The sequence below is a fragment of the Roseovarius sp. Pro17 genome (assembly GCF_035599575.1).
Classification (GTDB): domain Bacteria; phylum Pseudomonadota; class Alphaproteobacteria; order Rhodobacterales; family Rhodobacteraceae; genus Roseovarius.
The window spans coordinates 2,456,028-2,909,488 of sequence record NZ_CP141179.1 but is presented as its reverse complement, the minus strand read 5'-3'; the positions used below and the strand labels follow the sequence as shown (position 1 = coordinate 2,909,488).

The following is a 453,461-nucleotide window of genomic DNA, read 5'->3' as shown; positions in this document are numbered from 1 at the left end:
TACAGCTATGGCACCGGCGAGCGGGTTTTGTTCTGCCTCAATGGCGGCCCGGGCCTGCCCAGCGATTACCTGCGCGACCCGCATGTACCACTGGCGGATCAGGGCTTTCGCGTTGTCACCTACGATCAGCTGGGCACCGGCGCGTCGGACGCGCCTACCGACAAGGCGCTGTGGGAGATCACCCGCTACGCGGACGAGGTCGAGGCGGTGCTGGACGCGCTGAACCTCACCTCGGTTCATTTCCTTGGGCATTCATGGGGCGGCTGGTGCGGCATCGAATATGCCCTGCGCCACCCGGCGCGTCTGCGCAGCATGATCCTTGCCAATACCTGCGCCGACATGCCCCACCTGCTGCTACAGATCGAACGACACCGTAACGCGCTGGGATCTGAAACTGTGAAAATGATGCAGCGATACGAGGCGCTGGGCTGGCTCGATCATCCGGCTTATGAGGCGGCGATTACGCTGCTGGATCACCGCCATATCCGGCGCATGGATGCGCGTCCAAAACCGGTGCAAAGGTCCAAAGACGGCTTTAATTATCCGATCTTTGAGGCCATGCAGGGTCCGAACGAGTATCACTACACCGGAAATCTCAAGGAATGGAACCGGCTGGCCGCGCTGCGCGACTTTCATTGGCCCTGCCTTGTCATTCAGGGGATGCATGACGCACTGGCGCCCGCCTGCGGGATGCGGATGCACCACGCGCTGCCCGACTCGCAAATCGAGGTTTTCGCCAACTCCTCGCACTCGCCCTTTTACGAAGAGCCCGAAGCTTATCGCGCCGCGCTCACCGCGTTTCTGGACCGTGTCGATGGGGTGGCGGGATGAGCCGCTATCGCTTTGTCCTTTACCGGCCAATTCAGCTGCTTCCAGTCTTGGTGGGCATTAGCATCATTACCTTCGTGCTCGTCCGTTCGATCCCCGGCGATCCGGCGCGCGTTCTGTTGGGACCGCGCACGACCGAATCCGCGCTGGCCCGCGTGCGCGAACAATTCGGCCTGAACGAGCCGCTTTGGATACAATATTTCTACTTCGTCAAAAACCTCTTCAAGGGCGAGCTGGGTAAGTCGATCCTCTATAAGGTCGACGTCCTGAAACTGATCGTGACACGGATCGAACCGACGCTGGTATTGGTCATCGGCAGTGTAATTTTGGCGCTGCTCATCGCCACGCCCATGGCCGCCATCGCCGCGCGGCGGCGGGGCAGTTGGCCGGATCATCTCATACGCATCATCTCGACCGCGGGCCTCGGGTTTCCGGCGTTCTGGCTGGCGATCATGCTGATCCTTTTGTTTAGCGTGCAACTGGGTTGGTTCCCGGTGACGGGCTATGGGCGCACGTTCTGGGCCAAGGTGCATCACATGACGCTGCCTTGCCTCACGGCAGGGCTGGCGCTGGCGGCGGTCCTCACGCGCAATCTGCGCGCGTCGATCCTGTCTGAACTGCAATCGGATCAGGCTACAGCCGCCCGCGCGCGCGGGCTGCCTGAAAACGTCGTGTTCTGGCGCCATGTTGTGCCCAATTCGCTGGTGCCGACGGTGAACCTGCTGGCCGTCAATATCGGCTGGCTCATCAGCGGGTCGGTCGTGATCGAAACCGTTTTTGCCATTCCGGGCATGGGGCAGCTATTGGTGCGGGGCATTTTCACACGCGATTACATGGTGGTGCAGGGCGTCGCGATGGTGTTTGCCTGCGCGACGGTGCTGGTCAACTTCCTCGCCGACATCCTGACCGTCACCATTGATCCCAGGGTCAAGCTGTGAGCAGTGTCCAAACCCGCCCACGTGCTTGGTGGCACATCCGCTGGGGCTTTGCCAATCGCGTGACGCCGCTGGTGTTGGGTGCGGGCATCCTGATCCTGTGGCTGCTGATCGCGCTGTTCGCACCTCTGCTGGCGCCCTACGATCCGATCTATCAGGACGCCGCCGTGCGGCTGCAAGCGCCGACATGGGCGCACCCGCTTGGCACCGACAATTTCGGGCGCGACATGCTGTCGCGCGTTATCTGGGGCAGCCGGATTGATTTGCAGATCGCCCTCTTTGGTGTGATCTTTCCCTTTATCCTCGGCACGATTGTCGGCAGCGTGTCGGGCTATTTCGGCGGCTGGGTCGATACCGTCTTTATGCGCCTGATCGACGTGGTGCTGGCGTTCCCGTTCCTTGTGCTGATGCTGGCGATCATCACCATCATCGGCCCCGGTCTGGGCAGTTTCTACATTGCCATGGCGCTGGTCGGCTGGGTGTCTTACGCGCGCCTGATCCGGGCGCAATTCCTCGTCTTGAAAAACTCGGATTTCGCCATGGCCGCAGTCAGCCTTGGCTACAGCAACACGCGCGTGATGTTCCGCCATATTATGCCGAACGCGATCCTTGGATCGGTCGTGTTTTCGATGTCGGACGCGGTGCTGGTGCTGCTGAACGGTGCTGCAATAAGCTATCTGGGCCTTGGCGTGCAGCCGCCTGTCGCGGAATGGGGCGTGATGATTGCCGAAGGGCAGGGGTTCATTTCCACCGCATGGTGGATCACCACATTCCCCGGCGTCGCCATCGTGACGCTGGCCATGGGATTTAGCCTGATGGCCGATGGCCTTGGCGAAGCGTTGGGGGTGCGCGAATGAGCGATCCGCAAACACCCGTTCTCAGCGTGCGTGGCCTGAGTGTCGGTTACGAGGATGCCCGCACGTCCTATTCCGTCATCGACGACGTGTCGTTTGATCTGGCCCCCGGCGAGATCCTCGGCATCGTCGGCGAAAGCGGCTCGGGCAAAAGCGTGACCTGCCGCGCGCTGATCCGCCTGCTGCCCAGCAGTCGGCTAAAGGTGACGGGCGGCACAGTGCGGCTCTCGGACGGGCGCGACATTCTGGCCCTGCCAGCCCGCGATCTGCCAAAGGTGCGCGGGCGCTCCATCGGCATGATCTTTCAGAACCCGGCGAGCCACCTCGATCCGGTCATGTCCATCGGTCGCCAGATCGCCGAAAGCGTGCGCCATCATCACCGCGTCAGTCGCAGCGAGGCGTGGACGCGGATGCTGGATATCCTGCGACAGGTCGGCATCCCCGATCCCGAAAGCCGCGCCAACGCCTATGCGCACGAATTCTCGGGCGGGATGCGCCAGCGCGCGATGATCGCTGCCGCGTTGGCCTGCGACCCCGAAATCCTCATCGCGGATGAGCCGACGACAGCGCTGGACGTGACTGTGCAGGCGCAAATCCTGCGGCTATTGCAGCAACTTCGCGATGAGCGGGGGCTGTCGATCATCTTTATCACGCATGATCTGGGGGTGGTCTATCAGCTCTGCGATACGGTCGCGGTGATGTATGCCGGGCGGCTGTGCGAATATGGGCCGAAACATGAGGTGATCCGCAAACCGCGCCACCATTACACCGCCGGTCTGGTAGCCTGTCAGCCCGCCAGCGAGGGCGGCAACGGCCCGGTCCACACCATATCCGGCCAGCCGCCCACGGCAGGTCGAATGCCGGCCGGTTGCCGGTTTCATCCGCGTTGCGAGGCCGCAGATGCGCTGTGCAAAGCTGAGCAGCCTCCGCTGGTCGAGGCCGAACCGGGCCATGCGCGGGCCTGCCATCATCCGGTCGGCACCAAAGCGGAGGTAGCGTCATGAGCGGACAGACCCTTCTGGATGTGCGCGACCTTTGCGTCGAATTCCCGATGGGGCGCACGCGCTTTGGCCTTGGCCCCAAGCGCAGCCTGCGCGCGGTCAGCGACGTTTCCATGAACGTCGCGGCGGGCGAAACCGTCGGCCTCGTCGGCGAGAGCGGCAGCGGCAAAAGCACGTTTGGCCGCGCCATCCTGCGCCTTGGCGAGTTGACAGGGGGGCAGGTGCTGCTGGACGGGCAGGAAATGGCCCGCGCGCGCGGCGCGGATCTGGCGCGGCTGCGGCGCGAGACGGCGATGATATTTCAGGATCCCTACGGCGCGCTGAATCCACGTCTGACCGTGCGCCAGACCATCGGCGAGGTGCTGCGCGTGCATGGCAAAGCGGGCGACGATGGCGTTGAGGCCCGCATTGGCGAGCTGATGGACCTTGTCGGGCTGGACCGCTCACTGATGGCGCGCCGTTCGGGCGACCTGAGTGGCGGACAGTGCCAGCGCGTTGGAATCGCGCGCGCTCTGGCGATTGAGCCGCGCCTGATCGTGGCGGATGAGTGTGTCGCCGCACTGGACGTTTCCATCCAAGGGCAGATCATTAACCTGCTGATGGATCTGAGCCAGCGGATGGATCTGGGCATGATCTTTATCGCGCATGACCTCGCGATGGTGCGTCGCCTGTGCGACCGGATCGCCGTGATGTATCTGGGCCGCATCGTCGAGGAGGGGCCGACCGAAGAGGTCTTTGCCAACCCCCGCCACCCCTATACCCGCTCGCTGATCGAGGCGATCCCCGAGATCGACCCCGACCGCCGCCTGCCCCAGCAGCCGCTGACGGGCGAGCCGCCCAGCCCGGTCGACCTGCCCAAGGGTTGCGCGTTTCATCCGCGCTGTCCGCTGGCGCAGCCTGAATGCCACGCCGCCGTGCCGCCCTTGGTGGGCAATGGCGCGCACCGCGCCGCCTGCATTCTGGCACCGGGCGGTGCATTGAACAGAGCAGGGGAAAACCTGCCGGAGACGATTGATATCAAACCTAAACAGAGAGGACTGAAAAATGCTGAAAGGTAAATTCACCCGCTATCTCGCCGCCGCAGCCGTGGCCGCGTTGATGACAGGCACCAGCGTGGCCGAGGCCGCAGGCGTGCTGACCATCGGGCGACGCGAGGATGGCACGACCTTTGATCCCATCGCGACCGCCCAGAACATCGACTTCTGGGTGTTCTCGAACGTCTATGACGTGCTGGTACGCGTCGACAAATCCGGCACCAAGCTGGAGCCGGGCCTGGCCGAAAGCTGGACAGTTTCCGAGGACGGCACCGAATACACCTTTACGATGCGCGCGGCCAAATTCTCGGACGGTACGGACATTACGTCCGAGGATGCCAAATATTCGCTGACCCGCATCCGCGACGACGAAGGCTCGCTCTGGAGTGATAGCTATCAGATCATCGAGAGCATGGAGACCCCGGACGCAAACACGCTGGTGGTCAAGCTGTCGGGCCCCTCTGCCCCGTTCCTCGCGTCGCTCGCCATGCCGGGCGCGTCCATCATCTCGCAGGCCGGGATGGAAGAGATGGGCGCCGAGGCCTATGCCGAAAGCCCCATCGCGTCGGGTGCGTTTTCAGTCGAAGACTGGCTGCGCGGCGACCGTGTGATCCTGACCAAGAACCCGCATTTCTGGGAGGCAGACCGCGTCAGTCTGGACGGCGTTGAGTGGATTTCGATCCCCGACGACAATACCCGTATCCTCAAGATGCAGGCGGGCGAAATCGACGCGGCCATCTTCGTGCCCTTCGCGCGGATTGCTGATCTCAAGGAGGATCCGAACCTGAAGGTGCTTCTCGATCCGTCCACGCGCGAGGATCATCTGCTGATCAATCACGAACATGGCGCGCTGGCCCAGAAAGAGGTGCGTCAGGCGCTGGACATGGCCATCGACAAGCAGGCCATCGTGGATGCTGTGACATTTGGCATCGGCGAGGTCGCGTATTCCTACATCCCCAAGGGATCGCTTTATCATTACGCCGACAACCTGCAGCGCCCCTACGACCCTGAGAAAGCCAAGCAGATGCTGGCAGATGCGGGTGCCAGTGATCTTACTTTGGACTATGTGGTCAGAGCCGGCGATCAGGTCGACGAACAGATCGCCGTCCTTCTTCAGCAGCAGTTGGGGCAGGCGGGCATCACAGTGGACCTGCGCAAGATGGACCCCAGCCAGACATGGGACATGCTGGTCGCGGGCGAATATGACATCTCGGTCATGTACTGGACCAAGGACGTGATTGACCCGGACCAAAAGACGACCTTTGTTCTGGGGCACGATTCCAACCAGAACTACATGACGCGCTACAACAATCCCGAAGTTGCCGATCTGGTGGCGGCAGGGCGCGTCGAGATGGATCCTGCCAAGCGCGAACAGATCTATGTCGATCTGCAAAAGATGGCAAAAGAGGACGTGAACTGGATCGACCTCTATTACAGCCCCTATCGCAACGTCACGCAGTCCAACATCGAGGGCTTCTTTCAGAACCCGCTTGGGCGCTTTTTCCTAGAGGACACGGTCAAGAACTGAGGCAGATATAAATGACAGCGCCGGCGGAGAGATACCGCCGGCGCTTTGCCGTTCTTGCGGCATCTAGACCAGAAACAGTTTGATTCCGTAGGCCACCACCCCCAGTGCGGTGATGGAGGCGGCCCAGATGGCGACGAACCAGCACAGACGCTTCCACAGGGCGCGCGGCGCGGGCACTAGTGATAGCCCTGTTCCGGGTCGATCTTGCCCCGAAACACCCAGTAGGCATAGGCGGTGTAGGCCAGTATTATCGGCAGCAGAAACGCCGCGCCGACCAGCATGAATATCTGGCTGCGCGCAGGGGCTGCCGCCTCGTAGATCGTGACCTCGATCGGCACGATATAGGGAAACATCGACACGCCGAGGCCCACAAAGCACAGCGTGAACAGCGCCAGCGCCAGAACGAAGGGCATGTATTCATGCCGGTGGACCGTTAGCGAACGAAACATCAGCGCCCCGATGATCGCCACTGCCCCGCCGACCCCCACCGCCAGCGCGATGTTCCATCCCTCGAACCAGCGGCTGTAATAGCCTTCCTGCAAAAACGGCGTCCAGAGGCTGACCACCGCGATAAAGACCAGCGTGGCAACACCCAGCGGCCATGCGCGCGTGCGCATCCGCTCTTGCAATTCGCCGGTGGTCTTGGCGACCAACCACGTCGCGCCCAGCAACATGTAGCCGATCATGACGCCGACACCGACCGTCAGCGAAAAGGGCGTCGCCCAGTCCCACCAACCGCCCGAGTAGGCGCGCGCGACCTTGTCGATCTGGATGCCTTGCAGCAAGGCGCCAAGCGCGATGCCCTGCGATAGCGCGGCCACCGCCGAACCGCCGATAAAGGCGGCGTCCCACGCCCAGCGCCTCCGCTCGGACCGCCAGCGAAATTCGAACGCGACCCCGCGAAAGATCAGCGCCAGCAGCATCGCGATAATCGGCGCATAGAGTGCGGGCAAGATCAGCGCATAAGCCAGCGGGAATGCGGCCATTAGACCTCCGCCGCCCAGCACCAGCCATGTCTCGTTCCCGTCCCAGACCGGCGCGACCGAGTTCATTATGGTGTCTCGGTCGCCGCGGTTTCGCTCGGTTGCGAACAGCATTCCCAGTCCCAGGTCAAACCCGTCGAGGATGACGTAGACCAGCACCGAAAAGGCGATGAGAAACGCCCAGATCGTCGTCAGGTCCAGCGAAAAGCCTTCTGTGATGGGCATGGCTTAGTCCTCCGTTTTGGCGGATTGGGGCGCGGCAGCCACTGCGGTGCGGGTCGGCGCCGCGCTCGTGTCCTTGAGGCGCGGCTCGCCTGAATCGGGCGAGTGGGACATCAGGCGCAGGATATAGTAGGTGCCAGCGCCAAAGACGGCAAAGTAGATCACGATGAACGCGACGAGTGACGCACCAACCGCAGGCGCGGCCAGCGGTGCGGCGCTGGCCGCGGTGCGCAGCAGACCATAGACGGTAAAGGGCTGGCGACCCACCTCGGTCGTGACCCATCCGGCCAGCACCGCGATCAGGCCCGATGGTGCCATCGCCAGTGCCGCGCGGTGCAGCCACGGTGCCTCGTATAGCCGCCCGCGCCAGCGCGCCCATAGCGACCACAGCCCAATCCCCATCATGGCAAAGCCCAGCGCGATCATGATCCGGAACGCCCAGAAGACGATGAAGACAGGCGGTTGATCTGCGTCGGGAATAGTGTCGAGTCCCGCCAACGGCGCGTTCAGGTCATGCTTGAGGATCAACGACGACAGCTTGGGGATGCCGATGGCATAATCCAGCGTCTGCGTCCGATCGTTGGGGATGCCAAAAAGGTAGAGCGGCGCGCCGCCCTCATGGCTCTCGTAATGGCCCTCCATTGCCATGACCTTGGCTGGCTGATGCTCAAGCGTGTTCAGCCCGTGCTGATCCCCGAGGAAAATCTGCACCGGTGCCACGATCGCCGCCATCCACATCGCCATCGAAAACATCGTGCGCGTGGCCGCACTGGCATGCTCGCGGCGCTTGCGGGCCGCGAGCAGGTGATAGGCGGCAACACCGCCGATGACGAAGGCGGTGGTCAGATAGGCCGCCGTCACCGTGTGTGCGAGGCGGTAGGGGAACGACGGGTTGAACACGATCTGCCAGAAATCCAGCGGCATGAATTGCCCGGTCTGCGCGTCGATTTCAAACCCGACGGGCGTATGCATCCAGCTATTGGCGCTGATGATCCAGAACGCGGACAGGAACGTGCCAAAGGCGACCGCGAGGCAGGCACCCATGTGCAGCCCATTACCGACCTTCTCGCGCCCGAACAGCATGATCCCCAGAAACCCAGCCTCGAGAAAGAAGGCAGACATCACCTCATACGCCATCAGCCCGCCGATCACCGGCCCGGCCTTGTCGGAAAAGACCGACCAGTTGGTGCCGAACTGATAGGACATGACGATGCCCGACACGACGCCCATGGCGAACGCGAGGGCAAAAATCTTGATCCAATAGCGGAAAAGGTCGAGGTATTTCTGCTCGCGGGTCCACAGCCACAGACCGTTCAGGACCGCCAGATAGCTGGCCAATCCAATGGTGAAGGCCGGAAACAGGAAGTGGAATGAGACAGTAAATGCGAACTGGATTCGCGCCAGCAGCACGGCATCGAACGATCCGAGCATGGGATACCTCGCTATGATCTTGGGTCACGACTTAGTCTCCGGGCCGTTAGAGGGCAAGGGCGCGGCACGCCTGAGGGACGCGGCATAGGGCCGCGCATAGCCTGCGACTGGGCTGGCGGCGTGCGCCGGTGATTGGCGGTGCAAATAGCCGACGTGCTATCAGTTGGACCCTGCCGCGTTTTATGCCAGACAAGGCACGTAGCCCGCCCGTATCACCGACAAGGAGTGTCCCGGTCATGAGCCAGTCAAAGCAAGCTGTCACCCGTCATTCGCCGTCCACCGGGCCGAACAGCCCAAATGTGTGGGGTATCTACGAGCCTGACACAGGCTCGATCCAGTATATCTGCGCCTGCCCGCAAACGCGCTCTGCCGCTTTGATTGACGTGGTCTGGAACTTTGATCCGCGCAGCTTTGCCACGGATACGCAAAGCATGGATCAGGTTCTGGCGCTGGTCGCGCAGGAGGGGCTGGAGGTTCAGTGGATCCTCGATACTCACCCCCATGCTGACCACCTCATGGCCTCGGCAGAACTAAAGAAGCGTATAGGCGTGCCCACGGGTATCGGCGCCAAGGTCAGCGAAATTGCCCGGCTGTGGGAGGGGATCTACAACACGCCCGGCGCGTTTCACCCCGAGGCAGATTTTGACCGGCTTTTCGAGGACGGCGACAGCTTTGCCATCGGTAATCTGGAGGCGCGCGTGATGTTGTCGCCCGGTCATACGCTGGGATCGATCAGCTATATCTGTGGCGATGCGGGGTTTGTCCATGACACGCTGATGATGCCGGATTCGGGCACCAGCCGCGCTGATTTTCCCGGCGGTTCGGCCGGTCAGTTGTGGGAGTCGATCCAAGACCTCCTTGCGCTGGATGATGCCACGCGCCTCTTTGTTGGGCATGATTACGGCGCGCCGGGCCGGGACCAGCCGGAATGGGAGGCGAGCGTCACGCGCCACAAGGCCGAGAACAAGCATGTAAAGGCCGGCACGCAAAAGGGCGATTACGTCCGGACCCGCGAGGATCGCGACAAGACATTGTCGCTGCCCGATCGGATGCTGGCGGCGTTACAGATCAACCTGCGCGGCGGTCGCCTGCCGCAGACCGAGGATGATGGGCACAGCTATCTCAAACTGCCGGTGAACCGCTTTTAAGCGGGGTCTGCCGCTCGCCCCCCGGCGCGACGATCCGCGACAACAGGTCCAGAAACATCGCGAACAGTTCAGCCTGTGACGAGATGCCCAACTTGGCATAGGCGTGGCGGCGGTGGACCTTGACCGTGTCGGCGCTGATCTCCAGCTTCAGCGCGATTGCCTCGGTCGAATGGCCCTTCAGCACCAGCGCCACGACCTGCCGCTGACGCTGGGACAGGACGTTTTCGCCCAGTGCGGCCAGTGCAGCGGCGATGGGATCGGGCGCGTTGCCTGCCCCGGCAGCGCTGCCAAAGCCCAGATCGACCCCCGCCCAATGCCGCCGCGCCAGCGCCGAGACCAGCGGCGCAAGGGCGCGCAGCCACGCCACCTCGCCCGGCGCAAAGGCCGGCCCGCCATGGCGGCGCGTAACGCTGTAGACCAGCACCGCGCCATCCGGCACGGCCAGGAAAATCCCCGCCTCGTCAGTGATGCGTGTGCGGCGATAATGCTGCTCGTAATATTCCGAGGCAAAAAACTCGTCCGGTGCGATATCCCCTAGGCAGGCCAGCCCGCCGGTGCGCCCCTGCTGCACCTCGCTATAGAACGGGTCCAGCAGGAACGGCCCCAGCAGATATTGATCGACGACGATCCGCGCCTCGGCAGGCTCGGCTATGTCGGTATAGGGGCCGCGCGGGCGCTCGCCCTCTTTGTAGGCAAAGAGCATCGCGTTGTCGAAAGGCACCGCGCGCCGCATCGCGCGTGTCAACACGTCCATGAAATCCGGCGTGCCGATGGCATCGACCACATGCGCCAGATCGGCGGCCAGATTGCCGATATCGCAAGTGTTTCTATCAATTGTCGTCATGTCATTTGCGTTTGCGGTCCGGCGGCGGGCCTATAATCCTTTGGGGTTATTGGGCGGATTGAGCGCTTCAGCCTAACCTCGTCGTCAGGAATTAACCAGATGCCGCATTGCGGTGGGCCGGACAGGGCATACGTGGCGAAAAAAGAACAACAGAGTCAGACGGCAGGGCAGGGCGCGCCTGCATCCCCCGACAACGTACATATCGGCATCTTTGACGCCAATGGCGTGTTCCGTCACAAGAAGGTCAGCGGCGCCAAGGCGGCCAAGCTGGCCAAGACAGGCGGGCCGTTCTGCGACGTCCTCTATAGCTGGGACACCAACGAAGAACCGCAGGAGACGGGCGCGTTCATCGACCGGCCCACCGCCATTGATCCCGACTCGATGCGCGCCTATCCCTTTGCCGAAAACGACGCGCTGGCGATTTCCGACTTTGTGGCCCCCTTTGGCGCGAAAAGCGCACGGTATCAGGCGCAAGCGATGGTGGACCGGGCGGCCAACGCCGGTTTCAGCGTCCATGCGGCATTCGAATTTGAGTTTACCGTGATGGATGAAACCCCGCGAAGCCTGCGCAAAAAGGGATATCGCGGCCTTGACCATTTCGCCGAGGGCAACCGCACTTATTCATTGCAGACAGAGGCGTTGCACCATGATCTGCTGGCCGATTTCGAGGCCATGATGACCCGCCTCGGCATCACTCTGGACGCCATGCATACCGAACTGGGGCCGGGGTTTTTCGAGGCGCCGCTGCTGCACGCCGAAGGGTTGCGCGCCGCCGACGATGCCGCCCTCTTTAAAAACTTTGCCAAGGCGTTTTTCCTGCGCAACGGCCTGACAGCGGCCTTCATGGCCAAGCTGTCGCCCGATCTGCCCGGTCAGTCCGGCCACCTGCATATGTCACTGCGCAAGGACGGCGCGCCTGCCTTCGCAGACCCCGATGCCAAGGATGGCCTCAGCGAAACCGCGCGCCATTTCATCGGCGGTATTGTCACGCTGATGCCCGAAATGCTGGCGCTGTGCAGCCACACAATCAACGCCTACAAACGCATGGTGCCGGGTGCATGGGCGCCCACATGGTCCAGTTGGGGCATTCAGAACCGCACCGCGGCGCTGCGCGTCATCACCGACGATCACGCCGCGACGCGCATCGAATTCCGCGTGCCTGCCGCCGATACGAACCCCTTTGCCGCCTATGCGATGTGCCTTGGCGCGGGGATGTATGGTATCGAGAATGGCATAGAGCCGCCCGCGCCTGAGGCTGGGGATTGCTACGCCGTGGATGCCCCCGAGGCGCTGCGCCTGCCGCGCACTCTGGACGAGGCGGCGGACCGGCTGGAGGCGTCAAAGGCGGCGCGCGAGATATTTGGCGACGATTTCATCGACACTTTCGTCAAGCTGCGCCGCTACGAGGTGGCCGCGCATAACCGCCAGGTCGGCGCATGGGAGCTGGAGCGCTATCTGGAAGTGGTCTGAGTCCGGCCCGTAATAATAAACAGGGAGAGAACCGAAATGACATTTTCCAAGAAACATCTGACCGATCGCCGCAGCGTGCTGCGCGGCGGGGCGGCGGCACTTGGCGCGGCGGCGATGGGCGGCATCGGTAGCCGTGCACACGCGGCAACCGATATGCGATTCATGTGCTGGGAGGGCTATGACAAACCCAGCATCATTGATCCGTTCGAGGCGGCCAACGACGCTAACGTGGCGATTGATCTGATCACCGACAGCGCAGGCGGCTTTGCCAAGCTGGCGGCAGGCGGGTATCGCGATTTCGACGTCGTGTCGTCGGACAGCCCATGGATCGCGCGTATGGGGCCTGCGGGCATCTGCCAGTATCTGGACGACGCCGAATTCGCCGACGTCTACGAGGAATTCTATCCGCAGTTCCGCGCGCCGTTTACGCCGCTGCAATACGAAGGCCAAACGACTGGCCTGCCCACGCGCTGGGGCTGGGTCGGCCCGACCGTCAACACCAAGTTCGACAAGGTCGAAACCTGGGCCAGCTACGATCCGTGCTTTGATCCGGCCTATCGCGACAAGATCTGCGTGCTGGATTGGGGCGACTGGCCGATCATGCCAATGGCCCTGCACGCCGGGATCGACCCCTACCAAGAGCTGGGCGATGCCGAGCTGAAGGAAATCCGCATGGTCCTGCGCGCGCTGTTCAAGAATACGCGCGCTCTGGTGGGTGATCTTTCGGTCGCTCAAAAGGGACTGATGGACGGTTCGTTCCGCGCACTGATCGGCGGCGGTAGCTATTGTACCTCGGCGCTGCGCAAGGACGGGCAGGACCACATCCTGTCGATCGTGCCCGAACCGAAGGATGGCCTGAAGCAAGGTATCATCTGGATGGAGGCGACCGGTATCCTCAAGGACACCGACAACCCCGATCTGTCCAAGAAGTTGGTCAAGCATCTGGTGTCGCCCGATGTCGCGGTCGAGTTGGCATGGACCGAGGCGACCTGCAACCTCGTCCCGAACCAGGCCGCCGAGGACAAGTTCACGGATGAGCAGAAGGCGGCCCTGCAAATGGACTACATGTGGGAGGCGTGGGACAAGAGCCACTTCCACTCGGTCGCGCCCAATATTGACGACATGCTCGCCATCTTTCAGGAAGAGTTGGCCGCGTCCAACTGATGCGCCGCGCCCATCCGGTCCGATTGGCCGGGTGGGTGTCCACAATAACAGAGAGCCGGAGACAGCCCGCCAGTGAGTGACCCAGTGACCGACGCAGCCCCCATCATCGACGCATCTGGCATCGACAAGTTCTACGAGAGCTTTCAGGCGCTTTTCGACATCTCGCTACAGGTGATGGATGGCGAATTCGTCGCCCTTGTCGGCCCGTCAGGCTGCGGCAAGACGTCATTGCTGAAAATCCTCGCCGGGTTCGAGCAGCCAACCAAGGGCAAGCTCGAGATCCAAGGCAAGTCGGTCGTCGGCCTGCCCCCGTCGCAGCGGCCGACGCGAATGGTATTCCAGAAACTGGCCCTTTTTCCCCACAAGAGTGTGCGCGACAACATCGCCTTTCCGCTGAAGCTGGCCAAGGTGGACATGGCCGAACAGGACGCCCGCATCGCCGAGATGATGGATCTGATGCACCTGCCCGAAAGCTATGCCAGCCGCTATCCTGCCCAGCTATCGGGCGGTGAACAGCAGCGCGTGGCGCTGGCCCGGTCGATGATATCGCGCCCCAGCGTTCTGCTGCTGGACGAGCCGCTGAGCGCGCTGGACGTCAAGCTAAAGAAGGTTCTGCAAACCGAGATCAAGCATCTGCACCGCACGATCGGCACCAGTTTCGTCCACGTCACCCACGATCTGGAAGAGGCGATGATGCTGGCCGACCGCATCTGCGTCATGCGCAAGGGACGCATCCTGCAAAACGGCTCGCCCTCGGATATCTACTATCGCCCCGCCGATGCCTTCGTCGCTGGGTTCATCGGCGAGACAAACCTGATCCCGGTGCAGATCGACGGTGCCGCCTTTGCCAACCCTGTGCTGAAATGTGCCGCGCCTATGCTGGAGGAGGCTCAGTTCAGCCCCTCGCACGCGGGCAGCACCGGTTTGCTGATGATCCGCCCAGAACTGATCACGATGCATATTAAGGATGCCAAGCCGGGCAATGACACCTGCATCATGACAGGACAGGTCGAGGAATTCTTTATCAAGGGCGCGTCGATCCAATACCGCATCACGGTGGACGGGGTGCGTGAGCCAATGATCGTCGATGTCCTTGGCACCGCTATCCCGCCTGCGGATGTCGCACAGCGTGTTTGGCTGAGTTTTGCGCGCAGTGATCTCTACCTTTTGGGCGAGTATTAGGGCGATGCGCATAACCCGCAAACGCCTGAGCGATCCCAGTCTGTTGCTGGCCACGCTGCCGCTGACCGCGATCATGGCGTTCTTTTTTCTCGTCCCGCTGGTGATGACCGCGCTGCTCAGCTTTCAGGGGACGCAATATTACCGCCTGATCTGGACGTGGAGCAGCGACACATGGGTCGATGTATTTACCCACTGGCATTATTGGTCGATCCTGATCCGCACGTTGACCATGGCGCTGATCTGCGTCGTGCTCTGCATCCTCATCAGCCTGCCGGTGGCCTATGCGATGGTGCATCGCGTGCGCACGCTTGAGAACCACATCACGATCCTCATCGTCTTTGCCTTTCTCACCGACGCGGTGCTGAAAACCTTTGGCTGGGTGCTGTTTCTGGATCGCACTGGCATTATGAACGGCGCGCTGGCTGCGCTCGGCTTTGGCACAGAGGCGACCGATATTCTGTTTACGCCAACCGCGACGATGCTGGGCATGGTCTATAACCTGCTGCCCTACACGATATTCTGCATCTACCTTTCGATGAAACGGATCGACCGCGATCTGATGCTGGCTGCTTATGATGCGGGCGCGTCCCGCTTTCGCACATTCTGGGAGGTGACGCTGCCACTGGCGCGGCCCGGCATATTTGCGGGCGGGATCCTCGTCTTTGTGCTGGCGCTGGGCGTGTTTCTAGAGCCGAAGGTGATGGGTGGTGGCACGTCCCCCATGGCAGCCGAGCTGATCCGCCAGACATTCGAGACGCGGGTGAATTGGCCGCTGGGCGCGGCGCTGACGCTGGTCGTGATCGTGATCGGCGCGGCCACGCTGGCCATTGCGGGCGCGGTAGCGCTGCGCGCGTCCAAGACTGCAACTGCAGGGGAGGGCGCGGAATGATCGGCTATCGCACCGAAGGCGTCATTGCCGGCGTGATCCTCTATGGCTCGGTCGCGGCTGTGCTGGTGTTCTTTTACGTCCCGATATTCACCCTGATCCTGTTCTCGTTCTCCGAAAGCCGGTTCCTCAGCTTTCCGATCGAGGGCTTCTCGATCCGTTGGTATTTCGCGCTGTTCGCTTCGCGTGAATTCTGGCCTGCGCTGGGCAATTCCGCCATCTTGGCGGGGGTATCCACCTCAATTGCCACGGTCCTCGGCACCGGCGGCGCTATCGCATGGATGCGCTGGCGCTTTCGCTTTCAGCGTAGCTTTCAGGTGATCAGCTTTGCGCCGCTGCTGTTTCCGCAGCTGTTGCTGGGGGTGGCGATGCTGCTGTGGTTCTCGGTGCTGGGCGGTTGGCTGGATTTCTCGCCCGCGCTTTGGACGGCGATCATCGGGCATGTCGTCTATATCACGCCCTTTGCGCTGATCATCATCGCGGTGCAGGTCCACGGATTTGACGACACGCTTGAGGATGCGGCGCGCGATGCGGGGGCGAATGGCTGGCAGGTGTTCCGCGAAGTGACACTGCCGCTGATTTGGCCCGGCGTCATGTCGGCGGCGATCTTTGCGTTCCTGCTGTCATGGGGCAATTTCTACGTTACCTACAGCCTTGCCGGAACCGCGCGCACGCTGCCGACCTTCGTGTTCAGCGGGATCGCTGTCGGCTCGTCCCCGGTCTATCCGGCGCTGGCGACGGTCACGTTCGTACCGGCGCTGTTGCTGCTGGCCTTTGCGGACTGGTTCCGCCGCCGCGCGGCCAAGCGTCAGGCAGGCAGTTGGAAGGACAGCTAAACCCTTGCGTGTTTTTATTTCGCTCGATGGTAGTGGCATCGTGTCTTACTAATTCGCCTAATCCCCTGAGAAAATAGGGCCTTACCACCACGTCTGCGCCAAAGGGACAGACGTGGATTACCGTTGTTGCACCTGCGGTCCGATTACGTTTGGGAACCTGCTGGCGGCTCACGTGTTGATGGCCTACGATTGCGCCAAAAGCTGCCTTGCGCCGCAGTAAATAACGACAAGAGGATTCACACGTGGGTTTCAGAACAGATGCATTTCATCTGCCAAAGGTCGTTGCTATTGCCTCTTTCGCGCTTGCTGGATCTGCGGCGGGCGCGCTGGACACCCTGCGCTTTGAAATCCCTGCCAATGACAAGGATCTGCGCAAGACTCTGATTGGCGCGTCGCTGATTCAATCCGCCCAAGAGGACGGGCGCACCGATCCGCAAGACATCATTGCAGCGGCCAATGCCGACTATGCCCAGCTGCTGGGCGTGCTCTATAAATACGGCTATTACAGCGGCGTCATCAACATCACGGTCGACGGGCGCGAGGCGGGTGGGCTGTCGCCCTTTGCCAAGCCGTCGGGCGTGCGTGAGGTGGTCGTGCGGGTCATTCCCGGCCCGATCTTTGCGTTTTCGACCGCGCAGGTAGCCCCCATCGCCCCCGGCACTGAATTGCCCAAGGAGTTCGCCACTGGCGAGCCGGCGCGCGCGCCCGTCGTCGGCGCGGCGGCGGAAGCGGGCATCGAAGGCTGGCGCGACGTCGGTCGTGCCAAGGCCGAATTGGTCGGTCAGAACATTGTAGCAGATCACAAGACGCGGACGCTGTTGGCCCAATTGGCGCTGCGTCCCGGCCCGGTCGTCACCTTTGGCAATCTGGTGCAGGTCAAGGACAGCGCCGTGCGCCCGGAACGTCTGCGCCAGATCGCAGGCCTGCCCACGGGCGAACGGTTTTCCCCCGAAGAGCTGGAGAAATCAGCCAAGCGTCTGCGCCGCACTGGTGCATTCAAGTCGGTTGCACTGACCGAAACCGAAGATCTGCGCGTAGGCGACGTCATGGATATCCAGCTGGACGTGGCCGACGAAAAGCCGCGCCGCTTTGGTTTTGGCGCCGAACTGTCGAGCAATGAGGGCGTGACGCTGTCGACGTTCTGGTTGCATCGCAACCTCTTGGGCGGGGCCGAGCGTTTGCGCTTTGACGCCGCGATCAGCGGCTTGGGCAGCCAGACGGGCGGCATCAATGGCGGCGTCGACTATGAGGTTTCCGGGCGCTTTGAGCGGCCCGCGACCTTTGGCGCAGATACGACGCTGTTCATCACCGGCAAGGTCGCCCGCGAGGATGAGCCGAACTATCTGTCGGACTCGGTCGAACTTGGCTTTGGCTTTAGCAGGATCGTCACGGACCAATTAACGCTCGAGGCGGGCTTGGGCTTTCGTTACACCGACGAAGAGGACGTGCTGGGCAGCCGCGAATTTTTCCACCTGCTCATGCCGCTCAAGGCAACCTACGACAGCCGCGATGAACCGCTCGATCCGGCCAAGGGATTTTTCGCGCAGGCCGAGGTGATGCCATTTGTATCGCTGAACGGCACTGATTCAGGCGGCCGCATCCTTTTGGACGGGCGCGGATATCGCCAGATCGACGAGGGCGGTTTGCTCACCCTTGCCGCGCGGCTGCAATTCGGCAGTATTCTGGGCTCAAGTCTGGTGGATACACCGCAGGACTTCCTGTTTTATTCTGGCGGCGGCAATACCGTGCGCGGTCATCCCTATCAATCGCTCGGCGTGCCTCAGGGCACTGGCCTGACCGGTGGACGCAGCTATCTGGGTGCGTCGGCGGAAGTGAGGCTGGACATTGCTGGAAATTTTGACCCGGTAGCCTTTTTTGACGTGGGTTATATCGGCTCCGAGAGCATCTATAACGACAGCGGGCGCTGGCACAGCGGCGCAGGAATCGGCATCCGTTATGCAACCGGCATCGGCCCCATCCGGTTTGACGTCGCCACGCCGGTCACCGGCAGCACCGGCGACGGCGTGCAGATTTATATCGGCATCGGGCAGGCGTTTTGAGACATATGAAAAAGGCACGCATCTTGCGCATCATTCACACTCTCGCACTGGCCCTGACGCTGTTGACCGCACTGCCGCAACTGGCGGCGGCTCAGGAGGACGACCGCGGCCTGCTGCAAGGTTTCATTGAGGATAATCTGTCGTCTGCGGGTCGCTCGGTACGCATCGAGGGGTTTCGCGGCGCGCTCAGCAGCGAGGCGTCGCTGGACCTGCTGACCATTGCGGATGATGATGGCATCTGGCTGACGCTCAAGGACGTGACGCTGGATTGGAGCCGCCTCGCCCTGCTGCGCGGCCGCCTTCAGGTGTCCAAGCTGTCGGCGGGCGAGATATTGCTACCTCGCACGCCCAAGACGGACGATACCGTCGAAATCCCCGATGCCGAGGCCACTGGATTCTCCTTACCCGACCTGCCCGTTGCCATCAACGTCGACGAGATCGCGGCAGAAAAGATCGTGCTGGGCGCGCCGATCCTTGGCGAAGAGGTCAGCCTTGCACTGACCGGATCGCTGCAACTGGATGATGGCGCCGGCAACGCCAAGTTGGACGTCACCCGGCTGGACCGCGCGAATGACGAGGTAACGTTGGACGTCAGCTATGCAAATTCGGATCATGTGCTGGCGATCGATCTGGTCGTGACCGAGGACGAGGGCGGTATTGCCTCCAAGCTGATGGGCATTCCCGGCACGCCGTCGATCAAGCTGACCGTTCAGGGCGATGCGCCGCTGGATGAGTTCACAGCCCAGATCGCGCTGGACACCGATGGCGAGCGGCGCCTTGGCGGCGCGGTTCAAATTGCCGCCCCGGCCACCGATCCCGAGACTGGTGAGGGCGCACCGCTCAGCTTTTCGGCCGATATCCGTGGCGATATCGCGCCGGTTTTTGCCCCTGAATACCGCGCGTTCTTTGGCCCCGAAATGGCGCTGGTCGTAAAGGGGTCCAAGCCCGTTGATGGCGGCCTTGGTATCCAGACATTGTCGTTGAGCGCTGACGCGCTAAAGCTGGACGGCAGCCTGCAACTGGGCGCAGATGGCTGGCCCGAACGCTTTGATCTGACAGGGCGGCTGGCCTCGAAAGATGGAACGCCGGTCCTGCTGCCGCTGAGCGGCGAGCCGACGACACTGGACGACGTGGACCTCAGCCTGACCTACGATCTGGCAGAGGGCGAGGAATGGCGACTGTCGCTGACCGCCACCGGGCTGGAGCGCGAGGATATCACCTTGGAAACCGCATCGCTCAAGGGCGGCGGCACCATTGCCAAGGGCGAAGGCAGCGCGCCCGGCCGCGTCGACGGCGCGCTTGATCTGGCAGCGACGGGCCTTGCGGTAACTGACCCCGATCTGGCCGGCGCGCTGGGCGAGGCGCTGAGTGGCAACGTCGTGTTCGACTGGACCGAAGGCGACCCCTTTCGCCTCAGCGAACTGTCAGTGAAAGGGGATGACTATGACCTGACCGGCGAGGCCGCGATCATGGGTCTGGGCAAGCCGATCGACCCCCGCGCGACTGCATCGGTGAAATTGAACGCCGCCGATCTTTCGCGCTTTGCAGGGCTTGCGGGCGCCGAACTGAAAGGGGCTGCGCAGCTGCAAATCGACGGTGGTATCACGCCGAGCCAAGGCACGATGGAGGCCAAGGTGACCGGCAGTGCGCAGGATCTGGCTGTAGGTCAGCCGCGCCTCGATCCGCTGCTCAAGGGTCGCACGCAACTGGATATCGCGGCGCGGCGTGGCAAGGACGGCACGTTTCTCGACAAGCTGCGCGTTACTTCGCCCACGACCGATCTGACCGCCAGCGGTGCCTATATAACCGGTGCCAGCATGGCGGACCTTGCGCTAACCGTGCAGGATGCTTCGCTGATTGAGCCCAGCCTCAAGGGTCCGGCCAAATTGAATGTCGATGCCGATCAATCCGGCGATGTCTGGACGATCCGCGCGGGCGCCTCCGGCCCCGGCGAGGCAACGCTGACGGCGGATGGCACGGTCAGCGTAATCGGCGGCAAGCCGGGCCTGTTCGATCTGCGCGCCAGCGCCGTAGCCAGCGACTTTGCGCCCTATTCCACGCTTGCGGGTCGTGATCTGGGTGGTGCGGCCAGCGTTGTGGTTGACGCAAAGGGCAATGTCTCGGACCTCAGCGGGCAGGCGGATCTGGTGATGAACGGACAGGATCTGGCCGTTGGCATCGCGCAGGCCGATGCAATCCTGCGCGGCACCTCCAGCGCGGAAATCTCAGCCCAGCGAAGCGCCGATGGCGGGTTGACGCTGAGCAAGGGTTTGCTGAGTACGCCGATGATCGACGCCGATGTCGAGGGCTTCATGGGCGCCGATGGCACTGCGCAGGGCAAGGCCGACATCACCGGCAATGACCTTGCCGTGGGTATCCCGCAGGTTGACCGCATCCTGCGCGGCAACTCGCGCGCGCAGATCGAGGCGCTTCGCAGCGCCGATGGCACCATCACGATCAAGCGTGGGGACGTGAAAACCCCGATGATCGACGCCAATGCTACGGGTTTCTACGCCGCCAATGGCAGCGCCGAGGCCAGTGTCGATGTGACCGGCGACAGTATCGCCATTGGGATCCCGCAGGTCGACCAACTGCTGCGCGGCCGCTCCAGCCTCAAGGCCGAAGTGGCGCGCGGCGCGGACGGTACGCTGACGATCAATCAGGCCGATCTGGATACGTCTCAATTGACGGCCAAGGCATCAGGCACGGTTGGCACCGACGGCTCCTCGGCGGCGACGATCGATGCGCGGCTGGCCAATGTTGCGCTATTTGCGCCGGGTATTCCCGGCCCCGCGACCGCAAACGGCACGATCCGCGGCGATGGCAGCGGCTATGTGGTTGATCTGGACGCAACCGGCCCGGCGGGCATTGCGGCGGATGTTTCCGGCCGTGTCGGCAACGACGGCACAATGAACCTCAGTATCGATGGCAACGCACCTTTGGCGCTGGCCAATTCGTTCATCAGCCCGCGCAGCCTGTCTGGCCTCGCGCAGTTCAGCCTGCGCGTGAACGGCCCGCCTGCGCTGTCGTCGGTCACCGGCACGATCACTACCAGCGGCGCGGGGCTGGCCTTGCCCAAGGTCAAGCTGGCGCTGGAGGGGATCAACGCAAACATCCGTCTGGACGGTTCTGCTGCGCAGATAGATATCGGCGCGGGCGTCAACACTGGCGGGAGGCTGGCGGCGAATGGGCGCATCGGCCTGACCGCCCCCTATCAGGCCGATATAGCGGCCGATTTGAAGAATATCGGCATCACCGATCCGGGTCTCTACACGACTACAGCAAACGGGCGCATCACTTTTAGAGGGCCCGCGACTGGCGGCGCGAAGATCGCCGGGCAGATCAATCTGGGCGAGGTCAACGTGCGCGTGCCCAGCGGGGCCATTGCGTCGGGCGCGAACCTGCCCGGCCTGCGCCACGTGAACGAACCCGCTGCCGTGCGCCGCACCCGCGCCTTTGCCGATATGCTAGACAACGGCGGCAATGGCGGCCCCGGCACCGACAACGGTGGTGGGGTGGCCTATGATCTTGACGTGCGGGTCAACGCGCCTGCGCGCATCTTTATCCGGGGGCGGGGCCTCGACGCCGAACTGGGCGGCGCGCTGCGCCTGCGCGGCACCACGGCGCAGGTCATCCCCGAGGGTCAATTCGATTTGATCCGGGGGCGACTGGATCTGTTGGGCAAACGGCTGGACCTGACCGAAGGGTATCTGCGGATGCAGGGCAGTTTTGTGCCGTTCCTGCACCTTGTCGCACAGACCACCAGCGGTGACATTCAGGTGCTGATCGGCATCGACGGCCCGGCGGACGAGCCTGAGATCACCTTTACCTCGCAGCCGGAACTGCCTGAGGATCAGGTCGTCTCGCAGCTGATTTTCGGGCGCGACATCAGTCAGATTTCAGCCTTTCAGGCGCTGCAACTGGCATCGGCCGTCGCGACGCTGGCCGGCAAGGGTGGTGGTGGCGTTGTTGGCAAGCTGCGCAAGGGCTTTGGCCTCGATAATCTGGACGTGACCACTGGCGCGGACGACCAGACCGAGGTGCGCGCGGGCAAGTACCTGTCCGACAATCTTTATTCCGAGGTCGAAGTGGACAGCGATGGCCAGAGCCAGATCAACCTGAACCTTGAGATCAACAAAAGGCTCAAGGCCAAGGGCAGCTTTGGCGCCGACGGCGACAGCGGTTTGGGTATATTCTTTGAGAAAGATTATTGACGCTGACTGAGGCATCGTTTGCGCGGCTTGGCTTGCCCGGACGAACGGCAAGTATTGGCGCACTGCCTGCCATCGGCTAACCTGTGGCGAAATGCCCAAGGGAGGACGCCCCATGCAAATGAGCGACACACGCACGATCGAGGCAGACAAGGCCACCGTTTGGGCCGCGCTACTCAGCCCCGAGGTGCTGAAGGAATGCGTGCCGGGCGCGACCGAGGTGACCGGCAGCGCCGAGGACGGGTTTGAGGCGGTCGTCACGCAAAAGGTCGGCCCGGTCAAGGCTACCTTTCGCGGTGCCGTCACCATCAGCAACGTGGTGGATCAAACCAGCCTCACCCTGACAGGCGAAGGCAAGGGCGGCGCGGCGGGTTTTGCCAAAGGTGCCGCCGATGTGCGCCTCGATGAGGCGGACGGCGTCACCACGCTGAGCTACGATGTCGAGGCCAAGGTCGGCGGCAAGCTGGCGCAGCTGGGCAGTCGCATCGTCGATGGGTTTGCCAAGAAGATGGCCGACCAGTTCTTTACCCGCCTCGAAGAGGTGATTGAGGGGCCAAAGGAAGGCGATGACGAACCCGAGGCCGAGAAAAAGGGCTGGCTGAAGCGGCTTATCACCTAAGATTTTTTGCCATCCGCGCCGCCACATCCCGCCCGCTGGCATAGGCGCCATGCGCCGTTGCCTGCCAATTTGGCGAAAACGCCTCACCGGCAAATGCGACGCTGCCGGTCTCGCGCGTGATCATGTCGCGCCGGAACTGCGCCCAGCCGGGACGGGCGTGGGAATACGATCCCAGCACCAATGGATCGGTCGTCCAGTTAGTGGTGGCGGTGCCGGTGATCCGACCCTCGATCTGCGTCCCGAAAGCATCAACAAGAGCGCCGCGCGCATAGTCGATCATGGCCTCAGGCCCTGCCATCACTAGCGTATGCGCGAGTGCTCCGGCCATATGGCACAGCATCATGGGCGCATCCCCATGCACGATTTGGAAATTAGTCGCTATATCGTGGCCGCTCTGTTGAACTGACAAAAACCGGGTCTGGGTCATTTCCTGCGGCAGCGCATCCATGGCGAAGGCGACCTTTTCATAAATCCCGCACGGAACGCGGTCGAGTTCGAACGCCAGATCGGCGGCAGGGCCGGGGCTAAAGTGGATTGCGCCGCGCGTGAGGACATTGGTCGATGCGGTAACAATTACACCCGCCGCCTCCAGCTTGCCCTGATCCATGGTCACGCTTGCGCCAGTGCCGCGCTGGTGGATGGCCTTCACAGCAACGCCGGTGCGGATGTTCAGCCCCTCGGCCATCGCTGTGATAAGCGCGCCATAACCTGACAGAACGGGCCAGTTGTGATCGGTGTCCCGGTAATCGGCATAGGCCGAGGCGGACACGTCCCCGCCGTCATCCCCGGCCATCAATGCCACGATCAGCCGCACCGACGGTGTCCAGCGCCCGGCATCGGGCAGCACCTCGGGAATCGGCACGTCGCGGTTTGAGGCCTCAATGGCCTCGAAGGCATGGGTAACGGCCGCGCCGTATTCTGCGATTTCCTCTGTATTGCCGAACGCGCCGTCGGTCCAAACCATAAACGGATTGGCGACGTCCTGCTGCCGGTAGGTAGCCCCTAGTCGATCCGCCCATGCGACCAGCGGGTTTTCGTCTGCGCAATGCAGCCAGTGACAGCCATGATCCCACGGCTTGGGCAGGCCCGCCTCTGCCGTATAGGCACGCCCGCCGACGCGTGTCGCCGCCTCAAGCACCACATAAGAAATGCCGCGCGCCTCGCATTCCAACGCCGCGCCGATACCGGCGGCGCCTGCGCCAACGATGATGATCTGAGGATCGCTCATGTGATCTGCCTTTCTGTCGGGGGTCGCCGATTGCGCGATTGCCCTTGGCCGCGAATGATATAGGTTCCGCGCAACCCGCAAAACCCCGGAGGCCGGACCATGACAGCTATCGTTGACGTCCAGAACATGGGCAAGGTCTATGGCGGCGGACATGTCGCGCTCAAGGACGTGTCGCTCGCGATTGAAGAGGGCGAGATCATCGCGCTGCTCGGCCCCAACGGCGCGGGCAAGACGACGCTGATCTCGGCGCTTTGCGGTATCGTCACGCCGACCAGCGGAAGCGCCACTGTTGGCGGGCATGACGTGATCACCGGTTATCGCAAGGCGCGCGCGATGATCGGGCTGGTCCCGCAGGAAATCGCGCTGGAGCCGTTCGAGAAGGTCATCAACACGGTTCGTTTCTCGCGCGGCCTCTTTGGCAAGTCCCGCGACGATGCGCTGATCGAGAAAATTTTGCGCCAGCTCAGCCTCTGGGACAAGCGCGGGTCGCGCACCCGCGAGCTGTCGGGCGGGATGAAGCGCCGCGTGCTGATCGCCAAGGCGCTCTGCCACGAGCCGCGCGTTCTGTTTCTGGACGAACCGACCGCAGGCGTCGATGTCGAGCTGCGCCGTGACATGTGGCAGATCGTCGAAGAGCTGCGCAAATCCGGCGTCACCATCATCCTGACCACGCATTACATCGAAGAGGCCGAGGCGATCGCCGACCGCATCGCCGTCATCAACAAAGGCGAGATCCTGCTGGTCGAGCCCAAGGCCGACCTGATGGCCCGCATGGGCCGCAAGACCCTGCGCATCGATTTGACCGAGCCATTGCCAGCTGTGCCCGATACGCTGGCCGACTATGATCTGACGCTGGGCGAGGGCGGTCAATCACTAAGCTACACCTACGATTCCACCGGCGAGCGGACGGGCATCACGCGCCTCTTGCAGGCCATCGCGAACGAAGGATTATCGCTGAGCGACATCCAGACCACGCAAAGCAGCCTGGAAGAGATATTCGTCGGGCTGATAAATGAGGGCGAGCAATGAACTTTCCAGCGATCTGGGCGATCTACCTCTATGAAATGAAGCGGTTCTTTCGCACCCTGATGGAGAGCTTGCTGTCGCCCGTCATCTCGACCTCTCTTTATTTCGTGGTCTTTGGCGCCGCGATCGGCAGCCGCATCGATCAGGTCGAGGGCATTAGCTACGGTGCGTTCATCGTGCCGGGCCTCATCATGCTCAGCGTCATGACGCAGGCAATCAGCAACGCGTCCTTTGGCATCTATTTCCCGAAATTCATCGGCACGATTTTCGAGTTGCTGTCGGCCCCGGTTAATTTCCTTGAAATTGTGCTGGGCTATGTCGGCGCGGCGGCGACGAAATCGCTGATCATCGGCATCGTGATCCTTGTCACCGCAGGCTTCTTTGTCGACATCCAAATCATGCACCCGTGGGCGATGCTGGCCTTTCTGCTGCTCACCTGCATCAGTTTCAGCCTGTTTGGCTTTATCATCGGCATCTGGGCGGAAAACTTTCAACAGCTACAACTAATCCCGCTCCTGGTGATCACGCCGCTGATCTTCCTCGGCGGCGCGTTCTACTCCATCTCGATGTTACCCGAAAACTGGCAGACGGTGGCGCTGTTCAATCCGGTGGTTTACCTTGTTTCGGGGTTTCGCTGGTCCTTCTTTGGCACGGCAGATGTCGGCGTCGGCTGGTCACTGCTGGCCATTGCGGGCTTTACCGGTATCTGCATGGGGATCGTCTGGTGGATATTTAGAACCGGATACCGGATCAAATCCTGACCCCCAGCCCAACATTTTTGCAATAAGGCGTCCGCGCCGCGCCCTGCCGCCTTGTTTCAAAGTCCTTAGGATTATACATCGCTCACATGACAAAATGGTCCACCCTCAAATCCCGCCTGCCGTTCATCAAATCGCACCCGCGCGTGGCGGTCGTGCGCCTCAGCGGCACTATCGGCACAGGCCGCATGTCGCTGAACGATGAGACGCTCGCGCCCATGCTTGAAAAGGCGTTTAAAAGGGGCAAGCCGCGGGCGGTCGCCTTGCTGATCAACTCGCCCGGCGGATCGCCTGTTCAATCGTCGTTGATTGCGGGTCGTATCCGGCGGCTTGCCGAGGACAAGGGCGTGCACGTCCATGCCTTTGTCGAGGATGTCGCAGCCTCCGGCGGCTATTGGCTGGCGGCGTCGGCGGATGATATCTGGGTCGATTTCGGATCAATCGTCGGGTCCATCGGCGTCATCTCGGCGGGCTTTGGCCTGCCCGTGTTTCTGGCCCGTCAGGGGATCGAGCGGCGCGTGCATACCTCGGGCAAGTCGAAATCGACGCTGGACCCGTTCCTTCCGCAAAAGCAAGAGGATGTTGACCGCCTCAAGGATCTGCTCGAGGACATGCACAGCGGCTTTATCGCTTATGTCAAGGAACGGCGCGGGGCCAAATTGGCCGACAACCCTGATATTTTCACCGGCGAATTCTGGCTGGGCCGTCGCGCGGTCAAGCTGGGGCTGGTCGATGGCGAAGCGCACATGGTGCCCAAACTGCAAGAGCTATACGGCAAGGACGTGCGCCTGATGCAATATGGTCGCAAGAAGGGCCTGCTGTCGCGCTTTGGCGTTACACTTGTCGAAGACACCATCGCCGCTGTCGAGAACCGCGCGCATTTCGCGCGCTTCGGGCTGTAGCCGCGTGATCATCAAAATCGTCATGCTCTTTCTGGTCGGCATGGTCGTTCTGGCCATGTTTGGGCGCTTGCGCTTTCCCGGGCAGAAACGTCTGGCGGCGGCCAAGTGCCCGAAATGCGGCAAGTACAGGATCGGCAAGGGGCCATGCCCCTGCCAGAAGGGCATACATAAATGATGGTCTGGGCATTTGCGGGGCTGGGGCTGGTTATCCTGCTGCTGGCGGGCGATGCGCTGGTCAAGGGCGCGGTCAACCTCAGCCTGCGGGTCGGTATCCCGGCGCTGATCGTCAGCCTGACGATCGTGGCCTTTGGCACGTCGGCACCCGAATTGCTGATCTCGATCAACGCCGTCCTGATGAACAAGCCGGGGCTGGCACTGGGCAATGTCATCGGCTCGAACACTGCCAATGTGCTGCTGGTGCTGGGCCTGCCTGCGATCCTGTCGGTGATCCATTCGTCACAGTGTGACACGCGCAAGACCTATGTTTATATGCTGATCGCCAGCGTGTTGTTCATAGGGCTGGCGTTCGTTGGCATCTTTACCTTCTGGTCGGGGCTGATCCTGCTGGCGGCGCTGGCGCTGGTCATGTTCATCCTTGCGCGCGATGCGCGCAATCATCGCCGGGCTGAGCGTGCCTGTCCTGCCGAAGGGATCGAAGGCGCTGACCCCAATATGCCGTGGTGGCAGATCGCCGTTTTTCTGGTGCTGGGCCTCGTCGGCCTGCCGCTGGGGGCTGATTTGCTGGTCGACAACGCGTCGATCATCGCGCGCGACTATGGCGTCAGCGATGCCGTGATCGGCCTGACGCTGGTGGCACTGGGCACGTCGCTGCCGGAACTGGCGACCACCATCATGGCCGCCCTGCGCAAGCAGGCGGACGTGGCGCTGGGCAACGTCATCGGCTCGAATATGTTCAACCTGTTGGGCATCATCGGCGTCGCCTCGCTGATCAGGCCGATCCCGGTCGATGTCGAATTCCTGCGCTTTGACCTGAGGGTCATGCTGGCCGCGTCACTGGCGCTGATCCCGTTTGTTTTCCTCAAGGTCGATATAGGTCGCGTGATTGGCGTCATCTTGACCGTGGTCTATCTGGCCTATGTGACCATCATATTGATCTAAGGGAGGGGCGCATATGGGACGTGCATTGGTAACTGGGGCCGGCAAAAGGCTGGGCCGCGCGATGGCGCTGGAACTGGCGGCGCGTGGCCATGACGTGGCTGTGCACTATCACAGTTCGGACAGCGGCGCCGAGGCTGTCGCCGGCGAGATTCGCGCATTGGGCCGCAGTGCCGCCCCCCTTCAGGCGGATTTGTTGAACGAGGATGAGGTCACGCGCCTCTTGCCTGCCGCCGCCGAGGCGTTGGGCGGGCCGATCACGGTGCTGGTCAACTCGGCCTCGATCTTTGACTACGATACGCTGGAAAGCGCGACGCGCAGTAGCTGGGATCGCCATTTCGGATCGAACCTGCGCGCGCCTTTCGTGCTGACGCAGGCGCTGGCGGCGCAGGTGCCGGACCCTGAGATTGACGAGAACGGCGAACCGGTGGCCCAAGGCCTCGTCGTCAATATGATCGACCAGCGCGTGCGCAAGCTGACGCCGGAATTCATGACCTATACACTGGCCAAGATGGGACTCTGGGCGTTCACCCAGACCGCCGCGCAGGCGCTGGCGCCGCGTGTGCGCGTCAACGCCATAGGCCCCGGCCCGACCCTGCGCGCCACCCGCCAAAGCGAGGCGCATTTTGCCGCGCAGCGCGCCACCACAGTGCTGGAAAGAGGCGCGAATGTGCAGGATATCACCGGCGCCCTGGCCTATTTTCTGGGTGCGTCCGCAGTGACCGGGCAGTTGCTATGCATAGATGGTGGACAGCATCTGGGATGGAAGACTCCGGACGTTCTGGGGGTTGAATAGACGCTTGTAGCGCCTTGGCTGACGAAAGTTCTGCACTGTGTTAGATTTTGTTGAGCGGGCGTTCAGAAAACTCCAGCATTATCAATATATTGCAAAGTATCACAATATTTACCAAATAAAGTCAGTAGCTTGAAGGTCTGCCTAAAAATTAAGCAAATCAGCGAAGTCTGCTGTCAACAAGGGAAATTTCAGGGTTACGCAAAGTTACCCGCAGAGTTATCCACAGAAAGCGTGGACAGGATTCCCCTTGTGCGCGCACGCCCAAGATTGCAGCAGGGCGGCAGAATCATATCTATAGGCCCATGACCGACCAAACTCCGCAAACCCCCGTGCCGACCGGCTACAAGGTGATCCAGTCCTATCTGCGCACGCTCGACGGCTCGCCGGGTGTTTACCGCATGCTGGATGCACAAGCGCGCGTGCTTTATGTTGGCAAGGCGCGCAATCTGAAGGCGCGCGTGTCCAGCTATGCGCGCCCCACCGGGCACACGGGTCGCATCATGCGGATGATAGACGCGACCGCCTCGATGATGTTCCTGACGACAGCGACCGAAACCGAGGCGCTGCTGCTGGAGCAGAACCTGATCAAGCAGCTGAAACCCAAATACAACGTGCTGCTGCGCGACGATAAATCGTTCCCGAATATCCTTGTGACGAAAACGCACGACTATCCGATGATCAAGAAGCATCGCGGGGCCAAGCGGGAAAAGGGCGCGTATTACGGCCCCTTCGCCAGCGCGGGCGCGGTCAACCGCACGCTGGCGCAGCTTCAGCGCGTGTTCCAACTGCGCAATTGCACGGATTCGGTGTTCGAGGCACGCACGCGCCCGTGCCTGCAATATCAGATCAAACGCTGCACTGCGCCCTGCGTCGGCTACATCTCAAAGGACGAATACATCGCGCAGGTCGGCGATGCCGAGCGGTATCTGAGCGGTAAATCCACCGAAATTCAGGAAAAGCTGGCTGGCCAGATGGCCGAGGCCTCGGAGCAGATGGAGTTTGAGCGCGCGGCCGCCCTGCGCGACCGGATCAAGGCGATGACGCAGGTTCAGACGGCGCAGGGGATCAATCCGCGCAGCGTGGACGAGGCCGACGTGATCGCGCTGCATCTGGACCAGGGGCAGGCCTGCGTTCAGGTGTTCTTTATCCGGGCGGGGCAGAACTGGGGCAACCGTGACTTTTATCCTCGTGTCGGCGTGGACGTCGAGGCGCCCGAAGTGCTGGAAGCCTTCATCGGCCAGTTCTACGACACCAAGGAGCCGCCCCGCCAACTGATCCTGTCGGGCGAAATCGAAAGCCCCGATCTGATGGCCGAGGCCCTCACCGGCAAGCTGGGTCGCAAGGTCACTCTGCTGGTCCCCCAACGCGGCGAAAAGGCCGAGTTGGTGGAGTCGGCCCTGCGCAACGCGCGCGAAAGCCTCGCCCGCAAGATGGCCGAGAGCGCGACGCAAGCAAGGCTGCTGCGCGGCGTCGCCGATGCGTTTGGTCTGGACGGCCCACCCCAGCGGATTGAGGTCTATGACAACAGTCACATTCAGGGCGCTTTCGCGGTCGGTGCGATGATTGTCGCGGGGCCCGAGGGCATGATGAAAAACCAGTATCGCAAGTTCAACATTCGTGGCGATGATATGACTCCGGGTGACGATTTCGGCATGATGAAGGAGGTGCTGCAACGCCGCTTCAAGCGCCTGCTGAAGGAGGATCCGGACCGCACCAAGGGCACTTGGCCCGACCTCTTGCTGATCGACGGCGGGGCGGGGCAGGTCAGCGCGGTGCGCGGAATCATGAACGACATGGGCGTGAGCGAGATCCCGATGGTCGGCGTCGCCAAGGGGATCGACCGCGATCAGGGCAAGGAGGAATTCCACCGCACCGGCCAGCATCCCATCGCGCTGCCGCGCAATGATCCGGTATTGTATTTCATCCAGCGCTTGCGCGATGAGGCGCACCGCTTTGCCATTGGCACGCACCGCGCAAAACGCTCCAAGGCGGTCAGCGCGACGCCGCTTGACGATGTGCCGGGCGTCGGTGCAGCGCGCAAACGCGCGCTGCTGGCGCATTTCGGCAGCGCCAAGGCGGTCGGTCGCGCTGCTCTGGCTGATCTCAAGGCCGTCGATGGCGTTTCCGAAGGTCTGGCGCAGAAGGTCTATGACTACTTCCACGACAAGGGGTAGGGCGGGCGCAACGCGGGGCTTTAACCCCCATCCCAAGCGGGATAGACATGGGCCATGACATGGACCGTCCCGAATATCCTGACGCTTTTGCGTTTGTTGGCCGCGCCCGGTGTGGCGGTCATGTTCCTTTATTTCACGCGCCCCTATGCGGACTGGTTCGCGCTGCTGCTGTTCGTCTCGGCGGCGATTACGGACTGGTTCGACGGCTACATCGCCCGCTCGTGGAAGCAGGAGACAAGGCTGGGCGCGATGTTGGACCCGATCGCAGACAAGGCGATGGTCGTGATCGCGCTGATGGTCATCGTCGGCTATTCGCCGATGTCGCCGTGGTTGGTGCTGCCTGCAACTGTGATCCTGTTCCGCGAAGTGTTTGTGTCGGGTCTGCGCGAATTTCTGGGCGACACCGCGGGCACGCTTAAGGTCACCAAACTGGCCAAGTGGAAGACGACCGCACAGATGGTCGCCATTGCCACCCTCTTTTCCCAAGGCGTGTTCGAGCACTACTTTGGCATGTCCACCTTCGGCATGGACCCAGAAATGGTCGATGCGATCCTGATGGGCGTCGAAGAGGATGTGCTGGGTCTGGGCTGGAAATTGAATGGCATGATCTTTACATGGCACGCGGGGCTGTGGCTGCTGTGGCTGGCGGCGGGTCTGACGGCGATCACGGGCGTCGACTACCTGCGCAAGGCGCTGCCTTATCTGAAGGATGATCGCTGATGGATGTTCTATATTTCGCATGGGTGCGCGAGCGGATCGGCCTGCCGCGCGAGGCCGTTCAAACCGATGCCGCAACGGTGCAGGACCTTGTGGACGAGCTTCGCAAGCGTGAGGCGCGATATGAGATGGCGTTTTCCGATCTGGCCGCCCTGCAGGTCGCCGTCGATCAGGAACTGGCGGGCTGGAACACACCTCTTGCGGGCGTGCGCGAGGTCGCGTTTTTTCCGCCCATGACAGGTGGCTGAGGCCATGGATATCCGCGTGCAGGAGGCGCCGTTCGACCTTGGCGCCGAGGCCAGTGCATTCGCCGCGCGCCAGACGGGCATGGGCGCGGTCGTCACCTTTACCGGCATCGTGCGCGATCTGAACGGCGACCTGGATCACATGCAGATCGAGCATTATTCGGGCATGACCGAAAAGGCCCTGCGCGCCATTGCCGAAGATGCGCATGCGCGCTGGGATCTGGGTGGCAGCCTGATCATCCACCGCCATGGACGGTTGGCGCCAGATGACATGATCATGATGGTCGCCACCGCGTCACGCCACCGCAAGGATGCGTTCGAAGCGGCGATGTTCCTGATGGATTACTTAAAATCCCGCGCGCCCTTCTGGAAGAAGGAAGCGACTGGCAAAGGCACTGCTTGGGTGGCCGCGCGCGACGAAGATGAAGACGCGCTCAAGGATTGGCAATAACCTGCTGTCCGCTGTGCCGCTTAACGCATGAGATCAGGCAGATCGCCGGTTAACCCCGCCGCCTCGCGCATCAATGCGCGGCGCAGAGGGGCGGCAGCCTGCACTGCGCCCATACCCAGATCGCGGACCGCGCGCAGTAGCGGATTGTCGCTGGAAAACAGGCGGTTACTGAGGTCAGTTGTTGCCGCCAGCGCTGCCGTATCAAAGCGCCGCCAGCGTTGATAGCGCTCCAACACGTCGGGCGCGGCCATATCCTCGCCGCGTGTCTGCGCCTCGGTCAGCACTTGGGTCAGAGCCGCGACATCGCGCAGCCCGGCGTTCAGGCCCTGACCTGCAACCGGATGCATGCCATGCGCCGCATCGCCCACCAGCGCCACGCGCGGAGCGATAAAATGGTTAGCAAGGCTCAGGCCCAGTGGATATGTATAACGCTTGCCGGTCAGCGAAATCTCCCCCAGAAAATCGCCAAAGCGGGGACGCAGCACGCCCATGAAATCGGCGTCGCTCAGCGCGGCAAAGGCGGCGGCGGTCGCGTCACTCTCGCTCCAGACAATGGACGACATATTTCCGGGTAGTGGCAGGATCGCCAGCGGTCCCGGCGGCATGAAAAACTGATGCGCGATGCCATTATGGGGCTTTTCATGCGTCACGGCGCAGACCAGCGCCGTCTGTCCATATTGCCAGCCCGTGCGCCGGATGCCCGCCCGCTGCGCCGTGCCAGAATTGCGCCCGTCCGAGCCGACGATCAGCCGCGTGCGGAGTACCTTGCCCGAGGCCAGCGTCAGCGTGGCGCCTGAGGCGTCCACCTCCTGCGCGATCACGGCGTCGCCGGAAATCGTGGTGATGCCTGCAACCTCGTCCATCGCATCTAGAAAGGCGGGGCGCAGAACGCGGTCCTCGCACATATGGCCCATAGGGCCTTCCTCTAGCTCGGCGTGGTCGAAATGCAGCGAAAAGGGCGTGAGGGGGCCAGCGCCCGCGCGCCCGTCGCTGACCTTGATCTCCAGCATGGGCTGGGTGCGATCCTTGATCCTGTGCCAGATGCCGATGGCGCGCAGCAGGCGCACAGACGCTAGCGCCAATGCGTAAGAGCGCCCGTCAAATGCAGCATCGTCCCGCTCGGGGCGGGGCAGGGCATCGACGACGGTGACGGAAATCCCCCGCTGCGCCAGCGCCAATGCCAAGGCGGGGCCGTTCAGACCACCGCCGACGATCACGATATCACTGTCCATTTTCATGGCTCTCACTATGGCGAGGATTGCGGGATTGTCCATGCGCCACCCTGCCGCTAGAGCGTTTCGGGTTTAAGTTGAGACACAACTTGAATCCGAAACGCGTGATGCGTGAATTAGGTTGCGGGCGTTTCAAGACAAACTTGTGATTCAAGTTTATCCCGAAACGCTTTAGGGTCGCCGCAATTGCAGAAATTCAGGCGAGGGCGGGCAATGCAGGACTGGCTGAACATGAGCGCGGCGGATCTGGGCCGCGGCATCGGTGCAGGCGATATCGACCCGGTGGCCCTGACGGATACCTACCTCGCTGCGATTGATGCCCATCCCGCATCGGCGCGCATCTATAGCGCCGTCACGCATGACCGCGCCCGTAGCGAGGCCGCAGCCGCCAGCGCCCGTGCGCAGTTAGGCCAGAGGCGTGGGTTACTCGACGGTGTGCCGATCAGTTGGAAAGATCTCTTTGACAGCGCCGGCACCGCGACCGAGGCAGGCAGTCGCCTGTTGGCTGGCCGTGTGCCGGATCGTGACGCAGAAGTACTACAAAACGCCACTGCCGCCGGCCTCGTTTGCCTTGGCAAAACGCATATGAGCGAGTTGGCTTTTTCGGGCCTTGGCCTTAACCCCATGACCGCGACGCCGCCTTGCATCAATGACGCAGGTGCCGTCGCGGGCGGTTCGTCCTCGGGCGCGGCGGCGAGTGTGGCGCATGGGCTGGCCGCCGCGGGGATCGGCAGCGACACGGGCGGGTCGGTCCGCGTGCCTGCCGCGTGGAATGATCTGGTCGGGCTCAAGACGACGGCGGGCCGGGTATCAGCGCGCGGCACTGTGCCGCTGGCCGCGCGGTTTGATACGGTCGGCCCGTTGACCCGCAGCGTCGAGGACGCAGCGCTGTTACTGGCCGCACTGGAGGGGCGCACAGCGCCTGATCTACGCGGTGCATCGCTGACGGGAATGCGATTTGCCACGCTGCAAAATACGGTGATGGATGGCGTCCGCGACGCACCAAAGCGTGCTTATCTCGCAGCGGTGGAGCGGCTGGAGGCGGCGGGTGCGACGATCACCCCCCTTACCGCCCCCGAAGTGGATGACGCGATGGACCTCGCGGCAACGCTGTTTTCCGCCGAGGCCTATGGTACATGGGGCGCGGTGATCGAGGCCGACCCCGACAAGATGTTCGGCCCGATCCGCGACCGGTTTCGCGGCGGTAGGGGCATTACTGCGCCTGAATTTGTCTCGGCGTGGCAACGGCTGGACGCGCTGCGCACAGTGTGGGCCGCGCGCGTGGCCGGATACGATTGCGTGCTGATGCCGAGCGCGCCCAACATGCCGCCCAACGCAGAGCGCCTGATCAGCGACGGCAACTATTACGTAACGGAAAACCTTCTGACCCTGCGCAACACCCGCGTCGGCAACCTGATGGGCCTTGCCGCGATCACCCTTCCAACGGGTGTGCCGAGTTGCGGTATCATGCTGTGCGGTGCGGCTATGGGCGAGGAAAGACTGCTGCGTATCGCCAAGGCGGCCGAGACCGCGCTGGGTTAAGCCTTTGAATTGGGTATTATTACCAAGAAGAAACCTAGTCTGCCAAAAATACCACAATCAGCCGAGTGAGCATATGGTTTCGCTGGACGGATGCGCGCGCAGCGCGTAGTTTTAGGCCATACGGGGCGATCATGATCCCGAACCTGAGGCAGTAATACATGTTTTCCGAGCGGTTTCCGAACCTTGCGGCCTATGCTGTGGCGCGCCCTTGCAAGTTTACTTGCATTGGTAGCCATTCGCGCGTGGCCCGGATGCAAACCCTTCAGGACAATGATGAAATCAGCCGGACCGGGGGCGCGCTTGCGCCTCTTCCGGGGCGGATTGGCGCATCGCGCCGATCCTCTGGACGATAAGGACGAGGGACGAGATGGCATATCAGACACGCGGACGGGATCCTCTGTTGGATAGCAACATGGCGCAGGCGATCGAGAAACGCGGCAAGGAATTGCTGGGCCTCGCCCTGTTCGGCATGGCTGTGCTGGCCGCAATGATGTTCGCCTCCTACAGTCCCGAGGACCCCAGTTGGCTGTCGGCGGTCGACACGCCCGTGCAGAATTGGCTGGGCCAGACGGGTGCCACCATCGCTGCGACGCTTTTCATGGTCGTTGGCTGGGGCGCTTGGGGCGTGGCCGTCGTTCTGGCGGCGTGGGGCGCGCGCTTCGTGCTGCACCGCGGGCAAGAGCGGGCGATGGCGCGGGTGATTTTCGCCCCGATCTGGGTGGCGGTGCTGTCCCTCTACGCCGCGTCGCTGACGCCCGGCGGTGAATGGTATGCCAGCCACAGCTTTGGCCTTGGCGGCATTTTTGGCGATACCGTTATGGGCGCTGCATTGGGCATTCTGCCCATTGGTGCGGCGGCGGGGCTAAAGCTGTTGTCGCTGATCCTTGGTGTTGTGATGTTGGTCCTTGGCGCGTTCGTCACCGGGTTTGAGCGCAGCGAGATCCGTCGCGGTCTGCGATATTTGGCGTTGGGCGTCATCATGGTCTATTCGGTGCTGATCGGCCTTGTGTCGCGCGGAGTCTCCGGGGCTGCCGCAGCCGCGCAAAGCGCGCGCAGCAATGCACAGGCACGCCGCGCCGAGCCTGAAATGGCGGCAAATGCACCAAGCTTCAGCCGCAGCGCCCATGCCAAAGTCTATGACGAGACCGCCGAGTCTGCCTTGCATGCGCCCCAGCGGCCTGCGGAAAAGCAGGGCGGCCTCTTGGGTCGTATGCCGTCCCTCATGCGCAAGCCCGAGCCGATGCCGACCCCCGAGCTGGTCGAGCTGGAGTCAATTGCCGGCGACAGACCCATGCCCGGCGAGGACCGCATCAAGGAAAAGATCGCCGATATCATCAAGTCGCGTGTGCGGTCAGCACCTGCTGCCCCGATACAGCAAGCCGCTGCTGCTGCCGCTGCGCGTGGTGGACGGCGCGGGCCCATACCCCTTGTGCTGGACACGACCCGCCTGGCACACCTACCGCCCGAGCCGCCGCTGACATCGCCAGGCGTCACCCTGCCGCCCGAGCCGCAGCTGAGCGCGCCGCGCATGGCTGCGCCGCAAGCCGCGCCCATGCCGCAGGCCGACATCGCGCCGTCGCCCCATGATGAAGCGTATATCGATGCAGCGCTGGACGAGGATGAGGCGATCGTCCTTGACGACACAGCCCCGATGCCGCCGCAGCCAACTGCGCGCAACTACGCGCCCGAAACGCGAAAGGTTGTACAGCACACGCAGCGCAAGACGCCCGTTCCCTCGACCCGTGCCGCTGCCGAAGCGCAGCCCGCGCTGCAATTCGAGGAAAGCGTCAGCGCTCAATACGAGCTGCCCCCGCTTAGCCTGCTGTCCAGCCCCGAAAACATCACGCGCCACCACCTCAGCGACGAGGCGTTGGAGGAAAACGCACGCATGCTTGAGGTTGTGCTGGACGATTACGGCGTCAAGGGCGAGATCGTGTCAGTGCGCCCAGGCCCCGTCGTCACCATGTACGAGCTGGAGCCTGCGGCAGGCCTCAAGGCGTCCCGCGTGATCGGCCTCTCCGACGACATCGCACGCTCTATGTCGGCATTGTCTGCGCGCGTTTCCACCGTGCCGGGCCGCAGCGTCATCGGGATCGAACTGCCGAATGACAATCGTGAGATGGTATCGCTGCGCGAGATCCTGTCGACCCGCGATTTCGGTGATGGCAACCAAAAGCTGCCGCTGGCGCTGGGCAAGGATATCGGTGGCGATCCGATGGTCGCCAACCTCGCCAAGATGCCCCACTTGCTGATCGCGGGCACGACCGGATCGGGTAAATCCGTGGCGATCAACACAATGATCCTGTCGCTGCTTTACAAGCTGACGCCGGACGATTGCCGCATGATCATGATCGACCCCAAGATGCTGGAACTTAGCGTCTATGATGGCATCCCCCACCTGCTGAGCCCCGTTGTGACGGATCCCAAAAAGGCTGTCGTGGCCCTGAAATGGACCGTCGCCGAGATGGAAGAGCGCTATCGCAAGATGTCCAAGATGGGCGTGCGCAACATCGACGGCTATAACTCTCGCGTCGCTGACGCCCTCAGCAAGAACGAGATGTTCAGCAGAACGGTGCAGACCGGATTTGACGATGCCACCGGCGAGCCGGTGTTCGAAACCGAGAAGTTTGCACCCGAAAAGATGCCTTACATCGTCGTTATCGTTGACGAGATGGCCGACTTGATGATGGTCGCCGGCAAGGAAATCGAGGCTTGCATCCAGCGCCTCGCGCAGATGGCGCGCGCGTCGGGCATTCACATTATCATGGCCACGCAGCGTCCGTCGGTCGATGTCATCACCGGCACGATCAAGGCGAACTTTCCCACGCGTATCAGCTTTCAGGTGACGTCTAAAATTGACAGCCGCACCATTCTGGGTGAAATGGGCGCCGAGCAACTCTTGGGCATGGGCGACATGCTATACATGGCAGGCGGGGCCAAGATCACGCGCTGCCACGGCCCGTTCGTCAGTGACGAAGAGGTCGAAGAGGTCGTGAATCACCTCAAGGCGCAAGGCCCGCCAGTCTATGTCGGCAGCGTGCTGGAAGGGCCGGATGAGGACAAAGCCAGCAGTATCGACGCGGTTCTGGGTCTGTCGACAGGATCGGAAGGCGAGGACGCTCTATATGATATGGCCGTGCAAATCGCGATCACGGACCGCAAATGCAGTACGTCCTACATTCAGCGCAAGCTGGCCATCGGCTATAACAAGGCTGCGCGCCTTGTCGAGCAGATGGAGGATCAGGGCGTTGTGTCGGCCGCGAACCACGTGGGCAAGCGCGATATCCTCGTGCCCGAGCAACAATAAGGCGTTTTGAGTCAAGGTTGAGGTACAGCTAGAATTCGAAACGCTTTAGGCCCAACTGCCATGGGTCGGGGTGTGCAGCCACGCAATTTTGAACCATAACGGCGTCCTATCACGGGGGCGCCGTTTACGTTTTCACAGCGCCGGCGCCCTTGATAACCCGGCGCGGCCTGCTGATATGGGATTGCAGCCCCGATGCTATCGCATAACAGGTGCCGTGCGGGCAGAGTCGAAACCGAGGCAACATACCGCACCGAATCGAGGAGTCAGACCGTCATGAAATTATTTCCCGCCATCGCAGGTGCCGCGCTCAGCCTTGCCATCGCGCTGCCCGCAGCCGCGCAAAAGCTGCCCCTGACCGAGTTGTCGCGCTATCTGAACAGCTTTCAGACTGCGACAGGTGCGTTCACCCAGATCAATGACGACGGCACTATCAGCGAGGGCCAGTTGCTGATCAAGCGGCCGGGACGCGTGCGGTTTGAGTATAAGCCGCCCGAACAGATGCTGGTCGTCTCGAATGGCGACACTGTGGGCATCATCGACGGCAAGTCGAACGACGGCCCGCAGGGTTATCCGCTGCACCGCACGCCACTGTCGATCATCCTCGCGCGCAACGTGGATCTGACTCGCGCGCGCATGGTCACCGGCCATTCCAGCGACGGCAAGACGACGACCGTGCGCGCGCAGGATCCGGCGAACCCCGATTATGGCAGTATTGATCTGGTATTCACATCGAACCCGACCGAGTTGCGCCAATGGGTCATCAACGACAGCGGCGGCAGCCGCACGACGGTGATTCTGGGTGATCTGAAAAAGGATGTGCGTCTGGGCAATGACAAATTCGTCATTCCCGGCATCGGCACGGGGGGCGGCAAGATAAACCGCTGAAACGGGGGGCAAGGGGCGACTGCGCGCCGCCCCTTGCCCTGTTCAGTGTTGCCCGCTCAATTGCAGCGTTGTAACTGCGCCTGATAGTTTGCGGCGCGCGATTCGACGGTGCCTGCGACACGCACCAGCCACGCCTTGCCGTTGTAACTGCCGCGCGAATAGCCTGTGCGACCCTCGTGATATGCTAGGTAGTGATTGCGCGCGTCATACATCGGGATGTTCAGCGTCTTGCGCGACTTGGACATGTACCAGCCCATAAAGTCGGTCGCATCGTGGATGTTGTCGCGTCGCGCGCGCCGCGATCCGGCCTCGGCGACGTATTCATCCCAAGTGCCATCCAGCGCCTGACTGTATCCGAAGGCCGAGCTTTGCCGGCCCATCGGAATTATCCCCAGCGTATAGCGATAGGGCGTTCGTGCGTCCGAGACGAACTTGCTCTCTTGATAGATGGTGGCCATCTGGACATGGGTGGGTACACCCCAGCGACGCTCGGCGGCGCGAAAGGCGCGTCTGTATTCGGGGCGTTCCCGCAAAATTGCGCAGGCATCCTCCATCTGGCCGGGGGATTCCCCATATCCGCCGCCACGCCCGCAGGCTGCGACCAACACCAGTAGAAGGACCGCGCGAAGCTGTCTGCTCATAGCTGCCTCTGCTCTCGTTTTTTGGGGCAGTCTGCGCTGCCTTTGTTTATCCGAGCAGTGTAACCAATTTCACGCAAATGGGAAATCACGATTTTACTTTGCTTGCGGGCTGTTGCCGATAGGCAGGGCTAGGTGCCACCATATGCCGACAGACTGTTTCCAATCCGGGGGCGTATCAGCATTGGACAAAGCGCCCTTGTAACCTTTACCCTCAGCGTTTAGAGGCTGAATTTATGCTGAAAACACGCGCGAAATATCATTTGGGGCAGGTCGTCCGCCACAAGAAGCATCCATTTCGCGGTGTCGTCTTTGACGTGGATCCCGAATTTGCCAATACTGAGGAATGGTATTCGTCAATCCCCGAGGAAAGCCGCCCGGTCAAGGATCAGCCGTTCTATCACCTGCTGGCCGAAAACGATCAAAGCTATTATGTCGCTTATGTCAGCGAGCAGAATCTGATCGCGGACTACTCGGGCGAGCCGGTCGAGCATCCCGATATCGACGACCTCTTTGGCCCGTTTGAGGACGGGCATTACCCGCTACATTTCCAGCTGAACTGATATTTTGCACGCGGATTATTCTGCATTGGGGATAGTGGGCTATGCCCACCCTAGGCAGCGTCTGTAATCATTGAATATTCTCAGTACCCCAGTGCGCAACCGTCCTTGCGCGGGTCCGATGCGCCCTCCAGCACGCCATCGGGCCTAATCTGGATCGCCTGCGCACCGCCGATCGCCTCATCGGGAATCACCACCTTGTGGCCCAGATCCGACAGCTGCGCGCGCACCTCGTCCGGATAGCCACGCTCGACCTCCAGCACGCCGCCACCGGCGAAGGCGCGGGGCGCGTCGATCGCTGTTTGCGGGTCCATGCCGAAATCAGCGAGGTTCGAGACAAAGCGCGCGTGCCCGCAGGGCTGATACGCCCCGCCCATCACGCCGAAGGGCATGACTGTTTGGCTATTTTCCCGCAACATTCCGGGGATAATCGTGTGAAACGGTCGCTTGCCGCTCGCCAGTTCGTTCGGATGACCGGGCGCGAGGGAGAAGCCCGAACCGCGATTTTGCATCAGGATGCCGAACTTCTCGGATGCGATGCCGGAGCCGAAGCCGTGAAAGATCGAATAGATCAACGACACGGCCATGCGGTCCCGATCGACGACGGTGATGTAGACGGTATCGCGGTGCATCGCCTCGGTCAGCGGGGCAGCGGGGCCGAGCGCGCGTTTGGGGTCGATCATAGAGGCCAGTGCGCGCGCGGTCTCATGGCTCAGCATGAAATCGGTGCGGGCCGTATGATCTGGATCGGCGATGATGCGGCTGCGCGTGTCGTAGGCCAGCTTGGTCGCCTCGGCCTCGAGATGTACGCGCTCGGCACTGATCTGGTCGATGGCGGCTACGTCGAACTGCGCCAGAATGTTGAGGATCAGAATTGCGGTTGCGCCTTGGCCATTGGGCGGATGTTCGACCAGTTCGCGGCCCTTGTAGGTGCCGCTAATCGGCGTGGCGGGATCGCCGCGATGCGCGGCGAAATCGGCGGCGGCGTGTGTGCCGCCCGCAGCGCTAAGCGCAGCCAGCATATCGTTTGCGACCTCGCCCTCGTAGAAGGCGCTGGCACCATGGGCGGCCACGCGGCGCAGCACCTCGGCCTGTCCAGGCGCGCGAAACAGCGCGCCCATGTTGGGCACCGCGCCGTCGTGCAGGTAGTGCGTGCGCGCATGATCCTTCAGGACATGCGCGGATTCGATCCAGTCACGCGCGACGCGCGGCGCGACCGGTATGCCCTCATCTGCATAGCGAATAGCGGGGGCCAAAATTGCATCCAGTCCCAGTTTGCCATGCCTCTCGCTAAGCTGACAGAACGCATCGACTGCTCCGGGAATCGTGACGGCGTCGGCGGTGTAGAGCGGCACGGCGTCCAGACCACGATCGCGCAGCGCGTCTGCGCTGGCAGCACTAGGAGCGCGCCCCGAACCGTTGAAGGCCTGCACTCCGGTGTCGCCCGGCCCGCTGAACAGCACAAAGCAATCCCCGCCGATTCCGGTCATCTGTGGCTCGCAAATGCCCAGAAGAACCGAGCCAGCGATAGCAGCGTCCATAGCGTTACCGCCGCGTTCGAGAATGTCGATCGCCGTCTTGGCCGCAATGGGGTGTGACGTGGCGCACATGCCGCTAGACGCCAGAACGGGCGAACGACCGGGCAGATGAAAATCGCGCATTGCGAGGCTCCTGATTTGGGGTGCCTGCACGGTAGATCGCACCGCGCGATTTGCCAAGTTTTCGGAGATGTCGGGGAGGGGACTCCGCAACGCACCAAGGCTCAAGGGGAGGGGAAATCTCGGCACCGCACACTGGGTGGGGGCTATTAAGCGCGGTGCCGAGAGAAGCTATTTCAGCTACACCTCAATGAATGAACCTCCACTCTGGCATCAATGAGATCAGATATGGGCAAGTTTGCGGCGCGGCCGATTCTTGTGCTGTGGGCTCTGCTTGTCTGCGACGCGCCTGAAGTTGCTTGGTTGGGATCAGTGGACATGGCCATTGTCCACGCGAGTACGGACGAACTGACTCTGCTCAATGCTGCGGCGGGATCGGTTATGATGTCATGTTTTTGGCTGAGGTTGCGTGATCAAGGCATAGCCGCAAATGGTTGCGCCCACCCGCCCGCGTGTAGGAAAAGCCCTCCGTGAGGCTGCGGATCAGGAACCAGCCAAAGCCGCCTTCGGGCAGCGTGTCACAAGGCCCGTCCAGTGCCGGAGGTCGTCCTGCCGGAGGCCGCAGGCCGGGCATTGGGGCGCCCTTGTCGACGATGTGGATTCGAATCGTGCGATCGAGCAGCGCAATCTTTACCAGTACGTCACCAGCGCCGGTCAGGCCGTAGGCATGTTCGGCCACGTTGTTCAGCGCCTCAGCCAAGACAATTTCAACGCTTCCGCACGCGCCCTCACAAAGGTCGGAAGCGCACAGGAACGTGCGGATATCGGCCAGCGTGGCCTGCACGCCCTCGGGCGATGCGATCAAGGCAAAGTCCTTGGCCAAAGGGCTGTCCGCTGCCGTCAAAAGAGGTCCTTTCACCGTTGCCGGGCCGCGCCATGTGGCCGACCTTTCATCCGGCGCGACGGGGCGACGCAGATGCGATATCGTCATGGATCGCAAAGATCGTATTCATCCGCGTCAGACGAAACACTTTTTTGACGTCCGGCGTCAGGCACGCCAAGTCGAGTCGGCGCGCAGGGCCGACCAGCTTGAGCCCGGCGACAATGGCGCCGAGGCCGCTGGAATCGATGAATTGTACCTGCCCCAGATCCAACAGCACGTCCTCGCTGCCGTCGGCGGTCGCCGATCTGAGCGCCTCCTTGAACGCGATGGCCGCTGCCGCGTCGATGCGGGGGGCGTTGACTGTAATGATGTGATAGGCACCGTCGTGGGTGTTGGACAGATCCATGTTCGCCTCGCTGAAATAAACTCGCTTGGCCCCACGTTAGGGCTAAATCCTTACCATCTCGTTTTCAAAAGCAGAGAAATGCAGCGCTGTGCCTAAGCAATGAATTTGACGGCGCATCCGTTTTGTGAGTGAAGGGCGTGCCGAAAAATGCGTAATTTCCGGTGTTGAAGCCAAAGAAGGGCCATATGGGCATGCGGATCGACTATGATGAGGTGGCCAAAGTGTTGGCCGCGCTAACCGAGGGCGAGGGCGATACTGTCGCCCTGATGGCTACGATGGTCTGCGAATTGCACCACGCGGATTCGCGATTCGACTGGACCGGATTCTACCGGGTCACTCAGCCCGAAACGTTGCGGATCGGCCCCTATCAGGGCGGGCATGGTTGCCTTGTGATCCCGTTTTCGCGCGGTGTCTGCGGCGCGGCGGCGCGCACTGGCGAGGTGCAGTTGGTCGACGATGTCGAAGCATTCGAGGGCCATATCGCCTGCGCCAGCAGCACGCGTTCCGAGATCGTGCTGCCTGTGCGCGACGCTGCCGGCGTCCTGATCGGCGTGCTGGATATTGATAGTGACCAGATCGCGGCCTTCGATGCCCGTGATGCCAATGGGCTGACGCGCCTCTTGCGGCAGACGTTCGGAGGCTGATTCAGTCGCGCTATGAAATTTTCCTTGCAAATTTCATAGGCCGCCTCCACGATGAAATTACTGCGAGTAATTTCATGGGCGATCCTGTCGTGCTTCATTCCGATATTTCCACGCCACTATCTTTGGGTGTCGATCTGCGCGCCCTGCGCAAGGCGCGGGGTGTCACGCTGGCCGATCTGGCGCAGCGGTTGGGACGGTCGGTCGGCTGGCTTAGTCAGGTCGAGCGGGATCTGTCGCAGCCCTCCGTTGCCGATCTGCGCGCTGTGGCGGCTGTACTGGACGTGCCTCTGTCGCTGCTCTTCGCCCATTCGGGCGCGCCTGAAAATGAGGCCGGATATATCGTGCGCCAAGGTGCGCGACGCCCTATCGGCGCGGGCAAGCCGGGCCTGACAGAAGAGCTTCTGTCGCCCGACCTCACCGACGATTTCGAGATGGTACATTCCACGTTCGCCCCCGGCACCCGCGCCCCCGGCCCGGTCACGCGGGCCACGCAGGAGGTGGGATATATCGCCACAGGACGGCTGGACCTGACCATCGCGGGGCGCGATTTCACCGTTGGGCCGGGTGACAGTTTTCGCATCCGGGGCGAGCCGTTCGAGTGGCGCAACCCTTATGATCAACCCGCCGTCGCGATCTGGGTTATCGCGCCGCCGGTCTATTGAGGGGCGCGCGATGAGCTGGGAGGGCTGGACCATTTTCGCGATCTTCTGGGTGGTGTTCGTCACCACACCGGGGCCGAACGCGGTTAATTGCATCGCCAATGGCATGAATCTGGGATTTCGCCGCGCCCTGCCGGGGGTGGCTGCCATCCTGACACAGGCGGCGCTGTTTCTGACGCTATCGGCGCTGGGTATCACGGCACTGATCGCCGCATCCCCGGCGGCGTTCGAGACGGCAAAGCTGATCGGCGCGGGTGTGCTGATCTGGCTGGGCATCCGCACATGGCGACAGGCGGGCAAGCCTGTCCGGGCGGCGGAACAATCCGGCGGGTCGGTTTATGGCCGCGCGTTCCTGATCGCTACAATCAATCCGAAAAGCGTCGCGGGCTATCTCGCCGCGTTCAGCCAGTTCGTGCAGCCGAACATCGCCATCGCGGCGCAGATGTGGGTGATCTTTCCCACTGCGCTGACGCTGACCGCGCTGAGTTATTCGGGCTATACTGCGCTGGGCGCGGGCCTTGGCCGCTCGGCGCTGGGGGCTGTCATGTCCAGGCCGCTGCGTCGCGCGCTGGGCTTGTGTTTCATGGCCTACGGCGCGCTGCTCGGCGCTAGTGCGCTGCCGCAATTTCGGGAGGGATGATCATGCTAAACGGTCAATGTTTGTGCGGAGATGTGAGTTTTCAAGTCAAGGGAATGCCAAGAGATATCTCGGCCTGCCATTGCGGGCAGTGTCGCAGGCAGTCGGGCCACGTCTGGGCGTCCGCAGTGATCCCCGAGGCCGATCTGACCATCACTGGCACACCCAATTGGTTCGAGGCGAGCGCGACAGCCAAGCGCGGATTCTGCGGCCGCTGCGGCAGCTTTCTGTTCTGGAAGGCGCATGACGAGGACACCATCAGCTTTGCCCTCGGCGCGCTGGACAGCCCAACAGGCCTGCGGCTGGAGAAGCATATCTTTGTCGCCGACAAGGGCGACTACTACGACATCGAAGGCGATCTGCCCCAGCGGGCCTGATCCTGACACATCCACGGGAGACGAAACCATGAGCACATTCCCCGGCACGGCCCGCGTGGTCATCATCGGCGGCGGCGCGGTCGGCGCGTCCGGCCTCTATCATCTGGCACGCGCGGGCTGGACCGATTGTGTCCTTCTGGAAAAGAACGAACTGACGGCGGGCAGCACATGGCACGCGGCGGGTAACGTGCCGACATTCTCGACTAGCTGGGCGATCATGAATATGCAGCGCTATTCAACCGAGCTCTATCGTGGGCTGTCGGAGGCGGTGGATTATCCGATGAACTACCACGTCACCGGGTCGGTCCGGCTGGGCCATTCCGCCGAACGTGTGCAGGAATTCCAGCGCGCCTGCGGGATGGGGCGCTATCAGGGCATGGATATGCAGATGCTTTCGCCCGAAGAGGCGAAGGAACGCTATCCTTTCATGGAGACGCATGATCTGAAGGGTGTGCTCTTTGATCCCAGCGATGGCGATATCGACCCCAGCCAGCTGACGCAGGCGCTGGCCAAAGGCGCGCGCGATCTGGGCGCGCGGATTGAGCGGTTTTGCCCTGCCACCGGCGTGACGCGCGATGGCGATGAGTGGATTGTTCACACCGACAAAGGCGATATTCGCTGTGAATATGTGGTCAATGCCGCAGGGTATTACGCGCAAAAGGTCGGCGAGTGGTTCAAGCCCTACGGCGGGCGCACCGTGCCGATGATGGTGATGAGTCACCAATACCTGCTGACCGACGAAATCCCCGAGATTGAGGAATATACCAAGGCCCATGGCAAGCTGCCGCTGATGCGCGATGTCGACAGCTCCTACTATCTGCGGCAGGAGAAAACCGGCCTCAACCTTGGCCCCTACGAACGGAACTGCAAGGCGCATTGGATCACGCCCGACGATCCGTTCCCCGAGGATTTCAGCTTCCAGCTATATCCCGACGATCTGGAGCGGCTGGAATGGTATATTGAGGATGCGATGGCACGCGTGCCTTTGCTGGGGCAGGTGGGCATCAACAAGGTCATCAATGGCCCGATCCCCTATGCGCCCGACGGTCTGCCGCTGCTTGGCCCGATGCCGGGCGTGCCGAATGCGTTTGAGGCGTGTGTCTTTACGTTTGGCATCGCGCAGGCGGGCGGTGCGGGCAAGGTGCTGGCCGAATGGATCACCGAAGGTCAAACCGAGTGGGATATGTGGTCCGTCGATCCGCGTCGGTATACCGACTACACTGATAATGACTACTGTATCGCCAAGGGGCAGGAAGTTTATGGCTATGAATATGCGATGCATTTCCCATGGCATGAATGGCCCGCTGGCCGCGATAAAAAACTTGGCCCGAACGACGATATCGTGCGCGAACTGGGCGGCGTCATGGGCGCCTATAACGGGTGGGAGCGGGCGAACTGGTTTGCCCATCCCGGCGACGACGTAAGCGAGGAATCGACCCAGACTTGGAACCGCGCAGGGCCGTGGGCGCGACGTATCCGCGAGGAATGCGAGGCGGTGCGCGATCATTGCGGCGTGCTGGATCTGCCCGGATTTTCCCGGTTCTGGGTGCGCGGCGAGGGCGCGGATGAGTGGCTGCGCGGCTTTGTCACCGGCGGGCTGCCCAAGGTGGGGCGCATGAACCTCGTCTATGTCGCCGATAGCCGTGGCCGCATCCTGACCGAACTCTCGTGCATCCGGCTGGCCGAGGATAGTTTCGTTTTGATTACCGCTGCAACGGCGCAATGGCATGATGGCGATCTGATCCGCCGCAATGTGCCAGAAGGTGTCAGCGTCGCGGAAACCACGACCGAGCGTTCCGCCCTGATCGTTACCGGACCCGAGAGCCGCGCGATCCTTGGCCCCCTCACCGACGCCGATCTGACCCTGCCATGGCTCAGCCACCAGCATGGCATCGTGGCCGGGCAAAAGGCGTTCCTGATCCGCGTCAGCTTTGCTGGAGAGTTGGGCTGGGAGGTTCACGCAGCGAACGAAGATATGCCCGATATCTACCGCGCGATCCTCGACGCGGGCGCGAAACCGTTTGGCATGTATGCGCTGAACTCACTTCGTATCGAAAAAGGGTATCGCGCGTGGAAGGGCGATCTGAGTACAGATTATTCAATGCTGGAGGGCGGGCTTGATCGTTTCGTCAAACTTGACAAGCCGCAGGAATTCCCTGGCAAGGCGGCGCTGCTTTCGGAAAAACAGCAGGGCAGCAAGAAACGCTTTGTCACGCTGATCGTGGACGCGGGCGAGGCCGACGCGCCGTTCATGTCGACGATCTGGCATAGCGGCGAGGTGGTGGGCGAAACCACGTCGGGCGCATGGGGCTACCGCGTGGATGCCTCTATCGCGCTCGCCATGATCCGCGCCGATCTGGCACAACCGGGAACCGAGCTGGAGGTGGAAATCTATGGCGAGAAATACAAGGCTGTGGTGCAGCCCGATGCACCCCTGTGGGACGCTGAAAACGAAAGGATACGCGCATGATCCTGACCGATACCGCCACAGATCTGATCGCGACCTTTCCGCTGGGATTCGTCGCCACGGTGACAAAGGAAGGTCGTCCCGCCCTCAGCCCCAAGGGCACCTTTCTGGTGCTGGACCACACGACTGTCGCCTTTGGCAACATCCGATCACCCGGCACGCTGGCAAACCTTGCGCATCACCCCGAGGTCGAGGTCAACTTTATCGACCAGTGGAAGCGCAAGGGCCTGCGGCTGCGCGGCTCTGTGCGCATCGTCACCGACGGCACCGCCGAGTTCACCTCGCTGATCGGGCAATGGCAGGAGAAATGGGGCGATCTGGCGGATCGCATTACTGATCTGGTGTTGATCGACGTGGCCAGCGCCAGCGAGGTCACGACGCCGCCCTATGACGACGGCGCCACCGAGGCCGAGATGATCGCCGCCTACAAGGTCAAGTTCGCCGAGATTTATCCATGAGCGATATCATCCTGCTAGACGGCTCGATCGGGCAGGAGATCGTCAAGCGCGCGGGTAGCGCGCCGACGAACCTGTGGTCGACCAGCGTGATGACGGACCGTCCCGGCCTGACCGCCGAGGTGCACCGCGACTACTTCGACGCGGGCGCAACCATCGCCAGCACCAACACCTACGCGCTGCACCGCGACCGTCTGGCCCGCGCCGGGATCGAGGATCGCTTTGCCGAGCTGGTCGAGTGCGCGTTGGCCGAGACTGAGACAGCGCGCACTGCCCATGGCGCGGGCCGCATCGCGGGCACGCTGGGGCCGTTGGGCGCGTCTTATCGCCCCGACATCTGCCCCGCGCCAGAGGTTGCCGCGCCGGCCTATGCGGAAATTGTTGCGATGATGCAGGGCCGCGTCGATCTGCTGCTGATCGAAAGCGCGGCATCGGTCGAGCAGGCCGAGGGCGCGTTGCTGGGCTGCGCGGGCGCAGACTGCCCTGTCTGGCTGGCCGTGACTACGATGGACGACGACGGCACACGCCTGCGCTCTGGCGAGGCTCTGGGCGATCTGGCAGGCATCATAGCGCGCCATGCGCCCGATGCCCTGCTGATCAACTGCACCCGCCCCGAGGCCGTGGCCGCGGGGCTGGCGATCCTGCGCGGTTTCGGCCTGCCCATCGGTGCCTATGCCAACGGGTTCGATCATATCAGCGCCGCGTTCCTTGAGGACGCACCGACCGTCGACGCGCTGGAGGTACGCCGCGATCTGACGCCCGCGCTCTATGCCGATTTCGCCATGGGCTGGGTCGCGCAGGGTGCCACCATCATCGGGGGCTGCTGCGAGGTCGGCCCCGCCCATATCACCGAACTGGCCGCGCGTCTGCGCGCGGCGGGTCATACTATCGTCTGAAATTTTTGCGCCAAGGAACCGGAAACATGGATCTGCCTTCATCGGCCCGCGTGGTCATCATCGGCGGCGGCGTCGTCGGCTGTTCGGTCGCTTACCACCTCGCGAAACTCGGCTGGAGCGATGTGGTGTTGCTGGAGCGCAAGCAGCTTACCTCCGGCACCACATGGCACGCGGCGGGCCTGATCGGACAGCTGCGGGCCTCAAGCAACATGACCAAACTCGCGCGCTATTCCGCCGAGCTTTACACCGGGCTGGAGGCAGAAACGGGCGTCGCCACTGGGTTCCGTCAGGTCGGCTCGATCTCGGCCGCGCTGACGGGCGAGCGGCTGGAGGAGTTGCACCGGCAGGCCGCCATGGCCCGCGCCTTTGGCGTCCCGGTCGATGAGTTGTCGCCCGAGGACATCAAGACCCGCTACCCGCATCTGAACATCGATGGCGTGACCGGTGGCGTCTGGCTGCCCACGGATGGGCAGGCCGACCCGGCCAACATCGCGCTGGCGCTGGCCAAGGGCGCGCGCCAGCATGGCGCACGCATACAGGAGCGGGTGCGCGTCAGCGGCATCGCACGCACGGGCCGCCGCGTCACCGGCGTTGATTGGGCTAGCGACGATGGCACGGCTCAGGGCCATATCAAGGCCGATATGATCGTGAACTGCGCCGGTATGTGGGGCCACGAAGTTGGCCGCATGGCAGGCATCAACGTGCCGCTGCACGCGTGCGAGCATTTCTACATCGTGACCGAGGCAATCAAAGGCCTCACTCAGCTACCCGTGCTGCGCGTGCCGGATGAGTGCGCCTATTACAAGGAAGACGCTGGCAAAATGTTGCTCGGCGCGTTCGAGCCAAACTCGAAACCTTGGGGCATGGACGGCATCCCCGAGACCTTTGAATTCGACCAACTCCCTGAGGATTTCGACCATTTCGAGCCAATCCTGGAGGCCGCGTGCAACCGCCTGCCGATGCTGGCCGATGCGGGGATACACACGTTCTTTAACGGGCCGGAATCGTTCACGCCCGACGACGCCTATCACCTTGGACTTGCCCCCGAGATGGATAACGTGTGGGTTGCTTGCGGCTTTAACTCCATCGGTATCCAGTCGGCGGGCGGCGCGGGCCACGCCCTTAGTCAGTGGATGGACAGCGGGGAAAAGCCATTTGATCTGGGCGATGTCGATATCGCGCGGATGCAGCCGTTTCAGGGGAACAAGACCTATCTGTTCGAACGGTCCAAGGAAACTCTGGGCCTGCTCTATGCCGATCACTACCCCTACCGCCAAAAGGCCACAGCGCGCGGTATCAGGCGCACGCCCTTTCACCACCACTTGATCCAGCATGGCGCGGTCATGGGTGAGGCGGCAGGATGGGAGCGTGCAAACTGGTTCGCCAATGAGGGGCAGGAGCGCGCGTATCACTATAGCTGGAAACGTCAGAACTGGTTCGACAACGCCGCCGCCGAACACCGTGCGATCCGCACGGGTGTTGGCATGTATGACATGTCATCCTTTGGCAAGCTGCGCGTCGAAGGCCCCGACGCCGAGGCGTTCCTGAACCATATCGGAGGCGGCGATTTCTCGGTCCCGGTGGGTCGCATTGTCTATACGCAATTCCTGAATTCGCGCGGCGGCATCGAGGCGGATGTGACTGTCACCCGCCTGTCGGAAACCGCCTATCTGGTCGTCACCCCCGCCGCCACTCGGCTGGCCGATCAGACATGGCTGGAGCGGCATAAGGGCGATTTCAACGCCATCATCACTGATGTGACCGCAGGCGAGGGCGTGCTGGCCGTCATGGGTCCAAAGGCGCGCGAGGTGTTGCAGGCGGTATCGCCCGCGGACTTTGGCAACGAGGTAAATCCGTTCGGCACAGCCCAAGAGATTGAGCTGGGCATGGGCCTCGCCCGCGTTCACCGCGTGAGCTATGTGGGCGAACTGGGATGGGAGGTTTATGTCAGCGCCGACATGGCTGGCCACGCGTTCGAGGTCCTGCACGAGGCAGGGCAGGCGCATGGCATGACCCTCTGCGGGATGCACGCTATGGATAGCTGCCGCATCGAAAAGGGCTTTCGCCATTTCGGGCATGACATCACCTGCGAGGATCACGTGCTGGAGGCTGGGCTGGGCTTTGCGGTCAAGACGGCCAAGCCGGATTTCATCGGGCGCGACGCTGTTCTGCGCAAGCGCGAAGAGGGTCTGGCCAATCGCATGGTGCAATTCCGCCTGACTGATCCCCAGCCGCTGCTTTATCATAACGAACCGGTGCTGCGCGACGGTGAGATCGTCGGCTATCTTAGCTCGGGATCTTATGGCCATCATCTGGGCGGCGCGATGGGCATGGGATACGTTCCGTGCAAAGGGGAAAGCGCCGAGGAACTGCTGGCTTCGACCTATGAGATCGATGTCGCCGGAACCCGCGTACAGGCCGACGCCAGCCTTCGTCCGATGTATGATCCCACCGGCGCGCGGGCCAAGGCCTAGGGCGGCGGTGGTATTCTGAGAGGAATTATCAAACGTTGCCTTGCTGTGCGGGGTATGCTGAAAAGAGCGTGATCGCGGCAAGGAGATACTCATGGCGCTTAGGTATATTCTGACATCCCTCGCCCTGCTCGCGGCCCTTCCAGCCATGGCCGAGAATGAGATCGGCGAGGTTGTCTCTATCGAACTGAACGCGGCCAAGACGAATGATGGCGCCTGCACGCTGACCTTCGTGGTGCTGAACGGCCATTCAGCGCAGATCGACCATGCAGTATACGAGACGGTCCTCTTTGACGCGTCCGGTCAGGTCGACCGCCTCACATTGTTCGACATGGGCGCATTGCCTGCTGCACGCCAACGCGTGCGACAATTTTCCGTATCGGGCGTGACGTGCGAGGCGCTGGGCAGCATCCTGTTCAACGGCGCCGATACCTGCACCGGCGAGGGCCTGCCCGAAGCCGCCTGCGAGAGCGGTCTGATGCTGTCTACGCGCACCGATATCGAGGTCAAGGGATGAGCGGGATGCTGGACCCACTGCGCCAGATCGCCGCGCTGGGCGGCCCTGTCGTGCTGGTACTGATCGCGGTGTCGGTCGTGACGCTGGCGACGGTGCTCTACAAGATATGGCAATTCGCCGCTGCTGGCGTTGGTCGCCATACCGCGCTGCAAGAGGCCGTCGCGGCTTGGGACCGGGGCGAGCGTACGCAGGCGCGCGCCGCGCTGGGCCGCTCGAAAAGCTACCTTGCGCCGGTGATCGACATGGCGTTTTCGTCCGGCCCCGCCGATGCGCAGCGGCTGGCAGCGGAGGCCGAGACGCGCTTTGCCAAGCTGGAAACAGGCTTTCGCATGCTCGATTCAGTGGCTCAGCTGGCACCGCTCTTGGGGCTGTTCGGCACCGTTCTGGGCATGATTGAGGCGTTTCAATCCCTGCAGGATGCAGGCGCGCAGGTCGATCCGTCGATCTTGGCTGGCGGTATCTGGGTGGCGCTGCTGACGACTGCCGTAGGCCTCGTCGTGGCGATGCCGACCGCCCTCGTTCTCAGCTGGTTCGAGGGGCGCATGGACGCCGAGCGCGTCACGGCGGAGCGGGCGCTAGCCGCCGTGCTGCATCCGCGCGGCACCCGCACGGGCGAGCAGGCAGGCGCGGACGAGGCCGCGCTGCAAGGTGCCTAGACGCCGCAAGATGCGGCGGCGGCTCTCGATGACGTCGCTGATCGACGTCATCTTTCTGCTGCTGCTCTTCTTCATGCTCAGTTCTACCTTTTCCAAATTCTCCGAGGTCGAGCTGAGCGCGGCGGCTGGCGGCGCTGTTCAGGACAGCGAGAACCGCCCCCTCTTTCTGCAACTGCGCGAGGACGACGTGCGGTTGAATGGCGAGGCGATGCCGCTGGAGGCGCTGACCGCCGCGCTCAAGGACCGTCCCGTCGACGGCGAATCACAACCGCTGCTGATTGCATTGGCGAGCGGCGTCACATCGCAGCGCCTGACCGACCTGCTGGTCGCATTGCGAGGTATCCCTGATATCGCACCCACCGTGCTGGGCGGCGCATGAGGCGCGCACGCACAGGGTCGAGGCGCGAACCGACAATCGCGCTGATCAACATCGTCTTTCTGATGCTCGTCTTCTTTATGGTTGCAGGTACTCTGGCGCAGCCGATGGACAAGGATCTGAACCTCGTGCGCACCGCCGATCTGGAGGGCCGCCCCCCGCCCGATGCGCTGGTGATACGCGCCGACGGCACGCTGAGCTATCTGGGGGTCGAGCTGACGTCGTCCGCAGCCTACATGTTGCCTCGGAATGACGTCGCAAATCCCGAAGTACGCCTTGTCCCCGACCGCGATCTGCCCGCTGATCAGCTAGTGCGCATCGCGCGCGAATTGCGCGCGTTGGGCGCTGGGCGGGTCATGATAGTGACCGAGCGCGGGCTGGAATAAAGCGTTTTGCCTTTGACCTGAGCCATCAGCCAAAGGCGAAACGCGCGCAACGCTTATATGTCGCGAGCGTTTCACGAAAAGCTGTGATTCAGGTTTTTCGCGAAACGCATTAGGCGGCGCGCGCCTCAGGGAATGAGACGCTTGATTGCCGCCGCATGCTCGAACGTGGCTGCCAGTACCGGCTCTGCCAGTTCGTGGGCTGCATCCATCAGCGCGCCAGGCTCTGCAATCCGGTCATAAAGACCCCATGCCAGCGCCGTCTCGGTGTTGATGCGCTGTCCTGCCAGCAGGATCAGCTTGGCCCGGGCGGGGCCGATCAGCGCGGAAAGGCGCGCCGGATCGGACGGTTGTGGTAAAAAACCGCGCTTCATCACAGGATAGAATACCTCGGCACCCGTCGCGGCGACGCGCAAATCGCAGGCCAGCGCCATGCCAATCGCGCCGCCCGCCACCGTGCCGTTTAGCGCTGCGATGCTGAGGCCGGGCAGGGCGGCGATGGCCGACGACAGACGCTCCCACACCGGGGACGTGGCTAGCCCCTCGCCCATCGCGTCCAAATCCGCCCCTGCGGAAAATACCTTGCCCGCGCCGGTCAGGATCAACACCCGCGCGCCGCCGGGTTGCCCGGCCTGCTCGGCGATCTCGGCGAGGCGGGTCAGCATCGCCTCGGTCAGTGCGTTCGCCTTTTCGGGGCGATTGAGCGTCGCGGTCCAGACGCCGCCTGCCTTGTCCAGTTCGATCATTCTGCACCTCGCAGGCCAATGGCCACGCGGATCGCCGGATCGCGCAGCGAAACGTCCTGACCAAGATGCGCGTCGCTGGCCGCGCTGCACATCCACAGCAGGGCGCGGGCGGGCCATTCGGGTGGGATATGCTCGGACCAGTCCAACTGGCTGACCGCATTGACGCCGCTGGCGCGGATGTCGCGCTGCATGTCGGTCGCGACCGTGCCGGGCGAGAGGCCCATGGCACGCAAACCGTGCGCCGCGCCCTCGGTATGGGCGGAGGCGGTCAGCATGGCTGCACCGGCCTTGGACGCGCAATAGGCGCTCCACCCTTCCAGCGGGTGCTGTGCGGCGCCGGACGACACCGTCAGGATCGTGCCGCTACCCGCGCGCCGCATTCCCGGCATCGCCGCGCGCATTCCGTGAAAGATGCCCTTGAGATTGACGTCGATCGCATGGCCCCATTCATCGGGGTCCGCAGTGTCCAGACCGGCGATAGGCGAAATTACGCCTGCATTGCCGATCAGCACGTCCAACTTGCCGAACGTCTCTTCGGCTAACTTCACCGCGCGCGCCATGTCGCCATAGCGCGCCACGTCGCCCTCGATTGACAGCGCGCCCAGCGGCCCAGCCACCTGATCCAGCGCGTCCTTGCGGCGTGCCATCAGCACCAGCTGCGCCCCGGCATCTGCAAATACCTGCGCGGCAGCGGCCCCGATTCCGCGGCTGGCGCCGGTGATCAGCACGCTTTTTCCGGTCATGTCCCCGAACACATTCATAGCAGGCCTCCTATTGCTGACCCCTTGCCTATCGCCGCGCGTGGCCTTCGTCCAGCGCACCACTTGACGCTGGCCGCCAATCCCCCGAAACTGCGCGCAAATTCCTGAACGACGAGGTTCGACATGACCACCCACGGCACCAAAACAGCCACCGCGAGCGCGCTTGCCCTGATGATGACAACGGCCGCCGCTTCGGCGGATGTGACGCCCGCCGAGGTCTGGACCGACTGGCAGGCCTATTTGACCGATTTCGGCTTTGCCGTGACGGCGACGGAGGCGCAGAATGCGGATGGCCTTAGCCTGACCAGCATCGTGTTGACCCAGACGCTGCCCGATGAGGGCGGCGAGATGACGATGTCCCTTCCCGAACTCACGCTAAAGGACAATGGCGACGGCACCGTGCACGTCGCCTATCCCGAAGAGATGCCGATCTCGATCAAAGCAACCGGAGAGGATGCCCTAAGCCTCGATTTCCTCTACCGCACCACCGATATGGACATGAACGTTTCGGGCGATCCGTCCGAGATGACGTATACCTACACCGCCGCAGCCGTCGGTGTGACCATGGACAACATGACCAGCGGTGATGAGGCGGTCGATTTCGGCAAGGTTATCTTTGACTTGCAGGATGTCTCTGGGCAAACGGTAATGACGGTTGATGGCGGGCGCATTGCCGATCAAAAGATCAGCGCAGGTGCCGCCACCTATGAATTCGCCTTTTCCGATCCCGAGGAAGGCACCAACAGCGCCAACATGACCGGCAGCATTGAAAGCCTCGACATGGCGGCCAAGATGACGATGCCGAAAGATACTGACATGAACGATATGTCAGCGGCGCTTGCCGCGGGTCTGGCGATGGATGCCGCGTATACTTTTGGCGCCAGTGCCAGCGTGTTCGAATTCACCGACGAAGAGGGCGTGACCAAGGGCACCTCGTCCAGCTCGGGCGGCAAGCTGGACTTGCGCATGGATGAGGGCCAGCTCAGCTACGGCGGCACATCAAGCGACGTGCGCATCGAGGCGAGCGTGCCGAATTTGCCCTTTCCCGTCGAGATGGGCATGAAAGAGGCCCAGTTCGACCTGGCCATGCCACTGCAAAAAGGCGACGCGCCGCAGGATTTCGGGCTGACCTTCGTGCTTGGCGATCTCACGGTGAGCGATATGATCTGGACGCTCTTTGATCCCGAGGGCAAGCTGCCGCGCGATCCGGCCACACTGGCGCTGGACCTTGATGGCAAGGCCAGCATTCTCGCCGACATCTTTGACCCAGTGGCGATGGCCAAGGCCGAAGAGAACGACGAGACCCCCGCCGAGCTGAACGCGCTGACAGTGAACCGTCTGCAGCTTAGCCTCGCGGGCGCCGAGCTGACGGGGCAGGGCGACGTCACCTTCGACAATGACGACATGACGACCTACGACGGCAAGCCCAAGCCCGTGGGCGACGTCGCACTCAAGCTGACCGGCGCCAATACGCTGCTGGATAATCTGGTGGCGATGGGCCTTGTACCCGAAGATCAGGTGATGGGCATGCGCATGATGATGAGCGTCTTTGCCGTGCCGGGCGAGGGCGAGGATGAGCTGACCTCCAAGATCGAGTTCACCGAAGAAGGTGGCATCGTCGCCAACGGCCAGCGCCTGAAATAGACGCCGTTCTGGCAGGAAAAAAGGCGGGCCGGAGGTGATCCTCCGGCCCGTTTCTCTTTGCGGGGGTAGCAGCGCGCCCCTTGCACCCGGCGTGTGTGGGGACTACCTCTGAGGCGCATTTGAAAGGCAATTCCATGACACATTTACACGCGGATCTGGCCGAGGCGCTGCTGGTAGCAGCGCGCCGCGCGGGCGCAGACAGCGCCGATGCGATGGTCGCCACCGGCGCGTCCCAAGTGATCGACGTGCGCGGCGGCAAGCTGGAACAGGCCGAGCGCTCTGAGGCAACGGACGTGGGTCTGCGCGTGCTGGTGGGGCAGCGACAGGCCAATGTGTCCTCCTCCGATATCCGCCCGGAAACGCTGGAAATTATGGCCGAACGTGCCGTCGCCATGGCGCGAGAGGCGCCCGAAGATCCCTATGCGGGATTGGCCGATCCTGCGCAGTTGGCCCAAGGCTGGGACATCGCTGCGCTTGATCTGGCCGATCCCACGCCCGAGCCTGACCCCGCCGAATTGCAGCGCCGCGCCACCGAGGCCGAGGCCGCCGCACTGGCCGCAGAGGGCGTTACTCAGGTGCAGGCGGCCACGGCGGGCTATGAGCGCCGCCATATCTGGATGGCGGCCAGTAATGGCTTTGCCGCCAATCACGCGCGCACCGACTGGTATGTCTCCTGCGCTGCGATCGCTGGAACTGGTGCCGGGATGGAGCGCGATTCCGATGGCGACGCGCGCATCTTTGATGCCGATATGCGCAGCGCCGCCGAGATTGGCGCGCGCGCTGGCCGGCGCGCTGCTGAGCGTCTTGGTGCGCGCCGTCCCAAAACAGGCGCGTATCCGGTGTTATTCGACGAGCGTATCTCGACGTCGCTGATCGGCCATTTGCTGGGCGCGGCCAATGGCGCGGCTGTTGCGCGTGGGGCCACTTGGCTGCGCGATAAGCTGGGCCAGCAGGTGTTGCCCGAGGGTCTCAGTGTTCTAGAGGACCCGCATCGCCGCCGTGTCGCTGGATCGCGTCCCTATGACGGCGAGGGGTTGGCGACGCAAACCCGCGCTATCGTGGATCGTGGCATCTTGACGGGTTGGGTTCTGGACCTTGCCAGCGCGCGCCAACTGGGAATGACTTCGACCGCCAATGCCAAGCGCGGCGTGTCCGGTCCGCCCCGTCCCGGCACGTGGAATATCGCGTTGACGCAAGGGGAGTCCAGCCGCGAGGATCTGATCCGAGGCATGGGCACGGGCCTGCTGGTAACGTCGATGATCGGCTCGACCATTAATGCCAATACGGGCGATTATTCGCGTGGGGCGTCCGGCTTCTGGATCGAGAATGGCGAGATCGCCTATCCGGTGAACGAGCTGACCATTGCCGGAAATCTGCATGACATGCTGATGCGTATGACGCCCGCCAATGATGCGCGCACGTATCTGTCATCGGTCGTGCCGTCGCTGCTGGTCGAGGGGATGACCCTTGCCGGCGCGTGACCTGCCCCTGCTGATCGATGCTGCGCGGGCGGCGGGCGAAGTGGCGACAGGGTATGTCGGCGCTACCGCCAAGCGTTGGGACAAGCCCCAAGATGCGGGCCCTGTGACCGAGGCCGATCTGGCCGTCAACGACGTCCTTGAGGCGCGTTTGCGCAGCGCGCGTCCCGCTTATGGCTGGCTCAGCGAAGAGAGCGCACCTGACCCCCTGCGCGCCGCCGCGCCGCGCACTTTCATCATCGACCCCATCGACGGCACACGCAGCTTTATTGACGGTAGCCGCGCTTGGGCGCACGCGCTGGCCGTCTGCGACGAGGGCGTGGTGACGGCCGCCGTCGTTTATTTGCCTATGCTGGACCTGATGTATGCCGCCGCCGCTGGCATGGGCGCGACACTGAACGGCGCGCCGATCCACGCCAGTGCGCAGGCAGGGTCCGAGGGCGCGACATTATTGGCAGCCAAAACCATGCTGGAGGCGCACCACTGGCGCGGCGCGGTCCCCGCCTTCAAGCGCGAGCATCGACCGTCGCTGGCTTACCGGTTGAGTTTGGTGGCCGAGGGGCGGTTCGATGCCATGCTGACGCTGCGCAAGACATGGGAATGGGACGTGGCCGCTGGCGATCTGATCCTGCGCGAGGCGGGGGCCCTGTCGACGAATCGTCGGGGGCAATTGCTGCGGTTCAACAATCCGGTCCCGCAGGTGGATGGGATGGTGGCAGCAGGGCCGTCGCTACACCGCGAAATGATTGGCGCGCTGGTCTGACAGCATCCCGCGTCACTTTGCGCCGATCTTGGGCTCCGTCCCGGCGCGCAGCCGCGCGATGTTGGCCCGGTGCCGCCACAGGATCAGCGCCGCCGTCACGATACCCAGCACCAGCATCTGCCAGTATCCCAGCACCAGCATCCACAGGACCGCGCTGCACGCCGAAACCAAGGCCGACAGCGAGGAGATGCGCGCGATCAGCGCCGTCGCCAGCCATGTCGCGCAGCAGAGCACGCCGATGGGCCACGCCAGCGCCAGCATCAGACCAAGGAACGTTGCCATCCCCTTGCCGCCTCGAAAGCCTAGCCAAACAGGAAAGCAGTGGCCGATAAGCGCCATCAAGCCCGCCAATTGCGCCGCATCCTCGCCCGCCAGACAGCGGGCCAGCAGGACAGCGATTGCGCCCTTGGCCGCATCAAGCAGCAGGGTAGCCGCCGCCGCGCCCTTGGACCCGGTACGCAAGACGTTCGTTGCGCCGATATTGCCCGATCCGATGCTGCGCAGATCGCCCAGCCCCAGTGCGCGGGCGATTAAAATGCCCGAGGGGATCGATCCCAGCAGATAGCCGATCACGGCCCATGGGATCAGCAATGCGGCAGAGGTTTCAATCAGGGGCATTTAGTTGGCCTCATAAACAGGGGTTCCGGCGACGAAGGTCGTCATGACGCGGCCCTGCATCCGCGCGCCGTCAAAGGGCGTGTTCTTGGATTTCGAGCGCAGCTTGAACCGGTCAAGAACAAAGGGCTTGTCGGCATCGAACAGCACCAGATCGGCGGGCGCGCCGACGGACAGCCGACCGGAGGGCAGGCCCAACCGTTTCGCAGGATTCAGCGATAGTGCGCGGAACAGCGTCGGCAGGTCCAGATCGCCCGAATGATAAAGGCGCAGCGCGGCGGGCAGGAGGGTTTCCAATGCCACGGCGCCACTTGCGGCCTCCTCAAAGGGCAGGCGCTTGCTCTCTTCGTCCTGCGGAGTGTGCATCGAACTGATCGTGTCGATCAGGCCCGTGCGCACCGCCTCGATGATGGCTTGGCGGTCTTCTTCGCAGCGCAAGGGCGGCTTGACCTTGAAAAAGGTGCGATAGCCCGCGAGGTCCAACTCGTTCAGGGTCAGGTGGTGGATTGATGTGCCTGCTGTGATATCCAGCCCGTTGCGCTTGGCACGCTGCAGCGCGGGCAGGGCGCGCGCTGTCGTAATCTGGTCGGCGTGATAGCGCGCGCCTGTCATCTCCAGCAGCGCGATGTCGCGGTCGAGGCCCATCCGCTCGGCCATGGGCGAGACGGCAGGCAGGCCATAGAGGGACGCGAACTTGCCCGACGTGGCGGCGGCCCCTGCGGACAGCCCCGGCTCTTGCGGGTGGGCGATGACCAGCGCACCACAGGCGCGGGCGTAGGTCAGCGCGCGCGCGAATACCTTGGTGCTTTGCACGACATGGTCGCAATCGGTAAAGGCGACGGCACCCGCATCCATGAGAAAGCCGATTTCGGTCATTTCCTTGCCTGCGCGCCCTTTGGTCAGGGCGGCCATGGGCAGCACGTTGACCGGCGCGGCCTCATTGGCGCGGCGGCGGGTGAATTCCAGCACTTCGGGGCTGTCGATGGCGGGCAGCGTGTCGGGGCGCGTCGCCATTGTGGTCACGCCGCCTGCCGCCGCCGCCAGACCGGCGGAGCGAAACGATTCCTTGTGCCGCTCGCCCGGCTCGCAGACCTTGACGCCGATATCGACGATACCGGGGGCAAGGTGCCTGCCGCCTGCGTCGATGACCCGCGTGCCTTTGGGCATGTCCGTCGGGGCTGCGCCGGGGGTGATGCGCGTTATATGGCCCTCTTCGATCAGCAGACTGCCTTGGGTGACGGTCCCGGCCTCGGGGTCGATCAGGTTGGCGTTGGTGATCAGCGTTCGGCCAGTATCTATCACGAGGCGATCCACACCATGACGACGACCAGCAGCGCCAGCACCAATAGGACCACGCTGGCGACGCGGCCTGACATGGCGGCATCGGATGGTGTTTTGCGCTGTGGCTTGTCCTCATATTCGGGCGTGCGGGCGGATTCGTCGGGCAGCGCGTCGAAGGTGATGGGGTCGTGCGGCTCGGAAAAGGATGCGATCAGATTGAGTGGGGCGCGGGGCGTCAATGTCTGTGCGGTCCCGCCGAAGGCCCGCGACGTGATAACCATCAGCGTGCCTTCTTGCGCAGCGAGACGCGCGCGCAGCGGCTCGATCTGGTCCTCGGGGATCGCGTGGCCCTCGGTCAGATATCCGGCCAGACCGACACCGGTCAGGTCCGCCGCGTCAAAGACCTCGATATGCTTGGGGTCCAGCGTCTCGGCCCCCAGCGCCTCGCGCAGGGGCCAGCGGCCATTGCGGGCAGCGAACGTGGCGATTTCATCCGCCGGGATATCGACGGAGAATACGCGCACGATGCCGGTCTCTGTCGCTGTGATCTGGATTTTGTCGCTCATGCCATCACCGTTTTCGGGGTTGCCCGGCGGCGCAGGTTGCGCGCCAGTAGGTCCATTGCCGCCATACGCACGGCGACGCCCATTTCCACCTGCTGCTGGATCACGCTGCGCCTGATATCGTCGGCCAACTCGCCGTCGATCTCGACCCCGCGATTCATCGGGCCGGGATGCATGACGATCGCATCAGGTGCTGCATGGGCCAGCTTTTCGGCGTCGAGGCCATAGCGGTGGTAATATTCGCGCTCGGAGGGGATAAAGCCGCCATCCATACGCTCGCGCTGAAGGCGCAGCATCATGACGACGTCGACTCCCTCCAGCCCCTTTTGCATATCGTCATAGACCTCGACGCCGAATTCGCCGATCCCGGCGGGCATCAATGTGGGAGGGCCGATCAGGCGGATGCGGTTCTCCATCTTGCCCAGCAGAATGATGTTGCTGCGTGCGACGCGGCTATGCGCGATATCGCCGCAGATCGCGATGTTCAGGCGATGCAGCCGCCCCTTGGCGCGGCGGATCGTCAGCGCGTCCAGCAGCGCCTGCGTGGGGTGTTCGTGCCGCCCGTCGCCTGCGTTCAGCACCGCGCAGTTTACCTTTTGCGCCAGAAGGTCGACCGCGCCCGAATGGGGGTGACGCACGACCAGCAGATCGGGGTGCATGGCGTTCAGCGTCATGGCTGTGTCGATCAGCGTCTCGCCCTTCTTGATACTGCTGGCCTGCATCGCCATCGACATGACGTCAGCGCCCAGCCGCTTGCCCGCCAGTTCGAAACTGGCCTGCGTGCGGGTGGAGTTCTCAAAGAACATGTTGATCTGCGTCAGGCCTGCCAGTGCATCGCCATGCTTGGCACCGCTGCGGCCCTGATCGGCGTATTGATCGGCCAAATCGAGGATCGTGGTGATGTCATGGGGGGCCAAAGGCTCGATCCCCAGAAGGTGGGTGTGGTCGAAAGGCACCGGCATCTCCTGTTTGGCAGGTCTTGGCGTTATCGCATGGGCGCGGGCCGCGATCAATCGGCAAGCGGAGGTCTGTGCGGAGGGCGCGGACCTTGAGTATTTTCAGAACGATGAAAGGGCGGGATGCACTCCGCACTTTCGCCTGCGAGGTGGGCAGAGTAGCGTCGCTATATGGATTCGGCATTGGATTTTCACGGGCTGAGGGCGCTCCTGCAATGGCAGGTCGAGCTGGGCGTCGACGAGGCGATCGGCGACGTGCCGGTGAACCGCTATGAGGCGCCGGCCGCGGCGCCCAAGGCGGTGGCGCCTGCCGCGCAAAAGGCCGTGCCTTTGCATGCCGCGCCGGATGCCGAGGCGGCGGCGCGCCAAGCTGCCGAGGGGGCGAATGATCTGGACGCCCTGCGCGCAGCACTGGCTGCCTACGACCATTGCGAGCTGAAGCGTGGCGCGCGCAATCTGGTCTTTGCGGATGGTGTGCCGGGCGCGCGCGTGATGATTATCGGCGAGGCACCGGGCCGCGAAGAGGATCGCGCGGGGCGCCCCTTTGTCGGGCAGGCGGGGAAAATGCTGGACCGGATGTTGGCCAGCATCGGGCTGAGCCGCGAGGAGAACGTCTATATCACCAACATTCTGCCGTGGCGTCCGCCGCAGAATGCCGATCCCAAGCCGGGTGAGATTGCCATGATGCGCCCTTTCATGCAGCGGCACGTCGAGTTGGCCGCACCCGAGATGGTGATCCTCGTGGGCAATATCTCGTGCCAGGCGGGCTTGGGCGAGCGTGGCATTACCAAGCTGCGCGGGAAATGGACCGAGGCGTGGGGCAAGCCCGCGCTGCCGATGTTCCATCCTGCCTATCTGCTGCGCACACCTGCGGCCAAGCGCGCGGCCTGGGCCGATCTGCTGGCTGTGCAGGCCCGGCTGAGGGGGGACGCATCGTGATTGATCCGTGGCTGCTGCTGGCGTTCCTGCCTGCCGCATTGGCGCTGAACCTGACGCCGGGGGCGGATATGATGTTCTGCCTCGGACAGGGTTTGCGCGCCGGGCCAAAGCAGGCGATGGCCGCGAGCGCGGGTATTTCCTTGGGGGCGCTGGTCCATGTGAGTTTAGCGGCGCTGGGAATCGGCGCGCTGGTGACGGCGGCGCCGTGGCTGTTCGATGTGATCCGCTGGGTGGGAGTCGCCTATCTGTTGTGGCTGGCAGTCGGCGCGCTGCGCACTGGGCCGGTCCACGCCACGGGTCGCCCGATGAGCGTGCGCCGTGCGTTCCGCGAGGGGCTGATCGTGAACCTCACGAACCCCAAAGTGATCTTTTTCGTTCTGGCGTTTTTGCCGCAATTCACCGACCCCACCCGCAGCCTGCTGGGGCAGTTTCTGATGCTGGGTGCGATCATGGGCTTTGGCGGCTTGATCATCAACGGTGCCGTCGGCGTGTTCGCTGGGGGCCTTGGGCGGCGCATGGCCGGATCGCCGCGCTTTGCGCGCGGGTTGGGCTATGCCACGGCTGCGATATTCACGGCGCTGGCGGCGCGCCTCGCGATACTGGAAAGGGCCTGAGCCATGAGTAACATTGATGAAACCCGCAAGTTCATCCCCGTGCGCATCGCAGTGCTGACCGTCAGCGATACGCGGCAGGCAGATGATGACCGCTCGGGCGATACGCTGGCGGCCCGGATCGAAGGGGCCGGACATATTCTGGCCGCTCGCGCCATTGTGCGGGACGAGCGTGCCGCAATTGCAAAGCGTCTGCGCGATTGGTGCGAGGATGCGGGCATCGACGCCATCATCTCAACCGGGGGCACTGGCCTGACGGGCCGCGACGTGACCGTCGAGGCGCATCGCGACGTCTATGAAAAGGAAATCGACGCCTTTGGCACCGTGTTCACCCATGTCAGCATGGCCAAGATCGGCACCAGCGCCGTTCAAAGCCGCGCTACGGCGGGCGTGGCACGTGGCACCTACCTGTTCGCGCTGCCCGGCAGCCCCGGCGCGTGCAAGGATGCGTGGGACGACATATTGTCCCTGCAACTGGACTATCGCCACCGCCCCTGCAACTTTGTCGAGATCATGCCCCGTCTGGACGAGCATCAGCGCCGCAAGTAGCGTGCTTGGCATTCGGTGTGCGCAGCTTACATATAGACTGCGCGCCGCCCCAGCGAGGATCGCCCAGCAATGCAGTTTCTGCGCCGAAGTCTGACAGGTCTGATCCTGATGTCTCTGACATTGGGGATATTGGCCTATGCGGGCTACATCCTGAACGCGTCGGTGCAGGCGCGGCTGGCCCGCACGCCAGATGCGGGCGTGCGCGAAGAGCGTGAGTTCGCGGTCAAGGTCGTGCTGGCGCAGCCACAGGCCATCGCACCGACCCTGATCGCCTATGGCGAGGTGCGTAGCCGCCGCACGCTGGAGCTGCGCGCCAAGGCGTCCGGTACCATCGTCGAGCTGGCCGAGGCCTTTGACGAGGGCCGGCAGGTCGAGGCGGGGCAGCTTCTGGTGCGGATTGATCCGGCTGACACACAGTCTGCGCGCGATCGCGCGTCGAGCGATCTTATGGACGCCCGCGCTGAGGCCCGCGATGCCGCCCGCGGGCTGGATCTGGCGCGCGACGAACTGACGGCGGCGCGCGATCAGGCCGACCTGCAAGAGCGCGCATTGCAGCGCCAGCGCGATCTGGGCGAGCGTGGCGTCGCCACCACCGCCGCCGCCGAGACCGCCGAGCTGGCGGCCGCCGCCGCGCGCGGCGCTGTTCTGACGCGCAGACAGGCCGTCGCCAGCGCCGAGGCGCGCGTCGATCAGGCCGCGACCGGAACCGTGCGCGCCGAAATCGCGCTGGCCGAGGCGGAAAGACGGCTGGCCGACACCAGCATAACCGCCGAATTTGCAGGCGCGCTGGCCGATGTTGCAGTGGATCAGGGCGCGCTGGTCAGCAATGGCGAACGGCTGGCAAGCCTGATCGACCGCTCGGCGCTGGAGGTAGCGTTTCGCGTCTCGACCTCGCAATTCGCGCGCCTGCTGGATCAGAATGCCCAGTTGCGCCGCGCGCCAGTCACCGCTGTGCTAGAGGCATCCGGTACGCGCCTCATTGCGCCGGGGAGTATCACCCGCGCCAGCGCCGCCGTGGGCGAGGGGCAGACCGGGCGTCTGGTCTTTGCGCGGCTGGAGTCGGCGCAAGGGTTGAAGCCCGGCGATTTCGTCACCGTCGAAGTGGCCGAGCCGGTTTTGGAGAATGTGGTGCGCCTGCCTGCCACGGCGCTGGGCGCGGACGGTGCGGTTCTGGCGCTGGACGCGGATACCCGGCTGGAGCCGTTGGCCGTTACGCTGATACGCCGCCAAGGCGACGATGTGCTGATCCGCGCAGCCGAAGGATCGCCACCTCTGGCAGGTCGTCAGATCGTCACGCAGCGCTCGCCCCTTTTGGGCGCGGGGATCAAAGTACGCCCTATCGGAGCAGGCGCCGCTGCACCTGAACCCGCCGCCATGCTGGAGCTGAGCGAGGAGCGCCGCGCGCGCCTCATCGCCTATGTGGAGGGCAGCCGCGACATGCCCGACGCCATGCGCACCCGCTTGCTGGACCAACTGGCGCAGGCCCGCGTGCCCGCCCGCGTGGTCGAGCGGTTGGAAAACCGGATGGGTGGCTAGCCCGTGGCGCGTGGCATACCGCCAGCGGCGGGCGGCATCATATCGTGGTTCACCCGCCACCGCACCGCAGCCAACCTGCTGCTGGTGGTCATGGTCGTGATGGGCCTCGCCGCCGTGCCAAACATGCGCGCGCAGTTTTTCCCCGATGTTGTGGTCCAAAGCGTAACGGTATCGGTTGAATGGGACGGTGCCGGCGCCGAGGATATCGACGCTGCGATTATTCAGGTGCTCGAACCCGACATGCTGGCCATCGAGGGCGTCGAGAGCACGCAAGGCTCCAGCCGCGAGAATTTCGGCACTATCGCAATCGAATTCCAGCCCGGCTGGGACATGGCGCGCGCCGCGACGGATGTGCAAGCGGCGGTCGATTCCGTCACCACCCTGCCGGACGCCGCCGAAGACCCCAAGGTGCGGCGCGGCAGCTGGTTCGACCGGGTCACGGACGTGGTCATTACCGGTCCCGTAGGGGTCGATCAACTGGCGCTCTACGCTGATGAGCTGGTGACGCGCCTCTTTGCCGAAGGGGTCACGCGCACCACGCTGCGTGGCGTGGCAGCGCCGCAGATCATCGTTGAGGTTCCCGGCGTGCAGTTGATGGCGCATGACATCACCCTCGCGGAAATTGCCGCCGCCATCGCCGCTGAGGTCGATGCCGACCCTGCAGGCGATGTGGACGGCGCGGCGACCCGCGTGCGCACGGGGCGCGAAAAACGCGACCCGGACCAGATCGCCGCCATCACCCTGCGGGGTGCGCCGGGCGAGACACGCCTGACTGTGGGCGATGTGGCTGACCTTCGGGTTCTGGGCGCATCGCGCACGCGCGCGTATTTCGTGGGCGACAATCCGGCCATTTCCTTGCGCGTGGACCGCTCGGAGGGGGGCGACGCCATCGGCATACAGAAGACCGTCGAGAAGGTCGCGCGCGACATGGCCCGCACCCTGCCCGAAGGCGTGAGCGTCGATTTGATCCGTACAAGGTCCGAGCAGATATCAGGTCGGCTGAACACGCTTCTCGACAATGCCATGATTGGTTTGATGCTGGTCGTGGGGCTGCTGTTTCTGTTCCTCAATGCGCGCACTGCGTTCTGGGTGGCGGCGGGTATTCCCGTCGCGCTGCTGGCCGCGGTCGCGCTGATGTATGCGGCGGGGATCACGATCAACATGATCTCACTATTCGCGCTGATCATCACGCTGGGCATCGTGGTGGACGATGCCATCGTGGTAGGCGAACATGCTGATGCGCGCGTGAAATCCTTGGGGGAATCGCCGGTTGTCGCGGCCGAAAATGCCGCACGGCGCATGGCGATGCCGGTCTTTTCCGCGACTGCGACGACGGTGATCGCCTTTCTGGGGCTGACGGCAATCGCGGGTCGGTTCGGTGATCTGATCGCTGATATCCCCTTTACCGTGGTCGTTGTGCTCACCGCATCGCTGGTCGAGTGTTTTCTGATCCTGCCCAATCACATGAGCCACGCGCTGACCGCCTCGGCGCGCGCACATTGGTATGACGCACCTTCGCGCACCGTCAATCGCGGCTTTGAATGGGTGCGCGAGGCGGTCTTTCGCCCCGCTATGGCCGGGGTTATCTGGCTGCGTTACCCGGTGCTTGCCGGCACGGTTTTGATCCTCGCCAGCCAAGCGGCGTTGTTCGTGCGCGGTGACGTCACGTGGCGCTTCTTCAATGCGCCAGAGCGGGGCAGCGTCACGGGCAATTTCGCGATGGCGCCGGGCGCGACGCGCGCGGATTCAATCGAGATGATGCGCGAGATGCAGCGCGCCACGGCTGAGCTGGCGACGGAGTATGAGGCCGAATACGGTGTAAACCCGCTGGACTACGTCATGGCCGAGATCGGCGGTAACGCGGGCCGCAACCTGTCGGGTGCCGAGACGAAAGAGCCGGACCAGTTGGGCGGCATTTCCATCGAGTTGATTGAGGCCGATCTGCGCCCCTATAGCAGTTTTGCCTTTGTCGCCGCCCTTCAGGAACGTGTCGTGCCGCACCCCTTGGCCGAAACGGTCAGCTTTCGTGGAATGCGCAGCGGGCCGGGGGGCGATGCGCTGGACGTGCAGTTTTCGGGCGCGGATGCGGCCACTCTCAAGGCCGCGTCGCAGGCGTTGCAAGAGGCGCTGCTGGCCTTTCCCGAAGTGACCGGCCTCGAGGATGATCTGGCCTATGACAAGCAGGAATTGGTGCTGGACCTCACCCCGCAGGGTGCCGCCCTTGGCTTTGGTATCGACGCGCTGGGGCGCGAGTTGCGTGCGCGGCTGAACGGGATCGAGGCGGCAACCTATCCCGTCGGGCCGCGCAGCGCCGAAGTCCGCGTCGAACTGCCCGAGGGCGCGTTGACCGCTGATTTTCTAGAGCGCACGCAGTTGCGCACACCGGGGGGCGCCTATGTGCCGCTGGCCGATATCGTGTCGGTCGAGCGGCGCGATGGGTTTTCGACCGTCCGGCGGGAGAACGGCGTGCGCCTTATCAGCGTGACGGGCGACATATCCGAGGACGATCCGGCCCGCGCCTCCGAAATTCAGGAGCTGCTGCGCACCGATATCCTGCCGCGCATCGCGTCCGAGTTGCAGGTCGACTGGCGCATGTCCGGCCTCGCCGAACAGGAGGACGATTTTCTGAACGACGCGCTTTTGGGACTGATGCTGACGCTGGTGGGCATCTATCTGGTGCTATCGCTGGTCTTTGGCAGTTGGACGCGGCCAGTGGTGGTGATGGCGATCATTCCCTTCGGCCTGGTGGGCACAATCTATGGGCATCACGCGTGGGACGTGCCGCTGAGTATGTTCACGGTTGTCGGTCTGCTGGGCATGACGGGGATTATCATCAACGATTCCATCGTGCTGGTGACCACGATCGACGAGTATGCAGAAACGCGCGGTTTGATCCCGTCGATCATCGACGGTGCGGCGGACCGGCTGCGCCCTGTGCTGCTGACCACGTTGACGACGGTTCTGGGCCTTGCGCCCTTGTTGTTCGAGCGCAGTCAGGACGCCCAATTTCTGAAACCCACGGTGATCACGCTGGTCTATGGCCTCGGCTTTGGCATGGTGTTGGTACTGCTGGTCGTGCCTGCGCTGATCGCGGTGCAGCATGACGTGGCGCGCCAGACGGCGGCGCTTCGGCGTGCATTGGCGTTCCGCGTGCCGCGGGTGCGGGCCGCGATGCTGGCCGGGGTTGTTCTGATCGCCGCATGGTTCGCGGCGACGATGGGCGCGGCGATGTGGACCGGCGCTTTGCCGGGCTTCGTCAAGGCGCTGGTGCCGATGGCAGCACGGATTGAGCCGGTCGCGGGCGGGCTTTTGGCCTTTGCTCTAGGCGCCATGGTTCTGGTCGCGGCGCTCTATCTGGTGCTGGCGTTGGGCCAAGCGCTGCGTGCGCGGCCTAAAGCGTTTCGCCGTTAACCTGAGGCATCGGATAAAGGCGAAACGCGCGCAACGCTGATATGTCGCGCGCGTTTCGCGAAAATACCCGATTCAGGTTTTTCGCGAAACGCTTTAGCCGCCGGGGCAGCCTTTGATATCGACCACTTGGCGCGCGCCGAGGATCGTCAGGCGCAGTTTTGAGCGGTCCAGCGCGAAGGGCCGCCCCTCGATATGCGCCAGCCGGGTTTCGGCTACCAAAGTGTTTCCCTGTCGTGCCGTGCGCGGTTGCGCGATCCAGATGTTGGGATCGCTTGCCTCGATCACTGCTGTCTCGGGGCCGCCTGAGGGGGGCATCGACAGCTCGGCGCGCAGGTGCAGATCGCCTTTCTTGCCGGGTGTCACAATGCAGCGCACGCGCTGAACACCGGCCTCATCGGCGGTCAGAGGCCGGTCGGCCAGTGCGGCGGTGATGCGCGCGTCACGCTTGGATTGGGCGACCGGCAGATCGCCAGACAGGCTGAGCGTCATCGGAATACACACGTCGCGACACACGCCGATGTCGACCGAGCCGCTGAGCGTGACATCGCGCGCACCGCTTTGCGCCAGCACATGCAGGGGTAGGACGACGGTGCCGTGATAGCCGATGGCGGTCATGCCGCCCTGATCTATGCGCTCGGGCGTAGGCCACTGCACCTCGATCCCACGCAGGTTGCGTGAGCCGCGCCAATCAAAGCGCGGTGGGATGCCGATATCGCCGGGCGCACGCCAATAGGTTTTCCACCCCGGTGCAAGGCGTAACTCAAGCGCGGCCATGTGGGTCCCGTCGGCCAGTCGCCATCCGGGCAGCACGCGCGCGGAGGTAACCGCATCCATGGATTGCGTCAGGGCAGGCAGCGGCACAAGGCAAAGAGTGGCGGCCAAAAGGCGGGAGACAAGATGTTTCATGCCTATCCCTTTGCGCCATGGGGCGGCGAAAGCCAATTCACAATCGGGTCATGGGGCGTGTCGTGGGCGTGTCATGGGCGGATAGAGGGCCGGGTCAGGGCACTGCGGGGCCACGCCCTTGCAATAGCCCGGATGAGTGGCCATTGTCGGGCGTATGGAGCCTATTCCCGATACCGCGTCGCTGACGAACATGGACCTGACCGGAAGGATGCTGATCGCCATGCCGGGCATGGAAGATCCGCGTTTCGAGCAGTCGCTGATCTTTGTCTGCGCGCATTCGGATGAGGGTGCCATGGGCCTTGTCGTCAACAAGAGGGCCGACGATCTAAAACTGAGCGACCTGCTGGAGCAGCTGGATATGGAGGCGGCCCCCGATGCGCGGCGCCTGCTCGTCAATTTTGGTGGCCCGGTCGAGACGGGGCGCGGCTTCGTGCTGCATGATGCGGGCTATCGGTCGTCGATCTCGACACTGGAAGTAAGCGCAGAGTTTTCCATGACCGCGACGCTCGACATTCTCGAGGATATGGCAGGCGGCGAAGGCCCCACCAGCGCGTTGGTCGCGCTGGGCTATGCTGGCTGGGGGCCGGGGCAACTAGAGAATGAAATCGGGCAGAATGGCTGGCTGATCGCCGAGGCGAGTGCCGATCTGATATTCGCCAAGCCCAACGAGGCCAAGTGGGGCGCGGCGCTGGGCAGTATGGGCATTGACCCGATGGCACTGTCGGCGGAGTTTGGCACGGCGTGAGGCAAAGGATGCCTTCGGCGAGAGTATTTCTGGAACAATGAAAGACTGTGGCGTGCTGGACCATGCACGCGGCGCGCGATAGAGCGGGGCCATGCAAACGCCCTATGATCCGCCAATCTGCCCGCTGACCGTGCTTCACGAAGATCACGAGATGTTAACCGTCGAAAAGCCGGACGGCCTATTGTCCGTGCCGGGCAAGGGGGCGCATCTGGCCGATTGCCTGCTGACCCGTATTCAGACGGCGTTTCCAACCGCGCTGCTGGTGCATCGGTTGGACCGCGACACATCAGGTGTGATGGTCTTTGCCCTGACCCCGCACGCACAGCGATTTCTGTCCAAGCAATTCGAGGAGCGGCGCGCGCGCAAGACATATGTCGCGCGCGTGGCGGGTTTGGTCGAGGGCAAGGCAGGCGAGATCAATCTGCCGCTGATCGTGGATTGGCCGAACCGGCCGCGTCAGATGGTGTGCCATGCGACGGGAAAGCCCTCGCTGACCGAATACCGGGTGTTAAAGGCCGGCGAGGACGAGAGCCGCGTACGGTTGCGACCAAGGACGGGGCGCACACATCAGTTGCGTGTTCACATGCTGGCGCTGGGGCATCCTATTCTGGGTGATCCGCTATACGCGCCCGATGCTCAGTTTGCGCGGATGATGCTGCATGCCGAAGAGCTGCGCATCAGCCATCCCGAAAGCGGGCGGGGCATGTCATTTCGCGCCAAGGCACCGTTCTAAAGCGTTTCGCCTTTAACCTGAGGCAACAGATAAAGGCGCAACGCGCGCAACGCTGATATGTCGCGCGCGTTTCGCGAGAACCAGTGTCTCAGGTTTTTCGCGAAACGCTTTAAGGGCGCAACACACGGTCGGTCAGGTTGAGGCGGGACGCAATGATGGGGGCTAGCGCCTTGGCCAGTTCAGGCTCGCGCTCTTGCAGCAGGGCCAGCTCATCAAGGCGGTTCGCAGCAACGAGGTCCAATGCATCCATACGCGGGCTGCCATCTGCGTGGCGGGGCATGGCGGTGACGGGTTGCATCGCCTCGGGGCGTGGCTGCGGCGCGAGGCTGCTCAGCATGCCAGCGTCCAGCGTGGTCTCGACGAAGGCGTAGAGACCGACACCCTTGGCCGGTAGCGCGTAGGTGCTGAGGGCGATATCCGCGACCTGTGGATGGGCCATCAGCGCGGTTCGCAGGGCGGGGCCGTCGCGTTCTATCCGGTCCTCGGTGCCTTCGCCGTCGGACCAATTCATCAGGCGGCGGGTGACGAAGTTATACGCCCGCTTGCCCGTCGCCATCCAGATGCGCGAGGGCAGCGCCTTTTGCGCCAGCATGCTCAGTTCGGATGGGGTCAACAGGTCCGGTGCATAGGCGCGTTTTTGTTTCAGCAAGTGGCGCAGATCCTCGCGCGCCATGGTGCGGAACAGCGGACCCCGCCTGCGGTGAACCGAGGCGAGCTGGAAGTCGATCACAGCAGCCCGGCCATCCGGCGTCATCAGCCAGTTCTGCGGCTTTGCGATGTCGTTATGCGTGACCCCGGCCCGGCGCATGTCGCGGAGCAGTCGGCGCGCGTCGCGATACCATGCCGGATCGCTGGGTTTGGCCAGTTGCAGCGGTGTGCCTTGGGTCCAGCTGCGCAGGAGGCCGGTTTTGTCGACACGCACGAGGGCCGGACAGCCCTCGATGCCGTGCACTGCGCGCAGGCCTTTTATTTCCTTGCGCGCAAGGGCCCAAGCGATGGGGCGGGCATACCATGGCACGGTGTCAAGCTTGCGCAGGACGACGGGAAAGTCGGGAATGCCCTCTAGGCTGCCAGAGATGGTTTCAGAGAAAATATCACGCTTATGCACGGTTTTCGGGACAAAGGCGGCATTGGTGATAATGCTTTGGGGAATGTCTGGCAGGCTCATGGGGTCTGTCCTAAAGCGTTTCGAGTTTAAGTTGAAACACAACTTGAAGTCGAAACGCGCGTGACACCGAGATGAAGTGGGCGTTTCGACATATTGTCGTGATTCAACAATATGTCGAAACGCTTCAGACGGCTTTGGCGCTTGCGCCTAGATCGGGCGTGGGGATGGTCGGGCCGGATTGCTCCGGCCCAACGTTGTGCATATGCGCGGTTCAGGCAGCGGCGGGATTATATCCCGAGATGGATTTCACTTCGATGAAATCCTCGATGCCCCAGGAGCCACCTTCGCGCCCGTTGCCGGACTGCTTCATGCCGCCGAATGGCGCACCTGCGCCGCGGCTCTGCCCGTTGACCTCGACCATGCCAGCACGAAGCGCGCGGGCGACGCGGGCGGCGCGGGCCGGATCCTGCGTCTGGAGATAGTCGGTCAGGCCGTAGGGCGTGTTGTTGGCGATCTGGATGCCCTCCTCTTCGGTATCGAAGGGGATGATCGAGAGCACGGGGCCAAAGATCTCTTCGCGGGCGACGATCATGTTGTTGTTCACGTCCGCGAACACCGTCGGCTTGACGTAGAAGCCACGGTTCAGCCCATCGGGGCGACCGACGCCGCCCGCGACAAGGCGCGCACCCTCGTCGATGCCCTTTTGGATCAGGTCCTGAATCTTGTCGAACTGGACCTGATTTACCACGGGGCCGATGTGATCGCCCGACTCGCTGGCCGGGCCGACCTTGATCGAGTCGGCGACCTTGGTGGCGGTTTCGACCGCTTTGTCATAGATCTCTTGCTGCACGATCATGCGGGTCGGTGCGTTGCACGACTGGCCTGAGTTGTTCATGCAGTGCAGCACACCGCGCTCGACCGCTGCGTCATCGGCATCGGCAAAGATCAGGTTCGCGCCCTTGCCGCCCAGCTCGAGGCTAACGCGTTTCAGCGAGTCGGCTGCGGCTTTGGAAATCAGCTTGCCTGCGCGGGACGAGCCGGTGAAGCTGATCATGTCGACGTCGGGATGCTCGGTCAGCTGCGTGCCGACGCCAGCGCCGTCGCCGTTGACGAGGTTGAACACGCCGGGGGGGAAGCCCGCCTCGTCCATCATCTCGGCGAACACCATCGACGACAGGGGCGATTCCTCGCTGGGTTTCAGCACCATGGTGCACCCCGCGACGGCGGCGGCGATCACCTTGAGCGTGACCTGATTCATCGGCCAGTTCCACGGCGTGATCAGGGCGGCGACGCCGATCGGCTCATTGCGGATATAGCTGCCGGGTGTGTCGGGATCGTGCGGATGCTCGAACTCGTACTTTTTCGCGGCCTCAAGGAAGTCGGCGATGTGGCCTGCGCCTGCGGCTGTCTGCTGCTCGCGGGCCAGTTCAATGGGCGCGCCCATTTCAAGGCTGATGGCCTGCGCCATATCCTCGGCGCGCGATTCGTAGACTTTGGCCAGCTTCTCGACCAGCGCGATGCGCTCGGCCGGGGGGGTGTTCATCCAGTCGGGAAATGCGGCCTTGGCTGCGGCGACGGCGGCGTTGGTATCGGCCTGACCGCCGAGGCTGATCACTGCGCAGGGCTCTTCGGTCGAGGGATCGATGACCTGGTAATCGCTGGGGGTGGCCGGGTCGGACCAGTTGCCGTTGATATAGAATTGACGCTTCTCGATCATGTCGTATCTCCCTTTGAATATGCGTGGGCACGGACGCCACGCGCCTTACCATCAGACATAGACCCGGCACCGGGCGCCTGCAAGATGGGGGGAGGGTCTGACGGGGGGTGCAATTCGCAGAACCGGGCCTTATCTTGCGTAGTGAAGAGCCAAACCCGACTCACGAAAGGACAGATGACATGGCATTGCGCATCAACGATACGGTTCCCGATTTCACAGCCGATACGGATCACGGCACGATCCAGTTTCACGATTTCATCGGCGATAATTGGGCGATCCTGTTTTCGCACCCCAAGGATTTTACGCCCGTCTGCACCACTGAATTCGGCGCAGTCGCCCAGCTCAAGGATGAGTGGGCCAAGCGCGACACCAAGGTGATCGGCATTTCGGTCGACGGGGTCGAGGATCACAAGAAGTGGAAGGGCGACATCGAAAAGGTCGCAGGCACCGCTGCGGGATTCCCGATCATCGCTGATGAGGGTCTTGAGGTATCCAAGGCGTTCGACATGCTGCCTGCCGAGGCTTACTTGCCCGATGGCCGCACGCCTAACGACAGCGCTACGGTGCGCTCCGTGTTCATCATCGGCCCGGACAAGAAGCTGAAGCTCAGCATGACCTATCCGATGAACGTTGGCCGCAACTTTGCCGAGGTGCTGCGTGCGCTGGACGGCTTGCAGACGGCGGCCAATAGCGGCGTTGCAACCCCCGCCGACTGGCAGGTGGGCGAGGATGTGGTGATTCCAACGTCACTGAACGATGCCGAAGCCAAGGACAAGTTCGGTGATTTCAAGACAGTGCTGCCCTATCTGCGGATGACCAAGCTAAAAGGCTGAGGCGTCAGGCGTTATCTATCAAAAGGCTCCGGCGTGATTGCCGGGGCCTTTTTTTGTGCGGAGCGTACCGTCGTCCGGCAGCGCCAACCGGCTGGCTGCGCGTGATTTTTGCTGCGCGCCCATTGGCACCTGCGCCGCTCTTCATCAGCAAGTTCCCGCCAATATGCGAACCAAACAGCTTGCCAGAGCAGCCGAAATCGGGCCTTTGACCATCAGAGATTCCCTTGGAGACATTTGGATCATGTTCCTGCGCGCCGTTCTCGTCGCTTCGCTGTCGCTCACCGCCGCCTGTGCGGGCACGACGCCAAAGACATCCCCGACCATTTCAAGCAGCCCGTCCATGCAGCTTTATCCCGGCGAAACGCCTGAGATTCGCCAGCTGGTCAACAAATATGCGGATCACTATCAGGTGCCTCGCCCGCTGGTGCACAAGGTGATTCAACGCGAGAGCGACTATCGCCCCAAGGCACGCAACGGTCCCTATTTCGGCATGATGCAGATTCTGCCCGCCACGGCGCGCGGCATGGGATTCACCGGGCGTGATACCGATCTGCTGGACGCCGAAACGAACCTTCATTTTGCCGTCAAATATCTGCGCGGCGCTTGGATGGTGTCGGACGGCAATCAGGACAAGGCAGTGATGTGGTACGCGCGCGGCTATTATTACGAGGCGCGCAACCGCTGCCTGCTGGTCGAAACGCAGCTGCGGGATACCGAAGTCGCCAAGCATTGCCGCTGAAGGCCGGGTGTTTGAACTAAATCCGCCGTACTTGCCTTTTGCACTGCGCGCCGCTTTGACGTAGTGTCATTTCATCGGGCCAGGATGGCCGGAACCTTATCCAGAATACACGTGTGGTGCTTGGGAGCGCGTGGGGTGGCGGAGGGTTTCGGCATAGCCGGAACCCTCCGTTTTTAATTCGGGATCAGATGGGCGAAACCAATCTATCGTTGGTGTCCGCGATCTGATCCTTTGACACGAAAAAGGCCCCGCAATTGGGGCCTTTGACGTCCGTCTTATTTTCCAATGCCAAACCTGTCAGGCGCTGTAGAAAACTGGCTTAGCCGTCAGCTTTGCTGGTGCACTTGCGCACTTCGTAAACAGCCGCCGACGCGCCGGACATGTCGACGACATAGGTTTCAGGCGTTTCGGGGAACACGATCAGCTCTTTGCCGGCTTCGATGTCCTTGACGAACTCGACGTTATTGACCAGCACGTAGCCGCCCTCATAGCCATCCTCAAGGCTTGCGCCGACGCCGGTCGCCTGACCGGAGTAGAGGTTGCCGTTGGCAATAAACGCAACCTCTTGCTCGGGCTCGGTCACGTTCGCGTTCTGCGAAAACAGACCCAGATAGCCGACCGATTCGTCCTTGGTAAAGCCGAATTGCACGATTGCGCCTGATTCAGCCTTATAGGATGCAAAGCAGGAGCCGCGCGTCGCGTTCTCGCGAATGGTCCAAGCACCTGCATCACGGAATTTCGTGATCTCATCGCCCTTTGCGGGCAGCACGTCTTCGGGGGCCGCTGCGAGGGGTGTTGCCAGTGCGAGGGCGATTGCGCCGATGGCGGGATAAAGCTTGTTCATATCGTGTCTCCTTACGTTAGGTAGGCGCGCTGGGCGCCATAGTGGCGGCGGCGGCCTAATCGCCGCGCCGCTTCATCCATCAAACGGACCAGCATGGGAAAGGTTCCCACCTTGTTGATTTTTCAGGTATCTATCCCGGCCATCGCGCAGATGATGCGCCACGCGTCCGGCTCTACCGGCTGGACCGAAAGGCGCGGTTGACGCACCAGCGCCATATCGGCGAGGCGCGGATCGGCCTTGATGGTATCCAGCGTGACGGGCGTTTGCACCGGCATCAGCGCGCGAATGTCGACACACTCCCAGCGGGGATCATCCGTCGTGCTATCTGGGTGGGCAAGCGCACAGACCTCGACGATGCCGACGATCGCGCGTTCCTTTTGGCTGTGATAAAAGAAACCGCGATCACCGACGGCCATCTGCCGCATGATATTGCGGGCCTGATAATTGCGTACGCCATCCCATTCCTCGCCCGCATCGCCGCGCGCGACCTGATCGGACCAGCTCCAGGCCGACGGTTCGGATTTGAAGAGCCAATATTGCATGGCGCTCAGATCACTTTTTTCCACGCGACAAGTTCGACATTATCGAACAGGCCAGCATGGGCATAGGGGTCATTCGCGGCCCAAGCCTCGGCCTCGACCATGTCCTGAACGTCCAGCACAACAAGAGAGCCGCACATCTGCCCCTCGCCGTCCAGCAGCGGACCGGCCTGAGTGACCGAGCCCGACTCCTTGAGGTAAGCGACATGCGCGTCGCGTGTATCGAGGCGGATTTGCAGTGCGCCGGGTTTGTCACGGGCGATGAGGGCGATCAGCATGGGTGGCTCCTGACGTGGTGTTCGTCGCACCCTAGCGCGCGCCAGCGCGCGGCGCAATTTACGCCTTGGCCCCCTTGCGCCCCGACCCCAGCATTGCCGGGCTGGACGTATCCAGCGGCCAGCGCGGGCGCGCGGCAAGGGTCATGTCATCGCGATGACCCGCGCGAAACAGCTCGGCCCCGGCATAAGCAATCATGGCGGCGTTGTCGGTGCAGAGCGCGAGGGGCGGCGCAATGAACTGCACGCCTGCCTCCTTGGCCACCTGCATCAATGCCGTTCGGATCGCTTGATTGGCCGCCACCCCGCCCGCAACGGCGATGACACGCAGGTCGGGGCAGGCGGCCAGCGCGCGCCGGGTCTTTTCGGCCAGCACATCGGTCATCGCGGCCTGAAACCCGGCGCAGAGGTCGGCGCGATCCTGCACCGTCAACCCGCCCTTGTCCGCGATCACCGCGTCGCGGGCGCGCAGCAGTGCGGTTTTCAGCCCCGAAAATGACATATCGCAGCCGGGGCGATCCAGCATCGGGCGCGGAAAGGGATAGCGTTTGGGGTCGCCCTTTGCCGCCTCGATTTCGACCGCCGGGCCACCGGGCTGGGTCAGGCCCAAGAGGCGCGCGGTCTTGTCGAACGCCTCGCCTGGTGCGTCGTCGATCGTGCCGCCGATGCGGGTGAAATCCTGCGGGCCGTCCACGCGCAGGAACTGGCAATGACCGCCCGAGACCAGCAGCATGAGGTAGGGGTAGGGCACATTATCGGTCAGGCGCGGGGTCAGCGCATGCCCCGCCAGATGATTGACCCCGATCAGCGGCAGGCCCGCGCCCGCCGCCAGCCCCTTGGCGCACATGACGCCCGAAATGACGCCGCCGATCAGGCCCGGCCCGGCGGTCACCGCGATAGCGTCCATGTCGCGCAGCTTCAGCCCCGAGGCGCGCAGCACCTCTACCACGCAAAGGTCCAGCTTTTCCGCATGGGCGCGCGCGGCGATTTCGGGGACCACCCCGCCAAAGGCCGCGTGCAGCTGTCCTTGCCCCTGCACGGTCTGGGCCAGGATTTCGGCCCGATCGCCCACGCGCAGGATGGCGGCGGCAGTATCGTCGCAGCTGCTCTCTAATCCGAGGATGGTCAGGGTATCGCTCATCACGTCCGCCCGTTGCGTGTGCGTCGATGCCCGCGTAACACTTGGCCGAGTTTCCCACAACTGCGGAGTCGCGCCTTGCCCCCTACAGTGCTGATCACGCGCCCCGAACCCTATGGGGCCGAGTTTGCCGCGACTTTGCGCGCGCAGCCGGGGGGCGATCTGGCGATGGTCCTGTCGCCTGCGCTGAGTATCGAGGGGCGCGGCACGGTGCCGGACCTAACGGGCTATCGCTGGCTGATCTTTACCTCGCGCAATGGCGTGCGCTATTTCGCGGCAGGCAGCGAGCGGCGGGATATACCAGCCTATGCTGTTGGAGATGCAACCGCCGATGAGGCGCGCAGCATAGGGATGGATGCGATTTCCTGCGGCGGCGATGCGCGTGATCTGCTGGCACGGATCGAGGCAGACAAGGCGCGCGGCCCCATGCTGCATCTGCGCGGCGCGCATGCGGCTGCCGACATTGCAGGTGCGCTGAACGACGCAGGGATCGTGGCCGGTGAGGCAGTACTATACACCCAACAACCTGCACCGCTCAGCGATGCCGCGCGGGCCTGTCTGATGGGCACTGCGCCGGTGATTGTACCTGTATTCTCACCGCGCAGCGCGGCAGCGGTGTTCGACGGACCTGCGCCCGCCGCGCCGGTCGTGGTGCTGGCGATCAGCGCAGCGGCGGCGGCGCTCGTCCCCGAAGGGGCCGCGCACACAATGTTGGTGGCGGACCGCCCGGATACCGCAGGAATGCTACGCGTATGGCCCTTGGCGTTGGCGGCGGCCTATCGCCTTGAGGGAACAAAGCGCGCGCAGTAAGGTTGTCAGGCTGAGCAATTCGGTCAGATTCGAAAGGGGCATGCGACGTGGCAGAAAACAAGGGATCTGGAGGACGCAAAAGCGCCGGGACCGGCAGCGATGGCAATGCCAAGGCTGCTGACGACAAGGGCAGCGGCGTTAACGCGAAACCCACTGCGACGAAAAAGACCCCGGCCAAATCCCCTGCGTCCAAATCTGCTGCGACCAAACCTGCGGGGGCCAAAACTGCCGCCACTGCAAAAACGTCCGGCTCAGCCGTGAGCACATCCAAGGCCGACACGACTGCCAAACCTGATCCCGCCATGCCCGGTCAGGGCGCACCGGTCGACAAAACCAGCGAAATTACCCCAAAATCCGCTGCTGAAACGCCGAAGACCAGCGACGCCAAGCCTGCGGGTGGCCCCGCTCCAAGCGCGTCGTCGACAACTGGTCAGACCGCCGCCACATCAGTGCCCAAGACGTCGACGGCCAGATCTTCGGCCAGCGCCGAAACCGCGAAACTGACCGAGGCCAAGGCTGAGCCTGCAAAGCCCGTTGTTGATACGCCCAAACCGGCACCCGCACAGCCCCCCGCAAGCCAGACGGCGAACCAGTCTGCGCGGCGCGGCGGGTTCTTGCCATTGCTTTTGGGCGGTGCGTGCGCCGCCGCCATCGGCTTTGGGGCGGCGTATTTCATTCTGCCAGAAATGGGCGTCATGCTGCCCGCTGGTGGCGCAAATACGGATTTGTCCGCGCGACTGGATGATCAGGCAGGCCGCGTTGACGCGCTGCAAAAGCAGATCGCTGACATACCTACCGCGCCTGATGGTCCAGATCTGAGTGGTCTGGAAAGCAGTCAACAAGCGCTGGAAAGCGGTCTGGCCGGGCTGACGGAGCAACTGGCCACGCTGACAAAGCGGATGGATCAGCTTGAATCGCAGCCAGCTGCGGATGGCGGCGTTTCGCCCGGTCAACTGAACGCGCTGCGCGACGCTGTGACGGCGCAGACCGCGCGCATCGACGCCCTGACAAGTGAGGCGGAACAGCTTGAAGACGCCGCGCGCGCCTCGGCCCAGCAGGAACTGCGCCGCGCTGCGCTGACGCGCATCCGCACGGCGCTGGACACCGGATCGGGCTTTGCACCTGCGCTGGGCGATCTGGAACGCGCAGGCATGTCAGCGAACGACGCATTGCAGGAGGTCGCAGAGGCAGGCGTGCCGACACAGGCCGCGCTGCAAGAGCGTTTCGCCCCCGCAGCCCGCGCCGCACTGGCCGCAGCGCGCAGGGACAAAACCGAGGGTGGCGACAATGCAGGTCTTTGGTCGTTCGTGTCAGACCAACTGGGTGCGCGCTCGCTGGAGCGACGTGAGGGGCCGGGCGTCGACGCTGTGCTGTCGCGCGCTGAGGATGACGTCCGGCAAGGCAAGCTGGACAGCGCCCTAAGCGAAATCGATGCGCTGCCGGAGCCTGCAAAGGCCGAGCTGGCCGACTGGGCAGCCGATGTGCGCGCCCGGATGCAGGCGCTTGCCGCCCATGACGCGCTCGCCGCAAAATTGAACTGAAAGGGCCCGCCTCAATGCTGTGGTCAATCATAAAGATCGTTGTTTTTCTGGCTCTGGTGGTGCTCGTCACCTTTGGCGCCTCCTACCTGCTTGAGCTGGATGGCGGCGTGCGCATCGTCATGGCGGGGGTCGAGCTGAACCTGACCCCGCTCAAGGCCGTGATGGGGCTGGCGCTGCTGATCCTTTTCCTTTGGGTGCTTCTGAAACTGGCCACATTGCTGATCGCGGTGCTCAGGTTCATCAACGGGGACGAAACCGCGCTCTCGCGTTATTTCGACCGTAACCGGCAGGAAAAGGGGTATCGCGCCCTGTCCGAGGGCATGATGGCACTGGCATCCGGAGAGGGCGACGTTGCCATGGCACGCGCCGCCAAGGCCGAGCGCTATTTGCGCAAGCCTGCCCTGACGAACCTCGTCACCGCGCAGGCAGCCGAGATGCAGGGCAACCGCGCCAAAGCCGAGGAAATTTATAAGCGCCTGCTCAAGGACGACCGCACGCGCTTTGTGGGCGTGCGCGGTATTCTGCGCCAGAAACTGGCGGACGGCGACACCGAAACGGCGCTGAAACTGGCGCAGACCGCGTTCGGCCTGAAGCCTGCGCACCCTGAAATTCAGGACACCCTCCTGCGCCTGCAGACGGGGCAGGAGGATTGGGCCGGTGCGCGCTCGACCCTGAATGCCAAGCTAAAGCACGGTAATATCCCGCGCGACGTTCACAAGCGGCGCGATGCCGTGCTGGCGCTGTCTGAGGCGCGCGACATCGCCGTCGAGGGCAAGACAGTCGAGGCGCGCGAGGCATCCATAGAGGCGAATCGTTTGTCGCCACACCTGATACCCGCCGCCGTCATGGCTGCCCGGAGCTACATCGCGCAGGGCGCGCCACGCTACGCCGCGCGCGTTATCCGCAAGGCGTGGGAGCAGCAACCGCATCCCGACCTCGCTGCTGCATTCGCCGCCATCGCGCCTGATGAGACGCCCCAGCAGCGGCTCAAGCGCTTTGCCAAGCTAATCGGCACGCGCCCCGATCACCGCGAATCCAAGCTGGTTGAGGCCGAGCTGAACCTCGCTGCCGAGGATTTCCCCACCGCCCGTCGCGCCCTTGGTGATCTGGTCGAAAAAGATCCAGACGCCCGCGTTCTGACCATCATGGCCGCGATCGAGCGTGGCGAAGGCGCGCCTGACCGAGTGGTCAAGGGATGGTTGGCCCGCGCCCTCGCCGCGCCGCGCGGCCCGCAGTGGATCTGCGGGAATTGCCAGAACATCCACGGCGATTGGGCGCCCGCCTGCGAACATTGCCATGCCTTTGATACGCTGGAGTGGAAATCACCTCCGGTTGGCGACATCACCTCGCCGACAGGTATCGAGATGCTGCCCCTGATCATGGGCGATCTTGAAGATCACAGCGCCAAGGACGTGGCGAGGGTTGTCGATGCCGAAATCATTGCGGACGCCGAACCGGTGAGCGAAAACGTGGACGAGCCCGAAACGGCCGAGAAACAGCCTTAGCCTCTCGCGGCGACGGGGCTGTGGCGCCGTCACCTGAGGGGTTGGTCTTGACCCCTGAAACTGGTTCGAACCGAGTGCGAAATTTTGGGTGCATTGATCATGTGTGGCATCGTTCGACACAGCGCAAGGTTCCTTGCAGCTTGCCGGCCAAGCTCGGCTACGGGAGCCATATCACCAGAAAATTTGGTTTTTACCCAAACACTGCAATATCTTAGCGGTCCTTTCGCCGAGGATATCCAGTGAGACAAGAACCGGCGCGCAGCGCGATGTCAATGCGGATAGCCGAAATCTACGATGATGCGCCAGATGTCGCGATTGATGCGGCGCAGTTCATCTATCGTGGCGGTGATCTCATCCGCGGCCGACGCGTCGAGGGGGTCGATCTGACCCATTTTCAGGCTGTCCTTGCGGTCAGCGATACGCATCAGGATGGTGCGTGGATTGCCGCCCTCCCCGTCGAAGGCATAGATGCAGTGGTTGTAGCGGTTGCGTAGCGATGCCTGCCCCTGGATGCGCCGGGTCAGCGCCAGCACAGAGGCGCGCTGTTCGTTATCTGTCCGGTCCAGTTTGGATAGGCGTTCGACCATGTCGATGCGTGCGCGGGCAGTATTTAGCGTCAGAAAAACGATCGTCGCTGTTTCTTTGTCCATTCTCCCGAGGCCGGCAATCAGATGGATCAGCAGGCTTTCGGTATTCGCCCAAGCGTAGTTCAGCTTGCCTATCAGCAGTAGAAATGCGTCGAATTCGGGCGGGGGCGCGGCGTTCATTGCCTGCGACCGTTCGGAGCGCGCTTTTGCGACAAATGCCAAAGCGTTGCCTCAGTCCGGTTCGAAACGCCAAGTTTTGCGATGATGTGGTGCATGTGCAGCTTGATCGTGTGCTCGGACAGACCCAGATCAACGGCAATAATCTTGTTCTGTTTGCCCTCGGCGGCGGAACTGAGCACTTGGCGTTCGCGCGACGTCAGGTTGACCTCATCCGCAGACGCCGAAGTGCTGGCGCACGGTTCGTGCGGTAGCTGATGGAGGTCGATCAGGTCTGCCGGGATGTAGCGCTCGCCACAGACCAGCAGGCGCAGCGCCGAGAGCCAAGGGTCGATCTCGACTTTCATCGGCAGAAAACCGATCTCTTCCGAGCCAGGGAATTGCGGGACGTCCGCGATCAGGCGCAGGGCCGTGGTCCGGTCGCGATAGGCCAGCACCAAGTGGCAATATGGGAATCGACTCCGGATCTTGGGCAACGCTTGTTGGAAATGTTGCAGCTTCCCCTCATCGACAATGATCATCCGCACATGGGATGCGTCCGGCGCTGCGAGATCGAACAGGTCGGCAAAGGCGTCAATTCGGCGGAAGGTAATGCAGGGGATCTCTTCGCAGACCAGCCTGATGACCGTATCGGAAAAGTTCAGGCCGCTGCCTATAAACAGGCCCACATGATTTCTTGGAGTGTTAAGCGCATGATCTGCCATTTTACACACTTACTTTTATTTAAAAAATTTGAACAATTACAAAACGTATGGTGATCCAGAACTGACGGTTGGTGTCGTAATCTGTGTTAACGACAAAAAGGGATACGATTGGAAACGGGGCGCCGTGCCCCAATTTAGGTATGATTTGACATCGAAAAGCTACGACATTCAGTTATTTAGACATACGTGCAACTTTAACACAAAGATTAGAAAATGTCCGGCGAATTTTTATAGGTGCGCTGGTAGTCATTTAAACATTACGGCACCTGCCGCCCCATGAATACTGGCCATATTGCCACATGGGCGCCAGCTATGCATCCCTCGTGTCGAGCTAAACCTTTGGATGTATTTCTATAAATTATTACCCGATTACAAAGGCTTAGGATGGCTCCCGATCTAGCCATATTGAGCATCTTCTCAGATGCGCCCCATTGGATGATCATGAATGGACCGCACAAGTCTGCTGCGGCAACACATAGCAAGCGCATCCAATTCGGCCCTTGTTTTTACCAGTGACTGCAAGGTTTTGCCATGTCTCGGGGCCAGAAGCGAGACGCGCCGTATAAGGGGGGGAATCATCACGAAAATATGAAGACAGGTGCGTCCCGAAGCCTGCACAGACAGCAAGATCGTCCTCTGCGGCACGGCCCGCCACCATCAAATCAATCCAATATAGATAGAAACAACATCCGGGCGATGATCGCTTTTTATAGAGTGGCGGTTCGCTGGATGTTCATATCGGAGATATGGAAATGTCTAACAGAAACGCATTCAACACACTCATCTGGGGTCACGGCCATGGCGAGCAAAGCCAGGACCAAGACCAAGGTCAGGGCCAGCTTCAAGGTCAGGCCCAAGCCGAGCTTCAGGCCCAGCTTCAGGGTCAGGCGCAGTCGTCCCATAGTGATAACGACAACGACAACGGCAACCACAACGGGAACGGTAACCTGAACGGAAACGGGAACCTGAATGGCAATGGCAACCTGAATGGCAATGGCAACCACAACGGCAATGCCAACTCCAACGCCTCCGCCAACGGTAACCTGAACGGCAATGGCAACCTGAACGCCAACGGCAACCTGAACGGCAACCACAATACCAACACGTCGAATACCGATGTGCATGTGGGTGTCGATATTGCCATGACCGACTGGATGCCCACCGACGACGACTTTGCGGACATCGACATGTATGGGTCGACCGCCGGTGACTTTATCATGGCCAAGGGGGACATCGATTATAACCCCGGCGATGACATGGACCTGTCGGACATTCTGAACGATGCCCTGAACGGAGCCGGTAACGATTCCGCAACGGTCAACGCCCAGAGCAACAAGCTGATCGACAATGATCATCTTGATAACGTGTCCAACAGCGGCACTCTGAGTCAGACCAACACATCGACTGGCGGCGTGGCCACGGCCGACGAGGGTATCTCGGCTGGCGCGGATGGCGGCGATGGTTCGGGCACTGCCAACTCCCACGGTGGCGGGGCCTTAGGCGGTCTGGGCATCGGCGGTGCGGCAGGTGCCACCGGCGGTACAAGCGGCAATGGCGGCGGCGCGGCCGCAGGCGGCGGCACCGGCGGCAACGGTGCGGCGGCAGCGGCAATCGGCTTGGGCATTGGTCTGGGCGCTGCGTCCTCGGGCGCCACTGCGATCGGCGGTGATGGCGGCGACGCCGGATCACTCGCGGCCGGTCTGGGCGGAGGCACGGGTCTTTCGGGTGCGGCCGCAGGTGGCGGCGACTCGGGTGATGCCGGTGGCATCGGCGCAGGTCTCGGCGCAGCAGGTGCCTTGGCCGACAGCTCCAACACCGGCGACGCCGGTGCGCTGGGCGCAGGTCTGGGCCTTCTGAACCTGGGTCTGGCAGGTGCCAACAACGGCGAGACGGGTGATTCCGACGCCGATGCACTGGGCGCGGGTCTGGGCGTTGGCCTTGGTGCCAGCGGCGACGGCGGTGATGCAGGCGCACTTTCGGGTGCGGCTGGCTTGGGCATCGGCGTGGCCGATGCGGGTGACGCCACCGGCGGTGCAGGCGGCGGCGCAGGCGCCGGCTCAGAGGCGGCCAACATTGCCGCTGGCGTAGGCGGGCTGAACACCGCAACGGGTGGTGACGGTGGCGCCGGTGCGGGCGGATACGCCAGTGCCGGATCATCCGGAGACGCCTATGGCGGTCAGGCCTATGTCGGCGGGACCTATGCCGGCGGCGGAGTTGGCGGCCATGCCGGTGACGCCTACGCAGGCGGCGGCGGTGCAGGCGGCCACGCCGGAACGTGGGGGTCGAACAACGGTGAGGACGGATATGTCACCGGCGAATCCTTCGCCTCGGCCGCGTCGCAGATCGACACCGATGCGTTCAACCAGACCATCGTGATGGGTGCGAACGTGTTGGGCAACACCGTCGACATGACGGTTGTGGGCGGCTCGTTCAGCTCCAGCTACGTCGGCGACGATAGCGACGTCGTATAACCGCCAAGTGTAAGCACCTCCGGGTCCGGCACGTGCCGGGCCCGGGATTTTCAAGCCAGAGGATCAGAAACTTGAGCGATCGCAGGCAACTGCGCAAATAAAAAACGACACAGAGGCAGGCAGCCGGATCTACTGAAAGCGAGGCTGCAATGATGTTAGATAAAGTGACCGAGATGGTCGCCCACATGATCGGGATTTTCCACACCGAAATGGAAGACCAGCGATTGCGCGACGTTTATGACGCGTTCAAGGCGCTGAAGGCCGCCGATCCGGACGGCGATCCGATTTCCGCCATCGCTGCCAGCTTGAAGGCGCCCTACGAGTTGGGCAGTTTCGCGCCCCGTCTGGAGCACGCAGAACAATCACCAACCGCGTCCGGCCTTGATCCGATCGCACCGAACTATTGGTCAGCGGCCCATCCCATCAATTTTTTCAACAGATTTCTGCCAGCTGAGGAGGGGGTATTTTCCTCTGCCGGGCACGTCTCTGCAAGCGGCGTTGCCCGCCTCGCACCGACGCTTGAGCCGCCGGGAAGCGTCGCGGTTATCACGGTGCAGGTGGCGTTCCTTTCCGATGACGATTGGTTGATGCTGGGCGACGGCACGGCGACCTTCACCGAGCCCGGGGTCTTCCTGAATGATCTGCTGGGATATCAGAGCATCGCCGCAAGCATGACGGCACCGCTCGGGGCGGCACCACTGATGCCCGGTCCCGACGCGCGGGACGATGCAGTGGCGCTAAAGGCCGGAATCTCTGCGTTCGTCGGCGGCGTTGTCGCCGGCAGCACCGAACATGTGGCGCATGGCGCCGAGGCATTTGGCCTTCACCAGAATGGTGGTGTGGTCGCGGAGCTGCCTATTCTGGACGACGTGATGCCCGCCTATCTAAAGGAGAAGGCAGGACAGGACGAGAGCGAATTGCCTGATGACGACGCAGGTCAGGATTGGCCAGATCCCTTTGCGGGGTTGGGCGATACCGACGCGGTCATGCCATATCGGCCTGATGTGGAAGCGGATCATCTGGTTGTCGCGGGCGGCAACACGATGATCAACCAGGTCGCAATTTTTTCTGCGTGGCTGGACGCGCCGGTCATCGCGGTGATGGGGGATGTCGCGCACATGAACGTCATCGCGCAGGTGAATGTGCTGGTGCAGCACGCGTCGGGCGGTATCGGTGCCATCGCGCCGTCGACCAGCATCAACAGCGCCGAGATTGCCTGGACCTCGACAATACCCGATGCTGATCCTGAGGCCGATGCCGATGCCGAACAGGACGGGTCGGGCGGGGCTACGAACCTGCCATCCAACTGGGCGGTAACGCGGATCGAGGGTGATCTGATCAGCGTCAATCATGTCAGCCAGTTCAGCTTCCAGACCGATCACGATCGCGCCGAGATTGCGTTTTCCGGCTCAAGCACTTTCATCGGGCTGGGCGACAACACCATCGTCAATCTGACCGATTTGGCCGAGCTGGGCTTTGGCTATGATCTGATCATAGTCGGAGGCGCGATGATTTCGGTCAACTGGATCCATCAGACCAACGTGCTGATCGATAATGACGCGGTCACCTATGCGGGGGCCTTCCCGACAGGTGTGCAGCTTGGCGATAACCTTCTGTTCAACGGCGCGCAGATTAGTGCAACCGGCATCGATCACTATGCGGAGATGACGTCGAACTTCGCAGGCGCGACAGAAAGTCTGGCCGACGGCGCCACAACGATTGGCAGCGATGTCGCCCACGACGCGCTGTTCGAGGGGGTCGATCTTTTGCGCGTTCTTTACATCGAGGGCGATCTCACGACGGTCAACTGGCTGGAGCAGACCAATATCATGGGCGATTCCGATCAGGTTCACCTGGCGTTGGATGATTTTCTGGCCGCGACAGGCGCGTCGGCGGACGTCATCATGGGCTCGAATGCGCTGATCAACCTAGCCAGCATTAGCCAACACGGCACCGATTCGACGGTGATGGTCGGCGGCGACGTCTATGACGATGCGCTGCTCTATCAGGCCGAACTGATCGACACGGACGCCGCTCCGCTGGGCGTGGGCATGCCCGCGTTGGCGCCTGCCGCCGTGGCGTTTCTGGCCGACGACATGCTCGCGCCGGAGGGCGCGCAGATCGACACCCCGATCCTTCCGACAGCAACGGAAGGACATGAAACACCCGACATGATGCAGACAATGCTGGCCTGAGAATTGGCCTGAGAAGTGGCCTGAGAGGACACCCACGACATGAGCCTGGACGACATCAAGACCGAACACGCGGCCAGCCTAAACTGGCCCGAGCCCGGGCCTGCCCCGGACAAAACCGCGCGCCGCGCCGATCCCTTGCCCCTCGGGCCGGGATCGCGCGTCGACGACAAAGCCAATCCGGCGGTCGACCGCAGCCGCCCCGCCCAGGGGCTGGGCGGCGTGCAGATAGAAGCGGATACCGGCCCCATCCTAAAGGCAAGCGCCGGCGGCAAGCCTCCCGTGCGGGTCGGCGGCGGTGGAGGCGGCTCGGGCGGGGGCGGCGGCGCATCCGGATTTCACCGTCGCGCGGGGCCGGACCAGTTCGTTCAGCATCTGAACACTGGCGTTGCCATCGTGCGCCGCAACCTCGGTTTCGTGATGGTGCTGACCTTTGCGACGAACCTTCTGGTGCTGGCAATCCCGATTTACCTGTTCCAGATTTCCGACCGCGTGCTGACCAGCCGGTCGCTGGACACGCTGATCATGCTGACGGTCGTGATCGTCGGCGCCGTCGTATTTCAGGCCATCTTTGACGCCGTGCGCCGTTTCATCCTGATGCGCACGGCAGTCGAAGTGGCGGTGCGGCTGGGGGCCCCGGTGCTTAGCGCGGCCGCGCACGCATCGCTTCATGACAACGGCAGACAGTATCAGACACTGGGAGATTTGCAGCAGTTGCGTGGGTTTCTGACCTCGGGCACGCTGATCTCGTTCCTCGACGTGCCGTTCGCGCCGCTGTTCATCTTTGTGATCTTTCTGGTGCATCCACATTTGGGGATGATTGTTGTCGTTACGGCTATCCTTCTGATGATCATCGCGCTGATCAACCAGACGGTCACCGCGAAACCCTTTGCCGAGGCGAACGTGGCGCAGAGCAAGGCGAACATGCATCTCGATTCCATGTCGCGCAACAGCCAGATCATCAACGCGCTGGCAATGGTGCCCGAGGCCGTGGCGCTCTGGGGGCGCGATACTGCCAATTCGCTGCGCGCGCAGGTGCGGGCGCAGGACCGCAACATCGTCTGGGCCGCCGTATCGCGCGGCGCGCGCCTGCTGACGCAGATTGCCATGCTGGGCTGGGGCGCGTTTCTGGCCATCCAAGGCGAGATCACGGGCGGCATGGTGATCGCGGCGTCGATCATCGCAGGCCGCGCGCTGGCCCCGATTGAGGGCTCAATCGAGGGTTGGAACGGCTTTTCGCTGTCTCGCTCTGCCTTTGGGCGGATCAAGGCGCTCATGCACAATTCGATCCAGCGGTTCGAGAAGCTGCACCTGCCCAATCCCGAAGGCCGCCTGAATGTCGAACGTCTGCTCTACGTGCCCGGTGGCACCAAGCAGGTGATCCTGAACGGGCTGACGTTCAGCCTCGAACCGGGTGAATCGCTGGCGGTGATCGGCAATTCCGGCGCGGGCAAGACGACGCTGGGCAAGATGCTGGTTGGCTCGATTCTGCCGACATCCGGCAATGTGCGGTTGGACCTGATGGACCTGCGCAACTGGGACACACGGCAACTGGGCGAGAATATCGGCTATCTGCCGCAGGACGTGCAGCTGTTCCCCGGCACGATCAAGGCCAACATCGCGCGGATGCGGATGGACGCGAAGGACGAGGATATCCACCGTGCCGCCCTGCTGGCCGATGTGCATGACATGATCGCGATGCTGCCGCACGGCTACGAGACGCAGGTCGCCGCCGATGGATCGCCCCTGTCGGGCGGCCAAAAACAGCGCATCGCGCTGGCCCGCGCCTTTTTTGGAAATCCCCGCTTCCTGGTGCTGGACGAGCCGAACTCGAACCTTGACGCGGCGGGCGACAAGGCGCTGGCAAATGCGATCAAGCACGCGGGCGAGCATGGCATTACCGTGGTCGTGATCACGCAGAAGCCGTCACTTCTGGGCGTCGTGGACAAGATTATGTTGCTGGCCGACGGCAATGTGGCGATGTTTGGCCACCGCGCGCAGGTGCTGCAACAGTTGGCGCAACGGTCCGGCAATGGTGGCAACCTGCCCGGGCAAGGCCAGACAGGGGGGCTGCCAAATGTCTGATGCGACACTTTATCCCGTCCCTGCAGAATGGCACCACGACGTGCCCCGCTCGGTTTCGAAACTGGTCATCTTCGGCCTGGCGCTTTTCGTCTTTGGCTTTGGCGGATTTGGTCTTTGGGCGTTCCGCGCACCTCTGGCTGCGGCGGTCATCGCGCAGGGCAGCTTTGTGGCGACGGGAAGCAACAAGATCGTGCAGCACCTCGAAGGCGGCATCATCAAGCAGATCCTGGTCGCCGAAGGCGATGTCGTCACAGAAGGCCAGCCCATCCTTTTGCTGGATGAGACATCGGCGATGGCCACCGAGCGCGAACTTTTCCTGCGGGCCATCCGGCTGGAGGCGATGGAGGCCCGGCTTCTGGCGCAGCACGGCGGCGCAAGCGTTCTGAACTTTGCACCGCATATCCAAGCGTTGCGCAGCGATTTCGACATCGCCTCGATGCTGGATGCGCAGAAGATCACCTTCGACGCGGCCACGCAGCAATTGCGCAACGATATCGTCCTGCTGAGCCAGAGTATGGAGGCGCTGCGCGTCCGGTCGGCCGGATATGAACAGCAGTTGATTGCGACCCGCACCCAGCAGGACATTCTCGAAGAGGAGCTGGAGTCAAAGCAAACGCTTCTCAATCAGGGGCTGGTCCGCAAGACTGACGTGAACACGATCCGCCGCGCCATCGCCGAGGCAGGCGGCCAGATCGGCCGACTGACCGCAGAGATGGACGAGATCGTCGAAGTCACCCGACGCTATGAGGCGCAGATTGCGCAGACCGTCAGCGAGCGGCGTAAAATCGCGCTGGACGAGCTTCAGATCGTGCAGTCCGAACTGGAAAGCGTGCGCGAGCAGTCGCGGCGCGCGGAAAACATCCTGAGCCGTGCCGAAGTGCTGGCGCCGGTGTCGGGCACGGTCATCCGGCTGCATTATCACACGGCCGGCGGCGTCATCGAAAGCGGCAAGGCGATTGCCGAGATACTGCCATCTGGCCAGCCGCTGATCATCGAGGTGTCGATCCCGCGCACCGAGATCGACGTGGTGCGCAAGGGTCAGCAGGCTACCGTGCGGCTGACGGGCCTGAACGCGCGTACGACGCCGATCCTGGAAGGTCAGGTGTTTTATGTTTCGGCTGACGCGATCAAGGACCGCAGCGAGGAAAAGCAGCAGGAAATCTACGTCGCGCGCGTGTCCGTGCCCCCCGACGAGCTGGACCGCGTCCGCGGATTCACCCCAACACCCGGCATGCCGGCGCAGATCATGATCCAGACCGAAGAACGCACATTCATCCAGTATCTGATGAAGCCAGTGACCGACAGCATGTCTCGCGCATTTCGCGAGCAATAATCGTTACACGCCCGTCGGTTCCGCCCCGGTCCTGCCGAGACGTGCTGATCAGCGGATGTCGGGATGCAGAGTTCTGCAAGCCATGGGCTTTGATGCTGTAAACGCCTCGCGCAAGCTGATGGCGTAGTTTTGGCAGATTTTCACAAGAAGTCGCGGCGGGCACAGGTCTTGGAGCTTTTTTGGCCAACTTCCGCGATGCGTGTTTGCGATGGCAGCCTGCAGCGGCGCTGATGCAGCGCATCTTCATCGAGTTCTGAGAGGGTCGGCAGATGCCTGATATACTTGAAAGCAATGACCTCGCGGGTCTGATATGGTGCCCCAAGACGGCATCCAAGTCCTACATTTTGACGCACCACGAAACACCGCGCCCCTAATAAAATAGGTGTATTTAGTGAGTTGCCTATTCCACCACGCCTCACAATGCCCCATAGGATACCATATGTTGAGGGGGATTAAGAGGGGGATAGAAAGTGGGTCGTGCTTTAAACCGTTTGAGCGCATCCGGCGTCAGAACCGCCAGCGTTGGCAAACATGCAGACGGCGGCGGCCTATGGCTGGTCAAGCGCGAGGATGGCGGCGCGCAATGGGTGCTGCGCGTCACGACGCACGGCAGGCGGCGCGAAATGGGCCTTGGTGCCTATCCTGACCGCTCACTGAAAGAGGCGCGCGAGGTGGCCGACACATGGCGGGCCGTGGCGCGGAAAGGTCTGGACCCTATCAAAGAGCGCGACCGCCAGCGGCGCGAGGCGGCGCGCAATATCCATATGCTGGGTGATATCGCGCTGGACGCCTTCAATAGCCGCAAGGCCGAACTGAAGGGCGACGGCAAAGCCGGGCGCTGGTTTTCGCCGCTTGAACTGCACGTCCTGCCAAAGCTGGGCAAGGTGCCCGTGGCCGATATTGACCAGAAGGATATCCGCGACACGCTGGCCCCTATCTGGCACACCAAGGCCGACACCGCGCGCAAGGCTATGAACCGCCTGAGCATCGTATTGCGCCACGCAGCGGCGCTGGGGCTGGAGGTGGATCTACAGGCGACGGACAAGGCCAAGGCGCTGCTGGGCAAGCAACGCCATACCGTGACGAACGTGCCCGCGATGAATTGGCGCGACGTGCCCGCCTTCTATCAATCGCTGGATGGTGGCAGCATCACGGAATTGGCGCTGCGGCTGTTGATCCTGACGGCGGTGCGGTCCTACCCGCTGCGGTTCGCGCATGTTGACCAGATCGACGGCGACGTGTGGACCATACCCGCAGCGGCGATGAAAGGTCGTCTGGGCGCGACAAGCGATTTTCGGGTGCCGCTATCGGTGGAAGCGCAAAACGTCATCGCAGAGGCCCGCAAATTTGCGCGTGACGGGTTGCTGTTTCCCGGCGTGAAGCGCGGCGTGATATCCGACATGACCATGACCGCCCTGATGGACCGGCGCGGGCTGAAAGAGCGCCCGCACGGGTTCCGGTCCTCATTCCGTGACTGGACGGCAGAGGCGACGACGACACCGCAGGAGGTGGCCGAAACCTGTCTGGGGCATGTAACGGGCGGCGCTGTTGAGCGCGCCTATCGGCGCACGGATTTTCTAGAGCAACGGCGGGCGCTGATGGAGCGATGGACTGGCCGATTACAGACTACGGACGACACTAAAAAACTGGAGCGGTTGTGACGAACATCAATGAAAGAGAAATAGTAGAATTCGGCGGTATTCAATTCGAGGCATGGACCTTTCCGAGCCTTGAAGCAGATGGAAAACTTGTTAGGACACTCATTCCACTTGCCCAAGAAGGACCCAAAGACAGATTTCCGGCTGACGGACCTTACCACCGTTCGATGCTAGCAGCCTCTAGGGGCATCTCTGCGCATATTCTCGATGTCATCGGTGAAAAGAACCAAATACCGGGCCTTCCCAAATGCGTGAATGAGCATGGATTTTCCGCTGCACATCTCAATCTTCTCGGAGACGACGATTTCTATCCGGAATGCTGGCAAGTGTTGCAGGCCTGCGGTTGGGCGTCAAACTACGGGCAATTGGCTAAATCTACCTATGAGACCGTCAGAGAGCATGATGGTAGTGAAGTTTTTACCCTCGCAAAAGATTGCTTTGGCGAGGCCAGTGATTGTTACATCCTCGAACGCGCTGGGATTTACCTGACAGAGCCATTTACGCGCCCTTGGTATGCAGCGAACATTCTTTCAGCTTACTACGCCAGACAGGACGATGTCTTATTCGGATATCTGTGGGCAGAATATCGTTTAAAATTGCGCGTGCAAAAGATCGCCAATACAGGGGGTAAGGTCATCAGTGCGTCAAGGCAGGCTGGGGAAAGAACCCAAGCGCTCCACAAAGACCTGCGAGACCAGAGGTTCCGGAGAATGTCAGAACTTCTAGATAATTTGGGTGTAGATAGTGCGGCTGCCCAATGTGAGACCGAGGGTTTAGGCAATTGGTCAACTATCAAACGGCAATGGAACCGCTACCATAAAAAAGGGGACACCTAGGCCACTGTCCCTAAAGGACCCGATTAAGTCTGCCCCATCATCACTTAGCATGGGACACACAGATGCGTTACCTTTCCTTCACAGAACTACAAGCAAAGATCGGCGGTCGCAGCCGATCCTCGATTTACCGCGATCTAGAACTGGGTCGTTTGCCTCAGCCGATCAAATTCGGCGCGCGCCTCTACTGGATTGAGGCCGATATCGACGCGGCCTTAGCTGAGGCCCGGAACTGAAAACACCCCCGCACTTGCGGATACCGCAGGCGCTGGGGGTGCCGTCTCAGCTTGAACACCTTAGACATACACCCGGCGTCCTGCCCTTTCAATAATAAGGGACGACACCATGATGCACGACAATTTCTATTCCAGCGACTCGCAGGTTTTCTGGACCTACAAGGCACTTATCGACGGGCGCACGATCAGCCACAAAAGTGAAATCCGCGAGGTGCGCGGCTGGAGTTTGGGCGCAATCATCCATCGCCTGCGCCACGATTGCGGCTGGCCCACCCAAGCTGAGTATCGCGGGCCGCTAAGCGTCGCGCATTATTCACTGAAAGCAGGGATAGACCGGGCCGCGCTGCGGTTCCCCAAATCCGCCCGCGCGCTGGACAACGGCGGGGCCGCGCAATGACCGCCGCCCGTATCAGTCGCCTGCGCCGCCTCTTTGGCCTGACCGAAACCCAAGCCCGTCTTATCGCCACGCTGCACTATGGGGCCGCCCATGACTAACCCACAAACCCGCCTGACCCGTCACAACGGCAAATGGCACGTTATGGCTCGTATGGGTGCTGAGGGGGCCGTTGAGGCTGTCTGGGTATCCCTTGGCGGCTGCTCCTGCCAAATGACCGCAATTCGCGTCTGGCTGGCCTGTCAGATGATGGGCAAGCGCTAATGGCTGGCCCGTTATACAAACGGAAAAAAAGGGGGGCTGGGCGTTTCGTCCAGCTTCCCGAATGGGTGCAGGCGTCCGAGGCATGGGCAACCCTGCCACCTGGCCCCCGCGCGCTCTACATCGAACTGAAACGACGGTTCAACGGCGCGAACAACGGCGCGATCTATCTCAGCCACAGGGAAGCGGCGGCGGCGCTGAACGTGCATCGCAACACTGTCGGCCCGTGGTTCAATGCGCTGGAGGAACGCGGATTCATATTCTTGACCCAAGGCCCGCATCTGGGGCCGTCTGGCATCGGGCGCGCGTCGGTCTGGGGATTGACAGAGGAAGCCACGCCAGACGGTCGGCCCGCGCGAAAGACCTTCATGAAGCTTCATAACCCATCGACCTAAAAAGCGCGGCCCCACGGAGCCGCGCTTCGTAATTCACGTCGGAACGCATTTGGCTCAATAGTATTACTAGAAACGGTAGGCCGCGCGAATTTGTACGGTGGTGGCTTCAAGGCTGCCACCGGTAACGTCGTAATCATGATACAGAACTTCGCCGCCAAGAGACATGTTATCTGAAGCCATATAATCATAGCCGACGCCAACGAAGTAGCCGTCTTCACTACCGGTAAAACCGCCAACACTGGCTTCAATCTCAGTGTAACCAGTGGTTGCATACAGCAGCCCGTTGCCGACCTTATAACCACCGCGCAGTTTGGCGCGCCAAATGGAATCGACATCCACGCCCGGGACCAGCTCGATATCGCTCCAATCGTAGTCAATGCCCGCACCGATGACCAAATCACCCAAATCGTAGTCATAACCAGCGATCAATCCGCCGATGACGCCGTCAGAGTTAATGCTACCAAAAGGAGTGCCAATCTCTACGTTAGCATAGCCCAGTTCGCCACCTGCGTAGAAGCCGGTCCAGTTTGGCGACGAGTTGTTGCCTGCGAACGCCGTGCCAGCCATTAGTGCGGATGCTGCTGCCGCGGAAAGTATGTATTTCATGTCTTAGTCCCTTTTGATCATCATGCACGTTGGTAAACTCGCTCCGTGCAAAGTAAACTCCATCTATAACTAACCGTTTGAAAACGTCACATCATTTCAGACAATTAGCGAGACTGTGATGATTGGGGCACACTTGGTTAAGCCTGCTTGGATTGTGCGGCCGTACGTTTTCGATGTTGGAATCTTAGCTAGATCAGCGCGCGCCCCAACCGAAAGCAGTTCGTGGTCTCAGGATACTCAAAGGCGGGATCTATCACAGCCATAGGGACGCGGCGGCGGGATTGAACGTGCATCGCAACACTGTCGACCCGTGGTTCAATGCGCTGGAGGGACGCGGGTTCATATTCTTGACCCAAGGCCCGCATCTGGGGCCGTCAGGGATCGGGCGCGCATAGGTCTGGGGATTGGCAGAGGAAGCCACGCCAGACGGTCGGCCCGCTCGAAAGACATTCATGAAATTTCAGAACCCCCGCACAAACATTGTGCATGGTCGTCACAAAAAAGAGGACACTTGCTAAGGTCAGCTACGGTTGAGGGCGTGAACCGTCCTGTTTTCTGTGACGCGAAACCCGGAAATCAGCGGAACGGCGTCACAAAAATGAGGACATATATACATCTAGCCATAGTCTGACCATCGACTGAGCTCGACCTTTCGGCAGAGGTCATACCGATCACCTTCAAATCCAATGCCCTAAGTAAATAGTCGGGCGGGATTGACGGTAAGCGTTTCATCCCAGAAGCTGACGCTGAACGACTGGGACTATCTATGCATCGCCTCATTAAACGCCTACTTCTAGTGATTGCTTTAGCAGCCAATCCGTACGGCGTTGGGGCACAGGATTATTCAAATTTGTTAGAAGATTTCGAAGCTCACGCACTGACCCGAACGGACAAACGATTCTTGCAGGCAGCTTTGGCATTTGAAGGTCACTATAAAGGTCTTCTTGATGGTGACTGGGGTATAAAGAGCCAGAATGCCCTGCGCAGCTACAGTTGGGAGAAATTCAAGAGTGAGCCTGAAGACTGGCACATGGCTGCTTTGGCTCTCTCCCTCTTTGACCGGATAGCCAGCGACGGCTGGCAGATGAATTACTTTGAAGGCTTGGGCATGTCCTTCCTTTTTCCTGTCGACAGCATCATCGTAGATCCCCCATCAGAGAACTTCGTCAATTGGCGTCATCGGAACAGTAGCCTCTCTATATCGGCCGGTGTCCACGACGTTTTTACCACTCAGAATCTTCATGATTTCACTATCCGTCAGCATGAGATGGCGGGCACACCATACACTGTTAGAAAAACTACTTTCGCTGTCTCAACGTCACAATCCCGCGATGGGTCATCGCTCTACACTCGGTCGGACTTCCAGAACGGTCGCTGGTCAACAGTGATGTTAGCTGCGAACAAGCGCGATGCCCCTATTCTTGGTGCTGTTTCGTCTAGCATCAGTACAGGGCACGCGCCTTCGATAGTGGTTTCCGAGAACGGACGCTTAGAAACTGCAATTTTGGAAATGATTGCCTTTGTCGATGAAGATCTGGAAAAAGATGAGAAGGGCAACAGTTCTGGTAATTCGAACCAACAGAATGCCCGACCTGATGGGTCGGGCTCAGGGTTCTTCGTATCATCGGACGGGTACGTTCTGACCAATGAGCATGTTGTTTCCGGTTGCAGAGAGATCGAGGTAAATGGTGAAAATGGTGAGCTGATTGAAGCTTCTGAAGTCTTCGACCTCGCTATTCTGAAAGCAAGGTTTGGTCCAGACGATGCTGTAGCCAAATTTTCTTCAAGACCCGCCAAATTGAATTCTGACGTTACGGTTGTTGGCTATCCTTACGCTGGTCTTCTCAGCGGTTTAAATGTGACGCGTGGTTCAGTGTCATCTTTAAAGGGATTGCGCGGCGAAGTCACCCAAATGCAAATTTCAGCGCCTGTACAGGCTGGGAATTCTGGTGGTCCGGTACTGGCCGCAAGCGGTGAAGTCGTCGGTGTAGTAGTGTCTAAGCTGGATGCTAAGATAATTTCAGACGCAATTGGCGATATGCCGCAGAATGTGAACTTCGCCATTCGTGGTGAGATAGCCAAGTTATTTTTGTCTCAGAACGGGATTGATCCGACTCATGGTGCTTCCGGTGAACGTTTGCCACCAGAGGAACTTGCTGGAAAGGCTGGCCTCTTCACTACGTTTATTCAGTGTAAGAGATGAGGTTTCCTATTGTAGTGGGTCGAGAGTGCCCGGCGTTTAATCACTCTCGCTGCATGTCGCAATGACACGCTCCGGTCGAATTTGCCAATAGGTTGGATTGGATCAGGCTACGCAGGAAAGAGCCATAATACAGCCATAAATTTTTGGTTGAGGCGCGCCTCAGTGTATTAACACAAATAATAGAGGCACTATAACCGCGAGGATTAAATCATTGAAAAGAACGTGCCGGGTGAAAAGCGGACATAATCTACGAACCAATTTCATAAGAGTGATTTTTCTAACCGGAGTCGCTTTGGTCGGCTACGCGGCTAACGGATTGGGCCTGTTTTCAGGGTCTTTATCTTTCAGCCATGGGTCCGAAGCGCGGCATATCACAGGGTACCCAACGCTTTCGCGGGTGATCGATGCAGATACAATAGTTGTTGAGCAGATTCGCGTGCGTCTGGATGGCATTTCGGCACCGGAGAGAGGTCATGATGCGTACGTTAAAGGAAAATGGTTCGTCGCCGACCTAATGCGTGAGGCTCAATCAATTGAGTGTGACTTAGAAGGACGCCGATCCCATGACCGCGAAATTGGAACCTGTTATTTTATTATGCCTAACGGCGTTCGGATAGATCCGCAGGCAGAAACGGTCAAAGCTGGCTTTGCACGAGATTGCCCAAGATACTCAGGCGGGCGTTACGAAAAACTTGAGACGCCCGCTAGTAGAGCCCTGCCGCTTCCTCCCTACTGCTGAGCCAAAGCTGCAGTTATTCGTTGAATGTGGTGTCTGCTATGGGGTGATGGTTGAGGTTGAATGGCGACGATAACATCATGCACCCCACTCAACACCTAAGAGAAACCCCCAGATGTGCCGACGGGGCCATAGGCACCGGTACCGTCCTGGTGCTTTCTGTGACGGGTACCTAAAGATACAGAAACCACTAATGCCGCTTGTAAAGTAGCGTTACAATTGTGGTTTCCAATTAGGTTCTATGGCTAAAATCCTAGTGGCAGTGCACCCGACCGGTACTGTTGTCCATGTGACAGCACTGACCCGCAGGAGAACTCTTGCGGCAACCTCCACCATGTGCGCTGGCAATATGCGGGATGGTAACTGCTAGCATGAACGCGAAAAGGGCTAAGTGTCTCATTTTTTTCCTCTTTTGAGCAATGCCAAGTTCCTCTGCTAATTTTTTAATGCGTCAAGAGTGTGTCTAAATGCGGTTAATTGAGTGGCTTTCGAATACCCCCTTCGAAGTGGTCTACTCACTGGGATACGTTCATCTCGTTTTCAGGAGAACCAGCCGATGGCTGGAAATCCAGAGAGGCCCGAAGATTTTGTGCTGAAGCTACGGCAACTTGAATTGCTGCAAGAACAAGGGCGGTCAACGGCGGAAGCCGTGCGTCAAATAGGTGTGGCGGTTCAGGCCAATTTTCGATGGCGCATGGAGCTAGCCACGCCCGCCATTGGTGCGAGGACAATGGCGAATGCGGGACGCACCGCGATCAGCTTAAGCGGCTCCATGATCTGGAGGCAGAAAATAGCCGAGGAAGCCACGCCAGACGGTCGGCCTGCCCGCAAGACCTTCATGAAATTCGGTAGTGGGTCATTTTAAATTTTCCGGCTGACGCTTTTTGTAAGGGCCGCGCTTCTTGGGTTCAGGCTCGTTTGCATCCACCAGCGCCACTAGGTCGGCAATATCCCAAAGACGATTAGTCAGACCAGCCTGCATCGCGGGCGTAACCTTCAAAGTCTGATGCACCTTGGCGAAGTTGCAATACATGAAATGCAGCGCCACGGCGTGCATGTGGTTCTCAACCTTCTTGCTAAAGCCGTTGGTCAAGCGCGCAAAGCGGTGCATGTGCATCCGCATGGTCAGGTTTTTTCGCTCAACATTTGACGCGCTGATAAGCGCCTGATCAGGGTTGCCTTCAACGGCGCGCTTCTTGATGCCAGTGCATTCGGCGGGGCTGTATTTCTTCTCATGTGTGTTCCCAGCAGGTGCGTTGCCATACATCTTGATCAGCTGCGCACAGTCCACGTCGCCACCGAATGCGCCCTCGACGGCCTCCATATAGGCTTTGTGGCCGTCTGTGGTCAGCAGCACCCGGTTAGCAAGACGGCCGCGCAAATCGTCCATGAACTCAATTGCATACCCGCTGTCACGATCACCGACCATGTAGGACACGATAAGTTTGCTGTCGCTATCGATTGCGGTCCAAGTCCATGTGTCAGCTGCGCTCTCCGGGGCATCCTTGGCGGTCCGTACGTCCTTTTGTTTGGCATAGGTGAAGGACCAGATTTCATCGCACTGGATCACAGACGCTTTGACGTTGCGCACGTTTTCGTCATGATATTTCACGCAGGCTGCGCCAGCGTCGATCAACAGCTTATTGACCGTGTTCTTGGACACATCAGCAATGCGGGAAGTAGCGCGTATCGAAGTACCTTCCACCAGAAGGCGGATGATCAGGGCGCGGGATTTGGTGTCGAGTTTTCTCATAGACTCAATACAATTGACCGCTGCAGCTTAGTCAAGCACATCGGTCAGTTTAAAGGCTATTGCTAACAACCGAATCTTAGTGTCTAGTGAGTACATGCTGTACGTGGGGGCATTCTAGTGGCAGGCGAGCATGACTGAAGAGTCAAACACCTTCGATCCTGGAAAACCCGTGGTTTCTTTTGACTACATTAAGGCTTCAGGATTTCAGTCTCTCCGCGCTGATGGAGTGATAGGCGGTCTTACGCCAAATGGTCGTATACATATGGCAATATACTCGGAGCGGCCTGCCATCCCGCGTAGACTCACATATTCACTTAACGACGCTGGGCACTTAGGAGACCTTGTCGAAGTCGAAACACGAGATTCTGTAGTTCGAGAAATGTCAGCTGATATATTTCTCGACCTAAAATCCGCTGAGGCTATTCAGGAATGGCTAAAAGAACAGATAAAAGAACTTAAAATCAGGGCAGAGCAAAATGACAGCTGAACTTAGAGATTCTGGCAGTGCCGGGACTTATGACACGACCCATCAATCATTTTCTTCGGTTGCTTATGGAAAGTACGCACCGAGCACTCCAGATTACACCACAAAGTTTTATAGCCACCTGAAGCGCTGGAGGTACGAAACGTTAACATCATCTTCGGCTGATGTTATCGTGAAAAATCAAGCCTTTCGCGATATCGTGGATATGGGTGATGTAATTCTACCTTTGATAATAAGTGAGTTGCGGAAAAGACCTGATTTCCTGATTGTGGCGATGGCGTTAATCACCGGTCAAAACCCAGCCAAACCAAGCCAACTTGGTGATATAAAGGCAATGTCTCAGGCTTGGATAGACTGGTATGATTACCAAAGGTAATCCACATACAGCTATGTTGGTTGGGATCTTTCCTAATATCCAGCCGAGCGCACTGATTACCAGCCCTCAAACTGAGGTATACAACTGTATCGCATATGCCGCTGGTGATATGACTCGGTGGTGGTGGCCAGATGCTATGGGCATGTGTTATTGGCCGCCGGGTGCTATGAGATTGTCAACACTTCCGGCGTTCCAGATAGCGTATGAAACACTTGGCTTTCAACTATGTGCAGATGACAGTTTTGTTGAAGGTGTTGAAAAAATTGCGATCTTTCATCTACACAACGAACCTACACATGCGGCAAAATTGATTGATCAGGGCACATGGAGCAGTAAGCTCGGAAAGTCTTACGACATCAGCCATTCAAAAACATGTTTGGACGATATTTCCGCCAATGGTTACGGAGAAATCGCATACTTCATGCAACGCGTGAAGTGACTATTTTCGATTTTTCCAGCGTGCATTTGCCGCATTTGTCGCAATCTCCGAGCGCTTTTCTGAAGAGAGCGCCTTAGATCTTGCCTTGCCACCCTTCAACCCGCCTTTTCGTTGCCCCTCGGCCTTCTCCGGTTGGGCGTCATCAATTTCACCAGTGGCGATCCCAACAATCATATGGGCAAGCTGGTTGGCGTCACGGGGTCTTTTGGGTTTGTCTGTCATACCTACAAGATAGGGCCTGCCAGGACTGGGCGCAAATCAAAGCTGCGTAGGGTCAGATTTCGAAATGAGCCATTGCCTAAAATTCCAGAATCCCCGCTCAAATATTGTGCATGGCCGTCACAAAAAAGAGGACGCATGTTGAAAATGTTGAGTATGAGGACGCGAACCGTCCTGTTTTCTGTGACGCGAAACGCGATATTGAGCGCAACGGCGTCACAATAAACATGACATATCTACATCTAGCCATAGGCACACGCTTTCTCAGAGACACGCGAAAGCCGGACCTGAAAAGCCTGATTTGTGATGGTGTGAATTTTGCGACCTGCACTAGTCCTCAAGGTGAGGGCCGGAGAGTTACTTATACCCCCTATTTAGGGTGCCAAGCGAGAGGCGGGGTAGGGGGCGTCAAACAGGCTTGGCGATGCCGAGTCAGTACCGGCGTAGAGTACGCATTTCACGTAGCCACAATTCAGGGTTTCTGACGCTCAACCGCGATGGCAGGCGGGGGCAGCTAAAACTCTAACGTCATCCGCACAGGGACCGGCGGGTATCCATTCCCGGCATTGTTACTACAGGTATCCTCGCGCGCGCGTAAGCGCGCAAGCAGGAATACTAAATAGGGCGCATCAAGGGACTCGGTTGCGGCGCTAAATGTGCATTGAACCCGGTAAACGTAAAAGGGTTCCCATCATTGGTCGGCTTCACGATCATCGCGTTGCTCAGTCAGATTAGGCACGGGCAAAATGGAGTGAAATTGGGGTGGGCATAGCAAACTTCCGAGGGGCCGCAGCTGCAAGCAACTGAAACACGCGGGCGAATTGGGGAGGGGCAAATATGATATTTCCGGTGCGGCCTTGCTGTCGATTTGTTCAGACCGCACCAGAACAAGGTGTTATGCAGATTTGGGAGCGCGCTCAAATTTGATTCCGCAATTTTTTTGGATGCTCGCTTTCTCAAGAGCCTCCATTTCACCTTTCATGCGCGCAACTTCAGCTGAAGTCTCGGCATCTCCCTTTAAAAAGAATAGGGCTGGCCAGAACAGAACCATTCCAACCGCCATTGCGGCGCCGTCATTCTGGGCCTTCTTGTCTTGAGTGGACATAACTTGGGAAGCTCTCGCAGAAACAGCTTGAGCCTCAGCCCCGATTTGTCTGCACGAATGGCCTTGATACTGCATTGTCGATACATAGCTTGCAGGAATATCGGCGCTTTTGCTTGCACACGCTGAAACCAGTGTCGTAGCGGCAAGCATAGGGATGATTAAATATTTCAAGTCTAGCCTCATTTGTTTGACGGGGAGAGTGACGCCTAGCGTCTCTCTCGTTCTTGCCAACGGTAGAGGGCAGACTTTTGGTGAATTAGTGTCAGAATTATGAAGTTGAACTGCGTGCCGTTGCGGCTGTCATGGTCGAATGGGTGAAAGCCACAACTTGCCAAATGATTTGGGCAAAAATGGAGCGAGAAATATGGGCGGATTCGGCAGCGGCAATCACTGGCGCTGCGGCACGCGCAACACGGTCGATGATATGAAGGAACTGAGAATCGCCAAGCTTGCCTCCGATGGCTGGCTGGATTCCGGGCGCACCTGTTCCTACGCATGGTCCCGCACCGGGAGCACAATTGGCGATATCCAAGTGTCGGCGGCGGCGGGGCACATACTGCTGAATTATCGCAGCCGAGATAATGGCGGCGCATGGCAGGACCAATGCTATCCCGTCCAGATCGACCGGACGCCTTGCCACCTTGGCGGCGCGCGCCCGTGGTTTCTGTGCCCAGCGCGCGGCTGCGGCAATCGTGTGGCCGTTCTCTACGGTGGCGCAATCTTTGCCTGTCGTAGCTGTCACGGGCTGGGGTATCCATCCGAGAACGAGAACAGGCGCGACCGGGCGACGCGCCGGGCTGACAAGCTGCGCGACCGCCTGGAATGGCCGCCCGGCATATTTGAGGGATCTGGCTGGGGCAGACCCAAGCACATGCACCATGCGACCTATCAGCGACTGGTCTCAGAATACGAAGAACGCGAGGCTGAGGCGCTGGGCCTGACGATGGATTGGCTCTTGCGTTTCAACAAGTGCCGGGGCGATTAGCGCAATTTCACTTGCTTGTAGTGCCGTCAGATGGCTTGCCCGTTGCCACGATTTGCAACGCATCGTCTGGCAGTGGTTTCTGCAAAGCCAACGCAGCGTCGGGCGGTGCATTCAGCCAAGTTTCCCATTGATCAGGATGGTTCAAAATGACGGGCATGGCCTTCGGATGTATCGGTGCGACAACGCCATTCGCATCTGTCGTCAAAAACCCGAAAAGATCGTTAGTTGTTTCCCCCTCTTTCACCTTTCGCACTGAGGTCCAGCTTGTCCAGATGCCTGCGAAGAACGCGAGCGGGCGCGTTTCATTCAAAGCAAACCAAATTGGAGCGGCAGGCTGACCAGTCTTTTTTTCGTATTCCGAAAAGCTGTTAAACGGGACAAGGCATCGATGCTGAACACTAAGCCATCGCCGCCAATATGGAGATGACGTGTTGCGGATATTGGTAATCCCAGAATCCGCGTTCCGGTTCTTCAAAGCGAAGGCAGGCGATGGCATCCCCCAGCGCATGTTGACCAATTGCCGTCCTTGATCAGTGTTGCGGATGACCGGAGCGGAATAATCGGGATAGATGCCCGTCAACACCGGAAGGTTGCCGGTGCTGTCTTTCCAGACCTTGATTAGATCAGTGATTGCCGCTTGGCTTGTGGTCATAGAATAAAGATTGCACACGCCTAGAAAATCCTCCGACTGCCACGCACCATCATGGTTTGGCGAACTATATGCTATTGATGCAGTGCCGTCAGCCAGCTCCAACATCGGATGAGCCTCTAAGAATGTCCGAGCATTCTCGACGTCTCGGAAGTAAAACGCTACGGCGTTGACCCCGGTGGAGGTTGCCGAATGGCTGGCAAAAAAACCAACGCCAAGACGGTCATTCAGCCAAGTGTAGCAATGGCTCAGCACCATGCCGAAGCCGCCGGAGGGCACAGCGACCTTTATCCGAATTGGGAATGCAGAATCATCTATCTTGCTTTGGGGGGTGGAGCGTCTGACCATCCCAGAACAAAGACTGAACATCGCGTGATTTGCAACAATCAAGAAGGTCCAAACAGTTGAATTTTACTGCCCACTGAAAACTGCCCTAGAAGCCATATCAGCAAGGAGCGAAAGGGGGACGTAAAGGGGGATAGAAGCGCAAGGTTATGGCGTAACTAACGAAAATACATGCAAAATTCTATTTTAACTGGTGCCCCAAGACGGACTCGAACCGCCGACCTACTATTTACGAAACAGTTGCTCTACCAGCTGAGCTATTGGGGCTATGCGACGGAGTATTTAGACGTTTGGATCAGACCGTGCAACCCGCTCCGCAGCTTGCTCAGTCCATCGCGCCCAATATACGCGCCAGATTGCTGAACCGCGCGATCAGTGAAAAGACTGCGATGTTCACCGACAGAAAGAGCACCGCGATGGACGCGATTACCGGCGTATAGCCGTAGCGCAGCGCATTAAAGATCTTGACCGGCAGCGTTTCGACGGTGAAGCCTACGGTCATCAAGGCGATGATATATTCGTTCAGGCTTAGCACGAAACAGAACGCGAAGCCGGCCAATGCAAATGGCGCGGCGATGGGCGCGATGATCGTGCGGAACACAGTCCAGCCCGTTGCGCCCATGGTCTGGCTGGCCTCAATCAGCGCCTTGTCTATGCTCTCCAATCCCAGCGATATCGTGACCAACGGCAGCGCCAGCAAGAAGATGGCGTGGGCGATAATCACGTTGATCATCAGCCCGTTCACCCCCGCGCTGCTGAAAAAGATGAGGAACGCCAACGCCATGATCACCGGCGGCAGGATAAAGGGCGCGATCCCCAGCGCGAACAAAGCGCGCGCATAGCGCAGGCCATAGCGCCATGCCATATAGGCCACTGGCAGCGCGATGGCAGTCGCCAGCAGGGCCGATGCTGCCGCGATAATCAGCGAATTGACCAGCGCGCCGAACCAGTCGGCCTCGGTGAAAATTGCGGCGTACCAGCGCAGCGAAAAGCCGCGTGGCGGGAATGCGATGAACTTTTGCGCGTTGAACGACACCGCCGTGATGACGATGATCGGCCCGATCAGGTAGAGCGCAAAGAGCGTCATGTAGAGGCGTTTGAGGGCGGTCATGACGGCGGTCATCATACCTCTCTCCTCCGGCCCAGCCACGATACAGCGGCGATCACACTTGCGCTGAGCGCGAGCAACACGACCGCCAGCGCCGAGGCGAAGGGCATGTTGAAGTTGAAGATGGCTTGATCAGTAATCAGCACCGACAGCGTCCAGTGCTGCGGTGCGCCCAGCACCTGTGGCACAATGATGGCGCCCAGCGTCAGCACGAACACCGTTACCCCGCCCGAGATGATGGCCGGGCGCGTGATCGGGATCACTACAGTGAAAAACGTGCGCATCGGGGACGCGCCCAGCGTGCGCGCGGCCTCCAGCAGGCTGCGATCCATCCGGCTGAGTGCTGGGAATAGCAGCAGGACTGAAAAGGGGACAGTGAGGTAGACGAGCGCCGCGATCACTGCACCCGCAGACGGCGTCATGGAGAAGCTTTTTTCGACGATGCCGACCCATGCGAGGATATTGCCGACGCCCGCCGTCCGCGATAGCAGAATTTGCCAGCTGAAGGCGATCAGCACCTCTGACAGCGACAATTGCGCGAGGATGTAGATCAGCCACCAATCCTGCGACCGTCGTTTGAACGTTGTCAGGAAGTAGGTGAACGGAAACGCGATGGTCATGCTGATAGCGGCAATGAGTGCGCATAACCCGGCCGAAAACAGCGCGCGCTCGATATAGAACCACGTCGCGAAGCGCTGGAAATGTTGCAGGTCGAACCCCAGCCGGAAATCGGCGTCATCCGCCGGGCTGGAGACGCTGACAGCGAGGATCAGCGCGAAGGGGATGGCAAAGAAGACACCGATCATCACCGAGGACGGGACAAGGGCAACGTAGCGCGCGATGCCGGGTTTGCTCATCGCGGCCCCCTCACAGTGCGAGGACGCTACACGCGTCCTTGGGCATCTGGACATGCACGTCCTGCCCGGTGCGCACGTCTGGCCGGTCCTTGGGCGTCATAACCGAGATCACCTCATGCCCGCCGCAATCCACCAGAATTTCGATGGTTGCGCCGATATCGCGGATGAATGTGACGCGGCCCGGCACGGCGTTTTGCTGTAGCGCGCCATTGGCGGGACGCACGAACACCTCTTCGGGGCGAGTCATCAGCACCACCTCGTCGCCCTTGGCAAAGCCGCCCGCATTGGTTGCGATGCTTAGCTGCGTTTCGCCGACCTGTGCGGTATCCGCGCTGGTCATGCAGGCGGGCAGCAGGTTAGACGTGCCGATGAAATTGGCGACGGCGCGGTCGATGGGGGATTTATATATCTCCATTGGCGTGCCCGATTGCAGGACACGGGCCTGTCCCATGACGACGATGGTGTCGGCCATGGTCATCGCCTCGGTCTGATCGTGGGTGACGACGATCGTGGTGATGCCCAGCTCCTGTTGCAGTTTGCGCAGCTCGATCTGCATGGCCTCGCGCAGATTGGCGTCGAGGGCCGACATCGGCTCGTCCAGCAGAAAAACCTGCGGGTTCAGCGCCAGCGCGCGGGCGATGGCGACGCGCTGGCGCTGGCCGCCCGATAGCTGGCTGATGCGACGATCCGTCATGCCGGGCAGGTGCATCATGTCCAATAGCTCGGTTGCGCGGTCCTCGCGCTCGCTGCGCGAATGGCCGCGGATGCGCATGGAATAGGTGATGTTTTCACCGACCGACAGATGCGGGAACAGCGCAAAGGACTGGAACACCATACCGACATCGCGCTGATGCACTGGCACCTGCGTCAGATCGCGCCCGGCCATGGAAATGGTGCCGGTTGTCGGCTCTTCCAGCCCTGCGATTATGCGCAGAAGGGTAGTTTTGCCGCAGCCCGAGGGGCCAAGAAAGCAGATCATCTCGCCGTCGGTAAACTCTAGATTTACGTCCTCAACGGCGGTGATACTGCCGAATGTCTTGGTGACGCCTTGGATGGTGAGGCCCGTCATGCGCGATTCCTTGTCGTCGACGGCCCGACCCATTGCAGGGCCGGGCCATGGCAGGTCAGCCGGCGATCATCTGGTTCCAGCGGTCCGAGATGAACGGACCATGCTCGCCGTAAATGTCATAGCGCGGGATGATCGGCTCAATATCGCTGGAAACGGCGGCCAGCTCTTCGGGGGAAAGGTCCGTCAGCGCGGGATCGACCACGGGTGCCGTGCCGACGTTGCGCGCCAGAACCGCCTGCGTCTCGGGCTTGGACATGTAGTTGATGAAGGCGGCGATTTCGTCGTCTGCCTCGGCGTATTCCGGCACGATCCAATAGCCGCTGTCCAGGATGCCGCCCTCTTCGGGGAAGGTCGACACGACGGGGAAGCCTTCGGCAGCCGCCAGTCCGGCAACGTCATGATAATATTGGCCCATCGGGATTTCGCCCTGTTGCAACGCCTGCTGAAAGCTGCCCTCGTCCTTGTACCAAAGGCGCACGTTCGGCACGACCTCGGCCAGCTTGTCAAAGACCTCGCTGATGCCCTCCTTGGTCGACAGGATGTCGGTTCCGCCGAAATGTGTGGTCGCCGTGACCTCCAGCAGGAATGAATTGGTGGCAAGGCCCAGCAGGCCGATCTGATCCTCATACTTGCTGTCCCATAGCGCATTCCAGCTGGTCGGCGCCTCGGGGATCACGTCGGAATTGGTGCAGAGCGTGATGTACCACGACACGCCGCCAACACCGTAGAGGCCGCCGTCCTCGTAGCGATCCTTGAACCGATCCGACAGGCTCGAAAGGTTCGGTATCTTGGAGTCGTCGATTACCTTGAACACCTTTTGCTTGGCGCCCTCGCGGCGGGGCGTGCCGGCCATCAGCGACACATCTGCAGGCGCGGTCTTGGCGCGGGCGGCGTTCTTGATCTGGACCAGCCAGGTTTCGCCCGTCGGCACGGCGATGGAGTCAACCTCGATGCCGGTTTCCTCGGTAAAGCCGGGAAAAATATGCGCCTTGAAGCTGTCCTCGAAAAAGCCGCCATAGGTGCCGACGCGCAGCGGCGTGCCTTGGGCGCTCAGGATCGACGGCGCGGCCAGAGTGGCGGCCCCGGTGGCGGCAGCGGTGCCGATAAAGCGGCGGCGAGTGAGTGTGTTTTTCATTTTATCCTCTCCCTTGGTTATGTTGTGTCAGGCCCAAGTCTTGGGCAGCACGCACAGCATTTCGTATAGCAGGTTCGCGCCGATCATGGCGGTCGCGCCGGTGGTGTCATATTGCGGCGACACCTCGACCAGATCGCCGCCGACGATGTTCAGCCCCTTGCAACCGCGCACGATCTCGAGCGCCTGAATAGTGGTCAGCCCGCCGATTTCCATCGTGCCGGTGCCGGGTGCGATCGACGGATCGAGGCTGTCGATATCATAGGTCAGATAGCAGGGCGCATCGCCGATCTTGGCACGGATATCGTCCATCAGCGGCGTCAGCGACTTGTGCCAGCATTCCTCGGCCTGGATCACGGTAAATCCCTGATCACGGCCCCAGTCGAAATCGCCAGGCTCATAGCCGGTGCCGCGCAGGCCGATCTGGAACACTTTGTCGTTCAGCAGTAAGCCATCGTCGACCGCGCGGCGAAACGGTGTGCCGTGCGCAATCTTTTCGCCGAACATCTCGTCATTGGTGTCGGAATGGGCATCGACATGAATCAGGGCAACCGGCCCGTGTTTTTTCGCAATCGCGCGAAGAACGGGGTAGGTTAGCGTATGATCGCCGCCCAGCGTCAGCGGCACGACGTCATGTTTCAGGATCTCGTCATAGGCGGCGGTGATGATATCCACCGTCTTTTTCAGATCGAAGGTGTTGATCGCCACGTCGCCGATATCGGCGACCTGCATCTTGGCAAAAGGCCCGGCGCCAGTGGCCATGTTGTAGGGGCGCATCATGGCGCTTTCGGCGCGGATGGCACGCGGGCCGTGGCGCGTGCCGGTGCGGTTCGATGTGCCGATATCCATGGGAATTCCGATGAAACAGGCATCCAGACCCTTGGCCGTATCCTGCTGCGGCAGCCGCATCATGGTGGTGGTGCCGCCAAAGCGCGGCATGTCGTTACCGCCAAGCGGCTGGTTGAATTTCGGTGCGTTGCTCATGGGTGATTCCCTCTTGGCAGATGCGGGGCGTAGGCCGTTAGTCTAGGGCAGGGCGGGCAAGGAAAGAACATTGCGCGGCCATCTTTTTGCGTGACCCAATCGACCTCGTTGATGAAGCGCGCCCGCGACTTCGGCTTGCGTCCGGGCGTGTCGGGCTTCGAGAGTCACGCACTTCCACTTCGCAGGTTCGCGGCGTAGCATAGCCTCGAAACGGCCCCCGCCAAAGGAGACCAGCCATGCCGGATACCCTTCCGCTGACAATGCAAGCCGCCCTCTGCCCCGCCCCCGGTGCCCCGCTGGAGATGCGCGAGGTCGCCATGCCTACCCCCGGCACGGGTCAGGTGCTGGTCAAGCTCGAGACATGCGGCGTCTGCCATTCCGACCTGCATCTGCGCGATGGGCAGGAGGATCTGCCGGATAGCTACTATCCCCTGATCCTCGGGCACGAAGGCATCGGTCGCGTCGTCGCCATCGGGCCGGGGACGCAGAATGCCCCCGCTATCGGCACCCGCATCGGGCTGCCGTGGATCTATGACACCTGCCTTGCGTGCAAGCCGTGCATGACCGGCCATGAGGTGCTGTGTGCGGAGAACACCGCGCGCGGCGTGCAGAAACACGGCGCATTTGCCGAATATGCGCTGTGCCCTGCGAATTTCGCCGTGCAGATCCCAGATTCCATCGACCCGCTTGAGGGCGCACCGCTGCTCTGCGCGGGGCTTACGGCGTGGTCGGCCCTGCGCAAGACAAAGCTGGAGGCCGGGACAAATGTGGCGATCATCGGCGCTGGGGGGCTAGGACAATACGGCATCCTCATCGCCAAGGCGCGCGGCGCGCGCGTGATCGTCGTCGACCGCGACGAGGCCAAGCTGACCACCGCCAAGAAACTGGGCGCGGACATGACGGTGCTGGCAGGCGAGGACGCGGGGCAGGCGATCAAGGACGCCGGTGGCGCCGACGTGGTGCTGAACTTTGCCCCCAGCCCGGCGATTTGGGACACGGTCGAAGCGGCGGTTAACCCGATGGCCGACATCGTCGCCATCGCCATGGTGCATGATCCGATGCCACTGTCGATGATGTGGCTGATCGACGGGGGCCATCGCGTCTTTGGTTCGTCGGTGGGTACGCGGTCCGAACTGGCCGATTTCCTGGCATTCGCTGCTGCGAACCCGCTGGCCGTGGATGTCGAGGCAGTCAGTTTTGCCGATGTCGACGCGGCATTGAACCGGCTGAAGGCGGGTGAGGTTACGGGCCGCCTCTGCATCGATTTTGCACGCTAAAGGGGGCAAAGCCATGACCAAAATCGCAGTTTTCCAAATGTCCGCCGCGATTGAGTCGGCGGCCCGCCCCCAGCGGATCACCGACGCCATGGCCAAAGCCGCAGAGGCGGGTGCGCGCCTGATGATCGCGCCCGAATTGGCGCTTTCGGGCTATGGCCGCGGCGCACCGCTGACGCGTGAGGCGCAGCGACCGGATGGCCCTTGGGCGCAGGCGCTGGGCGCGGCGGCGGCAAAGCACGGAATCAGCGTGATCGCCGGATTTCCAGAGGATGCAGGCGAATTGCGCCATATCAGCGCGATGATGGTGGACCGCACCCGGCCTCGGGATGTAACGGTCTATCGCAAGGGCTGCCTCTATGGTCCCTATGAAAAGGGCCTGTTTACAGCCGCCGGCCCCTCGACAATTATAGCAGATATGGAGGGGCTGAAGGTCGGATGCCTCATCTGCTACGATGTGGAATTCCCCGAAAACGTGCGCCGCCTCGCTGTCGCCGGGGCCGACCTGATCGCCGTGCCGACCGCATTGCCCAAGGACGCCGCCAGCGTCATGGTCGCCCGTCACACGATCCGCGCGCGAGCGTTTGAGAGCCAGGTGTTTATCGCCTACGCCGACAATTCGGACGCCGACGAAGGCTTTGCCTATCAGGGCCTGTCGTCCATTGCCGCGCCTGATGGCTCGGTGCTGGCCGAGGCGGGCGAGGGCGGTGATGCGCTGATCTACGCCGATCTCGACCCGGCCACTTACGCCGACTCGAACGCGGCGAATCCTTATTTGGAGGATGCGGCGGCCCAAGGCCTGATCTGACACGTGTTAAAAAGGAGCTGTCCCATGGACCCGATCAAGAATGACCACCGCCGCGTGGCGAACATACATACTGCTGAGTTCATGCCTATCGACACGGATGGCGTGCCTGACGGCGAGGTGCTGCAACTGAACGATGCCCGCCCGCTGGGCGCGGGTTTTTACGTCTATCGCATGGCGTCCGGCACCAAAAGCGTCGCCCACCGCCACAAGGGCGATGAGGAATTCCTGATCATCGAGGGTGATTTGACCGACCATGACGGGACCGAATATGGCCCCGGCGATCTGGTCTGGCTCAAGGACGGGACAGAGCATCATTCGACCACCAAGGGCGGTTGCCTGATCGCCGTTTATGCCGACATACCCCAGGATTTCCCGGATCGCTGAGCGCGCCGCGCGCCGTGCATGTTTTCGCGCCTTGCAAATAGGCCCGCCCACCCCTAGGTTCCGCGAAAATCCGCGGGGGCGGCCCCGCTTTCATTTAGGAGTATCCCCATGGAAGGCGGAGCGTTCGCGCAATTCATTCCCCTCATACTGATCTTTGCGATCATGTATTTCCTTCTCATCCGTCCGCAGCAGCGCAAGCTGAAGACGCATCGCGCGATGGTCGAGGCCCTGCGCCGCGGCGATCAGGTCGTCACCCAAGGCGGGCTGATCGGCAAGGTGTCCAAGGTCAAGGACGACGATGAGGTCGAGGTCGAGCTGGCCCCGAACATCAAGGTTCGCGTCGTCAAATCGACGATCGCGCAGGTCGTCTCGAAAACCGAACCTGCGCCGGACCTGCCCAAAAGCTGAACAGGTTCCGCACGTAACACCACGCCAGCTCTGCACAAAAGGCGCCGACATGCTTCAGATCGATCTATGGAAACGTATTTGCATCTGGGGCCTTGTCGCCCTTGGCATCCTTTTGGCTTTGCCGAACGGCTTTTACAGCCGGGTCGAGGCACATAACGACGCGGCCAAGATCGTGGCGGATGGCGGCGATCCCGCGCAGGTGCAGGATGCGCTGGACGCTTGGCCGTCATGGATGCCCAGTGGGCTGGTGAATCTTGGCCTCGATCTGCGCGGCGGCGCGCATCTGCTGGCCGAGGTCAAGGTGCAGGATGTCTATCAATCCCGCATTGAAAGCATGTGGAAGCCTGTGCGCGATCTGCTGCGCGAAAATCGCGATGAGGTCGGCACGATCCGCCTGCAACCGGCTGAGAATGCAGAACTTGTCGTGCGCCTCAACGAGCGCCCCGAGCAAGCCGACCGCGCTGCCGAGCTGGTGCGCAGCCTTGCCTCGCCCGTCGCCAGCCTGACAGGTGCAGGCTCCAGCGATATCGAAGTGACGACGCGACAGGGGGCCATCGTGGTTCGCCTGTCGGAGGCCGAAAAGCGCGCCACCGATGAGCGCACAGTGCGCCAATCGCTGGAAATCATCCGCCGCCGCATCGACGAGGTTGGCACGCGCGAGCCCACGATTCAGCGCCAAGGCGAGGATCGCATCCTGATCCAAGTGCCCGGCATCGGCAGCGCGACCGAACTCAAGGAAATCATCGGCACCACCGCGCAGCTGACCTTTCAGCCCGTCGTCGGGCGCGCGTCCTCAGCGGACGAGCGCGCGGGCGCGGGCAACGAGGTGCTGCCCTCCCTGAACGAGGATGGCGTTTTCTATGTGTTGGAGCGCGCGCCCGTCGTCACCGGCGACGAGTTGGTCGATGCTCAGCCCGATTTTGACCAGAACGGACGGCCTGCCGTATCATTCCGCTTTAACCCCACCGGCGCGCGCGCCTTTGGTGACTACACCGCGGCCAACATCGGCAGCCCATTTGCCATCGTGCTGGACGATGAGGTCATCAGCGCCCCCACGATCCAGAGCCATATCGCTGGCGGATCGGGCATCATCACCGGCAATTTCAACGTCGAGGAAAGCACGAATCTGGCCGTACTCTTGCGCGCAGGTGCATTGCCCGCCGGGTTGGACTTTCTCGAAGAGCGCACGATTGGCCCCGAACTGGGCGCCGACAGCATAGAGGCGGGCAAGATCGCGTGCATCGTCGCCTTCGGGTTGGTGCTGGTCTTTATGTTCGCCAGCTACGGCCTGTTTGGCCTCTTTGCCAATATCGCGCTGATCATAAACGTCGCGCTGATGTTCGGCCTGCTCAGCATGATCGGGGCCACGCTGACCCTACCGGGCATCGCGGGTATCGTCCTGACCATCGGTATGGCGGTCGACGCCAACGTGCTGATTTTCGAGCGTATCCGCGAGGAAATGAAATCGGCAAAGGGTGCGGCGCGCGCTATTGAACTGGGCTATCAAAAGGCGCTGAGCGCGATTGTTGATGCCAACATCACCACGCTGATTACCGCAATTATCCTCTTTGCCATGGGCAGCGGGCCGGTGCGCGGCTTTGCTATCACACTGGGCCTCGGGATCATCACGTCGGTCTTTACCGCCATCTTCGTCACTAGGCTGCTGACCATCATGTGGTTCGAGCGCAAGCGCCCGAAAACCGTGCTACAGGGCCGCTACCTCAAGCTGGTCAAGCAGGAAACAAACGTCAATTTCTTCCGCCGCTGGAAGCTGTCCATTGGGATTTCGGCGCTGCTGATCGTCGTCGCAGCGGTATCGTTCTTTGCTCAAGGTCTGAACTTTGGCATCGATTTCCGGGGCGGCACGACCATCCGCACCCAAAGCGAGCAAAGCGTCGACATTGGCCAGTATCGCGCGGCTATGCAGACGCTTGATCTGGGCGATATCAGTATCACCGAGGTGTTTGATCCGACTTTCGGCGCCGATCAGAACGTATCGATGATCCGCATCCAGACGCAAGGCGACGCCGAGGCGGTGACGCCCGAAACCATTGCCGCCGTCGAGGGCGCGCTGCAAGAGGCTGTGCCAGACATCAGCTTTACCTCGGTGGAAAGCGTCGGTCCCAAAGTCTCGGGCGAGCTGATTCAGACGGCTGTCCTCGCCGTGGTCCTGGCGATGGGGGCGGTGCTGGTCTATATCTGGCTGCGGTTTGAGTGGCAGTTCGCCGTCGGTGCGGTCATCGCGCTGGTGCATGACGTGATTCTGACCATCGGCGTCTTTTCCGAGGTGCAGCTACAATTCGATCTGGCGACCATCGCGGCGCTTCTGACCATTGTCGGATATTCGCTGAACGACACGGTCATCGTGTTCGACCGCGTCCGCGAGAACCTGCGAAAATACAAGACCAAGCCGCTGGCCGAAGTGCTGAATCTCAGCATCAACGAAACGCTCAGCCGCACGATCATGACCTCCGCCACGACGATGCTGGCGCTTCTAGCGCTCTACTTCCTCGGCGGGGATGTGATCCGTGGCTTTGTCTTTGCGATGATGTGGGGCGTCGTGGTCGGTACCTACAGCTCGATCTTTGTCGCCTCGACCGTCCTGCTGTGGCTGGGGGTCAAGCGGGACTGGTCCAAGCCTGACGCAAACACCGGAAATCAGTTCGCCAATGTAGATGCCTGACGCGGCCCTTGCCGCGCTGGCGCTGCCCGGCTTTTGGTGGCTGGCAGCGACCATCGCGGTGGCGGGCATCGTGCGGGGGTTCACTGGCTTCGGCTCGGCCTTGATCTTTGTTCCGGTCGCTGGCCTTTTTCTGACAGCGCCGCAGGTGGTGGCAACCATCACGCTACTGGGTGTGGCCAGCACAGCGGCGCTGCTGCCGCGCGCATGGCGGCAGGGCGACCGCGGCGAAGTCGCCCTGTTGGTGCTGGCGGCGCTACCTACAGTGCCTCTGGGTCTGGCGGTGATGGAGCATCTGGACGGCGAGGCGGTGCGTTGGATCGTCGCTGGCGTCGCCACAATCACGCTGGGCGCGTTGGTCAGCGGGTGGCGCAGTGTGCGCGCAGCATCAATCCCCACGCTGCTGGCCATCGGCGCGGCGGCGGGGCTGATCGGTGGCATGACGGGCCTGACGGGGCCGGTTGTCATCCTCTTTTACCTTGCGGGGCAGGGCGCGGTGCAATCCGTGCGTGCGAACACGATCCTCTTTCTGGCCGCGCTTGATGTGGTGATCGTGACGAACCTGCTGCTGAGCGGTATAACCACGATCAACGTGGTCTGGCTGGCCGCATTGCTGGGCGTGCCCTACTTTGTCACCACGATGATCGGTCAGAGGTTGTTTCATCCCTCGCACGAGCGGCTTTATCGCCGCGCGGCACTGGCCGTCATCGCACTGGCGGTCGTCGCTGGCCTGCCGATCTGGACATAAGGAGATCAGCGATGCAGCTGAATGAAGTCAAATTTACCGAAGCGACACCCATCGACGGCTATGGCCCCGGCTTTTTTCGCGTCGGTGGCAGCGTCGTCAAAGGCGCGGCGCTGGTGACGGAAACTGGCGCGCGTGGCTGGGGCGGGCTGGACGATGCGCAGCCATTGCTGGACCTCGTGGGGCAGATCGACGTTATTTTTATAGGCACCGGCCCCGAGATCGCGCATATCCCCGCCGATTTGCGCAGCGCGCTGGAAGAGGCCGGGATGGGGGTCGAAATCATGAGCTCGCCCGCCGCATGCCGTACCTATAACGTGCTGTTGGCCGAAGGGCGGCGAGTCGCCGCGGCTGTCCTGCCAGTCTGAGGCGCTCTCTTGCTTCCCCCTCTGCACGCTTTGCGCTAAGCGTTGGGCCATGTCGTTAACTGCTAAAAATCTCAGTGTCTCACGCGGTGGCATCGCTGTGCTGGAGGGCGTGACCCTGACCCTCGCACCGGGGTGCGCGCTGATCCTGCGTGGCCCGAACGGGTCGGGCAAGACGACGCTTTTGCGCACACTCGCTGGCCTTCAACCGCCGCTGAGGGGCAGCATCGACGCCCAAGAGGGCGCGCTGGTCTATGCAGGGCACGCCGACGGCATCAAGGGCGCGCTCAGCGTGCGCGAAAACCTTGCCTTTTGGGCCGCCATATTCGGCGGCGGCGATGTCGAGGCTGCGATGGATGCCTTTGCGCTGGCACCTTTGGCGGATCGTCCCGCCGCTGCGTTGTCGGCTGGGCAGAAACGCCGGCTCGGGCTTGCCCGCCTGATCGTTGCGCGGCGTGCCATCTGGCTGCTGGATGAGCCGACCGTGTCGCTGGACACATCCGCGACCGCCATGTTCGTCGCCGCCCTGCGCGCGCATCTGGCGACCGGCGGATCGGCGATCATCGCCACCCATATCGATCTGGGGCTGGACGAGGGGCACGTGCTGGATATTGCCCCGTTCAAGGCGCGCGCCACCGCGCTGGATTCCTTTGATGAGGCGTTCCTATGATCGCCCTTCTCCTGCGCGATCTGCGCCTTGCGGTGCGCGCCGGGGGCGGCTTTGGCCTTGGCCTCGCGTTCTTTTTGATCGTCGTGGTGCTGGTGCCCTTTGCCGTCGGACCGCGCGCTGATCTGCACCGGATGATCGCGCCGGGCGTGCTGTGGCTGGGCGCATTGCTGGCCTGCCTTCTGTCGCTTGACCGGATATTCGCGCTGGATCACGAGGACGGCTCGCTGGACCTGCTGGCCACTGCACCGCTGCCGTTGGAGGCGCTGGTCAGCGTCAAGGCGCTGGCACATTGGCTGACCACTGGCCTGCCGCTGGTAATCGCCGCGCCCGTGCTGGCGGTGCTGCTGAACCTGCCCGCGCCGGGCTATGCGCCGCTCATCCTGTCGCTGGTACTGGGGACGCCGGCCCTTAGCGTCATTGGCACGTTCGGGGCGGCACTCACCGTGGGCGTGCGCCGGGGTGGTTTGCTGATGTCGCTCTTGGTGCTGCCGCTCTACGTGCCTACCTTGATCTTTGGGGCTGAGGCGGCGCGGCGCGGCGCCGAGGGTTTGGGCTATGCGACGCCCCTGACAATGGTGGCTGGAATCACCTGCGGCGCTATCGCCCTATTGCCCTTCGCCTCGGCTGCGGTAGTAAGGGTCAACCTGCGCTGACGCGTTAGAAGGGAATACTATGGCCTCGCTCTGGGAATACGCCAACCCGCGCAAATTTATCGCGACATCGGACCGCGTCCTGCCGTGGATCGGCGCGCTTGCGCTCGTGTCGCTGGCTATCGGCCTGATCTGGGGGTTCTTCTTTACGCCCGAGGATTACCGACAGGGCGCGAGCGTCAAGATCATCTATTTGCATGTTCCCGCCGCCCTCATGGCGATCAACGCATGGCTGATGATGCTGGTCGCCTCGCTGATCTGGATCGTGCGCCGACACCATGTCAGCGCGCTGGCCGCCCGCGCCGCCGCCCCCGTAGGTGCTGTGATGACGCTGATTGCGCTGGTCACCGGTGCGCTCTGGGGCCAGCCGATTTGGGGAACGTGGTGGGTGTGGGACCCGCGCCTGACGTCGTTCCTGATCCTGTTTCTTTTCTACCTCGGATACATCGCCCTCTGGGCCGCGATCGAAAATGACGATACCGCCGCCGATCTCACCGCAGTTTTGTGCCTTGTCGGGTCGGTTTTTGCCATTCTCAGCCGCTATGCGGTCCTGTTCTGGAACCAGGGCCTGCATCAGGGCGCATCGCTGAGCATGGATGCCGAAGAGAATGTGGCAGACGTGTTTTACCTGCCGCTGCTGGTTTGTATCGCGGGGTTTGTGCTGCTGTTCGTGGCGCTCGTCCTCGTGCGCACGCAAACCGAAATTCGCGCCCGCAGAATGCGTGCGCTGCTGGCCCGCGAAAGGATGGGATGATGCCCGAGCTGGGAAAATACGCGGTCGCTGTCTTGTCGTCCTATGGCGTGTCTCTGGTGATGCTGGGGGCGCTGGTGGCGCTCAGCATGATGCGCGCACGTCGGGTGCGCCGCCAACTGGAGGTGCTTGAGGGAAGGATGCGCGGCAATGGCTAAGTTTTCGCCCCTCATGATCGCTCCGCCGGTCCTTTTCGCCTTCCTTGTAGGGCTGTTCGTCGTCGGGATGCAGCGGGGCGATCCTGACGCGCTGCCGTCTGTCTTTATCGACCAACCCGCGCCGCCCGTGCCGGAAAAGGGGCTGGAGGGGCGCACATTGCTGACCGACGCGGACCTGCGCACAGGTGACGTTACAATCGTAAATTTCTGGGCCAGCTGGTGCCCGCCCTGCCGGGCCGAACATCCGACGCTCAAGGCGCTAACTGGCGAAGGGCTGCGTGTGGCGGGCATCAATTTCAAAGACGGTGCGGCGCAGGCGCAAAGCTATTTGAACGACGATGGGGACCCGTTCTTTGCCCTGGGGTTCGACCCCAAGGGGGCGAGCGCCATCGACTGGGGCGTCACCGCGCCGCCCGAGACATTCATCGTCGATGGCGACGGCACGGTCCTCTTCCGCTTTGCCGGGCCGCTGATCGGTAGCGATTATGAGCAGCGGTTTCGCCCTGAATTGGACAAGGCGCTGGGTCGATAAAAAAAACGCCCGCTGGCCTGAGGCTGCGGGCGTCTTCAATGTCAGCGCTATGCGCAGATCAGGCAGATTTTGCCAGATTGCGCAGCACATAGTTCAACACGCCGCCATTCTCGACATACTCGATCTCAATGGCCGTATCGATCCGGCATTTCAGCGTGATCTCTTTCTCGCTGCCGTCCTCCATCGTGATCGTGCAGGGCACTTCGGCCAGCGGCTTGATGGTATCCAGACCCGTGATCGAAACGCTTTCCTTGCCGGTCAGGCCCAGCGTCTTGCGCGTGTCACCATTCGTGAACTCGAACGGGATGACGCCCATGCCAACGAGGTTCGAGCGGTGGATGCGCTCAAAATTCTCGGTGATCACGGCCTTGACGCCCAAGAGGGCTGTGCCCTTGGCCGCCCAGTCGCGGCTGGAGCCCGCGCCATATTGCTCACCACCAAAGATAACCAGCGGCGTGCCGTTTTTCTGATGCGCCATCGCGGCGTCGAAAATCGACATCTGTTCGCCATCCGGCCCGATCGTATAGCCACCCTCGACGTCATCCAGCATCTCGTTGCGGATGCGGATGTTGGCGAAGGTGCCGCGCATCATCACCTCGTGGTTGCCGCGCCGCGAGCCGTAAGAGTTGAACTCGCGCACTGGCACCTGATGATCGCGCAGATACTGGCCCGCTGGCGTGCTTTCCTTAAAGCTGCCAGCGGGGCTGATGTGGTCGGTCGTGACCATATCGCCCAAAAGAGCCAGAACGCGGGCATCTGTGATATTCTCGATGTTGCCGGAATCCTTGGACATACCTTGGAAATAGGGCGGGTTCTGGACGTAGGTAGATTGCGGGGGCCAATCATATGTTTCGGCATCGGAGGTCTCGACCGCCTGCCATTTTTCGTCGCCCTTGAACACGTCGGCATATTTCGACTGGAACGCCTCGCGCGTGACTGTCTTTTCGACCAGTTCGTTGATCTCGGCGCTGCTGGGCCAGAGATCTTTCAGATAGACGTCCTTGCCGTTCTGGTCCTGACCCAAAGGTGTCGTGACGATGTCGATATTCATATCACCAATCAATGCATAGGCCACGACCAGCGGCGGGCTTGCCAGATAGTTGGCACGCACGTCCGGCGAGATACGACCCTCAAAGTTGCGGTTGCCCGACAGCACCGACACGCCGATCAGATCGTTCTCGTTGATGGCCTGCGAAATCGAAGGCTCCAGCGGGCCCGAATTGCCGATGCAAGTGGTGCAACCATAGCCGACAAGGTTGAAGCCAATGGCGTCCAGATCCTCCTGCAGCCCGGCGGCTTCCAGATATTCGCTTACGACCTGACTGCCTGGTGCAAGGCTGGTTTTGACCCAAGGCTTGCGCGTCAGTCCCAGCTCACGCGCCTTGCGCGCGACAAGGCCGGCACCAATCATCACGTAGGGGTTGGACGTGTTGGTGCACGAAGTGATCGAGGCAATGACGATGCTGCCGTCATGCAGCTGATAAGGATCGTTGCCATTGACGCTGGCGACGACGCCGCGACGATGATGGCCGATATCACCGGGAATCTTACAGGGCGCGATTGGGCCGCCCTCGGCCTCCCAACGGTCCTTTTGCTTTTCCGGGGCCTTGTCACCACCGCGCTCGCCTTTGATGTATTCGCGAAACGTCACCGCCGCCTTGTCGAGCGCGATGTGATCTTGCGGACGCTTTGGACCGGCGATCGCAGGCACGATGGTGCCCATGTCCAAATGCAGCGTGTCGGTGTAGATCGGCGCGTAATCTGCATCCCGCCACATGCCGTTCTCTTTGGCATAGGCCTTGACCAGCGCAACGCGGTCCTTGTCACGCCCTGTGTTGGTCAGGTAGCGCAGTGTTTCGTCATCGATGGGGAAAAAGCCGCAGGTTGCGCCGTATTCCGGTGCCATGTTGGCGATTGTCGCGCGGTCGGCCAGCGGTAGATTGTCGAGGCCCTTGCCGTAGAATTCGACGAATTTGCTGACCACGCCTTTTTCACGCAGCAGTTCGACAACTTTCAGGACAAGGTCAGTGCCGGTGGTGCCTTCTGTCATCTGGCCGGTCAGCTCAAAGCCGACGACCTCTGGGATCAGCATCGAAATGGGCTGACCCAGCATGGCGGCCTCAGCCTCGATCCCGCCAACGCCCCAACCGAGGACAGCGACACCGTTAACCATGGTTGTGTGGCTATCGGTGCCGACCAGCGTGTCGGGATACGCGACCTCTTCGCCGTTTTGGTCTTTGTCGGTCCAGACGGTTTGGGACAGATACTCCAGGTTCACCTGATGGCAGATGCCGGTGCCGGGTGGCACGACGCGGAAATTGTTGAACGCGCCCTGGCCCCATTTAAGGAACTGATACCGCTCCATGTTGCGCTCATATTCGCGGTCGACGTTCATCTGAAAGGCGCGGGGATTGCCGAATTCGTCGATCATCACCGAGTGGTCAATGACCAGATCAACGGGGTTCAGCGGATTGATCTGCTGCGCCTTACCGCCGAGAGCGACGATCCCGTCGCGCATCGCGGCGAGGTCGACGACCGCCGGAACGCCGGTGAAATCCTGCATTAGAACACGTGCCGGACGATATGCGATCTCGCGTGGGTTCTTGCCACCCTTTTCGGCCCATTCCGAGAATGCCTTGATGTCGTCCTGCGTGACGGTCTTGCCGTCCTCAAAGCGCAGCATGTTCTCAAGCACGACCTTTAGCGCTGCGGGCAGGCGGCTGAAATCACCAAGACCAGCCTCTTCGGCGGCCTTGATCGAATAATAGGCGACCGACTGGTCCCCGGATTTTAGCGTCTTGCGCGTCTTGGCAGAATCATGTCCCACATTGATTGGCATCTGGCTATCCTTTCGGGTCATTAAAACGTTAAGGGCACGACGCGGCGAGGCGGCGTGCGTGAAATGGCCTGCGAAAGCGGGATGCGCCCATGGCCTACTCCGACAAAACGCCGCGACGGCGCATTTCGTTGCACGTGGCCGTTGCTGGCGCCGGAGTCTGTCGCGCGCCGCTTCGCTCACTCATGGTTCTGGCGCATTTGAAATCGGCAATCAAGAGGCCATCATAGCTTTTGTATACTATTGCACACCGAAAGTCATCTCCGGCGGGGATGCGCGCGCTGACGAAACCTTGATTGGTGTTTCATCGGGCCGACCCATAGCGTCACAAGGCTGAACAAACGCGACCAATTGAGGGCCATTATATGCGCGCTGTCACGTCCTTGCTCTTGGCAGCCATGCTGTTGGCGATACCCAGTTTCTCCGTCGCGCAGGCCAACAAGCCGGTTCTGGTTGAGCTTTACACTTCGCAAGGGTGCTCGTCCTGCCCGCCTGCGGATGCGTTTCTGCACGAGTTGGCGGCGCGCGACGATGTGATCGCGCTGGCGCTGCATGTGGACTACTGGGATTATATTTTCGACGATACGTTCGGTAAGGCCGCCCATACCAAACGCCAATATGGCTATGCTGCAGCCGGCGGGCGCGAGATGGTCTATACCCCGCAGATGATCATTGACGGACAGGAGCATGTCGTCGGCAACAGGCCCAAGGACGTGAACGCCGTGATCGCACGCCACCTAGCGGCGTCGGGATCTGTTGCGCTGACCCTGTCGCGCGTGGACGGCCAGCTAAGTATTACGGCCGATGCCGTTCAGGGGTTCGACGCACCGCTGATTATACAGATCGCGCGCTACATCCCGGAAGAGTCAGTTGTGATAGATCACGGCGAAAATGCTGGGCATACGTATTCTTACGTTAACATTGTGACGGACATGGCCGAGTTGGGTCAATGGGATCCGGCCAAGCCGCTGGCGATGAAGGTGCGTACGCCAGGCGATGCGCCGGTGGTCGTGATCCTGCAGCGCCCCGGCTATGGCAAGGTTGAGGCGGCTGCGCTACTTCGGTAGATCGCCGACAATGTCGACGCCGCTTGCCTGTGCCGCGATGCGCGCCGCGCCGCGATCAGCCATGTCGCCGGTGCCATCCTTCCAGCGACGGTGAATCCAGAACCACTGATCCATGTGGCGGCGTACCTGCACCTCCAGACGGGCATTGAATTCGCGTGTCATCTCGACAGGATCGCCGGGCGGGATAGGCTCTTCGACATGGATGTCGAAATCGAGACCGTTCTCGCGCCGGATTCCCCAGACAGGCACCAGCGGCGCGTCGAATTTCAGTGCCAGTTCTGCCGTGACCAGCGATGTTAGCGCGGGTTGGCCAAAGAAGTCGAGCGGCACGCCGCCATGCGCGTTCAGGTCGTTGAGAATAGCCAGGACGCCGCCTGCCCGCAGATGCTTGGTCATTTGCACCATGCCGCGACGGCCCTGCTCGAACATGGGTTGGCTGAGAGATCCCATAGCTTCGGTGTAATGCACGTTGAAATAGCGGTTCTTCATCGGGCGATAAAAAACGCCCATTTCGAACCCCTGCTGGACCATCGCAACGCGTGCGGCGTTGAAGCTGCCCAGATGCCCGGTAACAAAGATCACCGGGCGCCCCTCGGTTCGGGCCTCTTGAATGGCGGGCAAGCCGGGGCCGGAGACGGGCGAATGGGACGCGCGCGCGGAAAATTCGGCGGCGGAATACATCTCCATCATGTTGCGACCCGCATTGTCAGGCACGGCCCGCATCAGGCGGCGCACATCGCTTTTGGGCAGGTCCGGCATGGCCAGCGCGAGGTTCTCGCGCACACGGGCCGAATAGCCCGCCAGTGGCGCGACGATGTGGGCGGTCATCCATCCCAGCGCCGGGATGCGCCAGCGGTATGGCATGAGGCCAGCCAGCGCGATCACCGCGCGCAGCACCAAATTGACAAGGTACTCACCGGCGCGCTGGGCCCAAGGATCTTTGTCTTCGCTCATGGTTCGCCTCGCCGCGTTACCCGGATTCAGCAGACATAAAGCGCGTCCGCCGTGACCACAAGGCGCGAGGCGGCCGGTGCCGGGCTCAATATCAGTCGTCGTTCTCTGCCTCTTCCGGTTGGATCAGCGTGATCTCACCCGAGGCTTGCAAGCGACGGATGCCGTTAACGACCTGCATCATCGCCTCTTCGCCTTCTTTTGGCTTGATGCGGCCCCGCTCTTCGATCTCTTCGCGCACCGCGTCGGCCAGGCGGCGCGACATGTTTTCCAGAATGAACTCCGCCACTTCTCCCAGATCGTTTGCTGATGCGGCACCGAGGGCGATGACAAGAACCGATTGGTCAACCTCGCGCACGATTTTCGGCACATCCATCGGGCCGACCCGCCCAGGGATGTTTGCGAAGGTGAATATCGCCCGGCGCACCTGCTCGGCAAATGCCTGATCCTCGGCGTCTAGGCCGGTCAGCACGTCGTCGCGCAGGGCCGACGAAGTAGAATTGAGGATCGCGCCAACCCGGTTTGCCGGACCATCGTCGAAGGCGGTCGGGGGCATGTCATTCAGCTGCGCGGCCAGCGATAGACCGATCCGATCGACCGCGCCGGGTGTGACGGCATCAGTTTGGGATACAGCAAAGGTCACGCGCCGGGCGGTGTCGCCGGGCAGGCGACTGAGCAGATCGGCGGCGCGGGCGACGTCCAGCTTGGACAGCATGACGGCCGCCACCTCGGTGCTTTCAGCCTGAATGATGGGCACGAGGTCGGCTATATCGGCAGCGCGCACCTGCTCCCACGGATCACCGAACTGGCGCACGCCTGCCTCCTTGCGCAGTCGTGCGGCGGTCTGAGGGCTGATGCGTCCGTCAAGTGCGCTCAGTGCCCCGGCCATGCCATGTGGAAATGTCAGCCCCATCGCCTCAAGTTCGGCTGCGAACTCGGTCACGACCGAGATCAGCGTCGTGCGGTCGACATAGCGCATCGAACCCATTTGCGCCGTCAGCGTCCCTTGCAAGACGTCGGGCAGGTCCGACAATGGCACATCTGCCCCCTCGTTGAGTAAAAACCGAACGATGATCGCCGCCTTTTGCCGACGGTTCAGGCGCGCGGCGGTAGGCGCATGGCCCGGCTGTGGCGCGGGCGGCGCGATACGGGCAAGCGGTGTAGGTTGGTTCATTTCAGTCCTCTTGCATCCCATGGCGGGGCGTCACAAGAGAGCGTAGGCTGCGAAGAGTGAAGAAACGTCTAAAATGCGAACGTATCGCGAACATAAAGCGCGAACAGTATCGCTATTTTGACCGAACGGCTGTCAGTAGCAGGAGGTTTGGCCTGTATGGCCCCCCCGTATCGATCGAGCATCGCTGCCAGATGGGCGGTTCAAATATGACCTCTCCGCTCGGTTGCGCCTTAAAACGCAATACGGCCCGCCAGAATGGCGAGCCGCATGCATCGCTGGGCCGTCAGCTGCTGATCGGCAAGCAGGCCTTTGCATCCGCATCATAGGCGGTGCCGTCCGCGCAGGACATGATCTGGGCGCTCTTGCCGTGATTGCAGCCCGCCGCCAGCGACAATGTCGGCGCCAGCGTCAGGACAAGTGCGATGGTCAGGGTCTTCATGTGCAAGCCTCCTGTGATTGGGTGACGCTAGGATAACCCCGATACGCCGCGCCACCTAATCACGTTTTTGCAGGCCCCGTTTTCAGGTTTGGTCGCCAAAGACACGGGCAAAGATCGTGTCGACATGCTTGGTATGGTAGCCAAGGTCGAATTTCTCTTCGATCTGCTCGGCAGGCAGCGCCTTTAGCACGTCCTGATCGGCCAGCAGTTCGGTTTTGAAATCCTTGCCTTCTTCCCAGACCTTCATCGCATTGCGCTGGACCAGCTTGTAGGAATCCTCGCGGCTGACACCGGCCTGCGTCAGGGCCAGAAGGACGCGCTGCGACATCACCAGACCGCGGAATTTATTCATGTTGGCCAGCATGTTGTCCGGATAAATCACCAGCTTGTCCACTAGCCCTGTCAGGCGCGCCAGCGCGAAATCGAGCGTGATGGTCGTATCCGGGCCAATATTGCGCTCGACCGACGAGTGCGAGATGTCGCGCTCGTGCCAGAGGGCCACGTTTTCCATCGCCGGGACCACCGCCATGCGCACAAGGCGGGCGAGGCCGGTCAGATTTTCTGACAGAACCGGGTTACGCTTGTGCGGCATCGCGCTGCTGCCTTTTTGGCCCGCGCTAAAGAACTCCTCGGCCTCCAGAACCTCGGTGCGCTGCATGTGGCGAATCTCGATCGAGATATTTTCGATGCTGCTGGCGACGACGCCAAGCGCGGCAAAGAAAGCCGCATGACGGTCGCGTGGGATGACCTGTGTGCTGATCGGCTCGGGGGTGAGGCCCAACTGCTTGCAGACATGTTCCTCGACCGCCGGGTCGATATTGGCGAAGGTGCCGACAGCGCCGGAAATCGCGCCGGTAGCGATCTCGAACCGGGCCTTTTCTAGGCGGTTCAGGTTCCGGTCCATTTCGGCATAAAAGCGCGCGAAGGTTAGGCCCATGGTCGTTGGCTCGGCGTGGATGCCGTGGCTGCGGCCGATGCGGATCGTATCCTTATGCTCGAACGCGCGGCGTTTCAGGGCGGCCAGCAATGCCTTCATGTCGTCGATCAGGATGTCGCTGGCGCGCACCAGCTGCACGTTGAAACACGTGTCAAGAACGTCCGAGGATGTCATGCCCTGGTGCACGAAGCGCGCCTCGTCGCTGCCCACATGCTCGGCCAGATGGGTGAGAAAGGCGATGACGTCATGCTTCGTCACGGCCTCGATTTCGTCGATCCGGGCGACGTCGAATTCAACATCTTTGGCCTTCCATACGGCCTCGGCATTCTCGCGGGGGATCACGCCCAGATCGGCCATGGCGTCGCAGGCATGGGCCTCAATTTCGTACCAGATGCGGAATTTCGTCTGAGGCGACCAGATGGCGACCATTTCGGGGCGGGAATAACGGGGAATCATGCGAATAGCCTCGGGTTGATGGCGGTTGCGCGGGGTTTAGCCCGCGTGCGGCCCGATGCCAAGGCGCGCGGGCCGGTTGCGCTGGTCTGGTGGCTATCATTGCAATTCGGCCTGATTGTTTTATCAGTCGAAACAACAAGAGCGATCTGGACAAGGACCTAAATGCGCAGGCGCACCCTTACCCGGCGTGCGTGACGATCTGCGAGGTGGCTTCCAGCGTGCGATGCACCGGGCAGCGGTCGGCGATTTCCAGCAGGCGCGCGCGCTGGTCCTTGTCCAGATCGCCCTCCAGATACACGGTACGGATAAAGCGGTCGACCTTTTCCGGGGTGACGCCGCTGGCGTCCTGCGCATGAACCTTGTCATGGCAGACATCGACATGCACATGGGCCAGTGGCCATTCCTTGCGCCGGGCGTACATACGGATCGTCATCGACGTGCAGGCCCCCAGACCCGCAGAAAGGAAGCCATAGGGCGACATGCCGCGATCCGTGCCGCCATAGGCCAGCGGTTCATCCGCGACTGCATGGTGGCGCGGGCCAGAGTTGATGTCTTGCAGGAATCCGTCTGGGTCGGCCTCGCTGACACGCACGATGCCTTCGGGCGCACCGGGGGGCGGTGCGGGCGGCTTTAGGTCCAGATATTGCGCGGCCCAAGCAGCGATGACCTCGGCGGCATATTCGGCACGGCCGGGGCGGGTGATCAGATGGTCGGCGTCGTCCAGCGTGACAAAGCTTTTGGGATGTTTGGCGGCGCTGAAAATGGCGGCGGCGTTGTCGATGCCGACGATTTCGTCGCGCGGTGCGTGCAGTATCAGCAGGGCGCGGCCCAGACTGGCGATATCGGGGGCGAGTGCGGCGGCGCTGACGTCCTCGACAAAGGCGTGCCCAATTCGGATGGGGCGGCCGCCAAGGGTCACCTCGGCTGCACCGCCTTCGGCGATTTTATCCAGCGCCCCGGCAAAGTTGTGCGTCACATGCCCGGGATCGAACGGCGCGCCGATGGTCACCACCGCGCGCACCGACGTTAGCCGCCGCGCGACGCGCAGCACCGCCGCACCGCCTAGCGAGTGACCGATGAGCAGTCCGGGTGCCATGCCGCGCGCGTCCAGCGCCTGCGCAGCCAGTTCCAGATCCTCGACATTGCTGGTGAATGTCGTGTTCTCGAACTCACCCTCGGAATGGCCCAGCCCGGTAAAATCAAAGCGCAGCACGGCGATTCCCGCCCCCGCCAACCGGGCGGCGATGCGGCGGGCGGCGGGGGTATCTTTGGAACAGGTAAAGCAATGCGCGAACAGCGCGGTGGCCAGATGCGGCCCCTCAGGCAGGTCCAGTCGCGCCGCCAATTCGGCACCATCATGTCCGGTGAATGTCAGGCGTTCGGTTGGCATGTGCGCGTCCTTTCAGGCTATTCAGCCAGAATAGGCATCACCGGCGCAGGATGCATCCCTTTCGTCTGCGGGGTCACGGCAAGGTGAGAGTCTCAGTCGCCCATCAGCGCAGGATCGAACGGATAGCGCGTCAGGTTTTCATATCCGTCCTCGGTGATCAGTACCTGATCCTCCAGCTTGATCGAAAAATCGCCGCCTTCGGGGCTGATCAGCGCCTCGACGCACAGGGTCATGCCCGGCTCTAGCGGGTAGTCGAACGCGCCCGGCACCGCCTGATCGGGATAAGCGACCAGCGGCCATTCATCGCATAGGCCGACCCCGTGCATGAGGCAGCCATATTTGCCGTTCATGTATTCAGCGTCCAGCCGATGCGCGCGTTCGCTGATTTCGGGCACGGTGATACCGGGGCGCAGCAACTCCATATTGGCGCGGATGTGCTCGATCCCGTGCTGCATGGCATAGACCATGTCGAGGCGCGGTTTGGCATCGCCAATCCACCACGTGCGGCTGATATCGACGCAGATGCCATAGCTGCCGATCAGGTCGGTGTCGAAGGCGACAATCTCATTGTTCTGGACGATCCGCCCGCCGCATTCCTGAAACCACGGGTTCGTGCGTGGTCCGGAGGTCAGCAGCCGCGTTTCGATCCACTCACCACCGCGACGGATGTTCTGGGCGTGCAGAACGGCCCAGATATCATCCTCGGACATATCGCCGCGCGGCACGCCGGCGCGTGCGGCATCCTCCATCGCCTTAACTGCGACCTCGCAGGCGTGGCTGGCACAGCGCATTGCCTTGATTTCATCCGGGCCTTTGACGGCGCGGCATTTTTCGGTCAGCTCCTCGCCGGGGATGATGTCCAGCCCCTGCGCCTCAAGCGCGCGCAGACCGTGCAGCATGATCTTGTCCACCGCGAGGCGGCTGTTGCCGGGTGCGTGTTCGGCCAGAAGCAGGCGCACCTCGTTGGAAAATACATCTGCGGCGACGTCCACCTTGTCGCCCCTGTCGAAATAAAACAGGTCCGCGCCGCTGCGCTGTTCGCGCACCAGCGGATTGAATTCACTGAGGAAGGGCGAGTTCTTGTAATCCCAGATCACCATATAGCCGTCAGCACAAAGCAGCACGGCCCGAAACGGGTTATGCGTGTTCCAAAGCTGCATGTTGGTGCTGTCGGTCGCATAGCGGATGTTCAGCGGATCAAACACCAGTAACCCCGCCAGCCCTCGGTCATTGATGAATCGCGTCAGCCGCTCCCAGCGGAAGCGGCGCATGGCTTGCAGATCAGGCAGTTCCAGCCCCGCCGCTGCCCATTCGCTGTAGGCCAGCTGTGTCGGCCCGATTTCGACCCGGTCTGCATTGTTGGGGGTATTATCGCCGAGCCTATCGCCACGAGTGGGGTCGATCTTGCGGGTGTCGCGGTAATGGTGATTCATGTCGCTGGCTCCGGCAGGGTGCAAGGCCAGCGTATCCCCGGGGAAAGGGCTGTGTCGCATCCAAATCCGACGCCCTACCGCCGCATACGCGCGATAATCAGATGAATGTCAGGGCATCCTCACGTAGAAGATTATAGACAAGGAGTGCGGCACCGACTGGGGGCACTTGCAGCATCATCGACAGGCTGAAGGTATAAAGCGCCAGGTGCATGGGCAGGCTGATGGCCTGCTCCGGATCGATCTCGGTCAATATCTGGCGTAGCTGGGCCAGACGGTTACGCTCGTCATCGCTCTCCTGCGCGACCGCTGGACAAGGCGGCGCGTTGAGGCCCGCCGCAACGAGACGGCCCGATTGCACCCGTATCGCTCTCTTTCTGCAGTTGGGCCGCGCAAACGCCACCTCGGCGTCCTGATGGGCCAGCAGGATATGGGGCGACCAGCTGACGCGCCTCTTCAACGGATCTTCGCCGTAGTTCACGGGGTGATCTCCGGAATCCGGAGCGCTGGGCGCGTCCGTGCTCAGCACGGCCTCGGTCATGAAGTCGATCAGATCGGAATCAATCTGGCGATCCACGTCGCAGCGGAACACGCTGTCCGTCGGGAACCGGGCCTCGGCATGATTGAGAACCCTGTTTGCCATCGCGCTCATGGCCGCATCATCCGGGACAGGCCCCTTGGGCATGGGCGATGGGCCGACGACCATGATCAGATACCAGTTCTTCTTGCGCAGGCCAGGCGCGACCCAGCCTAGGGCAACGCGGAGTGGCCCACGATCAAAGATCGCGATATCGTCGCCATCCCGTGTCAACTGGCTCTGCCCGCCGCCGGCGCGGGACAGTTTCCTGTCGCACTCCCCGACGAGCATCTCGAAACTTATGGGAGGGCGACTGGCAAATTCGAAAGCCGCAGCAGTTCCAGCATATTGCGGGTGCATAATCTATTCCGATCCTGACGATTGTCCACGGAATCAGTTGGCCCTACAATCTAGGGGATATTTAGATTAAATTGTGTCTACTATGTGGGTTTCCCGTTTAAGGCGAGTAACGAGGCGCGTGTATCAGCGTCCTGCCCGTTCAGCCGAATAGGCGATGGCGCGTTGGTAGTTGCCGGAATCGTTCCATGCCGAAAGAGCGCGGAAATTGCCGGTGCCCTCGCCGAATGGCTGCCCTGCGCGCCACCCATTCGCGCGCAGCATGTTGGCGGCCGTGGCCAGCGCATCGGCTGCGCTATAGGGATCGGCGCGGCCGTTGCCATCGGCATCCACTCCGTATTGCAGCCAGTTGCCCGCTAGGAACTGCATATGACCCAGCTCGCCCGAAGGCCCGCCTTGGGTACCCGCGTTGATGATTCCGCGATCCACCAGTTGCAGCGCCGCGATCGCGTGCGGCACAAAGCGCGGATAGCGGCGGCAATAGGACGACAGCGTCACGGCGCCGCTAACGATCGGCGTGCGGCCCATATAACCGCCCCAACTTGTCTCTAGGCCCCAGATCGTGGCCAGAATGCTGGCGGGCACGCCAAACCGCTGCTCGATTGACGAAAAAGTATTCGGGTTGCGCGCGATGCGGTTGCGCACCTGCGCAATGAAGTTGTCCGCAGATGAGCCGGACCGCTTGGCCAGAAACTGCGCCGGATCGCCCTGAAGCGTGCCCGTCTGGCTGGAGGGCTGTGATTCGAAGCGCCACGTGATGTCCGACAGACCTGCCTGCGCTAGTGCCTGAAGTCCCCGTTGGGCCACGCCTTGCGAGGCGGCGGTCTGCGTAAGCGATTGCTTGTATTGATTAAATGCGCCCTTGGAATTGATACATTGGCTCGCTGCAGGTGCGGCGATGAGGGTAGCGAATAGCGAGAGTGCGATGAGGCGCATGAATATCCCCGAGTTGGCTAAAGGTTGAAATTAGCCTAGCGGGTGCGTGTGCCCGTGCCTAGTCGGCCTTGCGCATGAAAAAGGGCGCTCCCAGTGAGCGCCCTTCCAAATCATCGTGCTACAGCATCGTGACAGGCCTTGATCAGCAGCTGTAGTACATTCCGAACTCTACCGGATGCGGTGTCTGATCGTATTTCATGACCTCTTCCATCTTGAGGTTGATATACCCGTCGATCTGGCTTTTGGTGAACACATCGCCAGCCAGCAGATAGTCGTGGTCGGATTGCAATTCCTGCATCGCTTCGCGCAGCGAACCGCAGACGGTGGGGATGCCCTCCAGCTCTTCGGCGGGCAGATCATAGAGGTTCTTGTCCATCGCCTCGCCGGGATCGGTCTTGTTCTTGATCCCGTCCAGACCCGCCATCAGCAGTGCGGCAAAGCACAGATAGGGGTTCGCCGCCGGATCAGGAAAGCGCGCCTCGACCCGCTTGGCCTTGGGCGATTCAGTCCACGGGATACGGACGCAGCCCGACCGGTTGCGCGCGGAATAGGCCCGCAGAACGGGGGCCTCGAAGCCCGGAACCAGCCGCTTGTAGCTGTTGGTCGTGGGGTTGGTGAACGCGTTCAGCGACTTGGCATGTTTCAGGATGCCGCCGATGAACCACAGCGCCTCCTGGCTGAGGTCGGCGTATTTATCGCCTGCAAACAGCGGCTTGCCGTCCTTCCAGATCGACATATTGACGTGCATGCCGCTGCCGTTGTCGCCGTAAATCGGCTTGGGCATGAAGGTCGCCGACTTGCCATAGGCCTGCGCGACGTTGTGGATGACGTATTTGTATTTCTGGATTTCATCGGCTTGCTTGGTCAGCGTGCCGAATATCAGGCCCAGCTCATGCTGGCAGCTGCCAACCTCGTGGTGATGCTTGTCGACCTTCATGCCCAGACGCTTCATCGTCGACAGCATTTCGCTGCGAATGTCATGCGCGTCATCGGTCGGGTTTACCGGGAAATAGCCACCCTTCAGGCCGGGCCGGTGGCCCATGTTGCCCATCTCGTACTGCGTGTCCGAGTTCCACGAACCGTCCTGTGCGTCGACTTCGTAAGACACCTTGTTGACAGTATTGGAAAAGCGCACGTCGTCGAACAGGAAAAATTCGGCCTCCGGTCCCATATAGGCGGTATCGCCGATACCCGAAGATTTCAGATAGGCCTCGGCCTTTTCGGCGGTGCCGCGCGGGTCGCGGTCATAGGGTTCGCCCGTGTCCGGCTCGACGACTGTGCAATGCACGCAGATCGTCTTTTCGGCATAGAACGGGTCGATATAGGCGGTGCTTTCGTCCAGCATCAGCTTCATGTCCGAGGCTTCGATGGATTTCCAGCCTGCGATGCTTGATCCGTCGAACATGAACCCTTCCTCGATGAAATCCTCATCGACCAGATCGGATACTATGGTCACATGCTGAAGCGTGCCGCGCGGATCGGTAAAGCGGACGTCGACATACTCAACGCCCTCGTCCTTGATCGTCTTGAGCAGGGATGCGCTCATTTCGGTATTCCTTCTCGTTGGATAACTTTACAGCGCGTCCGAGCCGGTTTCGCCGGTGCGGATGCGGATGGCCTGTTCTACGGAGCTGACAAAGATCTTGCCGTCGCCGATCTTGTCGGTTTTGGCGGCTTCGACAATTGCCTCGATGGCGCCGTCGACCTGATCGTCGTCCAGCACCACTTCGATCTTCACCTTGGGCAGGAAGTCGACGACATATTCGGCGCCGCGATATAGCTCGGTATGGCCCTTCTGGCGGCCAAATCCCTTGACCTCAATCACGCTGAGGCCCTGAATTCCGGCGTCCTGCAGCGCCTCTTTGACCTCGTCCAGTTTGAATGGTTTGATGATCGCTTCGATCTTTTTCATTGCCGAGGCTCCTTGGTGTGACTGTCTTTGCGCAAGCCAGATCACGCGCGGGCGCGATGCTCAATACCGCGGTGCGGGCTTGTCCCGTCAAGAGCGGATTTGTTTGCGCGGTTGCCCGGAAACTGGGCGCAGTGCTCAATTTTTAGGCAGATGCAAGGCCTGGCCAAGCCATGACAGCTTGCTCGCGGCGGGGCGTCCGGGCACTTTGGCTACGCTAGATCATCTATCGGAGGCCGCCATGGACCGTTCCGCCCGCCATATCACGATGGGCGCCGCCCGCATTCAAACCCTGCGCAAAGAGGGCCGCGCGCATAAATATAACCACGGCCATGCGCTGGTGCTGTCGGGCGGGCCGGGCGCGACAGGCGCGGCGCGACTGGCGACGCGCGCGGCGCTCAGAATCGGAGCGGGGCTGGTCACGCTGGGCGTGCCGCCCGCCGCGCAGCTGGAGGTGGCGATGCACAGCACCGCTGTCATGCTGGCACGGATCGAGGATGCGGATGCGCTGGGTGCCGTGCTGGAGGATGATCGCATTACCGCACTCTGCCTCGGGCCTGGGATGGGCGTTGCGCGCGCTGCCGGGCTGATCAAGGCCGCTTTGACAGCGCCTTCGCGGGCGACGGTTTTGGACGCGGACGCGCTGACGGCGCTGGCGTTGGACGAGGCGTTGATGGGCCTGTTGCACGATCGCTGCGTGCTGACGCCGCATGCCGGCGAATTCGCGCGCCTGTTTCCTGACCTTGCCGAAAGACTTGGCCAAACGCCCCAAAGCAGGCAGGTCCGCACAACGGTCGTTCGCGCTGCGGCGGTACGGGCGGGCTGCACTGTGTTACTCAAAGGTGCCGATACGCTCATCGCTGCGCCGGATGGCCGGTGCAGCATTTCCGAGGCAAGTGCAGGTCGCGCCGCGCCTTGGCTCGCCACCGCAGGGGCGGGCGACGTGCTGGCAGGCTTCGTCGTCGGGCTGATGGCGCGCGGGCATCCACCGATGCATGCGGCGGAAACAGCCGTATGGCTACACGTCGAGGCCGCACGCCGCTTTGGTCCCGGCCTGATCGCCGAGGATCTGCCCGAGGTTTTGCCGCAGGTATTCGCGGGTTTGGGTGTGTGATCGGCTGCCTTTGCCCTTGCTAGGCGGCGTTCATCTGGTCGATTTCGGCGTCATGGCGTATTGCTAATTTCTTATCTGCTCGTTTATTTTGCTGACGATATCCGGAAAATTCGGCAAAAAACGTCCATCTTTCGCAAATCCCCCCGCAGGCGTCGCTAATTTCCCTCTCGCATCGGGCCGCGCGCTGCGCTAGGACGGGCTGGCGCTGCGGGCCCAAAGGGCTGCGCGGCGGCGTGCGGGTGTGGCGGAACTGGTAGACGCACCAGATTTAGGTTCTGGCGCCTTTGGCGTGGGGGTTCGAGTCCCTTCACCCGCACCATATTGAAAACATTGGGTTTTTTGGCTGTGATCTGATCATACCCTGCATGGGTGAGCGAAAGTTTCGCACTCGGTTTCGCACATTCTTGTTCTGATCTTGTTCCGTTCTCACCGGTCGCGGCGCTGCTGTGCCCGCTTCGATGCCGACCTTTGATTGGCTTGGGCGCGATATTTTTGAACCATGGTGAGCGTCTTGTGACCGGTTACGGCCTGAATTTCGGAGTCGCTGCAGCCGGCTTCAGCAAGGAGCCTCGCTGCGGTGTAGCGCCACCCATGCGGGACCAGCCGGTTTGCGCCGTGCATGAGGTCCAAGGCTAGTCTGACGTCCTCTACGGCCTTCTGGGCCGCTCGTTTGCCGATGGGCTGTGTCAGGTTTCGTGCGATGATGTTACGCCCGGCACGGGGAAGCGCCCCGAGATAGGTTTGAAGCCGCGTCGGGCAGTAGACCCAAATCTTGACGCCAGTCTTTTCCTGACAGACAGCCATATACTTGCCGTCGAAATCGTCCCAAGTCATCTTCATGCAGTCACCCAAGCGCTGACCGGTCCCGACGCACAGCTCGTAAACCGTTCTGGCCATCGTGAGTCCTTGCGCTTCGCAATGACGCTCGAATGCATCGAGCTTATCATCCGGCCAAGCTTGGTACTCGCCGCCTTTCAATTTCGGGATGTCGGTGATTGGATTCCGTTCGATCCATTCAAGATCTACGGCCTTTCGACAAAGGATCGATAGAACCGCAAGCCTCTCATTTGCCTTCGACCAAGTATCGACCAGCGCGTCTCGCACGGCGATAGCATCCCGGCGCCGGAATTTCTGAACATCCTTGTCGCCATTCTTCTCGCGGATTGCCTCGCAATGACGGCGATAATTCTCTCGAGTGCCCTTCGCTTTAGTCGTAAACTCGGGGCTTTTGTAGAGTTCGATGATGAGTGCGTTCCAGGTTGTCTTCACGGTGCGGGTCTTTCGACCGGAGCGCATCGTCCAGTATTGTCTGGAAAACTCCTCGCTGTCCGGGTTGTCCGGCAGGCGGAAGCGAGTCTTGCCGCGGCGAAAATAAACGTATTGACGGCCCTTAACCGACTTGAACTCCAAGTAGGGCAGGTCGGGCTTTCTCATGGTTCAAATTCCTCTTCTATCGCCGTGCCGGTCGCCACCGCTTCAAGTTCAGAATAGCGCCAGCGCGCAAAGCCGTGCAAGTCAATTGGCTGGGGCAGCGCGCCAGCATCGACGAGCTTTCGGAACTCCGCACGCTGCATACAAAAAAGCGCAGCGGCGGTCTTTTCGTCGGCAAGGATCAAGGTGGGTTTACAGGGCATGACCATGAACAATTTCAATATCTTCACGGGCAAAGATATCCGGTTCAGGAGAAAGCCCCAAACGTTCTTGAAAGTTATCCACATAAACCGTTCTTGGCGATGCTTGGGGTGGGCTACGCAAGGAGGCTGCGGTTCTGCGAGGCTGACCCCAGTCGCGCGGGCGCGCCTCGACATCGCTCAGGACAGTCCGACGGATCAGGTGACGACGATCGAGTTCGTGACAGTCTACACCGACAAGGAGGGCAACCGATGCGAACGGCCGCTCGATCTCACCGGAGGGGCAGGGTCTGACGGTGAAAGTGACGTCAAAACAATAAGCTATGAGTGAGGCGGCTCATCTTTGAGCGTCCCAATCCCGCGCCAGTCCGCGTACACATCTGCCAAACCCACGTTAGGCAGGTTTGTACATGCTCCACCCAACTCCGAAGTTCGTTGCCTATGAGCGGGTCTCGACCGCACGGCAGGGACGATCGGGTCTTGGTCTGGAGGCGCAACGCAAGGCAATCGATGATTTTGCGGCATCGCGCGGGGCGGACGTCATCGGCCGTTTTACCGAAGTTGAAAGCGGCGGCAAGGATGCCCGGCCCGAGCTCGCCAAAGCTCTGCATCTGGCAAAGCTCACCGGGGCGACGTTGGTCATTGCCAAGCTGGACCGGCTCAGCCGCAATGCGGTGTTCCTGCTGACCCTGCGTGACAGTGGCGCGCGCTTTCTGGCGGTGGACATGCCTGAAGCCAACGATCTGACGGTCGGCATCATGGCCCTCGTGGCCCAGCAGGAGCGCGAGGCGATCGCCCGGCGCACGAAGGAGGCGCTGGCGGCGGCGAAGGCGCGTGGTGTGACGCTCGGCAATCCCAACGGGGCAGCGGCGCTCAAACGGGCAGGGAAGGGGGGCGAGGCGCTCCGGCGAACGGTGAGTGCAAATGCCGACCAGTTCGCCCACGACCTCAAGGCGGTGGTGCAGGATATCCGTGCTCAGGGCCATGAGACGCTGCGCGCCATAGCCGCAGAACTGAACCGACGTAGTATCCTCACGAGGCGTGGAGGGATGTGGCATGTGTCCAGCGTCAGGAACCTGATCCGCAGGATTGATTGTACAGGTGGCGCCGGCAGTTAGCGCGGTTGCTCCATCACGGCAAACAACGGGCTGCGGGCTGAACAAAAAGGTCGAGAACTCTCACCGGCCGTTCCGACGACGGGAGCGGCGATGCTGCGCTTTCGAAAGATGCGTAGCATGGAAAAATTAATCGCCGTCCAGGCCCCCAGTCCACAACCATTTCAGTCAAGAACGGGCATTGTTGCACAAATCCTGCGGGGGATTCATCTTTTGAATCCAGCGTGGTAGCTGACGGGCATGAGCAGACCCACACCTCCGACCTATAAGACTACGAACTGGCCTGCCTATAACGACGCGCTCAAGCGCCGTGGGTCGCTGACGATCTGGTTCGATCCCGAGATGTGCTGTGACGCAGTGCCCACCGGCAAGCGCGGCCGCCAGCCGACCTACAGCGATGCCGCCGTCCAGACATGTCTGACGATGAAAGTGCTATTCGGCATGGCATTGCGCCAGACGACTGGTTTCGTCGATAGCCTACTGAGACTGATCGGGCTGGATTGGGACGTGCCGGATTTCAGCACCTTAAGCCGCCGTCAGAAGACGCTCGCAGTGAACATCCCCTATCGAGGCTCGCATGGCCCGTTGCACCTGCTGGTCGACAGCACGGGCATCAAGGTGGAGGGTGAAGGCGAGTGGCATGCGCGCAAACATCCCTTTCGTGCATTGCTGCGCAATACCCTGCCGGGCAGCGGGCGGCGCCAAGCGGCGCGTCTGGCGCAAGATCCATCTTGGGATCGACGAAGAAACGTTGGAGGTTCGGGCAGTCGAGATTACCGGAAGCCACATTGGGGACGCGCCGGTGCTGCCCGACCTTCTGGGCCAGATCCCGCCCGACGAGGAGATCGGCAGCGTAACTGCTGACGGCGCCTATGACACGCGAAATTGCCACGATGCCATTGCAGATCGAGGTGCCCATGCCGTCATCCCGCCACGCAGAAACGCCAGACCCTGGAAGCCAGCGACGGCAGGCGTCATCGCACGCAACGAGGCCCTGCGAGCGTCGAAATACCTGGGACGCGCGATCTGGCGAAACTGGAGCGGATACCACCGCCGGAGCCGTGCCGAGACCAAGATGCACTGCATGAAACTTTTGGGCCAGCGGCTCCTTCTCGTGGTTTGCAGGCAAACCATTGCCGGGCAGCGCATGGCACGGGACTTCGACCGGCAGGTCGCCGAGGTCCAAGTCCGTATCGCCATCATGAACGGCTATACCGCGCTCGGCATACCCGTCACGAAAACTGTGGGATAACTGTGTCCGGGAAAGGGGCACTCCGGTCAGCAAGTGCTTTGTGCAACAAAGCCCCAAAAATCGCCGCTACTGGTGAAAAGCTCTGAATTTTTCAGGAAACTGGACGAACTTTTGTTCACACAGAAGCAGCGATGAATTTGGTGATGTGGTTCGGCTAAAACTGCCATAAGGCGCAAGGTGGTAACCTCTGTTGCTGTCATGGGCGTTGCCACTGGACTTTGACAGGAAGCGCGCAGCCAGCACATCTTCAATGGCTTGAAATTATAGATCTTTTTTTACCAGTGTCAGTGATTTATGGAATATGGACTTTGCAAATAAAACAGCAGCTTGGAGCTGTTTTACCACCCAGTTGACAATAGCAACTTGCCTATTATTACCATGGTAACCAAATATGGGAACCACTCAATGTCAACCACGCTATTCATTTTTGCCGAAATCAAACCGAAGCCAGAACATTTCAAGGAGGCCCAGCAAGCCATCATCGGAATTCTGGACCAAACCCGCGCTGAAAGCGGCTGCCGTTCGTTCAATCTGTTCGAAGCACCTGATCAGGATACGTTGTATCTCTTCGAGGAATGGCAGGATCAGGACGCGCTCGATCAGCATCATGCCGAACCTTACACGTCCGCTGTTTTCAAAGCTTACGAAGGATGGTTGGCGGAACCGCCCCGTATCCTGCCGTTGCATGGTCTGAAGTAGCATGTTCTTTCTTCGGGAATTGCCTACACGGATGATGATCGACGGTTACGTGTCGGCAACTGGTGCGGGCGACGTGGATACCGTGGCGCAAGCACTCTCGATGATGCGCGAGGCAAGCCAGCTAGAGCGCTTGTTGGACGCCTACTTTGGTGGCCATAACCTGTCACAGTTGAAGTTCCATATCCTGATCGTGATAGACCGCGAGCCAGACACGGACAGTCTTCGTCAAGGCGAAATCAATCAACGGTTGGACATATCCAAGCCGGTCCTGCACCGGACAGTGGCTGCGCTGCTGAAAGACAAATTGCTCCTACGCCGTGACGATCCTGAGGATTCACGCGCCCATCGTCTGGCCCTGACGGACGAAGGCAAGACAGTGCTTGCAGCAATCCTGCCCGGCTATTTTGAAACCATTTCCGATTTTATGGGAAAGCAGCCATGACGCGTCTTCTAACAGTCTTCTTTGCATGGATCGCCGTCTACGTCGCTGTCATCGCTACCTTAATGGGGTTTCAGCGGGCAGACTTAAATATGCCGCTACCAGCGTAGACATTTCTTCTTACAGCCGTTCTTGTGCCGACGATGATTTTTACCCTTGGTCCATTCGCAGCAACGCTCACGCAAAGCGTAATTCGAAAGTTCGGTTCGGCAGATCATCGAGCCCTGCGCTAGCGCTAAAACCATCGTATTCGCCTGTGACAGAGACATATGGTTTTGGCCGAATCTTACTTGTGCGCTGGAAGCTCAGTTTGAACCTTGCACAACGAGGTCGGTTTCTGCCGCAACAGTTTTCATAATCCAATCGGCACAGCATTTCGCGTTCTCTGACAGCCGATCAAAGCTGCGGCTCGCGAGCCAGTACGATCCACCAACGATAGATATGTCGAAAGGCCGCACAAGATCGCCAGTCTCGACGACACTTTTATCAAAAAGATCATCGAGAAGAACAACACCCTGACCGTTTAGCGCGGCTTGCAGCATGACCGCACTGTCATTGAACATCGTTCCACGCTCAACCTGCGCCACCTTCACGCCTGCTGCCGCAAACCAATGGCACCAATCATCGCGATTATCTTCGTGAAGACGCGACAATGCCAAAAGACTTGCGGGTGTGCTGATGTCGATTGATGCTGCCAATGCTGGGGAAAGATATGCGGAAAGACGGGTATCACAGAGCTTGCGCACTTCGACCCTGGCCCAACTGCTGCGCTCTCTTGCGAACCTGATCGCCAGCGTTGTGCCATCGTTTCCAAAATCGACCATTTGTGACTCTGCGTTTAGGACGACATCAACATTTGGCGCGATTTCCTGAAAGGCGAAGAGCTTTGGAGCTAGCCAACAGGCAGCAAAGCCTGGCTCAGAGCTTATCAGGATCGTTTCCAGTTTTGGCGAGCTTATATCGCCGAGGGCATCGGCTATTCCGTCGAAAGCCTGTGTCAGCGCCAGAAGAAGATGCTGACCCTGCGGCGTCAGTCGCACGCCGCGATGGATGCGCTCAAACAACATGATACCTATTTGAGCTTCAAGCTCCTTGATCTGGCGGCTGACGGCTGCTTGGGAGACGTGCAGCTCGGCTGCGGCCAAAGAGATGCTTTCCGCCCTTCCGGCAGCTTCGAATGCGCGCAATGCTGTTAGCGGAAGGCGTCCTCGTCTCATCTCACATAACCTGTTGTTAATTTAAGCGGACGGTAAACTCGTTTGAGCAGCAAGCGCAAGTGGCCGCTTCTGTTACACAGGAGGTAGAAAAATGTGGAAACAAATTATGGAAATTTGGGTGGATACGGCTCTTTTACTGACCTTCCAAAAGCCAAGTTACAAACAGAAGTCTCATCGGCAGGATAAGAACAGAGACCGCTAGTCAATAATTTGGCAGCGTGATCGTCGATGTCAGTAACGGTGGTTATCGCCGGTGACAGAAACGACTGAGTTTTTGTAAAATGCCACGCTGCATCCGAGGTGTGTTTTGAACCCAATATGTCGAATCCTGCGCCCTGCTCAGTGGCCGAGAAGCGCGAACTGGCCGGTCGCAAAATGCCACCAAGACCTTCTTACTTCACTGGAACGATTTCACCGAGCCTCGCGGGCAAATCCGCCAGAAGTTTCTCGCGACTTTCTCCGGCGCGTGCCCTGAACGCCTGCCCCTGCATCATGTCCATCATCAACCGCGCTTTCGCGTCGGCGGGGTAGGTAGGGGGAAGATCGCCGCGCTTCTTGAAACGCTCCAAGCCGTCTTCCAGGTGTTTTTCGGCGGAGAGCATTCCGTTCTTGAGAAATGCCTGAACCTCAGGATTCGCCTCGGCAACAGTGGCCGCGCAACAGGCGAAAAGACAGCCTTTGGCAGCCGACCCCGAGCGCGTATTGTTCCTCAGAGCCGTTTCCAGAAACGCCTGTACAGCGGCTTTAGCGCTTGTTGCTGCATCGAAAGCCCTCAATGGGTCGGTACCAACACCTTTACCATACTGTTCCAGTGCGGAGAGAAACAGCGCCTGCTTATCACCAAAAGTAGCATAAAGGCTTGGTCGGTTGATGCCCATCGCGTGGGTAAGATCGTCAAGCGATGCGCCCTCAAATCCTTTCGCCCAGAAAACCTCGACTGCGCCGTTCAGCGCTACGTCCCGTTCGAACTTTCGTGGCCTTCCCGGCTTCTTTTGTACCATTTAATACAAATCCCTTGACTCAATCAGCTACAGCTAATTATATACCAAACAGTATGAATTAAAAGGCGAGAAAATGTCAGAGCAAAATTCACCTACATATCTGAAAATCAACACGAGTGGCCGCACGGAGAGATCCGTCTCACGGCGCCTCGTTGATGCGCTGGTCAGCAGGCTGCTTGAGAAGGCACCGGATGCGAATGTCATTGAACGCGATGTCTCAAAGGGTGTCGAGTTTGTTGATGACCTCTGGATCGGCGCAAACTTCACGGCAGACGGTGATCGCACCGCCGATCAAAGCGCGCGACTTGCAAATTCTGACAGCATGGTCGGGGAACTGACGGATGCCGACATTCTTGTTATCGGCCTGCCGATCTACAACTTCGGCATTCCTGCTGCGCTCAAGGCTTGGGTCGACCAGATTGCGCGCTCCGGCCTGACGTTCACCTACACAGAGGATGGCCCAAAGGGCTGCTGATTGGAAAAAGGGCCTACCTGGTTATCACATCGGGGGGTACGGCGATCGACAGCGAGATCGACTTTGCGACAGGTTACTTGCGCCATATCCTTGGCTTCATCGGGATCACAGGCGTAACTGTTATTCCGGCGGATAGATTGATGATGGACGAGACGTCACAACTGGCAGCCGCCAATGCACATATTAAGGCGGCGTGATATGTCGATGTGGTCGCTGACTGAAACGGTTAAGACAAGCGCAGGATCGGCTGCCGCCGGTAGCGCGGGCCACGGACCAGACCTTGTTCTGGCACATGGCTGGCCGTGGTCATCCTTCTCATGGCATAGAATAATTCCCGCGCTCGCAAGACGATATCGCGTCCATTGGTTTGACATGCCCGGATACGGGCAATCAGAAAAACACGCGGATCAGCGCACCTCGCTCGATGTTCAGGGCGAAGTGTTCGCGGAAATGCTGGACCATTGGAGCCTGTCGCGTCCCTCTGTCATCGCGCATGATTTTGGTGGGGCGACGACCCTGCGCGCGCACCTTCTGCATGGCTGCGAATTCGAGAAATACGTTTTGATGAACGTCGTCGCGATGCGGCCTTGGGGGTCGGAGTTTTTTGAACATGTCGGGCGGCATGTTGATGCCTTTGCTGGGCTTCCCCCGCATATCCACAAGGCAGTGGTCGAGGCCTATATCCAAGGGGCGCTCGTCAATGAAATCGATCCGGATGATTTTGCCCAACTCGTCGCGCCTTGGCTGAGCGAAGAGGGGCGCGGAAGCTTTTACCGACAGTTCGCCCAGGCGGATGAACGTTATACGGAAGAGATCGAGCCAATGTTTGGGGACATCCGATGTCCCGTCAAAATTCTTTGGGGCGAAGATGATCCGTGGATTCCTCTTGAACGGGGGAAAGCCCTACATGAACGGATACCACACGCGTCGTTTCAGGCGCTTCCCGGCGTCGGCCACATGCCACAGCTTGAAGCGGTAGACCGGACCCTTGAGGTACTGGCTGAATTTTTAGGAAGTGATGCCTGATCAACATAATTCGTCCGGCGAGCGTCGGGACAAATATTGAAGGACAAACCATGCAGAAAATCAAAGGTAGTTGCCTATGTGGCGGAGTTGCGTTCGAGGTGACAAACGCGTTCGATAAGCTGTTTTTCTGTAGCTGCGACCAATGCAGACAGATCACCGGGTCCGCGTTTGCATCAAACCTGTTCGCAGCGGCCGAGAGCTTCGTGTGGCTCAGCGGCGCTGACGACATTGTCACCTATCAGGTGCCGGGGCGCGATATCTCCAAATCATTTTGCCGGATCTGCGGCTGCGGCGTTCCCTGGCCCAGCAGTGATGGATCAAAGATGGTCGTTCCAGCAGGTTCGCTGAGCAGGGAACCGGACTTTGCCGAACGGGTCAGAATTTTCGTTTCTGAACAACCAAACTGGTCGACTGGCATTGAACGGGTCAGCGCACATGACAGGTTTCCGGCATAGGCAGTCGAACTCCACCTGCCACATGAAATTTAGACAATTTGACGAAAACAGACGAGGATACTGAAATGACAAAGGCGATCAATCTTTCCAACAAGCTCGACACCTTCGACGAACACTGGTCACCCCGCACGGTCTCGGAATTCAACGGGCATGACATTATGGTCGTGAAGGTCCACGGCGAACTGAACTGGCATATTCATGACGACAGCGATGATTTCTTCATGGTTCTGAAAGGCGAACTCGACGTCGAAATGCGTGACAAGACCGTCACCCTGGGGGTTGGCGAAGTCTATGTAGTGCCGAAGGGCGTTGAACATCGAACTGTCGCAAAATCCGAGACGCACCTTTTGTTAATAGAACCAACGGGAACGCCGAATACAGGGGATGTGACCACGGCTGCCAAGCGAAAGCTGGCATAGCCAATTCGCAGATAAAGCGCTCCAAGCGGGCGAGTGACCCGTTATGACAGATGCCCGAAGGTGTTCCTGTCCGCGTGCGCATTGGCCGCAGTCGTCATGTTCTGGTTATGAATCCTAAAAATATCGCATAAGCGGTGACTGGCAAGTTATCTGAAGTTAGAAGCAACTTGACAAGCTACACGTCAAGGTTGATACTTCTGTCATGACAGAAATTACCGATACATCAGGCTCAGCCGCAAAATCTCAGTTCATCCTGTATTGGGGTGATATGGGCGGGCAATGGGGTGTGAACCGCTCAGTTGCACAAATTCAAGCGCTCCTGTTCCTCAGCACCACCCCGCTGAATGCCGAACAAATCTCAGAAGAGCTTGGCATCGCCCGCTCCAACGTTTCCAATTCATTGAAAGAACTGGTGGCTTGGAAGTTGATCCGCCGCGTTCCCGTGCATGGGGATCGCCGCGAGCATTTCGAGGCCGAGGTCGACGTTTGGGAAATCGCAACCCGCATCGCCCAAGGCCGCAAAGAGCGCGAGATTGATCCCGCCATGCGCGTGATTGCAGATTGCGTTGCCGCAGCCGAGGCTGAAAGTGGGTTGAATCCCATTGTCCTAAAACGCATGAAAGACATGCAGGACTTTTTGGGCACGGTTGATACTTGGTACGGTCAAATGATCGCCGTGCCGAAAGCGAAGTTGAACCTGTTGATGAAGATGGGGTCCAAGGTCGTATCATTGCTTACTATAACTGGCAAAAAATCAGAATAATACGGAGTCTATTTTTGCCAACACTTCTGTCAATACAGAAATACCTGATATTGCCGACAAGGTTAAGACCATGCAAGTGAACCCCATCATTCGCCCCGACCTGCCACAAAAAGACAACCGTTTTAGCGCGCTTGTTGGCGCGGACAAATGGCTCCAACTGCCTCAGGCGATCCGTCAACGTTTCGGCAAGCGCGTCAAGGGGGGCGACAGTGTCGCTTACCAAGGCATTGTGACGGAAATGAACATGAATTGGGCTGGCTTTATCTTGGCCCACGCCGCACGGATTTTAGGCGCTCCGCTACCCTATGACATGAGTTGCGTGGGCCAACCCGCTGTTGTGACCGTGACCGAAGATATTGCGGGTAACGGGCAATTCTGGATCCGCCAATACGGACGGCAGGCCGGGTTTCCCCAAGTCGTCCACAGTTCCAAGCGGTTCGCGGGGCCGACCGGACTAGAAGAATACATCGGCTTTGGGATCGGTATGGCGCTGAATGTCGAAGCCGCGGAGCATGCCCTCATGTTCAAAAGCGACCACTATTTTCTGTCGATCTTTGGTCGGCATATACGTTTGCCTAAGGTCATCAGTCCCGGCGATCTGGTCATTGGCCACCATGATTTGGGCGATGGTAAATTTCGGTTCTCTTTATGCCTCAAGGCCTGGCTGTTTGGTGAAATGCTCAGTCAGGATGCCGTTTTCAGGGATGCCAAGAAATGAAACAAAACATGGCAATTTGGGTCTTCGATAGCCAATGCGTCCTGTGCGATGGCGGCGTTCAATACACGCTGCGGCATGAAAAGGCGGCCAGCATCCGGTTTGTCGCTATTCAATCATCCGAAGGTCGCGCGCTTGCGAAACAGCATGGCGTCGATCCCGATGACCCGAGCACATTCTTGTTCATCGAGAACGGAGTGGCACTTGAAAAATCCGATGCGGTTATTGCACTGTCTCGTCATCTGAACGGCCCGTCACGGTTCGTCCCGTTGACAAAAATACTCCCCAAGGGGATGCGTGACTTTGCATATGGGATCGTCGCAAAGCACAGGTACCGGCTGTTTGGAAAGATGGACGTCTGTATGCTCCCCAACGCCGCCAATATACATAGGTTTACACTCTGATGGACCGACGCATTCTTATCATGGGCGGCACCGGCGTATTCGGCAAACGCCTTGCGCGGCATCTCGCGACGTTTGGCGGAATTGAGTTGTTTATATCTTCGCGCACAGCCGCAAAAGCACAGACTTTTGTTCAATCGTTGAAAACCAAAACACCAGATCTCAAGGCGCAAGGTGTCGCCATCGACCACCGCAAAAACCTTGATGCGCAACTTGTGGCAATCAAACCCTTTGCGGTGATTGACTGCTCCGGCCCCTTTCAAACGGCTAACTACGATGCGGCACAGACCATTCTCAAGGCTGGGGCGCATCTGATCGATCTGGCTGACGCGCGCGACTACCTTGCAAATTTTACCCAACAACTGGACGCGTTGGCCCGCGAGAGCAATGTCGCCGCCTTGACCGGCGCCAGTACAACACCCACGCTTTCGTCCTGCGTCGTCGAGCATGTCACACGTAACTGGCAACGCATCGACACGATCGATATCTGCATTACGCCGGGGGGCAAAAGTGAGGTGGGCCGCTCAGTCATTGAGGCGATCTTAAGCTATGCAGGCAAACGCATTCCGATCTGGGTAGACGGGCACTTAACCCAAACAACTGGCTGGACCGGTGCAAAGATCGTCAACATTCCCAAATTGGGCAGGCGGCGCGTCGCCCCGGTTGAGACCTATGATGCCGAATACCTCGGACCGCGCCACAACGTACAATCGCGTGTGGCGTTCTCGGCTGGCCTGGAGTCCGCGATTGAGCAACGCGGGATTGAGATCATCGCGACCTTGCGCAAATACAAGCTATTCCCAAGCCCTCTCACATTGATCCCGTTGCTCTTGAAAGCACGACTGATCACCCGCATTCCAACATCTGACCAAGGCGGGATGCTGGTCGAAATCTCCGGCCTTGATGCGTCGGGGCAGTTTACGCAGACGAAATGGTCGCTCTTGGCCAAGAATGACCACGGGCCGTTCATCCCCGTCTTGCCCGCAGCGACAGCACTTCAAAAACTGTTAGAAAATGAGGTCCCATCAGGCGCTTTTCTGGCCAACCAGCACATGGCCTTACCTGACATTCTGACCCAGATGACCCCATATGAAATCGTGAGTCAAACCGAAGTGTCACATGCCAACCAAAGTGCCATCGAGGCGTATCTGGGGGTGGAGCAATTTGGCAGGCTACCCCAGGCGCTTAAGGAGTTTCATGGGCAAGACTCCCCACCGATATGGTCAGGTCAAGCGACTGTTCAAAGGGGGTCAAATGGGTTTGCAAAAGCGCTAGCGTGGGCATTCGGCTTTCCAGAAGCGGGCGTGTCCGTTCCCCTGACTGTGCGTGTCGATCGCACTTTATCCCATACCGGCAATCCCGTTGAGCGCTGGACCAGGATTTTTGCCAGTAAATCATTGTCATCAGTGTTGCAGCGCCAAGCTGACGGCAGCTTTTCAGAACAATTTTCGCCCTTTACATTCACGTTGGGATTAAATGTCGACGAACAGCTGATCAGAATGCCCGTAACGAAGTGGACGATCGGCAAGGTACCACTGCCCATGTCACTCTCACCGCAGTCGGATACGAAAGAATTTCAGGACGCACATGGGCGTTTCAATTTTGATGTGCGTCTGACGGTTCCATTCATAGGTCTCCTCGCTCATTATCGCGGATGGCTAATACCCACTTCAGCGTAGCCAACCTCACTGGTCATTTGATATCGGAGAGGTTCATTGAAGCTGTGCGTAAATTCCGATCTCATCTTAGTTGGGACCTACAATAGATTGCGGGTATGGATTGGGGTAGACGTCCGCTTCCCGGAAGAAGTCGTTGAACCTACCGAGATCAAGGTCCGTTTTAGCATTCTGCGCTAAGGCTGACCGAAAATGGAGAGCCTTGATTATGTCGCTTGAGTTTTTTCTCACTTCGCTCGTGATGGTGCTTTTACCTGGAGCAAGCGTGATCTATACAATGGCCGTCGGCCTGGAGTCACCTACACGCATTTTTCACAAGTATTTTGGCACTGTTGAGAGCCGCTCGAACAGAGTTTATGAACGCAGCCAACTTCAGCTCTCAAACTCCACAAACCCCTTAAATGACAACGAGATGATTGTCCCACATCAGCGTCGTGACATTGCGATTTCCCACACGACCAGCCAGAGCGTTGCGGATATCCCCTGCTCCCGAAGTGATGGTGAAACCGTCGAGGCATGGAGCCACGCCGCAGACATCGGGGAGGTCGACCGTCTCTCTGAGAGTTGCACGGGTGGCATCGTAGAGTTGCAGCAGGCCGCCTCTTGGCGAAGTCACGGCAATCGTGCCAGCGTCGTTCGAATAGGCGATGCTGCCGATGTAGCCATCCATGGCCCGTATATCCTTCGCGCTGGCGGCAAGCAGGTTGATCGCGTTGCCTTGCCGATGTCGGCCCACCAATGTGTCGACCGGGCCGTCGCCCTCCCATTGCATCCCGAAGGCCACGTCTCCCGCCGGATTGAGGGCCAGATGACGGATGGAGTTCTTGTGCAATGCGGAGGGTAGCATTGCCACTTCGCGAACATCGCCATCCTCGACGTAGGCAAGGTTGGGCTGCATCGTCGGGATGTTCAGCTTGGTCCGGCCCGTATCGGGGTGCGTGTCGATACCGCCATTGGCGATGACCAGGGTATCAGACCCGGGAAGGCGTTTGATGTCATGAGGGCCGATGCCCCCGCTATCAAACTCGGCCACGCGCAGATAGCCTGCGGCAACGTCCCAGACGCCGACGCGGCCTCGTCCTGCCTCAAAGTCATTTTCTGTGGTAAAGAGCCAATCGGCGTCGGCTGAAAAGGCACCGTGACCATAGAAGTGTCGACCATGAGGCGACTGCAAGGTCGCCTTGGGGGATCCCGTCACACAGTCAATAACAATCGCGAACGTACCGGGGCGGCGGGCGAATGCGACTGCCTCTGGACGATTGGGATGGGCCGCTGCGGCATGACCCCGGGCGGGCAACGGGATCTGGAACACGACATCGAGGTTTTCACCGATCCCGCACAAGACATATGATCCGTCCGGTTGTGCCGCCGCGGAAAGATAGGCGGGGGAGCCTGCGTCGGCCCATGTCGGCTTGGGGATCAACCCTGCTGCCAAAAGGCCACCTAGAAACTTGCGACGTCCGGTGGTTGGCCCGCTCATTTCAATCTCCGTCCAGCGCATTGAAACCTGCTGACACACCTAGTGTCGGGCCAAGCTCATCCCGCACGATGAAGCGAATTGCGTCGACCTCTTGCTGGATCACTTCGACCATCAACCGACTTTGTGGATCGGCCACGCCCGCAAAGATCGGATCATCCAGGACCGCCAATCGCGTCAGGGCGCGATCAAAGCTGTCATCGATCCGCTGGGCAAGGGGTGCATCGTCGGACGACAAGCGGATCGCCAGGTCACGTAGTGCGGTCAAGCTGAGGTCGACATTATGCGCAGACCGCCCTGATCGCCAGCTTTCGGCCCGCGTCGGGCGGGGTCGATCAAAGGTTCCCAAGGGCCGCCCCAACCTCGTGTCAGACGTGAATTGCAGCCCCGTCGTCAGGGCCTTGAATAACTCCCGCAACACCTCTTCATCTGAACGGTAAGTGCCACCGGAAACGGCTGCCAGCAGTCGCGCCGCATAATCAGACTGCCAGTCATCTCGGATCGCGGCACTTATGGCGGCAATGTCAGCTGTCACCGTTTGGACCAGAGTGCAGCGGTAGTCTGCATCGCCCAATCCGCTTAAGGCCCCGTCATATAGCAAAAATTCCAACGCATAGAATCCCCGGGCGGCGATGGAGACGCGCGCATATTCCTCTGGAGAGGTGGCGATGGCGTCCTGATTTTCGATCAGCGTGGTCAGGGAACGCGGCGTTGCACCCCGGCTGTCTGGCCAGAACGCCAACGCAAAGGCGCGGTTGTTTACTTCAGTGGGGCCAAACCGAAGATGGCTGACCGAAACCCAAGCATCGAAGGCTTCGGCGTATGCCGTGCGGAGTGTGTCGGAAGTAGGGGCGCAGTCGCCTTGGGCGACATCCGCCAAGTGCTGCGATGTTTCCGCCAGGGTGTCAAACCGTGGCAGGATATGCCCGCTCACGATATCCCGGATCACTGGGTTGGTCGTTTCGGCTATGGCGGTGAAGGGCGTCAGCGCCACAGCGATCGCCAAAAGAAAATGTCTCATAGGCTCTCCAGATATGCGATCAGGGCATGCCGATCTGCGGTCTGCATCCGCGATACGGCGTCCCGTTGCGCACGCGCTTCGCCACCATGCCACAAGATGGCTTCCAGTATCGACCGTGCCCGCCCGTCATGCAGGAAATAGGTGTGGCCACTAACCTGTTCGGTCAGGCCAATCCCCCAAAGCGGCGCGGTGCGCCATTCAAGACCCGTCGCCCGTGCTTCGGGCCGATTGTCGGCCAGACCGGGGCCCATGTCATGCAGCAGCATGTCGGTGAAGGGCCAAATCAGTTGGAAGCTCTGTTCGGGCTGTCCCTCAAGCCTGTTGGTCACAAAGCTGGGTGTGTGACACGCCGTGCAGCCTATTTGATAGAACACTTCCTTGCCGTGCAAGACCTGTGGATCATCCATATTGCGGCGGGCGGGAACGCCAAGGTTGCGGCTGTAGAAGGTCACGAGGTCCAGCCCTTCGGCGTCGATCTCGAACACGCGGTCGTCGCCGTCGCCCTGGATCGCGGCCTTGCAATCGGCCTGCAGGTCAGTGCATTCGCCCGCGCCTGCAGTAAAGATCGGGTTTGAAATCCCGATATCGCCCACAAAGGCCGAGGCAGCTTGTTCCAATATCGTTGGATTGCCTGCCTTGTGTCCGAACCGCCCCAGCATCGGTTGGTCCTGGACCACCGACCAGATGATGTTTGGACGACCCGATATACCATCGCCGTCTGCGTCATCGGGGTCAGCGCCCGCCAGAATGTCGGCAGCAGGGATCGCTTCGAGCAGTCCAAGCCCGATCATCTGCGGTGCGACACGCGGGCTGAACATCGCTCCGTGGTGCAGGGGACCATACCCGAGGTCGGCTGCGGTGTAGGTCGGATGGCGCAGCGATATCTCTGTCCCGTCGGCCATTGTGACAACCTCTTCGTCATAGGTGATTTCGAGCCGGTATTCAGAGGCGTGACCCTGCACCGCGAAGTCCTGCAGCTGTGTGCCATAGGTCGGGTCGGGCAGGGATGCGATGTAATCCTCGATCTCCGCAATCGCGTCCTCCGACTTGCCGGGGATCGACACCCTCAGGAACATAGAAATGGCGTTGTCGTCCGGGCCCTGGGGCGGATGTCCACGTCCGTCCTTGATGTGGCAGCGCTGGCAAGACCGCGCGTTGTAAAGGGGACCAAGCCCGTCGGACGCCAGCGTCGAGGACGGCGACGACACCCAGAGCTTGCGGAACAGTCCGTTACCGACCTTGAAGTTCAGCTCATCTTCAAAGGTGATGTTGTCCGACGACTGAGAGAAGGCATCGGCGGTGTTGATCGCCCGCACGGTCGCCGCCCCGGCAGGCCGTTCCTCGAACGGCTGCGGGGCGGAAAAATCTCTCGTCAATGCGGTGACAGCCGCGATCCTTGCCGCCTCGGCTTCGGTCCTTGGAATCACATTCAGGTGCGGGTCTCCAAGGTCGACAAAAGCGCCCTCTGCGAAAGCGACGGTCCCCAGAACCATCGGGATCAGGGCTGTGCTACTCTGCTTCATCCATTTTCGACGCGTTGAGTTGGGCATATTTTTCTTCGCCAAGTTTGGCCACGAGATTGAGCTGGGTTTCAAGAAAGTCGATATGACCTTCCTCGTCGGTGAGCAATTCCTCAAAGATGTTCTTGCTCACGTAGTCGCCGACTTCTTCGCAGTGCTTGCGGGCTTGCTTATAGAATTTTTGCGCATCCTGTTCTGCGGCCAAATCGCATTCGAGCGTCTCTTTCGGCGTCTGGCCGATGCGCAACGGGTCCAGCTTTTGCAGGTTCGGATGGCCGCCCAACAACAAGATACGCGCGATCAGCTTGTCAGCGTGGTGCATCTCTTCGATGCTTTCCTCGCGGGACTTCTTGGCCATATGGCCCAGACCCCAGTCTTCCTGAAGACGGAAGTGGAGCCAGTATTGGCTGACGGCCGTCAGTTCGCTGCGCAGGGCATCGTTGAGGTATTCAATTACTTTCTTGTCACCGTTCATCGCGGTTCTCCTGTGTCTGTCCGCGCCTCAGTTTGCGGAGTTGCATGGGAACTTCCATGTTGGAGTTAGTGCGCATCGTTGTCAAAAACAGTGACATGCAACCGCCGCAGTCAGCGGCCTTTCCCAGCGCGCGATAGATTTTTCCGGGGGTGATGATCGTATGCATATCAGCGGCTCGCATCCAGTCGATGGCCGCGTGGATATCGTGGTCGGTAATTTTCTGGCAGTGACAGATGATCATTGTTGTTTTCCTCAGAACCATATGACGGTGGCCAAACCGACGGCGGTTGACCTTTCACCGCCGACATCAAAACGCGCGACGCCAAAATTCACCTCGACCGTATCGGAGAGAGCACGGTCGACCCCAAGCGCGATCATGTGGTCGGTATCCGCGTCGGAATTGTCCACGATGGTTCCGGTGGCCGAAAACGTCCATTCGTTCGGCGCATACGCCGCGCCCAGCGTGGCATAGGTCGCATCCTCGTCGGTGCCGCCCGCCCCGTTGAAATGCGCCACTTCGGCAATCAAGTCGTAGCCGTTGCCAAAGTCATGGGTCAGACCGGCAACGAGGCCGGTTTCATCCGATACATCGCCCGTGCCTGCCGACAGATGCCGCGCACCGACCCATGCGGTCGTGGCGCCGAACTCTTGGCTGTATTGGATTGATAGGTTGTTGAAATTGCCCGTGTTGCCCACGCCCCCGGCGGCGGTCGAGTTGCGCCCGCGCTTGTCGCCGACGCTGTCGCTCAGGAACGTGTCATCAACGTAGAACACGGCAAAAGACAGCGCGCCGCCTGCGCTACCAAGCGAGGTGTCCACCGCGACCCCGATCATCTCGCTCAGTTCATAATCCTCTGCCAGCGACGTGCCGTAGAACCCCGGTGCCGCGTCCCAGGCGACGGCAAAGACCGGGCTGATCTTTCCCGCAGACACCGTTGTTTCGCCAAAGGCAAAGCGAAAACCGAATTCGCTGACATAGAGCCCCAGATCCTCGAATGCGCGGTCGTCGGTTGGGTCGGTCATGGATTCCAGCGTCAGACCGCCGAACAAGCTGATCCGATCCGTCAGCGCCGCCTCGATCGCGGCTTCCAGCGTGAGATAGGTATCAGTCAGCTCTGCCGCCGAATCATCGGCGCGCACCGTGCTATCCACGCCGATCTCAAGGCTGCCTTCCCAAGTGAACCGGGCGTCTTGCGCCAAGGCAGCCGTGCCGCCAGTCACTGCAAGGCTGCAAAGACCCGCTGTCAGTGTCGTTCTGTACATGTGTTGTTGTCCTGATGTTGCGGATCAACGTTGCTGGCGGTGGCTTGCTGGTTGGATTACTGGAAAACGGCTTCGGGATCGTCGAGGCTGTCGGAGTCCTCGAACGCGATCTGGTCCAGACCGAGGGCCGTGACCACCCGTTCGATTGACCGGGTCTGATCTATGAGGCCGTTCACACCGCCCATGATCAGAGCTTCACCAGCGGTATTCCCGCGCTCGAGCATCTGGTCATAGGCAAACCCCGCCTCGGCCGCCGTCTTGATCCGGCCCAGGGCCATCATGGTGTTGCTGAGCTTGCCGCGCATATCGGCATCAAGATCGGCATCGGTCACCGCAACCATGTCGGACAGCGACGGACCTGACACAAGGCTTCCGTCAACCCGGACGTATTCGCCAAGATATGCGGTCTGAACGCCCAGCCCATCGTAGTAGTGGCTGTTGTGGGTGTTGTCGGAAAAGCAGTCATGCTCTTCTTCGGGATCGTTGAGCATCAGGCCAAGACGCATCCGTTCGCCTGCCTGCTCGCCGTAAGACAGCGACCCCATGCCTGTCAGGATTGCCGCCAGCCCCGCGTTTTCGTCGGCAGTCAGGTTCTCGCGCGCGGCCCCGTCGTCGGCCCATTGCGCCGCCATCCATTCCAGATCCGACACCAGAAGATCGGTCGCGGCCACTAGATACCTACCGCGACGGTCGCAGTTGCCATTTGTGCAGGCGTCACCCGTGGAGTAGTCCGTCCACGGACGGTTGCCGGCGCCTGCACCATGCCCGTTCAGGTCCTGACCCCAGAGCAGGAACTCGATGGCGTGATAGCCAGTCGCGACGTTCGCTTCGACGCCGTCAGCTTCATGCAGGGTTTCGGACAGAAAGGTCGGCGTGATCGCCGAGGCGTCAATCTCGGACCCAGACAGCGTAAAACTGGGGTTGGCGACCACGTTGAGGGCTGCGAACTCGTTTTCGTCGGATGACCCGCCATAGGAGGCATCGACATAGTCGATCAGCCCCTCGTCAAGCGGCCAAGCGTTCACCTTGCCTTCCCAGTCGTCCACGATGGGGTTTCCAAAGCGGTAAACCTCCGTCTGCTGATAGGGAACACGCGCCGCCAACCACGCCGTGCGGGCAGCGGTCAGGTTTTCGGACGAGGGGTCAGACACCAACGCGTCCACGGCCTGCCGCAAACGCTGTGCGGTGATCATACTGTCCTGGTACTTTGCCGCTGCGATATCGGCATAGGTGTCCAGCACCTGCGCCTTTTCAACGGCAATGGCTGGTGAGGCCAGTGCCAGAATGGCCATGGTCGTCATAAGTGGAAGTCGGTTCATGGATCTGTCCCTTTAGTGAAGTGTCGTCGGTGCCATGTTGATGGCGGTTATGTCGCGAGGGGCGTTCAGGTGCATCCGCTTCAGGGCGCGCCCAAAATCAGCGGCACAGGCGACGACCAGCGGGGCCACGTCGGCGCGTACAAGCAGGGTGGCGATGAGCATGGCATCCTCGCGCTTCCCCTCTGCCGCCATCGCGACGAAATTGGCGAAACAGGATTCGTCCGCGCCAAGACATTTGCACCGCACCGCATGACGCACCAGCAATCGCCGCCCGTACTGTGTACAAAGACTACACAGCATTTCAAAGGATTGGACGGCTCTGCGGCCACCACCAACCCCCAGCCCCGCCGCAAAGTCGTTCCAGACCCGAGTTTGCGCCTCCGGCCCATCCGACCACAGGCGCAGATAAATGACCGAGGCGGCTTCGATCGCGTCCAGTTCAGCGACGTAACCAACGGTTGCGCCGCCGCGTGTGTTCTGTGCGCCGTTCATTTGGTCAGGATCAATTTGCCAGCTCGCGTAATCCGCAGGGTGTACGACTGACCGTCCAGCACAATCTGTGGCAGGTCGCCGTCTTCGGTCAGCTCAGTGGCACTGTAGGTCGGCAGAGGATTCAGCGCTGCCTGCTTTGTCGGAGTGGAATGAATGCTCATGACGGACCTCGTTCGGACTGCGAAGCATGATCGAGTATCCATTCGAGGGGCACACCCTCTGAAGCGACATCGGAGGCCAGCATTTCAAGTCCTGCGGCTCGGACAAGATATTCATGACAATCATCATGGAAAGCTGGCTTTGTTGTCTCGAGTGATTGGCGCATCATGGAAGTCCTCACATTTCATATGTGTCGGGCTTCCCCTCAACGAAAGATTCGGGGTGGCTTGACTGATGGTAAATCTGAGTGAAGTCGTAGGACATGTCAATCCGACAAATTTAGTCAGATATGGTCGGAAGAACCGCTTTCTGAGGAGGAAACAGAAAACGAGCATTCATGCGGGAAATTGATTGACGAATTTCTTTGGGTTTCAGAAGTTACAATAAGGCGCAGTTATCATCGCGGGTCGTTCCTCAAACGTGCAACGGTAATAGGGACCTTTCATCCCTGTCCTGAACCCAAAGTATGCAGCTGCGAGACACTCTAGAAAGTGTCAGGTCAGACGGGGCGACGGCGCAGCTTGCCCTTCATCCGCATCCCGTCGCGCATGTTGAGGCCCAGCAGCGTGATGTTTACCGCGCCCGCGATCAGCTCCAGCTTCTGAATTGTGTAAAATCCCATATCGAACACCTCTGTCTGCGCCTTGAAAGACAGATAGAGCGCCGAGGGAATCAGGATCAGAAGACCGTTCGCAGCAATGAATGGCATGCGCTTCTGTTTCCTTTCCACCAGCGGCCCACGCCGTTTTTTCGACAGACGAAATCCCGAGAGTCCCACCGCTGCCAGCGCTGGAATGAGAATCAAGAACCCCCAAAAACAGCGTTTTTCAACACAATCTCGGCAAAGCAGCCATCTATGCACGTCGAGACGAATGGCAACCCGTTGCGAAGCGGATACAATCCGCCCGTCATATCTGCCATTCGCCTTTTGGTAGTGCGGGGCAACGGGTTAACCTATAGATCAAATCGTGAATCCAAGTTGACGTTGGCCAATGTTTGACGATTTTTCGAAATATGTTCGGGGTTATCAAAGCGCTACCGATACCGGTTTTGCTCTGACGAATTGTCAGAAGAACAACCTAAGAGAGTGCAGGCCGTCGCGCGGCAGTCGGGACAGCAACCGATGAAAACGATAGACAGCCTCCTCGTCACCTACGATTTCGATGGCCTTGCTACAGCCGGATATCACTTGGCCCTGCGCGTGGGGTTCGCGTTTCCAGAATATCAGCGCAACTCGCTGCCGCAAGATTGGGTCGATATCTACACGAAGAACGGATTGATGATCTTCGATCCAGTCATCCACTGGATCTATGACAACTCAGGTCACACCCGGTGGAGCGCGATTTCCAATAGGGATGAACGCAATGTGCTGACATCTGCGGCGTCGTTTGGAATGCGCTATGGTGCTGCGATTAGTGTCATGCACCACGACGCGCCGGGCCTGCGCTCATTTGGTTCCTTCGCGCGCTCTGATCGCGAATTCAAGGATCAGGAGCTTGAATTTCTGAGCCGTGCGGTCGATGAACTGCATCATGCGCTTGCGCCGGAGCGTGCCTTGACCAAGGCCGAGATCGATGCACTCGAAATGCTTTCGTCGGGTTTGATGTTGAAAGAAATCGCCTATCGTCTGGGCATCAGCGAAAGTGCCGTAAAGTTGCGACTGACCAACGCCCGCTCAAAGCTGGGCGCGCGCACCAATACGCAAGCTGTCGGTCAAGCGAAAGCATACGGCTGGATTTAAGCGCCACGACACCACATTAATGCCATGGACTCTCCCGTGAGGGGAAGTCGGCTGCGCGAAACTCGCGCAGGTTAATATCTCAAGTAATGTGAGCATGGCAAATGAATAACAAAATCAATGGAATAACCTTCGATCTGTCCGATATGCATCTGCACGGCTCGGCGTTTTATGATTTTCTAGGTCTGCGCAAGCGGTTTTTCGTGGATACGCTGGCCTGGGACATTCCGCACAATAGCGATGTCGAGATGGACCAATACGACAATCCCACTGCTGCGTATTCAGTGGCGATGATGAATGGACGGTTGGTCGGCGGGGCGCGTCTCATGCGGTTTTTCGACAAATGGGGCAGCCATGGCTGCATGCTTCAGGATGCGGCTGAGGGACGGATCGACGGCATTCCGGCCGATCTTCTTCCTCGGGCTCATAGGTTCGCCAATTCTTCGGAATGCACCCGACTTGTCCTGTCGGATCAGCTTACCTCTCAGGATGACAGGCAGGAGGCCCTTGGTCTGGTCGTGCAGGGGCTTGTGAAGCTGGCGATCAATCAGGGGTCCGCTGATCTGGTGACGCTGACAGTTCCAGGCTTCCGCCGGTCGCTGCGCAAACTGGGCTATGACGTCGAGCAGGTGGGCGAAAAATACCGGAACAAGCATGACGGACGGTCCTATGCGATCCTGTCAATGCCCGCCGCCCACGCGACCGCCACGGCTCCTTTGTGGCAGCAAGCAAATGTTTGACACAATGACCATTGATCGTTAACGATTTGGTGTCTCGGAAAAGCACGATTGAGCACTACCTTGCTTTGGGCGAGCGGATTTAGGGTCGATGCAAGAAATCATAAGCAAAACGGACGAACGTTATCTTGTGCTGGACTTCTGGCTGCTTCTGATTCCGTCTGCCAACCTCAACCGATCCCCGAAAAAAGTGGCGACACCGTGCAAGGCATAGGGTGGGTTGCGATGGTCCGGCGAAGACTGCAATTGTGTTTGCGCGGGGCCGGATGCGGCCCTGTCAAAACAGATTGCCGGAGAGTAGCGTGAGACTTACCGATCAACTCAGATCGTTATTGACGCGATTGAAGCAGCAGAGCCCTTGTGGTTTTGCGACCGCTTTTCAGGTCAACTTCGCCACTCCCAGATATCTATTCCAAACCTATGATGACGAATGGATGAATTATTATTCCAAGATGGGAATCGTGATGAAGGATCCGGCCGTCAAGTGGGGGTTTAGCAATGACGGGATCGCATCCTGGTCCGACCTCCTGGAGCTGGATGAGCACGGTGTTTTCGAGAAGGCCACAGAGTTCGGTCTGAAGTACTGGGCGGTCATGGCGACCTCTTATGGCGGTTCGAAAAGCATCGGTGCCTTCTCGCGGTCGGACAGGGATTTCACCGCCACGGAACGCGATGAGCTCTTCGCCGATTTTGAAAGCCTACACCGCCTGACGCTTCAGGGACCGGAAGCCGAACCCGAATTCGGCGAAATGCTGCTGGATCTGTCAATCCGGCACACACATCCCCGAGGCTGAACGCACGGTGATTTCATTGGTAGCTCCTCAGCTCAATGTGGTGACGACCCGGCGGCGAGATCGCAAGACCGCCCCGCACGATCCGGGCCTCAGCATCTTGTAGAGATGAACGTCATTAGGCCAATGTCGATGTAGTTTCCGATGTCGAGAAACGGCGTATGAAATCACTAAGGCAGATCGAGGATTAGCTGCCAAGCTGGGGGCTGACGCCTGTGATGAAGGCCCCCTAGGCAATGCGCTGGATCGCGATCCATGGCGGTTGTGACGGTGATGCCGATTGAGGACTGCGAAGATCAGCTTCGTCGCCGGAACGGATAGGGCAATGTAAATTTGGCTCTCATTCAGCATTCAAACGCCAGTTGAGCGTGTGCTTTCCAATCTGGATATAGACCTGTCGACGCGGCGCAAGCGGATCACCTTCTACCGAGATACGGAGGTGGTTCCAGATTTGATGTTGCACATGATGATCCTCATCAAGGCCGGGCTTGGATATGGGGCCGACAACTCAATCGCATAGAGGTCAATGGACTTATCATCCTTTCGTCGAGCCGGGTCTGGCCTTTCCGTATCAAACCCGGCTCGGATCTGTCATGCGATCGCGTGGGATGTCGGTGGGCGTGGCACCATCCTTGCCTCTTCAGCACCTTGCAACTCACCCATTGAGTCGGCTGACTTGGTGATCGGCTGCACCCCTGGGGGTTTAAAGCCCAGTCGCTCGAGCCGTTCTGGATAAAAAATTTCACCTTCAGGTGTGGTTTCGATGTGCGATATCCCTCAAAAAGTTGATTGGCGGCTCTAGGCCGCTTTGCCCAGCACACGGACCAGATCAAAAAGACGCCGCCGCTGTTGGTCAGGTAACGCGTAGTAGAACCGCAGCAGATTGACGGCTTCCTTGTCCGTCAGAGTGTCGCAGGGCAGATCATCTGCATTGTTCTGGATCTGAGTATCGGGCTCCAATCCTTCAAAAAAGAATGACACGGGCACACTCAACAAGTTCGCAATATCCCACAGCCGGGAAGCGCTGACGCGGTTCATGCCTGATTCATATTTTTGAATTTGTTGGAATTTAATTCCGACAAATTCCGCAAGCTGTTGCTGTGTAGTGCCGTTCACCAAACGTCGGTAGCGAATGCGCTTGCCAACATGGGTGTCTACAGCATGTTTTATGGTAATATGCGATTCCGGCATTTAGCGCAGCCGCGGCAAGGCTGACATCGTGACGCTACGCATCTCATTACCTTCGGGTCGATAGACTTGAGAGGTTTGATGATTGAGCAGTGGGCATGCGCCTTTGCGGTCGGCCATATTATGTTCCTTTCTAAAGAATGAGAGTGTGGCAAGCGGCAGCAGCATGAACATCAAGCTGCCGAAAATCGCCATTGGACTAGGTGTTTCAGGAAGAGAGGATGACCGGCATCATCCCGCACCTGTTCACGGACGCGGGGCGTGAGGTGAATGGAACTGCCCCCTGGCATGGCAAGAGGCACGGTTAGGTCGTCCGGCACGCCGGATCGAACTTTTGGCCGGTCAAAGGCGCCAGCGCAGAGCGATCTCCGGGGCAGAACCCGGTGTATCAAAGTCCCCCGCACTGGCGGTGACAGCATCTTCAGGATGAGTGTAGCAATCGAAAAGCTGTGGTTTTGCGAGCGTCTGGCGGTCATTGGAATTTCTGTCACACTACGTTCGGCGCAGCACGGCTTTGAACGCCCCGGCCAGAATGGCCAGATCGTTCGCGAAGGACAGGGTCCGGTTATATCGGGCATCGCAGACTGCACGTTGCGAAAGGGTCAGATAAGGCTGATCAGAAATTTGGCAAAGACCAGTGATGCCAGGTTGCAGATCGTAGTAATCTCCGCCGGGATAAAGCGCCGTCGGCGAGGTCACCATCGGTCGTGGGCCTACAAGGCTCATATCACCGGCCAGCACGTTGAAGAACTGTGGCAGTTCGTCAAAAGAGGATTTGCGCAGGAATTGTCCGAAACCGGTAAGGCGGGAAGCATCGAGCGAATCTGGCCCATTCCCGCACTCATGATGCCGGTGGTGCTCCAACCAAACATCAGCATCTTTCACCATAAGACGCAACTTCCACACCCGATAGATGTGCCCGTTCTTGCCAATCTGATCCTGCCGGTAGAATGGCTTGCCACCGTCAAGTGCAATCAGAAGGGCTAAAATGCCGGTGATCGGTATTACGAGGGGCAGGACCAACAGCGTCAAGACGACGTCAAAGACACGCTTGCCTAACACACGATAAAGTTCAGATTGAGGGGCGGATCCAACTCTCTCGAAACAGTTGGAATTTTCGTTGTTCACAATATTTCTCGACCTTTAGCGCTCTCATGCTCGATACGGAAAGCAGCGACATCGCAGCATTCGGCAGAAGTCGATCCAGCAATAAAAATGTTGTGCGGGAACTCGTTAACCAGATCACTATAAACACCTGCACACTTCGGTTCCTAACTGTGTTCAAGATGGGTCGGCTACCTGTCTTTTAGGACAGGTCGGGGCACTGTCATAGCGATGGAGCTTGAGTAGGGCACGGCGGTCTCGTGGCTTTCCAAGAGCTATGCCTGAATCCGGGTGACGCGGCCTGATCAGGCTGCGCTGATTTGTGTGGCGACTGTCACCTCGACGCCGTTTCGGCAATTGATGCCTTCGATGGCTTTCGGAAACTGATTTCTGCCGTTCAGCCTCCGCCATGATTTTGTAGCGAACTGGATCAGGGTAAAGACGACTTTGATGATGTAACCGCCCTCCGGCGACATCATCATCAAAGCCGGTTCTGCACCGTCCGGAATTCGCCTTGACCTTCCAAAAGCGACCCCCCATCGTTAGCGCTATGCTCAACGGCACCCAATATGCCGGTTTGGTTAAGGAAAAGGAGAAAGAAATGACTTTCGGACTCAAAAGACTCGCACTGGTAGGATGGATGGGCGTCAGCCTGGCGCTGGGTGGTGCGGCCTACGCCGAGACCGCCAAGGTGGCGACCGATCCCAGCTTTGTTCCGTTCGAGATGATGGACAAGGATACCGGCGAAATGACCGGGTTCGACATGGATATGATCCGCGAACTGGCAAAGCGGGCCGGCTTTGAGGTTGACATCAACACTATGGATTTCAACGGCATCATTCCTGCCTTGCAAACCGGCAGTGTCGACATTGCGATCGCCGGCATGACCATCACGGACGAGCGAGCGGAGATCGTAGATTTCTCGGACCCCTATTATGACAGCGGCCTGCAAATCCTGATCGGCGCATACAATGAAGACGTCAAAACCATCGACGATCTGAAAGGTATGACGATCGGCACCAAGATCGGTTCGACCAGCTTTGACTATCTGACCAACAAGTTCGGCAGCGACGCCACGATCACGCCTTTCCCCGGATCGAGCGACATGTATCTGGCACTGATGGGCGGCAACGTCGATGCGGTTTTCTACGATGCGCCGAACGTCGGCTACTTTGCCAAAACCCGTGGCGAGGGACGCGTCAAGGTCGTCGGTCCTCTTTACGAAGGCCAGCAGTACGGCATCGCCTTTGCCAAGGGCAGCGATCTGCGCGAGCCGATCAACAAGGCTCTGAGCGAGATGCGCGAAGATGGCACCTACGATAAGATTCACAGCGACTATTTTGGCGCTGCCGGAGACAAGTGATCCGGTGGACCTGATGGTGGTCGTGGGAATGATGACCGCCGTGCCCTGACGCCTCGCCTTCCCGGGAAAGATCACCCCGGGGAGGCGCTATAGTTAAGACCTACTTCCCCATGACGGAGCCTTGCTTGTGAACGCCTCATTCGAATTCGACTGGCAGGCTGCCTTTGACTCCGTCCCATATTTGCTGGCTGGTATACCCTACACGCTACTGATTTCGTTCGGGGGGCTGTTCATCGGCTTCGTGATTGGCATGATCTTCGGGCTCCTGCGCCTCAGCCCGGCACCCTGGTTCCGCTGGCCTGCCATCGCCTATATCGAGATATTTCGCGGGACTCCGGTGCTGGTCCAGGTGCTATTCATCTTTTACGGTCTGCCGCAGCTTCTGGGGGCGCCGATCGACGCCATCACCGCTGGCATCGCCGCCATCGCAGTGAACTCGGGCGCCTATATTTCGGAAGTCGTGCGTGGCGGCGTGCAGTCCATCGAGCGCGGCCAACGTGAAGCCGGAGTGTCTCTGGGGCTGACGAGGACACAGACCTTTCGATACGTGATCTGGCCGCAGGGCTTCCGACGTATGATCCCGGCGCTCGGCAATCAGGGGATCATCAGCATCAAAGACACCTCGCTTTTCGCCGTTATCGGGGTAGGTGAACTGGTGCGGCAGGGTCAAATCTATATCGCGACGACATTCAGGGCGCTGGAAGTTTATCTGATGGTCGCGCTACTTTATCTGGCAATCACGCTGACGCTGTCGTTGGCATTGCGACTGCTGGAACGCAAGGGGTTGGTGGGCCAATGAACGAACAAAACGTCAAAAGGGTCGATACCAGCGCCGCCCCTATCGTGCGTATGGAGAAACTGAACAAGCACTTCGGTAAACTGCATGTCCTCAACGACGTCGATCTGTCCGTCATTCCCGGTGAGGTCGTCGTCATCATAGGCGCTAGCGGTTCGGGAAAATCCACTCTCATTCGCTGTATCAACGGTTTGGAAGAGTTCCAAAAAGGTCACCTCGAAGTCGACGGCAAGGTTTTGGAGCCGAACGGCAAATCAGGTCGTGCCCTGCAGCAGATCCGCACCGAAGTCGGCATGGTGTTTCAGCAGTTTAATCTGTTTCCGCATCTGAGTGTTGTGGACAATATTACCCTCGCCCCTATGAAAGTGCGCAGCGCCAGCCGTGCAGAGGCAAAACAGACTGCACTGCGCCTGCTAGAGCGTGTCGGGATCGCCGATCAAGCTGACAAGTATCCCAGCCAGCTATCGGGCGGCCAGCAACAACGCGTTGCACTGGCTCGCGCGCTGGCGATGGAACCGCGGCTAATGTTGTTCGATGAACCGACATCGGCACTGGATCCGGAAATGATCGGTGAGGTGCTGGACGCGATGCGTGAACTGGCTCGCGAAGGCATGACCATGGTCATCGTCACCCACGAGATGAACTTTGCCCGTGAAGTCGCCGACCGGGTGATTTACATCCACAAGGGCGAAATAGTGGAGCAAGGCACACCGGACGAAGTGTTCGACAATCCGCAGAATGAGCGCACGCAGAGTTTCTTGGCGCGGGTTCTAACCCACTGAATACGATGCAAATTATCTGACGTCAGCGCCTATGAGTCCAAATAGGTTAATTTGATAATAGGGCTGTTGGCTCATCGTAAGGGACTGTTGCATTAGTCCGAATGGGCTGGCAATTGACCGAAACATCGCAAGTCGCAGGCTATATGTGGACATACTATCTCAGTATATATCTATATGTACCCTGTCGCGAGAAGTCAGAACTATAGTTGATGCAACAGTCCCGCCCTTTGAATGCCAGTGTAATCGGCGTTTCCGTAGGGGCAGGGTTACGTCCCCGTTTGCAGTCAGAACCGATGTCGGCGCGTTAGGTACAGAGCGGGTAGCAAATTACCCGACATCGTCGACCGGAGGCAGGAACCAAGCCATCAATCCCGCCAGCGGCAGGAACGAGCATATGCGATAGACTGTCTCGACGCCGTAGCTGTCGGCCAGCACTCCCAGAAAACCTGCGGCCACACCGCCGAGCCCAAAGTTAAGCCCATAGAACAGCCCGCCGATTAGCCCAATCCTGTTGGGCAACAGGTCCATCGCATAAATCAGGATCGATGCGAACGCGCTGGCCATGATCAGGTTGATTATGATCGTCAGCATGCCGGTCCAGAACAGGTCCGCGTAGGGCAGGATCAATGTCAGAGGCAATGGCCCGAGCACCGAGATCCAGATAATCCGGTAGCGCCCAATCCGGTCCCCGACGATCCCGCCGATCAGCACCCCCACCGCCGCCGCCAGCAGGAAAACGAACAGCATCATCTGCGAGGCGGGGATCGAAAGCCCAAAGCGTTCGATCAGGTAGAACGTATAGAAGGACCGGAAACTTTCGCCGTAGAAGTTCTTGGTGAACATCAGAAAGGTCAGGACGAAAAGGCCGATGCTGATGGTCAGCGGCGCGTGTGCCTGCACTTCCACCTCCGCCTTGCGCCGCGCGCGCAATGCAAGGAATTCGGCGCTGATCTGGCGCTGTTTGCTACCGATCCAAACCAGGAGCATCATCGCCACCAGGGCCAGTACCGCGAACCACGCCAGACTGGGCTGCCCCCACGGCACGATGATCAAAGCTGCAAACACCGGCCCCAGCGCGCCGCCCGCCTGGCCGCCGACCTGAAATATCCCCTGCGCAAGACCCTGCCTGCCGCCTGCGGCATAGCGCGCCATCCGCGTCGCTTCGGGGTGAAAAATCGACGACCCGATGCCGATCAGGGCGACCGAAACGAGGATCATCGCATAGCTGGCGGCGAAGGCTAGGCCGACCAGACCGGACAGGGTGAACATCATCCCCACGACCGGTGAATAGGGCGCGGGATACTTGTCGGTCACCATGCCCATTATCGGTTGCAGCATGGCACCGGCGACCTGGAACGTCAGTGTGATCATGCCGATCTGGACGAAATCCAGCGCGTAGCCTTCCTTGAGGATCGGGTAGGACGCAGGGATCAGCGATTGCATCAAATCGTTCAGCAGATGGCTGGACCCTAGGATGACAAGCACGGAAAGATAGGTTTTCGAGCGGGCTGCGGTCGTCATGCTGCTCAACTTTCAAATGCTAGGGATCAACCACTATTCGGTCCAATTGCACACATGATATTGCGAGCCGCAAGTGTTCTGCGGGTTTGTCGAAGCCATTTCTTGCCCGACCGTTGAGTCAATGTGCTTAAGGCAATCCGTAACGTGAATCGATGCTAAGTCTGCAATGGCTGGACATCCCGGGGGAACGCCGAAATTCACCGACAAGATCGCGTTGAATATTCTTCCAGCTTTTGAAACGGGAGCGGATCAGACAACGGCGGACATACCTCACACGCGGCGCCGCAAGGCAAGACGTGTTCGATTGCACCGAGATATTTTACAACCCAACACGCAAGCACACCAACAACGGCACGCTGTCGCCAGTTGACTATGAAATCAAACAACAGAGAATGAACGACGCAGGCGTCCAGGAAACTAGGGGCACCTCAATTCGTCAGAGCGGAGGGGCTTGGAATGGTCCATTGGATAACCTCACTTTGGTTGATGTTTCCTATTACAGCCTCAACCTTTTCGAGGACGATGCAGTTCTAGTCGCCAAGGAGTGCAGGCGGGAAGCCGCCCAGCCCAAGAGCCATAGCCGTACTCTTCTTCAGACGTTGTCAGGACCCTTCAAGCAGGTTCACTTTGTTCCCCTCAGGATCAGTAAATGCGGACCAGCGCAGAGTGTCGAAACCTTCGACGTCCTGTGGGTCCGGCACGTCGACCCCGACCTTGCGTAGCCGGGCGATCTCTTTGTCCATGTCGTCGATGCGCAAAGACACGTCCGTGGGGCCGTTGTCCGGCGAGTCCAACACTTGGAACAGGACAGACGGTGTCAGATCCCACTCTTGGCAGCTTGGCATTGGTTTTCGGTCTGGAGCCCGCCCGATAAAAATTGTCCACCAAGCGGTCTGGGCATCAAAGTTGCGGGCGTTGATGCTGAGGAAGATATCTTGGATATTCATGGCCGTTCTCCTTGTTTGCGCTGATTCCACATCATTGTCAGCTTGCACGTTCATATTTCGCGGCATTCTCTGCAAAAGGCTTCATCTGACCAGCAAGGGCTTTCTGGAACGCTGGCCGCCCAGTGTGGCGATCGACATAAGCGCGCAGTGACGGACGGTCGGTCAACAAATCGTCCGGCACGTCAAGGAGCACCGTCGTCAGCAAGATATCGGCAACAGAGAAATTTCCAACGATGTGTGGTCCCTCTCCCAAAGTCGCGACAAGCCGTCCCAGCACGCCCGTAACCATCGCCGCGATTTTCGGCCGGAGGCGCGCGGCGGCGTCCTTGTCATTGACGAACAACTCCAGCGTCGCAAGCATGCCGACCGGCGGTTCCAGCGTGTTGAGAGCGGCAAACACCCACGACAGCACCCGGTCACGTGTCGCGGCATCGTCGGGCAACAGGGCAGTGCTTGTCTCGGCAATACGCCAGAGGATCGCGCCGCTTTCGACCATGATGCGACCATCAATATCGAGCGTGGGTATTTGTCCGAGGGGCTGCCGCTTCAGATGTGCAGGCGTCTTCTGCTTGCCTTGCGGTATCACCTCGACGTCGTAGGAAAACCCCGCCTCCCCCAACGCCCAGCGGACCCGCAGGTCGCGGACATAGCCCTGTGCAAAGCCGGGCACCCAGTCAAAGGCGGTGACGATGAGCTTGCTATCTTTCATCTTGATATTCTCGTTTTTGCGCGTCTATTCCCCCGATCTTCGTTCAGGATAGCTCTTTTACCACCCGGGTGAATCCTCACGTTTTTCCGTCCGCCGCCGCCTTGATTGCAGCCACGTCAATCTTCACCATTTGCCCCATCGCTTCCATGACGCGTTTCGCTTTGGCACGGTCCGGATCAGCCAGAAGCTGCGGCAGGATGCGCGGGGTGACCTGCCAGTGCAGGCCAAAGCGGTCCTTCACCCAGCCACACATGATCGGCTCACCGCCGTCTGACAGCGCGTCCCAGTAGCGGTCGACCTCGGCTTGATCGGCACAGTCGATAGAGAGCGAGATCGCATCGGTGAATGGGTGATCCGGTCCGCCATTCATGGCGATGAAGCTGCGGCCCGACAGCGTGAAGCCGACGGTGATCACGTCGCCTTCGTTGCCACCGGGATAGTTCATCGGGGAATCGGTCGTCTCATCGATGCGGCTGTCCGGAAACAGGCCTGTGTAGAACTTGCCCGCCTCTTCGGCATTGTCGTCGAACCAGAGAAATGTGCTGATTTTGTCCATGTGTATTACTCCTTGTTTGAAGTGGATAAATCATTGACGAAGGTGGCGACACGCGATGCGATCTCGCCCGCTGCGGCGTCAGAAACGATATGGCCGAGGCCGTCGACGATCTCGAGTTGCCCATTTGGAACGGCCTCCGCCGTGCTATCGGCATGGGAGTCAGGGAACAGTGGATCGTCGCTGCCGTGAATCACAAGCGCGGGCAATTCGACACTTGCGAGCCGATCCTGTCTGTCTCCGCTTGCGGTCGCTGCCGCGCCCTGACGAGCCGGTGCCAGCGGATCGCCTGCGGCCCCGTCGGCCTCAACCCGCGCCAATATTTCTGCGTCGGTCATCTTGAACGCATCGCCCTCAAATGCGCGGTAAAGCTGGGTGTATTGCTCAACGCGCCCCTCTGCGGTCGCGGCGGGCGGTGCGGTCATGGCCTCCATCGCCGGACCGAACGGCAAGTCGGGATCGCCAGTGCTCGAGGAGACCGAGATCAGCGAGAGCGTGCGGCCGGGATATTCGGTGGCGATGGTCTGGGCGATCATGCCCCCTAGGGACGCGCCCATGACATGCGCTTGCTCAATCCCAGCAGCGTCGAGGACAGCCATCGTGTCTCCCGCCATGTCGGACAGGGTATAGGCGACGGGCGGTGTTGTGCCGGTCATCAGTGACTCAACGATCACCTCATTCGATGGCGGCGCACCGGCATCGGTCAGCACCGTGCTTTGTCCTGCATCGCGATTGTCAAAACGCACGACGCGGAAACCTTGCGCGACCAGCGCTTCGGTGAGCGCATCACCACCGGGCCGGACGGCAGTGGCAAGCCCGTCGATAAAGACCAGTGGTGGGTCGGTCTGATCGCCAAAAACCTGAAATGAAATCTCTACGTCTCCGTTTGTCGCGATTTGAATGTCCTGACTGTGAACAGCGGTCGCGAGGCACATGAAGAATGCTACTGCCGCAACTCGGTACCGAGCAGTGTTCTGGTTTTGGTGCCAGATCATGCCGCACCCGCCTTGCGCTTGCCGGTGAACATCACCTTGGCGCCCTGCGGATCCGTGGCCTGAATAAGCCAGTCGCCCTTGTCACCCGGCAGGTCGATCGGACCATGGGTAACGGAGCCGCCGTCCGCCTCAACCGCGGCCTTGGCCGCGTCAATGTCGGGCACCGTGAACGCGAAGTTCCAGAACGGGTCCTTGCCCGCTTTCTGCGCATTCATCATCGCGCCGAACATCTCGACGTCGCCCTTGCCGAAGAACGTGTAGTCGCCCATCGGTCCCATCGGCATCACACCGGTCTTTTTCCAGCCAAAGAGCTTGCCGTAGAAGTCGAGCGCCGCCGTCTGGTCGTATGTGACCAGCTCGTTCCAGCTGCAAAGGCCAGCCTTTACGGGGTCGAAGGCCATGCTTTGACCATCGCTGTCGCCGCGCATCAGGTAAAACGTCGCCCCTTGCGGATCCTCGACGAAGGCAAAGCGCCCGACGCCAGGGATGTTCTGCGGCTCCATCTGGATCGTGCCACCAAGGTTCTTCACCTGTTCGGCCATGGCGTCCACATCGGACACGCCGAAATAGGCGTCCCAGGTCGCAGGCCGTCCCTTTGCATGATCCGGTGTGCGCATTACGCCGCCAACTCCTTTGCCGTCACTGGTGGCAAAGGCGCGATAGTCACGCTTTAGTCCGCCGGGCGGCTTCTGAAAGTTCCAGCCCATGACTTTTCCGTAAAAATCCTGCGCCGCGTCGGGCGCGTCGGTCATCAGTTCATACCAGATCGGGGTTCCGTCGCGATTGGTCATTGTCGTTCCTCCTGTTTGCCGTACCAGTCCATCTTCCTCCAGACGTCGCCGCGCTTAAGCTTGCCCTCCTCCTCTTCAATGTGCGCCGTCCGTGTCTCGGCTGTCTGCATCTTGTTGATTCATCCGATGTATCAATACTCGTCGTGCAGTTTCACCCAGCTCATGGTGCCGTTTTCATTGCGGCCTTTGGGGGTAAGGTCGAGCCAGTTGAACGCGCCGATCAGCAATTCGGGGCCGCGATGATAGGTCGAATAGGTGTGGTAGATCGTGCCGGACCCGTCTTTCGCGAAAATGCTGACACCGAACATGTCCGGAGAGTTTTGGATCTTCGCCTTGCCGTAATTGTAGCTGGCGCCACCGTCTGCGCGGTCTTCCTTCGAGAAAGATACGTTGAAGTCATAGTTGAAGTCGGTTTCGCCCGAAGAAACCCACGGAAAAGACCAGCCCATCCGGTCTTTTACCGCCTCGATCCGCAAAATCGGTGCGCGCGAAACCGCCGAGAAGGCAAGGTCCGCATGTTGGAAATGCTGCCGGGCTGCGTCGATATGATCAGAAATGAATGCGCAGCCATCGCAGATGTGGTCCGATCCCGGCGTCAGCATGAAGTGATAGATGGCGAGCTGACTCTGATCGCCAAACAGGTCGTCGAGCGTGCATTGTCCAGCCGGGCCTTCAAAGACATATGGTTTGTCGATCCTGACCCAGGGCAATTGCCGCCGTTGGGCGCGCAGCGCGTCGAGCTGATGAGTCATGTCGAGTTCCCTCGCGATGAGCGCCTTGCGGGCGGACAGCCATTCCGCGCGGGACACGACAGGCGGGTTCTCGGATTTTGCTTTGGTCTCAGCGGTCATTTCATTGTTCTCCTTCTCGGTATTGGCGACCTAAACTTTCGACCGACGTATGCGGATTGTCCAATTTCAGCCCTGTCGGCGGGTGGCTTATCCGCATTATCTAACCGGCGGTCAGAACCATGCGATTTCCTTCGCTGTCTCTGAATTCAGCGAAACGCTCATCCTAGTTCCACGGAGCTTTCTTCGGTTCCGCAATGATTTCAACATTGTTCGACTTGAGCGTTGCCACAGTCTCGTCGAGGTCGGTATCGACCAGAACCAGAACGGGTTTTTCGCCGTCACTGTCATGCTCCCCGCGCTTCTCGAACTGAAGGGTGGTTTGAGCATTCCCAACTTCAACTCAATCCATCGCCAGCCGTCGTCCTCATAGGCGGCGTCAGTCGCCACACTGCATGACAGGATTCTGGTGTAGAAATCGGCCGCGCGATCCTGGTCGACTACCGGCAGTTTGGCGAACTTTATATGCATGGCACTCTCCATATCTGCAATATTTACTCAGTCTTTTGTGGCCATCGACTTCTTCACCTCCGCCTCGTTCATCCACATCGCTTCCCAGATATGGCCGTCCGGATCCTCGTAGGAACGCCCATACATGAAGCCGTGATCCTGTTTAGGGATGGGATCGGCAACGCCGCCGGCCTTCACCGCTGCGTCCACTGCTTCATCGCAGGCCACTTGGCTGTCCATCGAAAGACAGAGCAGAACCTGCGCTGATTTCTTGGCATCGGGGATTTGCTTTGACGTGAAATCGCGCCAGCGGTCATGCGACAGGAGCATGGCGGTGACGGTGTCGCTGATCACCATGCTCGAGCACGTTTCGTCCGAGAAGGTGTCGTTCTTTGTCGCGCCTACCGCCTCGTAGAAGGTCGTGGAGGCCTGAACATCTGCAACCGGCAGGTTAATAAAGATCATCTGGGTCATGGGCGTTTCCTTTCGTGTGGTGGTCATGAACCGTCTGGCGTTGAGTCTCGGATACCGATTCATCCCGCGCCCCTAGGGGTTGCTATCGAGCAGCGAAGTGTTTTCGATTTCGCTGCCAAATCCGCGGCCGGGATCAAAATGCTGCTTTCAATTTTCTGCGATTCGATTGACAATTAGATTGATATCAACTTAAATATATTTGTGTCAAATCCAGATCCTAAGCACGCTACTTTCGGCATGACTCTGCGCGTCCGGGACAGCTGCCTGTGTCTCCACGCGCAACGCGCGGCCCGCGCCGTTGCCCGCAGGTTCGACGATGCGCTGCGTCCAGTGGGCTTGCGAAGCGGGCAATTCTCGATTTTGATATCGCTGAACAGGCCCGAGCCGCCGAAGGTCGGATCGGTTGCGGACCTGCTCGCGATGGACCGCACGACGCTGACGGCCAACCTCAAGCCTCTGGAGCGGCGCGGGTTGCTGACCGTCACCCCCGACGCCAAAGATCGTCGTGCCCGAAGGCTGACCTTGACCAAAGATGGGTTGTCATTGCTGGAAGAGGCTATTCCGATCTGGATCGCTACGCACGAAGAGATCGAACACAGACTCAACGGCGATGTCGATGTTCTTCGGGATGAACTGAACTCTCTGACAGCAGTTTCGGGCGTTGACTCCGAAAGCCGTTCGTGAAGACCGAGACGCTCTTGCGAACCTTTGGTTGGCGGGCATGATGCGAAAGATCAGAGCAATTCAAAGATCAGCACCGTCTGCATCAAACGACTTGCAAACGCATAACTCCACGGCTATGAATTATGTATAACCTTGGAGTTATGGCTTCTGATGCTGCAGTTACATGACGTCATCTTCAAATCACTCTCGGACCCGACACGCCGGGCGATCTTCGAACGGCTCTGTCGCGGCGGTGAACAGACTGTCGGCGATCTGACCGACCACGCCGGGGTGTCGCAACCGGCGGTGTCAAAACACCTCGTTATTCTGAAGCGGGCTGGCCTTGTCGCCGGGCGGCATGAAGGGCGTCAGACCCACTACACCGCCAAGAAAGAGGCTCTGACACCTTTGATCGACTGGACCAAACGCATGGGAGGGTTCTGGGACGAGAAGCTCGATGGCCTTGAGACCTTGCTAGGGAGGATGGATCAGTGACATCACCCGAGACACCCAAACGCACCGTCATCAAGGAACGTGACCTGCGCCATCCGTCTGAAAAGGTCTGGCGCGCGCTGACAGCGAGCCACCTTATCGAGGAGTGGCTGATGAAAACGGATTTTAAACCAGAGGTCGGACACGCGTTCGAGCTGGATGCAGAATGGGGGCGATCACCTGCATGGTTCTGGCTGTCGAACCGCAGAAGTCCTTGGTCTATTCGTGGCAGGCACACGGGCTGGAAAGCGTTGTGACCTGGACTCTGACACGGATCGCAAGCGGCACCCGGCTGAGGATGGAACAGACCGGTTTTGGCCCAGACCAAGAACAGGCCTATCGCGGTGCAATCTCCGGCTGGACGCGGTTCCTCAATAAGCTGGAACAGGTGGTTTCTGATCTTGACTGACACAAGCTTGAAGGGGTGCAGCTTATGAATATTATTCTCTGGATTCTTCAGGCGCTGTTGGCGCTGCATACCGCTATCGGTGCAGGCTGGAAGCTCCTCAATTCGGAACAATCCATCCCGACGCTGACTGCAATTCCGCATGGTGTCTGGATGGTTTTGATCCCGTTCGAGCTGATATGCGCCATGGGATTGGTTGTGCCTGCTATCGCGCCCTCTCTTGGCTGGCTGGTGCCGCTTGCGGCCATCGGAATCGCCATTGAAATGGTGGTGTTCTCTGGCGTCCATTTGCAGGCCGGGGCCGATCAGAATGGTCCGATGTTTTATTGGCTCTGCGTCGCTGCGATCTGCACGATCATTGCGGCCGGACGGTGGATGATTTCGCCTTTGTAAGGCGATCAGGGGGAAATACATGAGTAAAGACGACAATCCGAAGCTGCTCTCCGGCGGCAATCCACAGATCCCGAAAGGCTACGGAGGTGGGCCGGTTCGGGATTACATTGACGCTATGCCCGGTTGGAAAAAGACATCGGCCGCCGTCTTGACGATTTGATCGGCCAGGCTGTCCCCGACGTGACCAAGGCTGTCAAATGGAACTCACCCTTCTATGGAATGAAGAAGGACGTCTGGTTCCTAAGTTATCACTGTTTCACAAAATATGTGAAGGTCACGTTCTTCGACGGCACATCGCTTGACCCGGTCCCTCCGGAAAGCTCCAAGCAGGACAAGATCCGATACCTCAATATCCACGAGAGCGACAGACTTAACGAGGGCCAGTTCATCGACTGGGTCGAACAGGCAAGCAAATTGCCCGGCGAGAAGTTGTAGTCCGGGATAAGCGGGGCAAAAGAACGGGTCTTTACTTTGGGCCCATTTCTCCCGCAGACGGATCCGCATGGTTTAATAGTCCGACAGAATAGTCTCGCTGTGCGCGTGACACTCCCAGCCGTCTTTGCCCTTCAACCAGGTCGAGCTTTCGGCAGCTTTCATTTCTTGTGTCTTGCCGTCCATCGTCATCTTCTGTCGAACTGTATAGACGATGATCGCGACGTCTGCGGATGGGACGGTCACATTCACGTCGTCGAACGCATAGGACTCGATCGTCCAACTGCTTTCCTCCGTCATCTTGCCCATCTTGTCTTTTGGGATAATCATCACGCCCCTGGCTCCTGTCACCAAAGCCTGCTTTGCCGACAGCTCAGCAGTGCGTTTTCCGTCTTTCTGCTGAACCGCATCCCAATAAGATTTTTCGAGAGCAATTATGTCGTCTCTGGTGGGTTTGTTATGCGCAGACATTGCCGACCTCCTAAAATTGGACTGTTACACAATAAAACTCTCTTTCCAGTTTAAGGTTCCCCTGGTGGCGTATGATCGTCAAGAGGCTGCACAACCAGCTTGATTGACCTGCTGCCGGTCTCGCCCTTCACATGGTTTCCCGAAGCCGCGCCGGACCACCCTGCGATCAAGGCATGGATCGAGCGGTGAGAGGTACAGCCATCGGCGAAGCGACTGGCAGAATTTGACGCCAAATATCTAACGCAGAAAAGCCCGACCTGACTGGGGCTGATGCGCGGAGACAATCATTTCGCCGCCATGTATCAGATTTCTGTTGGTCGCCCCTCGAAGACGGCCAGTTGTGCGGCGAACGCGCGCTTGAAGGCGGGGCGTGCTTCGCCTCTAGCGACATAGGCCAGCAGGTTGGGATAGCCGGTCAAAAGCGGTGTCCCGTTCAATCTTCGCAGCACCCCGACCATGACCAGATCACCGGCACTGAATGCGCCGTCGAGCCAGTCGGCATTGCCCAGACGGTCAGACAGTTGGTCCAGTCGGTGTTCAATACGTTGCTCCATCATAGGCAGGCGCTTTTCATGCCAACTTTGATTGCGCTCAAGAAATTCGGCGGTTTCACGTTCAAGGATCGGCGGCTCCACGGTCGTTTGTGCCGCAAAGACCCATGCAGTTGCGCGCGCGCGCACATTTATCCCATCTGGCCACAGACCTGCATAGTGGTCGGCAATGTGAAGCACGATTGCGCCAGATTCGAAGAGGACAAGCCCGTCTTCCTCATAGGTCGGTATTTGCCCGAATGGTTGACGGGCAATATGGGATTCTGCCTTCATCTGCTCAAACGAGACAAGCCGGACATCGTAAGGCTGGCCGACTTCTTCAAGCGCCCAGCGGACACGCATGTCGCGCGCCTGCCCTCGACCGCGATCCGGCGATGACTCAAAGGCTGTAATCGTGATGGTCATCACAAAATCCCCTCAGTACTACCAACAACAAAACTTGACGGATGGCGATGGCAGAACTCAGATCGACACGCGCTCCGTCATCCGGCAGAGCGGTTTCAATTCCGGAGGCGGTCTTACGCGTCCAGAGCAAACGAGCCGATCTTGACGTCACCAGCGGCGCGGTAACGGGCCATGGTCACGCCGGATGTCGACGTCTTCACATCGTCCAGTTCCATCCCGAGCGGCACCGCGCCATCGCCGAACAGCCGTTTGCCAGAGCCGAGAACCACCGGAAATGTCCAGAGGAACAGCCCATCCGCCAATTGGTTTTTAAGCAGGGCCTGAATGAGCTGGCTGCTGCCCTGCACGCTAAGCGGCAAGCCCTCGCTCTTCTTCAGATCTGCAATACGCTTGGCCACATCGCCGGTAATCGCCTGACTGTTTTCCCAATCTAGCGTGTCGGGCGCTGACGTTGCGACATACTTCGTCGCTTTGTTAAACTTCTGCGTGACGGGATTGTCATCGCCTGCATTTGGCCAGTGCGCCGCGAAGATGTCGTAGGTCTTGCGCCCCAGCAGCAGGTCGTAGTCTTCGGTCATCGCCTGCGACATGACCTCACCCATCATCTCGTCCCAGTAGGGTTGCGACCAACCGCCGAGAGTAAATCCGCCGGATGGGTCTTCTTTCGGTCCACCGGGGGCTTGCATGACGCCGTCGAGGCTCATGAATGTCTGAATTTTGATCTGCCGCATATCGTTTGTCTCCCGGTCGGTCGTGTTTCATACGATTGACACTATACCGACCGTTTGGTATGTAGGTCAACCATGCCAAGACCGACCAAACAATACCCCGAACGCGGAAACGCCCGGACGCGGCTTCTGGAAGCCGCCCGTGACATCATCCGCCAGAAGGGCTTCGCCGCGACATCCGTCGACGATCTCTGCCAATCGGCGGGGGTGACGAAGGGTGCGTTTTTTCATCACTTCAAGACCAAGGATGCACTTGGCGTCGCGGCAGCGAACTATTGGGCCGAGACGACCAGCGCGTTGTTTGCCGGTGCGCCGTATCACGAGCCGGATGATCCGCTGGACCGCATTCTGGCCTATCTGGAATTTCGCAAGGCGATCATCGGTGGCGAGACCTTTGAGTATACCTGCCTGGTCGGGACCATGACGCAAGAGGTCCACGACTCGACCCCCGCGATCCGGGATGCTTGTGCCGACAGCATCTTCGGTCATTCCGCTACGCTTGAGGCAGATATAGAAGCGGCCAGAGCGCAGCGCGGGATTAGTGCGGACTGGACGGCCGAAAGCCTCGCTCGCCACACGCAGGCGGTCCTGCAGGGCGGGTTCATCCTGGCCAAGGCCACCGGCGACGCTGACCTCGCCCGCGAAAGCGTCGATCATCTGATCCGCTATGTCCGCCAGCTTTTCGGCATCGAATCCGCGGCGCCAAATCCGACACCAAGGGAGAATTGAAAAATGGAACATGCAGCCAAGGTGCGAACCTGCCTCTGGTTTGAAAAGGGCGGCTTAGATGCGGCCAAAGAATACGTTTCTCTTGTACCGGACAGCCGGATCGAGGCCGTGCGCGACAGCGGCCAGCCCGATGATCCGATGATTGTCGAGTTCACTCTGGCCGGTGCGCCAATGATGATCCTGACAGCAGGCCCGCATTACGAGTTAACGCCAGCCGCGTCGATCAGTGTCCTGACCGAGGATCAGGAAGAAACCGACCGGCTCTGGGAGGCGCTGACTGAGAAAGGCGGCGTGGCCGGGCGCTGCGGCTGGCTGGTGGATCGCTTCGGCGTGTCCTGGCAGATAGTGCCCAAAAGGCTGCCAAACCTACTGGCCGATGAGGATGCAGGTGTGGTGCAACGTGTGAGCGAGGCTATGATGCAGATGGATAAGATCGATATCGCTGCCTTGAATACCGCCGCTGAAAAGGAGGCAGGGCATGGCTGATACAACCGAGATCGCATGTTCCTGTGGGCAAACCCGGCTCGGAGTGGCGGGAGCGGCCATCGCCAGCGTCGAATGTTGTTGTTCCTCCTGTCGCGAGGCTGCCGCGCGGATGCAAAAGCTCGATGGTGCGCCACCTGTCCTGACGGAGTACGGCGCGACCCCTTTCGTGATGTATCGCAAGGATCGAGTGACGTTTCTCGCGGGCGAGGATCGGCTTAAATCGTTCCGCCTGTCATCCGACGCCTCGACCGAGCGGGTCATCGCCACCTGCTGCAACATGCCGGTCTATCTGGCGTTCAAGGGCGGCCACTGGCTGAGCCTCTACGGCTCGCTCTGGCCGGAGGACACATTGCCGCACCCGAGATGCGAACCATGACATCTGACCTGCCCCCGGGCGCGTCCCTGCCAAGTGATATCCCCAACGCGAAGAAACAGAGCCTGGGATTTTTCGCAAAGCTCTTCGGCGCATGGGTCGCCATGGGGTTTCGCAATCCCAAGACACCTGCAATTGGAGAGACCAATGTTTGATACCGACGAGAAGATCGAGAGCGAGAGCAATACGTCTCCCGGTCGGACCGAGCGGATGAGTCGCGCAAAATACATTACAATGCGCGACGCCTTCCTGCCGACACTCAGCACTGGGCTGAAAAGCCCTGTCGTCTTCGAATGGAAGGTGGCTTAAACGAGAGCCTGGAGCGGCATCAAACCGCGACAGGTCCAATCAGCTTGTAGAACATACATCCGACCAGGCCGTCAGATTTCGTCGATCTCAAACACCCACTCTTCGGATGCGATCCGGTTCTCGATCAGCCGTTTGATCCCCTCGTCGATATCGCCCGGGTCAAAAATACCACAGCGCGCCAGCGCGCGGCGATGGTCGATCTGCTCGCCTAGGTACTCCAGTACCACGGCAGACGCCGCAGGCTTGCGCCCGCGCCGCATTGATGCGCCGGTCTGCACGCCGCGCAGGTGGCCAGGACGGGGCGAATAGGACGGATAAAGCATCAGCTGCGTAATCGAGCCGGCATTCAGCACGTCGTATTCCACGATATGGATGCGGTGCCCGAGGTGAAAGGCCAGCCCTTCGTATTTCCCCACGAAGCGCTCCATCGTCAGATCATAATTGCTGCGTCGCTCGACATTCTTCCACAGGTGCCGCCCGTCCCGTTCCGAGATGACGGCCAGAGAACGGGTGATGCGGCCGGGATAACCGAAGGTGTAGAAATACCGGAAATACCAGCCGCTGTAGCGGACAAGCTCAACCGACAGGCGGTGCAGCTTTTCGATCGCGTGCAGATGCTGGGGCAACCCGCCGCTGCGGGGCGAGGATGAGCGCAGCGAAATCAGGCTGGCGAAGCGCGCAGGCTCCAGCAGGATCTCGGATTCGGTCACGCCGAAGAAATCGCTGATTCGCCGCATGTTGTGACGCGAGGGGCGCACCGTTCCGGCAAGGTACTTGTTGAACTGTTGGCGGTTGATCCCGATGCGGCGGCACACCTCGGAGATCGAGGGCAACAGGCTGCACGCATAGGCAAGGTTTGTGCCGAAAGGATCATCACTCATGTCGCCTATCGCATACTGACGCACAAAAAGTGTCAAGTGCCACGTATCTGCGAAATTGCCGGATAGGCTGCGGTGGCGTTTACTGGTGTACGAACTCTTCCAGTTGAGGCGAATTGTCCATGCAGATTGTCACCGATCATCCCCGCCCGGTCCGCGAGATCGAACATACAGAAATCGCAATGCCCGACGGCACTAAGCTGGCCGCGCGCATTTGGCTGCCCGAGGATGCCGGGGATGCGCCCGTGCCTGCGATCTTTGAGTATCTGCCCTATCGCAAGAATGATCGCACGTTAGCCCGTGACATTGCCCGCGCCCCCTATATCGCCGGGCACGGCTACGCCTATGTGCGCGTCGACATTCGCGGCTGCGGCGAATCGGAAGGCGTTATGACCGATGAATATACCGCCGAGGAATTGCAGGATGGCTGCGAGGTGATCGCCTGGCTGGCGGCGCAGGACTGGTGCGATGGCGGCGTCGGGATCGTCGGCATTTCCTGGGGCGGCTTCAACGGGTTGCAGATCGCAGCGCTGCAGCCGCCGGCGCTCAAGGCCATCGTGACGCTCTGTTCGACCGATGACCGTTATGCGGATGATATCCATTACATGGGTGGCACCATGCTGTGCGAACAGATTTCGTGGGCCGCAACGATGTTTGGCATCAACACACTGCCCCCCGATCCGCGCCATGTGGGCGACCGCTGGCGCGGCATGTGGATGGATCGGCTAAAGGGTAGCGGCCTCTGGCTGAAGACTTGGCTTGAGCATCAGACGCGCGATGCGTTCTGGAAGCATGGCTCGATCTGCGAGAGTTATTCCGCAGTGAAGGTGCCGGTCTATGCGGCGTCCGGCTGGGCGGACGGCTATCCGCGCACGGTGTTTCGCCTGATGGAAAACCTCGACGTGCCGCGCAAGGGGCTGGTCGGCCCCTGGGCGCACAAATACCCGCATCTGGGTGCGCCCGGTCCGGCCATCGATTGGCTGACCGAGGAACTGCGCTGGTGGGATTACTGGCTGAAGGGCCGCGAGACCGGCATCATGGACGAGCCGCAATTGCGTCTATTCATGCAGGACCACGCCGCGCCGCAGAGCAGCTACGAGACGCGCGAGGGCCGCTGGGTGTCCGAGCCATCGTGGCCGTCGCCCAATGTCAACCGCGTCGACTGGGCAATGGACGCGGCTGGCACGCTGGCACGCGGCGGCAAAGGGCAGGGCGTGGCCGAGGTTTCGACCCCTGCCACGGTCGGGTTGCAGGCGGGCAAGTGGTGTTCCTACGCCAATCCGGGCGATCAGCCGGGCGATCAGGGGACGGATGATGCGGCGAGTGTGACCTTTGAAACCGCGCCGCTGGATGCGGATTTCGAGATCGCCGGTGACGGCACGCTCGACATCACCTTTACCTGCGACCAGCCCGTCGCGCTGATTGCCGCGCGGCTGGTCGATGTCGCACCGGATGGTAGCGCGACCCGGATGACTTATGGTATGCTGAATCTCACACATCGAGGCAGCCATGAGATGCCGGAGCCGATAGAGCCGGGGCGCACCCATACCACCCGTGTACCGCTGAAACACGTCGCGCAAACACTTCGCAAGGGGCACAAGCTGCGCCTGTCGCTGTCCAACACGTACTTTCCCATGGCGTGGCCCGCACCAGAGGCAGCCGTTCTCAGTCTTGATCTGGCAAATTGCACTCTGACCCTGCCGGAACGGGCCGGACCGGACGGGGCCTTGCACGATCTGGGCACGCCCAAGGTCGCACCGCTGCTAGAACCTGAGATCCTCTCCCAGGGCGACTTTGACTGGCAGATCGAGCGCACGGGCGAGGGTGGTGCGCGTGTCACGATTACCGACGACGAGGGCACGATCCGTATCCGCGAGAACGATCTGACGATTACTTCCGAAGGGGTTGAGACTTACACTGTGGAAAGCGCCACAGATCATGCCCCAAAGGCGCGGATCACATGGTTCCACGCGATGAGCCGGGGCGACTGGGCGGTGCGCTCGGAAACCGAGACGGACGTGACCAGCACCAAGGATACTTGGGAAATTCATGCCCGCCTGCGCGCATGGGAGGGCGATACGCTGGCCTATGAAGAAGAGTGGGACGAAACAATTGTGCGCAATCACGTCTAGGCGCACACTCATATGAAAAACGACGGGCGCCCGTGAGGCGCACCGCAAAAACCCCAAGGAGGATGAAAACAATGACCAAGGTTATTCACGATATCACGCTGGGCCGCCGCGGATTCCTGCAAGGGGCCGCTGCCGCCAGCCTCGCTGCTGGTACCATGCCGCTGGCCTCGGCTATCTGGGCGCAGTCGGGCAATCTGCTGCGCGCGTCGTCCTATGCCGATATCGACAAGCTGGACCCCGGTTTCTATCAAAATGGCTATAACGTCGATGTCATGAACTGCATCTATTCCAAACTGGCCCGCTATAAGCCTGGCCGCGAGTGGGAGACTGAGCTGGAAGCCGCAGAAGAACTGGAGCAGATCGACGATACCCATATCCGCTTCAAGCTGAAGCCCGGCATCATGTTCACCGGCGGCTATGGCGAAATGACGGCAGAGGACGTGAAATTCTCGTTCGAGCGCGTGCTGGAACATGACAGCCCGGTCAAGGGCGACTGGGGTCCTCTGGAAACCGTCGAACTGGACGACGACGACAAATACGCCGGCACGATCGTGCTGAGCAAGCCGTTTCAGCCACTCTGGACCATCACTATCCCATACGGCGTCGGCCATATCGTGTCGAAAAAGGCCGTGATGGAGGCCACCGGTGATGGCGGCGATTTCGGGATGAAGCCGCCAGCGTTCTCCGGTCCCTACATCCTCGAAGAATGGAAACCGAACCAATACGTCAAGATGGTGCGCAACCCCGATTATTCGGGCGATCTGACCCCCGGCTATGACGAGATCCGCATCATTCCGATGGATGATGAAAAGGTGTCCGAACGCGCCTATGAGGCGGGCGATCTGGACTATACCGGCATCACGCTGTCGAGCCTCGCGAACTACAAGGCGAACCCGCCGAAGAATACCAAGATCGAGGAATACCCGTCGCTCTATTACGTTTGGGTCGGCATGAATATGGAGAACGAGACGCTCAAGGATGAAAATCTGCGCAAGGCGATTCAATATGCGATCAACGTCCCCCAGATCCTCGATGCTGCCTATTTCGGCGAGGCCGCGCCCTCGACCGGCCTGATCGCGCCGGGGCTCATCGGCCATCGCGAGCAGTCCATCGTCCCGCCCGAGGGCGATCTGGACAAGGCGCGCGAGTATTTGGAGAAGGCAGGCGGCGCGCCGTCGCAGCCCATCACCATCGACACGCTGAACGCGACCACGTGGAAGACAATCGCCGAGGTTATTCAGGCGCAGCTGGGCCAGATCGGGATTCAGGTGCAGGTGAATGTGCAGGATAGCGGGTCGTTCTGGACGCTGGGAATGGAGAGCGAGGGAGACCGCTGGAAGAAGATGCAACTGGTCATCAACCGCTTTTCGATGATGCCGGACCCGTTTTATGCCACCTCGTGGTTCACCACCGAGCAGGTCGGCGAATGGAACTGGGAGAGGTTTTCGAACGCCGAATTCGACGAATTGCACGAGGCGGCGCTGAGCGAGAGCGACAAGGAAAAGCGCGGCGAGATGTATCGCAAGATGCAGGACCTTATGGAAGAGAGCGGCGCCTACCGCTTTCTCACGCATGAGGGCAGCCCGGTGATGTTCCGCGACGATCTGGAGCCAGCGCTGCGCCCCGATGCCCGCCCGCTGTTTCTGGGCTTCAAACCGGCCTGATCCAATCCTGAACGGCAGGTCCGGCCCCATCTGCGGGGGCCGGACCGTACCAATACCCCCCGCACATAGGGAGACCGCGACACATGGCGATCTATGCAATCCAGAGACTATTTCTGTCGGTGCTGATCATCGTCGTCGCGGTCTGCCTTTTGAATATCATGCTGCATCTTGTGCCGGGTGATCCGGCCGTGATGATCCTCGGACCGCGCGCCACCCCTGAACTGATCCAGCAGACCCGCATATCCATGGGTCTGGACAAACCGTTCCTGATCCAGATGGGGATATTCTTTGGCAATCTGCTGCGCGGCGACATGGGCGTGGATGTTTTCACCGGCCGCTCGGTCACCACCATCGTGATGGAGGCGCTGCCCTACACCCTCGCGCTTATCTCTGTGTCGATCTTCTGGGCGGCGGCCATCGGCATTCCGCTGGGGGCTTATTCCTCGATCCGGCGCAATTCGTGGATCGACCGGATTACCGGCATCCTGTCGGTCGGCACCATATCCATTCCGTCCTTCGTTATGGCGCTGTACGGCGTGCTGATCTTTGCCGTCTGGCTGCGCTGGCTTCCTGCCATCGGCGCGGGTGAGGGCTTGAGTGATCAGATCGTGCATCTGATCCTGCCCGCCTTTGCCGTCGGTGTGTCGTGGGTCGGGTATATCGCCCGCATCGTGCGCGCCTCGATGCTGGAGGTGATGGGCGAGAACCACGTGCGCATGGCCCGCGCCTTTGGCCTGACCGAGGGGCGCATCACGCGCGGCTATGTGCTGCGCATTGCTGTGCTGCCGGCGGTCACGCTGATCGGGGCAGGGGTGGCGCATCTCTTTTCGGCTGCGGTCTTTGTAGAGGTGATTTTCGCGCGCCCCGGCATTGGCGCGTTGATCGTTTCAGCTGTGAACGAGCGCAATTATCCCATCGTGCTGGGCGCGGTTTTGATCACGACCGCGATCATCGTTCTGGCAACGCTGATTTCGGACCTTGTCATCGCGTGGCTGGACCCGCGCCAGAGGGAGGGGCTGTAGATGACCAACGCATCCACCCCCTACAAGGAGCCTTCGGCGCTGCGCCTCTATGGCGCGCAACTGGCGCAGAACCCGATGGGCCTAATGGGCCTGATCCTTGTGCTGATCGTGGTGGGGACCGCCATATTCGCGCCTTGGCTCGCGCCCTATGATCCTAATCAGATCATGATCGGACCGCGCATGGGTGCTCCGTCATGGGCGCATTGGCTGGGCACCGATCATCTGGGCCGTGACCTTCTGAGCCGCGTGATCGCGGGGGGGCGGATCGCCATGCTGGTGGCCGTCGCCACGCTGGGCGCGGCGATGAGCGTGGGTCTGGCATTGGGCCTTGTCGCCGGATACGGGCCGAAATGGCTGGATAATATCCTGCTGCTGGTTTTTGACGCGATCCGCTCCTTTCCGGTGATTGTCTTTGGCCTTGCCGTGGTGACGCTGATCGGGCCGTCGCTTTATACCGTGATCCTCGTCGTCGCGATCACGTCGATCCCGATCTATGCGCGCATCGTGCGCACGCAGACGCAGACCCTGCGCAATGCCGAATTCATCCTTGCCGAAAAGGCGATGGGTGCCAGCACATTCCGCATTCTCGGCCTGCATGTTTTGCCCAACGTGCTGGGCCCCCTTCTGATCCTCGCCAGCATGGACGTGCCTATGGTCATCGCGACCGAGGCAGGGCTCAGCTTTCTGGGCATGGGCGTGCGCCCGCCGGCGCCCAGCTGGGGCACGATCCTCAATGACGGCTACAACTTCATTCGCAATTCGCCTTGGCCCGTCATCGCCGGATCGCTGCCGATCATCGTCGTGACGCTGGGCTTTACTTTCCTCGGTGAGGCGCTGCGCGACATCTTTGATCCCAAGCTGAGGCGTGATCTATGAGCGACGAAACCCTCTTGCAGGTTCAGGACCTGTCGATCGATTTCGGTACTCCGCGCGGGCGTCTTCATGCGCTGCGCGGCATCAATTTGGACGTGTCCAAAGGCCGGATCATGGGCCTTGTCGGCGAAAGCGGATGTGGAAAGTCGACGCTGGCCTATAGTCTGTCGGGCCTTTTGGCCGCTAATGGCGAGGTGGCTCGCGGCGCGATCCTGCTGGATGGCAAAGACGTCACCAGGATGACGGAGCGGCAGCTGCGCGCCATGCGTGGCCAACGCGTTTCGATGATCTTTCAGGATCCGATGACGGCGCTTAATCCGGTCGCCACAATCGGGCGGCAGATGCTGGACATCCAATACCGCGATGCCGGAACCAAGGCAGAAAAACGCCAGCGCGCGGTGCAGATGCTGGATCGTGTCGGCATTCCCGACGCCGCCGCGCAGCTATCGGCCTATCCGCATCAATTCTCGGGCGGGATGCGTCAACGCGTCTGCATCGCCATGGCGCTACTGACCAAGCCCGATCTGCTGATCGCGGACGAGCCGACGACGGCGCTGGATGCGACGCTTGAGGTTCAGATCATCGAACTGCTTCGCGAGTTGCAGCAGGAAATGGGCTGCGCCATAGTGTTCGTCTCGCACCACCTCGGCACGGTGGCCGAACTGTGCGACGACGTGACGGTGATGTATGCTGGCGAGGTGGTCGAGCGGGGCAGCGTGCGCGACGTGTTCCACAACGCGGCGCATCCCTACACGCAGGCCCTGCTGGAATGCGATCCGGCGCGGATCGAAGTGGCAACGCGGCAATTGCCGACCATCCCCGGAACGCTGCCCGATCTGATCGACGTGCCTGACGGGTGCATTTTTGCTCCGCGCTGCGCCCACGCATGGGACAGATGCCGCGCCGAACGTCCGCCTGCTTACGCTGCCAGCGGCCCGCAGCATCTCGCCGCGTGCCATCTGCTGGACAGGGAGAGCGCAGCATGAGCGCGCTGTTGGAGGTTGAAAACCTCGTCATCCGCTATCCGGCAATGGGCCGCATACGCGCCGCCCTTAGCGGGGCAGCGCCTGAATTCGACGCCGTTGCAGGTGTCAGCTTTAGCATCGACGCAGGCGAGACGCTGGGCCTCGTGGGCGAGAGCGGCTCGGGTAAATCGACGGTAGCGCGCACGATCATGGGGTTGAAGCGCGCGGCGTCTGGGTCGATCCGTTTTGACGGGCAGGAAATATCGGGCGCCAGCGCTCAGGAATACGGGCGGCTGCGGCGAGAGATCGCGATGATGTGGCAGGATCCGGTCGGATCGCTTTCGCCGCGCCTCACAATTGGTAGCCTCGTGACCGAACCACTGAAGATCCATGGCAAGCGCGCCAATATGCGCGCAGAGGCCACGCGCCTGCTAGAGATGGTCGGCCTGCCGGGCAATTTCGCGGGCCGTTTCCCGCATCAGCTATCGGGCGGGCAGGCGCGTCGTGTTGGCGTTGCGCGCGCGCTTGCGCTGGACCCGCGCCTGATTATCGCGGATGAGCCGACGGCAGGCCTGGATATGTCGGTGCAGGCGGAGGTGTTGAACCTGCTGGCGGAAATGCAAGGACGCCTCGGGATCGCAATTCTGGTCATCACTCATAATCTGAATGTCGTGCGCCACATCACCGACCGCATGGCGATCATGTATCTGGGCCGCTTTGTCGAGATTGGCCCGACCGAGCGTATTTTCCACGCACCCTGTCACCCTTACACCGAGGCGCTTTTGTCGGCCAATCCTGAGCCGGACCCCGACGCCGCCCGCGCGCGCATCACGCTGGAAGGCGAGATGCCCAGCCCGCGCAATCGCCCTGAAGGGTGTGAATTCCACACGCGCTGCCCGCGCGCGCAAGCGCTATGCAAAACGCAGACACCGGATGCCACCGCGCATGCGCCAGGTCATGAGTTCACCTGTCATTTCCCGGTCTGCGATGGCTGACTGATCCCCTGTTCGATTTTGAGGCCGTAAATTAAATTCTAATGACTGGAGGACGCGCTGTTACGACCTTCAACCGGGATCAATCGCAGTAGGGAGAGGCTGCTTAGTCCACAATGTCGGTGAACTCGTAGTTAAGCTTCTTCATCACCTGTTCGTAGTTCCACAGCAGTTTTGACGTCTTCTGCGCCCCCATCCAGACCGAGGCTACGGCATAGCTATAGGCGTCCTGTTCGGGCAGTTCAGACAGCTTCATGCCCTTTGCCACGTAGGACGAAATGCGCGTGCCCTCGACCTGCTCTGCGGCCACTTCGATCTCGGCGCGGGAGGGGACGCGAGCCACTGTCGCGTCATTGAAAAACACGCGGTAGAAAAACTCGGCCGCGACCTCTTCTGGCCCTTCGCCCTTTGGCATGTCGGGGCTGCGCCCGAGGCCGAGGTCAATCGTCACCTGCTGGTGGCTGACCCCGTCGACCATCTCGAACAGATCGCAATGCGACTGGGCGATGCGGGTGTTGATTTCCAGCAGCCAGATCTTGTCCTGTATCTCGTCCCAATAATACTCGATGTTGAAGCCCGCGTTATCATAGCCGATGTGATCCATGATCGTGCGGGTGATCTCGTACATCTTGGCCCGAACAGGCTCGGGCAAGCTCGATGGATAGAGGTAATAAAAGAAGCTTAGAACCTGCGGATAGCGGATTGAATCCACGGTGCCATAGGGCACGACCTCGCCGTCATAAACATACCCCTCGACCGTGCATTGACGCCCGCCGATCATCTGCTCGGCCATGCAGTAATGGCCTTCTACCGCCTTGATATCGTCGGGCAGGTCTGCCTGCTCTAGCACGAAATTGAACGGCTCCGATATCTGGCCAATCTCGGCGCGTAGTTTTTCGGTCGCGTATTGAAAATCCTCAGGGTTATCGATGCGAAAGCCTAGCCGCGAGCCGGAGGATTTGATTGGTTTGACGAAAGACGGAAAGCGCAAATCAGCCTCGCCAATCTTTGACAGCGCGTTGTCGTCAAAGGGATCGAAGGCGGTGAATTTCGGAATATGGTCAGGAATGACCTCGGCCATGACCTTGCGCGACCAGTATTTATGCTCGCATTTCAGCATACTTTCGAGCGAGGAATTGCGCGTCCCGTATTTCTGGCAGAGCAGGGGGAGCATCGTCGATACCGGAAAGTCGATGTAGCCAACGATGGCGTCGATTGATCCCTCGAAGGCGTCCAGCTTGTCCTCGGCCTCCTGCAGCATCGCTGGGATGTCAAATTCCTGCGTGTCCGAAACCTGCGTCGAAGTCAGGAGCTGGTGAAACTCCACATCATCCATCCCGCGCAGCCGCTTGAGCCGGTCGGCGTTCATGCTATTCAGCCCGATGACAAACACGTTTCTGGTCATTTTTTATTCTTTCTGTCCGGAGCCAATAGCGACGGATGCCAGCGCCTTAGTGTGTTGCCCAATCAGGCCTTGGCGAGGTCAGCTTGGATCGGAAAGCTCCGACCCTTGAGCAGTTCGGTCGTGCCTTCAATGTCGTCAACCAGCAGCACAAGGAGGTCTCCGGCCACGGCCTCGTCAAAGGCTTTTGCGACCGCCTCTTGTTCGTCCATAATTATCGTGACCCGCTCGGCGGTGCCGCACTGCTCGGCACCGTGATGGATCAGTTTGGCAGTTTCACCCACTTCGCGACCGCGCGAATCCGTTTCGTAGATATAGACCGAGTCGCACATTTTGGCGAGTTGTGCGCCCAAGGCGGCAAGATCCTCGTCGCGCCGATTGCCGGGCGCCGAGGCGACGGCGATCTTGCGCTGGGTCGACAATCCGTTCACCAGCGGTTCCAGCGCGATTAGTGCCGGGACGTTGTGGCCGTAGTCGATCAGGCACTTTACGCCGTCGGCCTCGAAGTAGTTCGTGCGGCCCGGCATCTGCGCTGGTGTCGGGTGGAACGTCAAAAGCCCGGCGCGAACATCGTCGATCTCGATCCCATGGGCCAGAGCGGCGGCAGCGGCGGCCATCGCGTTCTGCACGTTGAAGGGCGCATGCCCCTCAAATGCGATCGGCACATCGTTAACCTCGACGATTTCGACCGTGACCTTACCCCGCAGCAGTACGATCTTGCCATGTTTGACGGTCAGGACCATGCCGAGGTTGTTTAGATGCTCGGTCAACTCAGGATTTTCGGGGTTCATCGAAAAATAGATGATTTCGCCCCGCGCCCAATAGGTGCCATGCTCCATCACCAGCGGATCGTCAGCGTTAAGTACGCAGTAACCGCCCTCTTTCTTGACCGCGTCCACGACAACTGTTTTGCAACGGGCAAGCTCTTCCAGCGTGTTGATGTCGCGCTCGCCCAGATGGTCGGACGCAATGTTCAGCAAGACGCCCACGTCGCATTCATCAAAGCCCAGACCGCGCCGCATGATGCCGCCGCGCGCCACCTCAAGGACGGCATGTTCGACAGTAGGCTCGCGCAGTACAGCCTGCGCCGCCGCGGGGCCGGAATAGTCACCGCGCAGGATAACGTTGTTGTCGATCTCGACCGTGCCGGTACAGCCCATTCCGACCGAATGACCAGCCTGCCGCAAAATATGCGCGATCAGGCGCGTGGTCGTCGTCTTGCCATTGGTGCCTGTGATCGCGGTGATCGGGATCCGTCCGTCATCGGCAGGATCAGGGAACAGCATATTCAGCACATGCTCGCCCACCGGACGGGGCGAGCCATGGGTAGGCGCCATGTGCATCCGAAAGCCGGGACCGGCGTTGACTTCGACCACGCCTGCCGATTGCTGATCCAGCGGCAAGGACAGGTTTTCGGCCAGCAGGTCGATACCGATAACGTCCAGTCCGATCAGCCGCGCGATCCGCTCCATCGTGAACTTGACCTCGGGATGCACCTCGTCAGTGAGATCCGTCGCAGTGCCACCGGTCGAGATGTTGGCGGTGGATTTGAGAAACGCAGTCTCGCCCGTCGGCAGGATCGTGTCGAGCGTATAGCCCGCCTGTTCAAGCATCCGGTGTGTCTGGACGTCGACATGGATCTGGGTCAGCAGGTTTTCATGGCCGACGCCGCGACGCGGGTCTTTGTTCTCAGCGTCTATCAACTGTTGGATCGTGTGCGTGCCGTCGCCGGTCACATGGGCAGGGCGGCGCCGCGCCGCTGCGACCAGCTTGCCGCCGATTACGAGCAATCGGTGATCTTCGCCCTTGATGTAGCGTTCAACGATTACCGCTCCTGAATCGTCGCGTACCCGCGCGAGCGCGGCCTCGTATCCGGCCTTCAAATCTTCGGTGCTGGCAATGTCGGTGGTCACGCCGCGCCCGTGATTGCCTGATAGCGGCTTGGTAACGACGGGCCAGCCGATCCACTCAGCCGCCGCCTGCGCATCTTCAAACGAATGGCAGACCTGCCCGCGCGGCACTGGCACGCCGGCATCGCCAAGTATCTGTTTGGTCCATTCCTTATCATCGGCAATCGAATAGCCGATAATCCCTGAGGCATCCGTCACTGTCGCCTGAAATCGACGCTGTCTGATGCCATGACCCAGCTGAATGTAGCTGGTCCCTTCCGTCAGGTTGCTGGCGGGAATGTTGCGGGCTTTGGCCGCGCTGACGATGGATCCCGTCGACGGGCCAAGAGCGTTCGCGTCACGCACCGATTTCAAATGATCAATAATCGGGCCGAGGTCTACATCGTCGCCGTTATAGAGTTTGCGGACGATCTCTACCGCGGCCTCACCTGCGGCGATACCGCTGGCTTCGTCGCGGTAGCGATAGACGACGTTGTAGATGCCCAGATCGTAGCTATCGACGGTTTTACCGTAGCCGACCGAAAACCCGACAAGGTTCTGCAATTCGATAGCCACGTGTTCGACCATATGGCCGGCCCATGTCCCGCCCACGACCCGTTGCAGAAAGCCGCCCGGCTCCCCGACCGAGCATCGATGATTGTGGATGGTGGGGATCAGTGCCTCAAGCTGTTTCGCGATGCCCGGCACCTTGTCACTGGGCCTATCTTCCAACTGGGCGATGTCGAGCCGCATGTAAATAGCCGGATAGCGGCTGTAATAGTTCGGTCCACGCAGCGCGCGAAGTTCAAGAATATGCACTTGTGTACTCCAAGCTCTTGGCTTGGAGTTCATCGGGCCCCAAGACCCGTCGTTCAGTCTGACTGTATCCAAATCCATCGACCAGCGCGTGCATTATCACGTTCTGAACGCTGACCGGTTGGCCGTCTTCTAACTCGCACACATTCGATCCGGTGACCTGCGAGCTATCGACGATGATCGTGTGACCCGAGCCAAAGGCGCGTATCACGTCTCCGTCGAACAGAACTGCCGCGTCCTCACCGATACCGAGGCCGAGATACTCGGGATTGGTTGCGCCGACCTCCATCAACCGCGAAAAGCGGCCGCGCTCTAGAAAATGCGTATCGATAATGACGCCTTCGACCAAGCCAAAGCCCGCAGACATCCTCACTGCGCCCTTGCGCAGCGCGTCGCCCGCCGAACCGCCATAGACCATGGTCTGCGATTGGCACGCTGCACCGGCGCTGGTTCCGGCAATCACGGCGCCATCCGCGTGGCGGGCGCGGATGGCTGCCATTGCCGCAGTCGCGCCGAGAATGTTGGTAAGGCGCATCTGATCGCCACCTGAAAGGAATATGATGTCCGAGCTTTGGATCATCGCGACGATGTCCAGCGACGCCGCATCCATGCGGTCGCGAATCCGAAGATCCAAAACCTCGGCTGCGCCGATCGTGCAAAATGTGGTTCTATAAATCTCGAAAACGTCGTCGGGAATGCTGCTGGCTGTCGTGATGACCCCGACTGTCGGCGCCTCTTTGTCAGTCATAGTCAGAATGCGGCGCAAGATGTCGCTGCGAGAAGACCTATCCTCTGCACCACCGATAGCGATAAGCGGACCCTTGGTGCCAAATTTGCTGGGTGTGCTCATCTTGTTCATTTCGTTTCTCACGCGAGGATCGAATGCTAAAAGTCAGTATTGTCGCTAAGCTAGCCGATTGATAGGGCATCTCTCATTAATTTGACGATCGACCGTCATTTGTCACATGTGAAGCATAAAAGTCGGTCACTCTGCGTAACGCACACCAAATGACAAGTTGGAGACGGAAATGACCCAGGGCTTCAGTCTTGTGATCCACGGCGGCGCCGGTGTGATGGCACGCGATTGCATGACGCAGGGCCGCGAGGCGCTATACCACGCCGCGCTGGTCCGTGCGCTCGACGCAGGCGAGGAGGTGCTATTGCAGGATGGCAATGCGCTGGACGCGGTAACGGCTGCGGTGTGCGCACTTGAGGATGAACCGCTTTTCAATGCGGGCCGAGGTGCCGTCTTTACCCGTGATGGGACGCAGGAGATGGACGCCGCACTTATGGCTGGATGCAGCCGCCGGGCGGGTGCTGTCGCGGGCATTTTCGGTCCCAAGAATCCCATACTCGCGGCGCGTGCTGTTCTGGAGCAGACCGATAACGTCCTGATGATTGGAGACGGCGCCCTCAACGTCGCGCGTGCTGCTGGTCTGAACTTTCGGGCCAAAGACTACTTCTACACGCAGGAGCGATGGGACGCCTTGCAAGACACACTAAGGATGGAGCGCGAGGGCAAACTGGACGACGATCCCTCACGGCGTCACGGAACGGTCGGCGCGGTGGCCCGTGACCGCCACGGTGTTCTCGCAGCGGCGACATCAACTGGCGGCATGACGGCAAAGCGGCCGGGCCGCGTCGGCGACACCCCGGTGATCGGCGCCGGCACCTTCGCCGACAACGCCACCTGCGCGGTATCGGCCACCGGCGATGGCGAAACCTTTATGCGTCTGTGCGTGGCGCATGAAATCGACGCCCGCATTCGTCTGGCCAACATCCCGATGGATCGTGCGGCCGAAGGCTTGATAATGACCGATCTGGCGGCCGTTCGCGGCTCAGGTGGGCTTATCGCCGTTGACCGGAGTGGGGTCATCACGACGCCGTTCAATTGTGAAGGGATGTATCGCGGCTGGATCGTCGAAGGCGAAAGCCGGGAGACCGCGATCTACTGATAATGCCGTTTTATCTACTGATAATGCCGTTTTGATGTGATATACCTGTCTCGCTGTTGAGCCGACCCCGGAAGACACTCTTTTTTCTGGCATCAATCCTGTATTGTCAGTCAGCAAACCAAGTAGGTTCTGTTAAACGGACTTTCTTTGGACCACCTCGGTTAAGTTTCATCACATATAAATGTCGGATTTCGGCATTTAACTACAGAAGTTTAGACCAACGATAGGGGGAGTGTGCGGTGCTTTCTGCCTATTCAAGAGCTCGCGAGATCGGACAAGGCCTGATCGCCGACGACTAGGTGCAGAGTCTTATTGCTGGCGGTTACATTGACCTCCAGTCGCGTAGGGGTCTGGAAGAATCGTTGCCGGTTCTATTCGCGCCATGTGGCGTCTTGGTCACGAGGGGTCACAAGGGCCAGACGTTCAGTAGAATCGGCATGCCGACGACGACCATAGGTATCTCGGGCGGCAGGCCCAGTTTCCATTAATCACCAAAGCGGAATCCCCCGGCCCGAACATCCTTCACCGAGCGACGTGGGTTTTACGAAGCTTTGCGAAACAATGTCCAAATCGAGCTCCCGCAACCATCGTTACTTGCCTAACGCCCGTAGCTCTGCTGCGGGCGTTGGCATTTGTGCCCATCCCCTTATCGCAAAACGACAAAATCCCGGCGAGCTCGCCCTGGAGCGAGATCAGATGCCCGTTCGGGGCGGCATCAGCCGGCGTCAGGATGATCTTCTCGATCAAGCTGCGCAGCAGTTCCCCCGCTTCCGACTTCATCCCCGGATCATTGAGGCTGGTGACGAGGTCTTCCACCTTCTTGCGGAAAAGATCGGCCAGACCAGGATGGAGGAGGACCGTGTCCTCCTCGGGCAGGGTGGCGAGTGCGCCCTCCAACTCGGCCTTGCGGGCCTCCAGCGCGTCCATTTTCGCCTTCATGCTGGCTTGGAACATGCCTTGGGCGATGGCTTCGACGATATTGTCGATCTCGCGGGCGACAGCGCGCAGGTTCTGCTCGGTCTTCACCCGCGCTGCGTTAGCGTCGCGTTTGCCCTTACGGCTTTCCTCCTGATAGGTCTCAACAAAGGTAGTGATCATCTCCGGCGTCATCAGCCGTTGGCGCAGTCCGTTTAGAACCCGCTCCTCGAGATCAATCCGCTTGAGGGTTTTGCGGTTATCGCAAGTGCCGCGATTGCGGGCAGCCGAGCAGCCCATCCGGTCGGCGCTGATCATGATGTAGCCTGCACCGCAGGCACTGCATTCCACGGTTCCCGACAGCAGGTAGCGGGCACGGCGGGCCTTATGGGCCTGCGGGCCATTGTCTTCGCTGCGCGCGTTTAGGATCTCTTTGCGTGTGGCGCCTTGACGCGCCTTCACCTGATCCCAGAGTTCCTGATCGATGATCCGAAGATCCGGCACGGTCTCGCGGACCCAGGCCTCGGGAGGGTTGGGGAGTGCCTGGCGTTTACCGGTTTGTGGACACTTCACGAAGCGCTGCCGGTTCCACACCCGCTCACCGATGTAGAGATCGTTGTTCAGGATGCCCGTCCCGCGCTTCCAGTTTCCCGAGATCGTCGAGAATGACCAGGTCGCAGCGCGCGGGGCCGGAATACCTTTCTGGTTCAACGCGGCGGCAATGCTGCGAGCACTCTGGCCTGCCGCATAGTCCGAGAAGATCCGCCGGACGATGCCTGCCTCGGCTTAATTGATGTCTAAATCGCCCGTGGTGAATGTGCCATCGGGCAGGGGGGTGCGCGGGATATCATAGCCAAAGCTCTTGCCGCCTGCGGATTTACCGTTCCTGACCCGACCCTCCAACCCGCGGTGGGTCTTCTGCGCGAGGTTCATGAGGAACATCTCGTTCATCATGCCGCCAATCCCAACTTGATAATGGGTGATGGTACCTTCGGCCTTGGTGACGATCTTGACGCCGAGATACTGCATCCGCTTGAAGAAGCCGGCGATGTGCTCGAGATCACGACTGAGGCGATCAAGGGATTCTGCGACGACCACGTCAATCTGTCCGGACATCGCCGCTTGCATCACCCCCTGAAATCCAGGGCGTATATCGGTGGCACCACTGATTGCGTCATCGCGGTAGCTCCCGACCACGGTGAAATCGAGCGAGTTCGCCAGGGCCGTGCAAACGCGAATCTGGTCGTCGATGGACGCTGTGGTCTGCATGTCCGACGAGAAGCGGGCATAGATCACGGCGCGTTGTTTGTGTCCGGTTTGTAGCATTTCAATCCCTCCTAATCAGTCTTGCGGAGCGTGTCGCAGTCCTGTGTCAGGTCGGCCTCGCGGGCAGCCTGACGCGCCAAAAGCTTTACGAGAGCGATGAGCGCAGGATGGGGGCTGTCGGGCTGGCTGGCAAGTCCGCAAAGCTCGGAAGCATGCGCATTGGGCCGGGCACCGTCCTGCCCGGCGCCCTCCTTTTGCGTATATGTCTTTCGCTCGCGCGCCATGGCGTGCCGTCTCCGTTCGCCGCAAGCTGATAAAAGCAGGGGCGTTCTTGATGCTGTAGATATGCCGTTACTCGCGGGACATATCCTTTAACCTCCCAGATTAGGGAAGAAGGAGATGTTCATGACTAAGGATCAGAGTAACTTTGTCTCCGACTGAAACCTCGCCCATCATCTGCGCCTCGGCAGTGAGAGAGAAATCTATCGTCATCGCGGGCCAGCCGATTTCCGGGATCGGATGATGGCTGACATTGACGGTGCTGTCGCCGATGGAATTCAAGATGGCCGTGGTTTGCACCGCACCTTCATCTGCACGTCGCTCATCTGCATCTCTGAATGATTCATCTCGCTGCTGGTCTGCGCCAGCGCCAGAGGCGCTGACAACACAAGGGCGAGGATCGAAAGTGAGAGGGTTTTCATTGGTAGTCCTTTCAGTGGAGTTATGGCCAAGCGTCATTCGGCCAGGGTAGCAATTGCATCGGTCGGGGCCGGGCGCTGCAATTCACGGTTGACCCGTTTCAGGGCCAGCCGCTTCCAGATCACGAAGATGGACGGGATCACGAACAGGGTCAGCAAGGTCGCGGTTGCCATGCCGCCCACCATGGGCGCGGCGATCCGCTGCATGATCTCCGAACCGGTCCCCGTGCCGTACATGATCGGGATCAGGCCTGCGAAAATTGTTGCGACGGTCATGATCTTGGGGCGCACTCGCAAGAGCGCGCCTTCGAACACCACCTCCTCGACATCGGTCGCGGTCATCAGCCGCGATTCAAGTATCGCCCGCTCCTTGCGCTTGTCCCAGGCGAGGTTGAGATAAAGCAGCATCACGATGGCTGTCTCGACCGCCACGCCCGCCAGCGCGATGAAGCCCACCAAGACGGCGACGGAAATGTCGAAGCTGAGATACCAAAGGAACCATACGCCCCCCGCCAGGGCCACGGGCAGGGCAGCAAGGATGATGCCGACTTCGATGATCCGGTTGAACGCCAGGAACAGCATCAGGGTTATGATCAGCAGTGTCGCGGGGGCGACCAGCGTCAGCCGTTCCTGCATCCGTTCGATATACTCGTACTGGCCTGACCAGGTGATCGAATAGCCCGGCGGCAGCGTGACCTGATCGGCCACCAATGCGCGGGCCTCTTTCACATATCCGCCCAGATCGCGACCGGCGATATCGATGAAGACGAAACCGGTGCGCCGGGCGTTTTCGGAACGGATCATGGCAGGACCGTCAACGATCTTTACCTCGGCCAACGCCCCGAGCGGGATATGCGCGCCCGACGGTGTGACGACGGGCAGATCGCGCAAGGTTTCGGGACTGTCGCGCCATTCCTGCGGATAGCGCATATTGATCGGATAGCGCTCCAGCCCCTCGACGGATTCCGAGACCTGCATCCCGCCTATGGCGGTCTGAACCACGTCCTGAACGTCCCGCACGCTCATCATATAGCGCCCGGCCGCGTCGCGATCGACGTTGATCTCGATGAAACGTCCGCCGATCGGCCGTTCGGCATAGGCCGACGCGGTGCCTTCCACGCTGGCGACAGCGCGTTCCACCTCGATCCCGATCTCTTCGATCACGCGCAGATCGGCGCCGGAGATCTTGACGCCCACCGGCGTCTTGATGCCGGTGGCCAGCATGTCGATGCGGTTCTTGATGGGCTGGATCCAGACGTTGGTCACGCCGGGAATCTGCACGGCCTTGTCCAGAGCATTGCGGATTCCTTCCATGGTCATGCCCGTGCGCCACTCCGCCTCGGGCTTCAGCTGGATTGTCGTTTCGATCATCGTCAGGGGCGCGGGGTCGGTTGCGGTGTCCGCGCGGCCCAGCTTGCCATGAACGGTCTTTACCTCGGGGATCGTGGCGATCATCCGGTCGGTCTGTTGCAGAACCTCGCGCGCCTTTCCGATGGAGATGCCCGGATAGAGTGTCGGCATGTAGAGAAAATCGCCCTCGTTCAATTCGGGCATGAACTCGCTTCCGATCCGCTGCAACGGCCACCACATCGATGCCACAACCAGACCCGCCAGCAGTGTCGTCGCCCAGGGCCAGGCGACGGCAGCATCCAGAAACGGGCGGTAGATCCAGATGATGATCCGGTTCAGCGGGTTCTTTCGCTCCGGCACGATGTGCCCACGCACGAAATATCCCATCAGTACCGGCACAAGCGTGATGGACAGGATCGCCGCCGCGGCCATCGCGTAGGTCTTGGTGAAGGCCAGCGGTTTGAACAGCCGTCCTTCCTGGCTTTCCAATACGAAGACGGGCAGGAAACTGACGGTGATGATCGCGAGGGAATAGAACAGCGCCGGTCCTACTTCGGAGGCGCATTCGCCGACGATCCGCCAGCGGTTCTCGTTGGTCAGTTTCTCCTTTTCCAGCCTTCGGTGCATCGCCTCGATCATCACGATGGCCGCATCCACCATCGCGCCGATGGCGATGGCGATCCCGCCCAGAGACATGATGTTCGCATTTACGCCCTGCAATTTCATGACGATGAAGGCGGCGGAAATGCCCAGTGGCAGCGACACCAGAATGACCAGCGATGAGCGGATATGCAGAAGGAACGCCGCGCAGACCAGAATGACGACGATGAATTCCTCGGTCAGCTTCTTGCGCAGGTTGTCGATGGCGCGTTCGATCACGCCCGCCCTGTTATAGGTGGTGACGATCTCGACCCCCTCGGGCAGGCTGGTGCGCAGTTCTTCGATGCGCGCCTCGACGGCCTTGATAGTGGCCAGCGCGTTACCGCCCCAGCGCAGGATGACGACGCCGCCCACCGCGTCGCCCTCACCATTGAATTCTCCCACGCCGCGGCGCATCTCGGGACCGAGGCGGATATCGGCCACGTCCCCCAATGTGACGGCCGCCCCCCGCGCGTTCACCATCAGCGGGGCCTTTGCAAGGTCGGACAACTCGTTGATGTAGCCAGTAGAGCGGACCATGTACTCGGCCTCGCCCATCTCGATCACGCTGCCGCCGGTCTCGCGGTTCGCGTCCTCGATGGCGCTGCGGATCTGGGCAAGTGTCACGTCGTAGGCGCGCAGCTTGTTCGGATCGACGACGACCTGATACTGCTTGACCATGCCGCCGATCGTGGCAACCTCGGACACGCCATCGACGGTCTGCAATTCGTATTTCAGGAACCAGTCCTGCAATGTGCGTAGTTCGGACAGATCATGCCCGCCGGTGCGATCAATGAGGGCATATTGATAGATCCAGCCCACGCCAGTCGCATCGGGCCCGAGCTGAGGTGACACGTCTTCGGGCAAGTTTGCCGTGATCTGGCCGAGGTATTCCAGCACCCGTGTGCGCGCCCAATACAGATCGGTGCCATCCTCGAAGACCACGTAGACATAGCTGTCACCAAAGAACGAAAAGCCGCGCACGGCGCTGGCGCCGGGTACGGCCAGCATGGCGGTCGCAATCGGATAGGTGATCTGATCTTCGACGACTTGCGGCGCCTGACCGGCATAGGGGGTGCGCACGATCACCTGCACGTCGGACAGATCGGGAATGGCATCCACCGGCGTCTCGCGGATAGCCCAGACGCCCACGACGCCCATCATGATCGCCAGCGCCAGAATGATGACGCGGTTGGCAATCGACGCACGGATTATGGCACGGATCATTGAGTGGTCTCCGTCTCTGGCCCGCTGCCGACGAGGGTCATCGAGAAATCAGGATTTTGCCGAAACTTCAGGGTGACCTCACGGCCTTCGGGCAAGGTCGAGGCATCTACCGAAAGGTCAATCGCGAAATCCATCGTCATGCCGGGCATCCCGGTTTCGGTGATTGGGCCATGGGTGATGGTTGCCGTTCGCGCGGCCGGATCGATGGCGTCGATGGTGCCGGGTACGGTTATGGGCGGTGTCGTGCCTGCGTCCGGCGCGGCCTTGGCTGCAGAATCCGTCATCGGCGTGTCATGTGCCATGTCGTCGCCGCTGTCCGTGCCTTCGCCGCGAACGGCCACCACCGTGAACACGCCGTCCTGGCCCTCGGACAGATCAAATTCGACCGGCGCATCCAGCGGAACCGAAGCAGGGTCAAACCCCGCGACGGGCATATCCATCTGCATCGCAGGCCAGCCTAGTTCTGGAATGGGATCATGGGCGAGCGTCAGTTTTCCATCAGCCGTGAGCGCGACAACCCTCCCGTTGCCTGTTGCCGCAACACCATCATCGCTCCCCAGCGCAATGAGCCCCAGCAACCCGTCCGCGCCTCGCGCGGCGCGAAAGGCGACGTTCTGGCCGATCTGCAAACCATCCAGCGCGACATCCGCGCGCACCGCAAAGCGCGAGCTCATCGCAGGCCAGTCCAGCGCGTCGTGCGCGCCGTGCCGGATCGTCGCGATCCGCGCCTCTTGATCCAATGCAATCAACTCACCCGTCCCGTCGGCAGGCGCGTCGTCCGTTGGCGCCATGCGCTTCAATCCGGCGCTCAGCGCGCTTTCGCTGTCGATCAGGAATTGCGCCGACGCGACGACCTCTTCGCCCGGAGCGAGGCCCTGAACCACTTCGGTACGTCCGCCTTCGCCGAATTCGTCGCGCAGCCCCGTCGTGACGAGGCGCGGTTTGTACGTACCTTCGCCGGTTTTCAGGATGACGCGTTCGGCGGACCCGGTGCGGATGATCGCTTCGGTTGGGATTGTCAGCGCCATGCGCGTCTCGTTTGGGATCAGGCTGACAGTGCCGAACATGTTGGGCCGCAAGAGCCCTTCGGAATTGTTGAACTGCAGACGCACGGGCAGAGTGCGCGTCTCGGAGTCGAGCTCGGGGTAGACGTAATCGATTTCACCTTCGAAGGTGCGGCCACTCAGATGGTCGAACGTGGCGACGGCACGCATGTCTTCGGTCAGCCGCGCGATGTCCCGCTCGAACACGTCAACGATCAGCCAGACGGCACTGAGATCGGTCAGCGAGACGGCACGGGTTCCAGGTTGCAGGAACATCCCGTCCGCCGCGTCAAGCGAGATGACGACGCCGTCCTGTGGCGCCAGAACTTCGAGATTGCGCACAGACGTGCCGCTCGCCTCGATCCGGGTGATCTGCTCATCCGACATCCCCTGGCTGCGCAAGGCGTTTCGCGCGGCGTCGATGATTCTTTTGTCACCGGCCTCTATCGCGCGGACCAGATCGCTGCTGGACGATCCGATCACGGGCGAGAACATCTCGAACAGGATATCGCCCTTCTCGACGGGGTCGCCAACAGCCCGCACATTGAGCGCCTCGATCCAGCCCTCGACACGGGTGTGAACGTGGCTGGTCAAATGTTCATCATAGCCGACGAAGCCGACCGTCTCGATCCGCCTTGAAATCTCGGATGTTTTGGCGATCGCCGTGCGCACGCCGATTGCATTGATCTCGCCAGCGGACAAAGTCACTTCTGCGGGATCGCCCGCTTCTTCCTGCCCAGAGTAGACCGGAATCAGATCCATCCCCATGGGCGACTTGCCGGGGCCAGGTTGCCTGAAGTTCGGATCCATCGGAGCGACCCAATATAGAATGTCCGGCCCGGCCGCGTCGGTCGTGCCTGCCGGGTTCAGATGAACCCTTTCCAGGTAAATCCCGCCTGCCGCGCCCGCAGCAAGCGCCAGAACGGCCAGGGCCGAATATCGTCCACGCATGGGTACCTCAATTTCGGCTCCTGCAAAGGTGCCGCTTCCAATCAATCAGCATCGCATGATCGCAGGATGCGACCACGCGTCAGGCAATCGATCAGATGTCGCGCGGAGGACGGTCTTGAGTGGTTCCCGAAAGGGACCCAGGCACCGCGCCGCCTTCGATCAAGCGATCTGTAGCCAGCAGCGTGCTCACAGAAACGGGCATCGACGCATTAAAGGATACATAAACGCTGCACATCGACGGCCCGCAGTACATGTTGCTGGCGGCCTCATCATCGGTTTGAGAGGCGACATGTGCCGTGTCATCTGGCTGAGCCGCGTGCATCGTGCAGTCGCCGGCGTGCTCGGCTTCGACTTGATGGCGGGCATGGCATTGCAGCGAATTGGATGCTGAAGCGGGAAGTACCGCCTGGAGCAGCAGCATGGCCGTCAGCAGCAATAAACCTGCCGGTCTCCAAACCGCTTGAACATCGAAATTTCGATATAGCCATGCCATGCTGGTCGTGTGTCGATAAAATGCGCGAAGGTCAATTCAGAAACTTGTGATGGTATCGGGCCAGTGGAGAGGCGTGATCCGCGCAGACCACCATCAGATCGACCCACCCTTTTGCCAAGACGGCATCCGCTTCATACACGTCTGTGGCCTTGAAAAACAGCCTGTCGGCCTTCTCAGGACAGCGCGAAGTGAGGTTCCCGATCGCTACGGGATTGGTAAGGCAAAAAGCTGCACGATCAGCCCACCGTTACAATGCGTTACAAAAGAATTCACCGTGAAGCCGTGCAGGCCGGGTCTGAGATGCCTAGGTTAGCCTCATGACAACGGAAAAGGAGATCACCATGTCACGACGTTTCATTCTTGCCCTCTCGATGGCTGCTGCAACCGCACTTGGCGGTGCTGCCTACGCTCAAAGTGATCACGGCCACGGCGGGAAGGCAAAACCCGCTGGTGGCGGTATGATGATGCAGGGCGGCGGTTCCGGTATGATGGGCGATATGTCCGGCATGATGAAGAAAATGCATCAGATGCACGGCAACAAGATGGGCGGCATGGGCAATATGGGGTCCGGTATGATGGGCGGCGCCATGATGCAGATGCTCGATGCCGATGGCGACGGCAACGTGACGCCCGAGGAGATGCGCGAGCAGATGCAGGCCAAGCTGACCGAGTATGACAGCGACGGCGACGGCACATTGTCGATTTCCGAGTTCGAGGCGCTGCACAGCGCCATGATCCGCGAGAAAATGGTAGACAAGTTCCAGCATCTCGACGCCGACGGCGACGGCGCCATCACCAGCGACGAAATGACCGCACCAGCCAAAAAGATGGAGCGTATGCAGAAGATGCGTTCCGGCATGATGGAGCAGATGCAGGGTCAGCCCGGCACAGGTCAGGGTATGGGGTCCGACATGAACAATGCTGACGACTCCGGCGACAATTGAAGGATTACGGCGCCGGCCATGGGTCGGCGCCACCTTGTCACTGACTGGAGCTACTGGTCGAAATGATGGGTTTTGGAATGGGCGGCTTTTGGATGCTGCTCATCATCATTTTGGTCGTTCTGGGGATTCTGGCGTTGGTCAAATACCTGTCCAAATAATCGAAAGGAAATAGAAATGGCTTATACCTATGACCGCATCCTGACGAACGTCGATATCGACGACGCGGAAATGCGCATCCGTGATGCTCTGGCCAAAAACGGCTTCGGCATTCTGACTGAGATTGACGTCAAGGCGACGATGAAAAAGAAGATCGGCGCCGAGATGGAGCCCTACCGCATCCTTGGGGCCTGCAACCCGGAAATGGCTCACAAGGCTATCGAGATCGAGCCGCGAGTGGGTGCAATGCTGCCCTGCAACGTCATCCTGCGCAAAGTGGACGGTGGCACCGAGATCAGCGCAATCGATCCGGTGGCCTCGATGCAGGCAATCGACAACGACCAGATGCACAAGGTCGCGGGCGAGGTGCGGGACATGATGCGCGCGGCTGTTGACGCCGCCTGACAGAAGTATTTTTCGACAATACCTTGACCTTCCAGCAGATGGAATCATTAGGGTTGGCCGGAATCGAACGCAACACCGGCTGGACGAGTGGGGGCTGGCAACATGTCTGGCGGTGGAACTCAGCCCCTGGCGCCCGTCCAGAAGCTTGGTGCAAGTGCCATTGGAGCGGGTCTTTTCATTGTTTTTGTGCCGATCCACTCGTTGGAGGCTGAAGAACTCTTTGCGGTTGCCACATCGACGCTCGCATTGATCGAGGGTGCCAATATCAGCTTTGGCGCTTCAGACAGGTCAGTTACAACCTTCCGGCTGGAACCTAGGGCATCATATTCTACGGGTTCATTCTATGGGGTCGTAGCGCTTGCGGCATATGCCGTTTGGAGTTTTCAGCGCTACAACGGGGTATTCGGCGCGCCGGTTCCGAAATGGTATGTCCCGTTCTGCATCGTTGTTAGTCTGCTCGCTGCTGCATCTCTCCTTGTTCTTTTTCTCCCGTGAGGAGTGTTCAATGACACACGGATTCTCGATTGGAACGATCACAAAAGCGGCCCTCGCAGCTGTCCTCGTCCTTACTACTGTAGCGCTGTTCGTCGGCTCCCCGTCCGACCTTATCAGAAACGTGAACGGTGAGCGCATATCCGACTGGGTAGATGCCGCCGGTGCGTGGGGGCCAATCCTCATCATTGCCTTGATGACCGTCGCGATTGTCGCGACGCCCATTCCAAGTGCGCCGATCGCTCTGGCCGCCGGTGCCGCATACGGGCATTCACTGGGCGCCATCTACATTGTCATCGGCGCTGAAGTCGGCGCATTGACCGCCTTCGCACTCGCACGTTTTCTGGGTCGCGACGTGCTGACCCGGTGGTTGGGCGAAAAGGTGGACAAAGGCTGGCTCGGGTCGCAGAACGCGCTGACCTTCACGGTGTTCGCCAGCCGGTTGATGCCGTTCATCTCTTTCGACATCGTCAGTTACGCCGCCGGCCTCAGCTGTCTGCACTTCTGGCGCTTTGCGGTGGCCACCCTTGCCGGGATCATTCCCGCGAGTTTCGTTCTGGCGCATTTCGGCAATGAAGCCGTCAGTGGAGAACTAGGGCGTGCCGCTTGGGCCGCCATCGGGCTGGGTGCGTTGACGCTGACACCTCTTGTCATCGTTGCGGTAAGGGACTGGCGCAGAAAGCGGGTATCTCATGACTGAACAACCTGCACCGGATGAGCGCACGCGCCTTGGTTGGAGGATAATCCGCTGGCTTCTCTGGAAACACGTAAGGCGAACGTGCCATCGGAATCTGGCCAACCGGACGCTGTGGCTGACCAGCGGTGATGCGCTGCGCTGGTTGCCCGAAGACACTGACCGCTTCCTCGACACGCTGGAGCGCGAAAGCGCGGTGATGAGAGCGATTGCCGATTTGCCACACCTTCCGAATGCAGGGAGTCGGCTGATGGTTGAATTGGCGATCTATACGGTCGCCGCCGACGCCGCGCTGCGGTCGCACGGAGTCGAGACGTCATCTGCACATTCGGTCACGGCCGATGTAGGATGGGATCTTTATCGTCGCATGCTCGGACTGTCATCCCTGCCATCACGGATTGTCAGCCGCGATCCGGGGCGCAGACTTCGTTGGACAATTCGCGGATTGCTGATCTTTCCGTTCCGCCCGGTCGGCGCACCGGGCTACGAAACGCGTGTCTTTCGGGACGGCGACGACCTGCAGACACATTTCACGCATTGTCCGCCGCAGACATTCGCGCGCGCTATCGCCGCGCGCCGCGAGGATCCTGAACTACTCGAGGCATTCCGGCAAAGCTGGTGCCGCTACGATTGGCCCGGTGCAGACCTCATCGCCGCCGATGGTAAGCGAGGACATTATCAAAGGCCTCATACGCTGTCGGCGGGGGACCCGGTTTGCGACATGTGCTGGAAGGCGCGCGGATCAGGACAAATGGCTCAATCGAACGACACGCCGCAATCCAGAAAAAGGACACTCTAAATGGTTTCGGAATATAAGGCGAACAGCATTACATTATCTGGAGCGATCGCAATGGGTACCGGCGTGATGATCGGTGCCGGAATATTCGCTCTGACAGGGCAGATTGCGCAGCTTGCAGGGCCGCTCTTTCCGTTGTCATTCGTGGTCGGAGCTATCGTGACCGCATTCAGCGCTTATACCTACATCAAAGTGTCGAATGCCTATCCGTCGGCTGGCGGGATCGCGATGATCCTGCAAAAGGCCTATGGTCCGACAACCATCGCAGCTGCGGCCGCGCTGCTTATGGCGCTGTCGATGGTGATCAACGAGAGTCTCGTTGCAAGAACCTTCGCCACGTATCTTCTACGCGGTCTGGGCATGGATCAGTCCGGTTGGTTGGTTCCCGCGCTCGGCGTAGCCCTCATCATCTTTGCCTACCTTATCAATGCTGCGGGCAACCGATCCGTCGGGCTGTTCTCGATCGTCATGGCCGTCATCAAAGTCGGCGGCATCGCGCTGTTCGGGGCAGCGGCGCTTTGGGCGGGCGGCATTTCTTTCGTGGCTGCTTCTGATCAACAATCGACGCAAATCACAGGCTTTGTCGCGTCCGTGGCGCTGTCGATCCTCGCGTTCAAGGGGTTCACCACGATTACCAACAGCGGTGCCGAAGTCACAAACCCGCATCGCAATGTCGGACGGGCGATCATCGTATCCATCGGTCTCTGCGTTATTGTCTATCTGCTGGTGGCATTTGCCGTGGGGTCCAGTCTGACACTGGAGCAGATCATCGCCGCCAAGGATTATGCCCTGGCCGAAGCCGCAGGTCCGACCCTTGGCCAGACGGGTTTCTATCTGACTGTCCTGCTGGCCATCGTCGCCACCTCCTCGGGCCTGATCGCAAGCATCTTTGCAGTTTCCCGCATGCTCGCGATGCTGACCGACATGAAGTTGATCCCGCACAGCCATTTCGGCCTGCCGGGGATGATCCGCGATCATACGCTAATCTATACCGTGGTGATCGCCAGCTTTTTGACCGTGTTTTTCGATCTCAGCCGGATCGCTTCGCTCGGCGCGTTCTTCTATCTGGTGATGGACATCATCATCCACTGGGGTGTGTTCCGCCACCTGAAACAGGACATCAAGGCGAGCGGATGGGTGATGCTCACTGCGATCGCGCTGGATGTCGTCGTGCTGTCGGTCTTTGGCGCACTGAAATGGCAAAGTGACCCGCTTATCGTGCTTGTGTCGCTTGGTCTGATGGCGGCTGTCTTTGCGTTTGAATGGCTGTTTCTGCGTCAACGCCCAAATGACGAACTCCATTCAGAATCTCACTCCCACGATTAGGAAGACCAGCAATGTTTCCCACCGCCATTCCTGTCTGACGTCAGCGCCTGTGGGACAGATTTGAGGAATTGAACAACGGAGGATTTCTGGTTCATCGTAACCTTCATGGAGTGAAGATGAACAAGAAATCCGGAACGTCTAAGGACGCAGCTGACAAGCTGGTCAAGAACATCCGCCGCAAGACCCGTCAGACCTATTCGGCTGAGGAGAAGATCCGCATCGTCTTGGCGGGTCTGCGAGGCGAAGAGAGCATTTCGGTGCTCTGTCGCCGTGAAGGCATCGCCGAAAGCCTATATTACAGCTGGTCGAAGGAATTCCTTGAGGCTGGCAAGCGGCGATTGTCCGGCGACACGGCCCGGCAGGCAACGTCGCCAGAAGTCAAAGATCTGCGCTCGGAGTCACTTGCCCTGAAGGAATGCGTGGCAGACCTGACCCTTGAGAACCGTCTGCTCAAAAAAAGCATGACAGGGGCTGGGGAGGCAGAGAAATGAGGTATCCCGCGTCCGAGAAGCTGGAAATCATCCGAACGGTTGAAGGCTCACATCTACCGGCCAGGCAGACCCTCGACATGCTGGGCATCCCGCGCGCGACCTTCTACCGTTGGTATGATCGTTATGTCGACGGCGGCCTTGATGCCCTGGCGGACCACGCACCCCGTCCAGGTTCTGTCTGGAACCGTATTCCACAGGATCGGCGCGATGATTTGATCGAGTTCGCGCTGGAATTTGAGGCCCTGACGACACGGGAGCTGGCGGTGAAATACACCGACGAGAAGCGGTATTTTATATCTGAATCATCAGCATATCGTATTCTGAAGGAAGCTGACCTGATCACGGCGCCCGCGCATGTGGTGATCAAGGCGGCCGACGAGTTTAAAGACAAAACCACGGCAATCAACCAGATGTGGCAGACCGATTTCACCTACTTCAAGATCATCGGGTGGGGCTGGTATTACCTCAGCACGATCCTGGACGATTACAGCCGCTACATCATTGCGTGGAAGCTCTGCAGCACCATGCGTGCTGCCGATGTGACCGACACTATCGAGTTGGCTCTGGCGGAATCGGGTTGCGACCAGGCGGTCGTGCGCCACAAGCCGCGGCTGCTCAGCGACAACGGCTCATGCTATATCTCTGGCGATCTGGCCGATTGGCTGGAGGATCACAAAATGACGCACGTCCGCGGGGCGCCATTCCACCCACAGACACAAGGCAAGATCGAACGCTGGCACCAAACTATGAAGAACCGGGTTCTGCTGGAGAATTACTACCTGCCCGGCGATCTCGAGCAGCAGATCGGGGCCTTCGTCGAATATTACAATAACCAACGATACCACGAGAGTCTGAACAACGTCACACCCGCCGACGTCTACTTCGGCCGCGATAAAGCCATTCTCAGGGAAAGGGAGAAGATCAAGAAACAGACAATCCGACAGCGCCGCTTGCAACACCAGAAACAAGCCGCATAATCAATCACACGAACGAGCCAGAGCCTCCAATGCTCAAGCCGCTCTGATGTCCCATTTTATTTGACGACGGACACTGGCGACATAGCCAATGCAGAGACAAGAATGGCCATGACCGCGGCGGCAACGGTCACCGCCCGCATCCAAAAGGCCCAATTTCTTTGCATTGATCTGAACATGCGTCCATTCTTTTCTTGTGATTTGTATTCTGATATTAGCCTCTGGTCGGCGGCTCGCCTTGATCTGGATCAGTGTTTAAGGTCACGAATGCCCAAGGGCGATACGCAGGTCGCGGGCATCTTTGCTTGTCTGCTCACAGTGGCGCTTTGAAATGACGCATTCCTTTCTGGGTTAAACTGCACGGCGCGTTTTTGGCGCCGTGCATAATAGTGACGCCGTGTTTAGCGCTCGTTGCCAGCCTCTGGTGGCAGCGGTCCGCTGGACTCCATTCCGCGCTCCATCATCATATCTCGATTTTGCGATCTCCGAGGATGAATGTCGGCGTTGCCGGGGCTAACCGCACCGTCAAGGAAAGCGCCGTTATGCCCGACACTGCTTTTCATCATTACTCCCGAGTTCGTTCCAGCGCTCTGCGCTTGAAATTTGTGATGGCCTGTTTTGAATCCGTTGTCTGCATGGGCGACGCCGCCTGCGGAGATGGCGCCGATCAGGGCGAAGATTTGGATGGCATTGCGTTTCATTGTGAATTTCCTTCTGCTCTCGTTGTCGATGACCCCAACTTGAGCATGGCGCAGTCATTCGCAATGGGTCGCGCGGGTAGCTTTGTAACGGCTTGTAACGTAGCGGACCGATGATACATTTCGTTACATTTTTCAGACAAGTGGTGGATACATCTCGAGACAAAACCTATATTAACGCGTCATGCCAGATGTGCCTCATATCCTTGTCGTCGACGACAGCCTTGAAATTCGAAACGCAGTGTCGCGATACCTCGTGAAGAACGGGATGCGGGTTACGAAGGCCGAAAATGCGCCTGAAATGGATGCGGAATTGGCCAAGAGCCGGTTCGATCTTATTGTGCTGGATGTCATGATGCCAGGAGAGGACGGGCTTTCTGTCTGCCGGCGTTTATCCTCCAATGGATCGATACCAATCCTGATGCTCACTGCTCTTGGCGAAGAGATGGACCGCATCGTCGGCCTCGAAGTCGGTGCAGATGACTATCTGGCCAAGCCCTTCAATCCGCGCGAATTGCTGGCGCGCATAAAGGCCATCTTGCGACGGTCCGCTCAGCCGGAGATGTTCGCGAGGTCTTTGACGGGCCGGCGCGTCACGTTTGGGCACCAGACGCTGAATACTGACACGCGCGTTCTAATAGATGATGGGGGGCTAGAGACACAGCTCTCGGTGTCAGAGTTCAAGCTCCTCACCGTCCTTCTGGAGCGGCCGCGCCTCGTTCTGACGCGTGAGCAGCTTCTGGATTTGACCGCCGGACGGGCGCCCGGCCTGTTTGATAGGACGATCGACAATCAGGTCAGCAAGCTGCGTCGCAGGATTGAAAAGGATCCCATGCGTCCCAAGCTGATCACGACGGTGCGGGGAGGTGGATATTGTCTGTCGACCGATGTCGAGGAAGCAGGCTGATGCGCAGATTTCTGGGCAGCCTACGGGGCCAGTTGGTGCTGCTGATCATCGGTGCGCTCGTGCTGGCGCAAGCGATCAGTCTGTGGCTCTTCGTGGACGAACGCGGCCTTGCGGTTCGCGCGGCTTTGGGGTCCGAGGCCGCAGGACGCGCCGCGAATGTCGCCCGTCTCATCGAGGAGGCGCCGCTGGAATTGCAGCCGTCGATCCTGCGCGCCGCTGACTCGCCTCTGGTGCGGTTTGATGTGACGTCCCAGCCGACTGTCGACCATCTGCAACATGTCGATGGCGGCAGCATCGAGGCGCGCATGCGCGCGCTTCTGGGCCCCGAGGACAATCGCCCGATCCGGGTCGAACTGCACGAGGCCGAGGGGACGCTGATGCCAATGTCCCATATCAACGCAGACGGCACCAATATGCATCTGCAAATGGTTCCTGGCGGGCTGCTGACGCTCGAGATGACCGTGTCGGTGGGGCTGCAGGACGGGCGATGGTTGAACGTCGATACGCGGTTCAACCGGCCTCCGCTTCAATGGCCGCTCGTCTCAACCCTTAGTTTTGGTATCACCGCCGCTCTGCTGCTGGTTGCTGCGATATGGTTTTTGTTGAGCCGTTTGACGGGACCGCTGCGGCGCGTGGCGTCCGCGGCCGAGAGCTTTGGCAGGGGTGAAGCGCCGGGCACGCTGCCTGCGATGGGTCCGCGCGAAGTGCGCGATCTGACGGTTGCCTTCAACGATATGCAGGACCGCCTGACACGTCACATCGCTGATCGTACAAAGGTTCTGGCCGCACTGGGCCACGATTTGCGCTCGCCGCTGACGGCGCTTCGTGTCCATGCCGAAATCGTCGACGACGAGGATATTCGCGCCAGCATGATCTCTTCTATTGAAGAGATGCAGGACATGGTCGAAAGGACCCTGGCCTTCGCGCGCGGCATGGCTACCTCGGAGGAAGTTCAGACGGTGGACATCCGGGCTTTTCTGGAAAAGCTGCAACAGGACATGCACGGAGGTTTCGAGATCGGCGACGTTGGCCAGATACATGCACGGCTGCGCCCAAATGCGATGCGCCGCGCCTTGCGCAACCTCATTGTGAATGCGCAGCGATACGGAAGTGGCGCCACCGTGTCTGCTCGGGGCGGCACGGAAACTGTGGCCATCGAAATTCTGGATAGCGGCCCCGGCATTCCCGACGCGGATATGGAACGTGTCTTCGAGCCGTTTTTCCGGCTGGAAAAGTCACGCTCGCGCAATACCGGTGGGACCGGGCTGGGCCTGTCCATTGCCCGGACGATCGCCCGTGCCCATGGGGGCGATGTTCGTCTGGAAAACCGGCCAGAAGGTGGGTTGATCGCCGCTTTGGTTCTGCCTCGAAAGGACAGCGACCAGAGTTGACTTGTCCCCCGGTACGCATCCCGCAGGCCTGCGGGATGCACTCGTGTCATTGCGCCCGTTAGAACATGATGCGCGTGCCGACGACGACGGAGAACGCGTCCTTGTCCTCGCCCGCCGCGCGCAGCATGTCTGCGGTATCCCCGAAAGACCGCTCGTAATTGATGCCGACATAGGGCGATACGGCGCGGTCGATCAGATCATAGCTGACGCGCGCTCCGATCTCGAATGTCGGCCCGCCAGCGCCCTGATTGCGGGCGGCATCATCCTTGAGAGGAAAGGTCATCTCGACGCTGGGCGTCAGGATCAGGCGGTTCGTCAGCAGCGCCTCATATTCCGCCTCGACCCGGAAGAACGGGTGATCCGACACATAGAGATCCGCGTCGATCTCGAACCATTGCGGTGCCAGTCCCTTGACGCCAAAGACGGCGTTGTAACGGTCCGGCGCCCCGTCCGGCGTGCTGGCCTGAATGCCGACGACCGCGTCAAAGAAGGGCGAGATCGGCATTTGCAGGCGCAGCTGGTTCTCCAACCCCTCAAAGTCACCCGAGGATTCGCCAACCTCGCCTTCGCTGCGCCAGACAAAGCGCAGCTCGTCCGACCCGGCAAGCGCGTCGAAATCCCAGACGAACGCGTCTTCTCCGTCGTTGAACCGGTATTCGAGTTGCTCGGCTTGAAAGCCCCAGATGATCGGCTCGGCTGCTGCCGGCGTCCAGGCCATGGACACCAGCACCGCACCGAGAGCGGGCAGGTAGATCGTTTTCATCGGTTCAATCCTTGTTTTGCTAACGCTGTTCATGCCGGACCACCTTCGACGATTACCTTGCGGAACATGCCCGCTTCGGCGTGGTAGGACAGGTGGCAGTGGAAAGCCCATTGGCCCGTCGCATCGACCTCGGTTTCGGTATAGACGGTGGTACCGGGCGCGATGCTGACCGTGTGCTTGATCGGGTCCCATTTGCCCTTGCCTGTGTCGAGGATCGACCACATGCCGTGCAGGTGCATCGGGTGTGACATCATCGTTTCATTGACGAACTTGAAGCGGACACGCTCGCCGTATTTCAGGCGGATCGGCTCGGCATCATCCATTTTCACGCCATTGATGGACCAGATGTAACGCTCCATGTTGCCGGTCAGACGCACCTCAATCGTCCGGGTCGCCGGGCGATCACGGTAAAGTGGCCGGAGTGCCTTCAGGTCATTGTAGGACAGAAACTTGCCGCCATTCGCCGCGCTTGGGATCAGGCCGCTGCCCGGTGCGTAGAATTCGCCGATCTTGCTGTCGCGGGCGCGGTGGTTCATGCCAGTCATGCCGCCGGACATGTTCATCTGACTCTGGTCCACTTCCGTCGTGGCGCCGGACATATCCATCTGGCTGTGGTCCATCCCTTCCATGTCTCCGGACATATCCATCTGACTCTGGTCCACTTCCGTCGTGGCGCCGGACATATCCATCTGGCTGTGATCCATTCCGTCCATGCCGCCGGACATATCCATCTGGCTGTGGTCCATGCCCTCGGGCATAGCGCTGCTTTGCGAGGACATCGTCATGGCACTATGGTCCATAGCACCCATGTCCATGCCGCTCATGTCCATACCGTCCATCATGCCGCCCATGTCGGCCATGGTCAGCAGGGGTTGCGGGCGCATCCGCGGAACAAGGCCGGCATAGCCCTGCTTGGGCGACAGCGATCCGCGGACCATGGCCGTACGGCCCATGGATTCGGCAATGATGCCATACGCCTTGGCTTCGCGCGGCTGCACGATCACGTCATAGGTTTCGGCCACCGAGATGCGCAGTTCGTCCACCGTGACTGGATCCACATCGTTGCCGTCGGCCTGAACGACGGTCATCTTCAGTCCCGGAATCCGAACGTCGAAATAAGTCATCGCCGACGAGTTGATCAGCCGCAGTCGCACCTTTTCGCCGGGGTTGAAGAGACCCGTCCAGTTCTGATCGGTTCCCATGCCGTTGATCAGGGGCGCAAAGCCTTGCACGTCCTCGATATCGGTCGGCATCATGCGCATCTTGCCCCACATCGCACGGTTCTGAAGCGCCTGCTTGAAACCGTCCTCGCGCGAGTCGCGCACTAGATCCTCCAGCGTGCGCTGCGCGCGGTTGTAGTAGTCGGCCGACATTTTCAGATTGCGGAAAATGCGGCTGCCATCGTGCGGGTGCTTGTCGGTCAGTTGCACGACATAATCGCGGTCGGTGCGCGTCGTCTCGCCGCCCTTCGGCTCGATCACGATAGCGCCGAAGGCTCCGTCAGGCTCCTGAAACCCGGTATGACTGTGAAACCAGTAAGTGCCGGCTTGCTGGATCGGGAACTGGTAGGTGAAGGTTTGGCCCGGCGCGATCCCGTTGAAGCTGATGCCCGGAACGCCGTCCTGCCGGAACGGCAGGATCAGCCCGTGCCAGTGGATTGATGTGCTTTCGCGCAGGTTGTTCCTGACGTTGATCGTAACCTGCTCGCCCTCCTTGAAGCGCAGCACGGTCGGGCTCTGACTCTTGTTGTAGCCGATACCGGTTTTCTTGAAGTCTCCGGTGTCTATGCGGATCTTGTCGACGCTGACATTGTAGGTGCCTGCCAGCGTCATGCCGCCAGATACGGCAAGGGCTGCGGCCAGAATGGCCGTCTTGATAATCGGGATGGGTGTCATCTCCGGTCCTTTCAGAACTGATTTGGAAGCAGCGCGACAGCGCTGCGTAGTGTGCTGATGGCAGCAGCCCTGCAAAATGGACATGTCGCCAAAAGGCGCGTCCGAGTGATGCAAAGGGTTGCGTGCGTTCAGTTTGGGCCACCTATTTGACGGGACCCAAAGTGACGCGGATCAGCCTCGCGGAGGCGGTGTCTCGCTAAAAGACGCCAAATTATAAGGCGCGACGACACCGAAAGCGTACTCGACTGAAATCGGCATGCGCATCTGGCCCGGCAGCAGGATTTGCTGTGGCAGAAGGGGCGAACAATGCACCGTCATCGCCGCGCAGCCACTGGTCTGTTCATGCGATGTCATGGTGACATCACAGCTGCTTGAAGCCGGCGCAGCTTGATGCGTGCGCTGAGAGTGATCCGGCTGGGCACGTGCGAACGACATATGCGGAAGCGCCGCCGTAACCATCACGGTCAAGGCGAGAAGCCATCCCCAGAATATGCTGCGCCGCTGTGTCATGCCACTCCATCAAAATCAATGCCTGCCGATCGCCGGAAAATCGGTCAGGCATGCGGAAATTGCAAGCTTACACTTGGTTACATTAAAACCGCGCCGGGTGAATTGACCCTCCAGCGCTGGAATGATTTCGTTTCACAGCGTCGGGGGAAAGGGATTGCGCCGCGTGCGCCATCGCTTGCCCCGGCCTATCAATACACAGTCAAGGAAAACAACATGACATTTATGAAAACTATCGGAGCAGCAACCGCACTCATCCTGATGGCAGGGACCGCAATGGCAGATGCCGGACACGGCGCGTCCATCGGCAAGGCCGGAGATCCGGACAAGGTCGACCGCGTTATTGAGGTCAGCATGGACGAGATGAAGTACGATCCCAAGACAATTTCCGTTGCGAAGGGCGAGACGATCAAGTTCGTCGTACGCAACGACGGAAATCTCGTTCACGAATTCAACCTCGGCACCAAAGAGATGTGGGACGGCCACAAAAAAGAGATGAAGAACATGATGAAATCCGGCATGATGACAATGAAAAAACTTGACCATGCCAAGATGATGGAGGGCGGTATGATGCATAACGACCCAAACACTGCCCTTCTTGAGCCTGGACAGACCGCCGAAGTAGTTTGGACCTTTTCGGACTCCGCCGAAATGGGGTTTGCCTGCAACGTGCCAGGCCACCGCGAGGGCGGCATGGTTGGCAAGATTGCGTTCTCAGGACACTGATTTTACCCAAAATGCATGAGGGGCGCCGTGTGTGCCTCTCAGAACTCACCGTCTTGTCATCTGCATTGGGCTTGACCTTCCCGCGATGGAAGGTGGTTTATTTTGCATTTGATGGCGAAATAGAACCGGTGGGTTGCAAGGCATGGAGGCGCAACTCGTGCGCAGATCTACGAACCCAGCCGCTATTCCGACCAGGCTTTTGTCGTGGTGGCGAAGAACGGCGCGCGCACACATCTTTGACCCTTTGGAAACATGTGGCCGGTCGAGGGACTTACAGCTAGCAATGTGAAACTGATCTCGCGCTAAATTCGCGAATTGTAGAAAGAGATCGTAATTATCTGATCATCTCGTATGATTTTTTTGAGAACGGTCCCCAAAATGGGTCTTGCTGTGCCGAGGGTCCATGCCGCGACGCCATATTCTGCGCAGATCGATCTAAATTTCACCTTGCGCCATGACCGGGAAGAAAGAGACGAAATGCGAAAACCTCTGATCCTCTTTTCGCTGCTGGTTTTCGCTTTGGGCACCGCCATCTGGTCGATGGTGCCGAGTCCAACCCAGACTGCCTCGGCCGAGCAATCCTTGGATCTGGTCGAAGGCAAGCAACAGTATCAGGATTATTGTGCGTCATGTCACGGTGCCAACCTTGAAGGGCAGCCGGATTGGCGATCAGTTGGGCCGGACGGCATCCTGCCCGCGCCACCGCATGACGAGACAGGTCATACTTGGCACCACTCAGACAGCGCCCTTTTCGACTATACCAAACTGGGTGGAGCGGAAGCTCTTGCCCGTCAGGGAGTGGATTTTCAAAGCGGTATGCCCGGTTTTGGCGATCAACTTACGGACTCTGAGATCCGAAACATCCTCGCGTTCATCTCGTCCACATGGCCTGACCGACAGCGAGACGTCCAAGCCACCCGCAGCAGTACGGAGCGCGATCAACTGGATAATTGACCGCGTGTCAGCAGGTTGGTGTGAACCACCTCGCTTCGGAACGGAGCAGGCGCAAGCGTAGTGAAGTTGGACCGGCGCCCGAATTTCCGGGCGCGAGTCTTGGTTCAGATCGTCGCGACTGTATTGACGTTATACCCAGCGTTGCGGATCGCCTCGCTCAGGGCGCGCTCGTTCAGGATACTTTCGACCTCGACCTTGCGCGTGCCGGTATCGCAGGTCACTTTTGCGGTTGGGTCTATCGCCTTGATCGCCTTTTCGATCGTTGCGGTGCAGTGTCCGCAGCTCATTTCAGGAACATCAAATCTGGTCACGGGAGTCTCCTTTGCATCGCCTGACAGATGGGGCGTTCCCGCACAGGAAGGTCAAGGGTTGAAGGTCATGGCCAAAAGAATTTACCTGACCTATTGACCTTCCAGCAAGTGGAAGCCTTATCTCAATGAGGATGCACTTGCAGGAGTTTCCCATGTCAGTTTCAAAATCCGTCCGGTTCTCGATTCAGAACATGTCCTGCGCGTCCTGTGTCGGGCGCGTGGAGCGCTCGCTGATGGCTGTTCCGGGCGTCAGCGATGTCAGCGTGAACCTCGCCAGCGAGACCGTTCAGGCGCAGATCGATGCGCCGGAGCGACTGGCCGAAATCGTGGCGGCGCTGGACAAGGCGGGCTATCCCGCGCGCAGCCAGACGGTGCGGCTGAACGTGGCGTCAATGACCTGCGCCTCCTGCGTCGGGCGGGTCGAGAAGGCACTGGCGGCGGTGCCGGGTATTCTGGATGTGAACGTCAACCTCGCGTCGGAAACCGCGACCGTGAACTATATCGAGGGCGCGGTCAGTCTGGACGATCTGCTCCGCGCGGCAAAGGAGGCGGGCTATCCGGCGACCCCCGCGGATGCCGCGACCCAAGAGGACGCAAGCACCCGCAGGACCGAGGAGGCCCGCGCGTTGGCCCGCAAAACCGTGCTTGCCGCCGTGCTGGCGCTGCCGGTCTTCCTGCTGGAAATGGGCGCGCATGTCGTGCCGGGTGCGCATGATCTGATCGGCCGCACCATCGGGCATCAGTCTAGCTGGATGATCCAGTTCGTGCTGACCACCGTGGTTCTGGCCTGGCCCGGCCGCGCCTTCTATGCCAAGGGGTTTCCGGCGCTGTTCAAGGGCGCGCCTGACATGAACAGTCTGGTCGCCGTTGGCACCTCGGCGGCGTACCTCTATTCGCTGGTCGCGCTTTTCGCGCCGGCCCTGCTGCCCGAAGCCTCGCGTGCGGTTTATTTCGAGGCGGCGGCGGTGATCGTTGTGCTGATCCTTCTGGGCCGCTGGATGGAGGCCCGCGCCAAGGGCCGCACCGGCGCCGCGATCCAGAAGCTGCTGGGGCTTCAGGCCCGCACCGCGCGGGTTCTGGTGGATGGCGCCGCGCAGGATGTTCCAATCGAACAGATTAGCACGGGGGCCATCCTGCTCGTGCGCCCCGGCGAGCGTATCGCGGTGGACGGTGAAGTGACCCAAGGCAGCGCCCATGTAGATGAAAGCATGATCACCGGCGAGCCTGTGCCCGTGGCCAAGTCCGAGGGTGACCCCGTTACCGGCGGCACTGTCAACGGCACCGGCAGCTTCCAGTTCCGCGCGACCCGCGTGGGGGCCGACACGACGCTGGCGCAGATCATCCGCATGGTCGAAGAGGCCCAGGGCGCGAAACTGCCAATTCAGGGCATGGTCGACCGGATCACGCTGTGGTTCGTGCCCGCCGTTATGGCGCTGGCCGTGCTGACGGTTCTGGTCTGGCTGATTCTCGGCCCATCCCCGGCGCTCTCCTATGCGCTGGTCGCGGGCGTTTCTGTGCTGATCATTGCCTGCCCCTGCGCGATGGGCCTCGCCACGCCGACCTCGATCATGGTCGGCACCGGGCGCGCGGCCGAAATGGGCGTGCTGTTCCGCAAGGGCGACGCACTGCAACAATTGACGGACGTCGGTGTGGTGGCCGTGGACAAGACCGGCACCGTGACCGAGGGGCGCCCGGAACTGACCGATCTGGTGCTGGCGGATGGGTTCGAGCGCGCCGAGGTTCTGGCACTGGTGGCAGCGGTCGAGGAGCAGTCCGAACATCCCATCGCCGAGGCGATTGTCAGGGCCGCACAGGCCGAGGGCGCGGCGCGCCACGAGGTCGATGCTTTTGAGTCGATCACCGGCTACGGGGTGCGCGCACAGGTGGCGGGCCGCGACGTTCTGATCGGCGCCGACCGCCTGATGGCGCGCGAAGGGCTGGCCCCCGGCCCGCTGGCAGAGGCCGAGACGGACCTTGCCAGCCGTGGGCGCACCGCGCTTTTTGCCGCCATTGACGGAAAGGTTGCCGCGGTCATCGCCGTCTCTGACCCGGTGAAACCTTCCAGCGCCGCCGCGATCCGGGCGCTTCACGATCTGGGGTTGAAAGTCGCGATGATCACCGGCGACAAGCGCGAGACGGCTGAGGCCATCGCGCGCGAGACCGGCATCGACCACGTCATTGCGGGCGTTCTGCCGGATGGCAAAGTTGCTGCGCTCGATGAATTGCGCGCGGGTGACGAGGCGGTCGCCTTCGTGGGGGACGGGATCAACGACGCGCCCGCGCTGGCCCATGCCGATGTCGGTATCGCCATCGGAACCGGCACGGATGTCGCCATCGAATCCGCCGATGTGGTGCTGATGTCGGGCGATCTGCGCGGCGTCGTCAACGCGTTTGAGGTTTCGACCCGCACGATGCGCAACATCCGCCAGAACCTGTTCTGGGCGTTCGGCTATAACGTGGCACTGATCCCTGTCGCGGCGGGCGTGCTCTATCCGGCGTTCGGCCTGCTGTTGTCGCCGGTTCTGGCGGCCGGTGCGATGGCGCTCAGCTCGGTCTTCGTGGTGACCAATGCGCTGCGCCTGCGCCGGGTCCGCCCTGCCATGAAGGAAACCGCAGAGGCCCGTCCTGCCGCCGCCCTTTCCCCTGCAGCAGCCGAATGAGGAGCTTAGAATGAATATCGGAGATGTCGCCGCCCGATCGGGCCTGCCCGCCAAAACGATCCGCTACTACGAGGATATCGGCCTCGTGAAACCCCTGCGCAGCGCCAATGGCTATCGGACGTTTCGCGAGAGCGACGTTCACAAGCTGGCGTTTCTGGGTCGCGCCCGCGCGCTTGGTTTCAGTATTGAGGATTGTCGAGGCCTGATTAAGCTGTATGAGGATACCGAGCGTGAGAGCGCTGAAGTCAAGAAGATCGCCGAAGATCATCTGACCCGGATTGACGCCAAGATTGCGGAGTTGACCGAAATGCGTGCGACCCTCGCGACTTTGGTGCATGCATGCGCGGGTGACCACCGCCCAGATTGCCCCATCCTGGCCGACCTGGCGTCGAAGCAGCAAAACCTTAAGGTGAAACAGACTGGTTAGGGCGTCTACTGAACGTGATCGTAGCGGTTTCGATCAGCTGCTCGGCTTGGACAATCGTTCTTGTCCCAACACGGCGCAATCACTGATCCAGTTCGCGTGACAAAAAATGCCGGAAACTGTGGAACCCTCCCGCGCTAGAAGCTGGTTTCACATTCACTTTCTGGGCATCAGCCCCAACGACCTAATACAACGTCGAAAGGATTTGTCATGTCATACTGGAGATTTGCAGCCATGATTGCGACCTCGACGGTCGTGATGTTCATTTTGATGTATCTGAACACCTTTCTTTGGGACCATATATTCTGGTCCGAAACCCGCGCCTATATGGCAGTGCTGATGGGTGCCACGATGGCGATCATCATGCTGGGCTTCATGCTGTCGATGTATTCAAACAAGGCCATCAACGCGGCGATCGTCCTGGGCGCTGCCGTGGCCTTCGCTGGCTCGCTCTGGTTGGTGCGGAGCCAGATCACTGTGGGCGACACCAGCTATATGCGTGCCATGATCCCGCACCATTCCATTGCTATCATGACGTCGGGCCGTGCCAATATCCAAGATGCGCGCGTGCGCAAACTGGCCGATGGGATCATCTTTGCGCAAGACAAAGAGATCGCCGAGATGCGCTATCTCATCAATGAAATCGAAGCGTCGGGTAAAATCACAGAGAACAGCATGAGTGGCCCCGCGAAGATCGTCTCGTTGCAAGACGCGCTTGCGACCGCGGAGGTGTCCATCGTCGATCCCGAATTTGTGACCCAAGAGGACATCAAACAACTCTTTCCAGATGGTGCCGCCTGTACCTTCAGCTATACCACGCAAAGCCCTCCATCTGTCGTCATCGGTCAGGTGGATGGCACTGCGGCGGCATTGGTCAAGCTCAGCGGCGATCTGGTCCGGCTGGAGGCTGATGAATCGGGGCGCACGCTGACGGCGGATGGCATTGCGATGCGTATCAGTGCGCCCGACAGGGCCGACAGCTTGGGTTCCGTCGACAGCGCGCCGGCCAAGGCCAACCTTGTCCTCGAACTCGATGCAGGGTTGCGCGCTGGATATCGCGGTTTCTACCGTTGCCGAACCTGATGTGCCGATAACAGATGCGGAGGATGAGACATGCCCCAAGATACAGCTAAAACAGCCCAGCTTTACAGAATGGTCATGCCTGACCACCTATGCCCCTACGGCCTCAAGTCAAAAGACTTGCTTGATCGTGAGGGGTATGAGGTGGAGGATCACCATCTAACCACAAGAGAAGAGACGGACGTCTTCATGAAACGGCACGGGGTCGAGACGACACCGCAAACGTGGATCAATAACGAGCGTATCGGAGGATATGACGACCTGCGGGTCCATTTTGGCATCGATAAGCCAGAAAGCGAGCGTTCGGATGCATCTTACAAGCCTGTGATAGCGATCTTTTCTGTAGCATTTCTAATGTCGCTCGGATTGTCCTGGTTCGCTTTTGAGAGCGTCGTCACCCTTCGTGCCTTTGAATGGTTTATCGCGATCTCGATGTGCTTCCTCGCGGTGCAAAAGTTGCAGGACATCGAAAGTTTTTCGACGATGTTCTTGAACTATGACCTGCTGGCCCGTCGCTGGGTGCGTTATGGCTACATCTATCCCTTCGGGGAGGCATTGGCCGGGATACTGATGGTCGCTGGGGCGCTTACTTGGCTGTCTGCACCCGTCGCCTTGTTCATCGGAACAATTGGCGCTGCATCAGTGGCCAAAGCGGTTTACATCGACAAGCGGGACCTGAAATGCGCTTGTGTCGGGGGCAGTAGCAATGTCCCACTTGGCTTTGTATCTCTCACTGAGAACCTCATGATGATTGCAATGGGCCTTTGGATGCCGGTGAAGGTGTATCTGCTCGACTGGTAGAGGCACTGCGCATCATAAATGATCTATTTGTCCGTCGTCAAATAAAATGGGACATCAGAGCGGCTTGAGCATTGGAGGCTCTGGCTCGTTCGTGTGATTGATTATGCGGCTTGTTTCTGGTGTTGCAAGCGGCGCTGTCGGATTGTCTGTTTCTTGATCTTCTCCCTTTCCCTGAGAATGGCTTTATCGCGGCCGAAGTAGACGTCGGCGGGTGTGACGTTGTTCAGACTCTCGTGGTATCGTTGGTTATTGTAATATTCGACGAAGGCCCCGATCTGCTGCTCGAGATCGCCGGGCAGGTAGTAATTCTCCAGCAGAACCCGGTTCTTCATAGTTTGGTGCCAGCGTTCGATCTTGCCTTGTGTCTGTGGGTGGAATGGCGCCCCGCGGACGTGCGTCATTTTGTGATCCTCCAGCCAATCGGCCAGATCGCCAGAGATATAGCATGAGCCGTTGTCGCTGAGCAGCCGCGGCTTGTGGCGCACGACCGCCTGGTCGCAACCCGATTCCGCCAGAGCCAACTCGATAGTGTCGGTCACATCGGCAGCACGCATGGTGCTGCAGAGCTTCCACGCAATGATGTAGCGGCTGTAATCGTCCAGGATCGTGCTGAGGTAATACCAGCCCCACCCGATGATCTTGAAGTAGGTGAAATCGGTCTGCCACATCTGGTTGATTGCCGTGGTTTTGTCTTTAAACTCGTCGGCCGCCTTGATCACCACATGCGCGGGCGCCGTGATCAGGTCAGCTTCCTTCAGAATACGATATGCTGATGATTCAGATATAAAATACCGCTTCTCGTCGGTGTATTTCACCGCCAGCTCCCGTGTCGTCAGGGCCTCAAATTCCAGCGCGAACTCGATCAAATCATCGCGCCGATCCTGTGGAATACGGTTCCAGACAGAACCTGGACGGGGTGCGTGGTCCGCCAGGGCATCAAGGCCGCCGTCGACATAACGATCATACCAACGGTAGAAGGTCGCGCGCGGGATGCCCAGCATGTCGAGGGTCTGCCTGGCCGGTAGATGTGAGCCTTCAACCGTTCGGATGATTTCCAGCTTCTCGGACGCGGGATACCTCATTTCTCTGCCTCCCCAGCCCCTGTCATGCTTTTTTTGAGCAGACGGTTCTCAAGGGTCAGGTCTGCCACGCATTCCTTCAGGGCAAGTGACTCCGAGCGCAGATCTTTGACTTCTGGCGACGTTGCCTGCCGGGCCGTGTCGCCGGACAATCGCCGCTTGCCAGCCTCAAGGAATTCCTTCGACCAGCTGTAATATAGGCTTTCGGCGATGCCTTCACGGCGACAGAGCACCGAAATGCTCTCTTCGCCTCGCAGACCCGCCAAGACGATGCGGATCTTCTCCTCAGCCGAATAGGTCTGACGGGTCTTGCGGCGGATGTTCTTGACCAGCTTGTCAGCTGCGTCCTTAGACGTTCCGGATTTCTTGTTCATCTTCACTCCATGAAGGTTACGATGAACCAGAAATCCTCCGTTGTTCAATTCCTCAAATCTGTCCCACAGGCGCTGACGTCAGACAGACAGCTGGCTAGTACGCCAAGACGACCTACGGCCGTTGTATTGGCGCCTACAAGGGTTGTGATTGGGGCAGCATGATCGTCTGATCCCCCGCAACATCGTTAAAATTAAGAAGACGCGGTGACATTATGATTGCGAAAGACGGTCGACATGCACGTCTCACACCTTAAACGCATCCTCGGCCTCGGCAGGCTCCAATTGCGCGTCTCGAAACTGTTCAATCAGACCGAACCACCTCTACACCGACATTTTTGGTTTCCCCGAAGTCTTGGTTCAGCGGGTCTAGCATTTCAGAATAGAAAGTCGTTCGCGCTGAGATCAGCCAATTGAACATCTTCAATTATAAACTGATTGCCGCCGCGTGTGTCTATGACGACGTCAGAACCAACATCAGTTGCATGGTTCTTGATCAAGTCTCTAAAGCCGGTAATTTTAGCAATATCGGACAAATCGATAACCTCCCCAATTTCCATTACATCAAAATCCATAATGTGATCGCTTCCGTGACCGTCTTTAAAAACGAACCTGTCGGCGCCGCTCCCTCCCCAAAGGGTGTCATTTCCGCCATCACCTTGAATGAGATCGTCTCCTTCATCGCCCTTTAGGAGGTCATCATCGGCTCGGCCATAGACTTCGTCGTCGCCCTCGCCGCCTAGTATGGTATCGTTCCCATTGGCGCCCGAAAGCGCATCATCCCCAGCTTCGCCATAAAGCAGGTCGTCTCCGTCTTCTCCCCTTAGGATATCGGCTCCATCCCCGCCGTGAAGCGTGTCGTTGTCACTTCCTCCGCGTAGCTCGTCGTCACCTGATCCTCCCAGCAGGCTGTCTGCACCACTGTCTCCGTAGATCAAGTCGTCTTGGCTTCCGCCGAAGATGTGATCGTCGCCGGATCCACCTTTAAGCGTGTCACTTCCGGACCCACCGTCCAATGTGTCATTTCCGTCTCCCCCAATTAAGGAGTCATTGCCACTTCCACCCCAAAGCCGGTCGTTTCCAGACTCACCGTGCAACGTATCGTGATCGATCCCGCCTGCAATCAGATCGTTGCCATTACCGCCATAGATCAAGTCGTCGCCGGTCGCACCATCGACGATATCATTCCCATTATCCGCAAAAATAGTTTCATGGGCACCACTTGCTTCTCCGTCGACATTTCCATTGACATGACCACGAATATATTCTGAAATCCTCCACCCGTTAAAGCCATCATCACTATGCTTGACGACCCGGATACGTAGATCCAAATCAACATAGAAATCATAAGGTACGAAGTTCACTTCGTTGTGGTAGGCAACCTCTGTGAGGTCGGATGGGCTCGGAACATTTATAAAATGGTGTTCTGTTCCACCATTTCGCGCGCCATCCAATGCATAGAATACGTTATCGCCGATCTGCAAAAATTGCTGCGGCCCTAACCCCAATGCATCGGCACTATTCGAAGAGCCGCTAGAGATGTGTTCGACAATGCGAACAACAACACTGCTTCCATCTAGCAGCGCTATTGTTAAGGGCAGATTGTTCAAATCAATAGCTTGACCTTCAATTTGGATAACATCCCGGCTGGGCTCAAAATCGTTTAGCCGACCAACCACAGGCGAAGTCACTAAGTGGGCGTTCGTAAAGTTAAACGTATCCGAGCCTTCACCACCATACGCATGATGGCCTTGTCGACCGCTGTTGTTGGTCAGATCCAAAATGAATGTGTCGTCCCCAATTTCACCGAATAAATGGGCTTGCCCACTTTCCGCTACCGACGCTTCAATTGTATCATCGCCGTCACCACCACTGAGACCCTCAGTTCCTGTCGCTGCGAGATATTGATATCCACCCGCCATGCGCACGCCTGTTGTTGCCATCTCATTCCTCCTCTTTCGCATTGAATATGCAGATTAGTGGTGAAAGGGAGGAAGTTGCAACACCTTTAACGAGAATATAGCGTAATATAAACAATCATAGATTGTTGAATTTCTCTGTTCAAACGCCGGGCGATATGCGATGTCACGAACTGGGCTTAGTCGGTGAGGATGCAACCGTCGTTGATCAGCTACAAGCGCCACCGCCCACCGGCCCAGGAAGCCATCGTTCCGATGGACCAAAGGCCAATCAAGCACTAACTTGGACCGCCCAAGCGGGGCTGCTCACGCTGAACAGGAGGATGCATCTTGAAAACAATAATAGTCGCCTTAACCTTGGCGCTCTTGCCTATACCTGCACTCGCAATCGAAAAGTGTGGTACTGGACAACGGTATACTTGCGTAGTGGATGGAGACACCATCTGGCTTGAAGGTGAAAAGGTTAGGATGATGGGCTACGATACTCCGGAACCACAAACCAATATTTGTGGAGGATCTAAGGAGGTACGCCTTGCAAATCAAGCTTCTGCGAGATTAGTTCAATTACTAAGTCAAGATGGAATAACCATAGAGCGCCATGGCAAGGATCGTTACAATAGAACGTTAGCAATTGTACGGGTTGTAGGCGTAGACGTTGGTGATATTCTGGTGCGGGAAGGACTTGCTCGCTATTGGCCAGATGGGTCGGAATTCTGGTGTCATTAGTATCCCATGTCGAGAACTTGAGGTGCCACCTTTAGTCGACCTCAACGCTAAATAGGTTACGTTGCGAAATTAGACGACAGCCATTTTCTGACCTTCGTGCGATAGTCAAGCGCCGTGTCGCGTCTTCTGCCAGACCGGCCAGTTGTCCATTGCTCGGCATTTTCATCTATCGGATATGGTGTAGCGCGTAGCCGCCGTTCTGCGATTTCGTTTCAGATGCTAACCTGCCCCCCGAAACTTCCCTCACCTTGACGTAGAGTTTGCCCAACCTTTCGACGGAGCAAACTGATGCGAAAGAGACGATTTAGCGAAGCGCAGATTGTCGGGATGATCAAAGAGCAAGAAGCCGGGATGCCGTCTGCGGAGGTATTTGCAAGCACGGCCTCAGCCAAGGGGCGTTCTACAAGTTCAAATCCAAATACGGGGGCATGGAGGTGTCGGAAGACGCGAAGCTACGCGTTGTGACAGACGAGAATGCCAAGCTGAAGCGCCTGCTGGCCGATGCGATGCTGGAAACGTTGTTCTGAAGGATCTGCTGGGAAAGAACTGACAACGCCGATTGAGCGGCGAGAGACAGCGCTACGTGCGATGCGTGACCACGATATCTCGCAGCGCCGGGCCTGCCGACTTGTCGGTGTTGATCCCGAAACCGTCCGGCGTGATCGTCCGCCGGATAATCCCGAGATACGTGCGGAGATGTGCCATGACGCAGGGATCGGTAGCTCCCCTGTCAGCTTTTCCAAGAGACGTGGATCGCGTCGACTGGCGGGGATGGTGCGGCGCGGCACCAAGTGACAGTCCCGACGTCAGCTCTGGGCCGTTCATGCCGACCTGACGGGCCAGGGCGCTTAGGATGCGTGCCCCACTGCCGCAACGCGGCTCTGAGCCCATTGCAGAAGTGCCAATACCTTGCTGCGTGCGCTCGCAGCGCGGAACTCTGCTGCGCCGCCGCGAGATGTCTGTTGCATCGCAGGGTCAAATGCGGTCACTCAGGTAGCGTGCAGCAAATCAAGAAGCAATCAACTCACACAGTTCGGGACGAAGCGGACTTGTGCAGACGCGACGATTGCTCACGCAGAAAGGCCTCGCACGCGCAGTGTCTCTCGTTTAGTAATGCAGCATATCTCAACGAAGCGGTCGTTCAAACCGGCCCATCCTAGCTGATTTTAATCTGGCCTTTCGCTGCGATTTGACCCAAAAATCGAGACGAGGGACGTTCTGTTTTCTGCACCTGCTAAAGTCAGTCTGATTCACACGTCAAAAACTTTAAGTGATAACCGCAGTGGACGTCGAGGAAACCTGCCGGATGCAGATGCGAGCCCTCAACCGGTTGGGCGTCAGTACAGCGACCATGACGGCGGGCGATGGGACGTCGCCTCTGGCGGACAAACCGATTATCGTATTTTGCACAGGTTGACCTTTTTTAGATTGAGCGGGAGGCTCTGCGCCCGGAAGATTGTATCTGCACGATCAACAACTTGGCCCCATAGCTTCTCGTCGAGATCGCCGTTCTCTAGCTCCATGACGGTCCCAACAGAAGTTCTGAGTTCAAGTGAGGCGACGACCGGACACCAGCCCATCAAGATGCATCCTGCGCGAAATTGGTAACGTTTAATAATATACCTCATTGTCAGGCTCAGGTTCGCCATACTCCGATGTGGTTAACATCGGGTTAATGTGCAATCTACTCTGTCAGGCCATGTCCACGCCGGACATACATGCGCGAGTGATCGGCTGCCTGCCTGCGCTCTCACCGCTGTCGTCATGTTCCGGCTATGAATCCTGACCCAAATTTAGTGGGTTGATTACGATCACAATGGCGTCGAATGCTCAAGAGCATTCAAAATTTTTGCGATAGGTTCATAATCACTAGATATACCGCCACTTGACGGTCCATCAGCGTTTTTAATTATCTGATAATCGTCAGGCGTGTTTTTAAGAGTTTTGATCACCAAGTAATCACTTTCATAGAATTTTCTGATTTTGGCTTTAGTATTACTGCGTACTTCAACGTCGAACTTTCTGCTTTCATTCCAATCCAATGGGGACAGAATCTCATGAGTATCAGTAATTTTATCGATCCATCTATATACTTTCTGCAGGCCTCGCTCGAAAAGAAAGATCTTCATATTAGGTCCAATAAAGTCGGTTTGCGGTCTTATGTGATTGTCGCAGACGTGCGGGACTTCGATGCATCTATCAAAGACAAGGCCAACCCACTCATCAAAGGTCCCTTGAAACTCTTCATTCCAGTCCAACTCTACCTTCATTCCTTCGAAGGCGGTCAGATGCCCGAGAACGGTATTTTGGTTGCTGTGCCTTGTAGCTCGATAGCGATATTCACTTAATAACCTTGCAAGGGGATCACGCATTATTGCAAAGGACACATCAGCAAAACCTTCGGGTACAAGCGTCCTACTGACATCAAACTCCAGATGCTGTGGAGTTGACCGAGCCCATGCTAGTTTTTCTCTTGAGTAAAGGGCCACTTTCCCTTTTTTTCTCATATAATCGGTTATGCTGGCCCCCCCCGTCTTCGGGATATGAACTAAGTGAAGCAAGCGATTGTTTATCCTGGCGAGTGGCACAGAATTGGCCTTCTTTGAAAATTAACGTGAGGGTGAAGCTCAGCTAGGCCGCGGATTAGACATGATGGCTGAGGCTTGGGTGAGCGCAACCTACGGACTGCGCTTGACATATATCCTTCCGACCACGTTGGCAACCATGGGTTGTGACAAGCACATAGCCATATCAATGTCGCTTGATCAGATGTTAGCTTCTTGGACTTTGGTATATGTGGTTTCGGAGGTTGAAGAACGTATGAGGCGAAAAGAGCTTGCAGGCACCAATGGTGCGGACCGTGTCAAAGATCATCTCCAGCGTGTGACCTCTCCTTCTATTTGGCCCAAGATGATCAGGATGTTTTCCGCGATTTAGTGCTATGCTTCCAATCCAGCTGTGCCTGAGATTCAGCAAAGATCAGTTGTCGACGCAATTCAGTCAACAGAATGATGGAGCCTGCCAGCATCGTTTCTCCATGTTGTTCTTGCAGTGCAGATTGCGTAGAATGCCGCCGCTGCTGGTTTTAAACTTTGCCGCGTCAAGCGCCCAGGCGACTGCGAAACTATTTCAAGGGCGGTTCTTGTCGAACTGATAGAGGTCTATATTGCGCGCGGCGACTTGAGGTGCCCCTAGTTTTCTAGACACCTGACTCGTTCACTTTCTTCTGTTCTGTTTCATAGTCAACCGGCGATAGCATGCCGTTATTCGTGTGCTTGCGGTTTGGGTTGTAGAACATCTCGATGTAATCGAATACATCCTGCCTTGCTGCGTCGCGCGTGAGGTACGTCTGCCGCCTGATGCGCTCCCGTTTCATTAGCTGAAAGAAGCTCTCGGCGACGGCATTGTCATGGCAATTTCCACGGCGGCTCATTCCACGGCGGCTCATACTGGCGATCAAGTTGTGTTTGCCGAGGAACGATTGCCACTCCGCGCCGGTAAATTGGGAACCTTGATCGGAGTGGATCATAACCTTTTGCTTTGGCTTGCGCCGCCAAACGTCAGCCAACAACGCCTGCAAAGCTAAGTCAGTCGTCATACGAGATAGCATTGACCACCCTACAACCCGCCTTGAGAACAGATCAATCACCACGGCCAGATATGACCATCCTTCGTGCGTCCGTATGTAGGTTATATCGGTCATCGAACGTACCGAAAACTCTGCTCGGTTAGCCTCGATGAATGCGTACTTCACTGAGACTCGCGCGCGAAGTACGCAGTCGCCTTTTTTAGGATTGTGCGCTCCTCGGTGACCCGGGCCAGCTCACGCTTCAACCGCCTGATCTCAGCAGCCTGTTCCGCCACCTCAGATCTGACACGTGGAGACTTCGAAAACTGTGTCTTCCACGTGTACAGCGACTTCGTGCTGATCCCCAACCGCTCGGCCACTTTGCTGACTGCGTATCCACGCTCAACAACCTGCGCCACAGCGTCCTGCTTAAACTCATCGGTAAACCGCATTCCCTTACTCATATCCGTCTCTCCTTGGTTCCAAAATTACCAAACAAAGCGTCTACAAATCTAGGGGCACCTCAAAGTCATCGCTAAGGTGCAAGTTGCGTAACAATACTATCTTGCCCTTAAATTGATGAGAAGCACCCGAATCAGTAAAAAAGCTAACCAGTGGATGAACCGGCAACTTGTTCACCGTTTTTGTCCAGCGATCTGTTTTCCGCAAGGGCGATCGCGCGGTCCATTAGTATTCTGGCGCGATTGGCCTTTGTGCAATGCAGCTGTACCGGTCCCCCGAGCGACACGTCTATCACAGTGTTTTCGTCTAAGCCGTGGGCCGAAAGGCTGCGCAGAAGCCGTCGCGCGATGTCGATCTCTATATTGATTGGAGACAGCGGTGCTGTACAATTCGTGGCGATCAAAAGGGTCGCGTTGTTGAGGTATGTCATAATAGTTTGATCGACATCGAAACAATCGGCCGCTACTGCCGCAAAATCTTGGAGCAGTGAGGCGAACTGCTGAGGCGAAGATCGCATTTGAAGCGCTTCGATCCCATCGATACTGACTGCTAATACTTGGATGTCAGCCACTTCTTTATGGGACAGTTTGGTCAGATAATTCGAAAAGGCAGCATGATCGACGAGGCTTGAGATACATTCGAGGGGTAGCCCGTCAGGCAGTTCGAATCTACGGTTACGCGTAGGACTCCAGTGGTGTCGTGTGCTTTCCACCCTAGCTTCGCCCGTCTCTCCTTGTGTATGGACCGCTTCCTGCGCCAACCTCAGCCGCACGCCCAGCTCGTCGACATCAAATGGTTTGGTGGTATAGTCTGTAACACCTGCTCGGTAGGCGTCGCCCATGTTTGTCGCGTCCCTCTTCGCGGTTAACATGATGATCGGCGTCTGGCGGTAGTGTGGTATCTGCCGAATACGTCGGCAGAGTTCGACACCATTCATACCGGGCATGCTGATATCGAGCAGGAGGCAATCGAAGATCATGCTGGAGTTTGCCAATAGCTTCAGTGCCTGCTCGCCAGACGCAGCGGTTATTACTTGGGAAAACCCTGCCTTGGCAGAGATCATCGGTATGAGTTCCAGGATGAGCGGGTCGTCATCGACAGCAAGGATTGTCATTGATGTTTCGATTGCCGAGTCCTGATTGCTGACCGAGGGTTTCGCCAAACAGGGATTGCGCGTATCGCTCCAACCATCCTTGACGGTTGGAACTTCGTTGTGACGCACAAAAACGCCTGCTACGCTGCGGACAGCAGGCAGCAGGATCACGACCGCCGATCCCACCAGTGCGTAGAGGCCAAACGCAAGCCAAAAAGATGCCCCAAGGAGAATAGCGACAAGGAATGCGAGTAGACCGGCTAAGGCTCCGATTAGGACGTATCCGACTATCATATGCGCACCTCCTATGCGTCGCTTATCTGGATATACAACCCACGGATGAACAGCGGGTTTCCGAATACCTCATTAGCTTCGACATGAAGGTAAATGTTTTCCGGCATTCGGCAAGTTTTTACTATTGTGGCAACAAAGACTCAGAAGAGAAGCACACGCTTGACGGGTATTCTGGTGTTAGATAGAGGTTGTGTCTACATGAAGGGGCTTTTGCATTGAAGATTCTTGCTGTAGATGACGATCCTATCATACTGGAGCTTCTGACAGAGATTGCGGGGGTTGTAGGGTTCACCAATTTAACCTTATGCGCATCTGCATATGAAGCATTGGATGTGGTCGCAGAGGCAGACATCCCGTTCGATTGTCTTTTGCTGGATATCCAGATGCCAAACATGGATGGCATTCAACTCACGTCGATTGTGCGTAAGATGCCGCAGTACGCGACAACGCCGATTCTGATGATCACGGCGATGTCAGATCGGTCCTATATCGACAGTGCCTTTTCGGCTGGGGCGAGCGACTACATCACGAAGCCTTTCGAGATTGATGAGGTCCACGCGCGACTCCGCCTGATCGAAGAACTTTTGAAGGGCCGTCGTCAGAAAGAGGATCGCAATCCGGTTGAAATGGCGCGCGAAGCAAGTTCGGTTGTTACGCTGGCTGACCTTGATAAGCGTCTGGCGCTGTCGGACATTGACGGCTGCATTGAGTATCTGGCGCTGGAAAACTATCTTCTTCAGGTTTCGAAAATTTCACTGCTCGGAATGAGCGCCGTTGGCATCGTCTTTCCCGATGTTCATCGAATCTTCCAATCCAGAAGCCTTTACGAGTACGAGTCAGCGATCACCGATGTTGCTGAGGCAATTTCCGATTGCCTGAAACCGCGGGGTTTTTTCCTTTCACACGCGGGCGGAGGTCATTTCGCTTGTGTCCTAAGTGAAGGCGAAGCGTTTGACGCGGCAGTCTTCGAAATCACCGTTGCCAACAAGGTTCGCGAGATGGATCTGCATTTCTGTGACGGTCGCCCTTTGATCGTGATACCGGTCGTCGGCGATGCTTGCTCTTTGCAGTTCAAATCGGGCAGGGGGGTCGTCATCGCTCTAACGCGCGCTCTGGCAGATGCCGAGGCGGTTAGCAGGGCGCCGTCCGTCAGGAAAGTGGCCACCTCTTGGCAGTTGAAAAGTCTATTGGGTTATTGACCAGAGCGGAGACACATTGAATGACCCCATCTAACGCTGGCGGCATGTCCAACGGGCTCGCCAGAGTCCGCGTACGCTTTGTCGCTGAGTTGCGGGTAAGACGCGCCAGATTGATAGAACTGCGCTCGCAACTGCTTAATTTGCCGCTATGCGCCGAGGCACTGAAGGAAATCGGGCAGATAAGCCACAAGATCGCAGGCACGGCGGCAATACTTGGGTTTCCGGGCCTCGGGGCTAGTGCTTCCGCAATAGATGACGCCATCGATCAAATCAAGGTTTGGCCAACGGCGCCTGATCCAGCACTGTTGGACCGGATCGACCGTATGATATCGGATATGGAGCTGGCGCCCGAGAAAGGAGACTGCACCTAGCGCCTCCGGCGTGTCGGTGTCCGGCCCCGTCGGTCGTCTGTCTTTCGATCAGCCACTGCAGGAGATTGAGCACATGGGTCTAGGCTGCAACATCTTCGGCCACGACCATTTCCGCAGGGATCAGCCCAGCATATTCATCGGGATGCGAGGCCCAAACCAACATGTCAACCCACCACACTCACTGAGACAGGAATCTCCCATTTTCAGAAGAGTTCAACTACTGTAGGAAAAATAAAATTCCGAGTGCTGAGAACAGGTCGAAGCTGACAAACCGGCCTGTTGGTCCAGCACCCCTACGAATTGATAATTTTGAAAGGTGAAAAGCATGAATATCTCTAAGCTGTTGAGCGTTGTTATTCTCTCTTTGTACGCGTCACAAGCCATCTCTGAAACGGTGCTCACTGTTACCGGTAAGGATGCCTCCGGCGCACAGGAGGTCATCTTGTATAGCCTTGATGACCTAAAAGCTCTGGATCAGATCGTTTATGACACTGTCAATGATTTCGTCAAAACGCCGACCCAGTTTTCCGGTCCGCTCTTGCGAGACGTGCTCGCTCCTTTGTCACTCTCCGAGAACGCCGAATTGAAACTGACAGCGCTCAACAATTTTCAAACCGAGATACCGATCACCGACGTGATGAACTATGACGTGATTGTCGCTTTGGAAAAAAGAGGTGCTCCCATGTCAATCCGGGAAAACGGACCGCTCTGGGTCATCTACCCAGTTTCTGACCATCCAGAACTGCGCGCACAGATCTATAACAACCGCATGATTTGGCAGCTCATCGATATCGAAGTCGAATGACTATTAATGCTTTGCGCTACAGGTGGATTATTTTAATAACGATCGTTGTCGGACTTGTAGTTGCTGGTTTTAGTCTTATCGACGTGCGCCAGCAAATGAAGCGAATGGACGGGAATACCTTGTCGGGCGGGCCCGACTGGTACGTGACAAATGTCGAATTTGACGTGTTGAGATTGGAAAATTCGCTGCTTCAATTTTCTCATGCGCAGCGCGATGCCAATGACGTACATCGGGCATTTGATATTCTTTGGAGCCGGCTCGTCCAAATGGAGGTCAGCGCCATACGCGACACATTGGTGGAATACGGTGTCGATATGAAAGTCTATGAAAGATTGATGGCAGCATTAGTTGCCAGTGACAGTCGTGTCGCTGCGCTTGGCACTGGCCCTGAAGGAAAAGGTAACGCGCTCGAGATTTTTGAGATTTTTAACCAATTTAATGATGATGTAAGAGATACTACACTTGAAGTAGTGAAAGTATCCGTATTGGAATCCAATGATTTTCGTTTAAGTGTGCTCGGCAGTGCTAAGACTATTTTATACATTAGTCTGACGATCACGAGCGTGGCTGGTCTGCTGTTTCTCGTTTTCGCCTTGGATAGTGTTCTGACGCGGCGCGCCCTCATCGAGAAGGAGGCCTTGCTGCAAGATGCCTATGCTGCTGACATTGCCAAATCCCAATTCATCTCGGTGATGAATCATGAGCTACGCACACCGCTGACGTCCATTAGTGCCTCGCTGTCGCTGCTGAAGAGTGGAACTCTTACGCAGACACCCGAAAAGGTCAGTCGTCTAATTGAAATAGCGGAACGCAATTGTAGGGTTCTTATGCAACTTGTGACTGATCTTCTGGATACAGAAAGATTCGCTTCCGGGAAGATGAAATTTGACTTTCAGGTGGTCGATTTTTCGGAATTACTGCACCGCAGTGTGCAAAACAACCAAGCCTACGCGGATTTATATGGTGTGGGAATAAATGCCGACAGCATAGAGCCCAACGTAGGAATCACCGCTGATCCCGCTAGAATTGATCAGGTAATGACAAATCTTTTGTCGAATGCGATCAAATTTTCAAAAGAAGCAGGTAAGGTCCAAGTTAGCCTTACAATCGAGGCCGGGCATGCCGTCGTCGCGGTGAAAGATGATGGGCGAGGTATTCCGCAAGAGGATCAATTGCGCATTTTTGAAAGATTTCAGCAAGTGGATTCGACTGATAGGCGAGAACGCGGAGGTACGGGACTCGGCTTGAGTATAGTGAAGGCAATTGTCGAGGCGCATCATGCCGAAATATCCTTAGAAAGTAGGCTGGGTGAAGGGAGTACCTTCTACATTAGCTTTCCTCAGGCTAGCGGTGTGCTACCTTCGGAAATTCGGACGCTGGCGTAAGCTGCGATGTGTTGTTTGTTGTTCTACACAATGAAAGTGATCAAAATAATTGAAACGGAAGCGCCATCACCCTCAGTTCGGGGGCGAGGTCGCGTTGGAGATGCTGAACGGCGGGAAGACGGTCAACGAACTGGCAAGTTTATTCGCTCCGTCTCAGTTGCACAAATTGGCTAGTAGCTGAGGCGCCCCTTTCTCCAGAAAGACTTACCCAGCGCCACTATGACTGACATCCCGAGCGGGATTTATCCGCTCAAGACGGCGATGAGACGCGATCTGACGGCCGAAGCCTCGCGCCATGAGGCGCTGGACCTCAGTGCCCATACTATCCTTTTCCCACGCGCCTTCGGGGGTGGTAGCCGCTCCGATTCCGCCGGAGTGCAGTGCCCAAGCATTTGACGTGCGGAGCGCTTCGGTTCTCGCGACCGCGCCAGCGGTGGCGGGCCTCCATAGCTGAGCGTTCTTGCGCGGGCAGAGGGCCGCAGCCGCACCCCGGTCGACGTTGGCATTGTGGTGCGCGAGGGTATCGTTTGCTCCGCAACGGCTGCTTAGGTCCCACCTTCCGCACCGCGCTCATATCTGCGAGTCTCTCTGCAATATAGATTTGCCGAGGAGATTGCGGTGGGAGTACATCGGGAGCTGCGTTTGGAGTCCATTGCGGGCCATGAGATTTTGGATGGTTCTGACGGTAATCGGCGCTGGCCGGACGCGGTGAAGGTTCATTTGGTCTCCGAAACCCACCGGCACCAACAAGCATTATGCCGATAGACCAGAGAGCGACCATGCGTTAACATTCAAACTGGACCACCCGATGGGGGCGCTCCACCTTGGGGATCAGCCAACCGAACTATGTACCGGAAGTTAAAGAAAGTCCGAAATGATCAAGGTACTTCATGTTGAGGATGACGCAGACATCCGAGAAATTTCCCAGATGGCACTTGCGCTCTCGGGAGAATTTCTGGTCATGCAATCCAAGTCTGGCGAAGAGGCCCTGAAGCAAGCCGAGACATTCAGGCCTGATGTAATTTTACTGGACGTAATGATGCCTGGTATGACAGGTCCGCAGACACTTGAGCGCATGCGGCAATTGCCGTCGGTTGCAAATGTGCCGGCAATTTTCATGACTGCACGCACACAGCAGATCGATATCGATGGACTGCTCAGAGCGGGTGCGGTTGATGTTATCAGCAAACCTTTTGACCCCATGTCCTTAGGGCACACAATTCGAGAAATCCTAGATGGGTTGAGGCAGCAGGAGGTTGATGAAGTTAGCGATTCTGCGGTGTGAGGGACTGTTGCCATCACAGATCGATCTGAGGCAATTGAATACTTCATAAGCAACTATAAAAGCAGTGAATATTTCCAATATCTATGTTGATCCGAGGGGAATCTAACCCCTGACCTCCTGCACGCCATGGGCGAATTTGGTTTGCTCGCCAGTTCTCCCCAATTTGAACTCGCGGCAGTAGATTGCATGAAAATGAAGGTGTAAGGTGCAGTTGCTCGCGGGACATACCGTTTATTGATCATAACTTTTCTCTGAGCACTTCGTAAGGCGTCTTTCAATTTTGCGCGCCGATAGGGTGTCAAAATTCGTTGCCGATTGATATCCTAGGAGAATTCGCGGGCGTAGAGAGGGAACGCAATCTGTCTGCAATCCGTTGAAATGCCCCCTCTGAAGTGGTCCACCAATTGGGGTATGATTATCCCGTTTTCAGGAGGACCACAGAATGGCTGGAAAGCGAGAGAAGCCCGAAGGATCTTGTCAGAGAAAATGGCTTTGAGGCGGGCAGGGTGGTTTCGTAACCTTTCTGAATGACAAAACGCTCCCCTTTTAGGTATTTTAAAACTAGCCCCGAGATCATTCGCGTGGCTGTGATGCTGTCTGTTCGGTTCCCGCTGTCCCTTCGCAATGTGGAAGATCTGCTGCACGAACGCGGCATCGATGTCAGCCATGAAGCTGTGAGATACTGGTGGCATCGGTTCGGTCCGATGTTTGCCGCGGAGATCCAAAAACGGCGGATTGCCGCAATGAAATCCAGCCGATGGCGCTGGCATCTGGACGAAATGTTCGTGAAGATCAACGGTGAGAGACACTATCTTTGGCGGGCGGTCGATTATGAAGGCGAAGTCCTAGCTTTCAGCGAAGGATCCGCCTCGCAATCAATTCACTTATCATGGTCTCGTCTGATTATCCTTTTGTGCTGGCTACGAACTTGTGGTAGCCGCAACGCTGGAGGGCAGAGCGGAGCGAAAGGCAGAAAATGACCGGTTGTTCACGCGAAGGCTGGTGGCGCACACGCATTATCATTGCAGTTTTCGCGCTATCTGCTCCCTTGTCGTCTATTTCCGCGTCGGCGCAGGACGTGAGCATGTCGGCACCGTCCGTGGTGCGCGCGAAAGCGAAAGCCGAATTTTCCAGCAGTCTGGCCGGAACGATTGTGTCCTTGCCATTCAAAGAGGGCAGCGCCTTTTCGAAAGGCGACATTCTGGCAACGCTGGATTGTGTTTTGCAGCGCGCTCAGGCCGAGGCGGCGGCGGCCGATTATCAAGCTGCCCGCGCTGATTTCGATGCGCGCGAGGCATTGCTTGCGCGTGGCGGGCTGGGCCGCGTTCAAGTCGATGTCGCAAAGGCCCAGGCAGCAGCCGCGCGCGCACGCCGGCGCTTGGCCAAAGCCGTCGTCGAGGGCTGCGAGATCAAGGCGCCTTTTGACGGACGCATCGTCGAGATTCCGGTCAACGAATTCGAGTATGTCGAACCCTCACAACCCTTGTTGAGCATTGTTTCGACGGAACGCCCCGAGGTGGAGATCAGCGCGCCGTCGGTCTGGTTGCGTCGAATCGAAGTCGGCTCGACTGGCAATGTGCGCTTTGACGAGGCGACAGGCAGTCATCAGATCCGGATCACGGGCATCGGCGCAACGGTCGATCCGGTCAGTTCAACAATCAGACTGACGGCGACTTTCGAAGGCAGCGCCCAAGGCATCCTCCCGGGAATGTCCGGACGGGCAAGTTTTGAATGAATGACCAGCCAAAGCAGTCGAGGCCTGATAGCGGGACCTTTACCAAGCTCCGCGACCCTGCAGACGGGGCGCCGCAAAGATCATCGACCGAGACCGCGGCCTTGCTGAAAGTGTTGCAGCTGGATGCTGATCTGCGGCGGGTCGAAACCGAGCGTGAGCTGATCTACTATCTGGCCAACGAGACACGTTCGGTCCTCGGTTTCCGTCAGGCGTTCGTGTTGCGCAAGCGCCGAAATTGGTCGCTGGAAGCGGTCTCATCGGTGACGAATTTCGATCGCAACGCACCGATCAACCGGCAGATCCAGCAACTGGTATCGAACCTCTCGAAAGGCCCGGATGACGGCAAGGTGCAGCGCCTTCGACTGGATGCGGATGACCGTCTGGATGCCCTGTGCCAGCACATGTTCCTCAATGCCGTCTGGATGCCGCTCAAGACGCGCGAGGGCACTGCTTTTGCCGGTCTGCTCATTCTCCATGAAAATGAATGGTCCGACGGTGCCGTCCCGCTGCTTGAGCGCGTTGCAGAAGCGGGGGCTCATGCTTGGTGGGCGCTCAAGGGCCGGGCGCTGACTCGTCGGCGCTGGTTGCCTGGCCGGATCGTCATGCCGATTGTCCTGCTTCTCTTGTTTGCAGCGGGCTTCTGGCAGGCACCCTTGACGGTTCTCGCCCCCGCGGAGGTCAGCGGCCGACACAGTGTCGCCATTTCGGTTCCGATGGAGGGTGTGATCGACAGCATCGAGGTCACGCCGAACCAGCCTGTCACGGCCGGAATGGTCCTGGCTCGACTGGAAGATACGGAATTGCGCAACGCGCTTGCAATTGCCGAGAGGAAAGTCACGGTGGCCGATGCCCGGCTGTCGCAGTTGCAGAACGCATCTTTTGCCGATCCCACCGCAGCACGTGAACTGAAAGTAGCGGCGGCGGAATTTGCCTTGGCCCAATCTGAACGGGAACTGGCGCAGGAACGGTTGGCTCGAACAGAAATCGTGACCAAGATAGATGGCATCGCCGTATTTGACGACCCGCAAGCCCTCACCGGTCGCCCCGTCAGCGTCGGTGAGAGGCTCATGGAGGTTGTCTCGCCCGACAGTTTGGAATTCACGATCCGGCTGCCGGTGATCGACAACATCAATCTCTACGAAGGCAGCAAGGTTCGGGTTTTCCTCGACAGTGATCCTCTCAGCCCCATCAAGGCGACCCTGTCGCGAACGAGTTATCGCGCCGTTACGCAGCCGGACGGCAGCTTTGCCTATACGCTCGCGGCGCGCATGCAGGATGATCCCGAGTTGCAGGAGGTCCGCATCGGAGCCTATGGAACCGCACAGCTCTATGGCCAGTATCACAGCATCCATTTCATCATTTTTCGCCGACCGCTCAGCTGGTTGCGCCAGACCTTCGGGGTGTAGCCCATGCAGGCCGCACAGCCGGACGATGTCGCGCTGCCGCCGCTTCGCGAGGATCTCAGCATCTCACCTGGCGCGCCGCTTCTGAATGGCGCACCCAGCTGGGTTATCTATGATCCGATCCGCCATCGCTTTTTTCAGGTCGGACAGCGCACGATAGAAATGATCTCCAGCTGGTCGTCGGGCACGGTGGCGCGCCTGCATTCGGAGCTGAAGGCGAAACGCGCCCTTCAGGTTGGCGAGCAGGAAGTGCGGGCGGTCCGTGAGTTCCTGAAGACGAGCGACCTTCTGGCCGAAAGAGGACCTGGCGTCGCAAAGAGCTTCGCGCGCCGCGCCGAGGCACAGCGAAGCTCACCGATCAAATGGGCGCTGCATCGCTATATTTTCTTTCGCATGCCACTTCTGCGTCCAAACGCGTTTCTGATAGCGACCTGGCCGCTGGTGCGCCCGCTTTTCAGTCGGGGCTTTGCGGCGTTGACAGCTATGGTGCTGGTCTTGGCCCTTTACCTGGCCAGCCGTCAGTTTTCCGATTTGCAGGCCCACTTTCAGGGGGCCTTTTCGCTGACCGGCGCGATGACATATGCGATTGCGTTGATATTCGTGAAGATCCTGCATGAACTGGGTCATGCCTATCAGGCCGTGGCGCGGGGGCTTCGCGTCCCAGTTATGGGCGTCGCCTTTATCGTCATGTTTCCGCTGCTTTATACTGACACAACCGACGCGTGGCGGCTGCGCAAGCGGCGCGACCGGGTGATGGTGGACTTGGGCGGAATCATGGTCGAACTGACGCTGGCGATCTATGCGACCCTTTTGTGGTGCTTCCTGCCGGATGGACCGGCACGCAATGCGGCCTTTGCCGTCGCCACCGTCAGTTGGGTCTTTTCACTGCTGGTGAACCTGAACCCCCTGATGCGGTTTGACGGGTATTACCTGCTGGCCGATTCGCTGGGGGTTCACAATCTGCAGCCACGCTCGTTTATGATGGGCAGATGGGCGTTGCGGGAATTACTTTTCGGCATCGGCGCGGCGCCGCCCGAAAAACTGTCACGGCCGATGCGCATATTCATGGTTGCTTACAGCTATGCGACCTGGATCTATCGGTTCTTCCTGTTCCTGTCGATCGCGCTGATTGTATACGCCCTGACATTCAAGGCGCTGGGAATTATCCTTTTCCTTGCGGAAATCATGTTCTTCATCGCAACGCCGGTGCTGCGCGAAATTAAGGTCTGGATTGATATGCGCGAGCGAATTCTTTGGTCCCTCCGTAGCTGGTGCACGTTTGTAGTCGTGACACTTCTCGGTGCGCTTGCTGTCATTCCGATGTCAGGACGCATACAGGTGCCTGCGGTATTGGATGAGGCCCGCCAGCAGGCGATCTATTCGTCGATCGATGGTCGCCTGAAGGAGGTCTTTGTGACCGATGGGCAGGCGGTGCGCTCTGGTGATCTGCTGTTCTCGTTCGAGGATCCCGAACTGCCAATGACGATTCTGCAAGCGCAACAGCGGATTGCCCTGAACGAAGCCCGTCTGCGGGCTGGTGCCGGTGATGCGGTAGAGCGTGCGTCACGGGTAATTATCGAACGGCAAATCGAACAGGAGCGCGAAGCCATGTCCGCGCTGAAGGACCGGCAGTCGGAGCTGCAGGTGCGCGCGCCACTGGACGGCATCCTGCGCGACCTCATTCCAGACCGGGAGCCGGGCACATGGTTCGGGCGAAAGCGATTTCTCGGCCGTATCGTCAATCCCGGTGGTTTTATTGTCCGCGGCTTCATCCGGGAGGGCGATCTGATGCGCATCGATCATGAGAGGGCCGGTAAGTTCATTGCGGATGAATTGCGCATACCGAAGTTCCCGCTACAAGATATCTCGGTGGCGGATTTCAGCGTTACCCGTTTGCCCGATGGCTATCTCTCGGCGCTCAATGGAGGTGAAATTCCGGTCCTTGACGGCGATCCGGATGTGAGTCGCCCGAAGGGTGTCTGGTATCCGCTCGATGCAAAGGTTTCCGGCGCGCTTTCGGCGGCTTCCGGGCTCGACACAATCCAGCCCGGCGTGGTGGTCCTGCGAACCAAGCCGGAGTCCTTTGCTCTCAGAACCTTTCGCCGCGTCGCTCGCGTGTTGATACGCGAGGCTGATTTATGACGTTGCAGCGCGCGGCGTGAGTGGCAGTGGCATTTGTGCGACATAGATAGCTTTCAGTGCGTTTGTCCCGCCGGGTAGGTGGACCAGAATCAGTCTTCCGCGTTAACAGTTCTATCAAAGGTCGCATGAGGGTGACCGCCTCCTTGAACACGCCCCCAACAGGGTCTGCTGAGCATATTTTCAGCGAATGACATGAGACAAGCGCGACCTATGACGCCGTGTTTCGTGCGATCATCTTTAGATTGTGTTTTACACTATGGCAATGTATCGGAATATTGCGCAATAAGTGGACGGCAAGATGTGCATGACCGCAATATTTAGCGAAAAGGTTGACCTATGAAAGATGGTTTCGAGCGTGGGCTAACCGCCGAAGACATAGGTCCGGATGACGCGGAAAACATCACCGAACCGGATTTCATGGCTCTGGAAGAGCGGATCATGTTCGATGGCGCGATTGGCGCCGAGGCCGTCGACGCGGCTGTCGATCACGCATCTGATGACGCGTCCGAGCCGACAGCTACTGCCGAAAATATCGAAGCGGCCGCATCAGCCATGGTCGTCCCGCCCGCCGATCGCTCGGAGATCTATTTCGTCGATTCCAGCGTGGACGATTCAGAGGGTCTGATTTCGGCCATTCCAGATGGGGCCGAAGTGGTGGTGCTGGATGCGGGGTCCGACGGCGTCGAGCAGATTGCCTCGGTGCTTGAGGGCCGCACTGGAATTGATGCCATCCATATTTTGTCCCACGGTGAGAGTGATCAGATAAGGCTGGGCGATGCGACGCTGGATGCCGCCAGCATCGATGGTGGCCATGCTGATGAGCTTGCGACGATCGGTGCTGCGCTGTCCGATGATGCGGACATCCTGATCTATGGCTGTGATTTCGGTCAGGATGATGCAGCCATTGCCGCATTCGCCAGGGCGACCGGTGCCGATGTCGCGGCCTCGAGCGATGCGACCGGCGCCGCGGATCTCGGAGGTGACTGGATTCTGGAGGTCAACACCGGCGGCATCGAAGCCGCGGCCCTGAGTGCCGAAGGATACGGCGGCCTTTTGGCCGTGCCTGAGGTGACGGCGCCTAACAATGTGCTGAACGGGTCGGAGGACGCTGACCTGACAATCAGCAGCGTGTCTGTCGCGGACGCAGATGGTGACACACTGACCGTAACGCTGGACGTTGGCAACGGAACGATCACGCTTGCGCAGACAACCGGCCTGACCGTGACCGGCGACGGGAGCGGCGCGGTCTCGGTCACTGGTGATGCGGCGGATATCAACAATGCGCTGTTGGGGATGACCTACCGGGCGATAGCTGACTACAACGGCTCCGACACCCTGACGGTCACTGCCGATGATGGCAGCACGTTCAGCAGCGACAGCGTGGCCATCAATGTCTCCGCAATCAACGACGCACCCACCTTGACGCCAACCGCTATCTCCGCGGACGAGGGCGGAACCACGACGATCACCGAAGCCGCTTTCGGCGTCTTTGATCCCGACGTCGATCCCCTCCTGAACACGGACCCGCAGCTTGCCAAGCAGCTCGTTTTCAAGGTCGACGCAAGCAACATGCCAACCCAGGGCACCCTGCGACTCAACGGGCAGGCGCTTCTGGCGGGCAGCACGTTCTCGCTGCAGGATGTCCGGGACGGAAACCTGACCTATGTCCATGACGGGACCAACGTATCGCCCGGCGATACCGATGTCTTTGCGGTCACGATCAACGACGGCGGCGGCAGCGGCGATATCGGCCCGGCAAACGTCACGGTCAATCTGCAGCCGGTGAATGATGCGCCTTCCATTGGCGGAAGCCCGGAGGTATTCGAGGGCGAGGGGAATGAGGACGAGTTCGGTAATCCGGGTACCGTCACTGCGGCTGCCGATATCGGGGGCAGCCTGACGATTTCCGACGTGGATGATACGATTGCTGCGTCTCAAATCACCATCACGAACATCAATAATGATGGCGAAGGCACGCTTTTCTGGGATGCGAACGGTAACGGACGCCTCGACGCCGGCGAAGCGCTTTCGGGCGGCGAAACCTTTGCCGCAAGCGAGTTAGCAAATGGCCGTTTGCGTTTTGCGCATAATGGCAACGAGCCTGACGGGACCAGCCCCAGCTTTGACATCGAGGTGACGGACTCGGGTGGTGGCGCCGGTATTGCAAACGCCCTGAGTTCAGGGCCGCAGACAATCGACATCACGGTCAACCCCAACAATGACAACCCGGAACTGACAACCAATTCATCGGTCACTATTACTGCGGGCGGCGGCGATACCGTTTCGATCGATAACACGATGCTGCAGGCGACAGATGACGATACCGGCATTCAAAGCATCGTCTATACCGTGACCCAGGTGCCGATTAAGGGCGAACTGCGCCTCGACGGCGAAGTGCTGGGCATGGGCGCTCGCTTTACCCAAGCTGATATCGATTCAGGTCGCCTCGACTACAATCGCACCGAGAGCTTTGTTGACGGCGACACCGACACGTTCCGCTTTGACGTGCGCGACTCCACGCAACGCGCCTTCAACAACCCCGGCGTCGAAGGTGCTGATCGCAATCCCGATGGCACGATCAGGGAACATACCTTCACGATTGATTTCTCATTGAACGAAGCGATCGGCACACCGCCCGGACCGGCAGCGCCCGGTCGCTCCGGCATCGTCGAGGTCGGCTCGTCCACCAGTACCGGTGTGACAGTGACCGAAGACGATGGCGTGGCCGGTGGAATCGACACCACCACGATCACCTCGGCCGAGTTGCAATATAACTTGCAGACCAATGACGGCAGCGGCGGAACACTGGTTGTTCCGGCCGCTGAAACCGTCTATCGGATCACCTCGGCCCCCGGCAACGGGACGCTCCTGCTCTCGGGTTCCGCACTCGGCGATTTCGACACCTTCACGCAGGCTGACATCGACGCGGGAAATCTGCAATTCGTTCACGATGGGTCCGAAACCCATCAGGGTGGATTCCAGTTCAGCGTCACAGTCGGAACCGACGCCGAGTTCGCGGGCGCGTTTACCCTGAACGCGATCCCCACCAACGATGCCCCTACAGTCACGACCAGCGATCCTGGCCTATTCCCCGAAGGTGGAACCATCAGGATCACTGCGTCAGAAATCGTCCTGAGGGATGTCGACACCGCCAATGAGCCGGGTGAACCTTCGGGTGAGGCGCGCGTTGACGATTTGATGTTCCGTATCACGTCGCTACCCGCGACCGGCACGCTCGAGCGGTTCGATGGCACCAACTGGGTTGCGGTCACATCAGATGATCTGCTGTCATCGGATCTTCTGACCACCAGCGTGGACGGCGAGACGAGCGGCCTGCGCTACATCCATGACGGTTCCGAGAATTTTGCGGATTCATTTAACGTCGAAGTGCGCGATGATCTGACCTTCGCCAGTGCCTTTGATGCGCAAAGCCAGTCGGGCGTCGGGGCGGCCGCGCCCAATAACCTCAGTTCGACGGCGACAGTCGACCTGACGATGGCGCCGCAGAACGACGCCCCCATCGCTCCGCAAGGTCCATCCGATCCGGATACGACGATCATCGACGCCAACGGGGTTTCCCAGACGACAGCCAATGACCCGCTTTACCTTGCCGAGGGCGATACCGGAACGATCAACGACACATTGCTGAAGACGGTCGATCCTGACAATACGGACACCGAAACCCTCCAGTACCGGTTGACCGGCAGCCCTGCGAACGGGACGCTGATGCTGAACGGTGGTGGGCTGGGTGTCGGGTCGACCTTCACGCAAGCGGACATCGACGCAGGTCGCGTGACCTACGAGCATGACGGTACCGAGAATTTCAGTGATCAGTTCATGTTCGTCGTCAGCGATTCCGTCAACGACCATGTCTATGCGCCTGAAGGGGCGGCAGGTGAATCCACTTTCGAGATTTTCGTAAATGCGGGGCGCAATGACGCGCCCGAGATCGTCAACAACGGCGACAGTACGGTCAATGTCTTCGGCACGTTCACCCACAATTTCGGTAACGATCTGATCATTGCCGATGAGGATCTGGCCATCATCGACGCAGCGGCCGGAGAGATCGATTTCATACAGGCGACAATCGTGCTGAAGGACAGCAGCGGCAACAATGTCGATCTGTCGGGCACGGGCGGCATAACGCTGGGCAGCCTGACCGGCCTGACGTTGATTGACAGTGATGACAGCAACGGTGATCTGGTCGTGCAGGGAACGCTTGCTGATGTGCAGGCGGCGCTGACCGGCCTTGAGATCGAACTGCCCAACGTGGACCACAATGACACCTTCACTCTTGACGTCACCGTCGACGACCGCCTGCGCGATGGCAGTGGCACCTTGACAGGCGGCGCAAACGGCGGCGCCGCGAACGAGGATGGTACACCTGTCAACGCCGTGAACAACAGCGATACACTGAGCGTCACATTCCGGGCGTCCGACGACAACGACGATCCAGTTGCGACCGCGATACCCGGCGACCAGATGGTGAACGAAGACACCGTTCTTGACCTGTCCGGTTATGTGATCGACGATGTCGATGCCTTCGGCAGCGATCTGACCGTCACGCTGAATGTGACCAATGGTCATCTCAGCGTCACGGGCGATGCCACGACCGGCGATCCCTCGACACTGATGCTGACCGGCACGGTGGACGAGGTCAACGCCCAGCTTTCTCAGTTGACCTATATTGCGGACGCGGATTTCCACAGCCCCGACGGCACCACCCGGGTCAATGACGACACGCTGACCATCACTGTCAACGATGGCGGCAACAGCGGGACAGGCGGCGGCACGGATGTGGCGCTGACGCCGACGCAGATTGCGATCAATCCGGTCAATGACGCACCGACAGTAACCGTGCCGGGCACGCAGACTATGTCCAGCGGTGTTTCGATCACGATCGGCGGTGTTGATGCACCGGTTGTTGGTGACCCACAAGACGCGAACAATCTCCCGTTCAATGACGTCCAGCAACTGACCGTCCGCGTGCCGGCCGGCACGGGCACCCTGACAGGCTCAGGCGCCTCAGGGCTACCGGATCTGAGTCCTCTCACTCCCCACGAAACGACGTTCGTGGGCACACTTGCCGAACTCAATGCAGAGCTGGACGGCCTCACGTTCACGCCGACAGACCCCAACGCCGACAGCACCGTAACTGTAGAGGTCGAGATCGACGATCTGGCAAACGGTGGCGTGGCATTGCCGAATGGTGTTGGGCTGGCCCTGACGGCCAGCGATAACTTTGACATTCAAATCTCAGGCGTCAACGATGCGCCTGAGATACGGACGCTCACCGATCAGACTGTCCTGGAAGACACCAGCCTGACGTACTCCAGCGGGAACGGCAATGCCTTCACGATCTTCGATTCCGACCAGTTCGGCGCCGATATGGTCGCGACCGTCTCAGTAAACTACGGAGTCGTGACGGCGGCCAGCGGCTCTGGTGCCACGCTGACGGGTGATGGATCGACGACCCTGACCATCACCGGGACTCAGAGCGAAATCAACGCGGCGCTCGACGGGCTGGTCTATGCGCCCGACGCTGATTTCCATACCGACGGGACCGGCATTTCTGACACCATCACGGTAACAATTGATGACCTGGGCAACACCGGCACTGGCGGCCCCCTATCCGACAGCCAAACGGCGGCAATCAATATCACTCCGGTGAATGACCGTCCGATCGCGTCGGGCGGCCCCGTAGACGTCACCGCGTCCGGCGAAGATCAGACCGGCACCAGCCAGACGCTGTCCGGCCTGCTCAGCGGCAATTATAGCGACGCCACGGACGATCAGACTCCCACTGGCGGCGACACCTCAACACCGCTCAGCTTTGTGGCTATCGTCGGGTCCACAGGTTACGATCCGGCACAGGGCACGTGGCAGGTCAGCGACGGCAGCGGCGGCTGGATCGACGTCCCCGCCAGCGGGCTGAACGTAGGCAACGCACTGATCGTCGAGGCAAGCCGCGATATCCGTTTTGTTCCGGCCTCCGATTTTCACGGCACGCCCGGCACGCTGGATGTCCGCCTTGCCGATGGTGACAGCATCGATACGATCACCGCTAGCACCGGAGCGGGCGATCTGAAAGACCTGTCCACTGAGGGCGGCACCGGCCAGACCGGCCGCTGGTCCGCCGGTTCGGTGACAATCCAGACTACTGTCACGCCAGAAAACGACGCGCCGACCGGATCAGATACCACCCTTGCCGCGATCGACGAGGACAACATCACCCCATCGGGCGACACGGTGAGCAACCTGTTTACCGGGGGCTATGACGACAGCACCGACGACCAGACCAGTATCCCCGGCGGCGGTGATACCAGCACCCCACTGGGCGGCATTGCAATCATCAGCAGCGCGGCTAACGCTGCCACAGAAGGCACCTGGCAATACCGCCAAGATGGCGCCGTGGGCTGGACGGATGTCCCACAGGGTGCCGGTGATGATACCAGCGCCACGCTGCTGTCCAACAATGCCGAGCTGCGCTTTGTGCCGGTCGGTGATTTCAACGGCACCCCGGGTGAGCTTATCGTTCGGGTTGCCGACGCGCCCCAGTCCTATAGCGCCAGCACCAACATTTCCGGCGTTGTAGGCGATGATTCCAGCCGCGACACCGACATCTGGTCGGCGCTGATCAACTTGAATACATCTGTCACCCCACGCAACGATGCTCCGGTCATTGGCGGCACGGGTGCCTCTGTGACTGTCAGCGAAAGCAGCGATCCCAACGGTGGCACAACGCCACAACAATTGGTTACCGGCGCGACGGTCTCGGACCTTGATATCGCGACGACTGCGGGACTGGGGCAGTTCGGCGCGGGTACGATCACGGTTTCAATGGACGGCGGCGGTCAATCGTTCGACCAGCTCACGATCACCAACAGCGGGCTGGCGGGTATCGCCAGCGTCAGCGGCGGCAGCAATGGCGCCGATCTGGTTGTCACTCTGGCGACCACGGCGTCAACTTCGCAAGTCGAGGCAATCGTCGAGGCTCTGCGTTACAACAGCAACTCCGATACGTTCGGTGGTACGCGCAACATCACGATCACACTGAGCGACGGCAACAACGACAATGGCGGGGGCAATGATGCCGGCGGTCCCACCGCGCTGACGGATAGCCTTAGCGCGTCGGTGACGATCACCGAGGTGAACGATCCGCCCGCTGGGGCCGACAACACGGTAAGCACACTTGAGGACACCGCCTTCGTATTCGGTGCTGGCGACTTCAACTTCACCCAGCCAGGTGGAGAGACGGACGTCATGGACGGGGTCCGTATTGATACTCTGCCCGCGACCGGCACGCTCGCGCTGAACGGCATCCCGGTCAGCGTCGGCGACATCATCCCGCAAGGTGATATCACCGGCGGCAATCTGACCTATACGCCAGCTCTGGACGCAAACGGCACCGGCCTTGCCAGCTTTACTTTCTCGGTGCGCGACGATCGTGGCGGCTTTGACACCACGCCGAAGACGATGACGGTCGATGTGACCCCGGTCAACGACGCGCCCTCGGCAAGCCCATCCCAGAACTTCACTGTCGGCGAAGACGACGGCACTCAGACCGTTACTGGCTTCATGCAATCCATCGAAGAAGGCGGCGCAGCAGACGAGGACGGTCAGGTCGTCTCGTTCAGCATCAAGAGCGTGTCTGACGGCATCAATTTCTCGGCTGCCCAGCTGTTCGACACATTGCCGGTGTTCACCACCGCGTCGGGGGCGGGTAATACTCTGGTGTTTGCGCCAAGCGACATCCTCGCCCACGGTGAATCGGAAACCGTGACCGTCACGGTCGGCGTGACCGACGATGGCGGCACGGCAAACGGCGGCATCGACACAGGTGCTGACCAGACGTTCACGATCACCATCACGGGTGCGAATGACCAGCCGGTGGTGGACACGCCGCTGCCGGATCAGAGCGACAATGACAGCGACACGATCAGCGTCGATGTTTCGGGCAACTTCTCGGACCCTGACGGCAGCGACACCCTGAGCTTTTCGGCCACCGGCCTGCCGCCGGGGCTGAGCATTGATCCGGGCACGGGCGTGATCAGCGGTACGATTGATGCCGATGCCTCGGTCTCCGGGCCCTATACCGTGACCGTTACGGCGGATGATGGCCATGGCCTGCCCAACAGCAGCCAGAGCGACAGCTTTGTCTGGACGGTCGGCAACCCCGCGCCGGTGGCGGTGGATGACATCGACAGCACCGACGAGGACACGGCGATCAGCCGCGACGCGGCCAGCGGCGTGCTGCCCAACGACAGCGATCCCGACGGGGATGCGCTGGCGGTCAGCCAGGTTGATGGCGCGGCGGGCAATGTCGGCGCTGCGGTGGCTGGCTCCAGCGGCGGGCTGTTCACGATCAATGCCGACGGCTCCTACGATTTCGATCCGAACGGCGAATACGAGAGCCTGGCCCCGGGCGAGAGCGCGACCAGTTCGGTCAGCTACGAGGTCTCTGACGGCGAGGGCGGCTTTGATACCGCCACGCTCACGATCACCATCACGGGTGCGAATGACCAGCCGGTGGTGGACACGCCGCTGCCGGATCAGAGCGACAATGACAGCGACACGATCAGCGTCGATGTTTCGGGCAACTTCTCGGACCCTGACGGCAGCGACACCCTGAGCTTTTCGGCCACCGGCCTGCCGCCGGGGCTGAGCATTGATCCGGGCACGGGCGTGATCAGCGGTACGATTGATGCCGATGCCTCGGTCTCCGGGCCCTATACCGTGACCGTTACGGCGGATGATGGCCATGGCCTGCCCAACAGCAGCCAGAGCGACAGCTTTGTCTGGACGGTCGGCAACCCCGCGCCGGTGGCGGTGGATGACATCGACAGCACCGACGAGGACACGGCGATCAGCCGCGACGCGGCCAGCGGCGTGCTGCCCAACGACAGCGATCCCGACGGGGATGCGCTGGCGGTCAGCCAGGTTGATGGCGCGGCGGGCAATGTCGGCGCTGCGGTGGCTGGCTCCAGCGGCGGGCTGTTCACGATCAATGCCGACGGCTCCTACGATTTCGATCCGAACGGCGAATACGAGAGCCTGGCCCCGGGCGAGAGCGCGACCAGTTCGGTCAGCTACGAGGTCTCTGACGGCGAGGGCGGCTTTGATACCGCCACGCTCACGATCACCATCACGGGTGCGAATGACCAGCCGGTGGTGGACACGCCGCTGCCGGATCAGAGCGACAATGACAGCGACACGATCAGCGTCGATGTTTCGGGCAACTTCTCGGACCCTGACGGCAGCGACACCCTGAGCTTTTCGGCCACCGGCCTGCCGCCGGGGCTGAGCATTGATCCGGGCACGGGCGTGATCAGCGGTACGATTGATGCCGATGCCTCGGTCTCCGGGCCCTATACCGTGACCGTTACGGCGGATGATGGCCATGGCCTGCCCAACAGCAGCCAGAGCGACAGCTTTGTCTGGACGGTCGGCAACCCCGCGCCGGTGGCGGTGGATGACATCGACAGCACCGACGAGGACACGGCGATCAGCCGCGACGCGGCCAGCGGCGTGCTGCCCAACGACAGCGATCCCGACGGGGATGCGCTGGCGGTCAGCCAGGTTGATGGCGCGGCGGGCAATGTCGGCGCTGCGGTGGCTGGCTCCAGCGGCGGGCTGTTCACGATCAATGCCGACGGCTCCTACGATTTCGATCCGAACGGCGAATACGAGAGCCTGGCCCCGGGCGAGAGCGCGACCAGTTCGGTCAGCTACGAGGTCTCTGACGGCGAGGGCGGCTTTGATACCGCCACGCTCACGATCACCATCACGGGTGCGAATGACCAGCCGGTGGTGGACACGCCGCTGCCGGATCAGAGCGACAATGACAGCGACACGATCAGCGTCGATGTTTCGGGCAACTTCTCGGACCCTGACGGCAGCGACACCCTGAGCTTTTCGGCCACCGGCCTGCCGCCGGGGCTGAGCATTGATCCGGGCACGGGCGTGATCAGCGGTACGATTGATGCCGATGCCTCGGTCTCCGGGCCCTATACCGTGACCGTTACGGCGGATGATGGCCATGGCCTGCCCAACAGCAGCCAGAGCGACAGCTTTGTCTGGACGGTCGGCAACCCCGCGCCGGTGGCGGTGGATGACATCGACAGCACCGACGAGGACACGGCGATCAGCCGCGACGCGGCCAGCGGCGTGCTGCCCAACGACAGCGATCCCGACGGGGATGCGCTGGCGGTCAGCCAGGTTGATGGCGCGGCGGGCAATGTCGGCGCTGCGGTGGCTGGCTCCAGCGGCGGGCTGTTCACGATCAATGCCGACGGCTCCTACGATTTCGATCCGAACGGCGAATACGAGAGCCTGGCCCCGGGCGAGAGCGCGACCAGTTCGGTCAGCTACGAGGTCTCTGACGGCGAGGGCGGCTTTGATACCGCCACGCTCACGATCACCATCACGGGTGCGAATGACCAGCCGGTGGTGGACACGCCGCTGCCGGATCAGAGCGACAATGACAGCGACACGATCAGCGTCGATGTTTCGGGCAACTTCTCGGACCCTGACGGCAGCGACACCCTGAGCTTTTCGGCCACCGGCCTGCCGCCGGGGCTGAGCATTGATCCGGGCACGGGCGTGATCAGCGGTACGATTGATGCCGATGCCTCGGTCTCCGGGCCCTATACCGTGACCGTTACGGCGGATGATGGCCATGGCCTGCCCAACAGCAGCCAGAGCGACAGCTTTGTCTGGACGGTCGGCAACCCCGCGCCGGTGGCGGTGGATGACATCGACAGCACCGACGAGGACACGGCGATCAGCCGCGACGCGGCCAGCGGCGTGCTGCCCAACGACAGCGATCCCGACGGGGATGCGCTGGCGGTCAGCCAGGTTGATGGCGCGGCGGGCAATGTCGGCGCTGCGGTGGCTGGCTCCAGCGGCGGGCTGTTCACGATCAATGCCGACGGCTCCTACGATTTCGATCCGAACGGCGAATACGAGAGCCTGGCCCCGGGCGAGAGCGCGACCAGTTCGGTCAGCTACGAGGTCTCTGACGGCGAGGGCGGCTTTGATACCGCCACGCTCACGATCACCATCACGGGTGCGAATGACCAGCCGGTGGTGGACACGCCGCTGCCGGATCAGAGCGACAATGACAGCGACACGATCAGCGTCGATGTTTCGGGCAACTTCTCGGACCCTGACGGCAGCGACACCCTGAGCTTTTCGGCCACCGGCCTGCCGCCGGGGCTGAGCATTGATCCGGGCACGGGCGTGATCAGCGGTACGATTGATGCCGATGCCTCGGTCTCCGGGCCCTATACCGTGACCGTTACGGCGGATGATGGCCATGGCCTGCCCAACAGCAGCCAGAGCGACAGCTTTGTCTGGACGGTCGGCAACCCCGCGCCGGTGGCGGTGGATGACATCGACAGCACCGACGAGGACACGGCGATCAGCCGCGACGCGGCCAGCGGCGTGCTGCCCAACGACAGCGATCCCGACGGGGATGCGCTGGCGGTCAGCCAGGTTGATGGCGCGGCGGGCAATGTCGGCGCTGCGGTGGCTGGCTCCAGCGGCGGGCTGTTCACGATCAATGCCGACGGCTCCTACGATTTCGATCCGAACGGCGAATACGAGAGCCTGGCCCCGGGCGAGAGCGCGACCAGTTCGGTCAGCTACGAGGTCTCTGACGGCGAGGGCGGCTTTGATACCGCCACGCTCACGATCACCATCACGGGTGCGAATGACCAGCCGGTGGTGGACACGCCGCTGCCGGATCAGAGCGACAATGACAGCGACACGATCAGCGTCGATGTTTCGGGCAACTTCTCGGACCCTGACGGCAGCGACACCCTGAGCTTTTCGGCCACCGGCCTGCCGCCGGGGCTGAGCATTGATCCGGGCACGGGCGTGATCAGCGGTACGATTGATGCCGATGCCTCGGTCTCCGGGCCCTATACCGTGACCGTTACGGCGGATGATGGCCATGGCCTGCCCAACAGCAGCCAGAGCGACAGCTTTGTCTGGACGGTCGGCAACCCCGCGCCGGTGGCGGTGGATGACATCGACAGCACCGACGAGGACACGGCGATCAGCCGCGACGCGGCCAGCGGCGTGCTGCCCAACGACAGCGATCCCGACGGGGATGCGCTGGCGGTCAGCCAGGTTGATGGCGCGGCGGGCAATGTCGGCGCTGCGGTGGCTGGCTCCAGCGGCGGGCTGTTCACGATCAATGCCGACGGCTCCTACGATTTCGATCCGAACGGCGAATACGAGAGCCTGGCCCCGGGCGAGAGCGCGACCAGTTCGGTCAGCTACGAGGTCTCTGACGGCGAGGGCGGCTTTGATACCGCCACGCTCACGATCACCATCACGGGTGCGAATGACCAGCCGGTGGTGGACACGCCGCTGCCGGATCAGAGCGACAATGACAGCGACACGATCAGCGTCGATGTTTCGGGCAACTTCTCGGACCCTGACGGCAGCGACACCCTGAGCTTTTCGGCCACCGGCCTGCCGCCGGGGCTGAGCATTGATCCGGGCACGGGCGTGATCAGCGGTACGATTGATGCCGATGCCTCGGTCTCCGGGCCCTATACCGTGACCGTTACGGCGGATGATGGCCATGGCCTGCCCAACAGCAGCCAGAGCGACAGCTTTGTCTGGACGGTCGGCAACCCCGCGCCGGTGGCGGTGGATGATGCCTATGTCGTCGATGAGGACCGAACGCTTACCGTTCCCGGACCAGGTGTTTTGGGCAATGATGCGGATGCGGACGGTGACACACTGTCGGTCGCAGTCGCAACCGGACCCTCCAATGGTAGTCTGACGCTTAATCCCGACGGATCCTTCATCTATGTCCCGAACCGGAATTTCAACGGCACCGACAGCTTCACGTATACTGTGACAGATGCCGACGGAGCCACAGACACGGCGACCGTGACCATAATCGTCAATCCTGTCGGCGAGTTCTCGGGGAATGTCGAGCGACCGGTTGATGATGAGCGAACGGAAATAGATGGCCTTCCGCTCGCCGGCATCTATGCGGACCCGATTGTCGATCTGGTAGCTGGGCAAGAAAGTGATCTATTCAGCACCCCGGCCCTGATGTCTGACATCAACACCGGCCTCGGGGTGGATCATCCGATCCTGACGGCCGTGAATGCGATTCAATCTCTGGACGGCACGCCTCTGCTTGCGGCCGAGGCGAGAAGTGGCGTCGAAACGATCTTTGCTCAGGGTGTGGTCGCGACCGCAGTTGACGGGGTCGGGTTCGCGCCCATCTTTGCCGACGGGGTTTTCGCGATGCGCGATTTCAATGATCGGCTGGAACGGTTGTCGGAAGAGGGGCAGCGCATTCACCTCGCTGATGTGACGACACCCCGAGGTGATCGCCTGCAAATTGCGGCAAATGTGTCTGATGGCGGGCGCGTGGTGCTGCATGGTTTCGCTCAAAATGCCGCCGGTCTGCCATTGGCGATCGAGACGATTGAAGTTATTGACAGCCACGGTGTATCGGTCGAGTTCGGTGGCGGTGGCGGTGGCGGTGGCGGTGGCGATGGCGATGGCGGTGCTGTTCTGGCTATCGACACTTGGCGCGACCGGTCTTCGATTGAATTCGGTCTGTCCAACGGACACACCGTGTCAATCGAGATCGACCTGCCCAGAACTGACAATGTCCCGGGAATTGGGCTCAATGTTCGCGAAGTCCTAGACACGACATTCACGGCACAAACCGAAAAGCTGGTCTTTGCCAGCGACGCCGAGGCGTCAAGATTGATACAGGCTGTAGCAAGGGTCACGACATGACAAACAAAGTCCGGATAGCCTCCGGTAAAATCGAAGAGATCCAAAAGGCGTGCCCGGTTCGTCGCAGCCTGCAGGCGGGGACAGGTGTGCTGGCCTTGGTGGCCATTGCCGGATGTACGGTCACTCCCAAGCCGTTCACGAAAGCAGAGATGGAGGCGTTTGCCGCTGACCGGGAGCGTCGGGTCATCTCTGAAAACCAGGCGCCCGTGACGCAGAGCATCGACATTTACGAGGCGATGGCGCGCGCGTTGAAATACAATCTGGATCACCGAATGGAAATGGCTGATCTGGCCCTGAGAAGCGCAGAGTTTCGCGAGGCCGAATTCGACATGCTGCCCGAACTGGTGGCGAAGGTCGACTGGTCAGACCGGAGCAACGATCCGTTCTCGCGCTCCCTCAATCAGGACGGCACCGTTGACCCGCTTGCCTCGACCTCGGCCGATCCGGGCAGCGATACGGGAAGTTTGGAGCTGAGCTGGGATATCCTGGACTTCGGCCTGTCCTACTACCGCGCCAAGCAGGCCGGCGACCGCTTCTTCATTGCCGAGGAACAACGCCGCTCAGTGATCAACCGCGTGATCGAGGATGTCCGCACTGCCTATTGGCGCGCGGTCGCAGCCGAGCGCCTTCTGGGGCAAATTGGCGAACTTGAGAATCGAGCGCAAGCGGCCTTGAATGTGGCCCGTCGGCAGGTCAGCAATGGTGAAGGTGACAGGTTGGAAGCGCTACGCTTCCAGCGCGAAATGTTGGACACACTTCGGACCACGCAGGAGCTGCGTCGGGATCTATTCGTGGCCAAGAACCAGCTGGCCGCATTGATGAATTTGCCGCAGAACCAGCAGTTCTCGGTTGCCGTACCGAAGCGTGCCCGCCTGAAAACGCCCATCACCGCCCTCTCTTCGGAAAAGATGACAATGATGGCGCTGCGCAACCGACCTGAAATGCGCGAGGTCGCTTATCGATTGCGTATCAATGAAGAAGAAGAAAAAGCGTCTGTGCTGGCGCTACTTCCATCCATTCGCGGCTATCTCGGTGTCAACTATGATTCCAACGATTATCTCGTGAATGAGAATTGGACTGGATGGGGTGCCCGCGTGTCTTGGGACCTGATGAACCTTGCCAAATACCCGCAGACGAAAAATCGTGTCGCGCGTCAGGATGATCTTCTGGATGCCCGTTCGCTGGCATTGTCGCAGGCGATCGCCACTCAGGTTTTCGTTGCAAACAAGCGGTTCCACAGCCTGCAGCAGGAGGCCGAGACAGCGCGCCAATACCACAACACCTCCGATCAAATCTTTTCGCAGGCGCGCAACGAATATCAGACAGGTGTGGGCTCTCAACGAGAACTCGTGCGCGAAAACCTCAAGGCGATCCTTGCATCGTTGCGTTATGATGCGACTTACGCGGAAATGCAGGGGGCGTTTGCAAATGTTTACGCGGCGGTCGGCCTCAACGCCTACGATGGAAAGCTCACCGGCCAGGAAAGCGTCGAGGTCCTCTCAGGCGCATTGCGGAAAATGTGGAGCGAACGCGGAGACAAGGGGTAAATTCAACAGCGGGCCTGACTTCTAATGGCCTTGGCATCCTCGCTCCGTGCATGATCATGTTCATCTGGTCGAGGCCGCACGTGGTTATGTCCATTTCTTGAACATAAATGGTCAGTCTGGCATCAGCGACCTTCAGGAGCAGCGAGCCTGAGCCGCAGGTTGGGTCATATACGGTCTGCTGGGGGCTGTTGGCGCAATTGACAGCTGCGACAGTATAAACCACGCGCGAAACCTCGGCGGGGGTTTAGAACTGACTTTTGCTCCGCCCCACTGGCAGGTTGTTACGCCGCCGTTGACACCGGGGCCACGCTGGTCATTGCCAAGCTCGACCGGCTGAGCCGCAATGCGGTGTTCCTGCTGACCCTACGTGACAGTGGCGCGCGCTTTCTGGCGGTGGACATGCCCGAGGCGAACGATCTGACCGTCGGCATCATGGCCCTCGGGGCCCAGCAGGAAAGAGAGGCGATCTCCCGACGCACGAAAGAGGCGCTGGCGGCGGCGAAGGCGCGCGGTGTGACGCTCGGCAATCCCAACGGGGCAGCGGCGCTCAAACGGGCAGGGAAGGGGGGCGTGGCGCTGCGCGCGACTTGTCTGACGTCAGCGCCTATGGGTCCAAATAGCTGCATTTGATAAGGGAGAGTTTCTGGCTCATCGTAACCACTGAGGAGTGGGACATGAGAAAGATAACAAGAAGCCCTGGCGAGAAGGTCGTCAAAGACATCAAACGTGCCACGCGCAAACAGTATTCGTCCGAAGAGAAGATCAGGATCGTGCTGGACGGGCTGCGTGGCGAAGACAGCATTGCTGAGCTATGCCGCCGTGAAGGGATTTCGCAAGGCGTCTACTACAAGTGGTCCAAGGACTTCATGGAAGCTGGCAAACGGCGCCTGGCGGGTGACACGGCCCGTGCTGCGACGACTGACGAAGTCAAAGACCTGCGCCGCGAGGCCCGTGACCTGAAGGAGGTTGTGGCAGAGCAAACGCTTGAACTTCGGCTGCTCAAAAAAAGCATGGTCGGGGATGGGGGCGACGACGAATGAGATACCCCGCATCTGAGAAGTTAGAGATCATTCGGTTGGTCGAAGATAGCCATCTTTCGGCACGCCGGACATTGGCCAAGCTGGGTATCCCCCGCACCACATTCTATCGCTGGTATGATCGGTATCTGCAACGCGGTGAGGCTGGTTTGCATGATCAATCACCAAAGCCAAATCATGTCTGGAACCGGGTGCCCACCGAAGTGAAGCGCAAGGTTGTGGATCTCGCTCTGAAAGAGACGGAGCTGTCGCCGCGCGAGCTGGCCGTCACGTTCACCGATCAAGAGCGCTACTTTGTGTCGGAATCTACGGTGTATCGCACGCTCAAGGCGCATGACCTGATCACCAGCCCTGCCTTCATCGTGCTGAAAGCCGCGAATGAGTTTGAGCATAAGACAACAGCCATCAACCAGCTTTGGCAGACCGATTTTACCTATCTCAAGGTTCTGGGTTGGGGCTGGTTTTATCTCAGCACAATTCTGGACGATTACAGCCGCTACATCATCTCATGGAAACTCTGCACGAACATGCGGGCTGAGGATGTGACAGACACCCTCGATTTAGCCTTGCAGGCCTCCGGTTGTGATCAGGTCCATGTCGTCCACAAACCAAGGCTGCTCAGTGACAACGGCTCAAGTTATGTCTCTGGCGATTTGGCTGAATGGTTGAAGGACAAAGGTATGAAACACAGTCGTGGTGCGCCGTATCATCCGCAGACCCAAGGCAAAATCGAACGATGGCATCAAACCTTGAAGAACCGCATCTTATTGGAAAACTACTTCCTGCCAGGTGATCTCGAGGCCCAGATCGAAGCCGTCGTCGATCACTACAACCATCAGCGATATCACGAGAGCCTAAACAACGTCACACCCGCCGATGTCTACTTCGGGCGTGACCAAGCCATTCTGGAACAACGAGAAAGGATCAAACGGAAGACATTCGAAGCGCGACGCTTGCATCACAGCCAGCGCGCAGCATAATTACACAAACCAGATGAGCCGAACACTCACTTAGTTTACGCAGCTCTTGGTTCCAAAAACTCTGACGACGGACACTAGGAGCCATGGCTGGTTGAAATCGCGGGCGGAGACCTCAACCGCCCCATACCGCGCCGACATCGAGCACCGTCTATCCGCATGTCTGGCAGAGAGCGCGCCTGCGGGCTGTGCCAGGATCTGGTCGGGATAAGCTGCCTACGTTTGATTGGCTCGTCCCCTCCTGCCAGTGCTTCTTCATACCCTTATTTGTCACGAACCGGCCGGGGGCATCCGTGGAGATGCGCTTCAGGACTGTGCCGGACGCGACCAAAGATACGGTGGTGAATAGCTCGCGCCCATGACGTTGGCGCACTATCCTCTTGATGCGAGCAGTCGGTCAAGTTGGCTTTGCATACCGCCCTTAAGAAGTGGCTCCCCCGCGCCTTGTGTGTCGTTGCCCGGACCGCGCAACCGTGTGTCGGCAAGAGGGGAGACAGGTCGGCCTTTGACCTGAATTTCGTAGTGAAGATGCGGCGCCGTTGACGTACCTGTCGATCCGACACGGCCGATCTCTGTTCCGGCGCCGACACGCCGACCAACTTGCAACGCCTCGTTTACAGCGCTCAGGTGAGCGTAAAGGGTGCGGGTGCTGCTTCCATGCTCGATCTCGACCAAAAGCCCGTAACCACTTCGCTTGCCCATGAAAGCGATTTTGCCTGATTGTGTCGCCGCGACGACCGCGCCCTGTTTGGCCGCGAAATCCACGCCGCTGTGCATCCGCATATTATCATGAATGGGGTGCATCCGTAGTCCGAACGCTGAGCTGAGGCGTGCGCCTCGGATCGGTTGGACGAACGTCTGCACGAGCTGCCCATTCCTGAAAATCCTAGTCCGCCGGGACTTGTCGTCTGGCCACAGGATTTCATAACGCCCGTCGGCCAGATCGAGTTGCACGAAATCAATGGTCGGTTCACCGACCTCTCGGCCGTCAGAACGGTACTCCCGCCACAGCAAGCGGATGCGCTCACCGCCCGCGAGAGCTGTCCGCAGATCGAATGCCCCGGCAAGGATCAGCTCGAGGTCTGTCGCGAATCTAGTAGGAATGCCTGCATCATCCAGTGCTTCATAGATCGAACTTCCGATTTTCGCCTCACCCGCTCGGCGGACGCTGTCAAGGTCGGGCGCCACCCACTGAACCGACGGTGCGGCACCGAAAGTGGCCAAAATGCGCGTGCCATCTTCGATTTCGAGCGTAGCGGTTCGGGGCAAACCATCGGAGGATATCGTCACGGCGAGGCTGTGTCCGGGCTTCAGATGCCGCAGATCATATTCGGACCCGATCGCACCGGTCACTTCGGTGCTTGCATCGGTGTCGAGGCCTGCCTCGGCGAGGAGCCCCGAAAGACTGTCGCCAGCGTCCACAACTCGCGTCCAGGTCACGGCGTCATCGGCCTGCGTCGGCATGTCGGCGCCCTCCGCAGCTCGACCAGTCATCGGATCATCATTTCCCATCGGGGCGCCTGTCGACCCGTTCTGGCTCTCCAGTTGGGCCGATGTGCTGTCAGGAAGAGCGGTTTGGTCTCGGGGTTGCCTGTCCCATTGCGTTGATAGGCCAAGCACGGTGCCACCGAGGACAATAAGGACGGTCCAGTATCGCAACCTCATCTATTCTCCACCGTCCGTCAGTTTCATGTCTCTTCAGAGCTTACTGGTTCGCGAAGCCGGACTTTGCAATCCCGGCCGATCAACGTCGGCGTTGCCCCGCCGCCATTCTGAAAGCTGACATCTGCGCGGGGCATGTCCTGCACTTCCGATACAGCAGCACTAGGATACTGACTGTCCGGATCGTTGTTGCCGATCCAGTGATCAGGTTGCGGATGCGTCTGTGCCCATCGAACGCGGTCATGTTCATGGTAGGCACCCATGGGTCACAGGCGACATCCGTGTCATGAACCGGCTCTTCGGTTTTGCGGCTTGATTTCCGCCGCTTGATGCCTTGCAGGAGGCTTTCAATGCAGTCCCGCTATCGCGCGACATGACCGTCAGCATGGGGCATGGTTTTCTCGCCATCGAAGACACCGTGAAACTCGTGCTTAATCCGTTAACCCAGCCGCAATCTTGGATGCTAGAGGGCGCGCTCTTTGCCTTTACGACGACCCCTTGGTGGATACTGATCCCGCTGCTGATCTTGGCCGCGTGGGCGGCGACTCGCAAAATAGGCGTCGTGATCGTCGCGCGCCATGATGGCGCCCTGACCGCAGTTCACAAGGTATCCCAGAGTTCGCGAGCCTCGCCTCGATTGTAGCCATGGCGATAGAGCGCATTCATATAGGTTGATGAAAAGCGGTCGCTTGGGTCGTAGATGATTCCGGAGACCGGGTCGATTGAGGTCATAGACAGGTCCAGCCCATTCTCATGTGCAAAGAGTTGCGTGGCGCTTACAGCGGATGCAGCGCTTGCGCGCCCGATTGTCGTCAGCGCCTGCTGAGAGATACCCAGCGCAGAGCGGGACGTTGCCGAGGGCATGGGATTGAGCGTATTGTTAATCAAGACGAAGAGTTGCCCGCCGGGCCGCGGCTTCTTGGTCTCCGCAAAGGCATAGGCTGGGATCGCGAGGAACTGCATGTGAACTCCGCCGTCGAGGTGCGTTTCGGTGTATGTCTCTCCGCCCGATACGTAGCCGATCTGGACCGGCGAAAAGAGGCCGGGCAGCGCTGACGAGGCGCGCAGAACCGCGCGAAAGAGGTCATAATTTCCAGATTGCGCGATCAGGCCCATGTTCCAGACCGACGCACGCGCGCTGTCGAGTTCGGAGGTGACGACAAAGAGACGGCCCCCTGCGGCGTGACGGGCAGCGATTGCCTCTAGAAGTGCGGGAGGTGTGAATTGTTTGATCAGACCGGCAAGAGGCACGGTATCATACACTGCATCGCCAAACAGCGCCTGAATGGGTCGCAAAGTCATGATGTCGCTTGCGTCATGCTCGGTAAATATCCGGCGCAATGCGTCGTCGTGCTCAGGGCCAAGAAAGGCAAACGGCGCGATGAGTGCGCCGGTAGAGATACCAGTGACGACGTCGAAATCGGGCCTCATGCCGCTGGCGGTCCAGCCCGAGAGGGCACCGGCCCCAAAGGCGCCATCCTCACCGCCGCCAGAGATCGCCAGCACTGTCAGTTCCGACGATGTTGTGGTTTGAGGGAGGTGCCTAGCCCACACCTCCGCGCCCGCATCGGCGAACAGACGATACGCCGCCAGCGGGTCGGGGGCGGAACTTGACCGCGTTGCAATCAAACCGGATTCGTCCGCCCGGCCGGTGCAGGCCGCGACTGGGAGCGCTGCAAGCGCCGCAAGGACCTGCCTGCGTCCGGGTGTTCGGCCAAGTGTGGTTGAGGTGGTCATGTGAGTTTTCCTTAAGACATATAGCGCGGCGGCTGCGCGTCTAGATTGGTGGTTTCGTTCACCGGGGCCGCGCAACTTTCGGCCACGGGCGACGCAGGGCGTCTAATGGTCCGGGTCATTATGATAGATGACGAGGTTTTCGAGGAATGCTACGACTTCGGCCTTTTGCTGTCCTGTCAATAAATTATAGGCTGCGCGGCTCTCGGCACCTTCGCCGCCATGGGCCTTGATCGCCTCGTTCAGGGTGGTTGCCCGCCCGTCGTGAAGCCATGGCCCGGTTGATCCAACACCCGCAAGAGACCGGGTCAGGAACACCGATGCGCCGATGCCAAGCGGATCGGAAGGGTCGGACAACGCTTCGCCCATGTCGTGACGCTTAAGGTCGGTGTACCAGCGCGCTAAGCCATTGCCATTTGCGTCGACCTCAAGAGAGCCAAGGTGATAGGCAGCGCCGCCATCGAGCAGGACCATATTGTTCGGCTGATCCGACCGCATGTCGAACGATACTGCGGAGTCCTCGCGCAGCGCGTGATCCGCTGGTTTGGTGCCATCGGGAAATCGGGTTTCGGCATATCCTGACACGCGGCTAGGCTCGCGAAAGACGGGATCGTTGATCGACATGCTGGGGGTGTGGCAACTACTGCATCCGATTTTGGCAAAGCGGCTTTCACCGGCGGTGACTTTGCGAATTTCTGCATCCGTCATTTCTAGCAGACCGATATCGCTCAACTCGAGCGAGCTGACGGGTCGCTCCAGCGCGGCCATATAGATCGTGAGGGCAGTGATGTCGCCGACACTTAATTCGTTAACGATGCCATCAAAATCGCCATCCTCGTCGCCGACAAGCTCAGTGGCCTGCAGTCCCAGTTCGTTGTGCGCAGCACCGCGTGTGAAGGATCGAAGGGTTGCGTGATTCCCCTTCCAGCCAAAGGGCCGCACAACGAGGTCTTCATCGATCCCGGTCAGGCCACTCGTATCGGTGTCCACGACGCAGGGCTCATCCCCGGTGCGGGTCAGGACCAAAGTGCCGAACGCGACGGACTTCGCCCGAAGCTCGGCGGTTGCCGTGCCTGCCTCGCAGGCTCGCACCCGCGCGCCCTCGCGCTGGAGATAGAGGTCGACACTCATCTCTTCGGCCAGTCGTTGCGGGATTGAGAGCGCAAAGAGCGGGGTGGTGTTCCGCTCAAGATATTGGCTCGGGTCGCCGGTATGGCCGGGGTCGACAACGACGTTCATTGCGACGCCGCCGGCGCCGTTGGCAATGGGTGCGCTGTGGCAGCTAATGCAACTGGTTGCGTTCGCGCCGCCTTCGCGGATGGGGAAATGAGTGGCCCATTCACCCGGCCCGGTCAGGTCCGCGCGGGGGATGCGGGTAAAGCGGCGGCCTTCGCCGACGTTGGCGCCGACACCTTGATCGCGGGTAAAGTCGAACTCCGACAACTCGTCGCCAGCTTCAAAGGCCCGCTCAAAGGCTGCCGTCGCCTGTCCCTTTGTAATAAGGGCATTGAGTTCTTGTTGGTCGACGCTGAGAAGGGCGCCCTCGGCATGACCTGATCGCGAGCCAAAACATGCTGCGAAAAGAAGGCCCAGCGTCAGTGGATACGCACGTCGGCGGTTCATGTCGCGTCTCTTTCGATGTCCGCCCCTTCCGAGGCGAACACTGAGGTAGGTCCGACGGCAACCTGCGAAGCCTCGCTAGGCATGCCGCCCACGGAGGTTATCGACGCGTCGGTTGGTAATCCGTCTGAAAAAGAGAGGGCCATGGCCAGAAGAAAGTCCGGCAATTTGTCAAAGTGTCCCATGATCTGTCCTTTGTTTGTAGGAGGGCTGGCATCGCGCCGATGATGGGCGCGTCAGCCGTTCTGCGGCAAATCTGCAGGCGCGCAGACCAGCGGAATGTCGGCCTCGGGCGAGCGGCACGTGCCTGAAATCTGCTGGCCGTCGCGGCCGGCAAAACCGCAGATCGCATCCACTGGCAGGCTGGCGCAGACCTCGACTGCCTCGCGTGGTGGCCCGCCACGGCCGTCGTCTGCACCTGACGGGGCAGCTTGGGCTAGGGTAAACGCTGGCTCATCCACCGAAACGGCGGTCTGTGCATGAGTTATCGAGATGTCGGCAAAAATGACCACCATCGCTGATATGATGATCGCGGTGATGAATTTGTGATGCGGGCGAATGCGCGGCACTGTCGAATGGACGACGTGGTTATTTCCGTCCAAAGCGCGCTTCGCATGGGTCGAAGTGAAGGTATCCGTAAACATTGTGATCTCCTGTCATGGCGCGAGTCGCCGTTTGCAGGAGTGTTTTGCGCCTACTTTGGGGAGTGGATTTGCAGCGAATATGCAGCGACGGTGCAGGCGGCAAAAATAATTGGGGCGATGCGATTTTGAGTCAGTAGGCCCGTGCGGCCCACGTGCGGGACCGAGTCATCCCTCAAACGCATATCCCACGCCATAGACGGACCGGATTGGGTCTTGGTCGCTCACCGCCGCAATCTTGCGCCGGATATTTCGGATGTGGCTGTCGACCGTCCGGTCGAAAACTTCGGTATCGTCTGGAAAGGCGAGCGCCAGCAGCATATCGCGGGAAAAGACCCGCCCCGGACGCGCGGCGAGGGACTGTAGCAGCGTGAATTCGCGGCGCGTCAGGTCGAGCGTGATGCCGTCGAGGGTGGCCTGCCACCGCTCAGCGTCGATTTTTAACCGCTGGTGCTGTCCCACATCGCCACTACTGGCCGCCGCTGCGCGCCGCAGGATCGCGCGCACCCGCGCGACTAGTTCGCGGGGCGAATAGGGTTTGCAAAGATAGTCGTCCGCGCCAAGTTCGAGGCCAAGCAGGCGGTCAATCTCTTCGACCTTGGCCGTGGTCATGATGATCGGCACAAGGGAGGTGCGCCGCAACTCGCGGCAGATCGTGAGACCGTCGACACCGGGCAGCATCAGATCAAGCACCAAAAGGTCGTGCTTGCCCTCTAACGCGAAATCGACAGCCCCGGTGCCCTCGGCCATCACATCAACTGTCATGCCCGCCGCAACCAGATAGTCGCGGACCACCTCGGCAAGCGCGGTCTCGTCCTCGACAATCAGGATGCGGGGATCGGTCATGTAGTTCCTTTCGGAAGGCGAAGCGTGATGCGAAGACCGCCCAAATCGGATGGCTCGGCGTTGATGGTGCCGTTGTGCGTATCGACGATAGCGCGGCACACCGAAAGCCCCAGCCCCGAACCGCCGTGAACGCGCGAGCGCGAGCTTTCGGCGCGGTAGAAGCGATCGAATAGGCGGGGCATGTCGGCGTCCGGCGGTCCGGGCGGGGTATCGTCGAGGACGAGGATGGCATAGCCATTTTCGCCGCGAACCTGCAATCGAACCCGGCCTGGCGCGTGGGTATAGCGCGCCGAATTGGCCAAAAGGTTGTCGATGACCTGACCGATCCGCGCGCGATCACACCAGATTTGCACGTGGTCGGGCAAGTCTAGCTCCAATGCGATACCGTTTGCCTCAAACTGCGGGCGCGCCGCCTCGGCGGCCTCACGGACGATCGCGCACAGGTCCTCGCTACGGAACAAAAGCGCGAGGGCATCCTCGCGAGCGTGGGACAGAGTCTTGATGTCCTGCACCAGGCGCGACAGGCGCATCATCGCGGCATGCATCGCGTCCAGCGTTACCGCATCCGGCAGGCGGACCCCGTCCTGCAGCGCTTCGATTTGGGCGCGCAGCACAGCGAGGGGTGTCTGCAACTCGTGGCTGGTATTTGAAATCCACTCCCGTTCGGCCTTGTCCGTCCGCTCCAGCGCCGCCGCCAGAGCATTGTAATGCCCGACAAGCTGGCCCAATTCGTCCCTCCGCGTCTGCGCGATCCGCGCGGTATAATCGCCCGAGGCCATCGCTTTGGCAGCTGCCTCAAGGTGCCGGATAGGGACCAGCATCCGCCGCGCGACAATATAGGCGGTCACGGCGGAAAAAAGTACCGCAACCAGCGCGGCGATTGCCAGCGCCCAGTATTGCCCGCGCAGAAAGAACCGGCCGCTTGCATCGCCCAAATCGAGCGGCGCATTTAAGGCGATGTACCCAAGCAAACCATGTTTGCAGTCGTTGTCGAGGCAAATTTTGCGCCGCTCAAGCATGCCGGATCGTTCGATGGACCCGGCGAGATGCGAGCCGTCCGGCGCCAGCAACGCCAGTCGTTTGTTCAACATCAGGCTATCGCCCGGCATCCCTGCGCCCCCGCTTCCGGGAGGCGGGCCAATGGGCCGCGTGCCGTCTAGCCGCTTCGGCGGTGGTCCCTGAGGCGGTGAAAACGCAGCCCGGCCGGGTGGCGCGAAATGCGTGCGCACAAAGTCATTCCAGGCCTGCGGATGTGTCGCGAATTGCGGCCATTCAGGCGCGGCGGGATCATAGGCCAGAACCAGAGCCTGCTCCAGTTCGTCGAAGCGGGCCAACTCCCCCCGAAGCAGGTAACGCGCAAAGCCGTCCCGCATCGCCACGGCGACCAGCAGCGCCATTATCGCGATGACCAAGACCGTAGTGGCCGAAATGGCAACGAAAATTCGGGCTGTCAGCGATTCGCGAAAACGTTTCATCGGCATATTGTTACCGTGAAATGTGGAGGCATGATGCACAGATACGACTGGCCGCCCGAGGATGACAATTCAGGAATTGATAGACGGATTTATCCGGCACGAAAGTGACTGGCATTGCTGCTCCGCTTATCAAAGCCTCGACTAAAGAGCTGTTTGCCCTAATGTCACACTGGCTCGCATGATTTACCCTATCCTAGTGCGCAGCAGAAGATCTGGTCCCATCATCTGACGCAATCTTCACCGACCGCACGGACACGCGATCTGTTGCCACAGTCGATCAGGCCGGGCTTGAACACTGTGGCACGGCCCTGATCTCCCAAGCATATTATCTATCCATCGGCAGCGTCACCACTGCGCGCAGACCGCCTTCCGCGCGGTTTTCAAGCGTGATCCGGCCACCATGCGCGATAATGATCGTCCGCGCGATGGAAAGGCCAAGCCCGGCACCGCCTGTATCTAAGCTGCGGCTGTCGTCGCCGCGAGTGAATGGTTGGAACATGGCATCCAGCCGATCGTGCGGAATGCCGGGGCCGCTGTCGTCGATGGTGATGATCGCCTGCCGTTTGTCCTGTTCCAACGTGACGGCCGCATCATCGCCATACCGCTTGGCGTTGTCGATCAGGTTGCCAATGGCCCGGCCAAGGCCGACGCGGCGGCCCGTCACCTGAACATTCAGATCGGTGCTACAGCTTGCGCTTCGATCCTTGCAAAGTTGTTCAAGCAGAGGCCCGAGATCAATCGGCTCCATCTTCTCAGAATCCTGCCCCTCCTTTGCATAGCTTACAAGGCCGTCGGCCATCACGGTCATCTCTTCGAGCGTGCGGACCATAGCATCGCGTTGCTCCTCGTCGTCGAGCATTTCGGCGCGGATGCGCAGGCTGGTCATCGGCGTGCGCAGGTCATGCCCCACGGCGGCAAGCATGCGCACACGCTCCTCGTCGAATTGCGAGATTTCGGCCTGCATGGCGTTGAATGCTTGCGCAGCCTTGCGCATTTCGCGCGCGCCTTCTTCTGGAACGCGCGCGGAGCGATCACCGCGCCCGGCCGCTTCTGCGGCGCGCGAGAGCTGTCCGAGCGGCTTGGTCAGGTGGCGTGCCAGAGCGATAGAAACGCCAAGAACGCCGAGTAGCGACAACGCCAGAACGGTGAGAAATGGCCTACCATCAACCCGGCCGGGCCGCGGGGATACGCCGCTGGTCACGACGTTCAGCCATTCTGCTTGTCCGTTTCTTGCGGTTAGCGGCATGGTGATGGCAATCACGCTATCAGTCCGATAGCGGGCATGACGATCAGGTGCGTTATCCCGGATGGGGCGGGCGATAATTGCAACACTCACATCGCTGCGGCCCAACGTTTCGGCAAGGCTCCGGGATATGTATTGCGACCGGCTGTCGGTGGCGGTTTCCGTTAGCAACGGGGCATCATCCACCCGCACACGGGCAAAGCGGGTGGATGCGTCTCGTGCAATGACCCGCCGCACTTGGGCATCCACGGCTTCCATGGCTGGGATAAGCGCTGCGATCCGCTCAATCTCTCGGTCTTCGCTGGCCTGCTGGTCAAAACGTTGCTGCTGAAAGTTGAGGACAGCCAGAGCGATGAGATTTGCGACGATGATGGTGGTCGCTAGCAGTAGGACAACGCGGCCCGCCAAGGCATCGGGAAACAGGCGTTTGAGGCTATTCATCAACTCGCCTCCGTCACGTCCGCCACTAACCTATAGCCGCCACCCCATTCAGTCACGAGGATCTGGGGGTTCTTCGGGTCGGTTTCGATCTTGCGACGCAAGCGGCTGATCTGGTTGTCGATGGCGCGGTCATAGGCCTTTGCCTCGCGCCCGGCAGTCAGGTCGAGCAAGGTCGACCGGCTGAGTACGGTGCGCGGCTGATCAAGGAAAATACCTAAAAGACGGTTTTCGGCGGTGGTTAGGTCGACGACGCGGCCATCATCGCGCAGCAGCTTCAACGCGTCCGGGTCATGGACCCAGCCCGCAAACATTCGCCGCCCGCTGGGCGGTGCTGCTATCTCGGGCGGTGCGCGGCGCAGGATCGCGCGAACCCTTGCCAGCAACTCGCGCGGGTTGAAGGGTTTGACGAGATAGTCGTCGGCCCCCAGCTCTAGCCCCACGATGCGGTCCGTCTCGTCGGTCATGGCTGTCAGCAACAGCACCGGCGGGCCGTCATGGGCAACGAGCCAACGGCACAGGCTTAACCCATCCTCACCCGGCATCATGACGTCGAGCACGACTAGATGTATGGAAGCCTCGGCCAGAACCTCGCGCGCCTCGGCTGCATGGGCGGCAAGCCGCGTCCTAAAACCCTGCTTGCGCAGGTATTGGCCAAGTGGCTCGCGAATGTCGCGGGCGTCATCGACAATAAGGATCTGGGGCGCGATCGGGTCTGTCATGGCGTCTCTCCTTCGAGGCGTCTTGCGCCACAACTCTACTCAATAGCGCCTTCTTTCCCCAGAAAATCAACTAACTGACAGCCTGTTTTCCGCCTCAATTGTCGCAAGATGTATCAGGTCGCACCCTTGCGACAAACAGCGACAAAGCGGCGTTGGTACTGACAAACCTTTCGGCGCAATAACCCCTAAGTGATATTCACCGAGGCGACAGATGCCTCATTGGAAACTTGAAAGGAAACGACGTGATGAACTCCAAACTCCTCCCCGGCAGCTTTATCGCCGTAGCGGCCCTCTTGTCGGGCCTGACCGTCGCAACCGCGCAGACCGCGAGTGAAACGGCACCTGTTCAGGCAGAAACGTCCGTGAAAGCGCCCGACGCCACTCGCGCCAATTTTCGCAAGGGACACGGGGATCGTGGCGGGCACGGAATGATGCGCCAGATCATGGAAAAGGTCGACGCCAATGGTGATCGCGCTGTGACGCAAGACGAAATCGATACGTTCCGCGCCGCGACTGTCGCAAATGCTGACGCGTCGGGCGAAGGTGACATCTCGCTTGATGAGTTCGAGACGATCTACCTTGAGCTGACTCGCAACCGAATGGTCGATGCCTTCCAGAAACTGGATGAGGACGGTGACGGTGTGGTGACACAGGCCGAAATGGACGCAAAGTTTGGCAATGTGGTCGACCGGATGGACCGCAATGACGACGGCAAGCTGGACCGCGAAGATCGCAAGGGCCATGGCCGCAAAGGTTAAGGACGCCGCGGCGATCTACGACCCACAAGAGGACGCGGCGGGGGCAGGCTAGCCCCCGCCGCAGCCAAGAGCGAAAATACGCTGTCTTTGCGTTGATCGGTCTGCTGGTGCTTCATATCGGAGGCGCACTAAAACATCATTTCATCGACCGCGACACAACCTTGCGCCGCATGGTCAAATGATTGGCGTAAGATCACCAAGCGCCTGATGAACGCGCTGCAACCACGTGGAAAAGCTTGAGGGATAACCAGATGCGCAGGATCATCACATTGAGTGTCGCAGCACTGATACTTGCGGGGTCGTATTTCATCGCCTTTGGCGTTCCAGCATCTCTTGGGGTCGTGTTCGGCATTGAAGCTGATGGTGGCAAAGAGCCGGGCGCGACCGCTGGCCGACCTCAGGCGGACGGCCCGACCGGGAACCCAGCTGTGGGCAGAGCGACGACGGTGGTGCTGGCGCCGCTGACAATGCAGCCCTACGCGGACATCCTGCGCGCGGTTGGTAGTGCCGCTGCGGTGCGCAGTGCCGAAGTGATCGCGGACGTTTCAGGTGAGGTGACTGAGATCAACCTTTCTTCCAACAGACAGGTTTCGGCTGGTGAGATGCTGGTCCAGCTCGATGCGCGAACCGAGGTGTTTAACCGCGAGATCGCACAGGCCGAACTTGATCAGGCCCGCGACACCGTTCAGCGGTATGAGCGTTTGCGGGGGACCGGCAATTCGACCGTAACTGATGTGGCATTGTCTGAGGCGAAGCTGGCCGAGCGACTGGCAGAAGCAAATGTTGGACTGGCTGACGTCGCGCTGGATGACAGGACAATCAGGGCACCAATTTCGGGAAAGCTGAGTCTAAGCGATGTGGAGGTCGGCGACCGCCTGTCTGTTGGCAGCGTCGTCGTTACCATCGACGATTCCGAGGCCTTGCTGGTTGAATTCGAATTGCCGGAGCGGTCCATCGGATTGCTGTCAAAGGAGCAAACCATCCTTGCAAGCACGCCAACATTTACGGGGCGGGTTTTCGAGGGGGGAATTGTATCTTTTGATAGCCGCATCGACAGCGTGACGCGCAGCGTGACGGTTAAGGCGCGTATCGAGAACTCCGATGCCCTACTTTGGCCGGGTATGACATTTGCCGTTCGTATCATCCATGAAAGCGATCCGCTTGCGGTATTGCCCTCTACCGCAATCACGTGGTCGCGCAGCGGATCAAGCGTCTGGATCAATGAGGACGGCGTTGCCAAACAGGTCCCTGCGACGATCCTGTTTCGCCGCAATGATCAGGTGTGGATCAACGCGGATATCGCCATCGGCACATTGGTCGTGACGGAAGGCGCGCAGAAATTGCGCGCTGGATCACGTATCACGGCCGCGAACGCCCCGGCGAGCGAGCCAAATGTCCAAGAGCCCGTTGCGGAGCCGAGCCGCGCAACGCCAGAAGTCGGGCAGACCGAGCCAAAACCATCACCTGCGACTGAGGAGCCGACATGAGCACCTCTACACCTCAAGGCGGCAAATCTGGCATCGCCAACCTCTTTGTCGCGCGCCCATTGTTCGGCATTGTCATCAACCTGCTGATCCTGATCGCAGGGCTTGCCGCGCTTGCGTCGGTCGACGTGCGCGAAATGCCTGATGTAGACCTGCCGGTCCTTTCGATCCGCACCACCTACGAAGGTGCCGTTCCGGCCACCGTCGACCAGCAAGTGACACAGGTATTGGAGGACGCGCTGAGCGCCCTTGAGGGGCTGTCATATATAGAGTCGAGTTCCACAACAGGCTCAAGTCGCATCACCATCGACCTTTCCGAAGGCACGGATGTCAACATCGCCGCGAATGAGGCGCGCGAAATCGTGTCCGCAACACTGCGCGAGCTTCCCGCTGATATTGACGACCCGGTAGTGACAAAAAGCGACAGCAACGCCGATGCTATTATTCGGCTGGCAATATTGGGCGATGCCACCTTTGACGAGATGACACAGCTGGCTGAGGGGGTAATTTATGACCGCCTGTCACTGATCGACGGTATCGCCGAGGTCACAGTTCGCGGCAACCGCGCCAATGAGTTCCGTGTGACGCTCGATATGCCATCGCTGCTCAGCCGTGGATTGACGGTATTCGATGTCTCAGATGCGTTGACGGCCCTGCGCGATGACACTCCGCTAGGTGAATTGGAAGCATCGTCACAGACCTTAGCGCTGCGAGTAGGCAATGCAGAGGTGACTGCTGATAGTGTTGGCCAGATACCCGTCAATGCCACGACCCGCGTGTCCGATGTGGCCTTCGTGCAGGTCGTCCCGGAGGACAGAGATGTCTTTGCCCGCGTCAATGGTCAGCCAGCAATCGGGCTTGATATCAGCCGCCAGTCGGTCGGCAACACGCTGGATATCTCAAAGGCAGTGCGCATAGCCGTCGAAGACCTGCGTGCAGAACTGCCCGATGGCGTGGATATCATCATCACCTCGGACGACGGCGTATTCATCGAAGGGTCAATCGACGAGGTGGTCAAATCCATCGGTCTGGCCACGGTGATCGTGATCGCGGTGATCTTTGCCTTCTTGCGCTCGCCCCGCGCGACGCTGATCCCCGCTGTCACCATCCCGGTGGCGCTGATTGGCACTATCGCGGCGATCTGGCTAACCGGATTTTCCGTCAACACCATCAGCCTTCTTGCACTGGTCCTGGCCACGGGTATGGTCGTCGATGACGCCATCGTCGTGATCGAGAACATCGTGCGCAAGCGCAAGCAGGGCATGGGGGCCTTTGCTGCCGCCGCCGCTGGTACGAATGAGGTGTTCTTTGCCGTTATTTCCACGACTGCGACGTTGGCTGCCGTTTTCATCCCAATCTCGTTCCTGCCGGGGCAGGCCGGCGGTGTATTCAGCGAGTTTGGATTCGTTCTGGCATTCGCCGTTACCCTGTCGTCGATCACGGCGCTGACACTGGCGCCGGTGCTTGCCGCGTTTCTTGATCCCGGCAAACCTGACCCTAAGAGCTCGGGTGCGCCAGACAAGCAGGGGGCGTTCGCCCGCGGTTTTGACACAGTCATGGACCGGGCAATTCGCGCGCCAGTGATCGTGCTGGCCGTCGCCGTCGGCTTTGCGCTTATTGCGGCGGGCGGCGCGGCAACGCTTTCCTCCAGCATTACACCGGATGAGGATCGTGGATTCTTTTTGATCCAAGCGCGCGGCGCGTCTGATACGACGGTCGAGTATCTGGAAACGCAGATCAAGCAGGTCGAGGACATCCTGACGCCTTACCGCGAAAATGGCGACATTGATGCTGTCCAAAGCATTATTGGCGTGGGCGGCGGCACTAGCGCCTTTATCATCGTGCGGCTGCCCGACTGGGCAGAGCGGGACCGCAGCCAGCAAGAGATCATTGCAGATGTCAGCCGCCAGCTAACAGATGTGCCGGGTGTTCAGGTCAACGCTCGCTCGACCAACAGCCTGAACATCCGGGGCGCAGGACGCGGTCTGCAATTTGCAGTCACTGGCACCGATGTCGCGGCCATGACTGATGCGGCTGACACTCTGGTGGCAGCGATGGCTGCCGATAGCGCGTTTATCAATCCACAGCTGTCCAACGACAGCGTGCAGGCACAATACGAGCTGCGGGTGGACCCGGACATGGCGCGCGTATTCGGCCTGACTGAGGCTGAAATTGCCCGGACTGTGAGTGCCATGGTCCAAGGCAATGTCGCCGTCACCGTGTTTGAGGATGACACCGAAACAGAGGTTAACGTGGTGCCGGGCGGCCCCCCGATCAACGATCCCTCAGATCTCGAGTCCGTCTTTCTGCGCCTGCCAGACGGCGCCTATATCCCGCTCTCTGCCGCAGCAACGCTGGAGCCGGTGGTCAGCCAGTCAGAGATTGAGCGTCAGGGCGGGTCACTGGCAGTGTCGGTTCAGGCCAACCTTGGCACGGGGGTCGATCTTGGCACTGCGATGACACAGCTAACGGCGATTGCCGCAGACGCGTTGCCAGACGGTATGGGTATCAACTTTACCGGTGAGGCTGCGACCCTGACCGACGGCCAGGCGGGCATGTACATGGTGTTTGGTGTGGCCCTCATGGTTGTCTTTCTAGTGTTGGCCGCCCAGTTCGAGAGCATCGCCAGCGCGGTCGTCATCATGCTGACGGTCCCATTTGGCCTCGCCGCAGCACTTTTGGCGATCTCACTGACGGGCGGATCGCTGAACTACTACAGCCAAATCGGACTGGTCATGCTGATCGGCGTCATGGCCAAGAACGGCATTCTGATCGTTGAATTTGCAAACCAGCTGCGGGAGGCCGGACAGGACATCGACAGTGCCATCCGCGACGCATTGCGCCTGCGCATCCGGCCCGTGATGATGACAATGGTGTCGACCGTATTTGGCGGCTTACCCCTGATCCTGACGTCGGGTGCCGGGGCCGAGGCGCGTATTGCTGTCGGATGGGTAATCGTCGGCGGCCTCGGCTTCGCCACTGTGTTCACCCTGTTTCTGACACCGGTATTCTACCGCTGGATTGCAGTATGGGGCGCGGCGCCGGGTATGGCGTCCAAGCGATTGAGCAGTGAAAACGCCGCAGCGCTGGCTTTGCAAGAGAAGCCGCCGTCGCAGCCGTCGACGGCGACATTCTAGTAAAGACAGAGTTGGCGTTCGCATCTGATCAAAACGCGCATCTCGCCATCGCCATAGACGGGCACACTTTTTACGCGCATAATTTAACGGTTGGATCGATCTTAGGGCGTATGAAAATTGCAATCTGGTCTCTTGCCGCGATGCTGACGCTGGCGGATTAGAATACAACCTTGGATGCGTTAGCGCGGAACTGGTTTGCCGTTCGGATGATCTGAACGCGGCCTGCGATGCAACTGCCCAACGGCAACGACGTTGAAAAAACCGATCATCAGAGGGAATAATTCCATGATTACCAAAGTAATGCTCGCCGCTGCCCTGTCTCTGACAGGCGCGACCCTTGCTCAGGCACAAGACGCTGACATGAGCTTTTTTATCACCAGCGCGAATCCCGGCAGCGGGGCTGATTTGGGTGGTCTGGCAGGTGCAGATGCTTATTGCAGCTCCCTTGCTGAGGGGGCGGGGGTGACCGGAAAAACCTGGGCCGCCTACCTGTCATCCAGCGCTGAAAACGCTCGCGACCGGATCGGAGCAGGTCCGTGGATGAACTCCAATGGCGTCATCGTCGCGCAAAGCGTTGATGGCCTGCATAGTGAAAACAATAACCTCACTAAGGAAACATCAATTTCTGAGATAGGCGACGTCATTAACGGTCGCGGCGACACGCCAAACCGGCACGACATTCTGACCGGATCGAACCTGGGCGGCACGCTCGAAGGCAACGCCTGCGAGGACTGGACGACAAGCGGAGAAGGCTCGGCGATGGTCGGCCACCACGACCGCACTGGTGGCGGCGATAACCCGACCGCATGGAACTCTGCGCACCCCTCGCGCGGATGCGGGATGGAGGCCCTGCAGGGCACGGGCGGTGAGGGCCTCTTTTACTGCTTCGCAACAGACTAGCGAGCTATACTTTAATGACCGGACGGGCACGCGCAGGCGTGCCCGCTTTTCTGTAGCTATACAGTTTGTCAGGCCTTGGATCCGTCACGCATGCCCGGCCTAATGCCGGCGCTTTAAGTATAGGGCAGAGTTGCGACAACGAGATCGGTGATCGTCGCGCTAACGGCATAGTACCCATAGCTGGATGCCGACCACAGTATAACCGCGCTGACTGCGGTGACGTTCATCGCGCAGGCAGGATGCCCCTGTTCGCGTTTTTGGCAGAAACGAGAGGCATCCACCTCAGGCGCGAAGCAAAGCGTTTGCCCGCTCATGAACGCGGTGGGCGTACCGAGGCGTCGCAGACGGCGTTTTCATCCTCCAACGTGCAGCCTGCTTCGGCTTTGAGGCATCCCAGAATGGCGTTCGAGCCTGCCGCCCCTGCGTGATAATGATAGGCGAGATCCTCGCCATCATGGCCGTTGCAGCTATCCAAATCTTTGGGGGCCGCGCCGGATGCCATCAGGTTCGAGAATATCTGAAACCCGTCCATGGCGATCCCGATCTGTGTGCCATGCTCAACCGCAGCCGCGCCGTGGACCGACCCGAAGGTGGCGGGGGCGGGCGTCAGGCAGTCGGTGACCGCATGGTAGTGATAGCCGACATGCGGGTTCACATGGCCGCCGCAGTCGTCAAAAGGGGCGATGGTATGCGCAGCAAGGATGGCGTCAAGCGGCGCGGGGCCGTCCAGCTTGATCCCGTTATAGGCCACACCTGAGCCCGAGAAGTTTGTGGGCTGTGACCGGCGAACAGGCTGCGGCTCTACCGGGATCACGTAAGTTACGGTCGCGTCGTCTGGCATGTATTCCGGCAGACACTGAACGCAGTAGTTCTGGTATGCTGGATCAACATCAGGGCGTGCGGCGGCCTGGCAGGCCTCCAGCGATCCGGTGAAGCGGATGTTGCCAGTATCTTTGTCAAATAACTGCCACTCCGAGTCGCCGTAAAACTCTGCAAGGTTGGCGATAAACGCGCCGTCCACGTCATGCACTTCGCCGTCCCGCAGCCAAATACCGCCCGCCTCTGCGCTGTCTGCAATATTGGTGGGGCACCAAGGGCCGGGCGTATAGCTCTGCGGGGCTGCCTTTACCGTGATTGAGAAGCAGCTCGTCTCGGTTCCGCCGGATAGAGTGCAGTCAACGACATTCGGGCCCGAAACCAGATCGGCGCCGGAAAAGAACTGCTCGATACTCTCGGTCAGACTGGCCTCATCGTTCGCAAAGCTGGCAGAGCCTGAGGCGAGAAGCGCAATAAGTGCCGAGGGCAGGATGCGGTAGCAATGCGAGTTATTCATGTATGGCTCTCCATTCTGGTGACGATTGGGCTTGAGTTTCAATATTCATTAGCATACTAACTGTTAGCATGCAACATGGCCAATTCAGCTTTCACTTCCTCCTGCACGCTGGCGATCTAGTCGAAGAGCACCTTCGCCGCCGCCTCGCTGACTTAGACGTGCGACCGAGGCAGGCGCGCGTGCTCGACGCTTTGGGCCGAATGGGCGCTGCGTCTCAGATCGACCTTGCACGGTCCTTTCACATCACACCGGCCAGCATGAGTACAATGACGGCGCGGCTGATCGCAGCGGACCTAATCTCGCGCAAAACTGATCCCGAGGAGGCGCGCAGTAATGTGTTGCAGCTGACCGCGCGCGGCCAAAGCCTTCTGTCCGCGATCCATTTGGCGTGGCAGGACGTTGATCGGATGATCGAGGAGCGGCTTGGCGCGGATAAAGCAGCAGCGCTCGCTACTCTCACGCGCGAGTTGCGGAACGGTCTAGGCGGCCGCATGCCCGGAGCTGTATTGCCCGGACTTACGATTTCATCTTGAAAGGTACCCGATGTCGCACCTGATCCTTCCACTGGCTCGGCTGATGCTTGCATCTGCATTGTTGGCTCCCGGCCTCGCCAGCGCCCATTCCGATGCTTCGCACTTCACCGAGACAGCCTTTGTCGAAGCGCCGGAGGTGGTGGATTGCACCTTGGAGAATGGTGTGCAAACTCAGTGTCACCAGCTTAAAGTAGGCTATCTTCCCGACGGATTGGAAATCGGGCCATTTTGCCCGGCGACGTTGGACGACGAGGGCGGTGTCTGGGACTGGACTGGCGATGATGCAGGGCTTTACCGCATAAATCGCGAATTCCTGATGATGTTAGACAGCCTCGGCTACCGCTTTTTTGATGCGGGCGGGACGGTCCATGTGGTCTATAACGCGTCTACGCCGCCCGAGGACGATCACGCTTGCATCAATGTCACCGCTGATGAGAGTGTTGAGATCACTGCTGGTTCCCGTTGAGCCCGTGATGGCCGACACGGCAACAAAGCTCGGCACTGTTGCAAGGGTGGGCGTGGCGCTGGACGGCGTGCCGATATTTGCCGATGCGCCGTCGATCCAGCAGACCGGGCACATGCCTGCGCTCGACGTTTGCGGTGGTCATATTGATCCGGGCGGATGGTATCACTGGCACGCGACCTCGACCGATATCGGCACAGTGTTTGAGGCAGAGGGCGTCGCAGCCGACTGCGCGCTGACGCAGGACACAAGCGCGATGTTCGGCTATGCCTTTGACGGTTTTGCGATGTATGGCAGCACGGATGTCGGCGGCACGGTCCCTGACAACCTTGATCAATGCAACGGCCATATCGGGGCGACCGCAGATGACGGCGCAATCTATCACTATCATGCGACTGCGTGTTGATTTCCACGCAGATGTGAGCCGGATACACGGATAATTTCCACTGAGATTTGAGCCATGTAACCCTTTCCCTCGAGCGCGTGGCGCAATGGGGAGAAATGGAGTGATACACATGGGACTTTTGAACAATATCAGACGCATGTCTTTGCGGGAGAAGCAATCGATCCGCGAGATTGCGCGACGCACTGGCCTGTCACGCAACACCATCACGAAGTATCTGAACGCAGGCACGATCGAGCCGCAATTTGCGACGCCGGAGCGCCAGAGCAAGCTCGATCCCTTCGCGGAGAAGCTGACTGGGTGGCTGAAGACGGAGGCCGGCAAGTCGCGTATGCAGCGACGGACGCTGAAGCAGCTACATGCCGATCAGGTGGTGCTCGGATGTACCGCGTCTTACGGTCGGGTCGCGGCTTTTGCGCGTGACTGGCGTGCCGACCGGCAGCGGGAGCAGCAAACGACAGTACGGGGCATCTTCGTGCCACTGGTCTTCCGCCCGGTGTTCGATAAAAAAGGCGAGGGCCATACCCTGCAGACGCCGGATCGAAGTTCATAAAAATACCGTTTCGCACATTCACGGTTCGTTTCCGTTATGTCCTGCGAAACATGGAGATTAACGTAATGATAATAAAAGGAATTCGTTCGATTTAGGTTCTGGCGCCTTTGGCGTGGGGGTTCGAGTCCCTTCACCCGCACCACTTTAATTTTATTGAAGAGTCACGCAGATCACTATGCGCCCAAAGGCCGCCGTGCACCCTTGGGCGCGCTAGCCTGCCTAGTAGTTCTGAACGTTGCTCACCACGCCGAACGCGGACCCAACGAGGCCGAGGATCGTGCGCACGGATGTGACCGTCGATTCGGTCGCCAGCACTGTGTCTTTGGGTTGAATCTGGAATTTGCGTGCGGCGAACAGGCCATCGGCGCTGGTCAGATCAAAGGCAAAGATGACTTGCGGCTTTGACGGCCCGGAGCCGTCGGCGCGCAGCGCTTTTTGACCATAATCGCGCAGCACCAGCACGCCTTTGGGGTTCGCGCGGCTGTCGGAAAGGCCGCCGATAATCGACAGCGCCTCAAGCGCCGTGACGTCTTCTTGTTCGAAACGGATCAACTGCTCCGAGCCGGTAGCACCGAAGGCGGTGAAATAGCGCTGATCCTCCAGCACCATTACGTTGTCACCGCCGCGCAGGGTGATGTTGTGCGATGCATCCGCAAACAGGCGCTCGGAGCGGATGGTGTAGGTGCTGCCGCCGCGTTGCAACTGCACCAGCGGATGACGCAGCGATGGCGCGATACCGCCCCCTTGCGCGATCAGGCTAAGGATATTGAAATTGCGGTCCGCCATGGGAAAGCTGCCCGGCTTTGCCACGCCCGACACCAGATCGACGGCGTTATTCGGCCCCGGCGTCAGCTCTAGCTGGACTTGCGCCGACGGCACGATAGAGGTGATGCGGTTCTGTATCTCGCGGCGCGCCTGCGCGGGGGTCTGGCCGTTGATCACCACCTCATCGAGATAGGGAACAAAGATCGTGCCCGTGGGCGATACCGTCAGCCCGGGCATCGTGACCGATTTGACGTCGGCTTGGGTCAGCAGCGAATTCTCTTGATTGTCCCAGATCGCCAGATCCACCTTGTCGCCCGCGCGAATGACTGCGCTTTTCGGCCCGCGCGTGCCGGTGGGCCAGCGATACTGCGTGTTGGTCCCGGTGCCGGGCCAATGCGCGACGGCGGCGGCATTGGCGCGTCCGACGCGCACGACCTGAAATGCCGACGTCTCGGACTGTTCTTCCTTGACGATCTCGGACGTCAGCGCCGCGCCGCGCGGCAGGCTACACGCTGGCACAGCTATGAGGGCCAGGCCGACAACGGCCCATTTCATGGTATTTCCGATGAATGTGATTGATCGGCCCACGCGGCTTGCCCCCCGGTCAGTGCATGTCCCCGTTGGGAGTGCGAAGCCGTCTATATGCCCCGCCACTCTGGCGACACAACCTAAAAGGTAGCGCCAAGACCCAAGGACAGCCGGATATTTCGCCCAAGGCACAAGGCGTTGTGCATCCGGTGCGTTTGCAAGGCGGAGTGCGGCGGATCACCGCCGGTTTTTGCCCATGGCCGGGCCGCGCACGGCGCGATAGGCTGCGCCACCAAGGATGGGGCCATAGTGAGGCAGGGGCGGCATGGGCAGAAAAACGGTGATTGTTGGCGGCGGCGCTTGGGGCACGGCGCTGGCTTGTGTGGCGCTTCGGGCCGGTCAGGACACCGCGTTGCTGTGCCGCGACGGCGAAGTGGCAGAAGCGCTGTCCGAACGTGGCACCAATCCGCGCTATCTGCCCGGCATCCAATTGCCCGAAAGGATCGCCGCGACGACCGATCCCAGTGTTCTGGAGGATGCTGGGATCGTCATCCTCGCCATCCCGGCGCAAGGCCTGCGTGCTGCTCTGCCCGCCCTTGCTCCGCACATCCCGCCTGACGCCGTGCTGATCAACACCGCCAAGGGTATTGAGGTGGCGACTGGCCTCACTCTTAGCCATGCGCTGGCCGAGCTGTGCCCGGATCGTCCTCAGGCGATTCTGTCCGGTCCCAGCTTTGCCACCGACGTGGCGGTGGGCAAGCCGACGGCAGTGACGCTGGCGTCGGTTGATGAGGCGCTCGCGCTCAGCCTCTGTCGCGCGCTCAGCTCGGACGCGTTCCGCGTTTATGCCAGCGGCGACGTGGCGGGTGTCGAGACAGGCGGCGCGTTGAAAAATGTCTATGCCATCGCGGCTGGGATCGTCATCGGCATGGGCTATGGCGAAAGCGCCAAGGCCGCGCTGATCACTCGCGCTTTCGTCGAGCTGCGCCGATTGGGCACCGCGATGGGCGGGCAGGAACAGACCTATATGGGCCTGTCCGGCTTTGGCGATCTGATGCTCAGCTGCGCCTCGCCGCAATCGCGTAATTTCGGGTATGGCATGGCCTTGGGCCAGGGCGAGGATCTGGCCGGTCGCCCGCTTGCCGAGGGTGCGGCGACAGTGCAGATTGCCGGACGGATCGCCGAGGAGCGCGGCGTCGACGCGCCGATCCTGCAAATGACGCGCCGCCTGCTGGCGGGCGAAGTGACGCCGCAGGACGCGATGCAAATCCTGCTGACAAGGCCGATCAAGGAAGAGTTCTGAGGCTTAGCGCAGTGAGCGGAATACTGTCTTTAGCATGATTTCCCAATCATAGCAGAAAGACCGATTGCGCTGATAAATCAGGTCGACCCGCGCCTTGCGCGGCACACAGCGCGCGGCATAGACGCGGTCGGTTTCCTCGGCGCCTTGGCAGCGCGACAGTAGATAATCCTCATGCTCGTGAAAATAGAGCGTGGCGAGGCCGGTGATGCCGGGCCGTGACGTCAGAACCTGCGCGTAGATTTCTGGAAACCGCTCGACATATAGGCGTAGGGGCGGGCGCGGGCCGACGAGGCTGATGTCGCCTTTCAGAACGTTGATGATCTGGGGCAGTTCGTCTAGCCGTGTACGGCGCAGCATCCTGCCCGTGCGTGTCAGTCGATCCGTCTTGTGACCGCCCGACACGCCGGTGTCGGCTGTAGTGGGGCGCATGGTGCGGAACTTTATCAGGCCAAAGGGCTGCGTCGGCGTCTTCATCCGCTCGGCCACGTAGAAAATGGGCCGCCCGTCGCGGATGGCAATGACAATCGCAACACAGATCATCACCGGTAGCAGCACCGTGCCTAGGAAGATTGCCGACATGAAGTCGAAGAAGCGTTTGAAGGGTGTCATGACGTGTCTTTCAGATGATCCCATTGGCCCAGCATATGCCGGGCGGTGGAGGCATCCGCGTCGAAGCGGTGCCTTGCCGCCAGCGCGCTGCATTCCAGCGTGACGATCTGGACCGCATCCGGTGGTGCCGGGCGCATCACATAGGGCGTGCCGCTGACCTCCAGCAGCGTTTGCATCGCGATGGGTGCGGGCGCCCCGATGTTCAAAACCTCGGGCAGTGCGTCGCCCGCGTGCAACAGCGTTTCCAGCACCTGCGCCAATGTGGCGGGGCCGATGTAGGATCGCAGCGGGCCGTGCCCGTCGATGAACTGGTCCAAAGTGAGTGGGTGATCTGCACTGGCCTTTGCCGCATTCAGCATCAGCGCGTCTGCGCCCAACACGTTGCCGATCCTTAGCGCGGTAATGGGCGGGGCTTGGCCTTGCACTGCGCGCTCGGCCTCTAGCTTGGCCTTGCCATAGGGGCTGGAGGGGGCGGGCGTGTCCGTCTCGCGATAGGGATGCGCCGCAGCAGTGCCGTAGATCGCCGCGCTGGACGCCAGCAGCATATGCGCTGCGCCCATCTGCGCCGCCGCCGCATGGCAGGTGCGTGCGATGACGGCGTTTTGGGACAGATCGTCATCCTCGCCGGGGGTGATTCCGGCCAGCACCAGCAACCGGTCAAACGGGCCATGCGCGGCCAGCGCCCCGGGGCCATCCGCAGCGTTCCAGATAATATCGCCGCCCCGCCGCGCCTGATAGCTGAATGCGATACCGCGCGGAGGATGGGCCTGCCAGTAGCGGTGCAGCATCCGGCCCACGCGGCCAGTGCCGCCGATCACCAACACCTTTAGATCGTCCGTCACGCAAGCCCCGCCGCAAATTCAAACGGGCAGTCTAGCGGCTTTCGCGGCAGGTGCCAGAGGTGGTTAGCGCGGCGCGACGTCGGGGATCAGCAGTGCTGCACCCAGCACCTTGCGCGTGCCGTCGAACACGGTCGGTTTTTCGCCGCGCCAGCGCGAGAAATGGCGATGACGTGCCGCTTCACTGCTGCCCAGTTGCGCCAGTGTCTCGTTCGTCTCATCGGCGATGCGGCCAAGACGGGTGCGCAGATTGTCCTGATACTGCCCGCGATGCTTGGCCTCCATGCGCAAGTGAAACAGCGAGGACCGGATGCGCGGTTTGATCTCCATATCGGCGACGGCGGCGGGCGCCATCTGCCAGCCTTGCTGAGCCACCGCGATCAGCGCGCCTGCATCCTTCCCGCGCGACAGCCGCACCATGGCGCGTCCGGCGGGGGCCGTTGCGCGGCGCAGATCGGTAGCCGCAAAGCGCCCGCGCGCCAAAGCGTCGGCGCAATAGAACAGCCGCCCGGCGCGCGCCATGGACCCGGCGCAGAACGCCTCGTTGCCGGCCTCCATCAGCCGTTCCCACATCAGGTCGGCGCGGGTCCAGCCCGATGCCTGCGCCAGTCGCCAGTCGGGATCGCTGCGCTTAAATGCCCAAATATGCGGCACGGACGGTTTCGTTATCGTGTAGCTCATGGGCAGGCCCCTCCATCGCGCAATTGCCGGTTTCCAGCACATAGGCGTAATCGGCCAGCTCCAGCGCCAGCTCGGCGTTCTGTTCGACCAGCACCACCGACAGGCCGCGCTGATTGATCTCTTCGATGATCACGGCGATTTCTTCGACGATGACGGGGGCGAGGCCCATGGATGGCTCGTCCATCAGCAAAAGACGGGGATTGGACATCAGTGCGCGTCCGATCGCCAACATCTGCTGTTCGCCGCCCGACATGGTCTGTGCGCGCTGAGTGCGCCGTTCGCGCAGGCGCTCGAACCGCTTAAAGACGTCCTCAAGGTCGTTCTCGATCCCGTCCTTGTCGCGGCGCAGGAACGCGCCGGTGCGCAGGTTTTCCTCGACCGTCATGTTGGGAAAAATGCGCCGTCCCTCGGGAACATGCGCGATGCCGTGGGCCACGACCTTGGAGGCGGGGAGCCCGTCGATGCGCTTGCCTTCAAAGGTGATCTCGCCCTTGGTGATCGGTTCCATCCCCGACATGGCGCGCAAGGTCGTCGTCTTGCCCGCGCCATTGCCGCCGATGATGGTGACGATCTTGCCCTCGGGCACCTGGACGCTGATATCGCGGATCGCGTTGATCTTGCCATAGTTTACGGAAATGCCCTTCATCTCAAGCAACATGGCGCGCACCTCCCAGATAAGCCTCAATAACGGCGGGGTGGTTGCGGATCTCCTTGGGATTGCCCTCGGCCAGAAACTTGCCAAAGCTCATGCAGGTGATGGTATCGCAGAGACCCATGATGGCCTGCATGTCATGTTCGACCAGCAAAATGGTCGTGCCAGCCTCGCGCAGGCGGCGCATCAGGTCCATCATCTGGCGCGTTTCCTCGGGGTTCATGCCGGTAAATGGCTCGTCCAGCAGCATCAGGTCGGGGTGGCTGGCATAGGCGACGGCCATGCCCAACGCGCGCTGGTGGCCGTGACTCAGATCGCCGGCGCGTTCGGTGGTAAGCTGGTCCAGACCAAAGAACTCCAGCGCCTCGCGCGCGCGCGCCTCGGCGCCGCGCCTGTCTTCGTGGTCCCAGCCGACAATAGCGGCAAAGATGTTTGGCCGGAACGGCATATGCGTGCCAATCAGCGCGTTTTCCATCACCGTCAGTTCGGCGAAAAGGGTCGAGTGCTGGAAGGTGCGCACGACGCCGCGCCGTGCGACCTCGTGCATCTTCAGGCCAGATATATCCTCGCCGCGCAGCAGAACCTTGCCCGAGGTCGGCTTGTAGAAGCCCGAGATCATGTTGAACGTCGTCGTTTTGCCTGCACCATTGGGGCCGATAAGCCCGTGGATGGTGCCGTGATCGACGGTAAAGTTCAGCGCATCGACCGCGACCAGACCGCCGAATCGCATGGTCAGATCCTGGACCTTGAGAAAGTGGCTCATTGCTTGGCTCTCCGCTTGGTGAATTTCTGAACGATGCTTTCCAGCCCTTTGGGCAGGAACAAGATCGAGCATATCAGGATCGCGCCATAAATCAGCGGGCGCATCTGCTCAAAGCCCAGTTCGCGTAGCACGACCTCGTTGAGGATGGTCAATGCCACACAGCCCAGGATCGGACCGTAGAACGTTCCAGTGCCGCCGACGATAGCCCATGTGAGAACGAATACCATCAAATCCAGATCGAAGCTGTTCGGGTTGATCGTGCCGATGTAATGGGCCAGCAGCGCGCCACCGATGCCAGCGAATCCACTGGCGACCGCGAAGGCCAGCGTGCGATAGGCGCGCAAGTTGACGCCCGACGCCTCGGCCAGCTTGTCCTGCCAGTGGACGGCATGGAACGTCAGGCCCACTGGGCTACGCTCGATCCGCCAGAGGATCCAGAGGCAAATCGCGACGATGAATCCGGCAAAGTAGAAATAGCTGACCGGCTCGAAGAAATCGAAATTGTAGATGCCGATGGAAAAGTCGGGCATCGGGTCGATCCCCTTGATGCCCTTGGCACCGCCGAACGGATCGCGGAAATGCTTCCACAGAAGGCGGATGATCTCGCCCGCGGCAAAGCTGCCGATGAGGAAGTAGAACCCCTTCATGCGGAACAACGGAAAGCTGAGGATGACTGCGATCAGCGCAGCAGTAAGCCCGCCCAGCAGCATCGAAACAGGCACCCACAGCCCAAGTTCCTTGGTAAAGAGCGCGCTGGCATAGGCGCCGACGCCCATGATGACGACATGCGCCAGCGACCATTCACCGGTCAGCGTCAGCAGGCGATAAGAAGATACCACCAGAATATTGATGGTGAGAAATACCAGAATTTCCTGTTGGGAAAAGCTGAGCCCGTGGGGCAGGGCGATCAGCGCGACGGCCACGATGAGCCAGATCAGAAATTTAAGCACGATCCGCACTCCCGAACAGGCCAGTCGGCTTGACGATCAGGACCAGCAGCATCAACGCAAGGCCAGTGATGTCGGCGACAACGCCGCCGTAGAAGGTCGTCACGAACGTATGCACGAAGGCATAGACCACCGATGCGATGATCGCACCTTCCAGTGATCCGATGCCGCCGACGATGATGACGATAAACGCCGTCACGATGACCGAATGGCCCATATGCGGATTAACCGATATCAACGGCGCAGTCAGCGCGCCGGCTATGCCCGCAAGGCCAGCACCGATAAACATCGCGATGCGTGCGGTCTGGACAATCGAGATACCCTGCAACTCTGCCGCTTGCGGATCCTGCGCCGAGGCGCGCAGCGCCCAACCGAACCGCGTGCGTTTCAGGAAATACCACAGGGCCGACAGCAACAGGACTGATGCGACGATGACATAGACGCGTGCCAGCGGGATGCTGATGCCATCCGAAAGCCAGATCACATGCTGCGTCACCGGCGGGATGAACTCCATCCGCACGCCAAAGCCCATGACGGCCAGCGATTGCAGGATCATCAGAAACCCGATTGACGCGACCAGCCCGCCCAACGGGTTGTCCCTGAGTGGCCTGAACAACGCCCGCTCCATCAGCAGGCCCAGAAAGCCGACGAATAAGAGTCCGACGATGACTGCCAGGAAAAATGGCATGTGCATGTCGGCATAAACGGCGACGACGACATATGCGCCCGCCATGAACAGTTCGCCATGGGCGAAGTTGATGACGCCCATCACGCCAAAGATCAGCACAAGGCCGACGGCGACAAGTGAGATGTAGCTCGCGGCATAGACGGCATTCAGGCCTGTCTGGGCCAGAAGATCCAGCATGGTTTTCAGCTTTCCAAGAGGGGGCAGAAAAGCGGCGCGAGAGGGGGACTCCCGCGCCGCGGTCAGTGACGTATCAGCCGCGCTGATCGTACATCTGGTCGTAAGCCTGCATGTGCTTGATCAGCAGGTCGCCGTGCTGGTCATACCAGTCGGGGATCGACTTGAAGCCCTTGATGACGGCCTTGCCGTCCTCGATCACGACCACGGGCCAGTCACCGACCAACGCGTTGTCGATGCCGAACAGCTCGGTGCCCCACCATTTGGCGTCGCCAAATGCGTGTTTGCCAGTGCCGCCCTCTTTCATGGCGGTGATGACGGCCTCGGGATCGGCTGAGCCGGCCTTTTCGGCGGCGGCCTTCCATAGGTCCATGATTGATGCATATTCCCAGCTAACCGCGCCCCACTGGCCGGGGTGACGTTCGGCATAGGCTTCGTAAAAGCCGTTCGCATCCTCAAAGTTGATGTTGTCGCCCGCCAGTGCCGGATCGTCGAAGTCCGGGAACTGAAAGATGAAGCCTTCCATGAATTCCTTGGACGTCTTGGCGATCATCTGGTCATAGAAATCGGCGGTCGCGCTGATCATCTTGCCCTTGTAGCCCTGTTGGAACAGCTGCTCGCAGATGGGGTGCACATAGTCCGAATAGCAGGTGTCGAGGCAGATGATATCGGGGTTGCTGGACATCAGGCGCGTGACGATCGGCGCAAAGTCGGTGGTGGCTGGATCGAACAGCAGCGGCTCTTCTAACACTTCGATATCGCGGGCCTCGAACGCGGCCAGATAGGTCGCGACCGACGGCAGGCCCAGAGCGTCATCCTGCGCGCAGATCACGGCAGTTTTTGCATCGGGATAGGTGTCGGCCAAATAGTCGACGCCGGTGACCAGATAGATCGGATGCACCTCGGTCGGCGCGATCAGCGTGGTGCTGTCGGGGCTGAGGTCCGAGGGCAGGAGGGTCGAGAACAGCATCCCGGTCTTGTCCGCCACAGGCTGCACGCCGGGCCATGTATCGCCGCCCAGCATCATGATAAAGCTGACATTATCCTCGCGGATCAGCTGGGTCGCGCCGGTGCGCGCCTTGGCTGGGTCATACTCATTGTCATAGCTGACCAATTCGACGGGGTGCTTGCCATCCGACAACTCGATCCCACCGGCCGCATTCACACGCTCGGCCCAGATTTCGCAGCCATCAAGGCCGGGCTTGCCCCATGCGGCGACCGCGCCGGTCAGCGGCGCAAGAAAGCCGATCTTGATCGGCTCGCCCGCGGCCAGCGACATGCTGGGCAGGCTGGCACCAACGGCGGTGATGGCCGTGCTTTTCAGGAAGGTGCGGCGTGACAGGCCCGCAGCCATAATCTTGGAAATCATCTAGTTTCTCCCATGTTGAAGCCGCAAATTTTACGCGGCGCATATCTTGGAGACCGGAAAATCAGGCGTTTATCCAGCCTGCTTGGCGCAGGCACCCGCGCGCGCCGAGCTTTTGGGCAGCGAGGAAAGGATCGGTCCGGTCTCGCCCAAAGGGTAACAGTGGGCTGGTTTCACAAGCAAGAAACTTTGTTGCTTCGTGGTTCAGTTTTTTGAACCAATTGTGCGCTCGATCAAGTTGCGTCGAAATGCCACAGGGCATTTATCATTTTTAAACAACATGTTGCGAAATGTCGCACCTTGCGCCTCCGGTCTGGGTTAATAGACCAATTCTTGAACCGGAGTTCTCGTCAAAGCGTGGCTCAACCGCCCGAGAGGTGCCGATTTTCGGAATTCTGCTGAGAATCCTTAGCCAGAAACGGGGCGAGTCACGCTTGATACATGCGGAGCGCGAACTGCTCTATTTCTGCTCATCCCCCGTGCCGGAAAACGCCCAGCCGCCATTGGCGAGCCGCTGTTCCCAGAGCTGGCCCAGATCCGACATCTCGCGCCGTAGCAGCCCGCCATGACGCCCCAGCCAAGCGGGGATCGACCCGAACTCGACGATGCGCGCCTTGCCGCCTTGCACGGTGACAACCGGCCAATCGCCAACCAGCGCGTTCGAGATGCCGAACATTTCATCGCCCCACCATTGCGCGGGGCCAAAGGCGTGGGTGACCTGCCCCAACTGTTTCATAGCGGCCAGAACCGAGGCAGGCGCAAGGCTGCCGGCCTTTTCCACGGCGGCCTGCCAGATTTCCAGCGTGGCGACATATTCCCAGCTGACCGCGCTCCAGCTCCCCGGAAAGCGTCTGTTATACTCCTCAAAGAACATGTCCGGCTGGTTAAAGAAGAACGCCTTTTCCCGCAGCATCGGGTCGTCGAAATCCGGGAACTGGAACAGCGTGCCTTCCATGAATTCCGCCGAGGTGCGCGCGACCAGCGCTGGGTAATTGTCCAGGGTGCAGGACACGATCTGCCCCTTGAACCCCTTGGCATACGCGTATTCCGTCATCGCATGGACCATCGGAGTATAGCTGGTAGACCAGCACAAAATATCGGGATCGCCCTCCATCATCGCATCGACGATGGCCGCCGGATCGGTCAGGTCCGGATCATAGCGGATTTCCTTGCTTAGGCCGATCCCCGCCGCCTTGAACGCCGCGCGGTAGGTGGCCAGCGACGGCAATCCCAGCGCATCGGTCTGGCTGCATATCGCCGCCGTCCTTAGCTCGGGGTGGGCCCGCGCCAGCCAATCGACGCCGGTGACGGTATAGATCGGATGCAGCTCGCTGGGCGCGATCAGCCAAGGGGTATCGGGCGACAGGTCCGAAGGCAGCAATGTCGAGGTCAGCACCTTTGATCGCATAAGGAAATCGCGCACCGGCGTGAACGTGTCGCCCCCCAGCATCATCAGCAGGGCGACGTCATGACGCTGCACCATCAGCCGCGCGCCCTCCATCGAATGATCGGGGTCATAACCGCAGTCAAACGCATGGATGCGCACCGGATGCCGCTGCCCGTCAATCAGCAGCCCACCTGCATCGTTCAGCCAATCCTCCCAGATACGCGCGCCATTGAGGCCCGGCAGACCCCAGCTTTCGACCGGGCCGCTGAGCGGGCCGAGAAAGCCGATATTGACCGTGGCCCGTGTGCCTGCATTCAGGCGGGGCAGCGCGCTGCGCACGGCGAGGCGATGGGCAAAGCTGGATTCGGTCATGACACGAAACCTACCAGCGCCCGCGCCACCCTGTCGCCCAAGATCTTTCATTGTTCCGATAAATACTCAAAAGAAAACATCCGCGCCGAAACGCGGATGCTTTCATTTTCAGTCGAAACGTCTGCTCTTAGTGAGCGTACGCCTGGATCTCGCCCGACTTCAGGCGCCCGGTGTAGGAGTTCAGCTCGCGCCGCACCAGTTTCATCAGGAAGTAGAGCGCAAAGATGTTGACCACAGCCATCGAGAAGATCGCCGCATCCGAGAAGTCAATGACCGGACCAAGGTTGGCCGCAGCGCCAATCACGATAAAGACGCAGAAGATCACCTTAAAGATCAGCTCGGATGTCTTGCCCTCGCCAAAGAGGTAGGTCCACGCCTTTAGCCCATAGTAGGACCAAGAGATCATGGTCGAGAAGGCAAAGAGTACGACCGCGATCGCCAGAACGTAGGGGAACCAGCTGATGGCCGATCCGAACGCCGCCGACGTCAGCGCGACGCCCGAGGTGTCACCGACAGTGGCGATTGCCGTACCCGCCTCGTTCAGAACAAAGAGGCCGGTTTCTGGGTTAACGATCAACTGCCCCGAAATGGTGATGACCAGCGCAGTCATCGTGCAGATCACGACCGTATCGATCAGCGGCTCCAGCAGCGACACAAAGCCTTCTGTGATCGGCTCCTTCGTGCGGACCGCAGCGTGCGCGATGGCCGCCGAGCCGACGCCGGCCTCGTTCGAGAATGCCGCCCGCTTGAAGCCCTGGATCAGCGCGCCGACAAGGCCGCCTGCCACGCCAAGGCCAGTAAAGGCACCGGCAAAGATCGCACCGAAGGCGGCGCCGATCTGGTCATAGTTCATCAAGATGATGATCAGTGAAGCACCGACATAGAGGATGCCCATAAACGGCACGACCTTTTCGGTGACGTTGGCGATGGATTTGATACCACCGATGATCACGGCGAAAACGACGCCTGCGAACACGAGGCCAGTGATCCAGCCGGGATAGTCGCCGACGATACCGGCGATTTGCGCATGGGCCTGATTGGCCTGGAACATGTTTCCGCCGCCGAGCGCACCAAGGATACAGAAGATCGAGAACATGATAGCGAGGAACCCACCACCCGGCAGGCCCAGCTCGGCAAAGCCCTTCTTCATGTAATACATCGGGCCACCGGACACGGTGCCATCGGGATATTCGTTGCGGTATTTAACGGCCAGCGTACATTCGGTGAATTTCGACGCCATGCCCAGTAGGCCCGCGAGGATCATCCAGAACGTCGCACCCGGCCCGCCGATACCCACAGCCACCGCGACGCCCGCGATATTACCGAGGCCCACGGTGCCTGATAGCGCGGTGGTCAGCGCCTGAAAGTGACTGACTTCGCCAGCGTCATTCGGGTCAGCATAATCGCCTTTGACCAGCTTGATCGCGTGGCCAAAGTATCGGAACTGAACGAAGCCAAAATAGAGGGTAAAGATCGAGGCGCCGACGACCAGCCACATCACGATCCATGGAAACGTCGTGCCGGGGAAGGGGGCAAAGATCAGGTTGACGAAGGGGCCGGTGGCGCTCGCGAACGCCTCGTTGACCTTCTGGTCTAGCGACGCGGCCTCCTGGGCCATGGCGCCCGCAGGTGCGGCGATGGCCGCAGCGGCGAGAAATGCCTTTTGTGTATAATTCATTGGGGGTGTCCCTTCTTAGCTGACGACGGTGACGGGCACGGTCGAGCTCATCACGAGGTTGGAGGTGGAGCTGCCAAACAGCCGCTGGGCAAAACCGCCCTCTGACGTGCGCGCGACGACGATCTGCTCGGCGTTCTCGTCCTTGGAAATGGCGATCAAAGTGTCGGCAACGTCGCCGTGGCGCACGACGCCGCGCGCCTTGAGACCTGCATCGGTTACCTTTTTGACCGCCGGATTGACGACACGCTCCAGCGCGGTTTCGATCTCTTCCTCGCGACGCTTATGGCGTTGCTCGTTTTCCTCGGCCGTCTGGAACGAAAAGGGCGACCATTCCACGACATAGGTCACTACCAGTTCGCAATCTCCGATCAATTCGGCAAGGCGGCTCGCGTGTGCCAATGCCCTCTCGCCTGAGGCGTGACCATCAAGGCCCACTACCAGTTTCGTCGTCATATCCTGTCTCCTCCCAGAGTTTTCTGCCCCCGCAATCGTTGCTGTCGCGCTGAGTGGACCGTCAGATGGCGCACCTTTTGCGAACAAAAACGGCGGATAGGCCGAATCGTAACAGAAAATTGCAAAAAGCGATCAATATTTGTGATGTTCGCCCATGCGCGCCGGGTGTTGGCGATGTTGCGGGTTGATAGACAGGCGCGTCGAAACCGCCTATCGCCCTTCAAACACCCACATGAGGCGCGCCCATGCAGACCAGCCAGCCGTTTTCCATCGCAGGCCACGACATCGCTCCGGGCACACGCCGCACGGTGGATATCCCCGTCAGTACGCTGTCGGATCACACGCCGGTCAACCTGTCGGTGCATGTGGTCCACGGGCGCAAGCCTGGTCCGGTGATGTTCGTCTCGGCCGCGATTCACGGTGACGAGGTGATCGGGGTCGAGATCGTGCGCCGCCTCTTGCGTGCGGGCCCGCTGAGATCGCTGGCTGGCACGCTGCTGGCCGTGCCAATCGTGAACAGCTACGGGTTCCTGAACAATGCGCGCTATCTGCCTGACCGACGCGATCTGAACCGGTGCTTTCCCGGCGGCTCTGCGGGCTCGATGGCCTCGCGCCTCGCCGATATCTTTATGCGTGAGGTAGTCTTGCGCGCCGAAATCGGGATTGATCTGCATTCCGCTGCGATCCATCGCTGCAACCTGCCACAGATCCGCCTGACGCCGGGCAATGACCGCCTTGCCGAGATGGGCCGCGCCTTTGGTGCGCCGGTGATGCTGAACTCGAAATTGCGCGAGGGATCGCTGCGCATGGCTGCCGAAGAGGCGGGCGTCGATGTGCTGCTCTATGAGGGCGGCGAGGGCCTGCGCTTTGATGAGTTGGCCGCGCGGTCAGGGATGGCGGGCATCCTGCGCGTCATGCAGACCCTCGGCATGGTCGCGCAAAAGGGCGTGCCCAAGGCGCGCACGGCCACGGTCATGTGCAGCGCGTCCCGCTGGTTTCGCGCACCTGCGGGCGGCCTCTTTCGCAGCTACCGCGCCATCGGCGATGCGGTCGAGGCAAGCACGGTGCTGGGTGCCGTCACCGATCCGTTCGGCGAGTTGGAGGTCGAGGTGATTTGCGACGAGGCCGGCATCGTCATCGGGCGCAGCAACATGCCGGTGGTCTATGAGGGCGAGGCGCTGTTTCACATCGCCAGCACGACTCGCGGAGAGTTCGCAGCCGACGGCGTCACCGCCCAGATGGACGCCGAACCGCTGTTCGACGAGGATGAGATCCTCTGAAACGCTTTAGCGCGTTTTGTGCGGGTTCTGCGGCAGCAGGAATATGGACACGATCAGCAGGCTAAAGATCAGCTCGTAGACCTCCCATTTGCGATCAACGTCCAGCACGGCGATGATCAGCGACGCAATCAGCGCGATAGCGGCATGTTTCAGCCACGGCACCGGCACGGCCATCGCATCGGCCAGCGCGGCGATACGCCCGCCTTTGGGATAGATCAGCGGTAGACCCACCAGATAGAGCAGGATGCAGATCGTCAGGACCGGACCGAACAGCGACTTGGTCAAATGCACGTCGCCGATCATCAGATTGTGCAGGTTCGTCTCATCCTGCTTGTTGTGCTGCTGGAAAAACTCGCCCGATTCCCAACCGATGATGCGCTGGCCCCACGATACTTCTTCGCCCGCCGCCATGAAAAACATTAGCCCGTAAATCCCTGTCAGCAGCGCCGCCCCCCGGCGTCCCTGTCGCCACAGCGATGCGGCATGGCGCGCCATAATGCCGCTGGCAATCAGCAGGAACAGCGCGGTGCCGTATTCCACCGGACCGTCCTCGGCGGCAAAAACAAGACTAAAGAAATCGGGCGCGAGCAGCGACAGGATCACCGTCGCGATCAGCGTAAGCACGATGACGGTCATTAGCGCTGTGTCACATTTGCGAAGCAGGGTCATGGCGCGCGTATCCTTCGAAAAAGGGGCAGGGGCATGCCCCAGCAGATAGGCGAGCGGCGCGGATGCATCAAGGCCAAACGCCAATGCCTTCCTGCCGTTAGGTAACCCTTAGGATGGTGTCGTTGCCGGACTTGCAATCGGCCAGCGAAACGCTAAGGGTAAGGGAATGTAGCAGAAACGCGCCGACAACGGGCGTGCGACGCCGCCGCCCGCATGTGGGCGCTGCGCCAAAATCAAGCGGACCAATAGAGTCCGCGATGCTACCGGGAGAGATATTAGATGGATCTAAAATGCTGAGTGTAATCCGCGTCATCGACGCCTTGAACGAGGTCGTCGGTCGCATCGTCGTGGTCGTCGCGATCATGTTCGCGGCCATCATCATATATGACGTAGTCATGCGCTACGCGTTCAATGATCCGACACGATGGGCCTTCGACGTGTCCAAACAGCTCTACGGATTTTACTTTGTGATGCTGGGCGGCTACGCGCTGCGTCACAAGGCGCATGTGCGCGTTGATATCGTCACCGAACGCTTTAGCCACCTCTGGCAGCGCATCATCGACGTGGCGGGATACGTCATCTTCTTCTTTCCCTTCACCTATGTCTTTACCACTCGCTCATGGGATTTCGCGATGAAGTCCTGGAACCAGGGCGAAGTGACCTATGGCGCGATCCAGATGCCGGTCTATCCGCTGAAAATGGCGATGTGCTTGGCCGCGGCCTTGCTGCTGGTCCAAGGTATCGCGGAGGTGCTCAAGATCATCCTCGACGTCGACACCACATCCGAGGAAGTGATCTGATGAACCCCGAACTGATCGCCCTCCTTATGTTCGGCCTGCTGGTGGCTGGCCTCTTCATGGGTCACCCGCTGGCCTTCGTGCTGGGCGGCACTGCCGTCCTGACGACCATCATCACCGGCAAGACTATGGTGTTGGGCATTGTCATCAACCGCATATTCGGCGACGTGCTGGATAATTACACGCTGATCGCCATTCCGCTCTTTGTGCTGATGGCGAGGTTCTTATCAGATTCAGGCGTTACCGACCGAATGTTTGAGGCGCTGCGCCTGTTGCTCAGCAACGTGCGCGGCGGCCTTGCGCTGGCGGTCGTGTTCATCTCGATCCTGCTGGCGGCGACCACCGGCATCATCGGCGCGTCGATCACCGTGATGGGTGTCATGGCCCTGCGCCCGATGCTGCAATACGGCTATGCGCCCACGCTGACGACAGGTGTGATCGCGGCCTCGGGCTGCCTTGGCATCCTGATCCCGCCGTCGATCATGTTGATCCTGATGGCCAGCTATTCGCCACTAACGGTCGGTGATCTGTTCGCAGGCTCGATGATCCCCGGCGTCCTGCTGGGCCTCAGCTATGCGGCCTATGTCTATATCATCTCGGTCCTTCGCCCGGACCTGGCCCCCTCGGTCGAGCCGGACGAGAAAATCAGCCGCCCCGCCCTGATCCGGATGCTGCTGATCGAGGCACTGCCGCCGCTGGTGCTGATCTTTGGCATCCTCGGCTCGCTGCTGGCGGGCATCGCCACGGCGACCGAGGCATCGGCGATCGGCGCGGGCCTTGCCCTCATGATCGTAATATCGCGCGGCCGGTTTCACTGGCGCACCTTCTACGGCGCCATGCTGGAGACGGGGCGCACCTCGGCCATGATCCTCTTTATTGTCGTCGGCGCGACGGCGTTCACGGGCGTCTTCAACATCACGGGCGGCCTGCGCGCCACGCAGGATATCATCCGCGCGCTGGATATGGAGCCTTGGCTGTTGATCACCATGATGATGGCCATCGTCTTTATCCTTGGCGCATTTCTGGACTGGACCGGCATCGTGCTGCTATCCTTTCCGATCTTTCTGCCTATCGTGCAGGAAATGCCGGATGTCAGCCTGCTGTGGTTTGTCGTCCTGATGGCCGTCGTGCTGCAAACATCGTTCCTGACGCCACCATTCGGATACGCACTATTCTACCTGCGCGCCATCGCGCCAAAGGAAGTGCGCACCGGCCATATCATCCGCGGGGTCATGCCGTTCATCGGCCTGATCGTGCTGATGTGTATCCTCGTCGCCGCCTTTCCGCCGCTGGTGGAATGGCTGCCGAGCGTTCTCTACGCAAAATAAAATGCTACCATTAAAGGGAGAGTAAGCATGACTGTTAAACTGACACTTCTGGCCGCCGCCGCCAGCACCGCGATCGCGGGGCAGGCACTGGCGCAGGAAAGCTGGACCATGACGACCACATGGCCCTCGTCGCTGGAACTGATCGAGACGGACAAGCATTTCGTTGACCTCGCGAACAAGCTGACCACTGGCGAGCTGACCATCGAATTCTTTGAGGGCGGATCACTGGTGCCTGCGGGCGAGGTGTTCGGCGCGGTCGAATCCGGCACCGTTCAGGCCGGCGCTGACTGGCCGGGCTATTGGGCTGGCCGTGACGCGGCGTTTTCCGCGCTGGCAACGACGCCGTCGCTGTTCAACGCTGTCGATTACGCCAACTGGATTCAGCAGTGGGGCGGCGCGGACCTCTATAACGAGATCTACGGCAATTACGGCATGGTCTATCTGCCCTACGGCATCACCAACAACGAATCCGGCTTCCGCTCGAACGAGCCGATCCGCAACCTCGCCGACCTTCAGGGCAAGCGTCTGCGCCTCTCGGGCCTTGAGCAGGGCAAACTGCTGGAGCGTCTGGGCGGTAGCCAAGTTTCCATGGCGGGCGGCGAAATCTATCAATCGCTTGAGCGCGGCGTGATCGACGGCGCCGAATTCTCGACCCCCAACGTTGACTGGTCGGGCGGCTTTCAGCAGGTCACCAAATACTGGGCGACACCGGGCTGGCACCAGTCGGCGTCGGTATTTGGCGTGATGATCAACAAGGCATCGTGGGACGCCCTCAGCGATGAGACCCGCGAGAAACTGCAAATCGCGGCGGACGCCACGATGATGTGGTCGCTGGCCTTCACCGAAAAGCGCGCGACCGAAGCCTACGCCAAGTTCGACGAAGCGGTCGAGATCAACCGCTACGACGACGAGACGCTGGCAAAAGTGCAGGAAATGGCCAACGAGGTCATCATCGAGGTCGCCTGCGAGAACCCCAACTCGGCCAAGGTCTATGTGTCGATGCTGGAATATCTGGACGACTACGCCCAGTGGCGTGACGCGTCGGCCCCGTTCAATCTGGGACGGACACCGAACGGACCGGACGTGCAGACGATTAAAGACTGCATGTAAGGTTTGCGGGTTTAGGTTGAAGTGATGGAGGGCCCCCGCTGATTGGCGGGGGCTTTTTGCCTCAACGGGCTTCTTTTTGGGAGTTAAGCTCTTGTAAACGCCCGTGTTACATTGCCGCGCTCGACGATAACATGCTGGATTTACTCGAGGATTCTTGACTAGCAGTTGATTGTGATATAAAGAAGGGGAGAGCCTAAGCCCTCCCCCCGCGACTTCACCATATTATTGGCGAAGGGTGCCAGCGCGACACACCATACCTGGGCATGGTTCATTCACCTCCTTCCCCGCCGCTGTGCAGGGCAGGGTCTGCCACCCGAGAGGGCGTTGGTGAGAATCCAGGCATGGTCATTCGACCCGCCTGATATGAAGAGGTTGCAGCCTCTTCGATTTCTGAGCCGCCCTCGGGCGGCTCATTCTCTTTGACCTCTTCTCTTTGAAGGTGCCAAGTTTTTCCAACAAGTTTAACGGCGCCCTCATTCTTCAAACGAGACAATTGAGGACTGAAGCTGGAGCGCAAAATATCAGTGCGCCCCCACTCAGATGCAAAATACTCAATCAGTTGCGCGGCGGTTGCGCCGTTCTTGTAGTGTTCTGACAATGCCTTGATCGTCAACTCTTTCATTGTAAGACCTGATAGTGAAGGGACTGCGGAGCTTGCCTCTCCCTGAGACTCTAGACTTTGAGTTTTTGAAGGCGAGGTTGACCCTGCAACTTCGATGGCTGCAAGGGCGCGCCTTGCATCTTCAAGGTCTTTTCTCAAAGGGGCAATTGTTGCCTCATGCTTATCAATCTCACGCTGAAGGCGTTTGACTGCTTGAAGCAAAAATTCATGGACAGAATCATTCATACGAGACTTGTAGCTCAAATTTGCGCGGAGCGCAACGAAAAGCAACGACTTAGACGCGGGAACTCTTTTTGGCGCTTTGCTTTCCATATGTGAGACTTATTGGCGCAACTGAAACGCAACGAATATGTTGCGTTTCCGGCGGTCCCCAAAACAAAAAACCGCCGAAGCCAACGCTCAGAGGGCCCTTCAAATCTCAAACGTCTCGGTCAAGACTGCATCAAAGCGATGACTCACATCGTCCCTTCGCGCCCCAGCTTCTCCTCCAGAGCACGAAGCCCCTGATCGACATTATCCCCCCGCACACTAACCTGCATCTGGTGTCACCACCTTCCAAGTTAAATTTTCAAAATTGCAGGAAGAGCCCCCTATAGCAAAGCACGCCCAAAATGTCTAGTATGGGCCCATCAGGAGGACCCCATGCAGAACGCCGAAATCATAGCCAAAATGCTGGATGCCGCCGCCGCCCACGTGCCCTTTGAAGGGTGGAGCCATGCGGCCTTTGTCGCCTCTGCCCGCGACGCCGGGATTGACCCCACCATCGCCCGCGCCGCCCTGCCGCGCGGGGCCGTTGATCTGGCGCTGGCCTATCACACCGCAGGCGACGCTGCGATGCTGGGCCGACTGGCGCAGGCGGATCTGGGCGACATGCGTTTCCGCGACCGGATCGCCGCCGCCGTGCGCTATCGGCTGGAGGCGGGCGAGCGTGAAATGGTCCGCCGTGGCACGACCCTGTTCGCGCTGCCACAGCACACCGCCGACGGTGCGCGAGCGATCTGGGGCACAGCCGATCGCATCTGGACCGCGCTTGGCGACACCTCTGACGACATCAATTGGTACACCAAACGCGCGACGCTATCGGGCGTTTATGGCTCGACCGTCCTATACTGGCTGGGCGATGACAGCCCCGGCAATGTGGCGACGTGGGAATTCCTAGACCGGCGCATCGACGACGTCATGCAGATTGAGAAAATCAAGGCCAAGGCCAAAGACAACAAGCTGGCCAGCGCCCTGATGGCCGGGCCGATGGCGATCCTGAGCCATGTCCGCGCGCCCAAATCACGCAGCGACCTGCCCGGCCACTGGCCCCCAAATTCCTGAAGGAGCCCCCATGAGCGAGACAATGCAAGCCGTCGAGATCACCGAGGCGGGCGGGCCGGAGGTTCTGAAACTGACGACCCGCCCCCGGCCGCAACCGCGCGCGGGCGAGGTGGTGATCCGCGTCGCTTATGCAGGCGTCAACCGCCCGGATGCGCTGCAACGCGCCGGCGCCTACAACCCGCCCCCCGGCGCCAGCGACCTGCCCGGCCTCGAGGCGTCGGGCGAGGTTTCGGCCATCGGCGACGGCGTCAGCGACTGGAGCGTCGGCGACAAGGTCTGCGCCCTCCTGCCCGGCGGCGGTTACGCCGAATACGTCGCCACGCCTGCCGCGCATTGCCTGCCAATCCCCGACGGCATGGGCATGGCCGAGGCCGCCTGCCTGCCCGAGACGTACTTCACCGTCTGGTCCAATGTGTTCCAGCGTGGCGGTTTGCAGGCGGGTGAACAATTCCTCGTGCATGGCGGCTCGTCCGGGATCGGCACGACGGCGATCCAGCTGGCGCATGTGCTGGGCGCGCGCGTCTTTGCCACCGCCGGAACAGATGAGAAGTGCGCGAAATGTGTTGAGCTGGGTGCCGAGCGGGCGATCAACTACCGCGATGAGGATTTCGTCGAGATCCTGCGCGCAGAGGGCGGCGCGAACCTGATCCTAGACATGGTGGGCGGCGACTATATCCCGCGCAACGTGCGTGCGCTGGCGGATGATGGGCGGCTGGTGCAAATTGCCTTTCTCAGCGGACCCAAAGTCGAGCTGAACTTTGCCCATGTCATGATGCGCCGCCTGACGATCACCGGCAGCACCCTGCGCCCCCAAAGCGATCTGGCCAAGGCCCGCATCGCCGACGCACTGCGTCGCGACGTCTGGCCGCTGCTGGCCGCGGCCCGCGTGGGGCCAGTGATGGACAGCACCTATCCGCTGGCCGACGCCGCCAAGGCGCACGCGCATATGGAGAGTAGTACGCATATCGGCAAGATCGTCCTGAAGGTCGGCTAGATGGGCCTTGGCGCAGTGCAAATCGCCGTTCTGGCGCTGGGTGTGCTTAGTCTGGGGCTGAGCGCGCTGGCGATTACGCGCGATGCGGCGTTGTCTTGGGAATGGGCTGTGCCTGTGCCTCTGGAGCAGGGCGGTGCGCCATTGTTCGAGACCGTGCTCGATTATACCGCTGAGACGGGCGTCGCTCACTCGCCCGCCGTGATCCTGAACGGGACCGGCGCCAGTATCCTGTGGTTTGCCGGCTCGCAAGAGGCGCAGGCGGATGTCGATATCGTTGGCGCCGATATCCCTGCGGACGGCACGGTGTCCAACATACGCCCGCGCCTAACCCGCAGTGGGCTAGCGGACGCGTTTGAGCCGCGCCAACTGGTCGTGACGCTGGGCAATACCGTGCAAAACGACGGCGCAAAGGACGCGCTTTATACCACTGCTGTGTCGGTGGGCGGCTGGGCCATGGCGTCGGTCGCGGATGTGCGGATGGGGCCGGACGGGCCGCTCAGCGCGCGCAAGCTGAACCTGTCGCCGCTGCTCAACCGTTCGTTTCTGGTCAAGTCGCCGATGGTCGCCTACGCAGATGGCAGCCACGCATTGCCCGCTTATTTCGAGATGGGCGCGACCTACGGCGCGTTGGTGCGGCTGGACGGGCGGGGCCGCGTGCGCGACATGCGTCGGATGCCCGGCCGGATGAAGGCGATCCAGCCGATGATCGTGCCACTGGACGGCGCGCGCGCGGTCGCGTTCCTGCGCAATTTCGACAGCGGCTCTCGCCGGTTGCTGATCAGCCGAACCAATGACGGCGGACGCACGTGGGATGCGGTGAGCGAGACGGATATTGCAAATCCCAGCGCGCCAGTCGCGGCGCTGGGCATCGGCGATGGTGCGATCCTGATGGCCGTCAATGACGACGCAAGCGATGGCGGCATCCTGAACCTGACGCTGAGCGAGGATGGCGGCGACACATGGCGCCATCTGAAAATGCTCGAGAGTGGTGCGGGCGATGCACGCTATCCAATGATGCGCGCGTTGCCGGACGGGCGGATCATGCTGGCCTATAGCACAGCGGCCAAGCGGGGAATTCGTGCGCATGTGTTCAATCTGGCTTGGGCGTTGGCGCGATGATCGGCGCGCTGAGCGTCCTTTGGCTGGCGTCGCTGCTGGGTTGGCTCGCGTTCGCGCTGCTTGGCTTTGGCATGCAGCCGCAGATGGCCGTGCCTCTGGGGCTGATCTTTGGCCTTGGTTGTGCGTTCCTGCTGCGCGATACCGTGCCGCTGCGCGGTATTGTTGCGCTGCTTGGGCCGGTGGGGGCGGTGCTGCCGTTCATCATCCTGCGCCAGATGACGGCGCATCTGGGCGTGCCGGTCCAACCTTTTGGCAGTGTCGAATTGCTGGTCTTTCTGGTGCTTTACACTGCGTTTCTCGCCAGCGCAGCGGGGGTAATGCCTGTCGATGTTTATCGGCTGGGCTATGCGCCGATCCCGGTGGCACTGATGGTGCTGACGCTTTGTGCATATGGCTTTGCGCAGGGGATGGTCTTCGTCCCGTTGTTGGCGGTGACGGGGCAGGCGATGTGGTTGGCGGGCTGGGGCAGCAGTAATTATTTCGATCACGTGCTGCACCCGGCGCTGGCACCGGCAGTGGCGGTAGTGCTGGTGTTGCGTCTGTTTTAAAGGCGGCTGGGTCCCGTAAATCCTGAGAATTTCCAGCCCCAAAAGGCGCGCGCGTCAGATGTTCCGCAACTCCGCATCCAAGGCGTCGCCACTGGCAGCGCGGGCGCTGGACGCGGCCGAGATCAGCGCGTAGGCGGCTGGCGTCAGAAACAGGGTAAAGGCGGCGGCAAGGCCCAGACCGCCAAAGACGACCCAACCGATGGCGGCGCGCGCCTCGGCCCCCGGCCCGGTGCCCAGGATCAGGGGCAGGCCAGCCATGACTGTGCAGATCAGCGTCATCGAAATCGGGCGCAGCCGTGCCTTGGCCGCCTGAAGTGCCGCCTCGGGGGCGGTGGCGCCACGATCGCGCAACTGGTCGGCAAATTCGACCAGCAGGATGCCATTCTTGGCCATGACGCCGATCAGCATCAGCACACCGATCTGGCTGTAGATGTTGATCGTCGTGCCTGTCAGCAAAAGCGCGTAGATCGCCGCGCAGAGGCCGAAGGGCACAGTCGTCATCACCACTAGCGCGCTGGTCAGGCTTTCGAATTGCGCCAGCAGGACCAGAAAGACCACGACCAGAGCGATGATGTAGGTGGCGGTGAGGGCGCTCGACGTTTCATCGAGCGACGCCGCCTCGCCGAGCAATATGAGGCCGATGGCGTCGGGCAACTCAGTGTCCGCCAGCGCACGCGTGTCGTTGATGACGTCGCGCAGGGGCGTCTCCGGCGCGATGGAGGCGCTAATTTCGATCGCGCGGCGCTGGGCGTGGCGGTCCAATTCGGCGGCGACACCGTTTTCGCTAAAGCTGACCAATTGGCTGAGCGGGACCAGCGCACCGCTGGCCCCGCGCACGTAGAGGTTCAGCAGGTCCGCAGGGTCACGCACGGCGCCGGCGCTGGATTGCAGGATGATTGGCACGGCCTCATCCTCGATCGTCAGTTCCGCGATCTCGTCCTCGTCGATCAAGGCGCGCAGCGTGGTCGACAGGGCCGACATCTCGACCCCCAGATCGGAGGCGCGGGCGCGGTCCACCAGCACGTTCAGCTGGGGCTGCGTCGCCTGATATTGCACGCGGATATCCGACAGGCCCGCAACGCCTTCCATCGCCTCGGCAAAATCGAATGCCGTTTCGGCGATCTGCGTGTGGGATGGCCCTGTCAGCGCGATGCTAAGCCCCCCCGCCGAGCCGCGCAGCCCAAGGCTGTTGCCACTAAAAATGCGCCCCTGCGCGCCAGCCAGATTATCCAGTTGATCGCGAATTTTCGCCTCGATCTCGGCCTGTGATATGGTGCGCCTGTCCCATGGCACAAGGCGCAGACCGATGCTGCCACGATTGAGGTCATAGCGCCCCGTGATGGAATAGAGACCCTGCGCAAGACCCTCAGTGACGAAGGGCTGCATCATCACCTCGACGCGCTCGACCTGTCGATCGGTGTAGGCGAGGCCGGTCCCGTCCGGCCCCTGTATCCAGACCGAGATTTCGCCGCGATCCTCCTCAGGCAGCAGCTCTTCGCCAAGCTGGCCATAGACCAGCGCGGCAGTTCCGGCCAACAGCGAGGCGGCGACCAGCGTGACCAGCGGGGCGCGGATCATAGGCGTGATAAGCGCGGCGTAGGCATCCGCCAGCCAACCGCCAAGGCGCGCCAAGGGGCCGGTGGAGCCGCCCATGTCACCGCTGAGCGAGGCTAGCATCGGGCACATCGTCAGTGCGACAAAGGATGAAATCGCGACCGTGACGGCCAGAACGAAACCGAATTCGGTAAAGAGCCTGCCTGCGTCGCTGGGCAGGAACGAGATTGGGACGAAAACCGCGATCAGCGTCGCCGTGGTGGCGATAACGGCAAAGAACACCTCGCGCGCGCCGATGGCGGCGGCGGCGCGGGGGCCCAGCCCCTGTTGCCGCTTGCGTTGGATGTTCTCGGTCACGACGATGGCATCGTCGACGACAAGGCCGGTTGCCAGCACCAGCGACAACAGCGTGATCAGGTTGATCGAAAAACCCATCAGCCAGATCGCCGCCAGCGATCCGGTCAGCGCTATGGGGATCGTGATGGCCGGAATCAGGACCGTGCGCAGCTTGCCAAAGAACAGCCAGATGACCGCGATCACGATCAGTAGAGCAAAGGCCAGCGATTTGCCGACCTCTTTTATCGAACCCTTGATGAAGATTGCGCTGTCAGAGGTTATCTGAAACCCCAGCTCGTCAAAGCGCAGGCGCAACCGCTCGATTGCGCGGCGCACGTCGTCCGAGATTTGGACTGTGTTCGATTGCGCCTGTCGCACGATGCCGAGGTTCAGAACCATCCGCCCGTCCAGCCGCGCGACACTGTTCGCCGTCGCAAGGCCGAAATAGACATCTGCCACATCGCCGAGGCGCACAGAGCCGCGCACCTTTAGTTCTCTGATGCGATCGGGGTCGGTGACGGTCGCGTCCGCACGCACCAGCACCTCCAGATCGTCCGCGCCAAAGCTGCCCACCGGCACGTCGAACTGCGCCGCGCGCAGCGTTTGCGCCACCTCGTCGATGGACAGACCAAAGGCGGCGAGGCGCTCGGGCGCGACCTCGACCCGCAAGACGCGCTGGCGGTCGCCAAAGACGACGACTTCGGCCACGCCCGGCACGGCGGTGAACTCAGGGATGATGGCGTCCTCGACCAGCCGGGTCAGTTGGTCGATGGGGCGTGCTTCGCTCCAAATCGCGACGTTCAGGATCGGATTGGCGTCCTGCTCGGATTTGACGACATAGAGGTCCTCGACGCCATCCGGCAATCGCCGCTCAATGCGCGCGACGGCCTCGCGCACGTCGCTGGCCGCCGTGTCCAGATCGCGCGAGGCGCTGAATTCGACGCTCATCCTGAAATTGCCCTCTTCTGACGAGGTGCGCACCGAGGTGACGCCCGCCACCCGTGCCACCGCGCCCTCGACCAGCGCGGCGACCTCGGCGTCGAGCGTCGTGGGGGAGGCACCGGGATAGTTGGCGCGCACCGACACGACGGGGCGGTCAATATCGGGCAATTCGCGGATTTCGACGCCCCAGAGCGCACCGATCCCGGCGATGACGATCAGCAGGTTCATCACGGCGGCCAGCCAAGGACGCCGGACGCTGAGTGCGCTGATGCCGCCAGTGTCGCTCATGTTGCGCCGGGCGCGGGGCTGTTGAGTACGTCGACCGCGCGGCCCGGCCGCATTCGTTGCAGCCCTTCGACGACGATGCGCTGGCCCTCGGTCAGCGGGGCGTCGACGATGACCGATCCGCCCCGTCGGCGGATCAGACGCACCTCGACCGGCTGGACACGCCCCTCGTCATCGACGCGCCAGACCTGCGCCGTGCCGCCCGAGAACTGCAGCGCCAACTCGGGCAGGATGGGATAACGCGCGCCGGGCAGGTCCAGCGTCACGGTGAACGATGCACCGGGGCGCAGCACGTCGGGATCGTTCGGGATCGCGGCGCGCACGCGGGCTGTCCGGCTGGTGGCGGCGACGCGGCTGTCGATGGCGGTGATCGTGCCGTTCAAATTGCCTGCGTCGGTGCTGGGCGAGGTGGCGCGCACACTCATGCCCACACTGGTACGGGGCAGCAACGCCTCAGGCAGGTCGAACTCGACCAGAATCTGGCTGCGGTCGTCAAAACTGGCGATCTGGTCCCCAAGGGTGATCCGGTCGCCCACTTCAACCGCCGCCAGCCCCGCGATCCCGTCAAAGGGCGCGCGCAGCACGCGATCATCCAGATCGGCGCGGGCGCGGTCAAGCTCGATCTCGGCGATGCGAAAGGCGGTCATCGCGTCCTCGAACCGCGCCGCAGTGGTCGTGCCGGTATCGCGCAGGCCACTATAGCGCTTCTGCTCGGAGGCCGCGCGCTCTTGCCGCGCCTCGGCCAATGCGACCGCCAGCCGCTGGTCGGTATCGTCGAGGCGCATCAGTACGTCGCCCGCGTCAAAGCGGCGGCCGGGCGCAACCTCCAGCGCGGTGATTTCACCGCCCGCCGGTGCGCGCAGCGTGACCGAGCGCAGGGCATAGCCGGTGCCAACGGCGGCGAAGGACAGGCTGTCCTCGGCCAGCGCCACCTCGGCGACGAGGACCGGAACGCCCGCGTCGTCGCTGGGCTGCGTGCTTTGCGTGGCCTCCTCCTGCGCCGGTTGCCACAGCGCAGACAGGTCGTCGCGAAAATGCCACGCGCCCGCCGCCGCCGCGATCAGCGCAGCGCTGAGAATGAGCTGCTTCCAGAGTGGTGTTTTGTCCATGGGCTTTCGGATCAGGCGCTGAGGGTCGGGGTGATGCTGTTTTAGCACAATAGCTCGCGATACGCGCACGTCATGCCCTTATTTATGCCCCACGCCCACGAAAAACGCCGCCGGAGCGTATCCGGCGGCGTTATCAAGATCATGAAATGAGCGGCGCTTATGCGACCAGCGCACCCTTGGCTTGCTCGACGATCGCGGCAAATGCCGCAGGCTCGTGTACGGCCAGATCGGCCAGAACCTTGCGATCGACCTCGACACCGGCCAGCGCCAGACCGTTGATGAAGCGGCTGTATGTCAGCGCCTCGTCATGGCTGCGCACAGCGGCGTTGATCCGCTGGATCCACAGCGCGCGGAAGCTGCGCTTGCGGTTCTTGCGGTCGCGCGTGGCGTACTGGTTTGCTTTGTCGACGGCCTGCGCGGCTACCTTGAAGGTGTTCTTGCGGCGACCATAATAGCCTTTGGCTGCCTTGATGACTTTCTTGTGACGGGCGTGCGTGACGACGCCACCTTTTACTCTCGACATATCAAATCCTCCTTAGCGCGCGTAGGGCATCATTGGCTTGATGATCTGCTCATCAGCCTTTGAAAGCGTTGTGGTACCGCGTGCATTACGGATGAATTTGTTGCTGCGCTTGATCATGCCGTGCTGTTTGCCAGCCTGACCTGCGATAATCCGGCCCGTGGCCGAGATCTTGAACCGCTTTTTGCAGCTCGACTTTGTCTTCATCTTGGGCATTTCCGGCTCCTTTTTGGTGGTCGGTCGGACGCGCTACTCGGCATGCCACTCAGGGCCGGACGCGCGGGTGAAGTTCGCCTTTTAGGGGCGATGGGCGATGCACGCAAGGGGCAAAGCCGCTGCTACTGGGTGAATTGGCCTACCACCCGCACGAAGGCCTTGGGTACGTCGGTCAGGCTGTAGCCGCTGGGCTTTTTCTGGACCGCCCAGATCACGAGGCATCCCGCCGTGATCAGCACCAACGCCGCGACGCGGGGCGGGCGCCGCTCGGACAGGGCCGAGACGATGGCGGGGATCGAAAATATCCCCAGAACGACGCCCAACACCAAAATCTGATCGCTAGTCATGTTCCATCACCCACACCAATTCAATCACTCACACAAAAAACTGTCCTCATCCTAACTTGGATCTGTGGCATAGATCAAACTTTCCTGACAAGGGGCGACGCGCAGGATGTTCGTTGTGCCCGGCACGTTGAAGGGCACGCCCGCCGTTACAACGATTTGATCCAGCGTCGTTGCGTAGCCCTGAGTGCGCGCCGCGCGCGCCGCATTGATAACCGCCTGTTTGAAACGGTCCAGCTCGGGCGTCATCACGCAGTTCACCCCCCAGCTCAGCGCGAGGCGCCGCGCAGTGCCGCGCTGCGATGTCATGGCGATGATCGGCACACGCGGGCGCTCGCGTGCAGTCAGAAGGGCGGTGGTACCGGACTGGGTAAAGCAGCAGATTGCCTTGATGTCCGTCGTCTCGGCGATCTCGCGGGCGGCGGCGACGATACCGTCGGCCACCGTGGTGCGGGTAGCGATGCGCGACGCCTCGATGATCTGCGTATAGGTCGGATCGCTCTCGACCTCGCGCGCGACGTTGTCCATCGTCGTCACGGCCTCTATCGGGTATAGTCCAGCCGCCGATTCCGCCGACAGCATGATCGCGTCGGCACCTTCGTAGATCGCGGTAGCCACATCGCTGACCTCGGCGCGGGTGGGCACGGGCGATTCGATCATCGATTCCAGCATCTGCGTGGCGACGATCACCGGCTTGGCCGCCGCGCGGCAGGCCCGCACGAGGCGTTTCTGGATGGGCGGCACGTTCTGCACCGGCAATTCGACCCCCAGATCGCCGCGCGCGACCATGATCCCGTCGGACGCGGCGAGAATGCCATTGAACCGCGTCACTGCCGATGGTTTTTCGATCTTGCTGAGGATCGCGGCGCGCCCCTGTGCCAGTTCGCGCGCCTCGGTCACGTCCTCGGGCCGCTGCACAAAGCTGAGCGCCAGCCAGTCGACCCCCAATTGGCAGACGAACTCCAGATCCTTGCGATCCTTTTCCGACAGCGCGGCCAGGGGCAGCTCCACATCCGGTACGTTCACGCCCTTGCGGTTGCTGATCGTGCCGCCGACGATCACCTCGCAATTGGCAAAATCCTTGGCGCAATCGGTAACTTTCAGGCGGATCTTACCGTCATTGACCAACAGGGACGCGCCGGGCTTGAGGGCTGCGAAAATCTCGGGGTGGGGCAGGCAGACGCGGGTGGAATCGCCCTCGGCCTCGTCCAGGTCGAGGCGAAAGGGCGCGCCCGGCTCCAGCTCTTCTTCGCCGTTGGCGAACACGCCGACGCGCAGTTTCGGCCCTTGCAGGTCGGCAAGGATGCAGATCGGGCTGTCCAGATCCTTTTCCACCTGACGGATGATGCGGTGCTTTTCGCGGATCTCGTCATGCTGTCCATGGCTCATGTTGAGGCGAAACACGTCTGCGCCGGCCTCATGCAGGGCGCGGATCATGTCATAGGTTTCCGAGGCGGGGCCAAGGGTGGCGACGATCTTGACGTTGCGATGGCGTCTCATTTATGAAACTTCCTATATTCAAAGGGCGGTACCAGAGCGGATGAAGCGTTATCGCTAACATACTGCCATTCTTTCGCTCCGGGGCAAAGGGGCGAAAAGGATGTTTACGGATCATGACATATAATCCGTTCGTTATCGACGGGGCAGGCCGCGCTGGTCGCTGGGTGGTGCTGTGCGACCACGCGTCGAACATCGTCCCGGATTTCGTGAACGGCGGGGCCTTGGGCGTCAGCGCCAACGATATGGCCCGCCACATCGCCTATGATCCCGGCACCGAGGGCGTCAGCCGCGCGCTGGCCGAGGCGCTGGACGGGCCGGCGGTCCTGTCGCGCTTTTCGCGCCTTGTGATCGACCCGAACCGGGACGAGGACGATCCGACGCTGATCATGCAACTATACGACGGCACGATCATTCCCGGAAATCGCGGCATTTCTGATCTGGATACGGGTGAGCGGCTGAGGCGCTGTTACCGCCCGTATCATAGCGCGGCCCAGCAGGTTCTGGCGGACCGCGCAGGCCCGGTGCTGGTGTCGGTCCACAGCTTTACCCCGCAGCTAAAGGGCCGCCCGCCGCGCCCGTGGCAGGTCGGCGTGCTCTATTCCACCGACACGCGCCTGAGTGATCCGCTGATGGCGCGTCTGAGGGCCGAGCCGGACCTGAGCGTCGGCGACAACCAGCCCTATACCGGCCATCTGCCCGGCGACACCATCGCGCGCCATGCCATTGCACATGGCCGGCCCAACGTGCTGATTGAGCTGCGCAATGACCTGATCGAAACCGAAGCGCAGCAGCGCGCATGGGCCCAGCGTCTTGCTCCAATGCTGGTGGAAACGCTGGCCCGCGAAGGGCTGTAGAAAGGGAGGCGCAATGCCGCATATCGTGATCGAACACTCCAAAGGCGCGGCCTCGGACGCGGCCCTGCACGCTCTTTGCGTTACGATCTTTGATGCGCTGGCCGCGCATCCGGCGATCCCCAAGCCCGAGACGCTGAAACTGCGTACGATCGAGGCAGGCGCGCATCTGCTGGGCACCAAGGGCCAGAGTTTTGCCCATGCGACCTTGCGCCTCTTGCCCGGACGGGATGCAGACACCAAATCTGAATTGACGCAGGTGATACTTGGCGTGATGGCTGAGCGGCTGGGCGAAGTGCATAGCCTGTCGGTGGACCTCGCCGATCTGGACCCCGCCTATGCCAAGCGCGTGTTGCCCGACTAACCGGGCCCCGATTGAAACAGGAGAGAGATCATGGACGATATAGACGAACGCACACAGATCGAACTGGAGGCCGCCGCCTTTCGCACCCTGCGCGAACATCTGATGGAAAAACGCACGGACGTGCAAAACATCGACCTGATGAACCTTGCCGGGTTTTGCCGCAATTGCCTGAGCCGCTGGTATCAGGAGGCCGCCAACGCGCGCGACATCGACATGACCAAGGACGAGGCGCGCCAGATTTTTTACGGCATGACGATGGACGAATGGAAGGCGCAGCATCAAACCGATGCAAGCCCGGACCAACAGGACGCGTTCAAGAAATCATTTGCCGAAAATGTCGAAAAGAAGGGCTGAGATAACAGTCGGACCGCTTGGTACAGGCGGTCCGACTGTAGATTTAAACCAAGAAGATGCCTAGCTGACGCTCAAATGGCGGATTTCAGGCTTTCCTCAAGGTAAATCTCGCGCAGGCGCTTGGCGACAGGGCCGGGCGCGCCATCGCCCATCTTTTCACCGTCAATCTCGACCACCGGCGTCACGAACCCACTGGCGGAGGTAAAGAAAGCCTCATCCGCATTCAGCGCCTCATCAAGGGTAAAGCTACGCTCTTCGACCTCCATCTGTGCCTCGCGGGCGAAACGCAGCACGGCGGCGCGGGTGATGCCGTGAAGGATGTCGTTCGACAGCGCGCGAGTCACGATGCGCCCGTCCTTGACGATATAGGCGTTATTCGACGTGCCTTCGGTGACATAGCCATCCTCGACCATCCACGCATCGTCGGCGCCAGCTTGCTGCGCCATCATCTTGGCCATCGAAGGATAGAGTAGCTGCACCGTCTTGATGTCGCGGCGCCCCCAGCGCATGTCGGGCACCGCAATGACCCGCGCGCCGCGCTTGGCGAGGGGCGAGTCAACCAGATCGGGCTTGGCCTGCGTGAACAGAACTACCGTCGGTGGCGTATCCGCAGGCGGATAATGGAAATCACGGTCGCCCGGATTGCCGCGCGTGACCTGAAGGTAGATCAGACCGTCACCGATGTCGTTGCGCGCCACCAGTTCGCGGTGAATCTCCAACAGGTCATCGAATGCGGCAGGCTGGATCATGCTCATCTCGCTCAACGATCGCGCCAGCCGGATCTTGTGGCTCTCGAAATCGATCAGCTTTCCACCCAGAACACTGGTCACCTCATAGACGCCGTCCGACATCAGGAACCCGCGGTCAAAGATCGAAATCTTGGCCTCGTCCTCTGGCAGATACTCGCCGTTCACATAAACTGTGCGCATTGTCATTATCCCCAAAGTTCCGGCGCGGGGGGATGCACCCCGGCGCTGTCGAATATCAACGGTGTTTCGCGGTCCTCAGCCAGCAGCAGTGGCCCGTCGAGGTCGGTTATCATCGCGCCCTGCGCCACCAACGTGGCAGGTGCCATGGCCAGAGAGCTGCCAATCATGCAGCCAACCATCACGCGATAGCCCTGATCCAATGCGGCGCGGCGCAACTCCAGCGCCTCGGTCAGTCCGCCGGTCTTGTCCAGTTTGATATTCACGACGTCATATTTGCCCTTGAGCGCGGCCAGACTGGCGCGATCATGGCAGCTTTCGTCGGCGCAAACCGGGACGGGCCGCTTCATGCCCAGCAATGCGTCATCCTCGCCTGCGGGCAACGGCTGCTCGACCAGCGCGACACCGAGGCGCACCAGATGCGGCGCAAGGTCTGCATAAACTTCGGCGCTCCAGCCCTCATTTGCGTCAACGATGATCGTGGATTTAGGTGCGCCCGCACGCACGGCTTCCAGCCGGGCCATGTCATCGGGCGTGCCCAGCTTGATCTTGAGCAGTGGGCGATGCGCATGTTCCGACGCTTGCGCTTGCATCGCCTCGGGCGTGTCCAGCGACAGGGTGTAGGCGGTGATTTCGGGTCCCGGCGCTGGCAGACCGGCCAGTTCCCAAACACGGCGACCCGCGCGCTTGGCCTCCAGATCCCACAGCGCACAGTCCAGCGCATTGCGCGCGGCACCAGCGGCCAGCGCACTCAGCGCCGCGCGGTCCGTCACCGACGCGCCCTCGATCTGCGCCGCCACGCTGTCCAGTGTTTCGCCATAGCGGGCATAGGGCACACACTCACCGCGCCCCTGATGAACGCCGTCGCTTACCGTTACCGTCAGCACCTGCGCCTCGGTCCGCGAGCCGCGGCTGATGGTAAACACCTGCGCCAGCTTAAACACATCGCGCGTCACCGAAACCTGCATCCACCCCGCCTTTCATTGTTCCAAAAATACTCAAATCCCGGCGCCCTTTACCCCGCACCGGTCATAGGTTCAGAGTGCTGCCAGCGCATCCACCAGCACACCCGCGCCAAAGCGGTAGGGATCGGTGGCAGGTAGATCCATCCGCTGCGACACCTCGGCCAAATAGGCGCGCGCGTCGTCCTCGGACATGTGCTGCGTGTTGACGGAAATGCCGATCACCTTGCAGTCCGAATTCCCGACCTGCGCCAGCGGCAGGGCAATGTCGCGCAACGTCTCAAGCGTGGGCAGGCTATAGCCCGGCAGGCCGCGCATATGTTCGCGCGTTGGTTCGTGGCACAGGATCAGCGCGTCTGGCTGCCCGCCATGGATCAGCGCCAGCGTAACGCCGGAGTAAGAGACGTGAAACAGGCTGCCTTGCCCCTCGATGATGTCCCAATGATCGGGATCATTGTCGGGCGTCAGATATTCGATCGACCCGGCCATGAAATCAGCGACCACCGCGTCCAGAGGCACGCCGCCGCCGGTGATCAGAATGCCGGTCTGCCCGGTGGCGCGAAAGGTGGCCTTCATGCCGCGCTCGGTCATGTCGCGCTCAATCGCCATAGCGGTATACATCTTGCCGACCGAACAATCGGTCCCGACCGGGAGGCACCGCTTGCCCGTCCGCTTTTCGCCAGTCGCGATGGGATATTGCACCGACGGAATGCGCACGTCGTGCAGGATGCGTCCATGTTTCTTGGCGGCGGTGACCAGATCGGCCTCATTGCGCAGCAGGTTGTGCAACCCGCTGGCCAGATCATAGCCCATGCCGAGCGCGGCGATCAGCAGATCTTTCCACTTGGTCGAGATGACGCCGCCGCGGTTGGCAACGCCGATGACCAGCGTCTTGGCGCCTGCTGCTTTCGCTTCGGCCAGAGTCATATCGGTCAGGCCCAGATTGGCGCCGCAGCCGGGCAGGCGGATCTGGGCCACCGCGTTTTCAGGGCGCCAGTCGCGAATACCGATAGCGACCTTGGCAGCCAGCATGTCGGGCGCGTCGCCCAGAAACAATAGATACGGCGTCTCGATCATGACAGATGTCCTTGGCAGTTCAGGGGCCGGCTGGCCCGCGCTGATGGATTCGGCGAGTCGAAGCCTCTTTACGCAAATTTAGCGGCCTTAACATGGAAAATCATGCCGGATAGCAGCGTTGATTGACTGTCAGCGTAGGGAAATTCGATGAGCGGGCCAATCTTTAGTAGTGCCATCGACGAATATCCGCCGTGCAAGGCAATGCTGCATCTGCAAAATCGCCTTGCACGCGAATGGGTAATTTAATACCGATCAGACGGAACAAAACGTAATATCATTGTCCGAAAGGCCCCAAAAAATGAGCTTTCGCCTCCAGCCCCCCGCCCCCGCCCGTCCTAATCGCTGCCAGCTGTTTGGCCCCGGCTCGAACGCCAAGCTGTTCGAAAAGATGGCGGCCAGCGCGGCGGACGTGATCAACATTGATCTCGAGGATTCGGTCGGCCCGAACGACAAGGATCTGGCGCGCAAGCAAACGATCGAAGCGATCAACTCGGTGGATTGGGGCAAAAAGTATCTGAGCGTGCGCATCAACGGTCTCGACACTGGCTGGTGGTATCGTGACGTCGTGGACCTGCTGGAGCAGGCGGGTGACCGGCTGGATCAGATCATGATCCCAAAGGTCGGCTGTGCTGCCGACATCTATGCCGTCGATGCGCTGGTCACTGCCGTCGAGCGCGCCAAGGGGCGCACCAAGCCCATCACCTTCGAAGTCATCATCGAGAGCGCGGCCGGCATCGCCCATGTCGAAGAGATCGCCGCCGCCAGCCCGCGTTTGCAAGCGATGAGCCTAGGCGCCGCCGATTTCGCCGCCTCCATGGGTATGGCGACGACCGGTATCGGCGGAACGCAAGAAAACTACTACATGCTGCACGACGGCACCAAGCATTGGTCGGACCCGTGGCACTGGGCGCAGGCGGCCATCGTCGCGGCCTGCCGCACGCATGGATTGCTGCCCGTGGACGGCCCGTTCGGGGATTTCTCGGACGAGGAAGGTTTCCGCGCGCAGGCGCTGCGTTCGGCCACGCTTGGCATGGTCGGAAAATGGGCGATCCACCCCAAGCAGATCGCGCTGGCGAATGAGATTTTTACCCCCTCGGACGCAGCCGTGACCGAGGCGCGCGAGATCCTCGCGGCGATGGAGACCGCCAAGGCCAATGGCGAGGGCGCGACCGTCTACAAGGGGCGTCTGGTGGATATCGCGAGCATCAAGCAGGCCGAGGTAATCGTGCGCCAGTCCGAGATGATTGCAGCGGGCTGAGCGGTCGGTCGGGAATACAACGCCGATCAGCCTTCTTGCGTTTGCCGCTCAAGAAGACACGGGCGCTACCTGCCCAATCCTCAGTGCGCATCCAGATACGCGCCGAGGATCGCGATAACCTCGCTATCATGCGTGTATGGCAGGGAATGGCCCGCGCCTGTGACCACCTCCTGCTGCGCGGCGGGGTTCCATTTGGCGAGGGTTTCGCGGCCTGCGATGGGGATCACTTGATCCTGCGCACCCCAGATCGCCAACACCGGCAGGTCGGCATCTGCGACGGTGCGGTGCGCGTCCTCCATGTCTGTATCCAGCGCGCCGCGCAGAGAAGACAGCACGGCGGGCATGAATCCGCGATGGCGCAGCTGTGCGATCTGCATGTCGACAATGCCCGGCACGCTGGATTTCTGCCCGCGCTCGGCGTCCAGCGCACGGCGCATTGAGCGGCCATAGACCGACAGCATGGCCCAAGAGCCGAATAACCCGGTTTGCGCCAGCAGCCGCGATGCGGGGCCCAGATCATGGCCGAGGCCAGCAGGCGCGAGCAGGACCATCTGGCGCAGCATACCGCGATTTTGCGCGGCAAAGATGGGTGCGATGGTGGCGCCCATCGAATAGCCCAGTAGCGTGATATTCCCGTTGATTTTCTGATCGGCCAAGAGGTCCGACAGCTGGCGCACAAAGAACGCGCCATCCTGTGCGCCTCGTGGCCGGTCTGAATAACCACGCCCGTACAGATCATAGACCAGCACGCGAAATCCCATCTGACCCAGCCCCTTGGCGATGGGATCCCAGACGAAACAGGGCGTGGTCAGCCCATGCACGCAGACGGCGACCGGCCCCTTATCTGCGCCCAGCCAGCGGTAATGCGTGACGCCCTGCGACAACTCTGCAAAGTCGCCCGGGGCGTCCTTGCGTGCGCGCTTTGACATGCGAGGACGGGCGGCCTCGCGCAGAAAAGGGGCGAGGGCAACGATAACCAAAATGGCGAGCGCGATCGTCACGTCGCCTCCTTTGGCGTCAGCAGGCCTGAATCGACCAGCCGCCGGGCCAGCCCTGTCGCACCGTTGAAATGATGCACCTGCCAGCCGCGCGCGGCGGCTGCGGCGATGTTGTCGTCGCGGTCGTCGGTAAAGAGCAGCGCGTCAGGTGGCAGGCCGCAATCTGCTTCGACGGCGGCATAGATTGCGGGATCGGGCTTGATCAGGCCCATCCGGCCCGAAATGTAGGCGCGGTCGAACTGGCGCAGGAACGGGAATTGCGCGGCGCTGAGCGGGAAATTCTGCACGCCGAAGTTTGAGAGGGCAAAAACCGGGATGCGGCGCGCCCTGAGCGCGTTCAACAGGCGCACCGAATGGGCGATGGCAGGTTGCGCGATGTCGCACCAATGGTCGCGAAAATGCAGGACCTCTGTCGCGTATTCGGGATGCGCGGCGGCAGTGCGCGCCACCTCGCCCGCGAAATCCGCGCCCGCGTCGATCCGGTTCATCATCGCGTGGATGTCGACTGCGGCGAACATGGCGCGGCACCGCTCGGGGCCAGCCAAGCGATCGAAATAGGCCTCGGGCTGCCATTGGATCAGCACGTTGCCGATATCGAATATGACAGCGCGCGGCGTCACCGATCTATCGCCGATAACGGGGCGCGGGCTTTACCGCGCTTGCCCGGTTTTCGCGCCAGAGCATATAAAGCCCCGAGCCGAGGATCAGCGCGATCCCGGCCCATGCGTTGAACGCGGGCCACGTGTCAAAGAACATCACGCCCCACAAGATCGCGATGGGCATCGCCACGTATTCGAACGGCGCGACGAATGCTGCCTCGCTTAGGCGGTAGGCTTGCGAAACCAGCAAGCTGCCGCCAACACCCGCGATGCCCAGCATGAGGATGATCCATATGTCGCCTTGTGCGACCGGACCCCAAGCGCGCAACAGGAACGACAGCGCCGGGTGCGCGCCCGTCTCATAGCGCCCGTCGCCGATCAGCAGACCGATGATCGCGCTTGATACCAGAAACAGGAGGACGACGTAGACCGTCATCGTCGATGCGCTCTCGGTATCGCGGATCTTGCGCGTGACCATGTGCATCGCGCCGTAAAGCAGCGCCGAGATCGCGGGCAGGAGCGAGGCCAGTTGAAACGCATCGGTGCCGGGCTGCACGATCAGCAGCACGCCGATCAGGCCGACGATGATGGCGATCCAGCGGCGTGGGCCGACGGTTTCCTTGAGGAAGATCACCGACATCACCGCGATAGCCAGCGGCGAGATAAAGAAGATTGCGACCGCGTCGGCGATGGGCAGCGCAGCGAGACCCAGAAACAGACATACATTGGCGCAGACAATGAAAGTGCCGCGCAACAGATGCGCGCCTGGTCGCCGAGTATAAAATACACGCCAGCCGCCGTTGAAGGGCATGATAATCAAAAGAAACACAGTCAGGCTGACCAGAGAGCGCAGGAATACGATCTGGTGCAGCGCATAGCCCTCGCTCAACAGCTTGATCCCCAGATCGACAAAGGAAAAGCACAGGATCGCCGTCAGTGCGCAGAAAGCGCCGACCGTATTGTTACCTTGGACGGCGACGACGGACATTGGTGGAACCTTTCAGGGTGCGAGGTTGCGGGCCTGCCTCACGGCCCGTTCGAGCGCGTCCAGAAAGCGCGAGCGGTCCGCCTTTGTAAACCCCTTGCCGCCGCCTTGCCGGAACGGATCGGCGGCGCGCAGGTCGGTCATCAGATCGCGCGTGGCCAGTACGTTGCCGATATTGGCCGCCGTCAGCGCTTCGCCATTGTGCTTCAGCACCAGCGCGCCCGCCTCGACGCATTTCGCGGCCAATGGAATGTCGCCGGTTACGACCACGTCGCCCGGGCCTGCACGCTCGGCGATCCACATGTCGGCGATGTCGGGGCCGTCGGGCACGATGATTGTCTGGACCAGCGGATGCGGCGATGGGCGCAGACCGCCGTTTGAGACGATAAAGACGCTCAGTTCATGCCGCGTGCCAACGCGGATCGCCTCATCCTTGACCGGGCAGGCATCGGCATCGACATAGATCACGGCAAGCTCCTTACTGGGCGGCGAAACCGCATGAAACGGGTCGTTTCAGCGGCGCAGGGCAGGGACAGTGGCGCACATATTCCGCATCCCAAGGGAGATTGCCATGCTGTCCATATTTTTGCCATTGCTGGTGTTTCTCTTTCCTCTGGCATTCAGTCCCGGCCCGGGCAACATGTTTTTCGCCGCCAGCGGCGCGCGGTTCGGGCTACGCGCCACGTTGCCCGCCAATCTGGGCTATCACGTTGCGACGTTTCTGGTCACGCTCGCGATCGGCCTCGGATTTGCCGAAGGGGCAAGCCTCTTTCCCGGTCTCTTTGGTGCACTCAAACTGGCAGGGTCGGCATATGTGCTGTGGCTGGCGTGGACATTGCTTTGCGCAGGCGCGCAGGGCGGCGTGGCTGAGGCACGCTCGATCCGGTTCCGCGACGGAGCGGTGCTATTGCTGCTGAACCCCAAGGCTTATGTCATCATCACTCTGATGTTCAGCCAGTTCCTGACCACCAAAGGCGGCTCAGATTTCTGGGTCGTGATCGTCATCGTCGCAACATTTACTCTCAACAATCTCGTGTCGTTTCTGGTCTGGACGATGTTCGGCGATATTCTGGCCCGCAGATTTCGCGAGGACCGGTCGGCGCGACACATCAATCTGGCCTTCGGCAGCTTGCTGGCCGCTGTCGGCCTCTGGATGATGTTTTCCTGACATTGCGCGAACAATCGCGGCCCTCTGCCCCAGTCGCCGTGTCTGGGGCAGAGGACTGGTGGCGCTCGTCCTATAGGGTTACTTCACCTCGTAAGCAGACGAGTCCGCGATCACATCGTGGATCAGATCCTGCACGGTTTCGGTCGAGAATCCAGAATCCTCATAGATCTTGTAAAGCTTGAAATCCGAAACGCGGGTAAGCACGAACCAGGCCAATATCGCCGCTTCGGGCGAGTCGGGATCGATACCCATATCGTCTGCGACGTTGCGGACCCATTTATGGGCGGAACTGCCCGCGACATAGTGCGAGAACGACCAGTCGCCATCGGAGTAGGCCGACAGGAACCATTCGGCGCGGCGCTTGTCCATGTCGATCTGCGGCGCGTCCGTCCCTGCATGGTCCGCCGCTTCGGCCATCGCGGCGTCAAAGCCTTCGGCCTTGCCGTCCTTGTTCGAGATCTCGACGTCCCAGTGCGGGTCAAAATGGGCCGAGGCTGCGCCAAAGAGTAGCTCTTCGGGTGCGCCGCGCTTGAGCAGTTCGGCATAGACCACTGTGCCATGCTCGCCCATCCAGCCCCAGCGGGCAATCCCGTCCTTGCCGCCCCATGCGGCGGGGAACCACTCGGGTTTGGCAACCTTGCCGATGGACTTGTCCCAATTGTACCAGACCTTGCTCCAGTCATGGAGGGCAAGCTGGGCGATAACCAGATCGCGATCCATCGTTCGCACGCCATGAATGCTCTCGAACATCTCGATCCATCCAAGCGCGATCTCCATCACCTCGACGAGGTGAACGGCAAGGCCACCGGGATAGTGGTGATGTCCCGGCCCGCCCGTAGCGGGTGCCGTGCGCAGCGCGTCGGTCGAGGCCGTGGCGTTGAACACCGTTGATTCCGGGGCGGCGTACATGTCGAGGACGAGGTTGCGCAGGTCCGGATCCTCGATCGAGTTGATATAGCCCATCAGGCGATCATAGGCCGCCGTGGTAAAGGCGCCGGTGCGCGCCATCTCGGTCGGGTCCATCGCTAGGATCTGGTCGATCCGCGATTGCGGGATTTCGTCTGCTGCAATCGACGGGGAGGTGCTGCTGGCAAAGACGCAAGCAGTGGCGAGCAAAGTATTTCTAAGCATGAACAATCTCCGTAGTTGAATATAACTTCGAATTCAGCTGCACAGGTATCGCAACGTTTGCGATGCCAATGGTTCATCCACCACGCATCGGCGCAGGCAGCTAATGAGCGGGTATGTTCAACGGATCGTCACGGAACGCGCCTGCAAAGTCCCTCAAAGGCTATGCTATCGCCCGCCGTTTGGCTATCCAGATTGTTGGTCGCGGTGCCGCGAGGCTTGCGCCGTTAGCGCAAGCCTACTTTGTGGCTGGAGATTTTTTCTTGTTGCGATCGACCTTGTACTCCTCGGGGATCGGCATTCTGTTGAACGCGTCCAGCCCGGCGATTTTGTACGCCTCGGCCAGCGTTGGGTAGTTGAACGTGTTTTGCACGAAATAGTCCACCGTACCCTTGAGGTTCAGAACCGCCTGCGCGATGTGAATCAGTTCGGTCGCGCCCTCGCCGACGATCTGCACGCCCAGAACCCGGCGGGTTTTCAGCGAAAACAGCATCTTGAGCATCCCATGCTCCAGCCCCATGATATGGCCGCGCGACGTTTCGCGGAACCGCGCGATGCCGACCTCGTAGGGGATGCCGCGCTCGTTCATTTCCTCTTCGGACATGCCGCAAGTGCTGATTTCGGGGACCGAATAGATGCCGTAGGGAAACCATGGACTTTCGGGCAATGTCGGCGTCTCCAGGGCATGACACGCCGCAATGCGCCCCTGTTGCAGTGCGGTGGATGCGAGGCTGGGATGCCCGATCACGTCGCCCGCCGCGTAGATATGCGGCACCTTGGTCTGATAGGTCCTGCGGTCCACGTCCAGTCGCCCGCGATGGTCCGTCTTTAGCCCTACCTTATCCAGACCCAGCTTGGCCGTAGCACCCATGCGCCCGGCAGCATAGAGCAGCATATCGCTGCGCACGTGGCGACCGTTTTCCAGCGTTACCTCGATATGGCGTCCTGCATCCTCAATCTTGGAGATGGGCGAGCCGAGGCGCAGATCGACGCCATTCTCGCGGATCTGATGGGTGAAGTCCTTGATCAGAGTGTGGTCGATGAAATCGAGGAACGTATCGCGCGGCTCAATCATGGTCACGCGCACGTCGAGCGCGGCGAACATGGTGGCATACTCGACCCCGATGACGCCTGCGCCGATCACTGTCAGGCTGCGCGGGATCGTCTCTAGCTTGAGAAACTCGTCGCTGTCCAGCACTGTCGTGCCGTTAAAGGGGCAGGTCTTGGGCCGGTGGGTTTTCGTCCCCGTGGCGATCAGGAACTTGTCGGCGGTCAGGCGCGTCGCCATGCCCGCGTCCACCTGCACCTCGATTTCGTTCGGCCCGACAAAGCTGGCGAGGCCGTGCAGCGTTTCCACGTGGTTGCGGTTGAACTGATGCTCCAGCACGTCGACCTCGTAGTCGATGGTCTTGTTGAGGCGTGACTGCAAATCCTCGGCGCCGATGTCGTCCTTGGCCCGGTAGGCGCGCCCGTAAAAGCTGCGCTCGCGCCAGCCCGACAGGTTCAGCACCGTTTCGCGCAGGGTTTTGGACGGGATCGTGCCGGTATGGGCCGACACGCCCCCTAGTCGGTCCTTGCGGTCGATGACCAGAACGCGGCGGTTCAGCTTGCCCGCCTGGATCGCGGCCGAGCGGCCGGAAGGGCCAGATCCGATGACGATCAGGTCGTAATGCTCCATCACATCATCCCGCATAAAGCGCCTCGGCGTGGAAGGTCACATGATCCTCCATGAAGGTAGAGATAAAGAAATAGCTGTGATCATAGCCCGGCTGCATCCTGAGGATCGCTTGCTGGCGGCGCGCAGCGGTGGCTTGGGCCAGCGTCTCGGGGCGCAGCAGGTCCATAAATTGATCGCTGGTGCCGGTATCCACCAGAATGGGACCGTCAAAGCCCTTTTCCGCCATCAAAAGGCTCGCATCATGCGCGGCCCATTTGCTTTTGTCTTCGCCCAGATAGCCGGTCAGCTGCTTGCGACCCCAGTCGCTGTCCGACGGGTTGCAGATCGGCGAAAACGCCGAGACTGACCGGAACCGCCCCGGCAGGCCCATCGCCAGCGTTAGTGCGCCATGCCCGCCCATCGAGTGGCCGGTGATCGCCTGACGGTCCATATCCAACGCGAACTCTGCTCCGATCAGCGCGGGCAGCTCTTCGGCAACGTAGTCCCACATCTTGAAATGCTTGGCCCAAGGTTCTTGCGTGGCGTTCACGTAGAACCCCGCGCCTTGCCCCATGTCGAACGCGTCGTCATTCGCGACACCGTCGCCACGCGGCGAGGTGTCCGGGAATACCAGCGCGATGCCCTGCTCGGCGGCCCAGCCCTGCGCGCCGGCCTTGGTCATGGCGTTCTCATGCGTGCAGGTCAGGCCCGCCAGAAACCACAGCACCGGAACCGGGCCATCCTTGGCCTCGGCGGGCAGGAAAAGGCCAAAGGTCATGTCTGTGCCGGTGGCCTGCGAGGCGTGGGTATAGACCCCCTGTGTTCCTCCGAAACAGGCGTTTTCCGAGTTCGTTTCCATGGCGACGCTCCTTAGATAGAATTGCATTTGTCACCGGTAAGCTTAGCAGGCGTCTATCGGGTGTTAAACGGCTAAAGACGCGCCTTTGCCCGACGCTTAATAGAGCGGCTGCACCCAGCCGATCACCAGCGACACGGTAACCGCCGCCAGCACGGTCGAGATCAGGATTGACGTCGATACTCGCTGCGGCGCGATGCCGTAGTGCTGCGCCAGCATATAGACGTTGCCAGCCACCGGCAGCGAGGCCGCCGCGATCATCACCGCCGCCATGTAGGACGGCACGTCAAAGACCAGTAACGCGGCCACGGCCACGGCTGCAGGGTGCAACACCAGTTTGCAAAAGCTGAGCCAGCCCGCGACATAAGGCCGCTCGGCCGATTTTCCGGCCAGCGATGCGCCAATGGCAAAGAGCGCGCCGGGCGTCGCAGCGTCGCCCAAAATGATCAAAAATTCGTTCACCGGGCCGGGGATCGGCAGGCGCAGGGAGGCCAATGTCAGACCGACGACAATCGACACGATCATCGGGTTTTTCAGCAGGCCTAGCCCGACCGTGCCCAGCACCGCTGGACGCATCCGCCCGTCGCGCGTGCCGGTAATCACGATCACGATCAGCGCGCCGAACACGATCAGATCGACCGCCAGCACCATCATCACCGCTGGGATTGCCGCCTCACCCATCAACATCGCCAACATAGGGATACCCAGAAAACCGACATTGCCGATCACCGCGCATTGCGCCTCGACCGCCGCCTCTTCGGCGCGGGTGCCGCGCAGGATGGCGACCACTGTCGCCAGCACATAGATCACGCCAGAGCCGCACAGATAGGCCAGCACGAATGGCAGATCAAAGACCTCGCGCACGCTAAGGTTGGCCGAAAACCGCAGCAGCATTGCCGACAGGGCAAAGTAGAACACGAATTTCGTCAGCCACGCTGTCGCCTCGGGCGTGAAAAATCCACTGCGCCCCGCGCCGTAGCCAAGCGCGATGATCATAAAGAACGGAAGGGTTTGGATAAATATCACGGCCATGACGCTTGGTATCAGGACGGCGCGCGGCGTCAATCGCACCGCGCTTGCGCAGGGCAACGCTTCGTAGGCCGCTACTCGGACAGGGGGTTTCCTCTGTCCGAGGCGGCGCGGGCCAGTGTCGCGGGTTTCATGGCCCTAAACACCGCTTTGTGAGCGCGCCGCCCTAGCCCAGTTCAGCCAGCCTTGCCAGCGCCGCGCGCAGCGTCACGGCCTCTTCTTCGCGCAGGGCGAGGTTGCCTTGGGCCTCGATGACCACGTCTTCGGGCGCTGAGGCTACGAATTTGGGGTTGTTCACGCGCCCTTTCAGCCCGCCGATTTCCTTTTCCAGCTTGCCCAGTGCTTTCTCCAACCGCGCCTTTTCTTCGTCCACGTCGATGATGTCCGCCAGCGGCAGGCCAAAAATACCGCCCTCGACGGCGACAGTTGCGCAGCCCTTGGGGAAGGCATCGACATGGGCAAGGCTCTCGATCCGCGCCAGCCGCTTGATCATCGCCTCGTTACGCTCCCACGCGGCTTTGCCGGCATCGTCCAGTGCTGTGACCAGCATCGGAATTTTCAGCCCCGCCGGCACATGCATCTGCGCGCGCGCGCTGCGCACTGCGTCGATCAGGGAAATGACCCAGTTCATCTCGCGGTCGGCCGCCGCATCGACGACCTCATTGCCATACTCAGGCCAATCGGTATGAATCAGCATCTTTTGCCGCTCGCCCAGATCGCCCCACAGCTCTTCGGTGATGAAGGGCATGATAGGGTGCAGCAAAATCAGACATTGGTCGATAACCCATGCCATCGTCTCCTGCGTCTCGCGCTTGACTGCGTCCTCGCCGTCCATCAGCAGCGGCTTGGAAAATTCGACATACCAGTCACAGACCTTGCCCCAGACAAAAACATACAGCGCATTCGCCGCGTCGTTGAAGCGATACGCCTCCAGCGCGGCATCCACATCCTGACGCACCTTTGCCGTTTCGCCTACGATCCACTTGTTCACCGTCTCATTTGGCGCGGGCAGGTTATTCTGCGAATAATCACTGCTCAGAGCAGCGGTGGTCGCCCCGTTCATCTCGGCAAAGCGCGCGGCATTCCAGAGTTTGGTGCCGAAGTTGCGATAGCCCGCGATGCGGCTGCTGGACAGTTTCAGATCACGCCCCATCGCAGCCATGGCCGTCAGGGTGAACCGCACGGCGTCGGTGCCGTATTCGTCGATTAATTCCAGCGGGTCCAGCACGTTGCCCAAGGATTTGGACATCTTCTTGCCCTTCTCGTCGCGCACCAGCGCGTGGACATAGACATGGCTGAACGGCTTTTGCCCGGTCACGGCGTATTGCATCATCATCATCCGGGCGACCCAGAAAAAGATGATGTCGAAACCGGTGATCAGCGTGCTGGTCGGGAAATACTTGGCCAGTTCAGGCGTTTCCTCGGGCCAGCCCAGCGTGCCGATGGGCCAGAGGCCGGACGAAAACCACGTGTCCAGCACATCGGGATCGCGCCACACCGGATAAAGCAGATGCGTCGGGTCCTGACTGCTTACGTAGTCCGCCAGACTTTCGGCCAGACAGTGCATCGCTTCATCACGACTCGCCACTTCGACAAGGCGCGCATGGTTCAGCGGCGTCGGCAGACCGGCCAGAACGTCGTCGAACTTGTCAGCCAGCCCTTTGAAATCAGGCGCTGCGTGATAGCGGTCGGTGCCCTTTGCCAGCGATTGATCCCACAAGAGGCGCTGCATCTCGACCATATCCAGCGCGCCGTCGGATTCGTCATCCTTGAACTCGCCCCGCTCCAGATCGAGACCATACCAGACCGGAATCTGATGCCCCCACCACAACTGGCGCGAAATGCACCAAGGCTCGATATTCTCTAGCCAGTGGAAATAGACCTTGCGATCACTCTCAGGCATGATCGTCACGTCGCCCGAGCGGACGGCGTCGATGGCGGGCATCACGATCTGCGCGGTATCGACGAACCACTGGTCCGTCAGCATCGGTTCGATCACTACTTTCGAGCGGTCGCCGAAGGGCTGCATGATCTGCTTGGCTTCGACCAGCGGGACCATGCCGGGGTCCATGCAGACATTGCCCTCGGACTCTTCGGGGTCGCCCGGCACCATGACGGCCAGACCCTCACCGGTGATCTGCTCGACGACGCGCTTGCGTGCCTCCAGTCGGTCCAGCCCGCGCAGATCGTCGGGCACGAGGTTGATCGTGTCGACCTCGGCCTCGCCCATCTCGCGCTCACCCTTGGCGATGGCCATTGCGATGCTCGCGGCCTCAGCATAAGGCGCGCTGTCATCGCGCATCTGTGCGCTTGTATCCATCAGGCGATAGCAGGGAATCCCGTTGCGTTTGGCCACCGCGTAGTCGTTGAAATCATGCGCGCCCGTGATCTTGACCGCGCCCGAGCCGAAATTCGGATCGGGATATTCATCAGTGATGATCGGGATCAGGCGGCGATGTTCCTTAGGCCCCACCGGAATTTCACACAGCTTGCCTATGATAGCGGCGTAGCGTGCGTCCGAGGGATGCACGGCCACCGCGCCGTCGCCCAGCATCGTTTCGGGCCGGGTCGTGGCGATGGCAATGTAATCGCGCATTTCGCGGAATGTGACGTGACCATCCTCGTCCTTTTCCAGATACTCGTAGGTCTCGCCACCGGCGAGCGGGTATTTGAAGTGCCACATGTGCCCGGCAACCTCGACGTTCTCGACCTCCAGATCGGAAATCGCCGTCTCGAAATGCGGGTCCCAGTTGACCAGCCGCTTGCCGCGATAAATCAGCCCCTTGTCGAACATATCAACAAAGACCTTGATGACCGCATCGTGGAAATTCGGGCCCTTGCCCTTGTCCGGATCGCCCGCCGCGCCACCCATGGTGAACGCCTCGCGCGACCAGTCGGCAGACGCACCAAGGCGCTTGAGCTGGCCGATAATGGTGCCGCGCGATTTCACCTTTTGCTGCCAGACGCGCTCGATGAACGCCTCGCGGCCCATCTCGGCGCGCGTCGGCTCGCCATTGGCGGCCATGTCGCGTTCGGTCACCATCTGCGTGGCGATACCGGCATGATCGGTGCCGGGTTGCCATAGGGTGTCGAAACCGCGCATGCGGTGCCAGCGCACCAGAATGTCCTGAAGCGTGTTGTTGAACGCATGGCCCATATGCAGGCTGCCGGTGACGTTCGGCGGCGGGATCATGATGCTGAAGGGTTCAGCCCCCTCGGCGGCGTTCGCACCTGCCTTGAACGCGCCGGATGTCTCCCACGCCTCATATAGACGCTGCTCGGCCTCGGCCGCATCGAATGTCTTGTCCATCGCCATGGGATCGCTCCTTATCCTTGCCTCGTGGCTTAGCCAATTCGGCGCCTGAGGGAAAGCCCGATGGAAATCTGCGCCGCGTAAATAAGGGCTGGCCCTGCCTCACGCACTGACGTTCTATGGCCGTGCGTTCAGACGGAGGTGACGATGCATGAAATGACCGCGATCCTGCTGGACGGGCAGGGCGGCGCGCGCCGGATTGCGCCTGAGGCTGCCGGGGGGCAAGACGTGCCCGAGGGCGCGATCCTCTGGGTGCATGTGCGTCAGTCGTCGGGCGAGGACGGCGCATGGCTGACTGCGCTGGGCGGCGATGACATAATTGCCGGCGCGCTGATGGCCGAGGAAACGCGTCCGCGCTGCACGCTTTACCAAGGTGGCGTGCTGATGAACCTACGGGGCGTCAATCTGAACCCCGGCGAGGACCCCGAGGATATGATCAGCCTGCGCATCTGGGCTGGGCCGCGCCGGATCGTTACGCTGACCCGCCGCCCAGTGCAGGCGGTGCAGGATCTGCTGCAGCATTGCGAGGACGGCACGGGCCCCGCGGCCACGTCCGAAGTGATTGCCCAGCTTGCCCTGCGCCTTGCCGACCGGACCGAGCCTGTCGTCGCGGACCTGAACGAGCGGATCGATGATCTGGAGGACGCTGTCGAGGCAGGCGCGGGCGCACCGCCCCGTCGCGAGTTGGCCGAAATCCGGCGCGTGTCGATCCAGCTACGCCGCTACATGTTTCCCCAGCGCGACGCGCTCAGCACGCTCGAAATTGAGCCGCTGCCATGGGTCGGCCCCGCCCAGCGCAGCGCTCTGCGCGAGGCGACCGAGCGTGTCACACGCCTGGCCGAGGAGTTGGACGCAATCCGCGACCGCGCGCAGGTGGTGCATGATCACATCATGGATGCGCGCGCCGAGGCGATGAACCGCCAGATGCTGCTGTTGTCGGTCGTCACCGCCGTTTTCCTGCCGCTGGGACTTATCACCGGCCTTTTGGGCATCAACGTGGGCGGCATGCCGGGCGCGAATGCGCCGCATGCGTTCTGGATCGTCTGCGCGGTGCTGCTGGGTCTGGGCGCGCTGTTGCTGGGCCTCTTTTCGCGCTTGGGATGGTTGGCGCGGCGCTAAAGCGTTGCGTCATGGAGATGTTTTCCAAGAAAATGCCCAAGGGCGCGCGCCATGACTTGAGGCAGCGCCTGCGATGCGACATCTTTTCCTTACAGGCGTGCGCTTTGGTCGAGGGGCGCAGGACATAGACCAGCGGGGATGGGCATAGTGTTGCGCAAGTGGATCAGGCGGCTTTACGAATGGGCATTGCCCGGCGGCCCGGAACATCTGCGTAGTGGGCGCGAAGGCGGGCACGCTCAGCGCGGATCGATCACACATGTGGTAATTTTGGACGGCACCATGTCGTCCCTCGTTCCGGGGCGCGAAAGCAATGCGGGCCGCGTCTATCGTCTGCTGTCCGACAGCAAGGGCACGCATCTGAACCTCTATTACGAAGCGGGGCTGCAATGGCAGGACTGGCGCAGCACGCTGGGCGTGCTGATGGGGCGCGGAATCAATCGGCAAATTCGCCGCGCCTATGGCCACCTTGCCAGCCGTTATCGGCCGGGGGATCGCATCTACCTGATCGGTTTTTCGCGTGGCGGATATGCAGTGCGCTCGCTGGCGGGGGCTATCGACATGGTGGGTCTGCTGCGCGCTGACGAGGCTATCGAGCGTCATGTGCGGCTGGCGTGGCGCTACTACCGGACACCGCCCAGCAGGGGCGTGCTGCAGGCGTTTCGCCGCGCCTATTGCCACGACGCCGTTCCGATCGAGATGGTCGGCGTTTTTGACACCGTCAAGGCGCTGGGTCTGCGCCTGCCGGTCCTGTGGCGCTGGGGTGCCGCGTCCCATGAATTTCATTCTCACGAGTTGGGGGCGTGTGTGCTGCGCGGGTATCAGGCGCTGGCGCTGAACGAAACCCGCGTCGCCTATCGTCCGTTCATTTGGCAGACCAGTCCCGATATGCAAGCCGACGTGCAACAGGTCTGGTTTCGCGGTTCGCATGGCGATGTCGGCGGGCATCTGTATGGGTTCGAGGCCGCGCGTCCGCTGGCGAATATTCCGCTGGTCTGGTTGCTGGAGAATGGCGAGCAGGCGGGCTTGCCGCTGCCTGAGGGCTGGCGCGAACGCTTTCCGCGAGACGCGGGCGCGCCATCGTGCGGCACTTGGGGCGGTTGGGGTTGGTTATTCCTAATTCGCTGGCCAAGAGAGGTCGGAGTTGATCCGTCCGAGAGCGTGCATGAAACCGCCCGTCAAGGCGTAGCGCCGCCCGGATGAGGGGCGGCGCACTACTATTCTATTCAGGCCGATCTATGCGACGTCGCGCAGTTCCACCCTGGGGGTCACGCCCAATGCGTGGCAGATGTCGCGCGTCAACTCGGGGCGGTTGAGCGTATAGAAATGCAGATCCTCTACGCCGTGATCCATCAGGGTGCTGCACATCTCGGTGGCAACGGCGATGGCCAGAAGATCGCTGCGCCCGTCACGCTCGGCCGTCTCAAAGGCCGAATTCAGCCAATCGGGAACGGTCGTGCCGCAGGATTGTGCAAAGCGGCGCGCGCCGGACCAGTTCTCGATCGGGAAAATGCCGGGGATGATCGGCTTGTCGATGCCAGCCGCAGCGCAGCGGTCGCGAAAGCGCAGGAATGTATCGGCGCTGAAAAAGAACTGCGTGATCGCCTCGTCGGCGCCCGCATCGAATTTGCGCTTGAGCCAGTCGATGTCAGCGCTTGTGTCCGCAGCCTCGGGGTGGGCCTCGGGATAGGCGCCGACGCGGATGGTGAAATCGCCGCGCTCCTTGAGGGCCGCGATCAGCTCGCAACTGTCCTTGAACCCCTCGGGATGCGGTTTGAACCCGCCGCTATCCTTGGGGGCGTCTCCGCGCAGGGCGACGATCTCGCGCACACCGGCGGCGTGAAATTCATCGGCAATGGCCATCGTTTCCGCGCGGGTTGCGTTGACGCAGGTCAGATGCGCCGCCACGTTCAGGCCGGACGATCCATGCAAAGTGCCGACCGCCTCGCGCGTCAGAGTGCGTGTCGTGCCGCCCGCTCCGTAGGTGACCGAAACGAACCGTGGCTGTAGCGGTGCCAGTGTTTGCACCGTGTCCCAAAGGCGGAACGACGCCTCTAGCGTCTTGGGTGGAAAGAATTCGAAGGATACTCTGGGCGCGGCCATGGTCGGATTTCCTATCTAAGGTGTTGAGCCTTTGTCGCAATGCAGCATAGATTACGCAAATTCATAATTTTCACGATCTACATGAGGCTGACTAATAATGCATATCGAGTTCCGGCATCTGCGCACGATCCGCGCGATCCACGCCGCCGGCGGGCTGGCCAAGGCCGCCGATCAGCTGAACATCACGCAATCCGCGCTGAGCCATCAGATCAAGGGGCTTGAGGATCAGGCGGGTGTCGAACTGTTCGTGCGAAGGTCCAAGCCGATGACGCTATCGGGGGCAGGGATGCGCCTGCTGCGCGTCGCCAATAAGGTGCTGCCCGAGATCGAGGCGCTGGAGGCCGAATTCAGCGGCGTGCGCGAGGGAAGTTCTGGCCGCCTGCACATCGCTATTGAGTGTCACGCCTGTTTCGAGTGGCTGTTCCCGGTGCTGGAGGCATTTCGCCAGAACTGGCCCGAGGTTGACGTCGATATTCGCCCCGGCCTCGCCTTTGACGCGCTGCCTGCGCTGCAAAAGGAAGAGGTTGATCTGGTCGTGTCCTCGGACCCCGAGGTGCTGCGCGGCATCGGATTCAAGCCGCTGTTTGACTACGAGCCGGTGTTTTTGGCCTCGGCCACGCATCCGCTGGCGCAGAAGAAGTTTATCGAAGCCGAGGATTTTCGCGATCAGGCGTTGATCACCTACCCGGTCGACCGCTCGCGTCTGGACGTGTTCACCGAGCTGCTGACACCTGCCAAGGTCGAGCCTGCCAGCATCCGACAGGTGGAACTGACCGCCGTCATTCTGCTGCTTGTCGCCTCGAACCGGGGTGTTGCCGTGTTGCCGGACTGGGTCGTGCGCGAATTGCGCACCAGTACCGACTATGTCGTGCGCCCCATCACAGAGGGCGGCCTGACCAAGCGGCTCTACGCCGCGATCCGCGACGATGACGCGGCCAAGCCGTTCATGGCGCATCTGCTGAAACTAGCGCGCGAGATCCCGGTGCGGTTGCAAAGGCGGGAGGGTGTTTAGGAAGGGGAGTGGTGGTTGAAGGCCCGCTAGGAGCCCTATTGAATCTTGCCCCGTCGAAACGGATGTCGGCCATGATGATCGCGTAGATTCCCTTGAGCTTCTTGATCCCTGTCAAGTTGCACGCCGCGAAACTGTGCCACGCTCGGTGGCAAAACAAGGAGGGTTCGCATGGAAGATTTAGTCAAACTCGGACAGGAATTCGTCGAGGCGATGCGGAGCGGTCGCGGCATTGAGCATGTCGACGAGGTCTATGCCGAAAACGCGGAGTCGGTCGAGGCGGTTGTGCCACCCGGACGATCCGTGCGGATCGCCAAGGGCCGCGGCGCGATCAAAGCGAAACGCGAGGATTGGACGGCGACGCACGATATTCACAAGCTCGAAGCCGACGGGCCCTATGTCCATCCGCCCCACCGTTTCGGAGTGCGCTTCGAGGTCGAGGTTACGCAGAAAGCCACCGGTCGGAAGATGACGCTGCGCGAGATCGCAGTTTATACCGTTGAGAATAATAAGATCGTCCGTGAAGAGTTCTTCATGTTGCCGAAGTAGGCGGCGCGGCTGGTATGCCGCCAGATGCACTCTGACGGCCCCAACTTGCCCCGCCCCTTGCGGGCAAGGCGCACGCGGCCTATACGCGCGGCTTGATAGGGATAAGGACCAAGCCCCATGGCACTCAGCGCAAATCTCAACGTGATGCAGAAGGCCGCCCGCAAGGCAGGTCGCGCATTAGCCAAGGACTTTCGCGAGGTCGAGAACCTTCAGGTCAGCATGAAAGGCGCGGGCGATTTCGTCAGCCGCGCCGATATTCAGGCCGAGCAGATCATCAAATCTGAGCTGATGAACGCACGCCCCACCTATGGCTGGATGGCCGAAGAGGGCGGCGAGGAGCCGGGCACCGATCCCACCCGCCGCTGGATTGTCGACCCGCTGGACGGCACGACGAACTACCTGCACGGCCTTGCGCATTGGGCGGTGTCCATCGCGCTGGAGCATAAGGGCCAGATCGTCGCCGGTGTCGTCTATGACGCCTCCAAGGACGAACTGTTCTTTGCCGAAAAGGGCGAGGGCGCGTGGATGAACGAATCGCGCTTGCGCGTGTCGGGGCGTGACAAACTGATCGAGAGTATCTTCTCCACCGGCCTGCCGTTTGGTGGACGGAGCGACCTGCCGCATACATTGCAGGATCTTGCGCGCCTCTTGCCCACCTGTGCTGGTGTGCGCCGCTTTGGCGCGGCCTCGCTGGACCTCGCCTATGTGGCCGCTGGCCGCTACGATGGCTTCTGGGAACGCCGGCTTCAGCCTTGGGATATGGCTGCGGGCCTCTTGATCGCACGCGAGGCCGGTGCGCTGGTCGAGGCAATGACGCCAGAGCGCGAGATATTGGACGAGGGCGCGATCATCTGCGCCAATGGGCAGATTTTCGACAAGTTCTCCAAGATCATCCGCAATCAGTAACGCTAGGCGTCCGACGGGTGATTGATCCCGTCGATCCAGCCGATACTGCCCAGATCGCGGGGGTTTACCCCCTCCAGCGCACCTAGGTTCACCCCGAATTCATTCGGGTTCGAGCGCCTTTGATGATGTGTGTAGATTCCACAGATCGAGCAGAAGTAGTGCTTTGCCGTGCCAGTATTGAAGGTATAAAGCGTCAACTTGTCCGCGCCGCGCACCACCTCGACGCCACCCAGCGGCGCAGTCACCGCCGCCGCCCCGCGCCGCGCGCAAAAGCTGCAATCGCAGCGGCGTGCCGTGGCCAGCCCATCGGATAACGTCACGCGCAGTTCCACCGCGCCGCAATGACATGTTGCCTTCATTTTCGCCTCACTGTTGGAATGCGCGTGCGCGCGGTTGTGTATCTCGCCTCTGGATGCGGCGGACGCCCGTCCGTGCGCGCCCAGAACTGTCTGCCGCCACGTCGCAAGAGCAAGGGCAGGGTCAGCAAAACCCCGATCACAAAGCCGCCGGCATGGGCCCAATAGGCCACGCCGCCGCCCACGGTGGGCGACGACAGCCCGCCAAATATCTGAAAGGCGAACCACAGGCCCAGCATGATCCAGGCGGGCAGCGGCAAGATGCGAAAGAAAAAGACGAAGATGATGAGGATATCCACCTTGGCCTTGGGAAAGAGCAGCAGGTAGCCACCCATGACACCCGCAATTGCCCCGGATGCGCCCACGGTTGGGACCAGCGAATAGGGCTGAGACGCCATCTGTGCCAGCCCCGCGCCGACGCCGCAGGCAAGATAGAAGGCGAGGAAGGGAATATGGCCCATCTCATCCTCGAGGTTGTCGCCAAAAACCCACAGAAACAGCATGTTGCCCGCCAGATGCATCCATCCGCCGTGCAGGAACATTGAGCTTATCAGCGTGAGATAGGAGCCGTCATACATGATCTTGGCCGGGATCATCGACCACTCGACGTAGAACGCGCTCAGGGCGCGCGGGTCGCTCATCAGTGGCCAATAGCTGAGAAAGACGCCGATATTCGCCACTATCAGCGCGTAGGTCACATAGGGCGCGCGCCCCGACGGGTTATGATCGCGGATGGGAAACATGGGGCCACGTTGGCCCCATGCCAGAATATGGTCAAGCTACGATCCTGTCAGGATGCGCCGCCCAGCAATGCCGCATTGCCGCCCGCCGCAGTGGTATCGACGCAGACATGCCTTTCGTTCAGGACATGGCCCGCATCGGGCAGCCCGGTGATCAGCGGCAGGATCGGCCCGGTGCGCTGGCTGAGCGCCTGCGCGTAGGGTCGCGCCATGGCCTCGTCGCCCCAGTAGAGCGCGCCTGAAAGGCCGGTCAGCGTGCTTAGCGCCTCGGGTGGCACTGTCCCTGTCGCCTCAACCGCCATGCCGCCAAGACCGACGACGGAGCGGGCCTGCGCCTGCGCCGCTTCGCGCCCCGGACCCATGCACAAAAGCGGCTGGCGCGCGTGGCTGGTCAGGCGGTTCGATTCGCCGGTGGGGCCGGGCATCAGCTGATCCTCGCGCGGCTGCATTTCGACTGACTGGGCCTTGTCCAGCACTGCCTGAATGTCCTTGGCGGGCATGATGCCCTCCCAATCCTGCCCGGCCACCGGGGCGGGATGCGCGGTAAAGCGAGCCAGATAATGCGGCCCGCCCGCCTTGGGGCCAGTTCCCGACAGCCCCTCGCCGCCGAATGGCTGAGAGCCGACGATCGCGCCGATCTGGTTGCGATTGACATAGATGTTGCCCGCCTGCACCCGCTCGGTCACGTATTGCACCCGGTCGTCGATGCGCGTCATCAACCCGAAGGTCAGCCCATATCCGGTGGCGTTGATCGCGTCGATGACCTTGTCCAACTCGGTCGCACCAAAGGTCACCATATGCAGCACGGGGCCGAAAACCTCGCGCTCCATATCGCCGATGCTGCTGACACGGATCAACGTGGGGGCGATATAGGTGCCGGAATTCGGCGTCTTTAGTTCGTGCACCAGCCGACCCTCGGCGCGGGCGGTCTGAATATGCTCGGCAATGCCCGCACGGGCGGTTTCGTCGATGACGGGGCCACAGTCGGTGCTCAGATCCCACGGCATCCCGATAACCAGCGCATCCATTGCGCCGGTCAGCATCTTGGTGAAATCCTCTGCGATATCCTCTTGGACGTAGAGGCAGCGCAGAGCCGAGCAGCGCTGACCGGCAGACTGAAAGGCCGACTCGACGATGGCCTGCACGGCCTGCTCGGGCAGGGCGGTGCTATCGACGATCATGGCATTCATGCCACCCGTTTCCGCGATCAGCGGCGCGCCGGGGGCGAGGTTTTTGGCCATTGTGCTGCGGATCTTCATTGCCGTCGCGGTCGAGCCGGTAAAGGCAACGCCGCCGACACGGGCATCTGACGTGAGCGCCGCGCCGATATCGCCACCGCCGGGCAATAGTTGCAGCGCCGTTTTCGGCACACCCGCCTCATGCATCAGCTTGACCGCGAGATGTGCGATCAGCGGTGTCTGCTCGGCCGGTTTTGACAGCACGGCATTGCCTGCGGCCAGTGCCGCTGCGATCTGGCCGCTAAAGATGGCGAGTGGGAAGTTCCACGGGCTGATGCAGGTAAAGATGCCGACCGCGCCCGTATCCGGCGCATTGGCGCCGTAGTAGCGCAGAAAATCGACCGCCTCGCGCAGCTCGCCAACCGCGTCAAGCTGCGATTTTCCCGCCTCACGGGCGAGGATGGCAAAAATCTCGCCATAATTTTTCTCGTAGAGGTCCGCGATCTTGGCCAGAACCTTGCCGCGCTCGGCCGCGCTGGCAGTCCACGGTGCGGCCTTGCTCAGAGCTGTTTCAATGTCGGCTTTGCTGGCATTGGCGACAGTGCCGGGGCTGCCTGCGGGGTCGGCGGGGTTGGTGACGTCCACTGCATCCTCGGGCTGCGCCTTGGCTGCCAACAGCGGCGCGGCGGTCCATTTTAGCGTGGCAAAGGGCGCGCGCGCCGCCTCGATCGCGTCCAACGTCGGCTGATGTTTCAGGTCGAACCCCTTGGAGTTCACACGCTCGGGCAGGAACAATTCGGGGCCGGTGGGCAGGGCCACACGCTCCTGCTCGACCATATGAAACGGATCGGCGGCGACGATTTCGGGTGCGACCTCTTCGTCAACGATCTGATTGACAAAGCTGGAGTTTGCACCGTTTTCCAGCAGACGCCGCACCAGATACGCCAGCAGATCGCGATGCGCGCCGACGGGGGCATAGATGCGGCAATGGGTGCCGGCCTTTTTCATAACGATGTTGTGCAGCGCCTCGCCCATGCCATGCAGGCGCTGGAATTCGAACGCCTCATTGTCCGTTGCCATGTCCAGCACCGCTGCCACAGTATGGGCGTTATGCGTCGCAAATTGCGGATAGATGCGGTCGGTCATCGACAGCAGCTTGCGCGCGTTGGCGATATAGCTGACGTCGGTGGCCGGCTTGGAGGTGAACACCGGAAAGCCGTCGACACCCTCGACCTGCGCCTGCTTGATCTCGGTATCCCAATAGGCGCCTTTGACCAGCCGCACCATGATGCGCCGGTCCAGCCGTGTCGCCAGATCATAGAGGAAGTCCAGCACATGCCCGGCGCGCTGCCCGTAAGCCTGAACGACAACGCCAAAGCCGTCCCAGCCCGCCAGCGCAGGCTCGGCCAGCACGGTTTCGATCACGTCCATCGACAGGGCAAGGCGGTCTGCCTCTTCGGCGTCGATATTCAGGCCCATTCCGGCGGATTTCGCCAGCAAGGCAAGGCTGCGCAGGCGTGGCACCAGAATATCCATGACCTGCTCGCGCTGCGCGACCTCATAGCGCGGATGCAGGGCTGACAGCTTGACCGAAATACCGGGATTCTTGCGGATATCGTCATGCGTGCAGGCCTGCGCGATGGCGGTGATGGCGCGGCTATAGCTCAGGTGATAGCGCGTCGCGTCACGGTCGGTGCGCGCCGCCTCGCCCAGCATGTCATAGGAATAGGTGTAGCCCTTTTTCTCCATCTTTGCGGCGCGATCCATGGCGCCCTTGATGGTTTCGCCCAGCACGAACTGGCGGCCCATTTCCTTCATCGCGCGCGCAACGGCCGTGCGGATCACAGGCTCGCCCAGACGTTTCATGGCGCTGCGTAGGTGGCCGACGGGCCCCTTGCGGTCCTCCTTTAATACCTTGCCGGTCAGCATCAGCGCCCAAGTTGAGGCGTTGACCAGCGGTGAGGTCGACTGACCCATATGCCTGCCCCAGTCGCTGGGCGCGATCTTGTCCTCGATCAGCGCGTCGATGGTTTCGGCGTCGGGGACGCGCAACAGCGCTTCGGCCAGACACATCAGCGCGATGCCCTCGTCGGTCGACAGGCCATATTCGGCCAGAAACACCTCCATCAGGCCCGGATCGGATGCGCCCCGGATGTCGCGCACAAGGTCGGCGCCGCGCGCACAGATGCGCGCGCGATCCTCGGGTGAAAGGTTCGCCTCAGCCTTGAGCCGGTCGATGGTTGCCGCCTCATCCGCGTAGGTGTGAAGGTCGATGGCGCGGCGCGATTCAGTATCATACGGCATTGGGGCATCCTCTGGTGGGTGGGGCCGAAGGGCAGTGGTTATTTGATCTACTTAGCATGAAAGGTTAGGGTATTTTTCCTGTTAGATGCAAATTCGCAGGACGATTGGACATAAATTGAGGCTGTGACGATGCAAAGTGATCTGGACAAGTTCGACAAGGCCATGTTGAGGGTGCTAGCGACCGACGGACGCATCAGTATCACCGATCTGGCCCAGCGAATCGGCTTGTCCAAATCGCCCACGCAGGCACGTCTGCGTCGTCTGGAGACTGCGGGCGTCATCTCGGGCTATCGCGCGATGATCGACCCCATCCGGCTGGGGCTGGATCATGTCAGCTTTGTCGAAGTGCGCCTGACCGACACGCGCGAGGCGGCGCTGGCAGCGTTTAACGATGCCGTGCGTAAAATCCCCGAGGTTGAGCAGGTGCACCTGATCGCAGGCAATTTCGACTACCTGATGAAAATCCGCACTCGCAACATGAACGATTACCGCCAGATGCTGGCTGACCGAATTTCAACGCTGCCGCATGTGGCCGGCACCAGCACCTATGTCGCCATGCAGGCAGTCAAGGAGAACGCGCCCGAGGACGTGATATGAGGGGGCTTGCCGTTGCTGCGTGTCTGCTGGCCGCGCCGGTCGCTGCCGATACCTGTCCCGCCGCCCCCGATCACACCGCCGCGTTGGAGGCGCTAATTTCCGAGGCACAGGACGCGCCTGATCGCAGCGCTGGCATGGCCGTGTCAGACCGGATGTGGGCGCTGTGGGCCGATGCGCCTGACGCGCGCGCGCAGGCTCTGCTGGACGAGGGGATGGAACGCCGTCAGTCCTATGACTACGACGCGGCCATGACCGCGTTCGAGTCGCTGGTCGCTTACTGTCCGGACTATGCCGGAGGCTATAATCAGCGCGCCTTCATAGCCTATCTGCGCGGTGATTTCGAGGCGGCGCTCCCCGATCTGGATCGCGCTCTGGCCTTGCAGCCACAGCACGTCGCCGCGCTGACCGGAAAGGCGCTGACGCTTGTGGCGCTAGACCGCAATGGCGAGGCCGCGCTGGCCCTGCGCGCCGCACTCGCCATGAATCCTTGGCTGTCCGAACGCGCCCTGCTGCCGGTCCTGGAGCACGACGAAGACGCGCTGTGACTTTATTCGGGCGCTTTACACGGGCGTTCACGCGGGTATTGTCCGCGCCAGTGCGGGCGTGATGGAATGGTAGACATACCAGACTTAAAATCTGTTGGGGCGTGTCCCCGTGTGGGTTCGAATCCCACCGCCCGCACCATCAATATGTGGCCTACCGCCCTTGGCTACCTAAGGCCGGTGCGGTTTCAGGTGTCTCTTCTCACCCGCGAAAATCGTCTTTGCCGGATCCGATAAGCGCGGCGATCATTCCCGACAGCCGCGCCGCGTATTTGCGCCTGCGCTGTGCTGAGGCGAGCGTGGCGGGCGATAGTGCCCTCAGGCCCGTCTTGGCATAGGCAGCGACGCAAGCGGCACGACCCCGATGTTTGGTGGTGGTGTAGATCTGCGACCAGCCCCAGTGCCAGTTCTTCAGCCTCTCGCCCTCGCGACTGGGGTGGGAGGACGCGCCGCCGACATGCTGCACGCTGGCGGCATGGACAAAGATCAGCGGTCCGCAGGATTGCGCCAGCCGAATGCTCAGGTCGTCATCCTCGAAAAAGAGAAATATCTTGGGATCAAAGCCGCCCACCGCATCGAAATCCGCCTTGCGCACCATCAGCGCGGCGCCGGACAGGACCGGTACGAGTGTGTCCTGCGATAATTCACCCTTCGGCAGCCAATCCCGGCGCGCCACCAGATCGCTGCGCCGCTTGAGGATCGCACGGCCCGACTCGTCAAGGATGCGGGGGTTGAATGCGGACGCGTCGGGATGTGCATCTGCCGCAGTCAGCAAGTCCGTCAGCGTGGTGGGCAACAGAACCGTGTCGGGGTTGAGGAACAGCACGAACTCGGTGCGTGCGGCCTCAGCGCCCCGATTGCAACCCCTGCCGAACCCCTCGTTTTTGGCGTTCTCGATCAGGGTCACGCCATCAGTTGCAGCCAGCGCGCGCAGTTCGGCCAGATCCCTCGACGCGTTGTCGACGATTGCGACCGGCACGCCTGCCGGGACCGACGCCAGCATATCCGGCAGAACCGCCGCGCTGTTGTAGGCGACGGTCACGATCGTGATGCGGGCGCGCGCCTCAGACATTCGGATGACGCTTTGCCATGGCCGCGATCCGGCGACGGTAGAGGGGGCGCAGCACCTCGCGCCTCAGTTTCTGCAATAGCCCATCCTGACGGCTGATCGTGCTACCACCCAGCTGCTCGGATACTTCGCGGATGCCCGACGGCCACGCCGTCAGGATGCGCGCGCCATGCACCCACGTCATTTGCAAGAAAGTGTCCACCGGCCGGTCAAACCGCTCGGTCGCGGTTAGCAGCGCCTCGGCTGCGCCGCGCGTGACCAGTTGCGCAACCATGCCCAATGCCACGGCGTCATGCTGGCTGAGGCGGATGTCGCCCGACGTCGCCAGATCGCGCCCGGTATCCTCACGCCACTTTATCGGGAAACGCACGAAATCGCCATCCAGCACATGGGCATTCGCCAGTTCCAGCGCGGGCAGGAACACGGTGGTATCTATCTCCAGATCATCCTCGAGGATCAGCGCAGCGGGCATGTCATCGTTGATTATCCTCTGCCAGCACGCCCTGTGACTGTGAAAGGTGGCCACCTCGGACGGGCGCAGCGGGAACGGGTAGCGTGGGCTGAGCGCGCGTTGGGCATAGGCGCTGGCCTGCTGCTTCGTCATGCTTTGCCCGTCGACGGCGGGCATGACATGCGTGCGCAGCGGCAGCGCAGCCTTGGTCGCCTCGACCTGCGGCAGGCGGTCCCGCGCCCGCTCCAGATGGATGATAAGACAGTCCAGATCCAACGCGCTCTACCTACCGCTGAGAATTCCTCTGGTGGTGCCAGAATTGTCGATGATTTTCCACCCCGAAATCGGGATGCGGGCCCGGCGGGCCCATCGCATCACCGGTTGCCTACGCCAAAGGACAGCGCGTCGCGCTCGACCATTTGCTGGATGACGATGTCGGGCCTGATCGCGCCAATGTAGCGGCGCAGGGCCGCGCCTTCGAGGAATTTCCAATGCACACGGTAGAGCTCGGCGAAGCTGGCATTGAATAGCGGCGATGAGGCGGTGCAAAAGGAATCGCACAGCATCAGGACGGTCTGTGGATTTGGCGCGCCGGGGGTGCGCGTAAGCTTGATCGCGCGCTGCATGACCGATACGTCGCCGCCTGCGCCATCCGCCACGCATTCGCCCGCCTCGCCCGACACGAGGCCGATCTGCGCCACGCAGCTCTCGCCCGGTTTGGCGAGGGAAATGCGGTAGTTCACCTCGTGATCCGCGTCGTAAAATTCCTGCATCTTGAGCAGGCGGGCCAAATCGCCAGCGGGGCCGGTGATCGTCTCCAGCGTATAATCCACCGACACGACATCGGCGCCGAAGTGGTTGCGCAGATTGGCCATGATCGCGTCATAGCTGGCGGCGGCCCCGGCGCGGGTCCAATGCGTGTCGGTCATGAGGTAAGCCTGCCGCGTGGATTTAAGCCGCTGCATTTCGGGGCGCAGGTCGAGCACCGGCACCTCTAGTGTCGCGGCCGCGTCAAGCAGATCGTCGGTGACGGTGCGCGGCGCGGCGGTCGCGCCGACAGGTAGCATCTCGGGATAAACCGAATGCTTGTTCGGCGCGATCACGGTGGCCAGCACCGCGCCTACGCCAATCACATCCGCCTGAAGGCGCGCCAACCGCTGCGCGCGGTCCGCGATCAGCCCGTCCGGCACAGGCCACTTACCGGTCGTCTTGGCCATCGCGTCGCCGTCGTCATCGCCTAGAAATAGGTATCCCTCGCGTCCGATCTGCGCCCTGCCAGGGAAAAGAGAGCGGTCACAGCAGGTCATCGCGAGGTAGCTCAGATTGCCCTCGATCCGGTCCACCGACCACAGATCGCGCGTGTTCTCAGGCCAGAGCGGCCCACCGATATAGGCGCGCGAGGCCAGATTGGCAGCCGGCAACGCCAGCAGAATCGCGGCGGCGATCGTGGCAAAGACCGTCAGGCGGGCGCTATACATGACCGGTCATCCTTTAGAAGTTGAAATAGAGGAACACATCGCTGCGCGAGATCAGCATGAAAATGCAGGCGATCCCAAAGAGCACCGCGCCGATAAGCGTTTTGTGCAGTGGGCGAATGTCACGCGTAAACTGGTAGGTGTTGGGCAGCGCAAGCACCACGATCAGCGCCAGCAACAGATATTTTCCCGCGGCACTGGCGTTTGCAATCACCACATGGCGCGGTCCCTCCATCGCGGCGGGGTTCAGGCCGAACATCGTTTGCAGGATGTCCACCGCCTGCGCCATGCTTTCGGCGCGAAAGAACACCCATGCTAGGTGGACGACGCCAAATGTCAGCGCCCATTTCAGGATCACCGGCAGGCGCAGCCCGGTCATGGAAAACGCGCGCCCGATCACCAGCGCCAGCCCATGGATGCCGCCCCAAAGGATAAAGGTCCACCCCGCGCCGTGCCACAGCCCGCCCAGCAGAAAGGTCGTCATCAGGTTGGCGGCCACGCGCCCTTTGCCATGGCGGCTGCCGCCCAGCGGGATATAGATGTAATCGCGCATGAACCGCGACAGCGTGATATGCCAGCGCCGCCAGAAATCCTGAATCGACGTTGCCTTGTAGGGCGACAAGAAGTTCAGCGGCAGGCGAATTCCGAACATCCGCGCGGCCCCGATGGCCATGTCGCTATAGCCGCCGAAATCGAAGTATAGCTGAAATGTATAGGACAGCGTGGTGATCCAAGCATCGAGGATCGTCAGCTGCGTGTGATCTGCGTATCCCGCATCGGCATAGATGGCGAACGTGTCGGCGATCACCACCTTTTTAAAGAGGCCAAGACCAAAGATGATGCACCCCGCCAGCAGATCCTTGGACCGCAACCGCGCCATGGTGCGGCGCGCGAATTGGGGCATCATTTCGCTGTGGTGGACGATGGGTCCGGCGATCAACTGGGGAAAGAATGTCACGAACACGGTATAATTCAGCAGGGTGGCGCGCGCGGCCATCCCCTTGTAGCTATCCACCAGATAGGTGATTTGCTGGAACGTAAAGAACGAGATTGCAAGCGGTAGCAACAGATTCGGCACGGCCAGATTGGTTGTGCCAAGGCCGTTCAATGTTTCGATGAAGAAGCCAAAATACTTGAAATATCCCAGCAGGCCAAGGTTCGCGGCGATGCCCAATATCAACAGGGCAAAGGCGGCGTTGCGAGCCCCTGCCGCCGCGCGCCCTTGTATAGCCAGCGAAATCACGTAGTTGCCAAGGATTGAACCGATCAGTAGCGGCAGATACTCCAGCTTCCAATATCCATAGAAAAACAGCGAGCAGAGCACCAGCCAGCCGAGGCTGGCACGCGCACCGGCAATGCGCGCCGCGACGAAATAGCCCAGCAGGCTGATGGGCAGGAACGCAAAGACAAACTGGGGAGAGCTGAAAAGCACGCGGGCGTCACCGGATCAAAATGACGTTCTGCATAGGCCACCCGGCGGCCAAGCGCCAGACATCCGCTAACCGGACATTTGCTATGCGGGCGGTCCCACCTGCCATTCGACGCAAGAAACCCCGATCATCCGTGCCAGCCTGTCCAGCTCGGCCTCTAGCCGGGCAGTGCGGCGCGCGCCCCAGCGAACGCCCGGCTCGGGCCAGAGGCCGGTTACGCGCAGCCAGCCTGCCTTGCGATCGGCCTTAAGTTCGGTGCGCCCGACAAATCGGTCGCCTTCGAGCAGAGGGTAGACGTAGTAGCCCCAGCGACGCCGGTCCGCAGGCACGAACATCTCGTTCACGTATTCAAAACCAAAAAGCCGCTTCAGCCGCGCGCGGTCGCGCACCGCCGGATCGAACGGGTTGAGGATGCGCAGGCGGCTTGTGGGTGTGGGAAGGGCTGCGAGGCGGTCCTCGATATCGGGCGCCGCCAGTGCGGGGCGCACCGTGCCTTCGGCGTCGGTCACCTGCACCTCGACAGGCTGCCGCCGCGCTACCCATCCGCGCGCGTCACCCGCGCCCATCGCGGCCCAAAAGCGTTGCACTTCGCCGCATGTGGCAACGCTGAGGCGGTCCAACGCCGAATCACAGAGCGCGTCGATTGAGGCGGCGTCATCGCATTCGCCGCGCAGTTGCGAAGGAAACACGCGCGCGCCCAGATCGTAATATTTCACAAAATTCTCGCGGCGGCAGGTCGCCAGATCACCCGCATACCACATCTGATCCAGCGCCTTTTTATGCGGTGGGCGGGCCCACATTTCGCGGCTGGTAGCCTTGGTGTCAAAGGCGTGAGTAGATAGCGGCCCCTCGGCCTCGATCCGGGCGCGAACGGCGGCGATTTCTACCTGCCCAAGGCCCGAGCGATACCATTCCCCCTGCGCCTTTTGCCCCATGCGCGCGAATTGGCCGCCCCAATGCGGCAGCACCTCCATCGGGATGAGGGACGCATCATGGGTGAAATGCTCGAACAGATCGCGGCCCAGCAGGGGCCACAGCATCCCCTCGCGGTAGTTGGGATTACGCGACCACAGGATGTGATTGTGCGCGCGCGTAACGTTGCGGATCGTGTCGATTTGCAGAAATCCGATCTGCCGGATCAGGGCCATGACGTCGGGCCTGCCGGTGCCGACTTCGGCCAGTCCGTTGGTCCACAACCACAGATGCCGCAGTGCGCGATTGCCGATAATTGGCGTGCCGGTCACGGCGTGCTGAGTTGAATGAGCGCGTCGTTCAGCTCGCGCCCCTCCAATGTCAGTACCGCCTCGATAAACACCCGTCCGGCAAGGCAGGCGTCGCGGTTGCTGGCCTTTTCCAGATTGGCAAAGCTGCGCATTATCTTGGCCCCATCCGGGCGCGTGGTGAGATAGCGTGTCAGCACGGCAAAGATCGACGCCTCGGCCTTGGCCGCGCGTTCGGGCGCCATGCGGACCGGGCCGCGTGAGGCACCCAGTTGCGCGGCGCGCAGTTGAATACGGTAGTAGTTGCGCAGGCCCTCGACGTTCAGCCGCGCGGCGGCGCGCGCCGTTTCTTCGGCCATGCGGGCCGGGGGCAGGGTGCTGCGCACCGCGCGCCCGCAGACCGGCACAGGCATCGCGCCCAGCACCGCCTGTTCGACCAGATAGTAGTAACGCAGATCGCGCAGCGGCAGATGCCCCAGCCCCTGATCAATCACGCCCCACAAAAGGCCCTGCGCCTGCGCAATGGGCACGCCCCCGCCATCACGAATGGCCAGAACGCGGTCAGCTACATGCCCGGCTATCACCGGATCGCGCAGCATGTCGGCTGCGTGCTGCGTCGCTAACTCCAGCTTTTCGCCCGCAAACCCCAGCGAGGCGAGGTCGGCGCGCACCACGTCATCCTCGTGCAGGCGGCCCAGCAGGCGGATCAGATCGGCGCGGCTGACGGTTTGGAGCGCATCCTGCTGCGCGCGCAGCGCGTCTGGCGCAAGCACGCTCAGCGCTACCGCGCAAACGAGCGTTCTGAGCATCAATGCAAAGACTCTGGCTGTCACATGCCGCACGATAGGCCTCCCCTTTTCGCGCCTGCCTGACCGCGCGCAATGACTATATAAGCCGCGCCCTAGCGCGCCACCACCCCTAGAGGATTGTACCAGAGGCGCAAGCGCTCTGGCGGATCACCGCCCTTTTGCGTGGGTCGGTCGTAAAGAGCGCCACAAAAGACAGCAGTGGAAATCGCTTGCGATCCTTGCTAGGCATCGCTGCGATGCAGCAACTTCGAGGGACGCCAGATGAGCGCCACCGCCCGCAAGACCGCCCCGCTTCCGAGTGATATCCGCGCGATGAAGGGCGGTGCACCCATCGTCAGCCTGACCGCCTACACCACGCCTATGGCGCGCATGATGGACGCGCATTGCGATTTCGTGCTGGTCGGTGACAGCGTCGGCATGGTGCTGCATGGCCTGCCATCAACCATCGGCGTCACGATGGAGATGATGATTCTGCACGGCCAGGCAGTCGCGCGCGGCCTCGACAAGGCGATGCTGGTCATCGACATGCCCTTTGGCAGCTATGAAGAAAGCCCAGAACAGGCGTTCCACAACGCATCCCGCGTGATGCGCGAGACAGGCGCAGCAGCGGTCAAGCTGGAGGGTGGCGCGCATATGGCCGAGACGATCGCGTTCCTGACCGCGCGCGGCGCGCCGGTGATGGCCCATATCGGCCTCACACCCCAGTCGATCAACACGTTGGGCGGCTACAAGGTGCAGGGCCGCGGCGATCAGGGTGCGTCGCTGATGGCCGACGCCGAGGCGGTGGCCCGCGCGGGCGCGTTTTCCGTCGTCATCGAAAAGGTGCCCGCCGGCCTTGCGGACCGCATCACCGCCGACATCTCGATCCCGACCATCGGTATCGGCGCGTCGGCGGGTTGCGACGGGCAGGTGCTGGTCGTTGACGACATGCTGGGCCTCTTTACCGCCTTCAAGCCGAAATTCGTCAAGCGCTACGCGACCTTGGGTGAGGACGGCGAGGCCGCGATCGCCGCCTACGCCGCCGAGGTGCGTGCTCGCGCCTTTCCCGCGCCCGAGCATACCTTCGCCGACGAGACCCCAAGCGCATGAGCGCGCCGATCCTGCGCAATCTGGCAGACCTGCGCGCCGCCACCCGGCCATGGCGTCGCGCGGGCGAGACTATCGGCGTTGTGCCGACCATGGGCGCGTTGCATGACGGACACCTGTCGCTGGTTGCCGCCGCCAAAAAGACCTGCGAGCGGGTCATCGTCACGATTTTTGTCAACCCGCGCCAGTTCGGATCGCCCGAGGATCTGGCCAGCTACCCACGCACCGAAACGTCCGATGCGGCCAAGCTGGCGCGTTTTGGCGTCGACGCGATTTATGTGCCGGATGGTGCTGAAATGTATCCCGAAGGCTTCTCGACCACCGTTTCAGTCGTGGGTCTGACCGATGTTATGGATGGCATCCACCGCCCCGGTCATTTCGAGGGCGTCGCCACTGTCGTCGCCAAGCTTTTTGCGCAAACTTCGGCGACCGATGCGTTTTTTGGCGAAAAGGACTTTCAACAGCTGCAGGTCGTGCGCCGCATGGCGCGTGATCTGGATATACCCATCACTGTGCACGGCTGCCCCACGATCCGCGAGATCGACGGGCTGGCCATGTCCTCGCGCAATTTGCTGCTATCGGACCGCGCGCGCACCATCGCGCCCGTCCTGCCCGAACAGATGCAGATCCTCGCCGATGCCGTCGCAGAGGGCCGCGATTTCGCCGCAGCCCAAACCGTTGCTATCAGGACGCTTGAGCAGGCAGGTTTCACCGGCATCGACTATCTCGAGATGCGGGCCAACGGCGACCTGTCTCTTTTGACCGCTCCGACTCGGCCCGCGCGCCTGTTCGCCGCTGCATGGCTGGCAGGTGTGCGCCTGATCGACAATATCGCTGTCGAAGGCTGACGCAAACCGCGCAACTCTTCTTGCTCAAATACCCCCGCCGGAAGCGGCGAAGCACTTAAAAAGGCGCCGCGCGAAAAAATTATGCCGCCGGGCGACGGAAACGCTGAACCCACACGTATCATCCATGTCGCGACGCAAAATTGTAAATGAACAGGACAACATAATGACCCATTTCACCAAACTCGGCCTAATGGCCTTCTTGACGGCGCTCGCCGTCGCTCCTGTCGCTCAAGCCGATGAGATGAGTGGCGCAAAGGGCCCCGCGCGTCTGATGGCGCTTGACCTCGACGGCGACGGCCAGATCACCCGCGCCGAGGCAGAAGAGGCCCACAAGGCGCGCTTTGACGCTGCCGATACCGATGGCAGTGGCACCCTGTCGCTGGCCGAGATGCAGGCCGTGGCACAGGCACGGGCGGCCGAGCGGGCCAAGCAGCACTTTGCGCGCCTTGACGCCGATGGCGATGGCCAGATCAGCCCTGATGAACGGGCCGGCTCCAAGGGCGACCGGATCGAGCGGATGTTCAAACGCCATGACACTAACGGCGACGATGTGCTGGACGCGTCCGAGCTGGCCAAGGCAAAAGAGCATCACAACAAGAAACATGGCATGAAAAACGGCACAAAGGACTAAGCAGATGGGCCCGGCGATGCGCATTGCCGGGCCCGGCCCCCGCTAAGATGTATCAAGATATATGAAGTCTCCGCCCCCATCCGATGACGCACTGCTTGCTGCCTATGCGGCGGGTGATCTGGCCGCCGCCACCCCTCTGGCGCAGCGTCATGCGCCGCGTGTGCTGGCCGTCGCGCTGAGGATGCTGAACGACAATGCCGAGGCCGAGGATGTGACGCAGGAGGCGATGATGCGTCTGTGGCGGATCGCCCCCGACTGGCAGCCGGGCCGCGCGCAGGTGTCGACATGGCTCTACCGGGTGGCGGCAAACCTATGCACCGATCGGCTGCGCCGCCGCGCGCGACTGGTGCCCATCACTGACGTAGATGAGCCTGCCGATCCGGCCCCGCCCGCGCATGAGCAGTTGCAGCAGGCGCAGCGCCGCGATGCGCTGGGTGCCGCGCTGATGGACCTGCCTGCGCGTCAGCGCCTCGCAGTAGTGCTGCGCCACATCGAGGAATTGGCGAACCCCCAGATCGCGCAGACGATGGATATCAGCGTGGACGCGGTGGAAAGCCTGACGGCAAGGGGCCGTGCGGCGCTGGCTCGTGCTCTGGCAGATCGCAAGGAGGCACTGGGATATGAATGACGACATGAAAGACCAAGACGATCTGATCGCCGCACTGCGCGATCTGAAATCGCCCGCGCCGTCCGCTGCGCTGATGGCGCGGATCGACGGCGATGCCGCCGCGCTATCAGCGCTGGACGCCGGACGCCGCACGCCGCCCGTGCCGTCCGAAATGCTGATGGCGCGCATTGCGCGCGACGCTGCCCGGCAGCGCCCGCGCCGGTGGCAGAGCCCGGCGGGTTGGGCTGCGCTGGTCGCGGCAGGTGTGGCGGGCCTTGCCATCGGCCTCGCCGATCCTGTCGGCATGACTGCAAGCGTCTGGCCCGACGGCGATACGCTGGCGATGAGTACCCTCGTGCCTGCCTACGATTTTCAATATCTGGATCTGGAGTGATTGCATCATGCCCGACTCGTCACCGCGCCGCTGGCGCCTGATCTGCCTCGCCTCGCTGGCACTGAATTTTGCGCTGATCGGCCTTATCGCTGGTGTGGCCATCAGCGGGCGGGGCGGTCACCGGGACGCGCACTGGCGCGGCGCGCCGCTGATCGCCGCGCTGCCTGACCGCGCGCGCGATGATTTGCGAGAAGGCCATCGGCGCGATCCGGCGGCACATCGCGCGCGCTTTGGTGCACTGATGGAGGCGCTGCGCGCCGACCCATTTGACCCAGCGGTATTGAGCGCGCTGCTTCAGGACCAGCGTGCGCTGGGCGCCGCCCGCGCCGAGCGAGTCGAGGCAGGGTTGATCGCTGCATTGACCGCGATGGACCAGGCCGAGCGTGCGGCCTATGCGGATCGCTTGTCGGACTATCTGCGGCGCCGTGGGCCGCGCCGGTGATTGCGCCTGCTGGTCGCGGCGCGCGTGTTCTGGCCGGTAGGCTGCGCACGGATATGGCGCAGAATTGAGTATTTTTGGAACACTGGAAGCCCCGCGGCGGCGCGGATCAGACCGCCGCAGAGCGAAGGAGCTAGCCGATCTCGAAATGCAGCGGTTTGATCTGCTGAAAATAGCCCGTCTTTTGCAGCGCGTCGATCGCGCCCTGCGGCACCGGCGCATCGACATAAAGGAGCGCAATTGCCTCGCCACCCGCATTGCTGCGCCCGAGGGTAAAGTTGGCAATGTTAACGCCGTTTTCGCCCATCGTCGCACCCAGCGCACCGATAATTCCCGGCTCGTCGCGGTTCGTGACATAGAGCATATGTTCGCCAATTTCGGCGTCGATATTGATGCCTTTGATCTGGATAAAGCGAGGCTTGCCGTCCGAGAAAATCGTCCCGCCCATTGAGCGTTCGCGTTTGTCCGTCACTACTGTCAGCTTGATATAGCCCTCGAACGCGCCGGATTTGTCCTGATGGGTCGTGCTGATTTTGATTCCGCGTTCCTTGGCCACCACAGGGGCGCTGACCATATTCACCTCTGGATTAACCGTCTTCATGATGCCCGCTACAGTGGCCGAGGTGAGTGCCGCAAGGTTCATCTGCGAGGCGACACCGTCATATAGGATGTTGATCGCCTTGATCGGCTCATCCGTCATCTGGCCAATGAACGCGCCTAGATGCCCGGCCAGTTTGATCCACGGCCCCATCACTTTGGCCTCTTCGGCAGTGACCGAGGGCATGTTGAGCGCGTTGGTGACCGCGCCGGTCAGCAGGTAGTCCGACATCTGTTCAGCCACTTGCAGGGCGACGTTTTCTTGGGCCTCAGTGGTGGCGGCACCAAGGTGGGGCGTGCAGACGACATTCGGCAGGCCGAAAAGGGGGTTTTCGGTGGCTGGCTCGTTGGCGAAAACATCAAAGGCCGCGCCGGCGATATGGCCGGATTTCAATAGGTCGGCCGCCGCCTCTTCGTCGACCAGCCCGCCGCGCGCGCAGTTGATGATGCGCACGCCTTTTTTGGTTTTTTCCAGATTTTCGCGGCTGAGGATGTTTTTGGTCTGGTCGGTCAGCGGCACGTGAAGCGTGATGAAATCGGCACGCGCCAGCAGATCGTCCAGTTCAACTTTTTCGACGCCCATCTTGTCGGCCTTCTCTTGGCCCAGAAAGGGATCATACGCGATCACCTTCATTTTCAGCCCCCGCGCACGGTCGCACACGATACCGCCGATATTGCCCGCGCCGATCACGCCCAGCGTCTTGCCGGTCAGTTCGGTCCCCATGAAGCGGGATTTTTCCCACTTGCCTGCATGGGTCGAGGCGGATGCCTCGGGGATTTGGCGCGCGACGGCGAACATCAGGGCTATAGCATGTTCGGCGGTCGTAATCATGTTGCCGAAGGGTGTGTTCATCACGATCACGCCCTTCTTGCTGGCTGCCACCTTGTCAATATTGTCGGTGCCGATCCCGGCGCGCGCGATGACTTTCAGTTTGTGCGCATTGGCCAGAATTTTTTCGGTGACCTTGGTGGCCGAGCGGATGGCAAGGCCATCATAATCGCCGATGATTTCGGCGAGGCGGTCCTTGTCCTTGCCCAGATCGGGCTGGAAATCGACGTCAATGCCGCGATCGCGAAAGATCTGCACGGCGGTTTCACTAAGCTTGTCGGATACGAGAACTTTGGGAGCCATTTTCAGCGTCCTTATGGAATATGGGGAAGGGGGCGGGCCGCTGGCCTGCCTGAAATCACTTGGTTTGGGCGGCCAACTCGGCGTGGTAGGCCCACTCGATCCACGGCATCAGCGCCTGAATATCGGACGTTTCCACCGTGCCGCCGCACCAGATGCGCAGGCCCGGCGGTGCATCGCGGTAAGCGCCGATGTCATAGGCGGCGCCCTCGGCCTCCAGCCGCTTGGCGACCGCCTTGGCAAAGGCCGCACCATCCGCGATCTGCGGATCGGTAAAGCGCAGGCAGACCGAGGTGTTCGACCGTGTTTCACGCGCCTTGGCGAGGTTCGCGATCCAGTCGTTCTCGGCGCAAAAATCGGCGATGACTCCTGCGTTGGCGTCGGCGCGGTCCATCAGGCCAGTCAGGCCGCCGATAGACTGCGCCCAGTCCAGCGCCAAGAGATAATCCTCGACCGCCAGCATGGAGGGCGTGTTGATCGTTTCGCCCTTAAAGATGCCCTCGATCAGCTTGCCACCTTCGGGCGGTGAACCACCCTTAGTCAGGCGAAAAATCTTGGGCAGGGGCCATGGGGGCGTGTAGCTCTCCAGCCGTTCTACCGCGCGGGGGGATAGCACGATCATGCCATGCGCGGCCTCGCCGCCCAGCACCTTTTGCCAGCTAAAGGTGGTGACATCCAGCTTGTTCCACGGCAGATCTTGCGCGAACGCGGCAGATGTGGCGTCGCAGATCGTCAGGCCCGCGCGGTTCGCCGCGATCCAGTCGCCATTTGGCACGCGCACGCCCGAGGTGGTGCCGTTCCAAGTGAAGACCACGTCATTATCGGTGTCGACGGTGGTGAGATCGACGATCTCGCCATACCCGGCTGTTTTGACCTCGGCATCCAGCTTTAGCTGCTTGACCACGTCGGTGATCCAGCCCGCGCCGAACGATTCCCATGCCAGCATTTCGACTTTACGCGCGCCCAGCAGTGACCACATCGCCATTTCGACCGCGCCGGTATCGGAGGCGGGCACGATGCCGATGCGGTAGTCATCAGGTATGCCCAGCACGGCGCGAGTGCCGTCGATTGCGGCCTTCAGCCGCTCTTTGCCCACGGCAGCGCGGTGGCTGCGGCCAAGGGGCGCGCCGGACAGCTTTTCGAGTGCGAATGTTGGGGGTTTGGCGCAGGGGCCAGAGGAGAAACGCGGATTGTTCGGCCGCACGTCAGGTTTGCGCACGCCATCGCGCGCGGGGTCGTCAATAGCCATCTATGCTATCCTTCCAGATAAGCGCCCTTCGTTGGGGAAGGGTGTCCCGCTGCAATAGCTATGCGGCGCCGGACCCTTTCGCAAGCGGATAAATGGCGCTATAGCGGCGCTTCGCCAAATTTTTGAGCCGCATTTTATCACAATCGGAAACATCGCCTCATGTTCACAGCGACCCTGATCGCGGCCCCCGGTGGGCTGGAGCCCAGCCTGACCGAGAGCCTGCGTAACGCGTGGGGGGGCGGGGATGTCCAATGGCTCAGCCCCGATGAGGCGGCGGAGTTCACGTTGGCCGAGATGCCGGGCAACCTGTGGGACGTCTGGGCCGACTTGCAGGGGATGCGCGTTGATCTGGCGATGCAGCGCAGTGAGGGACGGCGCAAGGCCATGCTGTTGGCCGACATGGACAGCACCATGATCCAGCAGGAATGTATCGACGAACTGGCCGAGGCGGCAGGCGTCGGCGCGCATGTGCGCGAGATTACGGCGCGGGCGATGAACGGCGAACTGGATTTCGAGGGCGCGCTGCTGGAACGTATGGCGCTGCTCAAGGGGCTGCCCGAGGCGGTCATTGGCGAGGTGTTGCAGACGCGGATTACCTATGCGCCGGGCGGCGCGGCGCTAGTGGCGACGATGCGCAGCAATGGTGGGTATACGGCGCTGGTTTCGGGCGGGTTTACCGCCTTTACCGGGCCGGTGGCCGCCGCGCTGGGCTTTGACGAGGATCGCGCGAATGCGCTGATCATCGAGGACGGCGAGCTGACCGGCGACGTCGCGCGCCCCATTCTGGGACGGCAGGCCAAGATCGATGCGCTGGACGAGATTGCTGCGCGGCTGGGCCTGAGCGCCGATGATGTGATGGCCGTGGGCGACGGCGCGAACGATCTGGGGATGCTGGGCCGCGCCGGGGCCGGCGTAGCGCTTCATGCCAAGCCTGTAGTCGCGGCGGAATGTGACCTGAGGATCAACCATGGCGATCTGACCGCGCTGCTTTATCTGCAAGGCTATGCGCGGTCCGAATTTGTCCAAGGATGACAGGATAGACGCGGGCGCGTAATATGGTGCTCGCTCGCGGTCGCGATCCGTGGCCGCGGGGCATCAACTCTGTAGGAGTATGAACCATGTCCAGCACATTTCTGTTCGTTTATCACGGTGGCGGCATGCCTGAGACGCCTGAAGAGGGCGAAAAGGCGATGGCCGCATGGCGCACCTGGATGGACAACATCGGCAAAGCGTTCGTCGATGACGGCAATCCTGTCGGCATGTCCAAAACCGTCGGCGCCGATGGCGTGACGGACAACGGCGGCGCCAATCCCACGTCGGGATATTCTATTGTGCGTGCAGACAGCATCGAAGCGGCCTGCGATATGGCCAAAGGCTGCCCGATCCTCGATGGCGGCAAGGGCACGATCGAGGTGGCCGAGATTATCCAGATGTGACGCGATGAGGCGGCTCGCGATCAGGGCTGCTTTTGCCGTGTCAGACGGCGAGCGCGGCCTCGCTGGCCTGTGCAGCTACGCGATCAGCCCGGGCGCGGGTTTGATCATCCCGGTTTCGATCCCGCGCCAGTTCGTCACCACCTTGTTCATGAACTTGCGCGCCGACGGATGATCCGCCTCCAGCACACCCAGCCGCACCAAAAGCGCCGCGATGGCGCATTCCGATCCGCGGTCGGCGCCGTCGGCAACCTTCAACGCGATTCCCAGACCCCGGCCCGGTATGATAGCGATGAAAAACGCCTCGGCACCGGTTTTGAGCGCCACAGGCTCCTTGCAGGCGCGCATCAACTCGGTGCAGGCGCGCCCCTCTCCGGCGACCAGCGCGGGATGCGCGATCATCGCATCGCGCAGGCGCGCGGCGGCGCTCTGACGGGTATCGCCGCCTTCGCGCGCAGTTGCAAAGAACGCCATCGCGCGCGCCATGCCGTGCAGGCTGGTCAGGAAATTCGGGGACGAGCAGCCGTCGATGCCGTATCCGGGGCTCGATTCCTGCGTCACCTCCTCAAAGGCCGCAAGGCAGGCTTGCTGCACCGGGTGATCCATCTCGACATATTCTGGCCCTGCGCCCAGATGCTGCGCCAGCGTCAGAAACCCAGCATGTTTGCCGGAACAATTGTTGTGCAACTGGCACGGGCTTTCATAGGCGCGGATCAGGGCATGTGCGGCGTCGTCGTCCTTGGGCATGTGGCTGCCGCAGCGAAAATCGCTTTCGCCCAGACCCAGCCCTTCGACCCATTTCGCTACCCGCTCTGTATGTATCGACGCGCCGTTATGCGACGCGCAGGCCAGTGCCAGTTGCTCGGACGTCAGCCCGGCGGCAGCTGCCGCGCCGCTCTCGATCAAGGGCAGTGCCTGAAGCATCTTGGCGGATGAGCGCGGATATATCTGCACATTGGGGTCACCCCACGCCTCGACGATCTGACCGCCGGGACCGCAGATCACGGCATGGCCCAGATGCACGCTTTCGGCCATGGGGCCGCGCCAGATTTCGGTCATTGGGACGGGGGCGATTGCGGGTCTGGTCATGGGCGTGACTCCTTGGAATGGTAATTTGCGGGATTCCGCCAATTCATTCTTTCGTTTCTGGCAGGTTCTGGGCTAGTATTGCACTGTCGAGAAGAACCACGCGAATGCCAAGCGGAAACCCTTTTCAAGAGGGGCGGCTGGCAGGCGCTATATAATTGAGGCTCAAGGACGGCTTGGAGGCTGCACAAGAATGGCACTACACGTGACGCGCGGCGCGCTGGGCGCAGCAATTACCGCAATTGCAATGATGGGGTCCGGTGCGGCCCTGGCACAAGCCGAAAGCACCAATCAGGTCGCCGCCAAGACGGCCTGGAGCGTTTTCACCGAAAAAACCCCGCGTGAGTGCTGGACCGTGTCGGCCCCGACCGAGACGATCAACACCAAGGGCGGCAAGGTCGTGGCCGTGCGCCGGGGCGAAATCCTGTTCATGACCTTCTTTCGCCCCGATGCGGGCGTGCGCGGGCAGGTGGCCTTTACCGGCGGTTATCCTTTTGCCGAAGGATCCACTGTCGGGCTACAGATCGGGACGGAAACGTTCGAGCTATATACCGAAAAGGAATGGGCATGGCCCGCCAGCGCCGATGACGACGCCAAGATCATCGCAGCGCTCAAGCGGGGCTCTGACGCGGTTCTGACTGGGGGGTCGGCGCGCGGGACGCAAACCAAGGATTCGTTCTCGCTGATCGGCTACACCGCCGCGATGGAAGAGGCCGAGAAGCGCTGTAAGTGAGCGCCTTTTGCAAATTAAAGTGAATAGGAGCGGTCCAATTGGATCGCTCTTTTTCGTATTTGCGCGGTGTGGCAGGTCCAGCCTGCTCTGCGCCCCTTTGGCATTGGTCGCCGAATCCTATATAGGGTCATATCCGACGCTGAAAGGCCCGCCCCAATGACCCAGACCACCCCGATCACACAAGACGTCATGACCCTCCCGCGCAAGGTGCCGGAGGGCAAGCCGAACCTGATCGGCCTCACGCGCGATGCGCTGCGCGACACGTTGATTGCCCACGGCACGCCTGAAAAGCAGGCAAAAATGCGCGCAGGCCAGATCTGGCAATGGGTCTATCAATGGGGCATCCGCGATTTTGCACAGATGACCAACCTCGCCAAGCAGTATCGCGTCGATTTGGCGGAGCAATTCACGCTGGACACCCCCGAGGTCGTCAGCCGTCAGGTCAGCACGGATGGCACCCGCAAATATCTGGTGCGCATCGCTGGCGGGCATGAGGTCGAGGTTGTCTATATCCCAGAGGAAGGGCGCGGCACGCTATGCATTTCGTCTCAGGTTGGCTGCACGCTAACCTGTTCGTTCTGTCATACCGGCACGCAAAAACTGGTGCGCAACCTGACGGCGGGCGAGATTGTCGGCCAGATCATGGTCGCGCGCGATGACCTGAATGAATGGCCCGAGCAAGGCGCGCCAAAGGATGAGACGCGCCTGCTGAGTAATATCGTGCTGATGGGCATGGGCGAGCCGCTCTATAATTTTGAGAATGTGCGCGACGCGATGAAGATCGCGATGGATCCCGAGGGCATTCAGCTCAGCCGCCGCCGCATTACACTGTCGACCTCCGGCGTCGTGCCCGAGATCCACCGCACGGCGGCTGAAATCGGCTGCATGCTGGCCGTCAGCTTTCACGCGACAACGGACGAAGTGCGCGATGGCCTCGTGCCGATCAACAAGAAATGGAACATTGAGGCGCTGCTGGACGCGTTGCGCGCCTATCCAAAGGTCAGCAATTCCGAGCGGATCACTTTTGAGTATGTCATGCTGAACGGCATCAACGACAGCGATGACGACGCGCACCGGCTGGTCAAGCTGATCGAGGGTATCCCGGCCAAGATCAACTTGATTCCGTTCAACGAATGGCCCGGCGCACCCTACACACGCAGCTCGAACAACCGCATCCACGCCTTTGCCGACATCATTCACAAGGCCGGTTATGCCAGCCCCATCCGCAAGCCCCGCGGCGAGGATATCATGGCCGCCTGCGGCCAGCTGAAATCAGCGACCGAGCGCGCGCGCAAATCCCGCCGCCAGATCGAGGCAGATGCTGGCCTCGGCTAAGCACTGTCCGATTCTGCGCAGTTGGCCGCGTCGTCAGCAGTCGATCTGTGCGGCGTCCCAGTCGTCGATGACCTGAATCGCCTCGGCGGCAGTCTCGACGAATTGGAACAACTCCAGATCCTCGTCGCTAATGGTGCCGGCATCTGCCAGCGCCTCCCAGTTGATGATCTTGCGCCAGAATTCCTCGCCGAACAGCAGGAACGGCATGCGCTTCATCCGGTCTGACTGGATCAGCGTCAGCGCCTCGAATGTTTCGTCCAGCGTGCCAAAGCCGCCGGGAAAGACGCAGATCGCCCGAGCGCGCATCAGAAAATGCATCTTGCGGATCGCAAAGTAGTGAAAGTTGAAGCAGAGGCCGGGCGTGACGTACCCGTTCGGCGCCTGTTCGTGTGGCAGCACGATGTTCAGTCCAATCGACGCGCCGCCTGCATCCGCCGCACCGCGGTTTCCGGCCTCCATCACGCCCGGCCCGCCGCCTGTGGCGACGACATAATCACGGCCATAGGACGCCATCGATTTCAAGGTCATAAGGCGCGCGAATTCGCGGGCCTCGTCATAATATTTCGACAGATCAGCCAGCGACTTCGTGCGTGCGCTCTCTTTCTTGGATGGCTCGGGGATGCGCGCGCCGCCGAATAGCACCACGGTGCTGCGAATACCGCGCTCGTTCAGGATCAGCTCGGGTTTGAGCAGCTCCAGCTGCAGGCGCACGGGCCGCAGATCTTCGCGCAGCATGAAATCGGTATCCGTAAAGGCCAGACGGTAGGCGGGCGCGCGTGTCTGCGGGGTATCTGGCACCTGCTTGGCGGTCGTGTGGTCGGTGCCTGCGTCGCGAAACTGGCTGGTGCGGTCGTCGTTCATCGGGATCATCCTCGGGGCTGGCATGCGCTTTTTGCCAGCAGTATCGCCTCGCGGCGGGCTTGACCAGCGGTGCGGGGGCCGTTTGGGTGCATTGCGCACGCACGCGCGCCTGCCTATACGCTATCCAGACAAAAACCTGATCAGGAGTGGCCCCCATGTCCAATGCCCAGTTAGAGACCGCGATCGAGGCCGCCTGGGAGGCGCGCGATAGCATCACCTCCGCCACGGGCGGCGAAACGCGCGAAGCCATCGAGGCGACGTTGGAGGCACTGGACAGCGGCCAGTTGCGCGTGGCCGAGCCGCGCGATGATGGCGTCTGGCACGTCAATCAGTGGGCCAAAAAGGCCGTGCTGCTGGGCTTTCGTATCAAGGACATGGAGGCGCAGCCGGGTGGCCCTCAGGGGGGCGGCTGGTGGGACAAGGTTGACAGCAAGTTCAAGGGCTGGGGCGATGCCGAGTGGGCGGGCGCCGGTTTCCGCGCCGTCCCCAGCTGCGTGGTGCGCAAGAGCGCCTATATTGCCCCCGGCGTCGTGCTGATGCCGTCCTTCGTCAATCTGGGCGCCTACGTCGACAGCGGCACCATGGTCGATACATGGGCCACCGTTGGCAGCTGTGCGCAGATCGGCAAGAACGTGCATCTCTCGGGTGGCGTCGGCATCGGTGGCGTGCTGGAGCCGATGCAGGCCGGGCCGACTATCATCGAGGATAACTGCTTTATCGGTGCGCGCTCGGAGGTGGTCGAGGGCTGCATCGTGCGCGAGGGCAGCGTGCTGGGCATGGGCGTATTCATCGGCCAATCGACCAAGATCGTCGATCGCGAGACGGGCAATATAACCTACGGCGAAGTTCCCAGCGGCTCTGTCGTCGTAGCTGGATCCCTGCCGTCCAAGAACGGTGTGAACCTTTATTGCGCGGTGATCGTCAAGCGGGTGGATGCGCAGACACGCTCCAAGACGTCGATCAACGAATTGCTGCGCGACTGATGACCGACAGCGACAAGCCCAAGAAGGCGCCCAAGCGGCAAGAGGTCTATACTCTCTTGGTTGAAATCGGGCGCAAGGCTGGTGATGGCCTGCCCAAGGGCGCGACCGGCGCGGCCCTCGTCATCTATGCCAGCGGTGTGGATGAGAGCGAAGCCGTGCGCGAGACGGTTGCGATCCTCAAGCAGGCGGATACCGCCCCACTGGACGTAACAGGCTACGGCACATTGGCCGAGCGCGAGGCCGAAGGTCATGAGATCGGCGAAGAGGATCGCGCGCTGATGCAGCGCGCGCGCGACGAAAACTCCGTGATCGTGGCGCAGATGACACCGTTTTTCGGCGACGAAGGTCGTGAAGGCGACGAGGGCGGCGAGGACTAAGTCGCCCTATGCCGCGCGCTGCGTCGCCAGCGTCCGCGACTCGAAAGGTTTCAGCACCGGCCAGATCGGGCAGGCGTGTTCTGGCAGGCGCGAGGCGTCTGCTGCGCTTAGAACCGACGCGGCCAACGCGTCACGGTCGCGACGCAGCCGCCCGATATAGAGGCTCTCTACCGGGCAGCCAGCGGCGACGATGGCCTGATGTTCGGGCAGCAGCAGGTGGTGATACGTCACCAGATCCGGCCCATTGCCGTATTGGGCCGACGCTCCGTTGACCAGATCACGCGCAGGCACCAGCGCCGCCTCGGTCCCGAACATATACTCCACGTCGCTGCCGCCGATGACCAGCCGCTGATGCGGCGCGATTAGAATGTCGCGTGTCAGCCCAAAGAACGGCGCGCGCAGGCGCACGGGCCGCAGCACGCCATGCGCCGGCACCGTCTGGCGCACCGCGCGCAGCACTGGCACGACCTCGCCGCCGGACGTTAGCACGGTATCGCCGCGCCGCAACTGCGCCACCGGCACTTCTCCGCGCGGGGTTGCGATAGGCACATTTGCAGTCAGACCCGGCATCGGGCCAATTGGCTCGACCTCATCCGACACGGCGACAAAGCCGACATCACTATCCATCACCCGGTGCGCCGGACGGCGGGTCAGCATGCGCAGATCCTCGAATGGCAGGGGGTGGCCCGGCGGGACGTGCGTGCGACTGATGCGCCCGCTGGCCATATGTTCCAGCGACAGCAACCCGTTGTCTGCACCATTGTCCCAGCTGTAGCGCACGCGCACCTGCTCGCTGCGCCCGTCGAAATCATGGATCAGCGCGGCGTCACGCACGTCGCCGCCCGCCTCGTCGATCAGCTCAATCAGTCCCGAGGGCCGCACCTGCACCGACAGTAGACCGCCCAGCGGCTGCGCACGTGTCAGGCCCAGCAGCGTCTGAGGCCGCCCCTCGGGCGACAGAAATGTTTCGATCATCAGCGTGCCGCGCTGGGCGATGCCGTCCAGCGGCCGCGTGGCGACGGCGTTGCGCCCCGTGAGGCCCGCCGGATCAAACCGGCCACCGTCGTGATCAGCTATGCCGATCCAACCCATCTCAGGCCGCCCGCGCGCCAGCCATGAGCAATCGCGCCTCATAGCGTCTCAACGTGCGCCGGGCCGCCGGGCTATATCCACGCCCCGTCTCGCGGCACAGTTCGGGAAAGATTGCGCAGATCTCGTCTACGATCTCGGCCTCGAAGCTGGAGGCGGTCTGCGGACCGGGCAGGAAGCTTTCGGTTTGCAGGCCTTCGGAATAGACCACCTGATGGCGGTCAAACAGGATATGCACGTATTCTACCTCGCCGCCCTCAACGCGCCGCACAGTGCAATCGTTGACCAGATCGCGCGCGGCCACTAACACCTCACCCTCGCCAAACAGAAGCTCGGCCAGCGAGTCGCGGATTAGCACACGGTGCAGCGGCGACAGCGCCAGCGCGCCATGCGTGCCAAAGGTGTTTGCCGCGATGTGGATCGGGGCAAAGTCGCCGGTCGCCGCAATGCGCCGCTGCCCGATCCAGCGCAGCGGTTGGGCGCCATCGTCGCGTGTCATCACCAGATCGCCCGGCTCCAGCGTTTCCACCGGTCGGCGGCCGGTCGGCGTGCGGATCATGGTGCCCGCGACAAAGCAGGGCACGCTGTCGACCAGAACAAAGCCGGTGTCGCTGACGCCACTGGCATTCTCGATCGCATAGGTAAAGTTGAACTCTTCGGTGTCGCCATCGCCGGTCAGGCCCAGCGTGCCATCTGCGTTCAGCATGACCGTCTGGCCGCTGTTCAGCGTAACGGTATCGCCAACACTGACCGCCTGCCCGTTGATATGGGTGATCGTCAGGCTGCCGGGCGAGGCGTTGGTATCGTTGGCAAGCACGTCGAGGTTTTTGGTGCCGAACGGGTCAAGCTTGGTTGTGTCGTCAATCGCCAGCACGGACCCCTGAATGCTGCCGCCAGCGATGATCAGCGTGCTGTCGTAGTTGGAATCGCTCACGTCCGCGATGCCGATGCGGATCGAGTTCAGCTGGCCCGCGTTTACCGGGATTTTCATCGTCAGGTTGACGGTAAAACCATCCATCTCGGTATTGTATTGATCGCCCGTGTTGTCGATGAAGAGGTTGCCGTTGGCCCCCGAGTTCAGGTTGTTCGGGTCGATATCGCCGTCGCCGACGCTTAGCTGCACCTGTTGGCCGTTGATCCACACACCGACAAAGTCCTGAAACGCACCGGCGGCGTATTCGGGGTATTCCTCGGACGAAAAGACGAACTGCATCGTCAGCATGTCACCCGTCGGCGTGAAATCGACGTCGATATAGGACGCGTCGTAGGTGTTCGTGCCAGCGGCGGCGTTGAAATCTGGGTTGTTGTTCTGGCCGCTTGAATTGGTCGTGCGGTTGGACTCTTCGTTCGACTGAAAAATATTTGTATTGGTGAACCCGCGTAGATCGCCGGTCGAGAACATGACGCCGCTATCGCCGGGCAGCACGCCAGGCGAAATTAAGTCGCCGTTGCTGTAAATGCCCGAACTGTCACGATCCCCGGAATAGGACGCGCTCTGCACCGTCGCGCCCGATCCGAACATCTCTTGCGCCATCTGCATGGCGGATGCGAATCTGTCGATCGGTAGCTCTACGCCTGCAACCATGTCCTGCCCGTTCCCCTTTGAGCGAGGTCAGCACACATGGACCGGCGCTGCGGAAAAATGATCCCGCTGCCGCATATGAATCGCAAATTGGCGATCCGCTCGATCAGGGCCTTTTGCGGCCCTTTGCCTGTGCCCTGCCTCGGGTCTATTTTTTTATTACTTCCTAAATACCAGCGTTTCAGCGCGTTGCTAACTTTTTTTGCCGCTCGCGCGCATTATTTGCAAAGGCGTGGCATCCGCGCTAGCCATCAAGAGTCACCGTTCATTATTGCCGAGGGACCATGCCGCACTCACCCGTTGATCCCGCCGACCTTACCGCCGCGCTTATCCGCTGCCCGTCCGTTACCCCAGAAGAGGCCGGCGCGCTGGTGTTGCTGGAGGGGTTGCTAAGTGGCGCGGGTTTTGAGTGTTGGCGCGTCGATCGGGCCGGAATTTCCAATCTGTACGCACGTTGGGGCGCCAAGGGGGCTGCGCGCAGCTTTGGCTTTAACGGGCATACCGATGTCGTGCCGCTGGGTGACGAGGCGGCGTGGAGCGTTGCGCCTTTTGGCGCTGAAGTGCGGGACGGCATGATGTGGGGACGGGGCGCGACGGACATGAAGTCCGGCGTTGCCGCCTTTGCCGCCGCAGCCGTGGATTTCGTGCAACAGACACCGCCCGAGGGGGCCGTCATTCTGGCCATCACCGGCGATGAAGAGGGCGACGCGCTGGATGGCACCGTCGCCTTGCTCGACTGGATGCAGGCCAATGGCGAGGCGATGAGCGTCTGCCTCGTGGGCGAGCCGACATGCCCGGACGAGATGGGCGAGATGATCAAGATCGGGCGGCGCGGCTCACTGAACGCATGGTTGACCATCACCGGTGTGCAGGGCCACTCGGCCTATCCGCACCGCGCGGTCAATCCGCTGCCTGCCATGGCGCGGCTGGTGGATCGGCTCAGCTCGCATACGCTGGATGAGGGGACCGATCATTTCGACCCATCCACGTTGGCAGTCGTGACCATCGACACTGACAATCCTGCAACCAACGTTATCCCCGCCAACTGCCGCGCAACTGTCAACATTCGCTATAATGACGCTCATACCGGCGATAGCCTGACCGCGTGGCTGCAAGAACAGATAGATGTCATATGCAGCGAAATGAGCGTGACCGGCACGCTTACGGTCAAAAATTCGGGCGAAAGCTTTGTCACGCCGCCGGGCGCATTCTCGGACATGGTCGTGCGCGCCGTTGAGGCCGAAACCGGGCTCACGCCTGTGCTCAGCACGTCAGGTGGCACGTCCGATGCGCGATTTGTCAAGGATCACTGTCCGGTGGTGGAATGCGGCCTTGTGGGCAAGACCATGCATCAGGTGGACGAGCGAGTAAGCGTCGATCATATCCACCAGCTCAAGGCGATCTACAGCCGCATCCTGCACGACTACTTCGCCTGATCCATGCGCCCGACGCTGGTCATCATGCTGAAAGAGCCGCGCCCGGGCCGCGTGAAAACCCGGCTGGGCAGGGATATCGGCATGGTCCCGGCCGCGTGGTGGTTCCGCCACCAAACCGCGCGTCTGCTGCGCGAGGTTCAGGATCCGCGCTGGCGCGTGGTGCTGGCGGTCGCACCGGACCGCGAGGGGCTGCGCAGCCGCGTCTGGCCCGCGCATCTGGCACGGATCGCGCAGGGGCGTGGCACCCTTGGGGACCGCATGGCGCGTATCATGCGCAGCCTGCCGCCTACCCTTGCACCGGGGCCGGTCTGCATCATCGGCGGCGATATCCCCGGCGTGCGCCGCGCCCATGTCGCCCGCGCCTTCAAGGCGCTGGGTGCGCACGACGCTGCCTTTGGTCCCGCGCCCGATGGTGGTTATTGGCTGATCGGGCTCAAACGGATCCGCGCCACTCCGGCGGGGTTTTTGCAAAACGTCCATTGGTCCAGCGCCGATGCGCTGACAGACAGCATGGCAAGCCTGCCGGGTATGCGCATCGCGCTGGTCGATACGCTCAGCGACGTCGACACCGCCGCCGATCTGCCCACTGATCTGCACGCGATGCGATAGCGGTTTCCGCCGCCAAGCCTGCATGATACGCAACGCGTCATGAATCAGATGCCCACCAAAGCCGAGATCCTCCAATGGATCACCGAAAACCCCACTCTCGCCGCCAAGCGCGACATCGCCAAGGCGTTCGGCATCAAGGGGGCCGCACGGATTGACCTCAAGCGTATCCTCAAGGAACTTGAGGCCGAGGGCCATCTGGAAAAGCGCAAGAAAACCTACCGCGACCCGGACCGCCTGCCACCCGTCAGCGTGCTGCAAGTCATGGGCGCGACCCCCGACGGCGATCAATTGGCAAAGCCCTTGGAGTGGCACGGCGACGGCGCCGAGCCGGTCGTTCTGCTGATCCCCCGCGCGTCCGATCCCGCGCTGGGCGAGGGCGAGCGTATCCTTGCCAAGTTGCAAGCGGTCACCGGCGAGGCGCATCATTACGAGGCGCGGCTGATCCGGCGCATCGGCACCAACCCGTCCAAGGTGCTGGGCATCTACCGTAAGGGCACCGAAGGGGGCCGCATCCTGCCCATCGACAAGGGGCAGGGCACCGAATGGCAGGTCGAGGCCAGCGCCACGGGCGGCGCGCAGGACGGCGAACTGGTCGAGGCCGAGCAATCGGGGCCGAAGGGCCGCATGGGCTTGCCCCGCGCGCGCATCATCAACCGTCTGGGTGATCCATCGGCGCCGCGTGCGGTGTCGCTGATTGCCATTCACCAGCACGGCATCCCCGATGACTTCCCGGACGAGGTGATCGCCGAGGCCGACGCAATGAAGCCTGCCGGCCTAAAGGGCCGCGAGGATCTGCGCGATCTGCCGCTGGTCACGATCGACCCTGCCGACGCGCGCGACCATGACGACGCCTGCTATGCGCACAGCGATGACGATCCGAAAAACCCGGGCGGTCATGTCATCTGGGTCGCCATTGCGGATGTCGCCCATTACGTCACGCCCGGTTCGGCGTTGGACGGCGAGGCGCGCAAACGTGGCAATTCCAGCTATTTCCCCGACCGCGTCGTGCCGATGCTGCCGGACCGTTTGTCGGGCGATCTATGCTCGCTGCACGAAGGCGTGCCGCGTGCCTGTCTTGCCGTTCGGATGCGCGTCAACGAGTTCGGCGAAAAGATCGGGCAGACGTTTCATCGCGGCATCATGCGCTCGGGCGCGTCATTGAATTACCAAGAGGTGCAGGCGGCCATGGACGGCACGCCCAATGATAAATGCGCGCCGCTGATGGAGGAGGTGATCAAACCCCTCTACGCCGCCTACGAGACGTTGAAAATCGCGCGCAAGAACCGCCAGCCACTGGATCTGGACCTGCCCGAGCGCAAAGTTGCGCTTAGCGATGAGGGCAAGGTGCTGAGTGTCAATTTCACCGACCGGCTGGATGCGCACAAGCTGATCGAGGAATTCATGGTGCTGGCGAACGTTGCCGCCGCCGAAACGCTGGCGGCCAAAAAATCCCCGCTGCTCTACCGCGTCCACGAAGAGCCGCCCGAGGAAAAGCTGGATACATTGCGCGAGGTGGCCGAGGCGGCGGGTTTGGTGCTGGCCAAGGGGCAGGTGCTGAAAACGTCGCATATCAACGCGCTGCTGCACGGCGCGGCTGGCACTGATCACGCCGAACAGATCAACATGAGCACCCTGCGCGCCATGACGCAGGCCTATTATTCGCCTTCGAACTTCAGCCATTTCGGCCTCGCGCTGATGGCCTATGCGCATTTCACCTCGCCCATCCGACGCTATGCCGATCTGGTCGTACATCGCGCACTGATCTCGGCGCATGGCTGGGGTGATGATGGCCTCGGCCCCGGCGACGAGGATCGCCTAGAGGCGACGGCGCAGCATATTTCCGAGACCGAGCGCCGCTCCATGATGGCCGAGCGGGACACGAACGACCGCTATCTAGCGGCGTTCCTATCCGAACGCGTCGGCGAGGAATTTACCGGGCGCATCAGCGGCATCGCCAAGTTCGGCGCGTTTGTCCGGCTGGACGAAACGGGGGCCGATGGCCTCATCCCGATGCGGAATCTGGGGCATGAGTATTTCCATTTCGACGCGGATTCAGCCACGCTGATGGGGTCGGAATCAGGCCGTATCATCACACTGGGGCAGCGCGTGACGGTGAAGCTGGCAGAAGCCGCACCGGTCACGGGCGGCATAGCGCTGGAACTGATCAGCGTTGAGGGCAAGACCATGCCACAGGGCCGGGGCCGCGCCCGTGGTCAGCCACCCAAGCGCAAGCTGGGCTCGGCGAAAAAGAAGGCTGCCAAGACCAAGAAAAAGGTCGAGCGGACACGCCGCGACTAGGTCTGATACCAGAGTCAGGCCGGCCCGGTCACGCGGTTGACATGGCCCATCTTGCGGCCCGGTTTGACCTCGGCCTTGCCGTATATATGCAGTGCGCAGGCACCGTCGCGCGCCAGATCGGGCACACGGTCCATGTCGTCGCCAATGAGGTTTTCCATCACCACGTTCGAGTGCCGCTTGCCATCGCCCAGCGGCCATCCGGCGACGGCGCGGATGTGTTGCTCAAACTGATCGACGGTGCAGCCATTCTGTGTCCAGTGGCCGGAATTATGCACGCGCGGGGCGATCTCATTTACGATCAGGCCCTCGTCGGTGACGAACAACTCGACACCCATCACGCCGACGTAATCCAGCTTGTTCAGTATCTTGGCCGCCAGTAAGACGGCATCGCTGCGCTGTGCGGCGCTGAGGCGGGCCGGGATGGTCGTGGTGCGCAGGATGCCGTCCTTATGCACGTTCTCGCCGGGATCAAAGGCCGACACATCGCCGGCGGCATTGCGGGCGGCTATCACGGACACCTCATGGCTGAAATCGACAAAGCCTTCGTAGATCGCCGGAGCCTCGTTCATATCGCTCAACGCGCCTTCGGCCTCGTTTGGGTCCGTTATGCGCACCTGCCCCTTGCCGTCATAGCCAAAGCGGCGGGTTTTCAGGATTGCGGGCAGGCCGATTTCATTCATCGCTTGCGTGATGTCGACGCCGTCATCGACTGCGGCGAAAGGGGCGGTTTGCAGGCCCAGATCGTTCAGGAACGCCTTTTCCACCAGCCGGTCCTGACTGACGCGCAGTGCCGTACGGTCCGGATGGAGCGGGCGCAGTTTTTCGAGGATTTCCAGCGTCGAGGTCGGGATGTTCTCGAACTCGAATGTGATGACGTCGCAGGCATCTGCAAAGGTATGCAACGCATCTTCGTCGTCGTATGGCGCGGCAATGTGGCGATCCGCGACATGGGACGCGGGGCAGTCTGTGCCCGGCTCGAAAATGCAGGTTTTGAAGCCGAGGCGCGAGGCCGCGACTGATAGCATCCGGCCCAGTTGGCCGCCGCCGAGAATGCCGATGGTGGCACCGGTTTTAAGCGGCTCAGTCATTTGTCGGCTCCTCGGGGATTGAGGCGGACAGGGCCGCACGCCAGTCATCCAGACGCCCAGCCAGCGCCGCATCCCCATTGGCCAGGATCGCGGCGGCCATGAGGCCCGCATTGGCCGCACCAGCTGCGCCGATGGCCATGGTGGCGACCGGATAGCCTTTGGGCATCTGGACGATGGAATAGAGGCTGTCGAGGCCCGAAAGCGCCTTGGTCTGCACCGGCACGCCGATCACCGGCACGCGGGTCTTGGACGCCATCATGCCGGGTAGGTGCGCCGCACCGCCAGCGCCCGCAATGATCACCTTGAGGCCGCGCCCCGCCGCCTCGGTGCCATAAGACCACAGGCGATCCGGCGTGCGATGGGCCGAGACGATGCGCGTCTCGTAAGGCACGTTCAGCGCGTCCAGAATGTCTGCGGCTTCCTTCATCGTGGGCCAGTCCGACTGGCTGCCCATGATGATCCCGACCTCGATTTGCGGCATTGCGCGCCCCTCATTGTTTCAGGCGCGAACCATAGGCGCGCGCGCGCAGGGCGTCCACCACTCAGGCGGGGTAAATGCGCGCCTCAGGCGATGATGTCGGGCAGAAGCCGGTCTTCGATGTAGGCGATACGATCCTTGAGGCGCAGCTTTTGCTGCTTGAGCCGTTTGATGGTCAGCGGATCGCGCACGGTCCGCTCTTCCAGCGCCTCGATCGCCAGGTCCAGATCGCGATGCTCGCGGCGGAACTGTTCCAGCTCGACGCGCAGCACGTCGTCGGATTTCATCGCGAGTTCGCTATAGGCGTTCATGTGGGACTCTTTCCTGCCGCTGGACGGCTCGTATAGGATACGCCGGATTTGAGTATTGGCATAGCCCTTGCACCGCTGCTGGGGAAGACCCATATTCTGTTCAAGGCATCGTTGCCGCTAATGGGGCGGTGCCAATCTGACCAGTCGCTTGACGCAAGGACGTGGCACATGACGAAAATGACGCTGGGGGCGCACCCCTATATGCTGGGCTTTGACCAGCTGGAAAGGCTGCTGGAGCGCAGCGCGAAATCCGGTAACGAGGGCTATCCGCCTTTCAATATTGAGCAGACTTCAGACAACTCCTATCGCATTACGCTGGCCGTTGCAGGCTTTGGCGAGGGCGATTTGTCGGTCACGGTTGAGGATCGCCAACTGGTGATCCGGGGCCGCCAAGGTGCCGATATGGGCGAGCGGGTGTTCCTGCATCGCGGCATTGCGGCGCGGCAGTTTCAGCGCAGCTTTGTTTTGGCTGATGCGGTCGAGGTGGGCGCGGCGATCATGGAGAACGGGCTGCTGCATATCGACTTGACCCGCGCACCTGCCGAAACAGTTGTACAGACGATCCAGATAAACAAACGTGGCAAATAGCCGTCTTAAGGAGGCATGAGACATGGATACCGAATTCGAATTCCCGCACGAGGCTGGCCAACGCATCGCCTATGTCCGCTCAGTCGCGGTTGAGGATCTGCCCGAGGACGTGCAGAGCCAAGTGGGCGATCTGACGACACTTTATGCCGTCCACAGCGAAGAAGGCGAGCGTTTGGCGCTGGTTAGTAATCGCAAGATGGCCTTCGTTCTGGCGCGCCAGCACGATCTGGAGCCTGTAACGGTGCATTGATCCCGGCGAGGTGGTTCTGCCTGTGGCAGGCAGAGCATGAGTATTTGCGGAACGATGAAATATTGGGGCGCGCATGGGCTGGTTGCCGGTGCGCGCCCCGTCGCGTAAAGGGGGCGTGTTTCAAGGAGTGCGATCCATGTCCCAGCCTGCGCCCAAGGTGGCGGTTCTGCCCCATGACATGAAGCTGGGCGTGCGCCCCGGCGCGATCCCGCTCGACCGGCTGATCTGGCCGCTGGGCACGCCTGAGGGGATTGAGGGGCGCACGCTGGCCGATCTGGAGCCGCGCGATCATCTGATCGTTTTCCCGCGCAAGTCGCTGCATTGGCGGCCCGGTTTCGGCATTCGCGCGCGCGTTTCGATCATGGTGCTGGAACCAGAGGCGATCCATGGTGGCCAACTCAGGTCGCTGCGCCGCTCGCATGGTAGGTTCTACAAAGTGCTAAGCCATAACGCCGCGTTGCTGAGCGATATACCAAACGGTGCGTTTTTTCCCTTCGGCAGCACGTGGGTTCCCGGGTGGCGCGATCTGGATTGCACCAAGACGCGGATGATGTCGCTGATCGCGTCCGACAAACGCTCGCAAGAGGGGCACCGCCTGCGCCATTCAATCGCCGATTGGGCGCACAAGGCGCAGATGGATCTGGACGTAATGGGGCGCGGCTATAAGCCGTTCGCCGCCAAGGCGGACGGGCTGGCCTCTTACCGCTATTCCGTGGTGATCGAGAATGTGCGCGAGACGAATTACTTTACCGAAAAGCTGGTCGACGCCATTCTATGCGCAACTGTGCCGATCTATTGGGGTTGCCCGAATATCGGCGATTTCTTTGATACGTCGGGCATGATCATATGCAAGAGCGAGGAAGAGCTGCGCGCGGCGATGCAAGGAGCCTCGGCAGAGGATTACGAGGCGCGCGCGCCCGCGCTGTTGGCGATGCAGGATACGGCCGCAGATTTTGGCGATCTTTACGCCCGCGCGGCGCGGACGGTTCTGCAGACGCAATAAGGGCCGCGGCATGATGCGCGGCCCTGTGTCAATTTAGCCTGCGATCAGCCCCATCTGTTCCAGTTTCAGCACGACCTGATGGGCGCAGTTGTCGACGTCGACGTTTTCGGTCTCGACGCGTAGTTCGGGGGTTTCGGGAATGTCGTAGGGGTCCGAGATGCCGGTGAACTCCTTGATCTTGCCCGCGCGCGCCAGTTTGTAGAGGCCCTTGCGGTCGCGGCGCTCGCATTCCTCGATGCTGGTGGCGACGTGGACCTCAATGAACGCGCCGAACTCTTCGACGTCCTCGCGCACCGCGCGCCGCGTGGTGGCATAGGGCGCGATCGGGGCGCAGATGGCGATGCCGCCGTTCTTGGTGATTTCACTGGCGACATAGCCGATGCGGCGAATGTTCAGATCGCGGTGCTCCTTGCTGAATCCCAGCTCGGAGGAGAGATTCTTGCGCACGATATCGCCGTCCAGCAGCGTCACGGGGCGCCCGCCCATTTCCATCAGCTTGACCATCAGCGCGTTGGCGATGGTGGATTTGCCCGACCCGGAATAGCCGGTGAAAAACACGGTGAATCCCTGATTGGCCCGTGGCGGGCGGGTGCGGCGCAGCTCCTTGACCACTTCGGGAAAGCTGAACCATTCCGGGATCTCGAGGCCCTCTTGCAGACGGCGGCGCAGCTCGGTCCCGGAGATGTTCAGGATCGTGACGTCGTCCTTGTCCTCGATCTCGTCCATCGGCTCGTATTGGGCGCGCTCCTGCACATAGACCATGTGTTTGAAGTCCAGCATTTCGACGCCGATCTCGTCCTGATACTTGCGGAACAGGTCCTGCGCATCGTAGGGGCCGTAGAAATCCTCGCCGGCCGAATTCTTGCCGGGGCCGGCGTGATCGCGCCCGACGATGAAATGCGTGCAGCCGTGATTGGCCCGGATCAGCCCGTGCCAGACCGCCTCGCGCGGGCCGCCCATGCGCATGGCCAGGTTGAGCAGGCTCATCGTGGTGGTCGAACTTGGGTATTTGTCCAGCACCGCCTCGTAGCAGCGCACGCGGGTAAAGTGATCGACATCGCCCGGCTTTGTCATGCCGACGACAGGGTGGATCAGCAGGTTGGCCTGCGCCTCCTTGGCGGCGCGGAACGTCAGTTCCTGATGCGCGCGGTGCAGCGGGTTGCGCGTCTGAAAGGCCACGATCTTGCGCCAGCCCAGCTTGCGAAAGTAGGCGCGCAGTTCGTTCGGGGTGTCGCGGCGACCGCGGAAATCATAATGCACCGGCTGCTGGATGCCGGTGACGGGACCGCCGAGATAGACCGCGCCGGCGGTGTTATGCAGGTAGTTGACGGCCGGATGGGCGCTGTCATCGGCGCCAAAGACCTTGGCCGCCTCGTTGGATTTGTCCGGGCTCCAGCGGTCGGTGACGGTCATGGTGGCGAGGATCACGCCCTCCTGATCGCGCAGGGCGATATCCTGCCCCAGTTCCAGCGCGTCGGCGAATGTGTCGCCCACGTCCAGCGTGATCGGCATCGGCCAGAGCGCGCCGCTGCTCAGGCGCATCTCCTCGACGACGCCATCGTAATCCGCCTCGCTCATGAACCCCTTGAGCGGGTTGAAGCCGCCATTCATCAGCAGCTCCAGATCGCAGATCTGGCGTGGCGTCAGATCATGGCTGACCAGATCGGCCGCCTCGACCTTCAGCTTCTGAGCCGACTCGTGGCTGACATAAAGTTCCGGGATCGGCGTGAGGTTCGTGAGAGGGAGCATGAAATCACTTTCGGGGTTGCGGGGCGGATTGTCGTCGGGGGGGGGTCTACATGACGGACCCATCGCGCGCGCAATAGCGTGCGCAAAGGGCGATTGTCCAGTGACCTCCACGTATATCGCGACGAAAAGGCCTGTTTTCCGCCATGTGGCGTGCAAAGGAGGCCGCCGCGCGGTGCTTGGCCGCGGGGCGCCTACGCATCGGACGGGTTGCGGTGGGCACCGATGCCCGGAGTGATGCGGACGATTTTACATCAATCCTACGCTTATCCCAGAAAGCCCCAGCCGTCGGGGTGAAAGCCATGGGGCAAGGCCAGCGTTGTCGCCGTTTCTTCGCCCAGCCAAATGGCCATTGCGGTCACAGGCTGATCTGGCAGACAGGTCGCCAGATAGAGCGAGCCATCCTCGTCCTCGACCCGCGCGCAGTCAAAGCCTGCCTCGCTCAGCGCAGCCTCGGCAGCGTCCCAGTCGGCGGCAGCGCCCGCGATAAACGCATAGTCGATATCGGCCACGTCCGGCAGGTCCACGCCCTCGGCGATTTCGGCGAAGGTGGCGTAGGTCGCGGCCCGCTGGGCGGCAAAATCATGCGCCATAAGCGGGGGCCGCATTCACGGCATCCTCATTCTCGGCCATGCCATGCTCGGCCAGCCAACGCTCGGCCTCGAGCGCGGCCATGCAGCCCATTCCGGCGCTGGTGACGGCTTGGCGATACTTGTAATCGGTCAGATCGCCAGCGGCAAAAACGCCGGGAATCGACGTCTCGGTACTGTCTGGTTTGGTCACGACATAGCCGCCCATATGGGTTTCCAGCACGTCCTTGACCAGCTCGTTCGCGGGGGCATGGCCGATGGCGATGAACACGCCCTTGGCAGGGATATCGGTGATCTCGCCGGTCTTGGTATGCTTGACCTTGACGCCTTCGACACCCAGCGGGTTGTCGGTGCCATAGACCTCGTCCAGTTCGTGGAACCAGAGGGGGTGGATCTTGGGGTTCTTTTCCAGCCGGTCGATCAGAATTCGCTCGGCGCGCAGCTCATCCCGGCGGTGGACCAGCGTGACCTTGGAGGCGAAATTGGTCAGGAACAGCGCCTCTTCGACCGCTGTGTTGCCGCCGCCGACGACGACGATCTCCTGCCCGCGATAGAAAAATCCGTCGCAGGTGGCGCAGGCCGAAACGCCGAAGCCTTTGAACTTTTCCTCGCTGGGCAGGCCCAGCCATTTGGCGCGCGCGCCTGTGCACAGGATGATGGCATCGGCTACGTATTCGGTGCCGCTATCGGATTGGCAGACATAGGGACGCTTGGAAAAATCAATGCTGCTGATGATGTCGCCGATGACTTCGCAGCCCATCGCCTTGGCGTGGGACTCCATGCGCAGCATTAGGTCGGGGCCCTGCACCTCGGTGTCGCCGGGCCAGTTCTCGACCTCGGTTGTGGTGGTCAGCTGGCCGCCAGGCTCAATTCCCTGCACCAGCACCGGCTCCAGCATGGCGCGGCTGGCATAGACGGCGGCGGTATATCCCGCCGGGCCTGAGCCGATGATCAGAACCTTGGTCTTTTTCGTGCTGGCCATGTGCGTCGCCTTTCGTTGTGCTGAAATCTGCGCCTGATATAGACGCGGCAGGAGGGCGGCGAAACCCCCTGGCAAAGCGGGGTTGCATTTGCGTGGCTTGCCAAGTTATTGCGCAATGATCTTGCGTTGCGGCGAAAGATTGTTGCGCTGCACGGCGCGGCTAGTATAACAATCGCGAAATTTCCCCATGAGCAGAGGTATTATGGCCACGACCCGTCTGGACCCAATCGACCGCAAGATCCTGGCCGAGCTTCAGGCCGATGGCCGTATGACCAACGTCGAACTGGCCAAGCGCGTCGGCATCTCGGCGCCGCCCTGCCTGCGCCGCGTGCGCACGCTGGAGGAGGCCGGATTTATTCGTGGCTATCATGCCGACGTTGACGCGCGCGAGCTGGGCTTTGAGGTGCAGGTGTTCGCCAATGTCGGACTGCAAAGCCAGGCCGAGGCAGATCTGAGCGCGTTCGAGGCGCGCTGCGCCGAATGGCCGCTGGTGCGCGAGTGCCATATGCTGAACGGCGAGGTCGATTTTATCCTGAAATGCGTGGCACCGGACCTCAGCACATTCCAGCGCTTCCTGACCGAAGAACTGACAGCCGCCAGCAACGTGGCCAGCGTCAAGACGGCTCTGGTCATTCGCAGGTCCAAGGATCAGCCCGGCGTGCCCTTCGATGTGCTGGAAGCGCGGCTGGCGCGCGACACCTGAGGCGCGATATATGAGTCACGATACCTAAGACGGAATCCGCTCAGGAGACTGCCCGTCCGTCTCTTGCAAGTGGCGCGCGCGGATGCGCGAGGCTGCCGAAATCGGCAGGGCGCATGATATGCGGAAACATCTCGATGAATTGCCAAAGATGTTGATAGTTCAGGTTGTTTTCAAAGCCGGGGCCGGGGTGATACGTCTCGAACGCGAGGCCTGCGGCGGTGATCGTCGCATGGCGGCGCAGCGCGAGGTGATAGAGATGCACAGTGCCCGGCGGGCTGAGCGCGATAACATGCGTGCCGTCGATCATGTCATGGACTGGTCGCAATACCTGATCCGAGTGGGCCCCGCCGGGCTGGGTTGCGCTGCGCTGCGCAATGCGCGCGCCGGGACCGGTCATCACATCGGTCAGCGGTCTGCCCATACCCAGCGCGCCCGTCATGATGCGAGTCAGCCGCGCGGTGCCGGATGAGGGGTTAGGCATGTTTTCGCATTGGCGCATCGCCATGCTGCCGATCCACAGCACCGGCGATGGGCCACACTCGTTCGTCGCGACCTTCATACCGGGTGTCAGATCTTCGATCGCGACGGGTCCGTCTGTGGTGCTGATCAGCGTGCCGCGCGCAAAGGCGCTGAATGCTGCGTCAAAAATGGGATGGACCGGGATCGTGTGGCGAACCTCGGCAATGCTGCCATCGTTGCGCAGATGTGCTACATTGCAGACCCTCGTGTCTGCGCCCGCATCGCCCCGCTGGCGCGCCTGCGCCGCGCTGCTGGCGTTGGCGCGCAGAGCGGTGGCGAGGCCGAGAGCGGACGGGGTATAGACCATGTTTTGGCTTTCTCGCTTAATCCTATGGGGCGCGGCCTTGGGCGGTGCGGCTGAAATCAGGAGGTGTGCAACATGCGCTGGCACGGCTGAACAAGGCTGCTGCGCGCGGCGATCCCCTTGCGCTGACCGCGCTGAAAGGGCGACTGCGGCATGTCGCCAGCGGCGGTCTTGAGGGCGGATGTCATCCAGCGTTTCTGCGGTTTGCTCTGGCTGCTCATGTGATGTCTCCCTGACATGCCCGCATGACGGGTCCGTTTGTGTTTATGAGCGACCAACCTGACAGTGATTTGCGGCCATGTTTGGGCCAGTGCATGACATTTGCGGCCAAGCCCGGGAAAATTCGTGAACTTCTGATGACCCACTTCAAGGGGCGATTCTTAACTAAAAATTAGCGATCTGCGGAGGGTGGCGTCGATCTGGCGCTACGATCTGCGCGCCAATCTGGGCAAAGCTGTGGCGCGTGCGCCTTTGGCCTATCCTATGCGCGCACCGCTTTAGAGGCGGATGGTGGCGATCAGACGACCGTAATCGACCTCGCCCCGGTGCGTTGTGCGCCGGTACGAGTAAAAGCGGTCCGGGTCGCCATAGGTGCAATGGCCTGTCCATTCGGCGTGCCCGACTCCTGCGCGGTGCAGACACTCCAGCCCGAAGGCAGGCAGGTCGAACTGCATCCGCCCCTCGGCGCCGGGCGCAAAGAAACGCGCATGGTCAGCATCCTTGGCAACGAAGGCGCTCATGAAGTCGGCGCTGACCTCATAGGCGGTCTGACTGATCGAGGGGCCGATCACGGCCGAAATATCATTGCGCGCTGCGCCAAGGGTCACCATTGCGTCGACCGTCGCCTCCAGCACGCCGTCCAGTGCGCCACGCCATCCGGCATGAGCCGCGCCGACGATGCCCGCCCGCGCATCCGCGAACAGGACAGGTTGGCAATCGGCGGTCAGGATCGCCAGCGCGATACCGGGCGTCGCTGTCACCATCGCATCGGCGCGGGGCCGTTCGGTCAAGGGGGCCTCCAGCGTCACGACGCTGGCCGAGTGGACCTGATGCACGCTTTGCAGGTGATCTGGCGCGACATCCATCGCATCCGCCACACGGGCGCGGTTTATGGCGACGGCTTCCCGCTGGTCGGTCGACCCCTGACCGCAATTCAGCCCGGTGAATACACCCGAAGACGCGCCACCGCGGCGCGTAAAGAACCCGTGGCGCAGGGGGGCAAGGCTGTCTGCGGTCAGGATTTCGAGGGTCATGGCGCTGATTTCATCCCAACAATCCGGGTGGCGGTGCGGCACCCTCGGGGTAAAGGCCCATCACCTTGAATAGCGTCCCCATTTCCGACGGGTGGGTCAAGCGACGATGTGCCGCGAGATGGGCCTGCTGCGCCCCCCCGGTGAGCGCATCGGCCAATTTCTGCGCACGCTGCGCGATGCCCAAACGCTCTAGAAACACGCCCTGAGCTGTCAGGCGGGTGTGGCGCGCCGGGGCAGCGGCCAGTGCCAGCGCCTCGAAATCGACATGGGCCGTCAGATCAGCGCCACCGGGGTCAGCGAATGGATCGGCGGTTGCATGCGCGCGCAGTGCCTGAAACGTATCACCCAGCGCGCGCCAGTCGCCGTAATCCACGATCAGCGCCGCGCCACCCCGCGTCGCGATCTGCGTGCCAACATGGGCGGCGATGCGTGTCGCCGCCGGGCTGAATTCGACGATATCTCCCTCAGCCGTGTCGTCCAGGCGCTGCGCCAGCATGGGCAGCGGGGTCGGCGCGCTAAGCGCGGGGATCAGGCGATCGCCATCGCGCGTGACCATCCGCTCGCGCCAGCTATCGCCGCTGCGCTGAGCCTGCCGGATGGGCAGCGCGTCAAAGAACTCATTGGCGACCAGAAACAGCGGCAGGTCGGGTAGATCTTCAGTCGCGCTGTGCCATTGAGGCGCATGGCCTTTCAGCGTTTTCGCCTGCACCTGCCGCAGCGTTGGCGACGTTTCGACCAGATGCAGCTGCATCGCTGCGTGAAATCCTGGCACGCCGCGTGTCGCGCGCAGGATGTCGGCCATCAGCGTGCCGCGCCCCGGTCCCAGTTCGGCCAGCGCAAATGGCGCAGGTGCGCCCTGATCCAGCCATGCCTGAGCCAGCGACAGACCCAAAAGCTCGCCGAACATCTGACTGATTTCGGGCGCGGTAGTAAAATCGCCCGCGGCACCAAATGGATCGCGCGTGGCGTAATAGCCGTGCTTGGGATGCATCAGGCTGAGCGCCATGTAATCGGCCAGCGTCATTGGTCCATCCGCATCGATCTGCGCGAGTATCAGGCGCGCAAGCGGGGTCATCGCGCCTTGGGGATAATCAACAGCAAGAGGATCCCGAAGCCGATCATCGGCAGTGACAGAAGCTGCCCCATGCTAAGGCCATAGCCGCCGCCCAGCTCCAGCGCATGGCCCAGCGGGTTGCCCAGTGTCATGAACTGCGCATCGGCCTGACGCGCAAATTCCACGATGAACCGCGCGAGGCCATAACCGATAAAGAAGCATCCCGAAATCCAGCCGGGCCGTTTCAGTGCGCCGCGCCGGTAGGCCAGCCAGAGCAGGACCGCGCCCAGCACCAGCCCCTCTAGCAGCGCCTCGTATAGCTGCGAGGGATGGCGTGCACAAAGGCCAATCACGTCGGGGCAATCCTGCGCGGCTGCCCCTGGAAAGATCACGCCCCAAGGCAGATCGGTGGGCCTGCCCCACAGCTCGGCGTTGATGAAATTGGCGAGACGTCCCAGCAACAGCCCGACAGGCGCGGCCATGCTGAGAAGATCTCCGACCGACAACATCCGCAAACCATGGCGGAGCGAATAAAGGACACAGGCGATCAGAACGCCCAGCATCCCGCCATGGAACGACATGCCGCCTTGCCAAACCTTCAGGATCTGCGCCGGGTGCGCCAGATAATGTCCCGGCTGATAGAACAGCACAAAACCCAGCCGCCCGCCCAGAATGATGCCAAGAATCGCCCAGAACAGCAGGTCCTCGACCTGCTTGGCCGTCATCGCGGGCGTGCCGTCCTGCCACAGGCGGGGCCGGCGCACAGCGCCCAGCACGATCCGCCAGCCAACGATAATGCCTGCGATATAGGCCAGCGCATACCAGCGCAGCGCGAACTCCATCCCAAAGATCGGGATCGTGAACAACTCGGGCGAGATGTCGGGAAAGGGAATGACAGCTATCATGGCGCAGACATGGCCGCGCATGAGGGGGGAAGTCAACGGGGGGCACGCATCTTGTGATCAGGCTGCGCCCGCACCATATTGTGTGCGATACGCGGCCATGCCGCATAGTTAATGAACCGTGGCCATGCCGCGATGCAATAGGAGTGTAATATGCAGACCCGCAACAAGGTGATGGACGACATCTCGCAACTGATGACCAACGCGATGGGCGTGGCCCAAGGCGCGCGCCAAGAGGCCGAGACAGCAATGTCGTCGATGATCGACCGCTGGCTGGCCGACCGCGATTTCGTCACGCGTGAGGAATTCGATGCCGTGCGCGCCATGGCCCAGAAGGCCCGCGAAGAGAACGAGGCGCTTAAGGCGCGGCTTGACGCGCTGGAAACTGGCGCAGCGGACCGCCGCTAAGCTCCGCGCGCAGGGACGCTCAGATTACGCAGGGCCAGTTTGCCGCCCTCCAGATAAGCCCATGATGCCTAGCGGGTGGTTAGGCGTGGCTGCAGTCCAGCAGGCATGGCGCATCCCAACCGGGGTGCGATGGAGCAGTGCAGATTCTGCGGCCACCAACCCTGCAAGGCAAACAAAACACTCCTCAAGGCGATGGCTGCGGCACGCGCTATTTCGTCATGCATCGCCAGCGGATGGACCGCATTTTCGACGTTTGGTCCAGTTTAAGCGCCCCAGCCGCACTGCCGAGCGGACGTTAGATTTCGACGATCATGCCCATGGCGGTGACGATTTCGCTCAGATTTGAGATCAGCATGTCGCGCATTCTGCTGACGTGAGTCCCAGCTTGCGCGCATAGCCATGCAGCCCGCGACGGGGCAATTCCCTCTCCAGCGATATCGCGAAGCGTCTGTATGTCAAATAATGCCGCGCATTGATTAGGACGCGGACAAACCCCATTGACTAGTCGCTCAAAGTTTTACACGCTGTAAAAAATACCGCAATTTCCGTGCGTTACAAGTATAGATTGTGTTATTTCCAGGGGGTTCTCTCATGAAGTGTGCCACGCAAGGCGTCACAACGATCATTTGCGGTCCGGCTGCTATGTCGATCCGCCCGGCTGTCCAAGGCCCGGGCATGCCAGTCGCCACATGAGCGCGCAGGCGGCAGAGCACGTGCGCGCGGTGCAGGATCAACTGGCCCGGCTGCGTGAGTTGCGCCAGATTACCCGCGATGCCCCCGATAATCAGCGCCGCGACGCCGCGATCATCGCTTACAGTCGAACGCTGGACAGTTTGATCGAGGATCTGATCGCGCTGGACGATATGGGCGTGCTGACCGCCTGCCAGCAACGGCTGAGTGCGCTTTAACAGCGCGACCCGCGCGTTTATAGCGCCCCAGACCCGCGATCTTGCGCAATTGTGCAGTCTATCCACAACTTATTGCGGGTATCCCCAATAAATAGCTTTACTGGCGCGCCTACGTGCCGCACTATATTTGGTAAGGGCATGGGGGCGAACCCCATCCCGTAGAGCAGTCATCCAGTGCTTGGGGGCGATAGATCCCCGTCGCAGGATAAAACCCAAAGGTGGCGCAATGGCCCTGTCCGAGCAGTTCCTGTCCGAAGACCTTCATCCTATCGACATCGTCGAAAGTCTGGCCGAGCATAACGACTGGCAGTTCGACCGCGTCGGCGATGACCAGATCGCCATGGCCGTCGAGGGCCAGTGGCGCACCTATTCGATCACCCTCGCATGGTCCGCCTATGACGAGACGTTGCGCATGGTCTGCACCTTCGAGATGGAGCCGCCGCGCGACAAGTTGCCAGCCCTCTTTGAGGCGCTGAACGAGGTCAACGACCAATGCTGGTCCGGGGCCTTTACCTATTGGCGCGAGCAAAAGTTGATGGTTTATCGCTATGGCCTGCTGATGTCCGGTGGGCAGGGCGCATCGCCTGAACAGATCGACACATTGATCACCGCTGCCGTGCTGAACTGCGAGCGGTTTTATCCTGCCTTTCAGCTGGTTGTCTGGGGGGATCGTACCCCGCGCGATGCGATGCAGGTTGCCATTGCAGAGGCCTATGGCCGCGCGTAACCTCGCCCCCTGAATTTGGCAGCAAGGGACAAGGAAGGCACTTTATGGATATGAATTTCGTGGCCGAAAAGGGCCTTGTGCTGCTGGGTTGTGGCAAGATGGGCGGCGCGATGCTGCAAGGCTGGCTGTCAGGCGGCCTGCCGCCATCGTCGGTCTGGGTCATCGACCCGAAGCCATCGGATTGGCTAAAAAATACCGGCGTGACGATCAACAGCGATCTGCCTGCCGCACCCGGCATCGTGCTGATCGCGGTCAAACCTCAGATGATGGGCGAGGCGCTGCCTGCCCTGCGCGAAATGGGCAATGGCACGACGCTGTTCGTGTCGGTCGCGGCTGGAACGCCGATTTCCGCATTTGAGGATGCGCTGGGCAGCCATAGCCCGATTATCCGCGCCATGCCCAACACTCCCGCCGCCGTGGGGCGGGGCATTACGTCTATCATCGGCAATGCCCACGCCAGCAGTGGCCAGATGGATCTGGCCGAGACTCTGCTAAAGGCCGTGGGGCAGGTTGTCCGGCTGGACAACGAGGATCAGATGGATGCCGTTACAGGCGTCTCTGGCTCTGGCCCGGCCTATGTCTTTCACATGATCGAATGCATGGCCAAGGCGGGTGAGGCCGAGGGGCTGCCCCCCAAACTGGCGATGCAACTGGCGCAGGCCACCGTTGCAGGCGCAGGTGCGCTGGCCGAAGCGGCAGATGAGACGCCCGCAGAGCTGCGCGTCAACGTGACCAGCCCCAATGGCACGACGCAGGCAGGGCTGGAAGTGCTGATGGACGAGGCCAATGGCCTGCCGGACCTCATACGCCGCACCGTCGGTGCTGCTGCAAACCGCTCAAGGGAGCTGCGTAATGGCTGATATCAGTTTCGACGATTTCATAGCGGTCGACATTCGCGTTGGCCGCGTCACGCGCGCCGAACCGTTTCCAGAGGCGCGCAAGCCTGCGATCAAGATGTGGATCGATTTCGGCGACGAGATCGGCGAACGCAAGACATCGGCGCAGGTCACTGCGCATTATACACCCGAAACGCTGATGAATCGCATGGTTATGGGCGTCGTGAATTTTCCACCCCGCCAGATCGGCCCCTTCATGTCCGAAGTGCTGGTGCTGGGCGTGCCCGACAAGGAGGGCGAGATCGTGCTTATGACCCCGGACCAAGACGTGCCTGTCGGAGGGCGGATGCATTGACCCGTATTTTCATTACCCGCCCGTTGCCCGCCAGCGTGATCGCCGCCGCCGAGGCAACGTTCGACGTCGAGGTGCGAGAGAGCACCCTGCCCATGAAACCCGCCGAGATGCGCGCGGCGCTGGCGCTATATGACGGCGTGCTGCCGACGCTGCGCGACAATTTCGACGTCGAGATTTTCGGCGACGGCAAGCATCGCTGCAAACTGCTGGCGAATTTCGGTGTCGGCTATAACCACATCGACGTGGCCGCCGCGCGCGCCTGCGGGATCACCGTGACCAACACGCCCGGCGCCGTCACCGACGCAACCGCCGATATCGCCATGACCCTCATGCTGATGAGCGCGCGCCGCGCGGGCGAGGGCGAGCGATTGGTGCGTTCAGGCAACTGGGAGGGATGGCACCCGACCCAGATGCTGGGCCTGCATCTGGGCGGCAAGACGGTGGGCATCATAGGTATGGGCCGCATCGGGCAGGCTATCGCGCGGCGGTGCCATCATGGCTTTGGCATGGATGTGATCTATCAGAACCGCTCGGAAAAAGATCTGGATTTCCCGGCCAAGCGGATGGCGGATATCGCTGCCCTTGCTGCGCGCGCCGATGTGGTTGTCACGGCGGTGCCGGGCGGCGCGGACACGCATCACCTGATCGACGCTGAGGTGTTCAATGCCATGCAGCCACACGCCCATTTCATCAACATCTCGCGCGGCGACGTGGTCGACGAGGCCGCGCTGATCGATGCACTGAGCAGCGGCACTATCGCGGGTGCGGGCCTTGACGTCTATGAGCAGGAGCCAAACGTGCCCGAGGCGCTGATCGCGCTGGAAAATGCGGTGTTGTTGCCTCACTTGGGCACGGCCGCGCTGGAGGTGCGCGAGGCGATGGGGATGCTCGCGGTCGAGAACCTCAAGGCGTTCTTTGACGGGGGCGCGCCGCCCAACACAGTAAATTGAGGCGCGCGCGATGAGCCATGCCGCCATCACCGGGACTGGTGTTTTCACGCCGCCGCATGTCATCACCAATGACGAACTGGTGGCGGCGTTCAACGCCTATGCGGACCTCTACAATGCCGAAAACGCGGATGCCATCGCGGCGGGCGACACGGGCGCCAAGGCGCATTCCAGCAGCGCGTTCATCGTCAACGCTTCGGGTATCCAGCAGCGCTATGTGATGGAGAAGGCCGGTATTCTGGATCCTCAGGTGATGCACCCTTTGCTGGAACCGCGCACCGATGATCAGCCCAGCCTGATGGCTGAAATGGCACTGGATGCCTGTCAAAAGGCGTTAATGCAGGCCGGACGCGCGCCCGGTGATGTCGATCTGATCATCTGCGCCGCCTCCAATCACGAGAGGGCATATCCCGCCATCGCCGTGGAAATTCAGCAGCTGCTGGACGCGCATGGCTTTGCGTTTGACATGAACGTTGCCTGCTCATCCGCCACTTTCGGGATGCAAGCGGCGGCGGATATGATCCGCGCGGGATCGGCCCGCTGTGCCATCGTGGTTAACCCCGAGATATGCAGCGCGCATCTGGAATGGCGTGACCGCGACTGCCACTTCATTTTTGGTGATGTCTGCACCGCTGCGGTGCTGGAACCTGAGGACGCCGCAAAAGGCGCGCATTTCCGCATTCTGTCGACGCGATGTGCCACGCAGTTTTCGAACAACATCCGCAACAATGACGGCTTTTTGCGCCGCGCTCACGGCCAGATGCAGGACCGGCGCGACATGCAGTTCATGCAGGAGGGCCGCCGCGTGTTTAAGGAGGTGCTGCCGCTGGTCGCAGGTCATATCGCGGACCACCTAGCGGCGGAAAACACCCCGGCGGACAGTCTCAAGCGTCTTTGGCTGCACCAGGCAAACAAGGCGATGAATGATTTCATCGGACGCAAAGTGATGGGCCGCACGCCGACGCCCCAAGAGCAACCGAATATCTTGCAGGACTACGCCAACACGTCGTCCGCAGGCTCGATAATCGCGTTCGCGCAGAACAGCGACGATATGATTCCGGGCGAGCGCGGCCTAATCTGCTCGTTCGGGGCGGGCTACTCGGTGGGCTCGGTTTTGGTCGAGCGGGCCTGATCGCCATTCTTGGCGCGTTCATTCGTTTTCTGCCATTTGCGCAGGTTGCGCGCGACCAAAGTTGCACTGGGATAGGCGATGGAAATCGCCAGAATTATGCTTACCGCGATCGCCCAGAACGATGTGTATCCCATCACCGCACAGACGGCGATCAATGCGCCCGCCACTGCGGCGGCGCTGAGCCAGGTCAGAAATAGGGCAAGGCGGTCCATGAGTGGGCCTTTCACGATTGCTGCGCATTTAATGAGTAACGCTTTGGCGGGGCCATCGTTCCGCGCATCGCTCAGTCCCGTCGCGCGCCGCCCCTCAATTGTGTCGGGGCGGCGCCATATCGCACACGCATGGCGCGTGCGAGGGCGGCGGGGGAATCATATCCGCAGCGCACGGCGATTTCCGCGATGGCCAGCGATGTGCTGTCCAGCAGCTTGCGTGCCTCAGAGAGGCGGATATGCCGATAGACAGTGCCGGGCGGCGCGCCCAGCGAGCGGCGGAAGTGGCGATCCAGCGTGCGCGGCTGGCAATGCAACCGCCGCGCGATGGCGCCCAGCGGCAAGGGGCGCTCGACATGCGCGCGCATCTGCTCAAGCGCGCGGCGCACCAGCGCATCAGGCTCGGACGGCGCGGCGGCTGTGTCGCTGCCATGCATGAACTGGTTCTCGACATCAAGGCGCGCGGCCATGCCCGCGTGATGGGCGATCAGATCCATCATCAGATCCAGCGCACTCATCGCGCCCGCGCAGGTGATGACCGGCCCGTCGCGGATGACGCGCGCGCGCTCGGTCTCCACATCGAGGAAACGCTCGGCGAAGGCATCCTGCAAATCCCAGTGCAGCGTCGCGCGTCGCCCCGCCAGCAAACCCGCCGACGCCATCAGCCACGGGCCAGTGTCCATCCCTACCAACGTCCCCGCCTTTTTTGCCGCACCGCGCAGGGCCGTTCGCATGCGCGGCGTGTCGTGGCGGGTGTGATCGTAACTGGCGAGGATAAATAGATAATCACAGGGCGCGAGCCGCCCCAGTTCGTCATGCGGCAACACCCGCATCCCGCTTGAGCTGTGCACTGCCTCGCCCGTCTGCGTCACGATCTGCCAATCAAAGAGGTCCGCCCGGCTGACAGTATTTGCCGCGCGCAAAGGCTCGAGGCAGTTGGCAAGGCACAGGTTCGAAAACCTGTCATAAAGCAGGAACGCGAAGGTGATCGGCGTCCTCTGCGGTTTTGTCCATCTCTGCATCATTCCTGTCCGATACTGCACTATCGACCTACAGGCCAGCGCTACGATGTGCCGTGACTGACAGCATATCCCCGAAAGGACGCCTTCCCATGCCCCTGACCATGAACCGCGATGTATTTATCACCTGCGCCGTGACCGGTGGTGGCGGCACGCAGGACCGCAGCCCGCACGTGCCGCGCAGCCCTGAGCAGATAGCCGACAGCGCCATCGCGGCGGCGCAGGCCGGCGCCGCCATCGTCCACTGCCACGTGCGAGATCCCGAAACCGGCAAGCCCAGCCGCGATCTGAAGCTATACCGTGAGCTGACCGACCGTATCCGTGCGTCCGATACCGACGTCGTGCTGAACCTGACGGCGGGCATGGGCGGCGACATGATATTCGGAGACCCCGAGAACCCCTTGCCCCTGAACGAGGACGCATCGGACATGGTCGGCGCCAGCGAACGCGTGGCGCATGTGCTGGAATGCCAGCCCGAGATCTGCACGCTCGATTGCGGCACGATGAACTTTGCCGAGGCCGATTATGTGATGACCAACACGCCCGGCATGTTGACCGCGATGGGCCGCATGATGACCGAAGCAGGCGCCAAGCCCGAGATCGAGGCGTTCGACACCGGCCACCTCTGGTATGCCAAGCAGCTGGTCAAGGATGGCGTGCTGGAAAAGGACGCGCTGGTGCAGCTATGCATGGGTGTGCCATGGGGCGCGCCGAATGACTTGAATACCTTTATGGCGATGGTGAATAATGTGCCGGACGACTGGAACTGGTCGGCGTTCTCGCTGGGCCGCGATCAGATGCCGTTTGTTGCAGCTAGCGTTCTGGCAGGCGGTAACGTGCGCGTCGGGCTGGAAGACAACCTGATGCTGGATCGTGGCGTTCTGGCCGAGAACCACCAGTTGGTCACCCGTGCCCGCGAGATCATCGAGCGCCTGGGCGCCAAGATCATGACTCCCGCAGACGTGCGCGACAAGCTGCGCCTGACCAAGCGCGCGCCGAAGTGAGCCAGCGCGCTCTCATCACGGGCGGTGCCTCGGGCATCGGCCTCGGCCTTGCGCGGCGGTTCGCGGCGCAGGGCGACCGCGTGGCGCTGTGCGATGCGGACGGGGATGCGGTGGAGCGCGTCGCGGCAGAGATGCCGGATGCGATATGTATGAAGGCCGACGTCACTGATGCGGGTCAGATGGACGCCTTTCTAAGCCAAGTGGAGGATAGCTGGGGCGGCGTCGACGTGGTCTGCGCCAACGCGGGCACCGGCGGCCCCGCAGGCCGGATCGAGGATCTGAACTACGACGCGTGGCAGGCGTGCCTCGCGGTTAACCTGAACGGCGCATTCCTGACCTGCCGCTGGGCCGCGCGGATCATGCGGGCGCAGAAATCGGGCTGCATCGTCATCACCTCGTCCACCTCCGGTCAATGGGGCCACCCTTACCGCTCGCCCTATGCGGCGGCAAAATGGGGCCTCGTTGGCTTGACCAAAACGCTGGCGATGGAGCTGGGTCCAGTGGGCGTGCGCGTCAACGCCATCTGCCCCGGCGCGGTTGAGGGCGACCGCATGGACCGGGTGGTCGCGATGGAAGCGAAAGCTTCGAACCGGCCCGAACAGGACGTGCGCGACCAATATGTGCGCGGCGTGTCGATGCGCACTTGGGTCACGGTCGACGACCTGGCCGACACGGTGCTGTTCCTCGCCTCACCCGCCGCGTCCAAAATCTCGGGCCAAATCATCGCGATCGACGGCCACACCGAAACCAACGCGCCCTAGCGCAAGACAACGGATCACAACATGACCAAGAAAATGACAGCAGCCATCATCGGCGGCGGCGTGATCGGCGGCGGATGGGCCGCGCGGTTCCTACTGAATGGTTGGGACGTACGCATTTTCGACCCCGACCCGCAGGCGAAACGCAAGATCGGCGAGGTGCTGGACAACGCGCGCCACGCGCTGCCGATGCTCTATGATTACGCAATGCCGGGTGAAGGCACGCTGACATTCCATGACACGGTGACCGACGCTGTCACCGGCGTAGACTGGATTCAAGAAAGCGTGCCTGAGCGGCTGGAGATGAAGCACAGGGTTTATGCCGAAATCCAATCGGCCTGCCGCGAGGATGCCGTCATTGGCTCGTCCACCAGCGGCTACAAACCGAGCGAATTGCAGGAAGGTGCCGCGCGCCCCGGCCAGATCATGGTCTGCCACCCGTTCAACCCGGTCTACCTGCTGCCCTTGATCGAGGTGGTCGGCACCGATGCCAGCGATCCCGCGCTATTGGACCGCGCCTCCGAAATCCTCACCTCCGTTGGCCTCTACCCCCTGCGCGTGCGCAAGGAGATCGACGCGCATATCGCCGACCGCTTCCTCGAGGCTGTCTGGCGCGAGGCGCTGTGGCTGGTCAAAGACGGTATCGCCACGACCGAGGAAATCGACAACGCGATCCGCTATGGTTTCGGCATCCGCTGGGCGCAAATGGGCCTGTTCGAGACGTACCGCGTCGCAGGCGGTGAGGCGGGGATGAAACACTTCATCGACCAATTCGGCCCTTGCCTCAAATGGCCATGGACCAAGCTGATGGACGTGCCAGAGCTGACGGACGAACTGGCCCAGATGATCGCGGATCAGTCCGACGACCAGTCCGGCCACCTCACTATCCGCCAGCTGGAGCGCAAACGCGACGGCAACCTGATCGCCATGATGCGCGCGCTCAAACAGCAAGGCAACGCGTCGGGTCGCTTGTTGAACGAGCATGAGAAGACCCTGCGTCCCGTGCTGGAGGGCGGCAGCCCGATGGTCAGCCTGCGCCGCACGATCCCCGTCGATTGGACCGACGTAAACGGTCATATGAACGAGGGGCGCTATGGCCAGATCTTCTCGGACGCCGCCGAGGAAGTGATGGCGTATGTCGGCGCGGATGATGACTATATCGCGAACGGCCTCAGCTACTTTACCGTTGAAACGACGACCAAATATCTGGTGGAAACCCACGCTGGCGAGGCCGTTGAGGTCCACACCCGCGTCACCGAAGGGCAGGGCAAGAAACTGCGCTGCGTTCATGAGCTAAAGCGTGCATCAGACGGCGAGGTTCTGGCGACCTGCGACCAGTTCATGCTGCATGTCAGCCTCGAGACGCGCCGCACCTGCGATCCCAGCCCCGAAGTCGCCGACCGCATCGCCGCGCTGGCCGCCGCCCACGAAGGAGCAAAATCATGAATTTTGGTTTAACCGACGAACAGGAAATGATCGTCTCAACCGTGCGCAGCTTTGTCGAGAAAGAGATCTATCCCCACGAGGCCGAGGTCGAGCGCACGGGCGAAGTGCCTGCCGAAGTGGCCGAAAAGATCAAGCAGAAGACGCTGGATCTGGGTTTTTACGCCTGCAACTTCCCCGAAGATGTGGGCGGCGCGGGCCTGAGCCATCTGGAATTCGCACTGGTCGAGCGCGAGCTTGGCCGCGGCTCCATGGCGCTGACGCATTTCTTTGGTCGCCCGCAGAATATCCTGATGGCCTGCGAGGGCGAGCAGCGCGAGCGCTACCTGCTGCCCGCTGTGAAGGGCGAGCGGATGGATGCGCTGGCCATGACAGAACCGGGTGCCGGATCAGACGTGCGCGGCATGAAATGCAGTGCCAAACGCGACGGCGGCGATTGGGTCATCAACGGCACCAAGCATTTCATCTCGGGCGCGGATCACGCTGATTTCATCATCGTCTTTATCGCGACTGGCGAGGACGATACGCCCAAGGGGCCGAAAAAACGCATCACGACGTTCCTCGTTGATCGCGGCACGCCAGGCTTTACCATCCGCGACGGATATAAGTCGGTTAGCCATCGTGGTTACAAGAACATGATCCTTGAATTCGACAATTGTCGCTTGCCCGATGCGCAGGTGCTGGGCGAGGTCGATGGCGGCTTTGCGGTGATGAACGAATGGCTCTACGCGACGCGGATCACCGTCGCCACTATGGCTGTCGGTCGCGCGCGCCGCTGCTTTGACATGGCGCTGAATTATGCCGCCGAGCGCGAGCAATTCGGCCAACCTATTGGAAAATATCAGGGTATCAGCTTCCAGATTGCCGACATGATCACAGAAATCGACGCTGCCGACTGGCTGACTCTCGCCTCGGCTTGGCGGCTGGATCAGGGCCTGCCTGCCAACCGCGAGATTGCGTCGGCCAAGCTTTATGCCAGCGAGATGCTTGCGCGGGTGACGGATACCACACTGCAAATCTATGGCGGTATGGGCCTGATGGACGACTTCCCGATCGAGCGCTTCTGGCGCGATGCGCGGGTCGAGCGGATCTGGGACGGCACGTCGGAAATCCAGCGCCATATCATCAGCCGCGATCTGCTGCGGCCCTTGGGGGCGTGACGCAGCCGCCGCTGCAAAATACCTTTGTGCCTTCCCTCTCGGCAGACTTGCCCACCGAGAGGGAAGGTCATCGAATCTCTTTTAGAGGTGACCCACCGATGACACGCGACCTTTCCCGTCTGATCCGTCCGAAATCCATTGCTGTCATCGGTGGCGGTGTCTGGTGCGCGTCGGTGATCGAGCAGTGCCAGCGTATGGGCTTTGACGGGCCGATTTGGCCGGTTCATCCCAAGCGCGCCGAAATGGCGGGGCTGCAAGCCTATCCTGCCCTCGCCGATCTGCCGGGCGTTCCGGATGCCTGCTTCATAGGGGTTAACCGCACTGCCACGATTGATGTTGTGCACGGCCTCAGCGCCATGGGCGCGGGCGGTGCCGTCTGTTTTGCCAGCGGCTTTCGCGAGGCGCAGGCCGAGACGGGGGATGGCGACGCACTACAGGATCGACTGCTGGATGCGGCAGGCGAAATGGCGATCATCGGGCCGAATTGCTACGGGTTCATCAACTATCTTGATGGTGCATTGCTGTGGCCCGACCAGCATGGCGGCGAGCGGTGCGACCGGGGCGTGGCGCTGATCACGCAAAGCTCGAATATCGCGATCAACCTCACGATGCAGGCGCGGGGGCTGCCGCTGGCCTATGTGGCCACGGCGGGCAATCAGGCGCAGACCGGGCTGGCAGAAATCGGGCAGGCGCTGCTGGAGGATGACCGTGTCAGTGCGCTGGGCCTGCACATCGAGGGCATTGGCGATCTGCGCGCCTTTGAGGCATTGGCCGAAAGTGCGCGCGCCAAGGGCAAGTCTATCGTCGCGCTCAAGGCTGGCAAATCGCCACAGGCGCGCGCTGCGACGGTGTCGCATACCGCCTCGCTTGCAGGTAGCGATGCGGGGGCGCAGGCGCTTTTGAAGCGCCTTGGAATTGCGCAGGTCGAGAGCCTGCCAAAGCTGATCGAGACGCTCAAGCTGCTGCATCTGGCCGGGCCGCTACCCTCGAACCGGATCGTGTCGATGTCCTGCTCGGGCGGCGAGGCAAGCCTGATGGCCGATGCCGCCGTCGGGCGGGACGTCACCTTTCCGGCGATCAGCGAGGTGCAGCGTTGTGCGCTGCGTGCTGCGTTGGGCCCGATGGTAGCGCTGGCCAACCCATTGGATTACCACACATTCATCTGGGATGACGTCCCTGCGATGACCAAGGCGTTTACAGCCGCACTGACGGGCGACATCGCGCTTGGGTGTCTTGTCGTTGATTTCCCGCGCACGGATCGTTGCAGTGATACGGCTTGGGATTGCACCATCGCCGCAGGGGCGGCTGCCAGTCGCGCCAGCGGCACGCCGCTGGCCTTTGTCGCAACCCTGCCCGAGAATCTCAGCGAGGCCACCGCGCGCCGCATCATCGATGCCGGGCTGGTCCCCCTATTGGGCATCGAAGAGGCGATGAGCGCGATTGAGGTGGCCGCCGCGCTGGGCCGGCACCATGCGCCCGACTTGCCGGTTCTGCTACCGGGCGAGGATCGCCCCGCCGCCGTGCTGAGCGAGGCGGCCAGCAAAGCGGCTTTGGCCGCGCATGGGCTGACCGTGCCGCAATCGCAGCGGGTTGAGGCGGCGAACCTCAGGACATCGGCTCGCTCCATGCCTTTGCCATTGGTGCTGAAGGGCGAAGGCTTTGCCCACAAGACCGAGGCAGGCGCTGTGGCGTTGAACCTTGTCTCGCCCGAGGCCATGATGGAGGCGGCGGAGCGCATGAATGCGCCCGCTTATCTGCTGGAAGAGATGATCACCGGCGCAATTGCGGAGCTGCTGATTGGCGTCGTGCGCGATCCGGCGCATGGTTTCGTGCTGACCATCGCAGCGGGCGGCGTTCTGACCGAAATCCTCAAGGACAGCGCGTCAATGATCCTGCCGGTGAGCGAGGCGGATATTGCCGAGGCGCTGGATCGCTTGCGCATCGCGCCCTTGCTGGCGGGCTATCGCGGTCAGCCCGGCGCGGACCGCACGGCGATTGTAAGCGCCGTCATGGCCGTGCAGGATTACGCCATTCAGAATGCAGATGCCTTGCAGGAGGTCGAGATCAATCCGTTGATCTGCACCCCTACCCGCGCCGTTGCAGCGGACGCCCTAATCAGAACAGGAGAGATGACATGACAGACAGTCCGATCAAGACCGAAACGCGCGGTCACGTGCTGGAGGTGACGCTGGACCGGCCCAAGGCCAATGCGATCGACCTGAAAACCAGCCGCATCATGGGCGAGGTTTTCCGCGACTTTCGCGACGACGACAAACTGCGCGTCGCGATCATCACTGGCGCCGGCGAAAAGTTTTTCTGCCCCGGTTGGGATCTCAAGGCCGCTGCCGATGGCGATGCGGTCGATGGCGATTACGGTGTCGGCGGCTTTGGCGGGATTCAGGAACTGCGCGATCTGAACAAGCCGATCGTCGCCGCCGTCAACGGCATCTGCTGTGGTGGCGGGCTGGAGCTGGCGCTAGGCGCCGATATCATCCTTGCCGCCGATCACGCGCAGTTTGCTTTGCCGGAAATCCGCTCGGGCACCGTGGCCGATGCGGCCAGCGTCAAGCTGCCCAAGCGTATCCCCTATCATATCGCGATGGAAATGCTGCTGACCGGTCGCTGGATCGACGCCGAAGAGGCCGCGCGCTGGGGCATGATCAACCGTGTTGTGCCCGCTGCTGACCTCATGAGCGAGGCGCGGGCGCTGGCCGATCAACTGGCTGATGGCCCGCCGCTGGTCTATGCCGCGCTGAAAGAGATCGTGCGCGATGCAGAGGGCAGTGATTTTCAGACCGCGATGAACAAGATCGCGCGCCGACAATATCCGACCGTCGATGCGCTCTATTCGTCCGAGGATCAGCTGGAAGGCGCGCGCGCCTTTGCCGAAAAACGTGATCCGGTCTGGAAAGGCCGCTAGGGGCTGCTCGCGACCATTATGTATCCCCCTTTCGCGACGCAGGTTGCGAAAAGGGGGTATTGCAATGATGGTGACTCCGGCTTAGCCGGGTGATAAAGTGCGGCAGCAAAACAGCGGGACCGGTTAAGTACAGTGAAACAAATGGATATTAGCGGTCGCACATGGATGGTGACCCCCGACCTGCTGGGTTTTCTGGACCGTGAGGGGCGCTTTGTCGTCACCAATCCCGCGTGGTTCAATGTCCTGGGATATACCCACGAAGAGGTTGCGGCGGGCTCGTTCCTGGATCTGGTCCATCCCGACGATGTCAAGCGCTCTGAGGCCGCCTTTGAGCGGGTTGGTTGCGGCCTGCCTGTTCTGAATTTCGCCAACAGATTCCGGCGCAAGGATGGCCAATACGAATGGTTGTCGTGGCATGCCGTGCCTGAGGATGACTATTTTTTCTGCTCGGCGCGCTGCATCACCGCCGAGCGAGAGCAGTCAGCTCAGCTCAAGACGCTCGACCAAGAGGCGGCGCTGCGCGAGCAGTTCATTGCCGTGCTAAGCCATGACGTGCGCAATCCGCTGGCGGCGATCAATGCCGCGTCGCGCGTCATTGGGCGGGGAACGCAGGATACGCAGACCCTGGAGATGGTCGAGTCGATCCAAGGCTCGACTAACCGGATTGCCCGGCTGATCGACGACGTCATGGATTTCGCCCGCGCGCGCCTTGGCGGCGGGCTGGGTATCGAGCGGCACACTGACTACGACGTGAAACCGATCCTCGAACATGTGGCGCAGGAGATCGAACTGGCCCACCCCAACGTTGAGATCCTGACCGAATATTCGTTTTGCGACCCGCTAAAATGCGACTCGGGGCGGATTGCGCAATTGATCTCGAACCTTTTGGCGAACGCGGTGACGCATGGCGCAAAGGGCGCGCCTGTCACGCTGAGCGCCGAGGATCGCGATGGATCGTTCTACCTGTGGGTCACCAACACTGGCGATCCCATCCCCGAAGATGTGCGCCGGATGTTATTCGAGCCCTTCGCGCGAGGTATAGTGCGCCAATCGCAGCAGGGATTGGGCCTGGGCCTGTTCATCTCGCGCGAGATTGCGCGCGCGCATGGCGGCGATCTGACCATGACCTCGGACCGGGTCGGCACGGTATTCACCTTTCGGATGCCGCGCATCTAACGCTGTGCCGCGCGGAAAAAAGTGGCTTTGGCATCGCCGTGCCTTGGTCTATCGTCTGCAGACAATATAAAAACGACAGGGAGTTATTAGCATGAACGTATTCGTGAAACGCGCCTTATTGGCCAGCGTCGCGATGACCTTCGCCGGGCAGGCGATGGCGACTGAGTGGAACGTATCGCTCTGGGGTAAACGCCGCGCCTTTACCGAGCATGTTGAAAAACTGGCCGAGCTGGTCAGCGAAAAGACCGGCGGTGAATTCACCCTGAACATTAGCTATGGCGGCCTGAGTAAGAACAAGGAAAACCTCGACGGCATTTCAATCGGTGCGTTCGAGATGGCCCAGTTTTGTGCCGGTTATCACCGCGACAAGAACCCGACCCTGACCGTGCTGGAACTGCCGTTCCTCGGCGTCGAGACGCTGGAGCAAGAGCGCGAATTGTCGATGGCCCTCTATGCACAGCCCGCCGTGCAGGAGGATCTGGCCCGCTGGAACGCAACGCTGCTGATGCCTTCGCCGATGCCACAATATAACCTCGTCGGCGTTGGCGACGCGCCGCAAAGCCTTGAGGATTTCGACGGCCTCGCCGTGCGCGCCACTGGTGGCATAGGGTCCGCGATGGAAGCGGTCGGCGCCGTGCCCGCCTCGATGTCGGCCAGCGAAGTGCGTCAGGCGATGGATAGCGGCGTCGTCACTGCCGTCGCGTTCGCGCCCCACGCGCATATGTCCTTTGGCACCATCGAAAATGGCAAGTGGTGGACGACCAACCTGAACCCCGGCACCGTGAATTGCCCCGTCGTAGCCAACACCGACGCGCTGAATGATCTGAGCGACGCCGAGCGTGAGGCGCTGTTGGGCTCCATCGACGAGGCGCTCGACTACTACGTCGACAATTACGAGAACAACACGATGGCCAAGTGGGGTCCGGCGCTGGATGAACGCGGTATCGAACGCGTGACATTCTCGGACGAGTCGATTGCGGCCTTCCGAGATTCGGTCGCTGGCCCCGCCGCGACAGCGTGGGTAGAGGATATGAGCGCGCGCGGTCTGCCTGCGCAGGATCTGTATGACTTTGCCACCGGCAATCTGGCCGAGCTGAAGGGCGAGTGATTGCTGCCGCGCCCCGGACCTGCTTCGGGGCGCGCTGATCGCACCTACCAATAGGAGTCGCCCATGGCCGGAGCCGCCTCTGTCCTCACCGACGATAGCGTCCTCAGCCGCCTGGACCAGCGGCTATACAAGCTTGAGCGGGTGTTGGCGCTGGTCAGCGGCGTCGCCGTATTTTCGCTGATGCTGCTGGCGGTCGTATCGGTATCGGGGCGCAATTTCATCAATCAGCCGCTGCCCGGCTATGTCGACTGGATTGAGCAGGCGATGCCGCTGATCGCCTTTATGGGCATTTCCTACGCGCAGCGCGATGGCGGGCATATCCGCATGGATATCGTCGTCGGCGCACTCAAGGGCCGCGTTCTGTGGTTGGTCGAACTGATCACGACGCTTGCCATCCTATTGCTGATCGCGCTGCTGATCTGGGGATCATGGGCGCATTTTTCGCGCAGCTTTGATTTTGCCGCGCCGCTCTGGAGCCGTGACAGTTCTATGGATATCGCCTTGCCGATCTGGCCCGCCAAGCTGCTGGTGCCGGTCGCGTTTTCGGTGCTGGCCGTGCGGCTGGTGTTGCAGGCGGTGGGTTACATGCGCGCGCTAATCACCGGCACGGATGCGCCTGTGGCCGTCCCGATGGTCATCGACGCCGCCACGCAGGCCCAGATGGAGGCCGAGCAGCTGAGCGGTCGAGACACATGAGAGGGGCCGCCTGATGGACCCAATCGACATTGGCCTGATCGTCACCGGAATCATGCTGGTGCTGGTGGTTCTGGGAATGCGCGTGGCCTTCGCCGCCGCGATGGCGGGGCTGATCGGTCTCATCTGGATATTCTGGTCGAAAAAGGGCTATGCGGGCGACGAATTCGTCTGGGCGCTGACAGTGGCCGTGAAAACGGCGGGTCAGGTGCCTCATTCGAAAGTGTCCAATCAGGCGCTCAGCCTGATCCCAACCTTCATCCTGATCGGATATCTGGCCTATTACGCAGGCCTGACCAAGGCGCTATTCGAGGCCGCAAAACGATGGATTGCGTGGGTGCCGGGGGGGCTGGCAGTCGCGACTATCTTTGCCACTGCAGGGTTTGCTGCCGTGTCGGGCGCATCCGTGGCCACGGCGGCGGTGTTCGCGCGCATCGCCATCCCCGAAATGCTGAAAATCGGCTACGACAAGCGTTTCGCGGCAGGCGTCGTTGCCGCTGGCGGCACGCTGGCCTCGCTGATCCCCCCCTCTGCCATCCTCGTCATCTACGCCATCATCGTCGAGCAGGACGTGGGCAAGCTGCTGCTCGCAGGCTTTATCCCCGGCGTCTTCTCGGCGCTGGTCTATGCCATCCTCATCATTGGCATGGCGCTTAGTATCAACGGCTTTGGCCCGCCGGTGCGCGGATTTACCTGGCGGCAAAGGTTCGCGTCGCTGCCACCCGCACTGCCCATCCTGTTTGTCGTCGCGACCATTGTCCTCTTTGTCTACAACCCCTTCGGCGGCGACGCGTGGGGCACGCCGACCGAGGGCGGGGCCATCGGTGCATTTGTCGTGTTTCTCATGGCGCTCTGGCGCGGGATGCGCTGGGCCGAACTGAAATCGGCCCTGCTGGAAACCGCCAAGCTGAGCGTGATGATATTTACCATCATCTGGGGCGTGCTGATCTATGTGCGCTTCCTGGGGTTTGCGGACCTGCCCGGAGCATTCTCGGACTGGATCACATCGCTGACAGTGTCGCCCATGCTGATCCTCGTGTGCATCCTCTTGGCCTACGCGGTGCTGGGCATGTTCATGGACGCCATCGGGATGCTGTTGCTGACCCTGCCTGTCGTCTATCCGGCGGTCATGGCGCTGAACGGGGGCGAATATGTCAGTGCGGCGGACAGCACCTTCGGGATGAGCGGACCAATGTGCGCGATCTGGTTCGGCATATTGGTGGTGAAAATGGCCGAATTCTGCCTGATTACGCCGCCTATCGGGCTGAATTGCTTTGTCGTGGCAGGCGTTCGGCCTGACCTTAGCGTGCAGGACGTGTTCAAGGGCGTGACACCGTTTTTCATCGCGGATGGCATCACCATCGGGCTGCTGGTCGCGTTCCCGGCGATCGTGCTGTGGCTGCCGTCTTTGGCGTGATCGGGGATCTACTCCATCACGATGTCGCGCTGGTCCTCCAGCCCCATCAAGATCAATAACGGCGATTCGTCCTGCCGGGCCTGAAACGCCGCCTTGCTGTCCAGTCCCTGCCAGTTGCACCCGATCAGCGACTGCGCCACCGCCCCGCCCAGCGTGTTGCCGGGACCGGTCACGATAAACATGTCCGGCGCGAATTCGCGCGCGGCGATCTGGATGGCGCGGGTGAAATCATACGTCTGCGTCACCTGCGCGCCCAGCGTGTAGTCGCGCAGAGCGGAGGGATCGGTGGCATGCGGCCACCATATCGCACCGCGCCCGTCGATCATCGGCAGGTTTGGCTGGGCAAATAGCGACGCAAGCAATGCCTCGCGACCCATTTGCGCCACCGGCTCTTGCAGATGCGTATGAAACGCCGCGTGATGCGGCAGGCGCATGGGAAAGCGGTCCTGCATACGCGGCACGGACCCCTCGAATTCGGCCAGCCCCGCCTCGTCACCCGCCAGAACCAGCATCCCGCCAAGGTCTATCGAGAGGCGCAACACAGCGTCGCCGCTGTCGATTTGCGCCACGGTCTCTAACAGCGAGGCCCGCCGCGCAGGGTCGGCACGCCAATCAGCGCCGGTGCAGGGATAGACCAGTTGCCCGCCAATCGCCGCCTGCTGCATCAGGCGCCCCATCGTGTTCACCACCTGAAATCCACCCGCCGCGTCCAGCGCACCTGCGGCGGCCAGCGCGGTGTACCAACCCATCGAATTGCCGGTAACGGCGACCACCTCAATATCGTCGGCCAGCGCGTGACGGTCGAGGTAAGAGCAGGCGTAGATCAGCGGCGAGGCGGCATCTCCGACGGTGTGAACGGCGTTCGAAAACCGCTCGGCGCTGTCCAGTTCGGTTACGGGCGTCTGGCCCTCGGCGCGGCGCAGGTCATCGAACGTGTCCAGCAGGCGGTTGCCACCGTGATGGCGCGCCAGATAGCCCAACTCGGCCTTGTTGTAGGTGCCCCGTCCGGGACAGATCAGAACGGCGCGACAGCTCATTCGCAGGCCTCCCTTGCGGCGACGACGATACTGTCGCGCGACGGCATGGTCGCTGCATAGGCCGGTCCGGTGGCGATGAAACTATCCTCGGCCGTAATGCGGCTGACCGGCAGTTCGGCCCGCTCAACAAAGAGGGCCATCAGCCCCTCGGCCTGTCCGCCGGTGCGGCGACATTCATCCACGATCAGCACGGATTTGCACCCGCGTGTGGCGTCCAGCAGCGCCTGTTCGGGCAGCGGCGCGATCCAGCGCATGTCGATCACGCGTGCGTTGATCCCCTCGACGCGCAGCACCTCCTGCGCCTGACGGGACAGGTAATGGCCGTTGCCATAGGTCACGATGGCCAGATCGCGGCCTTGCCCATGCACGCCGACGCTACCCAGTGCGATCCGCTCGTCGGGTCCGGGGTAGTGGCCCATCCATTCATTGTCGCCCGCATCGTGCAGATCGCGCATGGGGTAGAGCGCGATGGGCTCGACAAAGACGACCACGCGCTGTTCCTCGCGCGCCAGCCGCACACATTCGCGCAGCATCATGGCCGCGTCTGGGCCGGTCGACGGGCAGGCGACGATGATGCCGGGAATGTCGCGCAGAACCGCGAGGCTGTTGTCGTTGTGAAAATGCCCGCCAAAGCCCTTTTGATAGCCAAGGCCCGCGATGCGCAGCACCATCGGGTTGGTGAACTGGCCCTTGGAGAAGAACGGCAGCGTCGCGGCCTCACCCCTCAGCTGGTCCTCGGCGTTGTGCAGATAGGCGAGAAACTGGATCTCGGGCATGGGGACGAAGCCGTTATGCGCCATGCCGATAGCGAGACCCAGAATGCTTTGCTCATCAAGCAGCGTGTCGACGACACGGTCGGTGCCAAAGCGTTGATGCAGACGCTGGGTCACTCCGTAAACGCCGCCCTTGCGGCCGACATCCTCACCCATCACCACGATTACATCATGTGCCAGCATGAGATCGGTCAGCGCCCAGTTGATGAGCCGGCTCATCGGCTGGGGTTGCTCCATCTGGCGCAAATCGCTGCCGAATGCGGCGTCGCGTTCGGCGGCACTTGGCCCGTTGGTGGGCGCGCAGTCGCGCTTGGGTGGGATGATGCTGGCCATGACGTCGCTGGCTGTTTTCAGGCGGGGGCGCTGTGTCGCCTCGTCCGCGACGCGGGCGACACGGGCGTTGGTTTCGTCGTAGATGCTAAGCGCATCCTCTCGCGGCAGCGCGCCTGCCGCGTCCAGCAGCCGGACGGAATGCAGTAGCGGATCGTTCGCCTCTTCGGCCTCGACATGTGCCGTCGGCAGGTAGGTCGTAGGCAGGTCCGCGCCCGCATGACCATAAAGGCGCACCATCGTCAGATGCAGAAACGCCGGCTTGCGCTGAGTGCGCACATAGTGCGAAGCCTCTGCCGCCGTGCGAGCTGTGTCGTAGAGGTCCAGCCCGTCGGCGTGGAAATAGCGGATGCCGGGGCGGTGCTGCATGCTGGCCGCAATCCAGCCCTTGGGCGTCTGGGTGGAAATGCCGATGCCGTTATCCTCGCAGACCAGCAGCAGCGGCATCGGCACCGATTGCACAGAGGTCCAGCCGGCCGTGTTGATCGCGCCCTGCGCGGTCGAATGGTTGGCAGACGCGTCGCCAAAGGATGCCATAGCGATGCCGTCATGCGGCAGTATACGATGCTCGGGCGGGCGGCGCCGCGCAAGGCCCAGACCGTAGGCCGCGCCGACTGCTTTGGGCAGGTGGCTGGCGATGGTCGAGGTCTGCGGCGGGATCATCAGCGACTTGGACCCCAGCACCTTGTGCCGCCCACCTGAAATTGGATCCTCGGACGAGCAGGCAAAACTGAGCAGCATGTCCCACGTGATCGACTGCCCCGGCACCTGTCCAGCGCGGGCGATCTGGAACGCGGCGTCGCGGTAATGCAGAAACGCGATGTCGTCCGGGTGCAGCGCATGGGCGACCGCCGCCATACCCTCATGCCCCGATGATCCGATGGTGTAAAACCCCTGACCCGCCTTTTGCATCGCGCGGCTGGTGCGATCCAGCGCGCGGCTGAGGCATTGCGCGCGGAACAATGTGACAGCCTCGGTGTTGCTCAGCGCGCCGTTCGGTGTGGCACCGGTGGGCAGATCACCTGATGCGACGCGGGCGCGGAAATTCTCATGCACGATCTGCGCGCGGTCCATCGGTGCACTCCTGTCGGCGGTGGGCTTGGCGCGCACCTTGCCCGCGGCTCGCGCGCATCTCAAGCCTTGTTTTCCCCGGTGCTGCCCGGCTAAGTCAGGCGGGCAAAGGACGGGGGCAAACAGGCCGTGAGCGATCCGCTGGCAATCGACGACGTGTCGCTGACCCTCGAGGGGCGGGCGATCCTGCACGGGATCACCCTGCGCGGCGGCGAGCGTCGTATCGGCATCGTCGGGCGCAACGGGTCGGGCAAGAGCACGCTGGCGCGCGTTGTCTCCGGGCTGCAAACGCCGGATAGCGGGACCGTGCGCCTGTTCGGGGTAGATGTCGCGAAGGATCGCAAGGCCGCGATCCGCACTGTTGGCATCCTGTTCCAGAATCCCGATCACCAGATCATCTTTCCGACCGTGGACGAAGAAATCGCCTTTGGCTTGCGCCAGTTGGGCCAGTCCAAGGCCGAGGCTGCAACCGGCGTGCGCGCTATCCTCGAACGCTTTGGCAAGGGGCATTGGGCGGGCGCGGCTGTGCATCCGCTGAGCCAAGGACAAAAGCAGTTGGTTTGCCTCATGGCGATCCTCGCGATGCGCCCGCGCCTGATCGTGCTGGACGAGCCTTTGTCGGGCCTCGATATCCCCACGCGGATGCAGCTGATGCGTTATCTGGATGGCGTGGATGCACATCTGATCCATATCTCGCACGATCCGGGCGTGCTGACGGGCTATGATCGCGCCCTGTGGATTGCGGATGGTCAGATTGCGCAGGATGGCGCGGCGCGTGAGGTGCTAGACGCCTTTGCCGTGGAAATGCAGCGGCTGGGAGGGATGGATGATATCTCTGACCTCGCCGGTTGAGACACGCGCGCATGGCTGGCGCGCAGGGGCCAAGCTAGGCGCGCTTTGCCTCGCCACCATGGGCCTCTTTGCTATGAGCAGCCTTGCCGGGCATGTGGCCGCATTTGCTGGCATGCTGGCGCTATACGCGGCACCGGGGACGGTGTTCTTTCGCTCGGGTATGGTGCGGCTGCGCGTGCTGTGGCCATTCCTCGCGATCATCCTCGTATGGCACGCGGTCACGGCGACGCCGGGGCAGGGGGCGGTGATCGCGCTGCGGCTGGTGACGGCGGTGGGGCTGGCCAATCTGGTAACCATGACGACGCGGCTGAGTGATATGATCGGCGTCGTGCGCTGGCTGGCGGCACCTCTGCGCCGCCTTGGCATCGACACGCGCGCGTTAGAGTTGGGGATCGCGCTGGTGGTGCGCTTTACCCCCATGCTGGCAGGCAAGGGCGTGCAGTTGACACGCGCGTGGCGCGCGAGGTCGCCGCGCAGGCCCGGCTGGCGCATCGTGCTGCCCTTTACCCTCTGTGCGATAGACGACGCCGAGCATGTGGCCGACGCGATCAAGGCGCGGGGCGGGGTGTAGGAATTTCATCCGAGCCCAAGTTTAATTTTTAGTTGCCACGCGCCCCCGTTCCAGCGCAACTGACCCCCAAACGCCCAAAAGGAGCCAGTCCATGGAACGCAACATCGCCCTCGTCGCACTTTTCGCCGCGCTCATCGCTGCGCTGGGGATTATCCCGCAGGTCACGCTTCCTTTCGGTGTGCCAATCACGGCGCAATCCTTGGGTGTCATGCTGTGCGGCACGGTTCTGGGCGCAAAACGCGGCACAATGGCGGTTTTGCTGTTCATGCTGTTGGTGTGCCTTGGTCTACCACTCTTGTCGGGCGGACGCGGGGGGCTGGGCGTGATCGTCTCGCCGACGGGCGGATTTTTCGTGGCGTTCCCGGTTGCCGCCTTCGTCGCGGGTTTCATCACCCAAAGCTGGCGCAGTGTGCCGCTGGCCGTGGCCGCGGGCGTTGCGGCGGCAGTCGGGGGTGTTGTCCTTTATGCATTTGGCATCATCGGACTTGCGCAGGTACTGGATAAATCGCTGAGCGAGGCCGCGCTGCTGGTCACGGCGTTCATCCCCGGCGACGCGGTCAAGGCGGTGCTGGCGGGCCTCATCACCTCGGCCCTCTACCGCGCGCGGCCCCGCGCAGTGCTATCGCGGGCCTGAGGGCCGGCGCGAAACGGTTCCGATGTTGCAATGGACATTTGCGGTGCCCGCTGATTAATTTGCCGCACGATCGCGGGGGGTGGCCTGCATAGCCTATCTGCCCCCGCGCTATCCGACATAACTGAGAGGTTTACTTAATGGATCGTCGTTCCTTTATCCGCGCGGGTGCTATCGGCACCGCTGCGACAGCATTGGCCGCACCGGCCATCGCGCAGGGCAATATCACGTGGCGCATGGTCACCACCTGGCCCAAGAATTTCCCCGGCCTCGGTGTTGGCGCGCAGCGCCTTGCCGACCGGATCACTACTGCCTCGGGTGGCCGCCTGACAGTGCAGGTTTATTCGGCAGGTGAGCTGGTTCCACCATTGCAAAGCCTTGATGCCGTGATCGACGGCACCGCCGAGATGAGCCATGGCGCCGCCTATTACTGGCAGAACAAATCGCCCGCGCTGTCGTTTTTCACCGGCGTCCCCTACGGTATGACCACCGCCGAACTGACCGCATGGGTCCGCTATATGGGCGGGCAGGAGATCTGGGACGAGATTTATGACCAGTTTGGCGTGCAGGGATTTTTGTCCGGCAACACAGGCAACCAGACCGGCGGCTGGTTCCGCGAAGAGCTGACCGGCCTCGCTGATATCAAGGGCAAGCGTTTCCGCACCCCCGGCCTTGGTGGCCGCGTGTGGGAGAAACTGGGCGCGACCGTCACCAACATGGCGGGCGGCGAGATTTTTCAGGCGCTGCAATCGGGCGCACTGGACGCTGCCGAATTCGTTGGTCCCTACAATGATCTGGCGCTGGGCTTTCATCAGGTCGCCAAGCACTACTACATGCCCAGCTTTGTTGAACCGGGCCTTGCGACCGAACTGGTCGTCGACAAGGCCAAGTATCAGGCGCTGCCGGATGATCTGCAGGCGATCGTGCGCGATGTCAGTCAGGCGGAATACGATCAGGTCTCGGCCGATTTCATCGCCAACGATCCGCGCGCGCTGAAAACGCTGGTCGAAGAGCATGGTGTGCAGGTGCATCAGTTCCCCGACGACATCATGGAAGCGGGCGCCAAGGCGTCCATGGAAGTGATCGAAGAGCTGCAAGCTAGTGACGACCCGCTGGTCCAGAAGACAACCCAGAGCTACCTCGACGCGCTCGCGCTGGTGCGCACGCGCACCGAGCAGATCGACGCACCGTTTCAGGCGGCACGGGCGAAGTATCTGAAGTTCTGAGAATTGGCTCGAATGTGAATGGCAAGGGCCCGGTGGATTGCACCGGGCCTTTTTTAGTGGCGCGCTATCAGTGGCATCACAGCCGGCCGTCCTGCTGAAACCGCGCGATGCCCGTCGTTATCAATTGATCCAGTTCCTCGAACAGGCGCGCGTCGGGCTTTTTAAAGTTGAAACAGGATTTGCCCTGCATTCGTTTTTTCAGATCGGGGCTGTGGCCCTCCAGCATGTCGGGATGGATATAGACCGGCATCAAATGGGCCGACACATACGCCTTATTGATCTGCACGCCGCCGAAATCGGTGCGATACCCGTCTCGCGCGCGCTGCTCATGTGTTCCCAGCCAATAGCGCTCGGACGTGTCGGACATGACCACGCATGTCTCCGCATGGCGGCTGTAGAGGGGCCGCAAGGCATTAAATGTCGGCGTCAGGTCAGGGTCCATGCCTTCAGCCTAAGCGCGCGTTTTGCTGAGTCAAGCTAGCCAGCGATCAGCCTCGGCAGCCATGTCACGATGCCCGGAAAGATGAAGAGTATCGCGATCGCCGCAATTTGCAGCGCGACAAACGGCAGGATGCCCTTGTAGATCGCCGAGGTCGGTAATTCGGGTGGGGCGACGCCGCGCAGGTAGAATAGCGCAAAACCGAAGGGCGGCGTTAGGAACGATGTTTGCAGGTTCACCCCGACCAACACGCCCAGCCACACCGGATCGACGTCCATCGCCAGCAGCACCGGCGCGGTGATCGGAATCACGATAAAGATGATCTCGAATGTGTCCAAGATGAAGCCAAGAAAGAACATGATCAACATGACCATGGCGACGGCGGCCAGCGTGCCTCCGGGCAGGTTGGCGAGGAACTCATGTACCAGATTGTCGCCACCCATCAGGCGGAAGACGACCGAGAAAACCGATGCGCCCAGCAGGACAACGAACACCATTGAGGTGATCGTTGCTGTGGCGACGACCGTCTCACGCAGGATCGTGAATGACAGGCGCCAGCGCAGCGCGGCCAGCACCATGGCACCGACAGCGCCCACCGATGCCGCCTCGGTCGGGGTGGCGATACCGCCGAGGATCGAGCCGAGGACGGCGAGGATCAGCAAAAGCGGGGGCAGAAGGGCCGAAAACACCTCGCGCAAGAGATCGCCGCGCTCGGATTCCGGCACCGGTGTGGCAGGGCACGACTCGGGGTCGGTCAACGCCTTGAATATTGTATAGGCGAGGTAGAGACCGACCAGCAGGAAGCCCGGCAGCAGCGCCCCGGCGAACAGGTCTCCGACAGATACGGCCGTGGGTGCGAAATTGCCCTTTTCCATCTGGACCTGTGAATTAATGCCCGACAGCATGTCACCCATGAAAATGAGGACTGTCGAGGGCGGCACAATCTGGCCCAGCGTGCCGGACGCGCAGATCACCCCGGTCGAGAGCTTGGGATCATATCCCGCCCGCAGCATCGCGGGCAGCGAAATCAGGCCCATGGTCACCACAGTCGCACCGACAACGCCGGTCGAAGCGGCCAGCATCGCGCCCACCAGAATGACCGATATGCCAAGGCCGCCGCGCAGGTTGCCGAATAGCTTGCCCATGGTCAGCAGCAATTGCTCGGCGATGCGCGACCGTTCCAGCATGACGCCCATGAAGATAAAGAGCGGCACCGCCACCAACACTTCGTTGGTCATGAAGCCGATATAGCGGTTCGGCAGCGCGCCAAAGTTCGACGGATCGAAAACGCCCAGCCAATAGCCGACGCCGCCAAACATCAGCGACACACCCGCCAGCGTGAACGCGACGGGAAAGCCCAGCAGCAAAAAGCCGATGATGCCAAAAAACATCAGCCCGGCGAGGATTTCGCCGATCAGGATGGGATCCATCAATGCATCCCCTTGATAGCGGCGGCGGCGGCATCATCAGCGCCGATGGGATATTGGATCGCCAGCGGCACCAGATCGCGCCGTCCGCCCAGCACCAGCACTGACCGGCAGATCATCGCGATCGCCTGTAGCGCCAGCAGCAACGCGAAGGCGATGATGAACGTCTTGAGAATATAGAGCCCCGGCATCCCGCCGACATTCGCCGACGCCTCGGAATAGGACCACGCGCGCTGCACGAAGGGCATCGAGTAGACATAGACGACAGCGGTAAAGGGCAGCAGGAACACCAGCGCGCCGATCAGGTCGATCACTGCGCGGGTGCGCACCCTGGCAGGGCGGTAGAAGATATCGACGCGCACATGATCGTCGCGCATCAGCGCAAATCCGGCGACGGCGGTGAACATTGCCCCGCTCAGCCAGATATAGAGGTCCTGCATCCAGACGTAGCTGATCGCAAACACATAGCGCTGCACCACCACCGTAAAGCAGATCAGCACGATCCCCAGCGACAGCCATGAAAACACCTGACCGACGATCCAGTTGATCCGGCAGATGAGGGCTGCAATCCCTGCGACCAGTCGCATCATTCGTTTCGATCCTTTCGGAAGGTCTGCAATCGCCGCTTGCGGTGCGCCCCGCCTTAAAACGCGAAGCATCCAGACAGTCAACAAAAAGAGGCGCTTTGGTGCGGCTTCTGGCGACCCCCAATGATTGAGATCCATAAACCGCAATAGCCGCAAAATGCGGCTTGCTCGCGTCCTTGCCATGCTGTTTATCGTTCTATTCTTTGTGTCCTTCTTCGGCAAAGTTCTGAGTAACAGGATGCGCGAAATCATGTCGCGATTGATGGGAATGATCCTGTTGGCGATCGCGGTAGAGATGTTCGTAGCAGGGGTAAAAGCCGGTCTTCCCGGACTGGGCTGATTTCAGGTTCTGGTCAGGTTATCGGCAAAATCAAAAGGACGATTTAATGAAGCTGTTCGATCCCGCCAATCACCTGCGCAGTTACGCGCACAGGCGCATATATGCATATGCCGAGCTGGCCTACACGCTTGTCGATTTCTCGGCCGCTGCACTGTTTGTCGTGGGCAGCATCCTCTTTTTCAGCACAAGCACCACCTACGCAGCGACATGGCTGTTCCTAATCGGCTCGATCCTGTTCGGGATGCGTCCGACAATCAAACTGGTGCGTGAAATCGCATATATGCGCGTCAATACTTCTGACGATGTCGCTGGCAACCGATAAGGTGCGTTGACGTTCCAAAGGACACCTGATGACAATTCTCCTGATTTTCCATGTGCTTCTGGTTGTGACCTTCACAATCCGCATCCTGCTGCGCGACGACCTGTCCCCGCCTGCGCGCTTGGCGTGGTTCATCGTTCTGAACCTCTTGCCCTATTTCGGAACCGTCATTTACTTCCTTTTCGGTGAGGTCGATATCGGCAGCCGGGTGATCCGGCGCCACAAGGAGGTGTTCGACGAAATCCGTGCCAAGGCGCACGGGTTCATGGGCGATGCGGGCGACAGCGAACGACTGATTGATCCGGCTTATTGCCCCGCATTCCGATATGCAGGCTCAATCAACGGATTTCATCCGGTGGACGACAATGCCGCCGAGCTTATGGCGGATGGTGATGCGACGCGGGCGCGGCTGGTGGCTGATATCGACGCGGCCACCGATCATGTGCACGTGCTTTATTACATTTGGCTCAGCGACAATACCGGCACCGATGTGGCCGAAGCCCTGATCCGCGCTGCCGGGCGCGGGGTGACGTGCCGCGCGATGGCAGACGGGCTGGGATCGCGCGCCCTGATCAAGTCCAAGCTGTGGAAACGCATGGACGCGGCGGGCGTCAACGTTGCCATTGCATTGTCGTTCAGAAACCTGATCCGCGTCCTGCTGACCAGCCGTGTCGACCTGCGCAACCATCGCAAGATCACGGTGATCGACGGGCGCATCACCTATTGCGGCAGCCGAAATTCGGCAGATCCAGAGTTTCTGCCAAAGGCGAAATACGCGCCTTGGGTCGATATCATGCTGCGATTCACCGGGCCGGTCGTGGCGCAGAACCAACTGCTGTTCGCCAGTGACTGGATGCAGGCAACCGGCGAACCGCTGGACGGGATTGAGCTGGTATCCGAACCGGTCAAAGGCGGGTTTCCGGCGCAGGTGATGGGCGTCGGCCCGACCGAGCGGCGGGGCGCCACGCCGCAGCTGTTCGCGAACCTGATCACCTGCGCGCGGAGTGATCTGACCATTTCCACGCCCTATTTCGTGCCCGATACGACGCTGATGGACGCGCTGTGCGCCGCGGCCCATCGCGGCGTCACGGTGACGCTGATCTATCCCAAACGGAACGACAGTTGGATCGTCGCCGCCGCCAGCCGCAGCTATTATCACACGTTGCTGGAGGCCGGGTGCATCATCCATGAGTTCACGGACGGCCTGCTGCACGCCAAGACCCTGACGATCGATGGAAAGGTCTGCCTGATCGGGTCTTCGAATCTGGATTTGCGCAGTTTCGACCTGAACTACGAGAATAACATACTGTTGCAAGACATGGGCATAACCCAAGCAGTGTTCGAGCGGCAGCAGGACTATATCAGCCGCTCCCAGGAGGTGACGTTGCCGACAGTTCTGGCCTGGCCCTGGTACAGGCGGATCTGGAACAATGTCATCGCGACGATTGGCCCGGTGCTGTAGGATGGTGCTGTAGGCCAAGGTGAGGACAGCAATCACAATCATCGCGAGCGACCTGCCCGCGTGCTGAACCTTCATCTGGTAGCGCCCGGCCTGTTGGTGTCTGTCGTCAGTGTGTTGGAACCACCAGCATCGATGTGAAGCCCTCCGACTATCGTAATGCTGATTCACCGACACGGCTTTCACCCGAGCCACAGCAAATGGGTTTGATTTTGCAATTGATTGCTCTCCATCACTATCTACGATCTCAATTGAATCTGCCGAGAACCTTTCGGGAGGCCGAGACACCATTGGCCGTTGAAAAATAAGGGAATTTGTCATATTTTTGTGTTGCAACGACGCACGGCCCAACGATCGCACAGCCTCCGAGTAGAACATTTTTCACCAAAAATTGCGATCAGGCGTAGTTTAGAATCGTTCCAAACCTTGACTTGGCGCGCTGCGAGGCGCATGTGTTTGATAGACAATTCAAGGGTGCCTCATGTTCATTCAGACCGAATCCACGCCCAACCCGGCGACGCTCAAGTTTCTGCCCGGCCAGACAGTTCTGCCCGCAGGAACTGCCGACTTTCCATCGCCTGAGAATGCAGACGCCTCGCCTTTGGCGACCCGCATCTTTGCGGTCGATGGCGTGTCTGCCGTGTTCTTTGGCAATGATTTCGTGACCGTGACCAAGGTGGACGGGATCGAATGGGACCATATCAAACCCGCGCTTTTGGGCGCGATAATGGAGCATTTCCAGTCCGGCCTGCCGGTAATGAAGGATGGCGGCACAGCGCCGTCTGGCCATTCCGAGCATACCGGCGAGGACAGTGAGATCGTCAACCAAATCAAGGAACTTCTGGATACCCGCGTGCGGCCCGCCGTTGCGCAGGATGGGGGCGACATCACGTTCCACGGCTTTGATCGGGGCGTCGTCTATTTGCACATGCAGGGGGCCTGCGCCGGTTGCCCGTCCTCGACCATCACGCTGAAGATGGGCATCGAGAACCTCTTGCGCCACTACATCCCCGAAGTGACCGAAGTGCGCCCCGTCGGTGTCTGATGCGCTGATACTAGGCGTCGACACATCTGGCCCCTATTGCAGCGCCGTCCTTTTGAAGGGCGGCGAAGTCGTGTCCGATCTTTATGAGGACATGCCAAAAGGTCAGGCAGAGGCGCTGTTTCCGCTGCTTGAGGACCTGATGGCCCGCGGCGGGGCTACGTGGCGTGACCTGTCGGCGCTTGGCGTTGGCACGGGGCCGGGCAATTTCACAGGTGTGCGTATCTCGGTCTCGGCGATGCGCGGCCTCGCACTGGCGCTGGAAGTGCCTGTGATTGGCGTTTCCCTGCTGGACGCGCTGGCCCATGGCACGCACGGGCCGGTCCTTGCCTCGATCGCCGCGCCGCGCGGGCAGGCCTACATGCAGGGGTTTTGCATGGCGCGCGACGTGCCGCCCGCGCTTGTAACCATCGCGGATTTGCCACCTGATCTGGTCCAACCCGATCTTGTGTCCATAGGGTCCGCCGGTGGCGAGATCGCCGAACGGCTGGGTGTGCCGCATGTGCCTGCGCCCTATGCGCCAGGATCTGCCATTGCGCGCATCGCGGCCATACGTTGGCAGGGCGGCGGACCGCCTGCCGTCCCCTTCTACCTTAAACCCGTCGACGCGGCACCGGCACGGGATTTGCCGCCGGTGATGTTGGACGATGGGGCCTGAGGCCCTCGCAAGGCTGCACGCGCGTGCCTTCGCTCGTCAGGGCCGGGGCTGGAGTGCGGCAGAATTCGCCGATCTGCTCGCATCCCCGCATTGTTGCCTTTGCGTCGAGCCGAATGGATTCGCGCTGACCCGCGTCATCGCGGGCGAGGCAGAGCTACTGACGTTGGCGACTGACCCCGATTATCGCAGGCAAGGGGTAGCCGCGCGCCTTTTGCACAATATCGAGGCTGCTGGCGCGCGCAGGGGCGCGCAGCGTCAATTTCTGGAGGTGGCGGCGGACAATGCGGCGGCGCGTGCCCTCTATGCTGCGGCGGGGTATCGACAGACCGGCCGACGTGCAGGATATTACTCAAGGTCCGACGGCCCGCCTGTTGATGCGCTGTTGTTGACCAAGGATCTGGAGCCGTGCCGTGACTGATTTCGCGCTGTTTCTGCCCGGCTTTGTCGCCGCCTATTCCATTTTGGCGTTTGCCGCCGCGTCGCCTGGCCCGGCCGTCGCGATGCTTCTGGGTGTGGCGCAGACAGAGGGACGGCGCGATGCGCTGGTCGTCGCCCTTGGGATCGCGGCGGGCAGTGCCACGATCAACATCGCGACGCTGCTGGGCGTCGGGCTGATCCTGACACAGGCCGCTTGGGCGATGGGCGTGCTCAAGGTGATCGGGGCCGGATATTTGCTATGGCTGGCCTATGGCGCGTTTCGCAAGGCCGCGCATCCCCCCAAGATAGAGGCGCGCGCCGTACGGCGACGCAGCCTGCCACGTCGCTTTGTCGCCGGATACGCGCTTCAGGTTACGAACCCCAAGGCACTGATTTTCTGGCTGGCCATCGCATCGGTTGGGGCGACGCAGGGGGGCGGCATCGGAGTGGTTTTCGTCTTTGTGGCGGGTGCCTACGTGATATCGCTGGTGGCGCACGGCGCTTGGGCGCTGCTGCTGTCATCCGGGCCGATCCGAAGCGCCTATGCGCGCGGGCGCCGCTGGATCGAAGCGGGGCTGGGCGCGTTCTTTGTCTTTGCGGCATGGAAACTGGCAAGCTCGCGCTAGGGTGCAGGACAAAAGCGTGGGGCGCTGACGCCGCGCGCTTGCCAAGATGGCGCGCCGGGGGCTAGGACAAGTTATGCAAATCTACCTGCCAATCGCCGAAGTATCGGTCAATGCCTTTCTGTTGCTGGGCTTAGGCGGCCTTGTCGGCGTGCTGTCGGGCATGTTCGGGGTCGGTGGCGGGTTTCTGATGACACCGCTTTTGTTCTTTATCGGCATCCCACCCGCCGTGGCGGTGGCGACCGGCGCGAACCAGATCGTCGCGTCGTCGTTCTCTGCCGTGCTGGCGCATTTCAGGCGACGGGCTGTTGATTTGAGGATGGGAACGGTCCTGTTGATTGGCGGGCTCTTTGGCGCGGCGTTCGGCGTGATGCTGTTCAACTATCTCAAGGCGTTGGGTCAGGTCGATCTGCTGGTCACACTGTTCTACGTCGTGTTTTTGGGCATCATCGGCGCGTTGATGTTTGTCGAAAGCTTGCGGGCGATCCGCCGGTCGCGGCGCGGCGGCCCGGTTGCGCCGCGCAAGAAACACACATGGATTCAGAAGCTGCCGCTGAAAATGCGGTTTCGCACCTCGGGCCTCTACATCAGCGTCATTCCACCTGCACTGGTCGGCGTGGCCGTGGGTGTGCTGGCGGCGATCATGGGGGTTGGCGGTGGATTTATCATGGTGCCAGCGATGATTTACCTGCTGGGAATGCCGACCAAGGTCGTGGTGGGCACGTCGCTGTTTCAGATCATCTTTGTTGCCGCGTTCACCACGTTGCTGCACGCGACGACCAACCATATCGTCGATGTGGTGCTGGCGTTGTTCCTGCTGGTGGGTGGTGTGATCGGCGCGCAGTTCGGCACGCAGATCGGCGCGCGCATGAAGGCCGAGCAGCTGCGCATCCTTCTGGCGATCCTCGTGCTGGCGGTCTGCCTAAAGCTGGGGCTGGATCTGCTGCTGACACCGGGCGAGGTGTTCTCGATCACCGTGGTAGAGCAGCCATGACGCGGTGGTTGGCGGCGGCATTGCTGGTTCTATTTGCGCTGCCCCTGCGCGCCGAAGAGGTGGTTCTGGGCCTAAGTCGCAACAGCATCTCGATCGACACAACGTTCGATGGTTCCGAAATTCTGCTGTTCGGTGCGATCAAGCGTGAGGTCGCGATTCCGCCCGATCAACTGGGCGTGGTGGTCGCCATTCAGGGCCCTAACCAGCCGCTGGACGTGCGCCGCAAGGAGCGCCGGTTTGGCATTTGGGTAAATGTCGACGCGGTCGAGGTGGATTCCGCCCCCAGCTTTTATGCGGTGGCTACGTCCGGGCCGTGGGGCGATGTGCTGTCTCAGGTCGAGGATCTGCGCCACAAGATTTCCATCCCGCGGGCCATCCGATCCGTCGGCGCGGCAAGCAGTGTGCCCGATGCGCAGAATTTTACCGATGCCGTGATCCGTATCCGAGAGAGTAACGGTGCGTATCAGATCCGCGAGGGCGCCGTCGAACTGACGCAGCAGACGCTGTTTCAAACGTCGGTGGACCTGCCGTCGAACCTGACCGAAGGAGATTACGTCACCCGCATTTTCCTGACGCGCAATGGCGAGGTCGTGTCAAAATACGAGACGATCATCGACGTGCACAAGGTCGGGCTGGAGCGGTGGCTGTACGAGCTTTCTCGTGAAAATGCACTGCTATATGGGCTGATGTCGCTGGCCATCGCGATCAGTGCGGGCTGGGGTGCGTCGGCGCTGTTCAGGATGCTGCGGCGGGGGTGATGCGCTATTGCGTTCGCTAACGCCGGTGGCGCGTGTGGGGGTCTTTGGCAGGTATATTTGCGGCCCGATGTATCAAGCGCACCAAGCGTTCGTAGGGTGCAGCAAATGACCCTTCATTCACATGCTCAATCCATGAATGAAGCCGAAATTCCAACTACGCTTAATTCAGACCTTGAGCAGTGGACGCTTGCACGTCGACTGCAAGCGGCCCCGAATACTGATTGCACACTTTCTTCTACTACCTATGGCGAAATGCGTTTTGAACCGGGGTGCGTGGTCGCATCGGAAGCGGCAGAGCGACCCGTTCGTGATCAGGGGGCACGCAGGTTGTAGTCGGCTACAAAAAGCTTTCTGAACTGATTCTTTTTCCGCTTCCAATCAATATGAAAAAGTGGGTCCGGGATGCGCCAGTCCTTACCATAGCTCTGAACCAGCATTACCTCAGGCTTGGCGGGAAGCATGAGTGGATCCTGACCAAACGTGCCAAGTGGAAAGACGTCTGCAGCATCTATCTGCCCCAGAGAATACGGATAAACGCTAAATTTTCCATTGTCGGTCCAAGCCGGGAACAGGTCAATCTCGGTGCCAAGGTCGGAGCAAAATTTAAAGACGGGTCGATTGTTGGCCTGCTCGGCCTCGTCTATTAGGCCGTGTTTATTAAGGTCATTTTTGTAGTCTAACCAACGGTGCGCTACCTCATCTTCCGAGCACTCTCCAAGCATGATGGCAATGTCGATATCGTCATCATGTTCGATCAGTTTTCCATTGCGAACATGACCGAGTAACGCACCAGCATAGAGAAAAAATGGCTTACCGAGTTGTTCGAGGGGTTTGAGCGCTGCTCCCATAGATTTAAAAATCTGGGCCGCATCCATTTCTGAGAATGTAATAGTGTAGCCATGGGATGTAATGAATTCTGGATGTAGCGTGTCACGTATCAACTGCATGTATTCGTTAAACGCGGCCTCCTCGCCACGTTCAATCCGAGTGTCGCGCAGCATCATCAGCTTCCCGTGCGTACGAGCAGGCTGCATTCGGCAATGACAGGCAAGCAAGATCAATGCCTCTTGCCATTCGATGTCCCAAGCGGGGTCATGCAGCGCCGCAAGCTGATTGCGCATTCGACGTGGACGGGCGACCGGAATTTTCCGCATCGCATGGTCGCGGATTACTGTATCAAGGGCATCAAAGCTGGTTCGAAGCGCGCTGGAGGCGTTCATCCGATCAAGCCTTTTCGAACAGGCAGCGAGCGACGATTGCATCCTCTGCCTTGTACTTGGCGAAACCCTGTCCCTCGATTGTGTAAAGCGCTTTGAAACCTCGTGCTTCAAGCTGCGCGTTCACATCGGCAGCATCTTGATACCGGCGATAATGGGGCGGCGCTTCCTTTTCGAGGGCCTGATCGGCGGTGATCCGGTATTCAAAGGCGACGCTGTGCCCAGGCAGCAGTGTGTCTGCAAGTGCGTCAAAGAATTGCATCTGTTCGCTCTCGGTGATTGCGTGCAGGAAAAAGCGAGAATATACACAAGCCGTCTTTCCACCCAGTTGGCTGATCGACCTGCGCAACGCCGGACTAGTGACATTTTCCTGCAGGAACTGGATGTTTGTCAATTCGCGCTCCCTAGACTTTTCACGGGCTACATTGATCGCCGTTTCGGATGCATCCAACGAGACGACCTTGAACCCAAGCTCTGCGAAAAAGAGGCTGTCACGACCGTTGCCACAGCCGATATCAAACAGCGCACATTCCGGTTCAATTTCGGGCGCGACAAATGCAGCAAACTGAGATGGCGGCATCAGTTTGCCGCCCACAGATTTAGCTGCGTAAAACGAAGCCCAGTATTCCTCACGCTCGATCATGGGTGCGGTCACTTTATCCATACTGTAACGCCCTAAAATTCAAAGATATTCGCCAAATTCGCCGCTCTTTTTATAGGTGGCGCTACTGCTTAATACACAAATCAGGCCGCGTGGAAACCCTCGCGTGTCACACTTGGTCGAGTGAATCAGGCGCTATCAGACGCACAATGCTCAGTCTGCCAGGCGGGGCGCTGATGCCAGCATAGGGGGAGGCGATTAAACCTATGGGCGTTGAATTTCAGGACCGGCGGGGGGCAAAGGCATCCTTGCACAATTCAGAGGTTTTGAGGGGAGGCGGTTGCAGTGCTGACGGCACGTCAGGCGGGACCGTCGAATCCATCAAACTCACGTGCGGGCAATTCGAGGACATAGAGCTACGTCCAGCAAATGCCGCTACTATCCGAAAGGAAGTGGGGATTTATGTGGGAAGTGAAAATTCAAGCGTCTTCAAATTTCTTGGTAGTAAAGGAAAAAAGGGATGTAGTGGCGGAGACGATGGGAATAGGTCGCACTTCCTAAAGTTGATAGAAATCAACATCTTAGATCATCCATATCCTCCCAATTATGCGCCCTTTATCCTCCTCATCGCGCCTCCCCCTTTCCTCGAGGTATGAATTCCGATGACCGTTCCCTAAGCGGGCTTATGTATCGTCGAGTATGCACAACACGTCGTCACAACGCCTTAGTAGCGTGGGTTGAGGTCTATCGGGTCCAACTCCCTGTCATACTCTGCAATCACTTTGAATGGCCAAGGTGTTCCAAAGGCGCTCCAAGACTTATGCTTCTCTTTGAGGAGTTGAAGCGAGTAGCAGCCAGCAAACACCGGACGCGTGTCCTCCTTCACAGCGATCACATAGCACTTGTGGCTTTCGGTCTCTCCTTCACCGAACTTTGGCACGAACTCTGGGAACGGGTCTGAGCCGCCAAAGCTCATTCCCCCGACAAATGCCGCGCCGACCACAAACGCGCCAATTAACACCGCACTACCGTCCATTTTGTTCTCCTTATTTCAAAATCAAACACATAAATCTGTATGAAAGATCATGCGATGGTCAAATCCAACGCTCAAGCGTAGCCTGTGCGGCTACTGGGTCCGCCTTGATCCGCAAAACAGCCTGTCGGGTTATCCCGCATTCTCTAGCAATCTCTGTGGTTCCCTTCCCCAGCGCCAGCATCCCGACAACAGCATCCAGCATATCCTTGTCATAGCTTGGCTTGCGTCCACGGTACTTTCGCGGATCACCCTTGCTAGCAGCTATGCCAGCCTTCTGTGCCTCCTTAGTGGTCTCAGCCTGTGCTTGAGCTGTCGCAGCCATGAAGGCAATGAGAGCGTCTCGTACGGCTTCCTGCATCGGGTCTGTCGTGGCTCCGTCGAAGGTCATGCTATTGATTACGGTCTTCACCACAACACCGCGCCGCATCAACAGCCTGATGGTGTCTGTGACGTCCTTGTAGTCACGGCCAAGCCTATCGACCCAACGCACCACCAACACGTCACCGTGGCGCAGCTTATCAAACAGCCGCTTGCCCTCTGCACGTTCTGCTAACTTGGTACTCACGCCCGACACGCCGTGATCTGCAACCACCTCGTCGATGATAAAGCCAGCCGCCTCAGCCTGTGTGCGTTGGTGGTCTAGGTTCTGGTCTGCTGTTGATACGCGCGCGTAAAGGATGGTCTGTGTCATGGTGTCTCCTAGAGTGTCCGTTGGGGTTCTGACCTTAGATACACATGTCCGTATATCAATTACAACCCTATCGTACATCCTTCGCGTCCATGATTCGCGTGTAAACTGAGGTATACCCGTTCGGACGAATGCAGTGACTTTGGAAGAAGCGCGACTGCAGGTGTGGCAGAAGCTGAACCGGACTGGCTAATTGAGTAAGCACAGACGTACAGCAAATGATATGGCTTGGGATGTATTGCCTCAGTAAGTTTCAATAAAGTGCATCAAAAATGGAAATGTAACGTAATGCCAGACAAGACCGATGCTAGGCTATTAGAACTCGTTGACGAGCCGCGAGAGGCCCTAGATGTAGAAGTTAAGGAGTGGTTGGACCTATCGACGAAAGCGCACAAGGCTAGTTTGGCTAAGGAGATAATTGCACTCGCCAACAACGGTGGGGGTTTTGTCGTGGTTGGCTTTAAGGAGCTAGATAGTGGCACGTTCACGGTTGACACCGATCATCCTGATGACCTCGCCCTGTGGTCACAGGATAGCGTACAAGGAATAGTCGCTAGATACATTAACCCTGTGTTTCAATGCACTGTGGTTCATCAAATGGCGACCGTGTCTGGCCACGCTCACCCCGTGATTATCGTTCCGGGCGGGCATCGGGTTCCGGTCTTCGCGAAGAAAGGGTCACCGGAGGAAGGGGAGCTTATCCCAAGGCGGGTTTTGATCCGGCGTCCCGGACCAAACAGTGAAGAGCCACAGTCGACGGACGATTGGCATCAACTGTTCGACCGCATTGTGAAGAACCGTCAAGCCGATCTCTTGGATGCATTTCGTACGATCATGTCCGGTGAACTGCCTGTCAAAAATGAGACATCAGAGCCTACACTACAAGACGAGTTGAAGGCCTTTGCGGAAAACGCGGTTACAAAGTGGTCCTCACTGGTATCGGAATTGCCGAGCGACGCTGATCCAAAGCTACCGTATGGACATTGCGATTTAAGCTTTGCAATTGACGGAGACTTTGAGCAAAAATCGTTGAAAGCCCTTCAAGAAACCATCAGTTCATCCGTTCGCAACCATTCCGGTTGGCCACCCTTCGTTACGATTATGAGGCATCCGATATCGCCGAAGCCAGTAGACGGTGCCATCCAGAGCTGGTTTGGGATAGATGATGGGGACGTGAGAGAACGACCTGATCACAGTGATTTCTGGCGGGTGTCGCCAAATGGCATGATGTTTCTTCGCCGGGGATATTCAGAGGATTCAAGGCAATTTGATGACATGGCACCCGGAACAGCTTTCGACATCACAACACCTACATGGAGGCTCGGCGAGGCACTGCTTAACGCTAGTTACATAGCTCAAGCGGTTGGCGGAGTGGGAGCCGATCTGATTTGCCACGGTCAATGGACAGGTTTGGATGGCCGGAAATTGGTTTCAAGAGGCAACCGAAGAAGAAGGATCTCAGACCATTACAGATGTTCACAAAGCGCATACAATGCTGAAATCCGTGTTGCCATTTCGTCTGTGTCGACGTCGTTGCCGGAGATAGTAAGAAGCATGCTTGATCCACTCTATGAGTTGTTCGACTTTTTCCAACCTGTCTGACGTCAGCGCCTGTGGGACAGATTTGAGGAATTGAACAACGGAGGATTTCTGGTTCATCGTAACCTTCATGGAGTGAAGATGAACAAGAAATCCGGAACGTCTAAGGACGCAGCTGACAAGCTGGTCAAGAACATCCGCCGCAAGACCCGTCAGACCTATTCGGCTGAGGAGAAGATCCGCATCGTCTTGGCGGGTCTGCGAGGCGAAGAGAGCATTTCGGTGCTCTGTCGCCGTGAAGGCATCGCCGAAAGCCTATATTACAGCTGGTCGAAGGAATTCCTTGAGGCTGGCAAGCGGCGATTGTCCGGCGACACGGCCCGGCAGGCAACGTCGCCAGAAGTCAAAGATCTGCGCTCGGAGTCACTTGCCCTGAAGGAATGCGTGGCAGACCTGACCCTTGAGAACCGTCTGCTCAAAAAAAGCATGACAGGGGCTGGGGAGGCAGAGAAATGAGGTATCCCGCGTCCGAGAAGCTGGAAATCATCCGAACGGTTGAAGGCTCACATCTACCGGCCAGGCAGACCCTCGACATGCTGGGCATCCCGCGCGCGACCTTCTACCGTTGGTATGATCGTTATGTCGACGGCGGCCTTGATGCCCTGGCGGACCACGCACCCCGTCCAGGTTCTGTCTGGAACCGTATTCCACAGGATCGGCGCGATGATTTGATCGAGTTCGCGCTGGAATTTGAGGCCCTGACGACACGGGAGCTGGCGGTGAAATACACCGACGAGAAGCGGTATTTTATATCTGAATCATCAGCATATCGTATTCTGAAGGAAGCTGACCTGATCACGGCGCCCGCGCATGTGGTGATCAAGGCGGCCGACGAGTTTAAAGACAAAACCACGGCAATCAACCAGATGTGGCAGACCGATTTCACCTACTTCAAGATCATCGGGTGGGGCTGGTATTACCTCAGCACGATCCTGGACGATTACAGCCGCTACATCATTGCGTGGAAGCTCTGCAGCACCATGCGTGCTGCCGATGTGACCGACACTATCGAGTTGGCTCTGGCGGAATCGGGTTGCGACCAGGCGGTCGTGCGCCACAAGCCGCGGCTGCTCAGCGACAACGGCTCATGCTATATCTCTGGCGATCTGGCCGATTGGCTGGAGGATCACAAAATGACGCACGTCCGCGGGGCGCCATTCCACCCACAGACACAAGGCAAGATCGAACGCTGGCACCAAACTATGAAGAACCGGGTTCTGCTGGAGAATTACTACCTGCCCGGCGATCTCGAGCAGCAGATCGGGGCCTTCGTCGAATATTACAATAACCAACGATACCACGAGAGTCTGAACAACGTCACACCCGCCGACGTCTACTTCGGCCGCGATAAAGCCATTCTCAGGGAAAGGGAGAAGATCAAGAAACAGACAATCCGACAGCGCCGCTTGCAACACCAGAAACAAGCCGCATAATCAATCACACGAACGAGCCAGAGCCTCCAATGCTCAAGCCGCTCTGATGTCCCATTTTATTTGACGACGGACAGTATTCTTCTGCAGCTACAGACAGGAAAACAGCACCCAACGAGACAGAGCCTTGGTTCGCATTGGCCCTCCATTCACGGTACACTTGAAGTGCCTTTGCGCCGTTATCGTTGACCAAGTCGATCAGGCCGTCCTCTTCGGCATCGTCCCCGTACTCTAGATATTTATGGTACTGGATCAGCCCTTCTAGATCGCCGTTGTCGTCCATACGTTGAATCTCGTCAGCATCGCCAATCCACCCAAGTAGATCACTGATCACGTCCCTTAGATCGGGTTTGCAGGCGTCAAGTTGCGCAAAAAGATCAGCAGAGATTTTGTGTTGCCTGCGCTTCGCATCCTGCAGGTCTCTGGTTCCAGTGGATCGCTTGAGTTGCTTTCGCCCACTAAGGAACTCCCGCAACTCAGGCGGGATCGTCAGAAGAACGTAGTATTTGCCCTTGTTCAAAGCCAAGGATGTAGCGGGGTAGCTCGGCACCTTTATCCTCCAAAGTATCCTCCGTAAGATACTCCAAGTATCTAATATATTGAGGAAAAAGGCAATAAGGATGGGTGGCGGAGACGATGGGATTCGAACCCACGAGACCCTTCCGGGCCTACTCCCTTAGCAGGGGAGCGCCTTCGACCACTCGGCCACATCTCCACCGACGCGTTTAGCGACGTAGCAACATAGAAACAAGGCGAAAATGAAGGAAAGTGAGAACACTTCGGACACTCTCCATATTTACATGGTTTGGCCAATTGATCATGATTCAGCGCTACCACGTGGCAATAATTTATGGCGTCTACTCATCGAAATCGACACCAGCATGTTGCTCAGCGAACCGGAGACGATTGAATGGAAAAGGTAGCGCTCATATCCGGGGCCAGTCGCGGGATCGGCGCCGACGTGGCCACGCTGCTGGCGGATACAGGCTGGCGCCTGTCGCTGGGATTGCGGCGTCCCGAGGATGCTAGCCCGCACTGGGACGCGCATCATGTCGCGGAATTCGACGCAACCACGCAGGGCGAAGAGCGCTGGGTGAAGGCCGCGTTAGAGCGTTATGGTCGCATTGACGCGATGATTTGCTGCGCTGGCATCATCGAGATGGATGACGTCATCGACGTCAGTGACGATGCGCTGGACGCGATGCTGGAGGTCAACGTGAAGTCGCCCCGCCGCCTCGTGCGTGCGGCGTGGGATACGCTGAGCGCGTCGGGGCAGGGGCGCGTCGTCATGCTGGCGTCTTTGTCGGGCAAGCGTGTCGCGTCGGCGGCCAGCGGTGCCTATTCTATGTCTAAATTCGCCGCCGTGGCACTGACCCACGGCATTCGGCAAAAAGGCTGGGATCAGGGCATTCGCGCGACGGCGATCTGCCCCAGCTACGTCAATACCGACATGGCCGCGGCAATCACCGATTTCCCGCCCGACGAGATGACCCAACCGGGCGATATCGCCCGCATGGTCCAACTGGCGCTAGATCTGCCCAACACCGCTTCGGTTGCCGAAATGGCTATCACCTGCCAGCGCGAGGCGCAGTATTAAGTTAGCTGAGGGCCGCGCAGAAGGTTTCGATGCGGTTCATCGCCTCGCTCAGTTCGGCCTCGGACGCGGCATAGCTGACGCGGAAATAGGGGCTTTGTCCAAAGGCCGCGCCGTGTACTGTGGCGACACCGCCTTCCTCGAGCAGGGCCATGCAGAAATCCTCGTCGGTGTTCAGACGCGTGCCCGAGGGCGTCGCCTTGCCCAGAAACGCAGCGCAGGAGGGAAAGACATAGAACGCGCCCGGCGGGGTTAGGCAGTCCATGCCGGGAATGGCATTCAGCCGCGCCACCACCAGATCGCGGCGCGATTGAAAGACCGCGCGCTGCTCCTCAAGCGCGTCCTGCGGGCCGGTCAGCGCGGCATGGGCAGCCCATTGGCAAGGCCGCGCGGCGCCGCTGGTCAGCTGGCCCTGCATCAGCGCCATCGCGTCGATTAGGGGCTGCGGCCCCGCGGCGTATCCGATGCGCCAGCCGGTCATCGCATAAGCCTTGCTGACACCGTTCATGGTCAGCGTGCGGTTCTTCATTTCGGGCGCGGCGGCGGCCATGGTGGCGAAGGGCGTGCCGCCGTAGATCAGATGCTCGTACATGTCGTCGGACAGGACCCAGACATGGGGGTGGCGCTCCAGAACTTTGGCCAAGGCGCGCAGGTCGTCTGCGGAATAGACTGCGCCGCTGGGGTTCGAGGGCGAATTAAGGATCAGCCAGCGGGTTTTGTCGGTGATCGCGGCTTCCAGCGCGGCGGGCGTCATGATGAACCCGTCCTCGGCTGTCGTCGCCACCACTACGGGAACAGCGCCAGCCATTTCCACCATCTGCGTGTAGCTGACCCAATAAGGCGCCGGGATCACCACCTCGTCGCCCGCGTCCAGCGTGGCCAGCAGCGCATTGGCGATCACCTGCTTGCCGCCGGTGCTGACGATCACTTGGCCGGGCGCATAATCGAGGCCGTTCTCGCGGGCGAATTTGTCGGCAATCGCCTGGCGCAATTCAGGGATGCCGGGGATTGGCGTGTATTTCGTCTCGCCCCGCGCAACGGCCTCGGCTGCTGCGGTTTTTACATGATCGGGCGTGTCAAAATCCGGTTCGCCGATAGAGAGCGAGATGATGTCATGCCCCATGGCGCGCAGATCACGGGCCTTTTGCGTGATGGCGATGGTCGCGGCGGGCTGAATGCGCGACAGCGCGGCGGATTTGCGAAACTGGGTCATATGTGGCCTTTTGCGATGCAGGCTCGACCTTAGGCGCGACGACACAAACTGCAAGCGGCTCAGGCGCCAAAGACGGACCAGCCGGTGAACTGGGTGAGGCGCTGGGCGGCCTCTGTGCCGGCGTGTGAGTTGCCGTAATGGTTCAGTCCCGGCGACCAGACCGCAATCGACGCCTTGCCCGGTGCGATCATCAGTATGCCGCCGCCCACGCCGCTTTTGCCCGGCAGGCCAACGCGATAGGCAAAATCGCCCGAGCCGTCGTAATGCCCGCAGGTCATCATCAGCGCGTTGATGCGCCGCGCGCGTCGATCCGAAATCAAACGCGGCGCGCCGTCCAGCCCCGCCAGCATTCGCCCTGATTGCGCCAACTGATCGGTCGTCATGGCGATGGCGCATTGATGCATGTAGGTGCCCAAGGTCAGATCAGGCTCGTTGCGCAGGTTGTCAAAGGAATAGAGGTAATGCGCCAGCGCCGCGTTGCGATGGCCCGTCGCTTCCTCCGAGGCGGCGACATGCTTGTCGATGTGGATGTCATCATCCTCGGCGGCGGCGCGGATGAACTGGATCAGCTCGGCCAGCGCCTCGCGCGGTTGACGTCCGTCCAGCAAAGCGTCGGTCGTCACGATGGCGCCTGCGTTGATGAAGGGATTGCGCGGGCGGCCCTGTTCCTTTTCGAGCAGCGCGATGGAGTTGAACGCCGTTCCCGACGGCTCGCGCCCGACGCGCGACCATAGGGAGTCGCCAATCCGGCCCAACGCTGCTGCGAGGGTGAATACCTTTGACACGCTCTGGATCGAGAACCGTTTGGTGTGGGAACCGGCGGATATGGTGCGCCCGTCCGCCATGGCGACCGAGATGGCGAATTGCGCAGGGTCCACCGCTGCCAGTTCGGGGATGTAAGAGGCGGGTATGCCCCAGTTGGCATCCTCGTGCATCTGGCGGTCGAGATCATGCAGGAAGTCTTGCAATCCTTCGGGGAAGGTGGGGCTCATGTGCGGGCCTCGAAAGCGCCGGTGCAGGACTATCCGGCTGTGGTTGCGAAATCTGCTCGACCGGGTTGACGATCACTTGACGTCCAACCGTTGCACGGCGTGCCTTAGGTGTTGAACAGAAAATGCAGCACGTCACCGTCTTTGACGATATAGGATTTGCCCTCGGCGCGCATCTTGCCTGCTTCCTTGGCTGCCTGCTCACCTCCCAGCGAGGTGAAATCGTCATAGGCGATGGTTTCGGCACGGATGAATCCACGCTCGAAATCGCCATGGATCACGCCAGCGGCCTTGGGCGCGGAGGTGCCGGCGCGGATCGTCCAAGCGCGCGCCTCCTTGGGGCCGACGGTAAAGTAGGTCTCAAGGTGCAGCAATTCGTAACCCGCCTTGATCAGGCGCGACAGTCCGGCCTCGTCCAGACCCATTTCGGTCAGGAACATCTCGGCCTCGTCCGCGTCAAGCTGGCTGATTTCCTCTTCGATCTGGGCGCTGATGACGACAGCCGAATTGCCCTCGGCGGCGGCCATTTCGGCGACTTTGGCCGACAGGGCATTCCCCTCGGCAGCGTCGGATTCCCCAACGTTGCAGACATAAAGAACCGGCTTGGTCGTCAAGAGTTGCAGCAGCTTCCATGCGCGGCGATCCTCGTCGTCGACCTCAACCGTGCGGGCAGGGCGCCCCTGCTCCAGCGCGGCCATAGCGGCCTTCAGCAGGCGTTCCTGCTGGATTGCCTCCTTGTCGCCGCCACGCACCTTGCGGGTGATGTTCTGCATCCGCTTTTCGATGCTCTCGATATCGGCCAGCATCAACTCGGTCTCGACCGTCTCGGCGTCGGCCACCGGATCGATGCGGTTCTCGACATGAGTGACATCACCGTCCTCAAAGCAGCGCAGCACGTGGGCGATGGCGTCCACCTCGCGGATGTTGGCGAGGAACTGGTTGCCCAAACCCTCGCCCTTGCTGGCCCCTTTGACGAGGCCCGCGATATCCACAAAGGTCATGCGCGTGGGGATGGTCTGCTTGCTGCCCGCGATCCCCGCCAGCTTGTCCAGCCGCGGATCAGGTACGGCCACATCACCGACATTCGGTTCGATCGTGCAGAAGGGGAAGTTGGCGGCCTGCGCGGCAGCGGTGCGCGTCAATGCGTTGAAGAGTGTGGACTTGCCGACATTCGGCAGCCCGACGATACCCATTTTGAAACCCATGACGCCGCTCCTTTTGATAGCAGCGCCGTATCTAGGCCGCTTGAGGGCTGCACGCAAGGCGGTTTGCCGTCAGTCCAGCAGCCGCGTCAGCCCGGCAACCTCGACCGGTGCGGCGCGGCCCTCTTGCGCCGCAACCCTCAGGCGCGAGGGTACGCCCATGTCAACGCCTTGAATTAACTCGAATGGCCCTGCATGCACGCCGGTGTCCCGCAGATACCCCGCAAGCGCCGCCGCCGCCGCGCCGGTCGCCGGATCCTCGTAAACGCCGTGTCCGGCGAAGGCGTTTCTAGCATGGATGAGGTTCGCGCGCTCGCGCCAGATCAGGTTGATTGTGACCAGATCATGAGCCTGCATGAACGCGGCGCCAGCGTCGAAATCATACTTCATGTCCCGCAGTAACTGCGCCCGCGCGAGAGGCAATAGCAGGTGTTCGGCCCCACCATTCACCAGCGCGGGTGGCAGATCTGCTGCCAGATCGGAGTCTTTCAGACCAAACAGCGTCAACGTGGCGGCCAGCACATCCTGCGGCACTGCGCGATGGGATGTGCCCGGCGAGGTCAGGCGCGCGCCCCATATGCCGCCTTCCTCGTAGGCCTCGACCGTGATCGCGGCGTGGTTCAGCGTAAGCGCATGGCGGCCCGGCCCGTGGGCCTCACCAAGTGCTGCCCCCAGCGCGATGGTGGCATGGCCGCAGAATGGTACTTCGCCATGAGGCGCGAAGTATCTGACACGAAAGCCGCCGGTGTTAGGGGCCGCAAAGGCGGTCTCGGAGAATCCGACCTCGGCCGCGATCCTCTGCATCTCGGCTTTGGGCGGAAGGGTATCGGTCAACATGACGCCGGCAGGATTGCCGCCAACGCCGTCTAGGGTGAAGGCTGCGAGTTTTTGAATGGTCATTAGACTCTCCTGTGGCTGGCCTAGACAGCATGATCGCCGCCAACCATCCGCGCAAATTCCTATTTGTGATCGCCCCCATCGCGCGTGGGCGGAAAATCGCGCCGTGACCATTGATTTTTGCCGCGCAAAGCCGCAAAGGAAGAGCAACACCAAAGGGGACCATCATGAGCCGTATCGACGCCAAATTCGCCGAGTTGAAAGCCGCCGGGAAAAAGGCGTTCGTGGCCTACGTTATGGCTGGCGACCCGGATTTCGACACCTCTCTGGAGGTGGTCAGGGGGATGCCTGCCGCCGGTGTCGACATCATCGAGCTGGGCTTGCCCTTTACCGATCCGATGGCTGATGGCGAAACGATCCAGTTGGCCGGGCAACGCGCGCTCAAGGCGGGTATGACGCTAAAGCGCACGCTGAAACTGGCGCGAGAGTTTCGCAAGGACGACGATACGACGCCCATCGTGTTGATGGGGTATTACAATCCGATCCACAATCATGGTGTCCCGCAATTCCTGATTGATGCCAAGGAGGCGGGTATCGACGGTCTGATCGTCGTCGATCTGCCACCGGAGGAGGACGAAGAGCTGTGCATCCCGGCGCAGGCAGCGGGCCTCAATTTCATCCGCCTCGCCACCCCTACGACCGATGACAAGCGACTGCCGAAGGTGCTGCAAAACACGTCGGGCTTCGTCTACTATGTCTCGATCACCGGCATTACCGGTGCGGCAGCGGCCGAGGCGGGCGATGTCGCGCCTGAGGTGGCACGCATCAAGGCGCAGACCGATCTGCCCGTGATCGTCGGCTTTGGTATTCGCACGCCCGAGACGTCCAGGGCCATCGCGTCGGTCGCAGATGGCGCGGTTGTCGGATCGGCCATCGTCAGCAAGCTGGCAGCAGGCGACAACCCGACAAAGGTGCTGGAGTTTGTCAAAGGATTGGCCGACGGCGCGCACTCAGCCTGAAATGCTCAGCGCGTCCCTCAACACGCCTTTGGGGCCGCTGTGCGTCACCGAGGAAAATGGCGCGATCACCGCGCTTGATTGGCACGACGCGTTCATGCCGGACGATACGCCATTGCTGCGCCGCGCGCTCGAGCAACTCAGCGCGTATTTCGCAGGCGAATTAACACAGTTCGATCTGCCCGTCCGCATACGCGGCACCGATTTTCAGCGACAGGTCTGCGATGCCATCGCGGCCATTCCGCACGGTGAAACGCGCAGCTACGGCGACTTGGCACGCACGCTGAAGGTGCCAGCGCAGGCTATCGGCACCGGCTGCGGCGGCAATCCAATCCCAATTATCATCCCATGTCACAGGGTGCTGGGCACCAGCGGTCTTGGCGGATTTTCCGGCAAGGGCGGGGTCGAGACGAAGGTTTGGCTGCTGCGGCATGAGGGGGCAGGTGGGCTGTTGATCTAGGGCGAGATAGACAAAACCTTAAAAAATAGCGCCGGAAGCTACGTTTTGTCGAAGAAATCGTCATGTGCGGAATCAGTGCCCATGCCGTCCCCGTTCATAGCCTGGGCACCTGTTGGCGAATTCAACAGTTCCAGTACTCCATCAAACTCTTCTTTGGAGTTGATGTGTGGAAAGGCCTCATCGGGTACTGGCATATCCAGAAACTGGCATAGCGGCGCCCAGCCATCTTTGGCTTCGAACGTGAGCAAACGCTCCGGACCAAAAGCGTCCGTTACACGCGCATTATGTGCATGGAATGCGGCAATAGCAGCGTCCCCATCATTGATGTCACACCCAAGGCGATCATCAATCGTGGCCTTGATCATCCTGCCCCATTTTGTTCCCGCATAGAGCGTCTGAAGAGATTTGCTGAAGATCGTCTTCTGGGTGGACTGAAACCAACTATCAGCATCACGAACAGAAAGAATGATTTTCGCTTGGGGATACGCGTCCGCCAGCTCTCGCCAATAGTTCGCCGCTGGAAAATCGACGGTTGCCACATAGTTTCCGAATATCGAGTTCCAGTCGGGTTTTCCGGTCGCCGCATCGAGCCATTGATCAATATGCCCGGCATTTCCGAGGACTTCGCTCATGTGATAGCAGGGTGCCTTAAACAGCGCTTCAAGCGCAACTTTCAAAGAAGCCGTGCCTGTGCGCCCGAACCCAGCGCCAATCACCTTTAAGGTCATGTGCCGTCCCCCATTCACACAATCATTATAGAAGACGGCAACGCCAACACAAGATTTCAGCTAATGACAGTTCAGTCCCGCATAGCTGATCTACGGATCAGCCGGGCGTCCCCTCACACGTCTGCCTTACGCTCCGGCACGATTTGCTGCATGATTCCGGCACCCAGCAGGTAAACCGACGTCACCACCAGCCCCCAATGCGCCCAGCTTTCGGGGTGAAAATCGACCCAGGCGGCCCAGCCGGCAAAGAACGTCCAGGCGAAAATCATCGGAAGTGATATCGCGCGCCAGCGTTTGGTGCGCACAGGATGCACGAATTTCAACGGCAAAAACATCGCGACAGCCAGCACGGCCACCAGCGTCAGCGTGAACCAGAAGGGCGGCTCGGTCGCGAAAAGGACCAGCACCAGCATGTTCCATGTTCCGGGAAAGCCCTGAAACGACTTGTCGGCGGTCTTCATGCCCCGGTCGCAGAAATACATCGCGCTGGCGAAGGTGATCAGGATGATCGCCGCCCAGCCCGTCCAGCCCGGCAGTAGCCCCGATTTGAATAGGGCAAAGGCCGGAATGAACGCGTAGGTGATGAAGTCGATGATCATGTCCAGAAGGACGCCATCAAATCGCGGCGCATATTTCTCGACGTGATATTTACGCGCCAGTGGCCCGTCCGCGCCGTCGACCGCGAAGGCGACAACCAGCCAGACAAACATAAGGCTCCATTCTTCATCCGCAGCGGCCAGCATGGCCAGCATGGCGAAAACGATGCCGGTCGCGGTGAAAAAATGGACGGAGAGTGCTTTGATTTCGCGTGTCATGGCGTCCCTATAAGCGCAATGGCGGGGCCGGGCAATCAGGCTTTGGGATGGGCGCGGGCATAGACTTCCATCAGGCGGGCGGTATCGACGCCTGTGTAGGCCTGCGTGGTCGACAGGGATGCGTGACCCAACAGCTCTTGTATCGCGCGCAAATCGCCCCCGGCGTTCAGCAGATGTGTGGCAAAGCTGTGGCGCATGGCGTGGGGCGTAGCGGTGGCAGGCAGGCCCAACTGCGCGCGAACCTGTTCCATCATTTTTTGCACCACGCGCGGGGATAGCTTGCCGCCGCGCGCGCCCATAAACAGCGGTCCGTCTGCCACAATAGGGTGCGGGCAGGCGCGGGTGTATTCGTCCACGGCATCGCGCGCGGCGGGCAGAACCGGTACCATCCGCTCCTTGCCGCCCTTGCCGGTGATGCGCAGTGCGGTGGGCAGGGGCGCGTCGGCGCCAGTCAGCGACAGCGCCTCGGATATGCGCAGGCCACAGCCGTAGAGCAGAGTTATTACCGCTCGGTCGCGTGCGGCGATCCATGGGGTGAGCGACTGAAACTCGGCGGTATCAATCACGTTTTTAGCGGCCTCGACGCTCAGCGGGCGGGGCAGCTTGCGCTGGAACTTGGGACTGCGGGTGGCGAGGACTGAGGTGGGCTCGAATCCCTCACGCTCGGCCAGCCAGCGGTAGAAGGATTTGACCGCTGATAGTTTGCGCGCGAGGCTGCGCGCGCCGACGTCATGACCGCGCGTATGCGCCATCCAGGCACGCATGTCCGAGGTCGTGATATCGGCCAGCGCGCCCAGGCCCTGCGGCTCGCCCTTGTGCTGCGTAATGAAGGTCAGAAATTCCGTGACGTCGCCCGCATAGGCCGTGATGGTGTTTGCCGCCGCGCCGCGCAGCGCGCGCTGGTGATCCAGCCACAGCGACAGCGCATCGCGTGCGGCGGGCGAGATCATGACAGCCAGCGGCGCATGGCCCTCTCGAACACGCCTGCAAAGAAGGTCAGCAGATCGGTACCCTGCTGCGGAGTGAACTGGTTCGGATCTTCGGCCCCCAGCACCAACATGCCGGGCAGGCGGCCTTCGCCGAAATTGAGCCTCAGACACGCTTCGGAGCGGATAAAGCCTGCCGCATCGCCATGCAGCGCGCCCGCGCCGCCGCTAAGTTGGCGCAGAGTCACCTGCCGCTCGCCGCTGCGCCCGTTTTCGATATAGCGCGACACGAACCCCGGCTCCGTGATGGACAAAACGTCGCCCAGACGCTGCACCGCCGGATCGGCCTCATCCTGCACCGATTCGAGGATCAGGCGCACGGACTCGACGCGCAGTATATCCGCCACCTCGCCGCCCAGATCACGCAGAAACGCCTCGAATTCGGTGGGGTCCAGCATCCGAAGAATGGCGCGGTGCACCTGATTTGTGCCGGCCAGATTATCATACGCGGCGGCGATCACGCTGCGATGCGTATCCTCCAGTCGGTCCAGCCGCGCCTCTAGCCGGTCCATCGCAATGCCGCGCAGATCGACGATATTGCCGCCCATCGCCCGCTCGTTTGCGGCGATCAGGGCCTGCATAAGGTCTTGATCTTCTAGGATAACGTCGGGCTCACTGATGATCCGCTCGCGCAGGTGGTCATCCATCTTGGGTATGCTGCTCATGCTCATGCTCGTTTTTTTTGGTTTTGAAGGTCATAGCATGGGGTTGCAGGGAAATCTTCATCTGATTTGGGCAGGCGGGTAGAATTTCTGATCGACGAAGCGTACAGCGACAGCATCTGCGAAACTCAGGGCAGACAAATAGCGCGCGATGTCGTGACAGCGCGTTACCGAATTGGGTGGACGGCGCAGTAGCCTTGCCGGCATATTTCCTTATCATCCATCGTTGGAGGATAGGCATCATGATGGGGAGAGTGCAGACAGCGTGCGATAAATTACTTGGCAATCTCGGTCACAGGATGGCGGAGAAGCTTGGCGCGAAACACTCCAAATACAAGCCGCTCGCACATATCGAGTTTGACGAGCTGTGCCAAACACTTCGTGCTGGTGACGTTTTGCTCGTCGAGGGAAACGAGCGGATTTCCGGCGTTATCAAATATGTGACGCAATCCACTTGGTCACATGCCGCGCTGTTCATCGGCGACGCTCTTCCCGAACCCAAGGACGGTTCGGAACGCCCCCGCCTTGTCGAAGTGAACATGCACGAAGGCTGTGTTGCCTCGCCTCTTGAGAACTACCACGGATTTAATCTGCGAATATGCCGGGCTAGTGCGCTGAGCGACGCTGAACGCGCTGCTCTGGTCGCCTTCATGATAGGCAAGCTTGGCCTGCGCTATGACATGCGGAACATCTTTGATTTGCTGCGCTACTTTCTCCCGACACCGCCGTTGCCTGTGCGATGGCGGCGCAGAATGCTGTCCTTTGGGTCTGGCGATCCAACACGCGCGATCTGTTCCTCATTGATCGCGCAGGCATTTCAATCGATCAGCTATCCCATCCTTCCGGAGGTGTCCTTCGACGATGCCACGAATATCGCAGCACAACGTGAAATATTCCACATCCGCGACCATTCCCTGTTCGCACCGCGCGATTTTGATCTGTCACCCTACTTTCAGGTGGTCAAACCGGCGCTCACAGATGGGTTCGATTTTCACAAATTGGTTTGGGATTGACCGGGAGTCTCGGTCTGATCTTGTCATAGGGCGGGTAAGGTGTGGGGCGCACGGCGCAATCTTGGCGGCAATGACAGGTCCGCAGATGTAAACTTAAACCGGACAACGGGTGACTTAATGGGTTTTTAGAGGGCTTGTTGACACGACGCCCCGGCGAAACCGCTTTGCCGGGGCGCAGTGCCATTTTAGCAGGTTTTGATCTTTATACGATCTTCTGACCCGTCTTGGCCCAATCCTTCATGAACTGGTCCAGCCCCGCATCGGTCAGCGGGTGGTCGGCCATCTTCTTGATCACTGCGGGCGGCGCGGTCATTACGTCCGAACCAATCATCGCCGCCTGATAGGCGTGATTCACCGAGCGGATCGATGCGGCCAGGATCTGCGTTTCATATCCGTAATTGTCATATATCTGGCGAATATCCGAAATCAGTTCCATCCCGTCGAGGTTGATATCGTCCAAGCGCCCGATGAACGGGCTGATAAAGGTCGCGCCGGCCTTGGCCGCCAGCAGCGCCTGATTGGCCGAGAAGCAGAGCGTGACGTTAACCATGTTGCCCTCGTCCGACAGGACTTTGCACGCCTTAAGGCCCGCCCATGTCAGCGGCACCTTGACGGCGATGTTGCCGGCGATCTGCGCCAGCTTGCGGCCTTCTTCGATCATGGCGTCGGCCTCTAGTGCGACGACCTCGGCGCTGACGGGGCCATCGACCATCTCGGCGATTTCCTTGGTCACTTCCAGAATGTCGCGGCCTGATTTCAGGATCAGGGACGGGTTGGTGGTGACCCCGTCCACCATGCCCAGATCGTTCAACTCGGCAATTTGATCGACTTCGGCGGTATCGACGAAAAATTTCATGGCGGCAGCCCTTCTTGGTGGATTGGAGTTTGCTGCGGGAACGTTTATCCCATGGGCGCATCCCGTGAAACCCTGAAAGGACCATGCGCGCGTGACCGCTGCCCCCGAATTTTATGACGAAGGCGCGCTGGTCGGCGTTCTGACCGCGCAGCCGCTGGACCGCGTGCTAGATTACCGTGCACCCGAGGGCGGTTGTTTTCCGGGCGCTTTCGTCGAGGTTCCGTTGGGGCCGCGCAAGGTGCTGGGCGTCGTCTGGGGGCCGGGCGAGGGTGGGTATGATCTGGCAAAGGTGCGCAGCATTATCCGCGTGCTGGACGTGGCCCCGATGCAGGATGAAATGCGCAGTTTCCTGCAAAAGGCTGCCGACTACACGCTGACCCCGATGAACGCGATGCTGCGCCTCGCCACTCGGGCGCCGGGATTGGGCGATCCGCCCTCGATGCTAAAAGTGTATCGGCTGGGCTATAGCGAGCCGACGCGCGTGACCGATACGCGCCAGCGCGTGCTGGAGGTGCTGGAGGCGCAGGGCGATCAGGCCTACACGCTTAAGGAGCTGTCTGACGAGGCGGGCGTGACGTCGTCGGTCATCAAGGGGCTGGTGAAACAGGGCGCTGTGGACGAGGTCGACACGCCTCGCGACACACCCTATCGTCGCCTTGATCCAGCGCTCGCGTCCAAGGAATTGACCGAGGATCAGGCCAGTTGCGTCACCAGCCTAGATACCGCGATCCGCAGCGGCACCTACGGCACGACCCTGCTGCGTGGCGTCACCGGATCGGGCAAGACCGAGGTCTATCTGGAGGCAGTGGCAAGCACCCTGAGGATGGGCCGTCAGGCGCTGGTCCTGCTGCCCGAAATCGCACTGACCGCCGAATTCCTAACCCGTGTTCAGGCGCGGTTCGGCGCCAAGCCCGCCGAGTGGCATTCGGGCGTGACCATGACCGAACGCCGCCGCTGCTGGAAAATGGTGGGGCAGGGCAGCGCACAATTGGTCGTCGGTGCGCGCTCGGCGCTCTTTCTGCCATTCCGCGATCTGGGCCTGATCGTGGTCGATGAGGAGCATGACACCTCCTACAAGCAAGAAGACGGCGTTCTGTATAATGCCCGCGATATGGCCGTTTTGCGCGCGTCGATTTGCGGCGCGCAGGTGGTGTTGGCCTCGGCCACGCCCAGCCTTGAGACGTGGGTGAATGCCGAGGCTGGCAAATACACCCGCCTCGACCTCAAGGCGCGGTTCGGCGTTGCCGTCATGCCAGAGGTCCGCACTGTTGATATGCGCAGCGAAGATCTGCCCGGCAATCGCTGGGTTTCACCAACACTGCAATCCGCCGTTACCCAGCGGATCGAAAAGGGCGAGCAATCGCTGCTGTTCATCAACCGTCGCGGCTACGCCCCCGTTACTATTTGCCGGGCCTGCGGGCATCAGATCGGCTGCGATCACTGTGACGCGCGCATGGTCGAGCATCGCTTTCAAAAGCGCCTGATGTGCCATCAATGCGGCGAGACAAAGCCGATGCCAGAAAAATGCCCCTCCTGCGAAGTTGAGGGCAAGATGGCCCCCGTCGGCCCCGGTGTGGAACGTCTGGGCGAGGAGGCGGCGCTGCTGTTTCCCGATGCGCGCGTCGCCACGCTGAGTTCTGACATGTTCGCCAGTTCCCGCGCGCTGAAAGAGCAGATACGCGCCATCGCAGAAGGCGAGGCAGACATCATCATCGGCACGCAGCTGGTGGCGAAGGGACATAACTTTCCGTTGCTTACACTCGTCGGCGTGATCGACGCCGATCTGGGCCTGCAAGGGTCCGACATGCGCGCAGCCGAGCGGACGTTCCAGTTGATGCGGCAGGTGGCCGGACGCGCAGGGCGCGCTGACAAGCCTGGCACAGCAATGCTGCAAACCTTCCAGCCTGAGCATCCCGTCATCCGCGCGATCCTGTCGGGGGACGAGGAGGGGTTTTGGCGCGCCGAGGCCGAAGAGCGCAGGCAGGCGGGCGTGCCGCCATTTGGGCGCATGGCGGGTATCATTCTCAGCTCACCCGACATGCAGCAGGCGTTCGATGTCGGCACACATCTGGCAAGAACCGACGCGCCCCTACGCAACATCGGCGCGCAGGTCTACGGCCCGGCGCCTGCACCCATCGCGCGCGTGCGCGGGCGCCACCGGGTGCGCCTGCTGGTCAAGGCACCCAAAGGCGCGGCATTGCAGCCGGCGCTGGCGCAGTGGATCGCAAGTGTCCGCGCGCCCAATTCGCTGCGGCTCAGCGTTGATATCGACCCGCAGAGTTTTTACTGAGCGGGTAACATTGACGCACTGCGCTGGTTGCGCCATGCAACCCAGCAATAGCGCGCCTTCGTGCGCCGCAGCCGCTGGGCGCCTATTCATGGAAACCGCATGACCCCCAATATTCTACCAGACGGGCGCGCGAACGCGCTTGGCGCAGTCTGGATGGTGTCGGCGATGGCGCTGTTTGCTGTCGAGGACAGCTTTATCAAGGCCGCGTCGCAAACGATGCCAGTCTGGCAGATCCTGATGATCTTTGGGCTGGGCGGCGCGCTTGTTTTTGCGTGCCTGCTGCTGCGCGAAGGCTTGCCGCTATTCATACCCGAGGTCGTGTCGCGGCCCATGCGCATTCGCGTCGTCTTTGAGGTGTCGGGCCGGTTGTTCTACGTGCTCGCTTTGGCGCTCACGCCGCTTTCGTCCGCGACCGTGATCTTGCAGGCGACGCCGCTGGTTGTCGTGGCGGGCGCGGCGCTGGTCTTTGGCGAGCGGGTGGGCTGGCGGCGTTGGACGGCGATTTTCGTCGGAATGGCCGGGGTCGTGATAATCATCCGGCCCGGCGCAGACAGCTTCTCGCCGCTGTCCATTCTTGCACTGCTGGGTATGATCGGCTTTGCTGGACGCGATCTGGCCAGCCGGGCGGCACCTGCGGCGATCAGCACTTTGATGTTGGGGCTCTATGGGTTTCTGTCGATGGCCCTTGCCGGCGCGCTATATGCCGCGTGGCAGCCCGAGGTAGCGGTCTGGCCCAGCCTGCGCGATGCTGCACTCTTAATGGGTGCGATCTTTGCCGGGACGGTGGCTTATGCGTGCCTGATGAGGGCTATGCGCACCGGTGAAGTGTCCGCCGTGACGCCGTTCAGATACACACGCCTGATATTTGGTATCGCCTTGGGGATCGCCCTGTTCGGGGAGAGGCTAACGGCACCGATGATGCTAGGGTCTGGCCTGATTGTGGCGTCCGGCATTTTCATCCTGTGGCGTAGCCGAAAGGTGGCAGAGGGTAGCGACGCTTAAGGTCTGGGTCTTGGAAGTCCACGCAAAGCCTCTCGCCAAACGTCATCCTCGGGCGTAAAGCAAATCCATGACGCGCACTGTTCCCATAGGCGAAGCCCGCCAGATGCCTCTCTGGCGCCGACCGCGCACGCTGTTGTTCCTGATGGCGGCGGCGATGCCCATCGCGTTTGCCACTTGGTCGGCGCTGCTGAACAACTTTGTCATCGAAGTGGCGCATTTTGACGGGCACGACATTGGTTGGCTGCACACGGTGCGCGAAATTCCCGGCTTTTTCGCCATTGGTGTCATCGCAATCATCATCTTTGTGCGCGAACAGGTGCTGGGCCTCGTATCGCTGATGCTGTTGGGCGTCGCCACCGCGATCACGGCGCAGTTTCCGACGATGGGCGGCATCCTGACGATTACCATGCTCAGTTCCATCGGGTTTCACTATTACGAGACGGTCAATCAATCGCTGCAACTGCAATGGATTGACCGCGCCCGTGCGCCGCAGACGCTGGGCTGGCTGATGGCAACGGGGTCGGCTGCAACGTTGGTTTGCTACGGATTTATCGTCATGCTGTGGGAACCGCTGAACCTTACCTACAACATTGTTTACATGATTTCGGGCGGGACCACGGCAGCGATCGCCTTGTTCGCCCTCGTCGCCTATCCGCAGTTCGAGGCACCCAATCCGCAGTTGAAACAGATGATCCTGCGTCGCCGTTACTGGCTCTATTACGCGCTCCAATTCATGGCTGGCGCGCGGCGGCAGATCTTTGTCGTCTTTGCAGGTTTCATGATGGTCGAAAAATTCGGCTTCGCGGTGCACGAGGTCACAGCCCTCTTTATGATCAACCTCATGGCCAATATGATATTTGCGCCTCTGATGGGCGGCGCCGTCGCACGATATGGCGAACGGCGCACGCTGATATTCGAATACATCGGCCTGATGATCGTTTTCCTCGCCTATGGCGGCATCTATATGTTCGGCTGGGGCGTCCTGCTGGCCGCGACGCTCTACGTGATCGACCACATGCTGTTTGCACTGGCGTTGGCGCTGAAAACCTACTTTCAAAAGATCGCCGATCCCGGCGACATCGCGCCCACTGCCGCCGTTGCATTCACGATCAACCATATTGCCGCCGTGTTCCTGCCCGCGCTGTTGGGCTACCTCTGGCTGGTGTCGCCGGGTGGGGTGTTCCTGCTGGCCGCTGGCATGGCGGGCATATCGCTGCTATTGGCGCTGCTGATCCCGCGTCATCCGGCGCCGGGCAATGAAACCATCCTGTCGCGCCTCGTGCCTGCTCCGGCCGAATAGCACGCCAGCCGCGAGGCCACTCCATGCCCACATTTACAGCGCTTACCACCCTGCAAGGCCAGACCGGCGCCGAGGCGCTGGCCGACGCGCTGGAGGATCTGATGCCTGAGCCCATCGGCATCGGCACGTTCGAGGTCGAGGACGGCAGCGGCACATGGGAGGTCGGCGGCTATTTCGAGGCCGCGCCTGACATCGCCGGGCTCGAACTGCTGGCGAAGGTGCATGGCGCGCGGCCGTTTACCGTATCCGAAGTGCCCGAAACTGACTGGGTTGCGCATGTAAAGCGCGAGCTGACGCCGGTCGAGGCGGGGCGGTTTTTCGTCTATGGTAGCCATGATGCGGACAAGGTGCCGCAAAATTGCGAGCCACTGCTGATTGAGGCGGCCATGGCATTTGGCACCGGGCACCATGGCACGACGCAGGGCTGCCTGCGCGCGCTGGACCGGCTGGCCAGTGCGGGCGCGCCACATCGCTCGGTTGTTGATATTGGCTGCGGCACTGCGGTGTTGGCAATGGCTGCCGCGCGGATTTGGCCGGGTGTGATGTTGGCCAGCGATATCGATTGCGTCGCCGTAGATGTTGCGCGCGTCAACGTCGCGGCCAACGATTTGGAAGGTCGCGTGCGTTGCATCGAGGCGACCGGACTCGATCATCCGGACCTTGCGGCGGCAGCGCCCTTCGATCTGGTCTTTGCTAATATCCTTAAGGGGCCGCTGATTGATCTGGCTCCGGGCATGACCGCCAGCCTCGCGGGCGGTGGCCATGCGATTCTGTCGGGCATCCTGAACGAGCAGGCGGACGAGGTGATCGACGCTTACACTCAGGCTGGAAACAATTTGATCAAAGCCGAAATGATTGGTGACTGGACGACGCTCACAATGCGGAAAATTGGCTGAAAATACGCCTTAAAGCTGTTGTGATGGGGTCAGTGCCTCGGAATTGCCACATTTTGAACCTAGTTTTTCCATGCGATCTGGCGGGGGCCGGAAGACGGAAAGTTGCTGATGTCCACGATGACACGTATCAATTCGCCCAAGGGGTTTGAGGCTCGCATCACAAAGGTGCGTCGCTCTCACAGCCGTTTGGCGCACGGGTATGAGGCCAAGGTCGGTCGTGACGGCCTGATCGTGTTCCGTCCCAAACGTCGCCGCCGCGGGGTGCCGCTGCGTAGTCTGATTATTCTGATCGCCGCCTTTGTCGGTTTCAAGGTGCTGGTGTTGATGCAGATCGGCGATATTTCCTATCAGGAACGCGTCAATGCACTGGCCTCTGGTACCGCCCCCGAGCGGATAGGCGCCTTTGCCATGCAGATTGATCCGGTCACGCGCATCATAGTGCAACAAGTGGTCCCTCTATTTAAGTAGCCTCCGAGACTTGCGATCCCGCGTTTCGGGACCGTAACCAAGGCCACCCAAGGACATTGTTAGGCCGAATTTGTTACCAAATTATTAACGAGTGACCTTTTTACCCTCCTTATTAAAATGGCCCCGTGCTGCTGGTCGGTGCGGGGCCTTTCCGATGCCGGTATTGTGCCTCGCCCTTTGCAAGACCCTCGATTGGGATTTCGCCCTGTCCGTTCGTGGCCACGAACGTTATCGTATGATCCGCGGCACATTAATGGCGAACGACTCGGCCGTCGTTGATCTATATCGTCTGACTGGATCCGATTTCACTCATATCGAGAGGGCGCTGCCCCGACGCACGATTGTGAAAGTTGTCATGATTGGCCGCCATTTTATCTCGCTCTGGTAACAGAATAGGCAATTTCGCCCGAGATTTAACTGTGGTCGCGGTTTGACACCGGGCGCGTATGCGGGCTTCGGGTCAAAAGGCGAGCACGGGGATCGGTGTGGCTGGTGGGTCATGCGGTCAAAGAAAAACGCGCGCCCCGAATTTGGGTGGCGCGCGTTTTAAAACTCATCGATCTGTACGGCGTGTCGCCGGGCACCCATTAGCGGACGCTGAATGAGGCGATATCGGCGCGGCTCAGGCCAATGTCTTCCAGTTCGCGATCCGAGAGGACCGACAGGGCCTTGCGTGTGGCGCGGGCGTCGTTCCAAGCGGTGAAGGCGGCGACAAAGCGGGTCAGGCTGAGACCGACAGGTGCAGTGCGGAACTGGGCGGAGCGGTTGGTTTCGATAGCGGCCATTTTAATCATCCTTTTGATTTCATGACGCCTTGTCATGACAAGTTGGTAGCTGTTGCTGCACTGCAGATAGATGCCCCGGATCGTTCTGGCAATGGCGGTTTTGGCATAGTCATTATGCGCCCGGCGCATAGGTCGGGAATGCCTCCATAAACCTTTTATTAAAGGCTATATGCCGTATTATGCCGTCAGCTCATCTCACCAAGTGCTCAATGCTGCGGTGCAGAAATATCACAGTGCCTCATGGTGGGCCTGACGCGGGTCTGCTCATTCCGCTTGGACCGCGTTCCCCTTTCGTGCTAAGCCTCTGCGAAAGGCCGCGCAAAAGCGGGCGAATGGCGCCGGAAAATCACGGCAGGGCAGGGGCGATACATCATGCGGGTTCTTGGCATCGATCCGGGATTGCGAAACCTCGGCTGGGGCGTGATCGACGTCGACGGCAGCCGCTTGAGCCACGTGGCGAACGGCACGCTGCACTCAATCGGCGAGGGCCTGCCCGAGCGGCTTTTGTCGCTGTTTCAGCAACTGGGCGCGATCCTGACACAATATGCGCCGCATACGTCGGCCGTCGAGCAGACCTTCGTCAACAAGGACGGCGCAGGCACGCTAAAGCTGGGCCAGGCGCGCGGCATTGCCGTGCTGGCGCCAGCACAATACGGCATAGACGTTGGCGAGTACGCGCCCAACACCGTGAAAAAGACGGTCGTGGGCGTCGGCCACGCGACTAAGGACCAGATCGCACATATGGTCAAAATGCAGTTGCCCGGCGCGGTACTGACCGGGCCGGACGCCGCCGACGCATTGGCCATCGCTATCTGTCATGCGCATCACGCGGCCAGCCGTGCGCGAATCGCCAAGGCCAGCCAGATAAGGGTGCGGGCATGATCGGGCGCATCGCGGGCCGCATCGACTATCGCGCCGCCGACCACGTGCTGATCGACGTGCGCGGAGTGGGCTATTTGGTGTTCTGCTCGGACCGCACAATGCAGGCGTTGCCGCGCGCGGGCGAACATGCCGCGCTCTACACCGATCTGTTGGTGCGCGAGGATATCTTGCAACTCTTCGGCTTTACCACGCTGGTCGAAAAGGAATGGCACCGCTTGCTGATGAGCGTGCAGGGCGTCGGCGCCAAGGCCAGCCTTGCGATCCTCGGCACGCTTGGGCCTGACGGCATTGGCCGCGCCATCGCGCTGGGCGACTGGAATTCGGTCAAGGCGGCCAAGGGCATCGGCCCGAAAACCGCGCAGCGTGTCGTGAACGAGCTAAAGGACAAGGCACCCGAAATCATGGCCATGGGTGCCGGCCCAGCCGTTGCCGCGCCCGCCGCGGATGCCGGGGTGATCGAGGGCGACGCGCCCCCCGCGCCCCGCCCCATCCCCACAGGCCCTGGCCCGCAAGCCGAGGCGCTGTCGGCCCTCAGCAACCTGGGATATGCGCCGGGAGAGGCCGCGGGCGCGGTCGCGCAGGCGGCAGGAGATGCGCCCGAGGCGGATGTCACCACGCTGATCCGCGCGGCGCTGAAACTGCTGGCGCCAAAGGGGTAGGGTGCAATGATGACAGATTCAGATCCCGCTCTGCGCCCAGAAAAGCTGGCCGAGGACGAGGGCCGTAGCCTGCGCCCGCAGCATCTGGATGCGTTCATTGGTCAGGCCGAGGCGCGCGCGAACCTGCGCGTCTTTATCGCCTCGGCCCGCCAGCGCGCCGAGGCGATGGATCACACGCTGTTTCACGGCCCGCCGGGCCTTGGCAAAACGACGCTGGCGCAGATCATGGCGCGCGAACTGGGCGTCGGCTTTCGCATGACGTCCGGGCCGGTGCTGGCCAAGGCAGGTGATCTGGCCGCGATCCTTACCAACCTTGAGGCGCGCGATGTGTTGTTCATCGACGAGATTCACCGCCTGAACCCCGCCGTCGAAGAGGTGCTCTACCCCGCGCTTGAGGATTTCGAGCTGGATCTGGTGATCGGAGAAGGCCCCGCCGCGCGCACGGTCCGCATTGAGCTGCAGCCCTTTACCCTTGTTGGCGCGACGACGCGGCTGGGCCTGCTGACGACACCATTGCGCGACCGTTTCGGCATCCCCACGCGGCTGCAATTCTACACAGTGGATGAGCTGCACGAGATCGTCGTGCGCAACGCGGCACTTCTGAAAATACCCTGCGCCACAGACGGCGCGCGCGAGATCGCCCGTCGCGCGCGCGGCACGCCGCGCATCGCTGGGCGGTTGCTGCGCCGGGTCGTGGATTTTGCGCTGATCGACGGCGACGGAACCATCACTCGCGCTCTGGCGGACAGTGCGCTGACGCGGCTGGGCGTCGATCATCTGGGGCTGGATGGCGCGGATCGGCGCTATCTTACGCTGATCGCCGAGGCCTATCAGGGCGGCCCTGTCGGTATCGAGACACTGAGTGCTGCGCTGTCTGAATCGCGCGACGCGCTGGAGGAGGTGATCGAGCCATTTTTGCTGCAGCAGGGTCTGATCCAGCGCACGCCACGCGGGCGCATGCTGGCTCAGCGTGCGTGGAGCCACTTGGGCCTCGCACCGCCAAAAGCTGCTGGGCAGAGCGAACTTTTCTAGGCTCGGCGTGTGATGTTAGCGTTGGAATTTGAGTATTTGCGGAACAATGAAAGTGCTTAGGCTTGGCTTTTTCTTGGCGAGAATAATCAGTCATCCACCTGTACGGCGCGCTGACTTGTCCAATGTGGCAAAGTTCGGCATTTCGTGGCGCGCAGGTCTGCGCTAGAGAGGCGCCGCGATATCATGCAGGAGGTCGCGATGGGACCGGATCAGATCGAGGCATATTTTACCCGTTCGGATGGCAGCTATCTGTGCGCGCGGTGGGGCAGGCCGATTGCGCCCGTTGTGTTTGGCGTCGACGACGCAACACTGGCCGTGGTCAAGGGCGCGATCGAGGCGGTGAGCCAGCTGGCAGGCCACGACATGGCCGAGACGGACCCCGAGCTGGGCGCGAACATGATGGTTTTCTTTTTTAGCGATTGGGTTGAACTGCTGGAACTGCCCGATCTGGACCGAATGATTCCCGATATCGAGCCGCTGGTTGCGCGTCTTGAGGCGGCAGATGCCAATCAATACCGGACTTTCCGCTTTGATGAGGGTGGCGCGATCAAGGCTGCCTTCGTTTTCCTGCGGATGGACGAACATCTAAGCGCCGTGCCTGCCGCGACGCTGGCGCTGAGCCAAGCTGTGCAGACGATCCTGTTATGGTCAGACACGGCATTTCAGGACGGCTCGCCTTTGGCGCGCGTGCCGGGGCATGAGGCGGCCATGCTGCGCCCCGAAATTAGCGACGTGATCCGGGCCGCATATGATCCGGTGCTGTCGCCGGTGGCACAGGACGTCTCGCACGCGCTGCGTCTGTCGGCGCGTATCGCCTCGCGCGCGAACTGATCTTGCCGGGGACCTGTAAGTGGGGCGAACGGCGCGCCACCTCTTTGCATGATCCGGCTGGCGAGATTGCTGCGCGGGCGTTGCGCCTATAGCGTGGCAGGTGCCCCACATGAAACGGAGACATCCCATGCAGCCTACGCGAATCGCACCCGGAGACCGGATGAGCCAGGCGGTCGTGCATGGTGGCATCGTGTGGCTATCGGGACAGATCGGCAAGGCAAGCGACGATCTGGAAGGACAGACGCGTGCCTGCCTCGCGCAGGTCGAGGCGCTGCTGTCGCAGGCAGGCTCGGCCAAGTCGCACATCATCAAGATGGAGATATGGCTGGCCGATCTGGCGGATTTCGACGTGATGAACGCAGTTTATGAGGCGTGGCTTGATCGCGAAAACCCGCCTGCGCGTGCCACTTGTGAGGCGCGCGTGCGCGCGGATGGCACCCTGATCGAGATGGTCGCGACCGCCGCGCTGGTCTGAGATCCATTTACAAACAGGCTTGACGGTTTGTTTTTCCGGCGACAATCTGAGCGTGAAGGCGGCGGGCGGCTGAGAGCCGGACCGAACCTGCCTTCGAACAGGGAGATATAAATGAAGACCATTCGCAAGATCATTCGGGGCGCAGGCATTGTCGGCGCCATCGCGCTGGCACCGCAACTGGCCACCGCCGAGACGAAATTCATCGCCAATTCGTTCTACGATGCTGGCACGCCTTTTTCCAAGTGGGGTTATACCGACTGGGCCAAAAGCGTGAACGAGATGTCGGGCGGCGAGTTGGTCCCGGAAGTGTTCACGGGCACCGTTCTGTTGGCACCGCGCGCCAACCTTCAGGGTATTCGCGACAACGTGGTGCAGGTGGCGCATCACGCCGCCGTCTACACACCGTCCGAACTGCCGGTCGCGAACGCGGTGCAGGAGCTGGGATTTAACTATTCCGATCCGCTGGTTGCGATCTTTGCCGTCGCCGATTTCAGCACGCATAACCAGACGCAGCTAGACGAGTGGAAGGACAAGGGCGTTGTTTATCTGGGCGCCTACGCGACGCCGCCCTATCTGCTGTTCTGCCGCGAACCTATCCGCAATCTGGCCGAGCTTAAGGGCAAGCGCATCCGCACCGCAGGCTCCACCGTTTCTCTCTGGGTCGAGGCGGCTGGCGGCATTCCCGTCAATGTTCCCTCGTCCGAGATGTATACCGGCCTCGAGCGTGGCACGCTTGATTGTGCGTCTAATGCGGGCAACGATCTGATCGACCGCTCGCTATGGGAAGTGGCCGAGCATACCACGCTGCTACCGACCGGCATGTACTGGTCCGGGCCGCAGTGGGGTGCGAACCCCGGCTTCTGGGCCAGCCTGACGCCTGAGCAACGCAAAGTCATGTTCGATGCTTCGGCCCTTGGCATGGCGCGGATGAACATCGCCTACATCCAGCGCGCCGAGGATGCGCTGATAGAGGCGCAGGAAAAGGGTCATACGGTCTATGAGCCTGAGGCCGACTTGATGCAATCGATCGTGGACTACCGGGAAAAGGCGCTGGCCGATGTCTATGATACAGCCGAGCAGAAATATGGCCTGACCAACGGCAAGGAGGTCATCGACGACTTCCGCGCGACGTGGGACAAGTGGGAAAAGCTGCTGGCTGATGTCGACCGCACCGACGCGGATGCGCTGGCTGCTATCGCCATGAAAGAGATCTACGCCGATCTCGATCCTGCGACCTACGGCGTCCAGTGAGACACCCTGACGGCGCCGCCCCTCGCGGCGCCGCACACATAGCGCTTGGCAATGGGGGCGGGGCGCTGCCGCCCGGCCCCCGTCGTCGCACGCAGGCCGAACGCTCGCATGGAACACAGCAGAAAATCCTGAACGTCACCATCGATCTGGTTCTGGCCAAGGGCCTGCGCGACACCTCGACAGTCGATGTGGCCGAAGGCGCGGGCGTGTCGCGTGGCGCGTTGTTGCATCACTACCCCAGCAAACAAGTGCTGATGCAGGAGGCGCTGCGCCACCTGCTGACCGGCGAAATTTCCGAGATCCAGACCATCGCGGCGACGATCCGCAACGGCGAAATGGACATCGACGGCTTCCTCTCGGAAATGTGGCGGCGTTTTTCGGGGCCGATGTTTATGATCACGATGGAATTTCTGACCGCCGCGCGCACCGATCCGGCCATCCGCGAGGCGCTGATCCCTGTCGCGTTAGACTACAACCGCCAGCTGGACGAAATCTGGGAGACGCTGTTTCCCGAACTCACCGCGATGCACGGCACAAGGCGGATCGCATTGAACGCAACGCTCTGCCTGCTGCGTGGCATGGGCACGCAATCCATATGGCGCGATGATCCGCAGCTATTTCTTGATATGCTGGAATTCTGGAAAACCGCGCTGGGCAATGCCGCGCAAGGCCCCCTCAAGGAGACGCCGTCATGACCGATCAGGCCCATCCGCCGGAGGAAACCGGACTCATCTACGGGGCGATCCGGATCGTCAACCTCGCGCTGCTAACGCTGGGCTGCCTGTTTTTGCTGCTGATGATGGCGCATATCACCGTGGACGTGATCGTGCGCTACGTGTTCAACGGGTCGATGATCGGCACGCTGGAAACGGTGTCGTTCTACTACATCGTCCTCGCTGTGTTTTTGCCGCTGGGCTATGTCGAGCTAAAGAACGAACATATCCGCGTGGACCTGTTCGCGCAGATGATGCCGAACTGGGCGCAGCTGGCGCTATATGTGCTGGCCTGCATCGCGGGGCTGGTATTTTTCGGGATGCTGATGTGGCAAAGCGGCCTTGACGCCATCCGCTCGACCCAGCGGTTGGAAACGATCATGTCGAATTTCCTCTTTTACATCTGGCCCAGCCGCTGGGCGCTGCCGGTCGGCTTTGCAGGGATGTGCCTAGCCATTCTGTCGAACCTTTTGCGGGCGCTGCAGCGCCGCCAAGCCCTGTAAGGACGCCCCCGGATGAGCAATCTCGATATCGGTATCATCGGCACGCTGACCGCGCTGGCCATGATCGCATTGCGGGTGCCGATCGGCCTGACGCTGGGCCTTGTGTCGATCTTTGGCATGGCGGCGATGATCTCGATGAGCGTGGCGTGGGGCATGATCTCGGCCACGCCGTTTGATTTCGTTGGCCAGTGGGAACTGACGGCAGCGCCGATGTTCCTGCTGATGGGCTATATCTGCACCGCGACCGACATGACCAAGAGCCTATTTGTCTCGCTCAAGGTGGTGTTGGCGCGTCTGCCCGGCGGGTTGGCCGTGGCATCCGTCGCGGCCTGCGCGTTCTTTGCCGCTGCCTCCGGCTCCAGCGTGGCGACAGCGGCCGCGATGTCGCGCATCGCGGTGCCGGAAATGCTGAAGGCGAAGTATGACAAGGGGTTGGCGACGGGCACCATCGCTGCCTCCGGCACACTGGGATCGTTGATCCCGCCCAGCGTTCTGCTGATCCTCTACGGCGTTTATGCACAGGTATCGGTCGGCCAGCTGTTCCTTGCAGGGTTCATCCCCGGTGTCGTATCGGCGTTGATCTACATGGCGATGATCGTCACACGGGTAAAGCTGAAGCCGTCGCTGGCCGGCGTTGTCCAAGAGGATATCAGCCGCGAGGAAAAGATCGCCGCGCTCAAGGATATCTGGCCGCTGCCGTTACTGATTTTCTCGGTGCTGGGTGGCATTTTTGCAGGCGTGTTTTCCCCGACCGAGGCGGGCGCCATCGGTGCCGCCGTCGCCACAGTGATCGCCGTCGTTCGCGGCGCGTTCACGTGGGCCGCGCTGCGCGATGCGCTGATCCAGACCGCAATCAGCACGACGGGCATTTTCATCATCCTCGTCGGGTCGGTGTTTTTTACCCGGTTCCTCGCGCTCAGCGGGTTGCCGCAGGCCTTTGCCGACGTGATCCTTGGCGTCAGCGACAATGTCTGGTGGATCCTCTTTGCGGTCGCGCTGCTCTATATTGTCTTGGGGATGTTGATCGACTCCATCGGCCTTTTGCTGCTGACACTGCCACTGGTCCTGCCGCTGGTGCAGGGCGCGGGCCTTGATCTGGTGTGGTTCGGCATCATCGTGATCAAGCTGCTGGAGGTCGGCCTCGTCACGCCGCCCATTGGCCTCAACGTCTATGTGATCAAGGGCGCGCTGGGAAACCTTGTGACCCTCCCAGAGGTGTTCAAAGGCGTGGCGTGGTTCATCGTCATGGATATCGTGACGCTGTTTCTGATCATCCTGATCCCCGCCATGTCGCTCTGGCTGCCATCGCTGGCATTTCGCTGATAGCTCACAAAAAGGAAAAGACTCATGCCCGATTTTCACGATGCCGACTATGAAAAGCGCAGCTATGGTGCCATCGAAGTGGGTCGGGGCCGCCGTCCCGGCATCGTCGTGATCGACTATCAAAAGGCCTTTACCGAGGATCAATATGCCCTTGGCGGTGCGCCCATGGTCATGCGCGGGCTAGAGAATACCGCGCGTCTGCTCAAGGTCGCGCGCCAGCACAATATCCCCGTCGCCAATTGCTACACCGCCTACAAGGACGAGGATGACATGCCCCACTGGAAGGTCGACGTGGTGCGCCGGGAATTCATCCACGGCCATCCCAGCACCGAGCTGGATCCGCGCATCTATGACGAGAGCTATGACGTCAAAATCTGCAAGACCGGCCCGTCAATCTTTTTCCAGACGCCGGTAGTGCCGTTCTTTACCAAACACAGCGTCGATACTGTCATCGTCACCGGCTGCATCACCAGCGGGTGTATACGCGCATCGTCCATCGACAGCTTCCAATGGGGATATCGCACCATTGTGCCCGAGGATTGCGTCGGCGATCACGAAGAACAGCCGCACAAGGACAACCTGCGCGATTTGGGGCGGCGCTATGCCGATATCTCGACCTGCGACGAGATGATTGCCTATATCGAAGAGGTCGGACGATTGAATTCGCAATAGCAATGCGGCGCGATCGCCCGGCATATATCAATGGGGCGGGCCGGCAGGTCGGTAGTTTTTAAACATTATCTCCGTCAGACAGGCGTTCTTAGAAGCTGGTCGCTGTAAGTCGCAAGGATGGCAGTCTCGGAGCCGGATCAGTGTTCTGTCGAGAATCGGCGCTGCGCTATCGCATTGCCAGAATTATCGGTCCAAGCTGTAGATAATAAAAATCGGCGACTTTCCGCTCGAATCTGGGGCATTTTCACGCTGATAGCGATGGAAACTGATGGGTATCGACGCAGGACCGCAATGCCCTTGCTTTTTAGCAAATATTGCCCCATGTCACCCCTGCGACGTTACGTCTATCGGCATCACTGCTCCTTTCGGGCCAGTTATTCGATCTTGCACTAACTTGGCCGATCTGCTGCATTACGTGGGCAGTTACTTTGAAGGAGTACGACGATGGCTACTGGCACCGTCAAATGGTTTAACACTACAAAAGGCTTCGGCTTTATCGCTCCCGATGGCGGTGGCAAAGATGTGTTCGTACACATCTCCGCCGTTGAGCAAGCGGGCCTGACCGGCCTGAACGACGATCAGAAAGTGACTTTCGACATCGAAGCAGGCCGTGACGGCCGCGAAAGCGCATCAAACATCGTTCTGGCATAAGGTTTATCTCTTAATTGAGAATGAACTTTAGACAATCTAGTGGGCGCATCGGTGACGACGCGCCCATTTTTGTTGGCGTTGCTACGTTCGACAATAGAGCAATGATCTGCCGTTAAATGCGGTGTTAAGCACGAATGACGGCAATTCAGAACCATGCTTGTTGGGATTCAGAGGCGCGCATAAGCAGCTGCGCGACCATGTATCCAAAGTGATACGGCCCCGCTTATTTAGAATTTTCGTATGGGATATTCGCTTACGTCCAACGCATGCGGTCGCAAATTCCAACTAGATTAATGCCCAAGTTTTGGCTTTTAATTCGGTGAATCGCCTCCGTCACGTTGGCTGCTGTTTTCAAATCGCCAAATTCGTCGGCGTGGATTCCACCAGAAATAAAATAGGCATCGAAATTGTTGTTGGCTGCGCCCTTGATGTCTGTTGGCAATCCATCGCCTACGGCCAGCAATCGACTTTTGGCTATTTCTCGGCCTGCGATACTGGCAATTCTTTTCACAGCTTCGTCGTAAATTGGCGCCTCGGGTTTGCCGGCGAACATCACCGTGCCACCTAATTGTGCATAGCGCTGAGCAATTGAACCAGCGCAGATAACCATGCGGTTTCCGTCCCGCACCACCAAATCAGGGTTCGCGCATATCATTTCGACCGCGTTATCTCGCATTTCGATAAGAAGGCTGTGATAAACGTCCACCGTCTCGATGGCGTCATCCAGTGGCCCGGTCAGCAGGCATAGTTTCGCGTCTGATATTCCCACAATCGGGTTTGTCAGACCTTCCAAGACTGAATGATCGCGCGCTGGACCGAAATGAAATAATGGCGCGCCGGCCTTTTCTTTGACGGCTTTTCTGGTGACGTCCCCCGAGGTCACAATGGAATCAAACGCGGCCCGCGGAACTCCCAAACGCTCTAACTGGGGATAAATTTCGCGGCAAGACCGCGGAGCGTTGGTGATTAAAACAACGTGGCCCCCACTGGCACGATACCTGCAGAGCGCATCTACGGCACTTTCGAAAGCCGCAACTCCATTGTGGATCACGCCCCAAATATCGCACAACAAACCGTCGTAGTGATTTGCAAGTCCGCTCAGCGGAGTGAGTCCAATTGACGAAGTTAAGAGCTGTGTGGGCAATGCCATGAGGATGACGGGGCTATCCGCCGGCGACCCCACTGTCAACCTGGACTGGTGGCGCGCGCCCTTGCTGACCGCTATGGCAATCGACCGCTTTTGAACCGCAAAAGCCGTGTCTGAAAACATGCCTGCGTATCTTCTTTGCAATTTTTGCGCCATCTGTCGTTGAGCAGCTCGGCACTACGCGACAATGCTTGGTTGCATCCAGTCCTTGCAATTTTGTGGCTTTGCCCTTAAATATAAGCTTCGGGCGCTTAACTTAGCGCGCGATAGTACTACTCAAATCAATCTCAGTACTTCAGGTTGCCTGAAGCTACTGCCGGATGTTACCGGTCAAAATCCAACGCCACCGTATGTGCCGTTGCTTGTTGACCGCCTCTTGCGACCTCTGAATTTGTTCGACCCTACTGCACAGCATCAGACGCTGTTTTCCAGCGCATGATGGTAGCCTTATCAGCCACTCTTGTTGGGATAAGGCGTTCCTTAGCTTCCCTCTGCAGGCGCTCAATTTCTGGTCGACGTACCGACAGCCACCCATTGTGGCTGCGGCTTCGAATTCGATTTGTGCCCTCTCGATGTCCATGTTCGATCCGCGAGCATGGACTATTCATGGGCGTGCCGACTTCGTGACCAATGGTCAGGGAGGCGACGGAGCTCGACGTTCTTTTGGATAAATACCTGCTTTTCACACCCGGCCCTGTAAATGTCGCCGAGACGCTGCGCCACGCGATCTGCCGCGAAGACATCTGTCATCGTGAGCCCGATTTCGATGACCTTCTTGCCAGTATTGAACAGAAAATTCTGTCGCTCTTTCAGATAGAAAACCGCCGTCGCTACCGCGCGGTGGTGATCACCGGCTCTGGCACGGCTGCCAATGAGGCAATCCTGTCGTCTGTTGTGGGCAAGGGCGCGATCCTGATCCTGTCGAATGGTGAGTTCGGTGAGCGCCTGCACAGGACGTCGCTGATCCACAATAAGCGGACCCATCTGATCGAAATGCCTTGGGGAACGCCGTTTGATCTGCCGCAGATCGACGCTTACCTGGCGGCCCACAAGATCGACGTGGTGGCCATGGTCCATCATGAAACATGCTCGGGCATGCTGAACCCACTGGGCGAAATCGGCGCGATGGCCAAGGCCAGCGGCGCCCTTTTCGTCGTGGACGGCGTAAGCTCGGTCGGGGCGGAAGTGGTCGATATGGAAGGGTGCAACATCGCCTTCTGTTCCAGCTCCAGCTCAAAGGCGATCGGATCCTACCCCGGTCTGTCCTTCGTCATCGGACGCAAAAAACACTTCAAGACCCTCAAGGCCCACGCGGCCAAGACAACCTATCTGAACCTCGCCACGTTCTACGAGTTTCTGAAAACCCGCAGCCAGACGCCGAACACACCCGCCGTTCCGCTGTTCTTTGCATTAGAGCAGGCCCTTACGAACATCCTGCGCGAGGGCGTGATCAAACGCGCTGCCCGCATCAAGGCGCGCGCGGAAATGTTGCGCGTGGGTATGCGTCGGCTGAACCTGGAATTTCTGATCGATGAGGCGGACATGTGTTCGATCCTTACGACCGTTCGCGTGCCGCCCAGCCTTTCGGTCAGCGATATCCGCGACCGTCTGCGCCAGAAATCCATCATTATCTATGAGGGCAAAGGATGCTTTGCTGGCCGTGTGTTTCAGGTCGGAAATATAGGCGAGTTGTCCGACTACGACATCCGGTTTTTCCTGTCTTCGCTCAAGGACGTGCTGCTGACATTGCAGGCCGAGGCCGCCGATCTGGTGGCAACGGTCAGGCCAAAAGGTGCGACCCTCGTGAGGTTGCCAACATCCGGCCAAGCGCTGGCGAAGGTGGTATCATGACGGACAAGCTGACACGGCTGTGGGCCACCAAGACGAAGGACGACGAATGGTGGTCGTCGTTCGTCACGGCCCCTCTGGCTATCGTCGCCAATTACGGCGCTGTCGAGCTGCCTTGGATCACGCCGAACCGGATCACGGCGGCGTCGTTCCTCGTCGCTGTCGTGGCAACGATCGGAATTCTGATAGGCGGTACCGTGTGGTTCATCGTGGCTGCGATCCTGATCCATGTCAGCCATGTCCTAGATTGCATGGACGGGCAAATGGCGCGCTACCGGCAGGTATCGTCGCTGGTCGGCAGTTATTATGACCGCCTGACGGATCAGGTGCAGGTCACGCTGTGGTTCGGCGCCGCGGGGTATGCGGCCTATGCGCAATCGCTGAGCGTCGTTCCGGTCTTTCTCGCGCTGATCGGAATCGCGTTCTACGGGTTGCGCGGCTACGTGAAATACGTCGCCATGCAGATCGAAACGGCGCGTGACCCTGAGTACCCTGCGACGATGGCCCTTCTGGGTCGGGTCGAGCCTGCGGCAGGCCTCGGCTTTGGCCTACGCGCAAACGTCGCATGGTTCATCAAGGAACAACCAAAGGCCTTAGCCGCAGATGAGGGTGTGTTTATCTTCATGCTGTCGGCGGCGCTCGTGCTGGACCAGCTAACACCGATGCTCTGGGTATTTGCGGCCAGCCAGATCTTCTGGGGGATCTACTGGGCAATGAAGCAAGGCAAGAACATCAGTGCCGACCGGCAACTTCCAATTCAGAAATAACGCGCCTGTAACGGCGCAACTACGGGATACATAAAACCATGAATTACGAAACCAATCGCCCACCCTTGGCCGTCATCCTGGCGGCTGGAATAGGCTCTCGTCTGGCCCCTCTGACGGATGATTGCCCCAAGAGCTTGTTATCTGTCGGCGGCTCCCTCATCCTTGAGAGGATGATCCGCAATTGCCTTAGCTGCGGGATCTCACAATTCGTTGTGGTGCTGGGCCACCGGGCCGATCAAATCAAGCAATTCATCGACAAGACGTTCCGGGGCATCCGCGTCACCTACGTTATCAACGACCGATACCGCGATACCAACACCGGCTATTCCCTGATGCTGGCCTCTTCGGCAATCGGGACGGCGGAGTTCATAAAATTCGACGCGGACGTTGTTTTTGACATCAAGATTTTGCGTAGTTTGGTCGACAGCAAACAGCCGAACGTTCTGTGCATCGACCGCAACATTGCGCTGGAGGACGAAGAGGTCAAGGTCATCGTAGATGATGAGATGCACGTGCTTGAGATCGGTAAATCCGTCGATCCAAAGGTGGCAATGGGGGAATCGATAGGCATAGAAAAGATCGGCGCTCAGACCGGGCCGCTACTGTTCGCAGAACTGGCCCAGATGATGCAAAGCACGGCGCACTATCAGGAGTATTACGAGGCAGGCTACGAGCGGCTGCTTGCCAAAGGCACTGTGTTTCATGCGCTGGATATCACCGGGCTAAACTGGACCGAGATTGATACAGAAGCAGATTTTGCCGCCGCAAACGCGATGTTCGGATCCCCGGTCACAACCGTATCGCGAGGGCAGCAAAGGGCACTGGATGAAAACGCGGCAAAAGTGGCCACATCAACCTGAGCGCTCAGACATCAAATCACCGAGCGCCTTTCATGGGCAATCGGTGAAGCATAGCAGCCAAACCTTGCCATCCCGGCATTGGTTCGCTGCACACTGAAAGGACAGACAATGGCCAAGGGTAACAACAGTAATCGTGGCAACAAAGAAACCAAGAAACCGAAACAGGAGAAGCCGAAAGTCTCGGCAACGGCGAATTCTCTGGCAGGGAAGCCTGCGATATCGATTTCCGGAAAAAAGGTGAAGTAACTGCTGTCGGTGATTGCCCACTCTATATGGCGACGGACACCAAAGCGTTTCGGCGTATTGTTGAGTCATGACAATATGTCGAAACGCCCACACCGAATGAATGTTGCGCGCGTTTCGCATTAACGTCGCTCAGCTTAAACTCGAAACGCTCTATTGCGGAATGTCTCTGGATCGAGGGGGCAGTTGCACGTGCCCCTCCTGGGCTACGCGTGCAACGCCATTGAGGGCGCGCAGGCTGTCCATGTCGGCGTCGTCGCATAACCCAAAGATGGCGCCGATTGCGGGAATGACGTGTTCAACCTTAACACCCGCATTCGAGACGCGTTGTTGGACGTCCTCGATCCTGGCACCGCCGTTGAGATCGACGATAATTTTCACGTCTATCTGTGCGATCTTACAACTCCCTTTTCGGAATGGCCCTGTTGGGTCTGTACATGCATAGCACTTAATATAAGCGCTCCGCTCATACCATTCCAGAGGTGCCGCCCTGCGGTGCTGTTGCCAACCCCACGCCGACATCCTCTTGCGACCCGCTTAGCGGGCGCGCTGTCTGGACCAGCTTATCCCACAAGGCCTGACCCCGTACAGAGCTGTCCTCCTCGGCCAGAAGGGCAGCGACGCCCGCGACATGCGGGCAGGCCATGCTGGTTCCCGAATAGGTGTTATATAGCTGGGGTCGCGGCACTGACGAGAACACGCCAACACCCGGTCCGGCAATGTTGACCTCGCCCCCGTCTTCATTGATCTCGCCGCTGGAGAATTCGGCCACCGCAAGGGCCTGATCGACCGCAGCCACCGCCATGATCGACGGGCAATTCGCCGGGCTACTGACGGGGGCCACATAGCCGCTGGCGCGCGCGCTTTCGTTGCCTGCGGCGGCGACGATCAACGATCCGCCATCCAACGCCATCCTGCCCAGTTCTTCGTATTCCGGATTGTAGGTTTCGCCCACCTGCACAGCGCCCCCAAGCGACATCGAGATGATTTCGCAGCGCTGCTCGATCGCCCATACCATGCCGGTGAGGATATCGCGTTCCCGTCCTGATCCGCGATCGTCCAGCACCTTGCCGACATATAGATCGGCGCCGGGGGCCACTCCGTAGCGCACCCCACCGTCCGAGGTCACACCACCCACGGCCGTACCGGCGCAGTGGGTTCCGTGCCCCTGTCCATCCTGGGCCTGTTCACCATCCACAAAGCTTTCCGATACGATCGTTCGGCCCACAAAATCTGGATGATGCAGATCCAGCCCTGTATCCAGAATCGCCACCTTGATTCCCGCGCCAGTAAACGGGCTGGTCAACGCGCCGACGGCGTCTATCCCCCACGTTCTTTCGTCGCTGTCCTCAAAGCAATGGAGCGCGCGATAATAGTACTCCGGCCTGACCAGATCGATGTGATCGTCAACGCTCATCCGCGCCCGGATGCCGTGAGATTCCGCGCTACTGAGTTTTTCGGACAGAAACCCGATGCGGGTATTCTCCAGCAAAAAACCGGCTAGATCGAATGCCTCGCGGGGCAGGGCGCCGGACTTGGCGCAAAATGACCGCACGTCGGTGCCCGCCATGTTTGCCAGAACGGTTTCGCGGGTTGCCATATCGACGCCGGGCTTGAACAGGATCACGCTGCCTCCCGTTCGTTTCGGTCGCATCAGCTCCACCATTTTTCGCGTCATTGGACAATCCGCTCCGGTATGATTTCAGCAGGTTAAGACGTAATGCGAACGGTTGTTCCTCACAACCTTCGGATAAGATCCACGGTCGCGCCACGCTCGATTCAGCCGATACACCTGTCGGCGGCACGCGGATGATTGCCACGCGGTCTGCTGCGCTTTTCGTATTGCGGATTTCATAGCCCGCTCATTCTTGGACTTGGCTGAACTGGATCGCATTGATACCGGCGGGCCCCATTTGTCGTGCGACTTGCTGGGCCAGAACTTTTTTTGTCATAGCCGCAAAGGCGACGGGCAGCTTGCCCAATTCACGGTCGCGCGCCAGCAGGGTGATGCTGCGCGAAAAACCGGTGATCGGCAGCGGGCGGATGTTCAGCGGCATTTTTTCGACAAATCCGTCGATCAGCAGGCTGGGCGTGAGAAAGGTGAACCCCATCCCGCGCGCGACGCAGGCCGTCACCATGCTGGAGCGGTCCGCCTGAATGACCCGCGGCGCACGCACCTTCAGCCTGCGGAGATGCTGCTCGGTCAGGCGCCCGACATTCGTGGTGGCGGCAAAGCGAATCAGCGGCAGATGCTCTAGCAGTTCGCCTATGCTGCCTGTGGGGCCGATATAGCTTTGCGGCAGCACCAGCAGAAACGACTCGGTCATGATGGGGTGCCGCTCCAGCCCGTCGAGGTCGTAGAGCGGATCGGACGTTATCACCAGATCGGCCTTGCGGGTGCGCAACAGACCTTCGTGATCCTTGCTCTGGCCTGCATGGATCGTCATGTCCTCGACGCCGAAATCGGCCTTGGCCAGTGCGACCAGATCCGGCGTCAATGTCGTCGCTATCGACGCCTGTATGCCAACCCGCAAGTGGCTGATCGGGCGCGCGCCCTGATGGCGCATGTCGGTG

The 453,461-nt window shown here is 60.6% G+C and carries 436 protein-coding genes, 4 tRNA genes and 11 pseudogenes (2 of these 451 cut by a window edge); 259 read left to right on the top strand and 192 right to left on the bottom strand.

The features are described from left to right. The 6 genes in view from U3654_RS14175 to U3654_RS14150 are tightly spaced (each overlapping or abutting the next) and all read left to right on the top strand, a layout consistent with a single transcriptional unit that may run on beyond the window. Positions 1 to 831: the 3' portion of a proline iminopeptidase-family hydrolase gene (locus U3654_RS14175; protein ID WP_324752196.1), read on the top strand. It extends 114 nt beyond the left edge of the window; only the last 831 of its 945 coding nucleotides appear in the window; its start codon lies beyond the left edge, outside the window; it ends in the stop codon at positions 829 to 831. Next, the gene (locus tag U3654_RS14170) at positions 828 to 1,766 is read left to right on the top strand and encodes an ABC transporter permease (RefSeq protein WP_324752195.1); all 939 of its coding nucleotides are present in this window, start codon (positions 828 to 830) and stop codon (positions 1,764 to 1,766) included. Before U3654_RS14175 ends, U3654_RS14170 begins: the two co-directional genes overlap by 4 nt. Beyond that, entirely contained in the window at positions 1,763 to 2,620 is an 858-nt protein-coding gene (locus U3654_RS14165; protein WP_324752194.1) for an ABC transporter permease, read from the top strand. Before U3654_RS14170 ends, U3654_RS14165 begins: the two co-directional genes overlap by 4 nt. Beyond that, positions 2,617 to 3,621, top strand: a complete 1,005-nt coding sequence (locus U3654_RS14160) for an ABC transporter ATP-binding protein (RefSeq protein ID WP_324752193.1) — start codon at positions 2,617 to 2,619, stop codon at positions 3,619 to 3,621. Before U3654_RS14165 ends, U3654_RS14160 begins: the two co-directional genes overlap by 4 nt. Further along, entirely contained in the window at positions 3,618 to 4,676 is a 1,059-nt protein-coding gene (locus tag U3654_RS14155; RefSeq protein WP_324752192.1) for an ABC transporter ATP-binding protein, read from the top strand. The genes U3654_RS14160 and U3654_RS14155 overlap by 4 nt, the downstream gene beginning before the upstream one ends. Continuing rightward, positions 4,663 to 6,180 (top strand): ABC transporter substrate-binding protein, encoded by a 1,518-nt coding sequence (locus U3654_RS14150; RefSeq protein WP_324752191.1) that lies wholly within the window; start codon positions 4,663 to 4,665, stop codon positions 6,178 to 6,180. The genes U3654_RS14155 and U3654_RS14150 overlap by 14 nt, the downstream gene beginning before the upstream one ends. Positions 6,181 to 6,243: 63 nt before the next feature. Here the strand turns inward: U3654_RS14150 and U3654_RS14145 are convergent, their stop codons facing one another. From U3654_RS14145 to U3654_RS14135, 3 genes are read right to left on the bottom strand one after another with little or no spacing between them, the layout of a single operon-like run. After that, positions 6,244 to 6,357: a DUF2474 domain-containing protein gene (locus tag U3654_RS14145; RefSeq protein ID WP_324752190.1), complete on the bottom strand. Its 114-nt coding sequence runs from the start codon at positions 6,355 to 6,357 to the stop codon at positions 6,244 to 6,246. Beyond that, positions 6,357 to 7,388, bottom strand: a complete 1,032-nt coding sequence (gene cydB, locus U3654_RS14140; RefSeq protein WP_324752189.1) for a cytochrome d ubiquinol oxidase subunit II — start codon at positions 7,386 to 7,388, stop codon at positions 6,357 to 6,359. Before cydB ends, U3654_RS14145 begins: the two co-directional genes overlap by 1 nt. Before the next feature lie 3 nt (positions 7,389 to 7,391). Beyond that, positions 7,392 to 8,816 (bottom strand): cytochrome ubiquinol oxidase subunit I, encoded by a 1,425-nt coding sequence (locus tag U3654_RS14135; RefSeq protein ID WP_324752188.1) that lies wholly within the window; start codon positions 8,814 to 8,816, stop codon positions 7,392 to 7,394. 236 nt (positions 8,817 to 9,052) lie between these two features. Here U3654_RS14135 and U3654_RS14130 point away from each other — a divergent pair, with 236 nt between their 5' ends. Then, positions 9,053 to 9,964, top strand: a complete 912-nt coding sequence (locus tag U3654_RS14130; protein WP_324752187.1) for an MBL fold metallo-hydrolase — start codon at positions 9,053 to 9,055, stop codon at positions 9,962 to 9,964. On the opposite strand, the gene U3654_RS14125 is transcribed toward U3654_RS14130, so the two are convergent. Then, a complete protein-coding gene (locus U3654_RS14125) occupies positions 9,939 to 10,808 on the bottom strand; it encodes a helix-turn-helix transcriptional regulator (RefSeq protein WP_324752186.1) in 870 nt (289 codons plus the stop codon). The genes U3654_RS14130 and U3654_RS14125 overlap by 26 nt on opposite strands. Positions 10,809 to 10,940: 132 nt before the next feature. Here U3654_RS14125 and U3654_RS14120 point away from each other — a divergent pair, with 132 nt between their 5' ends. From U3654_RS14120 to U3654_RS14085, 8 genes are all read left to right on the top strand, one after another. Further along, positions 10,941 to 12,278: a glutamine synthetase gene (locus tag U3654_RS14120; protein ID WP_324752185.1), complete on the top strand. Its 1,338-nt coding sequence runs from the start codon at positions 10,941 to 10,943 to the stop codon at positions 12,276 to 12,278. A gap of 36 nt (positions 12,279 to 12,314) precedes the next feature. Continuing rightward, positions 12,315 to 13,442, top strand: a complete 1,128-nt coding sequence (locus U3654_RS14115) for an ABC transporter substrate-binding protein (RefSeq protein WP_324752184.1) — start codon at positions 12,315 to 12,317, stop codon at positions 13,440 to 13,442. 84 nt (positions 13,443 to 13,526) lie between these two features. Next, complete coding sequence (locus U3654_RS14110; protein ID WP_324752183.1) at positions 13,527 to 14,624, top strand: ABC transporter ATP-binding protein; 1,098 nt, start codon at positions 13,527 to 13,529, stop codon at positions 14,622 to 14,624. Between the two features lie 4 nt (positions 14,625 to 14,628). Beyond that, the gene (locus U3654_RS14105) at positions 14,629 to 15,513 is read left to right on the top strand and encodes an ABC transporter permease (RefSeq protein ID WP_324752182.1); all 885 of its coding nucleotides are present in this window, start codon (positions 14,629 to 14,631) and stop codon (positions 15,511 to 15,513) included. Beyond that, entirely contained in the window at positions 15,510 to 16,346 is an 837-nt protein-coding gene (locus U3654_RS14100) for an ABC transporter permease (protein WP_324752181.1), read from the top strand. The genes U3654_RS14105 and U3654_RS14100 overlap by 4 nt, the downstream gene beginning before the upstream one ends. Before the next feature lie 242 nt (positions 16,347 to 16,588). Continuing rightward, on the top strand, positions 16,589 to 18,406 hold the full coding sequence (locus tag U3654_RS14095; protein ID WP_324752180.1) for an autotransporter assembly complex family protein: 1,818 nt from the start codon (positions 16,589 to 16,591) through the stop codon (positions 18,404 to 18,406). Between the two features lie 5 nt (positions 18,407 to 18,411). Further along, complete coding sequence (locus U3654_RS14090) at positions 18,412 to 22,620, top strand: translocation/assembly module TamB domain-containing protein (protein ID WP_324752179.1); 4,209 nt, start codon at positions 18,412 to 18,414, stop codon at positions 22,618 to 22,620. Between the two features lie 112 nt (positions 22,621 to 22,732). Beyond that, entirely contained in the window at positions 22,733 to 23,236 is a 504-nt protein-coding gene (locus U3654_RS14085) for a carbon monoxide dehydrogenase subunit G (RefSeq protein ID WP_324752178.1), read from the top strand. Here the strand turns inward: U3654_RS14085 and U3654_RS14080 are convergent. Beyond that, positions 23,229 to 24,464, bottom strand: coding sequence for a flavin monoamine oxidase family protein (locus U3654_RS14080; protein ID WP_324752177.1), 1,236 nt, complete (start codon positions 24,462 to 24,464; stop codon positions 23,229 to 23,231). The two genes, U3654_RS14085 and U3654_RS14080, sit on opposite strands and share 8 nt — an antisense overlap. Positions 24,465 to 24,563: 99 nt before the next feature. Here U3654_RS14080 and U3654_RS14075 point away from each other — a divergent pair, with 99 nt between their 5' ends. The 10 genes from U3654_RS14075 (at position 24,564) to U3654_RS14030 (ending at position 32,649) form a co-directional block, all read left to right on the top strand. Beyond that, a complete protein-coding gene (locus tag U3654_RS14075) occupies positions 24,564 to 25,493 on the top strand; it encodes an ABC transporter ATP-binding protein (protein ID WP_324752176.1) in 930 nt (309 codons plus the stop codon). Continuing rightward, positions 25,490 to 26,251, top strand: coding sequence for an ABC transporter permease (locus U3654_RS14070; protein WP_324752175.1), 762 nt, complete (start codon positions 25,490 to 25,492; stop codon positions 26,249 to 26,251). Before U3654_RS14075 ends, U3654_RS14070 begins: the two co-directional genes overlap by 4 nt. An 86-nt stretch (positions 26,252 to 26,337) precedes the next feature. Further along, positions 26,338 to 27,150, top strand: coding sequence for a S49 family peptidase (locus tag U3654_RS14065; RefSeq protein ID WP_324752174.1), 813 nt, complete (start codon positions 26,338 to 26,340; stop codon positions 27,148 to 27,150). Between the two features lie 4 nt (positions 27,151 to 27,154). Then, on the top strand, positions 27,155 to 27,325 hold the full coding sequence (locus U3654_RS14060; RefSeq protein ID WP_324752173.1) for a hypothetical protein: 171 nt from the start codon (positions 27,155 to 27,157) through the stop codon (positions 27,323 to 27,325). Then, entirely contained in the window at positions 27,322 to 28,269 is a 948-nt protein-coding gene (locus tag U3654_RS14055) for a calcium/sodium antiporter (RefSeq protein ID WP_324752172.1), read from the top strand. The genes U3654_RS14060 and U3654_RS14055 overlap by 4 nt, the downstream gene beginning before the upstream one ends. Positions 28,270 to 28,282: 13 nt before the next feature. Beyond that, positions 28,283 to 29,062, top strand: a complete 780-nt coding sequence (locus U3654_RS14050) for an SDR family oxidoreductase (protein WP_324752171.1) — start codon at positions 28,283 to 28,285, stop codon at positions 29,060 to 29,062. A gap of 302 nt (positions 29,063 to 29,364) precedes the next feature. Then, positions 29,365 to 31,236, top strand: a complete 1,872-nt coding sequence (gene uvrC, locus U3654_RS14045) for an excinuclease ABC subunit UvrC (protein ID WP_324752170.1) — start codon at positions 29,365 to 29,367, stop codon at positions 31,234 to 31,236. A gap of 54 nt (positions 31,237 to 31,290) precedes the next feature. Then, a complete protein-coding gene (gene pgsA, locus U3654_RS14040) occupies positions 31,291 to 31,956 on the top strand; it encodes a CDP-diacylglycerol--glycerol-3-phosphate 3-phosphatidyltransferase (RefSeq protein ID WP_324752169.1) in 666 nt (221 codons plus the stop codon). After that, positions 31,956 to 32,201, top strand: coding sequence for a molybdopterin converting factor subunit 1 (gene moaD, locus U3654_RS14035; protein WP_324752168.1), 246 nt, complete (start codon positions 31,956 to 31,958; stop codon positions 32,199 to 32,201). The genes pgsA and moaD overlap by 1 nt, the downstream gene beginning before the upstream one ends. 4 nt (positions 32,202 to 32,205) lie before the next feature. After that, complete coding sequence (locus tag U3654_RS14030; protein ID WP_324752167.1) at positions 32,206 to 32,649, top strand: molybdenum cofactor biosynthesis protein MoaE; 444 nt, start codon at positions 32,206 to 32,208, stop codon at positions 32,647 to 32,649. Positions 32,650 to 32,669: 20 nt separating this feature from the next. Here U3654_RS14030 and U3654_RS14025 read toward each other — a convergent pair whose 3' ends face one another. Further along, a complete protein-coding gene (locus U3654_RS14025; protein ID WP_324752166.1) occupies positions 32,670 to 33,923 on the bottom strand; it encodes a UbiH/UbiF/VisC/COQ6 family ubiquinone biosynthesis hydroxylase in 1,254 nt (417 codons plus the stop codon). A 171-nt stretch (positions 33,924 to 34,094) separates the two neighbouring features. Between U3654_RS14025 and U3654_RS14020 the strand changes: the two genes are divergently transcribed. The 3 genes from U3654_RS14020 to U3654_RS14010 all read left to right on the top strand — a co-directional run bounded on the left by U3654_RS14020 (position 34,095) and on the right by U3654_RS14010 (position 39,615). Next, a complete protein-coding gene (locus U3654_RS14020) occupies positions 34,095 to 35,423 on the top strand; it encodes an amidase (RefSeq protein ID WP_324752165.1) in 1,329 nt (442 codons plus the stop codon). Positions 35,424 to 35,790: 367 nt separating this feature from the next. Then, positions 35,791 to 38,730, top strand: coding sequence for a DNA translocase FtsK (locus U3654_RS14015; RefSeq protein ID WP_324752164.1), 2,940 nt, complete (start codon positions 35,791 to 35,793; stop codon positions 38,728 to 38,730). A gap of 273 nt (positions 38,731 to 39,003) precedes the next feature. Then, entirely contained in the window at positions 39,004 to 39,615 is a 612-nt protein-coding gene (locus tag U3654_RS14010; protein WP_324752163.1) for an outer membrane lipoprotein carrier protein LolA, read from the top strand. 56 nt (positions 39,616 to 39,671) lie between these two features. Here U3654_RS14010 and U3654_RS14005 read toward each other — a convergent pair whose 3' ends face one another. Beyond that, a complete protein-coding gene (locus U3654_RS14005; protein WP_324752162.1) occupies positions 39,672 to 40,256 on the bottom strand; it encodes a lytic transglycosylase in 585 nt (194 codons plus the stop codon). Positions 40,257 to 40,489: 233 nt separating this feature from the next. Between U3654_RS14005 and hspQ the strand changes: the two genes are divergently transcribed. Next, the gene (hspQ, locus tag U3654_RS14000) at positions 40,490 to 40,816 is read left to right on the top strand and encodes a heat shock protein HspQ (RefSeq protein ID WP_324752161.1); all 327 of its coding nucleotides are present in this window, start codon (positions 40,490 to 40,492) and stop codon (positions 40,814 to 40,816) included. 80 nt (positions 40,817 to 40,896) lie between these two features. On the opposite strand, the gene U3654_RS13995 is transcribed toward hspQ, so the two are convergent. The 3 genes from U3654_RS13995 to U3654_RS13985 form a co-directional block, all read right to left on the bottom strand. Further along, complete coding sequence (locus U3654_RS13995) at positions 40,897 to 42,474, bottom strand: gamma-glutamyltransferase family protein (protein ID WP_324752160.1); 1,578 nt, start codon at positions 42,472 to 42,474, stop codon at positions 40,897 to 40,899. 376 nt (positions 42,475 to 42,850) lie between these two features. Next, positions 42,851 to 43,315: an ATP-binding protein gene (locus U3654_RS13990; protein ID WP_324752159.1), complete on the bottom strand. Its 465-nt coding sequence runs from the start codon at positions 43,313 to 43,315 to the stop codon at positions 42,851 to 42,853. Between the two features lie 46 nt (positions 43,316 to 43,361). Next, positions 43,362 to 43,700 (bottom strand): STAS domain-containing protein, encoded by a 339-nt coding sequence (locus U3654_RS13985; RefSeq protein ID WP_324752157.1) that lies wholly within the window; start codon positions 43,698 to 43,700, stop codon positions 43,362 to 43,364. A gap of 191 nt (positions 43,701 to 43,891) precedes the next feature. On the opposite strand from U3654_RS13985, the gene U3654_RS13980 reads away from it, so the two are divergent. The 12 genes from U3654_RS13980 (at position 43,892) to U3654_RS13925 (ending at position 54,241) form a co-directional block, all read left to right on the top strand. After that, positions 43,892 to 44,344 carry a GAF domain-containing protein gene (locus U3654_RS13980; RefSeq protein WP_324755292.1) on the top strand — a complete coding sequence of 151 codons (453 nt, stop codon included), beginning with the start codon at positions 43,892 to 43,894 and terminating at the stop codon, positions 44,342 to 44,344. Between the two features lie 74 nt (positions 44,345 to 44,418). Beyond that, positions 44,419 to 45,006, top strand: coding sequence for a helix-turn-helix domain-containing protein (locus U3654_RS13975; protein WP_324752156.1), 588 nt, complete (start codon positions 44,419 to 44,421; stop codon positions 45,004 to 45,006). Positions 45,007 to 45,016: 10 nt separating this feature from the next. Then, positions 45,017 to 45,643, top strand: coding sequence for a LysE family translocator (locus U3654_RS13970; protein WP_324752155.1), 627 nt, complete (start codon positions 45,017 to 45,019; stop codon positions 45,641 to 45,643). Positions 45,644 to 45,645: 2 nt separating this feature from the next. Then, positions 45,646 to 46,017, top strand: a complete 372-nt coding sequence (locus U3654_RS13965) for a GFA family protein (protein WP_324752154.1) — start codon at positions 45,646 to 45,648, stop codon at positions 46,015 to 46,017. A 28-nt stretch (positions 46,018 to 46,045) separates the two neighbouring features. After that, entirely contained in the window at positions 46,046 to 48,487 is a 2,442-nt protein-coding gene (locus tag U3654_RS13960; protein WP_324752153.1) for an FAD-dependent oxidoreductase, read from the top strand. Further along, complete coding sequence (locus U3654_RS13955; RefSeq protein WP_324752152.1) at positions 48,484 to 48,942, top strand: pyridoxamine 5'-phosphate oxidase family protein; 459 nt, start codon at positions 48,484 to 48,486, stop codon at positions 48,940 to 48,942. Before U3654_RS13960 ends, U3654_RS13955 begins: the two co-directional genes overlap by 4 nt. Next, positions 48,939 to 49,835: a homocysteine S-methyltransferase family protein gene (locus U3654_RS13950; RefSeq protein WP_324752151.1), complete on the top strand. Its 897-nt coding sequence runs from the start codon at positions 48,939 to 48,941 to the stop codon at positions 49,833 to 49,835. The genes U3654_RS13955 and U3654_RS13950 overlap by 4 nt, the downstream gene beginning before the upstream one ends. 26 nt (positions 49,836 to 49,861) lie before the next feature. After that, complete coding sequence (locus U3654_RS13945; protein ID WP_324752150.1) at positions 49,862 to 52,309, top strand: FAD-dependent oxidoreductase; 2,448 nt, start codon at positions 49,862 to 49,864, stop codon at positions 52,307 to 52,309. 91 nt (positions 52,310 to 52,400) lie between these two features. Continuing rightward, positions 52,401 to 52,823: a hypothetical protein gene (locus tag U3654_RS13940; RefSeq protein WP_324752149.1), complete on the top strand. Its 423-nt coding sequence runs from the start codon at positions 52,401 to 52,403 to the stop codon at positions 52,821 to 52,823. Positions 52,824 to 52,828: 5 nt separating this feature from the next. Beyond that, positions 52,829 to 53,479, top strand: a complete 651-nt coding sequence (locus U3654_RS13935; RefSeq protein WP_324752148.1) for a MotA/TolQ/ExbB proton channel family protein — start codon at positions 52,829 to 52,831, stop codon at positions 53,477 to 53,479. A gap of 10 nt (positions 53,480 to 53,489) precedes the next feature. Beyond that, positions 53,490 to 53,858, top strand: coding sequence for an ExbD/TolR family protein (locus tag U3654_RS13930; RefSeq protein WP_416384518.1), 369 nt, complete (start codon positions 53,490 to 53,492; stop codon positions 53,856 to 53,858). After that, a complete protein-coding gene (locus U3654_RS13925; protein ID WP_324752146.1) occupies positions 53,855 to 54,241 on the top strand; it encodes an ExbD/TolR family protein in 387 nt (128 codons plus the stop codon). The genes U3654_RS13930 and U3654_RS13925 overlap by 4 nt, the downstream gene beginning before the upstream one ends. Before the next feature lie 125 nt (positions 54,242 to 54,366). On the opposite strand, the gene U3654_RS13920 is transcribed toward U3654_RS13925, so the two are convergent. Then, complete coding sequence (locus U3654_RS13920) at positions 54,367 to 54,984, bottom strand: enoyl-CoA hydratase/isomerase family protein (RefSeq protein ID WP_324752145.1); 618 nt, start codon at positions 54,982 to 54,984, stop codon at positions 54,367 to 54,369. After that, complete coding sequence (locus tag U3654_RS13915; RefSeq protein WP_324752144.1) at positions 54,981 to 55,745, bottom strand: SDR family oxidoreductase; 765 nt, start codon at positions 55,743 to 55,745, stop codon at positions 54,981 to 54,983. The genes U3654_RS13920 and U3654_RS13915 overlap by 4 nt, the downstream gene beginning before the upstream one ends. Before the next feature lie 123 nt (positions 55,746 to 55,868). On the opposite strand from U3654_RS13915, the gene U3654_RS13910 reads away from it, so the two are divergent. The 3 genes from U3654_RS13910 to U3654_RS13900 all read left to right on the top strand — a co-directional run bounded on the left by U3654_RS13910 (position 55,869) and on the right by U3654_RS13900 (position 59,630). Continuing rightward, a complete protein-coding gene (locus U3654_RS13910; RefSeq protein WP_324752143.1) occupies positions 55,869 to 57,389 on the top strand; it encodes a DUF2125 domain-containing protein in 1,521 nt (506 codons plus the stop codon). A 134-nt stretch (positions 57,390 to 57,523) separates the two neighbouring features. Next, a complete protein-coding gene (locus U3654_RS13905; protein WP_324752142.1) occupies positions 57,524 to 58,870 on the top strand; it encodes a TldD/PmbA family protein in 1,347 nt (448 codons plus the stop codon). Continuing rightward, positions 58,857 to 59,630 carry a 3'(2'),5'-bisphosphate nucleotidase CysQ gene (locus U3654_RS13900; protein WP_324752141.1) on the top strand — a complete coding sequence of 258 codons (774 nt, stop codon included), beginning with the start codon at positions 58,857 to 58,859 and terminating at the stop codon, positions 59,628 to 59,630. Before U3654_RS13905 ends, U3654_RS13900 begins: the two co-directional genes overlap by 14 nt. Positions 59,631 to 59,642: 12 nt before the next feature. Here U3654_RS13900 and plsY read toward each other — a convergent pair whose 3' ends face one another. The 4 genes from plsY to U3654_RS13880 are packed head-to-tail and all read right to left on the bottom strand — an operon-like array spanning position 59,643 to position 63,045. Beyond that, complete coding sequence (plsY, locus tag U3654_RS13895; RefSeq protein ID WP_324752140.1) at positions 59,643 to 60,248, bottom strand: glycerol-3-phosphate 1-O-acyltransferase PlsY; 606 nt, start codon at positions 60,246 to 60,248, stop codon at positions 59,643 to 59,645. After that, entirely contained in the window at positions 60,249 to 61,547 is a 1,299-nt protein-coding gene (gene pyrC, locus U3654_RS13890; protein WP_324752139.1) for a dihydroorotase, read from the bottom strand. It abuts the gene before it with no gap. After that, complete coding sequence (locus tag U3654_RS13885) at positions 61,544 to 62,092, bottom strand: hypothetical protein (protein WP_324752138.1); 549 nt, start codon at positions 62,090 to 62,092, stop codon at positions 61,544 to 61,546. Before U3654_RS13885 ends, pyrC begins: the two co-directional genes overlap by 4 nt. Further along, the gene (locus U3654_RS13880) at positions 62,089 to 63,045 is read right to left on the bottom strand and encodes an aspartate carbamoyltransferase catalytic subunit (protein WP_324752137.1); all 957 of its coding nucleotides are present in this window, start codon (positions 63,043 to 63,045) and stop codon (positions 62,089 to 62,091) included. Before U3654_RS13880 ends, U3654_RS13885 begins: the two co-directional genes overlap by 4 nt. 171 nt (positions 63,046 to 63,216) lie before the next feature. Here U3654_RS13880 and U3654_RS13875 point away from each other — a divergent pair, with 171 nt between their 5' ends. From U3654_RS13875 to U3654_RS13855, 5 genes are all read left to right on the top strand, one after another. Further along, complete coding sequence (locus tag U3654_RS13875; RefSeq protein ID WP_324752136.1) at positions 63,217 to 63,984, top strand: uracil-DNA glycosylase; 768 nt, start codon at positions 63,217 to 63,219, stop codon at positions 63,982 to 63,984. Further along, the gene (locus U3654_RS13870; RefSeq protein WP_324752135.1) at positions 63,981 to 64,598 is read left to right on the top strand and encodes a LysE family translocator; all 618 of its coding nucleotides are present in this window, start codon (positions 63,981 to 63,983) and stop codon (positions 64,596 to 64,598) included. Before U3654_RS13875 ends, U3654_RS13870 begins: the two co-directional genes overlap by 4 nt. A gap of 3 nt (positions 64,599 to 64,601) precedes the next feature. Beyond that, positions 64,602 to 65,144, top strand: a complete 543-nt coding sequence (gene moaB / locus U3654_RS13865; RefSeq protein WP_324752134.1) for a molybdenum cofactor biosynthesis protein B — start codon at positions 64,602 to 64,604, stop codon at positions 65,142 to 65,144. A gap of 69 nt (positions 65,145 to 65,213) precedes the next feature. Then, the gene (locus U3654_RS13860) at positions 65,214 to 66,680 is read left to right on the top strand and encodes an efflux RND transporter periplasmic adaptor subunit (RefSeq protein ID WP_324752133.1); all 1,467 of its coding nucleotides are present in this window, start codon (positions 65,214 to 65,216) and stop codon (positions 66,678 to 66,680) included. Positions 66,681 to 66,683: 3 nt separating this feature from the next. Then, positions 66,684 to 70,091 (top strand): efflux RND transporter permease subunit, encoded by a 3,408-nt coding sequence (locus U3654_RS13855; protein ID WP_324752132.1) that lies wholly within the window; start codon positions 66,684 to 66,686, stop codon positions 70,089 to 70,091. A gap of 93 nt (positions 70,092 to 70,184) precedes the next feature. On the opposite strand, the gene U3654_RS13850 is transcribed toward U3654_RS13855, so the two are convergent. Next, positions 70,185 to 70,997, bottom strand: coding sequence for a protein-disulfide reductase DsbD domain-containing protein (locus U3654_RS13850; protein ID WP_324752131.1), 813 nt, complete (start codon positions 70,995 to 70,997; stop codon positions 70,185 to 70,187). A gap of 190 nt (positions 70,998 to 71,187) precedes the next feature. On the opposite strand from U3654_RS13850, the gene U3654_RS13845 reads away from it, so the two are divergent. Both U3654_RS13845 and U3654_RS13840 read left to right on the top strand, forming a co-directional pair. Continuing rightward, positions 71,188 to 71,742 (top strand): YqgE/AlgH family protein, encoded by a 555-nt coding sequence (locus U3654_RS13845; RefSeq protein ID WP_324755291.1) that lies wholly within the window; start codon positions 71,188 to 71,190, stop codon positions 71,740 to 71,742. 91 nt (positions 71,743 to 71,833) lie between these two features. Continuing rightward, positions 71,834 to 72,475: an RluA family pseudouridine synthase gene (locus tag U3654_RS13840; protein WP_324752130.1), complete on the top strand. Its 642-nt coding sequence runs from the start codon at positions 71,834 to 71,836 to the stop codon at positions 72,473 to 72,475. A 109-nt stretch (positions 72,476 to 72,584) separates the two neighbouring features. On the opposite strand, the gene U3654_RS13835 is transcribed toward U3654_RS13840, so the two are convergent. Both U3654_RS13835 and U3654_RS13830 read right to left on the bottom strand, forming a co-directional pair. Then, positions 72,585 to 73,643 carry a serine/threonine protein kinase gene (locus U3654_RS13835; protein ID WP_324752129.1) on the bottom strand — a complete coding sequence of 353 codons (1,059 nt, stop codon included), beginning with the start codon at positions 73,641 to 73,643 and terminating at the stop codon, positions 72,585 to 72,587. Between the two features lie 211 nt (positions 73,644 to 73,854). Further along, positions 73,855 to 75,300 (bottom strand): aldehyde dehydrogenase family protein, encoded by a 1,446-nt coding sequence (locus U3654_RS13830; protein WP_324752128.1) that lies wholly within the window; start codon positions 75,298 to 75,300, stop codon positions 73,855 to 73,857. Between the two features lie 179 nt (positions 75,301 to 75,479). Between U3654_RS13830 and U3654_RS13825 the strand changes: the two genes are divergently transcribed. Both U3654_RS13825 and U3654_RS13820 read left to right on the top strand, forming a co-directional pair. After that, the gene (locus U3654_RS13825; protein ID WP_324752127.1) at positions 75,480 to 76,133 is read left to right on the top strand and encodes a peroxiredoxin; all 654 of its coding nucleotides are present in this window, start codon (positions 75,480 to 75,482) and stop codon (positions 76,131 to 76,133) included. Positions 76,134 to 76,374: 241 nt separating this feature from the next. Then, complete coding sequence (locus U3654_RS13820; protein WP_324752126.1) at positions 76,375 to 76,872, top strand: lytic transglycosylase domain-containing protein; 498 nt, start codon at positions 76,375 to 76,377, stop codon at positions 76,870 to 76,872. Between the two features lie 319 nt (positions 76,873 to 77,191). On the opposite strand, the gene U3654_RS13815 is transcribed toward U3654_RS13820, so the two are convergent. From U3654_RS13815 to tsaD, 4 genes are all read right to left on the bottom strand, one after another. Continuing rightward, a complete protein-coding gene (locus U3654_RS13815; protein ID WP_324752125.1) occupies positions 77,192 to 77,716 on the bottom strand; it encodes a hypothetical protein in 525 nt (174 codons plus the stop codon). A gap of 122 nt (positions 77,717 to 77,838) precedes the next feature. Next, on the bottom strand, positions 77,839 to 78,258 hold the full coding sequence (locus U3654_RS13810; RefSeq protein WP_324752124.1) for an EVE domain-containing protein: 420 nt from the start codon (positions 78,256 to 78,258) through the stop codon (positions 77,839 to 77,841). A 5-nt stretch (positions 78,259 to 78,263) separates the two neighbouring features. Continuing rightward, a complete protein-coding gene (locus U3654_RS13805; protein WP_324752123.1) occupies positions 78,264 to 78,533 on the bottom strand; it encodes a YciI family protein in 270 nt (89 codons plus the stop codon). 58 nt (positions 78,534 to 78,591) lie between these two features. After that, entirely contained in the window at positions 78,592 to 79,671 is a 1,080-nt protein-coding gene (tsaD, locus tag U3654_RS13800; protein WP_324752122.1) for a tRNA (adenosine(37)-N6)-threonylcarbamoyltransferase complex transferase subunit TsaD, read from the bottom strand. 75 nt (positions 79,672 to 79,746) lie between these two features. Here tsaD and U3654_RS13795 point away from each other — a divergent pair, with 75 nt between their 5' ends. From U3654_RS13795 to U3654_RS13785, 3 genes are read left to right on the top strand one after another with little or no spacing between them, the layout of a single operon-like run. After that, the gene (locus U3654_RS13795; RefSeq protein WP_324752121.1) at positions 79,747 to 80,478 is read left to right on the top strand and encodes a uroporphyrinogen-III synthase; all 732 of its coding nucleotides are present in this window, start codon (positions 79,747 to 79,749) and stop codon (positions 80,476 to 80,478) included. A 47-nt stretch (positions 80,479 to 80,525) separates the two neighbouring features. Beyond that, positions 80,526 to 82,019: a COG4223 family protein gene (locus U3654_RS13790; RefSeq protein WP_324752120.1), complete on the top strand. Its 1,494-nt coding sequence runs from the start codon at positions 80,526 to 80,528 to the stop codon at positions 82,017 to 82,019. Between the two features lie 14 nt (positions 82,020 to 82,033). Then, positions 82,034 to 83,524 carry a heme biosynthesis protein HemY gene (locus tag U3654_RS13785; protein ID WP_324752119.1) on the top strand — a complete coding sequence of 497 codons (1,491 nt, stop codon included), beginning with the start codon at positions 82,034 to 82,036 and terminating at the stop codon, positions 83,522 to 83,524. Positions 83,525 to 83,793: 269 nt separating this feature from the next. Here U3654_RS13785 and U3654_RS13780 read toward each other — a convergent pair whose 3' ends face one another. Both U3654_RS13780 and U3654_RS13775 read right to left on the bottom strand, forming a co-directional pair. After that, complete coding sequence (locus U3654_RS13780; protein ID WP_324752118.1) at positions 83,794 to 84,291, bottom strand: hypothetical protein; 498 nt, start codon at positions 84,289 to 84,291, stop codon at positions 83,794 to 83,796. Further along, the gene (locus tag U3654_RS13775; protein ID WP_324752117.1) at positions 84,288 to 84,956 is read right to left on the bottom strand and encodes a response regulator transcription factor; all 669 of its coding nucleotides are present in this window, start codon (positions 84,954 to 84,956) and stop codon (positions 84,288 to 84,290) included. The genes U3654_RS13780 and U3654_RS13775 overlap by 4 nt, the downstream gene beginning before the upstream one ends. Before the next feature lie 788 nt (positions 84,957 to 85,744). On the opposite strand from U3654_RS13775, the gene U3654_RS13770 reads away from it, so the two are divergent. The 10 genes from U3654_RS13770 (at position 85,745) to U3654_RS13725 (ending at position 96,850) form a co-directional block, all read left to right on the top strand. After that, on the top strand, positions 85,745 to 87,463 hold the full coding sequence (locus tag U3654_RS13770) for a hypothetical protein (RefSeq protein ID WP_324752116.1): 1,719 nt from the start codon (positions 85,745 to 85,747) through the stop codon (positions 87,461 to 87,463). A 149-nt stretch (positions 87,464 to 87,612) separates the two neighbouring features. Next, positions 87,613 to 89,658: a type I secretion protein ATPase gene (locus U3654_RS13765; RefSeq protein WP_324752115.1), complete on the top strand. Its 2,046-nt coding sequence runs from the start codon at positions 87,613 to 87,615 to the stop codon at positions 89,656 to 89,658. Between the two features lie 39 nt (positions 89,659 to 89,697). Beyond that, positions 89,698 to 91,740, top strand: coding sequence for a type I secretion system permease/ATPase (locus tag U3654_RS13760; RefSeq protein WP_324752114.1), 2,043 nt, complete (start codon positions 89,698 to 89,700; stop codon positions 91,738 to 91,740). Next, the gene (locus U3654_RS13755; RefSeq protein ID WP_324752113.1) at positions 91,733 to 93,073 is read left to right on the top strand and encodes an HlyD family type I secretion periplasmic adaptor subunit; all 1,341 of its coding nucleotides are present in this window, start codon (positions 91,733 to 91,735) and stop codon (positions 93,071 to 93,073) included. The genes U3654_RS13760 and U3654_RS13755 overlap by 8 nt, the downstream gene beginning before the upstream one ends. Before the next feature lie 470 nt (positions 93,074 to 93,543). Further along, a complete protein-coding gene (locus U3654_RS13750; protein WP_324752112.1) occupies positions 93,544 to 94,734 on the top strand; it encodes a tyrosine-type recombinase/integrase in 1,191 nt (396 codons plus the stop codon). After that, a complete protein-coding gene (locus tag U3654_RS13745; RefSeq protein WP_324752111.1) occupies positions 94,731 to 95,567 on the top strand; it encodes a hypothetical protein in 837 nt (278 codons plus the stop codon). Before U3654_RS13750 ends, U3654_RS13745 begins: the two co-directional genes overlap by 4 nt. 62 nt (positions 95,568 to 95,629) lie before the next feature. Beyond that, entirely contained in the window at positions 95,630 to 95,800 is a 171-nt protein-coding gene (locus U3654_RS13740) for a helix-turn-helix transcriptional regulator (protein WP_324752110.1), read from the top strand. 109 nt (positions 95,801 to 95,909) lie between these two features. Continuing rightward, positions 95,910 to 96,197, top strand: a complete 288-nt coding sequence (locus U3654_RS13735; protein ID WP_324752109.1) for a hypothetical protein — start codon at positions 95,910 to 95,912, stop codon at positions 96,195 to 96,197. Between the two features lie 90 nt (positions 96,198 to 96,287). Continuing rightward, a complete protein-coding gene (locus U3654_RS13730; protein ID WP_324752107.1) occupies positions 96,288 to 96,458 on the top strand; it encodes a hypothetical protein in 171 nt (56 codons plus the stop codon). Further along, positions 96,458 to 96,850: a hypothetical protein gene (locus tag U3654_RS13725; protein ID WP_324752106.1), complete on the top strand. Its 393-nt coding sequence runs from the start codon at positions 96,458 to 96,460 to the stop codon at positions 96,848 to 96,850. The genes U3654_RS13730 and U3654_RS13725 overlap by 1 nt, the downstream gene beginning before the upstream one ends. Before the next feature lie 66 nt (positions 96,851 to 96,916). On the opposite strand, the gene U3654_RS13720 is transcribed toward U3654_RS13725, so the two are convergent. Continuing rightward, positions 96,917 to 97,456, bottom strand: coding sequence for an outer membrane protein (locus tag U3654_RS13720; RefSeq protein WP_324752105.1), 540 nt, complete (start codon positions 97,454 to 97,456; stop codon positions 96,917 to 96,919). Between the two features lie 766 nt (positions 97,457 to 98,222). Between U3654_RS13720 and U3654_RS13715 the strand changes: the two genes are divergently transcribed. Together U3654_RS13715 and U3654_RS13710 are read left to right on the top strand one after the other, a co-directional pair. Beyond that, positions 98,223 to 99,659 carry a serine protease gene (locus tag U3654_RS13715; protein WP_324752104.1) on the top strand — a complete coding sequence of 479 codons (1,437 nt, stop codon included), beginning with the start codon at positions 98,223 to 98,225 and terminating at the stop codon, positions 99,657 to 99,659. A 1,292-nt stretch (positions 99,660 to 100,951) separates the two neighbouring features. Further along, positions 100,952 to 101,260 carry a hypothetical protein gene (locus tag U3654_RS13710; RefSeq protein WP_324755360.1) on the top strand — a complete coding sequence of 103 codons (309 nt, stop codon included), beginning with the start codon at positions 100,952 to 100,954 and terminating at the stop codon, positions 101,258 to 101,260. Here the strand turns inward: U3654_RS13710 and U3654_RS13705 are convergent. Continuing rightward, complete coding sequence (locus U3654_RS13705; protein WP_324752103.1) at positions 101,252 to 102,148, bottom strand: IS1 family transposase; 897 nt, start codon at positions 102,146 to 102,148, stop codon at positions 101,252 to 101,254. The genes U3654_RS13710 and U3654_RS13705 overlap by 9 nt on opposite strands. A gap of 130 nt (positions 102,149 to 102,278) precedes the next feature. Here U3654_RS13705 and U3654_RS13700 point away from each other — a divergent pair, with 130 nt between their 5' ends. The 3 genes from U3654_RS13700 to U3654_RS13690 are packed head-to-tail and all read left to right on the top strand — an operon-like array spanning position 102,279 to position 103,447. Further along, positions 102,279 to 102,635, top strand: a complete 357-nt coding sequence (locus U3654_RS13700) for a hypothetical protein (RefSeq protein WP_324752102.1) — start codon at positions 102,279 to 102,281, stop codon at positions 102,633 to 102,635. Then, the gene (locus U3654_RS13695; protein ID WP_324752101.1) at positions 102,625 to 103,008 is read left to right on the top strand and encodes a hypothetical protein; all 384 of its coding nucleotides are present in this window, start codon (positions 102,625 to 102,627) and stop codon (positions 103,006 to 103,008) included. The genes U3654_RS13700 and U3654_RS13695 overlap by 11 nt, the downstream gene beginning before the upstream one ends. Continuing rightward, on the top strand, positions 102,992 to 103,447 hold the full coding sequence (locus U3654_RS13690) for a DUF7689 domain-containing protein (RefSeq protein WP_324752100.1): 456 nt from the start codon (positions 102,992 to 102,994) through the stop codon (positions 103,445 to 103,447). The genes U3654_RS13695 and U3654_RS13690 overlap by 17 nt, the downstream gene beginning before the upstream one ends. Here U3654_RS13690 and U3654_RS13685 read toward each other — a convergent pair whose 3' ends face one another. Together U3654_RS13685 and U3654_RS13680 are read right to left on the bottom strand one after the other, a co-directional pair. Then, positions 103,448 to 103,669 (bottom strand): histone H1, encoded by a 222-nt coding sequence (locus tag U3654_RS13685; protein WP_324752099.1) that lies wholly within the window; start codon positions 103,667 to 103,669, stop codon positions 103,448 to 103,450. A gap of 892 nt (positions 103,670 to 104,561) precedes the next feature. After that, entirely contained in the window at positions 104,562 to 104,942 is a 381-nt protein-coding gene (locus tag U3654_RS13680; protein WP_324752098.1) for a hypothetical protein, read from the bottom strand. Between the two features lie 193 nt (positions 104,943 to 105,135). Between U3654_RS13680 and U3654_RS13675 the strand changes: the two genes are divergently transcribed. Next, positions 105,136 to 105,756, top strand: a complete 621-nt coding sequence (locus tag U3654_RS13675) for a hypothetical protein (RefSeq protein ID WP_324752097.1) — start codon at positions 105,136 to 105,138, stop codon at positions 105,754 to 105,756. A 7-nt stretch (positions 105,757 to 105,763) separates the two neighbouring features. On the opposite strand, the gene U3654_RS13670 is transcribed toward U3654_RS13675, so the two are convergent. From U3654_RS13670 to speB, 7 genes are all read right to left on the bottom strand, one after another. Continuing rightward, complete coding sequence (locus U3654_RS13670) at positions 105,764 to 106,663, bottom strand: SOS response-associated peptidase (protein ID WP_324752096.1); 900 nt, start codon at positions 106,661 to 106,663, stop codon at positions 105,764 to 105,766. Positions 106,664 to 106,941: 278 nt separating this feature from the next. Continuing rightward, positions 106,942 to 107,017, bottom strand: a tRNA-Thr gene (locus U3654_RS13665). 58 nt (positions 107,018 to 107,075) lie between these two features. Then, entirely contained in the window at positions 107,076 to 107,876 is an 801-nt protein-coding gene (locus U3654_RS13660) for an ABC transporter permease (RefSeq protein ID WP_324752095.1), read from the bottom strand. Then, a complete protein-coding gene (locus tag U3654_RS13655) occupies positions 107,873 to 108,715 on the bottom strand; it encodes an ABC transporter permease (protein ID WP_324752094.1) in 843 nt (280 codons plus the stop codon). Before U3654_RS13655 ends, U3654_RS13660 begins: the two co-directional genes overlap by 4 nt. A 10-nt stretch (positions 108,716 to 108,725) precedes the next feature. Continuing rightward, entirely contained in the window at positions 108,726 to 109,784 is a 1,059-nt protein-coding gene (locus U3654_RS13650; RefSeq protein ID WP_324752093.1) for an ABC transporter ATP-binding protein, read from the bottom strand. Between the two features lie 55 nt (positions 109,785 to 109,839). Continuing rightward, a complete protein-coding gene (locus U3654_RS13645) occupies positions 109,840 to 110,919 on the bottom strand; it encodes an ABC transporter substrate-binding protein (protein WP_324752092.1) in 1,080 nt (359 codons plus the stop codon). A 27-nt stretch (positions 110,920 to 110,946) separates the two neighbouring features. Further along, the gene (gene speB / locus U3654_RS13640; protein ID WP_324752091.1) at positions 110,947 to 111,900 is read right to left on the bottom strand and encodes an agmatinase; all 954 of its coding nucleotides are present in this window, start codon (positions 111,898 to 111,900) and stop codon (positions 110,947 to 110,949) included. Between the two features lie 236 nt (positions 111,901 to 112,136). On the opposite strand from speB, the gene U3654_RS13635 reads away from it, so the two are divergent. The 12 genes from U3654_RS13635 to U3654_RS13580 all read left to right on the top strand — a co-directional run bounded on the left by U3654_RS13635 (position 112,137) and on the right by U3654_RS13580 (position 121,325). Beyond that, positions 112,137 to 113,177 (top strand): alcohol dehydrogenase catalytic domain-containing protein, encoded by a 1,041-nt coding sequence (locus U3654_RS13635; RefSeq protein ID WP_324752090.1) that lies wholly within the window; start codon positions 112,137 to 112,139, stop codon positions 113,175 to 113,177. A gap of 13 nt (positions 113,178 to 113,190) precedes the next feature. Then, positions 113,191 to 113,982, top strand: coding sequence for a nitrilase-related carbon-nitrogen hydrolase (locus U3654_RS13630; protein WP_324752089.1), 792 nt, complete (start codon positions 113,191 to 113,193; stop codon positions 113,980 to 113,982). Positions 113,983 to 114,006: 24 nt separating this feature from the next. Continuing rightward, entirely contained in the window at positions 114,007 to 114,366 is a 360-nt protein-coding gene (locus tag U3654_RS13625; protein ID WP_324752088.1) for a cupin domain-containing protein, read from the top strand. Between the two features lie 108 nt (positions 114,367 to 114,474). Next, positions 114,475 to 114,774 (top strand): preprotein translocase subunit YajC, encoded by a 300-nt coding sequence (yajC, locus tag U3654_RS13620; RefSeq protein ID WP_324752087.1) that lies wholly within the window; start codon positions 114,475 to 114,477, stop codon positions 114,772 to 114,774. Between the two features lie 49 nt (positions 114,775 to 114,823). Beyond that, positions 114,824 to 117,457 carry a protein translocase subunit SecD gene (gene secD / locus U3654_RS13615; RefSeq protein WP_324752085.1) on the top strand — a complete coding sequence of 878 codons (2,634 nt, stop codon included), beginning with the start codon at positions 114,824 to 114,826 and terminating at the stop codon, positions 117,455 to 117,457. Next, entirely contained in the window at positions 117,450 to 118,202 is a 753-nt protein-coding gene (locus U3654_RS13610) for a sulfite exporter TauE/SafE family protein (protein ID WP_324752084.1), read from the top strand. Before secD ends, U3654_RS13610 begins: the two co-directional genes overlap by 8 nt. Positions 118,203 to 118,213: 11 nt before the next feature. Further along, positions 118,214 to 118,567 carry an Mth938-like domain-containing protein gene (locus U3654_RS13605; protein ID WP_324752083.1) on the top strand — a complete coding sequence of 118 codons (354 nt, stop codon included), beginning with the start codon at positions 118,214 to 118,216 and terminating at the stop codon, positions 118,565 to 118,567. Positions 118,568 to 118,616: 49 nt separating this feature from the next. Beyond that, a complete protein-coding gene (gene ccmA / locus U3654_RS13600; protein WP_324752082.1) occupies positions 118,617 to 119,234 on the top strand; it encodes a heme ABC exporter ATP-binding protein CcmA in 618 nt (205 codons plus the stop codon). After that, positions 119,231 to 119,887, top strand: coding sequence for a heme exporter protein CcmB (gene ccmB, locus U3654_RS13595; RefSeq protein ID WP_324752081.1), 657 nt, complete (start codon positions 119,231 to 119,233; stop codon positions 119,885 to 119,887). Before ccmA ends, ccmB begins: the two co-directional genes overlap by 4 nt. A gap of 19 nt (positions 119,888 to 119,906) precedes the next feature. Then, a complete protein-coding gene (locus U3654_RS13590) occupies positions 119,907 to 120,638 on the top strand; it encodes a heme ABC transporter permease (protein WP_324752080.1) in 732 nt (243 codons plus the stop codon). Then, complete coding sequence (gene ccmD / locus U3654_RS13585) at positions 120,638 to 120,793, top strand: heme exporter protein CcmD (RefSeq protein ID WP_416384517.1); 156 nt, start codon at positions 120,638 to 120,640, stop codon at positions 120,791 to 120,793. Before U3654_RS13590 ends, ccmD begins: the two co-directional genes overlap by 1 nt. Next, positions 120,786 to 121,325 (top strand): DsbE family thiol:disulfide interchange protein, encoded by a 540-nt coding sequence (locus tag U3654_RS13580; protein ID WP_324752078.1) that lies wholly within the window; start codon positions 120,786 to 120,788, stop codon positions 121,323 to 121,325. The genes ccmD and U3654_RS13580 overlap by 8 nt, the downstream gene beginning before the upstream one ends. 58 nt (positions 121,326 to 121,383) lie before the next feature. Here the strand turns inward: U3654_RS13580 and acnA are convergent, their stop codons facing one another. Continuing rightward, a complete protein-coding gene (gene acnA, locus U3654_RS13575; RefSeq protein ID WP_324752077.1) occupies positions 121,384 to 124,164 on the bottom strand; it encodes an aconitate hydratase AcnA in 2,781 nt (926 codons plus the stop codon). A 362-nt stretch (positions 124,165 to 124,526) separates the two neighbouring features. Between acnA and U3654_RS13570 the strand changes: the two genes are divergently transcribed. Then, positions 124,527 to 125,228, top strand: a complete 702-nt coding sequence (locus U3654_RS13570) for a DUF1223 domain-containing protein (RefSeq protein ID WP_324752076.1) — start codon at positions 124,527 to 124,529, stop codon at positions 125,226 to 125,228. Here U3654_RS13570 and U3654_RS13565 read toward each other — a convergent pair. The 10 genes from U3654_RS13565 to U3654_RS13520 all read right to left on the bottom strand — a co-directional run bounded on the left by U3654_RS13565 (position 125,217) and on the right by U3654_RS13520 (position 135,787). Next, positions 125,217 to 126,182, bottom strand: a complete 966-nt coding sequence (locus tag U3654_RS13565; protein ID WP_324752075.1) for a lysophospholipid acyltransferase family protein — start codon at positions 126,180 to 126,182, stop codon at positions 125,217 to 125,219. The genes U3654_RS13570 and U3654_RS13565 overlap by 12 nt on opposite strands. A gap of 91 nt (positions 126,183 to 126,273) precedes the next feature. Then, a complete protein-coding gene (locus tag U3654_RS13560) occupies positions 126,274 to 127,353 on the bottom strand; it encodes a flagellar motor switch protein FliG (protein ID WP_324752074.1) in 1,080 nt (359 codons plus the stop codon). Between the two features lie 283 nt (positions 127,354 to 127,636). Further along, on the bottom strand, positions 127,637 to 127,792 hold the full coding sequence (locus U3654_RS13555) for a hypothetical protein (RefSeq protein ID WP_324752073.1): 156 nt from the start codon (positions 127,790 to 127,792) through the stop codon (positions 127,637 to 127,639). A gap of 82 nt (positions 127,793 to 127,874) precedes the next feature. Further along, positions 127,875 to 129,185 (bottom strand): adenylosuccinate lyase, encoded by a 1,311-nt coding sequence (purB, locus tag U3654_RS13550; RefSeq protein ID WP_324752072.1) that lies wholly within the window; start codon positions 129,183 to 129,185, stop codon positions 127,875 to 127,877. Positions 129,186 to 129,363: 178 nt separating this feature from the next. Next, complete coding sequence (locus tag U3654_RS13545) at positions 129,364 to 130,575, bottom strand: bifunctional alpha/beta hydrolase/OsmC family protein (protein WP_324752071.1); 1,212 nt, start codon at positions 130,573 to 130,575, stop codon at positions 129,364 to 129,366. 92 nt (positions 130,576 to 130,667) lie between these two features. Beyond that, the gene (gene dddP, locus U3654_RS13540; RefSeq protein ID WP_324752070.1) at positions 130,668 to 132,008 is read right to left on the bottom strand and encodes a dimethylsulfonioproprionate lyase DddP; all 1,341 of its coding nucleotides are present in this window, start codon (positions 132,006 to 132,008) and stop codon (positions 130,668 to 130,670) included. A 97-nt stretch (positions 132,009 to 132,105) separates the two neighbouring features. Then, the gene (locus U3654_RS13535; RefSeq protein WP_324752068.1) at positions 132,106 to 132,816 is read right to left on the bottom strand and encodes a hypothetical protein; all 711 of its coding nucleotides are present in this window, start codon (positions 132,814 to 132,816) and stop codon (positions 132,106 to 132,108) included. Positions 132,817 to 133,065: 249 nt separating this feature from the next. Continuing rightward, entirely contained in the window at positions 133,066 to 133,875 is an 810-nt protein-coding gene (locus U3654_RS13530; protein ID WP_324752067.1) for a lytic murein transglycosylase, read from the bottom strand. A gap of 142 nt (positions 133,876 to 134,017) precedes the next feature. Next, entirely contained in the window at positions 134,018 to 135,421 is a 1,404-nt protein-coding gene (gene glnA / locus U3654_RS13525; RefSeq protein WP_324752066.1) for a type I glutamate--ammonia ligase, read from the bottom strand. A 27-nt stretch (positions 135,422 to 135,448) separates the two neighbouring features. After that, entirely contained in the window at positions 135,449 to 135,787 is a 339-nt protein-coding gene (locus U3654_RS13520) for a P-II family nitrogen regulator (protein ID WP_324752065.1), read from the bottom strand. A gap of 238 nt (positions 135,788 to 136,025) precedes the next feature. On the opposite strand from U3654_RS13520, the gene U3654_RS13515 reads away from it, so the two are divergent. Then, positions 136,026 to 136,898 carry an NAD(P)H-hydrate dehydratase gene (locus tag U3654_RS13515; RefSeq protein ID WP_416384516.1) on the top strand — a complete coding sequence of 291 codons (873 nt, stop codon included), beginning with the start codon at positions 136,026 to 136,028 and terminating at the stop codon, positions 136,896 to 136,898. A 235-nt stretch (positions 136,899 to 137,133) separates the two neighbouring features. After that, positions 137,134 to 137,217: transfer RNA gene (locus U3654_RS13510), tRNA-Leu, on the top strand. Positions 137,218 to 137,324: 107 nt separating this feature from the next. On the opposite strand, the gene U3654_RS13505 is transcribed toward U3654_RS13510, so the two are convergent. Together U3654_RS13505 and U3654_RS13500 are read right to left on the bottom strand one after the other, a co-directional pair. After that, the gene (locus tag U3654_RS13505) at positions 137,325 to 138,332 is read right to left on the bottom strand and encodes a tyrosine-type recombinase/integrase (RefSeq protein ID WP_324752064.1); all 1,008 of its coding nucleotides are present in this window, start codon (positions 138,330 to 138,332) and stop codon (positions 137,325 to 137,327) included. Beyond that, complete coding sequence (locus U3654_RS13500) at positions 138,329 to 138,616, bottom strand: hypothetical protein (RefSeq protein WP_324752063.1); 288 nt, start codon at positions 138,614 to 138,616, stop codon at positions 138,329 to 138,331. The genes U3654_RS13505 and U3654_RS13500 overlap by 4 nt, the downstream gene beginning before the upstream one ends. A gap of 323 nt (positions 138,617 to 138,939) precedes the next feature. On the opposite strand from U3654_RS13500, the gene U3654_RS13495 reads away from it, so the two are divergent. The 4 genes and pseudogenes from U3654_RS13495 (at position 138,940) to U3654_RS13480 (ending at position 142,037) form a co-directional block, all read left to right on the top strand. After that, positions 138,940 to 139,647, top strand: a complete 708-nt coding sequence (locus U3654_RS13495) for a recombinase family protein (RefSeq protein WP_324752062.1) — start codon at positions 138,940 to 138,942, stop codon at positions 139,645 to 139,647. 237 nt (positions 139,648 to 139,884) lie between these two features. Beyond that, positions 139,885 to 140,896: pseudogene (locus U3654_RS13490) on the top strand (IS5 family transposase). A gap of 405 nt (positions 140,897 to 141,301) precedes the next feature. After that, positions 141,302 to 141,595 carry a putative quinol monooxygenase gene (locus U3654_RS13485; RefSeq protein WP_324752061.1) on the top strand — a complete coding sequence of 98 codons (294 nt, stop codon included), beginning with the start codon at positions 141,302 to 141,304 and terminating at the stop codon, positions 141,593 to 141,595. 31 nt (positions 141,596 to 141,626) lie between these two features. Further along, positions 141,627 to 142,037 (top strand): MarR family winged helix-turn-helix transcriptional regulator, encoded by a 411-nt coding sequence (locus U3654_RS13480; protein ID WP_324752060.1) that lies wholly within the window; start codon positions 141,627 to 141,629, stop codon positions 142,035 to 142,037. Between the two features lie 302 nt (positions 142,038 to 142,339). Here the strand turns inward: U3654_RS13480 and U3654_RS13475 are convergent, their stop codons facing one another. Together U3654_RS13475 and U3654_RS13470 are read right to left on the bottom strand one after the other, a co-directional pair. Further along, positions 142,340 to 143,251: a LysR substrate-binding domain-containing protein gene (locus tag U3654_RS13475; protein ID WP_324752059.1), complete on the bottom strand. Its 912-nt coding sequence runs from the start codon at positions 143,249 to 143,251 to the stop codon at positions 142,340 to 142,342. Positions 143,252 to 143,643: 392 nt separating this feature from the next. Next, complete coding sequence (locus U3654_RS13470) at positions 143,644 to 144,252, bottom strand: TetR/AcrR family transcriptional regulator (RefSeq protein ID WP_324752058.1); 609 nt, start codon at positions 144,250 to 144,252, stop codon at positions 143,644 to 143,646. Positions 144,253 to 144,325: 73 nt separating this feature from the next. Here U3654_RS13470 and U3654_RS13465 point away from each other — a divergent pair. From U3654_RS13465 to U3654_RS13430, 8 genes and pseudogenes are all read left to right on the top strand, one after another. Then, positions 144,326 to 144,924 (top strand): annotated as a pseudogene (locus tag U3654_RS13465) (FMN-dependent NADH-azoreductase). Then, complete coding sequence (locus U3654_RS13460) at positions 144,902 to 145,753, top strand: alpha/beta hydrolase (RefSeq protein WP_324752057.1); 852 nt, start codon at positions 144,902 to 144,904, stop codon at positions 145,751 to 145,753. Before U3654_RS13465 ends, U3654_RS13460 begins: the two are co-directional and overlap by 23 nt. A 50-nt stretch (positions 145,754 to 145,803) precedes the next feature. Then, on the top strand, positions 145,804 to 146,208 hold the full coding sequence (locus U3654_RS13455; protein ID WP_324752056.1) for a GFA family protein: 405 nt from the start codon (positions 145,804 to 145,806) through the stop codon (positions 146,206 to 146,208). A gap of 65 nt (positions 146,209 to 146,273) precedes the next feature. Then, positions 146,274 to 146,627 (top strand): cupin domain-containing protein, encoded by a 354-nt coding sequence (locus U3654_RS13450; RefSeq protein ID WP_324752055.1) that lies wholly within the window; start codon positions 146,274 to 146,276, stop codon positions 146,625 to 146,627. A 202-nt stretch (positions 146,628 to 146,829) separates the two neighbouring features. Then, positions 146,830 to 147,390 (top strand): GbsR/MarR family transcriptional regulator, encoded by a 561-nt coding sequence (locus U3654_RS13445; RefSeq protein WP_324752054.1) that lies wholly within the window; start codon positions 146,830 to 146,832, stop codon positions 147,388 to 147,390. A 70-nt stretch (positions 147,391 to 147,460) separates the two neighbouring features. Then, on the top strand, positions 147,461 to 148,108 hold the full coding sequence (locus tag U3654_RS13440) for a DUF4166 domain-containing protein (protein WP_324752053.1): 648 nt from the start codon (positions 147,461 to 147,463) through the stop codon (positions 148,106 to 148,108). Continuing rightward, positions 148,105 to 148,509: a thiol-disulfide oxidoreductase DCC family protein gene (locus tag U3654_RS13435; protein WP_324752052.1), complete on the top strand. Its 405-nt coding sequence runs from the start codon at positions 148,105 to 148,107 to the stop codon at positions 148,507 to 148,509. Before U3654_RS13440 ends, U3654_RS13435 begins: the two co-directional genes overlap by 4 nt. Further along, entirely contained in the window at positions 148,509 to 150,185 is a 1,677-nt protein-coding gene (locus U3654_RS13430) for a DUF4166 domain-containing protein (RefSeq protein ID WP_324752051.1), read from the top strand. Before U3654_RS13435 ends, U3654_RS13430 begins: the two co-directional genes overlap by 1 nt. A gap of 394 nt (positions 150,186 to 150,579) precedes the next feature. Here the strand turns inward: U3654_RS13430 and U3654_RS13425 are convergent, their stop codons facing one another. The 10 genes from U3654_RS13425 to U3654_RS13380 form a co-directional block, all read right to left on the bottom strand. Further along, entirely contained in the window at positions 150,580 to 151,662 is a 1,083-nt protein-coding gene (locus tag U3654_RS13425) for a DUF1513 domain-containing protein (RefSeq protein WP_324752050.1), read from the bottom strand. A 1-nt stretch (position 151,663) separates the two neighbouring features. Further along, complete coding sequence (locus U3654_RS13420) at positions 151,664 to 152,680, bottom strand: imelysin family protein (protein ID WP_324752049.1); 1,017 nt, start codon at positions 152,678 to 152,680, stop codon at positions 151,664 to 151,666. Further along, complete coding sequence (locus U3654_RS13415; RefSeq protein ID WP_324755290.1) at positions 152,677 to 154,173, bottom strand: di-heme oxidoredictase family protein; 1,497 nt, start codon at positions 154,171 to 154,173, stop codon at positions 152,677 to 152,679. Before U3654_RS13415 ends, U3654_RS13420 begins: the two co-directional genes overlap by 4 nt. Before the next feature lie 16 nt (positions 154,174 to 154,189). Then, a complete protein-coding gene (gene bfr / locus U3654_RS13410) occupies positions 154,190 to 154,675 on the bottom strand; it encodes a bacterioferritin (RefSeq protein ID WP_324752048.1) in 486 nt (161 codons plus the stop codon). After that, the gene (locus tag U3654_RS13405; protein WP_324755289.1) at positions 154,665 to 154,916 is read right to left on the bottom strand and encodes a (2Fe-2S)-binding protein; all 252 of its coding nucleotides are present in this window, start codon (positions 154,914 to 154,916) and stop codon (positions 154,665 to 154,667) included. Before U3654_RS13405 ends, bfr begins: the two co-directional genes overlap by 11 nt. An 11-nt stretch (positions 154,917 to 154,927) precedes the next feature. Further along, positions 154,928 to 155,938, bottom strand: coding sequence for a porin (locus U3654_RS13400; RefSeq protein ID WP_324752047.1), 1,011 nt, complete (start codon positions 155,936 to 155,938; stop codon positions 154,928 to 154,930). A 56-nt stretch (positions 155,939 to 155,994) separates the two neighbouring features. Continuing rightward, positions 155,995 to 157,257, bottom strand: a complete 1,263-nt coding sequence (locus tag U3654_RS13395; protein WP_324752046.1) for an imelysin family protein — start codon at positions 157,255 to 157,257, stop codon at positions 155,995 to 155,997. 12 nt (positions 157,258 to 157,269) lie between these two features. After that, a complete protein-coding gene (locus U3654_RS13390; protein WP_324752045.1) occupies positions 157,270 to 157,749 on the bottom strand; it encodes a hypothetical protein in 480 nt (159 codons plus the stop codon). Continuing rightward, entirely contained in the window at positions 157,746 to 157,910 is a 165-nt protein-coding gene (gene hemP, locus U3654_RS13385; RefSeq protein ID WP_324752044.1) for a hemin uptake protein HemP, read from the bottom strand. Before hemP ends, U3654_RS13390 begins: the two co-directional genes overlap by 4 nt. Positions 157,911 to 158,407: 497 nt before the next feature. Continuing rightward, on the bottom strand, positions 158,408 to 158,617 hold the full coding sequence (locus U3654_RS13380) for a hypothetical protein (RefSeq protein WP_324752043.1): 210 nt from the start codon (positions 158,615 to 158,617) through the stop codon (positions 158,408 to 158,410). Between the two features lie 414 nt (positions 158,618 to 159,031). Between U3654_RS13380 and U3654_RS13375 the strand changes: the two genes are divergently transcribed. The 3 genes from U3654_RS13375 (at position 159,032) to U3654_RS13365 (ending at position 161,177) form a co-directional block, all read left to right on the top strand. Beyond that, positions 159,032 to 159,649: a helix-turn-helix transcriptional regulator gene (locus U3654_RS13375; RefSeq protein WP_324752042.1), complete on the top strand. Its 618-nt coding sequence runs from the start codon at positions 159,032 to 159,034 to the stop codon at positions 159,647 to 159,649. A gap of 101 nt (positions 159,650 to 159,750) precedes the next feature. Next, positions 159,751 to 160,386 carry an acyl-homoserine-lactone synthase gene (locus tag U3654_RS13370; protein WP_324752041.1) on the top strand — a complete coding sequence of 212 codons (636 nt, stop codon included), beginning with the start codon at positions 159,751 to 159,753 and terminating at the stop codon, positions 160,384 to 160,386. Positions 160,387 to 160,685: 299 nt separating this feature from the next. Then, positions 160,686 to 161,177: an autoinducer binding domain-containing protein gene (locus U3654_RS13365; RefSeq protein ID WP_324752040.1), complete on the top strand. Its 492-nt coding sequence runs from the start codon at positions 160,686 to 160,688 to the stop codon at positions 161,175 to 161,177. A 795-nt stretch (positions 161,178 to 161,972) separates the two neighbouring features. Here the strand turns inward: U3654_RS13365 and U3654_RS13360 are convergent. The 4 genes and pseudogenes from U3654_RS13360 to U3654_RS13345 form a co-directional block, all read right to left on the bottom strand. Next, positions 161,973 to 162,344: a helix-turn-helix transcriptional regulator gene (locus tag U3654_RS13360; RefSeq protein ID WP_324755288.1), complete on the bottom strand. Its 372-nt coding sequence runs from the start codon at positions 162,342 to 162,344 to the stop codon at positions 161,973 to 161,975. A gap of 21 nt (positions 162,345 to 162,365) precedes the next feature. Then, entirely contained in the window at positions 162,366 to 162,557 is a 192-nt protein-coding gene (locus tag U3654_RS13355; RefSeq protein ID WP_324752039.1) for a hypothetical protein, read from the bottom strand. 297 nt (positions 162,558 to 162,854) lie between these two features. Further along, positions 162,855 to 163,490 (bottom strand): sugar transferase, encoded by a 636-nt coding sequence (locus tag U3654_RS13350; RefSeq protein ID WP_324752038.1) that lies wholly within the window; start codon positions 163,488 to 163,490, stop codon positions 162,855 to 162,857. Between the two features lie 281 nt (positions 163,491 to 163,771). Then, positions 163,772 to 163,912, bottom strand: a pseudogene (locus U3654_RS13345) (IS256 family transposase); the annotation flags it as partial. Positions 163,913 to 164,067: 155 nt separating this feature from the next. Between U3654_RS13345 and U3654_RS13340 the strand changes: the two are divergent. From U3654_RS13340 to U3654_RS13330, 3 genes are all read left to right on the top strand, one after another. Continuing rightward, positions 164,068 to 164,829: a transporter substrate-binding domain-containing protein gene (locus tag U3654_RS13340; protein ID WP_324752037.1), complete on the top strand. Its 762-nt coding sequence runs from the start codon at positions 164,068 to 164,070 to the stop codon at positions 164,827 to 164,829. A 127-nt stretch (positions 164,830 to 164,956) separates the two neighbouring features. Further along, complete coding sequence (locus U3654_RS13335; protein ID WP_324752036.1) at positions 164,957 to 165,628, top strand: amino acid ABC transporter permease; 672 nt, start codon at positions 164,957 to 164,959, stop codon at positions 165,626 to 165,628. Further along, the gene (locus U3654_RS13330; protein WP_324752035.1) at positions 165,625 to 166,407 is read left to right on the top strand and encodes an amino acid ABC transporter ATP-binding protein; all 783 of its coding nucleotides are present in this window, start codon (positions 165,625 to 165,627) and stop codon (positions 166,405 to 166,407) included. Before U3654_RS13335 ends, U3654_RS13330 begins: the two co-directional genes overlap by 4 nt. A gap of 327 nt (positions 166,408 to 166,734) precedes the next feature. Here the strand turns inward: U3654_RS13330 and U3654_RS13325 are convergent, their stop codons facing one another. Then, positions 166,735 to 167,928, bottom strand: coding sequence for an MFS transporter (locus U3654_RS13325; protein ID WP_324752034.1), 1,194 nt, complete (start codon positions 167,926 to 167,928; stop codon positions 166,735 to 166,737). Positions 167,929 to 168,149: 221 nt separating this feature from the next. Between U3654_RS13325 and U3654_RS13320 the strand changes: the two are divergent. After that, positions 168,150 to 168,305, top strand: a pseudogene (locus tag U3654_RS13320) (IS3 family transposase); the annotation flags it as partial. 225 nt (positions 168,306 to 168,530) lie between these two features. On the opposite strand, the gene U3654_RS13315 reads toward U3654_RS13320, so the two are convergent. The 7 genes from U3654_RS13315 to U3654_RS13285 all read right to left on the bottom strand — a co-directional run bounded on the left by U3654_RS13315 (position 168,531) and on the right by U3654_RS13285 (position 173,695). Continuing rightward, positions 168,531 to 168,875: a VOC family protein gene (locus U3654_RS13315; RefSeq protein WP_324752033.1), complete on the bottom strand. Its 345-nt coding sequence runs from the start codon at positions 168,873 to 168,875 to the stop codon at positions 168,531 to 168,533. Positions 168,876 to 168,912: 37 nt separating this feature from the next. Then, positions 168,913 to 169,584, bottom strand: a complete 672-nt coding sequence (locus U3654_RS13310) for a glutathione S-transferase family protein (protein ID WP_324752032.1) — start codon at positions 169,582 to 169,584, stop codon at positions 168,913 to 168,915. A gap of 76 nt (positions 169,585 to 169,660) precedes the next feature. After that, entirely contained in the window at positions 169,661 to 170,140 is a 480-nt protein-coding gene (locus U3654_RS13305) for a VOC family protein (RefSeq protein ID WP_324752031.1), read from the bottom strand. A 5-nt stretch (positions 170,141 to 170,145) separates the two neighbouring features. Next, positions 170,146 to 171,072: an alpha/beta hydrolase gene (locus U3654_RS13300; RefSeq protein WP_324752030.1), complete on the bottom strand. Its 927-nt coding sequence runs from the start codon at positions 171,070 to 171,072 to the stop codon at positions 170,146 to 170,148. A gap of 56 nt (positions 171,073 to 171,128) precedes the next feature. Beyond that, complete coding sequence (locus U3654_RS13295; RefSeq protein ID WP_324752029.1) at positions 171,129 to 171,923, bottom strand: VOC family protein; 795 nt, start codon at positions 171,921 to 171,923, stop codon at positions 171,129 to 171,131. Between the two features lie 131 nt (positions 171,924 to 172,054). After that, a complete protein-coding gene (locus tag U3654_RS13290) occupies positions 172,055 to 172,774 on the bottom strand; it encodes a thioredoxin family protein (protein ID WP_324752028.1) in 720 nt (239 codons plus the stop codon). A 495-nt stretch (positions 172,775 to 173,269) separates the two neighbouring features. Then, positions 173,270 to 173,695 carry a VOC family protein gene (locus U3654_RS13285; protein ID WP_324752027.1) on the bottom strand — a complete coding sequence of 142 codons (426 nt, stop codon included), beginning with the start codon at positions 173,693 to 173,695 and terminating at the stop codon, positions 173,270 to 173,272. Positions 173,696 to 173,932: 237 nt separating this feature from the next. Here U3654_RS13285 and U3654_RS13280 point away from each other — a divergent pair, with 237 nt between their 5' ends. From U3654_RS13280 to U3654_RS13255, 6 genes and pseudogenes are all read left to right on the top strand, one after another. Beyond that, positions 173,933 to 174,379, top strand: a complete 447-nt coding sequence (locus U3654_RS13280; RefSeq protein ID WP_324752026.1) for a MarR family winged helix-turn-helix transcriptional regulator — start codon at positions 173,933 to 173,935, stop codon at positions 174,377 to 174,379. Between the two features lie 150 nt (positions 174,380 to 174,529). Further along, positions 174,530 to 174,853 (top strand): metalloregulator ArsR/SmtB family transcription factor, encoded by a 324-nt coding sequence (locus U3654_RS13275; protein WP_324752025.1) that lies wholly within the window; start codon positions 174,530 to 174,532, stop codon positions 174,851 to 174,853. 110 nt (positions 174,854 to 174,963) lie between these two features. After that, positions 174,964 to 175,259: pseudogene (locus tag U3654_RS13270) on the top strand (SRPBCC family protein). A gap of 24 nt (positions 175,260 to 175,283) precedes the next feature. Further along, on the top strand, positions 175,284 to 175,649 hold the full coding sequence (locus U3654_RS13265) for a DoxX family protein (RefSeq protein WP_324752024.1): 366 nt from the start codon (positions 175,284 to 175,286) through the stop codon (positions 175,647 to 175,649). A gap of 19 nt (positions 175,650 to 175,668) precedes the next feature. Continuing rightward, positions 175,669 to 175,809: a hypothetical protein gene (locus U3654_RS13260; protein ID WP_324752023.1), complete on the top strand. Its 141-nt coding sequence runs from the start codon at positions 175,669 to 175,671 to the stop codon at positions 175,807 to 175,809. A gap of 20 nt (positions 175,810 to 175,829) precedes the next feature. After that, on the top strand, positions 175,830 to 176,084 hold the full coding sequence (locus U3654_RS13255; protein ID WP_324752022.1) for a DUF1801 domain-containing protein: 255 nt from the start codon (positions 175,830 to 175,832) through the stop codon (positions 176,082 to 176,084). 72 nt (positions 176,085 to 176,156) lie between these two features. On the opposite strand, the gene U3654_RS13250 is transcribed toward U3654_RS13255, so the two are convergent. The 3 genes from U3654_RS13250 to U3654_RS13240 form a co-directional block, all read right to left on the bottom strand. After that, positions 176,157 to 176,552 (bottom strand): nuclear transport factor 2 family protein, encoded by a 396-nt coding sequence (locus U3654_RS13250; protein WP_324752021.1) that lies wholly within the window; start codon positions 176,550 to 176,552, stop codon positions 176,157 to 176,159. A gap of 302 nt (positions 176,553 to 176,854) precedes the next feature. Further along, complete coding sequence (locus U3654_RS13245) at positions 176,855 to 177,508, bottom strand: glutathione S-transferase family protein (protein WP_324752020.1); 654 nt, start codon at positions 177,506 to 177,508, stop codon at positions 176,855 to 176,857. Positions 177,509 to 177,621: 113 nt separating this feature from the next. Then, entirely contained in the window at positions 177,622 to 178,239 is a 618-nt protein-coding gene (locus U3654_RS13240; protein WP_324752019.1) for a dihydrofolate reductase family protein, read from the bottom strand. A 72-nt stretch (positions 178,240 to 178,311) separates the two neighbouring features. Here U3654_RS13240 and U3654_RS13235 point away from each other — a divergent pair, with 72 nt between their 5' ends. From U3654_RS13235 to U3654_RS13220, 4 genes are all read left to right on the top strand, one after another. Further along, positions 178,312 to 178,965, top strand: a complete 654-nt coding sequence (locus U3654_RS13235) for a TetR/AcrR family transcriptional regulator (protein ID WP_324752018.1) — start codon at positions 178,312 to 178,314, stop codon at positions 178,963 to 178,965. Positions 178,966 to 178,968: 3 nt separating this feature from the next. After that, positions 178,969 to 179,451 carry a VOC family protein gene (locus tag U3654_RS13230; protein ID WP_324752017.1) on the top strand — a complete coding sequence of 161 codons (483 nt, stop codon included), beginning with the start codon at positions 178,969 to 178,971 and terminating at the stop codon, positions 179,449 to 179,451. Then, positions 179,444 to 179,827: a hypothetical protein gene (locus tag U3654_RS13225; RefSeq protein WP_324752016.1), complete on the top strand. Its 384-nt coding sequence runs from the start codon at positions 179,444 to 179,446 to the stop codon at positions 179,825 to 179,827. The genes U3654_RS13230 and U3654_RS13225 overlap by 8 nt, the downstream gene beginning before the upstream one ends. A 144-nt stretch (positions 179,828 to 179,971) precedes the next feature. Further along, positions 179,972 to 180,133 carry a hypothetical protein gene (locus U3654_RS13220; protein ID WP_324752015.1) on the top strand — a complete coding sequence of 54 codons (162 nt, stop codon included), beginning with the start codon at positions 179,972 to 179,974 and terminating at the stop codon, positions 180,131 to 180,133. A 71-nt stretch (positions 180,134 to 180,204) separates the two neighbouring features. Here U3654_RS13220 and U3654_RS13215 read toward each other — a convergent pair whose 3' ends face one another. Continuing rightward, complete coding sequence (locus U3654_RS13215; protein WP_324752014.1) at positions 180,205 to 181,014, bottom strand: helix-turn-helix transcriptional regulator; 810 nt, start codon at positions 181,012 to 181,014, stop codon at positions 180,205 to 180,207. A gap of 119 nt (positions 181,015 to 181,133) precedes the next feature. Here U3654_RS13215 and U3654_RS13210 point away from each other — a divergent pair, with 119 nt between their 5' ends. The 6 genes from U3654_RS13210 to U3654_RS13185 all read left to right on the top strand — a co-directional run bounded on the left by U3654_RS13210 (position 181,134) and on the right by U3654_RS13185 (position 188,662). Next, positions 181,134 to 183,143: a CocE/NonD family hydrolase gene (locus U3654_RS13210; RefSeq protein ID WP_324752013.1), complete on the top strand. Its 2,010-nt coding sequence runs from the start codon at positions 181,134 to 181,136 to the stop codon at positions 183,141 to 183,143. A gap of 71 nt (positions 183,144 to 183,214) precedes the next feature. Beyond that, positions 183,215 to 184,807 (top strand): ABC transporter substrate-binding protein, encoded by a 1,593-nt coding sequence (locus U3654_RS13205; RefSeq protein ID WP_324752012.1) that lies wholly within the window; start codon positions 183,215 to 183,217, stop codon positions 184,805 to 184,807. An 83-nt stretch (positions 184,808 to 184,890) separates the two neighbouring features. After that, positions 184,891 to 185,829: an ABC transporter permease gene (locus U3654_RS13200; protein WP_324752011.1), complete on the top strand. Its 939-nt coding sequence runs from the start codon at positions 184,891 to 184,893 to the stop codon at positions 185,827 to 185,829. Further along, on the top strand, positions 185,830 to 186,705 hold the full coding sequence (locus U3654_RS13195; protein ID WP_324752010.1) for an ABC transporter permease: 876 nt from the start codon (positions 185,830 to 185,832) through the stop codon (positions 186,703 to 186,705). Beyond that, entirely contained in the window at positions 186,702 to 187,688 is a 987-nt protein-coding gene (locus U3654_RS13190) for an ABC transporter ATP-binding protein (RefSeq protein ID WP_324752009.1), read from the top strand. The genes U3654_RS13195 and U3654_RS13190 overlap by 4 nt, the downstream gene beginning before the upstream one ends. Further along, positions 187,685 to 188,662 carry an ABC transporter ATP-binding protein gene (locus U3654_RS13185; RefSeq protein ID WP_324752008.1) on the top strand — a complete coding sequence of 326 codons (978 nt, stop codon included), beginning with the start codon at positions 187,685 to 187,687 and terminating at the stop codon, positions 188,660 to 188,662. Before U3654_RS13190 ends, U3654_RS13185 begins: the two co-directional genes overlap by 4 nt. Before the next feature lie 103 nt (positions 188,663 to 188,765). Here the strand turns inward: U3654_RS13185 and U3654_RS13180 are convergent, their stop codons facing one another. The 3 genes from U3654_RS13180 to U3654_RS13170 form a co-directional block, all read right to left on the bottom strand. Next, positions 188,766 to 190,064: an ATP-grasp domain-containing protein gene (locus tag U3654_RS13180; RefSeq protein WP_324752007.1), complete on the bottom strand. Its 1,299-nt coding sequence runs from the start codon at positions 190,062 to 190,064 to the stop codon at positions 188,766 to 188,768. 62 nt (positions 190,065 to 190,126) lie between these two features. Further along, entirely contained in the window at positions 190,127 to 192,769 is a 2,643-nt protein-coding gene (cphA, locus tag U3654_RS13175) for a cyanophycin synthetase (RefSeq protein WP_324752006.1), read from the bottom strand. Then, on the bottom strand, positions 192,756 to 193,616 hold the full coding sequence (locus tag U3654_RS13170; RefSeq protein WP_324752005.1) for a cyanophycinase: 861 nt from the start codon (positions 193,614 to 193,616) through the stop codon (positions 192,756 to 192,758). Before U3654_RS13170 ends, cphA begins: the two co-directional genes overlap by 14 nt. Before the next feature lie 178 nt (positions 193,617 to 193,794). Here U3654_RS13170 and U3654_RS13165 point away from each other — a divergent pair, with 178 nt between their 5' ends. After that, positions 193,795 to 194,721, top strand: coding sequence for an isoaspartyl peptidase/L-asparaginase (locus tag U3654_RS13165; RefSeq protein ID WP_324752004.1), 927 nt, complete (start codon positions 193,795 to 193,797; stop codon positions 194,719 to 194,721). A gap of 522 nt (positions 194,722 to 195,243) precedes the next feature. On the opposite strand, the gene U3654_RS13160 is transcribed toward U3654_RS13165, so the two are convergent. The 7 genes from U3654_RS13160 to U3654_RS13130 form a co-directional block, all read right to left on the bottom strand. Then, the gene (locus U3654_RS13160; RefSeq protein WP_416384593.1) at positions 195,244 to 196,410 is read right to left on the bottom strand and encodes a recombinase family protein; all 1,167 of its coding nucleotides are present in this window, start codon (positions 196,408 to 196,410) and stop codon (positions 195,244 to 195,246) included. Positions 196,411 to 196,422: 12 nt separating this feature from the next. Further along, positions 196,423 to 196,962 carry a recombinase family protein gene (locus U3654_RS13155; RefSeq protein ID WP_324752003.1) on the bottom strand — a complete coding sequence of 180 codons (540 nt, stop codon included), beginning with the start codon at positions 196,960 to 196,962 and terminating at the stop codon, positions 196,423 to 196,425. Positions 196,963 to 196,973: 11 nt separating this feature from the next. Then, positions 196,974 to 197,186 carry a hypothetical protein gene (locus U3654_RS13150; protein ID WP_324752002.1) on the bottom strand — a complete coding sequence of 71 codons (213 nt, stop codon included), beginning with the start codon at positions 197,184 to 197,186 and terminating at the stop codon, positions 196,974 to 196,976. A 100-nt stretch (positions 197,187 to 197,286) separates the two neighbouring features. Continuing rightward, a complete protein-coding gene (locus U3654_RS13145) occupies positions 197,287 to 197,640 on the bottom strand; it encodes a copper-binding protein (protein ID WP_324752001.1) in 354 nt (117 codons plus the stop codon). Further along, positions 197,637 to 200,816: a CusA/CzcA family heavy metal efflux RND transporter gene (locus U3654_RS13140; protein ID WP_324752000.1), complete on the bottom strand. Its 3,180-nt coding sequence runs from the start codon at positions 200,814 to 200,816 to the stop codon at positions 197,637 to 197,639. The genes U3654_RS13145 and U3654_RS13140 overlap by 4 nt, the downstream gene beginning before the upstream one ends. Continuing rightward, the gene (locus U3654_RS13135) at positions 200,813 to 202,810 is read right to left on the bottom strand and encodes an efflux RND transporter periplasmic adaptor subunit (protein WP_324751999.1); all 1,998 of its coding nucleotides are present in this window, start codon (positions 202,808 to 202,810) and stop codon (positions 200,813 to 200,815) included. The genes U3654_RS13140 and U3654_RS13135 overlap by 4 nt, the downstream gene beginning before the upstream one ends. Positions 202,811 to 202,901: 91 nt before the next feature. After that, positions 202,902 to 203,303 (bottom strand): hypothetical protein, encoded by a 402-nt coding sequence (locus tag U3654_RS13130; protein WP_324751998.1) that lies wholly within the window; start codon positions 203,301 to 203,303, stop codon positions 202,902 to 202,904. Between the two features lie 341 nt (positions 203,304 to 203,644). On the opposite strand from U3654_RS13130, the gene U3654_RS13125 reads away from it, so the two are divergent. The 7 genes from U3654_RS13125 (at position 203,645) to U3654_RS13095 (ending at position 209,911) form a co-directional block, all read left to right on the top strand. Next, positions 203,645 to 204,247, top strand: a complete 603-nt coding sequence (locus tag U3654_RS13125) for a calcium-binding protein (protein WP_324751997.1) — start codon at positions 203,645 to 203,647, stop codon at positions 204,245 to 204,247. Positions 204,248 to 204,421: 174 nt separating this feature from the next. Continuing rightward, complete coding sequence (locus U3654_RS13120; RefSeq protein WP_324751996.1) at positions 204,422 to 204,808, top strand: DUF302 domain-containing protein; 387 nt, start codon at positions 204,422 to 204,424, stop codon at positions 204,806 to 204,808. A 505-nt stretch (positions 204,809 to 205,313) separates the two neighbouring features. Further along, complete coding sequence (locus U3654_RS13115; RefSeq protein ID WP_416384592.1) at positions 205,314 to 206,000, top strand: TVP38/TMEM64 family protein; 687 nt, start codon at positions 205,314 to 205,316, stop codon at positions 205,998 to 206,000. After that, positions 205,993 to 206,793, top strand: a complete 801-nt coding sequence (locus tag U3654_RS13110; protein WP_324751992.1) for a hypothetical protein — start codon at positions 205,993 to 205,995, stop codon at positions 206,791 to 206,793. The genes U3654_RS13115 and U3654_RS13110 overlap by 8 nt, the downstream gene beginning before the upstream one ends. Continuing rightward, the gene (locus U3654_RS13105) at positions 206,794 to 208,116 is read left to right on the top strand and encodes an APC family permease (RefSeq protein ID WP_324751991.1); all 1,323 of its coding nucleotides are present in this window, start codon (positions 206,794 to 206,796) and stop codon (positions 208,114 to 208,116) included. It begins immediately after the preceding gene. Positions 208,117 to 208,232: 116 nt separating this feature from the next. Further along, a protein-coding gene (locus tag U3654_RS13100; RefSeq protein WP_324751533.1) for an IS3 family transposase occupies positions 208,233 to 209,584 on the top strand; the annotation gives its coding sequence in 2 pieces (ribosomal slippage) (positions 208,233 to 208,569 and positions 208,569 to 209,584; 1,353 coding nt in all). Positions 209,585 to 209,686: 102 nt separating this feature from the next. Then, positions 209,687 to 209,911, top strand: a complete 225-nt coding sequence (locus tag U3654_RS13095) for a hypothetical protein (protein ID WP_324751989.1) — start codon at positions 209,687 to 209,689, stop codon at positions 209,909 to 209,911. Between the two features lie 71 nt (positions 209,912 to 209,982). Here U3654_RS13095 and U3654_RS13090 read toward each other — a convergent pair whose 3' ends face one another. Continuing rightward, on the bottom strand, positions 209,983 to 210,282 hold the full coding sequence (locus U3654_RS13090; RefSeq protein WP_324751988.1) for a hypothetical protein: 300 nt from the start codon (positions 210,280 to 210,282) through the stop codon (positions 209,983 to 209,985). A gap of 181 nt (positions 210,283 to 210,463) precedes the next feature. Here U3654_RS13090 and U3654_RS13085 point away from each other — a divergent pair, with 181 nt between their 5' ends. After that, positions 210,464 to 211,186, top strand: coding sequence for a response regulator (locus U3654_RS13085; RefSeq protein ID WP_324751987.1), 723 nt, complete (start codon positions 210,464 to 210,466; stop codon positions 211,184 to 211,186). Beyond that, on the top strand, positions 211,186 to 212,577 hold the full coding sequence (locus tag U3654_RS13080) for an ATP-binding protein (protein ID WP_324751986.1): 1,392 nt from the start codon (positions 211,186 to 211,188) through the stop codon (positions 212,575 to 212,577). The genes U3654_RS13085 and U3654_RS13080 overlap by 1 nt, the downstream gene beginning before the upstream one ends. A 58-nt stretch (positions 212,578 to 212,635) precedes the next feature. On the opposite strand, the gene U3654_RS13075 is transcribed toward U3654_RS13080, so the two are convergent. Together U3654_RS13075 and U3654_RS13070 are read right to left on the bottom strand one after the other, a co-directional pair. Further along, complete coding sequence (locus tag U3654_RS13075) at positions 212,636 to 213,340, bottom strand: copper resistance protein B (RefSeq protein ID WP_324751984.1); 705 nt, start codon at positions 213,338 to 213,340, stop codon at positions 212,636 to 212,638. 29 nt (positions 213,341 to 213,369) lie between these two features. Further along, on the bottom strand, positions 213,370 to 215,235 hold the full coding sequence (locus U3654_RS13070; protein ID WP_324751983.1) for a copper resistance system multicopper oxidase: 1,866 nt from the start codon (positions 215,233 to 215,235) through the stop codon (positions 213,370 to 213,372). A 390-nt stretch (positions 215,236 to 215,625) separates the two neighbouring features. Here U3654_RS13070 and U3654_RS13065 point away from each other — a divergent pair, with 390 nt between their 5' ends. Beyond that, complete coding sequence (locus tag U3654_RS13065; RefSeq protein ID WP_324751982.1) at positions 215,626 to 216,468, top strand: cupredoxin domain-containing protein; 843 nt, start codon at positions 215,626 to 215,628, stop codon at positions 216,466 to 216,468. A 477-nt stretch (positions 216,469 to 216,945) separates the two neighbouring features. Further along, positions 216,946 to 217,422, top strand: coding sequence for a c-type cytochrome (locus U3654_RS13060; RefSeq protein WP_416384515.1), 477 nt, complete (start codon positions 216,946 to 216,948; stop codon positions 217,420 to 217,422). A gap of 104 nt (positions 217,423 to 217,526) precedes the next feature. Here the strand turns inward: U3654_RS13060 and U3654_RS13055 are convergent, their stop codons facing one another. After that, the gene (locus U3654_RS13055; RefSeq protein WP_324751981.1) at positions 217,527 to 217,733 is read right to left on the bottom strand and encodes a heavy-metal-associated domain-containing protein; all 207 of its coding nucleotides are present in this window, start codon (positions 217,731 to 217,733) and stop codon (positions 217,527 to 217,529) included. Positions 217,734 to 217,885: 152 nt separating this feature from the next. Here U3654_RS13055 and U3654_RS13050 point away from each other — a divergent pair, with 152 nt between their 5' ends. The 4 genes from U3654_RS13050 (at position 217,886) to U3654_RS13035 (ending at position 222,698) form a co-directional block, all read left to right on the top strand. Next, entirely contained in the window at positions 217,886 to 220,393 is a 2,508-nt protein-coding gene (locus U3654_RS13050) for a heavy metal translocating P-type ATPase (RefSeq protein ID WP_324751980.1), read from the top strand. Between the two features lie 10 nt (positions 220,394 to 220,403). Beyond that, on the top strand, positions 220,404 to 220,820 hold the full coding sequence (gene cueR / locus U3654_RS13045; protein WP_324751979.1) for a Cu(I)-responsive transcriptional regulator: 417 nt from the start codon (positions 220,404 to 220,406) through the stop codon (positions 220,818 to 220,820). Positions 220,821 to 221,027: 207 nt separating this feature from the next. Further along, on the top strand, positions 221,028 to 221,900 hold the full coding sequence (locus U3654_RS13040) for a DUF305 domain-containing protein (RefSeq protein WP_324751978.1): 873 nt from the start codon (positions 221,028 to 221,030) through the stop codon (positions 221,898 to 221,900). A 30-nt stretch (positions 221,901 to 221,930) separates the two neighbouring features. Next, positions 221,931 to 222,698: a glutaredoxin family protein gene (locus tag U3654_RS13035; RefSeq protein ID WP_324751977.1), complete on the top strand. Its 768-nt coding sequence runs from the start codon at positions 221,931 to 221,933 to the stop codon at positions 222,696 to 222,698. Positions 222,699 to 222,799: 101 nt separating this feature from the next. Here U3654_RS13035 and U3654_RS13030 read toward each other — a convergent pair. Together U3654_RS13030 and U3654_RS13025 are read right to left on the bottom strand one after the other, a co-directional pair. Continuing rightward, positions 222,800 to 224,151, bottom strand: a protein-coding gene (locus U3654_RS13030) for an IS3 family transposase (protein WP_324751533.1) whose coding sequence is annotated in 2 segments (ribosomal slippage) — positions 222,800 to 223,815 and positions 223,815 to 224,151 — 1,353 coding nt in all. Because the reading frame shifts where the segments join, the coding sequence is not laid out codon by codon here. Between the two features lie 374 nt (positions 224,152 to 224,525). Next, positions 224,526 to 226,091, bottom strand: coding sequence for a calcium-binding protein (locus U3654_RS13025; RefSeq protein ID WP_324751976.1), 1,566 nt, complete (start codon positions 226,089 to 226,091; stop codon positions 224,526 to 224,528). Between the two features lie 306 nt (positions 226,092 to 226,397). On the opposite strand from U3654_RS13025, the gene U3654_RS13020 reads away from it, so the two are divergent. Continuing rightward, entirely contained in the window at positions 226,398 to 226,793 is a 396-nt protein-coding gene (locus tag U3654_RS13020; protein ID WP_324751975.1) for a thermonuclease family protein, read from the top strand. A gap of 288 nt (positions 226,794 to 227,081) precedes the next feature. Then, positions 227,082 to 227,576, top strand: a pseudogene (locus U3654_RS13015) (transposase); the annotation flags it as partial. A gap of 1,028 nt (positions 227,577 to 228,604) precedes the next feature. Here U3654_RS13015 and U3654_RS13010 read toward each other — a convergent pair. The 3 genes and pseudogenes from U3654_RS13010 to U3654_RS13000 all read right to left on the bottom strand — a co-directional run bounded on the left by U3654_RS13010 (position 228,605) and on the right by U3654_RS13000 (position 232,210). Then, positions 228,605 to 229,381 carry a sulfotransferase family 2 domain-containing protein gene (locus U3654_RS13010; RefSeq protein ID WP_324751974.1) on the bottom strand — a complete coding sequence of 259 codons (777 nt, stop codon included), beginning with the start codon at positions 229,379 to 229,381 and terminating at the stop codon, positions 228,605 to 228,607. Between the two features lie 611 nt (positions 229,382 to 229,992). Then, positions 229,993 to 230,825, bottom strand: a pseudogene (locus U3654_RS13005) (IS3 family transposase). Positions 230,826 to 230,968: 143 nt separating this feature from the next. Beyond that, positions 230,969 to 232,210 carry a response regulator transcription factor gene (locus U3654_RS13000; protein WP_324751973.1) on the bottom strand — a complete coding sequence of 414 codons (1,242 nt, stop codon included), beginning with the start codon at positions 232,208 to 232,210 and terminating at the stop codon, positions 230,969 to 230,971. 215 nt (positions 232,211 to 232,425) lie between these two features. On the opposite strand from U3654_RS13000, the gene U3654_RS12995 reads away from it, so the two are divergent. The 11 genes and pseudogenes from U3654_RS12995 to U3654_RS12945 all read left to right on the top strand — a co-directional run bounded on the left by U3654_RS12995 (position 232,426) and on the right by U3654_RS12945 (position 257,861). Next, a complete protein-coding gene (locus U3654_RS12995) occupies positions 232,426 to 233,409 on the top strand; it encodes a response regulator (RefSeq protein WP_324751972.1) in 984 nt (327 codons plus the stop codon). Between the two features lie 20 nt (positions 233,410 to 233,429). Then, positions 233,430 to 233,780 (top strand): Hpt domain-containing protein, encoded by a 351-nt coding sequence (locus tag U3654_RS12990; protein ID WP_324751971.1) that lies wholly within the window; start codon positions 233,430 to 233,432, stop codon positions 233,778 to 233,780. A 325-nt stretch (positions 233,781 to 234,105) separates the two neighbouring features. Next, entirely contained in the window at positions 234,106 to 234,585 is a 480-nt protein-coding gene (locus U3654_RS12985) for a molybdopterin-dependent oxidoreductase (protein ID WP_324751970.1), read from the top strand. Next, positions 234,582 to 235,970, top strand: a complete 1,389-nt coding sequence (locus tag U3654_RS12980) for a sensor histidine kinase (RefSeq protein WP_324751969.1) — start codon at positions 234,582 to 234,584, stop codon at positions 235,968 to 235,970. The genes U3654_RS12985 and U3654_RS12980 overlap by 4 nt, the downstream gene beginning before the upstream one ends. 874 nt (positions 235,971 to 236,844) lie before the next feature. Continuing rightward, complete coding sequence (locus U3654_RS12975) at positions 236,845 to 237,255, top strand: response regulator (RefSeq protein WP_324751968.1); 411 nt, start codon at positions 236,845 to 236,847, stop codon at positions 237,253 to 237,255. 527 nt (positions 237,256 to 237,782) lie between these two features. Then, positions 237,783 to 238,103 (top strand): annotated as a pseudogene (locus U3654_RS12970) (IS6 family transposase); the annotation flags it as partial. A gap of 128 nt (positions 238,104 to 238,231) precedes the next feature. After that, positions 238,232 to 238,990, top strand: a complete 759-nt coding sequence (locus tag U3654_RS12965) for an efflux RND transporter periplasmic adaptor subunit (RefSeq protein ID WP_416384514.1) — start codon at positions 238,232 to 238,234, stop codon at positions 238,988 to 238,990. A 110-nt stretch (positions 238,991 to 239,100) separates the two neighbouring features. Continuing rightward, complete coding sequence (locus tag U3654_RS12960; protein WP_324755285.1) at positions 239,101 to 240,396, top strand: efflux RND transporter periplasmic adaptor subunit; 1,296 nt, start codon at positions 239,101 to 239,103, stop codon at positions 240,394 to 240,396. A 3-nt stretch (positions 240,397 to 240,399) separates the two neighbouring features. Beyond that, complete coding sequence (locus U3654_RS12955; protein ID WP_324751966.1) at positions 240,400 to 242,535, top strand: biotin/lipoyl-binding protein; 2,136 nt, start codon at positions 240,400 to 240,402, stop codon at positions 242,533 to 242,535. A gap of 336 nt (positions 242,536 to 242,871) precedes the next feature. Further along, positions 242,872 to 256,314: an Ig-like domain-containing protein gene (locus U3654_RS12950; RefSeq protein ID WP_324751965.1), complete on the top strand. Its 13,443-nt coding sequence runs from the start codon at positions 242,872 to 242,874 to the stop codon at positions 256,312 to 256,314. Next, positions 256,311 to 257,861, top strand: a complete 1,551-nt coding sequence (locus U3654_RS12945) for a TolC family protein (RefSeq protein ID WP_324751964.1) — start codon at positions 256,311 to 256,313, stop codon at positions 257,859 to 257,861. Before U3654_RS12950 ends, U3654_RS12945 begins: the two co-directional genes overlap by 4 nt. Here U3654_RS12945 and U3654_RS12940 read toward each other — a convergent pair. Next, positions 257,785 to 258,093 (bottom strand): annotated as a pseudogene (locus tag U3654_RS12940) (N-6 DNA methylase); the annotation flags it as partial. The gene U3654_RS12945 and the pseudogene U3654_RS12940 overlap by 77 nt on opposite strands. Here U3654_RS12940 and U3654_RS12935 point away from each other — a divergent pair. Beyond that, on the top strand, positions 258,066 to 258,491 hold the full coding sequence (locus tag U3654_RS12935) for a recombinase family protein (RefSeq protein WP_324755284.1): 426 nt from the start codon (positions 258,066 to 258,068) through the stop codon (positions 258,489 to 258,491). The pseudogene U3654_RS12940 and the gene U3654_RS12935 overlap by 28 nt on opposite strands. 44 nt (positions 258,492 to 258,535) lie before the next feature. After that, a protein-coding gene (locus U3654_RS12930) for an IS3 family transposase (protein ID WP_324751962.1) occupies positions 258,536 to 259,878 on the top strand; the annotation gives its coding sequence in 2 pieces (ribosomal slippage) (positions 258,536 to 258,863 and positions 258,863 to 259,878; 1,344 coding nt in all). Between the two features lie 369 nt (positions 259,879 to 260,247). Here the strand turns inward: U3654_RS12930 and U3654_RS12925 are convergent. The 8 genes from U3654_RS12925 to U3654_RS12890 form a co-directional block, all read right to left on the bottom strand. Then, positions 260,248 to 261,387, bottom strand: coding sequence for a M23 family metallopeptidase (locus U3654_RS12925; protein ID WP_324751961.1), 1,140 nt, complete (start codon positions 261,385 to 261,387; stop codon positions 260,248 to 260,250). A gap of 750 nt (positions 261,388 to 262,137) precedes the next feature. Continuing rightward, positions 262,138 to 263,274 carry a patatin-like phospholipase family protein gene (locus U3654_RS12920; RefSeq protein ID WP_324751960.1) on the bottom strand — a complete coding sequence of 379 codons (1,137 nt, stop codon included), beginning with the start codon at positions 263,272 to 263,274 and terminating at the stop codon, positions 262,138 to 262,140. A 102-nt stretch (positions 263,275 to 263,376) separates the two neighbouring features. Beyond that, a complete protein-coding gene (locus U3654_RS12915) occupies positions 263,377 to 264,894 on the bottom strand; it encodes a di-heme oxidoredictase family protein (protein WP_324751959.1) in 1,518 nt (505 codons plus the stop codon). A 233-nt stretch (positions 264,895 to 265,127) separates the two neighbouring features. Then, entirely contained in the window at positions 265,128 to 265,535 is a 408-nt protein-coding gene (locus U3654_RS12910; protein WP_324751958.1) for a hypothetical protein, read from the bottom strand. Between the two features lie 165 nt (positions 265,536 to 265,700). Beyond that, on the bottom strand, positions 265,701 to 266,378 hold the full coding sequence (locus U3654_RS12905) for a response regulator (RefSeq protein WP_324751957.1): 678 nt from the start codon (positions 266,376 to 266,378) through the stop codon (positions 265,701 to 265,703). Beyond that, a complete protein-coding gene (locus U3654_RS12900) occupies positions 266,375 to 267,853 on the bottom strand; it encodes an ATP-binding protein (protein WP_324751956.1) in 1,479 nt (492 codons plus the stop codon). The genes U3654_RS12905 and U3654_RS12900 overlap by 4 nt, the downstream gene beginning before the upstream one ends. Before the next feature lie 325 nt (positions 267,854 to 268,178). Further along, the gene (locus U3654_RS12895; protein WP_324751955.1) at positions 268,179 to 269,537 is read right to left on the bottom strand and encodes an ATP-binding protein; all 1,359 of its coding nucleotides are present in this window, start codon (positions 269,535 to 269,537) and stop codon (positions 268,179 to 268,181) included. After that, positions 269,537 to 270,256, bottom strand: a complete 720-nt coding sequence (locus U3654_RS12890; protein WP_324751954.1) for a response regulator — start codon at positions 270,254 to 270,256, stop codon at positions 269,537 to 269,539. Before U3654_RS12890 ends, U3654_RS12895 begins: the two co-directional genes overlap by 1 nt. A 245-nt stretch (positions 270,257 to 270,501) precedes the next feature. Here U3654_RS12890 and U3654_RS12885 point away from each other — a divergent pair, with 245 nt between their 5' ends. The 5 genes and pseudogenes from U3654_RS12885 to U3654_RS12865 all read left to right on the top strand — a co-directional run bounded on the left by U3654_RS12885 (position 270,502) and on the right by U3654_RS12865 (position 276,535). Further along, the gene (locus U3654_RS12885) at positions 270,502 to 271,014 is read left to right on the top strand and encodes a hypothetical protein (RefSeq protein WP_324751953.1); all 513 of its coding nucleotides are present in this window, start codon (positions 270,502 to 270,504) and stop codon (positions 271,012 to 271,014) included. 89 nt (positions 271,015 to 271,103) lie between these two features. Next, positions 271,104 to 271,196: pseudogene (locus U3654_RS12880) on the top strand (cytochrome b/b6 domain-containing protein); the annotation flags it as partial. A 69-nt stretch (positions 271,197 to 271,265) separates the two neighbouring features. Beyond that, positions 271,266 to 272,501 carry an efflux RND transporter periplasmic adaptor subunit gene (locus U3654_RS12875; protein WP_324751952.1) on the top strand — a complete coding sequence of 412 codons (1,236 nt, stop codon included), beginning with the start codon at positions 271,266 to 271,268 and terminating at the stop codon, positions 272,499 to 272,501. Then, positions 272,498 to 275,635, top strand: a complete 3,138-nt coding sequence (locus U3654_RS12870; protein ID WP_324751951.1) for an efflux RND transporter permease subunit — start codon at positions 272,498 to 272,500, stop codon at positions 275,633 to 275,635. The genes U3654_RS12875 and U3654_RS12870 overlap by 4 nt, the downstream gene beginning before the upstream one ends. 252 nt (positions 275,636 to 275,887) lie before the next feature. Further along, positions 275,888 to 276,535: a hypothetical protein gene (locus U3654_RS12865; RefSeq protein WP_324751950.1), complete on the top strand. Its 648-nt coding sequence runs from the start codon at positions 275,888 to 275,890 to the stop codon at positions 276,533 to 276,535. A 310-nt stretch (positions 276,536 to 276,845) separates the two neighbouring features. On the opposite strand, the gene U3654_RS12860 is transcribed toward U3654_RS12865, so the two are convergent. Next, positions 276,846 to 277,868 (bottom strand): YHYH protein, encoded by a 1,023-nt coding sequence (locus U3654_RS12860; RefSeq protein ID WP_324751949.1) that lies wholly within the window; start codon positions 277,866 to 277,868, stop codon positions 276,846 to 276,848. A 68-nt stretch (positions 277,869 to 277,936) separates the two neighbouring features. Here U3654_RS12860 and U3654_RS12855 point away from each other — a divergent pair, with 68 nt between their 5' ends. From U3654_RS12855 to U3654_RS12840, 4 genes and pseudogenes are all read left to right on the top strand, one after another. Continuing rightward, a complete protein-coding gene (locus U3654_RS12855) occupies positions 277,937 to 278,401 on the top strand; it encodes a MarR family winged helix-turn-helix transcriptional regulator (protein WP_324751948.1) in 465 nt (154 codons plus the stop codon). A gap of 10 nt (positions 278,402 to 278,411) precedes the next feature. Beyond that, positions 278,412 to 278,867: a hypothetical protein gene (locus U3654_RS12850; RefSeq protein ID WP_324751947.1), complete on the top strand. Its 456-nt coding sequence runs from the start codon at positions 278,412 to 278,414 to the stop codon at positions 278,865 to 278,867. 7 nt (positions 278,868 to 278,874) lie between these two features. Beyond that, on the top strand, positions 278,875 to 279,270 hold the full coding sequence (locus U3654_RS12845; protein WP_324751946.1) for a YHYH protein: 396 nt from the start codon (positions 278,875 to 278,877) through the stop codon (positions 279,268 to 279,270). A gap of 109 nt (positions 279,271 to 279,379) precedes the next feature. Continuing rightward, positions 279,380 to 279,763 (top strand): annotated as a pseudogene (locus tag U3654_RS12840) (helix-turn-helix domain-containing protein); the annotation flags it as partial. Positions 279,764 to 280,039: 276 nt separating this feature from the next. Here the strand turns inward: U3654_RS12840 and U3654_RS12835 are convergent. Beyond that, on the bottom strand, positions 280,040 to 281,140 hold the full coding sequence (locus U3654_RS12835) for a polysaccharide biosynthesis/export family protein (RefSeq protein WP_324751945.1): 1,101 nt from the start codon (positions 281,138 to 281,140) through the stop codon (positions 280,040 to 280,042). Between the two features lie 298 nt (positions 281,141 to 281,438). Here U3654_RS12835 and U3654_RS12830 point away from each other — a divergent pair, with 298 nt between their 5' ends. Further along, entirely contained in the window at positions 281,439 to 282,416 is a 978-nt protein-coding gene (locus tag U3654_RS12830) for an NAD(P)H-dependent glycerol-3-phosphate dehydrogenase (protein WP_324751944.1), read from the top strand. A 3-nt stretch (positions 282,417 to 282,419) separates the two neighbouring features. On the opposite strand, the gene U3654_RS12825 is transcribed toward U3654_RS12830, so the two are convergent. The 11 genes from U3654_RS12825 to U3654_RS12775 form a co-directional block, all read right to left on the bottom strand. Further along, complete coding sequence (locus tag U3654_RS12825; RefSeq protein ID WP_324751943.1) at positions 282,420 to 283,025, bottom strand: sugar transferase; 606 nt, start codon at positions 283,023 to 283,025, stop codon at positions 282,420 to 282,422. After that, positions 283,022 to 283,867: an NAD(P)-dependent oxidoreductase gene (locus U3654_RS12820; protein WP_324751942.1), complete on the bottom strand. Its 846-nt coding sequence runs from the start codon at positions 283,865 to 283,867 to the stop codon at positions 283,022 to 283,024. Before U3654_RS12820 ends, U3654_RS12825 begins: the two co-directional genes overlap by 4 nt. A 63-nt stretch (positions 283,868 to 283,930) precedes the next feature. Then, a complete protein-coding gene (locus tag U3654_RS12815) occupies positions 283,931 to 284,545 on the bottom strand; it encodes a tetratricopeptide repeat-containing protein (protein WP_324751941.1) in 615 nt (204 codons plus the stop codon). Next, a complete protein-coding gene (locus tag U3654_RS12810; RefSeq protein ID WP_416384513.1) occupies positions 284,496 to 285,203 on the bottom strand; it encodes an ABC transporter ATP-binding protein in 708 nt (235 codons plus the stop codon). Before U3654_RS12810 ends, U3654_RS12815 begins: the two co-directional genes overlap by 50 nt. Further along, positions 285,193 to 285,960: an ABC transporter ATP-binding protein gene (locus U3654_RS12805; RefSeq protein ID WP_324751940.1), complete on the bottom strand. Its 768-nt coding sequence runs from the start codon at positions 285,958 to 285,960 to the stop codon at positions 285,193 to 285,195. Before U3654_RS12805 ends, U3654_RS12810 begins: the two co-directional genes overlap by 11 nt. Then, positions 285,957 to 286,910: a branched-chain amino acid ABC transporter permease gene (locus tag U3654_RS12800; RefSeq protein WP_324751939.1), complete on the bottom strand. Its 954-nt coding sequence runs from the start codon at positions 286,908 to 286,910 to the stop codon at positions 285,957 to 285,959. Before U3654_RS12800 ends, U3654_RS12805 begins: the two co-directional genes overlap by 4 nt. Further along, a complete protein-coding gene (locus tag U3654_RS12795) occupies positions 286,903 to 287,772 on the bottom strand; it encodes a branched-chain amino acid ABC transporter permease (protein WP_324751938.1) in 870 nt (289 codons plus the stop codon). Before U3654_RS12795 ends, U3654_RS12800 begins: the two co-directional genes overlap by 8 nt. 73 nt (positions 287,773 to 287,845) lie before the next feature. Then, positions 287,846 to 289,138: an ABC transporter substrate-binding protein gene (locus tag U3654_RS12790; RefSeq protein ID WP_324751937.1), complete on the bottom strand. Its 1,293-nt coding sequence runs from the start codon at positions 289,136 to 289,138 to the stop codon at positions 287,846 to 287,848. 457 nt (positions 289,139 to 289,595) lie between these two features. Next, positions 289,596 to 290,894 carry an ABC transporter substrate-binding protein gene (locus U3654_RS12785; RefSeq protein ID WP_324751936.1) on the bottom strand — a complete coding sequence of 433 codons (1,299 nt, stop codon included), beginning with the start codon at positions 290,892 to 290,894 and terminating at the stop codon, positions 289,596 to 289,598. 127 nt (positions 290,895 to 291,021) lie between these two features. Beyond that, positions 291,022 to 292,572 carry an alanine/glycine:cation symporter family protein gene (locus tag U3654_RS12780; protein WP_324751935.1) on the bottom strand — a complete coding sequence of 517 codons (1,551 nt, stop codon included), beginning with the start codon at positions 292,570 to 292,572 and terminating at the stop codon, positions 291,022 to 291,024. Positions 292,573 to 292,587: 15 nt separating this feature from the next. Further along, the gene (locus U3654_RS12775) at positions 292,588 to 293,025 is read right to left on the bottom strand and encodes a universal stress protein (protein ID WP_324751934.1); all 438 of its coding nucleotides are present in this window, start codon (positions 293,023 to 293,025) and stop codon (positions 292,588 to 292,590) included. Between the two features lie 245 nt (positions 293,026 to 293,270). Here U3654_RS12775 and U3654_RS12770 point away from each other — a divergent pair, with 245 nt between their 5' ends. Next, positions 293,271 to 294,305, top strand: coding sequence for a succinylglutamate desuccinylase/aspartoacylase family protein (locus tag U3654_RS12770; protein ID WP_324751933.1), 1,035 nt, complete (start codon positions 293,271 to 293,273; stop codon positions 294,303 to 294,305). Positions 294,306 to 294,311: 6 nt separating this feature from the next. Here the strand turns inward: U3654_RS12770 and U3654_RS12765 are convergent, their stop codons facing one another. Next, positions 294,312 to 294,974, bottom strand: coding sequence for a hypothetical protein (locus tag U3654_RS12765; protein WP_324751932.1), 663 nt, complete (start codon positions 294,972 to 294,974; stop codon positions 294,312 to 294,314). Between the two features lie 290 nt (positions 294,975 to 295,264). On the opposite strand from U3654_RS12765, the gene U3654_RS12760 reads away from it, so the two are divergent. The 3 genes from U3654_RS12760 to dctP are packed head-to-tail and all read left to right on the top strand — an operon-like array spanning position 295,265 to position 298,209. Next, positions 295,265 to 295,774 (top strand): TRAP transporter small permease subunit, encoded by a 510-nt coding sequence (locus tag U3654_RS12760; protein ID WP_324751931.1) that lies wholly within the window; start codon positions 295,265 to 295,267, stop codon positions 295,772 to 295,774. Next, positions 295,774 to 297,099, top strand: coding sequence for a TRAP transporter large permease subunit (locus tag U3654_RS12755; RefSeq protein WP_324751930.1), 1,326 nt, complete (start codon positions 295,774 to 295,776; stop codon positions 297,097 to 297,099). Before U3654_RS12760 ends, U3654_RS12755 begins: the two co-directional genes overlap by 1 nt. Positions 297,100 to 297,126: 27 nt before the next feature. Further along, a complete protein-coding gene (gene dctP, locus U3654_RS12750) occupies positions 297,127 to 298,209 on the top strand; it encodes a TRAP transporter substrate-binding protein DctP (RefSeq protein ID WP_324751929.1) in 1,083 nt (360 codons plus the stop codon). Positions 298,210 to 298,477: 268 nt separating this feature from the next. On the opposite strand, the gene U3654_RS12745 is transcribed toward dctP, so the two are convergent. After that, positions 298,478 to 299,143 carry a hypothetical protein gene (locus tag U3654_RS12745; protein ID WP_324751928.1) on the bottom strand — a complete coding sequence of 222 codons (666 nt, stop codon included), beginning with the start codon at positions 299,141 to 299,143 and terminating at the stop codon, positions 298,478 to 298,480. A 330-nt stretch (positions 299,144 to 299,473) separates the two neighbouring features. On the opposite strand from U3654_RS12745, the gene U3654_RS12740 reads away from it, so the two are divergent. From U3654_RS12740 to U3654_RS12725, 4 genes are read left to right on the top strand one after another with little or no spacing between them, the layout of a single operon-like run. After that, entirely contained in the window at positions 299,474 to 300,154 is a 681-nt protein-coding gene (locus U3654_RS12740; protein WP_324751927.1) for a COQ9 family protein, read from the top strand. A gap of 10 nt (positions 300,155 to 300,164) precedes the next feature. Continuing rightward, positions 300,165 to 301,148, top strand: a complete 984-nt coding sequence (locus tag U3654_RS12735; protein WP_324751926.1) for an NAD(P)H-quinone oxidoreductase — start codon at positions 300,165 to 300,167, stop codon at positions 301,146 to 301,148. Further along, on the top strand, positions 301,149 to 302,267 hold the full coding sequence (locus U3654_RS12730; RefSeq protein ID WP_324751925.1) for an exo-alpha-sialidase: 1,119 nt from the start codon (positions 301,149 to 301,151) through the stop codon (positions 302,265 to 302,267). Then, positions 302,264 to 302,815: a hypothetical protein gene (locus U3654_RS12725; protein ID WP_324751924.1), complete on the top strand. Its 552-nt coding sequence runs from the start codon at positions 302,264 to 302,266 to the stop codon at positions 302,813 to 302,815. The genes U3654_RS12730 and U3654_RS12725 overlap by 4 nt, the downstream gene beginning before the upstream one ends. 54 nt (positions 302,816 to 302,869) lie before the next feature. Here U3654_RS12725 and U3654_RS12720 read toward each other — a convergent pair whose 3' ends face one another. The 6 genes from U3654_RS12720 to pyk form a co-directional block, all read right to left on the bottom strand. Then, positions 302,870 to 305,935: an efflux RND transporter permease subunit gene (locus tag U3654_RS12720; protein ID WP_324751923.1), complete on the bottom strand. Its 3,066-nt coding sequence runs from the start codon at positions 305,933 to 305,935 to the stop codon at positions 302,870 to 302,872. Next, the gene (locus U3654_RS12715) at positions 305,932 to 307,041 is read right to left on the bottom strand and encodes an efflux RND transporter periplasmic adaptor subunit (RefSeq protein ID WP_324751922.1); all 1,110 of its coding nucleotides are present in this window, start codon (positions 307,039 to 307,041) and stop codon (positions 305,932 to 305,934) included. The genes U3654_RS12720 and U3654_RS12715 overlap by 4 nt, the downstream gene beginning before the upstream one ends. Before the next feature lie 157 nt (positions 307,042 to 307,198). Beyond that, a complete protein-coding gene (gene rplT / locus U3654_RS12710) occupies positions 307,199 to 307,564 on the bottom strand; it encodes a 50S ribosomal protein L20 (protein ID WP_324751921.1) in 366 nt (121 codons plus the stop codon). 12 nt (positions 307,565 to 307,576) lie between these two features. After that, positions 307,577 to 307,777, bottom strand: a complete 201-nt coding sequence (rpmI, locus tag U3654_RS12705) for a 50S ribosomal protein L35 (RefSeq protein ID WP_324751920.1) — start codon at positions 307,775 to 307,777, stop codon at positions 307,577 to 307,579. A 122-nt stretch (positions 307,778 to 307,899) separates the two neighbouring features. After that, the gene (locus U3654_RS12700; RefSeq protein WP_324751919.1) at positions 307,900 to 308,124 is read right to left on the bottom strand and encodes a hypothetical protein; all 225 of its coding nucleotides are present in this window, start codon (positions 308,122 to 308,124) and stop codon (positions 307,900 to 307,902) included. A 51-nt stretch (positions 308,125 to 308,175) separates the two neighbouring features. After that, positions 308,176 to 309,621 (bottom strand): pyruvate kinase, encoded by a 1,446-nt coding sequence (pyk, locus tag U3654_RS12695; protein WP_324751918.1) that lies wholly within the window; start codon positions 309,619 to 309,621, stop codon positions 308,176 to 308,178. Between the two features lie 113 nt (positions 309,622 to 309,734). Between pyk and U3654_RS12690 the strand changes: the two genes are divergently transcribed. Genes U3654_RS12690 through U3654_RS12680 form a run of 3 tightly spaced genes read left to right on the top strand, consistent with a single transcriptional unit; the run spans position 309,735 to position 311,190 of the window. Further along, on the top strand, positions 309,735 to 310,475 hold the full coding sequence (locus U3654_RS12690; protein WP_324751917.1) for an N-formylglutamate amidohydrolase: 741 nt from the start codon (positions 309,735 to 309,737) through the stop codon (positions 310,473 to 310,475). 13 nt (positions 310,476 to 310,488) lie between these two features. Further along, entirely contained in the window at positions 310,489 to 310,836 is a 348-nt protein-coding gene (locus U3654_RS12685; RefSeq protein WP_324751916.1) for a 5-carboxymethyl-2-hydroxymuconate isomerase, read from the top strand. A 30-nt stretch (positions 310,837 to 310,866) separates the two neighbouring features. Then, a complete protein-coding gene (locus U3654_RS12680; protein ID WP_324751915.1) occupies positions 310,867 to 311,190 on the top strand; it encodes a DUF1244 domain-containing protein in 324 nt (107 codons plus the stop codon). 71 nt (positions 311,191 to 311,261) lie between these two features. Here the strand turns inward: U3654_RS12680 and U3654_RS12675 are convergent, their stop codons facing one another. The 3 genes from U3654_RS12675 to dgcN form a co-directional block, all read right to left on the bottom strand. Continuing rightward, positions 311,262 to 312,125: a D-amino-acid transaminase gene (locus tag U3654_RS12675; protein ID WP_324751914.1), complete on the bottom strand. Its 864-nt coding sequence runs from the start codon at positions 312,123 to 312,125 to the stop codon at positions 311,262 to 311,264. Next, positions 312,125 to 313,084: an N-acetyl-D-Glu racemase DgcA gene (gene dgcA / locus U3654_RS12670; RefSeq protein ID WP_324751913.1), complete on the bottom strand. Its 960-nt coding sequence runs from the start codon at positions 313,082 to 313,084 to the stop codon at positions 312,125 to 312,127. The genes U3654_RS12675 and dgcA overlap by 1 nt, the downstream gene beginning before the upstream one ends. A gap of 69 nt (positions 313,085 to 313,153) precedes the next feature. Further along, the gene (gene dgcN, locus U3654_RS12665) at positions 313,154 to 314,155 is read right to left on the bottom strand and encodes an N-acetyltransferase DgcN (protein ID WP_324751912.1); all 1,002 of its coding nucleotides are present in this window, start codon (positions 314,153 to 314,155) and stop codon (positions 313,154 to 313,156) included. A gap of 298 nt (positions 314,156 to 314,453) precedes the next feature. Here dgcN and U3654_RS12660 point away from each other — a divergent pair, with 298 nt between their 5' ends. Continuing rightward, on the top strand, positions 314,454 to 315,413 hold the full coding sequence (locus tag U3654_RS12660) for an L-malyl-CoA/beta-methylmalyl-CoA lyase (protein ID WP_324751911.1): 960 nt from the start codon (positions 314,454 to 314,456) through the stop codon (positions 315,411 to 315,413). An 80-nt stretch (positions 315,414 to 315,493) separates the two neighbouring features. Here U3654_RS12660 and U3654_RS12655 read toward each other — a convergent pair whose 3' ends face one another. Genes U3654_RS12655 through U3654_RS12640 form a run of 4 tightly spaced genes read right to left on the bottom strand, consistent with a single transcriptional unit; the run spans position 315,494 to position 318,463 of the window. Beyond that, positions 315,494 to 316,414 (bottom strand): alpha/beta hydrolase, encoded by a 921-nt coding sequence (locus U3654_RS12655; RefSeq protein WP_324751910.1) that lies wholly within the window; start codon positions 316,412 to 316,414, stop codon positions 315,494 to 315,496. Continuing rightward, positions 316,411 to 317,031 (bottom strand): HAD family phosphatase, encoded by a 621-nt coding sequence (locus U3654_RS12650; protein WP_324751909.1) that lies wholly within the window; start codon positions 317,029 to 317,031, stop codon positions 316,411 to 316,413. Before U3654_RS12650 ends, U3654_RS12655 begins: the two co-directional genes overlap by 4 nt. 4 nt (positions 317,032 to 317,035) lie before the next feature. Further along, on the bottom strand, positions 317,036 to 317,998 hold the full coding sequence (locus U3654_RS12645) for a DMT family transporter (RefSeq protein WP_324751908.1): 963 nt from the start codon (positions 317,996 to 317,998) through the stop codon (positions 317,036 to 317,038). A 12-nt stretch (positions 317,999 to 318,010) separates the two neighbouring features. Beyond that, the gene (locus tag U3654_RS12640) at positions 318,011 to 318,463 is read right to left on the bottom strand and encodes a YaiI/YqxD family protein (protein WP_324751907.1); all 453 of its coding nucleotides are present in this window, start codon (positions 318,461 to 318,463) and stop codon (positions 318,011 to 318,013) included. A gap of 103 nt (positions 318,464 to 318,566) precedes the next feature. Here U3654_RS12640 and U3654_RS12635 point away from each other — a divergent pair, with 103 nt between their 5' ends. Next, on the top strand, positions 318,567 to 319,163 hold the full coding sequence (locus U3654_RS12635; protein ID WP_324751906.1) for a LysE family translocator: 597 nt from the start codon (positions 318,567 to 318,569) through the stop codon (positions 319,161 to 319,163). Positions 319,164 to 319,241: 78 nt separating this feature from the next. Here the strand turns inward: U3654_RS12635 and U3654_RS12630 are convergent, their stop codons facing one another. The 5 genes from U3654_RS12630 to U3654_RS12610 form a co-directional block, all read right to left on the bottom strand. Continuing rightward, positions 319,242 to 320,294: a hypothetical protein gene (locus tag U3654_RS12630; RefSeq protein ID WP_324751905.1), complete on the bottom strand. Its 1,053-nt coding sequence runs from the start codon at positions 320,292 to 320,294 to the stop codon at positions 319,242 to 319,244. Between the two features lie 235 nt (positions 320,295 to 320,529). Next, positions 320,530 to 321,969, bottom strand: a complete 1,440-nt coding sequence (sthA, locus tag U3654_RS12625; RefSeq protein ID WP_324751904.1) for a Si-specific NAD(P)(+) transhydrogenase — start codon at positions 321,967 to 321,969, stop codon at positions 320,530 to 320,532. Positions 321,970 to 321,973: 4 nt separating this feature from the next. Beyond that, the gene (gene fghA, locus U3654_RS12620) at positions 321,974 to 322,807 is read right to left on the bottom strand and encodes an S-formylglutathione hydrolase (RefSeq protein ID WP_324751903.1); all 834 of its coding nucleotides are present in this window, start codon (positions 322,805 to 322,807) and stop codon (positions 321,974 to 321,976) included. A 96-nt stretch (positions 322,808 to 322,903) separates the two neighbouring features. Then, complete coding sequence (locus tag U3654_RS12615; protein WP_324755281.1) at positions 322,904 to 323,836, bottom strand: AEC family transporter; 933 nt, start codon at positions 323,834 to 323,836, stop codon at positions 322,904 to 322,906. A 163-nt stretch (positions 323,837 to 323,999) separates the two neighbouring features. After that, the gene (locus U3654_RS12610) at positions 324,000 to 327,149 is read right to left on the bottom strand and encodes a valine--tRNA ligase (RefSeq protein WP_324751902.1); all 3,150 of its coding nucleotides are present in this window, start codon (positions 327,147 to 327,149) and stop codon (positions 324,000 to 324,002) included. 144 nt (positions 327,150 to 327,293) lie between these two features. Between U3654_RS12610 and U3654_RS12605 the strand changes: the two genes are divergently transcribed. Together U3654_RS12605 and U3654_RS12600 are read left to right on the top strand one after the other, a co-directional pair. Continuing rightward, on the top strand, positions 327,294 to 328,265 hold the full coding sequence (locus U3654_RS12605) for a zinc transporter ZntB (protein WP_324751901.1): 972 nt from the start codon (positions 327,294 to 327,296) through the stop codon (positions 328,263 to 328,265). 138 nt (positions 328,266 to 328,403) lie between these two features. Continuing rightward, the gene (locus U3654_RS12600; RefSeq protein WP_324751900.1) at positions 328,404 to 329,465 is read left to right on the top strand and encodes a DUF2235 domain-containing protein; all 1,062 of its coding nucleotides are present in this window, start codon (positions 328,404 to 328,406) and stop codon (positions 329,463 to 329,465) included. Positions 329,466 to 329,498: 33 nt separating this feature from the next. Here the strand turns inward: U3654_RS12600 and metF are convergent, their stop codons facing one another. Next, positions 329,499 to 330,365, bottom strand: coding sequence for a methylenetetrahydrofolate reductase [NAD(P)H] (metF, locus tag U3654_RS12595; RefSeq protein WP_324751899.1), 867 nt, complete (start codon positions 330,363 to 330,365; stop codon positions 329,499 to 329,501). Between the two features lie 97 nt (positions 330,366 to 330,462). On the opposite strand from metF, the gene U3654_RS12590 reads away from it, so the two are divergent. The 3 genes from U3654_RS12590 (at position 330,463) to U3654_RS12580 (ending at position 332,829) form a co-directional block, all read left to right on the top strand. Then, positions 330,463 to 331,377, top strand: coding sequence for a LysR family transcriptional regulator (locus U3654_RS12590; RefSeq protein WP_324751898.1), 915 nt, complete (start codon positions 330,463 to 330,465; stop codon positions 331,375 to 331,377). 168 nt (positions 331,378 to 331,545) lie between these two features. Then, complete coding sequence (locus U3654_RS12585) at positions 331,546 to 331,923, top strand: nuclear transport factor 2 family protein (protein ID WP_324751897.1); 378 nt, start codon at positions 331,546 to 331,548, stop codon at positions 331,921 to 331,923. A gap of 117 nt (positions 331,924 to 332,040) precedes the next feature. Then, a complete protein-coding gene (locus tag U3654_RS12580; RefSeq protein ID WP_324751896.1) occupies positions 332,041 to 332,829 on the top strand; it encodes an inositol monophosphatase family protein in 789 nt (262 codons plus the stop codon). A 2-nt stretch (positions 332,830 to 332,831) separates the two neighbouring features. Here the strand turns inward: U3654_RS12580 and U3654_RS12575 are convergent, their stop codons facing one another. Genes U3654_RS12575 through putA form a run of 3 tightly spaced genes read right to left on the bottom strand, consistent with a single transcriptional unit; the run spans position 332,832 to position 337,407 of the window. Continuing rightward, positions 332,832 to 333,188, bottom strand: coding sequence for a GFA family protein (locus tag U3654_RS12575; protein WP_324751895.1), 357 nt, complete (start codon positions 333,186 to 333,188; stop codon positions 332,832 to 332,834). Next, the gene (locus U3654_RS12570; RefSeq protein WP_324751894.1) at positions 333,185 to 333,928 is read right to left on the bottom strand and encodes a rhomboid family intramembrane serine protease; all 744 of its coding nucleotides are present in this window, start codon (positions 333,926 to 333,928) and stop codon (positions 333,185 to 333,187) included. Before U3654_RS12570 ends, U3654_RS12575 begins: the two co-directional genes overlap by 4 nt. Positions 333,929 to 333,975: 47 nt before the next feature. After that, the gene (putA, locus tag U3654_RS12565; RefSeq protein WP_324751893.1) at positions 333,976 to 337,407 is read right to left on the bottom strand and encodes a bifunctional proline dehydrogenase/L-glutamate gamma-semialdehyde dehydrogenase PutA; all 3,432 of its coding nucleotides are present in this window, start codon (positions 337,405 to 337,407) and stop codon (positions 333,976 to 333,978) included. 129 nt (positions 337,408 to 337,536) lie between these two features. Here putA and U3654_RS12560 point away from each other — a divergent pair, with 129 nt between their 5' ends. From U3654_RS12560 to U3654_RS12550, 3 genes are all read left to right on the top strand, one after another. Then, complete coding sequence (locus U3654_RS12560; RefSeq protein WP_324751892.1) at positions 337,537 to 338,004, top strand: Lrp/AsnC family transcriptional regulator; 468 nt, start codon at positions 337,537 to 337,539, stop codon at positions 338,002 to 338,004. Continuing rightward, positions 338,001 to 338,549 carry a tetratricopeptide repeat protein gene (locus U3654_RS12555; RefSeq protein WP_324751891.1) on the top strand — a complete coding sequence of 183 codons (549 nt, stop codon included), beginning with the start codon at positions 338,001 to 338,003 and terminating at the stop codon, positions 338,547 to 338,549. The genes U3654_RS12560 and U3654_RS12555 overlap by 4 nt, the downstream gene beginning before the upstream one ends. A 52-nt stretch (positions 338,550 to 338,601) precedes the next feature. Continuing rightward, a tRNA-Leu gene (locus U3654_RS12550) sits at positions 338,602 to 338,688 on the top strand. A 60-nt stretch (positions 338,689 to 338,748) separates the two neighbouring features. Here U3654_RS12550 and U3654_RS12545 read toward each other — a convergent pair. From U3654_RS12545 to U3654_RS12520, 6 genes are all read right to left on the bottom strand, one after another. Beyond that, positions 338,749 to 339,618 carry a glycosyltransferase family 2 protein gene (locus U3654_RS12545; protein ID WP_324751890.1) on the bottom strand — a complete coding sequence of 290 codons (870 nt, stop codon included), beginning with the start codon at positions 339,616 to 339,618 and terminating at the stop codon, positions 338,749 to 338,751. Beyond that, on the bottom strand, positions 339,611 to 340,342 hold the full coding sequence (locus tag U3654_RS12540; RefSeq protein WP_324751889.1) for a glycosyltransferase family 25 protein: 732 nt from the start codon (positions 340,340 to 340,342) through the stop codon (positions 339,611 to 339,613). The genes U3654_RS12545 and U3654_RS12540 overlap by 8 nt, the downstream gene beginning before the upstream one ends. Before the next feature lie 98 nt (positions 340,343 to 340,440). Continuing rightward, positions 340,441 to 341,544 carry an alginate O-acetyltransferase AlgX-related protein gene (locus tag U3654_RS12535; RefSeq protein WP_324751888.1) on the bottom strand — a complete coding sequence of 368 codons (1,104 nt, stop codon included), beginning with the start codon at positions 341,542 to 341,544 and terminating at the stop codon, positions 340,441 to 340,443. Between the two features lie 13 nt (positions 341,545 to 341,557). Continuing rightward, the gene (locus U3654_RS12530) at positions 341,558 to 342,973 is read right to left on the bottom strand and encodes an MBOAT family protein (RefSeq protein ID WP_324751887.1); all 1,416 of its coding nucleotides are present in this window, start codon (positions 342,971 to 342,973) and stop codon (positions 341,558 to 341,560) included. Positions 342,974 to 343,054: 81 nt separating this feature from the next. Next, positions 343,055 to 344,215, bottom strand: coding sequence for a winged helix-turn-helix domain-containing protein (locus U3654_RS12525; protein WP_324751886.1), 1,161 nt, complete (start codon positions 344,213 to 344,215; stop codon positions 343,055 to 343,057). Further along, positions 344,212 to 345,033 (bottom strand): hypothetical protein, encoded by an 822-nt coding sequence (locus U3654_RS12520; RefSeq protein WP_324751885.1) that lies wholly within the window; start codon positions 345,031 to 345,033, stop codon positions 344,212 to 344,214. The genes U3654_RS12525 and U3654_RS12520 overlap by 4 nt, the downstream gene beginning before the upstream one ends. A gap of 228 nt (positions 345,034 to 345,261) precedes the next feature. Here U3654_RS12520 and panB point away from each other — a divergent pair, with 228 nt between their 5' ends. The 6 genes from panB to U3654_RS12490 all read left to right on the top strand — a co-directional run bounded on the left by panB (position 345,262) and on the right by U3654_RS12490 (position 349,008). Then, positions 345,262 to 346,089 (top strand): 3-methyl-2-oxobutanoate hydroxymethyltransferase, encoded by an 828-nt coding sequence (panB, locus tag U3654_RS12515; RefSeq protein WP_324751884.1) that lies wholly within the window; start codon positions 345,262 to 345,264, stop codon positions 346,087 to 346,089. After that, on the top strand, positions 346,086 to 346,934 hold the full coding sequence (gene panC, locus U3654_RS12510) for a pantoate--beta-alanine ligase (RefSeq protein WP_324751883.1): 849 nt from the start codon (positions 346,086 to 346,088) through the stop codon (positions 346,932 to 346,934). Before panB ends, panC begins: the two co-directional genes overlap by 4 nt. 163 nt (positions 346,935 to 347,097) lie before the next feature. Next, positions 347,098 to 347,565 (top strand): EF-hand domain-containing protein, encoded by a 468-nt coding sequence (locus U3654_RS12505; protein WP_324751882.1) that lies wholly within the window; start codon positions 347,098 to 347,100, stop codon positions 347,563 to 347,565. A gap of 61 nt (positions 347,566 to 347,626) precedes the next feature. Then, positions 347,627 to 348,193: an RNA polymerase sigma factor gene (locus tag U3654_RS12500; RefSeq protein WP_324751881.1), complete on the top strand. Its 567-nt coding sequence runs from the start codon at positions 347,627 to 347,629 to the stop codon at positions 348,191 to 348,193. Next, positions 348,186 to 348,566 carry a hypothetical protein gene (locus tag U3654_RS12495; RefSeq protein WP_324751880.1) on the top strand — a complete coding sequence of 127 codons (381 nt, stop codon included), beginning with the start codon at positions 348,186 to 348,188 and terminating at the stop codon, positions 348,564 to 348,566. Before U3654_RS12500 ends, U3654_RS12495 begins: the two co-directional genes overlap by 8 nt. 7 nt (positions 348,567 to 348,573) lie before the next feature. After that, positions 348,574 to 349,008, top strand: a complete 435-nt coding sequence (locus U3654_RS12490) for a periplasmic heavy metal sensor (RefSeq protein ID WP_324751879.1) — start codon at positions 348,574 to 348,576, stop codon at positions 349,006 to 349,008. 130 nt (positions 349,009 to 349,138) lie between these two features. Here U3654_RS12490 and serA read toward each other — a convergent pair whose 3' ends face one another. After that, positions 349,139 to 350,734 carry a phosphoglycerate dehydrogenase gene (gene serA, locus U3654_RS12485; RefSeq protein WP_324751878.1) on the bottom strand — a complete coding sequence of 532 codons (1,596 nt, stop codon included), beginning with the start codon at positions 350,732 to 350,734 and terminating at the stop codon, positions 349,139 to 349,141. Positions 350,735 to 350,789: 55 nt separating this feature from the next. Next, a complete protein-coding gene (locus tag U3654_RS12480; RefSeq protein WP_324751877.1) occupies positions 350,790 to 351,980 on the bottom strand; it encodes a phosphoserine transaminase in 1,191 nt (396 codons plus the stop codon). A 159-nt stretch (positions 351,981 to 352,139) separates the two neighbouring features. Here U3654_RS12480 and serB point away from each other — a divergent pair, with 159 nt between their 5' ends. After that, positions 352,140 to 353,012, top strand: a complete 873-nt coding sequence (serB, locus tag U3654_RS12475; protein WP_324751876.1) for a phosphoserine phosphatase SerB — start codon at positions 352,140 to 352,142, stop codon at positions 353,010 to 353,012. A gap of 86 nt (positions 353,013 to 353,098) precedes the next feature. Further along, a complete protein-coding gene (locus tag U3654_RS12470) occupies positions 353,099 to 353,416 on the top strand; it encodes a hypothetical protein (RefSeq protein ID WP_324751875.1) in 318 nt (105 codons plus the stop codon). Between the two features lie 75 nt (positions 353,417 to 353,491). On the opposite strand, the gene U3654_RS12465 is transcribed toward U3654_RS12470, so the two are convergent. Beyond that, entirely contained in the window at positions 353,492 to 354,502 is a 1,011-nt protein-coding gene (locus U3654_RS12465) for an asparaginase (protein WP_324751874.1), read from the bottom strand. Between the two features lie 244 nt (positions 354,503 to 354,746). Between U3654_RS12465 and U3654_RS12460 the strand changes: the two genes are divergently transcribed. Continuing rightward, the gene (locus tag U3654_RS12460) at positions 354,747 to 355,232 is read left to right on the top strand and encodes an invasion associated locus B family protein (protein ID WP_416384591.1); all 486 of its coding nucleotides are present in this window, start codon (positions 354,747 to 354,749) and stop codon (positions 355,230 to 355,232) included. A gap of 156 nt (positions 355,233 to 355,388) precedes the next feature. Continuing rightward, positions 355,389 to 356,567, top strand: a complete 1,179-nt coding sequence (gene rlmN / locus U3654_RS12455) for a 23S rRNA (adenine(2503)-C(2))-methyltransferase RlmN (protein ID WP_324751872.1) — start codon at positions 355,389 to 355,391, stop codon at positions 356,565 to 356,567. A gap of 33 nt (positions 356,568 to 356,600) precedes the next feature. On the opposite strand, the gene U3654_RS12450 is transcribed toward rlmN, so the two are convergent. Continuing rightward, positions 356,601 to 357,428 (bottom strand): LOG family protein, encoded by an 828-nt coding sequence (locus U3654_RS12450; protein ID WP_324751871.1) that lies wholly within the window; start codon positions 357,426 to 357,428, stop codon positions 356,601 to 356,603. A gap of 155 nt (positions 357,429 to 357,583) precedes the next feature. On the opposite strand from U3654_RS12450, the gene dapD reads away from it, so the two are divergent. Together dapD and U3654_RS12440 are read left to right on the top strand one after the other, a co-directional pair. Next, positions 357,584 to 358,411 (top strand): 2,3,4,5-tetrahydropyridine-2,6-dicarboxylate N-succinyltransferase, encoded by an 828-nt coding sequence (gene dapD, locus U3654_RS12445; RefSeq protein ID WP_324751870.1) that lies wholly within the window; start codon positions 357,584 to 357,586, stop codon positions 358,409 to 358,411. After that, a complete protein-coding gene (locus tag U3654_RS12440; RefSeq protein ID WP_324751869.1) occupies positions 358,411 to 358,788 on the top strand; it encodes a hypothetical protein in 378 nt (125 codons plus the stop codon). Before dapD ends, U3654_RS12440 begins: the two co-directional genes overlap by 1 nt. A gap of 6 nt (positions 358,789 to 358,794) precedes the next feature. Here the strand turns inward: U3654_RS12440 and U3654_RS12435 are convergent, their stop codons facing one another. Together U3654_RS12435 and U3654_RS12430 are read right to left on the bottom strand one after the other, a co-directional pair. After that, positions 358,795 to 359,880, bottom strand: a complete 1,086-nt coding sequence (locus U3654_RS12435; protein ID WP_324751868.1) for a Hint domain-containing protein — start codon at positions 359,878 to 359,880, stop codon at positions 358,795 to 358,797. 1 nt (position 359,881) lies between these two features. Next, positions 359,882 to 361,462 (bottom strand): Hint domain-containing protein, encoded by a 1,581-nt coding sequence (locus U3654_RS12430; RefSeq protein ID WP_324751867.1) that lies wholly within the window; start codon positions 361,460 to 361,462, stop codon positions 359,882 to 359,884. A 281-nt stretch (positions 361,463 to 361,743) separates the two neighbouring features. Here U3654_RS12430 and dapE point away from each other — a divergent pair, with 281 nt between their 5' ends. From dapE to rnr, 3 genes are read left to right on the top strand one after another with little or no spacing between them, the layout of a single operon-like run. Further along, on the top strand, positions 361,744 to 362,895 hold the full coding sequence (dapE, locus tag U3654_RS12425) for a succinyl-diaminopimelate desuccinylase (protein WP_324751866.1): 1,152 nt from the start codon (positions 361,744 to 361,746) through the stop codon (positions 362,893 to 362,895). Positions 362,896 to 362,898: 3 nt separating this feature from the next. Further along, a complete protein-coding gene (locus U3654_RS12420; protein WP_324751865.1) occupies positions 362,899 to 363,504 on the top strand; it encodes a TIGR04282 family arsenosugar biosynthesis glycosyltransferase in 606 nt (201 codons plus the stop codon). 39 nt (positions 363,505 to 363,543) lie between these two features. Beyond that, positions 363,544 to 365,802 (top strand): ribonuclease R, encoded by a 2,259-nt coding sequence (gene rnr / locus U3654_RS12415; protein ID WP_324751864.1) that lies wholly within the window; start codon positions 363,544 to 363,546, stop codon positions 365,800 to 365,802. Between the two features lie 14 nt (positions 365,803 to 365,816). On the opposite strand, the gene U3654_RS12410 is transcribed toward rnr, so the two are convergent. The 3 genes from U3654_RS12410 to U3654_RS12400 all read right to left on the bottom strand — a co-directional run bounded on the left by U3654_RS12410 (position 365,817) and on the right by U3654_RS12400 (position 367,679). Next, a complete protein-coding gene (locus U3654_RS12410; protein WP_324751863.1) occupies positions 365,817 to 366,890 on the bottom strand; it encodes a 5-(carboxyamino)imidazole ribonucleotide synthase in 1,074 nt (357 codons plus the stop codon). Beyond that, positions 366,883 to 367,371, bottom strand: a complete 489-nt coding sequence (purE, locus tag U3654_RS12405; protein WP_324751862.1) for a 5-(carboxyamino)imidazole ribonucleotide mutase — start codon at positions 367,369 to 367,371, stop codon at positions 366,883 to 366,885. Before purE ends, U3654_RS12410 begins: the two co-directional genes overlap by 8 nt. Before the next feature lie 83 nt (positions 367,372 to 367,454). Further along, positions 367,455 to 367,679 (bottom strand): YdcH family protein, encoded by a 225-nt coding sequence (locus U3654_RS12400; protein ID WP_324751861.1) that lies wholly within the window; start codon positions 367,677 to 367,679, stop codon positions 367,455 to 367,457. A gap of 168 nt (positions 367,680 to 367,847) precedes the next feature. On the opposite strand from U3654_RS12400, the gene U3654_RS12395 reads away from it, so the two are divergent. The 3 genes from U3654_RS12395 to U3654_RS12385 all read left to right on the top strand — a co-directional run bounded on the left by U3654_RS12395 (position 367,848) and on the right by U3654_RS12385 (position 369,520). Next, a complete protein-coding gene (locus U3654_RS12395) occupies positions 367,848 to 368,267 on the top strand; it encodes an Hsp20 family protein (RefSeq protein WP_324751860.1) in 420 nt (139 codons plus the stop codon). A gap of 22 nt (positions 368,268 to 368,289) precedes the next feature. After that, complete coding sequence (locus U3654_RS12390; RefSeq protein WP_324751859.1) at positions 368,290 to 368,517, top strand: DUF1150 family protein; 228 nt, start codon at positions 368,290 to 368,292, stop codon at positions 368,515 to 368,517. A 136-nt stretch (positions 368,518 to 368,653) separates the two neighbouring features. Then, a complete protein-coding gene (locus U3654_RS12385; protein ID WP_324751858.1) occupies positions 368,654 to 369,520 on the top strand; it encodes a glycosyltransferase family 10 domain-containing protein in 867 nt (288 codons plus the stop codon). A 33-nt stretch (positions 369,521 to 369,553) separates the two neighbouring features. Here the strand turns inward: U3654_RS12385 and U3654_RS12380 are convergent, their stop codons facing one another. From U3654_RS12380 to trxB, 3 genes are all read right to left on the bottom strand, one after another. Beyond that, entirely contained in the window at positions 369,554 to 371,269 is a 1,716-nt protein-coding gene (locus U3654_RS12380; protein WP_324751857.1) for a bifunctional sulfate adenylyltransferase/adenylylsulfate kinase, read from the bottom strand. A gap of 263 nt (positions 371,270 to 371,532) precedes the next feature. Further along, entirely contained in the window at positions 371,533 to 371,874 is a 342-nt protein-coding gene (locus U3654_RS12375; protein WP_324751856.1) for a ribonuclease E inhibitor RraB, read from the bottom strand. Then, the gene (trxB, locus tag U3654_RS12370; RefSeq protein WP_324751855.1) at positions 371,849 to 372,838 is read right to left on the bottom strand and encodes a thioredoxin-disulfide reductase; all 990 of its coding nucleotides are present in this window, start codon (positions 372,836 to 372,838) and stop codon (positions 371,849 to 371,851) included. The genes U3654_RS12375 and trxB overlap by 26 nt, the downstream gene beginning before the upstream one ends. Positions 372,839 to 373,040: 202 nt before the next feature. Here trxB and U3654_RS12365 point away from each other — a divergent pair, with 202 nt between their 5' ends. Next, the gene (locus U3654_RS12365) at positions 373,041 to 373,541 is read left to right on the top strand and encodes an Lrp/AsnC family transcriptional regulator (protein ID WP_324755280.1); all 501 of its coding nucleotides are present in this window, start codon (positions 373,041 to 373,043) and stop codon (positions 373,539 to 373,541) included. A gap of 40 nt (positions 373,542 to 373,581) precedes the next feature. On the opposite strand, the gene U3654_RS12360 is transcribed toward U3654_RS12365, so the two are convergent. The 5 genes from U3654_RS12360 to lgt all read right to left on the bottom strand — a co-directional run bounded on the left by U3654_RS12360 (position 373,582) and on the right by lgt (position 377,576). Further along, on the bottom strand, positions 373,582 to 374,367 hold the full coding sequence (locus U3654_RS12360; RefSeq protein WP_324751854.1) for a Hint domain-containing protein: 786 nt from the start codon (positions 374,365 to 374,367) through the stop codon (positions 373,582 to 373,584). A 56-nt stretch (positions 374,368 to 374,423) separates the two neighbouring features. Then, positions 374,424 to 374,585: a hypothetical protein gene (locus U3654_RS12355; protein ID WP_324751853.1), complete on the bottom strand. Its 162-nt coding sequence runs from the start codon at positions 374,583 to 374,585 to the stop codon at positions 374,424 to 374,426. Positions 374,586 to 374,861: 276 nt separating this feature from the next. Continuing rightward, complete coding sequence (gene pgeF / locus U3654_RS12350; protein ID WP_324751852.1) at positions 374,862 to 375,617, bottom strand: peptidoglycan editing factor PgeF; 756 nt, start codon at positions 375,615 to 375,617, stop codon at positions 374,862 to 374,864. 10 nt (positions 375,618 to 375,627) lie between these two features. Next, positions 375,628 to 376,692 (bottom strand): class I SAM-dependent methyltransferase, encoded by a 1,065-nt coding sequence (locus U3654_RS12345; protein WP_324751851.1) that lies wholly within the window; start codon positions 376,690 to 376,692, stop codon positions 375,628 to 375,630. Next, positions 376,689 to 377,576 carry a prolipoprotein diacylglyceryl transferase gene (lgt, locus tag U3654_RS12340; RefSeq protein ID WP_324751850.1) on the bottom strand — a complete coding sequence of 296 codons (888 nt, stop codon included), beginning with the start codon at positions 377,574 to 377,576 and terminating at the stop codon, positions 376,689 to 376,691. The genes U3654_RS12345 and lgt overlap by 4 nt, the downstream gene beginning before the upstream one ends. A gap of 150 nt (positions 377,577 to 377,726) precedes the next feature. Here lgt and U3654_RS12335 point away from each other — a divergent pair, with 150 nt between their 5' ends. The 7 genes from U3654_RS12335 to U3654_RS12305 all read left to right on the top strand — a co-directional run bounded on the left by U3654_RS12335 (position 377,727) and on the right by U3654_RS12305 (position 382,886). After that, positions 377,727 to 377,981 (top strand): accessory factor UbiK family protein, encoded by a 255-nt coding sequence (locus tag U3654_RS12335; RefSeq protein ID WP_324751849.1) that lies wholly within the window; start codon positions 377,727 to 377,729, stop codon positions 377,979 to 377,981. Positions 377,982 to 378,670: 689 nt separating this feature from the next. After that, entirely contained in the window at positions 378,671 to 378,889 is a 219-nt protein-coding gene (locus tag U3654_RS12330) for a hypothetical protein (protein ID WP_324751848.1), read from the top strand. 226 nt (positions 378,890 to 379,115) lie between these two features. Then, on the top strand, positions 379,116 to 379,616 hold the full coding sequence (locus tag U3654_RS12325; protein ID WP_324751847.1) for a YbjN domain-containing protein: 501 nt from the start codon (positions 379,116 to 379,118) through the stop codon (positions 379,614 to 379,616). 44 nt (positions 379,617 to 379,660) lie between these two features. Continuing rightward, the gene (proC, locus tag U3654_RS12320; protein ID WP_324751846.1) at positions 379,661 to 380,476 is read left to right on the top strand and encodes a pyrroline-5-carboxylate reductase; all 816 of its coding nucleotides are present in this window, start codon (positions 379,661 to 379,663) and stop codon (positions 380,474 to 380,476) included. Then, the gene (locus tag U3654_RS12315) at positions 380,469 to 380,807 is read left to right on the top strand and encodes a tRNA-binding protein (protein WP_324751845.1); all 339 of its coding nucleotides are present in this window, start codon (positions 380,469 to 380,471) and stop codon (positions 380,805 to 380,807) included. The genes proC and U3654_RS12315 overlap by 8 nt, the downstream gene beginning before the upstream one ends. After that, positions 380,804 to 381,757, top strand: coding sequence for a D-glycerate dehydrogenase (locus tag U3654_RS12310; RefSeq protein ID WP_324751844.1), 954 nt, complete (start codon positions 380,804 to 380,806; stop codon positions 381,755 to 381,757). The genes U3654_RS12315 and U3654_RS12310 overlap by 4 nt, the downstream gene beginning before the upstream one ends. 10 nt (positions 381,758 to 381,767) lie before the next feature. Continuing rightward, a complete protein-coding gene (locus U3654_RS12305) occupies positions 381,768 to 382,886 on the top strand; it encodes a beta-ketoacyl-ACP synthase III (protein WP_324751843.1) in 1,119 nt (372 codons plus the stop codon). On the opposite strand, the gene U3654_RS12300 is transcribed toward U3654_RS12305, so the two are convergent. Both U3654_RS12300 and U3654_RS12295 read right to left on the bottom strand, forming a co-directional pair. Next, the gene (locus tag U3654_RS12300) at positions 382,850 to 383,098 is read right to left on the bottom strand and encodes a hypothetical protein (RefSeq protein WP_324751842.1); all 249 of its coding nucleotides are present in this window, start codon (positions 383,096 to 383,098) and stop codon (positions 382,850 to 382,852) included. The two genes, U3654_RS12305 and U3654_RS12300, sit on opposite strands and share 37 nt — an antisense overlap. Before the next feature lie 71 nt (positions 383,099 to 383,169). Further along, on the bottom strand, positions 383,170 to 384,120 hold the full coding sequence (locus U3654_RS12295; protein WP_324751841.1) for a GlxA family transcriptional regulator: 951 nt from the start codon (positions 384,118 to 384,120) through the stop codon (positions 383,170 to 383,172). A gap of 86 nt (positions 384,121 to 384,206) precedes the next feature. Between U3654_RS12295 and U3654_RS12290 the strand changes: the two genes are divergently transcribed. From U3654_RS12290 to U3654_RS12245, 10 genes are all read left to right on the top strand, one after another. After that, a complete protein-coding gene (locus U3654_RS12290) occupies positions 384,207 to 385,118 on the top strand; it encodes a 3-keto-5-aminohexanoate cleavage protein (protein WP_324751840.1) in 912 nt (303 codons plus the stop codon). Then, complete coding sequence (locus tag U3654_RS12285; protein ID WP_324751839.1) at positions 385,115 to 385,879, top strand: SDR family oxidoreductase; 765 nt, start codon at positions 385,115 to 385,117, stop codon at positions 385,877 to 385,879. Before U3654_RS12290 ends, U3654_RS12285 begins: the two co-directional genes overlap by 4 nt. A 21-nt stretch (positions 385,880 to 385,900) precedes the next feature. Then, on the top strand, positions 385,901 to 387,322 hold the full coding sequence (locus U3654_RS12280; protein WP_324751838.1) for a carnitine 3-dehydrogenase: 1,422 nt from the start codon (positions 385,901 to 385,903) through the stop codon (positions 387,320 to 387,322). After that, positions 387,319 to 388,479 (top strand): acyl-CoA dehydrogenase family protein, encoded by a 1,161-nt coding sequence (locus tag U3654_RS12275; RefSeq protein ID WP_324751837.1) that lies wholly within the window; start codon positions 387,319 to 387,321, stop codon positions 388,477 to 388,479. Before U3654_RS12280 ends, U3654_RS12275 begins: the two co-directional genes overlap by 4 nt. 98 nt (positions 388,480 to 388,577) lie before the next feature. Further along, on the top strand, positions 388,578 to 390,617 hold the full coding sequence (locus U3654_RS12270) for an acetate--CoA ligase family protein (protein WP_324751836.1): 2,040 nt from the start codon (positions 388,578 to 388,580) through the stop codon (positions 390,615 to 390,617). Then, entirely contained in the window at positions 390,614 to 391,399 is a 786-nt protein-coding gene (locus U3654_RS12265) for a carnitinyl-CoA dehydratase (RefSeq protein ID WP_324751835.1), read from the top strand. Before U3654_RS12270 ends, U3654_RS12265 begins: the two co-directional genes overlap by 4 nt. A 141-nt stretch (positions 391,400 to 391,540) precedes the next feature. Continuing rightward, a complete protein-coding gene (locus U3654_RS12260; protein ID WP_324751834.1) occupies positions 391,541 to 392,575 on the top strand; it encodes a PAS domain-containing sensor histidine kinase in 1,035 nt (344 codons plus the stop codon). 91 nt (positions 392,576 to 392,666) lie between these two features. Further along, the gene (locus tag U3654_RS12255; protein ID WP_324751833.1) at positions 392,667 to 393,683 is read left to right on the top strand and encodes a C4-dicarboxylate TRAP transporter substrate-binding protein; all 1,017 of its coding nucleotides are present in this window, start codon (positions 392,667 to 392,669) and stop codon (positions 393,681 to 393,683) included. Between the two features lie 63 nt (positions 393,684 to 393,746). Beyond that, on the top strand, positions 393,747 to 394,379 hold the full coding sequence (locus tag U3654_RS12250) for a TRAP transporter small permease (protein ID WP_324751832.1): 633 nt from the start codon (positions 393,747 to 393,749) through the stop codon (positions 394,377 to 394,379). A 13-nt stretch (positions 394,380 to 394,392) separates the two neighbouring features. After that, positions 394,393 to 395,793, top strand: coding sequence for a TRAP transporter large permease (locus U3654_RS12245; protein WP_324751831.1), 1,401 nt, complete (start codon positions 394,393 to 394,395; stop codon positions 395,791 to 395,793). Between the two features lie 8 nt (positions 395,794 to 395,801). Here U3654_RS12245 and U3654_RS12240 read toward each other — a convergent pair whose 3' ends face one another. Both U3654_RS12240 and U3654_RS12235 read right to left on the bottom strand, forming a co-directional pair. Then, positions 395,802 to 396,830: an ACP S-malonyltransferase gene (locus tag U3654_RS12240; RefSeq protein ID WP_324751830.1), complete on the bottom strand. Its 1,029-nt coding sequence runs from the start codon at positions 396,828 to 396,830 to the stop codon at positions 395,802 to 395,804. Further along, on the bottom strand, positions 396,827 to 399,007 hold the full coding sequence (locus tag U3654_RS12235) for a thiamine pyrophosphate-dependent enzyme (protein WP_324751829.1): 2,181 nt from the start codon (positions 399,005 to 399,007) through the stop codon (positions 396,827 to 396,829). Before U3654_RS12235 ends, U3654_RS12240 begins: the two co-directional genes overlap by 4 nt. A gap of 126 nt (positions 399,008 to 399,133) precedes the next feature. Here U3654_RS12235 and U3654_RS12230 point away from each other — a divergent pair, with 126 nt between their 5' ends. From U3654_RS12230 to U3654_RS12215, 4 genes are all read left to right on the top strand, one after another. Beyond that, positions 399,134 to 399,856 carry an ABC transporter ATP-binding protein gene (locus tag U3654_RS12230; RefSeq protein ID WP_324751828.1) on the top strand — a complete coding sequence of 241 codons (723 nt, stop codon included), beginning with the start codon at positions 399,134 to 399,136 and terminating at the stop codon, positions 399,854 to 399,856. Then, positions 399,831 to 400,427 (top strand): energy-coupling factor transporter transmembrane component T, encoded by a 597-nt coding sequence (locus U3654_RS12225; protein ID WP_324751827.1) that lies wholly within the window; start codon positions 399,831 to 399,833, stop codon positions 400,425 to 400,427. Before U3654_RS12230 ends, U3654_RS12225 begins: the two co-directional genes overlap by 26 nt. A gap of 91 nt (positions 400,428 to 400,518) precedes the next feature. Next, positions 400,519 to 401,061 (top strand): biotin transporter BioY, encoded by a 543-nt coding sequence (locus U3654_RS12220; RefSeq protein WP_324751826.1) that lies wholly within the window; start codon positions 400,519 to 400,521, stop codon positions 401,059 to 401,061. A 137-nt stretch (positions 401,062 to 401,198) separates the two neighbouring features. Beyond that, positions 401,199 to 402,284 (top strand): TRAP transporter substrate-binding protein, encoded by a 1,086-nt coding sequence (locus U3654_RS12215; RefSeq protein ID WP_324751825.1) that lies wholly within the window; start codon positions 401,199 to 401,201, stop codon positions 402,282 to 402,284. A 76-nt stretch (positions 402,285 to 402,360) separates the two neighbouring features. Here the strand turns inward: U3654_RS12215 and U3654_RS12210 are convergent, their stop codons facing one another. From U3654_RS12210 to U3654_RS12200, 3 genes are read right to left on the bottom strand one after another with little or no spacing between them, the layout of a single operon-like run. Continuing rightward, positions 402,361 to 402,726 carry a hypothetical protein gene (locus U3654_RS12210; protein ID WP_324751824.1) on the bottom strand — a complete coding sequence of 122 codons (366 nt, stop codon included), beginning with the start codon at positions 402,724 to 402,726 and terminating at the stop codon, positions 402,361 to 402,363. A 35-nt stretch (positions 402,727 to 402,761) separates the two neighbouring features. After that, complete coding sequence (locus tag U3654_RS12205) at positions 402,762 to 404,153, bottom strand: TRAP transporter large permease subunit (protein ID WP_324751823.1); 1,392 nt, start codon at positions 404,151 to 404,153, stop codon at positions 402,762 to 402,764. Then, positions 404,153 to 404,737, bottom strand: a complete 585-nt coding sequence (locus U3654_RS12200) for a TRAP transporter small permease subunit (RefSeq protein ID WP_324755279.1) — start codon at positions 404,735 to 404,737, stop codon at positions 404,153 to 404,155. The genes U3654_RS12205 and U3654_RS12200 overlap by 1 nt, the downstream gene beginning before the upstream one ends. Before the next feature lie 157 nt (positions 404,738 to 404,894). Here U3654_RS12200 and U3654_RS12195 point away from each other — a divergent pair, with 157 nt between their 5' ends. From U3654_RS12195 to U3654_RS12155, 9 genes are all read left to right on the top strand, one after another. Then, complete coding sequence (locus U3654_RS12195; RefSeq protein ID WP_416384512.1) at positions 404,895 to 405,077, top strand: MarC family protein; 183 nt, start codon at positions 404,895 to 404,897, stop codon at positions 405,075 to 405,077. Positions 405,078 to 405,123: 46 nt separating this feature from the next. Continuing rightward, a complete protein-coding gene (locus U3654_RS12190) occupies positions 405,124 to 405,399 on the top strand; it encodes a YrhK family protein (RefSeq protein WP_324751820.1) in 276 nt (91 codons plus the stop codon). A 28-nt stretch (positions 405,400 to 405,427) separates the two neighbouring features. Further along, entirely contained in the window at positions 405,428 to 406,858 is a 1,431-nt protein-coding gene (gene cls, locus U3654_RS12185) for a cardiolipin synthase (RefSeq protein WP_324751819.1), read from the top strand. Positions 406,859 to 407,336: 478 nt separating this feature from the next. Then, on the top strand, positions 407,337 to 407,900 hold the full coding sequence (locus U3654_RS12180) for a NifU family protein (RefSeq protein WP_324751818.1): 564 nt from the start codon (positions 407,337 to 407,339) through the stop codon (positions 407,898 to 407,900). Beyond that, the gene (gene tsaB, locus U3654_RS12175; protein ID WP_324751817.1) at positions 407,893 to 408,555 is read left to right on the top strand and encodes a tRNA (adenosine(37)-N6)-threonylcarbamoyltransferase complex dimerization subunit type 1 TsaB; all 663 of its coding nucleotides are present in this window, start codon (positions 407,893 to 407,895) and stop codon (positions 408,553 to 408,555) included. Before U3654_RS12180 ends, tsaB begins: the two co-directional genes overlap by 8 nt. Further along, positions 408,545 to 408,973, top strand: coding sequence for a GNAT family N-acetyltransferase (locus U3654_RS12170; RefSeq protein ID WP_324751816.1), 429 nt, complete (start codon positions 408,545 to 408,547; stop codon positions 408,971 to 408,973). The genes tsaB and U3654_RS12170 overlap by 11 nt, the downstream gene beginning before the upstream one ends. Then, positions 408,966 to 409,598, top strand: a complete 633-nt coding sequence (locus tag U3654_RS12165; protein ID WP_324751815.1) for a LysE family translocator — start codon at positions 408,966 to 408,968, stop codon at positions 409,596 to 409,598. Before U3654_RS12170 ends, U3654_RS12165 begins: the two co-directional genes overlap by 8 nt. A 73-nt stretch (positions 409,599 to 409,671) precedes the next feature. Next, a complete protein-coding gene (locus U3654_RS12160; protein ID WP_324751814.1) occupies positions 409,672 to 410,589 on the top strand; it encodes a sulfite exporter TauE/SafE family protein in 918 nt (305 codons plus the stop codon). Then, entirely contained in the window at positions 410,586 to 411,347 is a 762-nt protein-coding gene (locus U3654_RS12155) for a TIGR02186 family protein (protein WP_324751813.1), read from the top strand. Before U3654_RS12160 ends, U3654_RS12155 begins: the two co-directional genes overlap by 4 nt. A 311-nt stretch (positions 411,348 to 411,658) precedes the next feature. Here the strand turns inward: U3654_RS12155 and U3654_RS12150 are convergent, their stop codons facing one another. From U3654_RS12150 to U3654_RS12135, 4 genes are all read right to left on the bottom strand, one after another. Further along, the gene (locus U3654_RS12150; RefSeq protein ID WP_324751812.1) at positions 411,659 to 412,567 is read right to left on the bottom strand and encodes a hypothetical protein; all 909 of its coding nucleotides are present in this window, start codon (positions 412,565 to 412,567) and stop codon (positions 411,659 to 411,661) included. A gap of 4 nt (positions 412,568 to 412,571) precedes the next feature. Beyond that, positions 412,572 to 413,228 carry a class I SAM-dependent methyltransferase gene (locus U3654_RS12145; RefSeq protein ID WP_324751811.1) on the bottom strand — a complete coding sequence of 219 codons (657 nt, stop codon included), beginning with the start codon at positions 413,226 to 413,228 and terminating at the stop codon, positions 412,572 to 412,574. A gap of 661 nt (positions 413,229 to 413,889) precedes the next feature. Further along, on the bottom strand, positions 413,890 to 414,201 hold the full coding sequence (locus tag U3654_RS12140; protein ID WP_324751810.1) for a hypothetical protein: 312 nt from the start codon (positions 414,199 to 414,201) through the stop codon (positions 413,890 to 413,892). Positions 414,202 to 414,259: 58 nt separating this feature from the next. Continuing rightward, entirely contained in the window at positions 414,260 to 414,892 is a 633-nt protein-coding gene (locus tag U3654_RS12135; RefSeq protein WP_324751809.1) for a recombinase family protein, read from the bottom strand. Positions 414,893 to 415,177: 285 nt separating this feature from the next. On the opposite strand from U3654_RS12135, the gene U3654_RS12130 reads away from it, so the two are divergent. Both U3654_RS12130 and U3654_RS12125 read left to right on the top strand, forming a co-directional pair. Next, positions 415,178 to 416,491 carry a helix-turn-helix domain-containing protein gene (locus U3654_RS12130; RefSeq protein WP_324751808.1) on the top strand — a complete coding sequence of 438 codons (1,314 nt, stop codon included), beginning with the start codon at positions 415,178 to 415,180 and terminating at the stop codon, positions 416,489 to 416,491. A 78-nt stretch (positions 416,492 to 416,569) separates the two neighbouring features. After that, positions 416,570 to 417,921, top strand: a protein-coding gene (locus U3654_RS12125; RefSeq protein WP_324751533.1) for an IS3 family transposase whose coding sequence is annotated in 2 segments (ribosomal slippage) — positions 416,570 to 416,906 and positions 416,906 to 417,921 — 1,353 coding nt in all. Because the reading frame shifts where the segments join, the coding sequence is not laid out codon by codon here. A 4-nt stretch (positions 417,922 to 417,925) separates the two neighbouring features. Here U3654_RS12125 and U3654_RS12120 read toward each other — a convergent pair. Then, positions 417,926 to 418,468, bottom strand: coding sequence for a DUF6538 domain-containing protein (locus U3654_RS12120; RefSeq protein ID WP_324751807.1), 543 nt, complete (start codon positions 418,466 to 418,468; stop codon positions 417,926 to 417,928). Between the two features lie 75 nt (positions 418,469 to 418,543). Next, positions 418,544 to 418,633: transfer RNA gene (locus U3654_RS12115), tRNA-Ser, on the bottom strand. 195 nt (positions 418,634 to 418,828) lie between these two features. On the opposite strand from U3654_RS12115, the gene U3654_RS12110 reads away from it, so the two are divergent. Then, the gene (locus tag U3654_RS12110; protein WP_324751806.1) at positions 418,829 to 419,515 is read left to right on the top strand and encodes an SDR family NAD(P)-dependent oxidoreductase; all 687 of its coding nucleotides are present in this window, start codon (positions 418,829 to 418,831) and stop codon (positions 419,513 to 419,515) included. Between the two features lies 1 nt (position 419,516). On the opposite strand, the gene U3654_RS12105 is transcribed toward U3654_RS12110, so the two are convergent. From U3654_RS12105 to U3654_RS12090, 4 genes are all read right to left on the bottom strand, one after another. Then, positions 419,517 to 420,725, bottom strand: coding sequence for a pyridoxal phosphate-dependent aminotransferase (locus U3654_RS12105; RefSeq protein ID WP_324751805.1), 1,209 nt, complete (start codon positions 420,723 to 420,725; stop codon positions 419,517 to 419,519). A 59-nt stretch (positions 420,726 to 420,784) separates the two neighbouring features. Beyond that, complete coding sequence (locus U3654_RS12100; RefSeq protein WP_416384511.1) at positions 420,785 to 421,717, bottom strand: glutaminase; 933 nt, start codon at positions 421,715 to 421,717, stop codon at positions 420,785 to 420,787. Positions 421,718 to 421,821: 104 nt separating this feature from the next. After that, the gene (gene ychF / locus U3654_RS12095) at positions 421,822 to 422,919 is read right to left on the bottom strand and encodes a redox-regulated ATPase YchF (protein ID WP_324751804.1); all 1,098 of its coding nucleotides are present in this window, start codon (positions 422,917 to 422,919) and stop codon (positions 421,822 to 421,824) included. A 69-nt stretch (positions 422,920 to 422,988) separates the two neighbouring features. Next, complete coding sequence (locus tag U3654_RS12090; RefSeq protein ID WP_324751803.1) at positions 422,989 to 423,816, bottom strand: PhzF family phenazine biosynthesis protein; 828 nt, start codon at positions 423,814 to 423,816, stop codon at positions 422,989 to 422,991. A 164-nt stretch (positions 423,817 to 423,980) separates the two neighbouring features. On the opposite strand from U3654_RS12090, the gene trpA reads away from it, so the two are divergent. Together trpA and U3654_RS12080 are read left to right on the top strand one after the other, a co-directional pair. Further along, positions 423,981 to 424,772 carry a tryptophan synthase subunit alpha gene (gene trpA, locus U3654_RS12085; protein ID WP_324751802.1) on the top strand — a complete coding sequence of 264 codons (792 nt, stop codon included), beginning with the start codon at positions 423,981 to 423,983 and terminating at the stop codon, positions 424,770 to 424,772. 1 nt (position 424,773) lies between these two features. Then, entirely contained in the window at positions 424,774 to 425,229 is a 456-nt protein-coding gene (locus tag U3654_RS12080; RefSeq protein ID WP_324755277.1) for a methylated-DNA--[protein]-cysteine S-methyltransferase, read from the top strand. Between the two features lie 38 nt (positions 425,230 to 425,267). Here U3654_RS12080 and U3654_RS12075 read toward each other — a convergent pair whose 3' ends face one another. The 4 genes from U3654_RS12075 to U3654_RS12060 all read right to left on the bottom strand — a co-directional run bounded on the left by U3654_RS12075 (position 425,268) and on the right by U3654_RS12060 (position 428,423). Beyond that, the gene (locus U3654_RS12075) at positions 425,268 to 425,957 is read right to left on the bottom strand and encodes a sulfotransferase family protein (RefSeq protein ID WP_324751801.1); all 690 of its coding nucleotides are present in this window, start codon (positions 425,955 to 425,957) and stop codon (positions 425,268 to 425,270) included. Between the two features lie 113 nt (positions 425,958 to 426,070). After that, positions 426,071 to 426,772 carry a phosphatidylcholine synthase gene (locus U3654_RS12070; protein WP_324751800.1) on the bottom strand — a complete coding sequence of 234 codons (702 nt, stop codon included), beginning with the start codon at positions 426,770 to 426,772 and terminating at the stop codon, positions 426,071 to 426,073. 35 nt (positions 426,773 to 426,807) lie between these two features. After that, the gene (locus tag U3654_RS12065) at positions 426,808 to 427,722 is read right to left on the bottom strand and encodes a tyrosine recombinase XerC (protein ID WP_324751799.1); all 915 of its coding nucleotides are present in this window, start codon (positions 427,720 to 427,722) and stop codon (positions 426,808 to 426,810) included. Then, the gene (locus U3654_RS12060) at positions 427,719 to 428,423 is read right to left on the bottom strand and encodes a DUF484 family protein (RefSeq protein WP_324751798.1); all 705 of its coding nucleotides are present in this window, start codon (positions 428,421 to 428,423) and stop codon (positions 427,719 to 427,721) included. The genes U3654_RS12065 and U3654_RS12060 overlap by 4 nt, the downstream gene beginning before the upstream one ends. A gap of 194 nt (positions 428,424 to 428,617) precedes the next feature. On the opposite strand from U3654_RS12060, the gene U3654_RS12055 reads away from it, so the two are divergent. Beyond that, entirely contained in the window at positions 428,618 to 429,433 is an 816-nt protein-coding gene (locus U3654_RS12055; RefSeq protein ID WP_324751797.1) for a lipo-like protein, read from the top strand. 202 nt (positions 429,434 to 429,635) lie between these two features. On the opposite strand, the gene fsa is transcribed toward U3654_RS12055, so the two are convergent. Continuing rightward, positions 429,636 to 430,289 (bottom strand): fructose-6-phosphate aldolase, encoded by a 654-nt coding sequence (gene fsa / locus U3654_RS12050; RefSeq protein WP_324751796.1) that lies wholly within the window; start codon positions 430,287 to 430,289, stop codon positions 429,636 to 429,638. 91 nt (positions 430,290 to 430,380) lie between these two features. Here fsa and U3654_RS12045 point away from each other — a divergent pair, with 91 nt between their 5' ends. The 5 genes from U3654_RS12045 to U3654_RS12025 all read left to right on the top strand — a co-directional run bounded on the left by U3654_RS12045 (position 430,381) and on the right by U3654_RS12025 (position 436,245). Continuing rightward, a complete protein-coding gene (locus U3654_RS12045) occupies positions 430,381 to 432,579 on the top strand; it encodes a primosomal protein N' (protein WP_324751795.1) in 2,199 nt (732 codons plus the stop codon). A 99-nt stretch (positions 432,580 to 432,678) separates the two neighbouring features. After that, positions 432,679 to 433,581, top strand: a complete 903-nt coding sequence (locus U3654_RS12040) for a DMT family transporter (protein WP_324751794.1) — start codon at positions 432,679 to 432,681, stop codon at positions 433,579 to 433,581. Positions 433,582 to 433,648: 67 nt separating this feature from the next. Further along, positions 433,649 to 434,881, top strand: a complete 1,233-nt coding sequence (locus tag U3654_RS12035) for an MFS transporter (protein ID WP_324751793.1) — start codon at positions 433,649 to 433,651, stop codon at positions 434,879 to 434,881. Positions 434,882 to 434,904: 23 nt separating this feature from the next. Continuing rightward, positions 434,905 to 435,777: a 50S ribosomal protein L11 methyltransferase gene (locus tag U3654_RS12030; protein ID WP_324751792.1), complete on the top strand. Its 873-nt coding sequence runs from the start codon at positions 434,905 to 434,907 to the stop codon at positions 435,775 to 435,777. Between the two features lie 108 nt (positions 435,778 to 435,885). Beyond that, positions 435,886 to 436,245, top strand: a complete 360-nt coding sequence (locus tag U3654_RS12025; RefSeq protein ID WP_324751791.1) for a hypothetical protein — start codon at positions 435,886 to 435,888, stop codon at positions 436,243 to 436,245. A 587-nt stretch (positions 436,246 to 436,832) separates the two neighbouring features. Here the strand turns inward: U3654_RS12025 and U3654_RS12020 are convergent. Further along, entirely contained in the window at positions 436,833 to 437,030 is a 198-nt protein-coding gene (locus tag U3654_RS12020) for a DUF1127 domain-containing protein (protein ID WP_324751790.1), read from the bottom strand. Between the two features lie 372 nt (positions 437,031 to 437,402). Between U3654_RS12020 and ruvC the strand changes: the two genes are divergently transcribed. The 11 genes from ruvC (at position 437,403) to U3654_RS11965 (ending at position 446,022) form a co-directional block, all read left to right on the top strand. Further along, positions 437,403 to 437,912 carry a crossover junction endodeoxyribonuclease RuvC gene (ruvC, locus tag U3654_RS12015; protein WP_324751789.1) on the top strand — a complete coding sequence of 170 codons (510 nt, stop codon included), beginning with the start codon at positions 437,403 to 437,405 and terminating at the stop codon, positions 437,910 to 437,912. Continuing rightward, positions 437,909 to 438,571, top strand: coding sequence for a Holliday junction branch migration protein RuvA (gene ruvA / locus U3654_RS12010; RefSeq protein WP_324751788.1), 663 nt, complete (start codon positions 437,909 to 437,911; stop codon positions 438,569 to 438,571). Before ruvC ends, ruvA begins: the two co-directional genes overlap by 4 nt. A 9-nt stretch (positions 438,572 to 438,580) precedes the next feature. Further along, positions 438,581 to 439,603: a Holliday junction branch migration DNA helicase RuvB gene (gene ruvB, locus U3654_RS12005; protein ID WP_324755276.1), complete on the top strand. Its 1,023-nt coding sequence runs from the start codon at positions 438,581 to 438,583 to the stop codon at positions 439,601 to 439,603. 198 nt (positions 439,604 to 439,801) lie between these two features. Further along, complete coding sequence (locus tag U3654_RS12000; protein WP_324751787.1) at positions 439,802 to 440,434, top strand: hypothetical protein; 633 nt, start codon at positions 439,802 to 439,804, stop codon at positions 440,432 to 440,434. A gap of 127 nt (positions 440,435 to 440,561) precedes the next feature. After that, complete coding sequence (locus tag U3654_RS11995) at positions 440,562 to 440,909, top strand: RidA family protein (RefSeq protein WP_324751786.1); 348 nt, start codon at positions 440,562 to 440,564, stop codon at positions 440,907 to 440,909. Between the two features lie 111 nt (positions 440,910 to 441,020). Then, a complete protein-coding gene (locus U3654_RS11990; RefSeq protein WP_324751785.1) occupies positions 441,021 to 442,160 on the top strand; it encodes a C4-dicarboxylate TRAP transporter substrate-binding protein in 1,140 nt (379 codons plus the stop codon). After that, complete coding sequence (locus U3654_RS11985; RefSeq protein ID WP_324751784.1) at positions 442,157 to 442,855, top strand: TetR/AcrR family transcriptional regulator; 699 nt, start codon at positions 442,157 to 442,159, stop codon at positions 442,853 to 442,855. The genes U3654_RS11990 and U3654_RS11985 overlap by 4 nt, the downstream gene beginning before the upstream one ends. Beyond that, a complete protein-coding gene (locus tag U3654_RS11980; protein WP_324751783.1) occupies positions 442,852 to 443,376 on the top strand; it encodes a TRAP transporter small permease in 525 nt (174 codons plus the stop codon). Before U3654_RS11985 ends, U3654_RS11980 begins: the two co-directional genes overlap by 4 nt. A gap of 12 nt (positions 443,377 to 443,388) precedes the next feature. Then, positions 443,389 to 444,699: a TRAP transporter large permease subunit gene (locus tag U3654_RS11975; RefSeq protein ID WP_324751782.1), complete on the top strand. Its 1,311-nt coding sequence runs from the start codon at positions 443,389 to 443,391 to the stop codon at positions 444,697 to 444,699. A gap of 24 nt (positions 444,700 to 444,723) precedes the next feature. Beyond that, positions 444,724 to 445,371 carry an isochorismatase family protein gene (locus tag U3654_RS11970; protein WP_324751781.1) on the top strand — a complete coding sequence of 216 codons (648 nt, stop codon included), beginning with the start codon at positions 444,724 to 444,726 and terminating at the stop codon, positions 445,369 to 445,371. 444 nt (positions 445,372 to 445,815) lie between these two features. Continuing rightward, a complete protein-coding gene (locus tag U3654_RS11965) occupies positions 445,816 to 446,022 on the top strand; it encodes a cold-shock protein (RefSeq protein ID WP_324751780.1) in 207 nt (68 codons plus the stop codon). Between the two features lie 253 nt (positions 446,023 to 446,275). On the opposite strand, the gene U3654_RS11960 is transcribed toward U3654_RS11965, so the two are convergent. Then, positions 446,276 to 447,292 carry a TIGR01459 family HAD-type hydrolase gene (locus U3654_RS11960; protein WP_324751779.1) on the bottom strand — a complete coding sequence of 339 codons (1,017 nt, stop codon included), beginning with the start codon at positions 447,290 to 447,292 and terminating at the stop codon, positions 446,276 to 446,278. Positions 447,293 to 447,832: 540 nt separating this feature from the next. On the opposite strand from U3654_RS11960, the gene U3654_RS11955 reads away from it, so the two are divergent. From U3654_RS11955 to U3654_RS11940, 4 genes are all read left to right on the top strand, one after another. Next, positions 447,833 to 449,020: a pyridoxal-phosphate-dependent aminotransferase family protein gene (locus U3654_RS11955; RefSeq protein WP_324751778.1), complete on the top strand. Its 1,188-nt coding sequence runs from the start codon at positions 447,833 to 447,835 to the stop codon at positions 449,018 to 449,020. Next, positions 449,017 to 449,784: a CDP-alcohol phosphatidyltransferase family protein gene (locus tag U3654_RS11950; RefSeq protein WP_324751777.1), complete on the top strand. Its 768-nt coding sequence runs from the start codon at positions 449,017 to 449,019 to the stop codon at positions 449,782 to 449,784. The genes U3654_RS11955 and U3654_RS11950 overlap by 4 nt, the downstream gene beginning before the upstream one ends. Before the next feature lie 38 nt (positions 449,785 to 449,822). Further along, positions 449,823 to 450,644 (top strand): phosphocholine cytidylyltransferase family protein, encoded by an 822-nt coding sequence (locus U3654_RS11945; protein WP_324751776.1) that lies wholly within the window; start codon positions 449,823 to 449,825, stop codon positions 450,642 to 450,644. A gap of 108 nt (positions 450,645 to 450,752) precedes the next feature. Further along, positions 450,753 to 450,890, top strand: a complete 138-nt coding sequence (locus U3654_RS11940) for a hypothetical protein (protein ID WP_324751775.1) — start codon at positions 450,753 to 450,755, stop codon at positions 450,888 to 450,890. A gap of 150 nt (positions 450,891 to 451,040) precedes the next feature. Here the strand turns inward: U3654_RS11940 and U3654_RS11935 are convergent, their stop codons facing one another. From U3654_RS11935 to U3654_RS11925, 3 genes are all read right to left on the bottom strand, one after another. Continuing rightward, complete coding sequence (locus tag U3654_RS11935; protein WP_324751774.1) at positions 451,041 to 451,268, bottom strand: hypothetical protein; 228 nt, start codon at positions 451,266 to 451,268, stop codon at positions 451,041 to 451,043. An 85-nt stretch (positions 451,269 to 451,353) separates the two neighbouring features. Beyond that, entirely contained in the window at positions 451,354 to 452,514 is a 1,161-nt protein-coding gene (locus U3654_RS11930) for a S8 family serine peptidase (protein WP_324751773.1), read from the bottom strand. 235 nt (positions 452,515 to 452,749) lie between these two features. Beyond that, positions 452,750 to 453,461, bottom strand: the 3' portion of a protein-coding gene (locus U3654_RS11925; RefSeq protein WP_324751771.1) for a LysR family transcriptional regulator. Its footprint extends 251 nt past the window's final position; 712 of the gene's 963 nt are visible here — the last part of the coding sequence; its start codon lies off the right edge, out of view — the gene reads right to left on this strand; the stop codon is at positions 452,750 to 452,752.

What these genes read in the sequence shown, in the direction of transcription:
- U3654_RS14055 (WP_324752172.1), top strand. Translation starts at nt 27,322, where the DNA reads ATGATGGTCTGGGCATTTGCGGGGCTGGGGCTGGTTATCCTGCTGCTG.
- U3654_RS11995 (WP_324751786.1), top strand. Translation starts at nt 440,562, where the DNA reads ATGCAGCCTACGCGAATCGCACCCGGAGACCGGATGAGCCAGGCGGTC.
- U3654_RS12875 (WP_324751952.1), top strand. Translation starts at nt 271,266, where the DNA reads ATGCGCAGGATCATCACATTGAGTGTCGCAGCACTGATACTTGCGGGG.
- U3654_RS13140 (WP_324752000.1), bottom strand. Translation starts at nt 200,816, where the DNA reads ATGATCCGTGCCATAATCCGTGCGTCGATTGCCAACCGCGTCATCATT.
- U3654_RS13655 (WP_324752094.1), bottom strand. Translation starts at nt 108,715, where the DNA reads ATGAGCAAACCCGGCATCGCGCGCTACGTTGCCCTTGTCCCGTCCTCG.
- pgsA (WP_324752169.1), top strand. Translation starts at nt 31,291, where the DNA reads ATGACATGGACCGTCCCGAATATCCTGACGCTTTTGCGTTTGTTGGCC.
- U3654_RS12180 (WP_324751818.1), top strand. Translation starts at nt 407,337, where the DNA reads ATGTTCATTCAGACCGAATCCACGCCCAACCCGGCGACGCTCAAGTTT.
- U3654_RS13570 (WP_324752076.1), top strand. Translation starts at nt 124,527, where the DNA reads ATGCGCGCTGTCACGTCCTTGCTCTTGGCAGCCATGCTGTTGGCGATA.
- panC (WP_324751883.1), top strand. Translation starts at nt 346,086, where the DNA reads ATGAGCGCGCCGATCCTGCGCAATCTGGCAGACCTGCGCGCCGCCACC.
- U3654_RS13120 (WP_324751996.1), top strand. Translation starts at nt 204,422, where the DNA reads ATGGCTTATACCTATGACCGCATCCTGACGAACGTCGATATCGACGAC.
- U3654_RS13480 (WP_324752060.1), top strand. Translation starts at nt 141,627, where the DNA reads ATGATGATCGACGGTTACGTGTCGGCAACTGGTGCGGGCGACGTGGAT.
- U3654_RS12965 (WP_416384514.1), top strand. Translation starts at nt 238,232, where the DNA reads ATGACCGGTTGTTCACGCGAAGGCTGGTGGCGCACACGCATTATCATT.
- U3654_RS14020 (WP_324752165.1), top strand. Translation starts at nt 34,095, where the DNA reads ATGCAGGACTGGCTGAACATGAGCGCGGCGGATCTGGGCCGCGGCATC.
- U3654_RS13415 (WP_324755290.1), bottom strand. Translation starts at nt 154,173, where the DNA reads ATGGTTCTGGGGACCGTCGCTTTCGCAGAGGGCGCTTTTGTCGACCTT.
- cydB (WP_324752189.1), bottom strand. Translation starts at nt 7,388, where the DNA reads ATGCCCATCACAGAAGGCTTTTCGCTGGACCTGACGACGATCTGGGCG.
- cueR (WP_324751979.1), top strand. Translation starts at nt 220,404, where the DNA reads ATGAATATCGGAGATGTCGCCGCCCGATCGGGCCTGCCCGCCAAAACG.
- U3654_RS12325 (WP_324751847.1), top strand. Translation starts at nt 379,116, where the DNA reads ATGGCCCTGTCCGAGCAGTTCCTGTCCGAAGACCTTCATCCTATCGAC.
- U3654_RS13650 (WP_324752093.1), bottom strand. Translation starts at nt 109,784, where the DNA reads ATGACGGGCCTCACCATCCAAGGCGTCACCAAGACATTCGGCAGTATC.
- U3654_RS14075 (WP_324752176.1), top strand. Translation starts at nt 24,564, where the DNA reads ATGACAGCTATCGTTGACGTCCAGAACATGGGCAAGGTCTATGGCGGC.
- purE (WP_324751862.1), bottom strand. Translation starts at nt 367,371, where the DNA reads ATGCCGCAAATCGAGGTCGGGATCATCATGGGCAGCCAGTCGGACTGG.
- U3654_RS13980 (WP_324755292.1), top strand. Translation starts at nt 43,892, where the DNA reads ATGCGGATCGACTATGATGAGGTGGCCAAAGTGTTGGCCGCGCTAACC.
- U3654_RS13325 (WP_324752034.1), bottom strand. Translation starts at nt 167,928, where the DNA reads ATGACGACCGCAGCCCGCTCGAAAACCTATCTTTCCGTGCTTGTCATC.
- U3654_RS13985 (WP_324752157.1), bottom strand. Translation starts at nt 43,700, where the DNA reads ATGGATCTGTCCAACACCCACGACGGTGCCTATCACATCATTACAGTC.
- U3654_RS12735 (WP_324751926.1), top strand. Translation starts at nt 300,165, where the DNA reads ATGAGCGAGACAATGCAAGCCGTCGAGATCACCGAGGCGGGCGGGCCG.
- U3654_RS13475 (WP_324752059.1), bottom strand. Translation starts at nt 143,251, where the DNA reads ATGAGACGAGGACGCCTTCCGCTAACAGCATTGCGCGCATTCGAAGCT.
- U3654_RS13250 (WP_324752021.1), bottom strand. Translation starts at nt 176,552, where the DNA reads ATGTCTGCGCATAACAAACCCACCAGAGACGACATAATTGCTCTCGAA.
- U3654_RS13240 (WP_324752019.1), bottom strand. Translation starts at nt 178,239, where the DNA reads ATGCGGCAGATCAAAATTCAGACATTCATGAGCCTCGACGGCGTCATG.
- U3654_RS12205 (WP_324751823.1), bottom strand. Translation starts at nt 404,153, where the DNA reads ATGGATCCCATCCTGATCGGCGAAATCCTCGCCGGGCTGATGTTTTTT.
- U3654_RS13690 (WP_324752100.1), top strand. Translation starts at nt 102,992, where the DNA reads ATGATTACCAAAGGTAATCCACATACAGCTATGTTGGTTGGGATCTTT.
- U3654_RS13590 (WP_324752080.1), top strand. Translation starts at nt 119,907, where the DNA reads ATGGCCTCGCTCTGGGAATACGCCAACCCGCGCAAATTTATCGCGACA.
- putA (WP_324751893.1), bottom strand. Translation starts at nt 337,407, where the DNA reads ATGCCGTATGATACTGAATCGCGCCGCGCCATCGACCTTCACACCTAC.
- U3654_RS13840 (WP_324752130.1), top strand. Translation starts at nt 71,834, where the DNA reads ATGCAAACGCCCTATGATCCGCCAATCTGCCCGCTGACCGTGCTTCAC.
- U3654_RS13420 (WP_324752049.1), bottom strand. Translation starts at nt 152,680, where the DNA reads ATGAGACATTTTCTTTTGGCGATCGCTGTGGCGCTGACGCCCTTCACC.
- U3654_RS12990 (WP_324751971.1), top strand. Translation starts at nt 233,430, where the DNA reads ATGACCCCATCTAACGCTGGCGGCATGTCCAACGGGCTCGCCAGAGTC.
- uvrC (WP_324752170.1), top strand. Translation starts at nt 29,365, where the DNA reads ATGACCGACCAAACTCCGCAAACCCCCGTGCCGACCGGCTACAAGGTG.
- U3654_RS12065 (WP_324751799.1), bottom strand. Translation starts at nt 427,722, where the DNA reads ATGATCTCGCCCGCCGCACGCGATGCGCTGTCGCTGTGGCTGGATCAC.
- bfr (WP_324752048.1), bottom strand. Translation starts at nt 154,675, where the DNA reads ATGAACGGTGACAAGAAAGTAATTGAATACCTCAACGATGCCCTGCGC.
- U3654_RS12255 (WP_324751833.1), top strand. Translation starts at nt 392,667, where the DNA reads ATGAACGTATTCGTGAAACGCGCCTTATTGGCCAGCGTCGCGATGACC.
- U3654_RS12570 (WP_324751894.1), bottom strand. Translation starts at nt 333,928, where the DNA reads ATGTTTCCCATCCGCGATCATAACCCGTCGGGGCGCGCGCCCTATGTG.
- U3654_RS12025 (WP_324751791.1), top strand. Translation starts at nt 435,886, where the DNA reads ATGTCCACGATGACACGTATCAATTCGCCCAAGGGGTTTGAGGCTCGC.
- U3654_RS13105 (WP_324751991.1), top strand. Translation starts at nt 206,794, where the DNA reads ATGGTTTCGGAATATAAGGCGAACAGCATTACATTATCTGGAGCGATC.
- U3654_RS12945 (WP_324751964.1), top strand. Translation starts at nt 256,311, where the DNA reads ATGACAAACAAAGTCCGGATAGCCTCCGGTAAAATCGAAGAGATCCAA.
- ychF (WP_324751804.1), bottom strand. Translation starts at nt 422,919, where the DNA reads ATGGGTTTCAAAATGGGTATCGTCGGGCTGCCGAATGTCGGCAAGTCC.
- U3654_RS13625 (WP_324752088.1), top strand. Translation starts at nt 114,007, where the DNA reads ATGGACCCGATCAAGAATGACCACCGCCGCGTGGCGAACATACATACT.
- U3654_RS13810 (WP_324752124.1), bottom strand. Translation starts at nt 78,258, where the DNA reads ATGCAATATTGGCTCTTCAAATCCGAACCGTCGGCCTGGAGCTGGTCC.
- U3654_RS12070 (WP_324751800.1), bottom strand. Translation starts at nt 426,772, where the DNA reads ATGACACGCGAAATCAAAGCACTCTCCGTCCATTTTTTCACCGCGACC.
- U3654_RS13400 (WP_324752047.1), bottom strand. Translation starts at nt 155,938, where the DNA reads ATGTACAGAACGACACTGACAGCGGGTCTTTGCAGCCTTGCAGTGACT.
- U3654_RS13220 (WP_324752015.1), top strand. Translation starts at nt 179,972, where the DNA reads ATGTTTGATACCGACGAGAAGATCGAGAGCGAGAGCAATACGTCTCCC.
- U3654_RS13950 (WP_324752151.1), top strand. Translation starts at nt 48,939, where the DNA reads ATGAGCGATATCATCCTGCTAGACGGCTCGATCGGGCAGGAGATCGTC.
- U3654_RS13545 (WP_324752071.1), bottom strand. Translation starts at nt 130,575, where the DNA reads ATGCCAACCGAACGCCTGACATTCACCGGACATGATGGTGCCGAATTG.
- U3654_RS13695 (WP_324752101.1), top strand. Translation starts at nt 102,625, where the DNA reads ATGACAGCTGAACTTAGAGATTCTGGCAGTGCCGGGACTTATGACACG.
- U3654_RS12500 (WP_324751881.1), top strand. Translation starts at nt 347,627, where the DNA reads ATGAAGTCTCCGCCCCCATCCGATGACGCACTGCTTGCTGCCTATGCG.
- U3654_RS13730 (WP_324752107.1), top strand. Translation starts at nt 96,288, where the DNA reads ATGACTAACCCACAAACCCGCCTGACCCGTCACAACGGCAAATGGCAC.
- secD (WP_324752085.1), top strand. Translation starts at nt 114,824, where the DNA reads ATGCTTCAGATCGATCTATGGAAACGTATTTGCATCTGGGGCCTTGTC.
- U3654_RS12830 (WP_324751944.1), top strand. Translation starts at nt 281,439, where the DNA reads ATGGGCAGAAAAACGGTGATTGTTGGCGGCGGCGCTTGGGGCACGGCG.
- U3654_RS13700 (WP_324752102.1), top strand. Translation starts at nt 102,279, where the DNA reads ATGACTGAAGAGTCAAACACCTTCGATCCTGGAAAACCCGTGGTTTCT.
- U3654_RS13975 (WP_324752156.1), top strand. Translation starts at nt 44,419, where the DNA reads ATGGGCGATCCTGTCGTGCTTCATTCCGATATTTCCACGCCACTATCT.
- tsaD (WP_324752122.1), bottom strand. Translation starts at nt 79,671, where the DNA reads ATGAGCGATACCCTGACCATCCTCGGATTAGAGAGCAGCTGCGACGAT.
- U3654_RS13205 (WP_324752012.1), top strand. Translation starts at nt 183,215, where the DNA reads ATGACCAAGGTTATTCACGATATCACGCTGGGCCGCCGCGGATTCCTG.
- U3654_RS12785 (WP_324751936.1), bottom strand. Translation starts at nt 290,894, where the DNA reads ATGACCGAATCCAGCTTTGCCCATCGCCTCGCCGTGCGCAGCGCGCTG.
- U3654_RS11950 (WP_324751777.1), top strand. Translation starts at nt 449,017, where the DNA reads ATGACGGACAAGCTGACACGGCTGTGGGCCACCAAGACGAAGGACGAC.
- U3654_RS12805 (WP_324751940.1), bottom strand. Translation starts at nt 285,960, where the DNA reads ATGAGCCACTTTCTCAAGGTCCAGGATCTGACCATGCGATTCGGCGGT.
- U3654_RS12365 (WP_324755280.1), top strand. Translation starts at nt 373,041, where the DNA reads ATGGCCACGACCCGTCTGGACCCAATCGACCGCAAGATCCTGGCCGAG.
- U3654_RS13330 (WP_324752035.1), top strand. Translation starts at nt 165,625, where the DNA reads ATGAACGAACAAAACGTCAAAAGGGTCGATACCAGCGCCGCCCCTATC.
- U3654_RS12345 (WP_324751851.1), bottom strand. Translation starts at nt 376,692, where the DNA reads ATGACCCCGCTTGCGCGCCTGATACTCGCGCAGATCGATGCGGATGGA.
- hemP (WP_324752044.1), bottom strand. Translation starts at nt 157,910, where the DNA reads ATGAGCATTCATTCCACTCCGACAAAGCAGGCAGCGCTGAATCCTCTG.
- purB (WP_324752072.1), bottom strand. Translation starts at nt 129,185, where the DNA reads ATGATTCCCCGTTATTCCCGCCCCGAAATGGTCGCCATCTGGTCGCCT.
- U3654_RS12300 (WP_324751842.1), bottom strand. Translation starts at nt 383,098, where the DNA reads ATGGACCGCCTTGCCCTATTTCTGACCTGGCTCAGCGCCGCCGCAGTG.
- U3654_RS12100 (WP_416384511.1), bottom strand. Translation starts at nt 421,717, where the DNA reads ATGAGCCCCACCTTCCCCGAAGGATTGCAAGACTTCCTGCATGATCTC.
- U3654_RS13455 (WP_324752056.1), top strand. Translation starts at nt 145,804, where the DNA reads ATGCAGAAAATCAAAGGTAGTTGCCTATGTGGCGGAGTTGCGTTCGAG.
- U3654_RS13755 (WP_324752113.1), top strand. Translation starts at nt 91,733, where the DNA reads ATGTCTGATGCGACACTTTATCCCGTCCCTGCAGAATGGCACCACGAC.
- trxB (WP_324751855.1), bottom strand. Translation starts at nt 372,838, where the DNA reads ATGGCCAGCACGAAAAAGACCAAGGTTCTGATCATCGGCTCAGGCCCG.
- U3654_RS12335 (WP_324751849.1), top strand. Translation starts at nt 377,727, where the DNA reads ATGCAGACCCGCAACAAGGTGATGGACGACATCTCGCAACTGATGACC.
- U3654_RS12855 (WP_324751948.1), top strand. Translation starts at nt 277,937, where the DNA reads ATGCAACATGGCCAATTCAGCTTTCACTTCCTCCTGCACGCTGGCGAT.
- U3654_RS14080 (WP_324752177.1), bottom strand. Translation starts at nt 24,464, where the DNA reads ATGAGCGATCCTCAGATCATCATCGTTGGCGCAGGCGCCGCCGGTATC.
- U3654_RS13395 (WP_324752046.1), bottom strand. Translation starts at nt 157,257, where the DNA reads ATGAACCGACTTCCACTTATGACGACCATGGCCATTCTGGCACTGGCC.
- U3654_RS12690 (WP_324751917.1), top strand. Translation starts at nt 309,735, where the DNA reads ATGACATATAATCCGTTCGTTATCGACGGGGCAGGCCGCGCTGGTCGC.
- U3654_RS13300 (WP_324752030.1), bottom strand. Translation starts at nt 171,072, where the DNA reads ATGTGCCTCGCGACCGCTGTTCACAGTCAGGACATTCAAATCGCGACA.
- U3654_RS13805 (WP_324752123.1), bottom strand. Translation starts at nt 78,533, where the DNA reads ATGCTGATCGCCCTCATCGCCCGTGACAAACCCGGCGCACTGCAAATC.
- U3654_RS12955 (WP_324751966.1), top strand. Translation starts at nt 240,400, where the DNA reads ATGCAGGCCGCACAGCCGGACGATGTCGCGCTGCCGCCGCTTCGCGAG.
- U3654_RS12200 (WP_324755279.1), bottom strand. Translation starts at nt 404,737, where the DNA reads ATGCGACTGGTCGCAGGGATTGCAGCCCTCATCTGCCGGATCAACTGG.
- dgcA (WP_324751913.1), bottom strand. Translation starts at nt 313,084, where the DNA reads ATGCAGGTTTCGGTGACGCGCGATGTGTTTAAGCTGGCGCAGGTGTTT.
- U3654_RS12140 (WP_324751810.1), bottom strand. Translation starts at nt 414,201, where the DNA reads ATGGACGGTAGTGCGGTGTTAATTGGCGCGTTTGTGGTCGGCGCGGCA.
- U3654_RS13735 (WP_324752109.1), top strand. Translation starts at nt 95,910, where the DNA reads ATGATGCACGACAATTTCTATTCCAGCGACTCGCAGGTTTTCTGGACC.
- U3654_RS12870 (WP_324751951.1), top strand. Translation starts at nt 272,498, where the DNA reads ATGAGCACCTCTACACCTCAAGGCGGCAAATCTGGCATCGCCAACCTC.
- cls (WP_324751819.1), top strand. Translation starts at nt 405,428, where the DNA reads ATGACAATTCTCCTGATTTTCCATGTGCTTCTGGTTGTGACCTTCACA.
- U3654_RS12675 (WP_324751914.1), bottom strand. Translation starts at nt 312,125, where the DNA reads ATGACAATGCGCACAGTTTATGTGAACGGCGAGTATCTGCCAGAGGAC.
- U3654_RS13930 (WP_416384518.1), top strand. Translation starts at nt 53,490, where the DNA reads ATGCGGCGGCGGCTCTCGATGACGTCGCTGATCGACGTCATCTTTCTG.
- U3654_RS13450 (WP_324752055.1), top strand. Translation starts at nt 146,274, where the DNA reads ATGACAAAGGCGATCAATCTTTCCAACAAGCTCGACACCTTCGACGAA.
- U3654_RS13765 (WP_324752115.1), top strand. Translation starts at nt 87,613, where the DNA reads ATGATGTTAGATAAAGTGACCGAGATGGTCGCCCACATGATCGGGATT.
- U3654_RS13610 (WP_324752084.1), top strand. Translation starts at nt 117,450, where the DNA reads ATGCCTGACGCGGCCCTTGCCGCGCTGGCGCTGCCCGGCTTTTGGTGG.
- ccmD (WP_416384517.1), top strand. Translation starts at nt 120,638, where the DNA reads ATGCCCGAGCTGGGAAAATACGCGGTCGCTGTCTTGTCGTCCTATGGC.
- U3654_RS13275 (WP_324752025.1), top strand. Translation starts at nt 174,530, where the DNA reads ATGCTGCAGTTACATGACGTCATCTTCAAATCACTCTCGGACCCGACA.
- yajC (WP_324752087.1), top strand. Translation starts at nt 114,475, where the DNA reads ATGGAAGGCGGAGCGTTCGCGCAATTCATTCCCCTCATACTGATCTTT.
- U3654_RS12080 (WP_324755277.1), top strand. Translation starts at nt 424,774, where the DNA reads ATGCTCAGCGCGTCCCTCAACACGCCTTTGGGGCCGCTGTGCGTCACC.
- U3654_RS13180 (WP_324752007.1), bottom strand. Translation starts at nt 190,064, where the DNA reads ATGACCAGAAACGTGTTTGTCATCGGGCTGAATAGCATGAACGCCGAC.
- U3654_RS12770 (WP_324751933.1), top strand. Translation starts at nt 293,271, where the DNA reads ATGCAGACCAGCCAGCCGTTTTCCATCGCAGGCCACGACATCGCTCCG.
- U3654_RS12150 (WP_324751812.1), bottom strand. Translation starts at nt 412,567, where the DNA reads ATGAACGCCTCCAGCGCGCTTCGAACCAGCTTTGATGCCCTTGATACA.
- hspQ (WP_324752161.1), top strand. Translation starts at nt 40,490, where the DNA reads ATGCTGAAAACACGCGCGAAATATCATTTGGGGCAGGTCGTCCGCCAC.
- serA (WP_324751878.1), bottom strand. Translation starts at nt 350,734, where the DNA reads ATGGCTCCCAAAGTTCTCGTATCCGACAAGCTTAGTGAAACCGCCGTG.
- U3654_RS14010 (WP_324752163.1), top strand. Translation starts at nt 39,004, where the DNA reads ATGAAATTATTTCCCGCCATCGCAGGTGCCGCGCTCAGCCTTGCCATC.
- U3654_RS12715 (WP_324751922.1), bottom strand. Translation starts at nt 307,041, where the DNA reads ATGGACAAAACACCACTCTGGAAGCAGCTCATTCTCAGCGCTGCGCTG.
- U3654_RS12145 (WP_324751811.1), bottom strand. Translation starts at nt 413,228, where the DNA reads ATGGATAAAGTGACCGCACCCATGATCGAGCGTGAGGAATACTGGGCT.
- U3654_RS13875 (WP_324752136.1), top strand. Translation starts at nt 63,217, where the DNA reads ATGGATTCGGCATTGGATTTTCACGGGCTGAGGGCGCTCCTGCAATGG.
- U3654_RS13295 (WP_324752029.1), bottom strand. Translation starts at nt 171,923, where the DNA reads ATGACCAATCGCGACGGAACCCCGATCTGGTATGAACTGATGACCGAC.
- U3654_RS13825 (WP_324752127.1), top strand. Translation starts at nt 75,480, where the DNA reads ATGGCATTGCGCATCAACGATACGGTTCCCGATTTCACAGCCGATACG.
- U3654_RS13265 (WP_324752024.1), top strand. Translation starts at nt 175,284, where the DNA reads ATGAATATTATTCTCTGGATTCTTCAGGCGCTGTTGGCGCTGCATACC.
- U3654_RS13260 (WP_324752023.1), top strand. Translation starts at nt 175,669, where the DNA reads ATGAGTAAAGACGACAATCCGAAGCTGCTCTCCGGCGGCAATCCACAG.
- U3654_RS12725 (WP_324751924.1), top strand. Translation starts at nt 302,264, where the DNA reads ATGATCGGCGCGCTGAGCGTCCTTTGGCTGGCGTCGCTGCTGGGTTGG.
- U3654_RS13965 (WP_324752154.1), top strand. Translation starts at nt 45,646, where the DNA reads ATGCTAAACGGTCAATGTTTGTGCGGAGATGTGAGTTTTCAAGTCAAG.
- U3654_RS13170 (WP_324752005.1), bottom strand. Translation starts at nt 193,616, where the DNA reads ATGAGCACACCCAGCAAATTTGGCACCAAGGGTCCGCTTATCGCTATC.
- U3654_RS13905 (WP_324752142.1), top strand. Translation starts at nt 57,524, where the DNA reads ATGACACATTTACACGCGGATCTGGCCGAGGCGCTGCTGGTAGCAGCG.
- U3654_RS13635 (WP_324752090.1), top strand. Translation starts at nt 112,137, where the DNA reads ATGCCGGATACCCTTCCGCTGACAATGCAAGCCGCCCTCTGCCCCGCC.
- U3654_RS13460 (WP_324752057.1), top strand. Translation starts at nt 144,902, where the DNA reads ATGCACATATTAAGGCGGCGTGATATGTCGATGTGGTCGCTGACTGAA.
- U3654_RS13720 (WP_324752105.1), bottom strand. Translation starts at nt 97,456, where the DNA reads ATGAAATACATACTTTCCGCGGCAGCAGCATCCGCACTAATGGCTGGC.
- U3654_RS13090 (WP_324751988.1), bottom strand. Translation starts at nt 210,282, where the DNA reads ATGAAACGCAATGCCATCCAAATCTTCGCCCTGATCGGCGCCATCTCC.
- U3654_RS13285 (WP_324752027.1), bottom strand. Translation starts at nt 173,695, where the DNA reads ATGACCCAGATGATCTTTATTAACCTGCCGGTTGCAGATGTTCAGGCC.
- U3654_RS13830 (WP_324752128.1), bottom strand. Translation starts at nt 75,300, where the DNA reads ATGATCGAGAAGCGTCAATTCTATATCAACGGCAACTGGTCCGACCCG.
- U3654_RS12195 (WP_416384512.1), top strand. Translation starts at nt 404,895, where the DNA reads ATGCGGCTTGCTCGCGTCCTTGCCATGCTGTTTATCGTTCTATTCTTT.
- U3654_RS13960 (WP_324752153.1), top strand. Translation starts at nt 46,046, where the DNA reads ATGAGCACATTCCCCGGCACGGCCCGCGTGGTCATCATCGGCGGCGGC.
- U3654_RS11960 (WP_324751779.1), bottom strand. Translation starts at nt 447,292, where the DNA reads ATGTTTTCAGACACGGCTTTTGCGGTTCAAAAGCGGTCGATTGCCATA.
- U3654_RS12730 (WP_324751925.1), top strand. Translation starts at nt 301,149, where the DNA reads ATGGGCCTTGGCGCAGTGCAAATCGCCGTTCTGGCGCTGGGTGTGCTT.
- U3654_RS12305 (WP_324751843.1), top strand. Translation starts at nt 381,768, where the DNA reads ATGAGCCATGCCGCCATCACCGGGACTGGTGTTTTCACGCCGCCGCAT.
- U3654_RS12810 (WP_416384513.1), bottom strand. Translation starts at nt 285,203, where the DNA reads ATGTTGCTTGAGATGAAGGGCATTTCCGTAAACTATGGCAAGATCAAC.
- U3654_RS12950 (WP_324751965.1), top strand. Translation starts at nt 242,872, where the DNA reads ATGAAAGATGGTTTCGAGCGTGGGCTAACCGCCGAAGACATAGGTCCG.
- U3654_RS13725 (WP_324752106.1), top strand. Translation starts at nt 96,458, where the DNA reads ATGGCTGGCCCGTTATACAAACGGAAAAAAAGGGGGGCTGGGCGTTTC.
- U3654_RS13000 (WP_324751973.1), bottom strand. Translation starts at nt 232,210, where the DNA reads ATGATAGTCGGATACGTCCTAATCGGAGCCTTAGCCGGTCTACTCGCA.
- U3654_RS13560 (WP_324752074.1), bottom strand. Translation starts at nt 127,353, where the DNA reads ATGAACCAACCTACACCGCTTGCCCGTATCGCGCCGCCCGCGCCACAG.
- U3654_RS13430 (WP_324752051.1), top strand. Translation starts at nt 148,509, where the DNA reads ATGGACCGACGCATTCTTATCATGGGCGGCACCGGCGTATTCGGCAAA.
- U3654_RS13370 (WP_324752041.1), top strand. Translation starts at nt 159,751, where the DNA reads ATGAATAACAAAATCAATGGAATAACCTTCGATCTGTCCGATATGCAT.
- U3654_RS12440 (WP_324751869.1), top strand. Translation starts at nt 358,411, where the DNA reads ATGACCGACAGCGACAAGCCCAAGAAGGCGCCCAAGCGGCAAGAGGTC.
- U3654_RS12740 (WP_324751927.1), top strand. Translation starts at nt 299,474, where the DNA reads ATGCAGAACGCCGAAATCATAGCCAAAATGCTGGATGCCGCCGCCGCC.
- U3654_RS12905 (WP_324751957.1), bottom strand. Translation starts at nt 266,378, where the DNA reads ATGACCGATCCCCGCATCCTGATTGTCGAGGACGAGACCGCGCTTGCC.
- acnA (WP_324752077.1), bottom strand. Translation starts at nt 124,164, where the DNA reads ATGCCAATCAATGTGGGACATGATTCTGCCAAGACGCGCAAGACGCTA.
- U3654_RS14170 (WP_324752195.1), top strand. Translation starts at nt 828, where the DNA reads ATGAGCCGCTATCGCTTTGTCCTTTACCGGCCAATTCAGCTGCTTCCA.
- U3654_RS12925 (WP_324751961.1), bottom strand. Translation starts at nt 261,387, where the DNA reads ATGGGAAATGATGATCCGATGACTGGTCGAGCTGCGGAGGGCGCCGAC.
- U3654_RS14065 (WP_324752174.1), top strand. Translation starts at nt 26,338, where the DNA reads ATGACAAAATGGTCCACCCTCAAATCCCGCCTGCCGTTCATCAAATCG.
- U3654_RS13125 (WP_324751997.1), top strand. Translation starts at nt 203,645, where the DNA reads ATGTCACGACGTTTCATTCTTGCCCTCTCGATGGCTGCTGCAACCGCA.
- moaB (WP_324752134.1), top strand. Translation starts at nt 64,602, where the DNA reads ATGAGTAACATTGATGAAACCCGCAAGTTCATCCCCGTGCGCATCGCA.
- U3654_RS12980 (WP_324751969.1), top strand. Translation starts at nt 234,582, where the DNA reads ATGACTATTAATGCTTTGCGCTACAGGTGGATTATTTTAATAACGATC.
- U3654_RS12815 (WP_324751941.1), bottom strand. Translation starts at nt 284,545, where the DNA reads ATGAGCTACACGATAACGAAACCGTCCGTGCCGCATATTTGGGCATTT.
- lgt (WP_324751850.1), bottom strand. Translation starts at nt 377,576, where the DNA reads ATGATAGCTGTCATTCCCTTTCCCGACATCTCGCCCGAGTTGTTCACG.
- U3654_RS13190 (WP_324752009.1), top strand. Translation starts at nt 186,702, where the DNA reads ATGAGCGACGAAACCCTCTTGCAGGTTCAGGACCTGTCGATCGATTTC.
- U3654_RS13710 (WP_324755360.1), top strand. Translation starts at nt 100,952, where the DNA reads ATGGCTGGAAATCCAGAGAGGCCCGAAGATTTTGTGCTGAAGCTACGG.
- U3654_RS12220 (WP_324751826.1), top strand. Translation starts at nt 400,519, where the DNA reads ATGGAACGCAACATCGCCCTCGTCGCACTTTTCGCCGCGCTCATCGCT.
- U3654_RS12355 (WP_324751853.1), bottom strand. Translation starts at nt 374,585, where the DNA reads ATGAGCAGCCAGAGCAAACCGCAGAAACGCTGGATGACATCCGCCCTC.
- U3654_RS13230 (WP_324752017.1), top strand. Translation starts at nt 178,969, where the DNA reads ATGGAACATGCAGCCAAGGTGCGAACCTGCCTCTGGTTTGAAAAGGGC.
- U3654_RS12835 (WP_324751945.1), bottom strand. Translation starts at nt 281,140, where the DNA reads ATGAAATGGGCCGTTGTCGGCCTGGCCCTCATAGCTGTGCCAGCGTGT.
- U3654_RS12295 (WP_324751841.1), bottom strand. Translation starts at nt 384,120, where the DNA reads ATGATGCAGAGATGGACAAAACCGCAGAGGACGCCGATCACCTTCGCG.
- U3654_RS12780 (WP_324751935.1), bottom strand. Translation starts at nt 292,572, where the DNA reads ATGAATTATACACAAAAGGCATTTCTCGCCGCTGCGGCCATCGCCGCA.
- U3654_RS13920 (WP_324752145.1), bottom strand. Translation starts at nt 54,984, where the DNA reads ATGATCGAACTGGACAAGGCAGGCGGCGTCTGGACCGCGACGCTCAAT.
- U3654_RS12020 (WP_324751790.1), bottom strand. Translation starts at nt 437,030, where the DNA reads ATGGCCGCTATCGAAACCAACCGCTCCGCCCAGTTCCGCACTGCACCT.
- U3654_RS12975 (WP_324751968.1), top strand. Translation starts at nt 236,845, where the DNA reads ATGATCAAGGTACTTCATGTTGAGGATGACGCAGACATCCGAGAAATT.
- U3654_RS13355 (WP_324752039.1), bottom strand. Translation starts at nt 162,557, where the DNA reads ATGGCGATTTTCGGCAGCTTGATGTTCATGCTGCTGCCGCTTGCCACA.
- U3654_RS12225 (WP_324751827.1), top strand. Translation starts at nt 399,831, where the DNA reads ATGATATCTCTGACCTCGCCGGTTGAGACACGCGCGCATGGCTGGCGC.
- U3654_RS11965 (WP_324751780.1), top strand. Translation starts at nt 445,816, where the DNA reads ATGGCTACTGGCACCGTCAAATGGTTTAACACTACAAAAGGCTTCGGC.
- U3654_RS12480 (WP_324751877.1), bottom strand. Translation starts at nt 351,980, where the DNA reads ATGGCTATTGACGACCCCGCGCGCGATGGCGTGCGCAAACCTGACGTG.
- U3654_RS12110 (WP_324751806.1), top strand. Translation starts at nt 418,829, where the DNA reads ATGGAAAAGGTAGCGCTCATATCCGGGGCCAGTCGCGGGATCGGCGCC.
- U3654_RS12265 (WP_324751835.1), top strand. Translation starts at nt 390,614, where the DNA reads ATGACAGACAGTCCGATCAAGACCGAAACGCGCGGTCACGTGCTGGAG.
- U3654_RS12385 (WP_324751858.1), top strand. Translation starts at nt 368,654, where the DNA reads ATGTCCCAGCCTGCGCCCAAGGTGGCGGTTCTGCCCCATGACATGAAG.
- U3654_RS12395 (WP_324751860.1), top strand. Translation starts at nt 367,848, where the DNA reads ATGACGAAAATGACGCTGGGGGCGCACCCCTATATGCTGGGCTTTGAC.
- U3654_RS13500 (WP_324752063.1), bottom strand. Translation starts at nt 138,616, where the DNA reads ATGTGGATAACTTTCAAGAACGTTTGGGGCTTTCTCCTGAACCGGATA.
- U3654_RS13210 (WP_324752013.1), top strand. Translation starts at nt 181,134, where the DNA reads ATGCAGATTGTCACCGATCATCCCCGCCCGGTCCGCGAGATCGAACAT.
- rlmN (WP_324751872.1), top strand. Translation starts at nt 355,389, where the DNA reads ATGACCCAGACCACCCCGATCACACAAGACGTCATGACCCTCCCGCGC.
- U3654_RS12000 (WP_324751787.1), top strand. Translation starts at nt 439,802, where the DNA reads ATGGGACCGGATCAGATCGAGGCATATTTTACCCGTTCGGATGGCAGC.
- U3654_RS12035 (WP_324751793.1), top strand. Translation starts at nt 433,649, where the DNA reads ATGACGCGCACTGTTCCCATAGGCGAAGCCCGCCAGATGCCTCTCTGG.
- U3654_RS13440 (WP_324752053.1), top strand. Translation starts at nt 147,461, where the DNA reads ATGCAAGTGAACCCCATCATTCGCCCCGACCTGCCACAAAAAGACAAC.
- panB (WP_324751884.1), top strand. Translation starts at nt 345,262, where the DNA reads ATGAGCGCCACCGCCCGCAAGACCGCCCCGCTTCCGAGTGATATCCGC.
- U3654_RS13425 (WP_324752050.1), bottom strand. Translation starts at nt 151,662, where the DNA reads ATGAGCGGGCCAACCACCGGACGTCGCAAGTTTCTAGGTGGCCTTTTG.
- U3654_RS13025 (WP_324751976.1), bottom strand. Translation starts at nt 226,091, where the DNA reads ATGGCAACAACAGGCGTGCGCATGGCGGGTGGATATCAATATCTCGCA.
- U3654_RS13860 (WP_324752133.1), top strand. Translation starts at nt 65,214, where the DNA reads ATGCAGTTTCTGCGCCGAAGTCTGACAGGTCTGATCCTGATGTCTCTG.
- U3654_RS13530 (WP_324752067.1), bottom strand. Translation starts at nt 133,875, where the DNA reads ATGCGCCTCATCGCACTCTCGCTATTCGCTACCCTCATCGCCGCACCT.
- U3654_RS12615 (WP_324755281.1), bottom strand. Translation starts at nt 323,836, where the DNA reads ATGGCCGTGATATTTATCCAAACCCTTCCGTTCTTTATGATCATCGCG.
- U3654_RS12775 (WP_324751934.1), bottom strand. Translation starts at nt 293,025, where the DNA reads ATGACGACGAAACTGGTAGTGGGCCTTGATGGTCACGCCTCAGGCGAG.
- U3654_RS12795 (WP_324751938.1), bottom strand. Translation starts at nt 287,772, where the DNA reads ATGCTGGATCTTCTGGCCCAGACAGGCCTGAATGCCGTCTATGCCGCG.
- U3654_RS12885 (WP_324751953.1), top strand. Translation starts at nt 270,502, where the DNA reads ATGAACTCCAAACTCCTCCCCGGCAGCTTTATCGCCGTAGCGGCCCTC.
- U3654_RS12465 (WP_324751874.1), bottom strand. Translation starts at nt 354,502, where the DNA reads ATGACCAGACCCGCAATCGCCCCCGTCCCAATGACCGAAATCTGGCGC.
- U3654_RS13145 (WP_324752001.1), bottom strand. Translation starts at nt 197,640, where the DNA reads ATGACGCTTGGCCATAACTCCACTGAAAGGACTACCAATGAAAACCCT.
- U3654_RS13495 (WP_324752062.1), top strand. Translation starts at nt 138,940, where the DNA reads ATGCTCCACCCAACTCCGAAGTTCGTTGCCTATGAGCGGGTCTCGACC.
- U3654_RS12660 (WP_324751911.1), top strand. Translation starts at nt 314,454, where the DNA reads ATGAGCTTTCGCCTCCAGCCCCCCGCCCCCGCCCGTCCTAATCGCTGC.
- U3654_RS12030 (WP_324751792.1), top strand. Translation starts at nt 434,905, where the DNA reads ATGCCCACATTTACAGCGCTTACCACCCTGCAAGGCCAGACCGGCGCC.
- U3654_RS13155 (WP_324752003.1), bottom strand. Translation starts at nt 196,962, where the DNA reads ATGCTACAAACCGGACACAAACAACGCGCCGTGATCTATGCCCGCTTC.
- U3654_RS13470 (WP_324752058.1), bottom strand. Translation starts at nt 144,252, where the DNA reads ATGGTACAAAAGAAGCCGGGAAGGCCACGAAAGTTCGAACGGGACGTA.
- U3654_RS12685 (WP_324751916.1), top strand. Translation starts at nt 310,489, where the DNA reads ATGCCGCATATCGTGATCGAACACTCCAAAGGCGCGGCCTCGGACGCG.
- U3654_RS12900 (WP_324751956.1), bottom strand. Translation starts at nt 267,853, where the DNA reads ATGAAACGTTTTCGCGAATCGCTGACAGCCCGAATTTTCGTTGCCATT.
- ruvC (WP_324751789.1), top strand. Translation starts at nt 437,403, where the DNA reads ATGCGGGTTCTTGGCATCGATCCGGGATTGCGAAACCTCGGCTGGGGC.
- U3654_RS13885 (WP_324752138.1), bottom strand. Translation starts at nt 62,092, where the DNA reads ATGAGCGACAAAATCCAGATCACAGCGACAGAGACCGGCATCGTGCGC.
- moaD (WP_324752168.1), top strand. Translation starts at nt 31,956, where the DNA reads ATGGATGTTCTATATTTCGCATGGGTGCGCGAGCGGATCGGCCTGCCG.
- U3654_RS13670 (WP_324752096.1), bottom strand. Translation starts at nt 106,663, where the DNA reads ATGGTGCTGAGCCATTGCTACACTTGGCTGAATGACCGTCTTGGCGTT.
- U3654_RS13565 (WP_324752075.1), bottom strand. Translation starts at nt 126,182, where the DNA reads ATGAGCGAAGACAAAGATCCTTGGGCCCAGCGCGCCGGTGAGTACCTT.
- U3654_RS12985 (WP_324751970.1), top strand. Translation starts at nt 234,106, where the DNA reads ATGAATATCTCTAAGCTGTTGAGCGTTGTTATTCTCTCTTTGTACGCG.
- U3654_RS12060 (WP_324751798.1), bottom strand. Translation starts at nt 428,423, where the DNA reads ATGAGCAGCATACCCAAGATGGATGACCACCTGCGCGAGCGGATCATC.
- dddP (WP_324752070.1), bottom strand. Translation starts at nt 132,008, where the DNA reads ATGAATCACCATTACCGCGACACCCGCAAGATCGACCCCACTCGTGGC.
- U3654_RS12410 (WP_324751863.1), bottom strand. Translation starts at nt 366,890, where the DNA reads ATGACTGAGCCGCTTAAAACCGGTGCCACCATCGGCATTCTCGGCGGC.
- U3654_RS12765 (WP_324751932.1), bottom strand. Translation starts at nt 294,974, where the DNA reads ATGACCCTGCTTCGCAAATGTGACACAGCGCTAATGACCGTCATCGTG.
- U3654_RS12450 (WP_324751871.1), bottom strand. Translation starts at nt 357,428, where the DNA reads ATGAACGACGACCGCACCAGCCAGTTTCGCGACGCAGGCACCGACCAC.
- plsY (WP_324752140.1), bottom strand. Translation starts at nt 60,248, where the DNA reads ATGCCCCTGATTGAAACCTCTGCCGCATTGCTGATCCCATGGGCCGTG.
- U3654_RS13095 (WP_324751989.1), top strand. Translation starts at nt 209,687, where the DNA reads ATGGCCATGACCGCGGCGGCAACGGTCACCGCCCGCATCCAAAAGGCC.
- U3654_RS12380 (WP_324751857.1), bottom strand. Translation starts at nt 371,269, where the DNA reads ATGCTCCCTCTCACGAACCTCACGCCGATCCCGGAACTTTATGTCAGC.
- U3654_RS12470 (WP_324751875.1), top strand. Translation starts at nt 353,099, where the DNA reads ATGTCCAGCACATTTCTGTTCGTTTATCACGGTGGCGGCATGCCTGAG.
- ruvB (WP_324755276.1), top strand. Translation starts at nt 438,581, where the DNA reads ATGACAGATTCAGATCCCGCTCTGCGCCCAGAAAAGCTGGCCGAGGAC.
- pyk (WP_324751918.1), bottom strand. Translation starts at nt 309,621, where the DNA reads ATGAGACGCCATCGCAACGTCAAGATCGTCGCCACCCTTGGCCCCGCC.
- U3654_RS12270 (WP_324751836.1), top strand. Translation starts at nt 388,578, where the DNA reads ATGACACGCGACCTTTCCCGTCTGATCCGTCCGAAATCCATTGCTGTC.
- U3654_RS13915 (WP_324752144.1), bottom strand. Translation starts at nt 55,745, where the DNA reads ATGAATGTGTTCGGGGACATGACCGGAAAAAGCGTGCTGATCACCGGC.
- U3654_RS13130 (WP_324751998.1), bottom strand. Translation starts at nt 203,303, where the DNA reads ATGGCATGGCTATATCGAAATTTCGATGTTCAAGCGGTTTGGAGACCG.
- U3654_RS12420 (WP_324751865.1), top strand. Translation starts at nt 362,899, where the DNA reads ATGCGCCCGACGCTGGTCATCATGCTGAAAGAGCCGCGCCCGGGCCGC.
- U3654_RS13375 (WP_324752042.1), top strand. Translation starts at nt 159,032, where the DNA reads ATGAAAACGATAGACAGCCTCCTCGTCACCTACGATTTCGATGGCCTT.
- dctP (WP_324751929.1), top strand. Translation starts at nt 297,127, where the DNA reads ATGACTGTTAAACTGACACTTCTGGCCGCCGCCGCCAGCACCGCGATC.
- U3654_RS12290 (WP_324751840.1), top strand. Translation starts at nt 384,207, where the DNA reads ATGCCCCTGACCATGAACCGCGATGTATTTATCACCTGCGCCGTGACC.
- U3654_RS14015 (WP_324752164.1), top strand. Translation starts at nt 35,791, where the DNA reads ATGGCATATCAGACACGCGGACGGGATCCTCTGTTGGATAGCAACATG.
- U3654_RS12545 (WP_324751890.1), bottom strand. Translation starts at nt 339,618, where the DNA reads ATGTCTGAGGCGCGCGCCCGCATCACGATCGTGACCGTCGCCTACAAC.
- U3654_RS12575 (WP_324751895.1), bottom strand. Translation starts at nt 333,188, where the DNA reads ATGAAGGCAACATGTCATTGCGGCGCGGTGGAACTGCGCGTGACGTTA.
- pgeF (WP_324751852.1), bottom strand. Translation starts at nt 375,617, where the DNA reads ATGACCCTCGAAATCCTGACCGCAGACAGCCTTGCCCCCCTGCGCCAC.
- U3654_RS13845 (WP_324755291.1), top strand. Translation starts at nt 71,188, where the DNA reads ATGGACCTGACCGGAAGGATGCTGATCGCCATGCCGGGCATGGAAGAT.
- U3654_RS12135 (WP_324751809.1), bottom strand. Translation starts at nt 414,892, where the DNA reads ATGACACAGACCATCCTTTACGCGCGCGTATCAACAGCAGACCAGAAC.
- trpA (WP_324751802.1), top strand. Translation starts at nt 423,981, where the DNA reads ATGAGCCGTATCGACGCCAAATTCGCCGAGTTGAAAGCCGCCGGGAAA.
- U3654_RS13675 (WP_324752097.1), top strand. Translation starts at nt 105,136, where the DNA reads ATGGGCGGATTCGGCAGCGGCAATCACTGGCGCTGCGGCACGCGCAAC.
- U3654_RS14025 (WP_324752166.1), bottom strand. Translation starts at nt 33,923, where the DNA reads ATGGACAATCCCGCAATCCTCGCCATAGTGAGAGCCATGAAAATGGAC.
- U3654_RS12825 (WP_324751943.1), bottom strand. Translation starts at nt 283,025, where the DNA reads ATGACACCCTTCAAACGCTTCTTCGACTTCATGTCGGCAATCTTCCTA.
- U3654_RS13660 (WP_324752095.1), bottom strand. Translation starts at nt 107,876, where the DNA reads ATGATGACCGCCGTCATGACCGCCCTCAAACGCCTCTACATGACGCTC.
- U3654_RS14070 (WP_324752175.1), top strand. Translation starts at nt 25,490, where the DNA reads ATGAACTTTCCAGCGATCTGGGCGATCTACCTCTATGAAATGAAGCGG.
- U3654_RS13040 (WP_324751978.1), top strand. Translation starts at nt 221,028, where the DNA reads ATGTCATACTGGAGATTTGCAGCCATGATTGCGACCTCGACGGTCGTG.
- U3654_RS13515 (WP_416384516.1), top strand. Translation starts at nt 136,026, where the DNA reads ATGGACCGTTCCGCCCGCCATATCACGATGGGCGCCGCCCGCATTCAA.
- U3654_RS13505 (WP_324752064.1), bottom strand. Translation starts at nt 138,332, where the DNA reads ATGAGAAAGCCCGACCTGCCCTACTTGGAGTTCAAGTCGGTTAAGGGC.
- U3654_RS12210 (WP_324751824.1), bottom strand. Translation starts at nt 402,726, where the DNA reads ATGGACCCTGACCTGACGCCGACATTTAATGCCTTGCGGCCCCTCTAC.
- U3654_RS12910 (WP_324751958.1), bottom strand. Translation starts at nt 265,535, where the DNA reads ATGTTTACGGATACCTTCACTTCGACCCATGCGAAGCGCGCTTTGGAC.
- U3654_RS11940 (WP_324751775.1), top strand. Translation starts at nt 450,753, where the DNA reads ATGGCCAAGGGTAACAACAGTAATCGTGGCAACAAAGAAACCAAGAAA.
- U3654_RS12560 (WP_324751892.1), top strand. Translation starts at nt 337,537, where the DNA reads ATGCAAAGTGATCTGGACAAGTTCGACAAGGCCATGTTGAGGGTGCTA.
- U3654_RS14130 (WP_324752187.1), top strand. Translation starts at nt 9,053, where the DNA reads ATGAGCCAGTCAAAGCAAGCTGTCACCCGTCATTCGCCGTCCACCGGG.
- U3654_RS12160 (WP_324751814.1), top strand. Translation starts at nt 409,672, where the DNA reads ATGCAAATCTACCTGCCAATCGCCGAAGTATCGGTCAATGCCTTTCTG.
- U3654_RS12430 (WP_324751867.1), bottom strand. Translation starts at nt 361,462, where the DNA reads ATGGTTGCAGGCGTAGAGCTACCGATCGACAGATTCGCATCCGCCATG.
- U3654_RS13955 (WP_324752152.1), top strand. Translation starts at nt 48,484, where the DNA reads ATGATCCTGACCGATACCGCCACAGATCTGATCGCGACCTTTCCGCTG.
- U3654_RS12790 (WP_324751937.1), bottom strand. Translation starts at nt 289,138, where the DNA reads ATGATTTCCAAGATTATGGCTGCGGGCCTGTCACGCCGCACCTTCCTG.
- U3654_RS12920 (WP_324751960.1), bottom strand. Translation starts at nt 263,274, where the DNA reads ATGACCACCTCAACCACACTTGGCCGAACACCCGGACGCAGGCAGGTC.
- U3654_RS13150 (WP_324752002.1), bottom strand. Translation starts at nt 197,186, where the DNA reads ATGGCGCGCGAGCGAAAGACATATACGCAAAAGGAGGGCGCCGGGCAG.
- U3654_RS12490 (WP_324751879.1), top strand. Translation starts at nt 348,574, where the DNA reads ATGCCCGACTCGTCACCGCGCCGCTGGCGCCTGATCTGCCTCGCCTCG.
- U3654_RS13740 (WP_324752110.1), top strand. Translation starts at nt 95,630, where the DNA reads ATGCGTTACCTTTCCTTCACAGAACTACAAGCAAAGATCGGCGGTCGC.
- U3654_RS13970 (WP_324752155.1), top strand. Translation starts at nt 45,017, where the DNA reads ATGAGCTGGGAGGGCTGGACCATTTTCGCGATCTTCTGGGTGGTGTTC.
- U3654_RS12275 (WP_324751837.1), top strand. Translation starts at nt 387,319, where the DNA reads ATGAATTTTGGTTTAACCGACGAACAGGAAATGATCGTCTCAACCGTG.
- U3654_RS12745 (WP_324751928.1), bottom strand. Translation starts at nt 299,143, where the DNA reads ATGGAAAGCAAAGCGCCAAAAAGAGTTCCCGCGTCTAAGTCGTTGCTT.
- U3654_RS12580 (WP_324751896.1), top strand. Translation starts at nt 332,041, where the DNA reads ATGGCACTCAGCGCAAATCTCAACGTGATGCAGAAGGCCGCCCGCAAG.
- U3654_RS12915 (WP_324751959.1), bottom strand. Translation starts at nt 264,894, where the DNA reads ATGAACCGCCGACGTGCGTATCCACTGACGCTGGGCCTTCTTTTCGCA.
- U3654_RS13280 (WP_324752026.1), top strand. Translation starts at nt 173,933, where the DNA reads ATGACTCTGCGCGTCCGGGACAGCTGCCTGTGTCTCCACGCGCAACGC.
- U3654_RS13310 (WP_324752032.1), bottom strand. Translation starts at nt 169,584, where the DNA reads ATGAAAGATAGCAAGCTCATCGTCACCGCCTTTGACTGGGTGCCCGGC.
- U3654_RS14105 (WP_324752182.1), top strand. Translation starts at nt 14,629, where the DNA reads ATGCGCATAACCCGCAAACGCCTGAGCGATCCCAGTCTGTTGCTGGCC.
- U3654_RS12590 (WP_324751898.1), top strand. Translation starts at nt 330,463, where the DNA reads ATGCATATCGAGTTCCGGCATCTGCGCACGATCCGCGCGATCCACGCC.
- U3654_RS13290 (WP_324752028.1), bottom strand. Translation starts at nt 172,774, where the DNA reads ATGACCGCTGAGACCAAAGCAAAATCCGAGAACCCGCCTGTCGTGTCC.
- U3654_RS13380 (WP_324752043.1), bottom strand. Translation starts at nt 158,617, where the DNA reads ATGCCATTCATTGCTGCGAACGGTCTTCTGATCCTGATTCCCTCGGCG.
- U3654_RS12845 (WP_324751946.1), top strand. Translation starts at nt 278,875, where the DNA reads ATGGCCGACACGGCAACAAAGCTCGGCACTGTTGCAAGGGTGGGCGTG.
- U3654_RS13165 (WP_324752004.1), top strand. Translation starts at nt 193,795, where the DNA reads ATGACCCAGGGCTTCAGTCTTGTGATCCACGGCGGCGCCGGTGTGATG.
- metF (WP_324751899.1), bottom strand. Translation starts at nt 330,365, where the DNA reads ATGGCCGCGCCCAGAGTATCCTTCGAATTCTTTCCACCCAAGACGCTA.
- U3654_RS12170 (WP_324751816.1), top strand. Translation starts at nt 408,545, where the DNA reads ATGGGGCCTGAGGCCCTCGCAAGGCTGCACGCGCGTGCCTTCGCTCGT.
- U3654_RS14100 (WP_324752181.1), top strand. Translation starts at nt 15,510, where the DNA reads ATGATCGGCTATCGCACCGAAGGCGTCATTGCCGGCGTGATCCTCTAT.
- U3654_RS13315 (WP_324752033.1), bottom strand. Translation starts at nt 168,875, where the DNA reads ATGAATATCCAAGATATCTTCCTCAGCATCAACGCCCGCAACTTTGAT.
- U3654_RS12495 (WP_324751880.1), top strand. Translation starts at nt 348,186, where the DNA reads ATGAATGACGACATGAAAGACCAAGACGATCTGATCGCCGCACTGCGC.
- U3654_RS14115 (WP_324752184.1), top strand. Translation starts at nt 12,315, where the DNA reads ATGACATTTTCCAAGAAACATCTGACCGATCGCCGCAGCGTGCTGCGC.
- U3654_RS13785 (WP_324752119.1), top strand. Translation starts at nt 82,034, where the DNA reads ATGCTGTGGTCAATCATAAAGATCGTTGTTTTTCTGGCTCTGGTGGTG.
- U3654_RS14125 (WP_324752186.1), bottom strand. Translation starts at nt 10,808, where the DNA reads ATGACGACAATTGATAGAAACACTTGCGATATCGGCAATCTGGCCGCC.
- rpmI (WP_324751920.1), bottom strand. Translation starts at nt 307,777, where the DNA reads ATGCCCAAGATGAAGACAAAGTCGAGCTGCAAAAAGCGGTTCAAGATC.
- U3654_RS12850 (WP_324751947.1), top strand. Translation starts at nt 278,412, where the DNA reads ATGTCGCACCTGATCCTTCCACTGGCTCGGCTGATGCTTGCATCTGCA.
- U3654_RS13445 (WP_324752054.1), top strand. Translation starts at nt 146,830, where the DNA reads ATGACAGAAATTACCGATACATCAGGCTCAGCCGCAAAATCTCAGTTC.
- U3654_RS13820 (WP_324752126.1), top strand. Translation starts at nt 76,375, where the DNA reads ATGTTCCTGCGCGCCGTTCTCGTCGCTTCGCTGTCGCTCACCGCCGCC.
- U3654_RS12235 (WP_324751829.1), bottom strand. Translation starts at nt 399,007, where the DNA reads ATGGACCGCGCGCAGATCGTGCATGAGAATTTCCGCGCCCGCGTCGCA.
- rnr (WP_324751864.1), top strand. Translation starts at nt 363,544, where the DNA reads ATGAATCAGATGCCCACCAAAGCCGAGATCCTCCAATGGATCACCGAA.
- U3654_RS12600 (WP_324751900.1), top strand. Translation starts at nt 328,404, where the DNA reads ATGGGCATAGTGTTGCGCAAGTGGATCAGGCGGCTTTACGAATGGGCA.
- U3654_RS13715 (WP_324752104.1), top strand. Translation starts at nt 98,223, where the DNA reads ATGCATCGCCTCATTAAACGCCTACTTCTAGTGATTGCTTTAGCAGCC.
- U3654_RS12635 (WP_324751906.1), top strand. Translation starts at nt 318,567, where the DNA reads ATGCTGTCCATATTTTTGCCATTGCTGGTGTTTCTCTTTCCTCTGGCA.
- U3654_RS13760 (WP_324752114.1), top strand. Translation starts at nt 89,698, where the DNA reads ATGAGCCTGGACGACATCAAGACCGAACACGCGGCCAGCCTAAACTGG.
- U3654_RS12760 (WP_324751931.1), top strand. Translation starts at nt 295,265, where the DNA reads ATGCTGAGTGTAATCCGCGTCATCGACGCCTTGAACGAGGTCGTCGGT.
- U3654_RS11970 (WP_324751781.1), top strand. Translation starts at nt 444,724, where the DNA reads ATGCCCGATTTTCACGATGCCGACTATGAAAAGCGCAGCTATGGTGCC.
- U3654_RS12280 (WP_324751838.1), top strand. Translation starts at nt 385,901, where the DNA reads ATGACCAAGAAAATGACAGCAGCCATCATCGGCGGCGGCGTGATCGGC.
- U3654_RS12360 (WP_324751854.1), bottom strand. Translation starts at nt 374,367, where the DNA reads ATGGTCTATACCCCGTCCGCTCTCGGCCTCGCCACCGCTCTGCGCGCC.
- U3654_RS13945 (WP_324752150.1), top strand. Translation starts at nt 49,862, where the DNA reads ATGGATCTGCCTTCATCGGCCCGCGTGGTCATCATCGGCGGCGGCGTC.
- U3654_RS13195 (WP_324752010.1), top strand. Translation starts at nt 185,830, where the DNA reads ATGACCAACGCATCCACCCCCTACAAGGAGCCTTCGGCGCTGCGCCTC.
- U3654_RS14005 (WP_324752162.1), bottom strand. Translation starts at nt 40,256, where the DNA reads ATGAGCAGACAGCTTCGCGCGGTCCTTCTACTGGTGTTGGTCGCAGCC.
- dgcN (WP_324751912.1), bottom strand. Translation starts at nt 314,155, where the DNA reads ATGATCGAGACGCCGTATCTATTGTTTCTGGGCGACGCGCCCGACATG.
- U3654_RS13555 (WP_324752073.1), bottom strand. Translation starts at nt 127,792, where the DNA reads ATGAAGACCCTGACCATCGCACTTGTCCTGACGCTGGCGCCGACATTG.
- U3654_RS14050 (WP_324752171.1), top strand. Translation starts at nt 28,283, where the DNA reads ATGGGACGTGCATTGGTAACTGGGGCCGGCAAAAGGCTGGGCCGCGCG.
- U3654_RS13910 (WP_324752143.1), top strand. Translation starts at nt 55,869, where the DNA reads ATGACCACCCACGGCACCAAAACAGCCACCGCGAGCGCGCTTGCCCTG.
- U3654_RS12240 (WP_324751830.1), bottom strand. Translation starts at nt 396,830, where the DNA reads ATGAGCTGTCGCGCCGTTCTGATCTGTCCCGGACGGGGCACCTACAAC.
- U3654_RS13115 (WP_416384592.1), top strand. Translation starts at nt 205,314, where the DNA reads ATGACACACGGATTCTCGATTGGAACGATCACAAAAGCGGCCCTCGCA.
- U3654_RS12040 (WP_324751794.1), top strand. Translation starts at nt 432,679, where the DNA reads ATGACCCCCAATATTCTACCAGACGGGCGCGCGAACGCGCTTGGCGCA.
- U3654_RS12585 (WP_324751897.1), top strand. Translation starts at nt 331,546, where the DNA reads ATGGAAGATTTAGTCAAACTCGGACAGGAATTCGTCGAGGCGATGCGG.
- U3654_RS12700 (WP_324751919.1), bottom strand. Translation starts at nt 308,124, where the DNA reads ATGACTAGCGATCAGATTTTGGTGTTGGGCGTCGTTCTGGGGATATTT.
- U3654_RS13305 (WP_324752031.1), bottom strand. Translation starts at nt 170,140, where the DNA reads ATGGACAAAATCAGCACATTTCTCTGGTTCGACGACAATGCCGAAGAG.
- U3654_RS12190 (WP_324751820.1), top strand. Translation starts at nt 405,124, where the DNA reads ATGAAGCTGTTCGATCCCGCCAATCACCTGCGCAGTTACGCGCACAGG.
- U3654_RS12630 (WP_324751905.1), bottom strand. Translation starts at nt 320,294, where the DNA reads ATGCTTAGAAATACTTTGCTCGCCACTGCTTGCGTCTTTGCCAGCAGC.
- U3654_RS12680 (WP_324751915.1), top strand. Translation starts at nt 310,867, where the DNA reads ATGGACGATATAGACGAACGCACACAGATCGAACTGGAGGCCGCCGCC.
- U3654_RS13850 (WP_324752131.1), bottom strand. Translation starts at nt 70,997, where the DNA reads ATGAAACATCTTGTCTCCCGCCTTTTGGCCGCCACTCTTTGCCTTGTG.
- U3654_RS13390 (WP_324752045.1), bottom strand. Translation starts at nt 157,749, where the DNA reads ATGAACGGCGCACAGAACACACGCGGCGGCGCAACCGTTGGTTACGTC.
- U3654_RS13215 (WP_324752014.1), bottom strand. Translation starts at nt 181,014, where the DNA reads ATGAGTGATGATCCTTTCGGCACAAACCTTGCCTATGCGTGCAGCCTG.
- U3654_RS12755 (WP_324751930.1), top strand. Translation starts at nt 295,774, where the DNA reads ATGAACCCCGAACTGATCGCCCTCCTTATGTTCGGCCTGCTGGTGGCT.
- U3654_RS14090 (WP_324752179.1), top strand. Translation starts at nt 18,412, where the DNA reads ATGAAAAAGGCACGCATCTTGCGCATCATTCACACTCTCGCACTGGCC.
- U3654_RS13050 (WP_324751980.1), top strand. Translation starts at nt 217,886, where the DNA reads ATGTCAGTTTCAAAATCCGTCCGGTTCTCGATTCAGAACATGTCCTGC.
- U3654_RS13065 (WP_324751982.1), top strand. Translation starts at nt 215,626, where the DNA reads ATGCGTGCGCTGAGAGTGATCCGGCTGGGCACGTGCGAACGACATATG.
- U3654_RS13060 (WP_416384515.1), top strand. Translation starts at nt 216,946, where the DNA reads ATGCGAAAACCTCTGATCCTCTTTTCGCTGCTGGTTTTCGCTTTGGGC.
- U3654_RS11990 (WP_324751785.1), top strand. Translation starts at nt 441,021, where the DNA reads ATGAAGACCATTCGCAAGATCATTCGGGGCGCAGGCATTGTCGGCGCC.
- speB (WP_324752091.1), bottom strand. Translation starts at nt 111,900, where the DNA reads ATGAGCAACGCACCGAAATTCAACCAGCCGCTTGGCGGTAACGACATG.
- glnA (WP_324752066.1), bottom strand. Translation starts at nt 135,421, where the DNA reads ATGAGCGCATCCCTGCTCAAGACGATCAAGGACGAGGGCGTTGAGTAT.
- U3654_RS12330 (WP_324751848.1), top strand. Translation starts at nt 378,671, where the DNA reads ATGAGCGCGCAGGCGGCAGAGCACGTGCGCGCGGTGCAGGATCAACTG.
- fsa (WP_324751796.1), bottom strand. Translation starts at nt 430,289, where the DNA reads ATGAAATTTTTCGTCGATACCGCCGAAGTCGATCAAATTGCCGAGTTG.
- U3654_RS13780 (WP_324752118.1), bottom strand. Translation starts at nt 84,291, where the DNA reads ATGAACGCCGCGCCCCCGCCCGAATTCGACGCATTTCTACTGCTGATA.
- U3654_RS12375 (WP_324751856.1), bottom strand. Translation starts at nt 371,874, where the DNA reads ATGCGGCCCCCGCTTATGGCGCATGATTTTGCCGCCCAGCGGGCCGCG.
- U3654_RS12720 (WP_324751923.1), bottom strand. Translation starts at nt 305,935, where the DNA reads ATGAGCGACACTGGCGGCATCAGCGCACTCAGCGTCCGGCGTCCTTGG.
- U3654_RS13185 (WP_324752008.1), top strand. Translation starts at nt 187,685, where the DNA reads ATGAGCGCGCTGTTGGAGGTTGAAAACCTCGTCATCCGCTATCCGGCA.
- U3654_RS11975 (WP_324751782.1), top strand. Translation starts at nt 443,389, where the DNA reads ATGAGCAATCTCGATATCGGTATCATCGGCACGCTGACCGCGCTGGCC.
- U3654_RS13835 (WP_324752129.1), bottom strand. Translation starts at nt 73,643, where the DNA reads ATGAGCCTGCCAGACATTCCCCAAAGCATTATCACCAATGCCGCCTTT.
- U3654_RS13110 (WP_324751992.1), top strand. Translation starts at nt 205,993, where the DNA reads ATGACTGAACAACCTGCACCGGATGAGCGCACGCGCCTTGGTTGGAGG.
- U3654_RS13435 (WP_324752052.1), top strand. Translation starts at nt 148,105, where the DNA reads ATGAAACAAAACATGGCAATTTGGGTCTTCGATAGCCAATGCGTCCTG.
- sthA (WP_324751904.1), bottom strand. Translation starts at nt 321,969, where the DNA reads ATGGAGCATTACGACCTGATCGTCATCGGATCTGGCCCTTCCGGCCGC.
- U3654_RS11945 (WP_324751776.1), top strand. Translation starts at nt 449,823, where the DNA reads ATGAATTACGAAACCAATCGCCCACCCTTGGCCGTCATCCTGGCGGCT.
- U3654_RS12215 (WP_324751825.1), top strand. Translation starts at nt 401,199, where the DNA reads ATGGATCGTCGTTCCTTTATCCGCGCGGGTGCTATCGGCACCGCTGCG.
- U3654_RS14160 (WP_324752193.1), top strand. Translation starts at nt 2,617, where the DNA reads ATGAGCGATCCGCAAACACCCGTTCTCAGCGTGCGTGGCCTGAGTGTC.
- U3654_RS14085 (WP_324752178.1), top strand. Translation starts at nt 22,733, where the DNA reads ATGCAAATGAGCGACACACGCACGATCGAGGCAGACAAGGCCACCGTT.
- U3654_RS13630 (WP_324752089.1), top strand. Translation starts at nt 113,191, where the DNA reads ATGACCAAAATCGCAGTTTTCCAAATGTCCGCCGCGATTGAGTCGGCG.
- U3654_RS12260 (WP_324751834.1), top strand. Translation starts at nt 391,541, where the DNA reads ATGGATATTAGCGGTCGCACATGGATGGTGACCCCCGACCTGCTGGGT.
- U3654_RS13925 (WP_324752146.1), top strand. Translation starts at nt 53,855, where the DNA reads ATGAGGCGCGCACGCACAGGGTCGAGGCGCGAACCGACAATCGCGCTG.
- U3654_RS14150 (WP_324752191.1), top strand. Translation starts at nt 4,663, where the DNA reads ATGCTGAAAGGTAAATTCACCCGCTATCTCGCCGCCGCAGCCGTGGCC.
- U3654_RS13200 (WP_324752011.1), top strand. Translation starts at nt 184,891, where the DNA reads ATGGCGATCTATGCAATCCAGAGACTATTTCTGTCGGTGCTGATCATC.
- U3654_RS14155 (WP_324752192.1), top strand. Translation starts at nt 3,618, where the DNA reads ATGAGCGGACAGACCCTTCTGGATGTGCGCGACCTTTGCGTCGAATTC.
- U3654_RS12155 (WP_324751813.1), top strand. Translation starts at nt 410,586, where the DNA reads ATGACGCGGTGGTTGGCGGCGGCATTGCTGGTTCTATTTGCGCTGCCC.
- U3654_RS12860 (WP_324751949.1), bottom strand. Translation starts at nt 277,868, where the DNA reads ATGAATAACTCGCATTGCTACCGCATCCTGCCCTCGGCACTTATTGCG.
- U3654_RS13225 (WP_324752016.1), top strand. Translation starts at nt 179,444, where the DNA reads ATGGCTGATACAACCGAGATCGCATGTTCCTGTGGGCAAACCCGGCTC.
- U3654_RS12460 (WP_416384591.1), top strand. Translation starts at nt 354,747, where the DNA reads ATGATGGGGTCCGGTGCGGCCCTGGCACAAGCCGAAAGCACCAATCAG.
- U3654_RS13245 (WP_324752020.1), bottom strand. Translation starts at nt 177,508, where the DNA reads ATGACCATCACGATTACAGCCTTTGAGTCATCGCCGGATCGCGGTCGA.
- U3654_RS12075 (WP_324751801.1), bottom strand. Translation starts at nt 425,957, where the DNA reads ATGACCTTAAAGGTGATTGGCGCTGGGTTCGGGCGCACAGGCACGGCT.
- U3654_RS13770 (WP_324752116.1), top strand. Translation starts at nt 85,745, where the DNA reads ATGTCTAACAGAAACGCATTCAACACACTCATCTGGGGTCACGGCCAT.
- U3654_RS12890 (WP_324751954.1), bottom strand. Translation starts at nt 270,256, where the DNA reads ATGACAGACCCGATCGCGCCCCAGATCCTTATTGTCGATGACGCCCGC.
- U3654_RS13080 (WP_324751986.1), top strand. Translation starts at nt 211,186, where the DNA reads ATGCGCAGATTTCTGGGCAGCCTACGGGGCCAGTTGGTGCTGCTGATC.
- U3654_RS13935 (WP_324752148.1), top strand. Translation starts at nt 52,829, where the DNA reads ATGCTGGACCCACTGCGCCAGATCGCCGCGCTGGGCGGCCCTGTCGTG.
- U3654_RS13645 (WP_324752092.1), bottom strand. Translation starts at nt 110,919, where the DNA reads ATGAAAAACACACTCACTCGCCGCCGCTTTATCGGCACCGCTGCCGCC.
- serB (WP_324751876.1), top strand. Translation starts at nt 352,140, where the DNA reads ATGTTCACAGCGACCCTGATCGCGGCCCCCGGTGGGCTGGAGCCCAGC.
- U3654_RS12315 (WP_324751845.1), top strand. Translation starts at nt 380,469, where the DNA reads ATGGCTGATATCAGTTTCGACGATTTCATAGCGGTCGACATTCGCGTT.
- dapD (WP_324751870.1), top strand. Translation starts at nt 357,584, where the DNA reads ATGTCCAATGCCCAGTTAGAGACCGCGATCGAGGCCGCCTGGGAGGCG.
- U3654_RS12090 (WP_324751803.1), bottom strand. Translation starts at nt 423,816, where the DNA reads ATGACCATTCAAAAACTCGCAGCCTTCACCCTAGACGGCGTTGGCGGC.
- U3654_RS13995 (WP_324752160.1), bottom strand. Translation starts at nt 42,474, where the DNA reads ATGCGCGATTTTCATCTGCCCGGTCGTTCGCCCGTTCTGGCGTCTAGC.
- U3654_RS13705 (WP_324752103.1), bottom strand. Translation starts at nt 102,148, where the DNA reads ATGAGAAAACTCGACACCAAATCCCGCGCCCTGATCATCCGCCTTCTG.
- ccmA (WP_324752082.1), top strand. Translation starts at nt 118,617, where the DNA reads ATGTCGTTAACTGCTAAAAATCTCAGTGTCTCACGCGGTGGCATCGCT.
- ruvA (WP_324751788.1), top strand. Translation starts at nt 437,909, where the DNA reads ATGATCGGGCGCATCGCGGGCCGCATCGACTATCGCGCCGCCGACCAC.
- U3654_RS12895 (WP_324751955.1), bottom strand. Translation starts at nt 269,537, where the DNA reads ATGAATAGCCTCAAACGCCTGTTTCCCGATGCCTTGGCGGGCCGCGTT.
- U3654_RS12505 (WP_324751882.1), top strand. Translation starts at nt 347,098, where the DNA reads ATGACCCATTTCACCAAACTCGGCCTAATGGCCTTCTTGACGGCGCTC.
- U3654_RS13070 (WP_324751983.1), bottom strand. Translation starts at nt 215,235, where the DNA reads ATGACACCCATCCCGATTATCAAGACGGCCATTCTGGCCGCAGCCCTT.
- U3654_RS12250 (WP_324751832.1), top strand. Translation starts at nt 393,747, where the DNA reads ATGGCCGGAGCCGCCTCTGTCCTCACCGACGATAGCGTCCTCAGCCGC.
- U3654_RS13075 (WP_324751984.1), bottom strand. Translation starts at nt 213,340, where the DNA reads ATGAAAACGATCTACCTGCCCGCTCTCGGTGCGGTGCTGGTGTCCATG.
- U3654_RS12400 (WP_324751861.1), bottom strand. Translation starts at nt 367,679, where the DNA reads ATGAACGCCTATAGCGAACTCGCGATGAAATCCGACGACGTGCTGCGC.
- U3654_RS13085 (WP_324751987.1), top strand. Translation starts at nt 210,464, where the DNA reads ATGCCAGATGTGCCTCATATCCTTGTCGTCGACGACAGCCTTGAAATT.
- U3654_RS12105 (WP_324751805.1), bottom strand. Translation starts at nt 420,725, where the DNA reads ATGACCCAGTTTCGCAAATCCGCCGCGCTGTCGCGCATTCAGCCCGCC.
- dapE (WP_324751866.1), top strand. Translation starts at nt 361,744, where the DNA reads ATGCCGCACTCACCCGTTGATCCCGCCGACCTTACCGCCGCGCTTATC.
- U3654_RS12130 (WP_324751808.1), top strand. Translation starts at nt 415,178, where the DNA reads ATGCCAGACAAGACCGATGCTAGGCTATTAGAACTCGTTGACGAGCCG.
- U3654_RS11980 (WP_324751783.1), top strand. Translation starts at nt 442,852, where the DNA reads ATGACCGATCAGGCCCATCCGCCGGAGGAAACCGGACTCATCTACGGG.
- U3654_RS13940 (WP_324752149.1), top strand. Translation starts at nt 52,401, where the DNA reads ATGGCGCTTAGGTATATTCTGACATCCCTCGCCCTGCTCGCGGCCCTT.
- proC (WP_324751846.1), top strand. Translation starts at nt 379,661, where the DNA reads ATGGATATGAATTTCGTGGCCGAAAAGGGCCTTGTGCTGCTGGGTTGT.
- U3654_RS13580 (WP_324752078.1), top strand. Translation starts at nt 120,786, where the DNA reads ATGGCTAAGTTTTCGCCCCTCATGATCGCTCCGCCGGTCCTTTTCGCC.
- U3654_RS13340 (WP_324752037.1), top strand. Translation starts at nt 164,068, where the DNA reads ATGACTTTCGGACTCAAAAGACTCGCACTGGTAGGATGGATGGGCGTC.
- U3654_RS13405 (WP_324755289.1), bottom strand. Translation starts at nt 154,916, where the DNA reads ATGATCATCTGTCACTGCCAGAAAATTACCGACCACGATATCCACGCG.
- U3654_RS12390 (WP_324751859.1), top strand. Translation starts at nt 368,290, where the DNA reads ATGGATACCGAATTCGAATTCCCGCACGAGGCTGGCCAACGCATCGCC.
- U3654_RS12555 (WP_324751891.1), top strand. Translation starts at nt 338,001, where the DNA reads ATGAGGGGGCTTGCCGTTGCTGCGTGTCTGCTGGCCGCGCCGGTCGCT.
- U3654_RS13035 (WP_324751977.1), top strand. Translation starts at nt 221,931, where the DNA reads ATGCCCCAAGATACAGCTAAAACAGCCCAGCTTTACAGAATGGTCATG.
- U3654_RS13235 (WP_324752018.1), top strand. Translation starts at nt 178,312, where the DNA reads ATGCCAAGACCGACCAAACAATACCCCGAACGCGGAAACGCCCGGACG.
- U3654_RS12605 (WP_324751901.1), top strand. Translation starts at nt 327,294, where the DNA reads ATGCATGAAATGACCGCGATCCTGCTGGACGGGCAGGGCGGCGCGCGC.
- U3654_RS12645 (WP_324751908.1), bottom strand. Translation starts at nt 317,998, where the DNA reads ATGTCCGTCGTCGCCGTCCAAGGTAACAATACGGTCGGCGCTTTCTGC.
- rplT (WP_324751921.1), bottom strand. Translation starts at nt 307,564, where the DNA reads ATGTCGAGAGTAAAAGGTGGCGTCGTCACGCACGCCCGTCACAAGAAA.
- U3654_RS13685 (WP_324752099.1), bottom strand. Translation starts at nt 103,669, where the DNA reads ATGACAGACAAACCCAAAAGACCCCGTGACGCCAACCAGCTTGCCCAT.
- U3654_RS13815 (WP_324752125.1), bottom strand. Translation starts at nt 77,716, where the DNA reads ATGAACAAGCTTTATCCCGCCATCGGCGCAATCGCCCTCGCACTGGCA.
- fghA (WP_324751903.1), bottom strand. Translation starts at nt 322,807, where the DNA reads ATGGAAACGAACTCGGAAAACGCCTGTTTCGGAGGAACACAGGGGGTC.
- U3654_RS12435 (WP_324751868.1), bottom strand. Translation starts at nt 359,880, where the DNA reads ATGGGTTGGATCGGCATAGCTGATCACGACGGTGGCCGGTTTGATCCG.
- U3654_RS12245 (WP_324751831.1), top strand. Translation starts at nt 394,393, where the DNA reads ATGGACCCAATCGACATTGGCCTGATCGTCACCGGAATCATGCTGGTG.
- U3654_RS14135 (WP_324752188.1), bottom strand. Translation starts at nt 8,816, where the DNA reads ATGCTCGGATCGTTCGATGCCGTGCTGCTGGCGCGAATCCAGTTCGCA.
- U3654_RS13520 (WP_324752065.1), bottom strand. Translation starts at nt 135,787, where the DNA reads ATGAAAAAGATCGAAGCGATCATCAAACCATTCAAACTGGACGAGGTC.
- U3654_RS14030 (WP_324752167.1), top strand. Translation starts at nt 32,206, where the DNA reads ATGGATATCCGCGTGCAGGAGGCGCCGTTCGACCTTGGCGCCGAGGCC.
- U3654_RS12535 (WP_324751888.1), bottom strand. Translation starts at nt 341,544, where the DNA reads ATGTATAGCGCCCGCCTGACGGTCTTTGCCACGATCGCCGCCGCGATT.
- U3654_RS13135 (WP_324751999.1), bottom strand. Translation starts at nt 202,810, where the DNA reads ATGCGTGGACGATATTCGGCCCTGGCCGTTCTGGCGCTTGCTGCGGGC.
- U3654_RS12610 (WP_324751902.1), bottom strand. Translation starts at nt 327,149, where the DNA reads ATGGCGATGGACAAGACATTCGATGCGGCCGAGGCCGAGCAGCGTCTA.
- U3654_RS13485 (WP_324752061.1), top strand. Translation starts at nt 141,302, where the DNA reads ATGTCAACCACGCTATTCATTTTTGCCGAAATCAAACCGAAGCCAGAA.
- ccmB (WP_324752081.1), top strand. Translation starts at nt 119,231, where the DNA reads ATGATCGCCCTTCTCCTGCGCGATCTGCGCCTTGCGGTGCGCGCCGGG.
- U3654_RS13605 (WP_324752083.1), top strand. Translation starts at nt 118,214, where the DNA reads ATGCAGCTGAATGAAGTCAAATTTACCGAAGCGACACCCATCGACGGC.